The following is a 461,373-nucleotide window of genomic DNA, read 5'->3' on the forward strand; positions in this document are numbered from 1 at the left end:
CGCGGTCGCGAACCGCACGGCGCCGAACGTCATCACGCCGTTCTCGCAGCGGCTGCACCCGTCCGCGGGAGGCGCCTGCCGGACCGACGTCTTCGCTCCAGGAGCTCCGATGACGTCGACCGGCATCGGATCGGCCCGGGCCGAATCGATCATGCACGGGACGAGCCAGGCGACCCCGGTGGTGGCGGGCGCCGTGCTGCTGCTGCAGCAGTTCGCCCTGCGCGAGAGCGGGGAGTTGCCGACGGTGGACCAGCTCGAAGCCTGGCTGCGGGCGGGCGTCGCCATTCGCGACGGCGACGACGAGCGGGACAACGTGCAGAACACCGGCAAAACGTTCATCGCGCTCGACGTCTACCGGTCGCTGCAGTCGGCGGAACGCCAGCTCGGTCGCGGGAAGAGCGAGTTCCGCCAGTTCGGCTACGACGCCTACGCCAACGCCTATCAGGCCCGGATCTATTCCGCCTACGCGCTCGCCTATGCCGACTCGCAGACCTACGCTCCGTACGCGGACTACCACTCCGAAGTCGCGCTGAACCAGGCTGCCGCGGTCGGGTGGAAGTTCGACTGGCAGGCGGGTCGCCGGGCGCAGGACTTCAAGCAGTACAAGGGCCAGCGGTACTACCAGTACGCCAACTCGTACCTGGCTTACTACTACGCGAACTACGACTACTGGTACGAGGGGAACGCCTGGTCTTACTACGCCGCGCAGTTCAACTACAACGCGTACGCGAACGGTTACTACGACGCGATGTAGGGCGGGAGGTCTTGGACGGCGGGCGCCAGTCGAACGGCGATCGCATCGGCTAGCGGGGGACGGAAGTCCCCCGAGTCCGTCGACCAAGCGTCGCGACGGTCGAGCGATCCTGCCGCCGGGCGTCGGGCGATCGCAGTCTTCGACCGCGATCCGAACTCGGGGGACTTGTATGTTGCCCCGGAGGTCGAAGATGGCGAGAAACAAGGTCGCGTCGGTTCCGCGAAGCGAGCGTAGCGAGCGAAGCGGAACCGACGCCGCGGTCGCGAGGTCGAGGGGGACTGGGACGAAGATCCCGTACGGAAGCCGGACCCGCGCCGCGAACATTCCGAAATCCCGAACAGTCGCCGGGGCCGGCGCGGTCGATGCGCCGCTTCGCAAGCGTCGGGGCCAAGCCGAGCCCGCATCCGCAAGTAAGGGAACGCGAATGAACGCCTTCGTCGGAGTCGACGTCAGCAAAGACCGCCTCGACGTCCATCTTCTGCAGGAGGGCGAGCGTCCGCTCGTCCGGGCTTTCTCCAACGACTCCGAAGGGGTCGACGCATTCCTCGCCTGGCTGCGAGAGCGTCCGATCGAACGGGTCGTCTGCGAAAGCTCCGGAGGCTACGAGCGCCTCTTCGTCGCCCAGGCGTGCCTCGCCGGTCTGCCGATCGTGCAGGTCAACGCCAAGCAGGTTCGCGACTTCGCGAAGTCCTGCGGCCAGCACGCCAAGACCGACAAGCTCGACGCCCTGGCGATCGCCCGGTTCGCCCAGGCGATCCGTCCGGAACTTCGTCCGCTCCCCGACGAAGCCGAACGAAAGCTGAAGGAGACGCTGGCCCGACGGGCCCAACTCGTCGCCATGCGAACGATGGAGAAGAATCGCCTGCCGCAGGCTGCGACGGTCCGCGTCCGCCGGTCCATCGAGGCCCACCTCAAGTTTCTCGAGAAGCAGCTCGCCGGCGTCGACGACGACCTGGACGAGGCGATCCGGAACTGCCCGGCCTGGCAGGAGAAAGTCGATCTGCTGAAGACCGTCCCGGGGATCGGCGACCAGACCGCCCGCGTCCTCGTCGCCGATCTGCCCGAACTGGGCCAGGGAAAGAGCGCGAACGTCTCGTCGCTCGTCGGCGTGGCGCCGATGAACTGCGAGAGCGGGAAATGGACCGGCAAGCGCTCGATCCGCGGCGGCCGCGCGAGCGTGCGGGCGACGCTCTACATGGCGACGCTGACGGCGACGCGCTGCAATCCCGTCATCGCCGCGCATTACAAGAAACTCCGCGCCGCCGGCAAACCGGCCAAGGTCGCCATCGTCGCCTGCATGCGAAAACTGCTGGAGATCCTGCACGCCATGGTCCGCAAAAACGAGGCGTGGCGAGAAAACCTCGCCCCCGCCGCTTGAATCAAGACACAGTCGCTTCCGTCCCCCGCTAGCCCCTCCAACTGCGCCGCGAGCGTCCCGCGATCCCTGACGTCGAACGATAGACGGACCGCCACGGGACTGCGCCCCGCCTTCGCCTCGCACTCGTTCATTTCCCTTTCGCCGATTGTCGGCGGGTAGGCAGACCGCTATTCTGCCGGGAGCGTTCTTCCCCCAGCGGGGGAGGTCGCCATCGTTTCGCGACAGGCCGAATTCTTTCGGCGGATCGCGCGACGCTCTCCGATTCTCGATTCAAGTCAGCTTAGGACGTTTCAGTCATGGCCTACACCCTGCCGCCCCTTCCGTACGCCTACGACGCGCTCGAGCCCCATATCGACGCGCAGACGATGCAGATCCACCACACCAAGCATCACCAGGCCTACATCGACAAGGTCAACGCGGCCATCAGCGGCACGCCGCTCGAAAACAAGTCGGTCGAGGACCTGATCAGCGACCTGGCCGCCGTGCCGGAGAAGGATCGCATGGTCGTCCGCAACAACGGCGGCGGTCACGCGAACCACACGCTCTTCTGGACCGTGCTCAGCCCCTCGGGCGGCGGCGCTCCCAAGGGCGAACTGGCCAAGGCGATCGACGAAGCCTTCGGCAGCTTCGACCAGTTCAAGGAAAAGTTCGGCGACGCCGGCAAGAACCGCTTCGGCAGTGGCTGGGCCTGGCTCAGCGTCTCGGGCGGCAAGCTCCAGGTCGAAAGCACGCCCAATCAGGACAGCCCGCTGATGGAGGGTCGCACCCCCATCCTCGGCATGGACGTCTGGGAACACGCCTATTACCTGAAGTACCAGAACCGCCGCCCCGACTACGTCAGCGCCTTCTGGAACGTCGTCAACTGGGACGAAGTCGCCAAGCGCTTCGCCGACGCCAAGTAGTCGCGGCCGACGGACGCCGTCCGCGAACGGACGCTAAAGACGAACGTCATGAATGCAGAAAGGGTCGCCCGCGAAGGCGCCCCTTTCTTTATGTTGTCAGCGGACCTGAGAACGGGCGTTACTCGACGACCGTTTCCTCGTCCTCTTCCTTCTTCTTTTTCTTCGGCTTGGCGTACGCGTACGACGTCTTCAGGTAGACCTCGGCGTAAGCCATGCAGATCCAGCCGTTGTAGGAGTTCTCCGTCACGGCGTAGATGGGAGGGTACGGGTACTCCGGCAGCAGCGTGTAGTACGAGTACTCGAAGATGCCCTGGGAGTACTGCTTCGCGATGTCCGCCAGTTGGCCGCCGTACAGCACCCAGTCGGCGTAACGGTACTCCATACCGTAGTAGCCGTAGTAAAAGCTGTAGTACGAGTAAGCGTAGGCCGCCTCAGTCGCCTCGTTGGCGAAGTCGCTTTCGTTGGCGATCCGCAACGTCTGGTAGTTGTACAGCGTGCCGTAATACGCGTAGATCGTGCCGTAGTAGGCGTAGTCCTCGAAGGCGTCCGCGCGAGCGTCGCGGGGCGTGGCCAGCGCGGCGCCGGCGATCAGGAACAGAGCGAGAAGAACGCGACGGAACATGAAGGCCTCGGAAGAATCTGGGGTCCGCCGATTGCGGAGAAAACGCCGTGACGAGTGCGACGCTTCCGCGTGGACGGGGGCCCGCGACGGAACCCCTAGGATAATTGCGATGCGGCCGATCGGCCGAGCTGAATGGGTCTCTCACCAGAACGCGAAGCGCCGACGTTTGCAATGGGCTAAACCCCTGTAGTCCGCATTTTCCGCAAAATCCGCAAAGCTTCGCGCCGCAGGTTTTCGACCGCGGCGAATCGTGCGGAAATCGGCTCCGCAGGGCGCTCTTTTCGGCGAACTCGTCGCGACGCGTTTCGCCGCGTAGAATGGCCCTTCGCCGCGGGCACGCCTCGTTCAGAGCCCGACGAACACGCTACGGCAGAGCTGCACGGGACCGGCGGCCAGGCCGCGACCCTTGCGCGAAACGCGATCTAAGGCCTTATGGCAGAAGACTTTTACGGCATTCTGGGCGTCTCTCGCGACGCGTCGCAGGCGGAGCTCGACAAGGCCTACCGCAAGCTGGTCATCAAGAACCATCCCGACCACAACCCGGACGACAAGACCGCCAAGGACCGCTTCACCCGCATCCAGAACGCCTACGACACGCTCTCCGATGCGGAGAAGCGGAAGATGTACGACCGCTTCGGTGCGGACTACGAAAAATACGCGCACGCAGGGGGAGCCAATCCGTTCCAGGGTCGTCGCGGCGGCGGCGGAGCGGGGGCGGGAGGCGCCGGGCCGCAGTTCGAATTCGACTTCGGCGGAATGGGGGGCGATGACTTCTCCTTCGAGGATCTCCTCCGCGGGATGAACGCCGGCGCCGGCGGAGCCCGACCGGGCGGAGCGACCTGGGGAGGTCCGCAGGGGCGACGCGCTCCCGCCCGCGGCGCCGACGTCTCGGCCGAAATCTCCGTTCCGTTCCGCCTGGCCGCGCTGGGGGGCGAAACCTCGTTCCAGCTTCAGCGGGGCTCGGGAACCGAAACCGTCACCGTCCGCATCCCCCGCGGCATCGAGGACGGCAAGAAGATTCGCCTCCGCGGTCAGGGCGAGTCTTCGCCCATGGGGGGCGAAAGCGGCTCCCTGATTCTGACCGTCCGCGTCGAGCCCCATCCCTTCTACACGCGGAAGGGGAACGACCTGACGGTTCGCGTTCCGGTCACTCCCGCCGAAGCCGCGCTGGGCGGGAAGGTCGACGTCCCCACGCCGAAGGGAACCATTACGCTCACCGTCCCCGCAGGCTCGAACAGCGGCAAGCGCCTCCGCGCCCGGGGGCATGGTATCGAAGACGCTTCCGGCACGGCGGGCGACCTGTTCGTGGAACTGGTCGTGACGCTTCCCGAGGGACTCTCGGCGGAGGATAAAGAGGCTCTCGAGGCGATCGCCCGACGGCATCCGGAAAACCCGCGCGCGGGGCTATCGTTCTGATGGACACGCTTCTCATCCTCGCCGACGTCGCTCCGCTGCCTGGCGGACTGCCGCCGCACGTCTGGTGGCGGCTTCTCGCGGGCGTGATCGGCCTGGCGGCGGTGGGCGCCATCCTCGTCGCCCTGCTGTTCGTGAGCTTCCGCCGGGCCCACCGGACCGTTCGCGAAGCCCGCGCCGAACACGCCGCTCTGTCGGAACAGCTTCTGGCTGACGCGCGAGCCGAAGGGGCTCGGGCGGAAGAAGCCCGTGCGGCCGGATCGGGCCGCCGGGAATCGGGCGACGAAGAGTAAGCGGCAGTCGCCCGACCGGCGGCGCCTATCGCTGTCGCGGCGTTCGGGTTAAAAAATCGCGGAATCCCGGGCGCTGGCCTGGTCCGTCGTTCTCTCCGTCCGCTGCGAGGAATCTCGACATGACCTGTCGCGGCATTCGCGGCGCGACGACCGTCGATGCGAACGATCGGGAAGAGATCCTGCTCGCCACGCGGCAGCTTCTCGCGCTGATGATCCGGCTGAACGGGATCGCGACCGAAGACGTCGGCAGCGCCATCTTCACCACCACGTCGGACCTGAACGCGGAGTTCCCCGCGCTCGCCGCGCGGCAACTCGGCTGGCTCGACGTGCCGCTGATCTGCACGCACGAGATTACGGTGCCGGGCAGTCTGCCGCAGTGCATCCGGATCCTGATCCACTGGAATACGGAAACGCCGCAGTCGCAGATTCAGCACGTCTATATCCGCAACGCCAAGCGACTCCGCCCCGATCTGTCGAAGCTCCCGCCTGTGGACTTCGAGGAGCTCGAAACCTGGATCGAGGAGTACATGGACCGGATCCATCGGGAACGCTGAAGCAATGGATTCCTCTCGGTAATGGCTAGCGGGGGACGGAAGTCCCCCGAGTCCGGTTCGCGATCGTAGATCGCTAACGCCGTCGCGAGACCGCCTGCTCAGGGCTCGACCGTCGCTGCGCTCGGTCGACGAACTCGGGGGATTTCCATCCCCCGCTGGCCAAGCGTCGATTGCGACATGCCGACGAACGAGTTGCTTCGCGCGTTTCGCCAGCGGAGAATGACGAGACCTGCCTGCCGTCTCGTCCTATCCCTCTCCGCGTCCCCCGATGGTCGATCCGTCGCGTGAGCCGCCGACCGAAGGCGAACTGATCGAAGCCGCCCGCGACGGCGACGCTTCGGCGTTCGACCGCTTGCTCGCGCCGTATCGCGGACCGCTCTATCGCCTGGCCCTGCATCGCCTGGCCGACGCGGAGGCTGCCGAGGACGTCGTGCAGGAGACGTTCCTGTGCGTGTATCGCTACCTGGCGTCGTACGACTCCCGGCTGTCGTTCCGGACCTGGCTCTGGACGATTCATCTCCGGCAGTGCGGTCGCTGGGCGAAGAGCCGATCGAAGCGCCGCACGATCGCGGCCGATTCGCTGGATCTGCATTCGCCTGACCCGCGCGAAGCCCGCCCCGACCTGATTTGCGAACGTCGCGATCAGTCGGCGCTGTTGCGGCACGCGCTGGAGCGACTCCCCGCGAAGCAGGCCGACGCGTTGCGCCTCCGTTTCTTCGGAGGTCTGACCTTTCCTGAAATCGCGCGGTCTCTCGGCTGCAGCGAGTTGACCGCGAAGAACCGCGTTCGCGCGGGACTGACGGCGCTGTCCGGGTCGCTCGGCGATCCTTCCGGCGTCCCACCCATCTCACGACGCAACGACGAGTCCGACCGATGAGCGCCTGCGACCAGGTTTTCGAACGGCTGACCCGCGGCCCGTTTCCCGGCGGATCTATGTCGGATTCTGCCGAGGACGCTCGGGTCGAGCGGCATCTGGCCTGTTGCCACGACTGCCGGCGACTGGCGGAGGCGCTGCGTCCCGCGGTCGAACTGTTTCACGAAGCGCTGGACCAGACCGACGATCTGCCGCGGTACGCAGGGAGCCTGCGCGAAGAGCGCGAAGCGTCCCCCCGCGTCGCGCTGGCCGAACCGCCGCTCCCGACCGAGGATTCCTATCGCCGGCTGCCCTCGGGAGCGCGTCTCTATCGCGGACGAGCGCCGGAACTATTCGTCGCCGCCGGGACGGCGCTTCCGCGACGATCCTGGCTCGGGTCGGTCTTCGATGGCAAGCGCCTGCGGGACGCCGCGTTCTGCGTCGCGACGGTCGCAGCCAGCGTGACGGTGGCGATCGTGCTGGCGCAGTTCGCGGCGCCCGGCCGTCTCGGCGAACGGTCCGCCAGCGCGGCGACGCTCAGCGAATCCGACTGGTCCCGCTTCGCCAGCATCGTGGACGACGATCGCGTCCGCCAATGGTCGCTGCCCACGGCATGCGCCTCTCTCTCCACGAAGTCGCAAAGCGCGAACGTCTCGACCGCGCAGGTCGCCTGCTGCACGCTCTGTCACGCCGCCGGCGGAGAGCCGGTCGAAGGAGCGTCCCACGACCTGTCGCATTCGCTCGCCGACGTTCGCCCCGCGATGCTGCTGTCGAGCTGCGCGACCTGCCATTACTGAGCTGGGTCGCGGACTGGTAGGGCGAGTCATTGACGTCATGATCACCTTGCGAAGGAGGGCGAACAGCTCGCTCGCATGAAGCGGGCGTGAAGATCGCGTGAGCCGGCAGGCGGCGGGGATTAGAATCGGGGGCTCTTCCCAGCTCGCTCCCGCCGCGAATCGAACCATGCCTGCCAATCGCCGCGACTTTCTCACTGCCTTCGGCGCTCTCGCTGCTGCCGGATCGTTCGGCTGGCATAGCGCCTCGCCGTCGCGGGCTCACGCCGACGACAAGGACGACCGCGACGAACTGCCGAAAGGGGACGGTCGCGACTCGCTCTTTCTCACCTGGCAGGGCGATCCCACGACCTCAGTCGTCGTGCAGTGGGTCGGACCCGAAGAGCAGGACGCCGAGCTGCAGTACGGGCTTTACGACAAGGGTCGCGACCAGTCGGTCAAGGCGAAGATCAAGGACTTCCCGGGCACCGATCTGAAGGTCCATCGCTGCGAATTGACCGGCCTCCTGCCGGGCGAGGAATACGAATTCACGCAGGGCAAGCGGGGGCCGAAGCGTCGCTTTCGCACGATGCCCGCGAAGGCGAACGACGTGATTCAGTTCGTCTCGGGCGGAGACGCGGGGATCGGCTCGCATGCCGTCGACAACAATCGCCTGGCCGCGAAGCAGGAGCCCTACTTCGCCCTGATCGGCGGCGATCTGGCCTACGACAACGGCATCGCCCCGAAGATCTTCCTGAAGTTCCTGGAGAACTACGGCACGACGATGATCGACCCCGAGGGTCGGTGCATCCCGATGCTCTCGTGCCTGGGCAATCACGAAGTGCAGGGGGGCTACAACGCGACCCGCGACAAGGGCGCCGCGTACTTCAGCGTCTTCGACGGCTTCTATTCCGACACGACGTACGGCGTGTTCGACGTCGGCGATTACCTGAGCCTCGTCCTGCTCGACACGAACCACGTCACGCCGATCGAGGGAGAACAGACCGACTGGCTGGAGAAGACGCTCGCCGACCGGCAGGAGCGTCCCCACCTGATCGTGGCCAATCACGTCCCGGCCTATCCCTCCTACCGGGATCCGTGGGGCGAGAGCGGCGAACCGGGGACGGGCTTCGACAATCGCAAGCTCTGGAGCCCCCTCTTCGAGCGCTACAACGTCGACGTCGTCCTGGAACATCACGACCACACGTTCAAACGCACGTTTCCGCTGAAGGACGGGATGATCGACGCGAACGGCGTCGTCTACCTGGGGGACGGCTCCTGGGGGAAGATCCGCTCGCCGCAACCTGCGGAGAAGCGAGCCTATCTCGCGCGAACCGACCGGGCGTACCACCTGAGCGTCCATCGCCTGGAGGGCGACAGGCGTTTTCATGTCGCGTTGGAAGACTCCGGCAGGGTCGCCGATGTCTGGATGACCGACGGGAAGCGACCGGCGAAGCGGGGGTAAGCGCTCGCTTCTGAGTGCGTGAGCATGAAAACGGCGAACTACTACGTGATCGGAGGGCTGTTCGATCTGCTCGAATGTGCCGAAGTGAGTTCGGGGATCGATTTCTCGAGTTATGACCCCGACGATGCGCTCGATGTGGAGCAGTTAGCGACGGATTTCCTCAGGCCCGCTGTCGAGCGAGCGCCCGAGTCGATCCAGCGCCCGAGTCGATCCAGCGCTCACTGCGTTGGTCGCTTGAGTTCTACGCGGAGACCGATTCCGCGCCGCTAAGTCGCCTTCGCGGCGGCTGCCAGGAATTGAGCCTCCCCGATCCCGATTGCTGGCGGTCATTCTTGCGTCACCTCGGTCGCGCCCTCTACGGCGATGGCTTTCTCGATGACTGCGATCCGACGGACTACGTGGAAGCACTCGATGATCGTCCTAGCCAGGTGACGTTCTTCTGACTCCTCCTGTCCAGACGCGTCCTGAGCCTCCGCTGCAATGGATCCGCAGCGAACGGATTCCCGGCACAGGAGGAGGCCCGATGCTCGACGGATTGAAGCTCACGATCGTTCCGCCCGGACCGCCGATCGATGTTCCCTGGCTGACGTACGACCAGGCGCTCGAGCGACACTGGCCGGAGGACGCGACGGTTCTGGTCGCCGCGTTCCGCCGCCGGGGAGGCATCCCGCGGCCGGAGTTGCAGTGGGCGATCAAGCGCTGGAACAAGCGCGACCCGTGCTATACCTGGACCCACTTCGTGCGTCTGCCGGACGCGCTCCCGCCGCACGAGCCTCGGGAGTCGGAGTGAAGGCTTGGCCGTAGGGCTGGGCGCCCATTGTCTGGACCGACGCATGGCTTGGACCGAACGCCTGGCCGGCGCGCGTTCGGACAGATGGTAGGCGCGCTTCAGGGTAAGGAGAACGCTTCGTCTGACGACGAAATGGCAGGCGAGGGCGCCAGCCCTACGGAAGAGAATGCTCCGTCCCCTTGCCGGAAACGGTTGTCAGCGGCGATAAAGGTCGATTCGAGTTTTCGTTTCGTTCGCCTCGGATCGTCGAGTCTCGCGCCCCATGGAAGCCGGCATCGTCGGATTGCCCAATGTGGGCAAGAGCACGCTCTTCAACGCGCTGACCGCCTCCAAGTCGGCGATGAGCGCGAATTACCCCTTCTGCACGATCGAGCCGAACGAAGGCGTCGTCAGCATCCCGGACGACCGCCTGACGCGGATCACGAAGTACATCCCGCCGCAGAAGGTCATCCCTGCGGCGCTGAAGCTGGTCGATATCGCCGGCATCGTGAAGGGCGCCAGCGAAGGGCAGGGCCTGGGGAACAAGTTTCTCCAGCACATCCGCCAGGTCGACGCCATCCTGCAGGTCGTGCGGTGCTTCGACGATCCGGACGTGATTCACGTCGCCGGAACGGTCGATCCCCTGGCCGACGTCGAGACGATCGAGATCGAACTCATGCTGGCCGACATTCAGCAGCTCGAAAACGCCCTGCAGAAGGCCGAGCGAACGGCCAAGAGCGGCGACAAGGAATCGAAAGCCCGCGTCGAAGCGATCAAGAAGTGCATGGACTTCCTGGCGACCGAGCAGCCGCTGAGGAAACTCGCGCTGCCTGAATCGGAAGCCAAGGCGATCAGCTCCTACGGCCTGATGACGGCCAAGCCCATCCTGTACGTCGCCAACGTCGACGAGACCGATCTGGCCGGCACCGGGCCGCAGGTGACCAAGCTGCGGGAGCACGCGGCCAAGGTCGGCGCCGCGGTCGTGCCGGTCTGTGCGAAGCTGGAATCGGAGATCGCCGAACTGGACGAACCCGACCGGACCGAGATGCTCACCGGCCTGGGCCTGACGGAGCCGGCGCTCGCGATCCTGGCGCGGGAGGCGTATCGCGCGCTCGGCCTGCAGAGTTACTTCACGGCGGGTGAGAAGGAAGTGCGAGCCTGGACCGTGCCGGTCGGGGCGACCGCTCCCCAGGCAGCGGGCGTGATCCACACCGACTTCGAAAAGGGCTTCATCCGGGCGGAGATCTACTGTCTGGCCGACCTTGAGACCTACAAGTCGGAGAAGGATATCCGCTCCGCCGGCAAGCTCCGCATCGAAGGGAAGGCCTACGTGATGCAGGACGGCGACATCTGCCACTTCCTGGTGAATACGTAGCCGAGGCAGATGCTGCCTGCTCCGCCGCCTGTCGGTGCGAGCGGGGCGTCTGACTTGCCCGGCCGGACGGGGCGCCTTGTAATGGCGAAACCCCTTCGACGCTGCCGCGCGGTCAGCGATTGACGTGCTCATGAACGAACGCATCGCTCCTGCCTCGCCTGCGACGACAGCCTGCGCCTTTCGCGGCTACAACGTCACGAATCTGGGGCGGACGGCGGAACTGCTCGACGTTCCGCGATACGCGCCGACCATCGAGCGCCGGCTGGTCGAGGCGAGCCGGGCCGCGTCGGATCTGCTGTCGCGCAAGATCGATCTGCTCGATCGGGTAAAGCGTCAGGAAGAAACGACGCTCGCGACCTACGGCGACGCGGTCGCGCTGGTCTTGGCGGTCGAGGCGGCGCATGTCGATCTGCTTCGCGAGGAGTTCGGCTTCGACGTTCGCGGTTGCCGCACCCTGTTCGGGTACAGCCTGGGGGAGATCGCCGCGCATCAGGCTGCCGGCTCCCTGACGCTGGAAGAGGCGATGCAGGTGCCCGTCGCGCTGGCCGACGACTGTGCCTCGCTCTGCGAGGGGATGGAGATCGGCGTGCTGTTCTCGCGGAAGCGTCCGATCGATTTCGAGCGGGTCGAGGCTGCCTGCCGGGAGACGATGCTCGGCGGCGACGGACTGGTCGGCGTCTCGACGTTTCTCAGTCCCAACTCGGCGTTGCTGATGGGACAGAAGCCGACGCTCGCGCGGGTCGAGGCGCTGCTTCGCGAGCAGGGCGCCGACTTCGTGTTGAAGATCATGCAGTCGGAGTTCCCGCCCCTGCATACGCCCGTCACCTGGTCGAAGCACATCCCCGACCGGGCGTCGCTGATGATGCGGAAGCTGGACTTTCGGTTCTCGCCGACGCCCCGCGTGCTGTCGCTGGCGACAGGGGACTACAGCTATCGCGACGGAAATGCTCGGGAGATTCTGCGCACATGGGTCGATCGTCCGCAGCGTCTGTGGAGCGGAATCGAGAAGATCCTGCAGGACCATGTCGACGTGATTCTGCATCTCGGCCCGGAGCCGAACCTGATCCCGGCGACCTTTCGCCGGCTGTGCGACAACGTCGAGCAGCAGTTGAAGCGGAGCCTGGGCCTGCGCACGGTCCATAGCGTGATCACGCGACCCTGGCTGAAGAGCATCCTGCCCGCGAAGGCCATGCTGCTCCGCGCGCCGTTGATTCGGCACGTGATCCTGGAGGACTGGCTGCTGGAGCAGGTCGCCTCGACCCAACCGCCGTTTCGCGAGGACCCCTCCGCCGACGGTCTCGCCAGCGAATCGGCGCCGGCGTAGTCCACCAAGTGGCAGTCGGTAGTAAATCGCTGCCCCCGAAAGACTTAGGCGCTCTTCCTATACGACGTCGCTCCCGCCGCGCTATAATAAGCGGACGCCCGCCCCTGCCCCGTTCGCCGGCTCTCGCCCTGCACGCTCTTCGGCGCCGGACGAATCCCCGCCTGACTGCTCGTTCGCCGACTGACCCGACGGTATCGCGTCGGACCGCTGATGGCTCATCGACTGATCGATCGGAATACGCCGTTCTGGAAGCGGCTGTACCTGGCTCCGTACCAGTTCCTGGCGTCGCTCGGGCTGGCGGTGACGTTGATCTTCGTCCTCGCCGGGACGCTCGCGCTCGGGACCTTCGTCGAGGCGGCGTTCGGCACGCCCGCGTCGCAGTTCTTCGTCTACCGCGCGTGGTGGTTCAACCTGCTGATCGCGATGCTCGCGGTCAACATCTTCTGCGCGGCGGCCATTCGCTTTCCGTGGAAGCGCCATCAGACGGGCTTCGTGATCACGCATATCGGCCTGCTGACGCTGATCTTTTCGGCGCTGATCAGCCGGCTGTACGGCATCGACGCGCAGATGCCCGTCTTCGAAGGCGAATCGTCCCACTGGGCCCAGAACGACGACTTCCTGTTCGAGATCGCCATTCGCGAAGAATCGGGCGTGACCGGGTCGCAGACGCCGAACTCCCTGCGGTTCTTCGGCATGAACTGGGTCGGCATCCTGGCCTGCGCGGTGACGCTGCTGCTCATCGTCGGCTGCGTCGCGGCGGCGGCGAACTACGCCTCGCGGCGGAAGGACTATCGTTATCTGTTCGGCAGTTTGGGCCTGTCGGGGCTGACGCTGCTGGCGATGGGCGTCTGGGTCGCGATGCACTACGCGTATGCCCGGCAGGAACTGCCGATCGCCCAGTCGCCCGGCACGCGGATCGAACGGGTGAAGTTCTCGCCCGGCCCGATGAGCTGGCAGGATCTCGATCAGTTCTCCCCCTTCTCGGGCAAGGCCACGGCGAAGCACCTGACCTACGCGCCGGCGTTCTGGGTCTCGCTGCGGGATCGCGCGGGACAGACGCTCTACAACCGCGACGGCATCAAGCTGGAGGTGCTCGACTACCTCGCCGATGCCGAAGAGGCCGTCCTGCCGCGGTTGAACCTGCGACTGTCGGCGCCGGCGGCGAAGAAGGTCGACGAACAAGGGCGTTCGGTCGAGGCAGAACCAACTTGGACGCCGATCGACGGCCTGTCGCCCGAAGTGTCGCCCAACGTGGAACAGTTCCCGGTCGGTCTGCCCCGGCGGGAGCAGGTCGGCGGCGGCGTGTTCGTGTTCGGGCTGGCCGCGAACGAAGCGGAAGAGCAGGCGTTCCTCGCCAACAAGCCGAACGGTCCCCTGGGCGATCAGGGACAGGTCGCGCTCAGCGTCGGCGGCCAGACGCACCGCTTCCTCGTCAGCGAGCATGCGGACGGCGAAAAGTTCGATCTGGCGGAGGGCTGGCAGGCCCGCGTCGCGAATTACTATCCGACCGCGCAGCCGACGGAGCTTGCCGCGATGCGGCGGGGCGAACCCATGGCCGCTCAACCGAATGCGGAGCTTACGCAGCCCTTCCTGCCCGCGGTCGAAGTCGAACTCTTCAAGGGTTCCGAGGCGGAAGAACCGACGGCCAAGCTGACGCTGTTCGCCGTCACGTCGAACGCCAACCTGCAGGCGCATGACGAGCAGGTTTACGGCGCCTACTGGTTCGATCAGTCGTCGCTCTCGTCGGAGGAGCGCCAGCAGCTCGGCGTCGCCCGGATCGAGTTCCTGCAAGGGCATCGCGAGAGCGAGACCGAACCGTTCGAGCTCTTCTATCGCTACTGGAACGGGTCGAAGCTCGTCGCGTCGGGACCGTTGCCGCTGGAAGGCTCGGCGGAGACCGCGGTCGACGCGTTCGTGATGCCGATCGCGACGCTGAAGATGTACGTCGATTCGTACGAGGGCGCCGACGTCGCGGAGACGACGATGGTCGGCCTACCCTTCGAGCGCGAAATCACGCGGGTCCATTTCCCGGCGGCGAAGGTCCGCCTGACCGTCGACGGCGAGTCGGAGGAGTTCTGGATCCAGTCGCACCTCGGCGCGCCGGACGAAGAGCCGCCGCTGGAGAGCCAGGTCCGCTTCATGGCGGGCGACGAGCGTCTGGTCTCGCTGAAGATGCCGATCGACATGTTCGACATCGGCTTTCGCGTCCATCTGCAGGACTTCGAACGCCGCCTCGACCCGGGCACGAGCCAGCCTTCGCACTATTCGAGCGCCGTGACCTTCATGGATCGCGACGTCGAACGGGGCCTCTATACGCTGCCGACGAAGGGGGGCGTGCCTACGTTCCGCCGCCTGCCCGATGCGGAGGCGATCTCCGACGTCGAATTCGCCTCCGACGGCAGTCTCTTCTGGTCCGAAGAGAAGACCGGGCGCATCGGCAAGGTCGAGGCGAAGTCCGGCGACGTGACGCTGCTGCTGCGCGACGGCGCCCGACGACCTGCCTACCTCGCGCTCGCCGAGGACGGTTCCCGCGTCGTGTGGGTCGAGAACGTCGCGACGTCGAACGGAGTCCGCTCGTCGATTCAGGTCGCGACGGTCGAGGAACTGCTCGAAGCGGCGTCGGGCCGGACGGCCCTAGCGCCGAAGCGGATCTACGAACAGCTCGCCGGGATCGGCGACGTGGTCGTTCAGGGCGAAGACGTTTACTTCATTAGCCAGGCGCCGAACGCCAACGCCATCGGCAAGGCCAAGCTCGACGGTTCGACCAGCGACCCGGTCTGGAACTTCCCGCTGGAGAACCCGATCGACCTCGCGGTAGACGCCGAAGCGGGCGAGCTCTACTGGATCGAAGGGGCCGACGGGACCATCCTGCGGCAGGCGCTGGACGCCAGGGATTCGACGGTCGTCTACGAAGCGGCGCCCCATCGCCATCCGGTCGGACTGGCCGTCGATGCCGCGAACGGGCGGCTCGTCTGGACGGAGGAAGATCGCTCGCCCCGCGTGCTGGTCGAAGCCGACAGCCGGAAGTGGGAGCCCCTCGTCTCGTCGATCCGCTCGCTGCCGCTCGACGATCTGTCAGGGGAGGCCCAGACCCTTGCGGATAAGAACGTCGACCTGCCGGGACAGATCGCGGCTTCGGCCAGCGAGATCGGCTGGATCCAGCGACCCTCCTCCCGGCAGGACGTCTGGATCACGATGAACGCCCCGGTCGAGATGGTCGACCCCGTCCATGGGCGCTCCTTCCGCGTCTTCCAGGAATCGTTCTTCGGACCGTTCGTCCCGGGCGAGCCGGAATACGAGCGACGCGTCGCGAACGATGAATCCCCGACCGACCTGTACAGCTCGACGCTGACTGTCAATCACGACCCGGGTCGCGGCATCCGCAACCTCGGCTGTCTGCTGGTCGTGCTGGGCATCGTGGTGATGTTCTACATGCGGGCCTACTTCTTCAAACCGAAGCCGAAGAGCGGGACCGCCGATCGGGCTGCCGCGACGGGCAAAGCGAGCGGAACCGACCCTCGAAAAGCTCGCGAACCGGTGGGGGCGTAAGACGGAATGCGGGCTTCTTAGGAGCAGCGATCGCTGAATGTCAGCTTCTCCTCCGGGTGCCACTGGCTCTGCCAGTGCTTTTCCGGAGGCCGGATCGCTCGTGTTGGACGACCATTCAACCTTCGGCACTGGCGGAGCCAGTGGCACCCGAATCCCTTCGGCGAGCCGTACGTTGAGGCGAGTCGCTGTACTACAAGAACTCACGGCGCGGCTGGTTAAGCCAGCCGTGGCACACGGGCTCCTCTTCGCAGCAGCCCGCATGAGAATAAATCGCGTAAGGCGCCTGCCATGACACGCTCTCTTTCTTTCGTCCGTCTCGCTTCGCTCTTCGCTCGTATCGCTTCGCTCGGCGTCGCGGCCTGCTGCGCGTCGACCGTCGGTCTGACGGTCGCCGTCGCGCAGGAATCGTCGCGCGAGGACCGGGCCGTCGAGTACGTCCCCGTTCCGCTCGAGGCGTGGACGGGCCTGCCCGTCTTCGATGCGGGTCGCATCAAGCCGCTCGACAGCTACGCCAACCAGACGATCGAACGGATCGTCGGAACCGACAAGACGAAGATCGAACTGGGCCTCGCCGATCGGCTGGATCTCAAGGCGCAGGAGTTCGTCGCGGGCGGGCGCGAGACGTTCGAGATCGCAGGCGAGAGCCGCACCTTCACCCCGGGCGAGCTGGTCAAGAGCTGGATCCTGGAAAGCGACGCCTGGCAGGACGTGCCGGTCATCCACGTGCCCGAAGGGGAGCTGCTGACGCAACTCGGCGGAGACTCCGACCCGTACGTCTCCCCCGCCGCGCTGGAAGCCAAGGCGTCCCCCGAACTGAAGGCCGCGTTCGCGAAGCTTCAGAAGGAAGGCCCCGCCGCCGAGGGCATCGACTCCGACGTCAGGACGCTGTTCGAGCGCCGCGCGACCTTCCGCCGCTGGGCGGTCGACGCCGCGAAGCATCGGGATGCCTGGGCCGCCGCGTTCGAGATCTTTCCGACCGACGAGAACGTGAAGCTGACGCCGGAAGAGATCGTCCTCTCCTGGCTGGTCGAACCGGAGCGCTGGGAGGTCGTGCCGTTCCTGCCCGCGACGCACTACTCGCTTCGTCAGCGGCTGGGCGTGCCGGAGAAGAACGACCGGAACGTGAACCAGAAGTTCGTCTCGCCGCTGGACGTCGCGACGTCGGAAGGCTTGGTGCGGTACTTCGCCGAACGCCGCGAACGGATGCAGCAGGAGCGGATGAACTTCGAAGAGACCGACGAGGACGAGCGGATCGTCGCGCTGCTCGGCGTCTACGCCGCGTTCCGCGAAATCTCGCTCGACCCGACGCTGCCGTTGCAGCACGGACCGATCGCGATGCCAGGCAACCGGGGCAAGTTCGTCGCCACGCTGAATGAAGCCGTCGAGCTGATGCAGAAGGAGAACGCTCGCCGCGGGACGATGCTGAACTCGCTGGCCGAGCTGCGTCGCATCGCGCCTGACGGACCGTTCGCCGAAGAGGTCGACAGCTTTTCGCAGCCCTTCGCCGACGTACTGGAGATTCATGATCGTCTCCGTGCGCAGTCGGACGCCGTCGTCATGCAGGGCGTGCCGCCGCAGGAGGCGCTGGAAGAATACGCCGTCCCGATGGCCGAGGCCGAAGCGGCGACGATCGCCTTCCGCGACGCCACCGATCGCCTGTCCGCGTTTCTGACGAGGCAGAAGAACGAGGTCTACCAGTCGGAGACGGCGTCGCAGGTCAAACCGATCTTTCGCGAACTGGCCGCCAAGTCGTCGGACCTGAAGCGGCTCGGTCGCGAACTGGAGAAGTCCCTCTACGAACAGACGCAGGCGGTGCGGGTGATTCCCGACCTCGATCCTTACGCCCTGGCGAAGGATCGCGACGTCAACGTTCGGAACGTGCCGTGGCTCAGCCTGCAGGCCCTGCTGCACGGCGACGGGCTGCTCAAGGACTTCCCCGACGCCGCGCTAGCCGGCGCACGCAGCGACTGGCGGAACCTGGCCGACGTCTACCGCGACCGGACCGATCCGCAGCGTGCGGAGCGTTTCGCGAAGGGGGTCACGGAGTTCCGCGAACGCCTCTCCGCGCTGGGGCGCGGGGTCGAATCCCGCCGCCGGGATCTGGTCGCCACGACGCTCTCCGCGGACAGCGTCGACGAATCGCTGATCGAGTACACCCGGTATCCGCAGAACACGGAGACCCTCGATCTGGAAGTTCACTACAACGAACTGCGTCCCTTCGGCTGGTCGTTCGTGATCGCGCTCTTCTCGCTGGCCGCGTTCGCGCTGGCGTTCGGCAAGCTCAGGGCGCCCCTCTTCTGGACCGGCGTTGGGCTGCTGGTGTTGTTGGCGGCCTGGACGGCGTACGGGTTCTACCTCCGGGTGTCGATCACCGGCTGGGCGCCCGTCACGAACATGTACGAGACGATCGTGTTCGTCCCCTGGGTGGTCTGCATGCTGGGGCTCTGGTTCCTGGCGCTGCCGATCACGGGTCCTGGCTTCCGGGACGCCTGGCGGATCACGGCGCTCCCCCTGACGTGGGAGGAATCGACCCTGTCGCCCGAGCAGCAGGGTCGCATCTCGCCCGGCGTCTGGAAGGCAGCGACCTGGCTGTTCGCGATCCCGCGGGTCGCGCTCATGGGCCTCGTGCTGTACATCCTCGCGTTCGCCGCCTACAGCGACGGCGGTCGACCGATCATCTCCCTGCTTCCCACGGTGCAGGAAGGGATCGTCGGCGAGAGCGGCGCGGCGACCGTCCGCTGGGCGAGCAACCTCAACGACTGGTTCGTCTATATCCTCGGCATCGTCTGCCTGGCGACCGCCGTCTGGTTCGTGCCGCGGGTGCTGCTGACCGGGCTGTTTTCGCTCGTGCTCGTGCCGTACGACCTGTACGTCGAGCGGAATCAGTTCGGGCGACGCCTGCGGGAGACGATGAGCCGCTATCCCTTCGCGCTCGGCGCGGCGGGAGCCTGCACGCTCTTCTTCAGCGTCGCGCGGTACTGGGGAGACATCGACGAGAACTTCTCGCCGTTGCAGCCCGTGCTGAGGTCCAATTACTGGCTCACGATCCACGTGCTGACGATCGTGGCGAGCTACGGCGCCGGCATGCTCGCCTGGGCGCTCGGTCTGATCGCGCTGGGGTACTACACCTTCGGCAGGTACGAACGGGTCGGCGGGGTCAAAACCATCGAACCAGGCCCCGACCTGCAACGGCTGGGCGACCTGCCGGGCGGACCGCTCGCCCGAACGACTCTCGCTCCCGGAGGAGCATCGTCCGCCGCGTCCGCTGCGGCCCTGAGCGAGGCCGACCTGCAGGAGGGCTTCGTCCACGTTCGCGCGCCGGAGACCTGCCGCACGCTGGCGACGTACTGCTACCGCGCGATCCAGATCGCCTGCGTCCTGCTGGCTGCCGGCACGATTCTGGGAGGGCTCTGGGCCGACGTCTCGTGGGGACGCTTCTGGGGCTGGGATCCGAAGGAAGTCTGGGCCCTGATTTCCTTCCTGGTCTACATCGCGATCCTGCACGGTCGGTTCGCCGGATACTTCAACAGCTTCGGCTTGGTGTTCGGCACGATCATCGGGGCGACGATGATCGCCATGTCGTGGTACGGCGTGAACTTCGCCCTGCCCCAGATCGCCGGCGGAAGCGTCGGCCTGCACTCCTACGGCGAAGGCTCAGGCGGCCTGGGATGGGTCATCACCTTCGTGCTGCTCAACTGGGTCTTCCTCGGGGTCGCGGGCGTTCGCTACTGGATCGCGACCGCTTCGAATCGGAAACCGCCGCAGCAATGAATCTCGGCGCGGTTTCGGCACGGCGGTTGCTTTAGATGGTCCTCCGTGACGACCGGTGCGTCCGGTCGAGCTGCGACGCCTCACATCAGGCGGCGTCGCGGCGTAATCCGTTCGCTCCGCGTCCGAATGACACGCGGGGCCGTCATCACGAATCTGAGGCGTACCGCAATGAAGAAGCTCGCTCTCCTGGGAATGTTCGCTCTGGCCCCCTTCGCTCTGGTCGGTTGCGAGGAAAGCCCCGCCGAACAGCGTGCCGACATGGTCGAAGACGCTGCTGAAAACCGCGCGGACATGATCGAAGAAGGCGCGGACGCGCACGCCGAAAACGTCGAAAACGCCGCAGACGCCGAAGCCGCCGCAGTCCGCGAAGCGGGCGAAGCACGGGCCGACGCGATCGAAGACGCTGGCGATGCGGACGCCGTGATCGTCAATCCGTAGTCTCGAATCAACGACGGTTCGTCGCGTTTGTGCGACGAGCGACGCCGCCTGAGACGCGTCTTCCCTCCGGGGATGGCGCGTCTTTTTTCGTATTCGCTACTGCGCCCGATCGCTTCGCGCCTCCGGATACCGAGAACGCTCCGGTCGCTCCGCGTTCACGAATCGATCGCTAAACGATCGACTCCCCTCCTCTGGTAGGACATAATTCGACCGCACGCGATTTCCGCCGTTCCGCCCCCGCTGACGGGTCGGTCGGGGGGGCCTGTCGCGGGCGCGCACCGGCCTCGTCTTTCGCCGGCCCCGGGCGGCCCGTTCGTCCGACGCTTCTCTCGGGTCGAACCATGCGATCGTCGCCTCGTCACGAGTACCTGGGCCTGTACGTCAAGCTGGCGATGGGCCTGGCCGTCGTCGCGTTCGGTCTGCTCGGCTTCTTCTTCGAGTGGCGGAGAAATGATTTCGAGTCGGGCGACGAGGTCTTCTACCGCACGGTCCAGCTCTTCGTCCTGAACTCCGGGAACGACGGAGACAACGTCTTCCTGGTCATCGCCCGCGACGTCGCGGCGCTCCTCTTCATCTGGCTCGCCTACGCGGCGATTCGCGAGATCTTCGCCGAGTCCTGGGCCGGAGTGCAGCTCCGGTTCTTCTCCCGCGGACATGACATCGTTTGCGGGCTCGGCGCCGCAGGCTCCGCGCTCGCCCGAGAGATTCAGGACGCCAACCTCGAACGGTGGGGCTGGCGTTGGCGACTGCTGCAACTGAAGCCCTCGGTCGTCGCCGTCGAATCGAATGCGGAGAACCTGGCCATCCGCACGGTTCGATCGCGGGGCGGGATCGTGCTGCTCGGCGACGCCACGGACGACGTCACGCTGCTCCGGGCCCGCGTCCGCCAGGCGTCGCAGATCTTCGTCGCGACGGGCAGCGACGAAGCGAACGTGCAGGTCGTGTTCGACCTGATCGAGGCGATGGAGGGCGTCCGCCGGGACGCGCCGCTCAAGTGCTTCGTCCACGCCGAACGCCCCGGCTCGGCCGGCGTCTTCAGCGACGTGATCGTCGACGCTGCGCACCGGCGGAACATCGACCTCCGCGTCTTCAGCGTCGCGCGGCAATGTGCGGGCGAACTGGTCGTGTCCGACCTCGTGCTGCGCCGCCCGAAGGTCGCGGAAGGACGCACCGACGCGCTCTACGTCCTGCTCGGCTTCGGCCCGCTGGGGCAGGCGGCCGCCATCGAGATCGCGCAGCTCGCCCACTTTGAAAACGACCGTCGCCCGGCCTTCGTGATCGCCGCGAACGACGCCCCGAAGGCGGCGGATCGTTTTCTCGCGGAATTCGGCGCCTTCTCGGCCCGGATCGTTCGCGAGCGGAGCGAGCTGTCGCTGGAAGACGTCGTCGGCCCGAAGGCGGAGCGCTGCGACTGGGCCTGGAAGGCGTCTCGCGATCCTTCGGACGACGAACGCGACTCGGGCTCGAACGATGAACGCGGCGTACGCTACGCAGCGACGGCGGCGTTCGTCGAAGCGCCTCCCCATTACGGCGAGTACGAGTTCCTCGCCATGCTCCGGCGACTCTGCCAGGACCCCGCGGTCGTCCCCGCGATCGTCATCTGCCTGGAGAACGGGCGCGCCGGCTTCGATCTGGCGATGCGGCTGTCGCGGCGGCTGGGCAGCTCGATCGGACGGAGCGTCACGATCTACGTCTGGCTTCCGGGCCAGGCGGGATTCGTCGCCTACCTCCAGCGTAAGGAGGATGCCCCGAAGGGTCTGCCCGCGATCGTCCCGTTCGGCGACTGCCGGCATGCGATCTCTCCCGAATGTCTCGCAGACGCGCAGGCCGAGCGCCTCGCTCAGGTCCTGCATTCGCATTACGTGGAAGCCTCGGGCGGACCGAAGGGGGGCAGCGCGCGTCCCTGGCAGGATCTCGAGCCGACGTTCCGCCGGGCGAACCTCGACGCGGCCCGGCATGCGCAGGTGAAGCTTCAGATCGCTGGCCTGCGTACGGCGCCGGCGGCGGAGGCAGGCGACCGCGCGGTCACGAAGCCTGATCCCGCGATGCGCGAAACGCTGGCGATGATGGAGCACAACCGCTGGATGGCGGAGCGTCTTCTGGAAGGCTGGCGCTACGGGCCGGTGCGGTGCGACGACCTGCTGGAGCGTCCGCAGCTTGTCGCCTGGGCCGACCTGCCCGAGAGCGAACGAGAAAAGGACCGCGCGCAGATCGACGCGCTCTTCGCCGCCTTCGCGACCGGCGACGAGCGTCTGGTTCCGGTCGCTCCTCCCGGCAAGCCTGCCGTCGCCGCCGCGGAGATGCCAGTCTCGACGACCGCGCCTCCCTTGAGCCCGGCGAGCGTATCGAGCGACGCGCACGGCGCCTGAACGGCGATCCGCCGAGACGGTCAGCCCTGCTCCGCGCGGCATCATTACAATCGAAGGCGCCGTGCGACCGTCGCGCGGACGCGTCGGTTTCCGGTCGGCGCTCGATCGCGATTCCTTCTTCGACTTCGCCTGTGTCCGAATCCTCGCCCACGTCGATCACAGGTCCTGACGCAAGCTTCGCCTCGCTCGCGGGCCGCCGTGCGGCGGTGACGGGATCGTCGAGCGGGATCGGAGCGGCGATCGCGATCGAACTCGCCCGCGCGGGCGCCGCGGTCGATGTCCACGGCAACCAGAACCTGGCAGGGCTCGCGGACACGGCGAAGCATGTGAGAGCGCTGGGAGTCGCCTGCCGGGAACTTCAGGCCGATCTGAGCCGGGCGGAAGGTCGCCAAGGGCTCGCGCGCGAAGCGCTCGCGGAGGGCCCGCCTGACTTCTGGATCAACGCCGCCGGCGCCGACGTTCTGACCGGCGAAGCAGGGAAGGAGTCGTTCGAACTGAAGCTGGAACGACTCTGGCGGGTCGACGTCGAAGGGACGATCGAACTTTCGCGAACCGTCGGCCAGGCCATGCAGCAGGCGGGCGGCGTCCCGGGGCAGCGCGTCGTGATCAACATCGGCTGGGACCAGGTCGCGCACGGGATGGCCGGCGACTCGGGCCAGATGTTCGGCGCGATCAAGGGCGCCGTCGCCGGATTCACGCGGTCGCTGGCCCTCTCGCTCGCTCCGCAGGTTCGCGTTCATCTCGTCGCGCCGGGGTGGATCCAGACCCGCTGGGGACAAGAAAATGCCAGCGACTACTGGCACGATCGAGCGAAGCGAGAATGCCTGCTGGAGCGATGGGGCAAGCCGGAGGACGTAGCGAAGACGGTCCGGTTCCTCTGCTCCTCCGAAGCCGGCTTTCTCAACGCGCAGGAGATCGCCGTCAACGGCGGGTTCCGTCCATCGAGCTAAAGGGTGACCGGCAAGATGGGGATCAGCGTTAATTGTCCGTGCGGTATCCGTCTCAGCAACGTCGAGGACAACGTACCGTTTCTCGCGAATTTCCTTCCTGAGCAGCATGCGGACGCGTTGTCCGAAGCCGTCGAGAATGCAATTCGAGAGCATACAGGCGAACCGGAGCGAATGTCTTGGTGGGTAATTGATGCGTCGATTGCACACTTTCGACAGGCCTGGCAGTGTCCGCATTGCGGTCGCCTCCTGATCTACGGGCCAGATGGAACGATTCATTCGTTCCTGCCTGAGCGACTCGATACACCTCGTGATGTGTTAGCCGCGACGCGTCAGCGAAAGTCACTGTAAAGCGCGTCTTCGTTTTCCTTGCAGGTGTCTCAACCGCCCTAGCGAAACGAGCCGAAGCTAATTCCGTCCGGGCGACGCCTCGTTTCCGCGCAGGCGTCGTTAGGTTCCGGCATACGCCGTGCGACTTTACCGGTCGCGAAGAGTCTGCCAAGATGCGCTACTGAGGGGCGCGTGACAGGTCGCGCCGATCGGGGCACGATCGGACCGAGATCTTTCCTTTCGAGAATCCAAGATGACGAATCACACGCGGCATCAAGAAAAGATCATCCGCAACTACTACGACAATCGCGAAGGCATCGCGCTGCAGCGCGTGCAGGAGATCATCACCGAACTCTACCTGAGCGAAGGAAAAAAGCGCGAGCGGCAGTGGAACCTGCTCAAGGGCCACCTGGAAAAGCTCGGCGTGAAGCCCCCCATGATCGCGAAGCTCATCGCCGACGACGATCCCGCCGCGGTCGCGACCATGCTGCCGAAGTTGCTGGCCAAGGTCACCTGATCCGTTCGGTCGCTGCCCCAGCCAAGCCTTTCGCATGCCCCGTTCGATCTGGTCCTTCGCAACCGCCGGAACGCTCCGCTTCGGCGAGGGCGCCGTGGAGCAGGTCTCCGAAATCGTCGCGGCGGAAGGCTATCGCAAGACGGCGCTGATCTCCGATCGGACGCTGCAAGCGGCGGGGCTCGTCGATCGGGTCGCGCAGCAGTTGCCTGACGGTTTCTGCGCGACGCATCTCTTCGATCAGGCCGAGCCTCCTGTCGCCGTCGCGGTCGAAGCGGCGGCGATGCTGAAGCCCTTGGCTCCCGACGCGATCATCGGCGTCGGCGGGGGGAGCGCGATCGACCTCGCCAAGATCGTCGCCCTGCTCCTCTCGCACGGCGGCGAGCCGCGGGACTGGTTCGGCTTCGGCAAGGTTCCCGGGCCGACGCTGCCCGTCATCGCCGTGCCGACGACCGCAGGCACGGGCAGCGAAGTCTCCCACTCGGCCGTGCTGACCGACGACGCCGGCGCGATGAAGGTCAGCACGCTCTCGCCCTGGCTTCGTCCCCGATACGCCGTCGTCGATCCGCAGATGACGCGGACCTGTCCCCCCCGGCTGACCGCGGAGACGGGCCTCGACGCGCTCACGCACGCGGTCGAAGCGTTCCTTGTGCGACCCTATGACGAACTCGACGGTGCCCGCGAATCGTCGCGGGCCTACCAAGGCAAGGCGCCGCTGACCGATGCCCTGGCGAAGGAGGCGATCGAGCGGATCTTCCGCACGCTGCCTGTCGCCGTCGCGAACGGTCGCGACGACGCGGCGAGGCGGGAAATGGCGCTCGCCTCGACGCTGGCGGGCATGGCCTTCTCGAACGCAGGAGTCAGCCTCGTTCACGCGCTCGAGTACCCGCTCGGCGGGGCGGGGCTCTGTTCGCACGGTCTCGGCAACGGGATGCTTCTGCCGTACGTCGTCGCGGCGCTGGCGCCCTATCGAGAGGCCGAACTGGCGCAGCTCGCTCGCCTGATCGGCGTCGCGGAAACGAAGACGCCGGCGGACGAAGCGAGCGCCCTGTTCGTGGAGGCGCTGTTCGACTTGCAGCGGAAGGTCGGCATTCCGACGAAACTTCGCGAGATCGGCGCCCGGGAAGAGGATCTGCCGGAGTACGCTCGAAAGGCGTCCGCCATCGAACGCCTGTGCGAACTGGCCCCCGGCCCGACCGACGTCGACACGCTGACGGCCATGCTCCGGTCCGCCTGGTGACGCCCGATTTCGTCAGCGACACGTTTCGCGAGCCCTGCGCCGCTCGCGGAGGAACGCAATCATGAAGTTCACGCATCGTCTGGTCGCGACGGGTCTCTCCGCGGGGCTCGCCGCTTCGCTGGGCTGTCAGCCGGCGGAGCCCCCCGTCGCGGAAGCTCCCACGATCGAGGCGCCCCGGCAGCCTCTCGACGAAGAAGCGCCGGTCGAGCCCGAAACCGATCCGCCCGCGGAAGCCCTCGACCCTGACGAAGCGGGCCTGGATGACGCCGCGCCCCAAGCGCCGGCCAGCGAATCGCCGCCGCCGGTGGTCGAACTTCCCGAGACGCTGCCGACGATCGACGAACTGCCGGCGCTGTCGAGCGAAACGCCGGTCGACGAGCGGACGAAGCTCCCCTTCGCGCCGGTCGGCGAGGCGAAGGTCCGCGACGGGGTCTACGTCCTCCGCCTGAACGCGGACGCGGGGGGCTCGCGGGAGATCGTCATGACCGTGGAGACGCAGGCGAACGGGTTCCTCGCCCGGCGCGGGGATCAAACGCGACTCCGGTTCGTGGTCGACGATCAGGGGGTCGCGTTCGCGAGCGAGCCCGGGAGCGCGGAGATCGGCGGGCGGGGCGTCGCGTCCGGCGACGACTGGATCCGGGGCGCGTATCGCACGAAGAGCGACGACGACGCCGTCGCCGCAGGCAAGTTCGAACTGCGCAAGCTGTTCGACCCCAAGACGCCCCGCGGCTCGAGCCAGCCTTAGGTTGCGTTCGGCCGCGCTTCAGTAGGGTGGGTCATTGATCCACCGAATGCGTCCCTGAACTTCGAGGCGAACAGGCCGTTCGACTTCTCGTCCGCCGGCCATGGTGGGTCGTTGACCCACCCTACGAAGAGGAAGCGCTCCCAGCCCTCACGACGCCGCGCCGCCCTATCTCGGCAGACCGCGGAGGTCGACGTTCTTCACGTTCCGCGTCTCGGAGTACCACCGCTTCCACGAGGCCTTGTCGTACTGAAAGTTCTGCCCCGTGATCGATTGCAGCGCGGCGAGAACCTCCTGGTTCGGAACCTGGAACTTCTCGACGCGGCTGGAACTGCCCGCGGAAAGCCCGCCTCCGCCGCCGCCTGCGGTGTTGCTGCCGAAGCCGGCGCCGACGCTGTTCGCCCCGCCGACCGAGACCGTGCGCTTCTGTTCGGTCACTAGCGCGTCGATCAGCGCGGGCACCGCGCGGAAATCCTGGAGGCGTCCCGCGACGACGGCGGCGGTGTTGATGGTCCCGATGTGTTCGCCCTGCAGGTACGGGATCAGCGACGGCACGACGTAGTTCGCCCGGCGCTCGATCAGTCGCTGGACCGCCGTTTCGCGAACGGTGGGGAACGGATCGTTCACCGCCACCGCGGCGAGCGTCGCGCTCGCTTCGCCTCCCGGAATGCGTCCGAGCGAGTTGACGTACTCTCGCCGCATCGTTTCGGTCTTTTCATCCTTCAGCATTTCGGTCAGGGCGAAGATCGCGAGCGGATCCTGCACCCGCTGGAAGTTCAGGATCGCTTCCGTCGCCTGGGCGGGACGTCCGTCGACCTGCCGGCGCCAGTTCCGCATATCGCGGAGGTAGCCCCGCCGCTTCGCTTCGAGCTCCTCGTCAGCCAGCTTGCGATCGAGTTCGCGCTGCGAATACCACTTCCCCTGATGCTTGACGTACCCCATGTCGAGGAACGACTGCTCCGGGTGAATCCACCTGCCTTCGATCCTGGTGAACCCTAGTTCCTTGCGCGCGGCATCATGCTCGGGATCGAAGGCGATCGTCCGTTGCAGGTGGTACTTCCGCTCGGGGTCGAGCTTGTTCGCGTGGCACCACTCCGACAGCGCGTAGTGTTCGGGCGCGGCGTCCGGAGTCGCCGCCGCACGCGAGGCGTACTCCACCAGGATCGGGTCGGGCGCTACGGCCTCGTCCACGGAGTTCTTGGGAAGCTCGATCAGCAGCCCGGGCGCCTCCAGGATGACCGTCTCCCCCTCCTTCGACGTGGCGGGATGAACCTCCGCCCGGAGTTTGCCGCCCGACTCCAGCACGACCGTGGTCGTCGGACCGGAATCGGCAGCCGCGGCAGGCGACGTCGCCGAGCCGACGGTCAGGACGGCGACTGCCGAGGTGCAGAACGCGTAGAGAATTCGATGCGACATGCCGGATTCGTCCGGAGAGATGCGGACCCTGGATCCTTCTATCGTACGCTTCGCGGTCGGCGGAAGCGACGATTCCCTCCCGACGAAGAACCGCTTCGCCGGGCAAATCCGGCACGACCGGCAAACGTCGGTCGGGTGAGGCGCTTCCGCTCACCCCGTCGGGCGGATCGCGTCGCGAAAATGTTCCAGCCGGGGAGCTCCGTCGCCCCAGACGATCGAAACGACGTCGAACCGGGCGGGCGCGTCGTCCAGCTTGCGACGATGCAGATACTTCTCCGCCGTCCGGATCAGCGTCCGTTCCTTGGCGGGGTCGATCGTCTCCTCAGGAGCCCCGGCGCTCGCGTCGCTGCGGGAGCGGACCTCGACGAAGACGATCGTGTCGCCTTCCCGCACGATCAGGTCGATCTCGCCCGGCGGGTCGCGATACTGGCGCTCCAGAATCCGGCAGCCGAGCTTCTGAAGATGCTTCGCCGCCAGATCTTCGCCCCGACCGCCCAGATCGTACTTCGACCTGCGCCAGGGAATCCAGCAGAGCCAGTCGTTCAGCAGCATCATGAAGCCCGTGGGGCTCGTCCACGCAAGGGAGCCCGCGTGCCACGGCTGGCTTGCCCAGCCGTGCTTGCAGCGAAGGTCCATGCGACCGGACGAACCGGAATGGCGACGATAGCGACCGGTTCGGCACGACTGGACAAGCCAGCCGTGGAACGCGAGTCGTCGCCCTTGCATCCTATCCGGCAGCGGCCGGGATGCCCACCCGCGGCGGCGTCAGGCGTCCGCCGGGGAATGTTAATAAACGCTCAGCGTCTTACCGCTGAAGCGCCGGCTTACCGGCGGCGTTCCTTGAGCTTGACCGACTTGCCGATGCGATCGCGAAGGAAGTAGAGCTTCGCCCGGCGGACGACGCCGGAACGCTTGACTTCGATCGCGGAAATTTTCGGCGAGTGGACGGGGAACTTGCGCTCCACGCCCTCGCCGCCGGCGACGATGCGGCGGACGACGAACATCTCGCGGGTGCCGGTGCCGCTCTTCGCGATCACGACGCCGTTGAAGATCTGGGTCCGTTCCTTGGTACCTTCCAGAATCCGGGTGTGAACGTCGACAGTGTCCCCGACCTCGAAGTGAGGGACGGTCTCCTTCATCGACTTCTTTTCGACCAGATTCAGAATCTGCTGGCTCATTGCATCGTCCCCGTCAGGGCGTCCGCACCGGGACGCGTCATGCTTCAGGTGAGTCGTTCGTTCTCGCGGACTTTTTCGCCTTCGGCGACTTCGTCTGCGGCAATCTTTCAATCAGATCGGGTCGCCGCAGGCGCGTGATCGCGAGACTCTGCTCGCGACGCCAGGCGGCGATCTTCTCGTGGTCTCCGGACAGGAGAATCTCGGGAACGGACAGCCCCCGGTACTCTCGCGGCCGCGTGTACTGCGGATATTCCAGCAGGGCTTCTTCTCCGGTGAAGGAGTCCTGCCGGGCGCTCTCGTCGTCGCCGAGCGCGCCTTCCAGAAGACGCATCACGGCCTCGATCACCACCATCGCGGCGACCTCGCCCCCATTCAGGACGTAGTCGCCGATCGACAACTCGATCGGGTCGAGCAGGTCGATCGTTCGCCGGTCGAATCCCTCGTAGCGTCCGCAGATCATCACGATCCGCGGCAACTTCGCGAGGCGTTCCACCATTCCCTGGTCCAGTCGCTGCCCCTGCGGACTGAGCAGGAGAATCGTCGCCGGATCGGGGTGCATGGGAAGCACGTCTTCGACGCACTCCACCACCGGGTCGACCCTCAGCACCATTCCGGGCCCGCCGCCGAAGGGGCGGTCGTCCACGTTCCGGTGCTTATCGGTCGTCCATTCGCGAAAGTCGTGCAGGACGACCTCCGCCAGCTTCTTTTCGATCGCCTTCTCCAGCAGGCTCTCCGACAGAAAACCGTCGAAGATCCGCGGAAAGAGCGTCAGTACGTCGAATCGCATCGAGGAAGCCGATCCGGGAAAGCCGAGTCGCTCGCTCCCTTACGCGATCAGGAACCTGTGCTCGAGGTTCAGGAACCTTCGCCGGCGGCGGCTTCGGCCGGAGCCTCTTCAGCCGGGGCTTCGGCGGCAGGCGCCGGAGCGGGCTTGGCCTTGATCGGCTTCATCGGCTGCGGGCGGTAGGACTTGCTCGCCAGCTTTTCGAGGGCCGACTTCTGCTTTTCGAGGTGCGTGCCGTTCTGGCCGTACTTCTTGATCAGAACCCGGGCGGCCTCGCTCGGCTGGGCGCCGACGCTGACCCAGTACGCGATCCGTTCGCCGTTGAGAATGGCCCGGGCGTCGGTGTCGGGAACCATCGGGTCGTAATGACCCAGTTCCTCGATGACGCGCCCGTCGCGCTGCTGCCGTCCGTCGATCGCGCACAGGCGAAAGAACGGACGATGCTTGCGACCCAACTTCCTCATCCGAATGCGTACCGCCACGACCAGCTCCTCGAAACCCGCTGACAGATCGCGTCGAAGGAAAAACGAGCCGGTGGGTCAAACGCCCGTCCGTCCGCTTCGCTTCCGCCACGCTATGGGACGCAACTCCTGCGACGTTCGCAGGATGCGTATCGTTATTTCATGTTTCCCGGCAGTCGGTGCGAGCTTTCAGCGCGCCCCGGCCCTCAACGGGAAACCGGGTATTTTGCCCGCGCTTCCGCCCGCCTGTAAAGGGGCTTCCCTCGGAAAATCGCAGGGAGCGGCGCATCGGCGTGGGGCGGGAGAAGGAAAATGGCTGCAATGTCGACAAGCAGGACGGCGCTCAGCACGCGAACTTCGCCAGCGCCGCGACGAGCTGCGCGGCGTCGATGGGCTTGCTGAGGTAGGCGTTGCAGCCGTTCGCCAGGCAGCGGTCCATGTCTCCCTGCATGGCGTCGGCGGTCAGGGCGATGATCGGAGCCCGGAAGCCCATCGTGCGGAGTTTCGCGGCGGTCTGGTAGCCGTCCAGCCGCGGCATCTGCATGTCGAGCAGTACCGCATCGAAGTTCGACCCGCCCGAGAGCGACGTGCGGACGCATTCCAGCGCCTCCAGGCCGTCTTCGGCGAACTCGACCTCGGCGCCCGCCCGCTGCAGGATATGCCGCGTCAGCAGTCGCACGTCCCGCCGGTCGTCCACCACCAGCACGCGACAGGCGAGCCGCACCGCTTTCTGCATCTGCGTCGAAGCGAGTCGCGATTCGGACGGGGGCGTCACCAGGCGCAATTCGCCGACGTCGCCCACGGGAACGTCGAAGACGAATTCGCTTCCCCGGCCCGGCTGACTCGCGACCGTGATCTTGCCGCCGAGTAACTGGGCCAGGCGCTGGCTGATGGCCAGGCCCAAGCCGGTTCCGCCGAAGGATCGGGTGACCGAGGCGTCGCCTTGCGAGAAGGGCCGGAAGAGTCTCGCGAGCTGATCCTCGGTCATGCCGATGCCCGTATCGGTCACGCGGAAGCGGATGCGATGGTTCGCGCCGTCGGCGTATCCGACCGTCAGTCGGACCTCCCCTTCTTCGGTGAACTTGATCGCGTTGCCGACCAGGTTGACCACGATCTGCTTGAGCCGGTTCGGATCGCTCCGCATCGCTTCGGGGATCGGACCGTCGAACCGCAGTCGCAGCTCGACGCCCTTCTCTTCCGCGCGAACGTTCATCAGCAGGTGGACGTCCTCGACGAACCTTTGCGGCGAGAACCGCTCGTGGCGGATCTCCAGCTTGCCCGATTCGATCTTCGACAAGTCGAGGATGTCGTTGATGATCTCGAGCAGGAACACGCCGTTCCGTTTGATCACGTCCAGGAAGTCGCACTTCTCCGGATCGGTTTCGCGCTCCGCGAGCAGATCGGCGTAGCCGAGCACCGCCGTCATCGGCGTGCGGATCTCGTGGCTCATGTTCGCCAGAAACTGGCTCTTCGCGACGTTCGCGGCCGACGCGGCGGAGAGCGCCTCGCGAAGTCGCTGCGCGGTCAGGTCGCGTTCGGACAGGAGGTCCCGCACGGCATATTGGCGAATCCGGTCGCGAAGTCCCGCCCGAACGGCGCTGACGAACGCCGCGATGCGCAGCGGTCGCGTCACCATCGTCAGGTTGGCCGACTCGTTCAGCCTCGCCAGTGGTTCCGGGAACAGTTCGTCGCCGGTGAGCAGGACCACGATCGGCAGGTCGGACCAGTGCGGCTGACGGTCGAGCATGCCGAGGAGCATCTCGGTTCCCCCCTCGCGCAGTCGTTCCTCCGCGATCAGAGCGGCCCCGGCGCCGTCGCGCTCCGCCAGGGTGCAGAGCTCGTCCATCGACTCGCAGATCCGCGACTCGATCTTGCAGTCGAGCAGGATCCGCTCGGCGACGAGCGCATCGCGTCGCGTCGGGGCGAGCAGCAGAACCCGACGGCTACCGACCGCCGCGTCCGCTTCAATCATCGGTCTGTTCCATCAGCTGGGCCGGGGCGCCGAGATAGGTCGGAATTCCGCTCAGGATGCCCTGAAACTCGCGCAGCGGTTCCCCGACGGCGATGCGACCCCCTCGCATGCTGAACTCGCGGATGGTTCGTTCGTGACCGCCGCTCCGTTTCTTGACGATGCTGATCGCCTGGCGGATTTCGCCGTTGGCTTCGAAGTACCGAAACAGGATCACCGCGTCGGCCAGGTAGCTGGCGTCGACAGGCGACGACATGGTCGAGCCCAGCATGCCATGCTGCGTGACCACGAGAAACGTCACGATCCCCGAAGCGCTCAGATACGACAGCAGCTCGTGCAGTTGCATCGTTAGGAAGCGCTCTTCCGGCATCGACGCGAGGTAGCCGTTCAGGCTGTCGATCACGACCAGGCTGAGGCGACCCTCCCCGTCGCGGTCCTTGGACGCCTCGCGGACCATGTGAGCGAACTCGCCCGGCGAGACTTCGCCTGGATCGATTTTCTTGATCGCGATGAGACCGTTATCTACGTGCGTGGCGAGGTCCATCCCCAAGCCGTGGGCGCGCTCCAACAGCGTGTCGACGCTTTCGTCGAACGTGAAGATCGCCGCCCGCTCGCCCCGCTTCGCGGCGGAGATCGCGTAAAGCGCCGCACAGGAAGACTTTCCCGTGCCGGCCGGTCCCAGCAGGAGCGCGCTGGTGCCGGGCGAGATGCCGTCGCCCAGCAACTGGTCGAGGGACTCGTTGCCGCTCAGCAGATACTCCGCGTGATCGTGCGGAACGCTCGGCGCGAGCGCCTTGCGGGGATAGATGGAGAGTCCCCCCGGCACGATTTCGAAATCGTGGTAGCCGGCCATGTACCGGCGACCCCGCAGCTTCTTAATTCGCAGACGCCGCCGCTCGTCGCCGTATTCCGACGCGATGCTCTCCAGCGAGATGACGCCATGCGCGATGCTGTGGACCTGCAGGTCCTCGCTGAGCGTCGTGCGGTCGTCGAGCAACAGGACCGTGCAGTCGCGCCCCGCGAAGAACTGCTTCAGGGCCAGGATCTGCCGTCGATAGCGGAGCGGATTCTGGGCCAGCAGGCGCAGTTCCGACAGCGAATCGAACGCGATCCGCCGCGGTTTGTGCTTCTCGACGAAGTCGAGCACGCCCCGGGTGGTCGTGCCGAGTTCCACCTCCGACGGATGGAACATCGAGTACTGCGATTCCGCGTCGAGCGACTCCGCCGGATCGAGCAGCTCATAAATCAGCAGTCCGTCGAGCGACCAGCCGTGGGAGGCGGCGATCGATTCCAGTTCCTGCTTGCTCTCCGAGATGGCGACGTACATGCCGGCTTCGCCGGCTTTGAGTCCCTCCAGCAGGAACCCCATGGCCAAGGTCGTTTTGCCGGTGCCTGGCGTCCCCTCGACCAGGTAGACGCGATTGGCCGGCAAACCGCCGTACAGGATCGCGTCCAACTCGGGGGATCCTGTACCGATGATCTCCTCGCCACCGACTGACCCGGTCGCCGACATCGAACTATCCCTCGCTCTCGCTTAAGACGCCGTATTTCTTCCTGGATCCACTTTAGGCCCTTCCGCCAGTCGGACAGGTCCAGGATGCATTTCCGGCGCCTACTTGCGATCCTTCTTCATTTTTTTGAGGGCCTTTTCCCGTTCCTTACGGGCCTGTTCTTTCTCTCTGGGGGTGAGTCGCTTTCCGGTTCCCTTTTTCAGCTTGGGCATCTGCCCGCCGGGGTTCAGCAGGCCGCTCTTCTGGATGTCGGCCATCATCTTCATCCGGTCGCCGCCCCCCTTGCCGGCCATCATCGTCATCAGGGGCTTCATCACCTCGAACTGCTTGAGCAGGCCGGTCAGTTCGCTGACCTGGACGCCGGCGCCCTTGGCGATGCGGTTGCGGCGGCTGGGGTCGATGACCTTCGGATTGCGGCGCTCTTCCTGGGTCATCGAGTCGATCATGCCGATCATCCGCTTCACGTCCTTGGACGTGTCGGCGTTCTGCATCGCCTCGGCGATCTGACCCATGCCCGGCATCAGGGCCATCATCTTCTGCATCAGGCCCGGCTTCGCGATCTTCATCATCTGATCGCGGAAGTCTTCGAGCGTGAAGATGCCGCGGGCCATGCGGTCTTCGAGCTCTTTCTGCTCCTTCTCGTCGACGACCTTGCGGACTTCGGCCACGAGCTGGCGAATATCGCCCAGGCCCAGGATCCGGCCCGCCATTCCCTCCGGGGTGAAGGGCTCCAGCGCGTCGAGCTTCTCCCCCGTGCCGATGAACTTGATCGGCACGCCCGTGACGTGCTTCACCGACAGCAGCGCCCCGCCCCGGGCGTCGCCGTCGAGCTTCGTCATGATGAAGCCGTCGAGCGCGAGCGCGTCGTGGAACGCCTTGGCGCTGTTGACGGCGTCCTGCCCCGTCATGCCGTCGACGACCAGATAGGCCTGGTCGGGCTGCACCCGGTCGTCGATCTTCTTGAGCTGGTTCATCAGCTCTTCGTCGATCGCCAGGCGGCCTGCCGTGTCGAGGATCACGACGTCGACGGCCTGCTTCTTCGCATGTGCGACGCCGTTCTGACAGACCTTCACCGGGTCGAGCTTGCTGGTCTCCTCGTCGGTGCGGCCGCGCTCGGAATAGACCGGCACGCCGAGTTGATCGCCGATGACGTGCAACTGGTCGATGGCCGCGGGACGCTTCACGTCCGCCGCGACCAGCATCGGCTTGAACTTGTTCTCCAGCAGCAGCTTGGCCAGCTTGCCCGAGGTGGTCGTCTTGCCCGAGCCCTGCAGGCCGCAGAGCATGATGATCGTCAGCCCCTTCTTCAGGTGGAGCGACGAATCGACGGGCCCCAGCAGCGACACCAGTTCGTCGTGCACGATGCCGACGACCTGCTGGGCGGGGTCGAGCGCGAGCAGTACCTTCTGGCCGAGGGACTTCTCGGTGACGCGACCCATGAACGCCTTGACGGCGTCGTAGCTGACGTCGGCCTCGATGAGCGACTGCTCGACGAGCTTGAGCCCCTCCCGCATGTTCGCTTCGGTCAGCTTCCCTTTTCCGCGAAGCGACTTGACGGCGGAATGAAGGTTGTCGCGGAGAGATTCGAACATAGACGACTAAGCGGCTTCTTCGCCGACTCGAATCGGCGATCGACGATGAACCTGAAGGGGCCGGCAGCGGTCCGGGAGGGAAGCGAGCGATCTTCCTTACAGCCCGCGCCCGACGGCCAACGTTTCCCCGGCGGACCTGACGCCCGCCCGGCGATTGGCCGTTCATCTTACCGGACGCCCGATCGCCCGACAGGCGCTGCCCGGGGCGACCGCCGTCGCCGCCTACCGATAATGCCCCCGCCGCCCGACCGTCGTCGCGGCTCGACTCGAGTCCCTGGCGCCGGACGCATGTCGCTGACGCTCGACTCGCATCCCTCCTGGCGGCATTCGCCGATACAATCGCACGCCGGCGGCGGACCGATCGTTTCGCCGCCTACCCGGGGCCGTAGCTCAGCGGTTAGAGCAGGGGACTCATAATCCCTTGGTCGTCTGTTCGAATCAGACCGGCCCTATTCGCATCTCTTCGGCAGTTCGCGGTTTCGCGAACTGCGATCGCGGCGGAGCAGTCCCGAATCGACCGGATGGTGACGGGACAGTGTCGAATCCGTACGAACCGCCTTCATCCCCGCCCGACGACAGCCGCATCGTGCTGCCGATCTCACGGAAAATCTTGGTACGAACATTCGTCGCCTTCGCCGCGTTGTTCGCGTTCGTCGTTCTCGTCTATCCGAAAGGGAACCGGTTCAACGCGGATTCCAACTTGCTGCCCGGTCCTTTGTGGCTCGTCTCGCAATCACGTGCTCCGGTTGAGCATCGCCTCATCGGGATCGGGATCGCGATCCCGTCGCTGCTCGCCGTTGCGTCCGTAATCATCTGGCCCAGGTGGTACACGGCGCTTGCGGCATCGCTCGGCGTGGGGCTTTGGTTCGCAATGGCGGTTTGGATAGCGATGATCACCGCCGCGTGAAGTCGCAGGAGCTGCGCGGCAGACAGTACGAAGGACGACTTCGATGAACGCGATCGAGATCGGGAGGAACGACGAGAAGCCTGACGCGGCCGATCCCTATCGCGCGCCGGGCGTCGAGGCGACCTCCGACGCCGCGAAGGGGGCCGCGAAGGGGAGAGGGCGCCTCGTGCTGCGCATCGTCGAGTGGACGATGGGGCTGCCGATGATGCTGTTCGGATTGATGCAGAGCGCGGTCGGAGCGATTTTCTTCGGGCTCACGTTCGTGACTGACGTCGGCTTGCCGCGCTCGTTGTCGGCCGTGCTTCTCGTGCATGGGCTGCTGCTCGTGGTGCCGGGCGCCCTGCTCTGCCTGGGACGCTCGTGGTCGGCCTGGATTCCGCTCTTGCTGGGCCTCCTCTACGTCGCGACCAGTCTGGCGACCGGAGAAGCCGGATTCCTCGGCATGGGCATCCCGCTCGTCGGCCTTGCGACGACCATTCTGGTTCTCGCGGCGGTCTTTTCCCGACCTCGGGGTTAGGGAGCGGATCAACGAGTAGGCGAGAGCAGCGGCAGCCGGAGAGCTTCGACGACATCGAACGACGCAGCGAACGGACTCGTCGATCCTCTTGCGGGCTGCGTTGCCCGGATTGATGAGCAATCCGGGCAACGCAGTCGCTAGCCGCGAGTCGCGATCCGGTCGAATAGCAGGCGAAAGGGAGCGGGCGCGAAAGCATTCAATTCAGGCGCCGGGGCCGGTATCATGCAGGCCTCCTCCCCCGCTCCTCTGCTTCTCCGCTCATGTCCAGTCCCGCCCCGCCGCAGGTCTCGTCGTCGGACGAGGCCGCGAAGGAAGAAGCGCTCGCTCCCCATCCCGGCACGAAGAGCATGCCGCGGTGGGACGTGGGGGAGCTGATCCCGGCGCCCCTGTTTCGCTGGCGGAATCTGCTGTTCCTGATCGGACCGGGACTGGTCTCCGGCGCGGCGGCGATCGGCGGTGGCGAGTGGCTCACCGGGCCGATGGTCAGCGCCCGGTACGGCGGGGCCCTGTTGTGGCTGGCCACGCTCAGCATCGTCGGCCAGGCGATCTACAACATCGAGATCAGCCGCTACACGCTCTACACGGGCGAGCCGATCTTCACCGGCAAGTTCCGCATCCCGCCCGGGCCCATCCTGTGGGTCGCGGTCTACCTGGTGCTCGACTTCGGTTCGGTGTTGCCGTATCTGGCGTCGAACGCGGCGATCCCGCTCTTTTCGCTCGTTTACGGCAGGCTGCCGGATACGTCGCTCGCGGCCGAGTCGGCGACGCTGAAGGGGATCGGCTGCGGCATCTTCGTCGCGGCGCTGCTGCCGCTGATCGTGGGAGGGAAGGTCTACAACTCGCTGAAGGCGATCATGGCCTTCAAGCTGGTCGTCGTCGTCGGCTTCCTGTTGTTCCTCGCGATCGGCTATTCGACGTGGGATACCTGGGCGGAGATCTTCGGCGGCTTCTTCCAGTTCGGCAACGTGCCCGTCGCTTCGCCGGACGGTCCGGCGGTGAAGAACGCCATCGTCTCCGTGGCGTCGGGCGAAGGGTTCCCCGTCATCGACTTCTCGATGATCGGGATCATCGCGGCGATGGCGGCGATCTGCGGGAACGGCGGGCTGACCAACACCCCGATCAGCGGCTACACCCGCGACCAGGGCTGGGGCATGGGTCATCACGTCGGCGCCATCCCCAGCTTCGTCGGCGGACGGAAGATCTCCCTGTCGCACGTCGGCATGGTCTTTCAGGTGACGAAGGAATCGCTCGAGCGCTGGCGGGGCTGGGTCCGCCACGTTCACCGGGAACAGCTCATGGTCTGGGCGCCCGCCTGCGTGCTCGGCATCGCGCTTCCCAGCATGCTGAGCGTGCAGTTTCTCCGCGGGAAGGAGATCCCCGAGGACAAGTGGCTGGCCGCGGGCATGACGGCGGACGGCGTGCAGGAGGCCGTCGGTCCGACGCTGGGACCGGCCTTCTGGTACCTCACGATGTTCTGCGGCCTGCTCGTGCTGTCGACCAGCCTGGCGACGACGTCGGACGGCGTGCTGCGGCGCTGGGTCGACATGATCTGGACCGCGAGCCCCCATCTGCGTCGGTGGGACCCGCGGCACATCCGCAAGCTCTACTTCGGTGTCCTCTGCATCTATGCATTGTTCGGTCTGACCATGCTGACCCAGGTGAAGGGGGACGGCCTGCTGGTCTGGTCGACGATGCTTTACAACTACGCGCTCGGCTTCAGTTGCTGGCACGTGCTGCTGGTCAACACGCTTCTGATGCCGCAGGAGCTGCGTCCGTCGAGGCTGCGCCGCTTCGGCCTGTTCCTGGCCGGCATCTTCTTCACCGCGATCGCGATCCTGACGACGGTGAACGAGGTCGGAAAGATGCTGGCGGAAGAGCCCCCCGCGGCGACCGCCCCGGCAGAACCTGCGAAGAACGCCTGATTCGAATCCTCAGGCGAGCGGGGGAGGTGAATCCCCCGAGGGCAGACCTTGCGGCTACGCCTGGACCTCGGGGGATTGTCATCCCCCGCTCAGAGACGGTCGAACGCACGACTCGCGATCCGCAAGGCAAAGCTCGCCGTTCCTCGCGACGCCATCCTGCGTGATTCCCCGCCGCGCCGGTATCTGCCGGGCGGTCGACCTTGCGCCGCAGCGTCGCGCTAAGGGCAGCCGGTTCAAGGTCCGCCCTGCTGTCCTGCCTATCGCCGAAGGCAAGGGGAAGCTGCGCCTGACGTTCGAATCGCAGCAGGCCTACCACGCCTGGCTCAAAGACGCGGTGGCCGGCGCCCAGGAAGATTGACGCGCGACGCGGATGCGGAAGCTTCGATGAGCGTTACGAACGAATCGAAGAGTCACGCTGTCGTATACGAAGTCGAAGTCGGCTCTGCCTGGCTCCTTCCGCGTGAGACGGTCATTGCTTCACTTTCTCTTTCCGCCCGATGGATTCGACGAGCGGCTCGTAGAACCTCTGTTTCGTCGGCAGGCGGATCTGATTCGGTCCGATGGATTCGGCGTTTCGATTGTTCCCGACAGCGTCTTCGACGGACGCGGAGACCGGTGCGACGTTCCTCACGGCGCGACCGTCGTCTATCGCGGCTGGATGGTTACGCCGGAACGATACGAGCGTCTCGAACAGGCGGTCGCGCGTTCCGGCGGAAGGTCGCTGACCAGCGCGATCGCCTATCGCCTCGCGCATCACTTGCCGAACTGGTACGACGCGGTGCAGGAGTTCACGCCTCGAACGGTTTGGTTCACATCTGCAGAGGAGCTTGTGCCGACCCTGCGGAAGCTCGGGTGGAGTCGTTACTTCCTGAAGGACTACGTGAAGTCCTTGAAGACGGGCGGAGGCTCGGTCGTCGAAACGGAGGAGGACGCTCTGCGCTGGCTGCGCGAGACGCTCGCCTATCGGGATGAATTGGAAGGCGGAATCTGCGTTCGCGAGTTCGAGAATCTGCTCTCCGATTCCGAGGTCCGCTACTTCGTCCTCGACGGCGTTCCCTATGGCCCTGGGGGAAGACCCGTTCCCGCACCGGTCGAAGCGGTCGCTCAGAGGATTTCCAGTCCCTTCATCGCCGTCGACGTCGCGATCGACGACTCAGGACGGGCTCGGATCGTCGAAATCGGAGACGGGCAAGTCTCTGACCTGGTCGGTTGGACTCCTGAGGAGTTCGTGGCGATATGGAGCGCCCGGACCGCGAACGCAGAGTCTCGCCAGGACCGCGGCAACTTGGGCGAAGTTTGACGAAAGCGCCTGCGGGGCATGCCGCCGGGAGCGAAGAACCGTCAGAATCGTCTCAATCGGACGTGAGGCGCCGCTCGATGACGAAGGAGATACGCCGGGATGGCGAGCATGACGGGAACCTCCTCCCCCGTCCGTGAACCAGGACGATCCATGTCGACTGATCTGCGGCTGAAGGAAAGCTTGGGCGATCTGGCCAATCGCATCGTCGCGACTTACGGCGAGCCCGGGACGGTCCACCACCTGGGCCATTGCCCGCTGCCGCAGTACGACGCGGTCGTCGAGTGCCTGGGCGACCTGCGGGAGATTCTCTTCCCCGGCTTCGGCCGTCGGGAGAAGCTTCACATCGGCAACGTCCTGTACCACGTGGGCGACCTGATCGACGGCCTGCACGACAAGCTCACGACCCAGATCGCGCGGGCGCTGATGCATGCCGACCGGGTAGAAATGCGAGGCTCCGGCGTCGATCCGTGCGATCTCGACTACGAGGCCAAGGGACAGCAGATCACGGTCGAGCTGCTCCGCCGGTTGCCCGAGTTGAGAAAGATGCTCGGCGCGGACGTGCATGCGGCCTTCCGCGGAGATCCGGCCTGCAAGAGCCCGGACGAGGTCGTCCTCTGCTATCCCGGTTTGCAGGCGATCACGGTCCATCGCATCGCGCACGAACTGTACGCGATGGGGGTGCCCTACATTCCGCGAATGATGGCCGAGTGGTCCCACAAGCGGACCGGCATCGATATTCATCCCGGCGCCACGGTCGGGAAGCGGTTCTTCATCGACCACGGCACGGGCGTCGTCATCGGCGAGACCTGCCGGATCGGCGACGACGTGAAGGTCTATCAGGGCGTGACGCTGGGGGCGCTCAGCTTCCCGAAAGACGCCGACGGCAACCTGATCCGCGACCGCAAGCGGCATCCCACGATCGAGGACGGCGTCGTGATCTACGCCAACGCGACGATCCTGGGAGGGAAGACCGTGATCGGACGCGAATCGGTGATCGGTTCCAGCGTCTGGGTGACCGAAAGCGTCGCTCCGAAGACGACCGTGATCATGGAGAAGCCCCGCCTGCGGATGAAATCCGAGCTTCCGGATGACATGAACGCCGTGCTAAATTTCGAGATCTGATGCGCGACGAAGCGCAGATCTCGAACGACGGAGCGATCGGCGCATGAACGGATTCCTGAGGTTTGCCTGCGTTTCGGCGGTTTTGTGCTGCGTAACCGCTGCCTGGGGGCAGGAGCCCGAAACGCCGTTCCAGCGACGACTGAGCGAAGCGGGTCTCCCGGAAGCGATGCAGAACGTCGCCATGACGCTGATGGCGACGGGTCATGCTCCCGACAGCGCGAAGGCCCGCGAGGCGCTGCGAAGCCGGTACTGGGCGTTTCAGAAGGACGTCGACCTGGCGCCCGAGCAGCTTCGCCAGGCGGAGGCAGAGTTCGACCGCGCGTTCAGCCAGATCGCGCAGGTCGCGGCCGAGAAGAAGCTGCGCACTCTGGCGCTGGTCGGCATCGACGACGTGGCGAGTCCCGCCTGCGTGCGCTGGCACTTCCTTTCGCTGGCGGGGCGCGGACCGGCGCTCTTTCGTATCGTGCTCGTCCGCAGCGACGGCGGAGCGAAGATTCTTCGATTCGACGTGCTGACCGACCTCGACGAAGTCGAAGCGGCGATGAACGCGATCGAGATTCCGGGCGGCGAGAAGAAGGTGGACGTCACGTGGACGCCCGGCGACGACACGGCGCCGACGACCTCGCTGACCATCGCTCCCTGACGGGCTCGACGGATCGCAAGACCCACGGGAATCAGACATGAACGGATTCGCGAAGAGCTTGGGCCTGCTGATCGTCGCGTGCAGCGCGACGTCGATCTCAACAGTTGCCGCGCAGGCTCCCCCCGCGACGCCTGCCGGGGAATCGGTCGCGCCGGCGGCGCCGCCGAGGTCCGCTCTCGACCGCCGCATCGCCGACCCGCAACTCAAGGCCGCGATCCAGCACATCGGTTCGGCTCTGATCGCGTCGGGTCGCGATGCGACGCGGGAGGCTTCGCGGAACGCACTCGGGGAGTGGTACTGGGCCTTCCATTCCGACGTGCGGCTCGATTCGGAGGCCCGAGAGGCCGCGGAAGAAGAGTTCGACGACCGGTTCGAACTGCTCGCCCAGACGATGGCCGATCGACGCGTCGACAGTCTGATGCTCGCGGGAATGGACGACGTGGCGACCCTGCGGTGCATGCGGTGGTACTACGTGTCGCTCGATCCGCAGGGCTATTCGCTCGTTTCGGTCGTGATTTATCAGGCGAACGATAAACTTCGCCTGCGCGACCTGCAGATGGTCACCGACCCGCACGAGGTCGAATCGATTCTCGACGAGGTCGAGCTGCCCTCCGGCGATCAGGTCTTCACCGTCCGCGTCACGCCGCCGCAAACCTCCTCGTCGCCCGCTCCCGCGGAAGAGGCCCGTTCGGCGAAGTAAGGGGCGTACGAATCGATCGCGGCGATGGCGTGCGGCGAACTCTGCAGGTTCTTGCTCGCATCTTCGCGAGGCAGGGTCGTAAAATGAGGAGCGAAGCCGCAACGAACAGGCGATGAAGTTCGCCGGGCGGTTCTCCGACTCTTCCCCCTCCCCTGAAGGCCCTCCCATGCCCGCGAACCGACGACGATTCCTGCAGGCGACAGGGGGCGCCGCGGCGCTGGCCGGACTGGGCGATCTCGGCTTCCTGTCGTCGCTGCCGCGCGTCTCGGCAGAAGAGGCGAAGCTCGATCCGAACGTCGTCCGCTTCGATCCCTCGATCGAACCGACCGTGCGACTGATCGAGGAGACGCCGCGCAATCGGCTGCTCGAAGAGATCGGGTCGAAGATCAAGAACGGACTGTCGTATCAGCAGGTCCTCGCCGCGCTGCTGCTTGCCGGCGTGCGCAACGTGCAGCCGCGACCCTCGGTGGGGCACAAGTTCCACGCCGTGCTGGTCGTGAACTCCGCTCACCTGGCGAGCATGGCTTCGCCGCCCGAGCATCGCTGGCTGCCGATCTTCTGGGCCCTCGATCATTACAAGTCCGGCGAAGCCCGCGACGTCCAGGAGAATAACTGGACGATGGGCCCGGTCGACGAGTCGAAGCTGCCGCATGCGTCCGCTTCGCCTGCCGCGTTCGTCGACGCGATGGACGACTGGAACGAGGAGCAGGCCGACGCCGCGGTGGCGTCGCTCGCACGCAGCGCCGGCGTGGCGGGCATCTACGAGCTCTTCTTCCGGTACGGCATGCGGGACTTCCGCTCGATCGGGCATAAGGCGATCTACGTCGCCAACAGCCGTCGCACGCTGGAGGTCATCGGCAAGCAGCATGCGGAGCCCGTGTTGCGGTCGCTCGCCTACGCCCTGCTGATGCACGAGGGAGGCAACCCGGCCCAGCGGGACGACGCCGCGGACAAGCCCTTCCGACGCAATCAGGGGCTGGTCAAGAAGATCCGCAAGGAGTGGCAGGACGGCAAACTCGACGACGAAGCGACGAAGGAGATGCTGACCGCCCTCAGGACGGGCTCCAACGAAGCGACGTGCGACCTGACGGTCGACCTGCTCAACCGGGGCGTCGCGGCGCAGTCCGTCTGGGATGCGCAGCTCGTCGCGGCGGGCGAACTGCTGATGAAGCAGCCGGGCATCGTGGCGCTGCACGCGGTCACGACGTCGAACGCCGCGAAGTACGCCTTCGACGCCGCGGGCGACGACGAGACGAGGCGGATGATTCTGTTGCAGAACGCCGCCTTTATTCCGATGTTCCGCGAGGCGCTGGGCAGCCGGGGCGGCGTGAAGGACGTGACGATCGACTCGCTCGCGTCGGACGACGCGAAGTCAGGCGAAGGCCCGGCAGTCGACGAGATCTTCGCGCATGTCGGCGACGATTCGCTCGACGCGGCGAATCTGACGCTGGCCTATCTGAAGCGGGGGAACTCGCCCGAGACGCTGATCGACGCGGCCCGGGTGCTGACGTTCCTGAAGGGGGACGACGCGCACGACTACAAGTTCTCGAGCGCCGTGCTCGAAGACTACTACCACGTCTCGCCCGGCTGGCGGGATTACTACCTCGCCACGAACGTCTACAAGCTCCAGTCGACCCAGCGGGCGGACAACGATCTGGTGCAGCGGACGCGGGCGGCGCTGGCTTAAATGGGGGAGCTATTCCGAACGATCCAGCGACTCGTCGCAGAGGAAAGATACCTCGTCGGCCTCCACGCATCCGAGCGTTTGGAAGAGCGAAGTATCATGGAATGGCAAGTCGTCGCCGGGTTGACGGACGGTGAACTAATGGCGGAATGCCCAGCCTCGTCGCCCAATCCGACCGTCGAGGTTCGGCAGACCCTGCCCGACGGAACCGAAGTAAAGGCGGTTTGGTCGTATCTAAAACAGTCCGGCGTCGCGAAACTCGTGACGGTTCATTATCTCGATCGCGGCTGACCTATGCAGATTCCCGGCGAGCGAATCAAGCGGACTCGACTTATTCAGACGAATGAGTTCGTCGTCGCGGTCGAAGTGGAAATGGTGATTCCGGCCGACGACCCGAGCGAACCCTGCTACGAGCCTGAAACCGTTCAGTTGCTGCGCGAGATCAAGGATCACGCGGAACGACGGGATATCGTCTGGCTGTCTGAGAGAGGGAAGGTCTACAAAGCGATGGAGCCGGTTTGAAAACGCGTCAGCGTCCTTCGGCGCCGTTGAACGCCTTCCTCTTGTCGACTTCGTCGACCCCAATAGCGGAGCTATCGGGGCCACCCAGGTGCAGGAAAACGTCTCCTGCTTCGTGGTGCGGGACTGAGGCCTCACTCCCCTCGCTTCTGCGCAAAGAGCCACGCGAAGAAGTCGTCGTTCTTGTACGACTGGGTCCAGGAGTCGTGGCCGACGCCGGGATACTCGGTGTACTTCGGCTCCCCGCCTGCGGCTTTGATCGCCTCGATCATGGCCCGGCTGCGCTCGACCTTGACGGCCTGGTCCTGGTCGCCGTGGAAGCACCAGATGGGAAGGTCCTTGATGGTCTTGGCATGCTTCGGGTCGCCGCCGCCGCAGATGGGCGCCGCAGCCGCGAACAGGTCGGGATAGCGCGAGATCGCGTCCCACGTGCCGTAGCCTCCCATCGAGAGGCCAGTGATGTAGATCCGGTCGGCGTCGACCGGCTTGTCCTTGACGAACTGGTCGATCACGCCGCGAACGAGCGCCATCTGGTCGCCCGCTTCCTTCGGCAGATCGTGCGTCGCCGCTGACCAGTCGACTTCCACCCAGCGCTTCCCTTCGGGACACTGCGGGGCGATCAGGAAGCAGGGATAGTCGCTCCGATGCCGAACGAATTCGCCGACGCCATGCTTGAGCTGCGCCGCGTTGTCGCTGCCCCGTTCGCCGGCGCCGTGCAGGAAGATGACCAGCGGGTACTTCTCCCCTTCTTCGATCTTCGGCGGAACGAGCAGCCGGTAATTCAGCGTCCCGCCCTCGTCGGACTTGAACGTCTCGGCGGTCAACGCTTCCGCCGGCGTGTTCTGGGCATAAAGCAGCGCGGCGGAAAGTTCGGTCATGGCAAGCGCGACCAGAAGAGCGAGGAGGGGGCGATTCATGTGCGTAGGGTCGCAGGAGGCGGATTAGGAGAGTCGCACGGGCGGCGACGGTCCCATTGAAACCGCCCGGGATCGCTGCCGCAACCGATTGCGCCGCTTCGGGCGTCTCTTCCGCGGCGACCGCGAGAAACATTGCCCCCTTTGCCGATCTTGTCGCCTTCGGCGCTCGGACGGAGAATTCCGCCGCCGATTACTATGACGCCCCCCCGGATTCGTCGCAACTGACGGACTTCGTCGACGGACCCGAGGGGACGGACGCCTCCCGCTCGCCTCGCTGTTCCCTATGGACCCTGCCCGGGCCAAGATTCAGGCCGACCTTCGCGGCGTCCTCCAAGGCGACGTGCGATGCGACGATTTGTTCGTGCAGATGTACGCGACCGACGCGAGCATCTACGAGATTCCGCCGCTGGGAGTGGTTCGCCCGGCGGGAACGCATGACGTCGTCGCGACGCTGAGGTACTGCTCCGAACAGGGGATCCCGGTCCACGCCCGGGGAGCCGGCACCTGCGTCGCGGGCGAGGCGCTGGGGGGCGGGCTCGTTCTCGACTTCTCCGCACGCATGCGGCGGGTCCTGCGGATTTCCGAGGATTCGGTCGACGTGCAGCCGGGCGTCGTGCTCGCGCAGCTGAACTACGCGCTCCGTCCGCTCGGTCGGCTGTTCGGTCCCGATCCGGCGACCCGCTCGGTGACGACCATGGGGTCGGTGGTCGCCATCGACAACTCCGGCAGTCACCTGCCCCTGTACGGCACCGCGTCGGACCACGTGATTCGCGTGCAGGCCGCGCTCGCCGACGGCCAGATCGTGGAGTTCACCGCTCCGCCGCCGGAATCTCCGGAAGGAACGGTTCCCTACAATCCGTGGCCGCAGCCGAATGCTGCCGCGACCGCGCGGGCGGAAGATCTGGCTCGCCGGACGGGCGATCTGGTCGACCGCTTCGCCGACGTGATCGAGCGGGGCGCTCGACCCGGCATGCGCGTGAAGACGCCGGGCTATCGCCTGGGCGAGGTCCGCCAGAACGGCGGAATCAACCTGGCCAAGCTGATGGCCGGCAGCGAAGGGACGCTCGCGCTCATTACGGAGATGACGCTCGCGGTCGTGCCGCGCCCGGCCCATCGGGGAGTCAGCCTGCTCTTCTTCGACCGCCTCGACAAGGCGGCGCAGGGAGCGATGGCGATCCAGGATCTCCCCTTCGCGGCCTGCGACCTGATGGATCGCCGGATCCTGGCGCTCGCGCGGGAGTCCGATCCGCGATACGCGTCGCTCATTCCGCGAACGGCGGAGGCCATGCTGCTGATCGAGCAGTGCGGCGACGACGAGCGCGACGTCCGGCACGCGCTGGAGGAGGTCGCGCAGCGTCTGGTCCGGAAGACGGGGCTCGCCTTCGCTTCGCGGTCGACGCTGAAGAACTCGGAGCGGAACCTCTACTGGCGACTGGCCCGGCGGGTCGTGCCGACGCTGTCGCGCCTCCGCGGCGCGTCGCGACCGCTGCCGTTCGTGGAGGACGTCGCCGTTCCGCCCGAGCAGCTTTCTGCGATGATCGCGCGGGTGCAGAACGTTCTGAAGACGCACGCGGTGACGGCGTCGATGTTCTGCCACGCGGGGCACGGCGTGCTGCATCTGCGGCCCTTCCTGTCGCTCTCCGACGCGAACGACGTCCGGAAGATGGAGCGAATCGCGACCGACCTGTACGAAGCGGCCCTCGACCTGGGAGGGATCGTCGGCGGCGAACATGGCGACGGGTTCAGCCGGAGCTGGTTCAACCGCCGGCAGTTCGGCGCCCTGTACGACGTCTATCGCGAAACGAAGCGGATCTTCGACCCGGGCAACCTGCTCAATCCCGGAAAGATCTCGCCCGAGATCGCGTCGCCGCTGACCAAGAATCTCCGCCGCGTCACGCTCGCCCTGGCGACCGCCGACGAGAGCGGGGCAGGGGAGCGCGCCGAGGCGTCGCAGACGTCCGGCAGCGATCTCGGGACGGCGAAGCCGGCGAATCCCGCGAAGCCGGTGAATCCTGCGAAGCCCGTGAATCCTGCGAAGCCCGCGAAGGAATCCGTCGCGGCGAGCGGAGGCGGCGGAAACGGTCGCGCGGCGATCGAATTGCCCGTGATTTCGATGGCGCTGAACTGGACGGCGGAAGAGGCGCTCGCCGCGGCGGGAAGTTGCAACGGCTGCGGCAGGTGTCGCGCGAACACCGCCGACGAGCGGATGTGCCCCATGTTTCGCGCCCTGCCTCGCGAAGAGGCGGCGCCCCGTTCGAAGGCGAACCTCTTTCGCGCGGCGCTGGCCGGTTCGCTCTCACCGGCGGATCTGTCGACGGACGCCATGCGGGCGGTGGCCGATCTCTGCTTCAACTGTCACCAGTGTCGCTTCGAATGTCCCGCCGAGGTCGACATTCCGGGGCTCGCTGCCGAGATTCGCGCTCAGTACGTGCAGGCGAACGGAACGAGCCCTGCGGACTTCTTCGCCACGCGGCTGCATCGCGTCTCCTCGTGGGGAAGCTCGCTCGCCCCGCTTACGAACTGGTCGATTCAGCAGCCGGCGATGCGGTGGCTGATCGAGCGGATCTTCGGCATCGCGCAGGGGCGGAAGCTCCCTCGATTCGCGGTGCGCCCGTTCCATCGGATCGCGCGGCGCGGCGGACGGACGCCGTCGACGGTCAGGTCGTCGCGAAAGGTCATCTACTTCGTCGACGTCTATGCCAACTGGCACGACGTCCAACTGGGCAAGGCGCTGATCGCGGTGCTCGAGCGGAACGGCGTGCGCGTGCTCGTGCCGCCCGAACCGCTGGTGAGCGGCATGGCCATGTACGTCGCCGGCGCGAGCGACGCGTTTCGCCGACATGCCGCGCGGAACGTCGCGTTCCTGGCGAAGTACGTGCGGCAGGGATACGACATCGTGACGACGGAGCCTTCCGCCGCGCTCTGCCTGACGCACGAGTATCGACGCGTGCTCGACGACGAGGACTCGCTCGCCGTCGCCCAGAAGACGAGCGATGCCTGCGCCTACCTGTTCGAAATGCATCGTCAGGGCGAACTGGACGTGAACTTTCGACCGGTCGATCGGACGATCGGCTATCACCTCCCCTGCCATGTTCGCGCCATGGGCGATCGTGCGCCGGCGCTGGAGCTCTTGCGGCTCGTGCCGGAACTCGACGTGCGGCACATCGACGAAGGATGCTCGGGCATGGCCGGGACGTACGGACTGCGTCGCAAGAACTTCCGCACCAGCCTGCGCATCGGCCGCGATCTGATTTCGGCCATGCGATCGACCGATCTGGAAGCCGGCTCGACCGAGTGCAGCGCCTGTAAGATGCAGATGGAACAGGGCGTGTCCAAGCCGACGATCCATCCGGTGAAGATTCTGGCGTACGCCTACGGTCTGGCGCCTGACGTCGAGCGGCTGTTCGCGTCGCAGGGCGAAGACCTGGTCGTGACCTGATTCCAGAGAAGGCGTCGCTCGTGCCCGTTCATCGCGTCAAGCTGTTCGCCGGCCTGCGGGAAGCCGCAGGGACGGATCTTTTCGAGTGGGAAGCGCCCGCCGAGGCGACGGTGGCCGATCTCCGTGCGGAACTTTCGCGGCGATACCCGCAGGCCGCGGAGCTGGCCGCGCGGTCGTTCATCGCCGTGGATCGCGAGTACGCCGTCGATTCGCGCATTCTGAGCGATTCGAGCGAGATCGCCTTCATTCCGCCCGTCAGCGGCGGAGCGTAGAAGCAGGGGCGTTCAGACGCGACGGAACCTTTCCCCGTGCGGTCGTTCGTTTCACAATAAAGGGGCGCGGCAGAGTTTCCGGACCGCCGCACTTTCCCCGCTCGCTTTCACGAACGACGCATCTCGCCCGCATGATCGAACTGACGCACGACCCGATCGACCCGGCGGCAGTACTGGCTGCGGTCAGTTCGACGCGCGCGGGCGCGGTGGCGCTCTTCCTGGGAACGACGCGGGCGTGGACCGAGGGCCGCGAAACGACGACGCTCGATTACGAGTGCTATCCCGAGATGGCGGGCAGGGCGCTGAGCGACCTACAGAACCGGGCCCGCGAACGCTGGCCGCTGGAAGGCCTTGCGATCGTCCATCGCCTGGGTCGCGTCGATCCGGGCGAGGCGAGCGTCGCGATCGCCGTCAGCTCTGCCCATCGCGACGCTGCCTTCGAGGCGGCGAAGTGGCTGATCGATACGCTGAAGGAGAGCGTGCCGATCTGGAAGAAGGAGAACTGGGCGGACGGCACGGTCGAATGGGTCCATCCGGACGCGTCTGCGTCGCGACCTCGCGCGGCCGCGGCGTCCGCGGCGCAGCCTCCTTCCACGGAAGGACCGCGACCATGAGCGACGCCCTCTCCGGCCCTGCTGCCCTCGGCCCGCTGGTCGATTCGTTCGGTCGCGTCCACGACAGCCTCCGCATCAGCGTGACCGATCGCTGCAACATCCGCTGCTTCTACTGCATGCCGGACGAGCGGATCCGCTTCAAGCCTCGCGACGAGTTGCTGACGTTCGAGGAAATCGTCCGCGTGGCGAACGTGGCGGCGATGCTGGGCGTGCGGAAGCTTCGCCTCACGGGCGGCGAGCCGTTGCTGCGGGCGGACCTGCCGACGCTGGTGCAGATGCTGGCGGCGATTCCCGGCATCGAGGATCTGGCGCTGACGACGAACGGCATTTTGCTCGGAGAACAGGCGGCGGCGCTCAAGGTGGCTGGCTTGCGGCGTCTGAACGTCAGCCTCGACGCCCTATCTGAAGCGACCTTCGAGCGGATCTCGCGCCGCAAGGGCCTACAGCGGATCCTGGACGGCATCGAGGCCGCGATACGCGAGGGCTTCCCGAAGCTGCGCCTGAACGCGGTCGCGATTCGCGGCCTGACCGAGCCAGAGATCGACGATCTGGTCGCTTACTCGCGGGATCGCGATCTGGAACTGAGGTTCATCGAGTACATGCCCCTCGATGCCGAGGGGAAGTGGGATCGCGAGCAGGTGCTGTCCGGCGCCGAGATTCGCCGGCAGATCGAGGAGCGCCACGGACCGCTCGTGCCGGCGGAACGCCCCGACCCGAGTCAGCCGGCCGTCGACTTCCGCTTCGCCGACGGTACGGGGCTGATCGGTTTCATCGAACCGATCACGCAGCCCTTCTGCGGCGCCTGCAATCGCCTGCGGATCACCGCCGAGGGCCAGTTCCGCAACTGCCTGTTCTCGATGCAGGAATGGGACGCCCGGGCGCTGCTTCGCGGGGACGTTCCTGGCAGCGGGGCGGACGATCAGGCGCTCGCGACGCTGATCCGCGACTGCGTCGCCGCGAAGAAGCCGGGCCACGGCATCGACTCGCCCGACTTCCTGCGTCCCGACCGGGCGATGTACCAGATCGGCGGTTGAGGGAGCTTCGTCCTTCTGCGGACTACGGAGCCGCCGCGGGTGCAGGAGGCGGTGCCCCTGTTCCGGGGCCGTCAACCGTTATGGACTGGGCCGGGGGCGGCATCGGCACGGGGTTTTCCGGGACGGTAGCCGTATTCCCGCCGGACCCGCATCCGACGATCGCCGTCGCGAACGTAAGCAGCAGAAGCGTAGCGAACCAATTCTTCATCGTGACTCTTTCCGGGCAGGGCGTCGAGGTTTCACAGAAGCAGCGACGGGCATCATTCGAACACGGCGTTCTTGTTGATGACGCCGTCCTGCATCCCCGTGAACGCCTGGAAGTAGTACGCTTCGATGTTCGGATTAAGCACTCGCACGGCGCCGTCGCCCAGGACCACGTTGATGCCGCCCGGATGCTGGGCGCCCCACTGCGTCCAATTGGGCTGCGAGTGCGGCTTCGGCATCCCCCACGCCATGGGCATCGCTCCCGTGCCCATCCAGGGGAAGGCATAGAAAAGCTGCTTCTTGTTGGCGCTGTTCACTCCGCCCAGCACTTCGCCGAACATCATCGTGTTGCTGGTGCCGTCGATCACGCTGGCCATCTTGTTCTTCGATCGCGACCAGAAGATCCCCTTGTAGAGGCCCCATCCGCCGACCGTGGCGTTACCCAGGCCGCCCGCGCATGATGCGTAGTTCGTTCGACCGACCTCTTGATAGGGAATTCCCCAGACCGTGCCGGTGATGCTGCCGTCCGTCGTGTAGATCTTCGTAAAGAGTTGCTGGTTGTCGTAGGGCGAGGCCGAGGGGCACTCGAAGGCCGAGATCTTCGTCTGGCCTGCGGCCCAGGAACTGCCGACGTAGGCCCAGTGTCCGATCGTCTTCGTATTCCCGGGGTAGGTGATGCCCGGGTGATGATCGATATTCGTATCGAGCTGCTCGTTGATCCTGTCCCAGACCGCCGTCTGCTCCATGAACGGCAGGATGAAGGGGAGCGTTCCGATGCTCTGATCCTCGCCAGACACGTTTGGCGTCACCGGAATCGTCGGGAAAAGCCCGCCGGGCGGGAACCGGCGATACGTGTCGTGAAAGTTGTGCGTCGCGAGCCCGATCTGCTTTAGATTGTTGCCGCAGCTCATACGGTTGGCGGCCTCGCGAGCGGCCTGCACCGCAGGCAGCAGCAGCGCCACCAGCACGCCGATGATGGCGATGACCACCAGCAGTTCTACGAGCGTGAAAGCCTGCCGCTTCTTCAAGACACGTCGGGGACGGAACAGACAAGAGGCGAACATGGAGGGCTCCTTCGATAACCGGATAGAAGAAATGCCGGCGCGGGCCGTACTCCACCTTCAGCGCCCTCCCTGTCGCCGTACGTTAGGTGGATTCGCCCTGCACTGGGGCGTTCTTCCCCAATGCAATCGAGAAGCCTGTTTGCAGGAAATCTTCCAGAAAGAGAGAAAGATGCCTTAATCGAGGGAATTCACGCAACTTTCGCGCACTTCTGGATCGACGTAAAGGATTCTTCGATGCGTCGTGTGCGCGCCGGCTTAGCGCTTGCGGCGAAAGCTGCACGGTTTCGAGGCGCCGAAGCCGATTTCGCGTGAGTCAGGCCATCGCCTGCCTACTCGTTAACTTCCGGAGACTCCGCTCCTTCTTCCGGGAACCCGAAGGCCTCGAAGAACTTGCGACCCATCCAGATCGCGAACGTCTCGTCGGCGGTCACCGGTCGCGGGGCGTCGTCGAACGGCAGCCAGTAGCCAGGCTCCGTCTCCCCGCGGACGAGCACGGCGCGTCCTTTCTTCCCCTCGCGGTCGAACTCGCCGACCAGGCAGCGTTCCTCGAAGAAGTCGGCGACGAACTCGGGGTTGTGGAGCGTCAGGCCTTCTTCCGCCAGACGGTCGAGCGCGCCCGACCAGCGGGAGAGTTCCGCGGGGTCGACGGTCCACCGGCGGATCGAGTCGTGTTCCGCGTGCGTTCCCATAAGCAGCGCGCAGGCGTCATAGATTGACAATCGCGTCAGGTCGGACGACGTCGCGAAGGGGGTCGGACCCGCGAAGGCCAGATTCTCATACCAGGCCGAGCCGAGTCGATATTCGACGCGGAACAGCACGTAGTCGACCGGCTGCTCCGCCGCGGCCCAGGGCAGCTTCCGCCGGGCGACGAACTCCATCCGGGTCGGAGCCATCCCCATCGCTCGCGGATGAGCGAGCCAGGCGGCGAGTTCCGCTTCGTAGTTGGCCATCTCCCCGCGCGCCTGCGGGGGCAGGCGATCCTCCAGCCCCAGTTCGCGCGCGTACTTCTTCGCCCGCAGTCGCGAGGCCGGGTCGAGCGAGAGTTCGGCCAGCCGTTCCGCGCCGCGCGGATCGCCTCGGCGCGCGAGCGCGGCGGCTGCTTCGGTCTGGATGCGACGATGCGGCAAGAGCAAGGCTTCGCCCAGCGCATCGCGACCTCGCTCGGACTTCATCCACCCGAGCGCGTCGATGAGCGCGACGCAGAGCGCGACCGCGCGTTCGATCTCTCGGGCGCGCGCGGGAGCCTCAGATTCTTCGACCGCTGCGCCGACGAACTCCTGCAGCCGCGCGACGACCGCAGTGAGCGCTTGAGCGAGCGTCGCTTCGCGATCGAGCGCGGGATGTCGATCCAGGTGTCCTGTTCGCGTCGACCAGTTCATCAAGTCGAGCGCTCCGGCCAGAGCTGCCGGATGCGCGAGCGCGGCGGTAAGCTCCGGCACGAACCGCGCGAGATGCTCTTTCGGCAGCGCGAACCACTCGGCGAGCGCCGCATCGACCTGCTCCGGTTGAGCCGGCGGATCGTTCGCGAGTCGATCGACCGTGAAAGCGAGCGCCTCTTCGTCTCGCACTCGCGACGCGAGCCGCAGTACGTGTCCTCGCAGCGGCTGAGCCGCCAGGGAGCGGGCGTACGCTTCGTGCCACAGCGATCCGGACGCTTCGCCCTCGCGCGTGCCGAGATGCCACAGGCGCAACGCCTGCGGGCTCTCGCGAGTCGTCAGCGCGCGCTCGATGGCCGTTTCGAGCAGCGCCGCGACGCGCGAGTTCTCGATCTCGTCGGCAAGTTCGCGCAAGCGGCGCGTCGCGGTCTCGTCATCGACGTCGAGCAGCGCGCGCTGCACGGCGAGCGTCGCCTCGGCGTCGCGCCGCGCTTCGAGCTCGGAGTAACGACGCACCAGTTCTTCGAGAGCAGGGTCCATGGCTTGATCGTAGCGAGGTCGCGACCCGTCCGCAGCGCGCCGCGCGATGCGTTCGCGCGCTGAGCAAGGGGCATTCGGAGAAGCGATGCGCTTGCGCGGAACGAAGTCGAGCCGATGCGCGCGTTCGCGCCGAGAAGCGGCGCGCTTCGTCGAGTCGAAGAGCTTCGCGGATGCGCGCTGAAGACTTTAGTGCAAGAGAAAAAGAGAGGAATTTGTCTTAAAGACAGATAAAACCACTTGACGAAAAGTTGGCAGAGTAATTCAATGCGTCAAGCTAGGCGGTCAGTAAAAGCAGCATGACTTAGCGACTAAGGAGAAGGTCGCTTAGCTAACTCCAGACGCCAGTCTAGGACGGACGTCAGGGAGGCGGCGAACCGAGGGGTCGGAAGCTCGATCGCAGGTCGATCGAAGGACCGGCTGGCCAGCCATGAGGCAGGCCGCAGCGGTTCGCACGTAGGTCGTTTCCGAGGATGGTACGACGACGGGAGACGAGTTCGGCGGGCTCGGAGGGTTAAGAGCGCTCTAAGGAAGGGATGCGGCTCGACCGGCTTCTTTCTTTCGGGGCGACGGCCTTTCCCGCCCGCTCTCTCATGCGATGCCCGGTATGAGACGTCGCGCAATTCGCGCGATCTTATAGCTGCGGCCTGCATCTTCCGCGCGTTCTGGCGTTAGAGCTTCCGGCGTTCACGGCGTTCGGACGGAAAGCTCTGATATTCATTCCGAACGCCGACTCTCGTTCGAGGAGCCATAGGAAATGGCAACCAAGAAGTCGCCTAAGAAGGCCGCCCCGAAGAAGGCTTCCAAGAAGTCGGCGAAGAAGGCCGCTCCGAAGAAGGCCGCGAAGAAGGCTGCTCCGAAGAAGGCCGCGAAGAAGGCCGCTCCGAAGGCTTCCAAGAAGGCTTCGAAGAAGGCTGCTCCGAAGAAGAAGACCGCGAAGGTCAGCTCGTAAGCGCGTCCTGCCGACTGCGACGCGCGGCGAGCGGATAACCTCCGTACGCCGTCGTCGTCGGGCGTCGACGCGATCGCACCAGATCGTCGTCGTCGCTGACGACGTTACGTCGGCTCGATTCGCCTGCTGTGCACCGTGTCGGCACGACGTCGGGCGCGTTCACGCGTCCGGCGCGCTGCCGGCTCAGTGTTCTGGCGCGCTGCCGGCTCGGCATTCATTCGCCAGGTCGCTTCCTGGCCCTCCGTCGCCTCGCTGCGGCATGCGCTTCGCGCATCCAGGGCGACGAACGCTCTCCCGCGCACCTGCATCGCGGTCGGGAAGGGCCCCTTCGTCGATCGAGCTCATCGCGCTCGCGGATGGGCACGTTCGTATGCTTCGAGCAGGTTGGCCGAGCTGACGTGCGTGTAGATCTGCGTCGTCGTCAGCGACTTGTGCCCCAGCAGTTCCTGCACGCTGCGAATGTCCGCGCCTCGATCGAGCAGATGCGTCGCGAAGCTGTGTCGCAACGTGTGCGGCGAAGTGCGCCCGTCGAGGCCGCTCTCTCGAATGTACTTCTCCAGCATGCGTCCGACGCTGCGCGTCGTGAGACGCGTGCCGAAGCGATTGACGAAGACCGGCGTCATGCCATCGACCTCGGCGTCGGCCGCGAGTTCGCGCACGGCCAGCCAGGCTTCGAGCGCGCGGATGGCATACGAACCTAGCGGCGACAGGCGCTCCTTCTTGCCCTTTCCGTAGACGTGCAGCAGACGCTGATCCCAGTCGAGATCGTCGTCGTTGAGGCCCACCGCTTCGCTGACGCGGAGGCCGGCAGAGTACATCGTTTCCAGGATGGCCCGATCGCGGAGTCCTGCCGGTTCGTCCTTCGGCGGCGCTTCGAGCAGGCGCTTGATCTCGTCGCCCGTCAGGAAGTGCGGCAGCTTTCGTTCGCCGCGCGGATTGCGAAGGGGCTTCGCGGGGTTCGAGTCGATGCCCCCCTCGCGCATGACGAACTTGAAGAAGCTCCGCATTGAGGCCAGGCGCCGCGCGACGGTTCCCTTGGCGTAGCCTGCTTCGTGGAGGGCCGCGACGTACGCTCGCAGATCCTGCGGGGTGAGCTTCTTCGGATCGGGCGTGCGACCGAACTGCTGCTCGAACCAGTCGACGAGGAGCGACAGGTCCTCGCGGTACGACTTGATCGTGAGCGGCGAAGCGTTTCGCTCGGCGACGAGATAGCGCAGGAAGCGTCCGATCGCGGCATGCATGAAGCGACGCTCTTGTAGCCTGCCTTACAGGAGTCGGGCGAACTCGACCCGTACGACTCAATCCAGCGGCGGGATGACTTCGACCTTCACGGCGCCGGAGGGGACGTTCCGCATGTGGCGGCGGATCTTGTCGGAGACGATCGCGGCGTCGACCCAGTTGAACGACAGCGCCGGGTCGGACGCGTAGCGTCCCAGTACCTTCAGCGCGTCGGCCATCCGCGAGTCGTCGTAGAGAAAGATGAAACGTTCCTCGCCTTTCGTGAGGGCGATCACGTTCACTTCCTGCGACTGGTCTTCCGCGGAGTCATCCGTCGACACTGCACCGCTCCCGCGACGATCGAACCCTGGAAACGAGCCGCACGCTTCGCGGTCGCGTCGTCCTGTTCATCGACCGGAAGTCGGGGCCTTCGTCGCTGCGGCCGTTCTCTGTCAGTTCGTAACGATCGTGCCGATGGCCCGGCGAGCCGCCCGATGCCGCCTCCGTCGGGGGAGCAGTGTCGAACAGGCGGTCCGGGCGGAATGACTGCCCCTCCCGTAAAATGTCCTCCCTCGAACGGTGCACAAATATTCCGCTAACGGCGAAGCGATCGTCCGGCGTCGATCGGTCGTTCGTAAGCGCTGTCCAAGAAGAGATTTGCGCCACGATGACGTCGCCGGCGGAACGCCTCCTCTAGCCGCGCCTGGGAGAAAAACACGTTGCTCGGAGGAAATTCGCAGATAAAAATCGCGTCCCCATGCGAACCTTTAGTACGGAGGCTCGTCTGAGTCACCGTGAACGGCCACGGTTCGCGCAGGGTTATCCCTGCGTGACGGGGCACGGTTCGCACCTGGAATTCGCGCGTTTCAGCTCCGGTCTCGCATGACCGGCACGCACGATTCCTTTCGGTTCTGCACTCTCTCGAACGGCGCGTCTGCGCCTGGGAGCCGTCGCGATGATTAGCAATTCGATCAACCTCGCCAAGCAAGCTGACGTCAACGCCATTCAGGGCGCCGCCGTCTCGTTCGCTTCGGGTCTGGGTTCGGATTGCCGTCGCGGCTGTCCGGGCACGCACGTACGCGTAACGGGAGGGCGAACGTCCCACGTCGGAACGGGATGGCATCGCTCCGCATCAGGCATGTGCCTGGCAGCGGCGATGCAACGCGACGCGTGGACCTATCAGGCGTATTTCGCGCCTGCCGGGTTCGCGAGTCCGGCAACCCCGCCGAAGGCAGGCAAACCGTCGAAAGACGCCAGCCGCCTTCGGGAAGCGCTAACCCTCGAAGCGCTACCGACCAGACGATCCGCCCCGCAATCCAGGCTCGCAGCCTGAGCCCGTTCGGCTCGCTCCGAAACCGATTGCCGGCAGATCGCTGAGACGGCCTCAGACGAAGGGTCTGAGCGTACGTTCTTAGCCCGATCTGCCTCGCATTCGATCTAGCGGCGATTCGAACTCTCCCGACCGTACCGTTCAACCTTGGGGATCGCTCTCTTCGCGATCGAGCCGAGCCCGCATGCCGCGGCGCCAGGCTCTCGCGAAGACGAACGACTCTCCGATGCCGAGAGAGAGTTATCGCATGACCGCCCTTCAGGAAATTCAGACTGTCGCCGAGCTCGTGCACGAGGCCCGGACCGGTTCGCAGCTCGCCTTCGAGCGGCTCTACGAGCGCTACGTCGCTCGGGTGACCGCGATCGCCCGGCAGTGGCTCAAGAACGACGCCGCCGCCCAGGAACTCGTGCAGGAGGTCTTCCTCCAGGCGTACCTCAAGCTCGACCAGCTCGACACGCCGGAGGCCTTCGGCGGGTGGATCGCGATGATCGCCCGGCGGATGGCGCTCAACTCCCTCGGTCGCCAGAAGCAGGCGATCTCGACGGAGCCGGAGATCCTCGAAGCGACCTGCGTGCAGATCGCTCCCCCGGACGAGGCTGCGATCGCCGACGAGGCGAAGCAGCAGCTCCGGGCGGGGATGTCTCGACTGGGGAAGCTCGACCGGAAGACGCTCGAGGCCTTCTACTTCGAGGGGCAGTCCCTCGTGGAGATGGCCGAGACGTTCGACGCGCCGGTCGGGACGATCAAGCGTCGGCTTCACGTCGCCCGGAAGCGGCTCGCCCAGCAGCTCGAGCCGACGATGAGCGCGTGAAAGTCGTTCGCTGAGCTCTCAGGCATTTCTGAGCGGGGGGGGCGTAAACCCCCCGAGTCCGGAACGGCCGGAGAACTCGCGTCCAAAGAAGAAGCGGGTCGGCGACAATCGCCGGCCCGCTTTTTTGTTATTCACTCCGTCCGACCGATTCTGCCTACCCCGCGAACGTCCGTTCCCGGCTGAGCGTGCAGCTCTTGTCGATGAAGACGTTGCCGGTCATGTAGATCGGCAGCCAACTGTTCGAACTCATCGGCACGCGGATCCGGACTGTCACCTTCTGCGTCGACGCCTGGATCGTGGCGGGGTCGACCGTGACGGTCGCCTGCTTCACGCCGGTGGTTGCCAGCACGGCGTTCACCTTGGTCGTGATCTTCGCCGACGTGGCGCCGGGCAGCACGCTCTGCCGCGCGCCTTCGAAGAGCGCGTCTTCGACCGTGTTACGCACCATGCTCACCCGGGCGAATTCCAGCGCCCCGAACGTGAGCGCGAAGACGATCGGCACGACGAACGCCATTTCGACGGTCGTCGCCCCGCGGCGCGACGTGGCGCGGCGAGTCGATGCGGTTCGGATTCTGAAGTCAGGCATGGCGGAGACTCCGCTTCGGACGGCGGCGCGGAGGATTACTGAATCGTCACGACGGGGAGCATCCGGGCGAGCTCTTCGAACGTGTCGCGGAGCCCGTCGGCGTCGCCGGCGTAGAAGTGACGTCCCTTGCCGATCGCGGCGACTTGTTCCATCGTGCTCGCGCCGCCGTTCGACAGGAACGTCACGCAGTGAATGGTGATTCCTTGATCGGCTATCGCCCGGGCGGTGATCTTCGGGTCGGTCCCCTGATTCCACTGACCGTCGGTCATGACGATCATCACCTTCTTCGAGTACGGCTTGACGTCCGTACCGGTCAGAACCTTTTGGCCTTCGATCATCCCTGCCGAAAGGTTCGTCGAACCGAGCATCGGGAGATCGCCGCGTGCCTGAAGCGAGGTCTGAATCGTCGGGTAGGTCGTCGTCAGCGGCACGTCGATCGACGCCGCAATGGGAGCGTACTTCTTCAGCTTGCTCGAGAGACTCGAGGCGGAGATCGTCGAACTCCACGTCACGAGCGAAACTCGCGGCTTCTCGTCGCAAACTTCCTCCACGGTCGTGAAGAACGTCTGCGTCGCGTCTTCCAGCGCGGCCCAGCGGCTGCCCGGGTTGTAGGGCGGGTATTCCTGGCTCGACGAGTTCCACGGAGCCCCCGACGGATAGTCCCAGTCGTTGCCTGAAAGATCGAAGCACATCGAGTGCGAGCGGTCGATGACCAGGCAGATTTCCTGCTCGTAGAAAGCCGACGTCGAAGCGCGCCCCGGATTGAAAGTGTCCCGACCCAAGAAGCCGCCCAGGAAGAGCGCGACCGACTTGTCGCCGGCGGCCTCCGACAGTTCCTTGTTAATCTGAACGGCGCTGTAGGGGGTGGCGTTCGCGTTGAAGGCGTACGAGCCGTCGGGCTGCCGCGTCACCGATCCGACCTTGATATCCTTATTCTTGAGGTTCAAGGTCCGACCGGCGACGGGGTTGAGCTTCGCGACGCGTTTGGCTTCCTTACGGACATCGGCGATGGTGCCGGACTCCGTCAGGGCGACCACGCCGGCCCGGCTCGACGCGTCGAGCGTGACCTGCAGCTCGGTATTCACCATCTGCATGTAGGCGATGTCGATCGTGAACGCCGCGGCGGCGATCACGACCACCAGCAGAAACGCCAGCAGGGCCATCATGCCGCCCCAGCGCGAGCGGCGGGCGACGATGCGGCGGGAAGCTAGCGAACGAGCGGAGCCGGTGCGGGCGAACATCTCAGGGCCTCGAATCGGCGAACGTGCGAAAGGGAGCGGACCGCCAGGGGCGATCGGATCGGATGCGAAACGGGCGACGTCACTGCTTAACCATCACCACCCGGTAATCGACGGTCGGCAGCGGGAAGAAGTCGCTCTTGGTGATGGAGTTAGACCCCAGCGGCGCGGACACCGTTACGGTGACGTCCGAGCCGCGAGGCGCCGACTCCGCCGGACTGGGCGAGATCGTGATCACGGCGTCTTTGATGTCCGCCCCGGCGAGCATCTCGAGCCCGCGGAGGCGTGCATCGGCTTCCGATCCGCCGTCGGTCGTCGCGATGCGAGCCACGTCGTAGGCGACGCCGCCGACCAGTTGCCGCAGGTGGATACCGTGCGCCGCTTCGATCGAGCCGAACACCAGCGAAATGAGCACGGGCAGCACCAGCGCCGTTTCGACCGTCGCGGTCGCTCGTCGCGAGCTCGCCCTGCGCAGCACGCTACGCCGGGCGGTCGACGTCGGAGACCGACGACCGGGGACGAGGCGTGAAGCTGTCGGCACGATGCGCATGACGGGGAAACGATCGTCGGTACGAATTCGGGACTCGGAAGGGTCGGCACCCGACGGCGCAGACCCTCCCGCGATTGCGAAAACGTAGGTCGAATCCGATCCGGAAGAGGGTCCTTTGGGGGGATCTCCCCGGGAATCCGCAGCGAACTACGGTCCGGCGGCGACTGTCCGTGCGGCCTGTGCCGATTAGCCGGTCGTTTTCTCGCGGCGCCGCTGAGGCGAAAGCGTCCGCCTCGCTCCAAGAACGACCAGCGCCGCACACGCGAGAGCGCCCGTCACGAGATACCAGGGCAGCCTTGAATCGGGCTCCGGCAGCGGCGGATCGGGCGAGTCGACCGTCGCGCGATCGAAGACGGGACCGGCGAACTCGGGGGAAAGGTCGACGGCGTAGTAGCATGTCCCGAACAGGTTCTTGCGGACGACGCCGAGCGTCGATTCGCGGTACGAGAACGAGGCTCCGTCGAACGCCACGCGTCCGTCGCGCGAGGCGAGCGTATGATAGGTCGTCAACTCCCGGCGGTGGCGCCCGCGATAAGACCGCTGCTCGACGCGCCCGCCTCCCAGAGTCACCGGCGTGGGCTTCGTCCGGACGACGATCTCGTCCACGTAGTCGCAGCGTTCGACGGCCCAGTCGAGGTCGGATCTCGCGACGATCGCCCAGGCGACGACGAGGGGCCGTTCGAGCGACGGGTCCTGCTCCGGATCGTGGTCTTCGGCGTTCGAGTAGGGGAATCGCAGGTCGAACCGCACGCGGTCGTCGTCGATCCGCTCCACCGCCGCGATATCTTCGGCCTGAAGACGCGTCAGCGCCTCGTCGAGCGGAGCCGTCCACTTCCACGCGGCGATGCAGGGGGGCAGACAATACGGCGCCCGAGGCAGGCGAGCCTCGGGCACCGTCCGTGCAATCGTCGCCGCCGGATCGGTTAGCGCGCTGGCTGCGCCGTCCCGCGCTCGTTCGTCGACGGAGTCCTCGCTCGCCGGCTCTTCGGCTGCCGCGACGTCCGCCTCGCCGTCGAGCGCGCGTCGAAAGATCAACTCCCAGCGATTTCCGCACTTCGCGAAGCGTCGGCGATAGCGACCGTCCAGGCATTCGGTCCAGGCGGTCCCGGCGATGTAGTCGCCGTTTCGGACGAGGCCCTCGTCGCGAAGGGTCAGGCGTTCGTAAGCGGTGGCGGCGGCGTTGACTCGCTCGACGACGAGATAGGACGTCGGTCGAATCTCCGCGGCCTGCTTCCACGCCCCGATCGCCTCGGCGACGACCCGCTCGCGCGCGGCGCCTTCGAGAGTCGTTTCGGGACTCGGCGCCTGCTGCTGCCCATCGTCCAGCCAGTTCAGAGTGACGAAGTCCGGAACGGCGCCGCCCAGCGCCTCATAATGGTCGTCGAGCGAAGCGCCGTCGTCCGTGAATGGAGGGAGCGGGTCGTCGGACGAGTCCTCGAACGCGTACCCCAGATCGGCATCCTGACGAAGCAGACGCTCCAGCGCGACCGGCGAAACGGGCTGCCGGAACGCGATCTTTCGCAGCGGCGCATCGAGCGGCATCGCATCGGTCGAAACGAACAGCCACGGAAAGCCGGGGGCATCGCGTTCGACCTGAAAGGCCACGCCTTCCCGCGACAGCCCCGCAAGGATCTCGTTCTGTTCCCGCGCATCGTCGAGATAGCCCTTGATCCAGCCCGCGAAGCTGATGACCAGCAGTCCGCAGGCGAGCATCGTCGCGAAGCCGAACCGCAGGCCGAAGCGCCGGCGTTCCTCCGGTCGACCGGCGGGTTCCCGAATGGGTCGACGTCTCAGACTTGAAACGATCCCGCCGCCGATCGCCAGCAGCAGGAACGCGAGTCCGGCAGCGGACAGAACGCGATACGTTCGCCAGACGGGTAGCTCGCCAGACTCAGGCAGGCCGGGGTCGTACGACCGCGGATCGAACACGCATTCGGAATAGAGGGGGTCGAACTCCGTGACGATTCGCGTCCGGACGTATCCGTCGACGTAGCCCGGCAGGAACTCGTCGGACGTTTCGGAAGCGGTCCACCTTTGCGTCCGAAGGGCCTCGGTCACGACCGGTTCGTGTCCCTCCCGCTTCAGTCGCACGACGCCGGCGTGAATCGTCGTCCGGCCCCAGTCGGACTCTTCGGCGAACGCCTGGTAGCGCTCGATGCCGAAATCCAGATCGGAGCGGACGATCGCGGACAACCGGACCACGCGACTGGAGGAAGCATGCCACGGTTTCGTTTCGACGAGCAGGCGGTTCTCGTCGAGGCGATCGATCCGCACGACGTTCTCGCCCTGCGGTCCCAGGAGATCGACGGGCCGATCGCTGAAGTATCCGATCGGAAACTCGTGCGGATCGGAAGCGAATCTCTCGGGCTGTGCGACCTCCGGCTTCCGAGATTCGGCCTCCGGCAAATCGAGATCGCACGCCGCGGCGATGCGCCACACGCCCGCTTCCGACTGCGCGACGTAGAGCGCCTCCTCCGTTCGCAGGAACAGATGCGAAGTGCCCCCGCGCAGGCGTTCCAGGACTCCGGCGGATCCGACGTCGATCCGGCGTTCGCCGTCGTCGAGGACGATCTCCCAATGCGTCGAACCGTAGAAGTCGTCCTGGCCGCCCACTTCGGTCTCGACCCGTTCCAGTCTCGGTCGCGCCGAGGTTTTAGCGCGCCAGTAGCTTTCGATCCGCCGCGCGAGTTCGCGAACTTCCTCCTCTGGAAGCGGATCTCCCTTCGGGAACGGCTCGGACAGGCTCCCGATCGGAATCGTCTCGGGAGGAAGCGTCGGCAGCGGGCGTCCGAACGGCAAATCGTCGGCCGACTGCTCGATCTCCGGGAACCAGTTCCGCGCGTACGGCGTCTCGGGACCGAGGTAGCAACGCACGCCGGGGAGACGCATCGCGCGATCGCGAACGGGCGCGGGAGGAGAAACCGTCGCGAAACCGTTTCGCGCCACGTTCACCGCCTCTACGCGACCGACGAACGGCAGGCTCCATGGGAGGGTTTCGCGTCTCTGCTCCTTCCTCGCGTCGAACTCGTGCGGCGCCGTTTCGCCCTGCCGGCGGTATTCGACGACGCCGTCTTTCCCGGCCAGCGCTTCGATCGCGGCGAGCTCTTCCACGAACGAGTCGCGGTGGAAGCTCCACCAGCCCGCGACGCCCCACGCCAGCAGCACAAGGCCCGCGAGCGCGAGCAGCGAAACGACGGTCGCGCAGAAGAGTCGATTCATGACAGGCGCGGCAGAGACCCCTGCCCACGTTGTAACCGCCCGGGGGGCGTCACGCAGGCGGATTCTCGGAAGGGCCGGTCGAAAACGACGGGCGAAGGCCGTCGTCGGGAACTCGCGAGGACGTTACGCCGCTTTGCGGGCGTTGTAAACGTGCGGGTTCAGCGACGGGTCGTTGTACATCTTGTTCTGGCGATAGGTCTTGTGACGCTTTTCGCCGGCGTAGATGGCGCCGACCAGTCGTTGCAGCGAGCAGGAAAGATCGAGCCGCTGCGTGCGGCAGGTCCGCAGCTTGGCGGCGATCCGCTCGGCCTCTTCGCTGTGCGGTTCGCGACGACCGAGCTCTTCGTCCAGGTGGAAGATCCGCAGGGCGATGATCGACAGGCGATCGATGGCGCTGCCGGGGGTTTCCGTTTCCTGCACCGCGATGGGCGAAGGATGGACGTGCTTCGCGGCCAGATCGGACGTGATCCAGTCGTCCAGCCGTTCGATCCAGTCGTTGCGGCGCTGGTTGAGTCCGTCGATCGCCCGCTTCACGGCGGCGATTTCGCGGTCGGTCGCGACGGGCGAGCGGGCCTTATCCTCTTCGTGCCAGAGCCGAAAGTTGAAGGCATGCTGTTCGGCGACGAGGCGATAGAACCCTTCGCCGCGCTCCTCGATCGGCGCCGCGTGCCATTCCTGAACGAGGGATTCCTGCAGTTCCGTCACCAGGGCAGCGCTGAGCATCTTTCAGACCTTCCTTGATCGATCGTCCGCGTCCGTCGCGAATACGGCCGGGGATCATACTCCTTCGCTTCGGGCAGCCTCAAGATCGTTTTCGAGGACCGGCGGAGCGATGGAACGGGCCATTTTCCTGAGCGGGGGGTCACGCCCCTCGCTCAGATCGAGGCGCCTGGGTCGCTCAGAGCGACGCATGCGACGGGCGCTCCGAGCGAAAGCGATCGTCGCTACTTCTGCGAAGTCGCCTTCTTCACCGGAGCCGAGAGGCGGCGGAGTTCTTTGAGGCTCTTCCAGGCGCGGTAGCCCCAGACGGCGGAGGCGGTCCAGGCGAGCAGTCCGGCGCCGACGACGAGCAGGTTGCCCTCGGCTCCGAACCAGAGCGCCAGCGTTCCCAGGATCGCTGCGACGCCTGACAGGGCCGCGGTGGTGGCCGTCTTGCCGTAGCTCTTTCGCACGGCGCTGCTGAAGATGGCCGACCGGGTCGATTCGATCGCCAGCTCGCGCATCGCCGAAAGCTTGTCGCTCTGCTCGGGCGCTTCGCAGCGCGGCGTGAATTCGCTTTCCGTCAGGGGCACGAACGAGACCGGTTCGACCTCGGCTTCGGGCGCCCGCTTCGGGGTCGGCGCGATCGTGGCCCGACGAACGTCGTGTACGGGCTGCGTCAGTTGCACGGCGGACTCGCCGCGAACGCGTCGCAGCAGGCTCTGCATGTAGTCGTCGATCGAATCCTCTTCCGACTCGGCCGGCGCCGGCGCGAACGAAGCTTGCGGTTCGACCGGCTGCGGCTCAGCGTAAGTATGTCCGCCGAACGCGGGTCGTTCCATTTCGCGGTCGGTAGCTCCGTCGAACGATTCGGTCGACAGATCGTCCGTCTCGTCGATGGTGTGACCCATGCGGGCGAGCAACTCGGCCACGCTGCTGGGCGGAGCTTCTACCTCCGTCGCCGGCGGGAGTTCCATCGAGTCATCGTGCGCGTCGAAGTTCGTTCCGCTTTCGCCTTCGTTTTCGTCGCCGTTCAGGAAGTCGCGCAGGAGGAATCCGGAAGCCGGAGCCTCGTGGGGAGCTTCTTCCTCGCGATCGGCGTCGGCGTCGATTTCGACCGCCGGCTCTTCTTCGAACCGCTCCGGTCGCGGGGCGAAGCGCGACAGGCGATCTTCGGCGATCTGTCGCTGACGCTCCGCCTCGAAGGCGTCGAGGACCTCGCGATCTTCAGCCGGTTCGCCGACGGCCGGCGACGCTTCGCTGGCGGGTTCGTCGAATTCGGTCAAGTCGCCGAAGAAGCGGAAGCCGCCGCGCCGCGGTTCTTCGATCGTCGCTTCGTCGTGCGAGACGTGCGCCGGCTCATCGAACGACGACGACTCTTCGACCGGCGACGCGGTTTCGTACGTCGGTTCGTAAGCCGATTCATAGGTCGGCTCGGCCAGCTCTTCGTCATCCGATTGCAGGTAATCGGCCAGGCCGCCCTGCGGACGAGCGACGTCGCGAAGCGCTTCCTCGCGTTCGCGGGCCAGTTCTTCGCGTTCCCGCTGAATCTCCAGGCGCTGCCGTTCGGCTGCCGCACGCAGACGCTCTTCGACGAGGCGGGTCTTCTCGGCCAGCTCTTCCATCCGGCAACGGGCCAGATCCTCGAACGCGGCCTTCTCTTCTTCCCAGGCCTGGCGATCGACGTCGATGAACGACTGTTCGCTGACGTTCGACGGCGTCGCGTTCGCCGCGGCGGCCAGGCGATCGTGGGCTTCGCTCAGTTCGCGCTGCTTCTCGGCGATCAGCGCCGTCTGCTCCATCGCGAGGCGCTCGTATTCTGCCCGGTCTGCGTCCCAGAGGCGCTGCTGTTCGCGAAACTTCGTCCGTTCAAGTTCAAGTTCGGCCCGCTCGGACGCGAGATCCGTCGACGACGTCGCCGCGAGTTCCGAGCGCAGGCGCTCCTCGGCCTCCTTCACGGCAGACTCGATCGCGATCGCCAGGCGCTCGTTCGCCTCGGCTTCCGCCCGGGCGAGTCGCTCGATGAGATCGTTCGCCTGCTCCTCGAGCGCCGCGGCGCGAGCCTCGGCGGCGGCGAAGCGCTGCGATTCCAGTTCTTCCAGCCGCGAACGCTCCGCGGCGAAGCGTTCGTCCGCTTCGGCCAGCGCGCGGGTCACGGCAGCTAAACGCTGTTCTTCCGCGACTTCTTCGGCACGCTGCACGCGGGCCTCGTAGACCCGACGCATCTGTTCGAGTTCGTCCTGGGCGTCGCCGAGCATGCCGCGCAGCGAATCCATCTCCGCTCGCGTAGCGTCGTCCCGTTCGCGGCCCTGCGCGTCGAGTTCGGCTTCCAGTCGTCGCTGCTCTTCGACCGAGGCGGAAATGCCGTCAGTCGCCTGACGCAGCGCTTCTTCCAGCTCCGCCGCGCGACGATCGAGTTCTTCCCGATCGCGATAGGACGCGGTCAGTCGTTCGTTGAGTCGTTCGGTTTCGGCACGTTCCGATTTGAGGAGCGTACGGAGCGAATCGGCGAGCGGAGATTCCTGTTCGATCAGGTCGCGCGCTTCGGCGGACGACGCAGGCCGTCCGGTCGCGACGCGCAGTTCCTCCTGCAATCGGCGAAGCTCGCCCACCAGCAGGGCGCCGTCCCAGCGAGCGCTTCTCTTCGCTTCGCCGCGAGCGACCGGGCGCGAGGGCCTGGCCGGCATGCGGGGCGATCCCTGTTCCTCGACGACGATTTCGACGTCCTCGACCGAGAGGCGATCGCCCGGGCGAAGGGGGCGTTCGTCGAACGCTTCGCCGTTCAGGCGGACGGACTCGCAGCGACTGCGGACGATCGTTTCATCGGCCGAGCGAACGAGTTCGCAGACGGTTTCCGGCGCCGACGGTCCGAGGCGGAGGTTGCAGTCGCCCGCCGAGCCGACGAGGCAGCTCTCCGAGCGGACCGTGAGCGTGCGCCCGTCGCAACCGCCGCCGCGAACGGTAAGCCGCAGCGGAACGAGAGATTCCGCGATGCCCGACGAATCGAAAGTGGCCGATGCCGACATGTTTCCGCACGCTCCGAAGATGTTCCGAGGCGACGACGTCCTCTGGCGGCCGATGCGTCCGACGAAGGGTCAGAAGCGCGGGCGCAGAAAAACGTGTCGCCAAACGGATACGTCGCCGTTTGCGTACGTCAACATCGCGGTGCGGTTGGGAGGGGCGGGGCGGTTCCGGAAGATCAGGCCGCGGAAACTGCCGCCGTTCTGACGGAAAGATGGGCCCCGTTAGGAGACGGAAGCGTCCCGTGATGCTCCCCAGCCGCTGCGGGGTAGAGCATTTTCTGTTCGACGCGTCAAGTGTCTGGGGGATTTTCCGAGAGGAAAAATTCCCGATGACGACGGGCTCAAAATCGATTCAAAACCCGGCAGGCGCTGCACTTGGAGCGAGTCGGCCGACGGGCTCCCCAGAGCGCAGCGCGGCGACCCGGAAGGACTCTCATTCTCACCGGATCGACGCCTCCTATCATTTTGGGGGAAACGTCGGAACTCGACCGGCGACTGAGACGTATTATCCCGTACCGAGCGAATAGGGTTTCCCGCGCGATCCGGTCTTCGCACGAAGTCCCCGATCCCTCGGCGGCTCCCCCGCAGCAGAGATCGGCGGCGAATCGGGCCGCGGAAGATTCCCGCCTCCCGGACGAATGTCTGGGGGACGAACGGCGCCTCAACGAGGAACGCATCGATGGGTAGAAAGCAACAACTCGAGCAGCTCAAGAAGGTCCTGTTGAAGCGGCGGGACGCGCTGCGCAGGGCGATCGAGGGAGACTGGACGCTGCTCAACGAGCTGCGCGACCAGGGGGGCGATCTGCTGGACCTCGCGCTCGATTCGTCGCAGGGCGAATTGAACAGCGCGCTGATGGAAGCCGAGAGCCGCGAACTGGCCCAGATCGAACGTGCCATCGAACGAATGGAAGACGGCACCTACGGTCTGTGCGAAGTCACCGGCAAGCCGATTCCGCTTGCCCGGCTGCAGGCCCTTCCGTATGCGACGCTCTGCATCGAAGCGCAACGTGCGCTGGAGAAGCGGGGCCATCGCGCCGATCGGAACGGCGACTGGGGCCGAGCGCTCGAATTCAGCGACGAGGAAAAGGAAGAGATCCGCCTCGCCGATCTGGAAGTCGACGCGTAGTCGGCGACCCGAAGCGACCCGGTCGCGGGGATCGACCTCCGTTCGTGCAGGTTCTGCACGACGGCGCGTTTCTTCGCGAAGAAGGGGCACGAGCGCGTGTCGGGATCGGGCGACCTGCTCCGCCGCTTGAGAAATTCCGCGATTCACCAAGCTCGTCTTTCCGAAGAGAAGGACGAGCTTTTTTCGTTTGCGCATTTCCTGTCGGGCTGGCGCCCCCGCCTGCCATCGGACCCTCGCTCGCTTTCCCGGCAGGCGGGGGCGCCAGCCCGACGAGAAGCGGCGAAGGGATGCGGAACTCTCCGCCTCCCGGCGCCGTACAGAGACGCGAACGAAGCTTCCGCGGCATCGGATGCCTGCGACGCGACGAACGGACTCGAACGCTCCGCGTTTCCCGTTACTTCGTGCGAAGGCCCCCTCTTGGTTACGCTCCGCCGCTTCGCCGTCTCGCCCCTCTTCGTGGCGATTGGTTTCGGTTTCGCCCCTGCGTTCGTCGGGCCGACGTCCTCCGCGTTTGCGCAGGGCGATCGCCTCGTCGACCTCGGACGCGATCCGCAACTTCTCGCCGCGCCGGCGACGGCGCTCTCCGCATCGGGCGAGGCGGCGGAACTCCGCCGGCAGATCGCCGAGGACGCCGAATTCGTCGCGCGGCAGAATCGGCTGATCAAGAACGTCTACCGCCTGATCGAACCGTCGGTCGTCCATCTGGAAGCCCGTAAGGCGGGAGCGTCGGGTAAGGGGAGCGCGCTGGAAGAGGCGGGCTCCGGCGTGCTGCTCGAACGGGGCGGAAAGATCTGGGCCCTGACCAATCGTCACGTCATCGACGGCGCGGCGCTGCAGCAGATCCGCGTCGAAACGTCGGACGGCCGCGCCGTGCAGCCGACGCGAGTTTTCTCCGACGTCGATTCGGACATCGCCGTGCTGGAATTGCCGCTCGTCGGGGTGACGCCGGCGACCTTCGGCAACAGCGACGCGATCGAGATCGGCGACTTCGCCCTGGCGGTGGGAAGCCCCTTCGGACTCAGCCGGTCGATCACCTTCGGCATCGTCTCCGCGATCGGTCGGCGCGATCTGCGGCTGGGCACGGGCGAGCTGCGTTTCCAGGACTTCCTGCAGACCGACGCCGCCATCAACCCCGGCAACAGCGGCGGACCGCTGCTGAACCTGCGGGGCGAAGTGGTCGGCATCAACACGGCCATCGCCAGCGCCTCCGGCGGATCCGAAGGGATCGGATTCGCCATCCCCAGCAACATGGCGCTCGCCGTGGCACACCAACTGGTCGATTTCGGCGAGGTCCGTCGGGGCTACCTGGGGGTGCGGCTGGATGCGACGTTCTCCGCCGCTGAGGCGGGGCGACTGGGCGTTCCTTCGAGTTCGGGCGCACGGGTCTCGGGCCTGACGCCTGAATCCCCGGCAGCGATCGCTCAGCTTCGCAAGGGCGACGTGATCGTCAAGTTCGACGGCTCGCCGATTCGCGACGACAACCACCTGATGAATCTGGTCAGCCTGACCCCGGTCGGCAAACGGGTCGGACTGGTCGTGTTTCGCGACGGCAAGCTCTACGACCTGGCGTTGGAATTGGCCGAACGCAACGCGTACGAGGCTCCGTAGCACGATCGTCTCTCCCGATTCGTCTTGTCGGCGGCGGCCCCGTTCGATAGTCTCCCGCGACTTATCCCGGAAGTTTTGACATGACCGGAAACAGGTTCATCGCCATTCTCGCGTCGGGCGGCATCATCGTCGCTCTGGCGAGCGGCTGCGCGAACAATCCCTTCGTGCAGCAGCAGAACTGGGCGGTCGGCGCGAACACCGCTCCGCAGAACCCGGTCGTTTCGCAGCTCGCGGACGTGAACGATCGCGTCCAGCAGCTCGACATGAACAATCAGGACCTGCATACGGAGCTCGCCCGCTCCAAGCAGCAGGTCCAGATCCTGCAGCAGGAAGGCGAGCTGCTTCGCCGGCAATTGACCGACGCCGTCGCTCAGGCGGAGCAAGTGAAGACCGCGAGCGTGCAGGCGACCGGCGACGTGCAGGGGATGTTCGCCTCGGCGACGAAGCGCATCGGCGCGGCGATCGCCCCCGGCGCCAACTGGACCGAGGCCCTGCGCACGATCCAGATCCCGGGCGTCGACGTGCGACAGGAAGGCGACATCCTGCGGATCTCGGTTCCCTCGGATCAGCTCTTCATGCCGGGCACCAGTCAGCTCTCGCCCCAGGCCGGAGCGGTCATGAATCAGGTGGCCGAAGCCGTGCGTCGCGAGTTCCCCAAGAACATCATCGGCATCGAAGGGCACCTCGACGCCGAAACCGCGGCTCCGAACGCCGCCAAGACGCAGCTTTCGACCGAGCAGGCGACCGCCGTGTTCCGCTACCTGGTGGAACAGGGGCGATTGCCCGAGAGCCAGTTCTTCGTCATGGGCCAGGGGCAGAACAAGCCTCTGGTCTCCAACGGAACGCTCGCCGGTCGGATGAAGAACCGCCGGATCGAACTGGCGGTTTATCCCGAGAAGTTCAACTAAGCTTTCCCCGCTCTTGTAGGGCTGGCGCCCCGCCTGCCATGAGGCTGGTACCCGCGGCGATGGCAGGCGGGGCGCCTGCCCTACGGGAAAGCTCAGCAGAACGTTCGCGTCGCTACGCGAACGCGGCGCGCAGCTCGTCGAGGTGCCGCGGAACTTCCTTGCGAGGGTCGCCGGCTTCCTCGAATTCGAGGACGACGTAGCCGCGATAGCCGGAGTCGCGGAGGATCTTCGCGATCAGGGCGTAGTCCGTCGGTTCCTTCTTTTTCGACGGCCCGGAGACGACGACCTTCACCTGTACGTTGACCGCGTAGGGGGCGACCTCGGCGATCTCTTCGTAGATCCGGTCGGAGTGGAAGTTCCCCGTATCGAGGTTCGCCGCGAGCCAGGGACTCTTCACGTCGCGCAGCAGCGACAGCAGGCCCTCCGCCGTCGCGGTCGGCCCGCCATGGTTCTCCAGCGCCAGATAGATCCCCGCGCCCGCGGCATGCTCGCAGCACTCCTCGATCGAGGCGACCATCTGCTTGTGGACGGCCGCGGGATCGGCGCCGTTCGGCACGTGGCCCGCGAAGATGCGGATCGCCGGCGCGCCTAGTACTGCCGCGCGGTCGATCCAGGTCTTCACGTCCTGAATCTCTTTCCGCAGAGCCGCTTCGCCCTGCACGCCGAAGTCGCCGCGAATCGCGGTGCCCGACACGTCGAGCCCCAGATCGAAGCAGAGCTTCTTCAGCCCGATCAGGTACTCGTCGGCAGGCTCGGGCGGAAAGTAGTAGCTCGTCAGCTCCGTCCCCGCGAGGCCGAGCGCGGCGCAGTCGCGGATGAAATCCTCCAGCTTCAGCGGCGGAGCATCGCCGGTCAGCAGACTGCGATAGCTGTACGCCGCCAGGCTGAACTTGAAGAACGATTCGCCCATGCGGGGAATCGGTTCCGCCGCGAAGGCGCTGAACGGGCGCGACGCGGTCGCAGCCAGCAAGAGCCCTGCCGAGCCGAGCAGGAAGCTTCTGCGGGAGTCGCCGGCGCCGATGGGGGAGACTTTCACGTCGGACCTCGTTCAGTTGTGCTCAAGCTGCCGGACGTAGCGGTCGATTCTCTTGGGCAGGTTATGACGATCGTCAAGGTTAGTCCTCGCGTGCGCGGTCCGCAAACTTGGCGGCTCGCGGTTTTCGGCGAGATCGCTGGACCGATCGCAGCGACTGATTAGACTGTAGCGACTTTGCGGATCGTCCGGCCTGATGTCGGTCGCTTCGCTGGGCCGCTTCTCTCCGAGTCCGTTCTGACTGCCCGGCCGTATTCGGCTGCGCGACCTTCTGCAGGACCGAAACGCCTGTGCGCTTCTTCGTCGGATGTCTCCTGCTGGCGCTCGCGACCGGCGTTCCCGTTCAGGGAGCGGAGTGGTTCGTCGACAACGTCGCCGGATCGGACCTGAACGACGGCAGCACCCGGGACAACTCCATCGCGGGAAGCGGACCCTTCCGCACGATCGACCGGGCGATGCGTTCCGCGGGCAAGGCTGATACGGTCGTCCTAGCCAATACGGGCGAACCCTATCGCGAGTCGGTCTCCGTCCAGGGAGGCCGTCACAGCGGCACGGTCGACTTCCCGTTCCGGCTGGTGGGGAACGGGTCCGTGATCGACGGCACGACGCCGGTGCCCCACCTGCAGTGGGAGCATTACCGCGACAACGTGTTCCGCTATCGGCCCTACCGTCTGCATCATCAGGTGCTCTACGACGCGGGCCTGCCGCTTGTGGAGAAAAAGGCCGCGACGCACGGCGCCGTGCCCGAACTGGCTCCGAAGGAATGGGCGATCGTCGGGTCGCATATCTACTTCGCGACCGAGCCTGGGAAGCTTCCGCTCGATTACGACCTGGCCTGCGCGCTCCACCCGGTCGGCATCACGCTTTACGAAGTGCGGAACGTCGAGATCCGCGACGTGATCCTGCAGGGCTTCCAGGTCGACGGCATCAACGTCCACTCGAACGCCTTCGACGTCGCGATCGTCGACGTCACTTCCCGCGGGAACGGTCGCTCCGGCGTCTCGTTCGGCGGAGCCAGTCGCGCTTCGCTGATCGACAGTCTGGTCGGCGACAACCGCGAGGCCCAGATCCGTGCGGAAGGTCAGGCCCGCGTGCTCGTGACGGGCTGCGAAGTTCTCGCCAACACGGCGCCCGCGATCGTCGAAGCGGGGGGCTATATCCGGGTCGAGAAGCCGGTCGGCGAAGCTGCCGCCGTCGCGCCCGCCTCCGCGGAACTGCCGATCGAAGAACCCGTCAGCACGACCCCGTGAGGGATCATGCTTCGGTCTTTAGCCGGCTCGCCAGCAGACCGGTCGCGGCGCTGAGATCGAGGTCCGCGAGGAGCAGGCCCTCCTTTCCGTAGGGCTGCCAGCAGAGCAGCGTGCCGTCGGGGCGTGCGACGGCGGAAGTCGTCGGAGAGCCCTCGCCGGCACAGTTCGCGGTCGCGAACCAGATTGTGTTTTCGGCCGCCCGGCATAACAGCGTCTGTTCGTGAAACGTGTTCGCGGGATCGCCGTAGGTCGTCGGGCGATACGATCCCGCCTCCGCTTCATGAAACTGCGGATGGAAGACGATCTGCGCTCTGCGACGGGCCGCCCAGCGAACGGTCTCCGGATAGCGAAACGCTTCATGACAGATCGCGATGCCGAAAGTGCAGTCGCCTGCGTGAAACAGGCGCCTGCCTGAACCGGGCGAGTAGATGCCCTCCTCGGACGGATCGATCTGGACCTTGTCCTGAAATCCGACCAGCGTTCCCTGATCGTCGATCACCAGGGCGGTCGCCGTCCGCTTGCCGTCGACGAACCGTTCGGTCCCGAGGATGACCGTCACCCGGGCGCGCTTCGCCGCCTCGGCGACGACCGCCCAGGCTCCCTTCAGGAACGCTTCGTCGACCACGGGCACGTTCTTCGACGGCGCCCGATACCCGGGAACGTAACATTCGGGGAAGCAGAGAATCTTCGCCTGATCGCGACCTGCCTGCTCGATGGCCAGCATCGCCCGTTCGACGGAGTCCTGCGGCGAGTCCGGAAACTGGATATTCGCCATCGCGATGCGGAAGAGGCTCATGGCGATCGATTCTGACAGGACTGCAACTCGATAGCGTTAGACTGTTGATTCTACCGGCGATATCGACGCGTTCCCCCTGAGCGGAGGGCGTAAGCCCTCCCAGTCCGCACCGATCGTAACGCCGAACGCTCGGAGGGCTCACGCCCTCCGCTCAGAGAAGTCGCGACCCCGTCGGGCTTTCCCTCGATCGACGCTCTTCGATCGAGTAGGCTGGAGGGTCGTCGGTCGCTGAGCGCCGGCGCATCGCTTTTCGTCGCGTCTCCGCCCCTCCCTCCGCCTGACGCCGCATGTTCCCCCTGCGCCTCCCGTGCCGAGTTTCGGCGCTTCGATGGTCCGTCGGCCTCGCTCTGGTCTTTGCCTTTGCGGGAGCGAATCCGACCAAGGCCGAAGAAGCCGAGCGAATCGTCGTTTACCCGACTACCGCGAAACTGTTCGGTCCCGCGGCGAGTCAGCGCCTGCTGGTGCAGTCCGCTCAAGGGGATGACGTCGGCGCCGCTGTTCCCCAGACGGACGTGCAGGTCGACCTGGCTGATCCGCAGATCGCCCGGGTGGACGGCCTGACCCTTTATCCGCTCGCGAACGGCGAGACGACGGCGACGATCCGTGCGGGCGAGCGGACGGCGACGGTTCCGGTGCGGATAGACGGAATGGGCGAGCCGGCCCAGCGGGAGTTCACGCGGCACGTGTTGCCCGTGCTGTCGAAGCTGGGGTGCAACTCCGGCGCCTGCCACGGCGCGCTCGCGGGGAAGGGCGGGCTGAAGCTTTCGCTTCGCGGGTACGACCCGGCCAGCGATCACTTCGTGTTGACGCAGGAGGCCAACGGTCGCCGGGTGGAACTGGCCGATCCGGGGCGAAGCCTGCTGCTCGCCAAGCCGAGCGGCACGCTCCCGCATAAGGGCGGCCTGAAGCTCGACGTCGACAGCGACGATTACCGCGTCCTCGCCGAGTGGATCAGCCAGGGCGCCCCGGCCCCGCAGGCAGGCGACGCGAAGCTGACGAAGGTGGAGATCTTCCCGCCCGCGGCGCTGCTGTCGAAGGACGACGCCCAGCCGTTCGTCGTCACGGCGACCTACTCCGACGGACGCGTCGAGGACGTGACGCGTCGCACGAAGTTCACCTCCACCAACGAATCCGTCGCGCTGATCGACGATGCCGGCACGGCCGCCGTGATCGGTCACGGCGGCGGGGCGATCAGCGCCTGGTTCTCCAGCCAGCTCGCCGTGGCGGAAGTGACGGTTCCCTATCCGCACGACGTGTCGGAAGCGGTTTACGCGAACGCGCCCAGGCGGAACTTCATCGACGACCTGTCGCTCGCGCGGCTGGAGCGGATGAACCTGGAGCCGTCGCCTCGCTGCGACGACCAGACCTTTCTGCGCCGGGTGACGCTCGACCTGATCGGCATGCAGCCGACGCCGGAGGAGACGATCCGCTTCCTCAACGATCCCGCGCCCGACAAGCGCGACCGCCTGATCGAGGAACTGCTCGCGCGTGACGAGTTCGTCGACTACTGGACGTACAAGTGGTCCGACGTGCTGCTCGTCAACGGGCGTCGCCTGCGGCCCGACGCGGTGAAGGCCTACTACGGCTGGATCCGCGGGCAGGTCGAGCAGGACGTTCCGTGGGACGAGTTCGCGCGGAGGATCGTCACCGCGCAAGGGGAGGCGACCGAGGACGGCGCGACGAACTTCTACGCCCTGCACCAGGATCCGGAGACCGTCAGCGAGAACGTCTCGCAGGCCTTCCTGGGCCTGTCGCTCGCCTGTGCGAAGTGCCACAACCATCCGCTGGAGAAGTGGACCAACGACCAATACTACGCCTTCGCGAACTGCTTCTCCCGCGTCCGCACCAAGGGCTGGGGCGGCGAGTCGCGCAACGGCGACGGCAAGCGGACGCTTTACGTCGCGACCCGCGGCGAACTGATTCAGCCGCTGACGGGCAAGCCGCAGCCTCCCACGCCGCTCGACGGCGAACCGATGGCGTTCGACGATCCCAGCGACCGCCGGGCGGCGCTGGCCGACTGGCTCGTCTCGCCGGAGAACCCTTACTTCGCACGAGCCGCCGCCAATCGCGTCTGGGCGTCGTTCTTCGGCGTGGGGCTCGTGGAGCAGATCGACGACCTCCGCGTCTCGAACCCGGCCAGCGACGAGCCGATGCTCGCCGCCCTCGCGGAGAAACTGGTCGCGCATGACTTCCGCGTGAAAGCGCTGATCCGCGACATCGTCCTATCGGAGACTTACCAGCGAAGCTCCGAGGCCACGGAGTTCAACGCCGGCGACGAACGCTTCTATTCGCGGTTCTATCCCCGGCGGCTTCCGGCAGAGGTGCTGCACGACGTCATCACGCAGGCGACGGGCGTGCCCACGAACTTCGACCAGATCGCGTTCGAAGGCGCCGACAAGCAGAAGACCGATTTCTATCCCGTCGGGACGCGGGCGATCGAGCTCTACGACTCGGCGGTCGAGTCGTACTTCCTGTCGACGTTCGGGCGCAACCCGCGGGACATCACCTGCGAATGCGAACGGTCGAGCGACCCGAGCATGGTGCAGGCCCTGCATCTGATCAACGGCGAGACGCTGAACAAGAAGCTGGCCGACGAAAAGAGCGTCGTCACGCAGGAGCTTGCCGCGTGGGACGACGCCGACGACATCGTCGACCGGGCCTTCCTGCGAACGGTCTGTCGAAAGCCGACCGAACCGGAGCGTGAACAGGCTCGCGAGTTGCTCGGCGACCCGCCGGCCGAAGAGCGCCGCAAGCGGCTGGAAGATCTCTACTGGTCACTGACGTCGAGCCGGGAGTTTCTGTTTCAGAAGTGACGAGACCTACGGCGGACGCGACTCTTAGGGTGGGTCATTGACCCACCTTCCTTGCGGGCCGCGTTGCCGCTTCGGGTAATCGATCGACGCGGAACGTGGATCGATCCGGCAGTGTCGTGAGAACGACAGGTGGGTCAATGACCCACCCTACGAAGAACGATGTTCGAAGCTTGTACGGAACTGAGGCGATGAACGCTTTCTCGATGCGAATGGTTCTGATCGTCGGTCTGACGGCGGCTTCGTCGCTGCTCGCCGCGGAGGAGGCGCCGGACTTTACGAAGGACGTGCTGCCGATCCTCACGGCCAAATGCGGCGGCTGTCACGGCGATCTCGAGACCGAAGGGAAGCTCTCGCTCGCGACGTACGACGACCTGATGCGGGGAGGTGAGCATGGCCCCGCGATTACGCCGGGCGAGTCGGGTTCCAGCCGGCTCTATCTGATGAGCGCCGGGACGATGGACCCGAAGATGCCGCCCGAGGGCGAAGATCCGCTGACCGAGGTCGAGATCGCGACGCTCGCGAAGTGGATCGACGCGGGTGCGAAGGGCCCGACGGGCGAGACGGTTCGCCCCATGCCGACGTTTCCCAAAGTCGCCGCCGCGGAAGGCATGAGCGCGACGACCGCCGTGGCGTGGGCGACCGATGGAAAGAGACTGGCGACGGGCGGCTTCGGCGAGGCTCGGATCGCTCCTCCTGTTTCCGGGCCAGCCGCACGAGAGCAGGACCACGCAGTCATCCCGGGACTTGCGGGCAAGATCAATCGACTGACGTTCTCGTCCGACGGCAAGACGCTCGTCGCCGCCGGCGGCGTCGCAGGAGCGGGCGGCGAAGCGGCGCTGGTCGCCGTCGAAGATCCCGCGCAGGTTCGCAAGTTCGCCGGTCACTCCGACACGCTCTACGACGCCGTCCTCTCTCCCGACGGAACGATCCTCGCCACGGCGGGCTACGACCGCGTGATCCTGCTTCGTGACGCGAAGACGGGCGAGACGCTTCGCACGCTGACGGGTCACAACGGCGCGGTCTTCGATCTGGCGTTCAGCCCGGACGGCACGTGCCTCGTGAGCGCGAGCGCGGACGAAACGGCGAAGGTCTGGTCGGTCGCGACGGGCGAGCGGCTCGACACGCTCAACCAGTGCGAAGCGGAGCAGTGGACGTGCGCGTTCGACCCGACGCTCGACCGGATCTACAGCGCGGGCGCCGATCACCGCATCCGCTGCTGGAACTGGGTCAGCAAGACCGAGGCGAAGATCAACCCGATCCTGTATTCCCGCTTCGCGCACGAAGGTACGGTCACGCACATCGCGCTCGCGGCGAAGCGTCCGATTCTCGCGTCGATCGCCGACGACGGAACGCTGAAGGTCTGGCGGACGAAGGACCTGTCGCTCGCCTGGGTCGGTCCGACGCAGCCCGCGACGCCGACCGGCATCGCCTTCTCGCCCGAGGGCGATCGCTTGGCCGTTTCCCGCATTGACGGCACGATCGAGATCCTCGACCTTCCAGCCATCGATCCCGAAGCGTCCGGCGAGGTCGCCGGCGTTCAGGGCGCCGTCGCCGTCGCTTCGATGGCGGACATGCCGCTGCCCGAACCTGCGGAGGAAGCGGAGCCGAACGACGACCCTGCCGCCGTCACGGTCCGCGAAGCGCCGCTGCGAATGAAAGGCCTCTTCGCGCAGCCCGGCGACGTCGACTGCGTTCGTTTCCGCGCCGAAGCGGGCCAGCGCTGGGTCATCGAAACGAATGCCGCGCGGTCGGGTTCCCCTGCCGATACGTTCGTCGAAGTTCTCTCCGCCGACGGATCGCCGATCCTCCGAACGCGATTGCAGGCGGTGCGCGATTCTTACTTCACGTTCCGCGGCAAAGATTCGAACGTCTCCGACGACTTCCGCGTCCACAACTGGGAAGAGATGGAACTGGACGACCTGCTTTACGCCAACGGAGAGGTCGTGAAGCTCTGGCTCTATCCCCGCGGACCCGATTCCGGCTTCAAGGTCTATCCCGGGTTCGGCAATCGCCGAACCTACTTCGACACCCCTGCCCTGTCGCATGCGCTGGGCGAGCCCTGCTGGATCGTGCGCGAGGTTCCGCCCGGGACGGAGCCGCTGCCGAACGGGCTGCCCGTCTTCGATATCTATTACGAGAACGACGACGACGGCGAGAGGAAGCTGGGCAAGGATTCCAAGCTGCTCTTTTCGCCTGCCGAATCGGGCGAGTACGTCGTGCGGGTGCGCGACGTGCGGGGCGAAGGTTCGGACGCTCATAAGTACGAACTGACCGTGCGACCCGCGCAGCCGGGCTTCTCGGTCAAGGCGAGCGTCACGAAGGCGGACGCCGTCCCCGCGGGCGGCGGACGGGAGATCGAGTTCAGCGCCGATCGGATCGACGGCTTCGAGGGTCAGATCGAACTGGCGATCGAAGGCTTGCCCGCGGGCTGGTCGGTCACGACGCCGATCATCGAAGCGGGCCAGCTCAAGGCCTGGGGAGCGATCTACGCCGCGGCGGATGCGAAGGCTCCGACCGAGGAAGAATGGAAGACCGTCCGCCTTATCGCCCGGGCCGACGTCGACGGTCAGCAGGTGCAGCGCGACGTCGCGGGTCTCGGACTGCCGAAGCTCGCCGGCGCTCCGGCCATCGGCATGACCGTCTCCCGCGTTTCAGGCGAAGCGAGCGTTCCCGCCGCCGACGAACCGACCGGTCCGCTGGAGGTGACGCTGCGTCGGGGCGAGACGATCGAGCTGCGGGTCGACGTCGATCGCAAGGAAGTGAAGAGCCGCATCAGCTTCGGCAACGAGGACTCGGGCCGCAACCTGCCGCACGGCGTCTTCGTCGATAACGTCGGTCTCAACGGTCTTCTGATCGTCGAGGAGAAGTCCGAGCGAACGTTCTTCGTTCGGGCCTCCGCGATCGCCGAGCCGCAGACGCGGCTGTTCCACCTCCGCGCCGATTCCGACGGCGGCCTCGTCAGTCAGCCGATCGTGCTGCGGATCGTGGAGTAGGAGAGGCAGTACGATCGAGCGATCAAAGCTCGATCGGCAGCCGCCGATTCTCGCGGGCGGACTGCTGGCCGGCGAGCACGACGGCGAGGGCGCGGTAGGCGTCTTCGAGGTCGGAGCTGCGCCGCACCAGGCTGGTCACGGCGCGGTGGAACGTCATGAACATCTGCTCGCCGATGGGCCGCTCGCTCTCCAGCGACTCCATGTGCTGGCCCGCCTTGTCGAACCAGACGAGCTGGCTGGGCATGTCGACGAAGGCGATGCCGTTCTCGCAGCAGACTTGCAGCGCCGCAGGCGGACGGAAGGCGATCGCTTCGCTCCATCCCTGCGGCATGTAGCGCCCGCAACTGACGTGGGCGATCGGACCCTTCGCGAACTCGCCAGGTTCGGAGAAGTCCAGGCTCAGCATCTGGTAATCGTCTTCGGCGGCGTCGACGTTCGACTGGTGCCGCACGCCCAGAACGCTGCTCGGGTCGGAACCGACCACGTAACGACACCAGTCGACGAGCTCCATCAGGTGCCGCGTGCTGGAACTCGCGATCGCGCGATGCTTCAGCCGTCCGGTCGGCGGGTCGAACAGCGTTCGCATGTGGCAGAAGAGCAGCCGGGGCCTGCCCAGCTTGGTCGCGATCAGCTCCTTCAGACGGAGCGTCGCAGGCGCCTGCCGGCGGGGGAACTCCGCCATGAAGGCGATGCCGGAGGAGACCACGCGGTCACGGATCGCCCGAGCCTGCACCGGATCGGCGGCGAGTTCCGCGGCGCTGAAGACCGCCTTGCCCGCGTCGCAGGCCGCGAAGATCGGCAGCGAGCCGTACCACTCCGGCGCCAGGGCGAGCACCGCGTCGATGTCGGGCCGGGACACGAGCATGCGATAGCCGTCGGTCGCGACCGCGTGGAACTCGCGCGCGGCTCGTTCGCTCTTCGCCGAAACTTCGCTCGTGACCGCACGGACCTCGAAGCGATCGGAGAGCGCACGGAGCGCCGGCCGATGACGAGATTCCCAGGCATCCCCGATGCCGACCACTCCGACGCGGAGCTTCATGCCGTGCCGTCCTCCGGAAAGAAAGCGAGCTAGTGCGTGTCGCACTCACATGTAGCGTTCCCGGCGATCTAAATCGTCGCGGAAACGGCGCACGGGCCGCTACGGTTTCGCGATAAGCGAGCTAGCCCTGTTTTAACAGAGCGGGGGAAGATTCCATGAAGGAACTCCCGCGGATCGGCCAAACTCCCGCGCGTCCGGGAGGCGCCGCAACTCGCCGTTCACGCCTCGCATCCGGCATGAAACGCGAGGCCGATCGGGCATCGTTCCGGTGACCTGCGGGTCGCAGAAACGGCCTCCGGAAGACCCCCTGTCCCGGGGAGTGACGAGTTTTACACCGAATCGGTGGGGATTTCCCTACCAGGGCGCGGGATAAATTTCCAAGCCCTATTTAGGAGCGTGTGCGGGCGCATCTTGAGCGATAGGGGGACCTTGCGTGCGCGGCGTCAAATTCGATGCGTTCTGCGCAGGTTTTTTAGTTGGCGCTGGCCCCTACGACCGCTAGATTCCTCGCTTCCCCGCCTGGTCGGTCGCGAGACCCGCAAGAGACCGACCGCAAATCCGCATGGCTTTCCCCTGAGTCGTGCCCCCGGAGACGCAGGGACGCGACACGTACGGATACCGCGTCTCCACGAAGCACGGAACGTTTCTTCCCTCCTCACGGAGACGCTTGATGCACGGACTAGCGCTAACGACCGCCCTGCAACTTTGCTCGCTGGTCGCCACCGCTCAGCCTTACGACCAGGCTTACGCCGAAATGGAGAAGTCAGGTCGTCCGCTCCTCGTTCTGGTCACCGCGGAATGGTGCCCTGCCTGCCACGTCATGAAGGATGCGGCGCTGGCGAAGCTCGCCCAGCGCGGAACGCTCTCGAAGGTCGAGTACGCCGAAGTCGATCTCGATCAGGATCCGACGCTCGCACGGAAGCTCATGAAGGGGAAGTCGATTCCCCAACTGATCCTGTTCGCGAAGGCGCGGGCCGGATGGAAGAAGACGAACCTGGTCGGCGTGCAGTCGGAGAACACCGTCGCCTCGCTCGTCGACGCCGCGGTCGCCTCCAGCGAACCCGTCCTGGCTCAGGCGACGCCTGCGGCCGAGACCGAGTCGTCCGGAGTCGTCCCCGCGACGGCCACCGCGGACGAGTGATTTCGCCTTCCGCGATGCCCGCTCGAAGTTGAAACGTCGAAAGCCCTGCACATCTTTCTGTGCGGGGCTTTTTTCGTCTGCAAGTTTCTCGCTCGAAAGTCGGTCGCAGTCCGGGACTTCCCCGATCGGTGCGTCAGCGATCCGGTTCAGCGGCCGCGCAGCGAACGATTCGGACCAAACGGACCCGGCAGTGCTCGCGCGAAGGTCCGACAAGCAAGCGCGGATCGCACGCCCGGCGCTCGGGAATCGGCGGCAAATGGGATCGTCAACGGGGAACAAACCAGCGTCTCGCGATGCAGGGGCTCAAGGACCAGACTGCATCTCGCAAACGCGGCGCCGGCGGTCGGAGTTCTCGTAGGTCAGGCATTGCCTGACAGCTACTTGAAGATGGCTTTGGTGGCGATTTGTTTGCCCGCGGCGCTCGTCAGCCTGGGCGGACGAAGTCGATGAGAGCAACGCGGTAAGCCGCCCGGTCATCATCGATCCGACGCGGCATGGAACTAGCCGTCAGGCAATGCCTGACCTACTAGTCGACCAAGCCTTATTCGTCAGGCGTTGGGGTAGAGATGTTTGAGTTTGACGCGAGCGTCGTCCGTCGTGAAGCGCCAGGTCGCAGCCTGACGCAGGCGGTTGCGTTCGCGCTGCCAGACGGCCATCGCTTCGTCCATCTCGGCCGCGCTTTCGAAGCGTCGCCCGACGCACTGCCGCGTCAGGACGGAAAGCTCGAACTCGGCCATGTTGAGCCAGCTGCCGTTCTTGGGCGTGTAGACGATCCGCAGGCGCTGGGCCAGGCGATGCGCCCGCTCGGCGTCGAAGGCATGGTACAGGCTCGCGACGTCGTGCGTGTTGAGGTTGTCGCAGACCAGCGTGACGAGTTCGGCCCGGGGATAGTCCCGCTCGAGCAGCTCGGCGACTTCTTCGGCCCAGTCGACTCGCGTTCGACCGTCGCGACCGGAGACGCGACGCCAGCCGCCGACGGGATCGAAGAACAAGAAGATCGACCGCACGCCGCGGCGCTCGTAGTGATGGTCCTCGCGGCGGGGCTGGCCCGGCGTCATCGGCAGCGACGGCTCGACGTCGGCCAGGATCTGCTTGGCCGCCTCGTCCATGCAGATCAGCACGTGCTCGTCGTCGAACGATTCGGCGTAGACGTCGAGCAGCTTCTCCATGCGGGCGACGAAGCGGGCGAGATCCTTCTCCGGGATGCAGAAGCGCCGCGTCCGCCAGGGCTGCAGCCTGTTTTTTTGAGCGTCTGGCGAACCGTCTCTTCGGAGACCTTCGTCACGATCGACAGCCGCATCGCCTCGTCGGCCAGAAGCTGCATCGTCCAGGCCTTGCGTCCGCCGGGCGGCGTCGAGCAGGCCAGCAGAACGAGCTTCGCTTCGGAGCGACCGTCGAAGATCGGCTGGACGCCGGGAGCCGAGCGGGCCTTCCGTTCGATCGCCGCGGCGACGTTTCCTTCGCGGACGAAGGCTTGCCGAATCCGGCAGACCTGCCGCTCGGAGAGCCCCACGATCTCGGCGATCGTGCCGTCGGTGCGACGACCGTCGACGTGCTCGCGATCGGACAGGAGCAGGATCCTCGTCCGGCGAACTTTCGCCGCCGGCGAGTCCCCTTTGCGGACGAACGCCGCGAGCTCCGCCCGGGTCTCAGGCGTCAGACGAACTTCCAGCTTTTCGTTCGTTGCCGGCATCCCTGCCTCCGCGAAAATCGAAAACGATCCCTCGACTCCCTCCGCGAAATCAGGTTAACCTCCGCCTGACGAATAAAGCCAGGTCGACTACTACGCGGGGAGTGAACCTTACGCTTCTTTCCGCTCGATGTTCAGCCGGCGGATCTTGCGGTCGAGGGTGGAGCGTTCGATGCCGAGGACCTTGGAGGTGCGGCTCTTGTTCCAGTCGAACCGGTCGAGCGTGCGCTGAATGTGCTCACGCTCCATCGCGTCGAGCGTGCAGGGGCGCCAGACGCCGCTGGCCTCGTCGGAGACGTCGTCCGCGAACGAGAGGGGCGAGAGCGCCAGGTCGACCTCGTCGATCAGATCGTCCTGGGCCAACAGCACTGCCCGCTCGACGACGTTCTTCAGTTCACGGACGTTGCCCGGCCATTCGTACCGGCGGATCCGTTCCATCGCGCTGGGCGTGAAGCCGCGGATCTTGCGACCGGTCTCCTGCTTGAACCGCTCGAGGAAATGGTCGGCCACTTCGACGACGTCTTCGCCCCGGTCGCGGAGGGGCGGGACCAGGATCTCCACCACCCGCAGGCGGAAGTAGAGATCCTTGCGGAAGGTCTTGTCCCGGACGGCCTCTTCCAGGTCGCGGTTCGTGGCCGCGATGACGCGGACGTCGACCTTGATGGGCCGCGCTCCGCCCAGCCGTTCGAAGGGGTGCCCCTCCAGCACGCGGAGGAACTTCGCCTGGACGACGGGGCTCATCTCCCCGATCTCGTCCAGCAGGATCGTTCCCTTGTCGGCCTGTTCGAACTTGCCGATCTTGCGATCGGTCGCGCCGGTGAAGGAGCCCTTCTCGTGGCCGAACAGTTCGCTTTCGAGCAGCGTTTCCGAAAGGGCCGCGCAGTTCAGGCAGACGAAGGGGCCGCCTTTCCGCGGACTCGAATCATGGACGGCCTGCGCTACCAGTTCCTTGCCGACGCCGCTCTCGCCTCGAATCAGGATCGTCGCCTTGCTGGGAGCCGCGCGGCCGATCTGCTGATGCACGGCATGCATCACGGGGCCGCTGCCGACGATCTTGCTTTCGACGCCCAGGCGCTGGCGAAGCTGTTCGACCTGGCTGCGCGTATGCGACAGGTCGGCTTGGAGCGCGGCCTGCCGCTCGATCGAGTCGAGGCCCAGGCTCATGATCTCGGCGACGGCGAGGACGAATTCCAGGTCGTCCGATTCGAGCGTTCGCTCGTCGTCGTTGCAGTAGAGATGCAGCAATCCGACCGGACGCTTCGCCACCCGCAGCGGCGCACAAATCACGCTCGTCGCGGCGAACTCGCCCTGGCTGTCGGGACTGCCGAAAGCGGAGTCGCCCGCGACGTTGCGGGCCATCACCGCTTCGCCGTCGCGAAGAATGGTCTCGGCAAGAAAGCGGCTGAGCGGTCGATAGGACTTTCCGTCCGCGGAGCGCGAACTGAGAAGTTCCAGATCCTCCGGTCGAATCCGTTCCCGCTTCTCGCGCGGGGCGAGCAGCACGGCCCCGGCGCCGGCGGGCACGCCGCGAAACAGGGCTTCGAGGGCCAGACGCGAGAGGGCGTTCGGATCGGTGCGCTCCGCCATCTTGAACGCCAGGCGGCAGAGCAGCATGCCCGCTTCGCCTACCTTCGGCGCAGCGACGGAAAACTCGCCGTCTTCGTCCGGGCCGTCCTGGTGGAGCAGTCGCGAACTCCCCCGGCGATCCATGATCAGCGCGGGGCCGAGGTCGGCGACCGCCGAATCGGCCGACGCTCGCGCGAGTTCCGCGGCGGTCGCGGTGATGGCCGTTTCGTCATGCGCGCCCGCGATCGGGGGCGCGACCGCTACCTCGCGGAACGCGACGGAGAGGTCCTGCACGAATTCCAGTTGCGACTGCGCGATGCGGATGACGTCGCCCGGCGCCAGCTTCCAGTCCTGCACGATTCGCGAACCGGCGACCAGCGTTCCGTTCCGGCTGTCGAGATCGCGGACGGTCCAGCGTCCTTCGGCCTGGAAAATCTCGGCGTGCCGGCGGCTGCATTGCCGGTTCCGGACCACGATCTCGTTCGTCGGCGAGCGCCCGATCGTCACCGAGCGCCCCGGTTCCAGCCGGTAGACGTCGGACCAGTTGGCCCCTTCGCGGATGATGAGATAGGACTGCATGCCGAACGGAGCGGACGCGAAGAGATGAGGCGCGGGGTCGACCGCCGAATCATTCTAACCGCGAGCCGGGGCCGGGACTTGCAGCCGATTCGGCCCATCAGGCGTCGGAGTTCGATGCGACGAACGGGAGAATCGTTGCATTCGGCAGGGCTGTCGGGAATTCCCGAGCGGTGGGCGTGAGCCCTCTGAGTCCCTAACCCGCTCGTGCGAAATAGGATTCGCGGGGGGTCGCACTCCCCGCTCCGAGGCAGGCGATCACGCGGGCTTGCCCCGCATAAGCTACCCTGGCGCGGCCTGAAGGGCGAAACTGCTGACGAGAACGTCGCTTGCAGCCGTCGGGGGGGCCAACTATTTTGAGGACGGGCACACTTTCCGTCCGGACGCCAGGAAACCGAACGCTTCGACTGCGCAGGCCGCAGGCGTTCGGGAGCGCTCTTCATCCTTCGATGACCGGTCGCTCCGACTTTTCTTCCGTTTCGCATCCGACGGTCGCATTTAGACAAGTGGAGGGGCTCCTCTGATGGCGCTTTCCGGTCTGGTTCTCTCGCTCGCGCGTCGCACGGGCTCCGCTACCGCCGTGCTGGGCACGGCGGCGGTCCTCGCTCTGACGGCAGCCCCGGTGCATGCCGGATTCGTTCAACGTGCGGTCGGGGGCGTTTCGGTCGACGCGACCGGCGTCGTGGGACGGATCACCCCGGCCGAGGTGGCGACTCTGCGAGAGTTGATGGCGAAGGAGACGGCCGGCGCGGGCGCCGATCTGGTCCGTCCTGTCGGCATGCGGATGATCTCGCTCAAGGGCCTCGAAGCGGCGATCGAGGACGCGATCAAGAACAACTCGGGCGAGCTTCCTGAAGAAGTTCGCTACATGGCCGGTCTGCAGCGGATCGAGTACGTCTTCGTGCACCCGGAAGAGAACGACATCGTTCTGGCCGGTCCGGGCGAAGGCTGGAAGGTCAACGAACTCGGCGCCGTGGTCGGCGTCACGACCGGACGCCCCGTGCTGCAGCTCGAAGACTTCATCGTCGCGATGCGTGCGGTGGACGATGCCCGCGTCGGCGGCGGCATCACCTGCTCGATCGATCCGACCGAAGAGGGTCGCCGCAGACTGCAGGCCTTCCTGGCGCAGCAGCGCACGGTCAACCCGGCGGTCCTGCAAGGCGTGCAGCAGGCGATGGGCCCGCAGGTGGTCAGCATCACCGGCGTTCCCGGCGACTCGCGCTTCGCCCATGTGCTCGTCGCGGCGGACTTCCGGATGAAGCAGTACGGCATGGGCTTGGAGCCCGCGCCGGTTCGCGACCTGCCGAGCTTCCTGCAGATCCTGCAGCAGCGCGGCGCCAAGCCGAACAACATGACGCCGCGGTGGTGGCTGGCCCCGTCGTACGATCCGATCGCCCGGAGCGAGGACGGCCTGGCCTTCCAGATCAAGGGTCAGGGCGTGAAGGCCATGACTGAGGACGAATTCATCGACGGGGGCGAGGTCAAGGGCGCCGGCAAGGCGAACCCGCTGGCCCAGCGCTGGGCCGATGCCTTCACCGAGAAGTTCGACGAACTCTGCAAGGTCGACCCCGCGTTCGGCGATCTCCGCAACATCATGGACGTGAGCGTCGTCGCCGCCCTGATCAAGCGGGAAGGCATGCTGGAGAAGGCGGGCTGCTCGCTCCCGCTGCTGTCGGGACAGGACGAACGCCTGACTGCTACGGCGCTGCACGCTCCCAAGAGCGTTCCGACCCAGAGCAGCTTCATCCGGATCGGCAACGACTTCGTGATCACCGCCTCGGGCGGCGTGCAGATCGAATCGTGGCAGGTCGCCGAAAAGACGGAGGCCTCCGCCGCCGTCGGCGAAGCTCGTCAGAAGGGCGGCTACGTCGGCACGAAGTGGTGGTGGAACGCGAGCGCGTAACGTCGACTCGCGTCGAGCAAGTACGAACGAAAGCGGACAGCCGAATCGGCCGTCCGCTTTTTTCGTGAATCGAGATCCCGGCGGCTTTCGCTACCTCGCCTGGTACAGAGGCAGGTCGTTCACCGGCACGATGCGGATCGCGGGACGGACCGCCGGCCTGTCGCTGGCGACGCCGCTTGTCGGCTGAACGATGACTCCCGTTCCGACGGGCGAGAACTCTTCCGCGCCGAAGCGGGGAATCTCGGGCCCGGTCGGCAGTCTCTCCGGTGAGCGATCCTGGGTCGTCGGCGTCGCCCGAGGCGCGGGCGCGTCAGACGCAGGCGGGTCGGCGAAGGGATCCGTCGGATCGTAGGGGAGCGAATTCGACAGCGGGCGGGGCGGCGCCAGCCGACGCGGTTCGGGGGTCAGCTTCGCCGCGGAAGGCGTCGCCGGCGCCGGCACGGTCAGCAGGGGCTCGGTCGTCGGCGTCGGGATCGCAGGCTCCGCTTCGGGCAGCGGCGCTTCAGCGGTCGGCGGGACGAATTCTTCGATTGCCGGAGCAGCCGGCGCTTCGAACGCCGGGGCCGCGGGCGCTTCGACGGCCGGAACTGCGGGTTCCTCGACGGTCGGAACTGCGGGTTCCTCAATGACCGGCATCGGAGGCGCGGGCTTCGTCCGGGCCGGGCGAGCCTTCGGCGCCGCCTGCACCGGATCGTACTTCGGGCTCGGCATCGGTTCCGGAACCGGCATTTCCTCCGGCTCCGGCGGAAGCTCCGGCTTCGGCATGGGCGCCGGCTCCTGAACGGGTTCCGGCATCGGTTCCGGAAGCGGCAGCGGCGTCGAGGCGACGGGACCCGAGGCGCTCGGCTCCGGATCGGGCTCGCGGACGAAGGGACTCTTCGCCGGCTTCGAGTTCGCGGACGACGGGGTCAGTTCGCGCTCGACCGTCGGCAGCTTCGGCGCCGGCGGCAGTCGATTCGCGGGCGCGAACGTGCGGTCGACGTTAATCGTCGGATGCGACTGAATCCGCATGCGGATCGGAACATGCCGCTGCCGCGTATGAGGCGCGAAAGCGTCCGATCCGTAAGCGGACGGGATGCTGCCGGCGACGTCGGCGCCGCAGAGCGGTTCGACCCCGCACACGGGTTCCATGCCGCACGTCGGTTCGACGCCGCAGATGGGCTCCGCCTCGCAGGTCGGTTTCGGCGGCGGAACGTAGCTGCCGCAACCGCAGGTCGGGCCGTGGCTCGCCGAACGGGGAGCGGTCAGCGAATCGAGAAACGACGCGACCGCATCCGCGACGCGAGGCTTCTCCGCGCGGAGCGTGACGAGATAGCCTGACGTTCCCGGCAGCGCGAGGGCGGCCGAAACGGCTGCGGCCAAGAATTGCGAACGACGCATGCGATCCTCGATGTCTGGAGAGTCCAGCGGATCAGCAGTCTTCGCCCCTGCGGAACAAACCGCCTGATCCGCAGGTTCTATCGAGCGGGCATGATCGCTAAGGACAGATTTCACGGAGCATTCGGCAGGATCGCCGCATATTCGCCCAGCTGCCTTGCGCCCCTGCGCTTTCTGGACTTCGCAGTTTGCGATAGTTATCCAGTCGATCGTCAAAATAGGCGAAAGAGGAAGGCTGCGATCGTGCGATATCTATAGTGCAACCGACGCGGCTGGTACGACCAGCGGAACCGGCGGTCGCTGAAAGAAGGGCGTGGGGTTCGGTCAGGCGGTTTGCAGTTACGAGACGCTCCGGCAAGCGACGGCTTCCTTGCCGCTGGGGGATGGGTCCTCCCGAGCTTTTCGTGACTGCGGCATGCCCAGCCGAAGCTTTCGCCCTTTTTTCGTAGACTTGCGACAGCCCTTTCGGGGCGCTCTGATCGGCAGCGTGACAGAGACAGACGTTCACCGCGCCATCGACGCGGTCTGGAAGATCGAATCGGCCCGGCTGATCGCCGGCCTGGCGCGTCTCGTGCGCGACGTGGGACTGGCCGAAGAGCTGGCCCAGGACGCGCTCGTCGCAGCGCTGGAACAGTGGCCCGAGTCAGGCGTCCCCCGGAATCCCGGCGCCTGGCTCATGGCCGCGGCGAAGCGTCGGGCCATCGATCGCATCCGCCGGGACCGCCTGTTCGAGCGGAAGCAGGACGACATCGCGCGAAGGCTGGAGGCCGACCCGGCGAACCCGCTGGAGTCGGTCGACGCCCGCCTGGACGATCCCGTCGGCGACGACCTCCTGCGGCTGGTGTTCACCGCCTGTCATCCGGTCCTCTCGACCGAGGCGCGGGTCGCGCTCACGCTGAAGCTGCTCTGCGGTCTGAGCACGGACGAGATCGCCAGGGCCTTCCTCGTTTCGGAATCGACCGTCGCCCAGCGGATCGTGCGGGCGAAGAAGACGCTCGCCGAGAAAGAGGTTCCGTTCGAGACGCCGCGGGGCGAAGAACTCGCGGCCCGGCTCTCCTCCGTGCTGGAGGTGGTTTACCTGGTGTTCAACGAGGGCTACACCGCGACGGCCGGCGACGACTGGATGCGGCCCGCGCTCTGCGAGGAGGCGTTGCGGCTGGGGCGCGTGCTCGCCGGCTTGGCTCCCGATGAGCCGGAGGTTCACGGTCTCGTCGCGCTGATGGAGATTCAGGCGTCGCGGCTCCGCGCGCGGAGAGGACCGCGGGGCGAGCCGGTGCTGCTGCTGGAACAGAACCGTTCCGTGTGGGACCGGATCCTGATTCGCCGCGGACTGGCCGCGCTTGACGAAGCGAACCGCCTGGGAGGAGAGCACGGGATCTACGTCCTGCAGGCCGCGATCGCCGCATGCCATGCGCGGGCGCTCGTGCCCGAGGCGACCGACTGGGCCGAGATCGCCAGGCTTTACAGCGAACTTGCTGCGAGGACGCTGTCGCCCGTCGTGGAGTTGAACCGGGCGGTCGCGGTGGGGATGGCCTTCGGTCCCCGGGCCGGGCTGGCGGTCGTCGACGAACTGCTCGCGTCGACGGCGCTGTCGTCGTACCACCTGCTGCCGAGCGTCCGGGGCGACTTTCTGTTCAAGCTCGGTCGCTTCGTCGAAGCCCGCGTCGAATTCGAACGCGCGGCTTCGCAGACGCGAAACGAACGCGAGCGCGAACTACTCCTCGCCCGCGCTGCGGAATGCGAGAGCGCCTGACCCGCGAAGCTCGTTACGTGCGCTTCGCCGATTTCTTCGCGGCCGCTTCCTTCTTCGCTTTCGGCTGCTCGGCTGCCGCTGCAGGTCGCGGCGTGCCGTACCACCGCTCCGCGATACGGTCGAGTTCGAGGATCGCGGGCTCGAGTTCCAGCGCCCTCTCCGCGAGCGAGTACGTCACCTGCGGCGGAATGGTCGGTTCGTAGGCTCGCTCGATCAGTCCTTCGGCTTCGAGCGTTCTCAGACGCTCGGTCAGCGTCTTGGTGGAGATCGCCCCCAGCCGTCGCCGCAGTTCGCCGAATCGCCGCGGTCCGTCGACGTGCAGTCGATGGAGCAACAGCAGCGTCCAGCGGCTGGCGAGCAGGTCCATCAACCGCGTCAGCGGGGCGTATTCGTAGTCGTCCGAAGCAGGCTCGTTCGGCTCCATGCTTTACTCCGGTGAAGCGGCTTTGCGATGAGAAGCTACTTTACTTAGTAAAGCTAGGCTCGTAAAGTCCAGGGAATCTGATCGCAGGCGATCGGAACGAACGTCGACTCGGAGGCTCGAAACATGCGTTACCGGATATTCGGCAGGCGGACAGGACTGAAGGCGTCGGAGCTGGCGTTGGGGGGCGGCATGTTCGGCACCCGCTGGGGCTACGGCGCCGACGCGCAGGAAGTCGCGGCGATCGTCGAGCGCTATCTCGATGCGGGCGGGAACCTGATCGATACGGCGGACAACTACCAGTTCGGCGAGTCGGAAAGCCTGATCGGCGAGCGCGTCGCCTCGGTCCGCGACGACGTCCTGATCGCGTCAAAGTTCAGCCGCGGCGATTCGCCGAAACCGTCGCTCGGGAACGTCGGCGATCATCGCAAGGCGATGGTTCAATCGGTCGAGCGCAGCCTGAAGCGCCTCGCGACCGACCGGATCGATCTCTACTTCGTCCATATGGACGACGGCGTCACCCCGGTCGACGAGATCATGCGCGGGCTCGACGATCTCGTAAGGCAAGGCAAGATCCTGTACGCCGGCCTATCGAACTTTCCCGCCTGGCGGATCGCCGCCGCCGCGATGACGGCCGATCGCAACGCCTGGGCGCCGGTCGCCGCGATCCAGGTCGAGTACAACCTGCTCCAGCGCACGATCGAACGCGAGATGCTGCCGATGGCGGACGCGTTCGGCCTGGCGACGATGGCGTGGTCGCCGCTGGCCGGCGGACTGCTCACGGGCAAGTATCGCCGGGGCGAGAAGGGTCGGGCGACCGAACTGCAGTCGAGCGTGCTCCACGACGAGGCGGCTCGAAACGCGGGCGTGCTCGACGCGCTCGAAGCGGCGGGTCGCGATCTGGGCGCTCCGCCTTCGCAGCTCGCGATCGCCTGGGCCAGGGCGAAGGGAGTCTTCCCGGTCCTCGGACCGCGCACGCTCGCGCAGTTGGAGGACAATCTCGCCGGCGCCGAAATCGCGCTCGACGCGGAGACGTTCGCGCGGCTCGACCAGGCGAGCGTGACGCCGCTCGGCTACCCGCACGAATTGCTCGCTCACCCCGAACAGCGGAACGTCATGACCGGCGGACGCTGGAGCGCGATCGACTTTCCCCGCACGACCGTCGTCTGAACCTTCACAACACTAGGAGCCGCCGATGCACGCTTACGCCATCTTCATTCGCGAACGGATCCGCGATCCGCAGGAGATCGCGACTTACTCCGCCAAGGCCGGCGCATCTCTCGAAGGCCACGCCTGCAAGGTGCTGGCCGCGTACGGAACGTCAGAAACGCTGGAGGGTCCCGAAGCCGACGGCGTCGTCATCGTCGAGTTCCCGTCCCTCGCGGAGGCGAAGGCCTGGTACGACGGCGAAGCCTATCGCGACGCCAGGAAGCATCGCTTCCTCGGCGCCGACTACCGCGCGATCTTCGTGGAGGGGACGTGAGCGACGCCCTTGCTTGACGGGCGGCGCGTCACTTCGCGGGCTTCGCGTCGTCTTCTTCCATGAAGACCTCGCGGCGCTTGGCGCTGAAGAGCGTGCGGATCAGACCGTCGGCGGAGAACCATCCGGCGCCGGTGAAGATCAGCGCGACGTAGACGATGCCGAAGACTAGCGCGGGCTCCTTGCTGGGCCCGCCTGCCGAGAAGAGGGGATCGTTCAGATGGACCGTGAACGCCGCCACGGCCATCGTGAACGCCAGCGGGATCGAGGCGAACCGCGTCCCGAGGCCGAGCATCACCAGAATCGCGCAGCCGAACTCGGCAGCCGCGGCGAGCGTCAGGCTCGTCTCCGCCCCCAGGCCGATCGGATCGGCGAAGGCGAGGTCCCCCTCGATCACCTTCAGCAGCTTCCCCCAGCCGTGCATCAGCATGAAGCTGCTGACGCCGACGCGCAGGATGAACAGGCCGATCGAGCCGAAGATGCCGGGACCGCGCGCCATGGTCATTGTCGCCTGAATACGAACCGCTGAACGTCGTCGTCTTCCGCCGATTATCGTCCGCCGGCGCCTCGTGCGCCTAGATGGATGATACGTCGACTATTTTCCTGTCGATGAATCAAGGGAGGCGGGCGGGCGTTCGGTTCACCCCGCCAGCAACCTCGGCAGCTCGCCGCGGAGCCAGTCGCGGCCTTCGGCCAGACGTTCCGGCGCGAGGAAGACGTAGCCGAAGTTCGCCTCCGGGACGAGGGTCTTCATCACTTCCGAAGCTTCCCACGATTGCAGGATCCGTCCGTCGCGCGACAGGATCGGGAAATCGGCGCAGCGGGAGTCGCCGTACGCGCGATCCATCAGCACGGCTCGGCGACCGAACCGCGCGATCGCGAGCGCGTAGACCTCCTCGATCAGTCGGGGGTTCTTGGCGTCGTCGAGCGGATTGAGCTCGTACAGCACGCGGAAGTGCTTTCGCCTGAGGATCCGCTCCGCCGAGTCGTGGGCCGGATGGTCCGGATCGCGGAGGGTCGCCCGCATCGCGGCCAGGACTTCGCTGTCGGTCAGCGCGAGCCAGTCGGTCTCTTCGCGAACTTCGCCCCCGCCGCCCCACTCGCGCAGGAACTCCTGCAAGTGGAGGTTGTAGACCCGGCGAACCGGGTGGTGATAGACCTGGCTGTACATGAAGTACCGCGCGAGGGCGAGCGCCTCCGCGCTGCGCAGGCCGCCCGAGACGATGCCGAGCGCGAGCGGCGCGTCGGTCCCTCCCCAGGCGGGCAAGATCCGCATGGTCTCGATCAGGCGGTAATGATCGAATCGCCCGTTGCCGACGCCCGTGTGATGCGAGTCGCGCAGCAGGTAGTCCATCCGGTCGACGCCGAACGCGTCGCCGACGATGATCTCCGACAGCAGCCGCTCCCAGGGGGTGAAGGCGATCTCGCGTCCGGCCGCCTGCGAAGCTTCCTGCGGACCGAGCGAGATCTTGCCGACGATCTCCGGATCGAGCGGCGGGTCGAAGCGACGCCACAAGTCGCACAACTCTTCGCCGTGGATCTGCTTCCAGGTCAGGCGTTCGTGCGTTCGCCCGCCCGACAGCAGCATCTTCTCCGCGGCGTGCGAGAAGGGGAGATGGCCCAGATCGTGGCACAGCGCGGCCATGCGCAGCGACTGCCGCCACCAGGCCAGCTCCTTCGCGGAGGGCAGAAACCCGTCAGGCAGATGCTGCGTATGCGCGGGATCGGTGATCGTCGCGAACGCCCGGTCGGCCAGTTCCATCGTCCCCAGCACGTGCTCGAACCGCGTATGCCGGGCGCCCGGATAGACCAGGAAAGTCAGCGCGAGCTGGTGCACGTACCGCAGACGCTGCACGGCCTCCGAATCGACGACCGCCCGCTCCTGCGAGTTCATATGAATGAACGCGTGGACCGGATCGCGAAACTCATGCGTTCGCGCGACGCTTGCGGGCTCCTCCTCGATCACGTGCGGGCAACTCCCCTGGCTCCTTCGCCCCTGTCGACGGCAACATTGCCGAGAGGCGAGTCGCTCAAGAGTCTACCGTCGCCGGCGCTCGCGCGAAGAAGCGAAGCGAAGTCCGCTCACGCCGATCCCGGAAAGAGTTCCAGATGCGACTCGCCCGTTCGCCCGAGGTAGAGGCACCGCCGGCCGGCGAACGAGACGAGATACCCGACGCAGCCGGCAGCGCGAATCCGCTGCAGGAACTGGGGATAGGCGAGGCGACCCTGTTGCGAGTCGCGGACCGCGGACTCGACCTCGGGGGCCGAGAATCGCTTGGCGACGGGGTCGGCAGCATCGTGCGGCCGGACGACGTGCGAATCGCCGTCAGGCAGATAGTAGATGTGCTCCGCGCGGCAGAGGTCGACGGAGTAGCGCTCGATCCCGGCGTCGAGCAGGCGCTGCACCACCTGGGGAAAGGGCATCCGGCCTTCGAGCGTCAGGCCGACGCAATCTTCGACCGTAGCGATCGTCGTTTCGTTCATGCAGTCGTTCTCCGTGGCGAGTTGGTGTTCGAAGTCCGTCGGATTCCGGCGGGGCGGCATCCGTTCAATCCGTAGGGAGGTTCTTCATGCCGTGCCGGCGGACGATCTCCCGCAACGCTTCGGAGAGTTGCCGTCGGCTGTCGGGATCGAGATGCCCGAAGAACTCCGCGTCGTTGGCATCGGCCAGGCGGGCGAGTCGCGGGACGAGCTTCATGCCCGCGGACGTGATCCGCGCCGAACGATACCGCCGGTCGGAGCCTTCTTCGCCGCGCTCGACGAGTCCCTTCGCGATCAGCCGGTCGACGAGTTTGGAGATCGCCCCCCGGCTCATCCCCAGCCGCTCGGCCAGCGCGCTCGGCGGAACCTCGCCCGCGTCGAACAGTTCGCGCAGGGCGACCCACTCGGCGACCGTCACGCCGAGCGCCTCGACCTTCGCCTGGAACGCGTGCGAGACATGGTTCGATACGAACCGCAGCCAGTAGCCGAGGTGGTCTTCGAGAGCGCTGGTCTCCGCCGCCTGCTTCTTCGCCATCCTCCGCTCCACCGTCCGTCCGGCCATTTGGTTTCCTAGGAAACTATAGGCCGGCGGCGAACCGAGGTCAACGTTCGTTCGGATTCGAAAAACGCCGGAAGAGACCGCTTTGCCCGGCGTCGTGAATCGACGGCGCAGATTGCCGTGTGCCTAACCTGAATCCGGACGTTCCTACGACGAACGAGCCTCCTCGCTCCCCTCGTAGACAGCCAATTCTTCGTGAAGCCTTGCGATCAGCTTCCGGATTCCAGCCTTCGTGAAACCCTTTTCCCCGGCAGGGCGGTCTCGCTGAATCTCGTCCAGGCGATCTTCGAGGCTGCGAAGTTCGGTCTGCGCGGTTTCGTATTCGATCGGCGTCGTGATCACAGTTCGATCTCCACGAGTCCTTTGCGCCGGCCGTCGAGTTCCCGCGTTCGTCCGAAGAATTCTAGCCACGCGTTCCAGTCGCGGCGATCTTCCGCTGCGAGAATCTCTTCAGGATGCCTGGTCACAAGCATGTATTCCAGTTCCATCGCCTCTAAGTTGCCAGAGGCCGCGCGGGTTGCGAAATCTCCTGGCAGCCAGACGACGGCGTCGACGTCATTCGGGTCCGGAATGGACGTAACGAAGCTGCCGTCGATGAACAATCGTAAGGCAGAAACGGCACGCGCGAGTTCGACCCAGCGCCGAAGTCGCAAGGCCAGGCGGCGGCGTACGGGAGAGTCTGTTCCGAAGCGAAGAATCGCCTCAGCCTCCGTGGCGAGGTGCAGCCCCTCCGGCAAATAGCCGTCATCGCGGAAGTCCGGTATCAACGTTCGATCCTCGACGAAGCGTCATCGCGAAACGAAAACGCCGGACGAGGATTCCCTGCCCGGCGTCGCGATCGAATGCAGGTTGCTTGTGCTCGGCGAAGCCTACTTCTCCTGAATCCAGACGTTCTGATAAACGACCGGGTTGCCGTGACCCTGGAGGTAGATGGGGGCGGGCTCGGGGCCTTCGGGCAGCTTGCCGGGCGTGCCGTGCGGAAGCTCGATGTCGTCGTGGATCACGACGCCGTTGTGCTTCATCGTCAGCCGCGCGGGCGCCGTCTTGTTCCCGGCGTCGTCGTACTTCGCCATCGTGAAATCGATGTCGTACGTCTGCCAGGTCAGCGGCGGGAAGCACATATTCACGTCCGGCTTGGCGATGGAGTAGATGCCGCCGCACTCGTTGTTCTCGCCCTTCAGGCCGAACGAATCGAGCACCTGGATCTCGTACCGGCTCGACGCGTAGACGCCCGAGTTGCCGCGGGCCTGACCGCGCGCGGCGGGCTTGAACGGCGTGCGGAACTCGAGGTGCAGCGTGTAGTCCTTGAACTTCCGCTTGGTCGAGGTGTCGGCGGAGAGCAGCTTCTCCTCGGTCATCTTGCCGTTCTCCCACTCGTCGGCGGACGTGCCGTCGAAGAGGACGATCGCCCCCTCGGGCGCCTTCGCCCCGAACGTCGGGCTCTTGCGTTCGACCCGCTTGAGTTCGCCTCGCATCTCGCCGTTGTAGAAGAGCGTCATCGTGTCGCCGACGACTTCGGCCCGGGCTTCGACGTCGTCCTTCTTTTCGACGAAGACGAGCTTGTCGCCTTCCTTCTGACCGGCGATGCGGTGGGGCTCGATCGTCTTGACCCATCCGGCGCCGGGAAGACCGCCCGGGTAGCCGACGGCTTCGAACTTGTCGTCGCCCAGGGCGATGACCTGGCCGCCGATGTCCATCTTCTCTTCGCTGATCGGCTTCTTCATCCAGCCGGCGAACTCGCCCTGCAGTGCATAGCTCTCCGGCGCCTTGGCGACGTCGGTGTAGGTCGCTTCCGGATCGTCGGCAGCGAAGGCGAGGGCGGGAACGAACGCGGTCGCGAACGACGCGAGCGTCCAGAGGGCATAACGAACGGACATGCGAAAACGCTCCGTGACAGGACGTAGGGCTCGACAGGCGGGAAATCGTCGCGGCAGAAAAGCACGAGGGGCCGCGTGACGCCGGCAGAAGCAGGCAGCGGTCATTGTTCCCTCAGCAGTAGGGGGTCGCAAGAGACGCAGCGTCCTCGCGCGACGGGCAGATGCCGCATTTTTCCGGGCGAACGAATTGACCCGCAGAGTCTCCGAGTGTATTTTGCCATACAGTTAAGTAACCGAGTGGTTAAATGAGGACTTGGCGATGCGTGCGGTCAGCCGGTGCAGTTCGGTCGCGCTCTGTGTCTTCTCCAGTCTCTCCGCGGCGCTTACTTCGTCCGCCAACGAGCCCAATTCGCCGAACGCGAAGTTGCCGGCGGTGCAGACCGGCTACGCACCGGTCAACGGCCTGCGGATGTACTACGAGATTCATGGCGCAGGCACGAAAGGCCAGCCGCCGCTCGTGCTGCTGCATGGGGGCGGGGACACGATCGGCACGTCGTTCGGAGAGATCCTGCCCGCGCTCGCGCGCAGCCGGCAGGTCATCGCGTTCGAACAGCAGGGCTACGGCCATACGGCCGACATCGCCGATCGACCCTTCACATTCGAGCAGTCCGCCGACGACACGGCCGCGCTGCTGAAGCATCTGAAGGTCGAGCGGGCCGATCTCTTCGGCTTCAGCAACGGCGGCACGATTGCGATGCAGGTCGCGATCCGGCATCCGAAAGTCGTGCGCAAGCTGGTCGTCGCGTCGGCCTTCTACAGCCGCGAGGGAGCCGACCCCGGTTTCTGGCAGTTCATGAAGACCGCGACCCTGGAGACCATGCCGCAGGAGTTGCAGCAGGCCTATCTGAAGGTCGCGCCGCAGCCCGAGAACCTGCGGCTGTTTCACGACAAGGCGGCCCAGCGGATGCGCGACTTCAAGGACATTCCCGACGCAGCGATGCAACGGATCGCGTCGCCGGCGCTCGTTATCGCAGGCGACGCCGACGTGGTCCGACCCGAACATGCGGTCGCGACGTTCAGGCTCTTGCCGGACGCGAAGCTGGCGATCGTGCCGGGCGCCGATCATGGGCTGCTCGAAACGCACGCGGAGGCGCTGGGTCCGATGATCGTGTCGTTCCTCGACGCCGAGACCGCGAAGCCGTAGCGAAACCGCGAACAGTTCTCTGCCGCATCACGGAGCGAATCAGGCATGGTCGCCGATCAACTGTCCGTCACGTTCGCCGCGCTCGCCGATCCGACGCGAAGGGCGATCCTGTCGCGACTCTCGGAAGGGGAGCGGTCGGTCACGGAACTGGCCGCGCCGTTCGCGATGTCGCTACCCGCGGTGTCGAAGCACCTCAAGGCGCTGGAACGGGCGGGGCTGATCGAACGAAGTCGCAGCGCCCAGTGGCGACCCTGCCGGCTGAAGCCCGAGGCGCTGAAGGGGGCGTCGGACTGGATCGAACAGTATCGCCGTCTCTGGGAAGAGCGGTTCGACCGGCTGGATGCCTACCTTCAGGAAGTGCAAGCGAAGCAGGCGGACGGGACGTCATCCGTTTCGCCTGCTTCCGATGCTGAACCCGAGGAGAAATCAGATGACGACTCGAAGCGATAGTCGAAACGCGAACGAAATCGGCCTGACGATCGAACGGACGTTCGACGCGCCGCGGGAACTGGTCTTCGCGGCGTGGACCGAGCAGGAACGGCTTGCCGCGTGGTGTTATCCGAAGGACTTCGAACCGCTGTTCGGCGAAGGCGACCTGCGACCGGGCGGCAGTTGGCGAGCCGGCATGAAGGCGCCCTGGGGCGAAACCTTCGTCGTCGGCGGCGTCTACCGCGAGATCTCGCCGCCCGAGCGTCTGGTCTTCACGCACGCCTGGGAAGAGGCGGACGGCGACGGGCACGAGACGCTCGTGACGATCACGCTCTTCGACGAAGCCGGCAGGACGCGGATGGTCTTCGAGCAGTTCGGCTTCCTCGACGAAGCGACCCGCGACTCACACCGCGACGGCTGGAACGAAGCGTTCGACCATCTTCAGAATTACGCCGAAGGGATCTGCTTTCCTGAAGGGCAGGCGCCCCGCCTGCCGTCCGAGTCGACGTTCGGTTCATGGCGGGCGGGGCGGCTGCCCTGCAAGAACCTCGAAGAGAAACACGCGATGTCTCAAGTAAGAGTCGAGAGCTTCACGATTTCGCTGGACGGCTTCGGCGCTGGACCGGATCAGAGTCTTCAGAATCCGCTCGGCATCGGCGGGGAGACGCTGCACGGCTGGGCCCTTCCGACCAAGACGTTTCAGCGCGTGCTGTTCGGCAAGGAGGGAGGCACGACCGGAGTCGACGAGGATTACGCCGCCCGCGGCATGCGCAATATGGGGGCGTGGATCCTCGGGCGAAACATGTTCGGACCGATTCGCGGCGACTGGCCAGACGATGCCTGGAAGGGATGGTGGGGCGAGAACCCGCCGTACCATTGTCCGACGTTCGTGCTCACGCATCATCCCCGGGCATCGATCGAGATGGAGGGAGGCACGGTCTTCCATTTCGTCACCGACGGCATTCACGAAGCGCTGCGGCTCGCTCGGGATGCAGCGGGAGAAAAGGACATTCGCATCGGCGGCGGCGCGGCGACGATTCAGCAGTACCTCCGCGCCAGGCTGATCGACGAGATGCACCTGGCCATCGCGCCCGTAATCCTTGGTTCCGGGGAACGGCTCTTCGCGGGGCTGAACCTGGTCGAGTTGGGCTACGAATGCGTCGAGCATGCGGGGACGGAGAACGCCGCGCATGTCGTGATCCGGAAGACGTAGTTCGACGTCTCGCTCTCGTAGGGCAGGCGCCCCGCCTGCCTCGAAGCTTGTACTGAACGCAGATGGCAGGCGGGGCGCCTGCCCTACAAGAAACCTTCGACCTTCTTTCGCACGGAGAATCGACTATGGCGAACGCTGCAACGGATACCTCCGACCGCGAGATCGTGCTGAAGCGAGTCTTCGCCGCACCGCGGGAACTCGTTTACGACGCCTTCTTCGATCGCGAGAACATCGGACGGTGGTGGGGTCCGAACGGGTTCTCCACGACGACGAGCACGATGGACGTTCGGGTCGGCGGCGTCTGGGAGTACGTCATGCACGGTCCCGACGGCACGGACTATCCCAACCGCGTCGTCTATACGAAGCTCGATCGACCCAGCGGCTTCGCGTACGACCATGGCACGAGCGCCGAAGAACCGCGGCTGTTCGTAGCGACGGGGCGGCTGGTCGACCTCGGCGGAGGAAGAACGGAAGTGACGTTGCAGTTGGTCTGGGATACCAGGGAAGAACGCGACTTCATGGAGCAGAAGTACGGCGCCCGCGAAGGGGGCGAACAGATGCTGGAACGGCTGGGGGAGGCGCTGGCGAACGGAAGCTGATTCTTATCGCCCGATCATGCTCTTGTAGGGTGGGTCATTGACCCACCTCTTCCTGACGGATCCTGGCCATCAGGTGGGCCAATGACCCACCCTACGGAAGACACCCATGAACTCCGCTGAAAGTCTCATGCCGACGGATCGCCAGGTCTTCCTCGAACGACTGTTTGACGCGCCGCGTGATCGGGTCTTCGAGGCTTGGGCCGACCCGGCGATTCTGGAACGCTGGTACGCGCCGCACGGCTGCACGATCGCGATCCATGAGTGGGACTTCCGCGAAGGCGGGGCCATCCGCACGGAGATCAGGTCGCCCGACGGCCATGCCTGTCGCTGCGGGGGAGCGTTCGCACGGATCGTCGTGCCGGAGCGGATCGTCTTCGATCTCGGCATCGTGAACGAGCAGGGCGAACCGGCGGAACCGGCCACCCTCGGCATGGATCCCGATTGGCCGCGATCGACGACGATCGACGTGACGTTCGAAGCGGTGGGGGCCCGCACGCGACTGACGCTACGTCAGAACGTGAGCGAAGCGCTCGCGAAGCGAACGGGCGCCTACCCGAGCTGGCTACAGATGTTCGAACGGCTCGAGGTGGAACTTGCGGCGGGCGGATAACCAGGTTCGATGACTGCGAAGCGTTCCCTTGAGCGTAGAATCGAAAGCGCCTGACCGCCCACCCGCTCGAACGAACGAAACGTGCCGCCGACCGAACCGCAAGACGATGCGGACTCCTTCGAAGAGTTCCTGGCCGACTGGCTCGACGCCCGGGCGGAGGGGCGGGAGCGCGATCTCACGGCGGCTCTGACGGAACGTCCCGATTGGGAAGAGCGTCTGCAGGAGTTTCTGGACGATGAGGCGCCGCTCCGGGCGGCGGTCGAACGCTCTTCCGAAGAGAGCCGCAGTCGGGGTCTGGACTCCGCCTTCTTCAGTCGACCCTCGCGTGCCGGCGACGCCCCTTCGCGTCCGCTGATTCCTGCCGACAGATCGCGGCAGGGAAGGAGGCGATCTTCCGCGTCGCGGATCGCCTCGATCGAAGGACTCGTCGGCGAACAGTTCGGCGGGTACATCCTGGAGGAGGCGATCGGGCGGGGCGGCATGGGCGTCGTCTTTCGCGCCCGGCAACTGGAGCCCCGGCGGACCGTCGCGCTCAAGCTGATGCGGGCGGGTGCGCTCGCGGCGCCCGACGAACTGAAGCGGTTCGAGCACGAAGCCCACGCCGTCGCGGCGCTCGATCATCCCGGCATCGTGCCGGTGTTCGAGTACGGCCAGATCGAGGGCATCCGTTACTTCTCGATGCCGTGGGTGCAGGGCGAATCGTTGGAAGCCGTCCTGAAGCAGGGGACGCTGGAGCCGCGCGAGGCCGCGCGCGTCGCGCTGGAGATCGCGGACGCGGTGGCTTATGCGCACGACCGCGGCATCATCCACCGCGATCTCAAGCCTTCGAACATTCTGGTCGATCGCGCGGGAGGCCGGCGTTCCTCCGCCTCATCTTCGCTGGAGAGCGGCGTCGCCAGCACGGTCTGTCTGGGGGGCGACTCTTCGTCGACCGGTTCGAGCCCTCGGTCGCCCGCGTCCGATTCGTCAGGACGCCTGGAACGGACCACGCTGCGCGTCGCGGACTTCGGACTCTCCAAGTCGATCGACAGCGGCGACGACCTGACCCACACGGGGCAGGTGATGGGGACGCCGGGCTATATGGCGCCCGAGCAGGCGTGGGGCGAACAGAGCCGGATCGGCAAGCCGGCGGACGTCTACGCCATCGGGGCCATCCTCTACCGCGCGCTCACGGGCAGGCTGCCGATCGAGGGAGCGAACTTCCTGGAGACGATCCTCAAGACGCGCGACCTGGAACCGACCTCGACGCGGAAGTACGTCCCCGCCGTGCCGCGAGCGCTGGACGCGATCTGCCTGAAGTGCCTGGAACGCGAACCGAGCCGGCGTTATGCGGACGCGGCGGAACTGGCAGCCGACCTGCGGGCGTACCAGCGGGAAGAGCCGACGAAGGCCTCGCGCCCCAACGTCATTCAACGGGTGCGGCGCTGGAACCGGACCTATCCGTTCCTGGCCAGTCACGTCTGGGGGCTGCTGTTTCTGTTCGTGATCGTGCAGCTCAACTGGATCACGATGGGGAGCGACCTGACGTATCACCTGCGGATCAGCGGTATGCTGGTCGCCTGGCTGCTGCTGGCGATCGGCCTGCAGGTCTTCGTCGCGGGCAAGGCGCTCCAGCAGCCGGTCGCGGCGATCTGGCTTGCACTCGACGCGGCGATCATGACGATCTTCTTGCTGGTGACGCAGCACGACCCGTCGCAGCTCTTGATCGGCTACCCGACGCTGACGCTCGCCGCGGCGCTGTTCGAGAAGGTTCGGTCGGTCGCGATGATGACCGGCGTGACGATGCTCGCCCACGCGTCGCTGCTGATCCTGCGTCCCGAGCTTTGCGATCCCTGGTCGCACGCGGTGCTGTTCCAGGCGCTGCTGCTGATCATCGGCTTCCTCGCCGCCTCGCTGGTCCGGCGGATCCAGCAGTACCGAAGGATCTTCGAGGAGCGAAGGTGAACGACGTCGAACTTGGACTTCGCGTTCCCCTCACGGCGATTTGGGCGGCCAGTAGACCGAATTGTCGACCTTCGCGAGAATGCGGCCGCTCGCTCGCGGAGTCGGGCCGTCGCAGAGCAAGAACTCATCCCCTGCTTTTGCGCCGTCCCAATAAGCCGCTGAGTTAATGAATAGCACGACGCACTTCGTGGTCTCGCCGGGCGCCGCTTGATCCCGTTCCAGCCGCACTTCCGTTCCGTAGAAATAGCCTTCAGGCATTTCCGCGTGACGGAGCAGAGGACGCCAGCCTGAATAGACCGGACTTCTGCTTCCGCCCTCGGCGACGGGAATCATGCGGATCTCGGCTTCGAAGGCGTTCATGGTCGTCGTGTGCGATCGGACACTAGAGGCGTTCGATGTGAATTCGAAGGGTCTCTGCCGTTCGGGGCAAGCCTTGCGATGCAAGTTTCGTCAGGAACTGCGAAGCGGTCATCGGAGGATTCTTGAGACCTGAACGCTGGCGTCTGACGGCGCTGCACACATCTTCGAGTCGCGAACCGAGTTGGAGCGTTAAGAAGTCATCCGGACTCTTCGCTTCGATCCCGTAGGGGGTCAACTTCTCGGGCGGGAAGTCGCGGAGATTGAAGGTCAGGATGACGTCTGCCTTTGCGTGGATCGCAGCGGCCAGGACATGTCGATCCTTCTCGTCGGGCAGGTTGAGTTCTTCGATCAGGCGCTCGTAGCCCGTAACCAGGCTGTCACGAACGCTTGCGTCCATGAGCGATCGAGTACGTGCAAGTTGTTCCTTGAGCTCTGGCCGCGTCCGAAGGAGGCTGCCGATCCACTCGTCGTGGATCGCGTCGGTCCAACGAGCGTCGAATACGCCCACGATGGCGAGCCTCATCAGGAAGTCTCGCAATGCGGCGGGATAGAGCACGCACGCGTCGAGTAAGACTTTCGGCGGGATGGGCGATTGATCCATCCCTAATAGCCCATGTCCAACTCTTGAGCCTGAGCGGTCAATTCGTCGAGCGCTTTGTGACGAGCCTCGTCGTCGATGCGCTTGTAGGTAGCGAGGTCCTGAAACAGGATACGGCGGTGACTCCCTACCAGGCGATGCGGGATCTCGCCCTTTTCCAGCAAGCCGATCAGGAAGGGGCGCGAGACGCGCAGCAGGTCGGCCGCCTGCTGGGTGGTCAACTCGGCCGGTAGAGAGACGACTTCGACGGCGTTTCCCTGCGACATCTGATTCAGCGTCGTCTGCAGCAGCCGCAGGGCGGAGGCGGGAACGACCGTCGTGGTTTCGGCGCCTCCCTCGGCGGCGACGACGATGCGAAACGACGACGCGCCGGTCGAAAGCGCTGCGGCGAGCGCCTCGCTGCCTTCGCCCGCCAGGCGAACCTCTTCAGGAGTAGGGGGCGATCCGACGGTCGCGACGCGGGTGATGGCCGACATATCTCGTGTCTCCTTTCAACTGACATTCTGCCACCAATCGCAGCGAAAGCAATAATCGAAATAAACGAAACGGTCGTTCGGCGGGCGGTTCGGCTGCCTGGTCGTTAAAATTGGGCTGCTGCGCGTGCCAACGAACGCGATTCGTGCCTCTTCTTCTCAGGTTCCCCCCCATGACCGCTGATCCTTCCCGCGGATTCTCCCGTCGAGCCCTGCTGCAATCGTCAGCCGTCGCTGCGGCGGCGCTGGCCGCGACGGCGACCCTGACAGGAGACGAACCGGTGCAGAAGAAAGAGCCCGCCGAAGAGTCGGCCAAGCGCATCGGACGCGTGAAGCAATCGTTCGTTCACTGGTGCTGGAGGGACTACTGGGACGTCCCGACGATGTGCGCCCATGCGAAGAAGCTGGGCTGCGAAAGCGTGGAACTGGTCCCCGTCGAGCACTTCAAGACGGTCAAGGAGGCCGGCCTGACCTGCGCAATCGCGAGCAGTCACGGCTTCGTGAAGGGGATGAACGACCCGGGAAACCACGATTACTGCATCGAGAAGCTGACCGCCTCGATCGACGCCTGTGCGGAGTACGGCTTTCCGACCGTCATCACCTTCACCGGCATGGCGCAGAATCTGGACCCGCAGCCGGGCGAACGGACGACGGCCATCGATCCGGAAGAAGGGATCGCCAACTGCGTCGCCGGCTTCAAAAAGATCGTCGGCTACGCGGAGAAGAAGGGGGTGAACCTGTCGCTGGAGATGCTCAACAGCCGGGTCGACGAAAACATGAAGGGCCACCCCGGCTACCAGGGGAACCACGTCGACTACTGCCTGCAAATTCTGAAGCAGGTCGGCTCGCCCCGGCTGGGCCTGCTGTTCGACATCTACCACGTCCAGATCATGGACGGCGACGTCATCCGCCGCATCGGCGAATGCAAGGAGTTCATCAATCACGTCCACACGGCAGGCAACCCGGGACGGTGCGAACTCGACGCCGAGCAGGAGATCAATTACCCGCCGATCATCAAGGCGCTGGCCGAATCAGGCTACCAGGGTTACGTCGGGCACGAATTCATCCCGACCCGCGATCCGTGGGACGGGCTGGAGAAGGCCGTGCGGATGTGCGACGTGTAGGAGCGGCTCTACGCCGCGCGTCGCTCGGCGTCGACCGGGACGCTCTCCTGGCGCCGGAATCTGCCGTCGCGGAGGAACGCCGCCACGTGCCGCGCGGTCTCGGGCGAGAAGAGCATGCCCGTGTGCGTGTTCTGCACGACCACGCGATCGACCATCCGGGGCGCGGTCGAACTGCCGTGACCGACGACGAAGTCGAGCGACGCGGCGATGACGCCGATCTCGGTCTGTTCGGGATAGGCGAGCGAGTGGACGTAGCTCTCCGGGCACGTCCGCATCTGACGAAGGGGCTTGAAGATCGCACCCACCCAGGGGGCGAAGCGATCTGCGGCGAACGAGCCTCCGTTCGGCGGCGCCAGCATGACCATCCGCCGGATCGGCGCCTGCACGCGAGCGAGCGCCTCGCGCGTGACCAGATTCCCCATGCTATGCGCGACGACGTGCACCGCGCGGGGCGACTTCTGATCGTCGGAATTCGCTTCCGAATTATCGGCGGGCGGGCAGGCGACCTCTTCCAGGTAGCGGGCGAAGCGTTCGCCGATGCGGTCGATCGGAAGCGTCAGGCTGGGGTAGCCCCAGACCCGCACGTCGTAGCCCTGCGTCGAAAGCGACGACGCTAAGTATCGCATCCACAGCCGGTTGCCCCCGAAACCGTGCAGCAGCACGACCGTTTCGTTCGGAGTTTTCGGCATGGTCGCTTCGATCCTTGCGGTCTGGCGGGAGCCCCGGGACGTCGCTTCGCAAATCCCATCCTACGCTTGAACGGACCCCGCACGAAGAGCGACTTCGTAACGGCGTTCGCCTCCGAACGTCGCGCCGGTCGCTGCAATTCCCTTCCTTTCAGGTCGGCTAGCGGCGCGAAGCGACTTTCGGACGGCCCGGAACCTGCGAACGGATTGCCGAAACTACGCGTTTTGACGCCCCGATGATCGATCCAAGCCTCCGCATGTCAGCTGCTCGCAGGGCCCGGCGCCCGGCGCTTCGGCGTGCGTTCACGCTGGCGGAAACGCTGATCGCGACGGGAATCGTGGCGATGATGACCGCTGCGCTGGGAACGCTCGTCTACGCCGCGACCGGCGCCGCGACGCACGTAAGCGCGGTGCGACAGACGCAGCATCATGGCCGTCGGAGTACGGAGCGGCTGACGGAACTCGTCCGATCGACCTACAGCAGCCGGTTGTTTCCCGGCGCCGTCGTCGTCACGTCGACCAGTTCGGGCGAGACCTTTTCCGACGTGCTGGCGCTCTGGCTCCCGCTGGGAACGCCGGTCGCTCCGACGGGTCGGCCTCGCGTCAACGAAATCCTGTTCATCGGGCCGTCGCGGACGGAGCCAGGCAAACTGATGCAGTTTCGCCGGGCGAACGACACGGCCGTAGCGCCGGCCTGGAACGGCTCCGCCGCCTGGACGAACCTGGCCAACTCCGTCATGAGTGATTCGACCGCCACGACGGAGGTCTGGACCGATCTGCTTCACTGGAAGGCCTACGGCACGGACAAGCGGGGTAACGCGACGTTCGCCGTGCGGGCGGCGCCCTCCAATGCCGAATGGCAGCAGTACCTCGCCGGAACCCGCACCTGGGCCAACGTGCCGTGGAGCATTCACGGTGGCGGGAGCCTGTCCGGCATCCGCACGGTCGACGTCACGTACGAACTTCAGTTGAAGCCCCCCACCGAACAGGGAGCCTCTCTGAAAGACTTCGACCGGGGCGTCTTCTTCGGCGGCGCAACGTTCAAGACGATCCTGGAGAAATGACGACCCCGGCGTCACTTGCTATGAAGCGACCAGCCTCCCTCCGAACTTCGGTGCGCCGCACGCGGTCGCGACGGCGGGGGTACGCGCTGATCGTCGCGCTCGCGCTGCTCGCGCTGGGGATGGGAACCGCGGTCGTGATGCTGCGAACGAGCGACCTCTCCGTGCGCTCGACGTCGCGGGACAATCTGAAGCGGCGAGCGGACGGAACGGCGCAGTCCTCGCTGGAACTCGGGATCGACGTGATCCGCCGCCGAAGCTGGCCGGGCGTGAACTGGGAGTTCTCGGGATCATGGCTCGACGAAGCGTCGTTCCGTGTCCGCTACCTTCCCGGCGACGCTTCGCTGACCCCGTCGTCGCCCGACTACGCGTATTACCCCTATCGCGTCACGATCGAAGCGACGGCCACGGTGGTCGATCCTTCCGAACCGTCGGCCGTGACGACCTCCGTCGCGACGGCGGTGGTGGAACTGATCCCCAAGAAGCTGCAGGGGACGCTGTCGGGTTATGGCGACCGGAACGACTACGCGTATTACCAGATCGACCGCTTCGGCTCGACGGGCGAGATCATCCTCGAGCCGCCGTTTCAGTTCGTCGGCAAGACCCGGCTGAACGACCCGATCAAGGAGTGGAGCAAGGAGTACTTCGACGACGACGCGCGTCGGCAGCCCTACTTGAGCGGCCTGAAGACGATGGCCCTGTCGGGCACGGAACGGCGCCCCTTCGTGGGGAACGTCGAATACAGGTTCGCCTCGCAGCCGAGCAAGCTGCGCACCGACGTCACGACGCGACTGGGACAGACGGAGGTCAACATCACGCCCGATCTGGAGTGGGCGGTTCCGTCGGCGTCGACCGATTCGTACCAGCTTTACCCGGGCGGGCCGGTCTATGCGATGCCGTCGTTCACGTCGACCTACGGCTCGAGTCCGCAGAACCTGACGATCGCGGCCGATCCGACGACGAACCCGCTGGGACTGCTGCGGCTGAGGTCGAGCGCGACCCTGAGGAACGACGTGAGCATCGCGGGCGCGTTGATCGCGTCGGAATCCTCCGTCTCGCTGACGGTGGAGGGCTCGCGCTGCTCGATCAGCCCGCCCAAGGCGATGAATCTGAACAGCCGGACGCTGGGCCTGGCGATCCCTTCGCTCTGTCTGACGAACGATCTGACGATCAAGAAGTCAGCCGACGACGTCACCCTGCGCGGCGCGGTGATCTGCTGGGACGAATTCCTGATCGAAGACGGAACGTCGTTGCAGGACGTCCTGATCGAGGGGGGGCTGCAGAGCCATCACGCCTTGATCAGGGGACGATCGGATTTCACAAGCTTCGCTTCGTGGAACGGCGCCGTCACTTCGTACGGCGCAAGCGGAACGACTCAGCCCTTCCCGCTCTACCTCGAAACGAACTACGGTCTCCCCAGCGAGCCGTCGATCAAGATCCGAAAGGATGTCACGGGCGCGACCGCGAAGCACGTCTTCGCCCCGTCGCAGCCGCTGTACGACTATCCCGATGCGCAGTCAGGATTGACCTGGCGCGTCGTGCGAATGACGTCGCCCAACTGAGCGGCGTCATCGAGCGAGATCACTTTTTCCTACGCACTTCAGGAGATCGTTCCATGCAGACCCAACGTTCCTTCGCGGCAGGCGCAATTTTCGGCGCGGCGGCGACTGTGATCGTCGGCGCCGCGCTCATGGCGGCAGGCTCGCACGCTCCCGCAGGCGCTGCCGAAACTCCGACGCTTCCCAACGCCGCGGCGCAGCGCAACGAAACGCTCGCCGAACTGAAGGCCATTCGCGAAGCGATCGACAAGCAGACGGCCCTTCTGGACGCGCGCCTCCCGGCGGCGAAGTAGCATGCGTCGAAACTCCTGCGGCTTTTCCCTGATCGAGGTTCTGGTCGTCGTGGCGATTCTCGCCGCGCTCGCCGGGATGGCCGTGTCGCTGACCGAGCCGTCGCCGGCAGCGCGGTTGCAGATGACGGCCGACATGCTGGCCGCCGATCTGGAACGGGCGCAGGAACTATCCCTGTCGCGCGGGGCGCCCCATCGCATCACGTTCGAAGGCGCCGAGCGCCGGTTCGTTCTGAAGCACGTCGGAACGAACGCAGCGTTCGACGAGCTGCCGATGTACGTTCAGACGAGGTCCTCCGAATCGCGAACGCAGGCGACGTACGCGCTCAGCGAGCGCTCCGGGTACGGAAAGTACGTCAGCATCGCCGGGTTCGAGCCGGCGAATCTGTATGCCGAGGACGAGTTCCCCGTGCAGTTCGCTTCCGACGGCAGCGTCGCGGACGGGCGGACCGTGACGATCTGGCTCTCGTCCTTCGATAACGGCCGAACGTCGTTTCTGCCCGTGCGGATTTACCCGGTCACCGGCGTCGTATCGATCGGAACGACGACCGACGCGCTCCCTCCCGCCGCGGCTGCGGTTCAGGACGAAGGCTGACCGGCCTTCCAAAGCGGCGCGCGGGCGCGAACTGCGTCCTATCTTTTCGGCAGGCTCGTTCTTTCCTGACGGGCTGCTGCGTCAGTCTGCGACATGCCCGCCGATGCTTTCGTCTCTGTTCCAATCCGCCACGGCCTCGACTCGTCTGGGGCTGGTTCTTTCCGGCAACGGCTTTCGCCTGGCGCAAGTCGACCCGGAAGAGCGTCGGATCGTGCGCCGCATCGAGTGGCGCGAGGAGAACAGCCGCACTCCCGAAGGAGCGGCGCCTGATCGGACCGTCGTCGCCGAACTGACTCGCTGGGTCCGTTCGATGAAACTGTCGGGCGCCGAGGTCGTGCTCTGCGTGCGTCCCCCGTTCCTGTCGGTGCAGAATCTGCGCATTCCGCGGCTGAGCGAAGCCGAGTCGCGCACGTTCGTGCTGAAGGAAGTCGAACGCCGCGTTCCCTGGCCGCTCCCGGAGGTCGACCTGCGGCTGTCGCCCGTGGCGGAGATTCGCCATGCGGACAGTCTGGTCAAAGAGCATCTGATCTTCGCCGCCCATCGCCCCTACATCGCGGCGCTGCTGCATGCCGCGGAAGAAGCCGAACTCGTTCCCGCGGCCATCGACGCCGAGCCCTGCGCGCTGCTGCGCGGGATCTCGCAGCAGTTCCGCCGCGACGAGGATCGGGCGAAGCGTCTGCTCGGTTTTTATCTCGGACGCGAATACTCGCTGGTTTTCGTCGGCTCGGGCGAGGAACTGCTCTTCGTCAGGCAACTTCCGATCGGGTCCGATGCCTTGAACAAAGCGACCGCCGACTCGCTGCGGCTGTCGGTCGCCGAGGCTCGCCGCACGCGCTTGTACCAGGGCGACCGGCGGATCGGATCGCGAGACCCCGAACTGACCCGTCTGCTGCAGCGCGCGCTCCGTCCCCTGCTGCAGAAACTGGTCGACGAAATCTCGACCGTCGCGCGTTACCACGGCGTCGCGTTTCGAGGCGAGACGCTCGACCTGGCGGTCACGCTCGGCGACGAAGTCGATGCCGTGACCTACGACGCCGTCGCATCGGCGATCGAATTCCCCTGTGCGCGCAGCGAACCGTTCCGCGGCTGGCGAACGGACTTCGACGGACCTGCCGAAGGGTGGGATCTGGCGATCGGCCTGGCCTCGCGAAGCTTCGATGAGGTCGAGGCATGAAGAAGGCCGTCGATTTTCTGCCTGCCGGCTATCGGGCGCAGCGTCGCCGACGCGGACTTCCCTGGTCCGTCTTCGTCGTCGCCGGCGCGGTGACGCTCGGCATCGTCGGCGGCGCGATCGGACAGTACGTCTACGGCCGAACCGTCGCGGCGAGCATGGACGAAGCGCTGGCGCAAAAGGCGCTCGTCGACGCCGATCTCGTGCGACTGGCCGCAGCGAATGCGGAACGCGATCGCCTCGAAGCGCTCGTGCGGCGGACTTACCTGACCCATCGCCCGGCCCAACTGCCGGCCTTCTTCGCCGAACTGAGTCGTTCGCTGCCGGAGAATTGCCGGATGCTGGAAGTGCTGCGGATCGACGCGGAGCAGACGCTCTCCCGGCCGACCTACGCGCCGCCCGCGGTCGCCGGTGCGGCATCGACGACGACCAGCGGCGATCTCTCCGCGATCGATCGCGACCGGGATCGACTACGTCGAACCAGCGCCTTCGCGGAAACGGAAACCTGGGTCGCCTCCGGCGTCTCGACCGACGTGACCTCGTTGCATCAGTTCGTGGAATCGCTGGATCGGTCGCCGCTCGGACTGTCGGCCCAACTCACCTCGTTCGAGGCCGCGCGGGGCCAGGCCGAGACGGTCCGCTTCTCGCTCACCATTCAACGAAACCGATCCTTTCCGGTCGCCGTCCCGACGCCCGCGGCGTCGTCCGCTCCTGCCGTCACGGCACAGGCGCCGTCGCTGGCGACGCCGACGCTGGCGACGCATCGGACGGAGCGATTCGAGGAGGCTCCGAGATGAGCGGAATGGAAACGCAACTCCTGCTCGAGCGGGTGGGCAAGCATCGCTTGCCGGTCTGCATCGCGCTCGGCGCGGTCGCCGTGGCGTACGCCTTCTTCGTCTTCCGTCCGGCGCAGATCGCGCTAGGCGAGCGGCGGGCGGAGGTCGAACGCGTCCGGCTGGAGACCCTGCAAGGCGCGACGGAAGCGGCTGGGCTCCTGCGGCTGGAAGACGAAATCGCCGTCGCTCAGGCCTTCCTGACGAAGTGCGAAGAACGTGCGTCGACCGAGCGTCGCCGCGGGGAGTTGCTGTCCGGGCTTTCCCGGGCGGCGGAAGAGAGCGGTCTGTCTCTGCGATCCATGCAGCCCGAACAGGGCACGACGTACGAAACGTTCGACACGCTTCTCGTGCGTCTGGAAGCGACAGGTCGGTACGGGAGTTTCGCGGCGTTTCTGGCCAAGGTCCAGCGACTGCCGTTCGCGACGCAGATCCAGGAGTGTCGACTTTCGGCGGCGACGCCGGACGGCGAGGGGCAGAACGCTCCTGGAAATGCGGCAGCGCCGAATGGCGCTCTGGCGGGCAAGGGCGACCTTGCCGGTTCGTTGGTTTTCGTGGTTTTTGCCGGCAGCGCGGGTTAATCCGTTAACGCCGGCGTGCCCCTCGCCGATAGAAGAAAGGCGTCGCTTCACCCGAGGAGCGGCGTGTTCGCATGGCTGATTTAGTACGCCGTCTGAAGACGGAGTTGACGCGAAGTCCGAAAAAGACCGCGATTCTCGCGATCGGTACGGTCGTTGCCGCCGTCTTCTGGGGCCGGATGCTCTGGAAGCCGTCGAAAGACGTCGATCCGACCGTCGAGGCGCGTCCCGCTTCGGCCCAGATCGTCGCTCCCGTCGTCCCCTCGGTCCCGCTCTCGAAATCGCTCCTGTCCGGCGGAAACGCGGGGCTGAGTTCGACGAATTCGGGCGAGCCGAGTTGGGGAGACCTGCTCGTCTGGATGAAGTCCTCGGTCGAGGCTGAGTCCGCCGGCGCTGGCGGCGACATCGCTCGCGATCCTTTCGATGCCAGCGATCCGACGCTGGCCGTCGTTTCATTGACGGAAGAGCCAGAGGCGGAAACGTCGGGCGAAACGCAGTCAGGCGAAGAAGCGGCTCCGGCGCCGGAACCGGGGCGGGAAGCGGCTCAGGCGATGACGTTACAGGGGGTCCTCAAGATCGGCAGCCAGCGCTTCGTCCGCCTCGACGGTCAGACGCTGGCGATGGGAGAAAGCTTCGAAGTCCCGGGCGCGACCGACGCGGAAGGTCAGCCCGAAACGTGGGTAGTTCTGGAAATCGAGAGCGACGGCGTCGCGATCCGCCCCTCGACGGGAGGCGAGCCGGTCCGACTGAATCTTTCGAAAACAAGCTTGTCCGGCGTGCGAACCAGCGTTCCCGAAAGGGAGTGAGGCTTGAGTGAGGATGCGAGGTCCGTCGTTGCTTTCGTAGGGCGGGCATCGACCCGCCGGAACGAGAACCGAAGCGAAGTAGCCGTCAGGCGATGCCTGACCTACTGAAAAACAGCAGGAAGCTGACTCGCGGAGGCGAGCCGTTACGGAAGACCGCATGTCCCGCTCCGTTCGTTTCATCCAGTTCGCCGTCGCCGTAGCGCTCGGACTCGGCCTGATCGCCGCGTTCGCCTTCGCGCTGTTCGGCGATGCGCCGCGAGGAGAGACGCACGCTTCGACTCTGCACGTGTCGCCGCTGCAAGTTACGACCGCACCCTCGTCCGCGCCGCCTGCCCCTCAACTCCCGCGGGCGGCCAGTTCCTCAAAGCAGGACGATGCCTCGGAGCGGCCGCTGACGCGGCACATTCGTCCGGTCGTCTATGAAGAGACCGCCCCGAACCACGAACGGATGGAACGCCTGGAGCGCTCGGTCGGCAGGCTGACCGGCCTGATGGAAGAGCGGGCGGCACAGGCTTCTGCCCCGAGCGTGCCCGAGGCATTCGCCGGTCCCGCCTTCGCTCCGGCTCCCTTTCAAGCTCCCGCGAGGATGGGCGCTCCCGCTAACACGACCGCTGCCGGTCCTGTCGCTCGGTTCGCTCAGGCGGGACCGTTCCCTGGCGATCCGGCGATTCCGCGATTCGGCGATCCGGGGCTGGCTCCTCCCGCGGGCCCGTTCGAATCGTTGCCGGTCCCGGGCGGACCGCCCGCCCCGATCGAACTCGATACGAACCGCGACATTCCGCTGCGCGACCTGATCCATCTGCTCGGCAAGGGCGCCGGGTTCAACGTCGTCGTTTCGCCCTCGGTCGAGGGGACGGTCAGCGCCTCGTTGCGGGACGTCTCCGGGCTCGACGCGCTCACGGCGCTGCTGCGTGCGCATGGATACGTTTCGCGCCGCGACGGAGCGTTCCTGTTCGTCGGTCAGCCGGGCGACTTCTCCGATATGGAGCGGCTCGACGACCGGATGAACCACCGGGTCTATCGCCCGCGGTTCGTGACGGCCATCGAGTTGCAGACGCTGCTGGCGCCGATCCTGTCCGAGACCGGAAGAATGACGGTGACGACCGCCGCGGAAGTCGGCATCGCGACGAACGGCGATCAGGCCGGCGGCGACGCCTATGCGGGCGAAGAGATTCTGCTGATTCGCGATTGGGAAACGACGCTGCTCGAGACGGATGCCGTCGTGGCGAGCGTCGATCAGATGCCGCTGCAGGCCTCGATCGAAGCGGTCATCCTGAGCGTCGAACTCGACGACGAGCATCGCTGCGGCATCAACCTGGAACTGCTGAGGGCGAGCGATCACGCCCGGATCGTCAGCGGCACGCCGACGACCACGCTGGCCGCGATGGACTTCACCGACGGCGGATTGAACATCGGCTTCCTGAGCGCCCACGTCGGCGCGTTCGTGGAAGCGCTCGAAGAGATCGGCGACACGCAGGTCGTCGCGCGACCCCGGCTGACCTGCGTCAACAAGCAGCGGGCCGAGATTCTGATCGGCGACCAGATCGGCTACCTCAGCACCACGCAGACGGAAACCGCGACCACGCAGACGGTCGAGTTCCTCGACGTCGGAACGCAACTGCGGATCCGCCCCTTCATCGCGCCCGAGGGGGTGATCCGGCTGGAGGTCCATCCCGAACTCAGCTCGGGCCAGGTCCGACTGGTCGGCGATACGCCCCTGCCGGAGAAATCCACCACGCAGGTCACGACGAATATTCTCTGCCGCGACGGCGCGACGGTCGTCATCGGCGGCCTGATCCGCGAGGAGACCGTCGCTCAGACGGGCCAGGTGCCGATCATCGGCGACGTTCCGTACTTGGGAGTCCTGTTCCGGCACACCACGGAAACGGTCCGGCGAACGGAATTGATCGTGCTGATCACGCCGCGGATCCTCCGCGATCCGCTCGACGGCAGCGAGCCGCGTGCGACCTGGGACGGCCTGCCCGAACGCCAGATCGCGCAGTTTCAAGGCAAGAAGTATCACTGGCTCGCCAACCAGCGCCACGCGCAGCAGTACGGTCGCCTGGCACAGACGGCTTACATCGCCGCGAATTACGAGCGGGCCTATCGCTACGCGATGATCGCGCTGCAGTTCGAACCGAAGAACGACACGGCGTTGAACATTCTCGCGAGATTGAACATGGAGGCGCCCGCTGCGTGCGGACCGCTGCCCGCCGACGCGTTCGTTCCGACGAACGCCGGGACGCCGCCCGCCGACGAAGCGCCCGTTCCGCAGTCGACGTCCGCGGGAGCGACCTACGCACCCGCGGCGGGTCCTCCGCTCGGGGCCTATCCTGCCGGGCCCCCGCCGCGGGTCTATCCAGAAGGAGCGCCGCGGGTCGAGGCTTATCCCTACGCGACGGATTCGCGGCAAGCGCCGATGACTCCGCCGATCGTCGACGTCGTTCCGCCTCCGCCTCGGGAGTACCTTCCCTGATGAGACAGCAGCGAGATTGCGGACTCCTGTCTCTGGCGAGTCGCTTCGCCCTGGCGGCGACGCTCGCCGGCGGATGCGCCTCGGTCCCGACGTTCCCCGCGTGGCAGAATATCTCCGCCGAGCGGGAGACCAGGAAGCAGGAGACGTTGCAGCACATCGATCGCACGCGCGGCCAAGCCGCGAAGATCGAAGAGGCCTCGTTCTCGAAGGAACGGGATCCTCGATCCGTCGTTCCGCCCGACCGCGCGCCCAATCGCTTGTCGCCGGTCGGCGAAGGCGTTCCGGGTATGGCCGTCGATCCGACGCTGACGCCTGACCTTATGATGCCGACGGTCGATCAGGAACTGCGCTCCGAGGCTGATCGGGCGGTCGCGATGGGCGATCTGGACGAAGCGATCGGTCTCTATCGCGAGCTGATCGCGAAGCAGCCCGGCGATGCGCAGTTGCATCACGCGCTCGCCCTCGTGGCGGAGCAGATGAACCTGCACGAGGAAGCGTCGCGGCACTACCTGGAAGCCCTGCGCCTCGCCCCCGGCGAAGCGCTTTATCGCCTCTGCTACGAGGCCCACGCCGACCGCCTCGCCAGCGAGCGTCCGAGCGGCCCGGTCGTTCGATAGCTTATGGCGGTCCTGATAGCGTTCAGCGTCGATGCTTGCGGGACCGACTGCGGCGTCCTTCGAATGGGCTAGCGGGGGACGGAAGTCCCCCGAGTCTGGATCGCGGTCGAAGACTGCGATCGCCCGATGCTCGGCGACAGGATCGCTCGACCGTCGCTCTGCTCGGTCGACGGACTCGGGGGACTTCCGTCCCCCGCTAGTCGATGCCTGACCTGCGAAATGGCGCCCCTCCGCGCCCGGTTCGCGCGCCCGGTAGAATGACGACCCCCTCTCGATCACGTTCTTCGTCGCGAGAAAGTCGTCTGATGCCGGTCGTTTCCGCTCCCGAGAATCCGCTCGATTTCGAAGGCTCCGCGATCGCGGTCGGCCACTACGCCAACAGCGATCAGACGTCGTGGCTGACGAAGCTTGACCAGGGCCTCGGCGGGACGATCTCCCAACTGCGCTCCGCCGGCGAGTTCAAGGGCGCGCTGGGCGAACTGGTGACGCTCTTTCATCCGCAGGGCAAGACGAAGCGAATCCTCCTCTTCGGCCTCGGCGAACGGAGCGACGCGACGACGACCCGCGCGTTCCAGGCCTGCGCCGGCGCCGCGAAGGAACTGGCAGGGAAGGATCGCCCCCGGGTCGCGATCTACGCCGAGCCGACCTGGAGCCCCGCCCTGCAGGCGAGCGGTCTCGCCGGGGCGCTGGTCGGGTCGGTAGGTCAGGATCTCTACCGCAAGGAAAAGAAGCGCTTCCCCTTCGAGCAGCTTGCGTGGGCGGGCGGTTCCGACGCGACGCTCGCGCGGGGGCAGGCGCTCGCCAGCGGCATGAACCTGACCCGCCGACTGGTGAACGAACCGCCGGATAAGATCTATCCGGAGGCGTTCGCCGACCGCGCGGTCGAGGCGGGCAAGGAAGCTGGCTTCACGGTCGAGGTTTGGGACGAGAAGCGCCTCGCGAAGGAGCGCTGCGGGTCGCTGCTCGGCGTCGGACAGGGTTCGGACAAACCCTCCCGGATGGTGATCATGGAGTACCGCGGTCGCGGCGACGGACCGTGGGATGTGACGCTCGTCGGGAAGGGGGTCACCTTCGACTCGGGCGGCTACTCCATCAAGCCGACCGACGGCATGAAGACGATGAAGTGCGACATGGCGGGGGGCGCGGCCGTCGTCGGCGCCATGCACGCCATCGCCAGCGAGAAGCTGCCGGTCAACGTGATCGGCCTCGTCGGGCTGGTGGAGAATCTCATCAGCGGATCGGCGTTTAAGCTGGGCGACGTGTTGACCGCGCGCAGCGGCAAGACGATCGAGATCCACAACACCGACGCCGAAGGGCGTCTGGTCCTGGCCGACGTACTGGACGTCGCCGTCGAACGGGGAGCGGAGCGGATCGTCGATCTGGCCACGCTGACCGGCGCCTGCGTCGTCGCGCTCGGCACGGACATTACCGGTGCCATGACCAACGACGAAGCGTGGTACGGAGAGGTCAAGGCCGCCGCCGACGCCGCGGGCGAGTGGATCTGGCCCCTGCCCATGTTCAAGGAATTCGGCGAGCAGATCCGCAGCGAAGTGGCGGACATCAAGAACGTCGGCGAAGGTCGCTGGGGGGGCGCCATCACCGCGGCGAAGTTCCTCGAAGAGTTCGTGCAGGGCAAGCCCTGGGTTCACCTCGACATCGCCGGCCCTTCGTTTCTCGACGCCCCCAAGCCCTGGCTCGACGCCGGCGGCACCGGATGCATGGTCAGGACGCTGTTTCAGTTGGCGGAGAAGCTCGGGCAATCGAAGGTTTGAGCGACGCGCGGCCCCATGCGGAACTCTCCGCTGGACAAACTCCGGCGTCCGCCTATCGAGTCTGAAACGTTCCGCGGGAGAGCGTTCCCGCAGTCGGGAGTCGTCGCGGCGAGAGGAAGTAACGGGATGCATCGGAATCAGACGCTCGCCGCGTTTTGCCTGGCGGCGACGCTCCTATCGCAGTCGGGATGCTGCTGCTGCGTGACGATCCCGGTCGGACCTGACGGCGGCGAAGGCGCCGAATTCGGCGAGTTCCTTCCGCCCGAAGGCTTCGACGCGGAGGCGGAGGATTCGCCGGCGGCGCCTGAACTCGACGAAGTCCAGTCCGAAGGGGACGAAGCCGACGAGGACCGGGAAGACGCGGGCGACTGAGCCCCGGAGGAGCGGGGGCGAAGGCGGCGACGATGGCCTTTGACCCCTACGACCCCTATATTGGGCTTCCCCCGTTCGGAAGCCCGTATGTCTGTCCGCTTGTTCGCCGCCTGTTTCGTGGCCCTGCTCGCCAGCGCCGCCGCGGTCGCGGAAGCGCGTCAGCCGAACGTGGTGATGATTCTGGCCGACGATCTCGGCTGGGCCGATACGTCGCTGTACGGCCCGCACGAACTGCATCGAACGCCGCATCTCGATCGCCTGGCGTTCCGCGGCATGCGGTTCACGAACGCCTACGCGGCCAGTCCGGTCTGCTCGCCCACGCGAAACAGCCTGTTGACGGGTCTCAGTCCGGCCCGGACCGGGATGCTGACCGCGCACGGCAGCCGGATCGCGGCCCTGCTGTCCGCCCGGCTCGATCGCGACGTGACGCGGAACGAAGAGCTGATGCTTCCGATCAGCGCCACGCGCATCCGGCCCGCATTCGTCACGCTCGCCGAGCGTCTGAAGAGCGAAGGCTACGCGACGGGGCACTTCGGCAAGTGGCATATCGGGCGCCCCCCCTACGTGCCGACGACCAACGGTTTCGACGTCGATGCGCCCGAAGCCTGGAGCGCGGCGGCGCCGGGCGGCTACTTCAACGAGCAGGGGCAGCATATCGACGATCTCGCGGCGATCTCCGCCGTCGAGTTCATTCGCAAGAACAAGTCGCGTCCGTTCTTTCTGAACTACTGGTCGTTCTCGGTCCATGCGCCCTACCAGGCGAAGCCTCAGCTCGTCGCGGCCAACGCGAAGACCGCCCTCGCGACGGGATCGTTCCGCAGCCCGACTTACGCTGCGATGGTGCAGACGCTCGACGCCAACGTGGGGCGCCTGCTGAGCGCGATCGACCGGTTCGGTCTCGCCGGCGACACGATCGTGATCTTCGCGTCCGACAACGGCGGGACCGTGCATCAGTTCATGGACGGGGTGCCCGTCACCTCGAACGCGCCGCTTCGCAGCGGCAAGGGGACGCTGTACGAGGGGGGCATCCGCGTCCCGTTCGTCGTGTTCTGGCCCGGAGTCATCGAGGCGAACTCCGTCAGCGACTCGCTCGTGCAGACGACGGACATCTATCCGACGCTGCTCGAACTGCTCGGGCTGGCCCCTCGGCCGAACCAGATCTTCGACGGCGTCAGCTTCGCCCCCGCGCTTGCCGGGCTTCCGTTTTCGCGGCAGGTCATCTTTTCGTACTTTCCGTACGAGAGCCGGGGCGTCCCGGACCGCACGTCCCCCTCGGTCTGCGTCCGCGTGGACGACCTGAAGCTGATTCGGTTCTTCTACGCGGGCATCGACGGCGCGCATCGCTACGAGTTGTACGACCTGGCCGCCGATCCGGGCGAGACGACCGATCTGTCGAGCGAGATGCCGCTGGTCGTCTCCTCGCTCGACTCGTTGATCGAGGGCTATCTCGCCGACGCCCGCGCCGTCGTACCGAAGCCGAATCCGGAATTCGTGCTGCCGAGTCTGTAACGAGAGCTTCGCTTCGTCGACGACCGGAATTCGATCGCACGCCAGACTTCGACTCGGTCAGGACGAGCAGGTCGCTGTGGAATTCGTCGACCTGCGCATGATCGTGCTCGCGGCGTTGGCCGGGCTGGCAGCGTTCGGAATCTTTCGCACATGGCGGCGAATGTCCGGCATGGTTACGGCCGTCAAAGAAACGTTCGCACCCTCGCGGGAGTTCATCGTCGAAGCGCTGGAAGCGATTCGCACGACGCAGCGGGAAGCTGCGGAAAACGTCGTCTTCAGCTCGACCGCGGCGAGCGCTTCGCCGGCGGAGGCTCTCGCACGACTTCCGCGGGCTACTCGGGACCGGCAGACGCGAACGATCGCGGATGCGGCGGTTCTGCTCTATGCGATGGAATGGAGTCGTTACGGCTATTTGCACGTCGTCACGATGCGACGTCTCGACCGGGCTGATTCCGAGCGGAATTATGCTGCCGCGTCGGCTGCGCACCTCGCGAGCCTGATCCTGATGCAGCAATTGGAAGACGCCGGAATCGATCCGGAGAAGCTGGATCGATACGACGCGGTCGATGCCGATTCAACCGCGACGTTCAGCCGAGAATCCCGGAAGGAGAAGCTCGCGTCGACCCTTGCGTTCCGACTGACCCCGTCGGAGCATGACGCTCTCCTGGCCGTCGATCCGCCGTGGCCGCCCGGGGTTCCCGACCGGTGACGTGGTGCGATCCCGTTCGCCGCGTTCGAGTCCAGTCCTCCCCCTTTCGTTAACCCTCCCGGCGCCTTTCGGTTCGACCGGGTAGGATGACGGATTCGTTCCGATCCGTCGAAACCGACCTTTCCGACCGAAGACCCTCTCATGCCCTGGATTTCCGAAACGGCCGATACGCTCACGCGCGAGCATATCCTGGACCTGGTCAAGCAGTCGATCGCGACCGCCCGGCAGAAGCTGGGGCCGAACCCGAAGCGGGTGCTGCTGCTGCCGCCCGACATCACGAGGATGCACTCCGGTTCGGGCTGGATCACCGAGGCCTATTACGAAGCGCTGAAGGACGAGGCCGACATCCACGTGATCCCGACGCTGGGCCAGCACGAACCGCATACGCCCGAGCAGAACCGCCAGATGTTCGGGTCGATCCCGAACGAGCGGATCCACGCCCACGACTGGCGCGACGGATGCGTGAAGATCGGCGAACTCTCGGCTGACTTCGTCGAGCGGACGACCGAGGGAGCCGCGAACTGGTCCATGCCGCTCTGGCTGAACACGATGCTGATGGAGCAGCCCTGGGACTGGATCATCAACGTCGGCTGCGTCGTCCCGCACGAGGTGCTCGGCTTCGCCAACCACAACAAGAACTACTTCATCGGCGTCGCTGGCAAGGACCTGATCTGCGCGTCGCACATGGCTGCCGCGGCCTGCGGCATCGAGAACAATCTCGGCAACCTGATCACGCCCGTGCGGGCCTGCTTCAACAAGGCCGAGGACGACTACCTGGGCCACCTGCCCGACTTCTACGTGCAGGTCGTGATGGCCCGGAACGCCGAGGGCGACCTGGTCCACACGGGCGTGCACATCGGCGACGATCTGGACACCTACCTCGCCGCGGCGAAGCAGTCGCGTCAGCAAAACATCACCGTCCTCGACGAGCCGCTGACCAAGGTCGTCTGCGTCATGCAGGGGGACGAGTTCTTCTCCACCTGGGTGGCGAACAAGGCCGTCTATCGCACGCGGATGGCGATCGCCGACGGCGGGGAGCTGCTGGTCATCGCGCCCGGCCTGAAGCGCTTCGGCGAGCAGCCCGACGTCGACGCCCTGATCCGCAAGTACGGCTACTGCGGCACGCCGCGGGTGAAGGAGCTCTACCGCGAAAACGAGGACATGCAGGACCTGGGCCACGCCACGGCCCACCTGATCCATGGCTCGTCGGAGGGCCGCTTCAAGATCACCTACGCTCCCGGCCACCTCGGCAAGGAGGACATCGAGCAGGTGAACTTCGAGTACGCCGACATCAACGAGCAACTCGCGAAGTACCCGATCGACAAGCTCCGCGAAGGCTTCCACACGATGCCGGACGGCGAGCGGATCTACTTCATTCCAACTCCTTCCGCCGGCCTGTGGGCCACCCGCGAGAAGCTCTACAACCGCAAGTCGGGCTTCGCGATGACGTAGGGGCGAAGCGAACGAGGGCGAAGTATGTGCAACCGGGTCCGCCGCGGGTCGATCGATCGAACGCGGCTCGCCACGATGGTCGAGGAGTTTTCGATCTTCTCGACCTACGACGGCGACGACTTCCCCGCGAAGTGGAACGTCGCGCCGACCGATCCGCTGCTGATCGTCCGGAACCAGGGGAGCGAACCGCAGCGCGAGTTCGCCGTCGCTCGCTGGGGCCTCGTTCCCTTCTGGGCGAAGGACGCGAAGATCGGGCGGACGATGACCAACGCCCGGGCGGAGACGATCTCGGACAAGCCGGCCTGGCGGGAACCGTTCCGCAAGCGGCGCTGCGTCGTGCTGGTAGAAGGTTACTACGAGGCGAAGTCCGTCCCCGGTCGTCAGGGGAAGCTGTTCTACGACTTCAGCCTGAAGTCGGGCGGCACGTTCGCGCTGGCTGGGTTGTGGGACCGGTGCGACAAGGCGGGCGCTCCGCTGGAGACGGCGACCGTCGTGACGACGACGCCCAATTCGCTCGCGGCCCAGGTCCATGATCGGATGCCGGCGATCCTGTCGCCTGAGGCGATCGATCTCTGGCTCGATCCGTCGGTCGAGGATCCGCGGCGGCTGCTCCCCCTGCTCGCGCCGTTCGACGCGGCGAAGATGCTGGCCAAGCCGCTGGCCGGGTACGTCAACAGGGTTGGCAACGAAGGCCCGCAGTGCCTCGAACCGGCCGACGATCCGACCGGCGAACTGGTTCTCGTCTGACGAAACGAGCGGACGGGAACGCCGCATCAGGCTCGTTGCGCCCATACGCCGCGGCGGAAAACGGTTACGCCCGGGCCGCGGAGACAGTCGATCCCCTTGGTATAACGCGTTTCGATGCATCCAGATCGCGGGCGGCGGGCGAGGCCGATCGCCCTCCCGCGGCTGCGCGACGCTTCGGAAGCTGCCGACGGGGGTCGAGATGCCGGGCGTCTATTTCTGCGGAGCGGCGGCGCTGACCGCGATCTTCGCGCTCGGCTGGCTTCTCTTTCCGCGACGCCGCCCCGGCGCCCTGCTTTCCGCCGCGGCGCTCGCTCCATTCGGCTTCCTGGGCTACGTCTTCGTGCCTGGCTATTGGGAGCCCGACCACCTGGTGCAGTTCGTGCGCGGCGTCGGGATCGAAGACTTCCTGATCTGCTTCAGTGAAGGGGGACTCGCCTGGTTGCTGGCCGGGTACGGTCTTCGGCAGACGGAGCCGCAGCCCCTGCATAGCAAGGCGGGAACGGAACGACGACCGGCACGGCTCAAGTTCGCGCGGCCGCTCCTTCGCTTCGCACTGATTACCGGCGCGGGCGGCGGACTGTCGCTTCTGGGTGCGTTGCTCGGCCTGGAGGTGATGACCGCGATCGTCGTCGGCTTCACGCTGGTCGGAGCGGCGGTCGGCGCGGGGCGGAGCGAACTGCTGCCGGGGGCGCTGGTGGCCGGACCGAGTTTCGCCGCCCTGCATGTCGGAGTCGGCGCCGTCGTGCTGGCGATCTGGCCCGAAGCTGCCGAGTTCTGGAGCGTCCGGATTCTCGCGGGCGTCCGGACCTTCGGTCTGCCGGTCGAGGAGTTCGCCTGGGCGCTGACGTTCGGCGCCTGCTGGCCGCTGTTCGTGCAGGTCGCGTTCTTCGACGTCTCCCGCGAGCGGAGACGGACCGGCCGTTCGACGAAGCAGCGGCTGACCGGATCGACGCGATCCGACCCGCCCCTCGCGACGCGGTGAACGGGCCATTCGGCAATTCGGCGACGCGAAAAGCCTCTCCGCAGCGTGGCGAAGAGGCTTTTCGGTATTTCGATTGTCCGGCGGGCAGTCGAAGGCAGTCTCGACCGGCAGCGCGCAGACTCGCGGGAAAGAACCCGGGAGACGAAACGGAAGAAGACTACTTCTTCTTCTTCTTTTCGTCCTTCTCTTCGGTCTTTTCCTTCTTCTTCTTCTTCATCGAGATCTTCACCACGCGGACCTTCGGCATGCCGAGGATGGCGTTGCCGTCCTCCCACTTGCCGAGTTCCTTCAGGCGGTTGATCCGCTCGACGCGCGTCATCACGCTCTTGTTGGCGACGCCGCCCTTCTTGACTTTCAGGCTCTTGTCGATGGTCATGCGTTCGATCCCGGCAAGCGTCGAGCCGGAGCGTTTCACGGACGAAATCAGGCGATGCGAGCGAATGGCGTCGCATCGGGAATCGGGTAATGTATCGCAGGTCGCCCCGCCTCGCAACGGGCTTTCGGGCGCGATTCCACGTTCGCCGTGCGGGCGCCCCGACGGCCCTAAGCGCTTCACGCGTCCGCCTTTACCACGTCTTGTGCCATGGAACTCGTAACCCGCGACGGGACCCGGATTCGCGTCCGCGACGCGGTCGATGCCGATCTGCCGCGGATCGTGGAGATCTATAACGAGTCGATCCCGGGCGGCTGGTCCACGGCCGACACCCGCCCGGTGACGCTCGAATCGCGCATCGCCTGGTTCGCCGAGCGCGATCCGAACCGGCGTCCGATCTGGGTGGCGGAGGTCGAGGCTCCCGCTGCCGAAACGGATCCCGCGGGAAACGGCGATTCGGGCGGAAGCCTGATCGTCGGGTGGATCTCGCTGACCTCGTTCTATCGCGGCAGGCCTGCCTACGACGCCACGGCGGAAATCAGCGTCTACCTGGCCGACGCCTGGCAGCGCCGGGGCATCGGGAAGCGGCTGAAGCAGGCGATGATCGCCCGCTGTCCGGCGCTCGGCGTGACGACGCTGGTCAGCATGCACTTCGACCACAATCCGGCGACCGAGCGGCTGAACCGGGAACTCGGTTTCGTCAGGGCAGGGCACCTCGAAGAAATCGCCGTCGTGCGAGGAGAGAAACGGGGGCTCGTCCTGTCGCTGCTCCGCGTTCCGCAGAACGATCCAGGCATCCCGGAGTGAACCCGCACGCACGAGTCGTGTCTGGTCGGGGAGCGAATCCGTCGATCCAGGCAGAGCGACATCGCGCATTTGCGCCGGGTCGTCGCTCGTATTTACACAGGGCGACCTTTCGCGTCATACTGGAAAGAACTTCGCCGGTTCGGGCGCGCGGATTCGCGCGCCGGGACGTCGAAACGATCCACCCAGAACGAATCGGCGGCCTTCCCGCGAGGGAAGGTCGCTTTCTTTTTGACCTCTGCGAGAAGCTCGCGGGGTCGAGCGTATTGCGACAGGCGGCTTGATCATGACCGAATACGTTCCGATGACCCGCGAGGGTTACGACAAGCTCAAGGCCGAACTCGACCAGATGGAATCGGTCGACATGCCGCAGATTCTGGAGCGCCTGGCGACCGCCCGGTCCGAAGGGGACCTCCGCGAAAACGCCGAATACCACGGCCAGCGCGAGGCCCAGGGTCTGCTTCAGGCGAAGATCAACGAGCGCCGTTCGATCCTCAGCCGAGCGCAGATCATCGACCCCAGCACGATCGACCAGAGCAAGATCGGGCTCGGCGCCACGATCGTCGTGAAGGATCTCGACACGGACGACGACGAAGAGCTGTCGCTCGTCGGCAAGGGCGAAGACGATATCTTCGAGAACAAGTACCTCGTCACCAGTCCGATCGGCCAGGGCCTGCTGGGCCGCAAGGTCGGCGACAAGGTTGAGATCGCCGTCCCGCGCGGCAAGCTCCGCTACAAGATCCTCACGATCAAGTACGGCGCCTGAAGACGCTCCCGGGCGAGCGGAGGGTGTAAGCCCTCCGTCTCCTCGCAACGGAGTAGCGGTCAACCCAGCATGATCGCTCAGGTCCGCCTTGCCTTCGGCGATGTGGGCATGGCACAGGCGCTTCATCGCGAATCTGACCTGCGGCTAAGCGCCTCGCGGCACCAGGCGGGGGGATCGAATCCGGCGGCGGATGCGGCGGCGAGGTAGGCTTCCGCGTCGTCCCAATCGCCGGGCGCCCGGTCGGTCGGGATCGTCTCCGCCCCGTCGCCCAGCGAATCGAGGAAGGCGTGCATGGACGTGACGCCGCGGCGACGCTGCCCGGCGATCGATCGCAGCGCCGCGGCGGAATAGTACCCGGGGAAGGGCTGGCGACGCTCGCCGTCGAAGAAGATCCGCGACTTCCCGCCGACCGCGACACCGTCGAGCAGGGCGTCCGCCGCCGCGCGCAGCGACTCCGGGGACTGGTCGCACGTCGCGACGATCGCTCCCGCGAACGCGTCGTCATCGAGCGCCCGGCAGGCGCCGGCCAGCGCGGCGAGCGGTCCGCCCTCTTTCTCTTCGTCGTCGACGATCCGCCACGACTGCGGGATGGCGGGCAGGCTCTGCCCCGGCGCTCGGGACAGCAGCAGGGGCTCGCAACGCTCGGCCAGCACGCGGCCGATCTCCGCCAGGGCCCAGCGTTCGTGCCAGGGGAGCCAAGCCTTGCTCATTCCCATCCGCCGGCTGCGCCCGCCGCAGAGGAGGACGCCCGCGACTGTTCCCGGTTCGTACGATCGGTTAGAAGAAGCGCTGCCGGTCATCGAAAGTTCCGATCGTTCATCCCGCGACGCCGCAATGCCTCTGACGCTGACGGTCAAGACGCCGCTGACGCTGGCCGTGGAAGCGGAAACGCTTTCGCCGGCGACGCTGGCGGGACTGTCAGTATCCCAGATCGAGCGCCTGCCGCTGCAACGCGGGCGACGCAGCGTCCCGCTGGGAGAGTTTTTCTCCGTCAGCGGAGCGGCCGACGACGAACTCCGACTCGTGGGCGATCTGTCGCGCCTGCATCGGCTGGGCGAGAAGCTGACCGGCGGGCGAATCCTGGTCGAAGGGCCCGTCGGGCGACATGCCGGATCGCAGATGTCCGGGGGCGAACTGATCGTTCGCGGCGACGCGGGCGACTGGCTCGGCGCCGAGATGCGCGGCGGCAGGATCAGCGTCTCCGGGAACGCGGGCGATCGCGCGGGCGGCGCCTACGTCGGCAGCGTCGTCGGTATGCGCGGCGGGACGATCGTCGTCCACGGAAGCGTCGGCGTCGCCTCGGGTCAGGCCATGCGACGGGGACAGCTGCTGATCCTGGGCGACGCGGGCGAGACGCTGGGATACGCCATACGGGCGGGCACCATCGTCGTCGGCGGCGATCCAGGCGAACGCGTCGGCGCGGGGATGATTCGCGGGACGATCGTCGCGCTCTCCGGCCTCGTCCACGATCCGCTGCCGACGTTCGAGCGATCCTGCACGTTCGCTCCGCCCGCCTGGCCGCTTGTCAGAAAGCATCTCCTCGACGCGGGGCGCCTCGACGCGAAGGAGTTGCCCGATCGCCTGACCGTCGACCTCTGGCACGGCGATTTTCTGGAAGCGGGGAGGGGGGAGTTGTGGGCAGCGGTTTGAGGAATGGGACGGCCGCTCGGGTCCTGTAGGGCTGGCGCCCTCGCCTGCCACGAAGCTGGTACCCGCTGCAATGGCAGGCGAGGGCGCCAGCCCTACAAAACGATCGCCCGCGAACTTCGGATGGCTCGCGGCCTTCCTCCCGCATACGATGAAGGACCGTCGCCTGCGAAGGATGAGCCTGATGGAATTGCGCCGCTCGCTGCTGTGGATCACGTCCGTCGCGCTGCTCGCGGCGGGGCTCTCGCCGGTTCGTTCGACGCAGGCGCTCGACGTCGTGTACTCGAAAGCGGCGCCGGACCTGAGGCAGGTGGGGCGCGTGCTGGTCGAGGCTCAGGACGGCGGGATTCTGTTTCAGGATCGCACCGGCGCGATCGCGACGTACCAGCCGGACGAGATCGATCGCCGCGAGACGACGCCCGATCCGTTCGAGCCGCTCGACGCCGACACGATCGGTCAGGCGCTGGTCGAGGAGTTCGGCCCGGCCTTTCGCGTTCATAAGACCGGGCATTACGTCGTCGTCTACGACACGCATCCGGTCTACGCGAAGTGGACGGCAGGGACGCTCGAAAAGCTGCACGGCGCTTTCTACGCCTTCTGGAAGCGCGAGAAGGTCGAGCTGTCGCCGCCCGAGTTTCCGCTGCCCGTGCTGCTCTTTCGCGACAAGCCGTCGTATACCGAGGGGACACGAGCCGAGTTGGGCGAGGATGCCGGCAAGCTGGTCAGCTTCTACAGCCTGAAGACCAACCGGGTCTACGCGTACGACGTGACGGAGACCTCCGCGCGAACAGGCCTGCAATTCGACGTCCGGTTGCTGCGTCAGCCGGCGATGCTCAACAACGTCACGAACATCGTTCACGAGTCGACGCACCAGGTCGCGTTCAACAGCGGCTTGCAGCGCCGCTTCGCCGGTCATCCGCTCTGGTGGAGCGAAGGGCTCGCGACCTATTTCGAGGCGCCTGACTTTTCCACGGGTCGCGGCTGGCGAACGGTCGGCACGCCGAACCTGCCCCGGCTGATCGAGTTCCGCAAGGCGCTTCCGGGTCTGCCCGCCGGCACGCTGGAGGAAATGCTGAAGTCGGACGCGTCGTTTCGCGATCCCGCCGTGGCGGCCCAGATGTACGCGCAGGCGTGGACCTTCATCTACTGGGCGTTCAAGCATCGCTCGGCGGAGATGACCGCCTTCGCACAATCGCAGCAGGAACTGCCGTCGCTCTCCGATCCGACGCCTGACGATCGCATCGCGGCGTTCGAGCAGGCGTTCGGCAAGACGGTCGCCGAAGTGGAGCAGGCGTTTCTCAGCGACGCGGGCCGTATTCGCTGATTCCGCTCATCGAGTTTCTGTTTCCGGTAAACTGGAATCACTGGCTGATTCGGGGTTCCGGTCGGTTATCATGGTCGACGCGTCGCTTCGGCGACGGATCGCGCGGATGCAGCCGAGGGCCTGCGGCGCGGTCGTCCTCTCCTCTCGCCCCTGAAGAGAGCTGGAGTCGGACGCGAGATTCGCTCCGCGTCGACTCGGTTCGCCATCCCGCCTCGCGAAAGGATCTGTGCATGTCGAAGTCGAAGTCGAGCGTCCCGTCGCGCCGCACGTTTCTCCAGGATGCCGGCGTCGCCGCCGCGGGCGCCGCGGCGCTCGGTTCGCTGTCGCTCAAGGCGTCGCCGCCGACGCCGAAGGTCGTCGAACCCAAGCCGCAGGGCTTTTTCGTCAGCGTCGATCACACGCTCCGGGTGGGCCTGGTCGGATGCGGCGGTCGCGGCACGGGCGCCGCGGTCAACGCGATGAACGCCGACAAGAACGCGAAGATCATCGCGCTCGCCGACGCGTTCCCCGATCGCATCGCGAACGTCAGGAAGCAGCTCGAAAAAGAGATCCCGACCCAGTACGCGGTCGACGACGATCACTGCTTCACGGGCCTGATGTGCCATGAAGCGATGGCCCAGTCGGAAGTCGACGTCGTGCTGCTCGCGACGCCCCCTCACTTCCGCCCGATGCAGCTCGCCGCGTGCGTGGAAGCGGGCAAGCACATCTTCTGCGAGAAGCCCGTCGCGGTCGACGGACCGGGCTGCAAGAGCGTCCTGGAATCCGCCGCCAAGGCGAAGGAGAAGGGGCTGAACCTGGTCTCCGGACTCTGCTGGCGTTACGACGTCGGCATGCGGGAGACGATGGACCGCGTGCTGTCGGGCGCGATCGGCGACATCGTAGCCGTGCAGACGAACTATCTGGCCGGGACGCTCTGGCATCGCGGCCAGAAGCCCGAATGGTCGGAGATGGAGTACCAGCTTCGCAACTGGCTCTACTTCACCTGGCTTTCGGGCGATCACATCGTGGAGCAGAACGTCCACAGCATCGACAAGGCGTTGTGGCTTAACGGCGACAAGCTGCCGACCAGTTGCTTCGGTATGGGGGGGCGCCAGCAGCGCACGGAAGAGATGTTCGGCAACATCTACGACCATCATGCGGTCTGCTATGAGTGGGCCGACACGGGCGTGAAGGGTTTCAACTACACCCGTCAGATGGCCCGGACCTTCAACGATACCGAAGACTACGTGCTCGGCACGAAGGGGAGGGCCCAACTGATCCGGCACGAGATCAACGGCCCGGACGGAACGTGGAAGTACGCCGGTCCCACGCCGAGCATGTACGACGTCGAGCACGAGCATCTCTTCGGCGCGATCCGCCGGGGCGACGTGATCAACAACGGCGAGTACATGACCTACAGCACGCTGATGGCCATCATGGGCCGCGAAGCGTGCTACACGGGCGAAGTGATCAAGCCGGATGATCTGCTCAACAGCCCCGTCAGCCTTAAGCCCGAGGCCTACGTCATGGGCCCCGCGCCGCAGTACCCCGTCGCCGTTCCGGCGTTCGCGAAGGTGGGTTGAGCGACGCTACGGACTAGATGACTTAAGAACGAGGAGCGGACGGCATTGCTGTCCGCTCCTCGCTTTGCGCTCTGCAGGCAGCGATAATATCCAATGTCTCTTTCGCGGGTTACGTCATGAAATGGCAAGATCGGATTACCGTCGACCCGCAAATATGCCACGGGGTGGCATGCATTAGGGGGACTCGCGTTCCCGCCTCCGTCGTCCTCGACAATCTGGCCGAGGGATTAAGCCGCGAGGAGATCCTCTCGGAGTATCCGTCGCTTACCTCCGAAGACGTCGACGCGGCGCTCGCCTACGCGGCTGACTTAGCGCGCGATCGTTTCATAACCTTCTCTTGAGCTTCAACGATGAAGTTCAAGTTGGACGAGAACCTGCCGCGAGCGGCCATCTCGCTTCTGCGCGCCGCCGGGCACGACGCTCTGTCGGTGCATGATCAGGGGCTCGCCGGGGAGCCCGATCCGAAGCTGGCCGACGTCTGTCGAATGGAACGTCGATGCCTGATCACGGTCGACAAGGGATTCACGGATCTGCGCAAGTACCCGCTCGTCCCGGGTTGGTCGGTAATCGTGTTTCGATCGAAGGGTGCAGGTCGAGGATCCGTCTGTTCCTTGATGGAGAAGGTTCTTCAAGTGATCGAAGTCGTATCGCCTGAAGACTCTCTGTGGATCGTCAGCGAAACCGGAATCCGCGTTCGCAAACTCGGCGAGTAGCTCAAGCATGACTACTTTCGCCTACCGCCGTCTCTGCCGGACGTGGCGGGAATAGTCTTCGAGGATCTTGCGCTCGCGGGGGGTCAGGCTGCTTTCGCCGAACTCCTTGAGCTTGGCGAGCGTGGCGTCGGCTTGGCGTTCGAGGGCCTCGAAGTCGCGCTCGGCCTTGTTCTCCTGCTCCTGGTAGACGCGCAGTTTGCGGGAGCGCCACCAGCGTCGGGGCGAGAAGCTCAGCGCCCTCTGCAGTTCGGGCAGGAACCGGGGCGAGAGGATCGCGAACGCGAAGCCGAACGCGGCGCCGCCCAGATGGGCCTGCCAGGCGATGCGGCCCATGACTTCCGACTTGTCGCTGAGCGCGTTCATCAGGTCGAGCCCGACCAGGACGCCGGCATACGCCCACGCCGGAAAGTTGAACAGACCGAAGAACGAAAGCTGTCGGTTCGGCCAGAGCGTGCAGTAGGCGACCGCGACCGCGACGACCCCGCCCGAGGCGCCGATGGCGGAACTGCGGAGGTCGCCGAACGCCGTCGTCCAGCCGAGCCAGGCGAGCCCCGAGAGAAAGATCGCGGCCAGGTAGAAGCCGAGAAACACCGGCTGACCGAACCGACGCTGCACGTCCCGTCCGAACATGTACAGGATGTACATGTTGAACAGGATGTGAAGAATCGCGGCGTCGCCCTGCGTGCTGTGAACGAACCCGTACGTAAGCAGGCCGTACAGCTTCCACGGCTGCGAGAAGGCGTCGCCCTGGAGCGCGAGGGCGTCGTTCAGCTCGTTCGTCTGGTTCGTGAGCAGGAAGTTCAGAACGTAGACGGCGATGTTGACGACGATCAGCGCAACGAGCACCGTCGGCGGCCCGATCCGCTGGCCCCGCTCGTCGTCTTCCCGGTAGTAATCGCGATCGTGAACTCCCATCGCTCCGTCCGCTAGCTGCGCTGGGCGCGTCCGAAGTACGCGCCCAAGAAGGCGTTTCGACCGCTCATCCTACGCGACGGCGCGCCTCCCGACGAGGCGTTCGGTGGCGGGACGCTTCAGGCGCGGCGTTCGCCCTGACCGATGCCCAGATGTCCGGCCAGGGTCGCCAGCAGGGCGCCGCGATCGATCGGCTTGACGACGTAGTCCGTGCAGCCCGCGCGGAGGCATCGTTCCCGATCGCCTTCCATCGCCGCGGCGGTGAGCGCGACGATCGGCGCGGCGAAGCCTCTCCGCCGGAGTTCCGCCGTCGCCTCGAATCCGTCGATGCCGGGCATCTGCATGTCCATCAGCACGAGATCGAAGCGACAGTTCCCGTCGTCGGTCGGGATCTTCGCGATCGCCTGCTGGCCATCCTCGACGAAGGTGAGCTCCGCGCCCGTCGGCTGCAGCAGCCTGCGGATCAGGAAGCGGTTCGCCGGCGTATCTTCGGCGACGAGGATCTGCTTCCCCTGCCAGTTATCCGCCGCGCCGTCGATCGCGTGGCTGCGCTGGAAACGCGGATCGGAGGCGCCGTCGAGTTCCACGGTTGGCGTCCGCTCCGCTTCCGCGACGCCGGCGGCGATCATCAGTTCGAAGCGACTCCCCGAGCCCTGCAGGGAGGTCACCGAAAGATCGCCGCCCAGCGCCTGAGCCAGGGCCCGGCTGATCGCGAGGCCCAGTCCGACGCCTCCCGAAGCGCGGCGATCGTTCCGCGAGACCTGCACGAAGGGCTCGAAGATGCGGACGAGCTGTTCTTCTTCGATGCCGATGCCGGAGTCTTCGACGACGATCCGCAGCATCGGCTCTCCCTCCGCCTCGACCATCGAAGCGCAGACGCCGATCCCGCCCTCGGGCGTGAATTTGATCCCGTTCGAGAGCAGGTTCATCAGGATCTGCCGCAGCCGAACCGCATCGGTCCGGATCCGCGGGGGAAGGTCGCTGTCGAACCGCACGTCGAGCGACAGGCCGTGATCCTTGGCGCGAAAACGAATGAGCCCGCACAGGTCTTCGATCAGCTTCCGGGGGTCGCAGTCGGCGACGTCGATCTCCAGCCCTCCCGCCTCGATGCGGGCGAGGTCCAGCAGATCGTTGAGCAGTTCGGCGAGATGCTGTCCGTTCGCCCGCACCATCTCCAGCATCTGCCTGGCGTCGGGCGAATCGGGATTTTCCAGCAGCAGTTCGGTGAGGCCCAGCACGGCGGTCAACGGCGTGCGCAGTTCGTGGCTCATACTGGCCAGGAACATCGACTTCGCGCGACTGGCGTCTTCCGCCCGCAGGCGCGCGGAGCGGGCTTCGTTCTCGCTGGCGACCAGCCGGCGAATCAGCCGGAAGCGGTCCATCGCGTTGCGCGCGACTCGCGGCAGCAGTCCGGGGGCGATCGCACGCTTGTCGAAGAAGTCCTGCACGCCCTCGGTCAGAGCGTCCTCCACCGCGACGGCCTGAGGGTGCGCGAACGAGCCCGTCAGAAGGACGACAGGAAACGGGGGAAGCTGTTCCCCCTTTCGCAGACGGCGTACGACTTCGAGCCCGTCGATTCCGGGCAGACAGAAGTCGCAGATCGCGAGGTCGGGCAATTCGCCCCGCGCGACGGCCTCGAGGGCCGCTTCGCCGCACTCGAATTCGGTGATGCGGTAGCGGAACGACGCTTCGTGCCGGAGGGCCCGTCGAATGGCTTCGCGGTCCGCCGGACTGTCGTCGACGATGAAGACGTGAACCGTAGGGAGCATCGAGCCGTCGGCGAAATCCTGGTCAGCGAGTCGCGAGCGATGTGTCGAAGGTCGCTCACGCACGCATGCCCACGGGCCGACGGACGAAGAGCGCGGGAACGGGTCAGGTCAGCGCCGTGCGCGCGAAATCCTGAACGGTGCGGATGTACTCGCGAACGTCGAGCGGCTTGACCCGATAGTCGGCTGCCCCCGCCTTATGGGCGAAGCGGACGTGCTCCGGATTCGACGACGAAGTGAAGACGACGATCGGCACGTTCCGGAATTTGTCCAGCGAACGTAAGGCCGTGATCGCCTCCAGGCCGTTCCCGTCGGGAAGCCGGATGTCGATCACGAGCAGCCTCGGAACGTCCTTGCCGCTGGTCGCGAACTCGTTCAGGTCGCGACGCGTTTCGAACCGACGGCAAACCACCCCGGGGGCGAGGCCCCGGATGCCATGTACGGCCAGTTCGAAGTCGGTTTCGGAGTCTTCCAGGAAGACGATGCCGGCTTTTTCAGCGACCATCTTCCACATCTCCTGCCGTCAGATAGAAAGTCGATCCCATACCCGGTTCCGATCGGACCCACAGAGCGCCGCCGTGGCGCTCGAGGATCTTCCGCGCGATGGTCAGGCCCGCGCCTGCTCCGCCTCCGTAAGCCTGTCTGCCGTGAAGTCTTTGAAAGATCGAAAAGACCCGCTCCCAGTGTTCCTGTGCAATTCCTATGCCGTTGTCCTGCACGAAAACGGCCGTCTCGCCCGTCGCTTCTTCGGGAACGTCGCTCAGCGAATCGAGCTTGACCGTGCCGATGCGGATCCGCTTCACCTCGGAATCGTTGTATTTCGTCGCGTTCTGCAGCAGGTTCGTGAAGGCCTCGCGCAGCACCATGAAGTCCGCCGACCAGACGGGCAGTTCCTCGATCGACAACTGCACGTCCGTGCGCGAGTCGCCCAGGACCAGATCGGCGGCTTCCTGGACGACTTCGGCCAGCGGAATGGCCTCTCGATGTAGATCGGCCCGGCCCACCCGCGACATGCGAAGAATGGCCTCGATCAATTCGTCCATCTGCCGCGAGATGCGACGCATCGAATCGATCCGACGGCTGATCTCCTCCAGGTCGCCCGATTCGACGGCCTGTTCGAGGAAGAAGATCGTTTGATGGATGCTCCGGACGGGCTCCTTCAGATCGTGAGAGACCGAGAACGCGAACGTATTCAGATCCGCGTTCATGCGCGCCAGTTCGTCGTTCACCCGCAGGATCTCGGCGACCCGCCGGGCTGACAGGACCGCGAGGCCGGCGAACATCTCCCTGGCGATCTGCAGGTCGGTCGTGGTCCAGTCCTTCGATCGCAGGCGGGCCGTCTGCCGCCAGGTCGCGAACGACTTTCGCGGAGAGAGCCGGTAGCCGTCCTCTGTCGCTTCGACGGACTTCTCCGGATCGCCGGCCCAGTTGACGATCTGTGCGTATTCCCGGCGGAAGAAGATCAGTGCGTCGTCCGGCTCGGGTCCCGAGCGGAGGAGCAGGGCGCCGCTCGCGGACTCAGCGTAAGCCTCCGCGCCGGCGACCTTCTCGGCGAGCGATTCGACCGCGATGACTTCTTCGCCGGGCGCCAGCAGGGCCTCGCGAATCGCCGCGATCGCTGCGTGAGGCGGCGTGAGTCCGACGAGCGTCGTGCGCTCGTCGCAGATCGCCAGGCCGTCCGCTCCCAGAGCGACCATCAGATCGTTCGCGGCGCTCTTGATGCCCGAACGGTAGGTTTCTCCCGCCGCGATGACGCCGGCGGCTTCCGCCAGACTGACGCGTCGGGCCGTCTTTTCGTCCGCTTCTTCCGCAAGATTCCGCGCAGTGACGAACGATCCCGCCGCGGCCCCGAGCAACTCGCACGCCGCACGGACCTCCAGCGGGACGTATCGCGGCGCGTAGTGATGGCACGCGATGAGACCCCAGAGTTCGCCTCGATAGAGGATCGAGATCGACATGGAGGCCGCGACCCCCATGTTGCGCAGGTACTCCAGGTGAATGGGCGACACGCTGCGGAAGACGCTGTGCGTCAGGTCGAGGGGACGGTCGGCGTAAGCCGGATCGGCGAGGATCGGAACCGACGGCGCGTTCACGTCCGCGATCAGCCGCAGAGTGTTCAGCACGTAAAGCCTGCGCGCCTGCTGCGGGATGTCGGTCGCGGGATAGTGCAGGCCCAGATAGGACTCTAACCCTGCGCGGGCCGCTTCTCCCACGACGGCGCCGTGGCCGCCGCGCAGAAAGCGATAGACCATCACGCGATCGAAGCCGTTGAGGTCGCGAACCTCTTCCGCGATCGTGCGGTAAAGCGCCTCCATCGAGCCGCAAGACTCGATCCGCGCGGTCGATCGACGGATCTTGCGCACGGTCGGTTCGAGCGAGCGCTTCTGCGACGAGGTCGTATCGGATTCGAGTTCCGCTTCCAGCAGCGCGATGCCGTCGTGAAAGCTGACCATCCCCATCCGTCGGCGATCGGAGCTCTCGCCCAGGACGCGGACGCTGACCGGCGCCGTGAAGCCGGGCGTCGCGCGTGCGGCGGCGTCGCGGAGCACGTCGGTCGAGTCGCCGTTCACCAGTTCGTCGACGGACCGGCCGATAAGCGTCGCCGCCGAGTCGGCTCGGGCGATCGACGCGAAGTTCTCGCTGACGTACGCCAGGCGCAGCGAAGCGGGATCGAAGCCGAGCAGAACCCCGTGCGGCTGAATCGCGCCGGGGATGTGAATCGGCTCGCGATCGCAGTTCGTCAGATCGACGTCGCTCGCGTCGTACGTACCCGACGCGTGTTTCGAACGCCGGGCGACAGTTCCGTCAGTCATACGAGAGAGTCGCTAGCCTTTCCTGGAATCGTTCGAACGCCGATCCGGCTGCCGCAGCCGCGGCTTCCGCGCCGGCGTGATCCATTTGCAGCGAGTCGAGCCACGCCAGGAACCGCCGCCAGCGTGCGGAGGTTTCGACGCCGTGGCCGAAGAAGTAGCGCCCGCCGTCGCCCGGTCCGATGCCGAACGCCTCGCCCAGCCGCTTGGAGATGACCAGCCCGCCGAGAGCTGACCCCTCCAGGACGTACAGCGTCCCCGCAGCCGCGAAGGGCGAGTCGCCCGCGATCTGGCCCATCAGGGCGTCATCGGCCACGAGCGGAGGCTGCGACTTCGCGAGCGAACGTCGATCCGATTCGAGCCAGTCGGAACGGGTCGCGGGAGAGAAGCCTTCGGGCGCCCTTCCGCCGAGCGTGCCTGCGATCGCCGCATCGGCGGGTCGCACGAGCGACAGCAGGCCGTCCAGCAGCGCTGTATAGGCGGAGCGGTCCGAGAACGCCGCTTCCCAGATCGAAAGCTCTTCCAGACTACGATGGACGTCCCGCGTGCGCAGACGGACGCGTTCGAGAACGTTCGCCGTCGCGGCAACTGATTCGCCGCGGCGCTCCTGCTTTACTTCTGCCCGATCCATATCCGCGACTATAGGCGCGGCCTCGGCCCGGGAAAAGTTGGGGGCGCCGGCTCTGGGCAGGGATTCTTTCTCGAATCTAAACGCCGGCAGAGAATGGCTTTAGCGGATCCAAGAAATCGCGCGACAGGCGTCCCGCGCGGTCGCGTGACGGACGCCACTGAAGGGTGGAATCTGGCGATGCGGCGGGGCGGGCAATTTGCCGCTGGTCGCTCTTCTGCCAGGGCGGTCGCTGCGAGACCAGCGGTCAGAGAGCCACGGTTTCCCGGAGCGACTGCGGCACCTGCATAGCCGTCTCTTCGCTCAGCGCTTCGGCGATGTCCAGGAACTCCCGCTCCGCGTCGAGAAAGGCGTCGAGCACGACCGGGTCGAAGTGAGCGCTCCGTTCCGCCATCATCGTCTGCTTGGCGGCGAGGTGCGTGAACGCCTCCTTGTAGATCCGCTTCGAGGTCAGCGCGTCGTAGACGTCGGCGACCGCCACGACGCGCGCGGCGAGCGGAATCGCTTCTCCGGCTAGGCCGTACGGATAGCCCTTCCCGTTGAAGCGTTCGTGGTGAGCCAGAGCGATGTCGCGTGCGATCTCCAGGAACCGGGCGCCCGGCGCATGTTCCAGCGCCGTCTCCAGCGTCTCGGCGCCGATGGTCGTGTGGGTCTTCATGACCTCGAACTCGGCAGGCGACAGTCGACCCGGCTTGAGCAGGATGCTGTCCGGGATCCCCACCTTGCCGATGTCATGCAGGGCGCTCGTCTGAAAAACCAGGCCGGCGAAGTCGGGCTCGATGCGGCTCGCATAGACCGAATCCGCGACCAGGCGCTTCACCAGCGCGCGGCTGTAACGCTGCACCCGTTCGAGATGCCGGCCCGTATCCGGATCGCGAGACTCGGCCAGCTTCGCCAGAGCGAAGATCGCAGCCTCGCGCGTTTCCAGCGACAGGATCCGCTGACCGGCGCGCAGACGGACGCGCAGCTCTTCTGCGTCGAACGGCTTCACGATGAAGTCGTCGGCGCCGGCCGACATCCCCTCGACGATCTCTTCGGATCGTCCGCGGGAAGTCAGCACGATGACGTAGACGTAGCCGCATTCGGACCGCCGGCGAAGCTCCCGGCAGAACTGCAGGCCCGACGCCCGCGGCATCTCCCAGTCGGTGATCACCAGCCGATAGCGATCAGCGTCGAACAGCCGGAGCGCCTCTTCGCCGTTCTCGGCCGCCGTGACGTCATATCCCCACGACCGCAACGCATTGCAGAGGATCTCGCGAGCGACGAAATCGTCTTCCGCAACGAGAACTTTCATGGGCGTCATAATCAACCTTTTCTCTGCGTATTCCGTCAGGTGGCAAGAGCGTCCGAAAGGGTCGCATCGGCACGCCGGCACGAATCGGAGACGATCTGCCGACGACAGCGATCGAGTTCGCCGACCAGTCGCTCGACCGCCGCGACGCCGTCGTCACGAACGCCTGAACGACAGGCGGCCTCTAGCGAAGCGGCAGCGTCCCGGATCGATTCGGCCGAGAGGTTCGCCGCGCTTCCCTTGAGCGAGTGGGCTTCGCGAGCGAGGTCCGAGAGATCGCCCCGGTCCGCTGCGGTCCGAAGACGTTGAATGGAATCGTCCGTTCCCGCCGCGAAGCGATCGAGCAGCGAGATCGCGAAATCAAGATTGCCCAGGCACCGCGCCGACAGCGAACCGAGATCGTACGCGGGCCCTGCTTCAACCATCGCGAGCGTGTCAGGTTCGACAGGCACGACCGGTTCGATCGGCGAGACGCGGGGCGCCGGCTGAACGACCGGCGATTTCTTCGACTGTCCGATCAGCGTCGCCAGCGTCGCGAGCAGCAGTTCCCGATCGATCGGCTTGGTCAGGTATTCGGTCATGCCCGCGGCGAGGCACCGTTCGCGATCCCCCTGGATCGCCTGGGCCGTCAGCGCGATCACGGGGAGCGGTTGCAGGCCCTGACGCAAAGCGCCGGCGCTCTCCAGACGGCGAATCTCCGCGGCGGCAGTGAAGCCGTCCATCACCGGCATCTCGCAGTCCATCAGGACGGCGGCGAAGTCGTTCGCTTGCAGCGCCTCGACGGCCAGGCGACCGTTGGCGACCTGCATCGACGCGTAACCTGCCGTGGCGAGAATCTCCGCCGCGACCAGACGGTTGATCTCGTTATCGTCCGCGATCAGGATCCGCCCCGACTTCGGAGCGATCGCCTTCGCAGGAACCGGCTTGGCTTCGGGCCTGGACGACCCGGCGGTGAGGCGTGCGGCGACGCCGGCTGCCGCGACCGCGTCGTAGAGTCGCGAGCTGCGGATCGGCTTGCTGAGCGTGCGCAGCCGCAGGCGTTCGGACGTCTTCTGATCGATGCCGCTGTCGAGCGACGTGAGCATGAGCAGCGGCAGAGCGGCGAACCGCTCGTCGTCGCGAATGTGCTGAGCCAGTTCCACGCCGTTCATGCCGGGCATGACGCAGTCGAGGATCGCCAGGTCGAAGCGCTCGCGACGCTCCGCGCGGCGGCGCATGATTTCGAGAGCCTCCTGCCCGCTGGAAGCGGAGAGAACCTCCATCCCCCACTCGCGAAGCTGGTCGGCCAGGATCTCGACGTTGGTCGCGTTGTCGTCGACGACCAGGGCCGTCGCTCCTGCAGCGGAGCGGGGCGCTTTCTGCGAAGCTTCCGGCGCTTCTGACGCCTGAAGCGGAATCTCGACCCAGAAGGTCGAACCCTCGCCGGCGACGCTCTGCACGCCGATCTGTCCGCCCATCGCCTCGGCGAGTTGCTTGCAGATCGCCAGGCCCAGGCCCGTACCGCCGAAGCGACGGGTCGTCGACGCGTCGACCTGCGTGAACGATTGAAACAGGCGCTGGATGCGGTCGGGGGGAATGCCGATCCCTGTGTCGCGAACTTCGAAGCGTACGCCGGTCCCGCCCGTCGCTTCCGTCCGGACGGCCCGCAGCGAAACCTCGCCCCGGTCGGTGAACTTCACGGCGTTGCCGAACAGGTTCACCAGGATCTGGCGCAGTCGCTCGGGATCGCCGACCGCCATCCGCGGCACGTCGGGTCGAACCAGGCACGTCACCTCCAGACCCTTCGCGGAGGCGCGATGGGCGAACATCTCCGGCACGCCCTCGAGCATCTCGGGCAGATCGAAGACGACGCTTTCGAGTTCGAGCTTGCCGGCCTCGATCTTGGAGAAGTCGAGGATGTCGTTGATCAGGCTGAGCAGGCAGTCCGCCGAGGACTTGGCGATGTCGACGTAGCGACGCTGCGGGGCGTCCAGTTCGGTCTTCGAGACCAGATCGAGCATCCCGATCACGCCGTTCAGCGGCGTGCGGATCTCGTGACTCATGTTGGCCAGGAAGGCGCTCTTCGCGCGATTGGCGGCTTCCGCTTCCTGCTTCTGGGCGAGAAGTTCTTCCGATCGCTTGCGCTGCGTGATGTCGGCGACCGAGCCTTCGTAGTACAGCACTTCGCCTTCGGCGTTCCGGCACGCCCGGGCGCACTCGGAGATCCAGATGATCTCGCCGTCGAGGCGACGGACCTGCGACTCCAAGCCATTGACGATGTCGCTCTCTTCCAGCAGGCGGACGAACTCGTCGCGGCGCGTCGGGTCGACGTAGAGCTCTCCGGCGATGTCCTGCATGCCGGCGACCAGAGCTTCGACGCTCGGATAGCCGTAGATCTGCGCCAGCGCCGGATTCGCGCTCAGGTACCTGCCGTCGGGGGTCGTCTGGAAGATGCCTTCGATGGCGTTGTCGAAGATGTCGCGGAACTTCAGTTCCGCCGCTTCGCGATCGCGAATCTCTTCGGAGACGCAAGTCAGGACGCGGTTGTACTCCGCGGCGATCTGCCCGACTTCGGTGTGCGGTTCGACGAACACGTGCCGGTCGAAGTTTCCTTCCAGGCGATGCGATTCCATTTCGTCGAGCAGGTCGATCAGGTCAGTGCAGGCGCCATGCTCGCTGATGTTGAGTCCGCGGATCTCCTCCTGACGCGTCACTCGCATCGGCAGTAGCTTGTTCAACGCCCAGAGCAGGGCGAAGCCGCCGCCGAACGCCCAGATCGCACAGGCTCCGATTCCTTCCAGTTGGACGAAGATCTGCTCGGTCCTCGTCAGGCCGGTCCCCAGCAATTCGGTCGAACCGAACAGGCCGACGGCCAGCGTGCCCCACATGCCGCCCACGCCGTGAACGGGGAAGGCCGAGACGACGTCGTCGATCTTCAGCCGTTCCATCGCGCAGGTCGCGCTTACGGCGAGTCCGCTGGCGAGCAAGCCGACCAGAGCCGCCGCCGCAGGAGAAAGGCAGTGGCAGCCCGCCGTGACCGCGACGAGTCCGGCGAGAACGCCGTTGATCACGTGCTGGATCGAGGGGCGCCGCTCCAGCAGATACGCGAGCGCGAGCCCTCCGATGCCGCCGAACGCGGCGCCCAGGTTGGTGTTGACCAGAATCCGCGGGATGGCGTCCGAGAGACCGAGCGTGCTGCCCGCGTTGAAGCCGAACCACCCGAACCAGAGCAGCATGGTCCCGAAGACCGTCGCCGGCAGATCGTGTCCGTGGACCTTGCGCTTGTCGCCGAAGCGCCCCAGCCGCGGACCGATCAGCAGCACCGCCGCGAGCGCCGTCCATCCGCCGAGCGAATGCACGACGGTCGAGCCCGCGAAGTCGACGAAGCCGCGCGCGTTGAGCCAGCCGGTCGCTTCGCCCGCGTCGGCGCCGTTCCAGGCCCAGTGCGCGAAGAGCGGATAGATGAAACCCGAGACCAGCACGCTCACGAGCATGTAGGCCCGGAACTGCATCCGCTCGGCCACGGCGCCCGAAATGATGGTCGTCGCCGTCCCGCAGAACATCATCTGAAACAGAAAGAACGTCAGCAGCGAGGGGCTGGAGTCTTCGCCGAGCAGGAAGCCCGTGCAGCCGACGAAGCCGGCGACGCTGCCGCCGAACGCGAGGGCGAAGCCGAAGGCCCAGAACGTGACGCTCGCCACGCAGAAGTCGGCGAGGTTCTTGATCGCGACGTTGATGCTGTTCTTCGCCCGCGCGAGTCCGCTTTCGAGAAAGCAGAACCCGCCCTGCATGATCATCACCAGGGCCGCGCAGATGGCGACCCAGGCGATATCGACGGCGGAATAATCGGCGGACATAACCAGACGGACGAAGTAAGGGAGGGCGACGCTTGCCACACGGCGCGCCGGCGCATGCTGAACCGGATTCCAGTTCGGGCCAGCAAAGATAGATCCCTGCTGAGGCGCCCCCCGGAAAAGCGCTGGGGGAAAGGCCCCTTCCGAGCGGAGGCGCCTGCCGAAGAGTGCGACTGAGCGGGTTAAGCCGCCGCTCTTGCAGCGCCAAGCGGCGTCGCTACGGGAGATGACCCTCCCCTAGCCGGTCCGGCGGCGCCCTCGTGGGGCAGCCGCGGTGCGCCGCCGACGGAACGTCGCCGACGCTACGGTCGCTAGATCCGCTCCAGCCAGAGGAACTCGTACGGGGCGAGTTCGATGTCGGCGGAGGCGCTGAACGTCTTCTCGGAATAGAGGTCGCGGAAGCGGCGACCGAGCCCCCGGGTGCGGAGCGCGTTGCCGAGCGCGCGCTGCGGATACTCGGAGAAGTTGGCCAACGCGAGCAGCCGCATCCCGTCATGGTTGCGGAGATAGCCCAGCACATGGGCGTTCTCCATATCGATCAGTTCCATCTCCAGCCCCGCCAGCGCCGGGGACTGGCTGCGCAGCAGGATCAGACGCTGGATCGACTGAAACAGCCGCCGGCGGATCGAGTTCTCGACCTGCAGTTCTTCGAGGAACTCCCACCGCATCTTGGGCCGATGGATCCACCGCGTGTCGCCCGCCTTCGCCGGATCGGTGACGAAGTCGTAATCGTTCAGCGTCCCCCATTCTTCGCCCAGGTAGAGCAGCGGAATGCCGCCGATGCTGAGCGTCACCGCGTGCAGCAGCAGGATCCGGCGGATCGCCATTTCCTTGTGGGCTTCGTTCTCTTCCTCGATCGCCTGTTCCAGGCCGGCCAGCGACGCGAGCGTCCCCGAGATCCGCATGTCGCCCGTCTCGGGATTGTGCTGGAAGGGCACCCCGCGGGCGAACGAGCCGGGAAACTGGCCGGTATAGAAGGCGTTCAGAAACTGACGATGGCTGTACGCTTCGATCCCGACGGAGGCGGCGTCGCGATCGTCGAAGGTCCATCCGATGTCGTCATGGCAGCGGAGATAATTCACCCACGTCGTTCCCGTCGGCAGGCGATGACGGTGCATGAGCGACTTCCTCAGCAGCGTCACCTTCCGCGTCGCGAGCGACTCCCACAGCAGCGCCATCAGCGTGGGGTTGTACGAAACCTGGCACTCGTCGCGACCGATGTAGCGCACGACCTCGTCGGGATGGACGATGGCCTCGCTCTTGAACAGCAGCCCGGGGGCCGCGATCCGCGCCACCGCGTTGAACGCCTTGATCAGCGTATGCGCCTGCGGCAGGTTCTCGCAGACGGTGCCCATCTCCTTCCAGATGAAGGCGACCGCATCCAGGCGGAGCATGTCCACGCCCAGGTTCGCCAGGAACAGCATCTCGTCCGCCATCGCGCAGAAGACGGCGGGGTTCTCGTAATTGAGATCCCACTGGAAGCTGTTGAACGTGGTCCAGACCCACTTCTGCATTCCGTCGTGCCAGGTGAAGTTGCCCCGGCGAACGGTGGGGAAAATCTCCCGCAGCGTCCGTTCGTACTGATCCGGAATCGTGCGGTCGGGATAGATGCGATAGAAATCCTGGTGCTCCGCGTCGCCCGCCTGGGCCTGCATGGCCCAGTAGTGATCGTCGGAGGTGTGATTGAAGACGAAGTCGAGCACCAGCGTGATGCCCGCCGCGCGAAGGTCCTCCGCCAGCGTCCGCAGGTCGTCGATCGTTCCGATGCGCGGATCGACCGAGCGATAGTTGCTGATGGCGTAGCCGCCGTCGCTGTTGCCGGGCCGCACGGCGAAGAGCGGCATCAGGTGGAGGTACGTGACGCCGAGCTTCGTGAAGTAGGGGATCGTCTCCCGAAGCTTGCCGAGGTTCTCGCTGAACAGGTCGACGTACAGCGCGCCGCCGACCACCTTCTGCGACAGGAACCAGTCCGGATCGTTGATCCGGTGCATGTCGAGGCGCTTGATGTCGCTCGGCCGCGCCATCCACGCGCGGGACATCAACACCAGGATCTGTTCCAGGTGGTAGAAGAAGTCCCACCGCGTGCCGTACAGCGATCGCAGATGGCTGAACAGCGTCGGCCAGAACTCGGCGAGGCGTCGCTCGAACGCCTGGACGTCATGTTCGTTCGCGCCGCCTGCCGCCCACTCGTCGTCGAGACGGGAACGGAGTCTTCGCAACGCCAGGTCCGCTTCGTAGCGAAGGCGGTCCTGGCCGACGGGAGCGATCTGTCCGCTGGGCAAGATCATCGGCCGCAAAGAAAGGTAAGCGCCGCGAGGGCAAGTTCAGCGTCGCCAGGAAGGTTCGGCGCCGCTAGGACAGGTCGTTGGGAATCCGGATCGCCTGCATGAAACCGTAGTACTCGACGCCTTCCAGTATCCCCCGCGCGTGCTTTCCCTCGGCGAAGTAGATCCGCGGCATCTTTTTCAGACGATTCAACTCGGGCCCGTGGTTCCCCACGACGACGCCGAGCGTTCGTCCCTTCAACATCTCTTCGTCGGTGCCCGAGTCGCCCGCGACCAGGACATGTTCGGGCGAGAAGCCCCACTTATAAAGCAGATGCCGCAGCGCGAGCCCGGTCCCCGCCCGCTGCGGAATCGCGTCGAGGTACATCCCGAGCGACAGGACCAGCTTCACCCGAAGTCCCTTCTCCCGCAGAATCTTGCGAAGCCGGGCCAGTTTGGGAGCGATCTCCGGATCGACGGTGTAGCTGATCTTGAACTTCGACTGCTCCGCCTCGGGCTGACGGTACAGCCCCTGGATCTCGTCGAGCGCCGCGTAGATTTCGTCGGGCTTCCACTGAAAGCCCATCTGTTTCTGCCAGCTCGCGTCGCGCGTCAGCTTCGTACCGTAGTAAAGCTCAGTCCCGGCGGAAGTCAAAAGAACGTCCGGCGTCGGCAGATCGAGATTCCGCATAATCCGCTGCGCGTCGTCGAGCTTTCTGCCCGTGACGATGCCGAACCCGACGTCGGACGAGCGGTTGATCATTTCGCTGAGATCGTGCAACGCCGGATCGTCGCCGGCGAGCGTGTTGTCGAGGTCCGCGATCAGCAGGCGCTCGAACTCCGGACGACGGGCCGGACGCCCCCCCTCCGCTAGCACGGGCGTCTGCCATCGCTCGAACGTCTCGGTGATCTCCTGCAGGTAGCGATCGACGTGGGCGGCCCACGAATAGTGCTTCCTCGCGCCGGAGAGCCCGCTGTCGGACCACTCCTGCCACTGATCGGGTTCCGTCAGCCCGCGCAGGATCGCCCGTTCGATGGCCCCCGGATCGTGGGGGTCGATCAGCAGGCCGTTGCGGCAGTTCGCGACGATATCGCGAGGTCCGCCGTCATGCGTGGCGACGATAGGGAGTCCGCTGCCGGCGGCTTCCAGCAGCGTCAGGCCGAAGGGCTCCGTCAGCGCCGGGTTGACGAACACTCCGCGGGTCATCGCCGCGAGTCGGAACAGCCCCCCTCCCAGGGTGGGGTTCACGCCCTTGGGATAGGCGACCTTGCCGTACAGGTCGTAAACGTCGATCAACGTCAGCGCTTCGAGCAGCGCCTCGCGCTGCGCCCGGGGAAACTTGCGAAGGTCTTCGCGCGTCCCCATCACGACGACCAGGTTCGCCAGCCGTTGCAGGTCGGGGCTTTCGCCGTAGACGCGAAAGAGCATCCCCAGATTCTTGCGCTCGTCGGGGCGAGCCATCGCCATGATGATCGGCTTCTCCGGCTCGCGCAGGAACGGCGCGAGCGCGGCGCGGATCTCGGAGAAGTCTTCGTTCGGTTGAGCCGGTCGGAACAGGTCCAGGTCGACTCCGGGAGGAATGACCTCCATCCGTTCGGGCGCGTAGTGGTCGTACCGCTGGTACTGGTCCTCGATTTCCTGATGCGTGCTGGCGACGACGAGCGACGCGGTCTCCAGCGAAAGTTCCTCCGCCTCGATCCGCTCGCGGAAGCGATACTTTTTTTCGAGCGCCTGCGGTTCGGCCGCGCCATGCGTCAGGCGTTCCCGCTTCACGCGACCGAGCGAGTGGCCGGTGAAGACGTACGGCACATGCAGCAGCCGCGCTAGCTGCGCCCCCGCGTAGCCGGCGTCGGCGTAGTGCCCGTGAATGACGTCCGGGAGTCCGTTGCGACGGAAGAAGGTCACCGCCTGATCGACGAACAGATCGACGTAGGGCCAGAGCGCCTCTTTCTTCAGGTAACGCTTCGGCCCGAACGGAATGCGGACGATGCGAGCCTTCTCGCCGATCGGCTCTTCGACCTGCGCATAGTCGGGACCGACGCGGTCGTCGATGATCTGACGCGTGATCAGGTCGACTTGCTCGACCTCGGGTCGCCGACCCAGTTCGGCGGCCAGTTCCAGGACGTACTTCACCTGCCCGCCGGTATCGGCGTCCCGGCCCAGTTCCGGCTCGCGCGTTCGGATCAGGCCGTGCAGACTGACGAAGGCGATTCGGAGCCCTCTCTTTCCTTCGGATTTTGCGATCATCTACCGTTCCGTCGCGACGACTTCGTCGCTCGCGTAAAAGTCAGGATCTTCGCTAACAGCTCCGGCGTTGCCGCAAACTTTGGCAGCGAAGCGAACGGCGCGCCGAAGCGTGATCGCAGGGTCTTCCTTGCGAAGGACCCCCGCGATGGCGACGGCGCTGAAGGCGTCGCCTGCGCCGATCGTGTCGACCAACCGCGTCACGGGCGGAGCCGCCGCGTGAGTCGTTCGTTTGCCGCCCTGCTCGTCGAGCGTAAATGCGTAAGCTCCCTGTTCGGCGCAGGTGAGCCAGACGTTGCGGCATCCGAAGCGCTCCCGCAGCGCGTCGACGGCGGCTTCGATCGCCTCCTCGTCGACGAGGTCCCGAACTGCGATGCGCGAGAGCTCTTCGCGATTGAGCTTCGCCCACTCCGCTCCGCCGAGAAGCTCAGGCAGCCAGCTCTCGTCGAAGCAGCCCTTCCGAATGTTGACGTCGACGAAGACCGGCACGTGCAGCGACGCGCGGGTCTCGCGAATCGCCTGGCGCGTCGTCTCGCTCCGCCAGGCCAGACTGCCGTGGTAGAGCAGGGCGACGTCCGTGCGACGGGAGACGTCGGCAGGCGTCTGGAGGAAGTCGTACGCCCGATCGCGAAGAATCTCGTACGTCGGTTCGCCGCCTCGTAAGGTGACCTGAACTTCTCCCGTGATCTTTCCGGAAACGGTCTGGAACCAGGACTGATCGACGCCCCAGGAACGCAGACGCTGTTTGATCTCGGTTCCCTCGGCATCGTCGCCGACCGCGCTCAGAAAGAGCGGATCGAAGCCCATGCCGCGGAGGTTCCAGGCGACGTTGAACGGAGCGCCTCCGAGCGCGCGACGACCATCGGAGAACTTGTCGAACAAAGTCTCGCCGATGATCGCAGGTCGCCCGGGAGACGAAGGCGCCGAGGACGTCGACATCGACTTGTTCCCGCAATTTAGAGACAGAGGCAGCCCCCCCACCTTTGTCGATCGAGGCGCCTTCGGCAACCCCCTCGATGTCGTTGCCCTGCCCTGCGATGAGCCCTAGCATGACATCGAAACGACTCTTTCCGCCGTCCGAAACGCGCCTGTCGATGCCTCTCCCGAACGATGATTCCGACCCGACCGACCGCTCGCAGGCCGAGCCGCTCGTACTGGCCACGGACCTCGACGGGACGCTGATTCCGCTCGACGATTCGCCGGAACATCGCAGCGATTTAGCGATGCTCGAACGCGAGCTCGCCGAACGAGACGCGGCGCTGGTGTTCGTGACGGGGCGGCATCTGGGATCGGTGCGAAAAGTCCTCCGGCACGTGCCGCTCCCCTCGCCGACCTGGATCCTGTGCGACGTCGGCACGACGATCTGCCGCGTCGAGGAGGGCCGCACGATCCCCTCGCACGACTACGCGCAGGCCCTGTCGGAGATTTCCGGAAGCGTCCCGCTGGAGTCGCTGCGTCCCGATCTGGAACGGATCGAGGGACTGCGCGTGCAGGAGGCGGAGAAGCTGGGGCCGTTCAAGCTCAGCTTCTACTGCGACGGAACTCTCGTGCAGGAGTTCACCGAGCGCGTCGAGGCGAGACTCGCCGACGCGGACGTCCCCTACTCCGTCGTTTCGAGCGTCGATCCCTTCAACGGCGACGGGCTGGTCGACGTGCTGCCCCGCGGCGTGAACAAGGCCTTCGCCTTGAAGTGGTGGCGCGAGAGCCAGGGACTGGGCGAGACGTCCGTCATCTACGCGGGCGACTCCGGCAACGACTGGGACGCGCTGGTCGCGGGCTACCGCGCCATCCTCGTCGGCAACGCCTGCCGGAAGCTGGCGCAGCGGGTCGAAGCGCGTCACGCGGCCAACGGCTGGTCCGACCGGCTGTATCTCGCCGAGAAGTCAGCCACGAGCGGCGTGCTCGAAGGCTGGCGTGCCTTTCGCGATCGCGGTTAGACAAGCGGCGCGATCGCGCCGCTTGACGCTTCGGCAAACGACCTCAGATATGCCGTCGGCGACGGGGTACGACGGTGGCGCGGGGTTGCTCGGGCTGCTGCGGCTGTGCCTGACCCGGCCCCTCGGGACGGCTTCGGTCGAGAGCTTCTTCGTCGCAATTGAGCGCTGCCGCCTTAGCCATTCGCTCCAGATGGGCGTCCGCCGCGGGGACGGCGATCTTCGCGACCGGCCCGAGGTCGACCGGGTCGACGCACAGCCGGCGGAAGAAGGTCCGCATGACGTGGTTGACGCCCACTTCGGTGACCGAGCGAAGATCGTCCTCGAAGTACGCTCCCCGCGCGAAGGTCCCCGTGACGATCTCGTACGAGGGGAAGTAAAGGACGTCCGGTCGCGCCGCGACCGCCTGCTCCGCCGCGACTCGCAGGACGGCCTTCGAATAGGTCGTGGCGGTCAGCACGTGCTGGTCGGTCGCCGTCGCCATCAGCGGCACGGGCGACACGGTCAGGACGATCCGGACGCCCGGGTTCACGCGGCGCAGATCGTCGATGAAGCGGAGCACGTCGACCGTGACTTCCGCTGCGGTGAAGTTGTGGAAGCCATGGCGCGCCTCGTCGAACGTTCCGCCCGCGACGCCGGGACAGAGCGGATAGACGGCGCCGTCGTCCTTCGACATCCAGGCTTCGGTCAGGCCGAGCGTGAACACGAAGACGTCGGCCGTCTCGAACGCCTCCCGCACCGCGCGAAGGTGCTTCGCGCGATCGATATCGTATTCCAGCTGCGTCTGGAATCCGCCCGGCTGAATCTGCGGCCGAAACGGATCAATCAGGCTTCCGTCCTCGCCTCTCCAGACGTCTTCGGTCGGCTGAAACGTGCCGTACGCCCGCTCGAACAACTGCACCAGTTGCCGGGCAGTGTAGACGTTCCCGTAGCGCGCGGTGAAGACTCCGTAGTTGAACTCCTGCGCGACCTCGGGATCGGCGATCGGATGGGCCGGCTCGGTCACTAGAAACGTATAACCGCTGGCGCTCAGCCGGCGGGAGATATGCTGCGCGAAGCAGCTTCCCGCGGTCGCGACCTTGTCGGTCCGGGCGATCCGGAACGGCACGTCGCCGACCGGATCGATCTTACGCGGCCCGATCGCAGCGACGGATCGCTTCCAAAATGCGCGATCGGGAAGCGACTTGTAAGGATGCTCGCTCATAGTGCGCTCGTCTTCCTCTTGCAGCCAGCCGATCCTCGACTTGGGCGCCCCAAAGGCAGCGTTCGTAATCTGTGCGATCGCCCTGGGGCGGCGAAATTCGATCGGGGGCGATGCCGTGTCTATCTCGATCGAGCCGCGCCCGTTTATAGTCCAGAAAATCGACGCTCGACGATCATTAGCAACTGCCGATACATCTGTTCTCCATAGACTTCATTGGCATGGGTCGGGTCGTTGCGCCAAGCCTCCGGCGCAAGCATTCCTCGTTCATCCTGCATCGCTTTCGGCACCGGCAGAAACTTGAATCCTTCGCGGTCGCAGACTTCGCGGAATATCGCAGAATGCACACGCCATAGCTTGTAGCGAAAGGAGGCGGGAGCTACGCCGTATTTCGAAATCAGTTCTGCGAACGCGTCAGGGTTTTCTCGAATGTAATCTTCGGAAGGAATCGGCGCAGGCGATTCGAAGTGATACAGCGGCGCTGACGTGGAGCGCTTCAGCAGAGGCATGTACACGAGCGACTCTTCCATTCGCTTCCGCAGCGCTCTCCTGACAAGTTCTAGCGGCACGATTTCCGCGTCTTCCTGCAATGGAAGATCGGGGGCTTCGGGAAGTATGAAATCGAACTTTACCGGATGATTGACCAGCCCGAGGAGGTTGTGGTGGTTCCCGCCCAGCGTCGACACGACCAGGCGAACGGCATCCCCCTGTAATTCATCGCGTATAGCTGGCTGAAACTCGCCTCCGACGAGAATCGGCTTGTACGTCTCGAGGTGAAAGGGGATGAACCGAAGCTCCAAACCTTCCGCTCGACCGTCCCTCTCTCGGGTTTCGTAGGCGAATTTCAGTACCGTTTGATGGGAGTTGCCGATTACGACGATTCTGAAACGCTGATCGGGCTTCGTCATTTCGGATGAACGAACGGGCATCGATTATGGAGGCGGATCGACCTTCGCTAAAATCGATTCTAGCGTCTAGATGAAGTCAGGTATCGGCGGCGATTCGCCAGGCTGCGGTCGCTTTCGAATCGTAAGACGTCATGCTTATTTTCACGACGAGAAAGTCAGCCTCGCTCCGCCGTGAGTCTTCGAATCACTGGACGCAGACAAATCCGTTTAGATGCGAAAACGAACGTACTCAATGCAGGAGTTCGTCGGGGCAACTAAGCGAGTCGGAAAGACTTTCGAAGGACGGCGATCGACGGCTGTAGCGGCTGTGCCGAAGACTCCAGCTTGCCTCACGAGCCTTCGAGCGGCGTTCGACATGCGAATTGCAGGACCTATACTCCTTTGGTTCGATTCACTTGTCCAGCGTCCATCGTGAATCCCGCGGCTGGCCGAGGTCGTTCGAGTCGTTCTGCGACCTTCGTAAGCGATTCTCGACATGCCGTCGGCTGCGTGACTCGCCTTCCTTCTCATTCAGTTCGCGATTACATGTCGGACTCAACCGAATTCGCCTCGAACGAATCTCCTTCGATAACGGCTGTCGAGAGGCCGTTCACAGCCGAGGAAATCCGTGAGTTGCACGGCATTCCCCTGTTCGACGTCAGCGGCTTCGGCGTCCATGCCGGCTTCCTCGAGATCAAAGGCTTCGTACTTCCGGTCGACGGCAATCCCGCGACGGTGGAGTTCAGCGCCGACCCGGGGATCGAATTCACGGTCGAGTACCCGCTTCCCTATGCGGCCGTCGCCGAATATTTCTGGTATTGGCCGGGAGCGGAACAAAGCGCGTTTCTATTGCGAGTGGATCTGGCAGCCTCGCGCACGGACGAAGAACACTATCGATTTCGGATTCATTTCGCAGGGCGAGAAAACGCCAGGCTGGAGTCCGTCCGCACGACCATCCTGGTTCCGAAGCATCTCAAACTGCTGGAGAACTATCCGACGCAAACGGCGTTGCGCCGCGTGCAGTCGTTCGATACGGTCAACATCGTCGCCTTGAAGGGCCTTACGGACGCATGGCGGATCTGCGAAGCGGCGCGGGCCTACGGATGGGACGGAACGGGGGACGTCCTCGACTGGGGCGTCGGACATGGACGAGTCGCCCGCCATATCGGACGCTTTTCGGAAGCGTCCGTGCGGGGCATCGATATCGACGCCGACAATATCGCCTGGGCGGCCGAGCGCCTTCCTTCCTTGTCAGTCTCGGTCGGGCCGTTGATGCCTCCCACTTCGTACGCCGACGACCAGTTTTCGCTGGTTTACGGCATCTCCGTGATGACGCACCTGGAACGCAGCGTTCAGGAAGCCTGGCTCGAGGAGATCAAGCGTATTCTCCGCCCGGGCGGAATCGCGTTGCTCACTTTCGCGGGCGACGCGGCGGTTGCGTTCATGTCTAAAGGACTCGATCGCGCCTTTCTCGATACCTATCTTCGGACCGGCTTCGGGCCGCATCAGATCAACAACGATCTCGTCGGCGCAATCGATACGCCGGAGTACTACAAAGACGTCATGCAAACGGTCGGTAGGGCGAAGGAGATCTGCAACGGTTTTCTGAAAGTCGTCGGCGCCCACAAGTGCATGTTCGGTTATCAGGACTTGCTCGTCTTGCGGAAGCCCGCTCCTGCCGGCTCCCGACGGTTCAAGAGCCTCGAATCCAGTCGGCGCGGAGCGCCTTCGACGGATGACCCGACGCTTCCCGACAGGATTCGGCAGGCATTCGAACGCAACCCGAATGTTTCGACGCGCGAACTTCGAAAAGAGGTGGGCGCCGTGGGGCCTGGGTTCGCGCAGGCTTTGCGAGCCAGCGGAATCAAGATCGGAACGCGTGCGACGACGGCTCTCGAAGGGAGCAGTTCCGCAGAGCCGCTGAGCGAGGAAGACGAACGCCGCGTTCGAGCGGAACTCGCGACGAATCCGGAAATCGAACTGCGAGCGCTGGCGAGCCTGCTCGGGGTCGATCGACGAACGCTTGCAAGGTCGCTTCGAAAATCAGGTTTGACCGTAAATCGCGGGAAAAGGCCCCAATAGGCTTCGGAAAGCCTTCTCGCTGGAATCACGATCGAGACTCCGACTGCTCGGGTATACAGATCGAAGACGTCTTCGTGACGGACTGGCTGCGCGTCTTCGGGACTGAACCGGCGCCTGACAAGAGATGCGGGCAAGCTCACGCCCCGGCGGCGAAGCCTTCGGACGCGAGCGGCAGCCGGTAACGTCGCGCCAACTCTTCAACCTCCCGAATCGCGTCGTCGAGCCTGCGCTTTCCGCGGTCTTTGACGATTCGGACGGCCTGCAGCTTGGGATTCTCCGGCGGAGGGCAACGCAGCAGCGCGAGCAGGGCATAGGCCTCCAGCGCCAGTTCGTCCGGCACGAGGTTGCGAAAGCAGATCCGCTGCATCGCTTCGAGCGCCTGGCGCCACGGAAGCTCCGCCGCGAAGACGAAGCCCTCGACTGCGGCGACGACGTCCCGCTGTTCCAGTTGCCGCAGGAAATCCTGCTCGTAACGGCCCGCCTTGGACTCCACGAGGGCGTCGTGGTCGGCGCGGAACTTTTCGTGTTCCTGCAGAAAGAGTTCGAACAGTCGGGACCAGAACGCCTCGACCCCCTCTTCGCCGGCGTCGAGATAGACGTCGTCGGAGAAGTCGCGGAGGACGCCGATCCACTCCTCCGCCTTCTGGTTTCCGCGTTCCCGCATCGACATGGTTCGTTCCGACTATCTCTCAGGCATTCGTGAGCAGGCTGGTGGTCGCCTGAAGCATTTTAACCGCAGCCGTCGCCGGGCCTATCTCGGTTCGGCTGACGGCTTCGCACGGTCGGGCTCCTGCTGCTCATCCGCATCGACGGTTTCGCCTGTCGCTTCCGGCTTCGCGAGCGCTCGCGCGACGAACGGCTGCGCGATCGACAGCAGCGCCGTGGCGAGAATCGTTCCGTACGCGAACCTGCGGAGCGTCTTCTTCGAGATCCACCGGGAGACGTACAGCCCCAGCAGCATGCCCGCTGCCGAGAGGGGAACCCCGAGCGCCCCGAAAGCGAACGCACGCGCCAAATCGGCCCCCCATACGAAGGCGATGATGCCGAGTTGCGGCAGCAGATTCGCGGCGTAGACGGCGAATAGAAAGCCGCGGGTCTTCGTCGCGCTCCAGTCGTGGGCCAGCGTCCAGACGACCAGCGTCGGCCCCCCCATGCCGCAGAAGCCGACCAGGAAGCCGCTGACCGAGCAGGTCAGCACCTCCCACTTCAGCGGGAACTCCGGCTTGTGCTCCGGATGGACGAACAGCAGCAGCCCCAGCATCGCCAGCATCACGACGCCGACTGCCGGGTCGATCGTCCACCGGAGACTCTCGTCGAGCGAGTGCAGCGCCAGAATGCCCAGCGGAAGAAAGAGCGTGCGGATCGCGATCGGTCGCGCCGTGCGCCCCCAGGGAATCTCTTTCCTGAGTTGCCAGCAGCCGGTCAGGTTCTGCGGGATGCCGCAGAAGATGCTCACGGCGACCGCCTCGGGCAGCGTCAGCCCGGCCATCGACAGCAGCGGAATGCCGATCAGTCCGCCGGCGAACGCGACGCTCCCCTGCACGATCCCCATGACGAGGATCACGCCCATCACGGCGAGCAGCGTGTCGGTATCGGCGAACAGTTCCTCGAAAAAGGTCACCGCCCGCCGGCCTTCTTGCCCGAGCCGCACGGCAGGCCGAACGTTTCGGCGACCGCGGCGTTCTGGACTTCGCCGTTGCGGATATTGAGCGCCGAAGCGAGGGGCGCCGACCGGGCGATCGCGTCGTCGAGGCCTGCGTTCGCCAGCCTCAGCACCCAGGGCAAGGTGACGTTGCAGAGAGCGTACGTGCTGGTCCGACCGACCGCGCCCGGCATGTTCGCGACGCAGTAATGGACCACGTCGTCGATGATGTAGGTCGGGTCGCTGTGCGTGGTGGGCCGGGTCGTCTCGACGCAGCCCCCCTGATCGACGGCGACGTCGATGATCACCGCGCCCGGCTTCATCCGCTTGAGGTCGTCGCGACGGATCAGGCTAGGCGCCTTGGCTCCCGGGATCAGCACGGCCCCGATGACCAGGTCCGCCAGCGCGAGCTGCTCCCGGATGACGTGCTTGTCCGAGAAGAGGACGTTCACGTTGGGCGGCATCACGTCATCGAGATACCGCAGGCGATCCATGTTCACGTCGAGGATGTTGACATCGGCGTTGAAGCCGGCGGCGATCTTGGCCGCGTTCGCACCGACGACGCCGCCCCCCATGATCGTGATGTGCGCAGGCTGCACGCCGGGCACGCCGCCCAGCAGGATGCCGCGACCCATCTGGGGCCGTTCCAGGTACTTGGCCCCCTCCTGGATGCTCATCCGCCCTGCGACTTCGCTCATCGGCGTCAGCAGGGGGAGCCGACCCTTGTCGTCGGTCAGCGTCTCGTACGCCAGGCAGGCCGCGCCCGAGGTCAGCATGGCCTCCGTCAGGCCCCGATCGGCGGCGAAGTGGAAGTAGGTGAACAGCGTCTGCCCCGCACGGATCAGGCCGTACTCGCTCGGCTGGGGCTCCTTCACCTTCACGATCAGATCGGCGGCGCCGAAGATCTCCTCGGGCCCGTCGATCAGCTCGGCCCCGGCGGCGGAATACTCCTCGTCATGGAGCCCTGACCCGAGGCCAGCCCCCTTCTCGACGAGCACCCGATGGCCCGCGGTGACGAGCTCCTCCACGCCGACGGGGAGCATGCCGACGCGGTATTCGTCCCGCTTGATTTCCTTGGGAAGACCGACGATCACGCGGCGCAGCTCCTGACAGGGTTGGGATCGCCGCCATTCTACGGCGAATCCTCGCCCTGAAGGGCGGGCGCCTACGGATCGATCTTCCAGAGTCCGTCGACCTTCTTCAGCGGGATCGTTCCCTGCTGGCCGCCGGGAGCGGAGAAGGTCGCCGCGGCCATGTTGCCGTCGGTCTGCCACTGCACCGACTCGATGGGGGGGAGTTCCGCGAACCCTTCGGGCTCGGTTCGCTTCATCACCTCCGCGACGAAGAAGCTGGGGCTGGCGAAGTAGCCGAGGATCTTGGTGTGGGCCGCCGAGTCGTCGTTGGCGGCGTCCACCTCCTCCGCGCTGATGCCCTGCTCGTCGAGGACGGCCTTGATGATCTCGACCCGCTCGGCGAAATCGGGACCCGCGGTCACGCCTCGCGGCGGGCGACCGGTCGCGGCGGCCTCGATGAAGTGGCGGGCCATTGTCTCGATGGAAGAGGACGTCAGATACGTCAGGTAGAGCGGCCACTTCCCTTCCACGGAGGCTTGCCGGGCGGCGACGAAGACGCCCTGCGGCGAGTCGGGATAGTCGATCCCCGAGGCCGACAACTCCCGTTCGAGTTCCTCGCTCGCTGCCGCCGTCCCCTCCTTCACCGCCGCCTGACCCTGCACGACTCCCTCGGCGACGGCTTTCTCGCTCGATTCGAGGGCCTGCTGTCCCTGCTCCATCAGCTTCTCCTGATCGATCGCGTCGCAGCCGAAGGAGAAAGGGAGGATCGTCAGCAGCGCCGCGAACGAGGGGAAAAGCGCTCTCCGGCAGAAATGGCCGAACATGAAAACGACTCCGAAAGGCGATCACGAAAAGATGAATGCGACCGACGCGGATTATAGGCCTGGCGCGGTGCGATCGCGAATATGCGTTGCGTGAGCGGCCCGTGTGCCATGGCTGGCTTGCCCAGCCGCGCAGGGGAGCGGGTCACGGTCGCCCGACTCGGATAGGCCGGCAGCATCTGATTCGCCTTCCGAAGCTCTCCCGCTGACAGGACGATGCGAGGGACGGCACGGCTGGGCAAGCCAGCCATGGCACACGCGATTTCGTCGAGCTACCGCGCACGAAAAAGGGCGACCGAAGTTCTCCGGCCGCCCGTCGGAAGATCGCTCTCTCGATCGCGATGCGACCTACTTCGCGGGAACGAACTTGAAGATCTCGTGCGACGAGGTCGTGAAGTAGACCTCGCCCGCTTCGTCTTCGCCGTAGGTGATCACGGGGAGCGACGAGGCTTCGTGCTCGATCTTGTAGTTGCCGAGAACCTTCTTCGCCTCCTGGTCGTAGTCGAGCGCCCAGACGCGGTTGGTGACGTAGTCGGCATAGAGATACTTGCCGACCAGCTCGGGCACCTTCTTGCCGCGGTAGACGTAACCGCCCGTGATCGACTTGCCGACTTCGTGCGGGTACTCCCAGATCGGCTCGACCAGATCCGCCCGGGGTCCGACCCCCTTCTCGCCGAAGGCGTGGAAACCTTCGCGGAGGTTCCAGCCGAGGTTATCCCCCTTGTTCACGACGTCGATCTCTTCCCATAGATCCTGACCGACGTCGGCGGCGAACAGGGCGCCCGTCTTGCGGTCGAACGAGAGGCGCCAGATGTTCCGCACGCCCAGGGCGTAGATCTCGGGACGGGCGCCTGCCTTGCCGACGAAGGGGTTGTCCTTCGGGATGGCGTAGGCGAGACCTTCGTCCTGGTTGTCGACGTCGATGCGGAGGATCTTGCCCAGGACCGTGCCCAGGTTCTGGCCGTTGCCGTGCGGATCGCGACCGCTGCCGCCGTCGCCCAGGCCGACGTAGAGATAGCCGTCGGGTCCGAATTCGAGCGTGCCGCCGTTGTGATTCCAGTAAGGCTGAGGGATCTTCATCAGGATCTCCTCGCTGGCAGGATCGGCCTTGTTCGGGTCGTCCTGCGACCGCTTGAATCGCGAGATGTGCGAGACGTGCGGCTCGGCGCTGGTCGTGTAGTAGACGAAGAACTCGCCGTTCTCCGCGTACTTCGGATGGAAGGCCAGGCCGAGGAAGCCCTCCTCGTTCTCGCGGTCCTTGTAGGTGACCTTGTCCTCCATGTCGAGGAAGACCGACGGCTCGGTCACGCTCTCGTCGTTGGGCATGACGAGAATGCTGCCGTACTGCGTGGCGACGACCAGGCGATCGGAACCGTCGCCGAAGTTGGTCAGCACGATCGGTCGCTGAATCTTCAGCTTGGGAAAGGCCCGCACCGCCTTCACGGCGATCGGCTGCCCTTCATAGTCGAGCTTGGGCGCTCCGTCGGGAGTTTTTTCCTGAGCGGTCAGCGCCGCGGGCGAGACGCCCATCATCGCGGGCGAAATGCCCAGCGCGAGCGTGATCGCCGCCGCAGCGGGAACGGTCGAGAACTTCATAGGTGGCCGGCACGGAGGGAGGTTGGGCTTCGCGGCCCGAAAGACGAGTCCGCAGAGCCCTCCATTGTGGAACCGCCCGGCGCCGATGCAAGCGGCGAAGCGAGCCGTTCCTTGGTCCGTCCGCCACCGCGAAGGATTCTCCCTTCAGGTCACCTTGCCGGCTTTACGGGGCAGACTTCCCGTTCCGCCAGATACTCCGGGCGGGGCGGCTGATCGCCGAACGGCGATGTGCAGGCGTTGTCGACGCTGTTGAAGACGACGAAGAAGTTCGTCCTGGGCCAGGGGCTCAGGTTGCCGACGGAGCCATGCATCAGGTTGCAATCGAAATAGACCGCCGATCCCGCCGGGCCGGTCGGCGCCGCCAGCCCGCCCGCGTCGATCAGTTCCCGCAACGCCTCCTGGGTCGGCACCCCGTAGCGCTGACGCTTCAGCGATTGCTCGTAATGGCGTTCCGGCGTCGCGCCCTCGCACCGAACGTACGACGTGTGCGAGCCGGGGGCGACGATCAGCGGGCCGTTGAACGGCGTGCTCTCGGTCAGGAATAGCGAGAAGCTGACCGCGCGCATTCGCGGCATGCCGTCTTCGATATGCCACGTTTCGAAATCGGAATGCCAGAAGAACTCCTTCCCGTCGAACGCCGGCTTGTAGTTGATCCGCGTCTGATGGACGTAAACTTCCGATCCGAGAATCTGCCGCGCGACGTCGACCAGACGGGGATCGCGACAGACCTCTCGAAAGAGTTCGTTCGTCCGGTGGAGTCGAAACAGCGAACGGACCACGTCGCTTCCCGGCTCGGTGACGACCCCTTCCGCGCGGCGGTCGGCTTCGGCGGCGAGACGATCGGCCTCGGCGCTGAGTCGCGAGATCTCCTCGGAATCGAAGAGCTGCGGCGCGAAGCGATAGCCGTCGCGTTCGAACTGTTGAAGCTCTTCGCGCGAAAGCGGTCCGGAGCCGTCGCCCCACAGAACGGGATCGACCCGGGGAACGGTCTCCCAGGCGTCGACGCGCGAGGCGTAGGGATCAGTCGCAACGGACGAAGCGGCGACAGACATAACGGAGACTCCTTGAACGGAAGGAAGCTTCAGCGCACGAAGGCGCTGAAGCAAGGTTGATTCAGGGCGACGCAGCGAACCGGTCGCAGGCCGCCGGCTGACGAACGCTGGCCGTCAGCTCGCGGTCGCCGGGTAGGCGCCGGACGCATCGTGAACCTCGTCGCCGACGACAGGCGGATTGAAGACGCAGACCATTCGCAGTTCGGTCTCCGCCTCCAGCACGTGACGGTCGTGCGCATTGAGCGCGTAGATCGTCCCGGGTCCGACCGGCCACGTTTCGCCGGTCGCGAGCGCGCGGAGCGTCCCGGTCCCGGCGATGCAGTAAACCGCTTCCAGATGGTTGCGATACTCCATCTCCAGCGCGGCGCCGGCATGGATTAGCGTGTCATGCAGGGAGAATCCCATGCCGTCGTCTCGCAACAGCAGGCGCCGGCTGGTCCAGCCGTTCGAATGGACTTCGCGCGGGGTTCCCACGCAATCATCGAGCTTTCTGACGATCATGCGGCGCCTGCCTTTCCGTCTTCCTGAAGGTCGGTCGCGGAACCATGCAATCCGACCGCCGCCAGAGGCGAATTCGACGCTGCCGCGGCGACCGCGTCTTCGAGAATCTCCAGACCGAGCGACAGTTCGCGTTCGCTGATCGTCAGCGGCGCCAGGCACTTCAGCACCTCGTCGCGCGGACCGCTGGTTTCGATCACCAGGCCCCGTTCGAAGGCTTCGCGGGAGACACGCTGGGCGAGGGTCGCGTCCTCGAACGCGATCCCCTGGATCATGCCGCGGCCCCGGACTTCTCCGCCGTAGGTCGCAGCGAAGCGATCGAGCGTCGAAGCGATGCGCTCGCCGTCGCGTTCCGTCTTCTTCGAGAGCGAGTCCGTTTTCCACCAGGTCTCGAGCGCCGCCACCGTGGAGACGAAAGCGAAGTTGTGCCCGCGGAACGTGCCGTTGTGCTCGCCGGGCGAGAAGACGTCCAGTTCCGGCCGCAGCAGCGTCAACGCGAACGGCAGGCCGTAGCCAGAGAGCGACTTCGACAGGCAGACCACGTCGGGCACGATGCCGGCCGGCTCGAAGCTGAAGAAGGGTCCCGTGCGACCGCACCCGACCTGGATGTCGTCGACGATCAGCAGGATCTCGTACCGCTTCGCCAGATCCGCCAGCTTGCGCAGCCAGGAAGCCGAGGCGACGTTGACGCCACCTTCCGCCTGGACGGTTTCCACGATGAACGCCGCGGGAAGGTCCAGGCCGCTGCTCGAATCGGCGAGGTAACGCTCGACCGACGCCAGGCTGTCGCCGTCGTCGCCCAGGTAGTCGCAGAACGGCATGTGCGTCACGTTCTGCAGCGGAACGCCGGCGCCCGCGCGTTTACCGCCGTTGCCGGTCAGCGCGAGCGCGCCTAGCGTCATGCCGTGAAAGGCGTTGGTGAACGCGACGACGTTATGCCGCCCCGTGACCTTGCGCACCAGCTTCAGCGCCGCCTCGACGGCGTTCGTTCCGGTCGGTCCGGGAAAGAGAATCTTGTAGTCGAGGTTCCGCGGACGAAGCAGAACTTCGTCGATCGTTTCCAGCAGCGTCCGCTTGGCCGACGTCGACATGTCGAGCGCGTGGAAGATGCCGTCGCTCTTCAGATAGTCGATGAGCTTGTCCTGGATCTCGCTGGGGTTGTGCCCGTAGTTGAGCGATCCGGCGCCCGCGAAGAAGTCGACGTATTCGGCGCCTGCCTCGTCGACGAGCGTGGAGCCCTTGGCGCTTTCGAAGATGGTCGGAAAGCTGCGCGAGTAGCTGCGTACGTTCGATTCGAGTCGTTCGAAAATGGTCATCAGACTTCCTTCGGGGGAGAGGAGATCGGACCGACCCGCACGAGTTTTTCCTCCTCGTGCGCTTCGGTCCCGAAGTCGACGCTGCGAAATCCCTCCTGAATTTCGAGGGCAGCGCCGAATTCTTTCGCCAGCGAGGCGAAGGTCCGATTCGAGGCGACGTTCGACGGGCTCACGTTCGCTTCGACGTAGCGGACGCCTGCGCATGCGGGCGACGCGAGCGCATGCAGGAGCATTCGCTTCGCGAGTCCCTGGCCCCGCGCCTCGGGCGCGACGCCGATCTGCCAGACGAACAGCGTCTCAGGACGTTCGGGAGGGCGAAACGCCGTCACGAACCCTTGCAGATCGCGATCGTCGTCGCGTGCGTTCGTCGCGACCGCGCAGGTCGCCGCGAAGTCTCTGCACAACAGCAGATACAGGTACGTCGCGTACGAATCGAGACCGCCGGCGGCTAACTGCGCCAAGCGGCGCATCGCGGGCGCATCCGACAACGTCGGAATGCGAAGACGCATCGCGTCTTCAGCCGGTATGGGAGAGGACATTCGCTTCGTTCAGGACCGAAACCGCATCGCGAACGACGGCGGATCCGGTCTTGCGGAGACGATCGCCGGCGCGTCGCCTCCTGGTCATCGGACCTACCGACTATAGGCCCGATGCCCCTGCGGTTCAACCGCGGTCCTCGTCGCAGAGAAAGGTCCGTCATGCATGTGGCCGCGTTCGTCGAGCGCTGGCAAAGGGGTTGGGTCAGGCGAGCTCGCACGTTAGGGTAGGGACCCGACCCGCCTGTCGACGAACGCCGCGTGCGTTCTCCCTCGTCCCGCAGGATTCATGCTTGTCGTCATCCTGAGCTTCGCCTGTTTTCTCGTCCTGTTCGTCTCGATCGGCGCCGCCGCGGCGTTCGTTCGGCGGAGCGACAACGCCGACTACCTCATCGCGGGGCGCAGCGTCCCCCCCTGGCTCGCCGCGCTCTCGGCCGTCGCGTCGAACAACTCCGGCTTCATGTTCCTGGGGCTGATCGGCTACGCCTATCGCGACGGCATCGAAGCGATCTGGATGATGGTCGGATGGGTCGTCGGCGACCTGATCGCGTGGCTCTTCGTCCATCCGCGAGTGCGCAAACGTTCCGAGGAAGTCGACGCGACGACCGTCCCGTCGCTGATGGGAGCGACCGACGGCGGCACGCAGCGTCCCGTCGTCGTCGTCGCGGGCATCCTGTCGTTCGTCCTGCTGGGGGTCTACGCCGCGGCGCAGCTCAAGGCGGGCAGCCTGGCGCTCCACTCGCTGTTCGGGTGGGATCTCTCGGCAGGAGCCATCCTCGGGGCCGTCATCGCCGCGATCTACTGCTTCTCCGGCGGCATCCGCGCGTCGATCTGGACCGACGCCGCGCAGTCCATCGTGATGATCGTCGCCATGGGCGCGCTGCTGGTCGCCGCGATGGCCGAGATCGGTTCGCCGGCGGCGCTGATCGCGAACCTTCGCGAGCAGGATCCGACGCTGCTCCACTGGATTCCCAAGAATCTGGCGTTCGGCTTCGGTCTCTACCTGCTCGGCATGATCTCGGGCGGCTTCGGCGCCGTGGGGCAGCCGCACATCCTCGTGCGGTTCATGGCGATCCGATCCGTGGAGGAGATTCCCCGGGCGAGGCTCATCTACTTCGCGTGGTTCGTCCCCTTCTTCGCCGCCGGCATCGCGGTCGGTCTCTATGCGAGAGCCGCGTTGCCGAACCTGGTCGCGCAGGGAGCCGCGGCAGGTCTCGACGCCTCGGCGGCCACCGAACTGGCGATGCCCGAACTCGCGCAGGCGCTCCTTCCGTCCGTGCTGGTGGGTCTCGTCCTGGCGGGGCTTTTCTCCGCGACGATGTCGACCGCCGACTCGCAGATTCTGGTCTGCTCCGGCGCCGTGACGCAGGACATCTTTCCGCGCTGGAAGGAGAGCTACCTGGCGACGAAGCTCGCGACGCTGGCCGTGACCGGCCTTGCGCTCTGCATCGCGCTGTTCGCACACCAGGGCGTCTTCGCGCTCGTGCTGGTCGCCTGGTCGGCCATGGGGGCGGGATTGGGGCCGGCGCTGATTCTTCGGCTGGTGGGCGCCCGACTTACCGCGCCCGTGGCGGTGACGATGATGGCGGTCGGCGTCGGCACGGTCGTCGCCTGGCAGATCGCCAGGTTGGACGGCCACGTCTTCAAGCTGTTGCCGGGGCTGATCGCGTCGTTCTCCGTCTGGGTCGTCGTCGAAGGCTGGCGTCGGATGTTCTCGCCCGGCGACCGATCTGACGACGCGGCGGCCCGACTGGCGACCAGCGAGGAGTGAGCGCTGCCTCGACGAAGGTTCGCCCGCTACGGCGATTCTTCGCTCAGCAGACCGTCGACGACCGCCTCGATCGTTTCGTCAGCCGTGGCGCCTTTCCAGTTCAGTTCGCCCTGCCACCAGTGCCGGATGTATCCCTGCTTGTCGACGACATAGACGGTGGGCCACATCGTGTTGCCCCAGGCGTTCCAGTTCTTCGATTCGAGATCGACGAGGATGGGGAACTCCAGCTTGCGTTCGATCGCCGCGGCCTTGACCGCCTTCGGATCGCGCTCGGCGCTCGTCTCAGGGGTCTGGATTCCGACGACGACCACGCCCTTGTCGGTCAGTTCCTTGTGCCAGCGCTGATAGATGGCGAAGTTCGCGTGGCAGTTGTGACATTGGAACGCGTAGAAGTGAACGAGCATGACCTTGCCGCGCAGCTCGCTCGACCTCAGCGGATCGGAGTTGAGCCAGATCCCTCCCTGGGCGAACTCGGGCGCCATCGCGTAGATCCGCTTGAGCCCGCTCGGATCGAAGGACGGACCCAGCAGCGCCGTCAGCTTTTCGCGCTGCTCGGGTCGCAAGACCTTCGTCAGGGCGGCGCGCTCCGCCGTGGCGGCTTCGGCGAACGTCTTTTGAAGCGCCTCGATATTCGCGTCGCCGAACTGCGCCTGAGACAGTTTCCGCTGCGCGTCCTCCGTCGCTTGCGCGAGCTGGGCCAACTCGGATCGTTGCGACGGATTCAATCCGATTCGCTTGCCGATGTCCTCCCGCAGCAGACAGCGACCCCCCTGGGCGTAGCATTCGAGCTGTTCCAGTCGCTCTCGCTGCGAACGGGAGGCGTTCGCTTCGAACCAGGCGAGCGCCTTCCGCTCGAGCGCTTCGATCATGGCCCGTCGCTCGTCCGCGGGCAGGATGCGGGCGGGAAACCACTTCGCGTCGATCTCGCGGAAAAGCGATTCCAGCCCGGCGACCTGCTCGCGCGTGAGCTTCAGTTCCGCGTGCGTCTCGGGAGCGTGAATCAGCCCCAGCAGATGCCGCGGCACGAGCGCCTCGCGCGCAGCGGTCGATCCGGCGGAGCCCTTGATCTCCTGGCTCTTGGTCTCCTGAGCGACCGCTGCACAGGCGACCGAAAGCAGGAAACAGGCCGCAGCAGATTTCAGCGAACGTCGAGCCATCGCGAAGTTTCCGTCACGAGCGAACGCGGGAGATTCCTGGGACACCGAGGATCGACAGGCGGGACGGGCGAAGGGTCCGGAACCTTACGCGAAAACCCGTTATCTTGGGGCCGATTCTATCCCCCGATTTCCGTCTGGACGCGAGCGCGGCATGCCTTCTCCCTACGAACTCGACATCGACTCGGTCAAACTCCGCCAGCGACGCCTCATCGAGGCAATGGACGCGATGAGTCTCGACTGGGTCGTCCTGACGCAGATTCCGCACGTCTACTGGCTCACCGGCGCCCGGTTCAAATGGACCTTCGAGCCGGCGGTCGCCATTTCGAAGCAGGGCCATGTTCTGCTGGTCGGACCGAAGAAGCAGCCGGAGGAGGCGGTCTGCGACGAGCGCGAGGCGTACGACGCGCAGTGGCTTTCCACGATGCGGAACGACCAGCGGGCGGCGTCGAGCGAGGTCTTCCTGAAACTCTTCAGCGCCCACGACCCGGGCAAGCGGATCGGCGTCGAGTTCTCTTCCTTCTCCCAGCACCTCGCCGGACCGCTCAGGGCGAAGGGCGTCGAACTGCTTGATATCGAGACCACGATGTATGGCCTTCGTCGCCGAAAGGGCGCTGACGAACTGGCCAAGATCCGGAAGGCGATCGAGGGCACCCGCGTCATGTACGAGCGGGCGCGGCAGATCATCCAGCCGGGCGTCTCCGAGATCGAGGTCTACAACGAGTTGCAGTCCGTCTGCATCGAGGAGTTCGGCGAACCCTGGACCGAGACGGGGAACGACTACCGCTGCGGCGCTCGCGGCGGCAGTCCTCGCAACGGAAGGCTCTGCGAAGCGGGCGAGCTGTACATTCTCGACCTCGGCCCCGCGTTTCGCGGCTACTTCGCCGATAACAGCCGGGCGATCGCCGTGACCGAGGTTTCCAAAGAGCAACAGGCGGCGTGGGAAGTCCTCCAGCAGTCGTTCCGCCACATCGAAGCGACCGTGAAGCCCGGCAAGAGCTGCAAGGAACTCTTCGCCGAAGTCGACGCGATGGTGAACGGTCCCGACGTCGGCGTCTTTAACCACCATCTCGGCCACGGCATCGGCCTGTTCCCGCACGAGGGGCCGCATCTGAACCCGAACTGGGACGACACGTTCGAGATCGGCGACGTCTTCACCTGCGAGCCCGGCCTCTACTCCGACGCCATGCGTCAAGGCATGCGACTGGAGAACGACTACCTCGTCACCGAAACCGGCATCGAGAATTTGAGTCCGTTCCCGATGGAGCTGCGCTAAGTCAAGTAACGCTTCGCCCGGGACGCTTCGCTACTAAGAGCCGTTCGCCGTCGTGCTCTACCCAGTCGCATTCCACGACGCTTCCGGGGACGAATCGCCAATGCTCGTCCTCTGGGTTGTAGTCGTGCGTCGACATAACCCTGAACAGTCCATCGCCAAGCAGTTCGGCAGAGGTAGGACGGAGTACGAAGGTTCCCTCGTCCAGCAGTTCGACGTAGATCGTCCTCGTTCGAGATTGATCGTGCAGCATCGATTTCGCTCGAGAACCCTTTCCGCAGTTCGTTCCCGATGGAGTTGAAGCTGTGATCAGAAGGGTCTTCGTTCCGCAAGGCGAGCCGAGAGCACAAGCCTTTTGAATCCAGCGGTTGGCCCAAGTCAGCAAGAGCCCTGGGCCGCCAGCGAAAAAGCTGCTTATCGATCTTCGGGATAAGTTCTGGAAGTTCAGGAAGAGCGTTCGGAAGTTCTTCACTAGGTAGCAAATGCCTTCGCGCTGGGCGGTGCCAACCGACTCCTCCGCCACGCTTCGTTAAGTCGCATCAGCAGTCCAGCTGTGCAATTGCTCGCGTACGACAGGCGCCAACTGCTCTTGCGCGACTCCCTGTTCGATCCAGCCCTTGAGTACTTGCACGAATTCGCGTTGTTGCGATAGCCATAGTGGGGCCGGATCGAATCCAAGAGCTCGCGCCCGCGGTTCGTGTTCGCCAATCCAGCGAAGCGCCGAGTCGTCTTTTCCTAAGAAGGCATTAGCACATGCCAGTGCATATACTTGTGACGCTGAAGGAGAAATCTCGCGTTCGCAGTCGCGAAGGCACCCTGACTCATCCAGCGGTCGGTCGATCGGCGGAACGAAGGTCCGGTGCATCTCCGACAGAATTACTTCGAACATCTGTCGGTGCTTCGACGATGAGGCAGAACGCAAGATGGGCGTGACAAAGAATTGGGGCGCGCCCCTGTCTCCAGGGCCAGGAGCTGGGAGCCATTGTAGGAAGCACATCGGACGGTAGTCACCGCTGCGCAGCGTGTGCCAGCTTATTCCTTGCAAGACGCAACCTGACACTCGGAAGAGTGACCGATCGCCGTCGTAACGCCAGCCGGAAAGCTGAGCTAGATAGTCTCCGACAATCCGCTGAAGCTGGCTTCGATTCCTGCTTGTCATGGTCGCACTTCGATACCCGGAACGCTTGGCTGAAGGCCCGCAACACGGCGAATCCTCGCGATGCGTCCCTGAGTTTATGCGGCCTTTCCGAACTTGTAGTTTCGTAGGGTGCGTCTTGACGCACCTGTCGCGGACACGATTTTTCGATTCGGAGTCGCTGTCGATTCTGTGCCGGATCGACAGCGACTCGTCATCGAAGGCAGCGAGAATGACAGGGTGGGTCAAGACCCACCCTGCGACTACGAAGAACGCGACCGCGACGTAATCAACTCCGCCGCCTGCAGCGTGTTGTGCATCAGCATGGCGATCGTCATCGGCCCGACGCCCCTGGGCACCGGCGTGATCGCGCGGCAGATGGGGGCGACGGCTTCGTAATCGACGTCGCCGACCAGCTTGTCGCCCACGCGGTTGATGCCGACGTCGAGCACGATGGCGCCTTCCTTGACCATCTCCCGCGTGACGAACTTCGCCTTGCCGATCGCCGCGATCAGCACGTCGGCCTGCCGGGTCATCTCGGCCAGGTTCGGCGTCCGGCTGTGGCAGATGGTGACCGTGGCGTTGGCGAACGCGGGTCCCAGCCGGGAATCCCGCTGGAGCAGCATCAGGCCGATCGGCTTGCCGACGATGTCGCTGCGACCGAGCACGACGACGTGCTTGTCCGCGATCGGCAGGTCGTACCGCGCGAGCAGCGTCTGCATCCCGAACGGCGTGCAGGGGAGATACCGCGGACGCCCCTGACAGAGCAGGCCGACGTTCTCCGGATGGAAGCAGTCGACGTCCTTCAGCGGATGGACCAGGTCCAGAATCCGCGACGAGTCGATGTGCCTGGGCAGCGGTAACTGCACCAGGATGCCATGCACGGACGGATCGTCGTTCAGCGCCCCGACCCGATCGACCAGTTCCTGCTCGCTGACCGACTCGGGCAACCGATCGACGCCGCCCGCCATGCCCGCCGCTTCGCTGGCCTTCTGCTTGTTGCCGACGTAGACCTGGCTCGCCGGATCGTCCCCCACGAGCACTGCCGCCAGCTTCGGCTGCACGCCCGTCTTCTCGCGGAACGCGGCGACCTGCTCGCGGAGTTCTTCTCGAAGCGTCGCAGAGGTCGCTCGTCCGTCGAGAACGATGGTCATAGGTCGATATCTGGCAGGCGGCGGATCGATGAACGCGGTCGCATCGCGAAGGGCTCGTCATTCTATCGCGATGCCTGCGGACCGAAACCGGCGCCTCCCGCGACGCAGCGTTCGGAGATCGCGACGAGAATCGATAGGATGTCCGACGCGTTCCCTGCTACCGCGAACGAAAGCGATCATGCGTCGTCCTCGATTCCTGCGCTTCGGCCTGCTGGCTAGCTTCGCTGCGATGCTGATCGTCATCAGCGGCGCCGGCTGGCTGCGTTCGGAGCTCGATCTTTACCGCGAAGAGCAGGCGCTCCTCGCCGAGTTCGCCGAAGCCGGATGCACCGCATCGGCGGCCCGGGGGGAGATTGATTATTCCCTGCCCAAGCCGATTCGACCGCCTGGATGGATGTCGCACGCGCCGAAATGGCTGCGACGCGTGAACTGGATCTCCGTCACCGGCGATCCCCCGGATGCACTTCGCGGCCGTGCGCTGGCATTGCCGACGCTCAAGAGCTTCGACGTTCAGGTTGAGAGAGGCCAGCTGTGGCGTTTCATGCGCACGCCGCTTCCGACGTTTCCGCCCTCGGAGTCGCTGCTCGACCGGAGGCTGCCGGAGTTTCGCGAACCGATCATCGATCGAGAAACCCTCGCGGCTCCGTTGCCCGACGGCGAGACGATCGAGGAGCCCGAACGCGGACAGATACTGACCGCCGTGCGGGAGGCGTGGCTCGTCGACGCGATTCAGGCGCCGACGCGGTACGTGAAGCGAATCGAGACGTCCATCGTCCAGGCGATGACGGTCGATCTGGTCCGCGACGGAGAATCCTTCTGGTGCGTGCAAGGCGGCCCGCACGTCGCGACCGAGGAGCGGCGGCTCCTCACCCTGTGCGACTCCCGTGACGAATTCGGCCTCGCCTACGAAAACGAGCGGTGGCGGATCGAGCGGCAGTCCGATGCCGCTTTTCATCCCCTCTGGCGCCTGCGCAGCGCCGCGGCGTTCTCGAAAACCGGACTCCCCCGCGCTGCCTGGGACGAGCGACCTCTCGAGGAAGCGATCCTTTCGCATGTCGCGCGCGTCGCGCGGATCGACGGCGATCGGGTACGGATCGAGGCGAGCCCGTTCGAGCTCGACTACAGCTTTCCTTCGGTTCGTCAGGAGAGCGTCGCGATCGAGGCGATGACGTTGATCCTCCGAGAGGACATGGACTGGGCGGTCTGCTCGGAGCGGACCAGATTCGTGCCGACGAACTCCAACGTTCCGGGAGCGGCGAAGCGATTCGAAATCGAACGGGTCTATGAGCGTCGCGAGGGATTCGTCTTGCCGATCGAGGAGCTCGGTGGCGTCCTCTTCCCTCCCAAGCGGACTCGCTACGCGTGGGAGCTGAACCCCACGATCGATCCCGCGATCTTCCACCCCAATCGCTACCTCGCCGAACCGCTGCCGCCGCGGACAAGAGCGTTTCCGTGGTGGTTCGTCACGTTCGCGCTGGGGTGCCTGTTCGGAGCCTATCTGATCCTGCGGAAGATCGTCTCCGCATTCGGCAGGCGAGAACGATCCGCTGCGCGCGTCGAGCCAGCCACGGGAGCCTGAGCGACGCAAGCGGCGGCGAGCCTGACTGCGGTTCACGGTTTGCGCGATCCTCGTTCTGGGCGGCCCAGGTTGCTCGCCAACCTGGGTCGAACGAAGTTCGACAAGAGGAGCGGCAGCCGGAAGATTCGGCGATATCGAACGACGTGGCGAACGTTTCGTCGATCTTCTTGCGGCTGACGCCGCCCAGGTTGACGAGCAACCTGAGCCACCCAGACCTTAAAAACGACTACGGCGGTCGCTCTGGCCTCGGCCGATCCAATCGCGGTACGATTCGGCGTCTGCTGCATTCGGGCCTCGCTAGGGATCCTTCGATTGGCTGATCAGGACTTTCGCGTCGATCTCGACGTCTATCGCGGGCCGCTGGACCTGCTGCTTTATCTCGTGCGCAAGCACGAAGTGGAGCTGACGGAGATCCCGCTGGCGAAGATCGCCGATCAGTACCTGGCCCATCTGGAAACGCTGCAACTGCTGGAGATCGACGACGTCGGCGATTTTCTGGAGATCGCCAGTCTGCTGCTGGAGATCAAGAGTCGCCAGGCGCTCCCCCGGCAGACCGAGGAGGTCGAAGAGCAGGTCGACGAGGCAAAGCAGGATCTTGTTCAGCGGCTGCTGGAATACAAGCGTTTCAAGGATGCCGCCGTCATTCTGGAAGAACGCAGTCGCGAGTGGGGCCGCCGGGTCGGAAGGCAGTCGAACGACTTCCCCGATCGCGAACTCGATCTGGCCGAGCAGCCGATCGGCGACGTCGAATTGTGGGACCTGGTCAGCGCGTTCGGGCGGATCATCCGCGAACAGCAGGAACTCGATCCGACCAGCATCGTCTACGACGACACGCCGATCGACGTCTACATGCGGCAGATCCACCAGCAACTGGTCCGCAGCGGTTCGATGGCCTTCACCGAGGTCTTCGAATCGGGCATGCACAAGTCGGCGATGATCGGCGTCTTCCTGGCCGTGCTGGAACTCTCCCGGCGGTACAACGTCCTGCTCGACCAGGGCGAGCCGCACGGCGAGATCGTGCTCAAGCCCGGCCCCGGCTTCGACCCCGTGTTCAGGAAGTTCGGCGAAGGGATCGACGAGGAGACCGGAGACGCCGGACAAGTCTCGGAAGAACCCGGTCCCATGCGGACCGTCGACGCTTCGGTCGAGGCCGAGACGGATGCGGACGATTCTGGCGAGGCGAGTTCCTCGTACGATCCGTGGGGGATCGACGAAGCGGAAGCGGGTGAAACAGAGGCCGACGACTGAGGAACCGCCCGTGTGCCATGGCTGGCTTGCCCAGCCGTGCCGTCGCTCAGGGAAGACTCGGCCCCTCTTGCCGCTTGCTGCTGGTTCGAACTGCCGCCTCGTGACGATCGGCATCGTCTGCTCGATTTCGCGTTGCGGGGACACGGCTGGGCAAGCCAGCCATGGCACACGGATGCGACTGAGCTTCGTTCGCCCTTCCTGTCGCGGAGCGAAGCTTCCGCGAACCCCGGCGCTTCGCCCGGTGTCGCGAAACGGGGAGACGTTCTACACTCGGGACCTTCCTGGCGCCGGAGACTTTGCTCGCGACGGCGGCGTCGATTCCTTTCGTCCGCCCGCGGTCATGCTCGACAACGCCCCGTTTCTGACGTTCCCCGGCGAAACGTGCTCGGTCGAGGGCTACTCCCGCGCGGCGGTGCAGACCTACTGGCGGATCCCCGAACTGAAGATCGGCTTCGATCTGGGGGGCCATCCCTGGGACTTCATGGGGACGCCGACCTGGTTCATCACGCACACCCATCTGGATCACATCGCCGCGCTGCCGGTCTACGTCGCACGCCGGCGGATGATGAAGATGGAGCCCCCCACGATCTACCTGCCGGCCGACGCGGTCGAGCCGGTCGATCGGCTACTGAAGACGGTCTCCAGGCTTGATCGCGGACGACTTCCCTGCGTGCTGAAGGGGATGGAACCGGGCGACGAGGCGACGCTGTCGAAGGAACTGGTCGTCACCGCCCATAAGACGACGCACACGGTGCCGTCGCTGGGGTACGTCGTCTGGCAGCGGCGCCAGAAGCTCCGGGCGGAATTTCAGGGGCTGCCCGGCGACAAGATCCGCGACCTGCGACAGGCCGGAACCGAAGTGACCGAAGAGCGGCGAATGCCGATCGTGGCCTACCTGGGCGACAGTTCCCCGCCCGGTCTGGACGACAACCCCGCGTTCTACGAGGCGGAGACGCTGATCGCGGAGATGACCTTCTGCTCGTCGGCCCACCGCAAGGAGAAGATCCACAAGCATGGTCACATGCATCTTGACGACTGGGTCGAGCGGCAGGACCGCTTCCAGAACAAGCGGATCGTGGCCGGCCACTTCAGCGTCCGCTACAGCGTGCCGCGGATTCGGCGTCTCGTGGAAAAGCGGCTGCCCGGGATGCTCGACGGACGGCTGACGCTGGCGATTGCGTAGTTCTCGTAACCGCTCAGGATCCACCAGAAAACAAGCGTCGCCACCACGGCGCTCGAACTGTCGACGATTCGCGCAGGCGGGCGCCCGCGGACTCGTCGTAAATCTCGCCGTCGTCGCCGACCACGAATGCATCGAGCGCGGCGGCGATCTGCAGCATCTTGCCGAGGATCTCGGCGTCCGGGTTCTTCACGACGACGCAGCCGTCGCGGCAATCGAACCAGACCGGATCGTCGGCCGCGCGAGGCTGCGAGTACGCGGTCCAGACGGCGAGGCCCCGGCTCTCGTACCGCATCTCCAATCCGTCAACGAGGCCTACCGCGGCCTGGCCGTCGAGGCGCATCTCCGGATCCGCGCTGACGTAGGCGAGCCATTCATCGAGCGAGATCGGATCGGATTCGCTATCCGTCCACTCCTCGGTACGCGAGATATGGACGTCGTATCCCATCGGTCGCTCCGCGCGCTACGGCGTCTCGACGAGGTTCCCTTCGAGCGTACGCTTCGCCCAGGCGGCGGCGCCGAGGCAGGCGGCGTCGTCTTGAAGCGACGCGGCGACGATCTTGTAGCTGCCGCGATAGGCCGGCATCACGCGCTCGTCGAGACGCTTCTTGACCTGCTCGACGAACAGGTCCGGCATCGCTTCGACCAGTCCGCCCCCCATGACGATCACGTCGGGGCAGAGCAGGGCGACGACGCCAGCGAGGACTTCGCCGATGCGATGGCACGCCGCGAGGAGGATCTCCGCCACGGCAGCGTCCTGCGTCGAAGCCTCCTTCAGGGCGCCGCTGCGTACGTCCTCCAGCGACAGGCCCGTGTTCTTCAGCAGGAACTTCGCCTGGCCGCGATAGGCGGCGCGGGTCGCTTCCGAAGCGATCGCGAGGCGACTGGCGACGGATTCCAAGCAGCCATGCTGACCGCAGCCGCACAGCGGGCCGTGCGGTACGAGCGGAACGTGGCCGATCTCCATGCAGGAAAGCCGCAGCCCGCGGAAGATCTCCCCGCGGTGGATCATCCCGCCGCCGATGCCGGTGCCGGGGAAGACGCCGATGGCCGTATAAGCTCCTTGCGCGGCGCCGAAGCGGTACTCGCCGTAGATGCCGGCGTCGACGTCGTTGAGCGCCACGACCGGGACGCCCAGCCGATCGGAGAGCCGCTTCCCGAGCGGAGTCTGATCCCAGCCGATGTTGGGGCCGTCGAGCAGAGTCCCCTTCTTCAGGTCGATCGGTCCGGGGCAGCCGATGCCGACGCCGCGAACGTCGGCGAGCGTAATCTTCGCCTCGTCGAGCGCGCCGAGAATGGCTCTCTCGATCCGCTCGAGACCGGAGTCGGCGCCCTCGAAGCCCTTGGTCTTGACCCGCTTGCGACCGCGAATCTGGAAGTTGTCGTCGATCGCTGCGGCCAGCATCTTGGTGCCGCCGAGATCGAAGCCCACCCAGTGGCCGCCCTGGCTACCCGTCGTCATGCGGTCGTCGATGGAGAGTATCGAAGCGTCAGCCTTCGCCCCTCGTTCGGCCGCTCGAAAGCGAAAGCGAGGTATTGGAAGGCAATGCGGTAGCATACCACGTCGGGCCGATCGTCGAAGTCGACGCAAGCGATCGACCAACCTTCTCTGCGTACCATGGCTGGCTTGTTCAGCCGTGCCGAACGGAGCTCAGACGCGCACGGCTGGACGAGCCAGCCATGGCACACGATACGGCAGACGTAATTCGTCTAGCGGGAGAGATCGCCGTAGCCGATCCCAGGCAACGTCAGCTTTCCGGAGGCGACGCGGCCTGCGACCGGCTGCATCAGATCGGGGAAGGCCGATGCCCAGGCCTCGTTCCCTTGCGGGCAGTATTGCCGACCGTTCCCTTCGATCGCGGCGACCGTCGGCAGATGCGCGGCCAGCGCGATCGACTGCAGCAGCGAACGCCCGACGCAGGTGAGGTCCTGCACGCACAGGAACATGCCGTACTTCTGAGCGGCCGACGCCAGCAGGATCGACTCCGCCAGCCCCTTGCACGCCTTGAGCGCGACGCCGGAATAGCCCTGCTCCCGCGCCAGCAACAGGCTTTCGTAGTCGACCAGCGACTCGTCGATCACGACCGGCTTGATCGCCGCAGCGGCGTGCATCGATGCGCCGAAGCGCTTCAGATCGCGATGCGTCGGCTGTTCGAGGTACTGCGTCCTCGCGAAGGCGGCGGGGGAGCGTTCTTCCACCTGTCGCAGAAAGGCCAGCACGTAGTCGACGTTCTCGCACCGCTCGTTGAAGTCGAGCGAGTAACGAAGCGCATCGCGCCGGTCGGACGCGCTTTCGTTCGCGACCCGGTCGACGGCGATCGTCCGCTCGACGTCCCAGGCCAGGTCGTCGCCGGCCAGCTTGATCTTCAGATGCGTGAGTCCGTCGCGAGCGATCCACTGGCCCAGCGTCAGGGGCAGGTCGTCGCCCGGCTGCGTCGTCACGTCGGAAGCAACCAGCGGATCGAGCGCCCCCACCAGGTGATACAGGGGGAGCGACTCCCGCGGCTGGCCCGTCACGTACTGCGCCGGCGTTTCCCCTGCGAACGAAGCGTCGAGGTGCGAGGCGAGCCACTCCGCCGGCGCCGCATCGGCGACCAGGGCGAAGGTCGACCTTCCACGCAGCTTTCCGTAGGCGTCGAGCAGGGCCGCGTCGAAGGGGCTGTACGCCACCATCGCGGCCAGTTCCGGCATCGGCTCCGCGAGACGGCGTTCCTGCACGAGATCGCTCGCCCACGCGACGAGTTGCGATCGGACGAACAGGCTGGTCTCCAGCGGATGGCCGACCCACTGTTCGTCGCTCGCCTTCTGGGCGACTCGTTCGCCCAAGGCGACCATGGCGGCGGTCGTTTCGTCCGAGGAGAGCGTCTTGCTCGGCCAGGCCCAGGCGGAGCCGACCGTCATGCTTCCCTGACCCCAGGCGCTGCGCCCGGCGCGGTCTTCAAGTCGAACTTCGCAGTTCAGCACGACTACGTCGGTCACGACCCGGCCGCCGAACTTCATCGGCGTGCGGTAGGCGTAGCGTTCGGTGGTCGCGCGGGCCTCGCGCACGGCGAGAGCGTCGTCGTCGGACACGAGGCGTTCCTGAGAGGGCGGATCGAACGCTTCGGCGAGTCGCGGAAGCCCGCTCGTTCTACTCAACCGGCGGCCCGTCAGCGAGGCGCCGGGAGGAAGGACCTGTGACGAAAGCAGGGTCCGGAAACGAAAAAAGCTGCCGGACGGTGGGGCAGATACCGTCCGGCAGCCAAAGCTCCCTGCCGAAGCAGGGATCTTATGCGTTTTGATTTTTCGAGCGACGCATGGAGCCGCGGAGTCGATCCGCGCAGCGACTCCGGCAATCGGCTCACTGGGAGTGTTGCATGCTTATCGACGCTCCCCGGCGGATACTTCAGCAGGTGACTGTGTCGGTTTATTGCCGCGCCGCACCATTAAGGGCCTTCAGTGCGCGTTCAAGTTCCTTTAAGTGCCTCCCTTAAGAGGCGCTTATCGGTTCGAAGTCGCCCTCGGTCGTATTTGCAAGTTGAGATTTCGTATCGAGTTACCGCGCGCGGGTTCCGCCGTTGGCGGCAGGCGACTCGCCGCTGCCCCCCACCGGAGGGAATCAGGAGAAGAATTAGTAAAAATTCCGGTAGGTGTGATGGTGCGATCAGGAGTCGGTGAAGTTGCTACTCAGGGCGGCGATTTCGGCATAGAATTCGGCTTTGACCGTTCTCCGCCGCTCTGCCCTCGATGCTGCATTACTCCACTGCCGGCGAATCCCACGGCAAGACGCTCATCGCCCTGATCGATGGGGCGCCGGCGGGTCTGACGCTCGAAACCGACTCGATCGACCGCGAACTGAAACGTCGTCAGGGCGGATACGGTCGCGGCGGGCGGCAGCGGATCGAAACCGACGTCGTCGAGCTCCTGACCGGCGTCTGGCGGAACGTCACGATCGGCAGCCCGATCGCCCTGCAGGTCGTGAACCGCGACTACAAGCTGGAGCGGCTGGAGGATCTCGACCGTCCCCGTCCGGGTCATGGCGACCTGACCGGGGCGGTGAAGTACCTCGGCTCCGTTCGGGGCATCCTCGAGCGGGCCAGCGCTCGGGAAACCGCCGTTCGCGTCGCCGCGGGCGCTCTCGCCAAGCAGATTCTGCGTCCCTTCGGGATCGAGGCGTTCGGCTACGTCGTCGAACTGGGCGGCGTCGATCTTTCGGCCGACGAAGCGACGCACCAGAAGAGCGCCGCGGAGCGGATCGCGCTTCGCGACTCCAGCATCGTCTACTCGTTGCGGCCCGACCGGGACGAAGAGATCAAGCGCCTGATCGACGAGACACGCAAGGCCGGCGATACGCTCGGCGGCGTGATGGAAGTCCGCGTCGAAGGGCTCCCCTTCGGCCTCGGCACGCATGCACAGTGGGATCAGAAGCTGGACGGTCGACTCGCTCAGGCGGTGATGGCCGTCCAGGCGATCAAGGGCGTCGAAATCGGGCTCGGCTTCGAGGCCGCCCGGCGGAAGGGCTCCCAGGTTCACGATCCCATCGTCTACGACGCCTCGCAGAAAGAGACGCCGACGCTCGGATACTCCCGGCCCTCCAATGGCGCCGGCGGACTCGAGGCGGGCATGACCAATGGTATGCCGCTGGTGATTCGCGCGGCCAAGAAGCCGATCAGCACGCTGGCCAAGCCGCTCGCTTCGATCGATCTGTCGACGAAGGAGGCGAACACGGCGGCGTACGAGCGGAGCGACGTCTGCGCCGTCTCCGCAGCCAGCGTCATCGTCGAGAACGTCGTCGCCTTCGAGATCGCCCGGGCGTTCCTGGAAAAGTTCGGCTCCGACAGCATGCAGGAGATCGAAGCCCGCTACCGGCTGTTCCAGGAACTGGCTCAGAAACGGTAGTCTGGCGGAAGGCCGCGTCCGGGGGCCTGCGCCTCTCGCGGCTGCATGAATGAGTTTCATGTCAGGCTGCGTCCGGCCGACCTTCGCAAACCTTCGACCGCCGGTAGACTGAACCGTTCGTTCCGCGGCCCCGTCTTTTCGAACATGCGGGGCGCCTGCCCTGCTCAAGATCCCTGTTCTGCCTATTACTGGGCACGAGCTTCTCATGAACTTCCTGCAATCGACCGATCCCGAAGTCTGGTCCGCTGTCGCCGCCGAGATGGAGCGCCAGCAGGACGGACTGGAGATGATCGCCAGCGAGAACTACACCAGCCCCGCCGTCATGCAGGCGGTCGGCAGCGTGCTGACGAACAAGTACGCCGAGGGGTATCCCGGAAAGCGCTACTACGGCGGCTGCGAGTGCGTCGACGTCGCGGAAAGCCTGGCCATCTCGCGAGCGAAGGAACTGTTCGGCGCGGAGCACGTCAACGTTCAGCCTCATTCCGGATCGCAGGCGAACCAGGCCGTCTACCTGTCGCTGCTCCAGACGGGCGACAAGGTTCTGGCGCTCGACCTGGCGCACGGCGGGCACCTGACGCACGGCATGAAGCTGAACTCGTCGGGCATCCTCTACAACTTCGTCCATTACGGCGTTCGCAAGAGCGACGAGCGGATCGATCTCGATCAGGTCGCCGCGCTCGCCCGGGAGCATAAGCCGAAACTCGTCGTCGCCGGCGCCAGCGCTTATCCCCGCACGATGCCCCATGCGGAGATCAAGGCGATCGCCGACGAAGTGGGGGCCAAGTTCATGGTCGACATGGCCCACTACGCCGGTCTCGTCGCGGGCGGCGCGCATCACAACCCGGTCGAAGTCGCCGACTACGTCACCACCACGACCCACAAGACCCTCCGCGGTCCCCGCGCCGGCATGGTGATGTGCCGCGAAGAGTTCGCCAAGGACGTCAACCGCAGCGTCTTCCCCGGCCTGCAGGGGGGGCCGATGATGCACGCCATCGCGGGCAAGGCGGTCTGCTTCGGCGAGGCGCTGAAGCCCGACTTCAAGGTCTACGCCCGGAACATCGTCGCGAACGCCAAGACCCTCGCCCAGACGCTCGTCTCAGGCGGACTGCGTCTCTGCACGGGCGGCACGGACAACCACCTGATGCTGGTCGACGTCACGTCGCTCGGCTTCGGCGGCAAGACGGCGGAGGCCGCGCTCGCCCGCTGCGGCGTCACGATCAACATGAACCTGATCCCGTTCGACGAGCGCAAGCCGACCGACCCCTCCGGCGTCCGGATCGGCACGCCCGCCCTGACCACCCGCGGCATGGGCGTCGACGAAATGAAGCAGATCGGCGAGTGGATCCTCGACGCGCTGAAGCATGCCGACGACGTCAGCCGGCACGCGAAGATCCGCGGCGAAGTGAGCGAGCTCTGCAAGAGCTTTCCCGTCCCCGCCGCCGCGCTGGACAGCGAAGTCGTGGCGTAAGGCTGGCCGTCATTCTCGTAGGGCAGGCGCCCCGCCTGCCATCGCAGCGTGCGATCGGTTCATGGCAGGCAGGGCGCCTGCCCTACAAGAAGCGAAGCGGGAGAACCTCCTCCCGCTTTTTTCGTAGCCGAGCGGGTATACTGAACATAAGAGCATTATCGCTTCCCGCTTCCCCTCTCGACGAGTCGACGATGAAACGCCACGGTTCGCGCATCGATCCGCCGAACCGTTTCGAGGCGGTGCATCGGGAGGAAGACTACGCCGACTTCGAGCACGACCCGGAGGAGGTCGCGGGTCGGCAGGAGCGGGCGATCGAGTACCTGATCGACGAGACGCAGTCGTTCGTCACCTCCAACGACTCGCCCGATATCGCCTTCAACTACAGCGCCAATCCCTACCGCGGCTGCGCTCACGGCTGCTCGTACTGCTACGCCCGGCCGACGCACGAGTACCTGGGGATGAACGCGGGGCTCGACTTCGAGACCCGCATCATGGTGAAAGCGAAGGCGCCGGCGCTCTTTCGGGAGTTCCTCGGCAAGAAGAGCTGGCGCTGCGAGCAGATCGTCTTCTCCGGCGTGACCGACTGCTACCAACCGGCGGAGCGGAAGTTCCGGCTGACCCGCGGCTGCCTGGAAGTCGCCAGCGAAGCGAACCAGCCGATCGGCATCATTACCAAGAACGCGCTCGTCGCGCGGGACGTCGACTTGCTCGCGTCGATGGCCGAGCGGAGCCTGGTTCACGTCAACGTCTCGGTCACGACGCTCGACCCGGCGCTCGCCGCGTCGATGGAGCCTCGGACCAGCGTGCCTGCGGCGAAGCTGCGCGCGATCCGAACATTATCGGAAGCCGGCGTTCCCGTCCGCGTGATGGTCGCCCCCGTCGTGCCCGGCCTGACCGATTCGGAGATTCCGAAGATACTTGCAGCCGTCAGCGAGGCGGGCGCGAAGTGCGCCGGGTACGTGATGCTGCGGCTGCCTCTCACGGTCGAGCCCGTCTTCTTCGAGTGGCTTCGCCGCGAACGACCCCTGGAGGCGGAAAAGGTCGAAAACAATCTCCTCTCCGCAGGCGGCGGGCGCCTCTACAACTCCGATTACGGCAAGCGTCAAGTCGGCGCGGGTCCCGTCGCCGACCGCATCCGCCAGGTCTTCGACCTGTTCAAGCGCCAGCACGGCCTGACCGGTCTGCCGCCGCTCGTTACGACCAACTTTCGCCCGCCGAAGTCAGCGAGCGGGCAGGGGACGTTGTTCTGAGCGACCGACCTCGAGCGTCGTCCTCAGAATCCTCCATCGACTTCATCATCCACCAGCGAAGGCGGAACGATCAGGGGGAGCGCGCCGGGCAACACGCGGAACTCGATGGGACCGTCAGTGACCAGGTCGCCGTCGATGGTGACCGCGATCGGCTCGTCGCCGCGGACGGTGAAGCGCTCGACCGTGCGCTGCTCGATCAGATCGTTGTCGACGAACGCCTGCATCAGGTAGTCGGCGGTCAGGCCGACGATCTCCCCCGCGGCGCCGGCGCGGACGAGCGTCGCCGTCATGAAGCCGTCGAACAGCGACTCGTGAGGCGCGACGACCATGCCGCCGCCCGACGTCTTTCCGTTGGCGACGAAGAAGTTGAACATGTCGACGTCCATCGACTCGTCGTCGAACGTCACGGTCGCGGGAAACGACCGGAGATCGCGGATCACGTCGACCAGGCCGCGGAGATAGACCAGGGGTCCCCAGGCCTTCTTGGTCTGGTCGTCGAGGCGCTCCAGGAACTGCCCCGTGTTGCCGCCGGTCGCCATGTTCGCGACGATCCGGTCGCCCCCCTCCCAGGTCGCGAGAATCGCGTCGCCGGGGCGGATCGGACCGGTGAGGATGGTGTTCGTCGCGTCCGGATCGTCGAACATGCCGAGCGTCCTCGCGAAGTCGTTCCCGCTTCCGAAGGGGAGCACGCCGAACGCGGGAGGCGCTTCGCCGCCGTGGCGAAACAGGGCGTTCACGACGTTGTTGATCGATCCATCGCCTCCCGCGGCGACGATCCGCTCGACCTTCGCTTCGCACGCCTTCCGGACGGTCTCCTCGGCATGCTCGAGCGACGTGGTCTCGACCACGAGGACGTCGGGGTGTTCGTCGAGAACTTTCCTCGCCGCGGCCGCCGCTTCGATCGTGCCGGCGCCCGGATTCCAGATGACGACCGCCCGCATTCCCTGGAACTTCATCGCTCGCCGCCGTCCGATTGCGCTTGCCGCTGAAGAGCGTGCGTGCGAACCGCGTCTTTACCGGACGCCTTCCGCCCCGCCGCCGAACTCTGGATGCGAATCCTACCCCATCGCATCGGGAATTCGATTCTTGGGCGCGGAACGATTTCGGGAAGAGCCCGTGGCGAACGTCTCAGCTCGATTCGTCCGCCGCTTTCCGTCGGATCCGGCTGCGGTACCAGTAGAAGAGGGCGACGAGCAGGATGCCCGCGACGCATCCGCCGGCGAGGCCCTGGCCCATGCCGATGATCATGGCGTTCGGGACGGCAGCGTATTCGTATTCCGAATAGACGCTCGGCGCGACCTTGCCGCCGACGTAGCCCGACCCCACGCCGATCCAGCAACCGCCGAACGTCGTCAGCCCCACTGCCGCGACGCTCGCGAAGAGCGTGCGAGCGCCGGGGAGTTTGTGCGGAGGCGGTTCGCCGTCAGCGTTCGGCGAGGAGTAAGGGTTGGTCTGCGACATGGACGATGACTCACACTTGCCGAAGGTGACTATTCGCCGATCGCACGACTCGCCGTCGAAGCTTCGTGTTCGCGACTCGCGAGCGAATAGCGGACAGCAAAGACGAGGAGCGCGAGTCCGAGCATGGTCAATCCGATTAAACCGGCTCCGATCCAGACGAACGTCTCGCCTGCGATGAAGCCCGTCGAAACGCCTTCTTTCGTCCCGTTCGCACCGAATCGGAACGAGTAGAAGTCGCTGGAATCGCTGGCGAGTCCCATAACGAGAAGCACGCCGCCGAGCAGAATCGATAATCCAGCGGCGACGAACGCGGTCGCGATCAGCGCGAGCTTCCAATACGCGGGCCGACGAGAGGCCTCGTGCTCAGGCGATCGGTAGGGATCTTCGTCAGGCGATCGTTCGATGGCGGCGACTCCTTACCTAAGGCTTACTATCCCGCTTCTTCAACTCCTCCAGCGCCGCGTTCGCCTGGGCGAGTTGGGCGCGGGCGTCGTCGAGGCTGGCGCGAAGCTGGGCGACGACTTCGGCAGGAGCCCGGCTGACGAAGGCTTCGTTCGCGAGCTGCCGTTCCTTCGAACCGATCGTCTTGGTCAGGTTCTCGGCCAGTTTCACGTTCCGCACGATCTCGGCCGGCACGTCGATGAAGTCCTTGAGATCGACGTAGACCTCGACCGCCGCGGGGGCGCCGGCGATGGTCAGGCCGGTCAGCGAAACGTTCGCCGACGTCGCGGGCGGCTTCACCCCGGGGCCCCATTCGGCGACGTTCGCCGACGCCAGGCGATGGAAGTAGGGCCGCATCGGCTCCAGCAGCTCGACCGCCGCGGGCGTGCAGTTCAGCGAGAACTCCAGCTCCTTGCGCGGCGGAATGTTCTGCCGGCTGCGGATCTCGCGCAGCGCGCCGATCGTCTGCTGGAACAGGGCGAACTGCTCTTCGATCGACCGGTCGATCAGGTTCTCGTCCGCGACCGGCCAGGGAGCGAGCATGATCGTATCGCCCGCCTGCTTCGGCTGCGGATAGCCGCGGACCGGCGCGACCTGCGACAGCAGGCTCCAGATCTCCTCCGTGATGAAGGGCATCATCGGATGGAGCAGCCGCAGGAGCTGATCGAGAGCGTGCGCGACCATCGTCTGGGCGACCCGTCGCGAGGCGGCGCCCCCCTCGGCCTGTAACTGTTCGTCGGCGAGGCGTTCCTTCAGGATCTCCAGATAGAACGAGCAGAACTCGTCCCACGCGAAGGCGTATAGCACCCGCGCCGCCTCGGCGTAGCGGAACGTTTCGAGCGCCTCGGTCGTCTCCCGCGTGACCGTCTGCAACCGGCTCAGCATCCACCGGTCGCCCACCCGCAGCTCTTCCACGGGAACGATCGTCGGCTCGAAATCGTTCAGGTTCAGCAGGATCAGCCGCGCGGCGTTCCAGAGCTTGTTGGTGAAGTTCCGGCACTGCTCGAAGCGCTCGCTGACGACGGCCGCGCGGGGCAGGGCGAGGTCTTCTTCCTTGCGGGCCCACTGCGTGGAGAACTCCTTGCCGCACTTGGGGCAGGCGACGCGGGGCTTCTCGCGATTCTCCTTGGTCTGATCGACCAGCGTCTCGCAGTGGGGGCATTCGAACTGCACCGGCAGGCGGACGTCCTGCGTCTCGGTGGTGAGCCGGGCCATGCCGAAGCGGAGCGCGTCGGCGCCGAACTTGGCGATCACGTCGAGCGGATCGATGCCGTTGCCCTTGGACTTGGACATGGTCTCGCCGTAGCCGTCGAGGATCTTCGGATGGATGAAGACCTCGCGGAACGGAATCTCGCCCTCGCCTTTTTCATTCTTCACGTTGTTCAGGCTCATCAGCGCCATCCGGGCGACCCAGAGGGTGATGATGTCCCGGCTCGTGATGAGCACGCTGGTCGGATAGTAGTAGGCCAGCTCCGCCGTCTTCTCCGGCCAGCCCAGCGTCGAGTGGGGCCAGAGCGCCGAGCTGAACCACGTATCGAGCACGTCGTCTTCGCGGACGAAGCCCATCTCCTCCAGCGCCGTCCCCGCGGAGGCGTCCAGCGACTCGCCCTCCAGGCAGACATGCACCACCGCATGGGGCAGCGCCTCGCGCGTCACAAGTCCGCCGCCGAGGGCTTCGTTCTGCTCCGCGGGCGACTCGACCTGAAAGACGGCGTGACCCGTGCGGAAGGCGTCGAGCTCTTCCAGTTCGGCGACGATCTCGCTCGTCTCCGCCGGCGTGGCGCAGACGAGCGACCAGACCGGGATACGATGCCCCCACCAGAGCTGCCGCGACACGGGCCAGTCGCGTTTCTCCGCCAGCCAGTCGCTGTAGCTGGTCGCATACCGCGGCGGGACGATCTTGATTCGACCGTCGGCCACGGCGTCGATCGCCGATTGGGCCAGGCGGTCCATCTTCACGAACCACTGGTCGGCCAGGAACGGCTCGATCGGCGTCTTCGACCGGTCCGAGTGAGGCAGCTCGATCTCGCGATCCTCGACCTCGACAAGGTAGCCCTGATCGTCGAGATCCTTCACGACGGCCTTCCGCGCGGCCTGCATCGACAGGCCGGCGTACGCCCCGGCGTTCTCGTTCAGCGTGCCGTCGGCCTTCAGGATGTTGATCATCGGCAGGCGCTGCCGCTTGCCGACTTCGAAGTCGTTCGGATCGTGAGCCGGCGTGATCTTCACGCAGCCGCTGCCCAGTTCGGGCTTGGCCCATTCGTCGGCGACCAGCGGGATCTCGCGATTCTGCAGCGGGAGCGTCAGCTTACGACCGGCCTTCGCCATCTTCGCGAGCAGTTCGAGCGCCGGCAGCATCTCCGCGCGTCGCTCGACGATGGCGTCGATCTGTTTCTGGATCGCGGGCTTCTCCTTGGCCGGCGCCTTGTCGAGGCGTTCCTTCAGCTCGGCTTCGACCTTGTCGAGCGCCTTCGCGGGATCGGGATGCACGGCGACCGCCGTATCGCCCAGCATCGTCTCCGGGCGCGTGGTGGCGACGATCACATGCGTCGGCTCGCCCGGCTGGGGCGAGATGACCGGATAGCGGAGATGCCAGAAGCTCCCCTTGACCGCGAGGGGGAAGACTTCGTCGTCGCTGACGGCGGTCTGCAAGTGGGTGTCCCAGTTCACCAGCCGCTTGCCGCGGTAAATGAGCTGCTTGCGGAAGAGGTCGAAGAACGTGCTGCGGACCGCCCGGGCGCACATCGGATCGAGCGTGAACCGCGTGCGGTCCCAGTCGCAACTCGCCCCCATCTGGCGAAGCTGGCCCAGGATGCGGGTTTCGTACTCGTCCTTCCACTTCCAGATCCGCTCGACGAGCTTCTCGCGGCCCAGGTCATGCCGCGTGAGGTTCTCCTGTTCTTTCAGGCGCTTCTCGACGACCGCCTGCGTGGCGATGCCGGCGTGGTCGGTGCCCGGCATCCAGAGCGTTTCGAACCCCTGCATCCGCTTCATGCGGACGAGGATGTCCTGCAGCGTGTTGTTGAGCCCGTGCCCGAGATGCAGCGCGCCCGTGACGTTCGGCGGCGGGATGACGATCGAGAAGGGTTTCTTCTGCGGATTCGGTTCGCTGTGATACGCCTTCTTCGCGTCCCAGAACGCGATCAGTCGCGGCTCCGCGGATTGAAAGTCGAAGCGGTTCGGCAGTTCGTCGGGAGTGAAGCCCATGTATGTTCCAGATCCGTCAGAACGTCATTCTGCGAAAGATGAAGGTTCTACTGCGTCGGCTAGCGGGGGACGGAAGTCCCCCGAGTTCGGCTAGCGGTCGAAGACTGCTAGCGTGGTTCGTCGAGCCGGATAGCTGCTCGGCTTTCGCTTCGCTAAGCCGACGGACTCGGGGGACTTCCGTCCCCCGCTGGCCCCCGGAAAGGAACGCCGCGAAAGCTTGTAACTCACGTCGCGGCGGCGACTTGAGAAGCGACGAGGGGCGCCCCGTCGTGCTTGGTGAGCTTGTACTCCAGCGCATCGCGCAGGGCAAGCCAACTGGCTTCGATGATGTTCTCGCTGACGCCGACCGTGCCCCAGGTTTCGTGCTCGTCGGCGCTCTCCACGATGACGCGGATGCGCGCGGCGGTCGCCGCTTCGTAGTTCACGACGCGGACCTTGTAATCGACCAGCCGCATCCCGGCGAGCTGCGGGAAGTCGCCGCGAAGCGCCTTCCGCACGGCGTTGTTCAGCGCGTCGACCGGACCGTCTCCTTCCGCCGCCTCGAACCGGTCCTCCCCGTTCACGCGGAGCTTCACCAGCGCCTCCGCGAAGGGGGCGTGCGACTCGGCGTTCCGGTCGCCCGCGACGACGCGGTACTTGATCACCTCGAAATGGGGTCGATCGATCCCCGCCTGGCGTCGGACGAGCAGGTCGAAGGAGCCGCCCGCCGCTTCGAACTGGTAGCCCTGCGCTTCCTTTCGGACGACCTCGGCGAGGATGCGATCCATCAGCTCGCGATCGTCCTGCAGATCGAACTTCTGCGTCATCGCGACGATATTCGAGCGGCCCGAGAGTTCGCTGACCAGGATCCGCCGCTCGTTACCGACCAGCGCCGGATCGAGATGTTCGTACGACGCTGCTGCGCGGTTGACCGCGTGGACGTGCATGCCTCCCTTGTGAGCGAAGGCGCTGTGGCCGACGAAGGGCTGGCTGTTGCGAAGGTGGACGTTCGCCGTTTCGTAGACGAAGCGGGAGAGTTCCGTCAGCCGGTCGAGCGGTCGCCCGCCCAGCACGCGGTAGCCCTGCTTCAGGCCGAGGTTCGCCATCACGCTGATCAGATCGGCGTTGCCGCAGCGTTCGCCGAAGCCGTTGATCGTCCCCTGCACCTGCACGGCGCCGGCGTCGACCGCGGCGAGCGAATTGGCCACCGCCAGATCGCCGTCGTTATGCGTATGGATGCCGATCTCCGCGGCGTGCCCCGCGTCCGCCAGCGCCTTGCGGGCTTCGCGCACGATCCGGGCGATCTCCTCGGGCAGGCTTCCGCCGTTGGTGTCGCACATGGCGATCCGCTTCGCGCCGCCCTGCGCTGCGGCCAGGATCGTCTGCACGGCGTACTCGGGGTTTTCTTTCCAGCCGTCGAAGCAATGCTCCGCGTCGTAGACGACCTCCCGTCCGCTCTCGACGAGGAAGCCGACGCTCTCGGCGATCATGTCGAGGTTCTCCTGCCGGCTGACGCGGAGGATCTCGTCGACGTGGAACGCGGACGTCTTGCCCACGACCGTGCAGACGGGCGCCTCGGATTCCACGAGCGCCCGCATGCCGACGTCTTCGGACGCCTTGACGCCCCGGCGGCGGGTCATCCCGAAGGCGCAGATCTTCGCGCTCGTGAGCCCCAACGTGCGGACGCGGCGGAAGAACTCCACGTCCTTCTCGTTCGAGAGGGGGTAGCCTCCCTCGATGTAGTCGACGCCGATCTCGTCCAGCCGCTGGGCGATGCGGAGCTTGTCGTGCAGCGAGAGCGAAATGCCCTCCCCCTGCGTCCCGTCGCGAAGCGTCGTGTCGTAGATCTCGATCGTGCGCTGGCCGGTCGTCATAGGAAGCTCAAGTCGAAACGGGATCGCGTCCGCCGGGAAATGAAAAAACCCTGATCCTCGGGAGGAGGGTCAGGGTCGGCGAATCGTCGGTGTGCGAACTGCGACAGCCCCGGACCTCCTGTTCAGGAGTCGGTAATGACGATCGTAATGATCGGTCGTACGGGCGTCATCGGCAGGGCGCGGTAGTCGTTCAGGTCGCGGAACGGGTCAATTATGCCCGATTCCCGCGGAGGTGCAAGTTATCGCGTAGGGCGTCGGACCCGCGGATCAGCCGCCGAGCTGCAGGGCGTTCACGATCGAATCGACGATGGACGTCGAAACGGTGTACTCGCCCTGGTAATCCCACATGTTCAGGATCAGGTCGGTCATGAAGATCAGACCGGGCGTCATGAACATCAGCACCAGCAGCAGGCCCAGCACGCTCCAGATCGAGTAGGGCTTTTCCTGGACGGGGACGGTGACGACCTGGACCGCGGGGGCGCCGCTGACGCCCATGCCCATGTCGCCGCCCATTCCCATACCGGCGCCGCCGCCGTCGAAGCCGAATCCGCCGGCTCCGCCCAGATCGTCGCCGAATCCGCCGAGCTGCGTCGCGTCGCCCATGTCGGCATAGGCGTCGTCGCTCAGGACCGGAATGACCTGCGATTCGGACTCGTCGTCCATTTCCGCGCCGGCGGGCGATTCGAGATCGAAATCGTCGCCCCGGCCCCGCTTGAGCTGCGTCGCCGCCGACTGGCTGTAGGGATCGGCGTCGTCGAGCGGAACGATGTCGCTGTCGTCGGCCGAGGCGTTCGTGCTCATGTCGAGCCCGCTGCCGCCGGACGCCAGGTCGAGACCGCTCGATTCGAGCGACAGCCCGCTGTCGTCGGGATTCAGCTTCACGCCGCTGTCGGACGGAGACAGTACCGATGCGTCGTCGTCGAAGGCGTTCCCCCCGTCGAGCGCCAGGTCGTCGTCGCCCGAGCCGGAGATGGCCGAACCGGATCCCTTACGCGGCGCCGCTTCGGCGAGGGCCAGGTCGTCGGCCTGGAGCGCGAGCGACGAACCGCCGGGCGCCTCTTCCGCGCCGGCAAGTTCCAGGGCCGAGGGCGAACCGTCGAAGCCCATCGAATCGCCGGTCGTCACGAACGAACCGCCCGAGGAACCGCCGCCGGTCTGATCGTCGGAACCGAAGCCCGACAGGCCGAGGCTGGCCGAGCCGCCCAGTTCGAGTTCGTCATCGCCCAGCGACAGCGAATCGCTCGGCGACGCAGCGTCCGTGAGCGTGATCTGCTGTTCGTCGGCGAAGCGCTCGACTTCTTCGCGCTTGAATTGCAGACCGGCTCCGCCGCGAACGGGGAAGATCTCCCCCCGCTCCTGCATGCTCTTGAGCTGCGCGGGCGTCATCTTGAGCAGGGCCGCGGCTTCTTCGAGGCTGAGCAGACCGGACATGCAGCGAACGCTCCAGAAAAGATGAACTCGCGAGGTTTCGCGGCGAACTCTTCTCTGACAGAGCGTTCGCGGGGCCGGGGAGGCCTCGCGAGCGGTCGCTCGTCAGCGATTGAGCATCGCCTTGATGTCGCGGGGGGACGGACTCGACGTGCCGAATTCGTCCATCTCGAGATCGTATCGAAAGTTCCGCACCGACTTGAGCGAAATCTCGCCCGTGGTCGGGTGGATGTGGTACACGCTCACGACCCGGCGTTCCCCGTCGATCAGCAGCGTCTGCTGCTTACCGTCGGGCAGCGTCGAGACGATCGCCGCGATGGTCGACCCCGGCACCGCCTGGGCGGTCGCCGAGGAGGAAATCGCGTCTGCCGACGTCGCCCCCGCCGAATTCGTCCGAACGGGACGCCCCTGCGAGTAGGTGGCGGCCGGCGTCGTCGAAGCCGGAAGTTGCGAAAGGGACGAGGGTTGGGCGCGACTCGCCATCGGAACGCCGGCCATCAGCCCCGCCCCGAGCGCAAGTCCCGCCGCCATCGCCATTCGGATCGTCACGTGCGGCATCGTCGAACCCTCCCTGATTCGGCAACGGACCGTGTCATCGCTATTCTAAAAGCGGCAGGCGGCGATTCAAGAAAAACCGGAACCGTCCGCGCGAAAAGCTAGGAAGCCTGCGGCGCCTGCGCGGATCGTACCGAAAACCCTTCCCCCGCCGCAAGATCGGCGTCCGCCGCTCGATCCTCCCGACGCATCGACCGCCGATTCCTCCCTACGACGCCGATTCTTCGCTCGATCGCACCGGCGCTTCGGAAAGATAGTTCCGGATCGCGGAGCGGATTTCGTCGCGGACCCGGCGGAATTCGGCCATTCGCTGTTCGTCCGTCCCGACGGCGTGGGCCGGATCGTCGAACGGCCAGTGGAGCGTCAGGTCGGCCCCGGGGAAGATCGGGCACGCCTCGCGAGCGTTGTCGCAGACCGTCACCACCACGTCGAAGCGCTGGTCGGCGAACGGTTCGACCGACTTGCTCGTTCCGCTCGATAGGTCGATCCCGATCTCCGCCATCGCCTGGACCGCGAGCGGATGGACGTACCCCGCCGGCTTCGATCCGGCGGAGACGGCCTCCCATTCGCCGGCGCCCAGTTCGCGCCACAGCCCCTCCGCCATCTGCGAGCGGCAGGAATTTCCCGTACAGAGAATCAGGACACGCTTCATCGATCGCATTCAGGTTGAAGGACGACGTCGTTCGGTCGGACAGGCGCCGCTACGAAGCGGCTGATCGGCACGGCCAGCAGGGCTCCGATCGTCGGGGCGGCGAGATAGATCCAGAGGTGGCTGAGTTCCCCGCTCACCAGCGCGGGCGCCAGCGATCGGACGGGATTCATCGAAGCGCCCGAGATCGGCCCGGCGAACATCGCCTCGAGCGCGACGACTCCGCCGATCGCGACGCCCGCCAGGATGCCCTTCTCCTTCGAGCCGCACGAGACGTTCAGGATCACCAGAGCGAGCAGAAACGTCAGGACGATTTCCAGGACGAAGGATTGCGACGAGGAGCCCGCGGGAATCGTCGCGCCGAGCGTTTCGTGACCGGGGAACAGCGCCAGGATCAGGAGACTCGCGACGATCGCGCCGACGCCTTGCGACAGGGCGTAGGGAACGACCTCCGATCCGGGAAACTTCCGCGCGGCCCAGAAGGCGAGCGTCACCGCCGGATTCAGATGGGCGCCGGAGACGTCGCCGAAGGCGTGAATCATCGCCATCACGATCAGTCCGAACGTCAGTCCCACGCCGACCGAGGTCACGCCGCCGCCCGAGACGTCGTCGATGACGATCGCTCCCGTCCCGGCGAAAACGAGCGCGAAGGTTCCGACGCTTTCGGCGACGTACTTTCTCACGCGTTGCCTCGATCGGCAGACTCCGCGAGTGCGGCGGATTCGAGGAAAGGCGCCTCGGCGAGCCAGTCTTCGATCCGGGCGTCGATCGCGTCGCGAACCCGTCGAAAGGATTGCAGCTGTTCGTCCTCGCTCGCTTCGACCGCGGCGGGATCGGCGAAGGGCCAGCAGGCCGTACGAATCGCGAAGGGCCAGATCCGCGGACAGGCTCGCTCCGCATTCTCGCAGACGAAGATCACGTGGTGCGCCGAGATCTTGCCGAGGAACTCGCTCAGAGGCTTCGACCGGTGGCCTTCGAGCGAGATGCCGATCTCCTGCATGACGCGGTGCGTCAGCGGATGAATGCCGTTCGGTTCCAGGCCGGCGCTGCGGACCTCGAAGCGATCGCCTGCGCGACGGCGCAGCAGGGCTTCCGCCATCTGACTTCGGGCGGAGTTGGCCGTGCAGAGGAAGAGCACGATCGGCTTGTTCATCAGCTTGGCTCTTTCATCGACGGGCATGTCCCTGGCCGTATGCCCGCGGCGCCGTGATCGAACGAAAATTCGCTCACTTCACGGCCTCCCGGCGATCGGCGACGTCAGCTTTGACCACTGATTCCAGGCAGCAGAAGAATTCGCCCAGGCAGTCGCAGCAGACTCGGAAATAACTCATCGCGCCTTCTTTTCGGACGGTCACCAGGCCCGCCTCCCTGAGGACGGCCAGATGCTTCGAGACCGTCGACTGGTCGGCGCCCACCTTCGCCGTGAGATCGCCGACGCAGCATTCGCCTACCCTGAGCAGGTCCAGCAAATAGAGACGGCTGGGATGCGCGAGAGCCTTGGCGACCTTCGCCCGGGCCGCGTAGCGCTTCTGGTCTCTTTCGCTCATGGCCATATTGCCATGTTCGCCTGAACGAAGGCGCTGCGTCAAGCGGAGGTTTCGAAGGCACGCCGCGTCGCAAAGAGACGCCGTTTCGCCCGAATCGCTTCACAAAGATCGGGGCGCGATCCTACGCCCACGGATCGCGTGTCGGTCGATCGAGCATCGCGTTCGCCTCGGCGTGGTCGAGGAACTTCTCAGACTGCGGGTCCCAGCGGAGGTTCTCCGAGCCCGCGGTCGGAAAGCGGCGGATCACGACGTTCGCCAGATGACAGAGCGTCGCGGAGGCGTGGCCGACTTCGACCGGCGCCCGGGGCTCTTCGCCCGACTTCGCGCAGGCGACGAAGTTCGCCAGGTGCGCCGCGTGCGGATCGAGCCCGTTCTCGTTCTTCTCCGGCAGACCTTCGAGCAGTTCGGGATCCGACGCCGTCGTCCCTTTGTAGCCCGTCTGCATCCAGCCGTCGGATCCTTCGAAGCGGGTCTGCACCTGCTCGGGTCCGCTTTCGCAGAGCAGTTCGACGCCGCTGGCGTACTTGCACAGGAACGTCGTCTCGGTCGCCGTGTTGAACAGGCTTCCCTCGGGCAGGAACTTCGCGTCCAGGCAGCGAATCTCGGTCGGGCCGCCCAGGTCTTCGCCCATGCCCCAGTGGGCCATGTCGTTGCAGTGGGCGCCGAAGTTCGTGATCTGCCCGCCCGAGTAATCGTAGTGAAAGCGGAAGCGGTACAGGCACCGGTCATGGTGATACGGCGCCTCGGGAGCGGGGCCGAGCCACGTGGCGTAGTCGAAGCCTTCCGGCACGGGCTCCGGCTTCCAACCGGGACCGGGGCCGACCTTGTTGTTGTAGCCGACCTTCGTGACCACACGTTTCAGGTCGCCGATCGCGCCCGCCTTGACCTTCTCGCAGACGAAGCGGCTGATCGGGTTCGAGCGTTCGTGGCTGCCCGTCTGCAGGAGGACCTTCGAGTCGCGGACGGCCTTGATCATGTCGCGACCCTCCGCCTGCGTCAGCGTCAGCGGCTTCTCGCAGTAGATCGCCTTCCCCGCCTTGGCCGCCGCGATCGTCAGCGCCGCATGCCAGTGATCGGGCACCACGATCACGACCGCGTCGATGTCCTTGCGATCGAGAACCTCCCGGGCGTCGGCATATCCGGCGCACGCCCGCATCTTCTTGCCGCGGGTCTTGCCGTAGGTTTCGTCGACCAGCTTCTGGGCCGGCTCGCGACCGTAGAAGTGGGATTCTTCCTTGTAGCCGTAGCTTCCCTTATTCACGTCGCAGACTGCCAGCACGTCGGCCAGATCGTGATCGAGCACCCGCTTCAGCAGGCCCATCCCCTGGTTGCCCGTGCCGATGAAGGCGATCCGCAACCGTTCGCTCGGCGCCTCCGCTCCGAACAGCCGCGACGAAAGAACCAGCGGCGCCGCAGCCGCCGCGCCGGCGAGCAGCGTACGACGGGAGATCGAGAGAGGAGGCATGCGAGAGGAGAGAGCCTAGAGGAGGGGTGCAGCGACGAAGCGACGCTACTTCAGCTATCAGCAACCATCTAACACTAAGACTGGCCCGTGTGCCACGGCTAGCTCGTCCAGCCGTGAGACCGGTCGGAGATCTGGAACGACGCCTGCGATCCGGCGCCCGTTCTACCCGATCTGTCGTGATGATTCCTGCGGGATGGAGAAGCCGTCCCAGGGTTCCGACGGCTGGGCAAGCCAGCAGTGGCACACGGTTCGATTGCAGAGCCCGGCCCGTCGATCTACTCCGGCGCGATGAACGCGGCTTCCCACTTGCCGTCGCCGAGGTACTTCAGGCTGACGTGCTCTTGCCGGGGAGGCGAGTCGTAGTTCGCGATCGCGACTTCCGTTTCCGTCCAGACAGGCTCTGCGGGAATATCGCCCGATTCCGGAGCCGGTTCGACCACGCGCCAGACGACGGTCAGCGTCTCGGGAACCTCCTGCACGCCCATGTGCCCGCCGGCGAACTGGCCCGGCTCGATCGTCCCGCCGGGCGGCGGATCGTCCAGCGGAGCGAGGCGGTCGACGACGATCGTTTCGTCGTCGCTGGCGTTTTCGAACTCGAACGCCGTCCACTTCTGCCCGCAGCCGGACAGCAGGACGAAGAGCGTCAGAAGCAGGCCGCCGAACAGTCGATCGTTGACCATCATGTTCCGCTCTTCTCGGGTGGCGCTGGCTCCGCCAGTGGAGCAGCTCGATCCGCCCGTCCATAGGGGCTGCCCGCGTTAAGGGGACACTGGCAGAGCCAGCGCCACCCGAAGGAACCAAGGGCACTCGAAGCTGGTCGGTCCGCTACGCCTGCGGCTCCGTCATCCGCATGGCGTCAAGAGCTTCCTTCAGCGTGTCGGTCGGCAGGATGCCTTCCTCTTCGCAGAGCTGGCGGATCGTCTTGCCGGAGGCGAAGGCGGTCTTGGTCAGCCGGGCGGCCTCTTCGTAGCCGATCAGCGGATTGAGGCTGGTCGCCATGGAAAGGCTGCGCTCGACGCCGTCGTTGCAGGCCTGGACGTTGGCTTCCAGGCCGTCGATGCAGAAGTCGACGAATGCGTCGGCGGAGTTCGCCAGCAACGCCACGCTCTCCAGCGTCGTCAGGCCCATCACCGGCATCATGATGTTGAGCTGAAACTGGCCGCCGCTCGCGCCGCAGACGCTGATCGTGGCGTCGTTCCCCATCACGCGGGCCATCGCCTGCATCATGCTTTCGCACATCACCGGGTTGACCTTGCCCGGCATGATGGAGCTGCCCGGCTGACGATCGGGCAGGATCACCTCGAAGAAGCCGCACCGCGGGCCCGAACCGAGCCAGCGGATGTTGTTGGCGACGTTGAACAGCGTGGTCGCGATCGTCTTCAGTTGGCCGTGGCACTCGACCAGGCCGTCCCGCTGGGCGTTGGCTTCGAAGTGGTTCGCCGCCTCGACGAACGTGACGCCCGTCTCCTGAGTCAGCGCCTCGGCGACGCGTCGGCCGAATTCGGGATGGGTGTTGATGCCCGTGCCGACCGCCGTCCCGCCGACGGCAAGTTCCCGCACCGCGTCGAGCGCCCGTTCCGCCCGCTGGCAGGAGAGTTCGATCTGCCGCGCGAAGCCGCCGAACTCCTGCCCCAGCCGCAGGGGCGTGGCGTCCATCAGGTGGGTGCGACCGATCTTGAGGATCTGGTCCCATTCGCCCGCCTTCTTAGCCAGTTCGCCGTGCAGACGCTGCAGGGCGGGCAGCAGCTTGCCGGCGATCTCGACGCCGACGGCGACATGGATGGCGGTCGGGAAGGTGTCGTTGGTGCTCTGCCCCATGTTGACGTGGTCGTTGGGGTGGACGTCCTTCGCTTTGTCGAAGCGGTCGCCGCCGAGGATCTCGATCGCCCGGTTGGCGACGACCTCGTTGACGTTCATGTTGCTCGACGTGCCGCTGCCGGTCTGGTAGACGTCGATCGGGAACTGGTCGTCGAACTTCCCTTCGAAGACCTCCCGGGCGGCGCGGAGCATGGCGTCGACCTGTTCGTCGGTGAGCGTCTTCTTGCCCGTGCCGGTCAGCTTGCCCAGTTCCCGGTTGGCGACGCCGCAGGCGTACTTCACCAGGCCCATCGCCCTGACCAGCGGCGTCGGCAGCCGCTGCCCCGAGATGGGGAAGTTCTCGACCGCCCTCTGCGTCTGGGCGCCGTAGTACGCCTGGGCCGGCACCTGCACCTCGCCCATCGAGTCTTTTTCGGTACGGAAGTCGGTCATCGGACAGTTCTAGCGCCAGATTTCGCTGTCAAGAGGGAAAGGCCGGAACGTTCTCGCGGTGGCGAGAGACGAATGCAGTTCGCTACTCGCTAAGCATATACAATTTCTATCGGACCGCGATCTCTCGGTTCCGATTGGCTCGAAGTGCCCAAACAACAAACCAAGTCCGATCGTGCCGAACAGATAGTGCCGTGGTCAGCCGGCGACCATTCCAGGGCCTCAGGCTTCACTCAGGGGAACGACCGGAATGCACACTTGGGCCTCGCGAATCAATTGAGAAGCCTTGGAGACACATTCCTCAGGAACGACCACCCTTCGTACAAAGTTTATAAAACGAGTTCCTTCATAGCCCCGAAGAAAGCGGCACTGATCGACGACGCGATAATCTCCGGTCGGAAAGCGAGCGGTTCTGGCAAAAAACTCCTCATCAAGTGCCACTAAGTCATCCTTTTCCCGCTCGATCGGCACTGACTCCGCACCCGGTTGATCCTTTAAGAAGGCGCTGAGTATCCTCCATTCCCGTTGTCGATAGTACGACAGATGCTCGGAACTGTCATTTCGTTCGGTAGGATAGAACAATCCTGCTAGAGCGTGAATTGCATTGAGCAACTGCTCTAGAGGCTGCGTCTGATGCGTCACCACTGCGACTAGGTCTTGTGCCGCGGCCATAGTGCACCTTGTATCAGGAAGTTGAACCCCATTCACCACCGGCGCCAGTAGTCGGTATGGATTCGGCTCGGACCGCGCAAGTCTTTCAATTTCCCCCAATCGAGAAATCACTGCTTGGGAGTCTGCTAATCTGGCGACCAGGGCCGTCTCCGCACCGTCAAGTGCGGAGACGGCTCCTCCGCCTCTAGGAAAATAAGCGACCGGCATTCCTCCAAGACGACGGAGGACTTGGATATCAAACTCGATCGCGAAATCCCCAAAGGTGCTTGCGTGTTCAGCGAGCTCGCTCGGTTTCAGCTCGGTGAAACAGGCCCGTTTTTGGAAGACTTCTATTGGCTTCTTTGAGCCGTCGCTCATCGTCACATGCCAGACGATTCTCTCCGGCGTTAGCAATAGTCCGCTATTCAAAATGCAACGCAGAATGGCTAAGCCTTTAGCCGATCCGTTTTCTCCTTTTCGACGAGGGAAGCTGTGATAAAAGTACCTATTATCCATGCAGTCTGACCTGAAGGCATGAGCTCTGCGGCGGCTTTGGAGAAAACCTGTAACGTCTCAGAAGTATGACGCCTGCCGTAAGAAACTAACCGTGCAGCCGTTAGCATCGGCGCCTAGAGTCCGATCGGCAATGCCTCTGTCGCCTCGCGTTCCCCCCTCATCACCTTCGTCCCCTCTCCCGTCAGCCGCAGATAGAAATCCGACGGTAACCCGTCGAGAGTCTCGAAGCGGGGCGTCGTGGGCGGGGAGTTGGTGACCTTGAAGATGGCGGTCGCTTCGTCGACTTCGTCGAACATGGCGACGTAGGCCATCGTGGCGCCGGCACGTTTCGCGGCGACGAACTGCTCCCAGTAGAAGTCGCCGCCGCGGCGGGGGATCGTGTCGCGGTCGGAGCCGGGGCCCTTGAGATTGGTCCAGCCGAAGCCGGGATAGAGCACGGGCAGGAACTCGGCGCCGTGGCGCTCGGCCTCTTCCCGGTCGGCCTGCCAGCGATCGGTCGCGGCGACCTTCCGGTCCTCCTGCAGGGCGACGTTGCCGACGTTCCAGGGGCTGATGACGTCCAGCCGGCGGAAGGCTCTGGCCCACTCGGCGTCGCGTTCGGTTCGCCACTCCCACTGGCATCCGCCGACCAGCGTCACCGCGTAGCGGTCATCGCCGGTCAGCGCGTCGATCAGGCGATGGGCGACCGCGGCGTCGAAGCGGTCGCTGAAGAAGCCCCAGACGAACAGGACCGGCTTGCCCTCGTGGCGGAGATAGCGACCGTCTTCGAGGATCTTCTGCTCGTCGACCAGCCGCTTCCAGTCGCTGACGAGTTGATCGACCAGCCGGTCCTCGCGAGCGCCGGAGAGGTCGTAGCAGACGGCGTAGGTTCTGCCCGAGCGTCCGGCGGACTTGCGGACGTTCTCGAGCACGCGATCGAACGAGGGCTGGCGCAGGTTGACGAGGAACCGCTGCACGAAGACGCCGTCGAGGCCGTACTGCCGCATCCACTCGAAATGGCGATCGACGGTCGCCGGATTCGCCGAGCTGAACAGCTCCGCCGGTCGACCGTCGGGATACGTGAACCCCGGCGCGGGATAGCGTTCGCCTTCGCCGACCTCCGACAGGTCGGGCCACATCTCGAACGTGACCGACTCGGGCGAGAGCCTTCGCGAATCGCGGCTCCAGTGGAGCCACCCCGAATCGGTCCCGTCGCCCGGGCAGCGGAACCAGCCCTGATAGCCGCACAGAACCTTGCCCGTCATCGTCGAAGCGTCGACGACGACGGCAGGTCTCTCTTCAGGTTCGTCGGCGCTCGCGACTGAGAGCGCGAGCGTCGCGAACGTCAGAGCGACGAAACAGAAGAGGGTTCGTTCGGTCATCAGGCTCTCGACGCCAGACTACGGCTTCAGCTGATGCTTGCCGTCGGCGAACTTGGTGTGGCAGGCGTTGCAGCTGACGAGCATCGCTTCGTAATGCTTCCGGGCGCCGGCGTAGTCGCTGGCCTTCGCGGCCTTGTAAAGCTCGCCGCCGTGCTGACGCGTTTCGACGCTGTACTTCGCCCACTGGGCGGCGTCGGCTTCGGGCTCCCGCAGCAACAGCAGGTTGCCCCCTTCGGCCAGGATGAGCGAGTCGGACTTCACGCTCTTCCAGCCCGCGCGGTCGGCCGGGGCCTCGGCCAGCGACGCCTTGAGCCGCAGGTAGACGGGCTGGAACTGGTACTCCATGAACTCGTGCATGTCGGACTCGACCGGTTCCGGCTGAGCCCCTTCAGCCGCCGGTTCGGCCGCCGCGAGTCGCCCGACGGCTGGGCGTTGCAGCAGCAGGGCGCCGGAAAGGGTCGCGACGGCGACGCAGGCGAGAACGAACGCGGATCGAAAGCGGGTCTTCATGGCGGAGGGATCCTTGCGGTTTCAGGAGGCGAATCAGAGGCGGACGGCTTAACGCCCCGAGATCATTTCAATCGGCAGGAAGACATTGTCGTTGGCGAACTCGTCGATTTCGCAAATTTCGCGTCGATACGCCAATCTGCACAATCCGAGTCCGATCGTGCATACGAAGTAATCAGGATCGATTCGCTTCGGATTGGATGCGGCTTCCTTTCGGTGCCACTGCAAGTAGTCGCGCAGCCCGTGCTTGAAACCTTGAGAATCCCTTCGACCGAGCGCCTGCAGCATGGACGCCTGGTAGCCGATCGCGGCGTCTCTCCCGATCCTCAGACCGCTCAGTTCCCTTTGCATCGCATCGAGCGTTCCGTGAATCAATTCGCGGAACGCGTACGCCAGACGCTGGTCGTTGGGCGCACAGAAGGATTGCGGTCCGATGTACGATGCCTCGGGCGGATCCCAGATGAGCCCGGCGATCTCCTCGGCTAAAGCGTCCTCGCGAGAAGCATACGCTTCGCAGGCTGCGACGTAACCGTACCGAGAGTTCGCAAGCGAATGATCGACCTTGCCCTTCGGCGTCAATCTCTCGACGCTTGCCGAAGCCTCGGGAGAGCCCGCCGGATGCGTCGAATCATACGTCAGATGGTATGCGGGAAACGCCGGCTCCGTTCCCCGAGACTGCAAGACCACCAGCCAAGCGCGGGCAGCGTTCGCGAATGCCTCTCTGACTCGATCGATCGGATAGCCCAACGCGTAGGAGAATCTCGCGATCCTGCGGTAGCTTCCTGCAAGACTGGAATGCCGCGTCGAAACAAGCTTCGTCGGCTCTGCGGCCATCATCGCCGACAGTTTTGAAATATGTTCCTTGGCACTCGCGAGTATCAGTGCTTCGCTGTCAACATTCAGGTTTTGAAACCGCGGGAGAAGGTTTTGACTCACCGTCAGGCTCCCCATGACGTCCCTAAAGATGCGCCTGTTCGCATAGTTCGCGCGAGACGATCCGCGACCGCCGTCACGCTTCCTCGTCCGCCTCCGCTTTCTCGGGAAGCCTGGTGACCAGGCAGACTTCGACGCCGTGCCCGGCGACTTCGGCGACTTCGAAACGGAGGCCTTCGTACTCGACGGCGTCGCCCGGCGTGGCGGGACGACCCAGCAGCAGCAGCACCAGGCCGCTGACGCTGTCGACCTCGTCGTGTTCCAGATCGACGCCCAGATGCTCTCCCACCTCGGGCAATCGCACTTCGCCGGGGACGTGCAGCGTTCCCTGCTCGTCGAGGTAGAGATCGGGCTCGTGGTCGATTCCGCCCGGTTCGTCGATTTCGCCGACGATCTCTTCGAGCAGTTCCTCCATGGTGATGATTCCCGCGGTGCCGCCATGCTCGTCCATGACGACGGCCATCTGCACGCCCGACGAACGCATCGATTCGAGCGCCTTGTCGAGGGTGAGTCCCTCGGGGATGCGCGGCATCGGTCGGACGATCGCCTCCGGAAGCGACGACCCGGCGAGCAGGGTGCGAAGCAGGTCCTTCAGATGGACGACGCCGAGGATGTGATCGAGGTCGCGCTCGTAGACCGGATAACGCGTGTGCCGGGAGGTTTGGATGACGCGCTTGATCTCGTCGGGCGAAGCGCCCGCGGGCAGGCCCACCGCTTTGACGCGCGGCACCATCACGGCGCCGGAGGTGATCTCCCCGAATTCGAGCAGATCCTGCAGCACCTGCCCCGATTCGGCGCGCAACAGGCCCCCCTGCTGACTTTCGGCGACGACGAACTGCAACTCTTCCGGGGTGTAGCTGCGCTCGTGCCCGGAGGATTGCCGGCGAACGCCGAACAGCCGCAGCGTCAGGTTTCCCAGACCCGCCAGCAGAATGACGAGCGGAAAGCCGAGAAGCTGGGCCCACTGCACGGGCCGGATCAGCAGGAGGGCCGACGCTTCCGGACGCTGCAGGGCCAGCGATTTGGGCACCATTTCGCCGACGACGATATGGAAGTAGGTCAGGACGGCGATCGAAAGAAAGCTCGCGGCCGCATGGGCGCCGACCCAGCTCGCGGCGCCGATCCGTTCGAGGCCGTGATAGATCCACTCGGCCAGGACGTGTTCGCCGTACATGCCGAGGCCCAGGCTTGCCAGCGTGATGCCGAGCTGCGCCGTGGCGATCGCCCGATCCTGCACCAGCGCTTCGGAGAGCACCCGCTTGAGCGCCGCCGCGCGTCGGCTGCCCGCGGCAGCGCGTTGCTCGATCGCGGTTCGCGGCGCCATCACGAGCGCGAATTCCGCCGCGACGAAGAGGCCGTTGACGAGGATCAGTACCGCGATGACGGCGATCGGAACGACGATTTCCCAGATCATGAGCGATCGCCCTCCAGGTCTTCGGTCACGATCTCGGACGGCGGAATCTTCCGGAGCAGGGCCCAGGCGACGGCGCGGTCCTTGAGCGATTCGACCTCGATCTCGATGCCGTCCAGCAGGAGCTTTTCGCCCGCCTCAGGCAGGCGTCCCAGCGTGTAGAGCGCGACCCCTCCGAGGGTGCTCGCGTCGCCCCCGTCCAGCTTCGTGCCGAGCAGCCCTTCCAGTTCGTCCAGTCGCGTCAGGCCCGAGGCGCGGATGCGTCCGTCGGGCAGGACCTTCGGCTGGAGATCAGGCTTCTTGAACTCGTCGCCGAAGTGGCCGAACACCTCGGACAGGATATCTTCCAGCGTGACGAGCCCTTCGACGCGGCCGTATTCGTCGATGAGCGCCGCCTGCTGGCAACGATGCTCGCGAAACAGCGTGAGCAGGCGATCCGCCGTGACGTTCCGCGGAACCGTCAGAAGCGACCGCATCATCTGGGGAATCGGCGGAACGCGACCCTGGTCGATGAACCGCGCGATGACGTCCTTGGTGTAGAGCACGCCGACGACGTCGTCATTCGCGCCGCGCACCACCGGCAGGCGGGAGAAGGGGCTTTCCGCCACTCGCCGCAGCGTCACGTCGGGCGGCGTCGACGCGTCGATCGTGACCATCTTGGGCCGGGGAACCATCAACTGATGCGCCGGGCGTCGGCTGAGCCGCAGCGCTCGATGCAGACGGCGCTGTTCCTCCGGTTCCAGCAGGCCGCCGTCGCGACTGTCGACGATCAGCAGTTCGATCTCGTCGGGAGAATGAATGTGCCGATGCCCCTCTCCGTGGACGCCGAAGAGCCGCAACAGCGCCGTTCCGCTGCCGTTGAGCACGACGATGAAGGGGGCCAGAACCCTCAGCGACCAGGTCATCGGCAGCACAGTCGCCAGCGCCGTCTGCGTCGGGTACTGCAACGCGAGCGACTTGGGCACCAGTTCGCCGAGAACCATCTGCGCGGCGGTAAGGCCCAGCAGCACGGCGACCGCCGACGTCGACAGGGCGGCTGCAGGCTGAATCGCGGTCCAGTCCTGCAGCAGCTTCGACAGCGGCAGCGTGAGCGTCGCCTGACCGACGGCGCCCAGCAGCAGGCTGGAAAGCGTGATTCCGACCTGGCAGCAGGCGACGTAGCGGTCCTGTCCCGCCGGACTCCCGATTCGCTTCAGCAGGAGCTGCGCGAAGGAGTTGCCCTCCTCGCCCAGCGCCCGGATGCGACTGTGCCGCACGCTCACCGCGGCGAATTCCGCGGCCACGAAGAGTGCGTTAGCCGCGATCATCACGACGATCAGAACCGCGGCAAGAAGTACCATCAGGACGCTCAGTGTCTCCGGGAACGGCGTTTAACGAGTCGTTTCGACTACCGAGCTTTATAGCGTCGAACCCGCCGCCGCGTACCGCCCGGTAAGTCGCGAAGCGCGACCGAGGGGGATCATTCTTCCCGATGGACCGTCCCGGGCCGGAACGCGGGGAGGCAGACGGCGACGTATTCGCAGCCGTCGGCGAACGGCGTGGAATAGCGAACCCACTCGCCCGCGTCGACGATCATCGCTTCGCCCGCCCCGACGACGTAGGTCGCGGTCTTCGTTTCGACCTGCAACTCGCCGCGGACGACGATCGTGTATTCGCGGAATTCGGGAACCTGGCCCGGTTCCGACCAGCCGCAGGGGCTTTTCATGCGGGCGATGCTGAGGTCGTCGAACAGTTCGGTCGCGGCGCCGACGAACTCCTCGATCACCTTCGGCGGCTGACCCGCCGCCTCGATCCGCTTCGGTTCCAGAACGTGCTTCGCCACGGCAGGGTCCAGTCGATAGGAAGGGAGCGGACTTGAGATCTGATGGTTATCGAGCGGCGTACGGGTCGCCGCAAGCTATTCGGCGAGCGGCTGCAAACTGATCATTGGGTGGCCGCGATTGCTTTGCAATCGGGGCGGCGCAGCCGCAAGAGGAGGGCGCTCGGGCGAAATCGTCGACGCTCACCTGGCGATTCGGTCGATTCCTCTTGTCGCCTTCGGCGACCCCGATTGCAAAGCAATCGCGGCCACCCCAGACAGGACCTTCCCTTCGTCGCTCTCCCTGGAAGGGCGACCTCCCCTTGGAACGGCCGGTCGAATCGCGAATAGTTGAGGACGCCAGTCTGTTGTGTGGCGAGTTTCGCCATCGTGGCGAAGCTCGCCCTCGCCAGATTCGAAGCGAAGCTTCTCACCGCTCGCGAAACTGCAGACAGTTTCGCCGTCGCATCCTGCGACGCTCCGGAGCCCGTCGGCAGCCGACAGGCTCCTGTTCGCACGTCAGCCGCCGAGACCGTTCGTGAGTTCTAACGCCGTCGAAACGGTCCGCGAGCGAGAGGAGGCGGAACGTCGCGCTCCCGGCTGGCGCGTCACGGAGTCGGGCGGCGTCTGGCGCCCGATGGCGTGGCTGGCGGGGCCCGTCCTGCTGGAGCAGATCCTGATCCTGATGGTCGGCATGGTCGACCTGTGGCTGGCGGGAAAGTTCCTGTTGCAGCCCCACCTGGCCGCGATCGGCCTGATGTCGTACCTGCTGTGGGTGATCCCCGCGCTCTTCTCGGCGATCTCCATAGGGGCCACGGCGCTGATCGCCCGCTTCTCCGGAGGCGGGAACTTCTCCGACGCGCGGCGCGCCACGAATCAGGCGCTGCTGCTGGGGACCGTTCTTTCCTTCGTGACCATGATCGGCTTCTATCTCGGAGCCGAGTCGCTCGTCGCGGCGATGCAGTTCGAGGGGGAGCCCGCGCGGCTCGTGCTGCAGTATCTCTGGATCGTGATCCCGTTCATCCCCGCGATGATGATCGAGCAGGTCGGCATCGCCTGCCTGCGCGGCGCCGGGAATACGATCTCGGGCTTCGTCGCGATGGGGATGGTGAACGTGCTGAACACGACGATCGGCGCGGGGCTGGTCACCGGCTGGGGGCCCTTCCCCGAGATGGGCTGGACCGGCCTCGCCTGGGGAACGGCAGCCGGTTACGCGGCGGGAGCGATCGCCATCCTGACGATGATCTCGCTCGGCGTCGGAGGCCTGTCGCTCGACCGCTCGGCGCTCCGGCCCGATCCGCCGATCCTGAGAAGACTGCTCAAGGTCGGTCTGCCGGGCGGGCTCGATATGCTGCTGCTCGTCGGTTGCCATCTCTGGTTTCTCGGCATCGTCAACGCGCTCGGCGAGTTGCAGGCCGCGGCGCACGGGCTGGCGGTTCGGATCGAGGGGCTCGCCTACGTCCCGGGCGTCGCGTTCCAGGTCGCCGCCTCCACGATGGCGGGTCAGTACCTCGGCGCCGGCGACGTGAAACGAGCGAGGCAGTCGGTCTTCGCCAACTGCCTCGTCGCCGGACTGCTGATGAGCGCCGCGGGCCTGTTGTTCTTCCTGTTCCCCGGGCCGCTGACGAGCCTGTTCCTGGGGCCGGGCAAGGAGCAGGTCGCGGAGACGTCGATACCCCTGCTGCGGATCGTCTCGCTGTCGATGCCGTTCCTCGCCATCGCGATGGTGGCGTCCGGCGCTCTCCGCGGATCGGGCGACACTCGCGTGCCGCTCCTGATCACGCTGTTCGGGTTTCTCGCGGTGCGGATTCCACTCGCCTACTGGCTCGCCTGGGCGGAGGTTCCGCTTCCCTTCGGCCTGAGCGTCGAAGGCTGGGGGCTCGCCGCCGTCGGCGCCTGGTACGCGATGGTCGCCGACCTGATGGTCCGCGGAACGCTGCTCGCGGCGCGGTTTCTGGAAGGAAGCTGGAGTAGGGTCGAGGTGTAGTGGTCCGTCTATCGTTTTCTGTGAGGTTAATCGAAGACTTTCGGGTGCCACTGGCTCCGCCAGTGCTGCAGCTTGAAAGGTCGCCTAACACGAGCGATCCGGCCTCCGGAAAAGCACTGGCGGAGCCAGTGGCACCCGGAGGAGAAGCTGACGTTTAGCGATAGACGGACCAGTAGGCGACGCGTCCCGGGTCATGTTCCCGGGTGGCGCCGGTTGACTCAACCGGCGCGGGCGCAGCCCGTCGGAGGCCTTCGATCGCGCTCTCACCAACTCGCCGGCATCCATTCCGACTTGCTCAGAGGCAGAAGGGCTCCTGCTGTCCGGCGTGCTCCTGGGGCCTCCGATCCGCTGTGCGGACGCTGGTTGGGACAACCAGCGCCACCCAGATGCGTTTCGCCGCCGCTCTCCCTCGCTACTTCTCTTCCGGCGCTCCGCGGGTCGTGCCCTGCACGATGTCGGAAAAGAAGTCGAGCAGCTTCCACTCGAAGAAGAGCATCAGGATCGGCAGCAGGAACTGCACCGACTGGCCGACCCGCTGGGTACGCAGCGCGGGGATCGCCTCTGCGAGGCCGCCGAAGGCCATGCTCACGACGACGCCGTTCACGACGAGGAACGCGCCGCTGATGAGGAGCGTCATCACGCTGAAGAAACAGCCGTCGAGCCAATAACGTCGCTTCGCCAACGGCCTCTCCGCTCCCGCGCCCTTCCGAGCGCGACTCCCGCGAAACGTCGCGGACCTTACCGCCCTTCCGTCAGTTTAGCGGGACCAGCCAGGCGCCGAGGAGGGTGAACAGAAAGCTGGTGACGCCGAGCACGATCAGCGCGGTCGTCCAGGACCGAAGCGCTTCGCCCTCGGTCAAACCGCTCATCTTGGCGAAGATCCAGAAGCCGCTGTCGTTCATCCACGACCCGACCAGCGAGCCGCCGCCGATGGCGACGCCGAGATAGACCGGATGAAACCCGAGCGTCTCGGGACTGGCGACGCCGGCCAGCATGCTCGACGCCGTGATCATCGCCACGGTGCTGGACCCCTGGGCGATCTTGAGCAGGCTCGAAATGCCGAAGCCGAGCAGCAGGAAGGTCAGGCCGAGCTCCGCTCCCTCCTCGATCGAGAAGAGTCCCTGAATGGCCGATCCGACCGACGCGAGCGTCAGCATGTTGCCGAACGCTCCGCCCGCCGCGGTGATCAGGATGATCACGCCCGCGCTCATGAGCGACGTCTCGACCATGTTCGCCGCGTCCTTCCGCGTCATCTTGCGCTTCGTAATCGCCGTCGCAAGGGCGATCACCATCGAAAATAAAAGCGCCAGGTTCGCGTTGCCGAACAGGCCGGTCCAGTCGGCGGCCTCCCGCATAGGCGACGACCACTCATGTCGGCGGAGCATCGAATCGGGATAAGCTGCCTCCAGGATCGAACGGTTCAGTCGCTCGACCGTGGCGGTCGCCATTCGCGTCCGGTTCTGCTTCAGCAGGTTGCGCACGGTCGGTCCGAGATCGACCATTCGGAATGCCGACTCTTCGTCGCCGCGGTGGAACGAACGACTGCCCAGGACGTACGCGTTCAGCCCCGCGGCCAGCCGCGCCGTCTCCTCCGCATCGAGCGGATCCGGAGCGCGCAGCAGGTCGAGCGTCTCCTGCGGCGTGGGAGCGCCGTCGACCGGTCGCAGCTTCGGCGCGCTCAGGACTTCGACGATGCGGCTTCCGGGCGAGGGCTCGACCGAGGCGATCACTTGCCCGCGAAAGGCGTCGACGTCCGCGAAGTCCGCCGCCGTCAGCGCCGCCCGATGTTCGTTGTCGGCCAGCGTCGTGCAGACGGTGTTGGCCGAGATCAGAAGCACGGGCAGGACGACCGGCGCGAGCGACAGCCACAGCGGGGGCAGTTCCGCATCGGGAAGAGCCTCGACATCCTTGCGCCCTTCGACCTGCCGCATCGGGGTCGGCATCCATCGGTCCAGAAGCGACGCGTACGTCATCGCGACGACCGCCGTAGGGCCGGAGATCGCCAGTCCGACGAGGATCATGTAGCCGACGTCGAATCCCAGGTTCGACGCCAGCAGCAGCGGCCCCGGCGTCGGCGGGACGAGCGTGTGCGTGATCGCGCCGCCCACCGCGATAGAGAGCACGTAGAAGAGATACCGCTCGCCCGTGCGGCGGTAGAGCGTCCGCGCGAGAGGCACGAGCAGGTAGAAGACCGTGTCGAAGAAGACCGGGATGGCCAGCAGATAGCCGCTTCCCAGGAGCGCGATCGGCGCCCGCTTCTCGCCGACGGCGTTCGTGAACGCCCGGACGATCCGGTCGGCAGCGCCGGAGAGCAGCATGCACTCGCCGATGACGGCCGCGAAGGCGATGACGATGCCGATGCCGCCCGCGTGACTGCCGAAGGCTTCCGCGACGCGGCTCACCTTCACGTCGACGCTTCCCGGCGCGAGGATGCTGACCGCCAGCGCGGCCACGATCAGCGCGACGAAGGCATTGATCTTCAGCCCGATGATCATGCCCAGAACGATCGCGATGCCGATTCCCAGGACCAGCAGCGGGTAGCCGACCTTGTCGTCGAACGGAAACGCAGACTCGGCGGGTTCGTCCGCGAGGGTCTCGGCGTCGGCGTCCGTCCCGCTCGCCTGATCCAGTTGCGGCGGATCGGCGTCGTCGACGGCGTTGGTTCCCTCCGTCTCGGTCGCGGGAGCATCCTCTCCAGACGCCGGGTCGGTCGAAACCGCGGCGGAGTTCTCCGGCCCTCCGTCTTCGTCTTGTCCCAGCGCCGACCAGCCGCCGACGAGGATCGAAACGGCGACGACCGCAAGGAGCGCCTTGCCCAAGATTCCGTAGGCCGCGGGAGTGCGGAGGGACGACGGCATGGCGGGAAGGCGTGCGAGAGGAGCAGGCGGAAGAGAGCGACGGAATCGGCTCGTTATCCGAACGCGACAAGTCGCTAGTTTCGCTGGATTCGCTCGCGGCGCTACCGCCTTCTTGCGCCCCTTCCGGACACTTGTCGCTGGCCGGCCGAACGTAGCTCTCTGCTTGGGGAAGCGAATTTTTCGCTAAAGGTCGGCTGAACTTTCTAAGGGGGCGTTCGACGCCAGAGACGGGTAAATGCAGCATCCTGGCGGATTGTGCCGATCGGAGCGCCGGCAGGGATTGCGCCTGCCAGGAAAAGAGTAACCCGATTTCTGGTTGAACCGAATCAGCCAGCCGGGATACTTAACTGCGCCTAAAGTTGTGGAATCGGGGCTTCCCTCCTGCCTGCCGACGCCTACCTATCAGGCTCTCCGGATCCGTCGACTCCGGCGCTCGGTCGTTTCCGCTCTCCGGGGCGGTCGATCCGCCGTTCGGCGTCCGACTTTCGCAGTCCCGGTCGTCGGGAAGTTCCCCGCATTCGTTCTCGAGGTTCATCGCCCATGATTCGCAGTTTCCCGTCGGCAGCCGTGCATGCCGCGCTCTGGACGCTCGTCGCATTCGCGACGTGCGGATTCGCGACCTCCGCCTTCGCGGCGGATGAGGCCGCTCCGAAGTGGAAGGCTATCCTCGGCGATAAGTCGAAGACGCTCGAAGGGATGCTCACCGTTCACAAGAACGACGAGAAGGTCTTCTTCGAACTGACCGCCGGCGACTATTCGAGCGAGTACATCGTCCTGATCTCGATCGCCAAGGGGATCGGCGTCGAGCCGCTGTACGGCGGCATGAGCTGGGGTTTCGGCGACGACTGGGTCTGGCAGTTCCGCAAGATCGGCGACCGGGTGCTGGTCGTCCGGAAGAACGTTCGCTTCAAGGCGAAGGCCGGCACCCCCGAAGCAGGCGCCGTGAGCCGGGCCTATTCGGACAGCGTGCTCTTCAGCCTGCCGGTGACCGAGAAGGGTCCCAAGGGGGGCGACCTGGTCGACGTGACGTCGATCTTCATGAGCGACCTGCCGCAGATTCAGGAAGTCCTGAAGGGCTTCGCGTTCAGCGGCGCCAAGTCGACCTGGGCCGACGTGAAGACGTTCCCCGATAACGTCGAACTGGAAGTCGCGGCCACCTACGCCTCGAACGGAACGGAAGAGTTCGACACGGTTCCCGATTCGCGCGGCGTGACGCTGAACGTCCACTACAGCGTCAGCAAGGTTCCTTCGACCGAGTACAAGCCCCGCGTCGCGGACGACCGCGTCGGGTACTTCATGACCGCGGTGAAGGACTTCACCGCTGACGGTCGCAAGGATGACTTTCTCCGCTACGTCAACCGCTGGAACCTGCAGAAGGCCGATCCGTCCAAGGACAAGTCGCCGCCCAAGAAGCCGATCGTCTTCTGGGTCGAGAACACCGTTCCGTTCCAGTACCGCAAGACCGTCGCGGACGGCATCGCGGAGTGGAACAAGGCCTTCGAAGCGGCCGGCTTCCTGAACGCGATCGAAGTTCGCCAGCAGCCGGAGAACGCCGACTGGGATCCGGAAGACGTCAACTACAACACGTTCCGCTGGATCACGTCGGACGCCGGCTTCGCCATGGGCCCGTCGCGCGTCAATCCGTACACGGGACAGATCCTCGACGCGGACATCATCTTCGACGCCGGCTTTCTTCAGAGTTGGAAGCAGGAATTCGAAACGCTGACCCCGCAGAGCATCGCTGCCATGACGGGCGGAGATCTCGATTCGCGGCCCGAGATGTCCGACCCGAATCGCTTCGACCCGCGCCGCGCCACGGCGGCGAGCCACTCGTTCTACCGTGCGGAGTTCGCCCGGCAGCTCGCCTTCGGCGGCGCCGCCCTCGCTGCCGCCGCGGCCGATCCAAAGGTTCGCGAGGCGGAGATGGAGAAGCTGATCCAGCAGGGGCTCAAGGACGTCGTCATGCACGAGGTCGGGCACACGCTCGGCCTGCGGCATAACTTCAAGGCCAGCAAGTATCTCACCATCGACGCGGCCAACGACCCGAACGCGCCGACGGAAGTCCTGACCGCCTCGGTGATGGATTACACCCCGGTCAACGTCTCGCCCGACGGCGTCCACCAGGGGCAGTACTACCAGACGACGCTCGGCCCCTACGACCTGTGGGCGATCGAGTACGGCTACCGCGAGTTCCCCGCCAACGAGAAGGAAGGGCTGACCAAGATCGCCGCCCGCAGCGGCGAGCCGGAGCTCCTCTTCTCGACCGACGAGGACACTCTCGGCATCGATCCCGATCCGGATTCGAACCGCTTCGACTTCGGCAAGGACCCCGTCGCCTTCGCCGAGCGCCGCCTGCAGATCGCCAAGCAGACGATCCCCACGATCGTCGATCGCCTGGTCGAAGAGGGCGACGATTACTCCGACGCGCGGAAGGCGTTCAACGTCCTGCTGTCTCAGCAGGGGACGAGCTGCTACTTCGTGTCGCGGTACGTCGGCGGCTTCGAAACGAGCCGCAGCCACAAGGGCGACGCGAACGGCAAGCCGCCGATTCAGCCGGTCGACGTGAAGACGCAGCGGGACGCGCTGGCCTTCCTCGAACGGACGATCCTGGCCGACGAACCGTTCCAGTTCCCGAAGGAAATCTACCCCTACCTCGGCGTCTCCCGCTGGAGTCACTGGGGGAACAGCGCCGCTCGCGGCAAAGAGCTGCCGCTGCACGACACGGTCCTGAGCTTTCAGGATCGCGTCTTCGCTCAGCTTCTTTCGCCGATCACGCTGACGCGGATCCACGACGGCGAACTGCAGGTGAAGCCCGATCAGGACTACCTGACGTCGGCCGAACTGATCGACCGCCTGACGAAGGCGACGTTCAAGGAGGTTCTGGAGAACAAGCTCGGCGACAAGCAGTTCACCGAGCGCGAGCCTGCCGTCTCCAGCCTGCGTCGCAACCTGCAACGCAAGTACGTCGAACGCCTGGGCAACCTGGCGCTTAGTCGGACCGGCGCGCCGGAGGATTGCGTCACGATCGCCTACGCCCAGCTCGACGGGCTGAAGTCGAAGATCGACGAAGCGAAGAAGAACGACAAGCTCGACGCCTACACCAAGGCCCACCTGCTGGAGACCGGGAAGACCATCGAGCGCATCCTCGACGCGAAGATCGCCCTGTAAGGCCCTTCGCGAAAGAGCAGAACGAAAACCCACGACGGGGCGTCCTTCGGGACGCCCCGTTTTTCGTTGGGAATCGCGACGAGAGGCAAATCTTCGAACTGAATCGGGGCGACGCGGAACCAATTCCAAGCGAACTTCGTCGATGGGACGAAGGCTTTTTCAGAGTCCTTCCAATCCATGCGTTTCCCGAGGAGGCGAACCATGACCGTCCGATCGTCGCTGCTCGCTTTCGCAGCCCTCGCCGTCGCGACATCGATCGCATTCGCCGAGCCGGCCGCGAAGCGTCCGCCCGCGGAGCGCCCTGACCGGGAGGTCGAGAATCCGGCCGCTGTCGAACGGCCGCTGCCTGCCTCCATCGATCTATCCGGCGAGTGGCGGATGTTTCTACCGGCCGGCTGGGAACGGAACGTCCGCATCGAACGGCTGGGCGAGAATCGGTACTACGTTCACCCGCCCTACGTGATGAAGGGAACCTACGAGATTCGGGGTCGGGCGATGACGTTCGTCAGCGAAGTTCGGCTGGACGGCGACGCCGCTCCTGAATCGGAGAAGGAAGCGAAGACCGCGAGGCCCGCCCGCGAACCCTTCGTCTGGACGGTTCGAACGCCGTACCTGATGACGCTGACGGGCGGCGCCGACGATTACCGCGACGCCGTCCTGTTCCGATCCAACGGACGCGAGATTCAGGACCGGAAGATCCCGAAGGACGACGCAGCGTCGCCGGCGGAAGGCGCTTCGCCGGCGCGGCCGGCTGACGCTTCCCCGCTCGCGGTCGACGTGCCCCCGACGAAGCTGGAAGTGAAGCTGACTCCCGGCGAGCGGGGAACGATGTTCGACGACGGAGATCTCGTTTTTCCGGTCACGATTCGCAACGACTCGAAACAGCCGATCCAGTTGAGGCTCCCCGTCAATCGCGAAGCCGAAAGCTCGCTCGCAGCGCTTGTCCGTCTGGTCGAGCCGGCGCATGTCGAAAAGCGGGAGCGCCCCCCTCTTGCGAAGCAGGTCTTCCGCGAAAGCGACGAGGCGATCGAGCCGGACGTGACGATTCTTCCGGGCGAGAGCCTGGAATTCGACGCCAGGCTGAACCTGCTCGGCGAGGACGAACCGCAGAAGCGACTCGAACCCCGGCGGAAGTACGAGATCCGGCTGACGTTGACGTTCTCGGTGCGGGGAAAGCTGCAGCACGTCGCCGGTCAACGCGGAAGCGTCGTGACGTTCGATCCGGCTCCGCGGGCCCGCTGAGGCGTCGTCAGCGCGATGACCATCCACCGCGTGCGTCCTTCGATGCCGTTCGGTATCACGACGAGACTCGTCCGCGTTTCGATTTCGCCACGCGTGAGGCGCCCGGTCTCCGATCGCTTTGCGCGGATGTTCCTTCGCCGCAACGTCTGGGAATCTCGGCAGATGCGGCGTTTTTTCTTCCCGCATCCAGGGAGTCGCCGCGATTGCGTGTCCTAGGTTTCGGTGTGAACCTGACGCCTGCTCAGGCCTCTCGCCTTTCGCGGATCGCCGCGAAGGGAGGCCGATTTCCGCCGGCGTTTCCCGTACCGATCCGCCTGGCGGACGATCGGCCATGCGAAAGAAAGTTGTTCTCATCTGCGACCGTGACCGTGCGACGGTCCGTTCGCTGTCGGCAGAGTTCCAGCTTGCCGGGCTGAACGTCGAGACGGCGTTCGACCTGGAGAGCGCGTTCGGTCAGATGGATCAGCGACTGCCGGACCTGCTCTGCGTCGATCTGGAACTGTCGAGTCCGGAGGGCCTGTCGGTCTTTCAGATGCTCTCGACCGATCAGCTCGCGGCCCGGGTGCCCGGGATCGCGCTCGTGCGGAGCGTCGACGAGAACGTCGCGCTGCGGACGGCCGGCATGTGCGTCTATCCCGTCGCACGCGACGCGAACGCGAAGCGCTGGGTCGAGTGCCTGACGGAGGAACTTCTCGGCGCCTCGCGCCGCGACGTCGCCCGCCGCACGGCGGACGACGAAGGCTTCGAAGCTTCCCGCGGCTGATCGTCAGGCGACGGTCGACTGCTGAAACGAGCGAAGTCTTTCCTTCGCTCGCTCCCGATCTCGGTCACTCAGAACCTTCAAGCTTCACGAGCTTGTTGTAGAGGCCGAGGATCAGGAAGGTGGGCGCCCACTGCCCGACGAACAGGGCGGTGTGGTTGTGGCCCGACATCTTCAGGGCCAGCGAGCCCGCGATCGCGGCTCCCGCCGCGAAGAGAAACAGATCCGAAGGCAGATTCGTCGTCTGCTCCTCGATCATCCGCGTAAGCGGACCCTCGCCGCGTTCGGACGGATGGACCCCCGCGCGATGGCTTAAACCGGCGTACGACATCAGTTGCTCCTTCGTTTCGATCGGAAGCGGATAGGCACGATCACGCCTTGCCTCACCGGCAAACCGGGCGCCTGATCCACGCCGCCAGCGCTGCATGCCGCGCGCGACGACTCGCAGCGAGCGACTTCGCGAAACCTTTTCCAGCCGCGGATGTTCGCGGAAACGCCGTCGCTGTCGAGCCTATCGACATGGAGCGCGAGGCCACCGCCTTCGCGTCTCGGTCGAACCAGATTCTTGCTGGTTAACTTCGATCGACGAATACGGACGCCCCAGGCGCCCGCCTCACGGCGTCGGCCCGGTCGTTCGCCGGTCAGCCGGCGACAGCCGGAGGCGGCAGGCGGCAGAACGCGTTACTTCTTCGGCGCCGTGGCCGGCGAGAGCTCGGCGAAGCCGTTGGGCAGGATCGCTTCGTAGCTGCCGTCCTCTTTCCTCTGAACGAAGACGCGAACCTTGGCCTTCGGATCGGATTTCGGCAGGCGGTGCCCGTTGCCGTGCGGAGGGACCTGCCCCGGCGGACCGACCCAGCTTTTGGTCCAGAAGCCGATCTTCATCTGATCGCCCGGCTGAACCTTATCGCCCTTCTCGACTTTCTCGACCAGGAACAGGGCGTGTCCCGTCTGGTCGTCCCAGAGTTCGTCCGTCGTGCGCTGCGAGCGGATCTCCTGAACCGTGCCGACGACGATCACGTCGGCGTCCTGCTGCAACTGTTCCGGAGTCCGGTTCGGAATCGCCGCGAACGCCCCGGTCGCTCCCGCGATCGCGAGGCAGAACGTAAGAACGATTCGGGAACGCAGGCGGCGATTCATGCGGGTATCCGACGGTAGGCTGGGTCCGTGCGAGGTTCGACGAGTCTTCGCTCAGCGATCCTCGAGCTTGCGGATCTCCTCGGTCATCGTCACGAATTCCTGCCGATAGCCGAGCGGGTCGTTCGCCAGGCCCGGCTTCGCCAGATCCAGGATCAGGTCGAAGTCGTTCTCCCCCTGACGCGTCGACTCCCGCAGTCGCATGCCGAGGGCGGCGACGGCGGCGGCGAAGCGGAAGTCCGACGACGCTTCGTCCAGGCTCCGTCCGTCGTCGGTGACGGCGACCGTCAGCGGCTGGCTCACGTCGCTGTCGGGCTGCTTATAGCGTAGCCGCACGGTCAGCAGTTCGTCGCTTTCGACCAGCGCCGCGGCCTCGACCGGAGGTTCGGTTTGAACGTACTTCGACGGATCGACGCCGACGTCCGGCAGAGGCAGGCCGGCGGGGACGATCTCGTACAGCGCCGTCACGGTGTGGCCCGCGCCGATGTCGCCGGCGTCTTTGGCGTCGTCCTTGAAGTCTTCGCTGGCGAGCATGCGGTTCTCGTAGCCGACCAGACGATAGGCGGCGACCTTGCCCGGGTTGAAGTCGACCTGGATCTTTACGTCCTTGGCGATCGTGATCAGCGTGCCGCTCATCTGTTCGACGAACGTCTTCCTGGCTTCGCTGGTGTTGTCGATGTAGGCGTACGCCCCGTTCCCCTGGTCGGCCAGCTTCTCGAGCGTGGCGTCCTTGTAGTTGCCCATGCCGAAGCCGAGCACGCTGAGGAAGACGCCGCTCTTCGCCTGCTGACCGATCAGCTCGGTTAGTTCCTCGTGATTGGTCGTGCCGACGTTGAAGTCGCCGTCGGTGCAGAGGATCACGCGATTGACGCCGCCGGCGATGAAGTTTTCGCTCGCCAGCCGATAGGCGTCGCGGATGCCTGCCGAACCGTGCGTCGAGCCGCCCGACTGGAGGCCTTCGACCGTCGTGAGAATCTGCTGCTGGCGATCGGCGGACGTGGACGGCAGCGCCACGCTGGAATTGCCCGCGTAGACGACGATGGCGATTCGGTCCCGCGCGTCGAGCTGTTCGACCAGCATCCTCAGCGCCGTCTTCACCAGCGGCAGCTTGTTGAAGTCGCTCATCGATCCCGAGACGTCGACCAGGAAGACCAGGTTGCTGGGCGGACGGCTCTCCCGCGCGATCTCCCGACCGGCGAGGCCGATCCGGGCGAGTCGGTGCTCCGGCTTCCAGGGGCAGGCGGCGACCTCGACGTCGACGGCGAACGGCACGTCGCCGTCAGGCCGCGGATAGTCGTAGCCGAAGTAGTTGACCATCTCCTCGATCCGCACCGCATCCGCCGGCGGGATCCGGCCCTGCGAAACGAAGCGCCGGATGTTGGAGTAGGACGCCGTATCGACGTCGATCGAGAAGGTCGACAACGGCTCCTTCGCCGCCGCGACGAAGCCGTTCTCCCGCATCCCTTCGTAGAGTTCCGCGTTCGGTTCTTCAGCGAGCGGAATCGCCATTTCCGCCCCCATCGGCGCCATCGCGAAGTCTTCGTTCGAGCCCGTCATCATGGGCATGTCCCACTCGACCGTCGCGTCGCTCTCCGCAGCGTGGTACTGGACGTCGTCCGACGCGTAGTGCGGGGTCGGAGTCGACGAAGTCTGGGGAGCGGTCTGTCCCGCCTGTCTCGCGGCAGGCGCACGCCCGGCATCGCAGCCGACGAAGGCCGCGACTCCCGTCGCCAGAAAAGCCGCATAAGCGAGCGACGAGGGCGCATAGGGAAAGCGCGACATGAGCGGACCTCCTGAGGGCACGCTGGCAGCGCAGCGGCGCCAGCACGATCGCGAATCGCCGAAGACGGGCGTCGAGACGAGAGCGTCGAAATGAGAAGAACGCGGCGCTACTTGAAAGAGCCTGACGCCGCTCGCGTAGAGATAGACGCGCGCCGCCGGGAATCTATTCCGTCGAATCCGCCGAAATATCGAAGGAATTCGAGGAAAGAAAAGCAGAGAGCGAAGTTCGACCGTGGAGAGCGGTCCCTCGCGCTTTGCGATCGGCACGAAAGTTCGCCGAACCAACGCTGGAATTGTCGCGCCGGGGTGGCGCTGGTTGTCTCAACCAGCGTCCGCGCAGCGGATCGGAGGCCTCAATGGCTGGTCGGAATCCTCGCAGCCGGGTTCGTCGAACCGTTGTCTCGAAGTCGGACAGCGACCTTGCGCTGAATTCGCTCCGAGGCCTCCGACGGGCTGCGCCCGCGCCGGTTGAGACAACCGGCGCCACCCAGCAAGGATCGCCAACCGCAAGCTGCATCGGAAAGTCGACGGAGAAGAGCGAGTTCGCCCGTCTCCTCTACTCTCTCCTTACTCCGCTCGCCTCTCTAGCTTCTCTTCTCGACTGTCGTCGAGAAGAGAAGCTTCCGGTCGGCTTCCAGGAACTCGAGTTTCCGGAAGAGGCCGGTCTGCGCCTCGTCGGCGGCGTCGATTTGCACTTCGACCTCGCCGGCGCCCTCCTTCTTGAGCCGCGAAAGCGTTTCGCCCAGCAGGTGCGTCGCCATGCCCTTGCGGAGCAGGCTCTCCTCGATCCGCAGGTTGGTCAGTCCGTAACAGGGACCCGGCCAGGTCGAAACCGTCGGAGGGGGCGCCCAGGCGTCGACCGATCCGCGGGGCTCGCCGGTCTTGCGCTGCACGATGGAAAAACGCCGGCGCTGCTGCGGCATCTCCGCGCAGCCCGTGTACCAGCCGTCGGCGTCGGCGGGATCGTCGATCGTGACGTCGTGCTCGCGCTTGATCTGAATCTGAAGGCGATTGACGACCGTGCTGAAGGTCCTCAGCGATCGCCGCATCACGATCCGCTCCTCGATCAGGCGGAAGCCGGCGTCCTCCAGCCAGCGCCGACGCAGCGAGTCCGAAGCATAGAGTCCGACCGCGCGACTGCCGCCGTAGAGTGCGACGTAAAAGGGGCAGTTGGGTCGAGCGCCGAGGGCGGCGATCTCCGTCGCGCCCTTATTCGCGAGATCCTCCCGGCAGCGACGCAGCAGCTCGGCGGCGATCGTGTTCCGTTCTTCGGCCGTCGATCGCCGAGCGACCAGGATTTGCGACAGGACGCCCTTCTGCGGATCGAGGTCGTCGCCCCTGGTGTCGGGGCCGAAGCCGAAGTGCAGGAGCCCGATGACGTTATCGTCTTCGCAGGCGAGGATCAGATCCTCCTGCTGAAACCAGGGCTTCGCGAGCGCGGTCTCTTCCCAGGCGGCGACCCGGGCGTCGAGGGCCAGTCCCGGCACGTCCGAAAGCGTTCGCCAGAACGCCTTCAGCCTCGGAACGTCGTCGTTCTGAAAGCAGCGATACTCGATCACGGGGCTCGACCGCGGATTCGCTCGTTCCGGCGCATGCGACCCGCGCCCGGGTCCATTCTACTGAAAGCGAGACGATCGACCACGCTGGCAGGCGCAGGAGAATCCGGCGCCCGCTCCGTCAGTTCGCGATGACTCAAGACTCGTCCGGCAACTCGACTTCGACCCAGCCCTCGATCACGCGGCAAGGGAACGACGGCTGCACGACAGAAGGGATGACCGTGTGGCGACCCGTGCGGACGTCGTACTGCCAGCCGTGCCAGGGGCAGGTCGCCACGAAGCCGCAAAGCGGAGCTTTTCCCAGCGGTCCCCCCTGATGGCAGCAGAGGCCGTCCAGCACGTAGGGCTCCCCCTGGATGCGGAAGATCGCCAGCATCCGCCCCTCGGCGACGACTTCCGTTCCCCGGTCGTCGGTCAAATCTTCCACGCGAACGGTGCGGATCCAGCGGGGCATGCAGCGACGAACCAGAACGGAGGAGGATGTTTCGCAGGACAGATTTCAGGTAACGTCGCGACAAGTTCGCCGCTTCTGCGGTTGGTTAGCGCGTGTCGCACTCACATGTAGCGTTCCCGGCGATCTGAATCGTCGCGTAAACGGCACACAGGCCGCTACAGTTTCGCAAGACGCGCTCGAGACAGGAATCTCTCGCCGCCGGCGGGCCAGATTCAGGTTCGCCGAGCGAATCTCTGGAAACCGGACGCCCTTCGCCGCCGTCGCGACGAGACTTTCCGTTACGTCCGTCGGAGAAGAATCGCGGAAGCGCTCACTTTTCGACCGGCTTCTTTTTGCAGCCTCGTCTCGAACCGGAGATAATGCCGTGGCCCGCGCGCTGCTGTAAGTGGCCTCTCGCGGGCAGGCGGCTCGACGTTTTCCGAACGTCGATTATCGTTTGACGACTCTATGCGTGCCTAATGGATCGATCCATCTCCAGCGACGACATGAGCGCCGCCGAATCGATCGTTCGGAATCCCCTGCCCGACGTCATTCTCTTTCCCACTTACGCCGTTTACGAGGCGTCGACGGGAAAGTGGAAGGTCATCGTGCGGGGAATCGCGTTTCATCTGGTTCCGTACAACCTCCGCCATCGCATGGCCCTGTGGGGTCTGCTGCGATACATGCGGGAGCGACCGGGCGAGGAATCGCTGACGCTGTTCGAGGAACGGATCCGCTGGTTCGCCAGCGTTCCCGGGAACAGCGATTCGATCGTCATCCGCATCGGCGAGCGACTCTTTCCGCTCGACGAACTGTCGCACGCCCGCGGACAATTCGCCGGGACGATCGAACTCTCCCAGCAGGAAGTCGACGGACTGCAGGCTCCCCGGCCAGGCAGCGATGGATGGCTCACGATCGCCGCGGTGCGCCGACACGATCCGACGGTCGAGCTCAGTCGTTCTCTGGCGCAGCTCGTCTCGCCGCAGGGGACGTCGGTCATCACCGACATCGACGACACGATCAAGCGGACCTGCGTGCTCGATCGTAAGTTAATGCTGGTCAACACGTTCCTCCGGGCGTTCGAGCCCATCGAGGGGATGGCGAAGGCCCTGGCCGAGTGGTCCGACGACGGCCTGCCGATTCACTACGTCTCCTCCAGCCCCTGGCAGCTTTACGGCGCTCTGAAACGGTTCCACGGGGACGAAGGCTTTCCGGAAGGTTCCATCCATTTACGGACCTTCCGCCTCCGCGATCAGATGGTGCGGAAGATGCTTTTCCTTCCTCGGGGGGACAAGGCGCCGACGATCCGGAACCTGCTTAAGCTCTTTCCCCAGCGGCAGTTCTTGCTGGTCGGCGACTCGGGGGAGCGGGATCCGGAGATCTACGGCGCCCTCGCGCGAAAGTTTCCCTCCCAGATCGCGCGGATTTACATCCGCTCGGTGCCGGAGCGCCCGGTCGACGATCTTCGCAAGCTCCGGGCGTTTCGCGATCTTCCCCGGGAATCGGTCGTGCTGTTCGACGATCCTGCCGAGATTCGCGACCGCGTCGTCGCCGAATTCGCGCCCAGCGGCTCCTGAAGTCGGCGTCGATCGCCGGCGTTTTTCCCTGGCAGCGCCTTGAGGGATCGCCCGGTCTCTGGCAGAATCGTGCGATTCAGGACCGTCGTCCGGTCCGCCTGTGGGCGGACTGTCGACCAGGTCGGTCCTCTTCACGACATCGAGCTTCGCCGGTTTCGAAGCGACGATCGAACTGTCCGCCGCGGCGGAAGATCGCTCGCATAGGCGGCCGAGGCCCACACCCACGTAACGGAAGCGGATTCTGCATGTCGAGGTACACGGGCGCCAAGGCGCGAATCAATCGCCGCCTGAGCACGATGCTGTTCGAGAACTCGGGCGCCACGCGCGCGTTCGAGCGTCGTGATTCACCCCCCGGCATGCACACCCGCCGCGGTCGCCCGACCAACTACGGCACGGGTTTGGCCGAGAAGCAGAAGATCAAGTACTATTACGGCCTGCATGAGCGTCAGCTCCGCCGCTTTTACGATGCGGTCGCCCATAAGAAGGGCAACACGGGCGAACTGCTGCTGCTGATGTGCGAGCGCCGTCTGGACAACATCGTCCGTCGCGCCGGCTTCGCCCGCAGCCGTCCCCAGGCTCGTCAGGCGGTCGCTCACGGCCACTTCAGCATCAACGGTCACAAGGTCAACACGCCCTCGTACATCTGCCGCCCCGGCGACGTGATCGAGGTGCGGGACAGCGACAAGCTGAAGTCCAACTACCAGCTCGTCCTGACCGAGAACCTGACCCAGCCGCTCGACTGGATCACGGTCGATCCGGCGAACCTGTCGATCACGATGCAGGGCCTGCCGGGACCGGGCGACATCAGCCTGCCGGTCGACGGCAACCTCGTCGTCGAGTTCCTGTCTCGCTAACGCCCACGGAACTGCACGAGAGCTTGCAGTTTCGCAGCGGCCCGCACAGCCCGTCGAGAGTCTCGACGGGCTGTCGTCTTTTACTCCTGCCCGCAAAATCGAACGATGCGAACCTCTCTTTGCGTGCTGGGCGGCGGACCTGGCGGTTACGCCGCGGCTTTCCTGGCGGCTGACGAAGGAATCGAAACCACCATCGTCGAGCAGGAGCCTAACCTCGGAGGCACCTGCCTGCTCCGCGGCTGCATCCCGTCGAAGGCCCTGCTCCACGTCGCCCGCGTGATCGCGGAAACGGAAGAGCTGTCGCACGACTGGGGCGTCGGCTTCGGCACGCCCTCGGTCGAGATCGACAAGCTCCGCGCGCGGAAGGAGAAGGTCATCTCCGGCCTGACCGGCGGCCTGAAGCAACTCGCCAAGCGTCGCAACGTCCGCGTGATTCACGCCAAGGGCGTGCTCGAAAACGCCAACACGCTGCGGCTGGAAGGCACCCACGAATCGATCCCCGAGGGAGGCAAGCTCGAATTCGAGAACCTGATCCTTGCGACCGGTTCCGTCCCGGCGATGCCCAAGGCGTTCGACCTCGGCTCCGACCGAGTGATGGACTCGACCGGCGCGCTCAATCTGCTGGATGTGCCGGAGTCGCTGCTGGTCATCGGCGGCGGGTACATCGGCCTGGAGATGGGATCGGTCTACGCCCAGCTCGGCTCGAAGGTGAGCGTCGTCGAGCTGCTCGACGGCCTGCTCATGGGCGCCGATCGCGACCTGGTCAAGCCGCTGGAGAAGCGACTGAAGACGCTGTTCGAGGATCGCATCTTCCTGAAGACCAAGGTCGGCTCGCTCTCCCTGGTCGAGAACGGCAAGAAGGTGAACGTCACCTTCGAAGGGCCCGGCAAGTTCGGCAGCGAGAACTACGACCGCGTGCTGGTCTGCGTCGGGCGGCGTCCGATCAGCCAGGGCCTGGGGCTGGAGAACACGAAGGTCAAGGTCACCGACAAGGGCTTCGTCGAACACGACGCCTCGATGCGGACCGCGGAGCCGAACATCTTCGTCATCGGCGATCTGGCCGGCGAACCGATGCTCGCCCACAAGGCGACGCACGAGGGACGCCTCGCCGCCGAGGTGATCCTGGGCAAAGAGACGACCTGGGACAAGCGTTCGATCCCGGCGGTCGTCTTCACCGATCCCGAGATCGCCTGGACCGGCCTGACCGAGGATCAGGCGAAGAAGGAAGGCGTCGCCTACGAAGTCGCCGTCTATCCCTGGGCGGCCAGCGGTCGGGCAATGGCGCTCGGTCGGACCGAGGGTCTGACCAAGTGGATCATCGAGCCGGAGACCGAGCGCGTCCTCGGCTGCGGCATGGTCGGCGCAGGCGCCGGCGAGCTGATCGCCGAAGCCGCGCTCGCGATCGAGATGGGCTGCGAAGTCCGCGACCTGGCGGAGACCATCCATCCCCACCCGACGCTGAGCGAAACCGTCATGAACGCCGCCGAGGTCTTCTTCGGCACCGCGACCGAGATCTACAAGCCGAAGAAGCACGCGGAGAAGTAAGCTTCTCGATATCTGAGCGGGGGACGACAGTCCCCCGAGCCGTGACGTTCGACGGAGACGCAACTCGGGGGACTGTCGTCCCCCGCTCAGACAATCCCTTGCGCCGCGCATGCCATTGCGCTATGCTGGCGCGAGTCGTAGACTTTCGCTCTCCGGCTCGCACGCACAGGAATCGCGGACGATGGCTTCCCGCGTCACGGATCTTCGCCAGCCGCTGAAGTGGCACGGCGGCAAGCACTATCTGGCGCGGACGATCCTCGATCTGATGCCCGACCACGTTCATTACGTGGAGCCCTTTTTCGGGGGCGGATCGGTCCTGCTGCAGAAGTCGAGCGAAGGCGTCAGCGAAGTCGTCAACGACGTCCACCTGGAACTGACGAACTTCTGGCGCGTCCTGCAAAACAAGGAAGCCTTCGCGGAGTTCATCAGCTTCGTCGAGCGAATTCCCTTCTCGCAGATCGAATGGGAACGGGCCAAGCGGCGGGTCGAGCGACGCGTGGCGACCTGGGACGCGACCTTCGCGGGCGACCCGAGCCGGGTCGACGACGAGCCGCCGAACGTCGCCCGGGCGGTCGACTTCTTCGTCGTCGCGCGGCAGTCGCGGGCGGGGAAGATGGACTCCTTCGCCACGATGAGCCGCAACCGCACGCGACGCTCGATGAACGAGCAGGCGGCCTCGTGGATCGGCGCCGTCGAAGGCCTGCCCGCGGTGGCGGAGCGTCTGCGACGCGTCGTCATCTTCTGCAAGGACGCGGCGAAGCTGATCAAGAGCGAGGACGGGCCGAACACGCTCTTCTACCTCGATCCGCCCTACCTGCACGAGACGCGGCGGACGATCGCGGATTACGACTTCGAGATGTCGGTCGCCCAGCACGAGCGCCTGCTCGACATTCTGCTTTCCTGCGAAGGAAAAGTTCTGCTCTCCGGCTACCCCAGCGAGCTCTACACCCGCCGCCTCGCCGACTGGCGGATCGTCGACGTCGCCATCGACAACAAAGCCTCCAGCGCCAAGAGTAAGCCGCGCATGATCGAGCGGATCTGGATGAATTATTAGTCGGGCGTCGCGTTCGGAATTCGGAAGCAAGCGTCATGAGTTACGAAGAGTTGTCCGACGCTCAGGATTCGAAGGCGAGGGATCCGCTTCTGGTCCTGGCTGCTTATGAGCGAGGCGCGCTCAACGAACAGACTGCGTTTCTGCTCGCCTTGCAATCGGTCGACGAGTCGAACGTGGCACGCTTCGTCGTCGCGCTTTCGCAGTATCTGAGCGACGCCTTGCGGGACTTCGTAGAGCAGTTGCCTGATGACGAGGACGACGAAACATGGAGTCGCTTGCGCGTCCTCGTTATCGGAATGTTCGATCGAGATGCGAACACGGGCCTGGCAGACGAGCGCACTTCGGTCGCTCATCTTCGTCGGGGCGTCTTCTGGATCCGGTCGAACCTCGCCTTCGAGGCGACGAATCTCCGCGGCAAATGCCGGCAGATTTCTGAACTGATCGAACGACTCGACCTACCGTCCCGTGGTTGGGAGATCATCGACTATTGGGAACCGGATCTTTGCGCGACCGGCATTCGCGTCATCGGCGGAGGCGATCATCTGGTCTACATCTCGGTCTTCGGTAAGCACGACGGCCGTTACGGATTCGAATGCGAGATTCCGACCGAAGATGCGCCGCTCGGCTACGTTCTCGGCGAAAAAGCCAGCGACGTATCGTTCGAAGAATTGCTGGCGGCGATGCGGCGGCATCTTGAAAGCGATTGCGACTGATTCAGTCTCGTAGGGTGCGTCTTGACGCACCTGTCGTTCCACGCTGCGATCGATATTGAGACTGAGCTGTTTCGTCACTGCCGACAAGCGTCCGAGCGAGACTTGTTCGCTCGCCTACTAAGACTCGTCGCTCTGCATCCATCCGCGAGGCTGGTCGCGCGTTTCGCGAATCAACTGGACGGCGATATTGAGCATCCCATGCTTACGGTAGATAGCCTCGGTGACTCTCTCCGCGCGAGCTTCCACTCGATCGATGACGGTTCGATCGGGCCTCCGACCTTCGGAGATCGCAGAGCAGATTTCTCGTAGGTCGGCGTAAGCTTCTTCGTCGATCGACATCGTACGACCTGACGCATGTTGGAGGTCGGTTCTCACGGAGGATCGACAGCAACTCGCCATCGAACGTCGTGAGAACGACAGGTGCGTCAGGACGCACCCTACGACAAGAGCCGCTCGCTCGCCGAAGGGTTCACTCCACGAACCCGCGCTTCTTCAGCATCTCCACCACCGCATCCACCTGCTTGGCCAGGTCGACCTTCGACGTGTCGAGGGTGAGGTCGGCGTTCGCAGGTTCTTCGTAGGCGAACTCGTCCGCGTCGGTCGCGTCGTCGGCACGGCGTTCTTTCACGCGCTCGTCGCGGACCGCGGCAGGCGCGGTCATGTGGACGACCAGGAACCGCTCGGCGCCAATCAGGTCCCGCGCCTTCTCGCGAACTTCCTCCTGCGGCGAAGCGAAGGGCGCCAGGCAGAGGAGGCCGGCCTGGTTAAGGATCCGCGCGATCTCGGCGCCGCGGCGAAGGTTCTCCGACCGGTCCTCGGGCGAGAACTCCAGATCCTTCGAGATGCCCAGTCGCAGCGTCTTTCCTTCCAGCACGGCGACGGCGCGGCCGTCGTCGAACAGGCGGCGTTCGACCGCGTAGGCGAGCTTCGACTTGCCGGCGCCGCTGGGGCCGGTGAAGAGGATCGTCGCCCCCTTCTGGCCGAAGCGAGCCTGGCGTTCGCTCTCGGTGACGTCGCTCACGCCCGCCTGCAGGGTCGCGGTGGCGGGCTCGTCGTCCCAGTGCTCGTGGCTCTCTTCGCCCGTCCGGCGATCCATGATCATGCCGGCGCCGACCGTCGCGTTGCTGATCCGGTCGACGATGATGAAGGCGCCCGTCACGCGGTTGCGACGGTAGTCGTCGGCCATGATCGGCGACGAGAGGTGGATCGAGCAGCGACCGATCTCGTTGAGTTGCAGCGACGGCGCCGGCTGGCGATGCAGCGTGTTCACGTCGACGCGATATCGCAGCGACTGGATCGTGCCCGGCACGGTCTTCGTGGTCTGCTTGAACAGATACTGCTTGCCGGGCTGCATCGCGTCCTGATGCATCCAGACGACCGTCGCGTCGAACTTCTGCGTCACGCTCGGCACGTTGCCCGGCCGGACGAGCATGTCGCCGCGGCTGACGTCGATTTCGTCTTCCAGCGTGAGCGTCACCGAGAGCGGGCCGAACGCTTCGTCGAGGTCGCCGTCGAAGGTGACGATCGACTTCACCCGCGACGTCTTGCGCGAGGGGAGGGCCATCACCTCGTCGCCCTTGCGGACGATGCCCGAGGCGATCGTCCCGGCGAAGCCGCGGAAGTCGAGGTTCGGCCGGCTGACCCACTGCACGGGAAAGCGGAAGTCTTCGAGGTTCCGGTCGGAGCCGATGTAGACCGACTCCAGGAAGCTCATGATCGTGGCCCCGTCGTACCACGGCATGTTCGCGCTGCGGTCGACGACGTTGTCGCCCAGCTTGGCCGACAGGGGAATGAAGTGCAGGTCGGGAATGTTCAGGCGGACGGCGAACTGCTGGTAGTCGGCGACGATCTCGCGAAAGCGCTCCTGCGACCAGTCGACGAGGTCCATCTTGTTGACCGCGACGACGATGTGCTTGATCCCCAGCAGCGACGTGATGAAGCTGTGGCGCCGGGTCTGTTCGCGGACCCCGTGCCGCGCGTCGACCAGAATCACCGCCAGATCGGCGGTCGAAGCGCCGGTCGCCATGTTCCGCGTGTATTGCACGTGGCCCGGCGTGTCGGCGATGATGAACTTCCGCTTCGCCGTCGAGAAGTAGCGATAGGCGACGTCGATCGTGATCCCCTGCTCGCGCTCCTCCTTCAGGCCGTCCATCAGCAGCGCGGGATCGAAGTCGCTGCCGGTCGTGCCGTAGCGCTTCGTATCCTTCTTAATCGCCGCGATCGTGTCCTCGTAGATCATCTTCGAGTCGTAGAGCAGCCGCCCGATGAGCGTGCTCTTGCCGTCGTCGACGTTCCCGCAGGTGATGAAGCGGAGGAGTTCCTTCCGCTCATGCTCGGCGAGATAGGCCTCGATGTCGGTAGCGATCAGCTCGGATTGGTGCGACATGCGTACGTGCTGTTCGAGATTCTCGTCTCTTCGGGTGGCGCTGGCTCTGCCAGTGCGATCGAAGCAGAAGACTGTCCGGCAGGGCCTAATTGCCCAACGGACATTGCTGAAATGCGGCGCTTATCGAGGTTCGGCGCTGGCAGAGCCAGTGGCGCCCGAAGGAGCGGGAAGGACAAGTCGGTTTAGAAGTAGCCTTCCTTCTTCTTGTCTTCCATCGTCCCTTCGTCGTCGTCGTCGACCTTGCGGCCCTGCCGTTCGGAGGTCGTCGTCAGGAGCATCTCCTGAATGATGTCGGGCAACGTCACGGCGGTCGATTCCACGGCGCCCGTCAGCGGGTAGCAGCCGAGCGTGCGGAAGCGGACCACCTTCTGCTCCACCTTCTCGCCGGGGAGCAGCTTCATCCGGTCGTCGTCGACCATCAGCAGCGTGCCGTTCCGCTTCACGACCGGGCGCTCCGCGGCGTAGTACAGCGGCACCAGGCGGATGTTCTCCAGATGGATGTACTGCCAGACGTCGAGCTCGGTCCAGTTCGAGATCGGGAAGACGCGGATCGACTCGCCCGGGTTGACGCGGGTGTTGTACAGGCTCCAGATCTCGGGACGCTGATTCTTCGGATCCCAGCGATGATGTTCGTCGCGGAACGAGAAGACGCGCTCCTTCGCGCGGGACTTCTCTTCGTCGCGGCGGGCGCCGCCGAAGGCCGCGTCGAACTTGTACTTATCGAGCGCCTGCTTCAGTCCCTCGGTCTTCATGACCGTGGTGTGCTTGCCGCCTTGCGTGAAGGGATCGAGGCCCAGCTTCACGCCCTCCTCGTTCACGTAGCGGATCAGGTCCAGGCCCAGCTCCTTGGCGACGTATCCATCGCGGAGCTCGTACATGTCCCGGAACTTCCACGTCGTATCGACGTGGAGCAGCGGGAAGGGGGGCTTCGCGGGGTAGAACGCCTTGAGGGCGAGCTGCAGCATCACCGCGGAGTCTTTCCCGATCGAGTAGAGCATGACCGGGTTTTTGAACTCGGACGCCACCTCGCGGATGATGTGGATGCTCTCGGCTTCGAGCTGCCGGAGGTGCGTGAGGTTGTAGCTGCTGATCATGATCCGTCGGGAAACGCGGTTCGCCGCGAAGAAACTCGGCTTCGTCGAAGAGATCGCGGATCGCATCGCGATCCGCGGCGACGGAAGCCTTCGCAGGCGGGGAGAGCTTGCGCCCGCGGTCGGTTCGGGGAGATCCGGGCGGCGCAAGAAGCGTCAAGAGCCGCCAGTATAAGTAGGGTCCGCCGGACCCGCCAATGCCGCCCCATCGGCAAGGTCGCCGTCGCGACCCTTCCGCCCCGCCATAAAGGCGCTTTGGGGGAATCGTAGCGATTGGGCGAATGCCCGCGGAGTCAGTTCAAAGGCCGAACGGCGCCGGAATCCTTTTCGGGCTCCGGGGATTCGGGCGCTTTCGCCGGCAGCGTGCGGCGGAAGAACTCCGTCACCTTCCCCGGCAGAGCCTCGTCGCGGAAGCCGCCATGGCCGCCTCCCTTCACGACGTAGAGCTCGCTCGGGACGCCCGCCTTCGTCAGGGCCTCGTGGAAGGACGTTCCCTGTCGAACCGGGACGACCGGGTCGCTGTCGCCGTGAACGGTAAGGACCGGTGGATCGTCTTTCGAGATATGCGTCATGGGACTCGCGAGCCGGGCGATCTCCTTCCTTTCCTGAACCGGTCCGCCGAGCAGCTTGCTTTCCGGACTGTTCGGCGAGTCGTGATCGATGCGGGATGATTCGCCCGACTGCTCGCCCATCTTGAGAAGGTCCGTCGGACCGTAGTAGTTGCAGACCGCCTGGACGCGGCTCGACTGATCGCGGTAGAGATCGGGGCCCTCCAGATCGGCGACGTCGCCGCTGGTCCCCAGGAGCGAGACGAGGTGGCCCCCTGCGGACGAACCCCAGACGCCGATGCGGTCGGGATCGAGGCCGTATTTCTCCGCGTTCGCACGCAGGAAGCGGAGGGCCGCCTTGCAGTCGTGGATCTGCGCGGGAAACGGCGCGTGGCCGCTCAGTCGATAGTTCACGCTCGCCACGGCGAAGCCTTCGCCCGTGAGATAGCGGGCGGGGCAGCCTTCCTTCGAGCCGCCTTGCCAGCCGCCGCCATGAATCCAGACGACCAGCGGCAGCTTCGCATCCTCGTCGGCTCGTTCCGGCAGGTAGAGATCGAGCTTCTGGCGTTCGTGACCCTCCGGCACGTAGGGGAGATCGCGCAGCGCCTTCACGTTCTCCGATAGATCGCGGCCCGGTCCTCCTCCTCCGCCCTGGCGTTGCCTCGCGGCGGCGACTTCGGCGGGCGTCACCTTGCCGTCGCCGTTCGCGTCGACGCGATCGAAGCGCTCCTTCAGGAAGGGGGGAGCCTCTTCGCGGGAGAGCGCTCCGTCGCCGTCCTTATCGAACTGCCGCAGGACGGGCGGACGCTGCGGCGCCTCGGGCGGCTGCGCATGCACGGCAGCCTGACCGATGAGCGACGCGCCGAACAATGCGATGCCGAGACGCAGGGACATGGAACGCTTTTCGATTCGAATTCTCTTCCGACTTACTTCGACGGAGCGCCCTCTTCAGCCAGCGTGCGCTGGAAGAAGGCGAAGACCTTCGCGCGGGAGACGGGGTCGCCGAACATCTCGTGGCCGCGGCCCTTCATCACGATCAGTTCGTTCTCGACGCCAACCTGCTCCAGCGCTTCGTGCAGGGCCTCGGCCTGACCGAGCGGAACGAGCGCGTCCTTATCGCCGTGGAACGTGAGGAACGGGGGATCGTCCTTCGTGACGTAGGCGATGGGGCTGGCCGTCTTCGCCAAATCCTGCCGATCGGCGAGCGGGCCGCCCAGCAGATGGGCGACCAGGCTGTCGGGGCCCTTCCAGTCGAGGGTGACGACCGGCGTCATGTGATCTTCGATGTTCACGAAGTCCGTGGGGCCGAAGTAGTTGCAGACGGCCTGCACCCGGCTCGACTGGTCGGCGTACAGATCGGGCCCCTCCAGTTCCTTCGCGTCGCCGGCGGTTCCGAGCAGGGAGACGAGATGCCCGCCTGCGGAGGCGCCCCAGACGCCGATCTTGCTGGCGTCGTAGCCGTACTCGTCCGCCTTCGCGCGCAGGAAGCGGATCGCCGTTTTGCAGTCCTCGATCTGGGCGGGGAAGATCGCGTGCTCGCTGAAGCGATAGTTCACGCTCGCGACCGCGTAGCCTTCGTTCAGAAGATAGAGCGCGGGCGGATTCGACTTGTCGCCGGCCTTCCAGCCGCCGCCGTGAATCCAGACGATCAGCTTCGGCTTCGTCTTTTCGCCCTTCGCGCGAGGGGGCACGTAGACGTCCAGCTTCTGCCGTTCATGGCCACCGTCGACGTAGGCGACGTTCAGGAACTTCTGCGTTCCCTCTGCCGGATCGGAGTTGCCGGCGAGCTGCTGGAGCTTCTTCAGGACGGCGTCGGTCTCGGCGATCGAGATCTTGCCGTCCTTGTCGGTATCCGCGGCGTCGTAGTTCGGCTGCCACGCGGGGGGCGCCTCCTCGCGGCTGACGAACCCGTCGCCGTCGTTATCGAACAGCTTGACGAGATTCGCGCCCGTCTGCGGCCCGCCCATGAGCTTCACTACGGCGTCGACTTCCGCTTCGGAGATCTTGCCGTCGTCGTCGGTGTCAGCCGCGTCGAAGTTGCGATTCCACTCCGCGGGCGCCTCTTCGCGACTGACGTAGCCGTCGCCGTTCCGGTCGTACTTCCTGACCTCGCCGTCGCCGATCTGTGCCCGGGCCGTCACGGGACCGCAGCCGATCAGCCCGCCGAGGAGAAGCAGAACGGCGAAGCGGGAAACGAAGCGATGCATGGCGGCGAACTCGCGGAGAAGCGAAAGCGGAGACGAAGCGAAGGAGAGGCAAGCAAAGAGAAACCCCCGCGCCCGGGTGAAAGTTTCACCGAACGCGAGGGCGATCGCAATCTTCTTGTCGTTTCGGTAGTGGGCTAGTTTGCCGGTCAAGTCTGGTCACGGGGTAGAATCGGCGGCATGTCGAACCCGTACCAGCCGCCCGGCCATGAAAGCGACTCGCAACGGCCAGAGCCGCCCGAACGAACGCGGTTGTACGCGGTGGGCTGCTTTAGTCTCATCGCAGCCTACGTCCTGGCGTTGACCATCTACCTCATCGCGCGGTCCTAGTTTGACCGGCGACTCAGTCAGGGCTGCGGCCCGACCCTGCTTGCCGCACGCTGCGGCCCCTTGCGGTCAAGAGTCTCATCCTGAGATTAGCCGCTATCGGAGGCGATAGATGCTAACGCGTGCAATAGGGCCAACCCGACGCGACTTGCGTTCGAATGCGGCCCTTGGGGTCGGGATGTTCCTCGCGTACTACAACTTCGTCTGGCGTACGCGGAACACCGACAAGAGCGGCATGGCCGGGAAGCTACGTCCGACGGCTGCGATGATGGCCGGGGTGACGGATCGGCTCTGGAAGTTCGACGATCTATACTCAGAGGCGATAAACTACGGCTGAGGCCCGGGAAACAGCTTCAACGCCACCGAATAGATGCCGACGATGGTGCAGAACAGCCCCAACCCAATTACCGCCACGGCGGCGAACAATTCCCCGCTCCTGTCGGGCGGCAGCTTCCGTGGAGGAACATTCGTTTGATCGAAGGGGTTGGTCATGCTTCTAGCCTAGCGTGACCTAACGCGACATTCAAACTTAGCCCACTACCGTCGTTTCGCTCGTTCGCCGTCAGTTCGACGAAAGCTCCGGCAGTTCCATTTCGGGCATCTCGATCGCCGGCGTTTCGACGGGAGCTGCTTCGACCGATTCGGCGCCCAGCGTCGGCAGTTCCATCTTCGGCTCGATCTGCGATGCAGGCTGCGAATCGGCGGCCTTTCGGAGCGAATCCTGCACCGGAGCGGTCTCCGGTTCCTCGATCCGTCCGTCGACGATCGGGCCGGCGGGATGAATGACGGGCTGCTGCACGTCATCGATTTCGGAGCCGTTCCGCTGGCCGCCGCCGAGCGCCTTGATCGCGGCGTTCACGAAGAAGAAGGGCGTTTCGACGCTCTTGCTCTGCGAGTCGTTCGATTCGGCGGCAGATTCCGCAGGCGCAAGTATCGGCGGGAGGAAGGTCTTCGTCTGACAAGACTTCGCCGACGTCTGCTTCGACGCGAAAGTAGCGCTCGACTGCTCACGGAGCTTGCCTGCGGCAGCGTCGGCGAGAGCTTCCGAAAGCCAGGCCGGGGAAGCGGGAATGTCGCCGTCCGCATGCACGGCGGCGGTCGCTTCGCGGTACCACTCCGCCGCCTGTTCCTGGCGAACAGTCAGATCGTCTTCGTTCGTCGCGGCCAAACCGATGCGGAGATCGTCGTCGGCTGCGCGAAGCTGCTGGTACCGCTCGCGGTCTTCGCGGCAGCGGTTGTACGACTCGATGCGGAACGCCCGGGCGGCGGCTTCGACTTCGGCGCCTTGCGAGGGAGCGATCGGCGACGCGGCGACGACGCAGAGAGAAAGAACGAAAGCGAAGTGCATGGCGGGACCGTGACTCGGAGAAGCGCCGGCCGGGGCCGACGCGAGATCAGGGCGGACCTCGACCGCGAGGATCCGCTCGTCTCAACCGATAGGTCACGCGGGGACGGGGTCAAACCGCGGCGTCCGGCGACGCATGGCGGGAGACGAGTGCGCCGGTCCGGGCCGCTCGAAAATGACGATCGTGCGGCCTGCGCCGCCCGAAGGAACGCCCCAATCAGCCCCCGCCTTCCGCGAAGATCTCCCGCGTCCGCTGCTCGCGAAAGTCGAAGATTCGCTGCAGGGTCCGGCGGATGAACGCCCGGTGGAGGACCCCGCCGAGGGGGCCGTAACCGATGGCGTACTCCACCCGATCCCGCATGAGCGTCTGACGCGGGCCGGTCTCTTCGAACGTGTGTTCGTGCCGCCACAGGGCGTACGGTCCGCGAAGCTGCAGGTCGACGAAGCGGTGCGGCGGGTCGTACAGGCTGATCTCCGTCTTCCAAGTCATTGGCGCCCCGAACAGCCGGATGCGGTAGTCGATGACCGCCCCCTGCCGCATCTCGATCGGCAGCGGGGTCAGAATCTGGAATCGCAGAAACTCGGGCACCAGTTCCTTCAGATTCGCCGCGTCCTGAAAGAACGGAAAGACCTCCGCCAGCGGTCGGTCGATCGTCTGCTCCCGTTCCAGCAGATAGGTCTTCATCGATGGCTTCCCGTTCGATCAGCGTTTTGGTCGATGCTGTGTCGAAGTACCGCGAACGACGTTCCCTCCGTCACGGCGACGCATGGCCTGTATGGCCGAAGCCCTGCCTACATCGGCGCCGGCTGCCGGAATAGGATGAGACGTCCCCGTTCGCGAACCAGAGCTCGCCGACCCGTATGCACGAACCGACGCCCATTCAGGCCCGACAGATCGAAGGGAACGCGATCCGGGCGACGCTGGCCATTCGCATCGTGCGGTCGGAGGGAACGGCGCCGACGGGGCGACGTTATCGGGGAGAAGTTTACGGACCGCTGGCGAGCGACCGGACGACGTTGCCCGCGAGCTATCGCGTGCCGGAGTTTTCCGACGAAGAAGAGGCGCGGGCGGTCGTCACCGATCCCTGCTTCTGGTCGCCCGCCGCGCCGCTGGAATACGAGATCGTCCTGACGCCGATCGGCGACGACGGCGAAGCGAGCGACACGCTCCGTCGTATGATTCGCCTTCGCCCGCGAAGCGAGCTGACATGATCCCGTAGGGCTGACGCCCTCGCCTGCCACGATACCGGCAACCAGCTTCGATGGCAGGCGAGGGCGCCAGCCCTACATATTTCGAATCCGTTCCCATGACCGATTCTTCCGAACGCCATTCACGACAGGTCCGCTTCGCTCCGATCGGCGAAGCGGGGCAGCGGCGACTCGCGGCCGCGCGGGTGACGCTGGTGGGAGCGGGCGCGCTGGGGTCGGTACTGGCCAACGTGCTCGTCCGCGCGGGGGTCGGCTACCTGCGGCTGATCGACCGGGACTTTCTCGACCTGTCGAATCTGCAGCGGCAGGTTCTGTACGACGAAGCTGACGTCGCGAGCGGCCTGCCCAAGGCTGTCGTCGCCGCGAACAAGCTCCGCGCGATCGACTCCTCGGTCACGATCGATCCACACGTGAAGGACGTCGACGCGACGAACGTCGAGGCCTTCGTCGAAGGCGCCGACCTGATCCTCGACGGAACGGATAACTTCGAGATCCGTTACCTGCTCAACGACGTCGCCGTGAAACGGGGCGTGCCGTGGGTCTTCGCCGGATGCCTCGGCGCGTCGGGGCAGGGGATGGTGGTGCGACCGGGTCAGACGCCCTGCCTGCGATGCGTGCTGCCCGATCCGCCGGAAGCCGGCGCGGGAGAGACCTGCGACTCGGCGGGTATCCTCGCGACGGCCATCCAGTTCGTCGCGGCCTGGCAGGCGAACGAGGCGCTGAAGATCCTTTCCGGCAACGCCGCGGCCTGCTCGCCCGATCTGTTCACGTTCGACCTGTGGGACAACCGCGTCCACTCGATGCGCGTCGCGCATCTGCTGGGCCAGGTCGATTGTCCCTGCTGTCAGCGGAAGCAGTTCGACTGGCTCGCCGGCGATCGGACCAGTCACGCCGCGATCCTCTGCGGTCGCAACGCCGTGCAACTGAACTTCGCCGGCAAGGCGAATCTGTCGCTGGCCGATCTCGCCGCGCGGCTGGCCCCGCTCGGAGAAGTCCGCTCGAACCCCTACCTGCTGCGTTTCACCGTCAGCGACCGGACGCTCACCCTCTTCCCTGACGGCCGCGCCATCGTGCAGGGAACGGAGGATCCCGCGGAAGCGCGGACGCTGTATGCGAGGTATGTGGGAGCGTGAGGTTTCTCGGGTCTAGAGTTCAGGCACGGCTTCTTCGGGTGGCACTGGCTCTGCCAGTGTGCATCGGGAAGAGGCCGCTCCCGATAGTCCAATCGAGCGAGGATTCGACACTGGCAGAGCCAGTGCCACCCGAAGGAGCATCCGACCACGACGACGGGGCGAACCCAAAGAAGAGACATCAGCCGAGTCGCTTCTCCCATACGCCCCACTGCTCGTGGTTCTCGTCGACCTTCACGACGAGGGAGGCGGGTTGCCAGTTCATCTCGGCCTGCCACTGCGCGAGGAGCCGTTCGCCGATCCACTTGGCGAGCAGCTCGGCGGTGGTCTGCTGGAGGTCCATCAGGACGCAGTCGTCGATCGGGAAGACCCACCGGCGGCCCTCGAACCGGGCGACGATTTCGCCGTTCTCCTGGGCGACGTGGATCATCGGATGCTGCGTCGGCAGCAGGACGTGATGGTCAAGCTCGACGAGGATCTTCTTCAGCCCGTCACGCAGGGCGATGAAGTCGACGACGTAGGCGTTCTCGTCCAGCGGCCCTTCGACCGTCACGCGGACGCGATAGTTGTGGCCGTGAATCCGCTCGCAGATGTTCTTGTTGAACGTGATGAAGTGCGCGGCTGCGAAGACATGGTCTTCCTTGCCGAGTTCCACGAAGAAGCGTTCGGACATGAGGGACGGGGGGAAAGAGGTTCCGGCCTGGTCACGGAGAGAGTCCGTGTGCCATGGCTGGCTTGTCCAGCCGTGCTTCGAAGCGAGGTCAAAGCAGGATCATCATTCGATCGTACATGATCTCGCGGCGCCGCTTCGTACGACGAGCCCGTCACGAATCGAAACCATTCGAGGAGTCCGGCACGGCTGGGCAAGCCAGCCATGGCACACGGGTCAAATGTGCCGCGGTCTTCGAACTCGATGGTCGAGTCGCTCAATGCCAGGGGGGCGGGATCAGGCCGTCGCGAAGGCCGGCGAACAGGCTGGCCGCGACTAGGTCGGCGGTCGTGCCGGGGTTGCGGCGGTTGTCGTGGCTGCGCATCCAGAAGTCGAGGTCGTGGATCGCGCGATGATACGCTTCTCCGCCGATCGGGTCGGCGTCGATGGCTCGCCGCGCGATGATCTTCGCCTTCTCCGACGTCTCGACGCCCGCTTTCCGCGCGATGAGCGAGTCGCCCCGTTTCGAGATCGACGCCACATGGGCATGCACGATGCGGTCGGTCAGGCGAAACGATTCGGGTAGACCGTCGCCGATCAGGTCGGGCAGCAACTCGTCGAAAACGGTCTCGTATCCGTGGGCGTACTGGTAGGCGATCGCATCGCGATCGGCGGCAGCTTCCATCGCGTCGAGCAATCGCGGCGGCGCCGCTTCGTGCACGTCGAACTCGTCGACGCGACCGATTCCGCCCGGTTCGACCAGCCGGATCGCCTCGTAGATCAGCCGGCTGTCGTCCGCCGTCAGGTTCGCGAGGATCGTCTGCACGCCTTCGCGCAGCGGCTGGCCGCGCGGGACGGCGGCGAGCGGCGCGAGCAGCAGGATGATGCCCAGGTTCGCGTTCGTCCGGACGCAGCCGCGGGTCGCGTGGACGGCGGCCTGCACGGCTCCGCCGACTCCGTCCGAGGCGTAGGCGAGAGGTTCCGAGATCGCGACCGCCGAGGCGAGAAAGTCGACGAACGAGAGATCCTCGAAGTCGCTGCCGCGGTGGACGTTGCCCGGCTTCGGCGCCGTGCATTCCAAAATGCAGGCGAGCGTCACGCACTGCCGCAGCGACAGATGCGGCGAATCGCCGTTCGAGGGACCATGCGTCGTTTCGATCATCGTCATCAGGCGCTCGCTCCCGCGGTCGGGGCACGCTCGCCCGGGAGCGGATGCCGTTCGATGAACGATTGCAGGAACTCGAGCGTCGCGTCGCGGCCTTCTTCCATGACGTAGTGCCCGACGTCGCTGAGCGGCAGCGTTTCGGCGTGCGGCCAGGCCTGCTGAAACCGCGACAGGCACTCGGGCGTGAAGCACCAGTCCCGCATGCCCCAGATGAGCCCGATCGGCTTGTCCTTGAGCGTGACGAGGTCCCGTTCGAGCTGCGTCAACGTCGCATGCGTCGGATGCGATGGCGACATCGGGATATCCTTCACGAAGCCGACGATCCCGACGCGATTGCCGGGCGAATCGTACGGCGCGAGCAGCCCCGCCTTCGCCGCGGGCGTGAGGGACCCGGCGCGCTCGACCGCCATCCGCGTCGCGGCGACGGCGAACAGGTTCAGATGCCGCATGCCCCAGCTTCCCAGGATGGGAAAGCGACACATCCGGATCCGCAGCGGCACGTAGGGAGGCGGAAAAGCGCCCGTGTTCAGCAGTACGATCCGTGCGAAGCGATCAGGCGCGGCGACGGCGGCGGAGAGACCGATCGCGCCTCCCCAGTCATGCGCGACGAGCGTAATCCCGCGGAGGTCGAGTCGCTCGATCAGATCAAGCAGGTTGTCGCGATGCCGCGCGAGCGTGTAATCGTACTGCTGCGGCTTGTCCGAAAGCCCCATCCCGAGATGATCGGGCACGACCACGCGATGCGACTCGCGAAAGCGGCTGACGATCGACCGCCAGTAGAAGGACCACGTCGGGTTGCCGTGAACGGCCAGAATCGGCGGGCCCGACTCGCTCGGCGCGTGCTCAGAATCCGACGAAGGTCGCTGGAACTCGTCGAGGTAATGCAGGCGATGCGTCCCCAGGTCGAGCCAGTTCGACGCGAAGGGATACTCGCTCTTCCAACGCGAACTCTCAGGCATCCCGAATCCCGACGGCGTGCGAAAGCGCCGTTCCGGCAATCGATTCCGGGGTCAGCGGCGACGCGTCAATCGTACGCGCCCGCCGGTCATGTGGCGAGCGGGGGAGGTTAATCCCCCCGGTTCTTGTAGGGCAGGCGCCCCGCCTGCCATCGGAGCGGCAAGAAGCGTCATGGCAGGCGGGGCGCCTGCCCTACGGGAATCCTGCCGTCGCGCCGGAAACACGGAGTGCTTACACCCTCCGCTCGCCGTTCGAAACTCTGAGATCGACTTCGCGACTACCGCTCCGGCTTGAACATCACCAGTCCGAGCGGGGGGAGCGAAAACTCGAGCGAGTGTTCACGACCGTGCCAGGGGAGCGGCTGCGAATCGCGTGCGCCGGCGTTGCCGACGTTCGACCCGTCATAGTGGTGCGAATCGCTGTTGAAGATCTCGCGATAGCGGCCTGCCGCGGGCAGACCGATGCGATGGTTCAGCCGGGGGACCGGCGTGAAGTTCGCACAGACGATCACGAAGTCGTCGGGGTTCTTCGCCTTCCGCATCCAGGCCAGGGAGCTCTCCTCCCAGTTCATGCAGTCGATCCACTCGAAGCCCTGGCCCTTGAAGTCGACCTCGTGCAGGGCGGGCTCAGCGCGATAGACCTTGTTGAGATCGGCGCAGAGACTCTGGATGCCGCGGTGGGTCGGCCACTCCAGCAGGTTCCACTCGATTTCGCTCTCTTCGCTCCACTCCCGCCACATCCCGATCTCGTTCCCCATGAAGTGGAGCTTCTTCCCGGGGTGGGCCCACATGTACGAATAGAGCAGGCGGAGATTGGCGAACTTCTGCCAGAGGTCGCCCGGCATCTGGTCGAGGAGCGACTTCTTGCCGTGCACGACTTCGTCATGCGACAGCGGCAGCATGAAGTTCTCGGAGAAGGCGTAGATCAGGCTGAACGTCAGCGAGTTCTGGTGGTAGCGGCGATGGATCGGATCCTCCGCGAAGTACCGCAGGGTGTCGTTCATCCACCCCATGTTCCACTTGATCGAGAAGCCCAGCCCGCCGTGGCTGGTCATCCGCGTGACGCCGTCCCACGACGTCGATTCCTCGGCGATCGTGAGCGTGCCGGGGAAGTGGGCGTGCGTCTGTTCGTTGAACTGGCGGAGGAAATGGATCGCCTCCATGTTCTCCCGACCGCCATGTTCGTTCGGGATCCACTCGTCGTGCTTGCGCGAGTAATCGAGGTAGAGCATCGAGGCGACCGCGTCGACGCGGAGGCCGTCGATGTGGTACTTCTCGATCCAGAACAGAGCGTTCGAGACCAGGAAGTTACGGACCTCGTTGCGTCCGTAGTTGAAGATCATCGTCCCCCAGTCGGGGTGCTCGCCCTTGCGGGGATCTTCGTGCTCGTAGAGGCCCGTGCCGTCGAAGCGTCGCAGGCCGTGGGCGTCCTTCGGGAAGTGCGCGGGCACCCAGTCGACGATCACGCCGATGCCGTTCTGATGGCAGTGATCGACGAAGAATTTGAAGTCGTCCGGCGAGCCGTACCGCGACGTCGCGGCGTAATAGCCAACCGTCTGATAGCCCCAGCTTCCCGTGAAGGGATGCTCGCTGACGGGCATCAGTTCCAGGTGGGTGTAGCCCATCCGCTTGCAGTAATCGACGAGCTGCCGGGCCAGTTCGCGATAGTCGATCCAGCCGTTCTCGCGCTCCCAGTCCTTCTTCCAGCTTCCGAGGTGAACCTCGTAGACGCTGATCGGCTTGTCGAGCGCCTGACGCTCGGCCCGGTTGTCGACCCAGTCGCCGTCGTTCCACTGGTATTGCTCGTGATCCCAGACGATCGACGCCGTGCGCGGGGGCAGCTCCGCGGCGAAGCCGTAGGGGTCGGACTTCTCGACCGTTTCGCCCCACGCGGTCCGGACGGCGAACTTGTACTTCGCGCCCGCCTTCATTTCAGGAATGAAGATTTCCCAGACGCCGCTGGGGACCCGCTTCTGCAGGGGATGCGCGAGCGGGTTCCAGCCGTTGAAGTCGCCGACGACGGAGACGCCCGCTGCGTTCGGCGCCCAGGTGGCGAAGTTGACGCCCGGGACGCCGTCGACGACGCGGAGCTGAGCGCCCAGCTTGTCGTAGATGCGCCAGTGCTGGCCTTCGCCGAACAGGTAGAGATCGTATTCAGTCAGCATCGGTGCGAAGGCGTAGGGGTCGCGAACCTGCCGCGTCTTGCCGGACTCTCCGGCGACGCGAAGCTGGTAATCGGCAGCGGTACGAATCATGGCGGGACAAAGAGCCTCGAAGAGGCCGGCTGGATGGATGCGACGCATCGGACGTCGGGCCTCGCCCGGGCTTTCGACCCAGGCTTGTCCGACGCCCGGCAGCCAGGCGCGAACGGCGACCGCCGCGTCTGAATCGTCGCCGGACTTGCTGGACTCGCCGCGCGACGATCTCTGAAGAGGATGAACGCCCAGGACGTCATGCGGACGCTCGCAGACGCCTTCGATCAACGCTCCCACGCTCTGCAGCCGGACTTGCGTTCGCACTTCGCTTCTCTCCCCGCTGGACGATCCCGACCTCGCTGAGCCCTGATGACGGGACGGGCTCTTGCGACCGAATGACGCTTCGCTCCGTGCAGCGACGTCAGTCGCGTGCGGAACGGAACTTAGATCGACCGGTCGCGGACGGGACGCGGCAAGGGCAGAGGAGATTTCGCATCGTGCAGACTCTGCGGCTTCTGTGGCAGTTTAACGGACGAAGCGGGTCAGCCAAGCGTTTCGACTGGAGAGAAACGCGCTCTCGCTCCGGCGTCGGGATCCCTTTCTTCGAACGACGTGAAGTACGGCTCGCGAAGGAACCTACGCCCGCTTCCGTCGCGGCGGATCGACGGGGGCGCCGTCCTCCGCCGGAGCGGTCACGAGGGATCGCATTCGCTCCCAATAACTCGGCGACTCCGGCGCTTCCGCTTCGACCGGCTTCGTCGCCGCCGCGGACGCCGGGGACGCCGCGGTCGCGATGCGGGCCGCCATGCGGGGTTGCTTGCGCTTCAGGAACTGCGGCGCCCGGACGGCGGCTCGATACGGATCGACTTCTGGCGTTTTCGGCGCGACGAATGTCGATGCGAAGCCCGTCGACGCCGCGTTCGTCGCCGAAGCGACGGGGACCGCGATGTGGGGAGCGGGCGCTTCGCTCGCGTCGAGGCGCCAGGTCCGGCACTGCACGATATGAAACTGCAACGCCCGGTCGACGCGGCGCCAGAGATCTTCGTTCGTGACGCTGGTCATCTGGCCGAACGTCTCCCAGCGCCAGTTATTCTGGCGCCAGAGTTCGAGCCCCTCGGAGAATCCCCGGCGGACGTACCAACTCATCGTGAGCAGCGTCACCCGCGAAGGACCCTCCAGCGCCTCCAGGCCGCGAACGACGGCCAGCAGGTTCAGCCGGTCGAGCCGCGCGTCGTCGTCGACGTCTTCGGCTTCGATCCGGTCGGCGCCGTCGAGCGATTCCAGAGCGAAGCGCCAGCGACCCGCGCCGCAGCGAACGTGCTCTTCGACGTTGGCCTCCGCGAACAGCAGATAATGGGGTCGCTCCATGGTCGGCCTCCCGCTGATCCTCGAATTGCGAACGTGACGCGTCACTCTCCGACGCGTGTTTCTCGACTGGGCAATTCTGCGCGTGCTGGCGGGTCGTGCGGCAAGTCCTGCCGGAAAGCTTTCCGGAATCCGTCGAATCTGCTACGAAGACGGAAAGATTCGCCGGTCGCGTCGAGCGGAACGCATCGCGATTTTTTCCTCAAGTTCCCGTCGCTTCGACGAAGATAAAGCGCCCCCGGCGGACGACCGTCGTTCGTCGGACACTCTTCTCGGCCGCAGTCTGCGACTCACCGTCGACGCTCTTCGATCTCCCATCGTCATGTCTTTCTCCAGCGATCCGCCGAACGAACGGAACGACGACGACGTTCCGGCGATGTGGATCGAACGGACGGAAGAGCCGCCGGTTCGGGAGGCGATTCCGCATGACGTTCCGCCCCGGTCCGGAACGCTGGAACCCGGACTCGCGACCGACCTGAAGGAAGAGTTCGCGGCGCTCTGCCAGGGTTTCGCCCGGATGACGGGGCGTTCGACCGCCGAGTATCAGGTCCCCAAGCGTTTCGGCATGGGGCCCCTGATGGGGATGATGCTCCTCTATTCCCTGATCTTCGCCGGCTTGCGGTGGATCGACGCCTACCACTGGGTCTATCTGTTCCTGGGACTGCTCGGCGTGGTGATCGGCTTCGGCCAGATGCAGGGCGAATCGAGTCCCCGCTTCAGTTCCATCCTGACCGGCGCGCTCGCGCTGCCTGGCTGTCTGCTCGCCTTCTTCGCGTTCCTCGGATACATGCAGGGGGGCGTCGGGTTCTGGGATCTGCTCGGCGCGGCCTGCGTGGCGTTCGCGGCGTTCTTCGTCGGCGGATTCGTCGGCTACATCGTCGGGACGGTGCTCGCAGGCGTCTTCCTCGTCGGCGATCAGGCGGAACAGGCCTTCTATCGCTGGACCGGACAGACGACCGCCGACGTCAGCGACAACGACGCTTCGCACGGAGCCCCGGCGTAGACAGGGACCATCGGCATGAGCGAGCGAAGCGTCGAGGGGATCGATCGTGAGGAACTTGACGCCTCGATCGCGCCGCCGGCGGATGGCAGAGACGGCGGATCGTTCGCCGGATGCCTGATCGTGTCGCTCGTGATCCTTCTGCCGGCGCTGCTTTACTTCGGCTTCTTCGGAATCCTGCTGCTCGACGCGTTCGTATTGAATACGAACTACTTCACGCCAGAGCACGTCTCTGCCGAGGTTATCTACGGAATTGAAGTGGTCTATGCGCCGCTGATTTACCTGGTGCGATGGGCGATGGAAATGTAGCGAGCCGGCGACATGCATGGCGCCGGCGTAAGCAGGAATGAAGTTCATGAGCGAGCGAAACGTCGACCGTCTCGATCGCGAGGAACTTGACGCCTCGATCGCGCCGCCGGCGGATGGCAGAGACGGCGGATCGCTCGCCGGATGCCTGGTCGTCTCGCTCGTGCTGGTCCTGCCGGCGTTGCTTTACTTCGGGCTGTTCGGGGCGATCCTGCTCGACGAACTCGTCTTCGAGGCGAACTTGTTCATGGAGAACGTACCGGAGGAGGGCATCGAGGTCCTGCGCGTCATCTACGCGCCCCTCATCTGGCTGTTCGACCAGTTCGACGGCTGACGGAGAACCGCCGATGCCCCGTGCGCCGAGTCAACCTTCTTCCGAATCGCCGGACGACCTCCAGGTTCTTTCCGACGCTCGGCGAAGCGCCGGAAAGAACGACGCGACTGGTTGTCTGTTCGTCGCGATCCTACTCATCCTGCCGGCGGTTCTTTACTTCGGCTTCTTCGCCGTGGTCGTGCTTGAGGAAATGTTCGTCGGTTCGGGATGGTTTCGGGAGAATCTGCCCAAGCCGGCCGGTCGATTCCTGCAGACGATGTATACGCCTCTGTTCTGGCTGATGGATCAAGTCGACGGGTGATGGAGTAGCGGCCTATGTCCGAACCGCCTGTCGAGTCGTCGTCTCACTATCCGTCCGACGTCGAGGTTCCCGCGGCGATCCGCCGAACAGGATCAGAAACGAAGTACGCGACGGGCTGTCTCCTCGCGGCGATCTTCCTCCTCGGTCCCGCGCTCGCTTATTTCGGGTTCTTCGGGCTGATTCTGATCGACGAGCTGGTTCTGAATACGCGATACCTGAGCCAGGAGAACCTGCCGCCGCAGGTGGTCGACGGGCTCGTGATCATCTACGCGCCGCTGATCTATCTGACCCGCTGCGCGCTCGGCATCGAATGAAAAGTCGAAGCGACTCTCGAACTCTTCGCGATCGATCTGCTTGACGGTCGCGTAACGGAGGGGCATAGTTCAGGCGGCCGTCTGCCGCCGACATGATCGTCAGCGGCGGACGCCTCTCCCCCGCCCGCTTCGCTGACCGACGCTTTCGGAAGGATTCCAGAAGCCGTGCCACAAGTCGCCGCGCTCGTCGTTCGTCAGAGTTCGTCCCGCTGCCAGGCTGCCGCGGAGGAACTGCGCGCCTGCGGATTCGACGCGACGGAGGCGCTCTCGATCGAGGCGGGGCTCGCGCTGCTCGCGGAGCGGTCGTTCGACCTGGTCCTGTGCGACGCCGAAGAGCGTTCCGCTGCTCAGCGGCCCGTCTGGCAATGCGTGCTGGCGACGACTGTTCGCCGGGAGACGATCGTGGCCCTGCTCGGCCCGACCAACTCGCACCTCGAAATGCTCGCCGCCTGCGAGGGTTCCCGCCTCGCGATTCTCTCCTCCGGGGAATCGGAAAGCCTCTCGCGCCGAGCCAGCGACATCCTGCTCCAGCGCAGCGGCCTGGTCGCGACGCTGCACGACGTCGAAGGCCTCGCCGCGCCCCGCTTCGCGGAGAGCCGCGTTCACGACCGCGAGTTCGCGAACTGAACTCGCCGCGGAAGGGGACGCCCCTCCGTCACGCGTTCGCCGGAACTGCGGGCGGCGCCAATCTTCGCGATCTATGAGGCCTTCGTGAGAATTCGCATAGATCGAAACGAAGACTCTTCCGGTCGTCCTGCTCCCGTCATGCGGCGTGTGGCCGTTGTTCCAACACTCATCTCCGAGAATGCTGACGCCGTTCGAGGAACTGTCGATCGTCGTCGGATAGCTTGGTGATGGGCACGTTGACTACATCTCCGTCAGCCTTTCTGAGCACGACGCTATCGGCTACCACGCCAACTAACTCTGCTTGAACGCTAAATTGCCCGTCGGCACTCATCCACCTGCGACTTGCAGAAGCATCAGTATGGGCGTGAGTTGGTGTCGGGACTTTCTCGGCAGAGACAAGGGTTTCGCGGACGGTATCAAGTTCGTCACGAGCACCTTCAAGCTGTGCTCGTATCTCGTTTCGCCATGTCTCCACCCCCTTGTCATTTCCGTCGACAAGATCGCTAAACATATTCCACGTGTATCCGCAAGCGGTGCCGAGATGCAGCTTAAGCGGACTGACCGGCAGGCTGCCGATGAAGGACGACTGATATAGAGCCTTTTGATCTTCGTTGAACTGCCTGGCGAACTCTCCCCACCGACGCATACTTGGAATGTCTTCGGCGTTCGGAGATAGCTTATGGCCAGCATCGTCAAGGCGCCGGACGAGCGATTCGACTTCGCGGATATAGTTCTCAGAACGCTCGATAATCTGCAACTGTCTCGACCGATGCTCCGAAAGGGCGCCTTCACCACCCACAGTGAATCGGACAGACTTGGACGCTGTTCTGCCTAGCGCGCCGTCGCGGACCAAATCTCCGCTCATCCATTCGCCGTTATCCCCCAAGCGCCGGCGAACGCTTTCAGGTTGAACCTTCGCAATGGGAACAGTCACGTCGGCTTCGTAAGAGCCTACTGGCAATCCAGCCGCTGGCCCGAACTTCCCTGATTTGAATGCGCCGACTTTATCGACGGAGCATTTGGACTGGCCAATAAAGCCAACTGGCGATTCTTCGGTAACTGAAAGCATCAGTTCCGTGCCAGGAGGAAGATTCGTCGTGCCTGATAGCCATGCACGATTGTCCGAATCAACAGTCGCGTTCAGCTCGATCGTGACGGCGAAGGATGTGCTTGGCAGGGCGCGGGCTTCAGCAGGCGGCAAACCGTTGGAGGCTTCATCAAGTCCGCTTTCACTATCTTCGGTGGGCTCTATAAGGATTGGCTTCGGTGCGGCCGTGACAGCAGGAGCAGGAGATGGCCTTCGGATCGGACGATCCGAAGGAACAAGAGCTGTCGGAACTACACAAAACCCGCAACAGCACAGGATACAGACGCCTGCTACTGCGATCATCGCTAATAGCCACGCAACGCCCTTCTTCATTTCTTCACTCTCGTCTCATGAAAACAGCTACGCAGTTTCCAGCGTGACGTTCGTCGCGGATGGAGCGGCCTCTTCGCGGTCGAGGACCGTGTCGACGAGGTAGTAGAGGAGCGCGCGGAGGTCTTCGGAGGCGAGCTCGTCGGCGATGGCTTCGGCCCGCTCCTGGTGCTTGTCGACGAGGGCTTGGGCCTTCTCGATGACGCCGGCCTGGCGATAGAGCGCTTGGGCGCGAGAGAGCCGGCTGGCGATCGAGCCGCTGGCAGGGTCGGCCAGCGAGAGAAGTTCCGCCTGCTCCGCGGGGGGAAGGGCTTCGAGGGCGAGCGCCCACAGGACGGTCGGTCGACCGCCGAGCAGATCGCCCCCCTTCTCGACCTTGTTCGTCAGATCGCCGCGGCAGTCCTTCAAGTCGTTCAGAATCTGGAACGCGATGCCCAGGTTCCGCGCGAACTTGCGCAGGGGAGCGTCGAGCTGATCGAGCGGACCGGCCAGACGCGCTCCGACCAGCAGCGCGGCTTCGAACGCGGGCGCCGTCTTCAGGGCGTAGATCTTGAGCGCGTCGAGCGGCGTCAGGCGCTTCTCCAGCGAGTCGCGCCAGACGAGTTCGGCGCCCTGGCCTTCCGACAGCCGGACGTGCGACTCGGCCAGCAGGTCGAGGATCTCCGCCGACATGTCGGGACCGAGCGCCGCGGCTTCGCGACTGACCAGCCGATAGCCCAGGCCGATCAGGTAGTCGCCGACGTTGATCGCGGTGGGGATGCCGAAGCGCCGGTGCATCGTCTCGGCGCCGTAGCGATAGGCGTCGTCGTCTTCGATGTCGTCGTGTACGAGCGAGGCCTTGTGGAACGTCTCGATCGCCAGGGCCGCGCGCTTCGCCGCGTCAGGGAGGTCGCTCAGCGCCTCGGCGCCGTTCGATGACGCGCCCGCTCCGCCGGTCAGCGCGTCGCGCACCGCCAGCGTGATGAAGGGCCGGGCGTACTTGCCCCCTCGCGCGAGGAAGTCGTACGCGATCGCTTCAGTGGCCGCGATCGGATCGAGGGCCGAGAGCCCCTTGCCGTTGACTTCCGAGAGTCGTTTGCCGCCGCGGATTCGCGGAGCGAGCCGGTCGAGTTCTTCGACGTCGAACATGCCGCTGGCCGCGCGCATGAGCGAGAGATAGCTCTTCGTGCGGACGGTGTTCTCGCGCGGCTGGATCTGGATCATCTCCGAGACCCAGTGTTCGTCGACGGACGTGTTCCGGCAGTCGCTCGACAGCAGCGGCACGGCCATGCAGGGGATGCCGGCCAGCAGAATCTTGTCGATCGCCTTTTCGAGCACGTTCAGGCAGGCGACGCCGACGATCGCGTCGACGTAGCCGCTCACGATGATCTTCAGCACGACGGGCGAGCCTTCGGCGACCAGCACCTTGTAGCCCATCTCTTCCGCCATCGTGCGGAAGTCGGCGATGCTGCACGCGCCGCAGGTTTTGCAGTCGAGCCCGAACTGGTCGTAATCCGCCGGGCACCCCTCCGCATGCTTCAGGCAGTGCGGCAGGAGGAACAATCGTCGCGAGGGCGGGATCGACGCGACCTGGTCCTCCCAGAAGGCGGTCGCGAACATCACCATCGTCCAGCCGACGAAGCCCTCGGGCTGACCCTCGCGAGCGAGCAGGTCGCGCACGTGGCGCTCCATCTCGTCCTTGGAGAGGACGCGGGACTTGTCGAGTCCGGCGGCCGTCTCGCGGCACGCGGCGCGCAGGCGCTCGCGCAGGGCGAGCGTGTCGGGGACGAGCTTCAGATGCGACGTCTTGCGGCGACGGGAGACCCGCTTGCCGCTCTTCTCGCCTGTCAGCGTCTCTTCGGTGGATCCCAAGGCCAACGAATCGTCCTCTTGCGTCGATCGAAGAAGCGCCGGTCGTTCAGCGCCTCGAAAGAGGCGCCGGGCCATCCGGGCGCCGCGGACAGGGTTGCATCGAGTCGCCGTCAGGCGGTCGGACCGGCCGGCGAGGAAGGAAAAGCGGCGGGCGTCTCCGCCGACGTTGCGAGCGCCGCCCGCAGTGCGGAGGCGGTCAGGATCGGCGGATAGAGGCTCTCATCATACCATAAACGGGCGAAGTAAAACCCGATCGGGCTCGTCCGTCGGTAACGGCCCGTCGCCGCCAGTTCCGTCAAAAGCGCCGTTCCCGACCGCAGCGACGCCCGGGATTCGGCGTGTCGGGGAAAGGAGGACAGCGCCTCGACCGCCAGCGCGGTCTCTTCGACGCTGCCGACGCAGGGCCATTCGGCGGCGCTCGCCGGTTCGTCTCCCGACCCGTCAGCCACCTGGAGCGACTCCGGTCGAAAGGCGAGCCGCATCGATTCGCCGCCCCCCCAGGAACCATCCGAATGCTGGGAGTCGACGAGGAAGCGAATCGCCCGCGACGCTTCCGGCGCCTGCGCTCTTCCGGCGTCGCGGTAAGCGAGGAGGACCTTCGCCGTGCCGTAGATCGGGTTCTCTTCGTCGGTCCGATCCTGATTGCCGAACCAGAGAGGCGCCCAACTGCCGTCGGCACGCTGCGTCTTCCGCAGGTAGTCCCAGCCGCGTCCGATCGCTGATTCGCGAAACGTCTCCGGCAGCACGTCCCGCCAGGCGTGGAACGCCCGAATCGCGTGAGCGGTCAGGTCCGATCCGCTGCGATCGAAGGGGAGCTTCGTCCAGCCGCGGCAGAACGTCGGCCAGCCGCCGTCGCGGTTCTGCAGTTCGGCCAGCCACTTCAGCCCGGCGGACGCCGCTTCGCGGATTCGCACCCGGTCGGCTTCCTCGATGCGAGAACTGTCGTGGAAGATCTTCAGCGCGAGAAGCGCCGCGGGCGTGTCGTCGGCATCGGGGACGGCGCCCGAGAGATTGGTCCAGCCCCAACCGCCGGGGTCCGCGCCGGTGAAGGGGTGACGTTCGCGATGCTGGCAGGAGAGGATCCAGTCGAGCGTCCGCTTCGGGTCGGTCAGTCCGTCGACGTCCCCCAGCGCCACGATCGCCTGCGTGGTGTTCCACGTCGCCAGGTCGGAATCGATGGGCCAGGTCCCCTCCTCGCGGAACGTCGCGTGCAGGAAGCGGATCCCGGCCAGCGTCACAGGATGATCGGCGCGACCCGTCGCGGCGAGGCTCATCGCGACGAAGCTGGTGAGCGGGATCGCCTCCAGGTAGCCGCCGCTGGCCGGCTGCATCTTCAGCAGGACGCGCAGCGACGGCTCGATCGATCGCTGCCGAATCCACCGCAGGAGCGGGTTCGCCGGCGGCCGATTCAGAAAGACTGCCTGTCCGATCGCCACCAGCGCCGGCACGGCGTAGCTAACTACGGGCAGCTTGGCGAAGCGGTACCAGCGCTGCGGGATGCAGGCCGCTTCGAACGGAAGGGGAGCGACCTCCTTCCAGTCCACGAGTCCCGCGATGGCCGCGTTCGTCAGGATCGGCACGGCGAAGGTTTTGTCCTTGCCGTAGCGTCGGCGGATCCCCTCCGGTCCGCCGCGTTCCTTGACGAAGGCTTCCGCCCGATCCATCGCGTCGCGGTGAGCGTCAGCCTTTCCCGCAATCTCGAAGGCGGAGCGGACGAGCATGGCGGTCGATATGTTCGACCGGGCGTCGGGGCAGTCTCCCCAGCCGCCGTCCTGATTCTGCTGGGCCAGAAGCCACGCGATCGCCTGCTCGACGAGGCTTCGCCCCGCGAGTTTCAACTGCCCAACGCCTTCCTCGGCGTCGGACGCGTGCTTATCGAACAGCGTCAGGGCGCTGACGGCGGTCGCCGTCGCGAGGGCGCTGCTGGAGAGCCGACCCTCGAAATAGCCCCGATCGTTCGCCTCGGCCAGAAGTTGCTGCCGGACGATGCGTCCGGCGGCGGCGAGGTCGACGGTCTCGGGCGCTGCGGTCATACGGAGGGGAGCCAGAGGGTTCGGGCGGGCGGAAGCTGCGGCAGAGCCTCAGTTTACCGCCGCCATGGCCCGTCGAGTTCGTCCCCTCTTCACGGTTGTCGCGGAAAGCGATACCTCAATCGGTGTACGAAAAAGGGCGACGTCGCCTGGCAGGGGCGCGCGGTCGTCGTGGGCCTGTCGCGAGTCGAGGAGCCTAGGATTTCGACTTCGACGCCTGGGCCGGCGCTTATCCCCGCCAGATGAACGATACGCGTGTCCAGGTTCAGGAGGCGACACTTTTCTTTCCGCGCCCGCTCGCCAGAGGCCACGCACTCCTCGGCCGCGCTTCGAGTGCACTTTGCGGTTTGCGATCGCTCCAGGGTGGCGCCGGTTGCCTCAACCGGCGCGGGCGCAGCCCGTCGGAGGCCTCGGAGCGAATTCGGCGCAATATCGCCGGCCAGCTCCGGGAATACGCTTCGACGAGCCCGACTGCGAGGATTCCGACGCGCCACTGAGGCCTCCGATCCGCTGCGCGGACGCTGGTTGAGACAACCAGCGCCACCCTTTCGCCGACGATTTCCGTATCCGTTCGGCGACCTTTCGTGCCGATCTTAGGTCGTAAGGTTCGCACCCCTGTCGAATCGGGGCGATCGTCGCTTGGCAGACCGCCCGGCTGCCGTTAGACTCTTCGATTCGTCGCAATTTCCCCGCGATTTTTGCCGGCGACCGTCTCGTTTCGCGGGACGGGGAGCCGTATTTCGTTTTCAGGAGTCCGTCGCCGTGGCCGGCAGCGAACGTCAGCGTGAGATCCGTCGTCGTCGTCATCGCAAGCAGAAGCTCGGCGTGTTCAAGCGCCGCGCGGAAGGCGCTTCCGAGAGCGAAAAGAAGGTCATGGCGCAGAAGATCCGCAACCTCACGCCGGGCGGCGAGGTCGTGATCGCGAATCTCGGCCTGGAAGGCTGAGACCGTTTCGCGCTGTCTCGAACGCAGCCGCACGCGACGACGCTTCGCGTGCCATTCTCTCGACCGCGTTCGATACTTCTCCGCTCGCCAGCCGATAACTCAGGCGGCGAGCTTCGCCGGAACGCGCGCTACGCGTTCGCCGGGCGTCTTTTCGCGTCGCCAGGACGTATCGCTTCGCAGTGGCGTTCCGCCTAGCAGGGAAGATCGCGGTGGCGAAGAAGAAGAACAAGCAAACGACGCCGACCCTCCTGGCGAAAGATGACGCCGTTTCCGCGTCGGTCTGGAGCACGCGGTTCCCCTTCTTCTACGGCATCTACCTGTTCGTGCGCGCCCGGATCGTGCAGGGGATCTTCCTGATCCTGCCGATCGCGGTGACGTTCTGGATCCTGCACTGGCTCTACAGCGTGTCGCGGGACTACGTGATCGATCCGATCGCGTACTTCGTGACGGTCTACCTGCTGGGCCAGCCGATCTTCCACGCGGCGCCCTCTACCGACGGAGGCGTCGTTACCCGAACGACCGGCCCCGCCACGGGCGACTTCGCGATCACGGCGGGCCAGACGACGCAGGTCGTCACCGATTCGGGCCTGCCGGTCTGGATGGAGAACTTCGTCGCGCCGCTGATCGCGCTCGCGATCGTGTTCTCGGCGCTCTACTTTCTCGGCATGTTCTTTCAGTCGCGACTGCATCAGGCCGTCGACTGGATCCTGCTTCGCGTGCCGGTCGTCACCACGATCTATTCCGCCGTACGGAACGTCGTGGAATCGCTGCAGCAGTCCAAGGGCGATCCGAACACGCGCTTTCAGCGAATCGTGCTCGTCACGTTTCCGCATCCCGGCATCCGCGTCCCGGCGTTCGTGACGTCGAGCTGCATCGACGTGGAAACGGGCAAGACCATCCTCTGCGTCTACGCACCGACGACGCCTCTGCCGACGGCTGGCTACCTGCTGATGGTGCCGGAGGAGGACGTCACCGACCTCGACTGGGACGTGAACGAAACCCTGGCGGCGATCGTATCGGGCGGCATCACCGTGCCGAAGCAGATCCGCTACTGGAGCGCGGAAGAGGTCGCCGCCCAGCGCCGCGCCGCGAACGAGTCGATCGCCCCCCGCCGCGTCATTCAGGGCTCGACCCCTCGTCCCGCCGCTCCGCACGGTCCGAAGCCTACGGACGAGTGAGCGCGAACTACTCCTTCGCCAGCGTCAGCTTCCCGTCGTCGAAGCGGAGGGAGCGGGCGCCGCGAAGCTGATCGTAGAGGACGTGCATCTCCGTAATCGAGTCGAACCAGCCGATCGCGTAGGCGGCCTGGATCTTGTCGCCGGCGGCGTAGGTTCGCCCGCCGATCTCCTGGATCATGCAGACGTAGCCGCGTTCGTGGCACCAGCCTTCGTAAACGTCGGTCGAATCGAGCGTCATACCGGCCAGCCACGGGCCCTGCTCTCCCGACTTCGCATCGCGGGTGCGATAGGCCCGGATCATGCGAGCGGGGATCTGCGACGCATCGGCTGGCCGGCGGTAATGGAATTTCGCCTGCGGCGCGAAGTCCTCGCCTGCGAACTCGCGGGAGGGAACCGGCTCCTTCAGATAGCTCAGGTAGATCTCGCTGAACGTGTCGCCCTGCTTGTGCTTGATATGGCCGGGGAGGTCGGTGCGGAGGAACAGCTCTTCGCCCCCTTCGACCAGCGTGACCTCGTCGCAGGAGAGTACGTACCGTGCGTCGGGCAGGAAGACGATCCGCTGCTTCCAGACGGAGCCCGGCTGGCGACCCGGCGCGGCGACGTTGTAGGCGAACTCCTGTTCGATCGCGACGAAACCTTCGGCTCGGATCACCTTCGGCGAGAGCGCCTCGGCCTCGGTACAGATCTGCGGCCCGTCCATGCAGCGCTTCGGATCGTCGCCGTGCCACGCGTTGCCGGTCTCGTAGATCATCCGCTTGGGGAGCTTGTCGCGATAGGCTTCGTCGCTGCCGGGCGCCATGACCCAGTCGACGATGTCGAGTCCGAAGCCGAGATCGGCCTGGCCCGTCTTCTTGTCGACGAACGTTCCGCCCGCGATGCCGGAGACGTATCCCTTCTTCCGGATCGTCGCCTTCAGCGCGTTCGTTTCGATGCGGATCGCATCGGCGTCTTCTTCGACGCGAATGGCGTCCGCGTCGGGGGGATCGGCGGCGCAAACAACTCCTTCGGAACTCATCCAAATGCCGACGGTCACGCATGACCAAGCGAAGAGACGCACGAAAAGGCGGTTCGGAGATCGTTCGCCGCAATCAAAAAACTGAACTTCAGGAGGGGTGCCACTGGCTCTGCCAGTGCCCGGCCCGATGTCTCGGTCAGCCATGTTGGATGATCCATTCAGCTCCGGCACTGGCGGAGCCAGTGGCACCCGAACATCTTCGGTCATCCGGTCTGCTGAATCGAGTTGGCGGAAAGCGAGGGTCACGAGGCGGGCTCCGGTTGCGAAAAGATTGCGGAAGGCGGATGCTGGGGAGGTTGGCGGTTCCGTTATAGACCCGGTTTTGCGTCCGTTGCGAGCGAAAAGCGGAGCCGTCGATGTCCGACAAATTCGACGCCTTCGACGAAGCCCAGGTCGCGCGGCTGTGCGAGACGTTCGTTCCCGCGCTGCCGAATCTCGCGGAGGACGCCCCGCGGACGCATGCGTTTTCGAGCCGCGACGTCCATCTCGATCGCGAACTGCTGGCCGCGCTCGACCGGGCGGCCTCCCCCATGGCCGTTCGCCGGCTGAAACGCTTTTTCCACGGCATCGAACAGCCCTGGGTCAGCAAGGCGATGGGCGGCCCGTGGAAGGCCTTCTCCGCGATGACGCAGGAGGAACGCGAACGGCTGCTCGTCGCGTTCTCCCACAGTCGGCTGCCCGTCGCGCGGCGACTGTTTCAGGGGCTGAAGCGGCTGTCGCTGTTCCTCGCGTATGGCCTGCCTGAAGAGGGCGCGCCCCATCCGCTTTGGCCGGCGTTCGACTATCCCGGACCGCGTCTGCCGGCGAAGGATGCCTGGGGCGTCGATCCGCGATCGGAAGCGCCCGGTCGAGAGCCGGAGAATCCCACGCCGGTCTGGACGCCGGAGGAGCGGGGCGAGCTCACGGCGGACGTCGTCATCGTCGGCTCAGGCGCGGGGGGCGGCGTCGTCGCCGCGCAGCTCGCGCAGGCCGGCCTCGACGTGCTGGTGATCGAGAAGGGCGAGGCGGCGACCGCCGAGACGTTCCGCGTCCGCGAACTGGCCGGCATGCGGCGCTTCTTCGAAAAGCAGGGCTCGCTGACGACCGGCGATCTGGGGTTGATCGTCCTCGCGGGAAGCGTCCTCGGCGGAGGGACGACCGTCAACTGGCAGACCTCGCTGGCGCCGCCCGATCCGGTGCGCAAGCAATGGGCGACGGAGTACGGATTCGAGGAGGCGATCGACGGCAGGCTCGACGCATCGATCGCCGCCGTGCGCGAGCGGTTGAACATTCAGACGGACGAGAGCCCCGCGAACCGGCAGAACGCCCTGCTCGAAGCGGGCTGCCAGGCGCTCGGGTATCGCTGCGAAGTCATTCCGCGAAACGCGCTGGGATGCCTCGGAGCGAACGGCGACACGCGGGCGAAGTGCGACTTCTGCGGTTTTGGCTGCCCGCATGGCGCCAAGCAGGATACTCGCGTCACGTATCTCGCCGACGCGGTCGCCGCCGGGGCGAGGATCCTCTGCCGGACCGAGGCCGAGCGCCTGCGCTTCGAAGGGAAACGCGCAACGGGTCTCGACGTCGTGATCCATGACGAGTCGGGGAGGCACGTCCGCCGCACGATCCGTGCGAAGTCGTTCGTGCTCTCGGCGGGATCGCTGCATACGCCGACGATCCTCATGCGCAGCGGCTACGCCCATCCGCATCTCGGGACGCTCTATCTTCATCCCACGACCGCCGTGTTCGGTCGCTACGCCGAACCGGTGAAGGCGTGGGAGGGCGTCCCGCAGTCGCGCGTCTGCAACGAGTTCGACGACCTCGACGGTTCCGGCTACGGAGCGCGGATCGAGTGCGCCCCGGCTCACCCCGGTCTGTGGGGCATGAACCTGCCGTGGGAGTCGGCGGCGGCCCATCGACGCCTGATGGAGCAGCTTCCCTACCTCGGCAACCTGATCGTGCTCGGTCGGGACAAGCGGCCCGGGCGCGTCACGCTGGGCGAGGATGGCCAGCCGCTGATCGAGTACCGCCTGCATCGCGACGATGCGCAGACGCTGATGGCGGGCGTCGCCGGCGCGCTCAAGATCAAGCGCGCGGCAGGCGCCGTGGAGGTCTTCGGCCCGCAGGTGAATTGCGGGTCGTACCATCCTTCGACCTCTTCAGGCGAGGAAGCCGGTTTCCAGAGTTACCTCGATCGCGTGCAATCGATCGGCCTGCCGCTCAACGCCTGCGGACTCTACAGCGCCCATCAGATGGGAACCTGTCGGCTGGCTGCCAGTCGCAGCGACGGCCCCGTGCGGCTCGACGGTCGCATGCACGACTTGGCCGACGTCTTCGTGGCGGACGGCTCCCTCCTGCCTACGCCGCCCGGGGTGAACCCGATGCTCTCGATTCTCGGCGTCTCGCACCTGCTCGCCGAGCGTATCGCCGAGAAGCTGCTGGCGCGGCAGCCGGCGACGCGGTGACGCATGCGACGTAAGGCTCGCCTTCGAGGCTGAGAGGTCTTCAGGGGTGGCGCCGGTTGTCTCAACCGGCGCGGGCGCAGCCCGTCGGAGGCCTCAGGAGGCGTTCGTCACGACGCCGTAGCCGTGGATTCCGAATGACGCAGAATAGAACCGGCCGCGGACGAGGAACGTTCGGAGCGAGGCCTCCGATCCGCTTCGCGGACGCCGGTTGAGACAACCGGCGCCACCCGAGACATGCGTTCTCTATCGCATGAGCGAAGGAGCATTTCGATCGATCGAACGGTAGAACGCTTGCGCGATCTTAACGTTCGGTTGGTAGAGTGTGCGGGCTGCCGTTAGCCACCTACCTTTCGTCGTCAAGGAACCTCGATGACCGTTCATCGAACTCCGTTCGCCCGCTTCCTGACAGCGGGCTGCTTCGCCGCTTCGCTCTTCGCGGGGATCGCCTTCGCCCAGGATCCGATCTCGCCGGAAACGCCGTTTCTGATCCACGATCGGCACATGCACTCGCACAACGCGCCGCATCCGACGCAGCCGCAGACGGAGAAGCGCTTCTTCACCACGCGGTCGAGCGACGTGCTGCTGCCGCTGACGGAGGAGGAAGACGCCTTCACGTTCGCCGTGTTCGGCGACCGGACTGGCGGACCGCCTGAGGGGGTGAACATTCTCGCCGACGCGGTTCGCGACACGAACCTGGTCGAGCCCGACATGGTGATGACGGTCGGCGACCTGATCAACGGCTACAACGGTCGCGAAGAGTGGCTCGTCCAGGCTCGCGAATTCAAGGCCATCATGGGCGAGCTCCTCTGCCCCTGGTTTCCGACGTCGGGCAACCACGACATCTACTGGCGCCCGCTGAACGATCCGGACCGCCCCGCGACGGGCGAGCACGAGACCGATTACGAGACCCACTTCGGGCCGCTGTGGTACTCGTTCACGCACAAGAACTGCAACTTCATCGTTCTCTACTCCGACGAGAGCGATCCGGAGACGGGCGAGAAGAACTTCAGCAAGCCGAGCGCTCAGAAGGTCAGCCCCGAGCAGTTCGCCTTCCTGAAGGAAGCGCTCGTTCGCGGGAAGGACTGCGACCACCAGTTCCTGTTCCTGCACCATCCCCGCTGGCTGGCGGGCGGCTACGGGAACGACTGGAACGACAAGGTCCATCCGCTGCTGAAGGAGACCGGCAACGTCACCGCCGTCTTCGCAGGCCATATCCACCACATGCGGTACGATCCGCAGGACGGCATCGAGTACGTGACGCTGGCGACCGTCGGCGGCGGGCAGAGCGGCATCGCTCCGCAGGCCGGCTTCCTGCATCACTGGAACCTGGTCACCGTCCGCAAGAACCAGGTCGCGATGGCCGCCTTCCCCGTCGGCGCCGCGATGAACGTGCGCGAGATCACCGGCAAGCTGCAGGAAGAAGCGGCCGTGCTGGCCAAGTCCAAGCCGAAGATCTACGGCAAGGTGATGATCGGCGAACAGGGCCCCGAGGCGACGACGCTCAAGGTCGAAGTCACCAATCCGAGCAGCCGCCCGATCGACTTCACGCTCACCGCGGGGAGCCGCGACAATCGCTGGACCGTCTCGCCCGATCATCTGCACGGTCGGATTCTGCCGGGCGAGAAGCAGACGCTGGAGTTCGCCGTCGATTATCTGCGCGGCACGGAGTTCGGCGTCGCGTACGACGATCTGATCGTCTCGCTCGGTCAGGATCTGATCGCCGAAACGGCGCGCTACGCGATTCCCGCGACGGAGACCCCTGTCGAAGTCGACTGGAAGTCGATGCCCGCCGCGACGACGACGGGCGGCGTCGACCGGGCGCTGCGGCTGGACGGGATCGACGACGCGCTCCCCGTGCCGTCGAAGGCGTTCGAGCTGCCGCAGGGCCCTTTCACGCTGGAAGCCTGGTTCAAAGCCGACAATTACGGCAATCGCGTCGGCCTGGTCTCCAAGATGGAAGGAAGCGACTACGGCATCTTCGTCTCGCAGGGAACTCCCACGACCAGCGTGCATCTGGGCGACGCCTATCGCTCGGTCGACGGCAAGATCGAAGTTCCGAAAGGCGAGTGGCATCACGTCGCCAGCGTCTACGACGGGCAGTCGGTGGCGCTGTTTCTGGACGGGAAGCTCGTCGACCGCACGAAGGTCGATTCGGGACTGACGCGGACGACGAACGACTTTCCGCTCGTCATCGGCGGCGACACGGCCCGCGACGGGGCGAACTCGTACTTCACCGGTCTGATCGACGAAGTGCGGCTCTCCTCCGATGCTCTGTATGCGGAAGCCTTCTCGCCCGAGCGTCGGCTGACGACGAACGAATCGACCGTGCTGCACTACGACTTCGACGCGTCGCTGGGCAGCCTGACCTTCGATCGCAGCAAGAGCGGAGCCCACGCCAAGCTGATCGGCGGCGCTCGGCTGGTTCCGGTCGAATAGGTTCGAGCATTCTCCGGTAGGCCTGCAGGGTGGGTCATTGACCCACCTTCTCCCTTGCCAGGTCGTAGCCAGGGAAAGGACGAGGCGGGTCAATGACCCGCCCTACGAAGACGCGACCGCGTGCCTAGAATGCGCCGTTGCGTACGTAGGACGTCGCGCGACGGATCGTCCCGCCTCGATTGCATGGCATGTCGAAGCTCGCCGTGATGGGCCGCGCTCTGGTCCATCGCAATTTCCGACTCTACGAATTCGGCCAGGCCGTTTCGTTCGTCGGCACCTGGATGCAGCAGATCGCCCTCGCGTGGCTGGTCTTCGCGCTGACCGAATCGCCCCTGCTGCTCGGCGCGGTCAGCTTCGTCGGTCAGATTCCGACCTTCTTCGTCGCCCCGCTCGGCGGCGTCTTCACCGATCGGCTGGATCGCCGGACGACGCTCTACGTCACGCAGTCCTGTGCGATGCTTCTATCCCTCGTGCTCTTCGCGCTTTCGCTGTCGAACTGGATCCAGGTCTGGCACGTCTTCGTGCTGGCCGCGCTGCAGGGGTTGGTCAACGCGTTCGACATGCCGAACCGCCAGGCCTTCCTGGCCGAAATGCTTCCGAATCGGAAGGACCTGCCCAACGCGATCGCGCTGAACTCGACGGTCGTGAACGGGAGTCGCATGATCGGGCCGTTCCTGGCCGGGCTGGTCATCGCGCTCTGGGGACCGACCGTCTGCTTCGGGATCAACGCGGCGTCGTTCTCAGCCACGATCGGGGCCGCGCTGCTGATGCGGGATCTGCCGGGGCGTCGGATCGTGCCCGGCCTTTCAGTCGGACGGGGGCTGATCGAGGGGTTTCAGTACGCCTTCGGCTTTCGTCCGATCCGCACGATCCTGCTGATGATCGCGCTGGTCAGCATGATGGGCATGCCCCTGTCGACGCTGCTGCCGGTTTATGCGGAGGACATCCTGCAAGGCGGACCGTCGCTGTTCGGCTTCCTCGCGGGCGCGTCGGGCCTGGGGGCGCTGGGAAGCGCGATCTATCTCACATCGCGCGAAAGCGTGCTGGGCCTGGGCTCCAAGATCGTTCGCGCGACGGCGGCGCTCGGCCTGCTGATGATCCTCTTCGCCTGGTCGCAGTGGACGGCGGTCTCGCTGGCGCTGCTCGTCGGGACCGGCTTCTGCATGATGTTTCAGATGGCGGCCAACGCGACGCTGCTGCAGACGATCGTCGACGAAGACAAGCGCGGTCGCGTGATGAGTTTGTACACGACCGCGTTCATGGGGACCGCCCCGATCGGCAGCCTGCTGGCGGGCGCGATCGCGGAACGCTTCGGAGCGCCCTTCGCGCTCACCTTCGGAGGCGTCGCCTGCCTGCTCGGCGCCGCGTATCTGCATCGCGAGCTGCCCGCGATTCGCGAGCAGGTGATGCCGATCTACGCACGCCTGGGCATCGTCCCGCTCCCCATCGCCGTCGGCGCCGAGACCGCCGCGGAGTTGAGCTCCCCGCCGCAGCGGGCTAGTTAGTGCGTGTCGCACTCACCTGTAGCGTTCCCGGCGATCTGAATCGCCGCGTAACCAGCGCACAGGCCGCTACCGTTTCGCGAGACGCGATCTTGAGGCGAGCGACTACTTCCCCGTCAATTCGCCCCAGACCTTCTGTTGCGGGACCGGCTTGATGCCGGCCAGATCGAGCGCCGGGACGGACTCCGCGAGGTAACGGTCGTACCGGGCGACCAGGTCGGCGACGATCTTCGGATGCTGGTCGGCGACGTTCACCTTCTCGCCGACGTCGCTCGCCAGGTCGTAGAGCTCGAGGCGGCGACCGTCGGAGGGGGCTGCGTTCGGCTGACCTGCTTGTCGCCCCGGCCGGTTCGCTCCCCCTCGTCCGCGTCGCGGCCCGTTCGCGGGTTCATAGACGATCAACTTCCAGTCGTCCTTCCGCAGGGCGCCGCGGTCCTTTTCCGCGTTGATCAGGATCACTTCGTGGGGCGAGGCCGCGTGCTCCGCGATGCAGGGCCAGACGTCGCGACCATCCAGCGGTAGCTGGCGTGCGCCAGTCGGCAGCTTCTGTTCGACGTTTCCGCCCGCGAGTTTCAGCAGCGTGGGATAGAGATCGACGACGTGCATCGGGGCGGCGACGCGCGTGCCTGGCTCGACCTGCCCCTTCCAACTGATCGCGGCGCACGACCGGACGCCCCCTTCGTAGAGCGTCCCCTTCCCCGCCCGGAACTGGCCGTTGTCGGTTACGTTGCCCGGGTTCGGTCCGCCGTTATCGGTCGAGAAGAGATAGATCACGTTCTGATCGAAGCCGCGCTGGGCGAAGGCCTCTCGAACGCGACCGATCGACTCGTCCACCACGTCGAGCATGGCCGCCATCTTCGCGCGGCCGGGCGGCTTGAGATGGGCATACTTCGCCAGCCGGTCCTCCGGCGCCTGCATCGGCGAGTGGACGCCGTTGAACGGCAGATACAGAAACAGCGGCTTCGACGCGTCGGCCTTCTCGACGATCCGCACGGCTTCGTCCGCGAGGAGGGTCGTGGCGTAGCCTTCGTCCCGGCTGGTCTTTTCGTCGCGGTGCCAGTCGAAGCCGCCGTCACGTTCGTGCGTGAAGTAATCGAGGGCGCCGTTGTAGTGACCGTAGTGCGTGTCGAACCCGCGCCGCGTCGGCAGCCACTGCGGATCATGGAAGCCGAGATGCCACTTGCCGACGATGGCCGTGGCGTAGCCGAGCTCCTTCAGCGCCTGGGCGAGCGTCTTCTCCTCGACCGGCAGGCTGAACGGCTCGGTCGGATTGATGACGCCCGTCTGCAGGCCGTAGCGAATCGGATAACGCCCCGTCAAAAACGCCGCCCGCGTCGGGGTGCAGACCGGCATGACGTAGAACTGCTCCAGGATCGCCCCCTCCTTCGCGATCGCGTCGATGTTCGGCGTCGCGATCTGCGTCCCGCCCGTGAACCCGACGTCATGCGAGCCCAGGTCGTCGACCAGGAAGAAGCAGATATGCGGCGGCTTCGATTCTGCGGCGAATACGTGGAACGCCAGAGCGAGCGATGCGACGAGAGACAGGACCAAAGCAGCGGGCATTCGAGACATGGCACGGTCCGGCGAAGAAGGGAAAGGCGGCGTCCTCACCAGTCTAAGTCAATGCTGTCATCGGCGATCAGCATCAAGTGTCGTAGACGAGGAGCGTCGCGACTTTCGCCGCTTTGGGACCGACAGGCGCAAAGCGCTTCGCTGTGGCCGCCAACGATCCCTTCGGAGCTCGAAAAGTCGTGACTACGGTGGCGCCGATTTCCTCGGCCAGCACGTTTGCCGCGTTGCGGAAGCTCCCGCCGGTTCCTGGTTCCTGCCAATGAGTCGCCATCAGAACGTACTCCGGCGTCGGTGCAGTCGTCGCCACCTGGCGCAAATGCTCTCGAACTGCGATTCTAATTTCGTCGCGGAGGTTCGCGAACGACCGTTGAGAAAAGGGGACGGCGTCGGCACAGACGAGGCCGAGGAAGGCTCCTACTGAAGTCGAGGCCAGGCGACCCGTAGCAAGTTCGGGAGGCACCGCTCCGCGGAGCGCGCATAGCCTTGAGCCGACCAACGTCCCCGCCTCACCCGGAGCGGGATAGAGTTTGACTGCGGTGTTGGCGACTGAAAGCTGAGTCTCGCCCTGATGGTGGACGACCGTCTGTAGCGGCGTCGACTCACCAGGTACGCATCCGTCGATCCCCACGAGCCACTCGCGGTCGCTTGGACTGCACTGCGAGAGCGCCGCTTGGAGTTTCGCGAGGCCTTGTTGGAGCGAGGACAACTCCGCTTCCAATGATTCGACGTAGGTCGTGATGGTTCCGGCAGGACTAACGATGACTGCGGGAGACGGTCCGATGAAGGCCTCTACCTCTCGGAAAAAGTCGCGTTGATAGCGGAAGTTCGACCAGTGTTCGCAACTACCGCGATCGCCGTCGAGCACGATCCGAACTACGTCCGCGGACTCGACGGTCTGCTCGTCGCCGTCAAGCCATTGGCACCGAATGGGTCTCGGCGACCAGCCATGGAAGGGATCGTCGTCGCGAGGCTCTTGGTGCTGAACGAGTGCACTCGCGTTGCCTGTCGTCTTAGCCATCGTTCGAACGTCCTCCGCTACGTCTACGCAACCATCGTCTGTCTCAGCTTCCTTACTTCTTCTCGTCGATCTTCTCGCCGAAGAACCCGGTCTGGGGCCGCGCATGCCGATTGCGGTCGACCTTGGCGAGGATCTCTTTCTTGAGACGCGAGAGGACTCCGGCACGGTCGGTCTGGTCGAGGATCCGGCGGACGGTCGCCTTGGGGCCTTCCGCGCCCCAATCGCCGCCATGCTCGAAGTATTCCTTCGCGGCCTGGCCGACGATGTAGGAGCTGAACGCGGCGATGGCGCCCTGAGGCGCGGCGGTGAAGGGCGTGGCCCAGCCGAGCGTCGTCGCCTTGAGCAGGCCGATCGCGATGTGCGAGGCGATCTCGCTCGCGGTCACGGCGCCGACCGCGACGCTCAGGCTGGCGACCAGCTTCTGCGCGTTCTTCAGATTCATCGGCAGGCCGTAGATCCGGCTCAGCCAGACGATCATCGTGGCGTCGACGCCGACGCCGGCGATGATGTCGACGCCCGGCACCGGGTTGAAGGCGACCGCGGCGCCCTTGGTGACGGCGCAGCTCCAGATCGCCGCGTTCGCGCGGGTCTCCCGCAGGCGGACCTTCGTCGCCGTGATCCGATCGTCATGGTCGGAGGCGTACATCGCCGCGTTGACCGCGATCAGCGCCTTCCCTTCGCGTTCCAGGATTTCCAGGATCCGCCGCTTGAGTTCGACGATCTGCGGCTGGGGCTTGCGCCACTCGCTCCGTTCGCTGCCGTCGGGCGCCTGGATGACGTACTCCTTCTCCCGCGGGTCGGCGGAGCAGAGGAGAAAATCCTCCGGCCCGATCAGCTCCTTCAGCCGATCGTCGCGGAGCGTTTCGATCAGCCGTTCGAGCTGCTTGGGCGAGTAGAGATCGACCTTGTTCAGGACGAACAGCACGGGCTTCGACGCGCTGACGATTTCCAGCAGCGCGTTCCACTCCACGTCGTTCAAATCGGAGTCGCTGACGAACAGGACGATGTCGGCGCGGGCGACCGCCTCGACGGCCATGTCGCCGCGACTGGCGCCGCGGACCTCGTTCAGCCCGGGCGTATCGACCAGTACCAGTTCGGACGTTCCGAGACCCGGGACGCGATAGCCGACGCCGTCCCAGGCGACGCCCCAGACTTCCTTGGTCCAGCCGCCGCGAACGTCGACGGAGGTGACTTCGCGACCGATCAGGGCGTTGATGAGCGCCGACTTGCCGGTCGAGATCTCTCCGAAGACGGCGATTTCGACGCGGCCCGTCTCGAGCTTTTTGATCATCTGCTCGATCTTGCCGAAGCTGTCGAGCAGGGCCTCGCGTTCCGCGTCGCTGCAGCCGCGCAGATTCGACAGCGTCTTCTTCAGCGCCTTGTTCGCGTCGCGGAACCCCGGATCGTCCGAGACGATTTTCGGATCGACGATCGGCTCGTCGAGCGCAACCGGGCGATCGGCGTCCGGGTCGGTAGATTCTTCGGAGAGGGTCATGCGCGGTTCGTATCAGTCCTGTAGGTCAGGCATCGCCTGACGGCTACTTCAGTAAGTCTTGCAGTCTTGTAAATCAGGCATCGCCTGGCAGCGAAGCATGGTCGGACATTCAGGCGAAGTTCCACAGGATGACCACCAGCCCGACGCACACGACCACCGCGATAACGATGCTGACCGCGAAGATAACCGCGATTTCGCCGCCGGTGCGGGTCGCCATGTAGCGTCCGCAGTGGGGGCAGATCGAGAAGGCTTTCCCCTGCATCGAACGTCCGCAGCCGAGGCAGTTTTCGCCCGCCATCGCTCAGGCCTCCGTCTTCTGGGTCGGAAGCTTTTCGCGCGCGACGGTCCAGAGTTTCCTGAGTTCGGCGACGGTGGTGAGCTTCTCCCATTCCTTTCGGGCGATGCCGGCGAGGCCTCCCTCGGGCAGCTTCATCTTGTGCTTGAAGTACTCGATCAGGACGTAGCCGACCCAGCGGGTGACCAGCGCGTTGGCGAGGAACTGCAGCGAGGCGCCGGCGACGGTGCCGACGCCGGGGACAGTCTTGAACATCGAGCCGACGGCGCTCGCCGCGATCGGGGCGCCAGCGGAGAGACCCAGATTCAGGATCAGGATCTTCCCCATCTGGGTCAGCAGGCGCTTGGCGTCTTCGTAGTCGAATTTCTGGTCGTACAGCTTGGCCAGTTCCATCGCCATCCGCACGTTGATCGCGGCGCCGGCGACCAGATCGAGCGCGGGCGAAGGGACCGCCGCGGCCGCGCTCGCCGCGCCCCACATGTGCATGTCGACGATCCGCCGGGCCTTCTTGTCGAGGGCGAGTTCGGCTTCGACCTCCGCCTCCTGCACGAGACGCCGAGACTGACCGAGCACGTTCTCCGTGCGCAGGCGCTCGCCGTCCTCGCGGACGATTCGCTCCAGCCGCTTCGTCAGCGCGGCGATGTCGGGCGCCACGACGACCTGTTCGTCGATTTCGGATCCGTCGGCCAGCAGTCGCGTACGCGTGCGATTCGTCGGCTGCGAGCGGACGAAGAGGATCTCCCCCGGCTTCACGGTCTGGCCCGACTGCTCGGCGATCTGGCTCCTGAGTTTTTCCTGGTCGGAGGGCGAGTACCAGTCGGACTTGTTCACGCAGACGAGGATCCGCTTCTCCATCTCCGCCAGGCGCTCGCTCAGGCGGACCTCCGTCTGCCGGAGCGGTCCGTCGACGACCAGCAGGACGACGTCGGCGTTCTTCGCCGCCTCGGTCGAATGACGGACATGAGCCGCGCCGTCGATCTCTCCCAGGCCGGGCGTATCGACGAGCCAGGTCTCCGCGACGCCGGGCAGAGGGATCTCGTTCCGCGTGACGGTCGTTCCGCCCCGGGCGTCGACTGCGAAGAGGTCCTTCCCCGCGAGGAGATTCAAAAGCGACGACTTGCCGCTGCTGATCGAACCGAACGCGACGATCTCCAGCTTCTTCAGTTCCCGCCGGCTCGCGAGCGCCTTTTCCTTTTCCGCCACGACGGCGAGCGTCTTTTCGTCGAGGGCCTTCTTCTCGCGCAGGGCCGTCATGCGGCGTTCGTTGTCGTCGATCTGGCGATTCAGTTCGTCGAGCGACAGAGCGCTCGGGTTCTGATTCTGCTGTTCCCGGCGGAGGTTCCCCTCCCGGCTGCGGGCCAGCAGCTTCCACAGAAGGGCGGTGACGCCGCCGACGAGAGCGCCTGCCGCGACGATCAGGGCGACGACGTACGACCAGAACCAGCCCGGCCCCAGTTCCCGCGCCCGGTCGAGGCTCTCCACCAGCGCGGGCAACTGCCAGAGCGCAAGCCCCCCCGCCAGCGCCGCCAGGACGCATGCGACGATCGAGATTTCGAGACGGGGGTAACGCATCAAGGGACCAGATCGGGGACCGGCGAAGAGGGCGGCCACTTCTCCGTTCGCGGCGGACGCCCATTTATTCTAGGCGGCCCGCTGGATCCTGAAATGAAGCGACCTCCCGGCGAAAGTTCGCAGGAGGTCGTTCGAGGGCCGAAAAGGCCGGATGGGGCGAGCGATCCGAAGATCACTCCTTGTTCGCGGGCTTCTTCTTCAGCGAGGCGAGCTGCTCGGGCGTCAGCAGGGCCCGGAACTTTTCGCGGAAATCGTTCGTGATCGCGGTCTGCTTCTCCATCGCGGCCTTCTGCTCGGCGGTGAGCTTCAGCGCTTCCTGCACGGCCTTGGCCGCCTTGTCGCCCTTCAGACCGTCAGCCTTGGCCTTCGCCTGGGCCGCCTTACGGGCTTCCTGCTGCTCCGGGGTGAGCTTCACGCCCTGCATGGCTTCGCGATACTTCGGCTGCAGTTCGGCGACGAGCGCGTCGACTTTGGCCTTCTGATCGGCGGTCAGGTCGACCTTCGATTCGATCGGCTTGACGACGCCGCGAAGCTGCGGACCCTTCGTCAGGTCGGCTTCTTTCTTCTTCTTGGCCGGCTTGTCGCCCTCCTTAGCCTTGGCGGCCGGTTTGTCGCCCTCCTTTTTGGGAGCGGCGGGGTCGTCCGCCAGAACCGGAAGGGCGAAGGCGAAGGCGAGCGAGATCGAGAGCAGCGTGCGAATCATAGCGAGCGAAACTCCGAGAAGCGGAAACCTGCTTCGGCGGTCGGTCCCTTGCCGACGAAGCTTGCGTGGAGAGATGACGAACAGGTCGGACGACCGTCATGGACGTCCGGATGCGTGCGGGATAGTCAGCTACTAGCTGAAGAGTTGATTCAGGACCTTGCCGTCGCGGACCAGGGTGATCGGACGACCCGATTCGGTCTGGTACTCGGTCGACGGATCGATGCCGAGGTTGGCGTAGAACGTCGCGGCGACGTCGTCGGGCGTGATCGCCTCGTGACGCGGCATCGAGGCGTTGTCGTCGCTTTCGCCGACGACCTGGCCGCCGCGGACTCGCCCGCCGGCCGCCAACATGAACATACATCGCGGATAGTGATCGCGCCCCCCTTCGGCGCTGCGCGTGTTGATTTTGGGGGTTCGTCCGAATTCGCCGGTCACGAGGACCGCCGTCTCCGACAGCAGGCCCCGCTCTTCCAGCCCGGTGAAGAGTCCCGCGAGACCGGCGTCGAGCTTCGGCAGCAGGTTGGTCTTCAGCCGCGTCCAGTTGTCCTGGTGAGTGTCCCAGCCGCCGAGGTTGAGCGTCACGAACTTCACGCCTGCCTCGACCAGCCGGATGGCGAGCATGCAGGAGAGGCCGAACGAGTCGGTCCCGAACCGTTGGGCGAACGCGGGCGATTCCTTGCTCACGTCGAACGCCTCGCGTGCGGCGCTGGAGGTCAGGATCTCGTTCGCCTGCTGCGAGAACCGGTCGAGGCCCGTCAGCAGCGAATCCTGCTTCTCCGCCTGGGCGAAGGTCTGATCCAGCTTCTGCAGGAGCGACGTGCGGCGCTCGATCTCTTCGACGGTCAGCGACTTCGACAGCGAGATGCCGCGTACCGAGAAGGGCTGGCCCGCGCGGGGCGCCGAGTTCGTGTTGAAGGGAGCGTATTGGATGCCGAGGAAACCCGACTTCTGCGGACTGCTCGGAATCGCCACGAACGGGGGCAGGTCGGTCGGCGGCGTGGTCTCCTTCGTGAAGACGGCGCCGTAGCCGGGGTATTCGAGGGAGGCGAGCGGACGGCTGCCCGTGTTGACGTACTCCGATCCCAACGCATGCGCGGCGAGCGTATGCGAGACGCCGCGAAGGATGGCGTACTTGTCGGCGCACTTCGCCAGGTTCGGCAGGTGCTCGCTGATCCGGATGCCTGGGACGTTGGTGTCGATCGGGTTGAACGAGCCGCGATATTCGGCCGCGGCTTCGGGCTTCAGGTCGAACGTATCGAGGTGGCTGGGACCGCCGGCGAGGTTGATGAAGATGCCCGCCTTGGCGCCGCGGTCGTTCGTCTCGCCCGCATGGGACATGCGGAGGTAGCTGGCCAGCGACAGTCCGCCGACGCCCAGAGCGCCCGCTCGAAGAAAGTCGCGACGGGTCGCTCCGTCGCACGTGCGGTTGGTCGCCATCGTATTCGTCCTTGTGAAGCGTTCGGCTGAGAAGGTGACGGAGTGCGTCGAAGCGATTCGTCGCGTCAGGTCTGGCTCTTCCCGGGTGGCACTGGCTCTGCCAGTGTCGAACCCTGGATTTGCTGTCTAAGTAGGCGGATCGAAATCAGATTCCTCACTGGCAGAGCCAGCGCCACCCGAAGGAGCGGATGAAGTCGATCGACCGGACGTTTCGTTCCGTCGTCAATGATTGACGATGAATTCCTTGGTGTTGATCAGGGCCCAGAGCAGGCCGCGGACGCCTTCGCCCGGGTTGGCGGACTCGGCGATGTACTCGCGAGAGACCGTCCGCTCGTCGTCGCTGGGGTAGCGGCTGAGCGTGCGGAGATAGGCGACTTCAATCGTCCGTTCGAGCTCGTCCGCGACGGTCGACTTCGCCGCTTCGGTCTGCTGCTGTCGGCTGGCCCCGAGCGCCGCGATCTGATCCTCGCAGCGTTCGACCTGAGCGCGAGCGCGTTTGATCTTGGCCGGCTCGTTCTGGCGTTGAGCCGCACGCAGCGCCTTCTTCGCCTTGTCGAGTTGCGTCTCGAAGTTCGCGAGTTTTCGACGTTCGCCCGCGCGGGCGCCTTCGTCGGCGCTGGCGATGCCCCAGCGCTTTTCGAGTTCGCTGATCCAGCCCCCCTTCTGATCGATCATGGCCAGGGCTTCCTGATCGTTCTGCAGGAAGCAGGTCTGGAGCAGGTTCGGTTCGGCCGAGCGATCGCAGTCGCAGTTCTGTTCGCGGAGCGACTTGCCGAAGACGGAGAGCGCGAACGCGCTCGCCTTCGAGTCGCCGCCGTTCTGAACGCCGGCGAAGGAGATCGCCCGCTTATCGAGATCCTGCGCCGTTTCGTTCCGCACGTCGTCGCTGAGCGAGGCGAGATAGACCGCGTCGTACGCCGCTTCGGCCGGCAGGCGTCGCAGGACGGCATGGCTGAAGTTGCGTTCGTCCAGCAGGTTGGTCTCGTTCGTTTCCCAGCTTCGCTGGTAGGTGTCCGAGTTGCAGATCTCCCGGTGGAGCCACTTCAGGTCGAAGGCGTTCTGCACGAACCCCGTCGCCAGGTGATCGAGGATCGCCGCGTTGCTCGGCGGATTGGCCAGGTTCAGATCGTCCGCCGGTTCGACCAGCCCGCGGTGGAAGTAGTTCGCCCAGATGCGGTTGGCGATCGACTTGGCGAAGTAGGGGTTCGCCGGATCGCGAAGCCATTCCATCACCGGCTGCCGGGGGTCGTCGACCTTGTCCAGATCGATGACTTCGCCGCCGAGCATTCGCGCCTGCGACAGCTTCGGATCGGGCTTCCGTTCGCGAACGTTCTTTCCCTTCTTGTCCTTGCGGGAAGCGGTCACCTGCTTGATCGGATCGATGCCGATGTAGGGAATCGGAACCACGTTCCCCGCGGCGAGCGCTTCGGGGAGCTTCTTCTGCAGTTCGTTCCCCCGGAGCTTTCCGGGCTCGAAGCCGGCTTCCGTCAGGATCTCTTCGTAGACCGGCTTGAGAGGGCCAGCGCCGCTGGTGCGGTAGTTCACTCGCTCGAAGAACTTCGTGAATTCCTCGAAGTCGTCCTTCGACCACTGGTCGAACGGATGCTTGTGGCACTGGGCGCACTGGATGCGGATGCCGAGGAACGAGTAGGCGACGGCGATCGTCTTGTCCTCTTTCGCCCGGACGTTCTGCCGCGCCCAGAAGTAGGGCATCGACTCCTGGTCTTCGAAGCTCGATTGAGGATCGTCGCGATAGAGCGCGCTCGCGTCGGCGCACCAGTCGCGGTATTCCTGTTCGCCGTCGATGGCGTCGGCGACCAGGATCTCTTCGACCATCCGATCGTACGGAGCGTTCTCCCGCAGCCGCGCGGCGAGCCAGTCGTACCATTCCTTCGACGACTTCGCGCGCTGCAGGGTGTTGTTGAGCTGCCGATCGTTGTTGCCGGTCCAGTCGGAGAACTTCGTCGCCCACCAGGCGGCGTACTCCGGCGTCTCCAGCAGTTCGTCGATCTTCTTCTGACGCTTGTCAGAGGACGCGTCGGCGAGGAACGTTTCCACCTCGGAGGTCGACGGCAGGGTGCCCGTCAGGTCGAGCCGCACGCGGCGCAGGAACGTCGCGTCGTCGCAGACGTCAGAGGGGACGACGCCGACCTTCTTCAGTTTCTCGATCGCCAGTTCGTCGATCTTGGTGCTCGCGGCGACCTCAGGATACTTTTCGCCGACGAGGTCGCTCATCGCCATCATCGTGGGGATCGGGACGACTGCCTTGTCGTAGAACACGACCACATGCGTATCGCCCTTGCCGGCGCTGGTCACGGCGCCCTGGGCGTCGATCGTCGCGACCGATTCGTCGTTGGTCTGGAAGCGGCAGAGCGCGGTGACGTCTTCCCGCGAACCGTCTTCCCAGACGGCGACCGCCTTGAGCGATCGGGTTTCGCCCGGCTGGTCGAAGATCAGTTCCGGCGGCTCGACGGTCAGTTCGACGAGCTTCTCGACGTCGTCCTTGTCGAAGGGAGCGCCTCCTTCGATCCAGCGGAGCAGCACGCGCTGTTCCCAGCCGCCCGCTTCGAAGCGCTTGCCCCCTTCGTGCAGGCTTTCGTCGGTCGGCTTGGTGACGATCAGGCTCTCTTCGGGCAGATCGACGAGGACGCGACCCGCGTTGTCGTCCATCAGCGCCGAATGGTCGGCCTGGAAGTCATAGCCGAACAGGGAGAGCTGGAATCCGCCGCGACCCTGGAACGAGCCGTGACAGGCGCGTCCGTTGCAGCCCAGGCGTCCCATCATCGGCAGCACGTGGCGCTGCATGCTGGGGACTTCGTCGACGTCCTCGGCGGCGAACCGTTCGTAGATCGGCGCCAGGATTTCGGCGTTCTCGTCGGCCTGAACCGAGCGAAAGACGCTCGGCCCGACGACGGCGAAGGCGAGCAGGGCGGCGAGAGCGGCGAGTTTTCGGGTCACGTTCGGCGAGCCTCCATGAAACGCAGAAGCGTTCAATCGGTGGGCGGTCAGGCAGTGGGGTCGTTGCAAGTCTTCAGTTCTTCGGCTTCGTCTTCAGGACCGAGGCGGGAACCTTCGGCAGGCGCTCGATCTGGCGGTCGATCATCGCGGAGCCTTTCTCGTCCAGCTCGCGCAGTTCCCGGTCGAGTTGTTCCAGGCGCTTCTCGGCCCGTTCGCGGTCGAACGCGAGCAGCTCGCGCTTGGCCTGAAGTTCGTCCTGCATCAACTGGCGGAGAGAACTCTCGAGGGCGGCGTCGGGGGAGACGCGATACTCGGCGGAGACGACATGGACTCGCGACCGGGTCTTCCAGACTTTCAGTTCCCGTGCGTAGCGCTCGTCGTCGCGTTCTTTCAGAGCATTCAGGCGATCGGCCGCTCGCGCGACGTCGCGAACCGCGGCCTGGTAAGCCTGCGGATGCATCTTCTCCAGCGTTCGCAGAAGCGACGCGAGCTCGGGGTGATGCTCTTCCGCGAACGCCTTCGCGACGACCTCGCGATCGGACTTGCGGTCCTCGGCCTTCTTCGGCGTCGGGCGGTCGGCATGGGGCTTCTTCTCGTCCGGCTTCGCGTCGTCGGACTTCTTTTCGACCGACGGCTTCTCGACCGGACGCTTTGCCGGCGATTTCTTCTCAGGCGGGTTCGCCGACGGATCGTCCTGCTTCTCCGCGCGAGAGGGGTTTTGTGCGGACGGCTTTTCGGCGGGCTGGGCGTGCAGCGAAGCGACGCTCAGAAAGGCTAACGCCGCCAGGGTCGCGAGGGCGGGAGAGAGGTGGCGGAATGAGCGGAGCAGGCAACTCACGGGGCGGCCTCCTCGACGACGTCGGCGGAGAGTTCGGCCTTGTGAGCGATCGCGAGCACGAGCCACTCGGGCGTCTCTTCGAAGTCGAAGGTATCGACCGCAGGATCCGCGTCGAATTCGGTCTCTTGGGGCGTCGCGACGTCGCGCAGCGGAGCCTCGTCGAGCAGGGCGATCCACTCCTCGGCCAGGCGTTCGGCGGAAGCGACCTCCGCATTCGCGGCGCCGACGCCCGTTCCGTCGTCGCCGAGGAACAGGGTCGATGCGACGACCGCGACGGAAGCCAGCGTGACGATCGACAGGGCGGCGAGCCAGCCGTATTGCCTGCGCGAAGGGCGAGCGACGTTGTCACAGGGCTCCCGTGCGGCCAGTTCGACCATCGCGGGCTGAAGCGTAACGGGCTCGACCGAGGGCTGGCGAACGGCCAGCAGCGACTCGTGCAGCCGATCCGCGGCCAGGAGATCTTCGGCCGTGAGATCGTCCTCGCGCTCGAAAGCCGCAAGATTCGCCGCGTCGGCGTCGATCTCGCCCGAAGCGATCAGTTCGCGAAGTTCGTCGTCGAACCCGGCCGCCTGCGCGAACGCCTGCCAGAACCGGTCGTCGGCCGGCGAAGCTTCTTCTTGGTCTCGATCGGGTCGATTCATTCGCTGTCATCCAGTTCGCGCCGGAGCCGCAACGTCGCGGCTCGCACGCGGGCGAGCGCCGTTCCGAGGGGGATGCCGAGTCGTTCGGCGATTTCCCGGAACGTGAACTCTTCGTAAATCTTCAGTTCCAGTGCCTGTCGCTGGCTTTCCGGCAGGCCGTCGATCGCCTTTCGGAGGCGAGCGAGTCGTTCCTGCCGGATCATCTGTATCTCGGGCCGGTCGTCGACCGGCGTCGCGTTCGCATTCTGGATCAGCCGGTCCTGGGCGTTCTGTCGCGTCTTCGCCTTCCGGCGAAGGAGCATGGCCTCGCGATAGGCGACCTGGAACAGCCACGACCGGCGACGATCGACCGACGATTCATGCCCCCGTTCGAGGAGCCGGGCGTACGTCGTCTGGAGCGCGTCGGCGGCGAGCGAGTCGTCCCGCAGCAGCGCGCGGAGGAACTGCCGCAACTCCTCCCCGTGCAGGGAGTAGAGCGTCGCGATCTCCTCCGGAGCTAACCGCTTCGCGTCCGCCAACCGTCGCTCCGAGCGTCTTCGTCCGCTACGTCGATGCGCAGCAGGGGGAGATTATTTGAAGAGGATCGCAAGAAATATGGAATCGAGATCCAACTCCGATTCGCCTTGGTGTGCCACTGCTGGCTTGTCCAGCAGTGCAGGGCCCCGGAAGGGATTTCGACTTCGCGAGCGGATCCATCACGAAATCGACGCTCGAAAATCGAGACCATTCATTCGGGAAACGACGACGGGGATGGACGAACGAAACGCCGCCCGCTGCACTGCTGGACAAGCCAGCAGTGGCACATGGGTCAATGCACGGTCCGTACCCAACAGGATTCGGGCGAGCCAGCAGCGGTACAGGTCGCAGTCGAAGCTTACGCCAGGGCTCATTCTGCTCCGAATTCCACGGTTTGCGGCGCCCGTCTACAATGCGGCCTCGGCTGAAGGCGTTTCGCACGCTCCGTTTCGGCCTTTCGGTATCTCTCGCGACGCGCGGCGCCCAAGGCGAAGAACGCGGCTCATGCTCGGTCCTGTCTTTTTCCGGGAGGTGACGGTCACCCCCCGGCGGCCGCGGTTCTATTTCTTTCGCGCCGTCTACGTCGGCGCGCTGATCATTCTGCTCTGCACGGCCTGGCTGCTGATCACCGGGACGCAGGCGTTGCAGAACGTGGGCGACTTGTCGCGATTCAGCGCCGTGCTGTTTCAGATGCTGGCCCCGCTGCAACTGGCGCTGTTCGCGTTTCTGTCGGCGATGCAGGCGGCCAGTTCCGTCGCGCAAGAGAAGGATAAGCAGACGATCCTGTTGTTGCTTCTCACGCGGATGAGCAACGCCGAACTGGTGCTCGGCAAGCTTTCCGCCAGCATGGTGATCGGTCTGTCGCTGCTCGCGGCGGGATTTCCCGTGCTGCTTTCGCTGACGCTGATGGGCGGCGTGTCGCTGGCCCAGGTGATCGCCGTCTACTGGGTCACGCTCGCCACGATGGCGGTGACCGGATCGATCGGCGGAGCGCTCGCTTTCTGGCGAGAGAAAACCTTCCAGACGCTCGCCCTGGCGGCGATCGGCATCGTGATCTGGGTCGCGCTGGGCGAAGCCGTCTACGCCGGAGCGCTGGGGGAATCGTGGTTCGGCCTTCCGACGGAGCGGATCGCCGTCTGGTTCGATCCGCTGCGGGCGATCCTGGCGGCGGCCGCGCCGTCGTTCGTCGGGGAAAGCCTCTTTCCGATCGACCCGGATGCGTTCGCGTACGGCCTGGTCGCGATCGTCGCGGCGATCGTGCTCAACGGCATCGCGGTCGCCCGGGTGCGAGCCTGGAATCCGACCCGCGAAGTCCGCATTCGCCACGTCCAGGAGAACTCCGCGGACAGCATCTTCGACGCGGAGAGCGAAGGCTCGAAGTTCATCACCGCGGAAGGAACCGCCCGGGTCGCCGCGGCTGCGAAGACGCCTGCGAAACGGCGCGAGGTCTGGAAGAACCCCGTCCTGTGGCGGGAGGTCTGCACCTGGGCCTACGGCAAGAAGATCCTGGCGATCCGCGCGACCTACGTGCTGCTCGCCCTCGCGACGCTGGCGGCCGTCCATTCCCTGACGCAGAACGTCGTCGCGGTCGCTGACGACGGTTTCGCCGCGACGCTCGCTCCGTCGGTGAAGGCGCTCGTTCCGTTCTTTCTCTTGAGCCTGGTGATCGTCAACTCGCTGGCCGTGACGTCGATCACGAACGAGCGCGACGTGAAGGCGCTCGACCTGCTGCTGGCGACCGATCTGAAGCCGCGGGAGTTCATGCTCGGCAAGCTGCTGGGCGTGCTCTGGACCACGAAGGAGATGGTCCTGCTGCCGCTGGTCTGCTGCCTTTATCTCTACGTGCGGGGCGGCCTGACGACGGAGGATCTCTTCTTCCTGCTTGGCGGCCTGCTGACGCTGGACGTCTTCGTCGCCGTGCTGGGCATTCACTGCGGCATGGCTTACGCGAATTCGCGGTCGGCGATCGGCGTCAGCCTCGGGACGGTCTTCTTCCTGTTCCTGGGCGTGCTGACCTGCATGTTCCTGATGATCTCGCTGTCGGGATCGTTCCAGACGCAGCTCGCGCCGTTCCTGGCGTTGATCCTGGGAGGCGGCATCGGCCTGTTCCTGGCGCTGGGGCATCGCAATCCGTCGCCGGCGATCGGGCTGGCGTCGATGCTGCTTCCGTTCGCGACCTTTTACGCCATCACCAGCTTTCTCCTGCGGCAGAACCTGGCCGTCTTTCTGGTCTCGACGATCGTGTACGGCTTCACCGCGTGCGCTATGCTGATACCGGCGCTGAACGAGTTCGACATCGCCTCCGGCGGGCGTTCGCCGGCCCAGGGCGAGGAGTGAACGAGAAGCAGGCGAGCGGAGGGCGTCAGCCCTCCGTGGTTTTCCCGGCGATCATCCAGACAGACACGGAAGGCTGACGCCCTCCGCTCGCCAGAAGGCTCTATCGAGAGAGACGTTGTACGAGATCGCTCTGGAGTCGCTCCCGTCCGCGTTCGGCATGCTCGCGTTGCTGGCGTTCTCCGCCTTTTTCTCGGCGAGCGAGGTCGCCTACTTCTCGCTCCGACCGACCGATCGCAAGGCGCTGCGGGAACGGGGAGCGCTGGGCCGCCGGGCGGACGCCCTGCTCGACGATCCGGATCGGATACTGTCGGCCATCCTGTTCTGGAACCTGTTCGTCAACATCGGCTACTTCGCCCTCTCGGGGATGATCTCCCTGAGGTTGGAAAGAGCCGAGGAGACGCTGCCCGGGGCGGACGCCTGGGCCTTCGGCTTCGGCGCCTTGTCGCTGCTGCTGATCATCTTCTTCGGAGAGCTCGCCCCCAAGAGCGTGGCCGCGCTCCGGGCGCAGACCCTGGCGTCGCTCGCCGCCGTCCCGCTGACGATCGCGATCAAGGCGCTCGTCCCGGTCATGCCGATCATCCGCGCGGTCCGGATCATGTCGCAGCGGCTCTTCTGGCCTTCGTTTTCGCCGGAACCCTACCTCGAACTGGGCGACCTCGAACGGTTGATGGAGAAGTCGACCACCGACGAGCGCTTCCGCGACGTCCATCAGTCGCTGCTCCGGAACGTGGTGATGCTCTCCGACATTCAGGTCGAGGAGTGGATGCGCCCGCGGAGCCAGTTCCCGACGCTGCAGCCGCCCGTCTCGAAGAAGGACATCCAGGACCTGGAGGCTCCGTTCAGCTACGTCTTCATCTCCGAGCCGGGCTCCGACGTCATCGCCCGATCGCTCTACCTGCCGGAGCTGATCGACGTTCCGGACGAGCGCCTGGAGCGCATCGCCCAGCCGGTGGTGTACGTCCCGTGGTGCGCGACGGTGGCCGACGCGCTCGAAAAGATGCGCGTCCGCGAGCGCGAGGCGGCGATCGTGAACGAGTTCGGCGAAACGATCGGCATCCTGACGTTCGAGGATCTGCTCGACACGATCCTGAACTTGGCGCCCAGTCGCAGCAAGATCATGCTCGACGCGAAGCCGATTCACGTCCTGTCGGAGAACGAATGGCTTGTCTCCAGCGTGACGAGCCTGCGCCGGCTGCATAAGTTTCTCGATCGGGAGCTGCCCGAGAGCCGCTCGGTCACGATCGCCGGCGTCGTGCAGGAGAAACTGCACCGCCTGCTCCAGGCCGGCGACGTCGTCGGCTGGGGACCGTTCGAGATCACCGTGGTCGAGGCTCCGCAACGAGGCCACGCCCTGCTCAAGCTCGCCCTGATCGAGCGGGAGGACGAAGCGTGATCGTCGCGGCGCTCCTGATCGTGGGGCTCTTTTTCAGCGCACTGTTCAGCGGATCGGAGACGGGATTCTTCCGCGCTTCGCGACTGCGCCTGCTCGGCGAGACGCTGCACGGGTCGAGTCTGGCGCGCAGGCTGCTCTGGCTGGTCGACCGTCCGTCATTCTTCGTCGGAACGGCGCTGCTGGGGAACAACGTCGCGAACTACGCGATCTCGTTCGGCATCGTGCTGGCTTCCCGACAGTGGCTTCCGCCGTACGAAGGGATCGAGTTGGCCGTCACGCTGGCGACGACGCCGCTCCTGTTTCTGTACGGCGAGTTGCTCCCGAAGCAAATGTTCTTCGAGGCGCCCAATCGATTGCTGAAGATCACGGGGCCGATCTTCCTGGTCTGCTTCGTATTGTTCCTGCCGGTGACCGCCGTCGTGTTCGCGATGAGCCGGCTGCTCGAACGGATCTTCGGACGCGATCCGCAGAACGTGCGCAAGCAGATCGCCTCGATGGAACTGGAAAGCGCCATCGTCGAGGGGCACGAACTGGGCGTCCTGCGCCGCGTGCAGCGCGATCTGGCCAGTCATCTGCTGTCGGTCGTGAATCAGCCGGCGGCGTCGGTCTGCGTCCCAGTGCAGCGAATGGTTTCGATTCCGCTCGGCATGCCGACGTCGGAGGTACAGCGCCTGGCGCGGCGGCATCGCTGGACCGAGGCGCCCGTCCTCGACGAACGCCGGCAGTTCATCGGCTACGTCCGCGTGGTCGACCTGGTTCTGTCCGGCGACGAGCGGGTCGACCGGAAGCGTCTCCGCCCGCTTCCCACGGTGCTGGATGGATATACCTACGTGAAGGCGGTGACCGAGTTGCAGAACGCGCGGGCCGACATGGGACGCGTCGTCGACGGCGCCGGGAAGACGATCGGCTTCCTGCAACTGGAAGCGCTCACACGACCGCTCCTGAAGCTCGATTCCTGAGCGCTCTTTCCAGGCGAGCGGAGGGCGCGAATCCTCCGTGCCTTCGAAAATTGCCTGGCGGCGGCGCGCGGGAAGCGGGAGGATGAAGCGACCGAAGGCACGATTCGTCTTCATCTCTCGGTCGAGTCAGTCTGCTAACTCCCCTTCCAGGACGTGGCCCATGCGGACGCTCCTTCCTCTGACGCTCCTCGTGCTGCTTTCCGCGTCGCCTGCCGATTCGCTTTCGGCGGAGAGCCGCGAGATTCAGGACGCCATCGACGCGCGGGTCGTGCAGGTCGAACTGCCGCTGGATCACGTCGGCGTCCAGTACGTCGAAGGACCGGGCGGGATGGTCGTCCAGCTGAACGCGGGGACGGCGAAGGTCAGCGGGACGAAGTTCTATGTCGGCGACGGCAAGATCGCGCTGGAACTGAAGGTCGAGCATCCCCGCGGCATCGTCTTTCAGGGGCGCGAAGACTGGATCGGGCACGGCAGTCGATTCGAGAAATACTCCGTCATCGAGGTCCTGCCCGGCTACCGGCAGGCGTCCGAGCTTCGCCCGGGCGACGTCTACGTCACGCTTCGCGGCATGAACTGGAAGCTGCCGGACGCGGCGGGAGTTAAGTAGAAGGGTACGGCGTCGCGCCCCCGCCCGCGATTCTGGAAAGGCGTGCATCGATGGCGCTCCGCTATACGCCCCGTCAGCAGGGGATGCACGCGGGACTTTGGATGCTTCAGGCGATCTGTCGTTGACCGGCGCTGCTGGCGGTCGAAAAAGGCGAACGATGCGCGTCTTCTTGTCGCCCAAGTGCCGCACTTGCGCGAAGTTGGCGCGAAACGTCGGCATTCGGGCAGGATTTCGCCTCGACGGGCTTGCCTGATACCGATTATGGTGGGGAATTCGTCGTTGGCGCCGGGGATCGCCGTATTACGGTTCGGCCCGGTTCTGACGGAGATTCGGGTCGGGAAGCGCTCATCGGAAGGGCGAGACCGAATCGACGATCGACCTCCCGCCTGCGTTCGACCGCGATTCCCGGCGTCGAAGCGATCTAATCGAGGGCTCCTGAAGCTCCCGCTTTTCGAGGCTTGGTTTTTCGAGCGCTGTCCGAACGCAGTCGAAGCTGGATCAACGAGCGCACGCCGTAGAGCGCTCCCCACCGTTCCTACGGCTCGCATATCTTTAAGGAAGGCGCCCCGCCGGGGCAGAGTCTATGAGTCAGGTTTCTGAAATGCCCGTCGAGTTTGACGGTACGCTCCGTCGCGACGATATCCGCAATATCGTCATCATCGCGCACGTCGATCACGGCAAGACGACGCTCGTCGATTGCCTGCTCAAGCAGAGCGGCCAGTATCGCGAAGGCGAACTGAAGGAAACGCACCTGGACAGCAACGACCAGGAGCGCGAGCGCGGCATCACCATCCTGGCCAAGAACATCGCCGTCCCCTTCAAGGGGAAGAAGATCAACATCATCGACACGCCGGGCCACGCCGACTTCGGCGGCGAGGTCGAGCGAGTCGTGAGCATGGCCGACGGCGCCATCCTGCTGGTCGACGCCGCCGAGGGTCCGCTGCCGCAGACGCGGTTCGTGCTGACCAAGGCCCTCGAACGGGGCCTGCGTCCGATCGTGCTGATCAACAAGGTCGACCGTCCCGACGCGCGGCCGCTCCAGGTGCTCGACGAGGCGCTGGAACTGATCATGGAACTGGGCGGGGAAGAAGTCCTCGACCAAACCCGCTACCTGTTCGCTTCGTCGAAGATGGGCTTCGCCAGCACCGATCCGGACGTTCGCGAAGGAACGATGGAGCCGCTGCTGGACCTGGTCGTCGAACGCGTGCCGGGCCCGGAGATTCGCGAGGACGGCCCGCTGCAGATGCTGGTGACGACCCTCGACTGGTCGAACTACGTCGGGCGGATCTCGATCGGGCGGATCTACTCCGGCACCGTCAAGCCGGGCCAGACCGTCTCGATTTCGAAGAAGGACGGCTCGTTCATCGACGCGAAGATCGTGGACGTCATGGTCTTCGAGAACCTGGGACGCGTCTCGGTCGAAGAAGCGTCGGCGGGCGACGTCTGCGCCCTGGTCGGTCTCGAGAAGGCTGAAATCGGCGACACGCTGACCGATCCGAACTTCCGCCAGGCGCTCTCGCGCGTCGAGGTCGACGAACCGACGGTCGAGATGGTCTTCTCGATCAACAGCTCCCCCTTCGCCGGTAAGGAAGGGAAGTACGTCACGGGGCGTCAGCTTCGCGAGCGACTGATGAAGGAACTCGAACGGAACGTGGCGCTCCGCGTCCGACCGGTCGAGAACTCCGACGCCTTCGCCGTCTGCGGACGCGGCGTGCTCCACCTGTCGGTCCTGATCGAAACGATGCGCCGCGAAGGGTTCGAACTCTCCGTCGGCAAGCCGCAGGTCATCCTCCGGAAGACCGAGAACGGCAACGAAGAGCCCTACGAGCGCCTGATCGTCGAGACGCCGAGCGATCGCGTCGGACCGGTCATGGAACTGGTCGGCGCCCGGCGCGGCGAGATGCAGAAGATGTCCAGCCGCGGCGACTTCACGCACGTCGAGTTCGTGATTCCCGCCCGCGGCCTGATCGGCATGCGGACGCGGCTGCTGAACTCGACGGGCGGCATGGCCATCCTGCATCACCGGTTCGATTCGTACAAACCGGCTCAAGGCGAGATCCCGCACCGCGCCAACGGCGTGCTGATCTCGATGGTTCAGGGTCGCGCCAACGCCTTCGGCCTGGACGGACTGCAGGAGCGGGCGGAACTCTTCGTCGGCCACGGCGAAGACGTCTACGAAGGGATGGTCGTCGGCGAAAACGCGCGGGATAACGACCTCGTCGTGAACCCGACGAAGGAAAAGAAGCTGACCAACATGCGGGCGAGCGGCAACGACGAGAACATTCAGCTCAAGCCGCCCCGCAAGTTCACGCTCGAAGCGGCCCTCGAGTACATCGAGGACGACGAACTGGTCGAGATCACGCCGACCCAGATTCGTATGCGGAAGGCGTTCCTGAAGGAAACCGACCGCAAACGCGGCAAGCTGCGGGGCTGAGCCCTTCGGCGAGTCCGATCGAACTTAACGAAAGGCGCTGCGTCCCATGACGCGGCGCCTTTTTTTCGTATGGATTCGCGTATTCAGGTCACGGAGGGCAACTACGTTCACGGGCGTTCCCTTGAAGCGATTCTGCGGGCCAGGGAGTGACAGTTTTCGGCGTACCGAATCATGTTTCGCTGATCCGCGATAAATATCACGTCCGATAGGAGGTTTGCACGACGGTCTTTTCCCCGAGGGGCTGCTCTTCTGATGGTTGTTACGACGGCAGTCTCCGCAACGGTCGGCCTCGCCGCGTTCGCACTCGGGTTCGCGCTGGCCTGGCTGCGGAAATCGAGCGACAAATCGCCTCCCCCCTCCACGTTGGCGCTGGAGTCGATCGCGAGGACGCTGGCCGCGGACGTTCGCGATCACGCGGGAAGCGTCCGATCGGCGGAATCGGCGCTGACTCACGGCTCGGACGAATCGGTCCGCGACTGCGTGCGTCGGATTCTGGAAGCCGGAACGCGATTGCAGGCCCGCCTGCAGGATGCCGAGGATCGGCTCGCGGCTCAGGCGGTCGCGTTGGAACAGAGCGCCCGGGCGTCGCAGATCGACGCTCTGACGCAGGCGTTCAATCGGGGCGCCCTGGACGAACGCCTGTCGTTGGCGTTCCAGGGGCAGCAGGAACGCGGACGGGCGAGCGCCTTGCTGATGCTCGACGTCGATCACTTCAAGCGAGTCAACGACCGCTTCGGCCACCCGGCAGGCGACGTCGTCCTCAAGACGGTCGCGAAACGAATTCAGAACGCCGCGCCGAGCGGTTCCTTCGTCGCCCGCTACGGCGGCGAAGAGTTCGCGGTGCTTTTCGAGGGATCGACGGCCGAGGAATGCCGTCAGGCGTCCGAAGCGATCCGCGCCGCGATCGGAAGCGGGGACGTGATCGCCGGCGAACGGACGATCACGATTTCTTCGAGCGCGGGGCTGGGAGATACGTCGGGCGCTGCGTCGCTCGAAGCCTGGATCGAGCGCTCCGACTCGGCGCTTTACTTCGCCAAAAACGCGGGCCGCGATCGCGGGTTCCTCCGCGTCGGCGAAGAGTTCCGCGAATTCGTCTCCGCTCCTGATTCGACCGCCGCCGGCGCCGCGTCCCAGGACAAGATCACGGGGCTGCTTACGCGAGACGCCTTCGCCTCCGCGATCGATCAGGCGATCGCGGAAGATCGGCGGGGCGCCATCGTCGTCGCGCGACTCGACGGGTATAGCGAGCTGATCGAACGCCGGGGTTTCCGGGCTGCCGAAGGGGCGCTGAAGTCGATCGCCGCCGCGCTTCGCTCGAGCGTGCGAGAGAAGGATCCGGCAGGCCGCATCGGTCGCTCGACGTTCGCGGTGCTGCTCCCCGACGCCGCGCCAGTTCATGCGCAGCGATCGATCGACCGTCTGCAAGCGACGTTCGCGTCGACGGTTTCCCCGGACGACGGTCTCGCGCTGACGACGGCGCAGTCGGAGTTGGCGAAGGATTCCGACGGGAAGACGCAGGTCGCGAAATGCATCGCGACCATGGCGAGCGGCTGGTTCCCCACCGCGCCCTGACGCCGGCAAGCGACGGGGCTGAACGCCGCTTCGCTTCGGCGAACGAAATCGGGTATCACAGAAGGCGCCGCGCTTCTCGCGCGGCGCCTTTTTCCGTTGAAGGGTTGGGGCGTGCCCGTCGCACGCCGGGCGTTTGCGAGTTTAGGTATGGTACGGAAGCTGAAGCTGCTATCGCGTCTGGTTCCGCAGTTCGGACTGCTGTGGACGGTCGCCGCGATGCTGCTCTTCATCAGCGGCGCCGGGTGGTGGAAGTTCCACCGCGATCTGTACGTGGAAGAACGCGAGGCGATCGAAGGATTGAAGAACCTTGGCGCTCGGATCGGCACTCACCGCGGCTACAGTCCTTTCCTCGCAATGTTTCCCGAGGAAGCGGATACGGTTCCTTGGAACGCCCCGTTTCTTAAGCCGGTTCGGCAACTGGTCGTGCAGGGCGAGATTGCCACGGAGGCACGCAACGAGGCTCTGCGGCTGCCGCGACTGACCACCTATCACGTTTTGCATTCGCCGTCGCAAGGTGGAACTCGGGCGCCTCTCGGTATCGCGCCTGCTCATAGCTGGCCGGGAATCGAAGCCTACCTGGGGCGTCCGCTGCTCACGTATTCGGATCGGGAGCTCCACTACGACCTGCTCAATCGACCGTTGTCGAAAGGCGAGGCGGTCCACGAAGAAGAAGCGAAGCGCCTGATCGCGGCGATCGGCGCCGCCTGGGGCGCTTCCGACGCTACGCTGCCCCCGCAACTTTTCGTGAGCGAAACACGACACGACGGGGCTACGCCGTACCAAAACCGTTCGGCGATCAGCGTCGAACTGGTCGAATCCGATCGCAGTTTTCGTTACTCCGCGTGGACGACGCCCAACTCCTATACCAACAGCGTTCTTCGTTACCCGGCGGCGCCGCGGATGTCGGATGAAAGCGCTGGAGTCTCCTCCGAAGGTGTGTCGTCGGGCTTCGAGCGGGGCTGGAACGAGCACTGGAAACGGAAGTCGCGAACCATGGCGATCGATCGAGTCGCCGATCGAATTCGGTCGGGTCCGACGTTGCGTGAGGAGTATCCCTTCTTCGTGTCCGACTTCGACGAAGAGCGGGCCTTCGCCGAGGCGATGCGGGACCTCACGGCGGGTAAGCTCTTGCTCATCGCGAAGATCGATGACGTCCGCTACCGCATCGACTTCGCCCCTTTCAGCGTTCCGCTGGACGAGCTCAGCACGGTGGTTAATTCGAAACCTCCGCAGGTCCAAGAGTGGAACTGCGTCGTACGGTCTGATCTCGACTGGGCGCCGGAAGAGTACTCGCTCGTGCTATTGAAGACGCAGAGAGGCGGCGCCGCGGTTCGTCAGGAACGGCGGGTCGTCCAGCGGCTGAGCCGCGAGAACGGTTATGTGACCCTCAAGGAGCGAGTGACGCGCGAAAGTTCGGGTACGCCCGCGACGCCGACGAACCCCGGCCTTCCCACGTGGACGCACGCTCGCTTCGCGCGGGAACTCGATCCCGCCTACGAAGAGCGGGTATTCGATCCGCTTTCGCTCGACCCGGACCCGTGGCCGGAGCGGAGTGAACTCCCTTGGTTGCGGTGGTACCGCGTAACGTTCGTGCTGGGATTCTCGCTGGGGGTGTTTCTCGTCGGGCGAAAGCTGAGGCCTCGTGGAAAGTCACCGGATTCAGCCGACCATGAGATGACCGTGAACGGCGAATCTTTGCCGGTCAACTAAACCTCCTCCGTCGGATCCGCGCTCCTTACTTCCGCCAGCGTCCACTTCCCGTCGGAGGCGCGGCAGATGACGAAGTACTCGTCGCGGCCATGCAGGGCGGGGACGTCGAGGCCGAAGCTCCAGTAAGGTGCGTCGGCTCGCTGGGCGATGACGCTCAGCGAGAAGGGTTTCACGTCCACGGCGCCGAGCGGGCTCGCGTGCTTCGTCGGAAGACGCTTCGAGGAGACCATCTCCTCCCAGGCGATCTGGCAGAACTCCGAATGGAGTCGGGGCCAGGCGGCAACCGTCTCGTCCGCGATCCGACGAAGTTCGTCGACGTCGGTCGGGCCGTCAGTATCGTCGAGGTAGACGTCGACCGGGCAACCGTCGAGCCGGCACGACGAGATGTAGTTCTCCCGTTCGAGGTCGTAGCTCAGCCGAGCCAGACCCTTCTGCGACCGCTTCTTGGCGGTACGAATCTTCGCCGGCTTCTTCGCAGCTTTCTTCGCGGCCTTCCTAGCGACTTTGCTGGGGTCTTTCTTTTTGGCCATCGCCGGATCGGGGGAAGCGGGAAATCGGTCGTCCGACTTCGTTATAGTTCCGCCCGCGAGGCGTTTCATGGATCGGTAAGCGTCGATGCAGCGACTGAATTTATTCAGATGTTCAGTGCAGTCGCATCCGTCCCAAGCTTACCGGCGGCTTCCGCTCCCGTCGCCGAAATCGCCCGTGAAGGGTGTTCGGCTGCAAGCCTCGCCGGGCAGACCAGATGCGTCGTATCGAAGCTGGCCGACCGTCGGCACGTGAACATCCTTGCACGCACTTGCGTCATTCGATCGCAGGTGGAGAGACCGACGAGCGCCCGCAGAAAATTAATGCATTTCCCGGCTCGAAACGGTCATTTGACGGCCAGAACCACGACGCCGGCGGCGACGAGGGCGATGCCGATCCAGTGGTGCAGGCCGGGCCGCTCGCCGAGGAAAGCGACCGCGAAGAGCGCGACGAGGACCACGCTAAGCTTGTCGACCGGCGCCACTTTCGAAGCTTCTCCGATCTGCAGCGCGCGGAAGTAACAAAGCCACGAGGCGCCGGTCGCGAGGCCCGAAAGGATGAGGAAGGTCAGCGTTCGCGAAGGGAGGGTGAGCGGGTTCTGCCACTTGCCGGTCGCGGCGATCAACAAGCAGAGCACGGTCATGATCACGAACGTGCGAACCAGCGTCGCGTAGTCCGAGTCGACGCCTTTCAAACCGATCTTGGCGAAGATCGCCGAGAGCAGCGCCCAGCCGATCCACTCGCTCGTTCCGTTCATCGAATGTCCTCGGTGGGCGTCGCTTCCGGTTGTAACTCACGTTAGGCGGTCGCGAGCGCCGCTCCAACGAAAAACGGCGTCCGCTCGGCAAGAGCGGACGCCGGATGCGGCGTTCAGAAGATGTGACTCAGGTTCGGAACGAGCGATTCGAAGGCGAGACGGCTACTGACCGATCGGGTAGACGACGGCGGGGGCGAAGTAGACCGCCGGGCCCTGATGCGGAGCCCAGGAGTAGCCGCCGTAAGGATCGATGGGCTCGCCGATGAACGCCGTGACGGAGACGTTCGGCCGCAGGCCGGAGATCCCGTACCACTCGCGGGCGTTGAGCAGGGCCCGACGTTCCGCCGCCTGTTGCATGGCGACGTAGTTCACCATCGTGAGTTGCTTCTGAGGCGTGAGCGGAACGAACTGTTCGCTCAGAGGCGCCAGTCGGACGCCTTCCTGCTGCTGCTGAGCAGGGGCCACGAGCAGTTCGGGAGCGGCTTGCCCGTCGTCGACTTGCTGGCCGAGCGCCGGCGAAGTCAGGGCGAGCGAAGCGACGACCGCCAGGCCGGCGCCGAGCGCTAGGAAGATCGGTTTCATCAGGAGGTTCCTCGAAAGGAAAAGGATCGGTGCGACAGAGGAGCCGAAGCGAAGTGGGAGGCTGGCGGATCGATCGACGAGGGGAGCGTCGGTCGACGTTCGCTAGCGGCGCTGGCGGCTTCCGACCGATTCATCGTCGCGCCGGCTCGCCGCGGTCGACGTTGATCGTTTGAAACTTCAGGGAAATCCTCAGTCGCCCGCACGCGGCGCTCTCTGCGTTCGCTTTTCCCGCACTGCGGAACAGGCCGCGTTTTTTGCCCGCTCCGATTGGGGAAAGTCTGGCGGCGGATGCTCGGGTAGAAACAGAAAGAGCGAAGCCGCAGGGCTCCGCTCTTCGAAGTTCGAGTTCAGCTTCGTCGCGACGGATCGCTACCGAGGAGCTCGGCGAACTTCTACGTCGCTGCGCTCGCGATCCTCGGCGGAGAGGTTCCGATCGTCCTTCTCGTGATCGTGATCGTCGCGGGGCTCGACGAAATGCTTCGGCGATCCGACCGCTCCGCCGCCGACGGCCGCGACCATTCCGAGCAGCATCACCGCGAAGCTCCACATCGCAGCCGTGCCGATCGCGTCGGAAGCTTCGTCGCCGGCGACGCGGACGTTCCGTTCGACCTGCTGCATGGTCTGTTCGACCTCCTGCGAAAGCTGACCTTCGCGGCGGTCGAAATACTGCTTCGTCTGGGCGTACTGGTTCTGCCAGCGGTCGACGACGCGACTCGCTTCCTCTTCGCTCATGTCGGTATTCGCGGCCAGCGCGCTGACGGCGGCCTCCTGATCGGCGGCCTGACCCACCTCCTGATAGTGGGTATAGAACGCGTCCATCACCCGGTCGAGCTGATGATCGGCTTCTCCCGGGTTACGCGCGGCGGTCGCTGCCGCATCCCGCGCTGTCGCCACAAGCTGGTCGGCACGCTGCTGGAGCTGGTCGGGCTGAAGCGCGGGAGTATCCGTTTCCCGAAGCGTCTCGGCGAGCCGGTTCCCCAGCTGTTCGTAGTTGACGTTCGCGTTCGGAGCGTCGACGTTGCTGGCGACGGCCTGCCCGGCATCGACGGCTGCCCCGGCGACGGCGCCGACGCCCTGCGACGCGGCGGAGATGCCCTGTCCCAGCGTCCAGGCGGTCGCATTGAGAACGGCGCCGACGGTGGTCGTGAGCATCCAGAACGAGAACAGCGTCACGAGTCCCCAGGTCACCAGGCCGTGAATCGCGCCGTCGAGACGCTGCGGAACGCCGGCGAGACGCCCCGCGACCCAGCCGCCGAGGAACAGCGAGAGGATGCCCGTCACGACCCACCAGATTCCCGCCCCCATGCCGAGACCGGAGAAGGGATTCTCCTCCGTCACGGGAGAGAAGGCCCATGCGCCTATCGCCAGTCCCAGCACGCTGAGCAGGATCTGCGTCGCGAGCGCTACGACGAGACCGGCGATGACGGCCCCCAGGGAGACCCGGCGAACGCGGTTGGTCCAGCCGGCAGCCTGGGGGACGAGGCGTTCCTCGATGCTGAGATGCGTCGATTCGATCCGCGGCGCGGGATGTAAAGTGGTCGACATGGGGAGCGGTCTTCCTCGTAAAGTAGGGTGCGGGTCAGGTGGAGCGCCCGTTTGGCTGTCGGATCAGACATCCGGCGCGACGCGGAACGTTCGTCCGCGAAATCCGACGAAGCCCCGGTAGAGGCGTTCGCCGGCAGCGGGTAGCGAGGACCCGTCTTTCGTGTCGCACGCTTTCGCGCGGTCGCATGTCGCGAGCGTCATGCGACCGGCTTCGTCAGGTCGGATAGACCAGGTGAGCGTCGAACGACGCGCAACTCACGGAGCGGGCGTCTCTTCGATCGCGTCGTCCGGCTGGAGGAGAGGCTCGTCCGCAGGAGCGCTCTCCGTGTTTGCACCCGGGGCCGGCGCGGGATCCGCTGTACCGGGTTCCGGAGCCGCAGTCCCGAAGCCAGATTCCGGAGCGGGGGTCACGATGACCGCGTCGACCTCATCGGTCGCCGGGGCGTCCGTCCAGGCAGGATCAGTCGTCGTCGTCGTGGAATCGACGGTGACGGGATCGACGACCGGAACGGGATCGACGGGATCTACCATCGGTTCTGCAGGCTCGCAGCCGACGAGCCCGACGGCGAGCGCCGTCAGCAGGGCGGAGGACATCTTCAAGTAGCGCATGACAATCGCTCCCTTTCTTGTGTTCGGATTTCGAAGCGGGAGATCGCTTCGGAGTGAAAAAGGCGGGGCCTGATCGGCCCCGCCCACGGAATAACAGCTCCGATGTCAGCGGGAACCGTTACTCTTCCTTGAACAGCGTCGTCGGCTCCGCGGCGGTGACGCCGTCGGCGCTCTTGTCGCTGGTCACGTCGATGTCGAAGCGGACGTTGCCCGCTTCCTTCGCCATGACGACGACGCGCCACTCGACCTTGGCGCCCGGCTCGAGCGTTTCGACCGGGGCGAACGTCAGGTTTCCGCCTTCGCTCGTGACTTCGCTCTGACCGTCGGCTTCGACGAACTCCAGGTTCGACGGCAGCTTCGCCGTCACCTGGACGTTCTGGTCAGGCGCCGTCCCTTCGTTCTCGACGGCGACGAGATACGTCACGTGCTTGCCGACGGGAACCGGATCCTGCTCGTCAGCCACGCCGATCGCGATCGCCGCGAGGGAGAGGACTTCGACCTGCGTCCGGGCGATCGCCTGCGAACGGTTCTCTTCGTCTTCGCCGCACACGCTCGTCGCGACGACCTGCACCGGGAACGTGTCCGCCTCGGTCGCACGGACGACGAATCCGACCTGTCGGGTTTCGCCAGGCGCGAGATCGCCGATCTCGATCGTCTGCGCCGCGGCAAGTTCCGGAGACTCCGGCTGGTTCCTGTCCGCGTTCGGCTGAGCGTTCTGCTGCGCGGCGTTTTCCGCAAGCGTCGGCTGCGCTTCGCGCGGCTGGTTCTGCACGCCGGTCGGGAACTGATGTTCCGACCGTCGCACCGAGCCCATGTCGATCATGCGCAGGTTCTGCTGCGGAAGATGAATAGCCAGGGTCGCAGCGCGGGCAGGAGCGTCGCCCGCGTTGTGGACGAAGGCGGTGTAGGTCAGGTTGCGATTGATGTACGTCTGCGTCGGTCCCTCGATCTGCACCGCGAGGTCGGACGCGATGACGGACGTCGAAACGTCGGCGGAGCGGGCCTGCAGGTTCTCCCCGGCGATCGCTTCAGCCCGGCTGCCATAGTCGCCCGGACGATCGGCCACGACGCGTGCGACGAAGCTGCGGGAATCGCCCGCCTTGAGACCGTCGACGTCGAACGAAATTTCCGGCTTCTCGTCGATCAGTCGCAGCCCTTCCGGCAACGGGTCGCGAAGCGTGAACGCCTCGATATCGCCGGTGCCCGGGTTGGTGACCGTGTACTCGATCTCGAAGGGTTCGCAGAGCGAGGCTTCCTTCGGAGCGTTCTTCGTGATCTGAATCTCCGGCTTGGTGACTTCCGTCATCAGGCAGATCGCCGGCTGGAACGACTTGACCGTCAGGCAGGTCGTCGCCGGACCTTCCTGACTCGCAGAGGCCGTCACGACGATCGTCTTCGACTGGCCCGGACCGAGCATATCGATGGTCCAAGTTCCGTCGCCCGAAGAGGTCAGCCCCTGCGAGCGCCCCTCCGCATTCTGGTTCTGTCGGGCCTGGCGGTTCTGACCCTGCCGGTTCGGGTTCTGGTTCGGGCGGGCCTGACGGTTCTGCACCGCCTGTTGATCGTCGCCTTGATCGTTCTGATTCTGTGCATTCTGGTCCTGCCGGTTCTGGTTCTCGCGCTGGTTCCGCGGACGTCGAGCTGCGTCGCCCTCGCCTTCCAGCGTGACCGATTCGATCTTCGCGTTTCCGGACTTGGCCTCCGCCAGCACGATCTCGTGCAGCATCAGGTTGTCCGTGACGTTACGCACGCGAATGCGATACTCGATGTCGCTGTTGACGCGAGCTTCCGCGGGCGCCTCGGCGGTAATCTCGATCGCTCCGTCGGCGGGAGGCAGCGTCATCGTGAAGCCGCCCGGCTGGGCGGCCGCCCGAGCCTGAGGGTCGCCTTCTCGCTGGGCATTCGCCTGGCGCTGCGCCTCGGTCTGTCGTTGCTCGGCTTGTCGCTGAGCGTTCGCAGAGCGGCCCGGCTGCTCCGCTTGTGCCCGTGCTTCGCAGGCTGTCAGCGCCAGTCCGACGCAACACGTCGCCCCGAGCAAGTACTTCAAGTTCATCAGCTTCTTCATGGGTCTTCTCCGAGGGTCAAGGTCGCAGACCGCATTGCGGTCCTGGGAGCTCCAACCGGTCGCTTACCGGCGAGTCGCCTGCTGCCCGTGGCCGCAACGAACGTGCCCCTTGAGCGCTATGTCCGAACTTCGCGCGGTCTCACGCCCGAAGGCTCTTCGTCAACGGCGCGCGGAAGCTGCGCAAAGAAGCGACCTCATATCGACGCTCTCATGCACCTTACGAGAAGCCGTCGAAGCGCGCGCAGGCGGCGTCTCGCCTGGCATGAGCGACCGAAACAAATTTCGGAGAAGGGCTCGCCGCGCGCCTGGACCTTCGAGCGCCTGGCCTGGCGATCGGGACGGATCTCGGCCGGCGCGCTCGCCGCGCGTTCGTTCGGGGAGCAGCGGCGCCCCGGCGCTTAACTTCGAGCTCGCTTCGCAGAGGAAGCGAGCGAGCTTCGGCCTTCAGGAACTTCGCCGGTTACGCGACCGGACGAAGGTTGGGCCTGACATCGGACTTAGCCGGGGGTTCCGAGCGCGGCGAAGCGCTTCGCCGCGTAAGCCTCGATCGCGTGCGCCGAAGGCACGCAAGCAATCAGTCGCTTCAGTTTGCCGGCGGAGCGAGGAACTTGAACGGCTCGGCCTTCTGGAAGTTCGCCGTCTGATCGCCGCCCAGGTCGGGGTTCCCGACGAGCGTCAATTTCCGCGTGCCGGAGCCGGCGGCGAAGTCGATCCCGTCGAGCTTGACCCACAGAGCGCCCGGACCGGCGGTGCTCTCGAAGTAATAGACGCGGTTCTTCTGATCGCTGACCACGCGCCAGAGCGTCGAGGCGATGTTGGGCTGGTCGGGCGTGCTGATGCCGCGGGGAACGCTGACGTTGCGCATCACGCTGAAGACGCTGGCGACCGCCTCTCGCGGGTCGGCGGACTGCTTGCAGGCGTTGACGTAGAACGAGGTCCTCGCGAAGCGGTCCGCTGCGCGGTTCGTGCCGGGGAGCATCACCGTGCCGCCGATCTGCTTCCAGTACGCGTCGAGCGCCAGTTGCTGCTCGAAAATGGGCGAGTTCGTCATCGTCTGGTACTGCCGACCGTGATGGACGACCAGCTTGCCGTCGATGTACTCGAAGATCGCCGAATCGCCGCTCGGGTCGGAGATCGCCAGGTGGACCGTCCCCTCGGCGCCGTTGGGGGCGACGACGGGAACCATGCGGAACTCGTCCTTCTCCAGCGCTTCCACCGCTTCCGCGACGGACCCGAAGCTGTCGAGGACGTACTGCGCCCAAGCCGTAATGCAGATCGTGGGTCGGTCGTCGTCCGCGGGCGGATACTGCGATTCGGACAGATAGAGCAGGTTCGCGACCAAGCCCTTCTCGTTCATGCCGTCCGCCGTGCCCCCTTCATAGACCGAAGCGACGAGGCTGCCGTACTTGCTCGTCCATTCGAGCGATCCCTTGCCTAGACCGCCGTCGCGGGCCATCCCGCGAGGAAAGATCCAGAGGTTGGTGTGCAGGTCCTCGATCCAGTCCATCGTCCGGCCCGTGACGGTCTGGCCCTCCTTGCCGAAATAGACCGCCCGGGAGCAGGCATCCGCCTGCGGGCCGGCGAAGGCAGCGATCAGGAGGCCCGACGCCGCCAGAAAGGCAGTCGCGCGGCGGAGGAAAAGACGAGGCATGGTATCGACCGATCGAAAAACGGGACGAAGCGACGGCGCGGCGACCGCCCTACGGAGGGAGGATAGGTCGCTCACGCCGTTTCGTCATACCGCATCAGGATGTCCGCGGGGACGATGTCGCTGAGGCCGGGGAAGCCGGAGGAGACGATCCGGGCGCCGAGGTCGTGCGCGGCGCGGTACTCGCGGTCGGAGGGCCGACGGCCGGTCAGCTCCCGGCGGAGGTCGCCGCAGATCTGCGCCGCGGCGAGACGCACCGTCTCGTCCGACTGTTTGGCCGCGAACAGGGCCGTGCAGAGGATGATCGTCATCTTCTGGACCCGCGAAGAGAGCTCGGCCATGCGGAGCTGCCGGTCGGCCAGCTTGAGCTGATGCTTCCGCATGGCGCCGCTGATCTCGACAGACGAATCCTGCAACGCATCGCAGGCGAAGGCGGCATGCTCCCGCAGCGGCTCGGGCAGCCGCGACAGGTCAGGCGACGAGTTCGGCGAAAGGTACCTGCTCGCCATCCATCCGGCATAAGGTCCCATGGCGTTCTTCAGCGCCCACAGGTGGGCCGGATTCGCCATGTTGGGCTGCTTGATGCCGGCGGCCTGGAGGGCCTTGCCGACCGGTTCGAAGTATTTGACGCCGTGGCTCTTCACCAGCGACTTGAAGAAGGCCATGGCGAGCATTTCGCCTTCGCCTTCGTAGATGCAGGGGGCGAGGTACTCATGGACGTGGTCGCCGAACATGTGCCCGTGCAGGAACGATCGCCCGCCGTGCGTCTTCATGAACAGCTCGATCGCGGCTTCCTTCTGAGCTTCGCTCCCGAAGATTTTGGCGACGATGCATTCCATCTCGCCCCGGAAGCCCGAATCGAGCAGCGTGCTCCCCCAAGCCGTGAGCGCGTCCGCCGCGGTGATCAGGCCCGCGATCCGCGCGACCCGGCGGAGCACCAGTTCCCGCTTGTCGATCGAGGCGCCGTAGGTGATGCGGTACTTCGACCAGGGGAGCATGCTCGCCAGCATCATCCGCATCGTGCCGGCGGCGTTCGCACAGAGCGCGATCCGTCCGCGGTTCAGACCGTGGTAGGCGATGGTGAGCCCGTTGCCTGCCGTCGGCAGGAGCAGGTTTTCCTTCGACACGGGGAAGTCTTCGAAGATCAGCCCCCGGTTCCAGGTGTGCTTGAGGGCGTGCAACCCATAGGGTCGGAAGCGGAAGTTGTCGCTTTCCGCATCGGGCAGATCGACGATCAGGACGGCGGGCTTCCCCTCGATCAGGCAGACCAGGCCGATCGTCCGTCCCCACGTCGCGTTCGTGATGAACAGCTTTTCGCCCGTCACGAGGTACTGGTCGCCGACCAGTCGGGCCGTGGTCTTGAGCGCGGTCAGGTCGGAGCCCGCGCCTGGTTCGGTCAGCGCGAAGGCCGACAGCCGTTCGCCCGAGGCCAGCTTGGGCAGATACTTTGCCTTCTGGTCTTCGTTGCCGAAGGCCTGAATCGGGTCGACGGCGCCAATGCACCCATGCACGCTGGCGAGACCAGCGATCGTGGGATTGACCGTCGCCATGCGCGTCAGGAAGGCGGCGAAGGAGCGGAAGTCGGCGCCGCTGCCGCCGTACTTCCGGTCGACGAGCAGGCCCCAGTAGCCGACGGCGGAGAGTCGCTGCAGGGCCTCTTCGCGGATTTTGCCCTGCTCGTCGAGCAGCGTCTTGCTCTGATGCAGATCGCGCACGACGGCGATCGAATCGTCCATCACCTTCTGGACGTCGGCCGGCGTCTCCGTCGGCTGCGGCTCGAACTCGTCGAGCGCGATCTTGCGATCCCAGACGGCGACGTGGATCGGACTGGCCGAGGTGCGATAGCGTTCCTCGAACAGCGATTCGACCTGATCGTCGGCCTTGTCGATGGCGCCGGTCCGCTTCGCCTCGTCGACCGACTTGCCCCCCATGGTGAGCGCGGTCTCGGCGAAGGAGGCCGTCTCCTTCTCGTTTCCGCTCGTCTCGGGAGTCGAGGACCGGGTTTCGAGAGACATCAGAGCAACTCCTGGAGAGGGCGTTCGACGTTCGCTCAATTCTACGCCGCTCGTCTCCGTACGTCGGCTGGGCGAATTCTCCCGGAAGGCGCTCGCGGCTAACCTGCTGCAGGCGGACGCTGACCGGGGCGGCCCCGATCGCCGGCCCGGGTCGCCGGCCTGCGATAGTTATCCGGGACCTGACACCAAGGAACGGCTGATGTATGACGCGTTACCGATCGCCTGCCTCGTCCGTCATGGGGAAACGGAATGGAGCGCCGCGGGCAGACATACCGGCCGGACCGACATTCCGCTGACGCCGCGCGGGGAAGAGCAGGCGCGAAGGCTGGGAGTCCGACTGGCGGGTCGCGAGTTTTCCGTCGTCTGGACGAGCCCCCTGCAGCGCGCGGCGGAGACCTGTCGGCTGGCGGGATTCAGCGAGCGGGCGGTGACGTTGCCCGATCTTTATGAATGGGACTACGGCGAATACGAGGGACAGTTCGGCGCCGACATCCGCGCTGCGCGTCCCGGATGGAGCCTGTTTCGGGACGGAGCGCCCGGCGGAGAATCGCCCGCCGACGTCGCCGCCCGGGCGGATCGCGTGCTCGATCGGTTCCGTCGGCTGGACGGGGACGTGTTGATCTTCTCCAGCGGGCACTTTCTGCGCGCCCTCGCGGGGCGTTTTCTGGGGCAGGGGGCGGAGGCGGGCCGGCTGTTCCGTCTCGATACGGCCTCGATTTCCTGCCTGGGCTACGACCACGATCGCTCGGAGCCGGCGATTCGCTTCTGGAACGCGACCGAGGCGCCGCACTGAGCGGGCGAGGCGTCAGCCCTCCGAGAGAAATGCCGGCGTGACCGTCGTATTCCGTTCGATAGGCGTCCTCGGAGGGCTCACGCCCTCCGCTCAGACCTTGCCGACGATCAATTTGCCCAGCTTTCGCGACCGGCAGATTCGATTCGTTCGGCGGCAGACTACAATTTCCGGCGACAGCACGCTCCGGAGGAGCGGGAAACTCGAAGGGAATCGGATTCGTTCGGTCGCCCCGAGGATTCAGCAACCATGTCGTTCGTCTCCCGTTCCGCGGTCGCTCTGGCGGCTGCGATGCTCCTGTCGTTCGCCGGCTCGGCGGAAGCAGGATGGTGGCATCGTCACCACGCGTGTGCCCGGTACCTGCACCATTGCCATTGGCACGCACCGGTCTGCGCGCCGCTGTGCATCTCGCCCGCGGCGCCGGAAGTCTGCGCTCCGTGCGTGGCGAAGTCGTATCGCTGCGAGCCGGTCTACCAGAGCGTTCCGCGGACCTGCTGGACCACGCACTACGACATCGTGCAGGAGACCGTCGCCAGGACGTGCTACCGCCAGGAAACCCGGCAGCGCGAGGTGACGACCTATCGCACGATCGCCGAGCCCCGCCAGGTGACGCGCTCCTTCACCGTGTCGATTCCCGAAGTAAGGACCGCGGTTCGTAACGTGCCGGTCGTTCGAACGCATACCGAGTACGTGACGCAGCCCTATACCGTCGCCATTCCGCAAACCGAGATGCGGACCGGCTATCGCACCGCCGTTCGGACGCACGTCGACATGGTGGAGAAGATGGTCTGTCGCACGACGGGCCACTGGGAGGAATCGCAGGAGTACGTCTCCCGCACGGTCTATAAGACGCGCATCGTGCCGACCTGCGGCGTCGGCTGCGCGGACGTCGCGTACGCCACCACCTGCGGACGCCCCTGCGGCCACTTCGGTTGCCGGCTGGGCTGGCGCCACGCGTGCGGATGGCATTCGCATCACTGCCATGCCCCCTGCTGCACGCCTTGCGTGACGACGTGCAAGGTCGTCTGCGAACCGGTCGAGTGCGGCGAGTGGGTCACGCGGCGCTGCTGGGTTCCGCAGACGATCTGGGAACCGATTCAGGTCCCGGTCTGCCGGTACGAGTCGTACCAGGTTCCGTACCAGTACCCTGTCACGACCTGCCGTTACGAAACGCGGACGCGTGAGGTTCCTGTCGTCCGGGCGACGACGCACTACGTCCCGCAGACGTACAGCTACACCACCTATCGCCCTGAGGTTCGCACGCGGGTCGAGACCCACATGACCTATCGTCAGGTTCCCGAGACGACCCTGCAGACGTATACGGTCAGCGTGCCCTACGTCGTCAACGAAACGGTCGACCGGATCGTCTGCCGCAGCGAGCCGCACACGACGTACGAATGCGTTCTGACCGGCTACCGCATGGTCGAGTGCGAAGTTCCGGCCACGACCTGCGCGACGTGCGACTGATCCCGACGATTCGGGAACGATGTCGGTAACCATCGAAAGAGCCGGTCGGGAACGACCGGCTCTTTTCGTTTGTTCTCAGGCCAGCGGGGGACGACAGTCCTCCGAGTCCGGCAAGCGACCGCAGGCCGCGAACATCCGTACGACGTCGCTCAACTTCGAATCCGACCGCTGGGCCGACGCGGCGCGCAAAAGCGCTCGATCGTCGCTGCGCTTGATCGACGGACTCGGGGGACTTCCGTCCCCCGCTAGCCTGCTTCACGTCAGAACGCCGGCTACAGCGAAGCGTCAGATCCATTCCGCCGGCGGGTCGGGTTGCTGCCAGGCGGACATGCCGCCGTCGACGAAGATCATCTGGCCGCGAACGTGCCAGGCGTCGTCGGAGAGGAGAAACTCCACGGTCGAGGCGCAGGCTTCGGGGCCGGGGACTTCGCCGCTGGGCGTATGGTGCTTCATCCACTGCAGGAACCGCGGGTCGTCGAGGGCCGGCGACGTCAGCGGCGTATAGAGCAGCCCGGGCGCCATGCCATTGACGCGGATGCCGTGCGGAGCGAGCGACACGGCCAGGCTTCGGACCATCGCCTCGACCGCGCCCTTGCTGGCGTCGTAGGCGACATGCTTGTCCTCGGCCAGCCTTCCGTTGATCGACCCGACGAGGACGATCCGCCCCAGCGTGCCGGCGGAGACCCAGCGCTTCGCGATCTCCTGAACGGTCAGGAAGTAGGCATAGACGTTCAAGCGGAGCGTCAGGTCGAGCTTCTGGTAGCTCATCTCCAGAAACGCGTCGTCGATGTAGGTGCCTGCGTTGCAGACCAGCAGATCGACCGGCCCCTCCTGCCAGACCCGCTCGACGATCTCGGCGATGTTGCCCGGCTGACCCTGCGCCAGATCGCCGCCGACGAAGCGTGCCTTCGCCCCCGTCGCGCTGACTCGCGCGAGCGCGTCGTCGGCCTTAGCCTCTTCCAGTCCATGCAGGACGACCTCCGCGCCCGCCTTGCCCAGGCGTTCCGCGATCGCCAGCCCGATACCCTGCACCGAGCCGGTGATGAAGACGGATTTCTCGCGGAAGGTCACAGGGGCTCCTGAACAATCGAGGCGAGCGGAGGACGGAAGGGTTGTTGCGGTTCGACCGAAGTCTCAAACGTGCTGTGTGCCATGCCCACATCGCGCAGCAGGGTGGGCATGTTAGGTTCGGGCGGCCCTTTGCATGCCCACCCTGCCTTCGGCGATGTGGGCATGGCACACAGAGCCATCGAGCCTGACGAACGAGGGCGGGTTCGACGACGACACGAAGTTCGATCGACGAACTCCGGGGACTTCCGTCCCCCGCTAGCCGAGCCCGTTCCCTCAAGGGATCGTTACCCCTCCAGCTTCACCCGGTGCCAGGCGTTGTACATGTAACCCTTGGCGTTCCAGGGAGAGATCAGGGGCTGGCGGCCGCCGGCGGAGTCGATGGCCCGCACGACCAGCGTCGGGTTCTCGGCGGAGACCTCGATCTCGGCCCGCCAGAGGGCCCAGCAGAACTCCTTCTCCGCGTGGCGCAGCGCGGCCCGACGCCAGGTCTTGCCGTCGTCGCCGGAGACATGCACTTCGGAGACCGTCACGCCGGGGTCGCCGGGCGGCAGAGCGTAGCCGGCGACGCGGATTCTCCGGACTTCGCCCAACTTGGCGCCGTCGGGAGGGAAGCAGATCGCCGCGTTGAGCGGAATGTTGTACAGGATGCCCGCCTCGGCCCAGGCGAGCGGTTCGTCCCGCGCGACCAGCCGGTAAGCGTCGGCGACGTAGTGATTCGGCGAAGGCCGATTCGCGAGCGTGATCTTCCCCAGCCACTTCACCGACCGGGCGCCGATGTAGCCCGGGACGATGCCGCGGATCGGGGCGCCGTGATCGACGTTCAGCGGCTGGCCGTTCATCTGCGTCGCGAGCAGGCAGTAGTGTTCTTCGGTTTCGGCGAAGGCCTTCTCGATCGGAATCGACCCGCCGAAGACGGTCTCGTGACCATGCGCGTCGTGGGTGTCGACGCCGTCGAACCAGACATGCTTCGCCTCGGGCTTCACCCCCGCGGCCTTGAGGACGTCGATCAGTTTGACGCCGGTCCAGGTCGCGTTGCCGATGGCGCCCTCGCGCCACTGGACGCCGCCGACGGGCTTCGTCTTGCTGTGCTCGTATCGGCGGTTGCCGGCGCAGGTGAGCGTGCAGGTCGTCTCTGCCGCGGGGAACTTCTCGAGGAGTTCGTCGACCGAGAAGGAGAGTTCGTTCTCCACCAGTCCGCCGACGGCGACGCGATGGGCCTTCGCGTCGATCGTGGGGTTCGGTCCGTGGCTGCGAATGAAGAACTTCTCGACTGGAGTGATCCACTCCTCGATGAGGCCGGGCAGCTTCGGCTCGGCGTTGTGGGGGACCTCGCTATGGACGATCCAGTCGGCGCCTCCCGCCTGGGCGACCTCCGCCTCGGCGGCGCCTTCTTGTCCGAAAACGCGCGGACCCCAGGTAAGCACGAGCGGCGCGGCGCCCGCTCCGGCGGCCATCTGCTGCAGGAAGGTTCTTCGTCGCATCGCATCTCCTCGTTCGCGGCAAGGGAGGGAGGGGTTCCGCGGGCGGGTCCGTCGAAAGAACATTATGGTCCGAAGCTTCGGGCTTGTGGGCAGGCGATGGCGTGTCGCTAACGTGCAGACGAAGAGCGATCGCAGAAGCCGGGTGGCGCTGGTTGTCTCAACCAGCGTCCGCGCAGCGGATCGGAGGCCACAGGGTCCGTTCGGCACGATACCTTCGGCGTCCACTCCGTTCGTCCTCCGGGATGGTCAGCTGCGACTCGACGCTGCCGGCGCAGCGAGGCCTCCGACGGGCTGCGCCCGCGCCGGTTGAGACAACCGGCGCCACCCTGCTGGTTAACGATCTGGCGGGAATCGCCTCCTCGCTCGGCTTACAATCAGCTTCCCTCCTGCCGCTTCCCTGCCGGAACTTTTCGCCATGCGGATTCCTCCCTCGATCGTCCGGGCGTCGCTCGGTTCGCTGCTGCTCGGGCTGGCGTCGCTCTCGCCTGCGGTCCTGCACGGACAAACGAAGGAAGGCACTGCGCAGCGACTCGGAACGGTCGAGCCGCAGCGGTACGGCGACGACTCGCTGGTCGTCGATCTGGGCGTGGGGCTCTGGGCGTGGCCGATGCCGATGGACTGGGACGGCGACGGCGATGACGACCTGGTCGTGTCGTGCCCCGACGTGCCGCAGAACGGCACGTTCGTGTTCGAGAATCCGTCGCAGCCGGGCGAGAAGTTCCCCGTCTTCCGACCGGGCGTGCGTGTCGGTCCCGCGCTGAAGAACGTCCAGGCGTCGTACGTGGACGGACTTCCGACCGCGCTGCTGACGCCGGGACGCGAATGGTTCGTCGCGCCGGGAGGCATCATTCCTGATGACGGAAGCCGCCCGCTGCCTGCGTCGGCGAAGGTTCCGACCGAGGGGATGAAGCTCCGCGCGAACCAGTGGCGCCGGCTCGATTACGACGGCGACGGCGACGACGACCTGATCGTCGGGATCGAGGACTGGAGCGACTACGGCTGGGACGACGCTTACGACGATCAGGGGAACTGGACCAACGGCCCGCTGCACGGCTACGTCTTTCTGCTGACGAACGTCGGCACGGAGGAGGAGCCTGAGTACGCCGAAGCGCAGAAGGTTCTCGCGAACGGCCAGCCGATCGATACCTACGGCATGCCGTCGCCCAGCTTCGCGGACTTCGACGGCGACGGCGATCTGGACCTGCTCTGCGGCGAATTCCTCGACGGCTTCACCTACTTCGCCAACGAAGGGACGCGCAAGGAGCCGAAGTACGCGGCAGGCGTCCGGCTGAAGGACCAGTCCGGCGTGCCGCTGGCCATGAACGTCCAGATGATCACGCCGACCGCGTTCGACTGGGATCGCGACGGCGACATGGACCTGATCGTCGGCGACGAGGACGGACGCATCGCGCTGGTGGAACACACGGGCAAGGTCGAAGGGGGCGTGCCCATCTTCCGGCAGCCGGTCTACTTTCAGCAGCAGGCCGACGAGGTGAAGTTCGGCGCGCTCGTCACCCCGGTCAGCGTCGACTGGGACGGCGACGGCGACGAGGACCTGATCTGCGGCAACACCGCCGGGCATATCGGCTTCATCGAGAACCTGGATGGCGGCGATCCGCCGAAGTGGGCGCCGCCGAAGCTGCTCGAAGCGGACGGCAAGACGCTCCGCATCGAAGCCGGCAGCAACGGATCGATTCAGGGCCCTGCCGAGGCGAAGTGGGGCTACACGGTCCTCGACGTCGCCGACTGGGACGGCGACGGGGCGCTCGACCTGATCGTGAACTCGATCCATGGCCGAATCGAGTGGTACCGCGGCACGGGCTCCCCGCCGACTCTCGCGGCCGCGCGGCCGGTGGAAGTCGCCTGGCCGGGAGAGCCGCCCTATCCGGAATGGAACTGGAAGAAGCCGGAACCGCGGGAGCTGGTCACGCAGTGGCGGACCTCGCCGATCGCGACCGACCTGGACGACGACGGCCTGGTCGATCTGGTCGTGCTCGATCACGAGGGCTATCTCGCCTGGTTCCGACGATTCCGCGACGAAGCGTCGGGCAAGCTCCTGCTCGCGCCGGGCGAGCGGGTCTTCCAGAACGACCAGGGCGAGCCGCTGCGGCTGAACGATCAGCGGGCGGGGAAGAGCGGCCGGCGGAAGCTCTGCTTCGTCGATTACGACGGCGACGGCAAGGGCGACCTGATCGTCAACGACGCCAACGCCAGGCTGCTGAGGAACGTCACGCCGGACGATGCGACCGGCGTCGCCATGAAGTTCCAGGACGCCGGACCGCTCGCGGGTCGGAAACTGGCAGGCCACACCACCTGCCCCACGTCGGTCGACTGGGACGGCGACGGCCTCCGGGAGGTCCTTCTGGGGGGCGAAGACGGTCGCCTTTATCTCATTCGCCGGACCGAAACGCCCTGAACCGGCGGATTGCGGGCGCCGAGGAATCGAAACCGGAGCGATAATGGACGAACGTGCGGCGGAGCGTCCAGGAGTTTTTCCGGTAGGCCGATCGAACGCCGTGTTCCGGATTGGAGTTCCCCGCCGTCGACGCGAAAATCGACTCCCTCGCGTCATGACCCATTCCGACTCCAGCCTTACCGATCCCGCACGTCCCGGCGACATGGAAGCCCTATCGCAACCTCGGAGCGCTCCCGATCCGACTGATCGGTTCCGCGGTCTCGATTTCCAGGGCACGCCCTGTACGCCTCGGGACGATGCAACCTTCGTCGCGCGTGCTCCTGCCGTTCCGCCGTGGGGAGCCGTTCCTCCTGCGGGAGCGGAACCGGGAACGCCGGAGGAGCACGCCTTTCTGGAGTTCGCGCTCGCTCGGGGGCGGCAATGCGTCGGCAACTATCGACTGGCGCCGCTGCTTCGTCGCCTGCCAGCCTGTCTGCGGATGCTGAAGGTCGAATCCCTCACGGACGCCCGGCGGCTGCTGGAACAGCGTCCCGAGTTGACGGCGAAGGTTCTCGATTCGCTCCTCATCGGAGCGACCAGTTTCTACCGTGACGCGCCGGTCTTCGATTACCTCCGCGAGACCGTGCTGCCCCGCCTGCTTCTGTCCGATGAACGCGTCCGCGTGCTCAGCGCTGCCTGCTCCGACGGGGCCGAGCTTTACACCGTCGCCGCGCTGCTCGATCAGACGGGGCGCCTAAGCGACGCGGACCTGTGGGGTATCGACTGCCGGGAATCGGCGCTCGAAAAGGCCCGCCAGGGGCGCTTCGCCGAAGGTTCAATGGCGCAGTTTCCGCAGTCGCTGCGGGACGCCTACCTGACGCCGGTCGACGGCCGCCTGCAGGTCCGCGAAGATCTGCTCGCGGCGACGAACTGGGCGGTCGGAAACGCACTTTTTCCGTCGCAGCAAGGAAATTGGAACCTGATTCTCTGCCGGAACCTGGCTATCTATCTAAGGGCGGCGACCTGTGCCCTGCTCTGGCGCAATCTGGCGCTGGCTCTCGAACCGGGCGGTTATCTGGTCGTCGGACGTGCGGAGAAACCCCACCTCGCCGGCCTGACTCTCGTCGGGCCCTGCACCTATCGCAAAGATTCCTGACCGGCGCCTTCCTGAACGCTCCCGCTGCCGCCGCATGACCCCCGGCAGACGGACGAATGAACCCCGTCTTCGGACGACCTGCCCATGAACGCACCGGCATCCTGGATCAAGTCGCCGCCCCCCTGGCTGATCTGGGGCGTGGCGATCCTGGCGATCGTCCTGATGGCGGCGCTGCGCCTGTACATCTTTCCGTCGAAGGTGGTCGCGCTGACCTATGCGCTGCCGCTGATGATCGTGCTCTGGACGCGGGACGTGAGGTCGCTCTACGCGATGAGCGGCGCCTTCACGTTCATCGCGTCGCTGAAGGCGTTCTGGCTCGTCCCGTTCGGCGCCGACACGTTCTACGAGGCCGTGACGTTCGCGATGCAGATCGGCAACATCTGGGTCGCCGCGCTCGCGATCCACTTCCTGCTGGTCGTGCGCAAGCGCCTCGAAGTCAAGTCGACCGAACTCGCCGAGTCGAACCGGCATCTCGACGCGACGAACTCCGAACTCACGGCGGCGAACGAAGAACTGGCCGCGCGGGAGGAGGAAATTCTCAGCCAGAACGAGGAACTGCAAACGCAGGCTGAAGAACTCGAACAGCAGTCGGAAGAGCTCCGCCAGCAGGCCGAAGAGACCGAGCAGCAGGCCGCCGAGGTCAATGACCTGAACCAGGAACTGGCCCGCCGCGAGAAGGGGATGCAGACCCTGCTGGAGTCGGCACGGTGGATGCGGAACGACCTCGACGAGCGGGCCGTGATGGACGCCGTCTGCCAGGCGGCGGTGCAGGTGATCGGCGACGCCGCGCAGGCAGCCGCCGTGCTGCGCGAGGACAAGGGCTTTCTCTCGGTCCGGGGTCACGTCGGATTCGGAATCACCGGCGCCGTGCAGCGTACGGTCGAGTACGGTCGGTCGTTCTCGACGCTCGTCGCCGAGAGCGGCCAGACGGCGGCGCTGCACGACGTCTCGGTCCGCCCCGATCTGGAACTGCCGCAGCCTTCGGCCGGACGACCCTTCCGCTCGGCGATCGGCACGCCGATCTGGCTCGAGGGACGCCCCGTCGCCACGCTGGAGGTCTACAGCCATCAGCCGCGGGAGTGGAGCGAAGAGCATTTCCGCGTCGTGGAGTGGCTCGCCGCGCAGACCGCGCTCGCGATGCAGGCCCTGCAGTCGCAGAAGGAGCTCGACGTCCGGCGTCGCGACGCGGAGGAAGCGTCGCAGCAGAAGACCCGCTTCCTGGCCGCGGTCTCGCACGACGTCCGCACGCCGACGAACGCGATCTCGCTGCTGGCCGACCTGATCGAGCTGACCTCGCAGGAGGCGCAGGACGTCGCCGAGATCAAGCAGATGGCCGCCGACCTGAAGAGCAACGCCAAGTCGCTGGTCGAACTGGTCAGCGACGTGCTCGATCTGACGCGGTTCGATACCGGTCGCTTCGACGTCGAGAGCAGCGAATTCTCGCTCGCGGCGCTGCTGGAATCGGAGGCCCGCGTCGCCTCGCCGGCCGCGAAGGCGAAGGGCATCGACCTGCGACAGCGCTGCGAGATCGAGGACGTCTGGCTCAAGACCGACCGCCTGAAACTGGCCCGGATCGTCGGCAATCTCGTCGGGAACGCCATCAAGTTCACCAGCGTCGGCGAAGTCGTCATCGTCTGCGAAAAGAACCCCAACGACGGCATCGACGTCCGGGTGATCGACACGGGCTGCGGCATTCCGTCGGAGAACCTGGCGCGGGTCTTCGACGAATTCTTTCAACTACGGAATCCCGAACGCGACCGCACGAAAGGGACCGGCCTGGGCCTGGCCATCTGCAAGCGCCTGGCCGACGGTCTGGGGTGCAGCATCTCGGTCACCAGCCTCGCCGGCTGCGGCTCCACGTTCGCGATCCACCTCCCCTCGGAGATGATCGTCTCCGATCCGGAAAGCTGCCGCGCCGGCGACCAGGGCGAGGGGCGTATCGCCGCGACGCTCGTCGGACGCAACGTGCTGCTGATCGAAGATCACGACGTCACGCGCAGGACCGTCTCGCAGCTTCTCGCCGCGCAAGGCGCCGCGGTGCGCGAAGCCCGCCTGGGCCGCGAAGGGATGCGGCTGATCGGCGAAGGAACTCACGACGCGATCGTACTCGACCTGATGCTGCCCGACGTCGACGGGACGGAGATTCTGAAGCTGATCCGGGCCGACCGGCCCGCGCGCTTGAAGTGCGTCCTCGTCGTCTCGGGCGACGTCCGCGACGCGCGAATCGACGAGGTCAAACGTCTCGGCGCCGACGATCTCCTCCCCAAGCCGCTCAGCATCGAGCGCCTGCTCGCCGCGCTGCAGCTTCACCTGCACGACAAGCAGCCGACAGCTTCGCCAGCCGGCGACCAGAAGGTCGATCGACGTTCGGAGGCTGCGACGCCGGGCGAGGCGTGACGGGTGGCCTAGATTGCTCGTACTTGCGTACACCTTGCAGATTGCGGTCGGCGACCGCTCCAGGGTGGCGCCGGTTGTCTCAACCGGCGCGGGCGCAGCCCGTCGGAGGCCTCGGAGCGAATTCGGCGCAAGCTCGCCGGCCAACTTCGAGAACACGCTTAGACTGAACTCGGCAGCGAGGATTCCGACGCGCCATTGAGGCCTCCGATCCGCTGCGCGGACGCTGGTTGAGACAACCAGCGCCACCCACTCGCCGACGATTCCCTTATCCGTTCGGCGAGCCTTCAGGCTGCTCGCGAACCGAAAGGTGCGCTCGCGAGCTTTCGCGGAACGGTTCGCCGTTGCCGCGAGGGGAAGCGGCAGACACAATGGGCCGGTCCGTGCCCTGCTGTCCGCTTCTTCAGTAGCCCCATGCTCGATCCGATTCAATCGCTCAGGGAGGCGATCGCCTCTTCGCCCGAGAGCGCCCCGCTGTGGAAGTCGCTCGGGGATCTGTGCCTCGCGAGCGGCAGGGCGGACGAAGCGGAGGCCGCCTATCGCAAGGCCCTGGCGCTCTCCCCCGCCGCGGCCCCGATCAAGCTGGGCCTCTCGCGGGCCTTTCATCGGCAGGGCAAACGGAACGAGGCGCTCGTCCTGCTCGAAGAACTCGTGAGGGCGCCGCAGGCGTTGCCCGAGGCCCGTGTCCTGATCGCCCGGCTGATGCTCGAACGGGGGGAGATCGAGAACGCCGTCGCGCAGTACAAGGCCGCGATCGAGGAGAAGCCCGAACTGGCCGACGAAGAGCTGGGCGAGCGGCTCGGCGTGTCGACGACCCCGGAGGCGCCTGCCGAGAGCGAAGTCTTCGAAGGGAAGATGCGAGCCGGCTGGGAAGGTCAGGAAGGGAGCGAACTGGGCGAAGTCGAGCGTCCGCGGACCGGCTTCGACGACGTCGGCGGCATGGAGGACGTAAAGGAAGAGATCCGCCTGAAGATCGTCTATCCGCTGAAGAACCCTCAGGTCTACGCCGCGTACGGCAAGAAGACCGGCGGCGGCGTGCTGCTGTACGGTCCGCCCGGGTGCGGGAAAACGCATCTCGCACGCGCGACGGCGGGGGAAATCTCCGCGGCGTTCCTGTCGATCGGGATCAACGACATCCTCGACATGTGGATCGGGTCGAGCGAACGGAACCTGCACGAACTGTTCGAGAAGGCCCGCCGGAATCAGCCCTGCGTCCTGTTCATCGACGAGGTCGACGCGCTCGGCGGCAAGCGATCCGATCTGAAACAGTCGGGCGCCCGGTTCCTGATCAACCAGTTCCTGTCGGAACTCGACGGCATCGAGCGTAACAACGACGGGATGCTGGTCCTGGCGGCGACGAACTCTCCCTGGCACATGGACAGCGCGTTCCTGCGACCGGGGCGGTTCGACCGGGTGATCTTCATTCCTCCGCCCGACGCGCCGGCGCGGGAGGCCATCCTGCGGATTCACTGCAAGGGGAAGCCGCTCGCCGACGTCGACTTCGTCCATATCGCGAAGCTGACGGAGAACTTCTCCGGCGCCGACCTGCAATCGCTGATCGACCGGGCGATCGAAGGCAAACTGAAGCAGGCGCTGAAGACGGGCATCCCCTCCCCGCTGACCACGGCCGACTTGAAGGCGGCCGCGAAGGTCGTCAAGCCGACGAGCGCCGACTGGTTCGCGACCGCGAAGAACTTCGCCCTCTACGCGAACCAGTCCGGCCTGTACGACGACATCCTGGCCCACTTGAAGCGATAGCCTTTCTTCGGTTAGCCCCATGACTTCTTCCGAGTCCGCGGAACCGGCTCCAACGGTCCGAGATCCACGCGCTGCGTTCGACTTCTACTTCGAGCGCGAGCGGTTCGATCTGGCCGTCGTCGAAGCGGAGCGGATGATCGCCGCGGAACCCGACTCCGCCGACGCGAAGGCGCTGCTCGGGCTCGCCCTTTCGCGAGCGGGGCGGGAGGAAGAATCGCGAAAGTCGATGCGCGACGCCGTCGGCGCCGATCCGGAGTCGTTTCTGGCGCTGCTGATGTACGCCATGTCCGCACTGCGGGCGGGGAAGCTCGGCGAGGCCGAAGGCGCCGCGAAGGAGGCGCTGCGCGTGGCGCCCTACACTTCGAGCGCGCATCGCCTGATGGCCCGAGTGCTCGCCGAGAAGAAGGAGTGGGTCCCGGCGCTGGACGCGATCGACCGGGCGATCGAGCTCGACCCCGAAGACGAGGGGGCGATGGAGCTTCGCGCCCAGATCCTCGACAAGCTGGGACGTCGGGACGAAGCCCGGCGGCAACTCGACGAGGCGCTGCGCGAAGCGCCCGACGACGCCAGCCTGTACGAAACCCGTGGCTGGCAAGCGTTCTGGGCGAACGACTTCGACGCCGCGGCCGTCGCCTTTCACGAGGCCCTGCGACTCGATCCCACGGACGCTTCGGCCCGCTCGGGCATGAAGTCCGCCCTGCGCGGTCGCAGTCCGTTCTATCGCCTGCTGGCCCGCATCGTTACCTGGGTGGTCGATCGCGGGTGGTCGGGACAGGCCATGCTGATCCTCGCGCCTTTCGCAGCGCTGGTCATGGTCCCCAAAATCGAGCCCTATCTGCCGCACGTCGCCACGACGAACGGGTTCTACGGACCGATCGCGCTTGCCCTGGCGTTCGGCCTTTCTTACCTGCGGCAGTTCACCGAGCTGCATCTGGCGTTCGATCCGCAGGGCAGGGCTCTCGTCTCGCGCGCCTCGCTGATCGCCGCGGCCTTCACGACGTTTCTGTTCGTCGCAGCCCTCTTGGGATACTTCGGCGGCTTCGTATCAAGTCTCTTCGTCGAGTTCGGAAGCGCCACGATGCTGCTCGCGACGCTCGCCTCGCAGACGCACCATTTCAAGGCCCGCGCGAAGCTGGCGATCGTCGCGGCGACCTCGGTTCTCTTCCTGATTCAGCCGATGGTCGTGCTGTCGGTGGTGCGGCTCGGGGTGCCGCCCATCGCCCTCGCCGGCTTCCTGATTCTGGCGCTCGTATGGAAGCCGACGGTCATGCTCTCCTTCTTCAGCCTCCTCATGATCGCGTTCGTCAAGAAGGACGACGAAAACGACGATTCGAGCAGCATCCTGTAACGAGCGTCCGACGAAGCTGCCGCGAATCCTCCGAACGGTCGCTCGTTCGGCCGTCGATTCGGCGCCGTCGCCGCGGATCGCGAATCGTTTCGACCGGCGTCACCGCCGCTGAACTGAAGCGTTCGCTCCTTACGACTTTTCATACCTTCGCATCATCGGCTTCATGGACCGCGAATACGCTTCGATCCAGTTCTATCTCGAACGCGGACGCCTGGAGGAAGGGCTGGCGGAGATTCAGAATCTCCTGGCGTCCCGGCCCGACGACGCGTCGCTGTGGCAGTTGCGCTCGCACGTGCTGCGACAGGCGGACAAGCCCGACGAAGCGATCGAATCGGCCAAGCGGGCGATCGAGCTCGATCCCGAAGACGCCGGACCGTTCGCCGCGCTCGCGCTCGGGCTGCTGGCGAAAAATCGCCCTGCCGATGCGCTGGCCTCGATTCAGGAAGCGATCGAACGCGATCCGGAGGATGCGGGCCACCGCTATATCCAGGGCGCCGCGTTCGCCGCGCAGAAGCGCTGGAAGGAGGCGCTGGAATCGGCCACGCTGGCGACGGAGCTCGATCCCGAGAACGAGCAGGCGCTGAACCTGAAGTCGCACGCGCTCGACCGGCTGGGTCGATCGGCCGAGGCGGACGCTGTGCTGGAGAAGTCGCTGCGGCTCGATCCCGAGAACGCGGGGACCTACACCCATCGCGGGTGGGTCGCCCTGACGCGAGGTCAGCCGCAGGAAGCGCTGGAGAACTTCCGCGAGGCGCTGCGTCTGGACCCCAGCGACGACGCCGCCCGCGCGGGCATCGCCGAAGCGATGCGGAACCGGAACTTCCTCTACCGCATCATCTACAAGTACTACGACTTCATGTCGCGGTTCACCGCGACGTACCAGTGGGCGTTTCTGATCGGGTACCTGGCGCTCGGGCGGGTCCTGCGATCGATGGGCGACACGATTCCGATCCTGGGCCTGATCGCGACGCCGCTGACGACGCTGCTGGCGGTGTTCGCCTTCTCGACCTGGCTCGCGCGGCCGCTGATGAACATGACCCTGTTTTTCGACCGGTACGGGTATCACGCCCTGACGCGACGGGACATCTACGGCGCGTTCCTGACGACCGCGCTGACGATCCTGGCGTTCTGCTTTCTGCCGTTCGCGCTGCTCGATCTCTGGCTGCTCGTGCTACCGACCTGCGCGCTGATGGTGGCCTGCGTCTCGGCGACGATCTTCGTGCCGAAGGGCTGGCGGAGCGCGGCGCTCGGGGCGATCGTGCTGGCCCTGTTCGTCACGCAGCCGGCGGCGCTCATCTTCGCCAGCATCGGAGCGGAGATCCTGGAGATCGAAGCGTTCCCGGATCTGGCCGTGAGGCAGTTCCTCCCCTTCTGGCCGCTTGTCGCGTTCGGCGCGATGTTCGCGGCCAACTGGCTGGTGATGAACGATAAAGATTGACGCACCGACCTCACGCCTTCGCCGGCTTCGCTTCCAGCGGCTGGGGCTTCGGCGTGAGCAGGCTCACGACGATCAGCGTCAGGAAGCCCAGCGGAATCGTGACGATGCCGGGCTGGCTGAAGGGGATGATGGAGTCCTCCGGCTTCAGGCCGTAGACGTCCTTGTACGTATCGCCGGCGAGCAGGATCCAGGCGAGCGAGCTGACCATGCCGACCAGGATGGCGGCCGTGATCCCCTGCTTCGTGGTCCGCTTCCAGAAGAGGAGCATGATCAGCGCCGGCAGGTTGGCCGAGGCCGCGACGCTGAACGCCCAGCCGACCAGGTACGTCACGTTCATCTTCTGGAACAGGATGCCCAGCACGATCGCGATCGCGCCGACGACGACCGAGGCGAACTTCGCCACGCGAACCTTGCCGTGATCGGACATTTCGATCTTCGCCACGCTGCCGACGAGGTCGTGCACCACGGCGCCGCTGGCGGCGATGATCAGGCCGCTGACCGTGCCGAGGACCGTGGTGAAGGCGATGGCGCTGATCGCCGCGAAGAGCCAGGGGCTGAAGCTCTTGGCCAGCAGCGGCGCGGCCATGTTGCTGTCGGTCACGTCGATCGCGCCGCTGGTCATCGCCCCCAAGCCCATGTACAGCGTCAGCACGTAGAACAGCCCGATCGAGCCGATGCCGACGATCGTGCTCTTCCGGGCGGCCGATTCGTCCTTGACGGTGTAATACCGGATCAGGATGTGCGGCAGCGACGCCGTTCCGCAGAAGAGCGCCAGCATCAGCGAGACGAAGTTCAGCCGATCCCAGGGATTGGCGCTGCGCATGCCGCTGAAGTAGTTCCCCGGCGTGAGGACCTGCTCGCCCGACGTCGGCTGAGGATAGTAGACGACCGTGCTGTCGCCGTTCCGCTCCACGATCGGGAGGGGTTCCTTCCGCCAGAGTTCGAACGTGCTGTCGGCGACCGCGCCGAGGTAGCCGAGGGGGCCCTGCGCCGACTCGGCGTCGCTGGGAACGGAGAAGGCGCGCCCGACGGGATGCAGGCCGCCCGATCCGTCGGCGTCCGGCGGCGCGGCGCCGCCGTAGATCTTTTCGCCCTGCGGCGTGGTGGTGACCGTCTTGCAGAGCAGCCGGTACGCGGACGGCGAACCTGCGGCGGAAGCGTCGTCGCGCCAGTCGTCGACGCGAATGGTCGTCAGGATGCGACCCGTCGCGAGTTCCATAAACCGTTCGTACTTCTGCTTCGCGTTCTCCCAGGCGGGATCGTCGGCCAGTCGTCGGTATCCCTCCGGAACGCTGACGTCGCCTTCCGCGACCGGACCGACGAGGGGCGAGTCAGCAGCCGGATCGGAAGAGCTGAGCCCCCGCATCAGGATCAGCACGACGAGGAGCGCGCTGAAGATGACCAGCAGGCCGCCCTTGATGAACTGCACGTAGGTCGTGCTCACCATGCCGGCGGTCACGACGATGAAGATCACGATCGTTCCGACGGTCACCACCCCGACCCAGTGGGGCAGGTTGAACAGCGGCTGCATCAGCACGCCGGCGCCGACCATCTGCGGGATCAGATAGAACAGGCTGACCGCGAGGGCGCTGATCGCGGCGGCGAACTTGATGCCGCTCGACTGGAACTTGCTGTCGAGCGCGTCGGCGAAGGTGTAACGCCCCAGGCGCTTGAGCGGCTCGGCGATGACGAACAGGGCGACGACCCAGCCGGCAAGATAGCCGATCGAGTAGAGGAACCCGTCGTACCCGTAGAAGGCGATCATTCCGCAGATGCCGAGGAACGACGCCGCGGAGAGATAGTCGCCCGCGAAGGCGACGCCGTTGACGAACCAGGGGATGCCGCCCCCCGCGGCGAAGAAGCCGCTGGCGCTGCGTGCCTGGCGTCCGAGATAAAAGCTCAGGCCGACGGTGAAGGCGACGATCACGGCGAAGACGAGCCCGGCCTGAACGTTGACGTCGAAGATCACTTCGCGTCCTCCGTCCGGTCGGTCGAGCGCGACCGGCAGAGGACGCCGTAGACCAGCGCCATCACGAAGGCCGCCCCGATCAGGCCGAACCCGTACCACACGGCCAGGTTCGTGCCGCCGATCGGCATGCTGAGCGTCCCGGCGACGGCGCAGGCGACGAAGCCTGCATAGAGCGCCACGTAGACGAAGAACAGCACGAGGCCGATGCGCGCGTTCCGCGCGGCGATCTCGGGCGAGTCCTGTTTGCCCGACGAAGCGGGACCGTGATCGAGACCGACCATCAGCAGGATGCCAGGGAGGGAGAAGAGACGCCGCGTCGCGACGGAGGGGACAGAATAGTCGCCGCCCCCCCGCTGCCGCAACGGCGGGGGGAGGATGGGCGATAGGCTCGGCTCTTCTCGGGCGGCGCTGGCTATGCCGGTGTCGAAGCGAGAGGAGAGCCGTCCAGGATGGCGAGCCTTGACCAGGGACAGCACTGGCAGAGCCAGTGCCACTCAACGCCGTGCGGAAGAGGGCTCGGGGCGGGTCGGTAAGGCATTGCTCTAGGAAGAGTTGGGGCCTCCGGTCATCATCGGTTCCGCTTAAAGTTCCGATCCGATCGAGAGGCCCCAACATGATTGCATCGTATCCCGAGCGACTGGCCGCGGCGATGCGCGAGGTCCTGCCTGTGCGGCTTTTTCGTCCCTGATCGTCCATGGCGGCTCGGTCTGGACGCCGCATCGTCTGGTCTGGTCGGGCCTGTTCATGGCCTGGGCCGAGCCGAAGGAAGCGGTCGAGCGCTTTCGCGTCGTCGAAACGTTTCTGCGCACGATCCGTCCCGCCTGGCGAAAGGCGAACTCGTACAACGCCTGGATGGACGCCCTGGCTCGTGAAAGGGAGCGTCTCGTGCCTCGCGTCGTCGCCCGCTTGCGCGAGGTCATGCTCGGGATTTCGGACGAAGCAGGCGCTTCGCGAGCCGGTCGTCGGCAGAAACGCTGGGAGCCTTTCGCGGTCGACGGCAGTCGACTCGCCTGTCCTCGCACGCCGGCCAACCAGCGGGCGCTGGGCGACGTCGGAAAGCCCGACGGCATGCCGCAGATGTCGCTGACGGTTCTTTATCATCTGCGGCTGGGACTTCCCTGGGCGTTTCGCACGGGACCGGGGACGGCGGGCGAACGGACGCATCTGCTCGACATGGTCGACGAACTCCCCGGCGATGCGCTCGTCGTCGCCGACGCCGGCTTCGTCGGCTACGACCTCTGCGCCGCGCTGCTGGCGAAGGGACGCCATTTCCTGATGCGGGTCGGCGGCAACGTGCGACTGATCGACGGCCTACGTTATCCGGGCGACGTTCCCGGTCGCACGGTCTATCTCTGGCCTGCCGACAAGCAGGACGCCGGCCTGCCGCCGATCGAGTTGCGTCTGATCGTCGTTCGGAAGCCGGGCAAGCTTCCGATTTATCTCGTGACGAGCGTGCCGGACGACGACCGGGTGTCGGACGCCGAGGCCGAAGCGTTCTACGACCGGCGCTGGGGCGTGGAGGTCTTCTATCGCACGACGAAGCAGACGCTCGAGCGTCGCACGCTGCGCAGCCGCACGCCGTCGCGATGCGAACTGGAACTGACGTGGTGCGTGCTGGGGGTCTGGCTGCTGGGGCTGATGGCGGCCCGCGATCTGTCCGCTGCCGGCGACGATCCCGCGGAAGTCTCTTACGCCGCGGCGATGCAGGTCGTGCGACGCACGTTTCGGGCAGGCTCGCCGCCGAGGAAGCACAAGGCCGCTCCGCCTCGAAGAGCCTGTCGCGATCGCCGAAGCTGCGCGGGCGTCTTCGCCGACTGCAAGAAGGACCGGTACGTCCGGCTGCGCCCGAAAGCGACGCGACCCTACCCGCGAAAGAAACGTCACCGTCCACCTCAGCCGCCTGGAATCCAGCCGCCCAGCGCGAGACAACTTCAACTGGCCACGCGACTAAAGCCGCTCCGCCTACGCATCTGACGCACGGCGTTGAGTGCCACCCGAAGGAGCGAGAGCAGATCGATGTCGCAGGGTGGGCCTCGGCCCGCCCTGCGAAGAAATCGACAGGAGCTACCGCCGTCCGCGTCCGTCGCCGTCGGAACCGCTGGCCGAGTCGGTCGATTCTTCGTAGCGGTCGATGGCAGCGCGGGACTTCTCCAGCAGGCGGATCAGCTCGGTCAGCTCGCCCTTCGAAAAGTCCTTGAGCAGTCGACGATGGGCCATGCGGAGGGGCTCGTCGATCTGGTCGAGCAGTTCGACCGCCTTGGGGGCGAGCTCGACGTAGACGACCCGCCGGTCTTCATGACACCGCCGCCGGACGACGAGGCCGGCAGTCTCCAGCCGGTCGACGAGTCCCGTGATGGCGGGCACGACCTGGATCATCCGCGACGCGATCTCCAGCGAAGGGAGCGGACGCCCCTCCCCGCGAAGGATGCGGAGGATGTTGTACTGCGACGTGGTGAGTCCGTACTCGCGGAGGAAGCGGCCCATCGCGTTGTGCAGCCGGTCGCCCGTCCGCAGCAGGTTGAGCGCGGCCTCCTGTTCGAGCGAATCGAACGGTCCGCGCTTCTTGAGTTCGCTTTGCAACTTGCTCTCCGGCGTCACGTCGTCTTTGGTTTTCCGCCGGTCAGCCATCGGAAGTCGCCTTGCTCAATCAACAGGCCCGATCGTCGTGTTGCCCGATCGCCCTGGCCGAGCCGCGTTCGCGAAGAGAAGCAGAAAAGCCTCGCTTCGTTTCTTTCTACGCGTCGATGATCGACATGACAAGCGATTTTGCGTCGGGCCGCCTGATCCGAAGTCCAGCAATCGGCGTGCGAACGTTCTTAACATGGTTGCGTTTTTCGACGAGTCGCCAAGAATGGTCGTGCGCACCGCAGACGACGTCTTCTGAGATTTTTCTCGCCACCGCCCTGCCGACCGTCCGCCGCAAAGATGGACTACGGGGCCGTCTCCCTCCGAGACGCCGTCTCCTCCTCGTCCGATCGTTTCCATGACGGAAGATACGCTTCGGCTCCCCGCGGACGCGCCGGCGCCGGTCGTTCCGCTTGCCGACGTCGTGATCACGGATCAGTTGTCGCGACGGTCCGCGCGTCAGGCGGACTACGCCGCGGAGGCGCAGACGCTGCACGCGCTCGCCCGCCAGATGGCCGCCGATCCGCAGATCGTGCTGCAGAACCTGACCGAGGCCGCGCTCCGGCTGTGCGACGCCGGCTCCGCAGGCGTCAGCCTGCTGGAACGCTCCCCGGAAGGGGAATCGCGACTGCGCGTCGCCGCCGCCGCGGGCGAGTACGCAAAGTATTCGGGCGCCGTCTACTCGCGCGACGGCTGGCCCTGCGGGCTCTGCCTGGATCAGGGAACGCCGCAGCTTTATTCGCATCCGGTCCGGGCGCTTCCGTCGCTGGCAGCCTTCGCGCCGGGCACCGTCGAGGCGCTGGTCATTCCCTTCGAATGCGAGGGGGAGTTCGTCGGGACCGTCTGGGTCGTGCTGCATGACGACGCCAAACGTTTCGACGCCGAAGACCTGCGGCTGATGACGGCGCTCGCCGAATTCTCCGCCGCGGCTCTGAGAGTCGCGAAGACCGCTTCGGAGCTGCGCGATCGCGAAGAGCGGCTGCGGCTCGCGCTCGAAGCGGGAAAGCTGGGGACGTTCGACTGGGACATGCGGACCGGACGCGTGGAGTGGTCCGAGAACCAGGAGCGTCTCCACGGGCTGGAGCCGGGGACCTTCGACGGCACGTTCGAGTCGTTCGCGAAACTGATTCACCCGGAAGATCTCGCGACCGCGCAGACTCGCATCGAAACGTCGCTGCGCACGGGCGAGCCCTACGAAACGGAGTTCCGCGTCCGACGCCTGGACGGAACGTACGGCTGGCTCGTCGGCACGGGCGTGCCGCGGTACGACGATCAGGGGCGACCGATCGGCATCGCCGGCGTCTGCACCGATACCACCGATCGCGTGCAGGCGGACGAAGCCCTCCGCCGGGCGGAGCGCACCAGCCGCTTCCTCGCCGACGCGAGCGCCGCCTTGGCCGCGTTCGACGACGGGGAGCGGATCCTCGCCAAGGTCGCCCACCTGGCGGTGCCCGACTTCGCCGACTGGTGCGCCGTCGACCTGGTCGAGGGGGACGCGATGCGGCGGCTGGAGGTCGCTCACGTCGATCCGTCGAAGGTCGAGCTCGCGCGGGAGATTCACCGCCGGTACCCGCCCAGCCCCAACGATACCGGCGGCGCCTGGCACGTCGCGCGGACGGGCGATTCGACGATCTACTCGGAGATTACCGACGAACTTCTCGTCGCGACGATCGACGACCCGGTCAAGCTGCAGATCGTTCGCGACCTGGGCCTCACCTCGTTCATCGCCGTGCCGCTGAAGGTTCGGGACCGGGTGCTCGGCGTGCTGACGTTCGCCAGTTCGGACCCGAAGCGGCTGTTCGACGCGACCGACCTCTCCGTCGCGCAGGATCTCGCCCGGCGAGCCGCGGTCGCGGTGGAGAACGTCCGCCTATACGAGGAGGTCGCCCAGACCGCCCGCCGCAAGGACGAATTCCTGGCCATGCTGGGCCACGAACTGCGTAATCCGCTGGCGCCCATTCGGAGCGGGCTCGAACTGCTGGCGCTTTCCGGGACCGACCGCGACGTGGTCGAGCTGATGACCGGGCAGGTCGAGCATCTCGTGCGGCTGGTCGACGACCTGCTCGATGTTTCGCGCATCGTGCGCGGACGGGTCGAACTGAAACGGATCGAGATCGAACTGATCGACGTGGTCCGTCGGGCGGTCGATACCGTTCGCCCGCTCGCGGCCAGGGCAAACCAGGAGGTCCGCGTGGCGCTGCCCGAGCCTTCGCCCGTGCTCGACGCCGACCCCGTTCGACTGACGCAAGTCTTCAGCAACCTGCTCAACAACGCCAGCAAGTACGGCAAGCAGGGGGGGCGGATCCACGTTTCCGCGACCGTCGAAGGGGACGAAGTCCTCGCGAGGGTCAAGGACGACGGGATCGGCATCGACCCCGAGTTGCAGCCCCGGGTTTTCGAGCTCTTCACGCAATCGACGCGGACCATCGATCGGGCGCAGGGGGGCCTCGGCCTCGGCCTGACGATCGTCAAGAACCTTGTCGAAATGCATGGCGGGACGGTCTCGGTGCAGAGCGCCGGACCGGGCCAGGGGAGCGAGTTCACCGTGCGGCTTCCGCTGCTGAAGCGGGCGTCGAAGCCGTCGACCGCCGAGGCCGAGCCGGCGCCCGAGTCCGCCTGCTGCCGCATCCTGGTGGTGGACGACAACGTCCCGGCGGCGAAGCTGCTGGTGCGACTGCTGGGGAAGCTGGGGACGTTCGACGTGGTTACCGCGCATGACGGCGAGTCGGCGCTTTCCGCCGCGGAGGCTTATCGCCCCGACCTGATTCTGCTGGACATCGGGCTGCCCCGCATGGACGGGTACGAGGTCGCCCGGCGACTGCGACGGATCGCGGCGACCCAGGAGACGCTGCTGATCGCGTTGACCGGCTACGGGGCTCCCGAAGATCGTCAGATGGCGCTGGAAGCCGGTTTCGACGAGCACCTCGTCAAGCCGCCCGGGGTCGACATGCTGCGCACGGCTCTCGCCCATCCGAAGCTGAGCGCGCTGTAGGCGAAGCACGCCGTAACGGGGCGCTTTCGTCAGTCTCCGTCCCCCGCTCAGCGGAACGGACGCTCACTCAGCTTTGCGGCGTCGCGGAATACTCGTAACCGACCTTGCGGGCCCGCTCGGGCTTGTCGAGGTCGATGCCGAGGGCGAGGCCCGTCGCGACGAGCAGGTTCCACCCGGCGCAGAGTTCGACGAAGTCGGAATAGCGTCCGGCGTCGGGCACGCGGATCGTCGGGAAGGGCGTCGGTTCGGAGCTGATGGCGACGATCGTGGCGCCGACCCCTTCGACGAGCGTCTTCCGGAACTTCTCGATCGAGTCCGGATAGGGTCGCACCCAGACGATCACGTCGGTCGCACGCATCGCCTCTTCGATCCCGTGGACGGCGTAGGTTCCTTCGAGCCAGTCGGACGGCTTCCGGGCGATCTCGTTCGTCTTGAGCGTCAGCTCTTCCGCGGCGCCGTCGTTGCGACCGGCCCAGAAGATGGTCGTCGCCCCCGCCAGCTTGTCGACGATTTCCGCCGGGATGTCGGTCCGCAAAGCCGCGTCGATCGCCGACGCCAGCGAGTCGCGTGAAGCGGCCAGCTTGCGATCGTTCGCGAGTCCCTCGACCAGCGCCCGCTCAAAGAGCGCCTGCTCCACGACGCTCTTGGTCGCGGCGACGGCGTCTTCCTTGCCGCACCTCAGAACCCAGCCTCGCCTGGCCTCCGCTTCCAGCGGCGAGTTGGCCGACGCGGTGAGGGAGTAGGTCTTCGCGTGGCCGGCAGCACGCAGCTTCTTGAACAGGCCGATCGCCTCGGCGGTCTTGCCCGAGTTCGAGACGCCGACGACCGCCGCGCGGTCGAGCGGGTATTCCTGAGACTGCCGGGCGGCTTCGGTGAAGATCGAGAGGGGATAGCCTTCCCGGCGGGCCTGCGCGATGGCGCTCTTGGCCGGGAAGATGCGGCTCGAGCCTTCGCCTGTCAGCAGGAGCGAATCCGCGTCCCGGATTTCCGACAGCGTCGCCTCGTCGATCTGGTCGACGTCGAACCGACGAACGACGTCGGGCGTCTCGCACATTTCGCGGACGAGGGCGAAGGCGGACTCGCGGGAATCGTCAGGTCGCATGGCGACGTCTTCTCCTGATGCTGTCGGCGGGCTTGCGTTTACGCTTTCGCCGTCTTCGTCGGCGCGGGCTTCGCGAACTTCAGATCGAGCGAACCGTAGCTCGGCAGCTCGCCGACCAGAGGGGCCGCGTAGTCAAGGAAGGCCTTCGTGACGCCCATGCCGTTCTTCGCGATGAACTTGCCGGGCATGGGGCGCTCGTGCAGGGCCACCTTCGCCAGCGGCGTCGAGCCGAAGCCGCTCTGGTAAGGTTCGCCCGGCTTCGAGAGGCGTTCGATGGTCACCATCACGCCCGACTTGCCCGCTTCGGCCAGCCGCACCGCCTCCTTGCCGCAGCCGTAGGCCTCGTCGAAATCGAGCTTCGTCGCACGATCGCCCGCCGCCATGAGCAGCGACTCGGTCACCTGGAACTCGCCCCGCCAGCCGAACTCGTCGGAGATCATGCGGTGGAGCATCATCGCGGCGCTGGTCCCCCCCATGGCGCCGAACTCGACGTTGTTGAACTTATCGCGGGTTTCCGACGCGCTGACGGGGCGTCCCTCCGCGTCGACGATGCCTTCGCCGCAGACGATCGAGGCGAAGCCGTATTTCTTCTCGGCGTTCGCGACCGCGGACAGAAATGCCGCGCGATCGAACGGTCGCTCGGGCAGCAGGATCACGTGCGGCGCGTCGGCCTCTTCCCGCTTCGCGCAGGCGGTCGCGGCAGGGAGCCAGCCGGCGCTTCGACCGACCGTCTGAAAGATCGTGAACTTGTCGACCCGCTGCATGTCCCGCGCGAGCAGGCCGCCCTGCAGGACGGACATCGCCGCGTAGCGGGCCGCGCTCGGGAAGCCGGGCGTGTGATCGGTGCCGGGAAGATCGTTGTCGACCGTCTTGCAGACGCCGACGCCGACCATGTCGTGGCCGTTTTCCCGGGCGTATTCCACGACGCGACGGATCGTGTCCATCGTGTCGTTGCCGCCGATCATGAAGAAGTAACGGATGTCGAACTTCTTCAGCGTCTTCAGGATCGGCTCGAACCGTTCGTCGGTCAGCTTGAGCCGGCTGCTGCCTAGCGCGCTGCTGGGGGTCGTGCGGAGCGCCTTCTTCGTCGCGGCGGTCTGATGCTTCAGATCGACGAGGCGCTCTTCGAGAACGCCCTCGATGCCGAATCGCATGCCGAGGACTTCGCCGATCGACTTCGACGCGCTCGCGGCGTCGACGATTCCCATCAGCGACGCGTTGATGACTGCCGTCGGTCCGCCCGATTGGCCGACGAGCACGTTCCCTTTCGCCATGTCGCGAGTTCCTGGTAGCGGATCGTTCGCGGCGGGGCGTCTTGACGACGGACCGTCGCGATTCCAAGCTCTGTCGCAGGCCGCCCTTGAAGAAGTTCAAGGGTCGCACGCTCGGATGGGAGGTCCGAAACGCTTCGTCGGACGCGTCGGAAGGACGCGATTCCGCACGAAAGGCGGCAGCATAACCAACAGCCCCTAAGGCTTCCATGCCCTCGCGAGCGGTTTATCTCGGCGACGACGATCTCGGCATGGCCGCGTCGTATCTGGCCGGCCTGTTGCATCGCGAAGGCTTCGCGGTCGAGCACGTTTCGAGCAAGGCGTCCGTCGCCCAGGAAGCCTTCGCCGGACCGGTCGATCTGATCATCGTCAGCGATTATCCGGGACGCCTGCTTTCGAACGCTGCCCAGCAGGCGCTCGCCGCGGCGGTTCGTCGCGGGACCGGTCTGCTGACGATCGGCGGGTGGGAGTCGTACTCCGGCGTCGGCGGCGACTGGGAGAAGACGATCCTGGCCGAGCTGCTGCCGGTCAAGATGCTCGGTCGAGACGATCGGGTGCATGTCGACGGGCCCTGCCTGGCGGAACCGGCGCAGAGTCATCCGATCGTCGACGGTCTCCCCTGGTTCGCCCGACCGCCTCTCGTCGGCGGCTACAATCGCCTCGAAGCGAATCCGGACGCGACGGTCGTCCTGCAGGCGACGCTGTACGACGTGGTGATCGGCATGTACGGCGATCGGGCTCTACGACGTCGGATGACCGAACCGCTGCTGATCGTCCGCGATTCGCAGGGGAGCGAAGGTCGCGTCGCGTGTCTGGCGACCGACGTCGCGCCCCACTGGATCGGTCCCTGGGTCGACTGGGGCGACGATCGCGTCGCGGCGCAGGCGCCCGGCGCCGCCGCGGTCGAAGTCGGATCGCTCTACGCGGAGTTCTTCGCCCGGCTCTGTCGCTGGACGGCTCGAGCGGAGTGAATGTGCGAGAGCGTTACGATCCTGTAGGGTGGGTCATCGACCCACCGTGTGCGAATCGAGGAATCCGAGAAACGGTGGGTCAATGACCCACCCTACGAACCCGCTGCCCGAAAACCCTTCCTGCCGATGACTGCTTCCTTCGAATTCACGTGCCGCCGCGACGATGCGGTCACGCCCGCCGGATCCCTGGAAGAGGCGCTCGGCGAGTCGCCGCTGCAAGGGGCGAAGTGGCTCTGGGTCGCTCCGCACGACGACGATCTCTGCATGGGGGGCGGCCTGTTCCTGCAGGCGGCGGCTCAAGCCGGAGTGGACAGTCAGATCGTAGTCGTCACGGACGGGCGCCTCGGCTACTGCCGACCGGAAGACCAGGGCCGCATCGTCGAGATCCGCAAGGAAGAAACCTACCGGTCGTTCGAGATGCTCGGCGTGCCGCGGTCGGCGGTGACGTTCCTCGGCTATCGCGACGGCGACGCCTTCGGCTCGCAGGGTCGCAAGCCCGCTCGCGAAGGCGAGCCGGAGATCGCGGGCTACACGGGAATTCAGAATTCGCTGACCTACTGGCTGCGGAAGGTTCGCCCGACCCGGGTGATCGTGCCGACATCGACGGACCTGCATCCCGATCATCGCATCACGCACAGCGAGCTGATGATCAGCATCTTCCACGCGGGCGGGTCGATCTGGCCCGAACTGGGCGAGCCGATCGAACGCGTGCCGCGGGTGACGGAACTTGCCGTTTACTGCGACTTCGTCGAGCTACCGCAGATTCGCATCCGCGGGAACGACGCCGCGTTCGAGACGAAGCTGAACAGCGTTCTGGAGTACCGTTCGCAGGCGCAGATCGCCTCGGCGATCGAGGCCCTGCGTCGTGCCGGACCGCTGGAATTCCTGCGCGACGTGGAATTCCGCCTCTACTCGCCCGAGAACTATCGCGGCCTGTTCGGCGACTGACGTCTTTGTCTGTCCATCGCTCGATGTCCGGAATGTGTGCCATGCCCACATCTCCGAAGGAAGGGTGGGCATGTAAAGGGCCGGCCGAACACAACATGCCCACGCTGCTTCGCGACGTGGGCATGGCACCCGGTACGCGCTTCGTGGCAGGCTAGGGCGCCAGCCCTGCAGGTCGGGTCGTGCGGACGGCGCCGGTCGTGTTGGGTGCGAAATCGATCGAGACGCGTGCGCCGCGGGTAAGCTACGCTTCTCCGTCGAATCGGCGTCTCCGGAGCGTGGCGATGAAGATCGCGGTAGTGGGAACGGGTTACGTGGGCCTCGTCTCTGGCGTTTGCTTCGCCGACGCCGGCAATGAAGTCGCCTGCATCGACGTCGACGCCGCCAAGATCGCCCGGCTCGAGCGGGGCGAAACGGTCATCTACGAGCCCGGCCTGTCGGACATTCTCGTCCACAATCAGCAGGCGGGGCGTCTGGCGTTCACGACCGACCTAGCGGGCTCCGTGTCGCAGGCCGAGGTCGTTTTTCTCGCGGTCGGAACGCCGCAGGCGCAGGACGGGTCGGCGGATCTGACCTTCCTGTTTCGCGCGGTCGACCAGATCGGTCCCCATCTGCGCCACGACGCGACGCTCGTCACGAAGAGCACCGTTCCCGTCGGCACCTGCTCGGCCATCCGCAACCGCCTGCGTCAGGCCTTCGGTCGCGAAGTCGACGTCGCCAGCAACCCGGAATTTCTGCGCGAAGGTTCGGCCGTCGAGGATTTCAAGAACCCCGATCGCGTCGTCATCGGCACGGTCGGCGAGCGAGCCGCAGCGAAGCTGGCCGAACTGTACCGGCCTTTCGTGCGCGACGATCGACCTCTGCTGGTCATGTCGCCGGAGAGCGCCGAACTGGCCAAGTACGTCGCCAACGCGTTTCTCGCGACGAAGATCAGCTTCATCAACGAGATGGCCAATCTCTGCGAGCGCCTGGGGGGCGACGTCGACGACGTCCGCCAGGGAATCGGCCACGACCGGCGAATCGGCTTTCAGTTCCTCTACCCCGGCATCGGCTACGGCGGAAGCTGCTTCCCGAAGGACGTGAAGGCGCTGTCGCACATCGCCCGGCAGGCCGGATGCGAGTCGCGAATGCTGCACGCGGTCGACGAAGTCAACGACGCCCAGAAGCGGACGCTCTTCGCCAAGATGCGGCAGACGCTGGGCGACCTGTCCGGCAAACGGATCGCGGTCTGGGGACTCGCGTTCAAACCTCGCACGGACGACATCCGCGAAGCGCCGGCGCTGGTCCTGATCGCCGATCTGCTCGCGGCGGGGGCGACCGTCGTGGCGCACGATCCGGAAGCCATGCCGAACGTCCTCGCGGAGTTGGGCAAGACGATCGACTTCGTCGAGCGGCAGTCCGACGCGCTCGACGGGGCGGACGCGCTCGTCGTCTGCACCGAATGGGACGACTATCGTTCGCCCGATTTCAAGGAGATGAAGCGCCGGATGCGGGCGCCCGTTCTATTTGACGGGCGAAACGTTTACGATCCGCAGACGGTCGCCGCCGCAGGATTCCTGTACCGGTCCGTCGGACGTCAGGACGTCGACGGTCGCGCGCCGGAGAAGACGACGCCGGTGCGCTCGTCGTCGCCCGCGAAGGCGGAGATCTGAAGCTCGGGCAGCCGCGCAGGCGCCCCGGTCGGGAGCGTCAGGATGGCGAAGAAACAGGCGAAACGAGCGAGCGTCGCGAAGGCGCCGCTGAAAGAACGAAAGTCGCCCGGACCGCGTAAGGTCGCCGACGTCTCGCAGGAAATCATCAACGCGATCCATCGCGGAGAGCGTTCGACGAGCAACCTGGTCGAGGCCCTCGCCGTCGATCCGTTCATAGTCGCGAAGCTCTTCGTCGCGCGGGCGAAGCGCGAGGATCTGATCCCCTGGTTCGAGCAGACCCGCCTGCTGCGCCCCGACTGGACGATGCCGAAGGCGGTTCTGGCGATCGGCGGCGCGTTCGCGACGCTGCGCGAACTCGACTATCTCGATCAGGCGCTCTTCGACTCGCTCGCACGCGATCGCAGCGACGTCATTCGTTCATTCGCCTGCTTTGCGCTCGCGAACCGCAACGGCGAGAAACTCCCGAAGAAGTTGAAGGCGATCGAGCCGCTCGCGGCGGACGAGCACTTCGGCGTGCGGGAGTTCGCCTGGATGGCGGTGCGACCTCACCTGATTTTGGATCTGGAGACGGGGATTCGGGAACTTACGAAACGGACCCGTCACGCCGATGCCAACGTCCGTCGGTTCGCCAGCGAGTTGACGCGTCCGCGCGGCGTCTGGTGCCAGCACATCGAGGCGCTGAAGCGCGATCCGGCGCCGGCGCTGCAGATACTGGAGCCGCTGCGGGCCGACCAGTCGGAGTACGTTCGCTCGTCCGTCGGCAACTGGCTGAACGACGCGTCGAAGTCCCGACCTGACTTCGTGCGCGAAGTCTGCGAACGCTGGCGTCGCGAAAGCCCTGTCCCCGAAACGACGGCCATCTGCCGGAAGGCGCTCCGAACGCTGGAGAAGGCGTAGCGACGTCTCTCCGTCATGGACGCTTTCCGCTATTCGATCCGAATGACGTGCGCAGTGCAGGATTCGCAGTCGATCAGACCGATCGACGGGGACGACGTGCGGTAGAGCGCGCCGGGATTGAACAGCGTCGTTTCGCCGACCTTTCGCGTTTGGGCGACATGGGTGTGGCCGACGCAGACGAAGTCGAACTCTCCCGACGAGAGAGCTTCTCGCTGGCGGCGTTCGTCGTCGCCGTGGAGCAGGGCGATTCGGAGTCCGCCGAGTTCGAGCGAGGCGAATTCTCCCTGCCAGACCGCGTTTCCGACGCAGGCCGCCGAAAGATCCGCTTCCAGGCCGAAGTCGCAGTTTCCGCGGACGAAATGGGCCGGCCAGCGGGAAAACGCCTCCACGACCGCCGCGCTCCCGACGTCGCCGCAATGCAGCACGACGTCGACCTCCAGGGATTCGAGCATGGTCGCCGCCGGGCGAAGTCGAACTACACTGCCATGCGTGTCGCTCACGACGCCGATCTTCACCGGCCAATCTCCGCGGTTCGCGTCGTTCGGATAAACTGATTCCCCTCCGCCATCGTAGCAGGCTGTCGGGACTGGCAGCCGCGGGGGCAGCCTACGCCTCCTGATTCCACTCTCGCCCTCCTGCTTGATGACTCCGGACGCTCGCGCGTATCTGTTCTTCGCGATCCTGATCGCCCTGGCTCTGGGGACGGTCGCGGCGCGCTTCTGGCGCGGCAGGATGACGCCGCATCAGGCGATGCTGGCGTTCGGGGCGTCGCTGTTTTCGCGGCTGCTCTGGCGGACGAACATTCCGCGTCGAAGGCTCCGTCCGGCCCACGGCCACGGCGCGGTCATCATCAGCAACCATCGCAGCAGCATCGATCCGTTCTTCCTGCAGGCAGCGACGGATGAACAGGTCTCCTGGATGGTGGCGAAAGAGTACGTGCGGCATCCGGCGTTCGGATGGTTCCTGAACGGCGCCGGGGCGATCGCGACGCGACGCAGCGGGACGGACATCGACGCGACGAAAAAGGCGATCGAGCGGGCCGCCTCGGGCCGTATGGTGGGGATGTTTCCCGAGGGACGTATCAATCGCACGGAGGATCTGCTTCTGCCCGTGCGGCCGGGCCCGATTTACGTGGCGCTGAAGGCCCGCGTGCCGATCGTTCCCTGCTGGATCGAAGGGGCGCCCTACGCCGGCACGCCCTGGAGCCCCTTCTTCATGGCCGCCCGCGTCACGATTCGCGTGGGAGAGCCGATCGACTTGTCGCATGCGTACGGTCGCGAGCGGGACGGCAAGGTCGTTCGCGAGTTGCTCGTCCTCTGCGTTCAGGCGATGGCGGAGCTGGCCGGCGAGCGCGACTACCAGCCGACGATCGCGGGTCGCGACTGGATGCCTCCCCCCACGGCGGCGAAAGCGAAGGCTGCCGCGGCTAACGGGCGAAGCTAAAGGGGCGAAGGTTCTTGTTTCGACCATTTCGTAGGTCAGGCATTGCCTGACGGCTACTTCGATCCGGCGACTGACTCGCTTCGACGTTCGCCTTTGCCGTCGTCAGGCAATGCCTGACCTACCGGACTGTCGACCGTGTTCGGACGTCTACAATTCCTCGATCCGCGGTCGATCGGGGAACCGATCCCGAGCGGACTTCGCCGTCGCTGAAAGAAACGAAATGGCCGAGCGTCTCGCGTATCTCGACGGAAAGTTCGTCCCGGACAGCCAACTGGCGATCTCCGTCGATGACGGCGGCTTCATGCAGGGGGTCACCGTCGCCGAGCAGATGCGCACGTTCGCGGGACGCCTGTTCCGGGTCGACGAGCACATCGACAGACTCCAGCGGTCGCTCGATATCGTCGGGTTCGCGTCGCCCGTCCCGCTCGCCAGGTTGCAGGAAGACGCCCAGGAACTGGTCGATCGGAATCGAACGGAACTCGATCCGGCGGACGACTGGAACCTGCAGCTTTTCGTCACGCCCGGGAAGCACAAGCCGTACGGCGGTCCGCCCGAACCGATGGTCGCCATGCTGACGCGACCCTTGCCGTTCGCGAACCTGGCGGGGCTCTACCGGGAGGGGCAACCCCTCGCGATCAGCACGGTGCGGCAGGTCCCCGCTAACTGCTGGCCGCCCGAATTGAAGTGCCGCAGCCGAATGCACTACTACCTGGCGGATCGCGAAGTGCGGAGTCGGGATCCGAAGAGCCGCGCGCTGCTGCTCGACCAGGAGGGCTATCTCTCGGAGGCGACCACGGCGAACGTCGTGCTCTATCGCCGCGACACGGGATTTCTGTCGCCGAAGCGGGAGAAGATTCTTCCCGGGATCAGCGTCGCCGTGCTGCGCGACCTGGCGGAGCAGGTCGGCGTCCCGTTTCGAGAAGCCGACATCGCCCCGGAAGCGATCTACGAGGCGGACGAACTCCTTCTGTGCAGCACCTCCCCCTGCCTGATTCCCTGCACCTCCTGCGACGGGCGACCGATCGGAACCGGGAAGCCGGGCCCCGCGTTCGACCAGTTCCTGTCGCTCTGGAGCGAAACGGTCAGCGTCGATATCCAGGCGCAAGCGACGCGCTTCGCCGACCGGACGCAGAAACCTGCGAAGGCGTAGGAAGCTCGTCGAAGCCGGCGAAAGCGTTACGAGCTGGCCGAAGCGTCGCACGACCGGCACGATTCCTACAGTCGTGCGCCGCGTTTGACGGCTGTTCAGATGCGACCTAGCTTTCGCTGGCGTCGTATCGGTGCGCGAAGAATGCGCAAAGACGCCGGTAGACGAAAGCTCCTCCCGCGTACTTGCGAGTCGCCGCCGTGTCGATCTTTCGACCCGCTCAGTCCGCTCCGCCCGCTGCCGGCGCTCGGCCGGTCGCTCCTCCTGCGAGCAGCGCGCAGACGCCCGTCGCAGCCGTTCCGCCGTTCGCGTCGACCGCGACCCCTGCCATGAGCTCAGCGACTCCGGCATCGGGCGACAAGCTGGCGGAGATGCTGGAGCGAATCAATGCCCTGACGCGCAGCTCCGAAGAAGGGCCCGTGCGCCGTTCGGCGCCGATCGCGCCCCCGCCGATCGTTCCGACGATGGTCACGGGGCCGGCGGTACACGTCCTTCCGCATGCCTCCGCGCCCGAACGCGCTGCCGCCACGAAGGCTCCGCGCGATCGCTTCATTCCGAAGGAGCCGCAGTCGCTTCGCGAGGCGGGGCTCAACGATTCGGAAGTCGAAGGCCTGATCCTGAAGTACCTGCTGGCACGCGGCGAAGGAACGGGCCGCGATCTGTCGAGCCAGTTGCGGCTTCCCTTCACGTGCATCAACGACTTGGTCGTTCTGCTCAAGCAGCGGCATCTCATCGCGTACAAGGGTACGTCGATGATGAACGACTTTCAGTGCGTCCTGTCGGAGCTGGGCCTGGAGCGGGCCCGTCGGCTGGCGGCGCACTGCACCTACTTCGGTTCCGCGCCGGTCAGCCTGGAAGACTACATCGCGAGCGTCAAAGCGCAGACCCTCGAGAACCAGCATCCCACGCCGGAGAATCTGAAGGAGGCCTTCGGCGACCTGCTCATCAACAAGCGGATGTTCGATCGCCTGGGTCCCGCGGTGAACTCGGGTCGCGGCATGTTCCTGTACGGAGCGCCCGGCAACGGCAAGACGGTCATCGCCGAACGCGTCACCGCCGTCTTCGGCGAGACGGTCTGGATCCCGCGCAGCCTGGGCGTCGACGGCGAGATCATCCGGCTGTTCGACCCGATGAACCATGTCGAGGCGCCGCTCGACCAGCTTGGCGCGATCCTCGACGACAAGCAGGTCGATCAGCGCTGGGTCCGTATCAAGCGGCCCACGATCGTGGCGGGCGGCGAACTGACGATGGCCAGCCTGGAGATCAGCGAGAACACCGCGACCGGTATCTGCGAAGCGCCGCTGCAGCTGAAGAGCAACTGCGGCACCTTGGTCATCGACGACTTCGGTCGCCAGCGGATGAGCGTCGACGAGCTGCTCAACCGCTGGATCGTGCCGCTCGAAAAGCGGTACGACTATCTGAACCTGCCCAACGGCAAAAAGGTGCAGGTGCCGTTCGACCAGATGATCGTCTTCTCGACCAACCTGGAGCCGCGGGACCTGGTCGACGACGCGTTCCTTCGCCGCATCCCGTACAAGATCGAAGTCGTCGATCCGACGCCTGCGGAGTTCCACGAACTGTTCCGGATCTTCTGCCCCAAGTTCGGTTTCGCGTACCAGCCGCAGGCGATCGACTACCTGCTGGAGACGCACTACGTCCGGGCGAAGCGGCGGATGAAGAACTGCCACCCCCGCGATCTGATGCTGCAGATCCGCAATCACTGCCGGTACCAGGGCCTGCAACTGGAACTGCGGCCTGATTACTTCGACTTCGCCTGCGAGACGTACTTCTCGATCGTCTGACCTGGCAAGACCGAGGCGAATCGCAGAGGCGCTTCGCTATCTCCAGGTTTCGTCTTCCTGCGCCAGCTCGCGCAGAAAATCGAGCGCGTCGTCCAACTCGGGCGCGGCGGCGCCGGGCTGACGTCCGTCGAGATCGGCTTCGCGCAGAAGCTTCAGATCGTCGAAGTCTTCGTCCGACTCGAGCCGTCGACGGGCACGCGCGCCGAGCGTTCCGTCGAAGTACGCATGCATCGCGGGCATCTTCTCGAGCAGACGCAGCGTTCGCGGCGTGACGATCGGACGGAGTTCTTCGAGCGCGGCGGTCAGCGGATCTTCGTCAGCGAGGCCGGCGCCGACGTCGTGGAGCAGACCCGCGACCAGGAGTTCCTCGTCGTGGGGAGCCGCGGCTCGCAGAAGCTCGAACGTCTGCAGGGCGTGATAGAGCAGGTCGCCTTCGGGATGTTCGCGACGAGGCGGACGGATCTCTTCGAGCGGCAGCAGCAGCGAACGGTAGCGATCGAAGCGATCCGCTCGCGGCGCCGTTTCGCTAGCACGTCCGGACGGGCGCGCGACGGCCAGATCGTCCAGGATCCGGCGGGCTTCCGTCGCGTCGACGCGATGACGCGCGCGATCGTCGTCGCTGATTCCGCCCGCTTCCGCTGCGACGAGGACGTCGACCGTCACTTGCAGGGGGAGCGCCGCGTGGTAGACGCTGCGGCCGTCGACGGTCGTGGCGGAGGTCTCGAAGACGAAGCGACTCCGTCGCAGGGCATCCCAGACGGCCTGCGGATCGTCGGACGGCACGCGCACCGCGATCGGCTCGTCCGCCCGGCGTTTCCAGTCGAGATCCCGCCGGACGACGTAGGCGTCGAACGGCCGGAGCGCCTCGAGCGTTTCCCAGGCGCTCTCCAGCCGCGTCGTCGCCTGTCCGGCCAGCGAGCGGGAGTCGACCAGTTCGTTGTGGGCGTGGATCTCCCGACGAACTTCATGGTTCGACGGAAACGCCTCCTCGCGAACCCACCGCATTCCGATCCGTCGGGCGGCGCGCACCCGGGCCCGATGGAAGTCGGTTTCGATGCCTTGCACGATCAACTTCGCGGCCTCGGAAGCGAGGCGGCGCCGCAGTTTGTCGTTCGAGCTTTCCATGCTTCGCCTCCGCAGTCAGCAGGCAGAGGGACGGTTTCGAGCGGCTCAAGCGTCTCAAGAAGTGAACGCTTTCCAGGCGCTGCGGGGTCGCCGGCAGTCCTAGCGATCGGCGGAACAGCCGTTCGCGCAGCTTACCTGAATTCACTCTGCCGAAATTCTAGCGCAATCGAACTTGAAAAACACGCTGATTCGATGCATGATTGCACCGAAACAAGTGTTTGGAACGTGCGTTTGAAGCGAGCGTTCGCCTAGCGGCGAAGGCGACCTCTCTGCGGGAAACGATGTTCGACGGCGACGATGTCCGCGGGCGGCTGATTCAGGCTGCCGGCCCGATTTTCGCGGAAAAGGGGTTCGCCCAGGCGACCGTGCGGGAGATCTGCGCTTCGGCGGGGGCGAACGTCGCGAGCGTTAATTACTACTTCGGCGACAAGGAAAAGCTCTACTTCGAGACCTTTTCGCACGCGCATCGCTGCCGGGTGCGGCAGACGCCGCTTCCTCCGTTCGAGCCCGATCAACCGCCGGAAGAAAAGCTTCGCGGCTTTCTGCGATCGATGCTCCAGCGCCTGTTCGAGCCGGACGACCGCACGCGGTGGGAGCACGAACTCCTGCTGCGGGAGCTCGTTCAGCCGACCGGGATTATGGAGCCTCTGTTCGAAGAGTTCTTTCGCCCGATGTTCACGCTGCTGACGGGCATCGTGCGGGAATTCGTCGGCGAGAAGCCGTCCGTGGCGGACGTGCATCGCCTGGGTTACAGCATCCTCGGGCAGTGCCTCTTTTATCGTGTGGGCGAGCACATCGTTCGGAAGATGCACGACGAAGCCGAACTGTCGCGTGAGTTCACGTCCGAGCGCGTCGCCGATCACATTTTCGAATTCTCGCGATCGGCCCTGCGCGGATACGCCCTGCCGCCGCCTGAGCAGCACGAGCCCTCTGCGCCTCCGAAACCCTCCGTGGCCGATCCACGGCCGACGGGTCGGGGAGCCGAGGCGTGACATGCGGCAAGCGGTCGCGGTGACTAATTCGCGAACCAGAAGCGCCGACGCGCATCGAACATGGCACGCCGGCGTCCGTGGAACATGGGGCGCCAGCGCCCGGTGAACATGAGACGCCTGACCCTGCGGCGGGAGGTCGCGTGGGGGATTCCCCCTGCTTCCGTTGCCGAAAACGCTGAACATCCTGAACGTCATTCTTCCCGCGGAAGCCGAAGTCGGGTTCGCGGAGAAGACCGAAAGCTCTGAGTCATAGGTTGCGAACGATGGGCGCTCCGGTCGTCGCGAAACGGCTGCTCCAGTTTTTGACTCCGCTCGTAGTCATCGGCGGCGCGTGCGCCCTGGCGTTCTCGCTGTACGCCATGAAGGCGACGCCCGAGACGCTGGATCCGGGGGATCAGACGCCCTCGGTCGAGGTCGCGGCGCTGACGCCTTACGACGGCAGCTTCGATATCGTCGCCGACGGCGTGGTGACGCCGGTGCAGGACATCGCGGTTCCGTCGGAGGTCGCCGGACGCGTCGCGTTCAAGTGCAAGGAATGTCGCGAAGGCTTCCGGGTCGAGAAGGGACAGGTCCTGATCGAGATCGACGACCGCGACTTGCGTCTGGAGGAGCAGCGGGCAGAGTTCGAAATCTCCCAAGCGGATGCGGCGCTCGACGAACTGGCGGTGCAGATTCAGTCGACCGAAGGTCTCGTCCAGATCGCGAAGGACCAGGTCCGGCTAGCGGAGGCGGAACTCGAGCGCTGGCGGCGATCGGGCGTCTCGACGCAAGGCGATATCGACAAGCAGTCGCAGGCGATCAACACGACGAAGAACGCGCATCTGCAACTGGAACAGCAACTGTCGCAGATGAAAGTCCGCCAGCAGAGCGCGAAGTTCGCGAGGGATCTGGCCAAGAGCCGCCTGGAAGACATCGAACTCGATCTGACGCGTACCAAGATCGTCGCGCCGACCACCGGGGTCGTCGTCGAGGATCTGGTCGAGGACAACGCCTACGTCCAGCCCGGAACCAATCTCTTCACCATTCAAGACTCGTCGAAGATGGAGGTCCGCTGCCGGCTGCGGATGGACCAGCTTTTCTGGGTCTGGCAGCAGGCGTCGGGGACCGCGACCGATTCGCCCTTCTCCGCCAGCGTCCCGGCGACGCCCACGACCGTCACGTACGAGTTGATGGGGCGCCGCTTCTCGTGGGAAGGCGTCCTGACCCGTTACGACGGGGCGGGACTGGAGGAGCGCACGCGTACGATTCCCTGCGTCATCGTCGTCGACGATCCCGGCGCCCCGACGAGCGACGCGCCTGACGCCGCTTCCGTCGCGGGACCGCGGGAACTGCTTCGCAACATGTTCGTCGAGGTGCGGATTCACGCGAATCCCGACCTCGAACTCTTTTCGTTGCCGGAACGTGCGATTCAGCCCGGCAAGCGGGTCTGGTTCGTCGAGGAAGGGAAACTGGTTTCCCGCCCGGTGGACGTCGTGCAAGTGCAGGACGGCGTCGCGATCATCGACGGACGGCGCGGCGGCGTCGCCGCGGGCGCTCAGGCGGTCGTCTCTCCCCTGGTCAATCCTGCGGACGGCATGGCCGTCAACGTCGCGCCATGAGAACCATCATCGCCTGGGCGATCAAGAACAACCCCGCGATGAACATCCTGACGATGGGGTTGCTCCTCGTCGGGTTCGCGTCGCTGTATCGCATGCAGCGCGAGGTGTTCCCGGAGTTCGAACTCGAGATCATTCTGGTTTCGGTGCCTTATCCGGGGGCGAGTCCCGCGGAAGTCGAAGACGGCATCGTTCAGAAGATCGAGGAAGCCTGCCGGGGCATCGAGGGGATCAAGAAGCAGACCGCCATCGCCCGCGAGGGCTCCGGCTTCCTCGTGCTCGAATGTCGCGAGCGGACCGACGTTCAGAAGATTCTGGATGACGTCCGCGCTGCGATCGACCGGATCCCGAGCTTTCCGGATCTGGCCGAGGATCCGGAGATCCAGCAGATCATCTTCCGCGAGCCGGCGATTCGCGTCGGCGTCGTGGAGGCGTTCGATCGCACGCCGGACATGGATCCGCTCGACCTGGAACTGCGGCTGCGCGCGGTTTCCGAGCAGATCCGCGAAGAGATCCTGCAACTTCCGTCCGTATCGCAGGCGATCGTCGTCGGCTCGCGAGACTATCAGATCGACGTCGAGATTCCGCAGTCGACGCTCCGCGAGTACGACCTGACGCTGGAAGACGTCGCGCGCACGATCGGGGCGGAGAACCTGGAACTTCCTGGCGGCGCCATCAAGACCGAGTCGCAGGAGATTCTCGTTCGCGGACGGGAGAAGCGAACCGTCGGCTCGGAACTCGAAGAGCTGATGGTTTCCGCGAACGGCGGGGGAGACAAGATCCCGCTGGCGCGACTGGCGAACGTGAAGGACGCCTTCGTCGATTCGACCGCCGTGAGCTACGTCAACGGACGCCCGGGCCTGGTCGTTTCGGTCGACCGGTCGAAGGCCGAAGACCTGATCGAGATGGCGGTCGACGTCCGCGAGTACATCGCGCAGCGGGAGATTCCGGGGTACGAACTGCTGTACTGGCGCGACCAGTCGGTCGACGTGCAGGACCGGCTCGACATGCTCATCTGGAACGGCGCCAGCGGGATGCTTCTGGTCTTCCTGGCGCTCGCGCTCTTTTTGGAATTTCGCCTGGCGTTCTGGGTCGCGCTCGGTATTCCGATCTCGCTGTTCGGAGCGGGCATCGTGATGCTCGGCTTCGGGCAGACGCTGAACATGCTGACGATGTTCTCGTTCCTGATGGCCGTCGGCATCGTCGTCGACGACGCGATCGTCATCGGAGAGAACGTCTATCGTCACCGCGAAATGGGCAAATCGCTCTTCCAGGCGTCGCTCGACGGAGCGGTGGAGGTCGTGCCTTCGATCTGGGCGTCCGTCATGACGACGGTGATCGCCTTCCTGCCGCTCGCGTTCGTTTCGGGCGTGATGGGCAAGTTCATCGCGGTGATGCCGCTGGCGATCATCTCGATGCTGCTGATCTCGCTGGTCGAGGCGTCGGTCATCCTGCCGTGCCATCTCTATCACGCGAAGAACCCGGTCGTCTGGGCGCTGGAGACGGTCCTGTTCCCGCTTAAGTGGCTGATGGACTGGCTACGCCCGCGAGTGACGAAGGCTCTCGACGCGTTCGTCGAATACGTCTACGCGCCGGTTCTCCGGACGAGCCTGAACAACCCGATGACCTTCATGGCAGGTTCGTTCGGCCTGATCGCGATCTGTGCCGGAGTCATCTCCGGCGGCTTCGTCAAGTTCGACGGGTTTCCGAAGCTGGACTCGCAGGTCGTCGAGGCGACGATCGTCTATCCGGACGGAACGCCGGGAGCCTATACGGCCGCAGCGGTCGAGCAGATCGAAGAGGCCTTCTGGCAACTGAACGAGGAACTGCTCGCGCAGAACGACGGGAAGCCGGTCTACGACGTCGTCCATCGCACGGCGGGTTCCGCCGGCGTTTCGTCGCCGGGCGGACCGGCGGAGCAACTGGAAGGCGCCAACACTGGTCGCGTTTCCGTGGAGTTGCGGCCCTCGACCGAGCGGAAGATCTCATCGATGGAGATCGAGCGCCGCTGGCGCGAGATCGCCGGCTCGTTTCCCGGCGCCGAGCGTCTGACGTTCCAGGCGCCGCAGATGGGGCCGCCGGGCGGAGGGATCGAATTCAAGATCCTGGGCGACTCGGAGAACTTCCCCGAGTTGGAGGCCTTCGCCGAAGAGGCCAAGGCCAAGCTGGCGACGTACCCGGGCGTCTTCGACGTGCGCGACGACTCGCGCACCGGGAACTGGGAGTTCCAGATCTCCGTGAAGGATCGGGCCCAGACGCTCGGCATCACGCTGGAGCGGATCGCGCAGACCGTCCGCTCGGCCTATTACGGCGCCGAGGCGAAGCGAATTCAACGCGGTCGCCATGAAGTGAAGATCATGGTTCGTCTGCCGGAGAAGGACCGGGGATCGATCGTGCAACTCAACGAGTTGTACGTCCGAGGCGACGACGGAAGGCAGTATCCGATTTCCGAAGTGGCCGAAGTCGCCGTCGAGCGGGGCTACTCCGAAATCAATCGCCTGAACCAGCGTCGTGCGATCACCGTCTTCGGCGAGATCGATACGAACGAGGCGAACTCCAAGGACGTGATCGACGACTTCAAGGCGAACTGGCTGGCGGACGAACTGGAGAAGCGACCGGGCGTTTCGGCGGAGTGGGGCGGCCAGGCCGAGCAGACCAGCGAGTCGTTCGCGAGCCTCGCGTTCGGGTTCGCCATGGCCTCGCTCGCGATGTACGTCCTGCTCTCGGTGCAGTTCCGATCGTACTTTCAACCGATGATGATCCTGTTCGCGATCCCGTTCGGCATCATCGGCGCGATCCTCGGCCACATGATCATGGGCCTCGATTTCACGATGTTCAGCATGTTCGGGCTGGTCGCGCTGTCGGGCGTCGTGGTCAACGATTCGATCGTGCTGGTCGACTTCATCAACATGAACGTGGCGGAAGGGAAGCCGCTGAAGAAGGCGTTGCTCGATGCGGGCCGCACCCGACTGCGTCCGATCCTGCTGACCAGCTTCACGACGATCGCGGGTCTCGCGCCGATCCTGCTGGAACGCTCGTTCCAGGCCCAACTGGTCATCCCGATGGCGACGAGCCTGGTGTTCGGCCTGATGGTGACGACGGTCCTGTGCCTGCTCCAGGTTCCGGTCGTCTACCTCATCTATGCGGCGGTCTTCATGCGGGATTACCCGTGGGACGAAGGCGATCCGCAGCACGTTCCGACCGAGGAAGAGGTCGACGAAGCGACGTACGGCGGCGGAACGCTGGTCGGCGCGCATGCACCCGAACCTGGCGGAGCGTAGGCGAGCGATCGCCATCGCCGCGTCGCGGTCGCCGTCGCCGGCGATGCGGTCCCTGCGGGGGGCGGCGGGAGTTTCTGTGCAGCGGACGACCGGCACGATCCGAAGCTAAGGGACAGCAGTCGCTGTCCCTTTCTTCGTCGCTGTTCCTATGCGCCGCATCTCCGTCTATCTGGTCGGGCTTTCGCTCGGCGTCTCGCTGGCGGGATGTAAGACTCCGGAAGTCTTCTCCGGATGGAATAGCTACGTGCCCGGCTTCGGCACGACGGCGACCGAGGAGGAACTTCCCTCCCCCGGCGCGACGGTGGAATCCGAAATGCCGCCGGTCGAAGGGGACTGGGACGCTCCATAAGCTCCCCGCAGAGGCTTGGGACACGGAGGGCTTACACCCTCCGCTCGCCGGATATCGCTCAAGATTCCTCCGGTTCCCGTCGATGGGTAACCGAGAGGGGACGTTGCGCTCGCAGGGATCGCGAGCGGTCGCGCCCTGCGAATCGGAAAGACCCGCGATGCCGTTGCCGGAGGATCCAGGAACGTTCTCGCTCCTGCAGCAGTGGATGCAGGACGTGCTGACGTGGATCGGCTTCGGCACGCTCACGGGCCTCTGCGCGAAAGCGATCATGCCGGGTCGCGACCCGGGCGGCGCGCTCGCCACGCTGATGATGGGGATCGGCGGCGCCGTGATCGGCTGCGGCACGCTCTCCTACTTCTCCGAGGGCGCGCGGATCACGCCGATCAGCCCCATCGGCTTCGTCGCCGCGACGATCGGCGCCTTCATCATCCTGTTCTTCTACAAGATGCTGTCGGGCTACTGGTTCGTCGAAGGGGAGACCGGCGGACGCTCCCGTCCCGTGCCGGAGTTTCACCGCGCGCCCCGACGCCGCAGCGGTCGCCGCTATCACGCCGCCGCGTACGACGAGTGAGCCTCCGCATGTAGGGCGACAGCCCTACGGATATGTCTCACGATTCGTAATCGCGAAGCCGGTGAGTCTCCTTGCGGTAACGCACCGACGGGTGAGGGAAGCCGAGCTCCTTATCGACCAGGTTCAGGATCGGTTCGCCGCGCAGGAACCGCTCGAAGTTGTAGAGGAACAGGTCGGTCGCGTCGTCGATGCGTCGCGCGGACTGCGCGCCGACGTGGGGCGTGATCAGAACGTTCGGCATCGCCCAGAGCGGACTCTCCGCGGGCAACGGTTCGACCTCGGCGACGTCGACCCCGGCGCCGGCCAGCTTTCCTGACGCGAGCGCGTCGATCAGCGCCGCTTCGTCGACCACCTGACCCCGGGCGACGTTGACGAAGAAGGCGCCCGGCTTCATCGCCGCGAAATGACCCGCGTCGACGAACTTCTGCGTCCGCTCGTACAGCGGCAGCGTCACGATCACGAGGTCGGCGTCGAACAGCGCTTCGTCCGTCCGCTCGACGGGGAAGAGGGATTCGACGTAATCGGGCTTCTCGACCGGGTAGTAGTCGGTCGCCATGATTCGCACGCGGAACGGCTGCAGCACCTCGGCCAGCCGCCTGCCGTTGCCGCCGAACCCGAGGATCGCCACGGTCTTGCCGTGCAGGTCGGACGTCGGTCGGCGGACGTACTCCCGCGCCTGCTGAGCCCGGAAGAAGACGGGCATCGACCGGATCAGGCCGAGCGCCAACGCGAGCGTCTGCTCCGCTACCTGGTCGGCGAACAGTCCGGAGGCGCTCGCGACGGGAATGTCCGACTCGATCACGCTCGGGACCAGGCAGTGATCGAGGCCCGCGGCGGATGACTGGATCCACCGCAGGCGGCCCTTCGCGACGACGCCTTCCCAGTCGACGGGCACCTTCGCATGACCGAAGAAGACGTCCGCGTCGAACAGCTCGCGGGCGACGCCTTCCTGTCCCGCGTTGACGACTGCGACGTCCGGGAACGCCTCGCGGATGCGGCGACAGTGACGCTCTTCCGCCTGATAACAAAGGACGACGCGCATGGTCCGCAGTTTCGAATTCAGGGGATCGAGGCACAGCCGGCAGCGCGGCGGCTTCGGAGATTTCTCGGGGAAGCTTCCAAAACGCCGGCGATTCCGCTCCTCGGTTCATCTTCGGCAGGGCTCTTAAGGTAGCCGCGCGTCCGGAACGCGAATATGGCGCTCCCTGTCATGGGGGGCTGCCGGGCCCGCGCCGTCCCTACCGCCGGCGTATTCGTTACGTTCGCGGGTCGGTCGGATTCCGGGCGCCGGAAGATTGATGGTCAGGCGGCGCCGGTCCGAATTGCGGGAGGAGAGCGATGTACTTTTCCGCATCGACCTTTTCATTCGGGCGACCTATGCAGTCTCTTCTTTATCTCTCGCTCGGGATTCTGCTGTTCCTGCTCGGCGTCGCCGCGCTGGCGCTGCATCTCCGTTCGCTTCGACTGCAGGTCGCCCAGAAGCGTTCGATCGCTGCTTTGCAGGAACTGGCGACGAAACTCGCCCGCGACGTCGACGAATACGACGGACAGGTCCAGGCGATCTCGGGCGGTCTGGAAGACCGAAAGCCGAACGTCGGCGCCGACGAAGTGCTGGTCGCCGTCGAGCAGATCAGTCGGGTCAGCGACGCGATGCGGACCAAGCTGAAGGACTCCGAGGACAAGCTTCGCCAGCAGTCGGAGGCCCTGGAGGATCATGCCCGGGCCGCGCGAACCGATGCCGTCACGGAGCTACCCAATCGCACCGGGCTCGAGATCGAACTCGAACGGCGCCTCGGCGAACTGCGCGACACGAACGAACCGACCGCCCTGATGAAAATCGAGTTGATCGATCTTCATCGGCTGACTGCCGCGCACGGACCGGCGGCTCACGAGGCCTATCTGCGGGCGGTCGCGAAGGCGATAGGCGTAGGCGACACCGACGAATTCTTCGCCGCGCGGAGCGGAGAGGCGGAGTTCGCCGTCGTCTTTCAAGGCTGGGACGTCGATCGGGCGCGGCTTCGCGCGGAGTGGATTCGCTCGCGAATCGATGCCATTCAGGTCGCGGACGGCCTGCGAACCACGGCGAGCGCCGGCCTGGCCGAGGCGAATCGAACCGACTCGCCCGCGGACTGGCTCCGCCGCGCGGACGATTGCCTGGAGGAGTCCAAGCGACGCGGCCCGAGCGTCGGCGTTCGCCTTCGCAGCGGAGCCTTGCTGACTTTCGACGAAGCGCCGCCGGAACTCCCCGTACAGGTTCGGGCGGCATCCGAGCCGTCGGTCGTCGTCGACGAGTCCGTCGATCCGATCACGGGACTGCCCAACCGCGCGGCGTTCCTCGACGACCTGAAGATTCGCCTGGCGACGCTCCGTTCGAAGCCGGGGACGACCTGCCTGGCGATGCTGCGGATCGATCGCTTCGGCGACATCCTCTCCGAACGCGGCTTTCGGGCGGCGGAGACCGTGCTGCTGCGAAGCGCCGAAAGCCTCAAGGCCGCGATGCGCGGCGGGGATCATGTCGCTCGCTTCGATCGCGATACGTTCGTGCTCTTTCTGACGGACCTCGCGACGGACGACGCGCCAGCCGCGGTCGAACGGCTTCGCGAGAGCCTCTCGCACCCGGTGGAAATCGCCGGTTCGCGGCCGGTCGACGTTACCGCCAGCAGCAGTTTCACGCCGATCGACGGCGGTTCGGAAGCCGCGCAGCTCGTCGCCTGTTGCCGCGGCGCGCTCGCGATCGCGACGACCGGCGAATCGCTCGCCGTCGTCTGAGGCGGCCCGTTTCGCGACGAAGGCTTCGCGAGCGGGAACGGGCCGTGCGCGAACGCGGTCCGGGGGAATCGGGTCCCTCTCTACTGGCAGACGGGACGCGAGCGCGAAACAATGACCGTTTGCGGACGGAGCGCTCTGCGATCGTCGGACTTTGGCCCGGCGGTCTGCGGACCTGACGACGGCTCGTTCCGTCTTGCCCGTCCCAGATCGTGCCGAGCCGGCAGATCGTCAGCGGTCCGACGAATTTCTCGATGATGTCCAGCCCACTCGCGGTCGTTCTCGCAGCCGGCAAGGGAACGCGGATGCGTTCCGAAACGCCGAAGGTGCTGTGCGAGGCGCTCGGGCGTCCGCTGGTCGACTACGTCCTGGACGCTCTCGCTGACGCGGGCGTGGGACAGGCAGCCGTGGTCGTCGGCTATCGCGCAGACGACGTCCGGAAAGCGCTCGCGGGGCGAACGCAGCCCGCCGTGGAAAGCTTTCTGCAGGATCCGCAGCACGGGACCGGCCATGCCGTTCAGTGCGCTCGCGCTGCGATCGAACGGGCCAGCGGCTCGGTCGTGGTCGTCGCAGGCGATTCGCCCATGCTGCAGAGCGAATCGGTCGCCCGGCTGATCGCCGAGCGCGAGCGCCGCGGATTGGCGTGCCTGCTCGGGACGCTCGTGAAGGACGATCCCACAGGGTTGGGGCGGATCGTGCGCGACGACGCGGGGCGATTTCTGGGAATCGTCGAAGAACGCGACGCGACCCCCGAGCAAAGGGCGATCCGGGAGGTCAACATGAGCCTCTACGTCTTCGACGCCCAGCCGCTGCTGTTCGCCCTCGATCAGCTCAAAAACGACAACAGCCAGAGCGAGTACTATGTGACGGACTGCCCCGCCATTCTGCGGGAGGTGGGAGACCAGGTCGACGCGCTCGCCTGCCTGAAGCCGGTCGAAGCGTTCAGCGTCAACACGCCGGAAGAACTCGCGATCGTCGAAGAGCGTCTGCGTGCGGAGGCGAGCGCGTAAGCGGGTCATTCGATCCCGCGAACGCCGGTCGACTCGAAACTTCAAGCTCGGAATCGGCCTGGAGCCCCAGGCGCTAGGTCAGGAAATTCAATGCGCGGTCTCAAGATCTTCAGCGGTCGGGCCAACATCCCCCTGACGAAGAGCATCGCCGCCGAGCTGCATCTCGACATGGGCGACGTCCGTCTGGGCAATCACCCCGACGGCGAGAACTCCTGCAAGATCGAAGACGTCCGCGGACACGACGTCTTCCTGGTGCAGCCGACCTGTCCGCCGGTGAACGATCACCTGATGGAATTGCTGATCATGATCGACACCTGCAAGCGCGCGAGCGCTTCGCGGGTGACGGCGGTGATTCCCTACTTCGGCTACGCCCGGCAGGATCGCAAGGACGAAGGTCGCGTCCCGATCACCGCGAAGCTCGTGTCGAACCTGATCACCCGCGCGGGCGCCGACCGGGTTCTGGCGCTGGACCTGCACGCGGCCCAGATTCAGGGCTTTTTCGACGTTCCGGTCGATCATCTCTACGCGGCGGCCTGCATCGACGAGCACTTCCTGCAGATGAACATCCCGCAGGAGGATCTGGTCATCGTCAGCCCGGACGAGGGGAGCATCAAGCGGACGCTCAAGCACAAGGATCGCCTGGGCGGCGCGCTCGCCATCGTGGACAAGGTCCGCAAGAGCTCGACCGTCATTCAGTCGGAGAACATCATCGGCGGCCCCGTCGAGGGCAAGGTCGCGCTGATCTTCGACGACATGATCAGCACCGCCGGTTCGATCTGCGCGGCCGCGAACATCGTGCACCAGTACGGAGCGCGGGAGATCCACATCGCCGCCACGCACGGGGTGCTCTGCGGCAAGGCCGTGGAGCGCCTGATGGCGGCGCCGGTGCAGAGCATCGTCATCACCGACACGATTCCGCTCTCGCCCGACAAGCGGAACCGGCTGGGCTCGAAGCTGAAGCAGCTCTCGGTCAGCCGCCTGCTGGGCGAGGCGATCCGCCGGATCCACCACGACCTCTCCATCTCGGCCATGTTCAACGAGATGGAAGGGCAGTTGCTGAACCAAGACTAGCGCACGCAGCTTCTCGGCGAGCGCAGTTTCTGGCGAGCGGAGGGCGTGAGCCCTCCGTGTCTCCGACGCGACGATCGAACGGACCATGCAGGGCTTACGCCCTCCGCTCGCCTTGGTCAGTCTTCCATCGTCGCCGGCTTTTCGCGACGAAACACCGCGACGACGTCGTCGACGGGGACGACGAAGAGCTGGTTCTCGTGCTCGAAGTCGACCGGAATCGCGTTCTTCGGGTGGAACAGGATCTTGTCGTACTGACGCAGCGGCACGTCGTCGTCGCGCTCCACCTGGGTCGAAATCGTCACGATCCGTCCCGTGATCGTCGGAATCTCGGCGGCGTCGGGCAGCGCGATGCCCCCCTTCGTCTCCCGCTTCGGCTCGTCCTTACGGACGACGACCCGCATTCCGATCGGCTCGACGTACTCGAAATCGCGGGTTTTCTTGGCCATGGATGCTCGCAGGGGTCGACGTCGAAGCGGCGAATGAACGGTACGGACGCAGGAGCTCGCCGATTCTCGAAACTTACCGAGGGCGCCCGCGACTTGGGGTTGCGGAGTCGCGGTTTCCTGACAAAATGGCGGGTTTTCCGGGTTCACGCCCGGCGGTCGGGAATTCTAAAGCGCCTGAGTAAGGGCGAGAAGGACGGTCGTCCTTCCCGGCGGCCCCTGCTGCCTTACCGCAACCGGCGCCGCCGCCCTACGGCAACTAAAGGCCCCACGGCCACTACAGGAACTGGTCCATGTCCGTCGCGCTGCAGGTTTCGCTCCGCGAGTCGTCCGGTCGTCGTTCTTCGCGGCGCATTCGCAATTCGGGCCAGGTTCCCGCGATTCTTTACGGGCATGGCGAGCCGAACGTTTCGCTCTCCGTCGGCGTCGACGCCCTCCGCGCCGCGCTGAAGAAGCACGCTCACGTCGTGACCCTCACCGGCGGCGTCGATCAGGAAGCCCTGATCAAGGACGTGCAGTACGACTACCTCGGCGTCGAGATCCTGCACATCGACTTCGGTCGCGTCTCCAAGGGCGAGCGGCTGGAGCTGTCCCTTCCCGTGCACATCAAGGGCGAAGCGCCCGCGACTCGCGAAGGCGCCGTGGTGGCCCTCGTTCTGCACGAGATTCAGATCTCCTGTGCCGCGACGAGCGTGCCGGACGATCTGACGATCGACGTCAGCGGTCTGCATATCAATCAGTCGCTGCACGCGTCGGACATCAAGCTGCCGGAGGGCGCTAAGCTCGTGACCGACGCCTCGGCGGTCGTGGTCACCTGCACGGCTCCTGTGGCTGAGGAAGAAGTCGCGACCGGTCCCGCCGAGCCCGAAGTGATCGAAGAGAAGGGCAAGTCGGGCGAGGACGGCGAGGAGTAATCTCGCTTTCGTTCGTTCGCTGGCTTGAGCGGAGGGTATCAGCCCTCCGAGTTTCGGCCGCTGGCGCCTCGCCTCTGCAGCGAGCGAAAGAAAGTGTTTCGCCGGCTGATCGCTGCCTGGTTCCCGCCCGCCGCCAGCGGACCTGCGCCCGTGAAACTGATCGTCGGTCTCGGCAACCCCGGGCTGAAGTACCGCGAAACCCGGCATAACGTCGGGTTCGAGGCGATCGACCTGCTGGTCTCGCAGATGGGGAGTCCCGCTCCCCGCAATAAGTTCGACGGCGATCTCTACGAAGGTCGCCTAGCGGACGCTTCGGTCGCGCTGCTGAAGCCCGGCACCTACATGAACCTGAGCGGGCGCAGCGTTCAGCCCGCGGTCGCGTTCTATAAGCTCGAACTGGCCGACGTCCTGATCGTCTGCGACGACTTCGCCATCCCGCTGGGGACGCTGCGGATTCGTCCCAAGGGATCGTCCGGCGGACAAAACGGGCTGAAGAGCATCTTCGAGAGGCTGGGGACGGATGCGGTTCCGCGCATCCGGATCGGTATCGGTCCTGTTCCCGCCCGCTGGGATCCGGCGGACTTCGTGCTGGGCAAGTTCACGGACGACGAACGCCACATCGCCGCGAAGGCGGTGGCGAGCGCCGCGGATGCGGTCCGCGCCTGGATCGCTGACGGGCTCGATCCGTGCATGAACAAGTTCAACGGGAAAATGGTCGCCGAGGCGCCTTGAAACGCCATCGTCGGCGCCCCCGGAAAAACTCCTTCCTCGCGAACGGAAACGCCTTTCGCGGTCGGGCGAAATCGCTATGATGGTCGGTTTCCCTGAACTTCCGAAAACCCTCTCGGGAGCGCGCGGCCACCGTCAGGCGTCTCGCCTGCCGCCGGCAAAGCGCCGCTCCCGTTCGCATCGGCGATAGCGGCATCTTCGGCCCGCTTTCGCACACGTCCTAAAAGAGCTGTCGAAACGCGACTTCGCGCTCTCGACACGATTATCCTGGAGCGTCGTTTTGGCCGCCAACGTCTACGAGTGCCTGTTCCTGCTCGACTCGAATCACTTTTCGCGTGACCCCCACGGCACGTCGAACAAGATCAACGAGATTATCTCGAGCGCCGGCGGCGAGACGCTGGCCTCGCGTCTCTGGACCGAGCAGAAGCTGGCCTATCCGGTGGACGGCCACCGCAAGGGATCGTACTGGCTCGCCTACTTCCGGATCGAATCGACCAAGCTGGGCGAGTTCGAGCGGGCCTGTCGGCTGAACGAGTCGATCCTGCGTCACCTGACGATCAAGATCGACCCGCGTCTGCAGGACGCCCTGGTCGCCCACGCCCTGGGTCAAACCCTGGGCGAGGAGCAGCCTGCCGAAGCCGCGACCGCCAGTTGATCTGACGGGGCGGGCGCCTGACGTGTCCGGCGGTCGGGCGAGACTGCCGATAGCGGACGGCGTTTCGCTCTTCGACCGCTTTCCGAGCCGGCATCCAAGAGACGCAGCATGGCGAGCTTCAATCGCGTAATCCTCGTCGGGAATCTCACCCGCGATATCGATCTGAAATACACCGGCGGCGGCATGGCCGTCACGGAAATCGGCCTGGCGGTCAACGATCGCCGGAAGAATCAGCAAGGCGAGTGGATCGAGGAGACGACCTTCGTCGACGTGACCCTCTGGGGTCGCACGGCGGAGATCGCCGGCGAGTACCTGAGCAAGGGATCGCCGGTCCTGATCGAGGGGCGTCTCAAGCTCGACACGTGGGAGAAGGACGGCCAGAAGCGCTCCAAACTTCACGTCACCTGCGAACGGATGCAGATGCTCTCCGGTCGCGGCGAAGGCGGCGGCGGGGGAGGCGGAGGCGGCGGAGCGAGAAGGCCCGCTCGTACCAGCGGGGGCGGCGGGGCCGGAGGAGGAGCCGGCGGCGGCTCGAACCAGGGGAACCGCGGCGGCGGCGACGAATACGGCGGCGCACCGGCTTACGACGACGACATCCCGTTCTGATCCGAACTCGCGAGAATCGAATTCCGTCAGGCGATGCCTGACCTACGAAGCAGACGAACATCCTCGCGGCTTCAAGGCCGTCGAGGCGATTACCGGAGAGAGTCATGGCGACCAAGCAACGACCCCAAAAGCGACTGCCGCGCGGACCGCACGGCGGCATTCAACTCCTGCTCGTCCATAACGTCGATCATCTCGGCAAGCAGGGCGAGATCGTCGAAGTGAAGCCGGGCTACGCGAAGAACTTCCTGATTCCGCAGGGTCTCGCGACGCTCGCCACCGACCATCACAAGCGGATGGTGGAGAAGCATCGGGCCAAGCTGCTCGAGATCGAGCGCGACCGCCTGAAGGGCCTCCGCGACACGGCCGAGTCGCTCTCGCGCATCTCGGTCAACATCGAGGCGAACGCCAACGCCGAGGGTTACCTCTACGGCAGCGTCGGTTCGCCTGAAATCATCGCGGGCCTTAAGGAGCAGGGCTTCCATCTCACCCCGGACCAGATCCGGCTCGATGGCGCGCTCAAGCAACTCGGCCTGTACAACGTCCGGATCCACCTGCACCAGGAGATCGAGACGGAACTGAAGGTCTGGGTCGTGCCGAGCGCTCCGACGGACGCCTGAGGCGCTTCGTTCAGGCGTTGCGTCGTTTCCTGGCGAGCGGAGGGTGTCGTCCTTTCGCGATCCGGAACGTCGAAGCCCCATCGGTCGCTGCAAGCGTCGGTCCCGCGACCGACGCTTTTTTCGTGTAGATGCGACGCGGTGCGGCCCGTTCATTCATCGACGAGTTGTCCGCATCCTCCAGCACGAATGGCGACGAATCGACTTGCCGCAAGCGTGCAAGTTCGCGACGCTTAGAGAGAGTCGTCGCAAAACTTCGCGAACTTCGAAGCGCGGAGGAGGGAGGTCGTTAGACTCCAGCCTCCGCAGAAGCCGTCGTCCGCAGATCGACGGCCTCCCCTCTCCGACGCGTAACGGACGGAACCGTCATGGCTGAAGATTCGTCTGATCGCGGCCCTCGCAAGAACGGCAAGAAGCCCGCGTCCGGGGCGACGGGGCCGGCGCTGTTCGATCAGCCGCTGCCGTCGAACCTGGATGCCGAACAGGGCGTGCTGGGCAGCATCATCATCGCGCCGGAAGTCTGCGACGAGGTCGCGCTGATCCTGCGGCCCGAGGACTTCCTCGACGACGCCCACCACAAGCTGTTTCGCACCATCCTCGACATGTACGAGCTGGGGCGGAAGATCGACGTCACGTTGCTCGTCGATCAGCTCAAGAGTTCCAAGCTGTTCGAGGCGGTCGGCGGCGCGGCCTACCTGGCGAAGCTGGCGCGGGCCGTTCCGCATGCGGCTCACGCCGTCTACTACGCCAACATCGTTCGCGAGAAGGCGACCTATCGTTCGCTGATCACGGCGTCGACGGAGATTCTTCGCGACGCTTACGAGGAAAAGGGCGAAGCGAAGGAACTGCTCGCTTCGGCGGAACAGCGGATCTTCTCGATCCTCGACCAGCGGGGCAGCACCTCGGTCGCCAGCATCAAGGACGTCCTGCACGAGGCGATGGACCGCATCGACGCACGCATGCGGGGCGAGCATACCGCCGCCAGCGTCGAGACGGGGTTCAAGGATCTGGACCAGCAACTCGGCGGGCTGCGCAATTCCGAAATGATCGTGCTCGCCGCGCGCCCCAGTATGGGCAAGACCGCCTTCGCGATGAACATCGCGGAGAACGTCGTCCTGCTGCAGAAGGCGCCGGTGCTGTTCGTGTCGCTCGAAATGTCCAGCATCGAACTAGCCGAGCGCATGCTCTGTTCGATCGCGCGGGTGAACGGCCATCGTCTGCGAAACGGGTCGATCTCCAACGACGACCGTCGGCGTCTGAAGGAGAAGGCGGCGGAAGTCAGCCAGGCTCCTTTATTCGTCGACGACAACCCGGGGCGGACGGTCACCGAGATCGCCGCCGCGGCCCGCCGCATCCGCCGTCGCGAGAAATCGCTCGGCCTGATCGTGATCGACTACCTGCAACTGATCGAGCCGGACAATCCGAAGGATCCCCGGCAGGAGCAGGTCGCCCGGATCACGCGACGCCTGAAGGGATTAGCCCGCGAGATGAACGTTCCGGTGCTGGTCCTGGCGCAGCTCAACCGGCAGGCCGAGGCCGGAAAGGAAGGCAACCTTCCGAAGCTCTCCCACCTGCGCGAATCGGGCGCTATCGAGCAGGACGCGGACGTCGTGATGTTCGTCCACCGCGAGGAGTACTACCACCGCGGCGACGACCAGCAGCAGTACGCGGGACAGGCTCAGATCGTCGTGGCCAAGCAGCGCAACGGCCCCGTCGGCGAAGTCGAACTGATCTGGAAGAAAGACTTCACGCGCTTCGAGGACAAGGCGCCGGAGCGTTTCGCCGACTTCGACGACTACAACGCCAGCCCTGTGCAGTACGGCGAATTTTAAGATCGATTCGCCGACGAGCGTCTATCTGAGCGGGGAACGAAAGTTCCCCGAGATTTTCGACGCGATCGTCGTTCAGCGCTTCGGACTCGGGCGACTTTCGTCCCCCGCTTAGACGATGACGTCACTCGCAACGGTCCGCTACGGCGTGCTGAAGGCGGGGTCGCTGCCGAGCACTTTCATCGTGGTGGAGAACCGGGCGGGGAAGACCGAGACCCCGGGGTATTCGACTTCCGCGAAGGTGGCGGCGTAGCCGGACGTCGGACGAGCGAGTTCCACCGTCGCGCCCGCCTCGCCGAATTCGGTGACGTCGACCGACTTCCAGCGTTCGTCGCGGAAATCGCGATCGGTCGACTCGGCCCGCCAGACTCGCACGGCGATCGGCTTGTCCTTCCAGGTCAGTTCGATCGTCGCCTGCTCTTCGGCATCCGCATGCTTCCAGTTCCAGACGGGAAGCTCCGCCGCGCCGCGTGCCGCGCGGTGGAAGGCCAGCACGCCGCCGAAGACGCGCGACGCGTCGCCGTCGATCAGGCCGTGGCCGGCGTTGGGGATGTAGAGCAGGTACTTCGGCCCCTGGAGCGCGTCGAAGTAAAGGTTCGCCGCGTTGACGGGCCAGTAGGGGTCGTTCGTCCCGAGCACGACGAGTTTCGGCTCGGTCAGTTCGTCGATGTAGGCGTACGGATCGACGACCTGCCGGAGCGCGTCGCCCAGTTCGCTTTCGAGGGCCTTCTGCAGTCCGCGGTTCGTGTAGGGCTGAATCATCTGCGAGTATTTGCCCCACGAGTCGATGTGCAGTTTCATCTGCTCCTGCATGTTCAGGACGTCGATCACCATCGGCGCGATATGGGTCGCTCGCTTGTCGGCGGCTCCGGTGAGCCAGGTGGTCCAGCCTCGCTTCGAGGCGCCGGAGACGGTGAACGTTTCGATCTTCAGGTCGCGCGTCGCCGCGTGTTCGATTGTGGCGTCCATCGCCTTGACCGCCGCCTTGGTCATGGGCAGGAGGAGGGGCCAGTCTCCTTCGCGAGTGCGGAGGTACTGCTCGAAGGTGTAGGCGATCAGTTCGTCCTCTTTCTTCCCCTCGTACATCGGTTGAAAGGGAACCTGCATCAGGACGGCGACCGGCGTCTGCATCTCCTCGGCCAGTCGTCCGAACAAGGGAGCCTCTCCGGGCAGTCCTTCGCCGTCGCCGGGAGCTTCGCCGAGGCTGTCCCGCCAGGAGCCGCCGCCGATGAAGAGGAACGCGTGCTTGCAATCGGGCGCGATCGTCGACGGATAGATCACGAACAACTGGTGACGCCACGGCGTGTCGCGCCATGTCTGCGACGTGAGGGCCAGTTCGGCGTAAGCCGTGCCGTTCATCGAACCGCTGCGACGGACCGTCCAGGCGTACGAATCGTCCGCCGCCTCGATATAGGTCTTCAAGGCGTCGCGGGGGTCGGCCGCGATGGGGATCGCCGTTTCGACGGCGAACGCGCCGGAGACGATCGCGAGCGACGCGAACGCCGCGCAGAGCTTCAGGGACGACGGGACACGCATGAGGAGAGCGCCTTTTCGAGACGACGAAGAGCGAGACAGGCGGGACGAACGCGATTCGCGAGCGATCGACCCCGGTTCGATTCTATGCGGACGGGGCGCCGGTCAGAACGCGGATTTCCGGCATCGGAGGAGCGCGGGCGCAGAGTCTCTTCTCTGCCGACCCTGTCGAGTCGCCCCGTACCCCGCGTACTCGCGATGCATCGGCTGGGTTTCGCGAAAGTCCCCCGACGCCTTCAAACTACCTCAGGCGCCCCGGCGGACAGGTCGGAGTGCAGATCCTTCAGATGCGCGTGTAGGTCGTCGAGCGAGTCGCCCTGCGTCCAATAATCCGGATACTCCTGTAGGTAACCCAGCCAGTCGTCGCCTTCCTGCCAGACGACGATCTTCACTGCTTGTATTTCGCTGCCTCCGGCGAGGTCGAGGCTGCTACGGCAGCGGGATGTTCTTCAGTTCGAACGGCAGTTCGCGCCTCACGATCGAGGCGGGGGTGCGGTAGAAGAACTTCGCCCCCTGCGGACCCTTCTCCAGGTCGAAGTAGTAGGCGAGCCCGACGAGGTTCGTGTCCTGCCGCGTCGCCTCGAACGTGAGGGGTTCGAGCTTCGTGCCGTCGGCGGTCTCGATCCAGACCTTGTTTTCGTAGATCCAGCCCTGGTGCGATTCGAGGGCGCCGGAGGCTTCGTCGAATTCGACGCGGATGCGGACCTGGTAGAGCTCCTGATTTTTGCGAACCTGTTCGAGCACGACCTTCACGCCGGCACGCGTCTTCTCCGCCGCACGCGCCTCGGCCAGATCTTCGAACTCGAACTGTTCGACACGACCAGGCAGAGTCGCGATCAGCGTGCCGCGGAGCGTCGCGATCGATTCGACCGATCGGGGGGGCAACTGCATCGGCACGTCCAGGTCGATCGTGGAGACGCCGGAAAGAGCGGGCGCGCCGAGCACGCCTTCGCGGGAGAAGGAGAGTTCCTCGCCGTCTTCGCTCGTGGCGGACATGCGGTCGAGCGGTAGCGAGATCGAGATCGGCTTGAGCCGCGGCTCCCACGCGATCTGGATCGTGGTCCGAAGATTGTCGGCGCCCGGCGCGACGAGGTTTCGCGCCGACTGCACGCGGATCGCCTGGACGCGGAAGATTCCGGCGTACGCCCGGATCGGCGCCAGGTCGCTGGCCTCCTCGAGGACCTGCAGCGAAAGCTCGCCCTCGTAGCCACCGAACGGGTTGATGCTCAGGTCGGCCTGTTCGGTTAGGTCATCGAAGGCGACCCAGAACGGGGTCTTATCCCACTCGACGGTCACCTCGCGCGAGGCCGACTCGCCCAGATCGCGAAGCGCGTTGCCCGTCTGCTTCTGAAGTTCCAGCGCCGCCGCCTCGACGGTCATGGTTCCGGAGAGCGTCACCGGCGACGGCTCGACGAAGCGAGCGACCGCCAGCCGTTCAAGGGCCGTCCGGACGCGGCTGAGTCGTTCCTTGATCTCCGCCGACGTCGCGGGGGTGATCTCGGGCAGATAGTCGAGAGCGCCGGGCCCGAGTTCGATCAGCGCTTTTTCCGCGGCGACGCGATCGGCCAGTTGATCCGCGTCCAGCCGGCGAAGCTGCTTGCGTACGTCCTGCTCGACGTCCTGATTCGAAGCCTTCGGATTCGAAGCCGCGTCGGTCGCGGGGGTTCCTTCGGCGGCAGGTTCCTGCGCGGCCGAACGCCGGTCGAAGGATCCCAGCGACAGCAGGGCCGCGCCGACGAGGAGAGCGATTCCGCTCGGGTACAGCGAGGCGATCCGCATGGGGCGACTCCGCGTCGGAGGATGAGGCGACGAACGTCGTTCGTCGCGCGGGCGCCGATCTGGCGGCTCCCGCAGCGATTCTCCGATTATCGCCTCCCCAGCCGCGTCTGTCGAAGAGCGGAGGAGCATTACCGAGCCAGATCACTCCCGCGACCGGCCTCGCTTGTTGGCGGGCGTCCCTCCGACGGCGCCGCCCGCTCGTCCCGACCGTGGATCGTCGTCGCCGGATTCTTCGTAGGCTTCGTCCAGGTCCGATTCGCCGTTCGCGTGCGCGTTCGAGAGCTCGGCGACGTCGGGATCGCCGCGCCCCACGTTGGTGCCGCCGAGTCCGCCGGACGCGGTCCCGCCGCCTGCCGTGCCGGTCGCGTGGCGATCCGACTGTTCGTCGCGGTCGCGGGATCGCCCCGACATTTCCGAGAAGAGGCTCCCTTCGCGGTCGCCTCGCTCGTTCATCGAGCCTTCCGGCTGCAGCGTGTCCTGGGGGCCATGAGGGCGACCGATGTCGACGTTCGGGCGGATATCCACCTCCTTCTTTGCACACTCGATGCAGAAGCGGGCGGCTGGAATCGCGTCGAGTCGCGCCGAAGCGATCGCCTTGCCGCACGATTCGCAGACGCCGAAGGTTCCCGCGTCGATGCGTCGCAGCGCGGCGAGAGCGTCCTGGAGGAGCTTCGTTTCGTTCTCCAGGTAGGTGGCGTTCAGATCGACCAGCATCTCGTCCGTCGCACGGTCGCCGAGATGAAGCGGCGCATGGCTCAGTTCGCCGGCGTTGTCTCCGCCGCTGGCGCCGCAGGCCTCTTCCTCGATCGAGAGGGCGTCCCGCTGGAGTCGACCGGCGATGTCGCGAAGTCGTTCCCGATACTGGTCGAGTTTTCTGGCGTCCATGATGGGTCCTGAGAAGTTGGCGTCGAAGGAGGTTGGCTCTCGATTCCTCGTGCGTATAAAGCAAACGCTGGACCAACGAACCTGCCGTGATGGATCCGCGTTCGCTTACCCCAAGTTACCCCCTCTTTGGCGACGGCCGCTTCGTTAGGGTAGAATCGTCGAACCCGGACATCCCCTGTCTTCTGCATTCCAGGCTCAGGGAACGCCGGTTTCTTCCGCCGTTCGAGCCGCGCGCGATCAGCGATCCGTCGCAGGCGCTTGCACGGCAAGCACGTTCCCGCCTCCACCGCTCCGGTCTGCCATGAAGTCGCGTTTCCATCGCTGCCGCTTCGCCGCTCTCGGCTCGCTCGTCGTCGTTTGTCTCACGATTTCGACCGCGGCGCCCGTCGGCGGACAAGAACCCGCCGCGTTCGCCGCTCCGCTCGGTCTGCCGCCGATCGTGGAGCCGAAGGACAACCGCCTGACGCCCGAGAAGGTCGAGCTCGGCAAGCTGCTCTACTTCGATCCTCGCCTGTCGGAGGATCGCACGATCTCCTGCGCGAGCTGCCACGACCCGGCCAAGGGCTGGTCCAACGGCGAACGCTTCGCGAGCGGCGTACGCGGCCAGAAGGGCGGGCGCAGCTCCCCGACGATTCTGAACTCAGGCTACTTCACGTTCCAGTTCTGGGACGGACGGGCCCTGCATGTCGAGGGGCAGGCGCTCGGTCCGATTCAGAACACGATCGAAATGAACATGAAGCTGGGCGACGTCGTCGCCCGCCTGGCCGAGACCCCTGAGTACAAAGAACGCTTCGCGGCGGTCTTTCCCGACGGCCTGACCGAGCAGAACATCGCCAAGGCGATCGGGGCGTTCGAGCGCACGATCAATTCAGGCAACGCGCCGTACGATCGCTGGAAGGCGGGCGACAAGTCGGCGCTCTCTCCGGAAGCCGAACGCGGCCGCGCGCTCTTCTTCGGCAAGGCGAACTGCTCGGCCTGTCATTCCGGACCCCACTTTTCCGACGGCGCCTTCCACAACATCGGCGTCGGCATGGACGATCCGAACCCCGACCTCGGACGCTTCGTGGTGTCCAAACTCGGCGGCGATACGGGCGCGTTCAAGACGCCGACGCTGCGGGAAATCGCGCGGACCGCGCCCTACATGCACGACGGTCGCTTCGCCACGCTGGAGGAAGCGGTGCAGCACTACAACAAGGGCGGCACGCCGAACGAGTACCTCGACGAAGAGATCTTCGAACTGAACCTGAGCGATCAGGAAGTCGCCGATCTCGTGACGTTCATGAAAGAGGGGCTCGCGAGCCCTGACTACCCGCTGGTCGAGCCGCCGAAGCTTCCGTAGCGAATCGCGAAGCGACGAGACCGGGCCGGTCGACCGACACGAATCCTCGAACTCCGAAACCAGGGAGAGAATTGATGCTGATCCGAAGAATCGCCGTCGCCTGCTGCGCCGGCGTGATTGCTCTGTCGAGCGTCGCGACTGCGCAGGAACCGAAGGTAGAAACCCTGCTCGAGGGGCTCTCCAACCCCACGGGCCTGGCGTTTCAGCCGGAAACGGGAACGCTTTACGTCGCCGACAGCGGCGCGAGCAAGGTCGTCCGCATCGTCGACGGCAAGGCGGAGGACGTCATCGTCAATTTCGGCGAGGACATCTACGGCAAGGGACCCAAGTACGTCATCGGTCCCCTCGGGCTGCACTTCCTCGACAAGAAGACCCTGGTCGTCGGCGGCGGCGGATATCCCGATCAGCAGGACAAACTCTACGTCTTCGAACTGCCCGACGAGCAGACCGAGCCGCTGAAGGCCGATCAGGCGACGGAAACGTACGAACTGGGCCAGGAAGGCGACGTTCCGCCGGAAGGCAACTACTACGCGCTGGCTGCCGACGCTTCGGGCGTCTACGTCACCGCCAACGGCGACGATACCAAGGGCTGGGTGGGCAAGCTCGCGCTCAACGGCTCGAAGCGGGGCCCGTTCACCCGCTTCATCGCGACGAAGGAAGCGGTCCAGGTCGACGCTCCTGTCGGCATCGCCATCAGCCCGCGCGGCGAGATCGTCGTCGGTCAGATGGGCGAGATCAATCTTCCGAACGATTCGCAGCTCAGCTTCTACAACCCGAAGTCGGGCGAGTTGCTGATGAACCTCGCCAGCGGACTGCATGACATCGCGGGCGTCGCCTACAGCCCGAAGGGTCAGCTTTACGCGGTCGACTTCGCGTGGATGGACGCCAGCCAGGGTGGCCTGTTCCAACTGGTCTCCAAGAACGACGGCGGAGAGCAGTCGATCGAACCGAAGAAGATCGCGGCGATCGACAAGCCGACGGCCCTCGCTTTCGGTCCGGACGGCTCGCTGTACGTCACCGCCATCGGCTCGGCCGCTGAAGGCGCCGAGGGAGCGAAGGAAGGCCTCGAAGCCGCCGGCTCCGGCAAGGTCTTCAAGATCGGCCCCGGCCTCTGATCGGACAGCCTTGGATCGCATCGGCATCCCCGCGACGTCGAAGACATCACGAAAAAAGGGGCGCGGCTATTCCTGCCGCGCCCCTTTTTTAATGTGCAGCCGCGATGATCTCGATGCGCAGGCTCAGGCGAACGTAGCGCCGAGGTACGCACGCAGGCGGCTCAGAATCGGGGGCGCCGAGGAGCGAATTTCGGAAGGTTCGGAATCCCCGACGGCGCGGGCGTCGGAACGGCGCCTTCCGATGCGACCGCAGGCGTCGCCTCGGTTCCTTCGTCGACCAGTTCACCTGCCGGGATTTCTTCGTCCGCCGATACGGTGAAGTCCGGCATCGCAGGTCGCGCCGTCGGAGCGTGAACGGTCGCCTCCGTCTCCTCCGGGACGGACGTTTCCGCACGGGCCGCTGCCTTCGCGGCGCCGGCGTCCTGCATCAGGCGAAACGTCACGTCGCCGATGGTCAGAAGTTGCCCGTACGCAAGCGGCGTCGGTTCCTCGATACGACGGTTGTTGACGAACGTGCCGTTGAGCGATTTGAGGTCCTCGACGAACGCCTTGTCGCCCTCTTCGTACAGCCGGCAGTGCGCGCGGCTCACCAATCGATGGAGCAGCGGGAAGGAAGCCTCCTTTCCGCGTCCGATGACGATAGGAAGCGTGACGGCGAATTCGGAAGGTTTCACCTCTCCGCCGACGACGACCAGTTTGATGCGCATGATTCGAACCGTTAGCTGCCGGACCAGGACGGCATGGCGCGGACTCGTGCGAAAACGACGAGATCAGCGCGAAACGTAGGATAGTTCATTCAGCGGTGTATGGACAGCCTTATCGCGGCCTGTTAGGGCGGCGCCCCCCGCATTAGGCGGATCTTAATTTTGCCGGCGCGAACCCGCGTCCGGCCTTGCATGTCCCTCTGGCATCTCTATAATCACTCCGCAATCGAACGACGCGGGTGTAGCTCAGTTGGTAGAGCACCACGTTGCCAACGTGGTTGTCGTGGGTTCGAATCCCATCACCCGCTCTCGCGAGCGATCGTCCTCCAGGCACGTCCCTGGCCGGACGATCGCTTTTTTCGTGCGCGTCGGCAGCGTGGCGTTCGACGACCGTCGAATTCGGTCGCTCCGTTCCCGCCCGGGGCTTACGCGGCGGGGTCTTCCCCCGTTCGCTTTATTCTAAGCTCCTCCGCAGTCCGACTGCGGCAGGTCGCGCGTACTTGCGGGCCCTTTCAGACGCCCCTATAAAACACCGTTTCCCTCCGACCCGCCCCAGCGGACGGAGTTCGCGGCGTCTTCACGCCGTCGCGACGAATCGCACGCCTTCCAGCGCTTCGTTCGTCGTTGTTCGAAAGATCTGTCAGAACGTAGTCAACGAGCGAACTTCGTCGAGCGTATTCGACAATTCGAGCGTTCCGACAAGTTTCAGGACCTTGAAAACGATTCTCTAGAGAATCGCGGAGTCAGTATGGCTGAGGATCAAGAGGTCATCGGCGACGAGCAGGAATCGGAAGCCGTCGCGAAGCTCGGACTGGACGTTCAAGTCGAGAAGAAGAGCGCCTGCGAACGTCACGTCACGGTCACCATCGCGCGGGAAGACGTCGAGCGATATCTCGACGTCCTGCAGAAGGAAATGATCCCGCGCGCCGAGGTGCCCGGGTTCCGTGCCGGAAAGGCTCCCCGCAAGCTGGTTCAGGCCCGCTTCAAGGACGAGATCGTCGGCCAGGCGAAGAGCCGCCTGTTGATGGACAGCCTGCAGCAGATCAACGAAGAGCAGGCGTTCTCGGCGATCAGCGAGCCGAACTTCGACCTCGACGCCGTGATCCTCCCGGATGACGGACCGATGGTGTTCGAGTTCGACCTGGAGGTCCGACCCGACTTCGATCTGCCCTCCTACAAGGGCCTGAAGATCGAGCGCCCGGTCTGGAGCGAAGAAGAAATCGCCAAGCAGACCGATCGCGCCGTGAAGCGTCTGCTCGCGAAGCGAGGCCTGCTGGCGCCGAAGGACGGCTCGCCCGAGATCGGCGACCGGATCCTGGCCGACGTGCGCTTCACCGCCGAGGGGCAGACCCTCTCGACGCTGGAGCGGGCGCGGATCGAAGTTCGTCCAAAGCTCGCTTTCAGCGACGTTCTGGTCGAAGGTTTCGACAAGCTGGTCGCCGACAAGAAGGCGGGCGACGTCGTCACTGCCGACGTGCAGATCAGCCCCGACGCCGAGAACGCCGCCGTTCGCGCCAAGACCGTCACGATGGAACTGACCATCGTGGAAGTCCTGACCGTACAGGTTCCCGAAGAGTCGGCGGAACTGCTCGAATCGCTGGGCGACTACCAGTCGTTCGACGACGTCCGCGCGGCGGTCGAGAGCGAAATCCGCCGCCAGGTCGCCTACTTCCAGCGCCAGAGCGTCCGCCGGCAGATTTCGGCGTCGTTGACGGCATCGGCGGATTGGGAACTGCCGCCCGATCTGCTGCGACGCCAGTTCCGCCGGGAACTGGAACGCGCGGTTCTGGAACTCCGCTCCAGCGGCTTCTCCGAAGAGGAGATCACCAAGCGCGAGAACGAACTGCGTCGCGAGAGCCTGGCTCACACGCAGGCGTCGCTCAAGGAGCACTTCATCCTCGAGCGGATCGCCGAGGAAGAGAAGATCGAGCCGGAAGCGGAGGACTACGATCGCGAGATTGCGACCATCGCCGCCTCCCGCAAGGAATCGGCTCGCCGCCTGCGTGCCCGGCTGGAAAGCCGCGGCATGATGGACGCCCTGCGGAATCAGATCGTCGAAGGTCGCGTGATCGACCTGATCCAGGAGGAAGCGAAGTTCGTCGACCAGTCGCGTGACTTCGAGGAAGACGACACGAGCGCCGTCGCTCACGCCGTCGCCGGCAGCGAGATCCCGACTGCCGAGCATGACGAAGAATCGGAACTGAAGAAGTAGGTTCCGAGATCTATACGGCAGTAACGCGAAAGAGGCAGATCGATTCGATCTGCCTCTTTGTCGTTGGGATTTGCGGAATCGTCGAAGCGTCTCGCTTCTTCTACTTCGATTCGATTTCCAGATCGATGACGTTCGTGCCGGCTTCGACCGTCTTCTTGAGCTCGCTCTCCGCGTTGTAGCGGGGCGGAATCTGCAGCGGCGGGGCTCCGTCGGTTTCGACGCCTGAGAGACGCACGACGTATTCGCCCGGAGGGGCGCCGGTCTTACCGCCCGGATACTGCAGGGCGTACTTTCCGGTGTCGTCGGTCGTGCCGAGCGCGCTTCCGCCGGCGCCCTCCACGGGATAGAACTCGACCTGAATGCCTGGCTTCGGTTGGCCGTCCATTTTGACCGTGCCCGAGACAGTACCCATCGGTTCGCCGCAGCCGACCAGCGAGGTCAGCAGTCCTGCGAACGCCAGTCCGACGAAGAGGCTTCGTCCCATATCGCTTCCTTGAGGAGATCCGACCGATCCGAAAGAAAGCCCGCGGGATCCGCGGGCTTCAGGCAGCGTGCGACGGACGCGTTACGGCAGCGAATACGCTGTGTTGTCGGCTCGGTTCGTCAGGGGCAGCACGATCGAAGTCGGATTGACCGTCTCCGTCAGGAACCGGACCGATCCGTCGCACAGCAGGATGTTGGTGCCGCCCGGGTGCGAGCTGGCCTGTCCCTTGCCCCAGTTCTGCGGCTGACCGGCGGCTCCGAAGTCGAAGTTGATGCGGAACGTGCCGCGGAAGAGGGTCCGGAGCGTGCCGTTGGCTCCGTAACTGTTGTTGGCGCCGGCGCCGACCCACGTGGCCGCCTTGCTCTCGTAGTTGCGCTCTCCCACCATCTGCGTGTTCGAGAGGCCGTCGATGCAGTCGGCGAAGTTGAGGTAGCTGTTTCCGAAGAACATGCCGAGGGAATCGACCGTATTCACGGGGCACTGCGACGTCGTGGAGGGGCAGCCGGCGTAGCCGACGCAGGCGACGTAGTTCGACTTCGCGACGCGGAAGTGATTGGTGCCGCCGAAATTCTCGCTGTTGGCGAGTTTCTGGCTGACGTCCGAGGGGCAGCGATAGCCTTCGATCACCGTCTGCAGCAACGCCTGATCCGCCGCCGGGGCGCCCGCACGGTAGACCTGGTTCAGACGCAGCGTGTCGGCCCGGAGCGTGTCGTACAGCGGCCCCTCTTCCATGAACGGAAGGATCGCGACCGCCCAGCCCCACTCCGGCTGACCGCCGCCGCTGACGAAGATGTACGCCGGCGGCAGCGCCTTGTACGTATCGTGGTAGTTGTGCATGGCGATGCCGATCTGCTTCAAATTGTTGTTGCAGCTCGACCGGTTCGCGGCTTCGCGGGCCGCCTGGACGGCAGGCAGAAGCAGGGCGACCAGCACGCCGATGATCGCGATCACGACCAGAAGTTCGACGAGGGTGAACCCTCGGCTACGAGGAAGGCGCATAGCGAGGCCTTTCGAGGAGAAGAATGAGGAGGTAGCGAAAAGAGCAGTCTCCGCATGGTAGGAATCCCGCATAGCGCATGCAAGCGCGCTATCGACCCATGGGGGCGCCTTTTCCGGAAATCTAGAGGATTCACCCGGAACTTTTTCTGGCCGCCGCGCCCGTGCGGGCCTAGCGCGTTCGCACCATCCAGAAGCTGCCGCCGCAGTTCTCCCGGCAGAGCGGCATCGCGGCGAAGAGCCGCTCGGGGAAGCGTTCCCACAGCAGGTGGACCCACGCGAGGATCCGGAAGGCGGAGTTGAACTGCAGGAACGATCGCAGCACGTACGCCTCGTTCCAGTAGCGCCCCTCGGCGATCCACTCCCGGGGATACTCGAAGGGGTAGAAGATGTCGTGGACGTGGACGATCACCCCCGGCTTCACCGCGGGCAGGATCTCCGCGAACAGGTACTGCGCGTCGCTGCCAGCCTTCACGACGTGCGAGCAGTCGACGAACAGGATGTCGTTCGGTTCCAGCGACGAGAAGAGTTCCAGGCCGACGGTTTCCAGCGGCCGTTCCACGATCCTGATGCGTTCTTCGTCGCCCGGCTTCAGCTTGCTGCGCAGCGAGTCGGCGTAGGGCTCGACGAACGTCAGGTCGATCGCGTTCTCGAAGAAGAGCTCGTTCACGTCGAGCATACAGGCGGAGGAATTGCCCGAGCCGATTTCCACGATCCGTTTCGGCTTCGCCTTCCGCATCATGCCGTACAGGAAAAAGGCGTCCGAGTATTCGAAGAAGCCGTTCCGCAGGCCGAAGCGTCGGCCGTCCTCCGGCTGCGCAGTGAAGGGCTGTTCCGCGTAGTAGCCGGCGAATTCTTCGACGAGCGCGAGTTGCTCGTCGATCGCCAGATCGACGCCCGGGATCTCTTCTAGCGATCGATCGAACAGCCGCGCGGCGTGCTTCTCGATCTCCAGCGGCGACGGGATGGGCGAATAGAAGTGCCCGGGCGGCGCGAACGCCAGCGTCGGTTCGTCAGGCGAGGGGACGACCGGTTCGCTCAGCTTTCGCGCCAGCCGCTCGCCCTGTTCGGCCGCGGCGATCAACCCGCGCAGCCGCTTCCCGTACACGGGGACATGCAGCGCCGCGCCCAGCAGGAGGGAATCGAGTGCGTTCAGAGGAGCGGCCCTGGCAGGCGAACGGAGCGGGGAAAGTTGTCCAGCCGTCGAACTGCTCCACCTTACTCGCCAGACGCCCGGTCGTCCCGGCCGTCGCGCGACGCGGTTCGCCGAAGCCGCTCCGCCTATCGCGATCGGCGGGAAGGTATCGGTCGTAGGGGCGTCGGGCGCCGTTGACGTTCCTTGAGCGCCGGGATCTTCAGCCGGTCACTCCGGGAGGAGAGCCTGCAGCGCGAGATCCCGTACGCGGGTCATCGGCAGGGAACTCCCCCCCGGCGCCGGACCGTCGCCGATCAGCAGGGGGCGATCGTCCGTCGTGGCGAGACCGTGACTTCCCCGGATCAGCGTCGGGTCGACGGGCACCACGTCGAACAGCGTCCGGAAGCCGAGCTTCTTCTGGATCAAGCGGCGGATCGCACGCCCCTTCGGCCACATCAGTTCCGGATCGAACAGCATCTCGCACGGGTCATAGCCCGGCTTGCGATGGATGTCGATCGTCCTCGCGTAATCGGGCTCGCCCGCCCGATCGAGCCAGAACGGGTACGCGAACCAGGCATCGGGCGCCGCGAGCGCGACGAGCTCCCCCGCACGAGAATGGTCGAGTCCGATCTCCGCTCGTTCGTCGCCGGCATAGACTCTCGCCACGCCCGGCAGCGCGGCGACGGACTCGCGCACGCGTTCGACGTTCTCCGTCGCGTAGACGTGGGCGACCTGGTGATCGCAGACGGCGAACGCCTTGCTGTTGAACGTATCGAGCACGTCGCCGAACGGACCGGGCCGGACGGTCAGCAGTCCCGCCTCGCGCAGCGCCCGGTTGATGAGGATGGGCCGCTTCACGTCGACGAGTCCGTACTCGCTCACGACCCAGACGCGCGCGTCCGCTTTCTTCGCGGCGTCAAGCAGCGGCTCGCAAGCCTGGTCAAGCTGTCCGACGAGCCGAGGCATGTCGGCGCCGGACGGTCCGAACCGTTGCGGGTCGTAGTCGAGGTAGGGGAGATAGACCAGCGACAGATCGGGCCGCTCATTCGAAAGAATGTCCGCCGCGCAGCGTGCGATCCATTCGCTGCTCGCGAGGCCGGCGGTCGGTCCCCAGTAGGTGTGGAACGGGAACTTTCCCAGCGAACGCTCGAGTCGTTCGGTCAGTCCCTCCGGCGTGCCCGTGATGCCGAACGCCTTGCTCCCGTCGGCGCCGTAGTAAGGCTTCGGCGTGACGCTGATCTCCGCGTCCGCGCCCTGATTGAATTGCCAGAAGAGCTTCGCGGCACGGAAGGGTTCGCCTCGCTCCGCGGCGAGTCGCTTCGCGGTCGTGTAGAGCGGCTCGGCCTGCAGGAGCCGATTCGACTGCTGCCAGAAGCGGACCTCCATCGTATCGCGATAGAGCCAGCCGTTGCCGACGACGCCGTGCTCCTGCGGCAGCTTGCCCGTGAGCAGAGTCGCCTGGGCGCTGCACGTCACCGCGGGCAGAACCTCTTCCAGGTCGACGGACCAGCCGCGCTGGGCCAGCGCGTTCAAACGGGGCGCGAAGGGGAGCAGCTTCCGCGTCATCCCGACAGTCAGAAGCAGAATAAGAGGTCGACGATTCATGCCCCGTATCTACCACATGCCGCCCGCGCGCGAGAAGAGCCCTGACGGTTCCGACAGGGCTCCTGCGTCGTATCCGATTCGGCGAGAGAGACCACGTCAGTCGTCAGTCTTCGCCCCCTTCTTCCCCTGCCTGCGCTTCTTCGGCGCCGACTGCTGCGGATCGTTCGGCGTGGGCAGCTTGGCCCCGACGTCCGTTCGCCAGGCGGCGAGCTTCGCCTGAAGTTCCGCCGCTTTGGCCGGTTCTTTTTCGGCGAGGTCGGTCTGTTCGCCGAGGTCATGCTTCAGGTCGTACAACTCCCGGCGTCCGTCCTCGAAAAACTCGATCAGCTTCCAGTCGCCGTCGCGAATCGCGCCGACCGGCGTCGTCCGCCAGGTTCCCTTGCCCGCGCCGAGGTACCCCGGGAAGTGCCAGTAGAGGGGCGCCTGCCGCGGCTGCTCGCTCTCCGGATGGACGACTTGCGAGAGCCAGCTTTCCCCGTCGAGGACGTAGCCCTCGGGTTTTGCGACGCCGGCGATCTCGAGCAGCGTCGGGTAGAGATCGACGGAGTTGATCGGAGCGTCGGAGACGCCGGGAGCGATCTTGCCTGGCCAGCGGACGATGTAGGGGACGCGGATGCCTCCCTCGTACAGCATGCCCTTGCCTCCCTTCAGCGGAGCGTTGTCGGTGATCGATCCCCCCTGGATCCCCTCGCGTTCGTAGCCGCCGACGCCGCCGTTATCGCTGGCGAAGATGACGACCGTGTTCGGCGAGAGCGAGAGTTCGTCGAGCAGGGCGACGATCCGCCCGACGCTTTCGTCGACGCTGGCGATCATCGCGGCGTAGGTCGGATCGTGGTGACCGCCGGCGGCCGGCTTGTCCTGGAAGCCTTCGATCAGCTCGGGCTTCGCCTGGAAGGGCGAGTGAACGCCGAAGTGAGGCAGGTAGAGGAAGAAGGGTCCCTCCTGATGCCGGCGGATGAAGTCCTCCGCCTTGTCGGTCAGGAAGTCCGCGAGATAGGCGCCCTCCGGCACGTCGGTCGGCGGATTCGTCTGGAAGTCGAAGTGCTTCCCTTCGGAGACGAGCGCCTCGTCGAAGCCGCGCTTCGACGGATGGTGGTCGCCGTCGTTGCCGAGGTGCCACTTGCCGAACATGCCCGTCGCGTAGCCGGCGTTCTTCAGCGTCTGGGCGATCGTGATCTTGTCCAGCGGCAGCTTCGCGACGTTGTCGACCGGTCGCAGCGGACGGCTGCGCCAGTCGAAGCGGTCGATGCCCCCCACCGTATAGACGCCCGTCCGCGGGCCGTACTGTCCGCTGAGCAGCGCCGCGCGCGTCGGCTGACAGTTCGGACCGCACGTATAGCCGCTCGTCAGCCTGACCCCTTCTGCCGCCAGTCGATCGACATGCGGCGTCCGGTAATACCCGCTGCCGTAACAGGCGAGATCGGTGTAACCAAGATCGTCCGCGAGGATGACGACGATGTTGGGGCGTGCCGGAGCTTCCTCGGCATGAAGAACGCCGTTGACGACGAGCACCGCAGCAAGGCCCATCGCAGTCCGGAGTAGGAGTCGAATCACGGGAGTCCTTACGGAAACCATGGGGAGAGATCACGAGTCGATGGGTCTGGCCAACCCGCGTGCCGACGCTGAAACGCGAGCTTTTAGCCTGTTCGCCGCGGTTGTTTCGGTCATGGGCCGCACGAAGGCAAGCAGTTCTCACGGAAATTCCGTGGCACTTCAAGGGTATCTGGGTGTGACTGCCCCATTGCAAGCCTCGCCGCCGTTCGAGAGACTCGTACTGGCAGTCCTGATTTCATGCGGCAGCGAGTGCCTCGCATACCGTTCGTTTAAAGCAGTTGATGACTCATGCGGATTCCCCCACGATTGGAAGAGGGGCTGAAAACCTCGAAGCTACGCTCTGCGCTTTTGTCGTCGATTGACGCGTTTGAACCTTGGATTAAAGACAACCGGGTCATTTTCTTCCAAGAGTATACGAAGCACGATATTGGACATATCGAAGACGTACTTGCAACTGCAAGTTCACTTGTCGCAGATGACGCTTGGGAAAGCGTTACGCCCGACGATATCGCCGTCCTGATTGCTGCGACGCTGCTTCATGACTGCGGCATGCACCTTACGGAAGACGGCTTCACAGCGCTCGTCCGACCGGACCTCCCGAACAACGTTGTGCAAGGATTCAGCGACCGTCCTTGGCCCGAATTATGGGCTGAGTTCCAAGCCGAAGCCTCGCGATTTGACGATAAGCGACGCGAGCGGATTTTCGGAAAAGAACGTCCCGTCAGTCGCATCGATCTTGATCGAACCGGTTGGACAAGATCCGAGCAGTTCTTAGTCGGGGAATTTCTTCGTCGCCACCATGCGAGGCTCGCTCACGAGATTGCTATTCGCGGCGTCCCCGGGGCGCCAGCTTCGTCCAGGATACAGCGTATAGAACTCCGAGGTTTTGACCCCGATATTGCTGACCTCATCGGCGTGGTAGCGAGGAGCCACGGACTTCCGCTGCGAAGTGCTATGGATTACCTTAGCCGCAATTTCTTTGGCATCCAGGAATATCAGAATATCCACTCTGTCTTCTTGATGACACTCCTTCGCGTCGCGGACTACCTGCAGATTCAGGCCGAACGCGCTCCTAAGCAAACTCTTGCGGTACGAAGTATTCGGAGTCCACTCTCGCAGGGCGAATGGGACGCGCACGGAGCGGTTAAGAACGTCACGAATGCAGCCGCGGACCCTGAGGCTATACAGATCGACGCCTTGCCTACGAGCGTGAAATCCTACCTCCGGGTCAAAGATTGGCTTAGCGGGATTCAGCACGAGCTGGATGCAAGCTGGGCCGTGCTCGGCGAAGCCTACGGCCGCGTCGGCCGACTAGGGAGGCTAGGCTTAGCCATTCGTCGAGTTCGCTCCAATTTGGACGACGAAGCGGCGTTCCGCAAAAGAGTCTCTTATATCCCCCGTAAAGCGGCATTTGTCACGGCAGACGCAGAGCTGCTCAAGCTGCTAATCGGCCCATTGTACAACCATTCTCCAGCGGTTGGCGTCCGCGAGTTAATGCAGAACGCTTGCGATGCAGTACTTGAGTTGCAGGCTTATTGCAGTACGCGGCCGCGGATAACGCCCTGCGTCGTGCAACAAGAAGGGCTAGTAGTCGTCTCGATCGACGAAACCGACGGCAAATGGATGTTGGTCTGTAGCGATCAGGGCATCGGCATGACGGAGGACGTCGTTTGCGATTACTTTCTGAGAGCAGGGGCCTCGTATCGCGACAGCGACGCGTGGAGGAAAGAGTTTGAGAATGATGATCAACAGTCGACCGTGTTAAGGTCCGGGCGATTCGGAGTTGGAGCACTAGCCGCATTCTTGCTAGGAAAATCCATTGAAGTCGAGACGCGCCATGTCGACTCGCCGAAAGGGCTGAGGTTCACTGCGACCGTCGAAGACGAGGCCATTCAACTAACTCGTGTCGACGGTCCTGTGGGAACGATCATTCGCGTGGAACTCGATGACGATGCTGCCCGAGCCCTAGCTGATCTCTCGAAAGCCGACGAGTGGGATTGGTACTGCCGTGACGACATCTCTGTAGTCAGAAAAGTCCAATCTTCCCCACTAATCCAAAGCCTTCACCTGCCGGATGACGTCGAGGCTGACCATACATGGCTTCGCATCCCCTCCAACGACTACTCAGGGGTCCGCTGGACGCCGCAAGGCGGCAATGTCATTTGCAACGGGATCCGGATTCGTACAACCTTCCCTCGAATCGTGGACTGCGGAATTGAGTTCAGAAGGCCGAGCATCGCCTTCGAAGATCCAGATCGCAATCTCCCGCTGAACCTGCAGCGAAATGCGATTTCATGGGGGCAAACTCCTGTATACAAAGACCTTATAGAGTCTGTTTACAAGAATGTCCTTGCAGAATTACTTGTCGAAGGGCCGACTGGACCTCCGTTTGGGCGTTCTGAAGATTGGTATCGAGGTAGTACATATGGCATCGAAGACAGCGAGCCTTATGATCAAGTCCGAGGTCTAAACACCTGGGTCTTTACCAACGATGGGTTTGCGCCGTTTGCGATCTGGCGATCGGAGACGGAGCTCCGTCGGCTTATTTGTGCGCCATCATTCCGGGATAGTCCGCAGCCATTGGATTCGCTCCCCCCCGATGTCGCCTTGGGCCTCTTGCGAGAGCAGTACGAACCGGAGTCGTGGGAAAGCTCCCATTTTCGGGTCCTAGAGCGCTCGATCTGGGACATACAAGACTGGGCTAGTGCGATCCGCGTTCTGTTTAGATCGGACGCCCGTTCGGCGCAGCGCTTCACATCTCAGTATGGCAAATCTGCCCCAACCGCGAAGACTAGCTCTGGATTCTATGAAGTGTGGGTAGGTAACCTCCTCCATCAAGACAATTCCGACGAAAGCCCACTGGTGCAGTTAGAAGCAGATCGTCTCCGAGTGTTGTGTGAGGTATGGATCGAACCGGCCGCGACTCGACAGCCGCACGGTTTCGCTCACTTATGGCGAGGAATAATTCGCCAGCCCTATATACCCTTCGATCGAGAGGAACGACGTCGCCAGCTGCCGCATGCGTTTGACGCATTGGCAGAGTTCGTCGAATTCCATGAGAGAAGATTGAAGAACGCGACGCGATCGAGTCCTTAATACTCGGAAGAGAATGAAAGAAACCCCGACGTTTCCGCCGGGGCTTCTCGAAACTGTATCACTTGTCGTGGCCTCAGGCTCAGTCCACTTCCTTCGAATCGATCCAGCTCATCAGCTTGCGGAGCTTCTTGCCGACCACTTCGATCGGATGGTTGCGCTCGTGGCGACGGGTGGCCTTGAAGGAGGCGGCGCCGGCACGGTTCTCCAGGATCCAGTCGCGGGCGAACTGGCCCTTCTGGATCTCGGTCAGAATCTTCTTCATCTCCGCCTTGGTCTCGGGCGTGATGATGCGGGGGCCGCGGGTGTAGTCGCCGTACTCTGCGGTGTTCGAGATGCTGTACCGCATGTAGCTGAGGCCGCCCTGATAGAACAGGTCGACGATCAGCTTGAGCTCGTGCATGCACTCGAAGTAGGCCATCTCCGGCTGATAGCCCGCTTCGACGAGCGTCTCGAAGCCGGCCTTGACCAGCTCGCTGACGCCGCCGCAGAGGACGACCTGTTCGCCGAAGAGATCGGTTTCGGTCTCTTCCGCGATGGTCGTTTCGATGACGCCGGCGCGGGCGCCGCCGATGCCCTTGGCGTAGGCGAGGCCGAGCTTACGAGTCTGGTCGCTGGCTCCCGTTCCAAGCGCGATCAGGCACGGCACGCCGCCCCCCTTCACGTACTCGCTGCGAACGAGGTGGCCGGGGCCCTTGGGCGCGACCAGCATGATGTCGGTGCCGGCGGGCGGCTCGACCTGGCCGAAGTGGAAGTTGAACCCGTGCGACGCCATCAGCACGGCGCCCGGCTTCAGGTTCGGCTTGACGTGGGCCTTATAGATGTCGCCCTGCACTTCGTCCGGCAGGAGCATGTTGACCAGGTCGGCCTTCTTCGTCGCTTCTTCGACGGAGACGGGCTCGAACTTGTGGCTCTTGGCCAGGTCGTAGTTTTTGCTGCCGGGGCGCTGGCCGATGATCACGTCGCAGCCGCTGTCGCGGAGGTTCTGCGCCTGGGCGTGACCCTGGGAGCCGTAGCCGAGAATGGCGATCGTCTTCCCTTTGAGGACCGAAAGATCGCAGTCCTGGTCGTAGTAGATTTTCGCGGACATGACTTCAGTTACGAGGGAAAGGGACGATCGTAGTTCGTATTCGAATCACCTGAGCGGGGGACGAGAGTCCTCCGAGGTTTGCGGCGTCGCGAGAGTTCAGGAACTCGGGGGACTCACGTCCCCCGCTCAGATTCGTTGGTTCTGGCGTCACTCCGTCGCTTCGCTGGTCTCGACCGCGGGAGCGTTCGCGGAGTCGTCGGCGACGTACTTGCGGATCGAGCTCCCCTTCAGGGCGAGCGTGTTGCGGTGGTTGGCGCCGCCCGCGCGGACCATCGCGATCCGGCCCGTGCGGACCAGTTCGGCGATGCCGTAGGGTCGCATCTGATCGATGAAGGCCTCGATCTTGCCTTCCTTGCCGCTGATTTCGATCATCAGCTCGTCGGGGCCGACGTCGACGATGTTGCCGCGAAAGATCTCGACCAGTTCGCGGATCTCGGTCCGCTTCTGACCCGGAGGCGCCTTGACCTTGATCAGCATCAGGTCGCGCTCGACGAAGTCCTGGGCGCTGACGTCGACCACCTTGACGACGGTGACGATCTTTTCGAGCTGCTTGCGGACCTGCTCGAGGATGCGGTTGTCGCCGACGACGACGAACGTCATCCGCGACAGGCCCTGCTCCTCGGTTTCGCCGACGGCGAGGGAGTCGATGTTGTAGCCGCGCGAGGCGAGCATCCCGGAGATATGCGCCAGCACGCCGGGGACGTTCTGCACGACGGCGCAGAGCACGTGTCGCATGGGGCGATCCATTGTTTCAGTCCGCGCGTAAGCGGTATCGGTCTCGAGAAACGCCCGGTCGAAGCGACCGTCGGTCTTTCGGGAGTTTCTTGAACGGGGAGGGGGAGCCCGCGGAAAAAGCCGGCAGTTTACTTGCGATGCACCGCCGCGCGAAGGGGCGCGGCACGCATGCGGTACACGTCCGTTCACGTGATCGGCTCACGGAAACGAGCGACCGCCGGCCGACGCGACGGCGAACGCCTGAAGCGGGGTCGCCCTTGACGAGCGAGAGCTTCTCGGACGTTCGCCGTACGCGTCGTTCGCTGGAGTCGGCGGAAAGCGTCTTCGCCGACAGCAAGTCGCCCGATCGTGACGGGCGACGGAGGACCCCACCGTGATTCGCCTTGTGGGCGAAAGGGGCAGGTCGTCGGAAAGTTAGAGAGTTGCCGATGCGGAAGGTTCAGTGTGAGTGGCCAATACTTCCGCTGTTGCGCTCTGAGAGTCGAATCTGTTACGCCGGCAGCGTTCGTACCGTCCCAGGTACCACCGGCTGGTGAATCTCGCCGCTTTGCACGGCGGCGAAGCAGAGGGCGAGGCTTTCGAGGTTGTCCCGGGCGTTGATCGTCGAGGGGCGCTTCTCCTCGATCGCGCAGAGCATCTCGGCCATCGTGCCGTGGAAGCCGTCGGAAAACCACGAACCGTGCAGCGTCGGCGACCAGGCGCCGTCCGGCGTCGCGATGGTGACCGTCTGCACCTTTTCGCTCGGGCCGTCGCTCCGGGCGATCCCCTTCGTGCCGACGATGAACGTGTGATCGAACTTGCCGGCGAGCGTGTCGGCGTCGAACGTCAGCGTCGCCTGCGCGTCGTCGAACTCGATCAGCGCCTGCGCGAGAAGCGCGGGCATGATCTCCTGGCGCGGCGACCGGGCGGTCGAGGCGTAGACCCGCCTAGCCGACTTCCCCGGCAGAAAGGCGCGGAGGATGTCGAACCAGTGGATCGCGTAGTCGTACAGGATCAGGTGCTTAACCTTGGCGAACTCGTAATCCTTCACCCAGGTGTGATCCCAGTGGACGGCCATATGGGCCGCCATCGTCTCGCCTAGCACGCCCTCGACGATCGCCTGCCGCATGTAGCTGAAGTGGGGCGCCCAGCGACCGTTCTGGTTCACGGCCAGGTAGACGCCCATTTTGTCGGCGAGGTCGGCCAGGCGCTCGCCGACGTCCAGATCGAGGACGAACGGCTTCTGGCTGAGCACGTGCTTCCTGGCCAGCAGCGCGGCCTCGATGATGGGGGGACGCGAAGGGGGGTGGACGGTGATGTCGACGACCTCGATGTCGTCCCGCTTCAACAACTCCGTGTAGTCGTCGTAGGTGTCGGCGTCGGGGTAGTACTCCATCCGCCGCATCTCGGCAGCGTCTTTGCGCACGTCGCAGAGCGCGGCGACGTCGTAGTTTCCCTTGCGGTAAGCGATCAGGTGATGCTTCGAGATGCCGCCGCAGCCGATCAGCCCGATCCGCGGACGGTAGCTGACGGGGTCTTTCGGCTGGTAGGGAATGTCGAGATTCATGCGATCCCTTTGCGACGCGATTCGAGGATGCCGTTCCAGGCGATCGAGAGGGAGTCAGTAGCCTGTCAGCATTAGGGTAGGGACTTCGCCGTCTGCGCGAAGCCTGAGCAGCCGGGCCTTTTTCCCTCGTATCCTCGTGCTTTCGGCGATCCGCCGCGCTAACTGACTCGACATCCGTCGATCGACCGACGCCTCCGCCGGGGTTATAGTCGGGCGATACCGCCTTTCGAGCGATCCGAATCGTTTCATCGACGCTTCCGAGCCCAGTCCTCGCGATGCCTTCGCCACTCGGAAATCAGCGCCGGACGGTTCGTCTCGTGCGCGGATGTCTTTTCGCCTGTCTCGGAACGGCGATGACTCTGACGTCGGCCCGACTGCCGGCGCAGGAAAGGCCCGCCGCCGAACTCGTCGCCCGGTACGTCGCGGAGTTGGGCGCCGCATCGTACGAAGCTCGCGAAGAAGCGTTCGATCGCCTGGTCGAGATGGGCGAGCCGGCGATGGCATCGCTGGAGGAAGCGACGCTCTCCCCCGATATCGAGGTCGCGCATCGTGCGCGACGGGCGACGGAGCGGATCCGCTTCCTGACGTTCGAGCGTCGGCTCGGACTTTATCTGGACGGGAAGCCGTCAGCCGGGCGTCCTCTGCTGGGTCAGGCGTCGTACGAGGATCTGTGCGGCAGCGATCCGACCGACCGCGAGTTCTACGTCGCGATGTTGCGATCCGAACAGGAACTGGCGCTCGCGTTCGAGCGGGACCCCGAGCGTTTCCCCGAGACGTTCAAGCGGCGGTTCGAGCAGGTCGTCGGGCACGTCAATTCTCGGGCGCCGCTGCGGTCGCCGCCCCCGGTGGAATCGATCGCGACGCTTCTGCTCGTCCTGGTCGATCCGTCGATCGAACATCCTGCCGGGACGTTCTCCCACAGCGGATGGAGCCTGCTCGCGAATCAGACGTACTTTCAGACTTCGCTCGAGGCGCCCCAGCGTAACGGCGAGCGACTGCGCGCGATCGTCGGACAGTGGATCCTCGCCCCCTCGGCGACGCTCGACGTCTCCGCGAAGTCTCGCATTTCGATCGAGCACGATCTGCCGCAGGGACTCGCCTTCGCGGCGAAGTGCGCCTTCGATGACGACATCCTTCCGAGCGTGCGGCCTTACGCGATGCAGACGCTCGCCGTGCTGGGCGGACGGGACCATGCGGCGAGGCTGCTGCCGCTGCTGGATGACGATGCGATCTGCAACAGTCGGTTCATGCCCGACAAGGCCGGGAACAACGTCCGCATGCACATTCAAATGCGCGACGTCGCCCTGGGCTGGCTACTCTACCTGACGGAGCAGAGCCCCAAGGACTACGGCTATTCGCAACTGGACGCGGTGTTCGAGCGGGTCCGAACCGATCCCGCGAACGTCCACAGTTCGTCGAACTTCTGGTTCGCCAGCCCCGCCGACCGCGACGCCGCGCTCGCGAAGTGGGAGGCGTGGCTGGCGCAGAACCCGTTGCCTGAGCCGCCCGATCTGACGTTCGAGGCGAGGTGAGGGAGAACGGTTCACGGGCCGGCGCCTTCGACGATGGCCCGTGAAGCGCCGATCGTCCTGGCGACCCAGGCCTCCTGCTCGACGCTGATCCGACGATCCAGCGCCGCTCGCGTCTCCTGGCCCGGATAGTACCGCAGCGACCAGGCGGCTGCCTCGCGGATCAGCGGCTCGGCGTCGTCGAGCGCGCGGATCAGCGCCGCAGCGCCGTCGGGTCGAGGGTTGTTTCCCAGCGCGATCGCCGCGTTGCGAAGAAGTCCCCGACGCTTGGCCCGCTTCATCGGCGTGCCGCGAAAGCGTTCTCGAAACCCGGCTTCGTCGAGACCGAGCAGCTCGACCAGATCGACCCGCTCGCGATCGGGCTGCCGCTGAAAGTCCGCCTCGTCGCTGGCGGGCGCCTTGCGATTCCAGGGGCAGACCTCCTGGCAGACGTCGCAGCCGAAGATCCACTCGCCGGTGCTCTCACGATGTTCTTGAGGGATCGGTCCCTTGAGTTCGATCGTGAGGTAGCTGATGCACCTGGTCGCGTCGAGAACGCCCGCCTGAGGAAACGCACCGGTGGGACAGGCGTCGAGGCAGGCGGTGCAGGTCCCGCAGTGCTGGGCATAGTGCGGTTCGTCGGGCGGCAACTCGACATCGGTGAGAAGCGCCGCCAGGAACAGGTAGCTTCCCTGGCGCTTGTCGATCAGCAGCGTGTTCTTCGCCTGCCAGCCGAGGCCGGCCAGTCGCGCGAAGTCGCGTTCCAGCAGCGGCGCCGTATCGACCACGCCGCGAACGCTCGCCCCCGGCGCCTGATCAGCGAGCGTCTTCGCCAGCTCGTTCAGTCGCTCGCGAATCAGGTCGTGATAGTCCCGCGTTCCCCAGCCGTACGAGGCGATGCGACCTTCGCCCGGTCGGGCCGCTTCGGCAGCGCCTTCCGCGTCCCGGTAGGGGAGGCCGAGCATCACGACGCTCCGCACACCGGCCAGCACGGAGTCCGGATGGCGATACGCCTCGCGGCGACGCGGCAGGTAGTCCATCTCCCCGGCGAAGCCCGCCTCCAGCCAATCCTCGAACCGTGCATAGCCGGGCGGAACGACTGCCGGGGCGACGCCGAACGAGGTGAAACCGAGGGCTGCCGCTCGCTCGCGCAAGTCCGACTTCAGCGAAGCGACGTCGATCGGGACGAGCGGTAGGGACATGACGGGAAGCGAACGTCGCGAAATGCCGGTTATGTCGACGCCGATAGGGGGGCCGAGGCGTTTCGGCGACCGCACGAGCGGAAAACGTTGTCCTGACGCTCGCCCCGATTAGCCTGAATCGAAGCGATTCTGCAACGAGGATGAGGCGCCGAGATGAAAAAAATCAACGTTCTGACGGCTGGGGCGGTTCTGCTCGCGGGTTTCTGCGGGGCTGCGACCGCGTCGGCTCAAGGTCCCTGCGGCCCCTTCGCCCCTTACGGCGGATTCTCGTCGTTCGGCGGGCTCTACGGCGGCGCCTGGCAGATGCAGGCGTTCGACCGCGTGCCGTACTTTGCCCTGCATCCGCCCGTCTATTATAGCCACCCCGTCGCGCGGCCCTACGGCTACAGCCCGTTCGCGCTGCCGCCGGGCGTCGCTCCGGTCGAGCCGCAGATGGCTCCCCTGACTCTCGCCCAGGCGGAGACCAATCCCTTCTTCGTTCCGGGCAAGGACGTTCCGGCGCCGGCCGCTCCGACCGAGGATCGTTCGACGAAGACGGCGGTCGTGACGCCGGAGATCAACCCCTTCTTCGTGCAGTCGGCGCCGACCCCGGCGATCCAGAACGTCGCGAAGAGCGGTCGGTGAGACGTAAGGCCCAAGCTGTCTCTGAGCGGGGGACGAAAGTCCCCCGAGTCCGGATCGATCGCGGCGCCGAAACCTCGGGAGACTGATGTCTCGCGCTCGCCATTCATCGTGGTCGTCGTCGACATCGTCCGATATCGATTCGCTAGAATGCCCGCCTGAACGAGCCTGCCTGCCGGCCGCCGAGGTCGGAGGTCGACTAGTTTCCTCGCGCGGTCCGGGGCCTTCTCGATGCGGCGAAACCTGCTTCTAGCGATTGCGTCGCTCTTCGCGTTCGCTGCGTCGAAGGCTAACGGAGAAGAGTCGCAACCGACGCTGCAGGTCGCCCCGGGAGACTGGGGAAGCGGCTCGACCGCGGACATCGCTGCCGTCTGCCGCTCGACTGCCGACGAGTTCTTCTCGACCTTTTCGACGCGGGAATGGCGACCCGTCACGATTTACCGATCGACCGACGGCGTCCCCCGCGTCGCGTACGGGCTCGGCGAAGCAGGCCAGCTGCGCGTGTTTCTGAACTCGCAGGATACGTACTGGGCCCAGTACGCCTTCCAGTTCAGTCACGAGTGTTGTCACATCGCGTGCAACTATCGATCGGGCGACCGCTCGAACCTGTGGTTCGAGGAGTCCCTGTGCGAGACTGCGTCCCTCTTCACGTTGCGACGCATGGCGAAGACCTGGGAAACGCATCCGCCCTATCCCAACTGGAAGGACTTCGGCCCGTCGCTCGCGATTTACGCCGACGATCGAATCGCGGAATGCGAAAAGCTGGGAGCCAGAACGTTCGCCGAATGGTATCGGGAGCACGAGTCGTCCCTGCGAACCAATCCGGTCGATCGCGAGAGGAACGAGGTCGTCGCCGTCGCTCTGCTGCCGCTGCTGGAACGTAATCCGCGACACTGGAACGCGGTCCGTTTCCTCAATCAGGGCGACGCGAATCGGGAGCGATCGTTCGAGCGGTACCTGCGGGACTGGCGCCGTGACGCTCCGGACGAAGAGAAGAAATTCGTCGCGGAAGTCGGCCAGCTGTTCGAGATCGCCGTCGAATAAATCGTCAGGGCGGCGTCGGACCGCGACGGCGACCGACGCGAACGCGATCACTCCTTCTCGTCGCCCGTCTGCATATCGAGCTGCCGCATCTTGCGGTAGAGGTTCGAGCGGTGCAGGCCCAGCCGCTCCGCCGCCTCGGTCATGTTGCCGGCCGAGGCGTCGATGTGGCGGTTTATGTACTCCCGCTGGAAGACCTTCGTCGCGTCGGTCAGCCCCTGGTCGAGCTCGACTCCGGAAGGCTCGTCGACGCCCAGGCCGGTCGCGAACGAGAGATCCTTCTCGTTGATCGTGCCGTCGCCATGCAGGAAGGCGAGCCGCTCCATCAGGTTCCGCAGCTCGCGAACGTTCCCGGGCCAGCGATGATGCACCAAACGCTTCTTCGCGCCCGCCGATAGGACCAGTCGCTTCCTGCCCGCCTTCCGGCAGAACTGCGCCAGGAACGACTCGGCCAGCAGGAGGACGTCCTCCCCCCGGTCGCGCAGCGGCGGCAGATCGAGCGTCGCCACGTTCAGCCGATAGAACAGATCCTCGCGAAAGCGCTTCTCGCGGACCCGCTGGATCAGGTTCTGATTCGTCGCGGCGATCACGCGGACGTCCACGGGAATGTCGACGGCCCCGCCGATACGGCGGATGGTCCGCTCCTCGAGAACCCGGAGGAGCTTCGACTGGCCCGCGAGGCTCATGTCCCCGATCTCGTCCAGGAAGATGGTCCCCTTCGAGGCGATCTCGAACTTGCCCTGTCGGGTTTCGCGGGCGTCGGTGAACGAGCCCCGCTCGTGGCCGAAGAGCTCGGATTCGAGCAGCGTATCGGGCAGCGCGGCGCAATTCACCGCGATCAGGGGCTCGTTCCGCCGGGGACTCTGATAGTGGAGCATCCGGCAGACGACTTCCTTGCCGACGCCGTTTTCACCGAGCGTGAGGACGTTCAGGTCGGTCTCCGCCAGCCGCGCGATGGCGCTGCGCAGGGCGACGATCGCGGCGCACTCTCCGATCAGTTGCACGCTCGACGCGGCTTCGTCGACCACCACCTGCCGCGCCGCGACCAGGCGGCTGCGAACGTCGGCGTTGACGAGCGCCGTCGCGGCCAGTCGCGCGAGATCGTGCAGCGTCGCTTCGTCCGCGTCGCTGAAGTTGCCGGATCGCTTGTTGATGCCTTCGAACGCCCCGACGATCTCGCCGCCCGGGTCGCGCAGAGGCACGCACAGAATCGAACGCGTCTGGAAACCGGTCGCCTGATCGGGGCCACGATGAATTTCCGCCTGTTCGTGCTCGACGTCGACGTCGACCCGCCGCGACTCGCCGGTCCGGACCACCTGCCCGACGATGCCGGCGTCCTCGGGAATGCGCAGCTCGTCGTTCGCCATGCCGAGCGCGGGCCTGCCCACCAGTTCCCGCGTCTGGCGATCTCGCAGAAAGAGACTCGCCCGTTCGCAGTCGAGCAGCGTGCAGGCGGCTTCCGCGATGCGATGGAGCAGGGCAGCGCCGTCGGGCGCTTCGATCCAGCTTTGCAGGAAGCCGAGCGTCTTCTCGAATCGATCGATCCGCGACTTCAGCCGACGGCGTTCGCGTTCGATCCGCCAGGCCGCTTCGAGTTTCTCGCAGAGCGCGAGCGATCGCGAGAGCGCGTCGGAGTCAGGCGGAGCGGAGAAACGCATCGCGACGACGATCGCTCCTTCGCGCGATCCCGCGTCGAGCGGCGCCGCGAGCCACTCCCGCCGCACGATCGGCTTGCCTTCGTCGAGCGCATCGGCGAGCGTCTCCCACGGGAACCGCTCGGTCTCGCCCGCCTTGGCGAGCGTCCGCCAGACTCCCTTCGCGAAGGCGAATGCGCCTGCCTGCGAGACCTTCGCCGTCGATCTCAGTCGCTCGATCGCCTTCTCCGCGAAGTCCGCTCCGCCGACGTCGGGCGTCAGGGAACGGAGCAGAAAATCGGACCAGTCCGGACCGACCGGCGCGGAAGCAGCGGCGCTGGAGAAGGGAGGAGTCATGAACGAGAGGGCAGGATCGCGTCGGCGCGGAGGCTTCGCAAGCCGCGCCGTTCGTGTCGACCGGCGAGTCGGCGGTGCCTTATTGGAGTCCAAGCGATGGCGCGTTCCTAGTGGAGCGTCAGACTCCGCTTCGCCGGGCGACGCGTCGTCGACCGACCCGCGGGTTTCATTCGTCGGCCAGACGAGCCTTCTGCGCCAGCCGTTCGAGGATCGCGACGATCGACGAAACCACGATCAGTCCGACCGCGATCAGGAACATCGCGAAGAAGCGACCCTGCTGGGCCTCGAGCGGGTCCGCAGCCTGACGCCAGTTCTCGCCGACGATCGCGTAGACGGCGAAGGCGACGTAGAACGCGAAGAGGACCAGTCCGCCGAACCGGCTGAGACAGCGCATGCCGTAGAACGACGGAACGCAAGCGAGACCGGAAGCGATCGCAATCGGAAGAGCGAACTCGAACAGGACCGGCGAAACCTCAAGCCCCTCCGGCGACCGTATCGCGGCGAGACCCAGCGCTGCCGTCAGGTTGAACAGGCTGCTGCCGACCGCGACGCCGACGGCGCCCTCGCGATCTCCGCGAAGCGTCAGAGCCAGGCCGGCGATCGCTTCCGGAAGCGTCGTCGCGAGCGCGACGACGGTCAGCCCCCACGTCGACTCGTGCACACGCAGTAAGTCCGTCAGTTCGGTCGCATAGGCGAGGAACCATCTCGCTCCGAGGACGAGAGCTGCAACTCCCACGACGCACGACAAAGCTGCGATCAGCCGAACGTTTTGCGACCGGACGTTCGGGACGGAATCCGAAGGCTGCGGCGCGGTCCGTTTCGGTCGCTCCCGCTTGCGAGGCTTCTGTGCAACGACCTCGCGGCGGTCGAGCAGGATCGTGACGACCGGCCAGGCGAACGCCGCGAAGAGAAGGCAGGCTCCCACGGTCGCGGAGATCTCGCCCGTCCAGGCTGCCGCGAGAGTCGTCAGGGCGCCGGCGATTCCCATCGGAAAGGCGAACCGCAGCAGTCGCGGCGAAACGACGAGCGGCAGAGCGAGCGCCGCGAAGGCGAGCGCCAGCAGATAGTTCGCGATGACGCCGCCGACGACATCGCCCAGCGCCAGGTCAGGCAGATCGAACTTCGCGTCCGTGGCCCAGCCGACTATCGCGAGTTCCGGCAGGCTCGCAGCGAACGCGATCGGGATCAGGCCGCGAGTCAGGGGCGACAACCCGAAGGATTCGGCGAGTCGGCCCGCTCCCCGTACGGCGAGAAACGAACCGCCGAGGAGAAGAGACAGACCGCTAAAAAGCCAAACGAGCGAAAGGATCGACATAAGCGACGGAGCGTGAGAGGGATCGCTTCGCTCATGATAAGCGGCCCCGAAGCGCTCGTCGTGCGCAGCGACCTTCGCGTTCGTGGCCGGGATCGACCTTGGGATCTGCGATCGCGAACGCGTAGAATCGTCGACCAGTACGGAAACGCTCGCGGCATTTCGTGACTCTGCCGCGGCAAGTTCAGGAGGAAACCGTCGTGCGTGCAGCGACTGCCGCGGTCGTGACCATCGCCGTCACCTGCGCCATCGGAGGAATGATCGCCTTCTGCGAGGCGGACGGTCCTTCGTTGACGGCGACCGCGGTCACGGAGAACGTCGGCGAAAAGTCCGATCGGGCCGCGGGCTCTCCCGCAGGCGAGCCGTCGAAGGCCTCGTCCGTCCGGCGCTGGGGCGATCCCGAACCGGAACCGGTTGCGCCGGAATCGCCCGTCGCCGCGGAACTCGCCGAAATTCGCGCCCGGGTCGGATCGACCGTTCCCCAGGACTGGCAGGCCTTCGGCGTCGCAGCCGTCGGCGAAGAACCCGATTTCGAGGATTCGATCGAAGCGCTGGAGTCGGAAGAGGCCCCGACGGAGACGCCGTCGCTCGCCATCGATACCCCGGGCGAAGTCCCGACAGCGGAGATCGAGGAGGAGGCGCCCGAGCTCGGCGGAGATCCCGTTCCCCCCGTGTTAGCGGACTCGCAGTTCGGCGAAGGGCAGGGCATCCCCTTCAAGCCGTCGCCGTTCCAGCCGTACCCGGACGACTGGGAGATGACGCCTCCGCCGGGCCCGTACGAGCCTTCCGGCCCGTTCCCTCCGCCCGACGCATACCTCCCGCCGGATGCGGGCGTTCTGCCGTTCGAGTCGCCGGAAGCGCTCCGCGAACTGACGAAGCTGCTGTCGGCGACCGCCCGCGATCTGGAGCGACTGGCCCACGTCCGCGAGGAACAACGGCGATACGAGGACGCCGATCGGCTGCGACGGCTGGCGATGCAGCTTCGCCGCGAGAACCGCCGCCTGCTGCCCGAGCCGACGCCGAATCCTGCCTATCTGGGGCCTGCCGTCGGCCGACGTTGAAGCGGTCGAGCGGAAGATCGACGAAGCCCGGTGGCGACACGATCGACGCGGATCTTGTCGACGTTCAGGCGAATTCCGGGCCGGCGCCGTGCTTATCCGCTGAAGCCGCTTATAATTGAGATCTTTCGGCGCCCGAATTCCCGACTTCTCTCCGGGCGCCGCAATCAGGGGCGTTCGCCATTCGGATCGAGCCTTCGGGTCCGGGGTTCGCGCTTTCGGTGATCGTCGGCGTTCACGATTCGACGATCTGTCCGAAGCGCATCGACGAGCGGAGCGGTTCGACCGCCGCCGCCGTGCCTGCCGGTTCCGACACGGTCCACACCTTATCACCCTGGAAACTGGGTCCATGATCCAAGGTTTCGCGCAGCTTCTGCTGAAGAACAAGATCATCAGCAACGACCAGCTCAAGGAAGCTGAGGCGTTCTCGCAGAAGCAAAAGGTCGACGTCCCCGAGGCGCTGGTCAAACTTAACTACGCCTCGGCCGAGGACGTGACCAAAGCGGTCGCCAAGGCGGCCCGGGTGGAGTACGTCGACCTCAGTTCCCGGCAGATCCCGGCGGACGTGATCGAGTACGTGCCGCAATCGGTCGCCCGCGAAAATCACGCCGTGCCGATCGGGATCGACGACGATGGATCGCTGAGAGTGGCTGTCGCGAACCCCGACGACGTCGAAACGCTCGAAAAGCTCCGTTTCATTCTGAACAAGCAGGTGCGGATCTCCGTCGCCTCGAAGGGGGCGATTCTGGAGGCGATCAACCGTTACTACGGTCAGATCGAAGGTGAATCCGCGGACACGATGCTCCAGGAATTCACCGATACCGAAATCGACTTCACCCAGACCGACAACGACGAGGACCGCAAGGGGGGCGGGGGCGACGATTCAAATGCCCCGATCGTGCGGCTGGTTCAGGTGATGATCACCGAAGCGATTCAGCTCCGAGCTTCGGATATCCACGTCGAGCCGTTCGAAGACCGCGTTCGGATCCGCTATCGCATCGACGGCGTCCTGCAGGAGCGCGATCAGGTGCCGCGGCGTATGCTCGGCGCCCTGATCTCCCGCATCAAGATCATCGGGAGCATGGACATCGCCGAACGGCGGCGCCCGCAGGACGGACGGATCAAGGTCACGGCGGGGGAGAAGGAACTCGACCTTCGCGTCTCCGTGATTCCCACCAATCACGGCCAGTCGGTCGTGATGCGGCTGCTCGACAAAGACAACATCAAAATCTCCGTCCGGCAGCTCGGTTTCGGGGAAGAGACGTACGCTCAGTTTCAGGGCCTGATCAAGCGTCCGAACGGCATTCTGCTGGTCACGGGTCCGACCGGGTCCGGAAAGACGACGACGCTTTATGCGGCGATGAACGCCCTCAACCGGCCCGACCGCAAAATCATCACCGCCGAAGATCCCGTCGAGTACTACCTCCCCGGCATCAACCAGGTGCAGGTAAGGCACGACATCGGGCTCGACTTCTCGCGGATCATCCGGGCGATGCTGCGTCAGGCGCCGAACGTGATCCTCGTGGGCGAGATGCGGGATTACGAGACCGCATCGATGGGGATTCAGGCGTCTCTTACGGGACACTTGGTCTTCAGTACTCTACATACGAACGATGCGCCCAGCGCTGTGACGCGCCTGTCGGATATGAAAGTGCCCGAATACCTGGTCGCGAGCACGGTCATCGGCATCCTCGCCCAGCGTCTCGTCCGGGTCGTCTGCCCCAAGTGCAAGCAGAAATATACGCCCACGGACGCCGAACTCGCGGAGGCCGGGATCTCTAAGGAACTGGCGAAGAATTCGACATTCGCCCGCGGAAAGGGCTGCGGCTACTGCAATCGTAAGGGCTATCGCGGACGACTTGGCATCTACGAGCTGATGACGATCAACGGCAAGATTCGGCAGGCGATCTTCGATCGCGCAAGCTCCGTCGACCTTCGCCGACTTGCCATAACCAACGGCATGCGAACGCTTTACATGGACGGCATGCACAAGGTGATGAACGGCATCACCACCTTCGACGAGGTCTACCGCACGGCCAAGCGGACCGAGCAGGACGTCATCGGATAGCGTTAGCGGCGGTCGCTCTGCCTTTGCAGATGCGTCACCGAAGTGCTGGCAGCCGCCGTAACTTCTGCACGAGCGGTCGGTTGCCGTCTGGGTCGTTCTGCTGGCGCAAGCGCCCTTGGCGGTTGCAATCCGTCAGGGCCTGTCTTACCCTCGGACGGTAGAGGCGAAATGCCCGAGCGCCGAATCGCCGTTCGCGATGCCGCAGCGCGTACGGCGGTCGCTCGGAGAAAGTTCGGTCCAGAATTCGTCCGGCAGGGGCGAGCCCGGAGATAATGGGACGCAACCAGGAATCCGCAGCGCGTTCGGGCGTCGCCGCTTAGTCATCCCGTTACGACAGTTCTTCTCTCTCGTACTTTTCATTCGCGGCCGCCCGGACGTTCTTGCGTCCTGTTTTCGCGTCCGATCGGGTTCGAAGGAATCCGCTCGAGCGCTCTCTTTTCCGGCGTTTCGACCAAGCCCGCGCACGAGGATCGTCGCGTCCCATGGCCACAATTCTCATCGACAAGCTGCTGTCGGCGGCGATCAAGCAGGGCGCCAGCGACATCCACATCACGACGGGTCAGCCGCCGGTATTCCGGTTGCACGGACGGATGCGGAAGCTCGAGACGAAAACGCTCGAGCCGGAAGACACCGTCGCCCTGATGAAGAGCATCACGCCGTCGCGATGCCAGACGGAGCTTCAGGAGAAGGGCTCGTCCGACTTCGGCTTCGCGTTCGGGGACATGGCCCGCTTTCGCGTGTCGGTGTTCAAGCAGCGCGGGCAGATCGCGATGGTCCTGCGGCAGATCCCGAACAACATGCTCTCCCCCCAGGAACTGGGGCTGCCGGACAACGTCACCGGCCTGGTCGAGCGCCCCCGCGGCCTGTTCCTGGTCACCGGTCCGACGGGTTCGGGCAAGAGCACCACGCTCGCCAGTCTCGTCAACTATCTGAACGAGAACCACGACCACCACATCATCACGATCGAAGACCCGATCGAGTTCTATCACTACCACAAGAAGTCGACGGTCAACCAGCGCGAAGTCGGCGTCGACGTCCCCTCGTTCTCGGAAGCGATCCGGCGAGCGTTGCGACAGGATCCGGACGTGATCCTCGTCGGCGAAATGCGCGACCTGGAAACGATCGAGGCCGCGATCAGCGCCGCCGAAACCGGTCACGTCGTCTTCGGCACGCTCCACACGAACAGCGCCCAGGGAACGATCAACCGCATCATCGACGCGTTCCCCGGGAACCTGCAGGACCAGATCCGCACGCAGCTTTCGACGTCGATCATCGGCGTCGTCGCGCAGACGCTTCTCCCCCGTATTCAGGGCGGACGCGTCGCCGCTTACGAGATCCTGATCGTCACGTCGAGCATCGCGAACCTGATCCGCGAAAACAAGACGTTCCGTATCAACTCCGCGATTCAGACCGGCGCCAAGTACGGCATGCAACTGATGGACGATCACCTCTTCCGGCTGTGGCGCGACAATATCGTCACGCTGGAAGACGTGCTCGCCAAGTCGCAGGCGCCGGACGATCTGGCGGCGCGAATCGCCGAACACAAACGGATGCTGCAACAGCAGGCGGCCAGCGGCGGCGGTCCGGCCGCTCGCTGACGCCTCGAATTACGACCCGCTCGCGGCGCATCGTGCCGTCGGGCGTCCTCCTCTCTCGCACTTATCTTCCTTCGCGTCGCCGCGACGATTTCCCGTGGGGGAAAGCGCTCGGCTTCGCGACCGTACGCGGTTCGTACTGAAAGCGGTCGACCATGGCCTCGGTGCGCAGAATCGGTCAGATCTTCGTCGATCTCGGTTTCATCACCGACGATCAGCGCGATCTTCTGCTCGAAGAGCAGCGCCAGAACCCCGGACAGCTCCTGGGGAAGATCGGCATCGAAATGGGTCTTCTGCAGGAAGACCAGGTCGTCACCGCGCTCTCAGAGCAACTCAATCTGAAGGTCGTCGACCTCGACGACCAGGACATTCCCAAGACGACGCGGGCCCTCGTCAGCAACGCGATGGCCCAGCTCTACCGGGTCGTTCCGGTTCGCTTCGACGAGCCGACCAACACGCTCACCGTCGCGACCTGCGATCCGCAGAACATCCAGATTCAGGACGAACTGCGCACGTTCCTGTCGAAAGAGATCCAACTCGTCATCGCGACCGAGCGCGAGATCGTCGGGTTCATCGACAAGCACTATGCCGACGACAAGGAAACGTTCGAGACGATCATCACGGAGATCGAGAACGATCGGGATCTCAAGAAGGCGATCGCCGAACTCGACAAGGACGGACCGATCGATCTGTCCGATATGCAGGCCCTGGCCGACAGCGCGCCGGTCAAGAAGCTCTTGAACATGGTGCTTCTGCTGGCGATCAAGGACCACGCCAGCGACGTCCACTTCGAACCTTTCGAAGACGAATTCCGCATCCGCATCAAGGCGGACGGCGTCCTCTTCGAAATGGTGCCTCCGCCGCGGCATCTGGCGTTCGCCATCACGACCCGCATCAAGGTCATGGCGAACCTCAACATCGCCGAACGTCGCATGCCGCAGGACGGGCGCATCGAGCTGACCGTCGGCGGTCACCCGGTCGACCTCCGCGTCAGCGTTCTGCCGACGCTGTTCGGCGAGAGCGTCGTCATGCGGGTGCTCGACCGGTCGGTCGTCTCGCTGGACATCCACAAGATCGGGATGAACAAGGAGACGATGGACGGCTTCATGCACGTCATCGATCGTCCGAACGGCATCATCCTGGTCACGGGTCCGACCGGATCGGGCAAGACGACGACCCTGTACAGCGCGCTCAGTTCGCTCAACGACATCGAAGACAAGATCATCACGACCGAGGATCCGGTCGAGTACGACATCGACGGCATTATCCAGATCCCGATCGATCACGACATCGGCGTCACGTTCGCCTCCTGCCTGCGGGCGATTCTGCGGCAGGATCCTGACATCATCCTGGTGGGCGAGATCCGCGACCTGGAGACTGCGGAGATCGCGGTCCAGGCGTCGCTCACGGGGCATCTGGTCTTCAGCACGCTCCACACCAACGACGCCCCCAGCACGGTGACGCGTCTCCGCGACATGGGCGTGGCGCCGTTCATGATCACGGCGACCGTCGAGGCCGTGCTGGCCCAGCGCCTCGTCCGACGGATCTGCAGCCAGTGCCGCGTCGAGGTCGAGCCGGCTCCGGATCTGCTCGCCGACATCGGACTCACTCTGGAGGGCGTCGCCGGGAAGAAGTTCTACCGCGGCGCCGGTTGCGACTTCTGCAACAACACCGGCTACAAGGGCCGCGTCGGCCTGTTCGAGCTGATGGTCATCAACGACGCGCTGCGCCTGATGATCCTCGAAAACAAGGCGACCGACGAAATCCGCGAAGAGGCCCGCAGGAACGGCATGGTGTCGCTCCGCGACGCCGGCATTCAGGGCATCTTCGAAGGGACGACGACGCTGGAAGAGGTCGTCCGCGAAACCGTTCTGGAAGCCTGATCCCGTACCAGATTCTTCACGATTCTTCGACACGATTCTTCACGAGCTTCCGCTCGATTGATCGCGAGCCTTTCGCTCGATCCTGATCACCGCCCATCCGACCGAACCCGCCGCAAGACTGCGTGCGACAGCAAGAGGATCTAGACGATGCCCACCTACGTCTTCGAGGCGATGAACGCCACGGGCGAAGAGATCCAGGACGAGATCGAAGCCGCCACGCAGGACGAGGCCCAGGCGACGATTCGCCAGATGGGCTACTTCATCACGCGCATTCAGGAAAAGAAGGCGCCGACGGCGAAGACGGGCGGCGGCAAAAGCGCGAAGACGAAGTCGTTCTCCCTGGGCGGCGTCAGCGGCAAGCAACTGACGCTGTTCACGCGGCAGCTTTCGATTCTGCAGGACGCGGGCCTGCCGATCCTGCGAAGCCTCCGCATTCTGGAACAGCAGTCGAAGCCCGGTCCGCTGCGGAACGCGCTCATCGACGTCTGCGAAGAAATCGAGGCCGGTTCGACGCTGTCGGAGGCGTTCGCGAAGTGCCCGCGGACGTTCAATCGCCTCTACGTGAACATGGTTCGCGCAGGCGAGGCGGGCGGTTCGCTCGAAATTATTCTCCGGCGCCTGTCGGAGTTCCTCGAACGGTCGCAATCGATCAAGAAGAAGATTACGGGGGCGATGATTTACCCCTGCGTGGTCATCATGGTCGCCATCGGCATTCTCGCGTTCATCATGACGCAGATCGTGCCGGTGTTCGACGAGATGTTCACGGAGTTCGATCTCGACCTCCCCGTTCCCACGTTGATCCTCATCAATACGTCGCGGTCCCTCGGCAAGCTCTGGTTCGTGCCGCCGCTGGTTCCGCTGACGCTGATCATCTTCATCGTCATCGTGAACCAGTTCCGGGCCGGACGGACGGGCTGGCACGGGTTTCTGCTCAAGATCCCCGTCGTCGGCAAGCTGATCGAAAAGGCCATTCTCGCTCGCACGATGCGGACGCTCGGCACCCTGGTCGCCTCCGGCGTGCCGATCCTCGAGGCGCTGACGATCACCCGCGAAACGTCGAATAACGGCGTCTTCGAGAAGATCTTCACCAAGGTCAGCGAAGCCATTCGCGAGGGCGAGACGATCGCCAAGCCTCTGAAGGCGAACTCCAGCGCGGGCTTCCATCCGGTCTCGCTCTTCTTCTGGTTCTGGGCCGGCGCCGTTTGGCCGCTGACGCTCCTGATCGTGATTCCGGAATACTACGCCTTCATCATCGGGGTCGCGTTCGCGTTCGGGGTGATCGCGTCGCTGTACTACGTGATGGTGATGAATCGTCCCGTCATCGACCTGCTCGTCGTCAACATGGTCGACGTCGGCGAAGAGACGGGCGAGCTCGACACGATGCTGTTCAAGGTGTCCGACTACTACGACGAAGAAGTCGCGACCCTGACGGAAGGCCTCCTGAAGCTCATCGAACCGCTGATGATCGTCTTCCTCGGCGGCGCCGTCGGCTTCATCGTGATTTCGCTCTTCATGCCGCTGGTCGCGATGATCACCGGTCTGTCGGGCGGCAAGAAGTAAGCGAATTCGAAACCTGTTCGCAGGGCGGGTCATCCACCCGCCTTGCCGTGCGACGAGTCGGAAAACAAGCAGAAGGCGGGTCCATGACCTGCCCTAAGAGTAACTAAGTCAGGACGCATCCTTATCCGCGTCCCTGGAGCAGAGCCATGATCAAGGCCGGTCGTCCCATCCCAGCCGTTCCGTTCAACCAGCGTCACGATCGGCGGCGATTCGTCGCCCTGATGCGGGCGAAGCGCGGCTTCGCCGTCAGCCGGAAGAAGCGGGGCTTCACGCTCGTCGAACTGCTGGTCGTGATCGCCATCATCGCGATCCTGGCGGCGATCCTGTCGGTCGCCGTCGGCGCGGCGATCGCGACCGTCTACCGGTTCACGATCGCGACGGAAGTCCGAGAACTCGAAATGGCGCTGACGCAGTACGAGGCCAAGTACGGCGCGTATCCGCCGTGTATCGGTACCGTCGCCGACAGCGGGACTCCGAGCGCGTCGACCTACTATTCAAGCTACTTCAAGCGCCACATCGACACGGCGTTTCGCAACAATCGCGAAGCGAGCACGCTCTACGTGACGGGCAGTACGGCGATCCTGGGCGATTCGGCGACGGCCTCCGGGACGTTCGCGAACGCGACGATCGATCGGCTCGACGCATCGGAATCGCTGCCGTTCTTCCTGGGCGGCGCCGCGCAGTACAGCGGGAACGTCCTGGGACTCAAGAAAGACCCGATCCGGCCGCTCACCGGCAGTTCGGCGGGCTCGGCGGAGAGCTTCTACGACTTCAAGCCCGAGCAACTCGTCGATCTCGACGGCGACGGCTTCCCGTCGTACATCCCGAAGGCGGCGGACGGCAGCACGCCGTTCCTCTACTTCGCCGGCTACGCCTACAAGGATCTGCCGGCCGCGTCGACGCCGCCGAATCGCATCGCCCTGTTGAAATGGCCGCCGGATCTCGGCGCCGCAGGCGATCCGGGCAACTACGAGAACTGGATCGCCGGCAGCCCGCCCGTCCCCGCCGACAACGCTCCGGGCGGTTACGACCCCGGCATCGCGCGGCCTTATATCGACGGAAGCCCTGCGACCCCTGCCTGGTACAACACCCAGACGTATCAGCTCCTCTCCGCCGGGCTCGATAACGCCTACGGGTCGGACGGCTTCACGGACGGCGCGGCTGACGCGCTCTATCCGAAGGACATCACTGCGCCGTTCACCACCTACGCAAATTACAAGTTCCTGGCGCCGGCGGGCGACCCGCAAGCGTGGGTCAATATGGATCCCGAAGACGACGACAACGTCGCCAACTTCACGGAAGGCAGCACGTTCGGCGAGATCGGTAGGGAATGACGCCGTCGCGGCATCGTTCTTTCACGTACGTCGATCTCCTTTACGATCGCAGGTCGGATATGAGTTCCCTTCGCTGCAATCCACGATGCTGCTGGTCGCCTTCGGCGAACGGCGACCCGTCGTCGTCGGCGACGCGTAGCGGCGGCCCAGCGTTATCGGCGACGCGCGGCGGCGCTCTGCTGCGTCGCGGCGTGACGCTGACGGAACTGCTGATCGTGATCGGGCTGATGGCGTTCCTGGCAAGCATCGCCCTGATGGGGCTGTGGGAAGCGCAGGAGGTCGCTCGCGAAAGCCGCGCCCGGGCGCAGGTCCAGCGAATCGAAGCCCTGTTGATGGAACGCTGGGACGACTACGCCTCGCGAGCGGTGCCGATCCGGATTAGCCGGATCAGCGTCGCCGCGATGAGCGGTCGTGCGTCGGAGCAGAACCAGGACCGTTTCGGCTACGAGCGAGCCAGGACGAATGCGCTGCGAGAGACGGCTCGCTTCGAGATGCCGGACCGGATCAGCGATGTCGCAGCCGCGAACTATCCGACGTCGACGGTCGCACCCGTCGCGGTGGCGCTCGGTTCGGCGCCGTCTCTTCAGACGGGCTATCGCCGGGCGCTGGACGTCACCAATACGACCGTTCCCTGGACGGCCAAGTTTCAGGGCGCAGAGTGCCTCTACGTGATCCTCGCCGCGACTTATAAGGGCGACGAGAACGGGCTCAGCTTCTTCAAGGCATCCGAGATCGGCGACAAGGACGGCGACGGACGGCCCGAGATCCTCGATCCCTGGGGCAACCCGATCGAGTTCATCCGCTGGGCCCCCGGCCTCGATTCGCCGCTGCACAATCAAAACGAGGTGCAGACGATTTCGATCCTCGGGTCTCCGAACGCCGGGAAGTTCCAACTCTTCTTCTCGAACGCTCCCACGGCGAAGTCGGCGGAGCTTGATTTCGACGCTGATCCGAGCGATGTGGAAACCGCGATCGGAGCGATCTTGGGACCCAATATTCTCGACAGCTCTCCTGGCAACCCGGCAGTGCAGGGTCCGATCGGCGGGCCCTGGACGGTTCGATTCCAGGGTAACGCCGACATGCTGGTAGGGAGCCTCAGCACGACGGACCCGCTCGCAGGCGGCAACGGCTTCGAGTCGGTGCGGGTGACGACCGATTTCGTCGATCCCTTCGATCCGCTCGAAGCGTGGGGCGGCGGACCGCCGCTGCATCCCCTCGTGGTCAGCGCGGGTCGCGACGGCAAGTACGGCATCTTCGGGCTGATCGATCCCGAGGATACGACGTCGACCCCGCCGCCCGTGAACTACAGCACGTACAACCTTCCCGGTCCGCCGACCGATCCTCCGAACAATCCTTATAAGGACATCAGCGGGCGTCTCTTGGGCGAGGCATACGACTACGGCGGAAGCGCCGCAGCCAACCGCGGACCTTCGACGGACAACGTCTCCAACCACCTGAGCGACGCCAGCGCCTAAGCGCTCTCTCGATGCCTTCGCAGGATGGCGCTTGAGCAGACGGATAACGAGACATGCTTGCATTCCGACCCTTTCGAACCCGAGCCGCCCGGCGAGCCTTCACGCTCGTCGAGCTGCTGGTCGCCGTCGCGATCGCCGCGCTGCTGGTCGCGATCGCGATTCCGGCGCTGAAGCTCAACCTGCGCGGACAGTCGGTTCGCGAGGCGGCGCGGCAGATCAACTCGTTTATCGACGAAGCCAGGTCGCAGGCCGCCGGGTCGGGACGCCCCTTCGGCATCGTCATCGAACGGGACGGCAACGGTTCGTTCGGCAATCCCCGCCGGGCCTTCCGCCTGTACCACTGCGAAGTTCCGACGCCCTACACCGGCGATCTGCTCCCCGCGCCGGAAGCGGTCGATCCGCGACTTCGCGCGGGATCGCGGGCTTACATCACTCCCAACACCGGCGCCGGCGGCGCGGAAGAGGCGATCCTGACTTACGCGAGTCTGCGGATGATCATGCCGGGCGACGAAATCGCCTTCGACGGTTCCGCGACGCGGTATCAAGTCCTGAACGCGACGAACATCATTCCGCCGATCGCGACGCCCTCGGCGACGCGTGTGCGCATCGTGTTCAGCTCGGCCACGGCGCCTCCGCCGACGACGGGCCCGGAAGTCCCGCCTGCGGAGACCGGAACGTTTACCGGAACGATGACGCTGGGGCACAGCTTCCGCGTCTATCGCCAGCCGGTGAAGATCGCGTCGAGCGTGCTGGAGCTTCCCCGAAGCGCGGCGATCGATCTCGACTGGAGCGGCTTCGGGGCGAGCGGCGTGCAGTTCTCCGAGTTCAATCAGGTCAGCGGCAATACGCAGCAGTACGCGGTCAACCCGATCGTGATCCTGTTCGAACCCTCCGGCGCGGTGCGGAACGTCCAAGCGCCAGTGCGTACTAGTACATCGCCTCCCCGCTTGAGCCTCACGCCGTTCCGCGTGACCGAGCCGATCTACTTCCTGATCGGTCGCCTGGACCAGGTCGAGGATAGCTTCACCCTTGCCGGCAACTGGAACGATCCGAACGCCGAGATCCTCTCGAACGTGATGGATCCTGACTCGCTGTGGGTCAAGATCGAGCCGTCGAGCGGGGCGACGCTGACGGTCGAAAATATCGGGCCAGGTTCGGCGACCGGCCGGGCTGCCGGCGCGCTGAACGCTCGGGAACTGGCGCGAATGAGCGCGGGAGCGGGCGGATGAGTCACGCACGTATGAACCTCATGAATTACCGTCGTCGCGGCGGCTCGTCGCGGCGGGGCATCACGATTCTGGAAGTGCTCATCGCCGCCGGCGTGCTGTCGATCGGCATGTTCGGCGTGATGGCCATGATTCCGCTGATCGCGATGCGGCTGCGCGAGGGCGAGATCGCCGACCGCTCCGCCATCCTCAGCCGCAACGCAGTGGAAGAGTTCCAGATCCGCCGCTGGACCGAGCCCCGGCAGTGGCGCTGGTACCGGGCGGACGGGACCTATATCGATCCTACGACCGGGGTTCTTGGAAGGACCGAGTGGCAGGATTGGGCGGGTTTGCCTGCGCCGAGCAACCTTCCCGCGACGCCTGCGATCTGCATCGATCCGCAGGGGATCACGGGAATCGACGGGACCCTCCCCAATACGCAGCGTGTTCAGTTTCCGTTCAACGTGATCAATGCTCGCTACGGTATGCAGCGGGTGACGCCGTTTCCGCTGATCAATGCCGCGGCTCCCAACAATCTGACCGACCAGGGAATCGCGGAAGTGGGCGCCGTGGCGGAGGACGATCTGCTGTTCGAGCGGCCCGAGTCGCGGATGGACCTGCCGACCCAGACGTTTCCGAGCATCGCGACCAATACGCCGATCGATCAGACCCGTCGTATGGCGCAGCGGGACTACTCGTACATGGCGACGCTGACGCCGCTCGACAACGTCACCAGTTTCACCGGGCGCGGCAACTATCTCCTCAGCGCGATCGTCTTCTACCAGCGACTGCGGACGTACGAGACGAGCGAGCGAATCGGGTCCATCGACGAAGACGCGTCGGGCGGCTACGGCTTCCGCAGCAGCGGCGTTTCCGGCGGCGACGTGGCGATCAACTGCTCTGCCGATCCGGAGATGCTCAATCTCGCGAAGGGCGACTGGGTCATGTTGACCTATCCCGCTCAAGTCAACGGCAGCGGCGTTGTCACGCAGGCCGCATATCACCGCTGGTATCAGGTTATCGAAGCGGCTCCGTACGATCCGGTCGTCGAGCCGCTCTATCGGTTCGTGACTCTCGCAGGCCCTGACTGGCCGGGGGTGGACAGGCCCGGACTCGATCTTCCCGACGATACGCAGGTCACCTGGCTGCCGGGCGTCGCGTCGGTCAGCGAAAAGACGATCAAGCTGGGCGCCGGCGGCACGTGGGAGTGATCGCGTCGCGGAAGGTCCGTCTCGCGTTCGATCGATCGCGCCCCTCGCGGGCCACAGAGACAGGTCGCCAGCGACTTACAGCGCTCATTGCGAGCGACACGGATAGCGCTCAGTACGAGCGACACGCACATCATCGCCGACCGTTTCCCGCCATTATCTTGGGGGGCGGATCGGCTCCTTTTCGAGCAGGATCGGGTCGCGCTCTCGCGCGGCAGGAGGTTCCTAATGACGCTTCCGCTTCGAGCTTCGACCGACCGTCGACGCGTTCCCGCGCGAGATGCGATCGTGAATCGTGCATCTAACGGCGAGCCTCTCGCCGAACGCCGGTCGACGCTGCGTCGCCGCCGGCGAGCGCCCCGGCGCGGCATCATCCTGTTGATGTCGCTGAGTCTGCTGACGCTGTTTCTGATGATGCTGGTCACGCTGATCGTGATCACGGGTCAGTACCGTCAGTCGGCCCGCGTGCAGGCTCGCGTCGATCGCGTCGGCGATCCCGCGCATAAGATCACCGACCTGGCGATCAAGAACGTCCTCGTCGGCAGCGGCACGGGGGCGAGCGTCGTCGACGGTCACGGACTGATGATCGACCTGTACGGCGGAAGCTGGCGGGGCGTCCTGGGCGTGACGCCGGTAGTCGACACGCTGGCTAATCCCCGCGGCGTGTTCGTCGCCGCGCCTGCGGCCGAGCCGTTGCGATTCAACCCGGGCAGCGCTCCGTCGTTCGTGACGTTCGAGTTTCGGAGGGTCGTGCCCACCTCGGTCGACCCGAGCGGATACCTGAATCTGTTCACGAACACGACCGCGGGAGACTACACGGGCTGCATTCTGACGTTCACCGGGGGGCCGGTGCGCAAGAACGTGAGCGTGCGGATTCTCGAGTACGTTCCGCCGACGAGCTCCGCGGCGCCGGATTGTTTCGTCGGGCGGTTCACGGTCGCCCGATCCAATCCGGACGAGACGGATACGCTTCCGGACGCCGCGACGCTGTCGGCGGCCATCGTGTCAGGAGGTCAGGTCTCGTTCGTCGTGAACGAGCGTCCGTTCTCCGGCTACGGCGCGGGCTACGGCCCCGTCCCGGATCCGGATACGAGCACGCCGCCGAACGGCACCGGGCTGTGGGGATACAACATTTCTCAGGAAGTGCCGTACGTGAGCGAGTGGAGCGGCGGCACTCCCTACGGCTTGCCCGCGGCGCTGCTTCCTAATTATCAGTTCCTGGGAACGAGCGTGCCTGGCTATGACATCGCCTCCGGCGGTCTGAACGAAGATTACGACGCGGTCGATTACCAGAACATGTTTCTCGCCTCGGTGCCGCCGCGTGCCCTGAGGGCGGATCAGATCGTCCCGTCGTTTTGGCGTCCCGAACTGATCAACTACTGGCGTCACTTTCAGGACCCCAACGACAACACGAAATACCCTTGGTACCAGAACGCGTCCAATACGACGTTCGCGCGATACCGAAACGACTTCTACCGTGCGATCTGTCTGCGTCCGCTTCCTACCGACCATCCGGAGTTCTCGGGCAGCAACGCGGACTGGGCGATGGTCGACATTACGCAGCCGTTGCCGTTGCTGACGGGCTCGAATGATACGAATGAAGACGGAATACCCGATGAGCCTCTCGCTCCGTCGGCGACCTGGCCTCCGATGTCGCCGAACTCCCCGACTCCTCTCGTCGACGCGCTGAGCGACCTGAACGGCAACGGCATCGTCGATCAGTGGGACGTCGACAACGACGGCGACGGACTGACGGACAGCATCTGGATCGATATCGGTCTGCCGGTGCAGCGGATGGAGGACGGCAAGCTTTACAAGCCGCTCGTCGCGTTTCTCATTCGCGACCTGGATGGACTGGCGAACGTCAACGCCCATCTGCATCCCGATTTCGCCGCCGCCCAGCAGTCGAATATCACTGGTCCGCTCGCGGGTACAGGCGGCGGCAACCGACCGCGGGGCATGGGTTACGGACCGGCGGAGATCGCGTTTCCGGCGACCGGATTCGGCGCTCCTTCCGCGTCGTACAACGCTCCGTTGTTCACCAACGCGCAGGTCGGCCAGATGCTCGCGGGTCGGTACGGCTACCTCGGCGTGGACGAACGTCCGGGCCGTCCGGGCGTGAACGACCTGATCAGCCGCCTGCGCAGCCCGACGCTGCCCCCCGGCGTCTATAACGCCACGACGATTTCGGAATGGGGCACTCCGCCGGACGCGTGGGGGACGCAGGCGATCGGCCTGGACTATCTGGGGCACCCCTACAATGACAACATCGGCCTGACGGCGCAATTGCGGACGCACATGTCGGCGCCGGCTCCGCCGTTCACGGCGGTCGCGAGTCCTGCCGGACCGACCGAAGGCTCGGACGATCCGTACGAGATCGACTTGTATTCCGCGCACGCCGGGGCGGTGGACGCGACGCTGGGCTACCTGAGTCCGGACGCTCCCTACACGCTGGCGGAACTGGAACGAATCCTGCGCTGGAACGATTCCGACGCGGCCTACCTGCCCAATCGTCTGGCGCAGGCGGTCGATCCGGCGTTCAACGATCCCGACGTGGCCGCCGCGCTGGCTCGCCGTCGCGCGGTCACGACCCTCTCGTCGCATATCCCGGCGGCGCCCTCCGCGGTGCCTTCGGAACGTCGCGTCTCGGACGCCACGGTGACGGGCACGGCGCCGCAACTGGGCAGCCCGAAGAAGTGGTCGCTGTATCACCTTTATTCGCAGAAGCTGATCGCGAACGCGAACTCGCTGACTGGCGCTCCTTTCAACGGGACGAATCACGCGACCCCTAACTGGGATCCGGCGGACGTGGCCCATCGCGCCTGGGTCGATAACGAAGTTCGCAAGATGATGCCGTGGGAGTCGTGGCACGGCATGAAGATGGACCTGAATCGCCGGTGGCAGAACGGGTTCGACGACGACAACGACGGCATCGTGGACGAACCGGACGAAGTGAACGTTCCGGAGACGGTCTTCCCGAACCAGGCGTGGACGAGCGCCTACGGCCTGGGCCAGCTCGCGACGTACAACCAGCAGTTCGATCACCTCGGCGCCGATCCGCAGTTCGCGGCCACCGGCTCGTCGAACGCGGTCGCCCGTCAAATTTACGCCCGGCATCTGTACTGCACGGCGTTGCTCCTGATGGACTACGACCCGAACGGGACGAACGGCTTCGGTCCGCAGGGGATGTTCGACAACGCCGACTACGATCCCGACCTGACGCCGGCGCAGATGGACGAGTTGTTCAAGCGACGGCTCGCGCAGTGGGCGATCAACGTCGTCGACTACCGCGACCCGGACGTGATCTGCACGCCGTTCGAGTACGACGTGAATCCGTACGACGGATGGCAGGCCGATATCGACGGCGATCCGATGACTCCCGTTCCGCCGGCGCCGGCGGGTCAGCGGCGGCTCGTGTGGGGCGTCGAGGCGCCGCACCTGCTGATTTCGGAAACGCTGGCGCTGCACAATCGCCGGGTCGTCGACTCGGCGCTCGACGACGGCAGTCAGCAGAAGCGTGCGGCGGGCGACACGGATCTGGACCAGCACCGCATTCCCCAGGGATCGTTGTTCCTGGAGTTGTACGCGGTCGGACCCCGCGCCGCGAACGACGCCAACGTGCCGGCGGAATTGTACGATCGCACGGACGGGCAACTGGTTCTGAGCAAGGTCACGCCCAACCGGAACGATCCGGTCTGGCGAGTCGCGATTTCGGAGACCCACGACGTCGCGAACGCGGCGGACCAGGCGAAGAGCGCCTTCTTCCGTGCGCGGGAACTGCGTGCGACGGGCGGGCAACGGTTCAATCCGACGTCGTTCGATCCGCTGGATCTGAATCAGTTGACGTTGAGCGAGAGCATGCGCGATCCGAATACGCCTCCCGTCGCTCCGGCGGAACCGGTGGTTCTGGAACGCTTCGTCCATTTCACGAACAGTTTTCCCGTAATGCCCGGCAACCCGGCGACGCGGGACAACACGTTCTATTACCGCGCGGGAACGACGAAGGTGGCGCCCGGACAGTACACGGTCATTGCGCCTCGCGAAAAGACGTACCTGTCGCTGATCGACGACGACAACGATGCGACGCCGCCGGTGTACGTCGACGGAATGAACATCCAGGTCGCGAAGCTGGAAGTCGTGGGGAATCAGTTCTTCTCGTACGACAACTTCCACAATTTACCGAACGTCTATCTGCATCCGAACGCGACTGGCGTTGCGAAGATCGTGCAGCCGCTGGCGATGATCTGCGCTGCCGATCCGCCGGCCGCGAGTTGGCCCACTCCGTACATCGGCCTCAACATTTCCGAACCGCTTCCAACGGCGCCGAACTATTACCTGCCGCCGACGGAAGATCCGACGGGCATCGGATTCGACGACGGCTACGCGCCGGGCGACGGATCCGCGGCTACGCTGCCGGACGTGCCGTTCGATTCGGTAGCGGGAATGCCGTTGGAGGATCTCGCGAGCGCTGCGTCCCGAACTCCGACGCAGACGAAGGAGAACTGGCGGACGGTCTATCTTCAGCGTCTCGCGAATCCCCTGGAAGACTTTCACGCCACGCGGAATCCCTACATCACCGTCGATTTCGCTCCGGTGGATATCAGCGTCTACAACGGCGACGACCACCATCCGACGACCTGGAATCCGCCGTCGATGGGCCCCCAGGAATGGGATCCGCATGACGTCGACTACGACGGCATGCCGGACGTCTTCTCGTTCGAGGCGTTTATGTTCATGTCCCGGGAGCGCGGGATCGAACGGAATCGCACGGCTGACAGTCACGGCACCTATAACGAAGCGGTGACCGCGCTGAACGACGGTCATTTCAACCTCTGGCGACATGACTTCGACGTGTTGCGGACGACCGAACCGACGCCCGACACGGCGGCGGGAATGTCGGCCGGCATGGCCACTCCCGAGGTGCAGTTCCGCCACAACCTGCTTCACACGCTCGGGTACCTGAACGTCACGATGGGGATGGATTCCGATCCGGCCCTGACGGATTACACGCCGCCTCCCCATGCCAACTACCTCGGCGCCCCGCCGGTGAGCGGAGGCACTCAGCGAACGTTCCCCTGGCTCAACTGGGCGGATCGTCCGTTCGCGTCGCCGTACGAACTGCTGGCCATTCCGCACAGTTCTCAAGCGACCTGGTTCGAGGACTGGGCGCGGGACGTCGGCTCGTCCAATCCGGCGCTGAATCCTTACGTGCCGGGAGCCACGGCGCCGGAAAGCGTGGATAACCTCGGCGGCTACTATCCGCACCTCTGGAACTTCTTCCATCGGCCGCTGAACCGGCGAAGTCCGACCGTGACGGCGCAGTCGCCGCAGATGGCCCGGTTGTTCGACTACGTCGAAACGCCGTCGCCTTTCGCGGGATCGCAGGAGTTCTTCAGCACGGGCAACATGAATCTGGCTCCCGGATTCCTGCGAGCCGGGAACAGCGAACTCTCGCGATTCCGAGATCCGGGCAGAGTGAACCTCAACACGATGCCGCACGTGCTGTGGGATTCGTTCAACTACAGCCACGGATCCCTCACGCCGAACAGTCGCCAATTCCGACCGACGGATCCTGGTGACCCGGGCGAGTTCGCGATTACGCGTCGAGGATTCGATCCGTCGCGACCGACCTGGCACTATCCGACCCGGATCGCCAAGCCCTACCGTAGCGCCGGGAAGGCGGATCTTGCGCCGCTACTTCCGGGAGCCGATCCCGAGCGGCTGCGGCAGTTCGACGTCAACGCGACGTTGCTCCGAAGCGACGAGTTCGCCGCGGCCCCCGTCACTCCGCCGCAACCGTTGTTCGCCGGACCTCGGCATGGAGAGCAGTTCCAGCACACGGACAAGAATCCGGCGTTCCGGTACGAGCAACTCGCGCGGCTGCCGAACCTGACGTCGACGCAGTCGAACGTCTATGCCGTCTGGGTCACGGTCGGGTACTTCGAGGCTCATAAGACCTCCCCGGTCACGCGGAATCCGGCGCTCGCTGCGACCTATGCCGGGCAGTCGCTGCCGGACGGGGTCTGGCTGGGGCAGGAGATCGGCGCGGATACGGGGCGCAACCGTCGGCATCGCGGGTTCTACATCATCGACCGGTCGGTTCCCGCCGCCTTCGAGCCGGGCAACGATCACAACGTCGAGAAGACGATCCTGCTACGGCGCTATCTCGACTAAGGAAGATTCCAAACGTTTCTGAGCGGGGGGTATCAACCCCCCGAGTTCGGAACGCGAAATTCCGTCAGAACGTACAGCAGGCGCGAAAGCTCGATGGCGACGGCGCGTCGCGATCAAAGCACGGAGGGCTGACACCCTCCGCTCGCCGAAGAAAACGAACCGCGTCAGGCGAAGGGCGCTTCGCGAGGAAAGCTCGGGGGGCTGACACCCCCCGCTCAGAAGGCCGCATGGAGAGTCGATCGCTATGCGGGCTTCGCGGCGATCTGGCGGAGCCAGGTCTCGCGCGCCTGAACCAGGCGCGTGCGCAGGTCGGAGGCCCGACTTTCGTCGATCACGCGGGCGCCGAAGCGACGCTCGTGATAGAGAGCCAGCGACTCGCCGAACGCCGGCTCCTCCTGCGGCAAGCCGGGGGTCTCGCGCCAGACTCGCTGCGCCCGGTCGATCCATTCGGCCACCGTTTCGCCCGTCTGACGCTCGTCGGCCACCGTTTCCAGCAGATCGGAGAGCGCCGCGAAGAACTTGCCGAGCGGACGCGCCCGGGCTGACGGGTCGAAGTCGGGCAGACGGGCCGCCTTGCGACGCCTGCCGTCCGCATCAGGGCGTCGACGACGATAGAGGTAGAAGAGCGCTCCGCCGATCCCGATGACGAGGGCTCCGACCGGGACGATCGCCGGGCCGGAGCGGACGACGAAGTCGATTCCCGCCCGGATGCGCGCGGCGATGCCCCACTGGTCGACCGCTTCGGAGGCGTTCTCGCTCAAAGGATCGAAGAGTTGCTCCCGCTGCGTTTCCGAGTTCATCGAGATGACGTAGTCGGTCCAGAGCAGTTGGGCGTAGTCGAAGAACTGCAGTCCGCGGTCGATCCAGTCGCTCGTCGCCGTCGTCGAGGCGTCCGACGTCAAGGGAGTGGGATCGAGGCGCAAGTAGGCCCCGATGATCGTGCGGTCGACCGGACGATCTTCCGACGTGATCTCGTGGGGCCAAAGCTGCGCCTCGACCCAGGCGTGGGCGTCGCGCTGGCGCACCTGGAAGTAGTTGCCCAGCGGGTTGAACTCTTCCGGGCGATAGCCGACGACGATTCGCGCGGGGATGCCCTGGCTGCGAAGCATCAGGCAGAGCGCGCCGGCGAAGTACTCGCAGTGACCGCTCTTGTGATTGACGAGAAAGTCCTCGATCGGATCGAGGGTCGGGTCGCGCCGGACTTCGGAGAAGTCGGTCGTGTACGTATATTCGCCGCTCTGCAGAAAGTGGAGCGACAGCGTGCGGGCCTTCTCCTCGGCGAGGCCCCCCTGCATGTTCGCTTCCCGCAGGATCTCGCGGGCCTTCTCGACCAGTCGCGGAAAGCGTTCGAATCCGTCCTGTCGATCGCCGAAGGGCGCGATCAACTCCTTGCGTTCGCGGTGCATGGACAGAATCGCCATCGAACCGGACGACCAACTGACGTCGCTGCGGATGGGACGGATCGGGTCGTGCAGCCCCCGTTCGAAACCGCCGACGCCGAGGACGTACCGAAACGCCTCGACGCGGTCGTCGTCCCGACCCCGACGAAGCAGCGAACCCGTCCGGTCGAGATACTTGACCCTTTCGTCCTCTTCGTCGAGTCGGTAGGGGTCGAAGACGCTGAAGAGCGTGCGGGTCTCGCTCGGCTCCAGCAGGATGTCCTGCCGGACGACCTCCGCTCCGATCGGCGGCAGGGGAAGCTGCTCGCCCTCGCGGGGATTGATGGGCTCGCGCGTGGTCCAGAAGGGTTTGCCGTCGACCCCGTCGAGGTACTTCGTCAGTACGGCGCCGCGAATATAGGGCGCGCCGATGGTCTGATAGGGAGCCCCGGTCTGCGGATCGGAGAACGCGATTCGCATCACCTTCTCGTCGCTGTGCAGCAGGGAACTCATCTCGTCGAGGGTGATCTGATCGGAGAAGCCGATCGACTTGCTCTCGCCCGCGTGTCGTCCCTGCCAGGACTGTCCGGCCATGCGCGGCAGGCTGAAGAAGACGAGCGCGCCGAACGCCAGGCTCGTCGCCGCCATCGCGAAGGCCGGCCGCAGCAGGCGGACGCTCATCAGCCGGGCCTGCACGTCCGCGACGGTCTCCCGACGGACGAGCGCCGCGCCGTCGCCTGCCAGAGCGAACGCTCCGCCCCCGGCGAATTCCCGGGCGGCTCTTCGCGAGGCTGACGCAGGCGCCCCTTCGCCATCGAGACCCTCTCCCTCGCCCGCCAGTCGTAGCGACTCCCGGTAGGCGAAGAAGAAGGCCATCCCGGTCGCGGACAGGATCAGATAGACGACGAGGAGCGCGCCGAATTCAGGGCCCAGGTTCAGCGCCGACGCGACGACGATCTCCAGCAGGCTCAGAACCGCGAGCAGCCAGTATTTGCGGACGTCCTTCTTCTGAAACAGCAGAATGATCTGCAGGTAGATCAGGAGATTCGCGATCGACAGGAGTTGCCGGATCGGATCGAGGCCGCTGGTATACCGGCTGATGAACTCCCACATCCCGTAGCTGAGCGCCACGAGCGCCGCGAGATTGGCGAGCGCCCGATGCAGCCGGAAGATGCCGAGCCAGTCGGTCAGGACGAGCGAGGCGACCGCGCAGACGACGGTGACCAGGCTCTTGGTGATCGTCTGCTGGCCCAGATCGAGAGCGACGCTGCCCGCGACGACGAGGGCGGCCATGTTGGCTTGCAGCCAGGGTTCGACGTTCGGACGCTTCATCGCCGGCCTTTCCCGAAGGCGAGTCGAGAAGTCGGCTCCTCGCGAACCTCGCCGCGGATCATTATAAGAGAGCCGCCCGACGAAGACCTCCTTCGCTCGGCTCCTCGTCCCTGGCGAATCGATCGTGCTCAATCTCGGTTCCGTCGAAATCGACGACACGTTCGCCGAGGCGTTCGGAATGGCCTGGTGCCGGATCGTCGTCACCGCGACGAACGAGCGCTGGCTGGGCCACGCCGAACGAGCGTTCGCCGGCTACGCCTGTTCGGTGATCGCCTGCGACGCCGAGGTCGGTCGCGAGCGGGGCCTCTCCGCCGAGGAGTCTCCCGACGGCAGGCCCGCCGCGGCGATGCTCTGTTTCGGCATGAACGCGGATCGTCTGGCGAAAGCGGTCGTCAACCGGACCGGGCAGTGTCTGATGACATGTCCCACGACTGCCGTCTTCGGCGACTTGTCCGTGGGCGCCGCCGCCGGAAAGCGTTTCTCGATCGGGAAGTCGCTGCGATACTTCGGCGACGGGTTTCAGAAGAGCAAGAAGCTGGGCGATCGCCGCTTCTGGCGCGTCCCCGTTATGGACGGCGAGTTTCTCGTCGAGGAAGCGACCGGCTTCGCGACGGGCGTCGCCGGGGGGAACCTGATCTTCCAGGGTCGCGACGAGGCGTCGGCTCTCGCTGCCGCGGAGCGGGCCGTCGATGCGGTCCGCGATCTGCCGAACGTGATCGCTCCCTTTCCGGGGGGCATCGCCCGCAGCGGCAGCAAAGTCGGTTCGCGGTACAAGGGCCTGGTCGCCTCGACCGCCGACGCCTTCTGCCCGACGCTGCGAGGACGCGTCGAAAGTCGCCTGCATCCCGAGGCGAACTGCGCCTATGAACTGGTCGTGAACGGCATCGACGAAACCGCCGTTCGCGAAGCGATGCGGATCGCCTTGAAGGCGGCTGCCGAGGAACCGATTCTGCGGATCTCCGCCGGGAATTACGGCGGCAAACTCGGGAAGCATCACATCCGCCTTGCCGAATTGCTGGACGGCTGACGCTCTCGCCGCGCCGGTCGCGACGGATGCGCTCGTGATGCGGGCAGGGGAGTCTGTGCGGCCGCACCGCTTTGGCGTCGTTCTTGTTCGCGTCCGCAAGCGCGGAGGTATGCTAAAGGGCTCGACTTACTCCGCCCGAACCTGCGTCCTCCGCGAGCCGAACTCGCGCTCTCCTTCATGTCGGTCCCGTACGACGCCCCCATTTTCGTCGCCGGCCATCGCGGTCTGGTCGGATCGGCGTGCGTGCGCCGGTTTCAGGCCGCCGGCTGCACGAATCTGCTGACGGCGTCGCGGCACGAACTCGATCTGCGGGACGCGACCGCGGTCGCGCGATGGTTCAGCGACAACCGACCCCAGTACGTGCTGCTGGCTGCCGGAACGGTGGGCGGGATCTGGGCCAACGCGAACTACCCGGTCGACTTCCTCCGCGACAACCTGCTGATTCATGCGAACGTCCTGGCGGCGGCGCATGAGGCGGACGTCCGGAAGCTGCTTTATCTCGGCAGTTCGTGCATCTACCCGCGGGAAGCGCCGCAGCCGATGCGCGAGGAGTACCTCCTGACCGGGCCGCTCGAACCGACGAACGAACCGTACGCCATCGCCAAAATCGCGGGCATCAAGCTCTGCGACGCCTACCGCCAGCAATACGGTCGCGACTTTCGATCGGCCATGCCGACGAACCTTTACGGCCCCTTCGACCGCTTCGACGTCGAACGGTCGCACGTCATCCCGGCGCTGATGCTGAAGTTTCATCAGGCTCGCGTCCGCGGCGAGGACCACGTCACGATCTGGGGCACCGGTCGTCCCAGGCGGGAGTTCCTGTACGTCGACGATCTGGCCGACGCCTGCTGGTTCCTGCTCGATCGCGACTTCGACGCGTCGTTCGTGAACGTCGGGGTCGGCGAGGACGTCACGATCCGCGAACTGGCGGAAACGCTGCGCGATCTGATCCATCCCGACGCCGAACTTCGGTTCGACGAATCGAAGCCGGACGGCACGCCGCGGAAACTGCTCGACGTGACGAAGATCCATGACCTCGGCTGGCGACCGAACGTCGGACTGCGCGAAGGACTGACGCGAACGTACGCCTGGTTTCTCGAGAACGTCGCTGGCGGAACCGACTTCGCCGACAGCCCCTCGCCGCTCGCTTCCTCCGGTCCGGATTCGCGATGACCCTAGTCGACTACCCGCCGCGAAACGGCAAACGAGCGCTCGTCACGGGCATCACCGGGCAGGACGGTTCGTACCTGACCGAGTTGCTGCTCGCGAAGGGCTACGAAGTCTTCGGCGTCATCCGCCGGTCGTCGTCGTTCAACACGGGGCGCATCGATCACCTGTATCAGGATCCGCACGAACCCGACGTCCGGCTCAAGCTGCGCTACGGCGACCTGTCCGATTCTTCGGCCTTGTCGGCGGTTCTGCGCGAAGTGCAGCCGCACGAGATCTACAACCTCGGCGCTCAGTCGCACGTGAAGGTGAGCTTCGAACTGCCGGAGTACACGGCGGACGTGACCGGGCTCGGCACGCTGCGACTGCTGCATGCGATGCGGGATATCTGCCCCGAGGCGAAGTTCTATCAGGCTTCGTCGTCGGAACTGTACGGCAAGGTGCGGGAAACGCCGCAGACGGAGACGACGCCGTTCTACCCGCGAAGCCCGTACGCCGTCGCCAAGGCCTTCGCCTTCGACATCGTGCGGAACTATCGCGAGTCGTACGGCCTGTTCGCTTCGAACGGCATTCTGTTCAACCATGAGTCGCCGCGGCGGGGGATCACCTTCGTCACGCGGAAGATCACGCTCGCAGCCGCACGCATCGCGCGGGGCCAGCAGGAGCGGCTCTATCTTGGCAATCTCGACGCCTTTCGCGACTGGGGCTTCGCGGGCGACTACGTCGAAGCCATGTGGGCCATGATGCAGGCGAAGGAAGCCGAGGACTTCGTCATCGCTACCGGCGAGACCCACTCGGTTCGAGAATTCTGCGAGCTCGCGTTCGCCGAAGTCGGACTGCCGTTGAACTGGGAAGGGCAGGGCGAGAGCGAGCGGGGCGTCTGCGCCGACGGACGAACGCTCGTCGCGGTCGACAAGCGCTACTTCCGACCGGCGGAGGTCGACCTGCTCGTGGGCGACGCGACGAAGGCGAAGAACGTCCTCGGCTGGTCCCCCCGGGTGACGTTCGAAGAACTCGTCGCCATGATGGTGCAGGCCGACGTCAAGCTTTGCGAATCCGGCCTGACGCACGAGCGGGTCTGACCGTCGCGCGGCGAACCGTCTGTCTGGCGAGCGGAGGGTGTAAGCCCTCCGTGCTTTTTCGACGAGCGGCTGGGACACGGAGGGCTTACACCCTCCGCTCGCCGGGAAAAGGAAACTAACGTGACCGCAATCGGGTTCGTCGGCGGGGGGCAGATGGCGCGGGCGCTTGCGTCCGGATTCTCGCGCGCGGGAATGCTGTCGGGAACGGACCTGCTTGCGACCGAGCCGTACGACGCCGCGTGGACGTCGTTCGCCGAAGCCGTCCCGTCGGCGCAACGTACCGAATCGAATGGACAACTCGCCTCGCAGGCGGACCAGGTCTGGCTCTGCGTCAAACCTCAGGCGTTCGGCGCCGTCGCGGCTGAGCTTCGCGGCAAACTGAAGCCGGACGCGCTGGTGATTTCCATTCTGGCGGGCGTGTCGCTTGAACGACTGTCGAGCGAACTTGGACATCGAAGAGTCGTCCGCGTGATGCCGAACACTCCGGCACTGGTTCTGGCGGGCGCGTCTGCTTTCTGCGCGACGCCGGAAGTGAGCGCCGAAGAACGTCGCCGCGTGCAGGAGGCCCTCTCTGCGGTCGGCACGGCGTACGAAGTGAGCGAGTCGCAGATGGACGCGGTGACCGGCCTTTCGGGGTCGGGTCCGGCGTTCGTGTTCGTCGCCATCGAAGCGCTCGCCGACGGCGGCGTTCTCGCCGGACTGCCGCGCCCGCTGGCGTTGTCGCTGGCGACGCAGACCGTGTTCGGCGCCGCGAAGCTGGCGTCGGAATCGGGCAAGCATCCCGGTGAACTGAAGGACCAGGTCGCCAGCCCGGGCGGAACGACGATCGCCGGTCTCGCGACGCTCGAGGATCGCGGTTTCCGCGGCGCTCTCATCGCCGCCGTCGCCGCCGCCGCCCGACGCAGCGCCGAACTCGGTTCGAAATGACGCTCGCCGACTCGCCGTCGTTTCGACCGGCGGCTTTCCCGCCGCACCCGGGATCCGTGGACGAGGCGCCTGGGCGATTGCCGGAGGCTGTTCCTGCCCGGACGGCGGTCGTAGACAGCCTGTAGGGGTCGAACTATGATCGAGCCCGAATCGCCGCCGTCAGCCGCTGAAAGCCGCTTGGATGCCGAAGATCTTTTGCCGCGTGGATGACAAGCACGTCCCGCTCTACCGCGTTCTGTGGGTGGGCGACGTGCCGCATTTCTGCGGCGAAGAAGATTGCACTCGCGAAGGCCAGTACGAGATCCGCCTGGAAGCGGACGAGTCCGTCTGGGCCTCCCGACAGGAGCGCGACGAAATGCTCTCCGCTCTCGAAACGTGGGCCGGAGAGCAGTTCGGAAGCGACGAGTACGGGACGTAGCCCGCTCTGCCGCGTTCCGTGCCGCTCGGGCATCCTGAAAGCGATTCTGCCGCCTGAGGTTCGGCGGATTGCCCGGACTTCGTCGATTCGACGCTAGGCGTCGAGGCATTTTCGACGGTAGAATGCCCCTTTATCTTCGGAACTTGCGCGAATAACGCAGCGTTCGGAACCCTCTGTTCAGGTTCCGCTCGTGCGTACGTTCGACGTAACGTTCATCGGCGGCCTACTCGCTTCATCGCCCTTCATTCCGTGGCCGCTGCTCGTTCGCACAGGACCGGATCCATGATGATCTGGATACTGCGCGGCGTCTTCCTGCTCGTTTCGGCGGGCGTGGGCGTGACGCTGGCTCGCAGCAATTCGTTGCCCTCTCTGGGCCCCCTGATGACCTTCATCGGGGTCGTGGGGCTTTCGGTCGTCATCGTCATCGGCGACGTCCTGATCCGACGCAAGCGGATCGACCTGATCAGCGGCATCTACTTCGGCACGCTGATGGGCATCTGCATGACGACGCTCATCACGCTGGCGGTGTCGCCGTGGTTCTCCGAGTCGGAGTGGACCCAGATTCGCGGTCCGGTCACGCTCATCCTGGGAACGTCGCTCGTCTATATCTGCATCTCGATCCTGTTGCAGACGAAGGACGACTTCCGCTTCCTGATTCCCTACGTCGAGTTCCAGAAGGATCTGAAGGGCGCCAAGCCCTATATCCTGGACACCAGCGTCGTCATCGACGGGCGCATCGCCGACATCGTGGAGACCGGCATCGTCGACAACCAGTTGATCATGCCCCGGTTCATCCTGAACGAACTGCAGTCGGTCGCCGATTCGAACGATCGGCTCCGCCGCGCTCGCGGTCGTCGGGGGCTCGACGTGCTCAATCGCCTGCGCGGGAACAAGCAGGTCGAATTGAAGATCTACGAGCGCGAGCATCCGGAGATGGAGGGCCAGCCCGTCGACATGAAGCTGGTCATGCTGGCCAAGGCGCTCGACGGCAAGGTCGTGACGGGCGACTACAACCTGAACAAGGTCGCCCGACTGCAGAACGTCGCTGTCGTGAACCTCAACGACGTCGCCAACTCGCTGAAGCCCGTCTTCCTGCCGGGCGAGGAGTTCGAGGTCCGCATCATCAAGCCGGGCGAGGAGATCAGCCAGGGCGTGGGCTATCTCGACGACGGCACGATGATCGTCGTCGAAGGCGCTCGCGACCGAATCGGCGAGAACATCCGCCTGACCGTGACGAGCGTCCTTCAGACCAGCGCCGGACGGATGATCTTCGGCCGCTTCGTCGGCCCCGTCACTTCGCAGCGGCATTAGGCCGACGGTCTTTGGCGAGCGGAGGGTGTGAGCCCTCTGTGTCTACCCTTCGACACGTGCGCGAGGCGCCTCTCTTAAGACAGGCGCCTCGTGGCCGCTTTAGCGGGTTGACGGTTCGTGGCAGGCGGGGCGCCTGCCTACAAGAATCCCGCCTACATCCGTTCGACGACCTGAATCCCGAGCAGGTCGAGGCCCTTCTTCAGCGTGCGGGCGGTCAGCAGGGCAAGGACGAGACGCCGTTCGCGATCGGCGGAATCGACGTCGGATCGCAGGATCGGGCACTCGTCGTAGAACCGGGCGAACGTCTGGGCCAGCACGTAGAGATAGTTGACCAGCGAGTTCGGATAGTACTCCGCCGTTGCGCTGGCGATCGCTTCGTCGAACCGCAACAGTTCCAGCGCCAGGGGACGCTCCTCCGCCGCGAGCTGCGTCAGGTCGGGCTTCGACGCGGCGACTGTCTCGAGCGAAATACCTCCCTTGCGGAAGATGCTCGCGACGCGGGCGTAGGAATACTGCAGGTAGGTCGCCGTGTTCCCCTGAAAGGCGACCATCTTCTCGGCGTCGTAGACGTAGTCGCTGGTCCGGTTGTGCGACAGGTCGGCGTACTTCACCGCGGCATGGCCGACGGTCCAGGCGACCTGCCGGCGTTCGTCTTCGGATAGCTCCGGACCGTTGGGCTTGGCGTCGTCGTTCTCTTTGACGACGGCGTAGGCCCGTTCGACCGCTTCGTCGAGCAAGCCTTCCAGACCTTCCGCCGTGCCCGATCGCGTCTTGTAGGGTTTGCCGTCCTTGCCCAGCACGGTGCCGAACTTGACGTGGACGTATCGCGGGCGGTCGTAGCCCCAGGCCTTCGCGACCGCGAAGAGCTTGTCGAAGTGCTCGCTCTGCCGGTGGTCGACGACGTACAGGATCTCGTCGGGTCGCCACGTCTCCTCGCGGAACGCGATCGTCGCCAGGTCGGTCGTCGCGTACAGGAACGCCCCGTCCTGCTTGCGGACGATCATCGGAGTCTCGAACTCGTCAAGGAAGACGCACGTCGCCCCCTGACTCGGTCGGGCGAGACCCTTCTGACTGAGCGACTCGACCACTCCTGCCAGGCGATCGTGATAGAAGCTTTCGCCGTACTCGTGGTCGAAGGAGACGCCCAGCCGATCGTAAACGCGGCGGATTTCGTCGCGGCAGTGCGGCAGAAACTGATGCCAGAGCGCGAGGTTCTCCGCGTCGCCTTCGTGCAGCTTGCTCGTTTCTTCGAGAACGGCCTGATCGATCCGCGGATGCTCGGCAGCGAGCTTCGACAGCGTCGCGTCGCTCTCGATATCGGCGATCTTCTTTGCGACCTCGGCCAGATCGGCGCTCGCCTCGTCAAGCTGACGCTTCGCCTTGTCGACGTTCTTCTGCGCCTTCTTCTTTTCCTTTTCGTCGCTCGGACTCGCGACTTCCGCGGTCGCGACGGCAAGAGCTTCCTGGCGACGCGCGACTTCGCGTTCTTTCTCCGGCAGTTCGCGATCGACGGCTTCGCGATAGCCGACCAGCTTGCTGACGAGTTTGTAGAGGCGCGACAGTTCCTGCACCGGCTGCTTCGCGTAGGCTTCGTCGTTACGGAAATGCTTCCACCCGTACAGGATCATCCCGAACTGGGTGCCCCAGTCGCCGAGATGGTTGTCGGTCACGACGCGGTGCCCTTGGAACCGCAGCATCCGCGAGATGGCGTCGCCGATGACGGTCGAGCGAATGTGGCCGACGTGCATCGGCTTGGCGACGTTCGGCGACGAGTAGTCGACGACGACGGTCTTCGGCTGAGCGACCGGTTCGACGCCCAGCCGTTCGTCGGCCTGCATGGCCGACAGTCGCTGCGCGAGAGCTTCAGATTTCAGCCGCAGATTGACGAAGCCGGGGCCGGCGATCTCGGGCGTCTCGCACAGGTCGCCAAGTTCGACGGCGGCGACCAGTTCCTGCGCGATCTCGCGAGGAGGACGCTTCGTCTTGTTGCCCAGGACCAGCGCACAGTTCGCCTGGTAGTCGCCGAACTGCGCGTTTTGCGCAGGGCGAATCATGTCGAGCAGCGCCGGCAGATCCTCGGCAGGCGCCAGACGGGCGAGCGCGGCGGCGAAGCGGTCGCGAAGCGTCTCCAGCAGGCTCATCGGCGTCGTCATTTCGTCGGACCAAGGCGCGGAAAGGGCGTATTCTACGCCGCATAGTCGATGACGACAGGCGCCGCGAGGGGAGACTCGCATCGCCGCCGGTTCGCGTACAGTAGATAGAGAGTCTCCTTCGCTCGCAGTCGCGAACGGTTGCGGGCTCATTCAAGAGAAGCGGAAAACTGCGATGAAGTTCCATCCGTTCGCCTTCTGGCTCGTTCTGGGGATCGCTTGCCTGGGCGCTTCGCTCTCGATGACCGGTCAGGCGGGAATGCTCGCGATCGAGGCGATCGCGTCCGCACAGAAGCCGGACGAATCTCCGCAGGCGGTCGATACGCCGGAAAACGCCGAGGTTCCCGAAGCGACGACTCCGTCCGACGCGTCTGAGCCCGTCGCGGTCGAGCCGGCGGAACCCGCCCCGGCGGTGAACGATCGGGTGGAGGGCGCACTCGACGACGCGGAGAAGCAGGTCGACGCCGTCGCGAAGCAGGTGGACGAAAACGAGACCGCGAAGCAGATCAGCGCCGGAATCCTGCAACCGATCTATGCGTTGGCCGAGCGGATGGCGTTTTCGTGGTTCTACTGGCTCGCGTTCGCGGCGATGGCGACGGGCGTCGTTTCGTACGCGTTGCAGCTCGTACTCGGGAAACTGGTCGTTCTGACGCGCATGAGCTTCAGCCTGACGGAGATCCTGTCGGACACGCTCGGGCTGGCGATCAGCGTGGTGGGACTGGTGCTGACGACGCAGGCCGCGGCGGAGAACTCCGCCTTCACGACCAGTTCGTTCGCCGTGCTCTCGGCGACGCTGGTGGGCATCCTGGCGGGGATCGTCTTCTACCTCTGGGGCCAGTCGCAGGAACTGGCCGCCGCCAAGGGACGCTGGCTATCGGCGGCGGAGGATCGACTGGTCGAGAAGAATAAGCCCGTCTGAGCTCACGAAAAAACCCGCTCGAGCTGCCGGGCAGCGATCGAGCGGGTTTTCGGTGATTTCAGGACGCAGCGGCGTCGCTACTTCAGCCCGGCGAGCGTCTGGGTCAGATCGACGCGTTTGGCGTCGGCCCAGAGATTCTCGAGGCTGTAGAACATCCGCGTCTCTTCGTCGAAGAGGTGAATCACGACGTCGCCGTAGTCGAGGACGATCCAGCGTCCTTCCTGCTTGCCGGCCACGTTCAGGCGCGTGTCGCCCATGTCCTCTTCGAGCTTCCGGTCGATTTCCTCGCTCATCGCGACGACCTGTCGCCGGCTATTTCCCGTCGCGATGACGAGATAGTCGAACAGGTCCGTCAGAGGACGCATGTCGAGGAGAAGAATGTCGGACCCGCGAAGTTCCCCGGCAGTGCGCGCCGCAGCGAGAGCCCGGTCCAGACTGCTGTAGCTCGTTTGACGTTGAGCGGGGGTTCGCAAAGCGACCTGTTCCATTTCGAGTGCCGTATCCGGCGGGAAAGAGCGTGTCTCCAGAGAACATTATCCTCTCTTTGGAGACCGGCGGGAGGCGCCAGGTTCCGCCCGGACGACGGAATTTTCGCGATCTTCCCCGCCCGGAACGTCGGATTCTCCGTCTCGCAGGCGCTTTCCGAAGTTGCCGCCGGGACGCGACGCTCGGTCGAAACGAGTAGAATCCGCGCGATTCGGGCCCTTCCGACAAGTTCACGGAGCGTACGACGACGATGGCTGACTGGATCGAAGAAGGCGCTGCCGCGCCTGAGTTTTCGCTCCCCTCGCAGGACGGGAAGAAGATCTCTCTGAAGGGTCTGCGGGGAAAACCGGTCGTGCTGTACTTCTATCCGAAGGACGACACGCCTGGCTGCACGAAGCAGGCGTGCGCGTTTCGCGACCGCAGCGAAGATTTCAAGGCCCTCGGCGCCGTGGTTCTGGGCGTCAGCGGCGACGACGTCGACAGCCATCGCAAGTTCGCGGGCAAGTTCGAGCTGAACTTTCCGTTGCTCGCCGACGAAGGGTTCGCCGTGTCGGAGAAGTACGGCGCCTACCGCGAAAAGAACATGTACGGCAAAAAGTCGATGGGCATCCAGCGCTCGACGTTTCTGATCGACGCCCAGGGGAAGGTCGCCCGGGTCTGGAAGCGGGTCAGCGTGGACGGCCACGATGAACAGACGCTCGAGGCGCTCCGAAAGCTGACGACAGCGGAGTGAGCCTGACAGCCGCAGAGTAAGCGGGGAGTTTCCGTTTCCCGGGCGTCGTTCGCTTTACGTTCTGCGACCGCGCTTTGCGTCCTGCGACCGCACGGTAGAATCGGCGTGCGCGGTCTCCGGGAGCGGCCCTTCGACCCGCGTTTCGGCTGGCAGAAGAGTTCTGCCATAGACTGCCGGATACAGCGCTCCCAATTGCCGCTTTCGCAACGTCCCGTCGGAGTCGCCCCGTCATGTCGCAGTATCCGTCGAATTTCGGTCAACAGCCGGGCGGGCCGTCTCCGGCGCCAGGTATGCCGAGCGGCTCGCCGTACGCCAACTCCCCGCAACAACCGGCCCCGAAGAAGGGACCGAACTGGCTGCTCATCATCGGCATCATCGTCGGCGTGCTCGCCTTGGGCGGAGCCGGTCTCGGCGTCTGTTGCTGCGGCGGCGGAGCGGCGATGTTCGGCACGGCCATGCAGATGAACGCCGACGCGGTCGCGGCCTCCGTACGAAACGATTCCGTCGTTCAGGAGCACATCGGCGATATCACGTCGATCGAACTGAACTTCGAAGAGTCCGCAGCGGCCAGCGAGAGCGGCCCCCAGCGATTCGCATACGACGTAACAGGCTCGAAGGGGAGCGGCCTGCTCGTCGTCGAAACCAACAATAACGTCGAGAGCATGGAGATTTACTCTGGCGAGCTGAATCTGCCTAACGGCGAAACTCACTACCTCAACGTCCCTGGAAACGACGGCGTCGAGGCATTCGAAACCGGCGACGCCGATATGACGGAAAGCGGCGAAGTCTCGCCGTGACCGTGGATCCGATCTGATTTGTTCGACCGGGAGCGATTGATGAAGGTTTTCGCGGCGGATCGCCCCGACGTGCCGCCGATCGAGATGCCGGACCGTTTCCGGACGGAAATCGTTTACTTCGCGGAAGCGTCCGACGCGGCGCCTCCGCCGCCCCTGACGCCGGGCGAGTATTACGTCCCGCAGGCATCCGCCGCGGAGTTTCTCGACACGCTCGTGATCGAGATCATTTCGCCGCTCGCCGCCTCGTCCGCGGAAGTGGACGTCTCCGAAGACCAGGAGCGGTGGCTCCGCTGGATGCTGGACCATGGGGTAGAGCGCGTCCGCTGCGGCTAGCGGAAGGCCGCTTGGCGAAACGCGTACGCGGATCGGGCTTCGAAGCTTGCAGAGAGAGGTGGTTATGGGTTCGTCGTTCTCCGATCGTCTTGCCGAAGCCGTGCGTCGCACGCGAACGCCGCTCGTCGTCGGAATCGATCCTCGCGCTGATCGCCTGCCGCAGTCGCTCCTGCCGAAAGAGGCATACGGCGATCACGCGGCCGTAGCCGAAGCGTACGCGACCTTCGGCGAAGCGATCGTCGAGATCGCCGCGGGACGCGTTTGCGCGGTGAAGCCTCAACTCGCCTTTTTCGAAGAGTGCGGACCCGCGGGAGCGACGGCGCTGGCGAGAATCGCGAAGGCTGCCCGGGAGCGGGGCGTGCTCGTGATCTTCGACGGCAAACGCAGCGACATCGACAGCACGGCGGAAGGCTACGCCCGGGCCTATCTCGGCGCGAAGAGCGTCTGGGGAGCCGATGCGCTGACGGTGAGTCCCTACCTCGGCGGCGATAGCCTCGACCCCTTCGAACGGGTCGCGGTGGAACAGGACGCCGGCCTGTTCGTCCTGGTGAAGACGTCGAACCCGGGCGGGGCCATGTTCCAGGACCTGCAACTGGGCGAGCGTCGCCTGTACGAACATGTCGCCGCCTACGTCGAGGAACGGGCGAAGGCGACGGCGGGCGATTGCGGCTACGGCGCGATGGGCGCCGTGGTAGGCGCCACCTACCCCGCACAGCTTGAGCAGCTTCGTGGCGAAATGCCGAGCGCCTGGTTCCTCATTCCGGGCTTCGGAGCGCAAGGGGGCGCAGCGAGCGAGATCGTGCCGGCCTGGGACGAGCAGGGCCTGGGAGGCGTCGTGAACAGTTCGCGAAAGATCATTTTCGCCTACCGCGATGCGCCGCACGCCGCGAAGTTCGGCGAAGCGGACTGGAAGGGCGCCGTCTCCGCGGCGATCGACGACGCTCGCGGCGCCTTCTCCGCGGCCCATTCCGCTTTCTCCGCCTGATCCGCCGGGGGGATCGATGACCGAACGACGCGACGGGGACGAATCCATGCCCGACGAACCCCCCGCCGCGACGGGCGACTCTGAGGCGACGATCGCCGAACTTCGCCAGGTCATGCGAACGTTCGTGGCCGAGCGGAACTGGCAGAAGTTCCACGCCCCGAAGAATCTGGCGATGGCGCTGGCGATCGAGGCGGCGGAGCTAATGGAGCGATTCCAGTGGCTCGACGTCGCCGAATCGCGCGCCGTGCCGCCGGATTCGCCCGAGGCGGAAGCCATTCGGGAGGAGGTGGCCGACGTGTTCTGCTACACGCTCGCGATCGCCAACGAGATCGGATTCGACCTCTCGGATGCGTTCGCGCGGAAGATGGAGAAGAACCGTCAGAAGTACCCTGCCGACGAATTCCGCGGTCGTTTCGGGAAAGACGACGCTCGTCCCGTCGAGCCGAAGTCAGACGACGATCCGCGAGGCGCCGGTGCCTAGTTGTTAGGCGCCTCGCCCTGCATAGCTCGAGTGAGGGAAAGCCACTCGAAGATCACTAAGGTGAGATACCGGTCCTTAAAAGGCGTTCTGTGCGTCTTAAAGGTTTTTAGATTTTTATTCCACGTTCGGCGCGCCGTTTCCTATATCTGCTCATCCGACGCCACTGCGGCGGTTGGTTTGACGGTGGGAGAGGACGGCAAATCAAATTTTTCCGCAGTGGCGTCTTTTTCTGACGCTAACGAGGCTCCGGATCTTCGCGATCCGGAGCCTTTTTTCGTTTCTGCGTCCGACGATTCCCGTTCCCCTCCAAAGTCGCCGCGAACGATCTACGTCTCGCCGAGGGTCGCCCGTCTATAATTGGGCGAACGCAGCCATCGAACCGGATGGACGCCGCGAACCGAGCGAACGCGGGATGCGTCTGAGCTGAGGGAAGTTCCGAGCGGGAAGCGCCCCGACTCGTGCAGCACCGGACTCCAGGAGGACATGCCGGCTGGTTGATCGCATTATTTCAGAAGTCCGCCGGACCGCCCGGCGCGTGGACTTTCGCCGTATCGTCGACGAGGAACGCACGCCATGAAGAAGAAGGTCCGCAAACTGCTGAAGGCGTCGCGTGCCGGTCGCGAAGGGGCGTTCGACGAGCTGCTGCTCGAACTGGTCGAAGAGGGCCCGCTGACGCTCGAAGCGCTGGAGGGGCTCAGCCGTTCGCCGGACGATCTGCTGCGTCGGGCAGCGGTGTCGCTCGCCCGGCAACTGGACGACCCGACCGACTTCGTCACGCTGGTCGGCGCCGATCTCGTTCACGATCCGTCGGAAGAGGTTCGCTTCCGCTTCGCTTCGCTCGCCGTTTCGTCGCCCGAAACGCTCCGGCAGTTCCCCAGCTTCGCGAAGGCGATGCTGCTCGACAGCGAATCGCCTCGCGTGCGGTTGGTCGCGATCGAGCCCGCTGCCGAATTGCCCGAGATGATGGAAGACGTGCTGGACCGACTGGAACGCGACGACGCGTGGAAAGTCCGCCAGCAGGCCGCCTGGAGCGCCGCCGCGTATTCTCCCGCCAAGGCGGTCGAGCCGCTGCTGCGCCGGATCGTCGAAGACTCCGACGACGACGTGAAGAAGGCCTGCATCGACACGCTCCGTCGCTATTCCGAATTGCCCGATTCGCCGCTGACGTCGATCGAGCCCGACCTGACGCTGGCCGGGAAGGCGCTGAAGGCGATCGAGGAACTGCTGGAACTTCCGCCGACGCTGGTGCAGAAGTGGCTTCAGGGCCGCTGTGCCGAACAGATCGACCTGTCGGAGGTCCGCAAGTACGGCTACCTGCTGACCGACCCCAAGCGACTCGAAACGGCGCCGCGCGTGCACGGTCGCGAAGAGGCGGTCGACGCCGTCATCAGTCGGCTGTTCGGCGAGACGCCGCGCGCGGTCGTCGTGATCGGGCCGACCGGCAGCGGCAAGACCGCCGTCATTCAGGAGGTCGCCCGGCAGTTGGCGACGCGGGAAGAGAATCCCTGGCACGTCATCGAGATCAAGCCGACCGACTTCCTGACGGGCACCCGTTATCTGGGCGAGTGGGAGACGCGTCTCGATTCCATCGTCAAGGCGATCCGCGATCCCAAGCCGGTCGTGCTCTACGTGCCGAACGTCGAGGAGCTAGTCTGGATCGGGCGATCGAGCTGCTCGGAAAGCAACGTCGCGCATGCTCTCTCCCCGATGATCGAACGGGGCGAGGTCGTCATCCTCGGCGAATCGACCGAGGAGGCGTTCCAGCGCGGCGTCGGCGCCCAGCCCTCGCTCAGACGGCTGTTTCACGCGTACCACCTGCAACCCACGTCGGAGAGCGAAACGAAGACCATCCTGCGTCGCTTCGCCGAGGAGCAGAAGATCGAGTTCGAGGACAACCTGCTCGACCGGGCGCTGGAGTTGTCCCCGCTCTACCGCGTCGGCGCGTCCGAGCCGGGCGCCGCCGTCGATCTGCTGCGAAGCGCGGCCGCTCTCAGGAAGCCGAACGAACGAATCGAGGAGAGTCACCTGCTGTCGGCGATCCAGAAGTCGACCGGCATGCGGACCGAGTTCTTCGACGATAGGGTGTCGATCCGCACCGACGAGGTCCGACACTTCTTCGACGAGCGGATCGTCGGCCAGAACGAGGCGGTCGCCGCGTCGGTCGATCTGGTCACGATGATCAAGGCGGGACTCAACGACCCGCGTCGTCCCTACGGCGCGTTCCTGTTCGTCGGACCGACCGGCGTCGGCAAAACGGAAACGGCGCGGACCCTGGCGGATTATTGCTTCGGTTCGCCCGACCGGATGCTGCGACTCGACATGAGCGAGTACGCGACGTACGACTCGTACGAGCGCCTGATCGGCAAGTTCAATCAGCCCGGCCTCCTGACCGGTCCGATCAAGAACCGGCCCTTCACGCTGGTGCTGCTCGACGAGATCGAGAAGGCCCATTACAACGTCTTCGACCTCTGCCTGCAGATCTTCGACGCCGGTCGCCTGACGGACGTGCAGGGTTCCGTCGCGAACTTCCGCCACACGATGTTCGTGATGACGTCCAACGTCGGCGCGGCCCGGCTGGCCGAGTCGCCGATGGGCTTCGGACCGGAGCAGGTGACGGCCCTCGAAGGCAAGGCGCTCGATAAGGAACTCCGCCGGCACTTTCGTCCGGAGTTTCTCAACCGCCTCGACCGGATCGTGCCGTTCCGCGGACTGTCGGAAGCGTCGGTGCGGGAGATCGCCCGTCGAGAACTGGACAAGTCGATGCTGCGCAGCGGCCTGAAGCGTCGCAAGATGCAGGTCGAGGTGAGCGCCGAGGTGGAGAAACTCCTCTTCGCCGAGGGTTACTCCCCGATGTACGGCGCCCGGGAGATGAAGCGGACGATCGAGAAGCGGGCGCTGCAACCGCTGGCCAAGGCGCTGGCCGAGGGGACGTATCCGCCCGGCGCTTCGCTGAAACTGGTTCTCGACAAGAACGACGTCGTCGTGCGGCAGGTCGAACCGGCGGCTCCTGCCGGCAAATCGGTCTCCGACAAGACGCCCGACGCGAAGCCTGCCGCCGAGAAGGCGCCGCGGGAAAAGGCTTCGCCGCGCAAGTCGGTTGCCTCGGCGACGAAGAAGAAGAAGGCGAAGGGTCAGACGACGTAGTTCGCGGCGCCCGTCGTCGCGGATGAAGCGATCGAGGAGGCGATGACGAAGGTGCGTCCGTTCGGCGATCTGAAGAGCCCCGTCCTGCTGCATCTGAAGGGCTGGCTCTTCTTGGCCCTCGGCGTCATCGCGGCAGGTTTGCTGCTGTACGAGTCGCCCGACCTGCGAACCGTCGCCCTGCTCGCGATCTGCGTCTGGGCGTTTTGTCGGTGGTACTACTTTCTTTTCTACGTCATCGAGCGCTACGCCGGCGGAGAACGCTACGCCGGGCTGTTCGATTACGTGAAACGCACGGCCTTCGCGAAGCGGGTTTCACTCGATCCGCTCGAACAACGTCGCGATGCCTTGCCCTAGACCGATGCACATGGTGGCGATGCCGTAGCGGGCTTTGCGATCGCGCATGGCGTGCAGCAGCGTGCAGGCGATCCGCGCTCCGCTGGCCCCGAGCGGATGTCCGATCGCGATCGACCCGCCGCGGACGTTAATCTTTTCGTCAGGGATCCCCAGTTCCCGCTGGCAGACCAGCGCCTGGACGGCGAAGGCCTCGTTCAGTTCGAACAGGTCGACGTCGTCGATCGAGAGCCCGGCACGGGAGAGAACTTTCTTCACGGCGGGAATCGGTCCGGTTCCCATGACGGACGGAGCCACGCCGACGACGGCGGTCGCGACCACGCGGGCCATCGGCTTCAAGCCCAGGTCGTCCGCCATCGCGCCGGACATCATCAGCAGCGCGGCGGCGCCGTCGTTGATCGGCGAACTGTTCCCCGCGGTGACCGTGCCGTACTTCGGCATGAAGACGGGCGGCAGCGCGGCGAGCGCCTCGAGCGACGTGTCGGAGCGGATGCACTGGTCCCGCGTCGCGACGATCGGGATGCCTTCTTCGTCATGCGCGTCGGTCGGCAGGATCTCCGCGTCGAATTCGCCGGCCTGCGTGGCGGCTTCGGCCTTCTGGTGGCTGGCGAAGGCGAAGGCGTCCTGATCTTCGCGCGAGACGCCCCGAGTCTGGGCCAGGTACTCAGCGGTGACGCCCATCATCAGGGCGCCCTTCGACGTGGCGCGAAAGAGCTTCGGATTGACGTCGATTCCGAAGTCCATCGGGACGTGCTGCATGTGCTCGAGCCCGCCGACGATCTGCACGTCCTCGGCGCCGGCGACGATCGCATGCGACGCCTGGTTGAGCGTCTGCAGACTGCTGCCGCAGAGCCGGTTGACCGTCGTGCCGCCGCAGGTATCGGGCAGTCCCGAGATGAGCGCCGTCGACCGGGCGACGTTCAGCCCCTGCTCGCGAGTCTGCTGCGTATTGCCCAGCAGCAGATCCTCGATCAGGCTCGGGTCGATGCCGGTCCGATCGAGCAGGGCCCTGACGCAGTGCGCGGCCAGGTCGTCGCTGCGGATGAAGCGGTAGTAGCCGCGGTCCGCATGCGCGCGGCCGATCGGCGTTCTGACGGCGTCGACGATGACGGGGGTTTTCATAGCAGAGCGCTTTCGACTCGATGGATCACATCGGTTTGGCGGTCAGTAATGATCGCCTTCTCCGTCGGGTGGCACTGGCTCTGCCAGTGTCGAACCGCAAGTTACGCTGTCCATGATGGTCGGTTCGAACAAGCCGCCGCACTGGCAACGCCAGCGCCACCCGAAGGAGCGGGACCTGACGACTCTCGCGAGACCATCTTCGACGACCAGTCAATCACGACGCCGCCGCGACCGGGGCGTCGGCGTAGAACTTTCTTCCTTCGCGAGCCATCGCGACGAGCGACTCGGGCGGCGCGAACCGCGGACCGCATCGTTCCAGCTTCGCGAGCTTCTTGAGGATGCCGTCCGCTCCGATGGAATCGGCCCAGAAGAGCAGCCCGCCGCGGAAGGGCGGAAAGCCGAGACCGAAGACCATGCCCAGGTCGACGTCGCGCGGATCGCGGACGATGTTCGCGTCGAGCGCCCGGACCGCCTCCAGCAGCATCGGCAGGATCAGCCGGTCGACCAGCGTCTCGCGATCGGGGGGCGGCCCGTTCGGCTTGCGATAGGTATCGAGCAGCTTCTCCGCGTCGGGATCGGGCGCAGGCTTGTTCTTCTTGCCGCTGTAGGCGAAGAAGCCCTTGCCGTTTTTCATGCCGAGGCGCCCCGACTTCACCATCGCAGGCAGGATCGGCGAGAGGACGATCCGGTCGGGGAACGCCTGCCAGACGGTCTTACCGGCGTATAGGGCCGTGTCCAGGCCGACCATGTCGTACAGTTCCAGCGGCCCCATCGGCATGCCGTAGGACTTCGCCGCGCGCTCGATGTCCTTCATCGGCACGCCCTCGGACAACAGTGCCAGCGCTTCGTTCATGTACGGGAACAGCAGCCGGTTGACCAGGAAGCCGGGGCCGTCGTTGACGACGACCGGCATCTTGCCGAGTCGCTTGGCGAAGGCGACCGCCATCGCGATCGCTTCGGGCGACGTCTTCTCTCCGCGGATCACCTCCACCAGCTTCATCCGACGGACCGGGTTGAAGAAGTGAATGCCGACGAACCGCTCGGGTCGCTTGAGAGGCTTCGCGAGTTCCGTGATCGGCAGCGTCGAGGTATTGGAGCCCAGGAAGGCGTTCTCGCCGACGATTTCTTCGAGCTGCGTCAGGAGCGCCTTCTTCGGCTCGCCCGCTTCGACGATCGCCTCGATGACCAGATCGCAATCCCGCAGGCTTTGCACGTCGGCCGCCTGATGCAGATGCGACGCGTGCTCGAGCGCCTTCTGCGGGTCGGGGCCTTTCAGCGTCTTGTCGAACGACGCCTCTTCGATCGCCTGTCGGGCGCCCCGGTCGAGCGACGCTTCCTGAGCGTCGACGACGCTGACCGGCACGCCCCGGCGGAGCGCCGCGCCGCAGATGCCCGACCCCATGATGCCGGCGCCGACGACGCCTAGCCGCTTGATCGCCGGCGGGGCGACGTCGGCTTCGACGCCGCGATCCTTCTTGTTGCGATCGGTCAGAAAGAACAGGTTCAGCAGGGCCCGGTTGACCGGCGAACCGAACAGCCTGGCCATCCCCTGCGCTTCGAGCGTCAGGGCCTCGTCCTCTTCCTGATACGCCGTCTGGCCCATCAGTTCGATCGCGGCGAGCGGCGCAGGATACTGCCCGGCGGTCTTCTCCTGGATGATGGCCGAGAACGTCGCGGCGAGGAACCCGAGTTCCGTTTCGTCGAACTTCAGCGGCGCGGCCCAGCGCTTGCGATCCGCCAGATACTCCTTCGACTCGGCTTCGCGTTCCGCCACGTCGAGCGCGGCCTGCTCCAGCCTCTCGGGCGGACACCGGTGCGTCGCCCAGCCTGACGAGAACGCCTCTTTCCCGGAGATCGATTCGCCGCCCGTGATCATTTCCAGGGCGTTGGACAGACCGACCAGTCTCGGAACGCGGACCGTTCCGCCCCAACCGGGATAGAGGCCGAGCTTCACCTCGGGGAAACCGATCTCCGTTCGTTCGCCGTCGGAGACGACGCGGCGGTCGCACCATGAGGCCATCTCGGCTCCGCCCCCGACGCAGACGCCGTGGATGGCGACGACAGTCGGGAAGGGCGTCTGCGAGAACCGGCGGAACAGGCTCTGCCCTCGCTGGCAGAGCTCGACGATTCGCTCCTGCGGCAGATCGATCTGCTCGGCGAACTCCCGCAAGTCGGCGCCGGCGATAAAGATCTCCGGCTTGGCGGAGATGATCACGAGCCCGCGGACGTCTGTCTTCGCGGTCAGTTCGTCCAGCCGCGATTCGATTTCCGCCAGGACATCCCGCGAAAGGATGTTGGCCGACTTCTCGGGCAGGTCGAGCGTCAGCAGGGCGATGCCGGGCCGTGGAAAGCTGAGTCGCGTCGCAGTCATGATCGTCCCCGGAGAAGCTCCCGCCTCGGGTCGGGCAGGCGCGGAGGTCTCCAGAGAATGCTATCGCTCGTCGCCCGGAGGGGAAAGGCGGCGAATCGGCTTCCGTTCCCTAGGGCGAGCCTCGGCCCGCCTGAGACCGCGCAGGCTCTCGAAGGGGAAGTCACTGGAACGTCCCAGCCCGTACGCATTCAAGACGTCTCGCCTCAGAGAGACCGTCTTCGAGTTTCTCCTGACCTCCGGCCTGCCCTCGTCAGCCGCTTGGTGACGCAGGCGATTACGGCTTCGCAGGATACCTGTAGCCGTGACGCATCGACCTCGCGTTCCTTGCCCTGCGAAGCACGACGAAGTCCCAGCCCTGTTTCGTCGACTCAGGTCATCGCTACGCGCTTTCGAAAGGCGAGCGCGTCATGCCCTTTTTCTTTCGGTCTATCGGAGACGAATCAGTTCCGGAGTCTCGGTCGAGGCTTCGATCGCCTGGATCGTCTCGCGAACAGATTGGGCCTTCATCGCCATCAACTTCTTCGGAAAGTTCGGTTCGTCCTTTTCGAAGTAGTCGGCGAGCTTAGTCAGTTCCGGAATGACCGACCTGGCGTGCGTACCGTAGGAGAGCAAGATCTTCATCAGCTCAGGGGTCCGCTCCTGGCTGTTCCAGGGACTCTGGTCGCGCGCGTACTGCACGCAGGCGTTCATCCCTTCTTCGATCCGATGCTTGGCGAGGAGTCGGAGTCCCTCGACACGGATCGAATCGGCGAACATCTCTCCGCTAGGCGCGGGTTCGATGATCGCTTGATAGATGGACGGCAACAGCGGCTTGATCTTATCCGAGGAGAGATTCCGGTAGACGGAACCGATGCTGCCGCGCGCTCGACCGTCCTGGTTTTCGAGGCCGGACCTCACGGCTTCGTACAGCAACTCGTCGTCCACCCCGTCCAGCGATCGACTGAGCATTCCGTTGCCATTTTCGAACAGGACGAAAGTCAGATACCGCTGCTGCATTCCACGCGGATCGTTCTCCAAGTCGACTCGCGCCAGCAATTGCAGGAGTTCGGGCGCCGCGTGAATCGCGGGTTCGCCGATGCCGGCGAGGGCTTCGGCGGCCTTGATCCGCAGCCAAAGGTCTTCGTCTTTCAGCAGTTTTCGCAATGATTCGACGGCGGGCTCGCCCTTTCCCCGTAAGGCGATCAGCGCCTGACAGGCCCCGTACCGCGATTCGAGATCTGGCGCTTCAAGCATTTGCAGCAGAGACGGGAGCGGGACCTCCTTTCTCCGGACCAGGGCGATCGCCGCTCGTTCGCGAACGACGGGCGACCAACTTGTTAGGCGTTCCAGTAGCTGGTCCTCGGTGAGTTCGTCATAGGCGCTATGCCTGTCCTTGTTGTTCCACCCTCGGCCATCGTCGATCAGCTCATTCGCAGCGACGGCGTCGAGTTGCGGAACGACGCTCGGGCGGCGGCCCGTGAGGTAAATCTTCTTCAGCGGCATTGCATAGGCCAGCAGGTAGCCGCCCGTGCAGTCCCAGCCTGCATAGCTGTCGTTATCGTTTTCAGGCGGCCCCTGATGAGGGAAAGAACCGTCCGGTCGCCGAGCCAGATCGAAGTACCAAGTTCCATACTCATGCATCCAGGCCCCGGTAGCATGGGGGCCCGACAGGGCGACGCCCGGAATCGCCCATAAGATGTTGAAGAAGTTTCCGGTGTGCCCGGTATCGCGCTCTGCCCCGTGGGATGCGACGCTCATGCGCGAGAAGAACTCCGCGCCACGTCTTTCGCCGAGCGAATTGAACAGGACGGCTCCCATCCCGCATTTGCCGTTGTCGTCGTGATTTTCGATCCAGGGGTGGTGGTCCCCGTACGGTATCGCTCCTTTACCGATATAGAAGCGAAGTAAGCGAGAACTACGTTCGATGGCCCGGTCTACTTCCGGTCCGGTCGCGCCGGCCTCTCGAGCCAACGCCAGCGAAATCGTCAGAGGTACGCCAGGAGAGTTCATCATCCCGTAGCCTCCGAGTCTCCCACTCGGCAGCGCGAACCCATGGCCCCACGACCCGACCGCGCTCTGCCCTTCCGCGGCCTCGATCGCGAGTCGTTTCAAACCAGGCATCACCGACTTGTCGTCGGTCGCCATCACATATTCGGATAGCAGAATGATCACATACCCGTAGCGCCAGGACTGCATCGAGTCGGATGAGTAACCCGCCGCCCATTGAGCTTCCTTCCTCACGAGCGGAAGGTAGACAGGATCGCCGCTCGCCAGCAGGGCGAGCGCATTCAGTGAACGCGTGATGGGATCCTGGCTGGGGTAGGCCGGATCGGCCATGCGGGCCGCGATCGTCTGGCACCCGCGCTCCAGGATTCGTTTCGACTTGGGGCAATCGTAGGGCGCCGTGGCGCTGTAATCGCCTAGCACAGGTAGGTGCAGGACGACCTCTTCGGACCTGCCCGCCCGCCAGCGAATGAGCCGGAGCTTTCCGGATCCAGCCGCAGATTCGGCAGCGGTGAGCGCCTTGCCGAATTCGGTGCGGGGGTCGTAGGAGAATGGTCGGCCGTCGACGCCGAGCAGGACGTCGCCCACGGCCAGCGTCCCGTCGGCAGGCGACCCTTGATCGATCCCGGTGATCGCAATCTGACGGGCGTCAGTCGTCACCAAATTGTCGCAATAGATCCACCCTCGGGCGCCGGTGGCGCCGAGGTTCCAGTCATGGCGCGCCCCGTCGGGAATCTTGTCGCCTGCAGTGAAGTCAGGCATCGCGACGGGTGAGGGACCTTTTGCGTTTACGCCGGCGCAGACGCTCAGAACGATCGCCAGCGACGATGCCAGCCAGAACGCTGTGTGAAGTTTCTTCATGAGTTGGATCGCACTTGCGGTGAATCGCCGGCTTGGCGAAAGAGCCGAAACAACGCGTAGACCTTCCCTCGCGACGGAGAATCCCGCGGCAGCATCTTCGTCGGGAGCGGGTGAGGTCGACGCACGGTATCGAGTTCGGGAACGGAAAAGGACACGTCGGTATGCGACCGTCTTCTCTGGCGGACGCAAGAGTCCTATGAGATTCTGCCGACCGCGGTCGAAAATCGCAGGGATATCTGAAATCGTGACGCACGAACGCTGTCGCGATATCTTCCTTCGCATGAGAACCAAGACGCCGGCGGCGAGGCGGTCTCAAGTGCCCTCGCGATCCTCTTCGATCTGCCGGGTCGACTGCGGCGTCGAGTATTGACGTTCCTCAACCCACCTTGGAACTCCGACAGCGATGAACGGCCACCACATACCTCGAATCGCGATCGGGCCCATCAGTGCGGGTACGAATGGCGGCAAGTCCGCGACCGTAACGTCCGCTCTAACAGCCACGTCGTCGAGCTCGTCTGGCAGATACCTTTCGTATCCCAGGAGCTTGATCAGACGTAAAGCATCGTCGACAGATCGAGCCGTCACGCCGAATCCAATCGGGCCGTTCGAGTACGGGCCCTTTATCCAGTAAGGCGTAAGACCCGTGCGTGCCATGGCGTGCCGCCTCGCATGAAGCGATGCCCTACTTCGCTCCGATCGCGTACAGCGAATCGAACGTACGGAGATAGATGCGTCCGTTCGAGATGACCGGCGATGCGGAGAGGGGCTCGCCCATCTGGTTCTCGGAGACGATCTCGAACTCTTTGCCCGCCTTGATCACGGTCACCATCCCCTTACGGGCGGTGACGTAAACATGGCCGTCCGCGTAGACGGGCGACGCGCGATGGCGATCGTCCTGAGTCCGCTCCTCGTAGAAGACTTCGCCCGACTCGGCATCGAGAGCGACGACGACGCCGTTCTCGCGGCAGAGATAAACGATGCCGTCGACGATCAGCGGCGAAGGGACGTCCGGCGTGTTCTCCAACTTCCAGCGATAGGCTCCTTCGTCGTTCGTGACGTCGCCCATCGCATCGCCCTTCAGACCGAAGATCGGGCCATGCTTCGCGCTCGGCACGACGATCAGGCCGGGCGCCGCCGCGGGGGAAGCGACCAGTCGGAGCGTCGGGTTGTAGGACCGTTCCGGATTCAGGTTGCCGCAGCGGAAGATCTCCGTGCCGTCGACGAGCGAATGGCCGACCACGTAGTCGGCGCCATGCGTGACGAGATACTCCCGCTCCGAATCCTGGTACAGGATCGGCGAGGCATAGGAGTGCTCGCATTCAGCGCGGGCGTCGCTGGGACGTTCGACGGCCCAGACCTCCTCGCCCGTCTCGCCCTTCAGCGCCACGACGCGAGCTTCGCGGGTCTTCGGATTTCCGTCGCCGTGAATCAGTTGCAGGTAGAGCACGCCTTCGTGCAGCACGGGCGTCGAGGACATGCCGAACTGGATGTCGAACTTGCCGTAAGCGTCCTGGACGTTCTTCTTCCAGACCTCGACGCCGTCGACGGTGTAGCAGCCGAGATCGCCGGTCCCCATGAACGACCAGACGTACTTACCGTCGGTGCAGGGCGAAGGCGAGGCGGAGTTCCCTTCGTCGTCGCGCGCCGTCTTGTTGCCGTGGCCGACGACCTGCGACCAGAGCGGCTTGCCGTCGGTCGAGACGCACGACAGGATCAGCGAGTCGCCGTCGGCTGCCGTCAGAAAGATGCGGTCGTCCCACACGACGGGCGTCGCGCCTGCCGGTCCCGGCAGGGGCAATTTCCAGACGACGTTCTCGCTCGCCGACCACTTCGTCGGGACGCCGGTTTCGGCGCTGACGCCGTTCCCGAGCGGACCGCGCCACTGCCCCCAGTTTTCCGCCAGAGCCGGCGCGGCGAACGAAAGGGCCAGGCAGGGGAGGGCGAAAGCGAACGCAGATCGGGAGAATCGCATCGGCGGAACTCGGCAGGACGGAGGCGATCGCGCGTCGTGCGCAGAACAGTCGCCGCGGAAGAGGAGGCAGTCGTCGACAAGGTAGCTGCCAGCGGGGAATTTCATCCTACTCGCCGATCCTTGCCGGAGACAACGCTGCGGACGAGAAATGCGAACCCGGAACCGACGGAAGCCTTCCCTTTCAGCGACGATCGAAGTTCTGCTGCCCGCTGTTCCCTGACGTCATCGCCCGATGAACTCTATCCCCCTGTTACAGATCGACGCGTTCGCCGATCGCCCCTTCGCCGGTAATTCCGCGGCAGTTTGCCTGCTCGATCGGGCCGCGCCGGAGAGTTGGATGCAGGCGTTCGCGGCGGAGATGAACCTGGCGGAAACCGCCTACGTCCGACCGCTTCCGCCCGACGAACGCGGCGAGCGATTCGAGCTGCGCTGGTTCACGCCCGAGGTCGAGGTTCCGCTTTGCGGACACGCTACCCTGGCGACGGCTCATGCTCTCTGGTGCGAAGGCCGGGCGACGCAGTGCGCGACGATCCGCTTCGTCACGAAAAGCGGCGAACTGACGGCATCGCAGGATGGCGACTTGATCGAGCTCGACTTTCCCGCCACGCCGGCGGCGCCCTGCGATGCGGATCCGGAGCTCCTCGCGGCGATCGGGATCGAAAAGGTTCTCTTCGCGGGGCGGACGAGCGTCGAGGACACGCTGCTCGTGCTGGACTCGGCCGAACAGGTGCGAGGCCTGCGCCCCGACTTCAGGCAGCTGGCGAAGGTTCCCGGTCGCGGCGTGATGGTAACGGCCCCGGCCGACGAGGCGCCGTACGACTTCGTCTCCCGGTTCTTCGCCCCGGCGGTCGGCATCGACGAAGACCCCGTCACTGGATCGGCCCACTGCTGCCTCGGTCCGTACTGGGCGGAGCGACTGGGCAAACCTTCGCTCGTGGGACGCCAAGTCTCCCGCCGCGGCGGAACCGTACGCGTGCGTCTCGCGGGCGATCGCGTGAAGCTCGGCGGTCGCGCGATCACGATCTTCCGCGGGACCGTCTCGGCGGAGGCCCTCCCGGAGGAAGTCGCATGAGCGGACTGAGCCAGCTAGAGTGAAGAGCCCAGGCGGACGCTTCTCTGTCCCGTTCTCTTGGCCCGCTCTCTCCTCCTCGAAGCTCTTCGCCCTATGAACGCGCGACGGATCCTGTTCGCGGCGTCGGCCCTGCTTGCGACGCTTTCGTTCGCCGTTCCTCAGACGTTCGGCGAAGAAGCGGGAGCAGGAAACGGATCGACGCGTCCGAACTTCGTCGTCGTCATTCTGGACGACGTCTCGCCGGACGACCTCGGCTGCTACGGTCATTCGCATTCGAAGACGCCCCGACTCGACGCGTGGGCGAAGGAGGCGATGCGATTCGACGCCGCCTTCCTGACGTGCAGTTCGTGCAGCCCCAGTCGCTGCAGCATTCTGACCGGCCGTTACCCGCACGCGACGGGCGCCGCCGAACTGCATCAGCCGCTGCCAGCCGATCAGGTGACGATCGCGGGACTGCTGAAGCAGGCGGGTTACTACACGGCCTGTGCCGGCAAGTGGCACCTGGGCGAGCCGGCGAAGAAGGACTTCGACCTGATCGTCGCCGGCGGACCGAGCGGCTGCGAGAACTGGAAGAAGACGCTCGCAGAACGACCGAAAGATCAGCCCTTCTTTCTCTGGCTCGCGGCGCTCGACGCTCATCGTCCCTATCCCGGCGCAGCGATCGACTCGCCGCACACGTCCGAGGACGTGGTCGTTCCGCCCTTTCTGCCGGACAACGCCGAGACGCGCGGCGATCTGGCGCTCTACTACGACGAAATCTCGCGTGCCGACCGGTACTTCGGCGAGGTTCTCGACGAGCTAGAGCGGCAGGGCGCCTACGAGAACACGCTCGTCGTCTTCATGGCCGACAACGGACGGCCCTTTCCGCGTTGCAAGACGACGGTCTATGACTCGGGAGTGCAGACGCCTTTCGTCGTATCGTTTCCGCCGCTGATTGGCGATGGAAGCGTCAATCGTCAACTCGTCAGTTCGGTCGATCTCGGTCCGACGATCGCGGAACTTGCGGGGCTGCCCGCACAGGAGACGTTCCAGGGGAAGTCGCTGACGCCGACGCTGAAGGACGCCCAGACCGGCGTTCGCGACTACGTCTATGCCGAACACAACTGGCATGACTATCGCGCGTTCGAGCGCTCGGTTCGGAACGAGCGCTGGCTCTACGTCGCCAACGCCGCGCCGCATCTCACGGGTAGCCCGCCCGCCGACGCCGTTCGTTCGCCGACGTTCGAAACGATGGTCGCGCTCGAACGGAAAGGCGATTTGCCCGAGTCGCAGCGGGGCTGCTTCGTCGCGCCGCGTCCTGAGGAGGAGTTATACGACGTCGTCGCCGATCCGCATCAGCTCACGAATCTTGCCGGCGATCCGGCTTATGCCCAGACGCTGGCGAAGTTGCGCGGCGTGCAGCGGGAATGGGCCCGCGAGACCGGCGACATACCGATCGACCAGGTCTCGCCCGACGAGCTGACCCCGGACAAGTTCGATCGCCTGACCGGCGAGCCGCTCGCGAAGGGGAAGAAGTGAGTCGAACGCTGATCGCCTTCGCGGCTGCTGCGCTGCTCTTCGCCGGCTTCGCGGCAGGGACTCAGGCCGAGTCAGTCGCTTTCATTCAGACGGCGGCCTCGGACCTGCCCTCCGGAACTCCCGTTCGCATCGACGGAGTAAAGTTCTCCGAATCGTATCCCAACGTCAGCGTGCTGATCCGAAGCGGAGACGCCGCGAGCGAAACTCCGCTTCAGCCCGATCCGCTCGAACCGGAACGAACGAGTTGGTTCCGACTTCCCTTTTCGATCGCGAAAGACGCCGAATTTACTGCGGATGTGTTCTTTCGTAGCGAGCCGTACGCTGCGCCTGCGCCGTCGTTCGGTTGCGATGCGACCGGCCCGGACCTGATCGTCCGTTACGGCGAACGCGAACTGTTGCGGTACGCCATCGCCGAACGTGCGTCCGACGATCCGTCGAGGGACTACCTCACCCGCAGCGGCTATTTCCATCCGGTGACGACGCTGGCCGGAGACGTCGTGACCGACGACTTCTCTCCGGACCATCCGCATCAGCACGGCATCTTCTTCGCCTGGACCGAGTCCCGGTACGGCGAGACGAAGACGGAGTTCTGGAACCAGCATCTCCGCCGCGGCACGATCCGTCATGCGGGAGTCGGCGCTTCCGCCGGCGGCTCCGTCCTCGCCGGCTTCGAGACGACGCAGATCTATCGATTGCCCGAGACGGACCAGCCGATCCTCGAAGAGACCTGGCAGACGCGGTGCTTTGTGATCGACGCCGACGTCTGGCTGCTCGATCTGACGGTCAAGCAGAGGGCGCTGACGGACCAGCCGTTCGTGAATCTGAAGAATCACTACGGCGGTCTGGGCATCCGCGGGGAACGGCAGTGGCGCCCTGACGTCGCGAGCTTTCTCACCAGCGAGGGCAGGGATCGCGTCGCCGGCAACGCTTCGCGTCCGGTCTGGACGGCCCTCTCGGGACCGGTCGGATCGCGACGGCCCCAACTCGCGGTTCTCGATCATCCGTCGAATTTCCGATATCCGCAGCCGGTCCGACTCCACCCGGACATGCCCTACTTCGCGATCTCGCCGATGGTCGCCGGCGAATTCGAGGTCTCGCGGGAGAAGCCTTTCGTCGGTCGCTACGGCATCGTCATCGCGTCCGAGACGCTACCTCCAGAGCGGCTGGACGCTCTCCAGCGGGCGTTCGCCGCGGATGCGACCGTTCGATTCGAATCGGATTCGCAGGATGCTCGCTCCCGGCCCGAGAGCCCTTGATCAGACTGGAATTGCCGGCAGGGAGTCGCGTCCGGAGGCATGCCATTCGCAGCTTACGCCGGTGACGACGCCGGTCGGGCGCTTGCGAGAAGCGAAAACTTGCGACTGCCCGGTCGGGGCACTAAGATACCAACTTCTATTCGAGACGACGCAGACCGGCGGGCTTTCCCAGTCGGCCCTGCCTGCCACGGACTGGCGCTACTCGCTTCTTCGCAGTCCGATCGCGCCCGCCGGTTCGCCTTTCTGGCGACGTCCGCCCCGCGCCTGTTTCCATTCGCAGGAGTTCGACATGAGGTCCGCACGGTTCTGGAGTCTCGTGGTGGCCGCGGGGCTCGCGGCGCCGCTTACGCTTTCGGCGCAGGACGTCCTCGACGACCTCTTCGGCTCGGGCGTCCACGCTTACTACGCGGGCGACCTGGACCAGGCGCTGAAGCGTTTCGACACGGCGATCGACGAAGGTTCGCTCGATCCGAGAACGTACTACTTCCGCGGCGTCGTGCTGGCGAGCCTTAATCGGCATGACGAAGCCGAGGCGGCGTTCCGAAAGGGCGCCGATCTGGAAGCCGAAGGCGCCGGCGCGTCGCTTCCGCTCGGTCGGTCGCTCGCCCGCGTGCAGGGCGATATCCGGCTGAAGCTGGAAGACATTCGCAGTCAGGCCCGGCTCGAGGCTCGATCGAAGCAGGCCGCGTACGAGAAGGCCCGCTACGACCAACTGGAAGCGGCGGAATCGCGCGTGCTAACGCCGCCCGCGAATTCGGCGGCTCCCGTGACGCCTCCGCCGAAGCCGGAGAACTTGCCCGCGGATCCGACCGATCCGTTCAACGACGGCGCGACGGCTCCGACCATTCCCGCCGTTCCGGCCGACCCCGCGGCGACGCCGGTCGAGCCTGCCGCGCCCGTCGAACCGGCCATGCCGGTCGATCCCGCGGTTCCCGCATCGGATCCGTTCGGAGGACCGCCCGCGACGGAAACGCTGCCTTCCGATCCGGCTCCGACCGAACCGACGGTTCCGGCAGACGATCCGTTCGGATCGCCAGCGACCCCGGCGCCGATGCCTGCCGAGCCCGCTCCGACCGAGCCAGGCGTTCCCGCGGACGATCCGTTCGGCGCGCCGGCCCCTGCGGCTCCCGCCATGCCGGCCGACGAACCGTCCGATACCCCTACGGAGCCTGCTCCGGCTGAACCGACGGTTCCGTCCGACGATCCGTTCGGCGCCCCCGCGGCGCCGGAGCCGATGCCCGCGACTCCGGATTCGACCGAGCCCGGCATTCCTGCAGACGATCCGTTCGGCGCTCCGGCGGCCACCGAACCCGCGGCCCCGGCAGCCGACGCCAGCGAGACGGCGCCGGAAGCCGAATCTGGCGGCGGCATCTTCGGCGCGGCGACGCGTGCGCTCGGCGGCGGAATCCCGTCAGTCAAACTTCCCGAAGCAGGCGAGCTTCCCCTGCCGCTTCCGGGCGCTCCCGCTGCCACGGCTCCTGAATCGCCGGCGCCGGGCGTTCCGTCCGACGATCCTTTCGGCGAGCCTGCCGCCCCGGCGCCCGCTACCCCGAGCGACGACCTGTTCGGCGAGCCTGCGACGCCTGCTCCCGCGGTTCCCAGCGACGATCCGTTCGGCGAACCTGCGGCTCCGGCTCCGGCTCCGGCTCCGGTCACACCGGCTCCGGCGACTCCCGCTCCGGCAGGCGATGATCCGTTCGCGGACCCCGCGCCTGCGACGCCGGCTCCGGCAGCGCCTGCGACGGGCGACGATCCGTTCGGCGAACCTGCTCCGGCAGCGCCCGCGACCCCCGCGCCGGCTCCTGCGGACGATCCGTTCGCTGATCCCGCGCCCGCGACGCCTGCCCCGGCGGCTCCTGCGGCGAGCGACGATCCGTTCGCCGATCCGGCTCCTGCGACGCCCGCTCCGTCCGACGATCCGTTCGCGGACCCCGCTCCGGCTCCGTGATCGCCTGAGGCGATATCGAAAAACCGATAACCGTCGCGATTCGTCGCGGCGGGTTTTTCGTTGGGCCGCGGAAGCCTCTGCGACTACACGTGCGAGCCCAGTCGCTCGGCCATCCGCCGCAGGGGCTGACTTGCGTCGCCGACCGGTACGTGGACGTGAATCAGGCTCATGCCGGAACGATCGTCCCACGCCTGCTTCAGCGCCGCGTCGAAGTCTCCCTCGGTGAAGACCTCGTAACCCTTCCCGCCTCCGAGTACCTGGGGCAGCAGGTGATACTTCCAGGAGTGGATCTCGTTGTACTTCCAGTCGCCGGGATGCAGCATGCGCTCCGTGCCGTAACCCTCGTTGTTGACGACGATCACGATCGGAGAGAATCCTCGCCGCACGACGGTCGACAACTCCATTCCGGTCATCTGGAAAGCGCCGTCGCCGCAGATCGCCAACACCCGGCTTTCGGGCCGCGCGACGCATGCGCCGAGCGCGGCCGGGACGGCGAAGCCCATCGACGTATAGTACGCGGGACTGATGAACTCCGTCCGACCCGGGATCTGCAACTCCGTCGCGGCGAACAGCGAATCGCCGATGTCGGCGATGACGATCGTGCGTTCGTCGAGGCTGTCGTTGATCCGCGACATCATGCGGCTCATTTCCATCGCACGATCGGGCTCTACCCGAAACGGTTCGCGACGCCCCTTCAAACTCTCGGGGATCTTCCGCTCCGCGACGTCGAACGAGAACGCGTTCAGCGCCCTTAGGAAAGCTTCGAGCGACACGTTGTGGTAGTGGTGCCGACGGATGCGCAGCTCTTCGCTGGTGACCGAGATGCTGTTGGGGAGATCGAGCTTGGCGGTCCCTCCCCCCAGGTTGATGTCGGTCATGAAGCAGCCGAGCATCAGGATGCAGTCGCTCTCGTCGACGAACCGCGCGGTCGCCTCGTTGCCGACGGCTCCCTCGTAGACGCCGACGTAGAGCGGATGGTTTTCGCGGACGACGCTCTTGGCCAGCACGGTGGCGGCGACCGGGATCTTTCGCGACTCCGCCAGTTCCAGCATCAGGTCCTGCAGGCGAAAGCGATGGAGCTCGATGCCGGCCAGGATCAGGGGGCGCTCCGCGGCGGCCAGCAGATCCGCCGCCTCGCGGGCCGCTTCTTCCGCGGCGGCCTGATCGAACGTCGCATGGCCTGATCGGTAGGCGTGCCCGATGTGCGGCACGACATGCACCATGTCCCGCGGAATGTCGATGTAGACCGGTCGCTTGAAGCGGGCGGCCGCGTCGAGCACGCGGTCGATCTCGCGGAACGCGACGATCGGGTCGGACAACTCCGTCGCCGCGACGCAGAGCTTCTCGAAAACTTCGATCTGCGTGCGGAAGTCGCGAACCTTGTGGTGGAGCAGCGGGTTATTCACCCGCTCCCGCAGCCCGGGCGACCCGGTAATCATCACGACGGGCGACTTCTCCGCGTACGCGCCTGCGATCGAGTTGCAGACGGAAAGCCCTCCGACGCAGTACGTGACGCAGATGGCGCCCATCCCCTGAATGCGGGCGTAGGCGTCCGCGGCGAATCCGGCGCTGTCCTCGCGGGTGCAGCCGACGACGTCGATCGGGCTCTTCTCCAGCATGCCGTACAGCGACAGGACGTAGTCGCCCGGGATGCCGAAGATATGCCCGATGCCGTAATCCTGCAGGCGCTGGATCAGGTACTCGCCGATCGACAGACCGACGTGCGAGCGGGAATCGGGAGTACGTTCAGCGGCGCGAGCAGCGCTCATGCTTCGGTCCCTGATGATCGCGGAAGAAAGCCCGTGATCATCGTATACGTCTTCGGGAACCGCGAGTATCGCGGTGCTCGTCGTTTGGACGTCTTGGACGCCACGGCCAATCTGCTTCAGATGCGGCGACGTTGATCACCGCAGCCCGACGGTCTACTCTAGCGTTCCGACGTTTTGTGTTCGAATGTCAAACCCTTGCTTAGGTAGGCGATGAGCGGCTGGCAGTATCGCAAGGACGGAGTCTTTCAATCCGAAACGGTCGGACCGCTCAGCGACGCAGAGATGCTGCAACTCTGCTCCGCCGGCAAAGTTTCTGGGGAGACCCTTGTCGTCCATCCCGTTCGCACCAAAGGACAGTGGGCGAAGCTTTCTGCGTTCCCAGTCGCGATACAAAAAATCGAGGAAGGTAAACGTAGCCGCGCGGCTATGAAGGAGGCCCAGCGGCAGGCGATCGAGGCGACAAGGGCGGAGCAAACGCGAGTAGCCGCCGAACAGCGGGCATCCGCGTCGTGGGCTCGATTCGTTTTAGACGGGCAGAACGAAGCGGTCGTTCAGAAGATTATGGAACGCGTACAGCAGTTCCTGACGCCGGACGAGCAGATTCAATACATCGCCGTCCAAGCGAAGCCGGTGGCGATCGCCCCTGACTCCGTTGTGTTGACGAGCAGCCGGCTGATGATTTTCAGGCCGAAGATGCTGGGTCAGATGGATTTTCAAGACTTCTGGTGGCTCCACCTCGGAAACGCGCACGTTAAAGAGGGAGTGATGTTTTCCACCTTCTCCGCATCGTGTGCTGACGGCCGCTTTATATCGCTTGACTACCTTCCCAAGGCGCAGGCATCGGCCATCTACCGCATTGCCCAGCAACGTGAACTGGAAGCGTGGGAGCAACGCCGACAGATGGACTTGGAGCGGCAGCGGGCTGGCGCTGCGAACTACTCCGTGAACGTCGCGGGTCATGCTCCTCAACAGCCCGCATCGGCTCCCGCTTCGATCGACGACCCCGTCGCTCGGCTGGGAAAAGCTAAAGCCATGCTCGAGGCCGGACTGATCTCTCAAGACGAGTTCGAGGCGACGAAGGCGAAGATCCTCGGGAGCCTTTAAAGGCGAGGGCGTTTTCGCAGGAAGCTTCAAGAGCCGCCCTGCGATGCACACGATCTATCGCATCAGCGCCGGCTGCATCCCGGGCGCGTACGCGGGCGCCTGGACGGGATAGCCGGGCGCGGCGGGGAGAAGCGCTTGCCTTGCCGTCGCCGGTGCGTAGAGGCCGCGATCGGTGAGGTTCAGCGCGGGGGCGTACGTCCGGCGCTCCTGGCGTTCGTACTCTTCCGCATGTTCCATGAGGATCCGCCGGACCTCCAGGACCGCGAGCGGATGCTGGTGTACGTGCGTGTGATCGGCAGGCACGACGATCTCCGAGGCCGCGTTCTGCACGTGCGCGCTCTCCCGCGAAACGATGCCGTCGCCCTCGCCGGCGAGCGACCCCAGCAGGCCTTCGTTCGGCACGATGCCGAGCACGTTGTGGTAGGTCACCCACGGAGCCTTCGGCGCCGCGAGCATGGCGGGAAAGATCGGCGAGTCCGGCGCCAGCGAATCGATGCTCGTCTCGATCGTGAGCAGCTTCGTATCGCGGAAGAAACCGGGATTGCCGGAGACGAGCGAGCCGCCGCTCTCCGTCAACATGGTCGGCAGACGCAGCAGGTTCTTCCCCAGCCAGCGCGTGGCGGGGTTGGCGAACTCGCTGCCGCGATGGGGCGTGCCGAGCGTCACCACCCGGCGGATCGCGGGATCGGGGCGGAAGAACAGCACGTCGCGGAGATAGTTCTTCGTCGCCTCCTCGGCCTGCAATTCCTCGAACGGCTGATCGCAGACGGTCTTCCAGAAAGCGTCGCCGCTTTCGATGGTCTGCATCTTGGAGACCAGCCCGCCCATGCTGTGGCCGACCAGAACCATTCGCGACAGGTTCGGGTTGGTCTCTCCCGGATCGAAGGTTTCCCGCAGGCCGCGCAGATCCTCGCGCAGTTGCTGTGCGCTGATCCAGAAGGGCTGTCCCGTCGGATAGAGGTAGAACCAGAACTGATACCGCGATCGAATCTCCGGCTGAGCGCGAAGGTCGTTGAACATGTTGGCCCAGGTCACCGGATTCGACCAGAGACCGTGAACCATCAGGACCGGGATGCGATTCGGATCGAACGGCTCCAGCATGTAGAGCCCGCGGAAGTTCTGCGCGTAGTTCGCGTCGATCAACGCGATCGTGGAGAGCGCGGGCGACTTCAGCAGCGGGTCGTTCAGGAAGTAGGCGAGCGGCGTCGAAAGATCGCTCTCGAGCAGGATCCGTTTTCCGCCGACGACGATCTCCGTCGTCTCGCCCGGGTCGATGAAGTTCAGCCGGCAGCGATGCACCAGCGGGCCGGCGTCCGATCGAACGGGCGACGCGACGTGCATGACGGCGGTGACCGGGATGGTCAGGTTTCGCGGATAGTGCGATTCGATCGCCCCGCCCGCGGTATCCTTCTTCCGGATGGCGATCAGCGGCACGCCCAGGCCGTACGTGATGTGATGGTTGTTCAGGCCTGCCAGTTCGTAGTCGCTGACGAACTCGAAGCGGTCGAAATCGTGATCGCTCCAGCGACCGACGGCGGCGAATTCGAGTTCGAGGATCTGGCCGCAGGTTTCGACGCGGAGCGCCTGACCGGGACGCAACTCGCCCCGCTCGCGGACGATCCGCAGGGCGCCCTCCAGCGAGGCGTTGTAAAGGTCGCACGCCGCGCGAAACTGCGGATCGAACGGATTCCTGCGCTCGTCGAACGCCGGATGAACGAGGTACTGCTGCGCATGCACGACGCCGGCGACGTACAGGTCGAACGCCGATTTGTGGTCGTACTGCGCATCGGCCCGTTTGCCGGAGATGTAAGCCAGTTCGGCGAACGAGTAGAGCTTGTCCAGGTCGGGCGCTTCGGCGATCAGCTCCGCCAGCTTCGACAGTCCCGCGACGGGGTCGGCCGCGTACGTTCGCTCGAAGTCGTGCTCGCGGAGAATCTGCAGCGTCCGCGCGGTCGGCTGGGGACCCGATGCGGAGACCAGTTGCAGCGGACCTTCGAGCGGGTTCCGCGGCGTCTTCCGCAGTTTGACGTAGTCGGTCCCGCCCCAGCTCACGATGCGGGCGGCCTGCATGTACGTCGTCTCGGTATAGAACGACGCGCAGCCTGAACCGCAGAGCGACAGAATCGCCAGAGCGAGCCAGGCCGAGGCGCGAGCCTTCTTCACCGACGCATCCGAGAGAGTTCCGCGTCCGCACCGCTGCCTGCGGAGGGCGTGCGGCCGGTGGGTACTCGAAACGGACGCTGGCCGTCAACGGCAGCCGTATCGCGTTCGTCGATCCCGAATCCGCGTCGCCGGGAACGTTCGAAAATCTGCTTGGGGATCGGCGTCGCGATTCGCTAGAATGCGCCGCGACCTGATCGATCTGCGCCGATTCGATCGTTCGGGCCTCTTCTCTACGTGCTGCTGGCGTTCTTTTCTCAGCAGGGGGCGCGATATGTCGTTCGGGGTAGAGGCTGCGCTGAAGAAGGCGCTCCCGCCGTCCGCCGACCGTACCGGGACTTCGTCCGGACGCGTCGCGGCGACGCTGGTTCTCCGCGCGGGCGGAGGAGTTCTGTTCGTGACGACCGTCGTGGCGACAGCGTTCGCGTTCTACTCGTCGGAAACCGAGCAGGCGAAACGCAGCGAGGCGGCGATTCGTCTGGATGCGTCGAGGAACCGAAACGACCGCGAACAGCAGCCGATCGCGATGCCGCCGGTCCCTCAGCCGTCGGAGCCGACATTTCCGGCCGGCTTGCCCGCCGATCCGAGTTTCGAACTGCGAGACGGAGAACCGATCGAGTTCGAAGACCAGTTCTGTCCGACGTTTTTCGAACGTCCGTCAGTTTTTCCCGGCGACTTGTCAGTGTCGTCGGCATCTCCGCGCGGCGAAGCCAGTCGTCCGCCGCTTATCGCGCGCCCGGTCTCGGTGACCTATTCCCGTTCCGCCTCACGTTACTCGCGGATGCGGTCGTCCTCGGAGAGCGCTTCGCAGCCTTCGAGCCTCGAACCGACCGAGGCACGACTGGAACGCCTGCAGGCTCTCTCGCGTTTCCCCGACGCGTTCGCGACGGAGGCGATCTGGTTCGCGCAGCGCAGGGCGTCGCTCTCGGGGGAACTGCTTTTCCGCGTCGAAAGCGTGATCGCGGAATTCATCCTTCAGGGCGACAGTCCCGAAGCGGTTCGTGCGCTGCCGAAGGTTCTCTTCTGGTACGGGCAGCGGAATCTGGATTCGCTGGCGAAGCTTCTCTTACGAGCCGTCGAGCATGACAGCTATGCATCGCCCATGCCGCGGCGTCAGATCCTGATCGGCACGTTCCAGCGCTATCGCACGCTGGACGCGGACTGGCGCGATCCCGCGGCGGGAGACGTGCTGCGAGCGCTGAGCCGATCGACGACGATCTCCTCCCACCTCGTTCCAGCGATCGAGGCGCTGCACCCGCCCTATCCCGCGGCGGTGGAGGACTTCCTGATCGAGTACTCCTTCGCGGCCTCGTGCGAATCGATGTACGCTCAGAAAAAGGCGCTGCTGAACAGCCCGACCTGCGCCCGGCTGCTGGACTCGGCGATCGTAAGGCTGGAATCGACGGAGGCGTCGGAGCGCGAGTCGGCTTACGTCATCCTTGCGGCTGCGACGCCGTCGCCTGAGCGGGCCGACGCGATCCTCGACGCCCTCTGTCACGCCTTCGGCAACGAGACGGTCGAACCAAGTCCTGCCGCGCATGCGGCTCTCGCCCGCTGGATCGATCGGGAGCATGCCGACGACTTCCGAACGTTCTGCGACTGCGAGTGCCCGGTCCGCCGCTATGCCGCACGATCGGCGGTTGCGCGGTTCCCGATGGAAGCGGGGGCTCTCGCGGCGAACGAATGACCGACGGCGTCAGACGCCGTGGGCTTTGCGGAAAGCCTCGATCCGCTCGGGCGCTCCGACGACGATGACGGTGTCGCGCGCCTCGAACGCGTAATCGTCGTCGGGGTTGAAGATCATCTTGCCGTCGCTTCTTTTCACGGCGAGGATCAGGAGCCGATACGCTCGCTCCGGATCGACCTGCCGGACCGGCTTCCCGACCAACGAGGCGCCGGGGGGAATATCGAACTCGTCGAGATCGACGTCCAGTTCGGTCGTCTCCGCGAGCAACTCGATCAGGTCGGCGGTCGACGGGCGCGTCAGCATGCGGACCATCTGCTGGGCCCCGATCGCCGTCGGAAGAACGATCTTGTCCGCTCCCGCCTGGCGCAGTTTCTTGTCGGTCGAGGTCTGTTCCGCGCGTGCGACGATCTGAACGTCGGGAGAGAAGTTCCGCGCGGTCAGCGTGATGAAGACGTTGTCGGCGTCGTTGGGGAGACAGGTCACCAGCGACTTCGCCCGCTTCACGCCCGCCGTCAGCAGCGTCCCGTCATCGGTCGCGTCGCCCGTCAGCACGAAGAATCCGCGGGACTCGGCCAACGCCGCGCGCTCTTCGTCTTTTTCCAGAATCAGAAACGGCTTGCCGCGGCGCTTGAGCGAGTCGGCGAGCGACTGCCCCATGCGACCGAAACCGCAGACGATGACGTGTCCGGAGAGCTTGTCGATGCCGATCGTCATACGCCGTCGCTTGAGAGCGCGTTCGATTTCTCCCTGAGTCATCAGGTTGAGAAGGCCGCCGAACGTGTACGCTGCGGCGCTGATCCCCAGGAGAATGACCGCCACGGTGAAGAGCTGAAACGCCGGGGATCCCTGGCTCCGCTCGCCGTACCCGACGCTCGAAATCGTGATCACCGTCAGCCAGACGGCTTCGACCCAATCGTATCCGAACAGTCGATAGCCGATCACCGCGCCCACGAACACCGCCGAGAGAATCGACAACCCGATGATGATTCGGCGGGCTGACGAGCGGAGTTCGGTGAAGGTCGTGATGGGCACGGAAGGCGCTCGAATAGGTCGTCTCAGCAGCGGCGTCCGGCCTTCGTTTCGAACCTACGTACTATATTCCGAATTGAACCGCACGTACTCTTCGTTGAGATCGCTGGCCCAGAAGCGAGCGGCCGCCGAGCCTTCGCCGAAGACGAGCCGCAGCCGCGTGAGGCGGTTCTCCTTCATGCTCGTCGAAACGGTCTTCGCGTCGAAGGGGAGCGGTCCGCCGTCGCCGAAGATCGCGAGGCCGTTGATTTCCAGTCGTACCTTCTTCGGATCGAACGGCACGCCCGCGTAACCGGCGGCGGAAACGATCCGGCCCCAGTTGGGATCGCCTCCCGCGACGGCGCATTTGACCAGCGGGCTGGCCGCCACGGTCCGTGCGATGCGGTCGGCGTCATCCTTGTTCGCGCAGCCTTCGACCTGCATCTCGATCAGGTGCGTGGCGCCTTCGCCGTCGTCGGGGATCATCTTCGCCAGTTCCTGGCATAGCTCCGTCAACGCCTGACGGAACGACTCCAGCGCCGCGGCGGAGAGGGCCTTCCCGGAAGCTTTGCCCGAGGCGAGCAGCAGCGCCGTGTCGTTGGTGCTGGTATGTCCGTCGACGCTGATGCAGTTGAACGATTCGTTCGTCGCGTCCCGAAGCGCCGCATGGGCTTGTTCCGACGAGAGCCGGGCGTCGGTCATCACGACCGCCAGGAGCGTCGCCATATCGGGACCGATCATCCCTGCGCCCTTCGCCAGTCCCGCGATCCGGACGACGGCGCCGTCGAGCGTGATCTCCCGACAGGCGAGCTTCTGCGTTTTGTCGGTCGTCATCAGTCCGCGCAGACCCAGCAGCAGATGCGACTCGTCGTCGCCCAGGTCCGCGGCAGCGCGCGCGATTCCGGCTTCGACCTTCTCCATGGGCAGGAAGTGGCCGATGATCCCGGTCGACATGACCAGCGCCGAGGACTCGTCGACGGTCTCGGCGATCGCCGTGCCGACAGCAGCGGCGGCGAGTTGCGTCATGCGCCGCGCGTCCTGCTCCCCGCGCTCGCCGGTGCAGGCGTTGGCGTTTCCGGAATTGACGACCAGCACGCGAAAGTTCTCGGTCGGCGTTCGCGAACGATCGAGGGCGACGGGCGCCGCGAAGACGAGATTCTGGGTATAGACGCCCGCGGCGACGGCCGGTTCGTCGGCGACGAAGAGCGCCACGTCGGGCTTGTTCGGATTCCGCTTCAGTCCGGCGTGAACGGCGCCGATCCGAAAGCCCCGCGGTACGAAGTAAGTCGTCATGTGCCGGAAAAAATGGAATGGAGAACGCGCAGGCTCGTCTGCTTCGCGACGCAGCCGCGGCGTTCGCTGCTTCAGGAAAGCGCCAGAATACCGCGTGACGCCGGTGAAGATAATCCCGCGGACCGACTGGTTCACGCAGGCTCTGCTGGCGGCCGGACCGGCAGTGCGGCATCAGCAGTCGACGAAGTTGACCGCGACGTTCACGGCCAGCCCGCCGAGTGACGTTTCCTTGTACTTGGCCTGCATGTCCCGGCCCGTCTGCCGCATCGTTTCGATGACTTTGTCCAGCGAGACGCGATGGCTGCCGTCGCCGTGCAGGGCGAGCCTCGCCGCGTTGATCGCTTTCACCGCGCCCATGGCGTTGCGTTCGATGCAGGGGACCTGCACGAGCCCGGCGATCGGATCGCAGGTCAGGCCCAGGTTGTGCTCCATACCGATCTCGGCGGCGTTCTCGATCTGAGCGGAGCTTCCCCCCATCACGGCCGCAAGACCCGCCGCGGCCATCGAGCAGGCGACGCCGACTTCCCCCTGGCAGCCCATCTCGGCGGCAGAGAGCGAGGCGTTCCGCTTGTAGAGCGCGCCGATCGCCGCGGACGTCAGCAGAAACTCCCGCACGCCTGAATCGTCGATACCCAGAAACCGCACGGCGTAGGCGACGGTCGCGGGAATGACGCCCGCGGCGCCGTTCGTCGGAGCGGTGACGACCCGTCCGCCGGCGGCGTTCTCTTCATTGACGGCCAGCGCGAACAGACTCACCCAGTCGAGGACGTGCAGCGGATCGACGCCGACCGACGCCGCAGGCAGGCTGCGATCGAACCAGCCGTCCGTCGCCGCCTCGTTCGTGAGCCGGCGATAGAGCCCTGCCGCGCGGCGCTGTACCTGAAGGCCTCCCGGCAGGCTGCCTTCCCCCCGGCAGCCCCGTTCGATCGAGGACTTCATCACCGCCCAGATGCGGTCGAGTCCCGCATCGGTCTCGGCGTCGGGGCGCCAGGCGGCTTCGTTCCGACGAACGATGTCGGCGATTTTCAGATCGTTCTGCGTCGCGATCTCCAGCAGTTCCGCCGCCGAAGCGAACTCGAAGGCGACCGGTTCGGGCGGATCGTTCGCTCCGACGCGACCTGCCTCGGCATCGGCTTCGTCGATCACGAATCCGCCGCCGACGGAGTAGTAAGCTTCCGCCGCCAGGATCTCGCCGCGTACGTCGAAGGCGATGCATCGCATCCCGTTCGGATGCCGCGGCAGAGTCTGGTCCCCGAGAAAGATCAGGTCCTGCGATTCGTCGAACGGAATCTCCCGGCTGCCTTCCAGACGGAGCTTCTTCTCCGAACGGACGCGTGCGACGAGCGCATCGGCGCCCTCGGGATCGACGGTCTCGGGACTTTCTCCCGACAGCCCCAGCAGCACGGCCTTGTCGGTCGCGTGTCCGCGCCCCGTCAGCGCGAGCGACCCGTAGAGCTCGATACGGACGCGTTCCGCCTTCGCGAGTCGATCCCCTTCGTGAAGCGTCCGCACGAAGCGTCCCGCGGCCCGCATCGGCCCGACGGTGTGCGAACTGGACGGACCGATGCCGATCTTGAACAGATCGAAGACGCTGAGCGCCAAGGCTTCATTCCTGGATAGCGGAAACGCGTTCCGGGAATTGTATCCGCCTCGACGATTGAGAACCGCGTCGGCCCCGCCGATTCGACTGTCAGAAGGCGACTAAAGCGCCATCGTCTCAGGGTAACCGTACATCAGATTGAAGTTCTGCACCGCGGCGCCGGATGCGCCCTTGATCAGGTTGTCGAGGCAACTGATCGTGATCACGCGGCCGCGGACGACGCGAACGGTGATGTCGCAGAAGTTCGTGTGGGCCGTATCCTTCGTCGCCGGGAGGTGACTCACCACGCGGACGAAGGGCATGTCCGCGTAAAAGTCGCGGAGATGATCGAGCAGCTTGTCCTCCGCGATCGTTTCGCGCGGCACGGAATAGGCCGTCGACAGGATGCCCCGGTCCATCGGCACGAGATGGGGCGTGAAGATCGTCTCCACCGGCGCGTCGGCGCCCGCCGAGAGGAACTGGTCGATCTCCGGCGTGTGACGATGGCGCCCGACGTTGTAGGCGGAGAACGACTCGTTGCACTCCGGATAGTGAAAGTTGAGCTTCGGCGTCCGGCCCGCGCCGCTGATGCCCGACTTCGAATCGACGATGATCCCGTCGGACTTGATCAGCTTGCGCTTCAGCAGCGGATAGAGCGCGAGGATGGCCGACGTCGGATAGCAGCCCGGGTTCGCGACCAGTTGTGCCGACGGAATGTGGTCGGCGAAGAGTTCGGGCAGTCCGTAGACGGTCGAGCCGAGCCGCGAGGGATCGGGATGCTCACCGCCGTACCATTCGGTGTAGGTCTTGGCGTCCTTGAGCCGGTAATCGGCGCTGAAGTCGACGACGCGTGCGCCGGCGTGCAGCACCTGCGAGACGGTCATCGCCGACGCCGCATGCGGCAGGCAACTAAAGACGCAGTCGCACCGCGACGCGATCTCGTTCGGCGTCAGATCCTCCATGTGGAGATCGATCCGACCTGCCAGCGACGGATGGACCAGCGCGACGTGGGGGCGACCCTCCTGGCGGCTCGTCAGCGTGGTGATCTCGGCCTCCGGATGGCGGACGAGAATCTTCATCAATTCGAGGGCGGTGTAACCGGTCGCCCCGAGAATGCCGACTCGGACCATGGGCGCTTCTTGCCGTGAGAATCCTGGTGCGTTGACGTAGCGGCGAAGCGAACGAGACCGCGAGCATGAAGCGAACGCGACCGTAAATCCAGCGACGCCGGACGTCGCGATCTGGGTGGACTGCGACGTCAGCGTAATTTTTACAAGCTTTGCGGGCGGTGTGGCAGCGCAAAGCGGACGAATCCGGAATTTCCGGAGTTCGCCGGCGTCAGGGTCTTCCGAATCCCTACCGCCGTTCCGTCAGAACGGAACGCCCGTCGATTCCCGGGAAATCCGGTATCAGGCCCGCGCCTGCTCGAACGCCGTGATCTTCTCTTCGTGACGGAGCGTCAGCGCGATGTCGTCCCAGCCGTTGAGCATGCATTCGCGTCGAAAGGCGTCGACCTCGAACGGAATCGACAGACCCTGGCCGTCCATGATCGTCTGGTTTTCGAGATCGACGATCAGGCGATAGGGGCCCTTCGCCGCTCGGCCGCGGGCGAAGAGGTCATCGATCTGCGCCTGGTCGAGGCGGATCGGCAGTACGCCGTTCTTGAAGCAGTTGCTGAAGAAGATGTCCGCGAAACTGGGGGCCAGCACGACCCGCAGGCCGTAATCTTCCAGCGCCCAGACGGCGTGTTCCCGGCTGGAACCGCAACCGAAGTTCTGCTGCGCGACGAGAATCTGCGCCCCCTTCGCGTCAGGCTGGTTCAGTTCGAAGTCGGGGCGATCATTTCCCGCATCATCGAAACGCCAGTCGAAGAAGAGGAACTGTCCGAAGCCCGAGCGCTCGATCCGCTTCAGGAACTGCTTCGGAATGATCTGGTCCGTATCGACGTTGGCACGGTCCATGAACCCGACGACGCCGTCGATCTTGGTGAAGGCTTGCATGAGAAGTCAGTTCTTTCGTGTTCGTTTATCTGAGCGGGGGATGAAAATCCCCCGAGCTTTTCAGCGTGACGATGGCGTTCCGAACTCGGGGGACTTTCGTCCCCCGCTCAGGAAATCGGTCTCAACTCGCCGACTTGAAATCCCACTCGCGGATGTCGACGAAGTGACCGGCGACGGCGGCGGCGGCGGCCATCGCGGGAGAGACGAGGTGCGTGCGACCGTTGCGGCCCTGGCGTCCCTCGAAGTTGCGGTTGCTGGTCGAAGCGCAGCGCTCGCCCGGTTCGAGTTTGTCGGGATTCATGGCCAGGCACATGCTGCACCCCGCTTCCCGCCAGTCGAAGCCCGCTTCGCGGAAGACCTGATCGAGTCCTTCCTTCTCCGCCTGGATCTTCACCTGCCCGCTGCCGGGGACGACCATCGCGTTCACCTTGTCGGAGACGTGATAGCCCTTGACCACCTTCGCCGCCTCGCGGAGATCTTCGATCCGGGCGTTCGTGCAGGAGCCGATGAAGACCCGGTCGATCGCGATATCGACGATCGGCTGGCCTTCCTTCAGGCCCATGTATTCCAGCGAGCGGGCGGTCGTCTTGCGATCGACGTCGGTCGAGAAATCGCCGGGCGAAGGAACCTTCGCCGTGATCGGAGCGACCTGCCCCGGATTCGTGCCCCAAGTCACCTGCGGCGCGATGTTCTTCGCGTGGTACTCCCGGCGCGCGTCGAACGTCGCCCCTTCGTCGGTCGGCAGCTGCTTCCACTTGGCGACCGCGGCCTCGTAGTCCTTCGGCGCGAACTCGCGGCCGCGGAGGTAATCGAAGGTCGTCTGATCGGGGGCGATCATCCCGGCCCGGGCGCCTGCCTCGATAGACATGTTGCAGACGGTCATCCGCTGCTCCATCGACAGGCCGCGGATGGCTTCGCCCGAGTACTCGATCACGTACCCGGTCCCGCCATGCATGGTCAGGTCGCCGATCAGGTACAGGATCAGATCCTTCGCCGTCACGCCATGCGCGAGCTTGCCGTCGATGCGCAGTTCCAGCGTCTTGGGCGGCGTCTGCAGCAACGTCTGCGTCGCCATGACATGCTCGACTTCGCTGGTGCCGATGCCGAAGGCGAGCGCTCCGAACGCGCCGTGCGTCGCCGTATGGCTGTCGCCGCAGACGATCGTCATCCCGGGCTGCGTCAGGCCCAGTTCCGGACCGATGACGTGGACGATGCCTTGCTTGACGTCGCCGATGTCGTACAGCTTGACGCCGAAGTCCTTGCAGTTCTGACGGAGCGTCTCGATCTGCTGCTTCGAGATCGGATCCGCGATAGGCAGACTTCGATCGGTAGTCGGAATGTTGTGGTCGGGCGTGGCGACCGTGCGGTCGGGCCGGCGGATCTTCCGCCCCGCGATGCGGAGCCCTTCGAAAGCCTGGGCGCTGGTCACTTCGTGGACCAGTTGCAGATCGATGTACAGAATCGCCGGCTGCGGAAACTCGTGATGGACGACATGCGAGTCCCAGATCTTCTGGAACATCGTGCGAGGCGAGCTGGCGTTCATGCGGCTGGGGGTCGCGGGAAAGGCGGCGGAGCGGGGTTCTGACGGGCCGAAAAGGCGGTCGCTCCGCAATCCGCTGATTATAGAAGGAGTTCCCGATTCGCTAAACTGGCTTTCGACCGTTCGTCGCCGATGGGGACTCTCTCCCTCGCTCCCCGGTTCGCGCCTTCTGATTCGCTGCCGCTGACTCCCCCGGAAGAGAGGTTTTCCCGTGACAAGCGCCCCCTCGGATAATTTTGCACGCGGAACGAACCGCCGCGGCTTTCTCGGAACTTCTCTCGCCCTGGCCGGGGCGGCGCTGACGGGCGGATTCGGCACTTCGACGACGAACGCTCAAGAAGATTCGGGGGACTCAAGCCCCGCGCTCGGGAAGGCGCGGAATCCGATCTGCCTGTCGACGTATTCGATCTGGCGGTTTCAGGACGGCCTGAAGATGCCGATCGAGGAGTGCATTCCGCTGGCGGCGGAGTGGGGCTTCGACGGCCTGGAAATCCTGCACGTCCAGATGGAATCGTACGAGCCGGCTCACCTGCGGAAGCTCAAGCGGCTGTCGCTCGAAAATGGCCTGCCCCTCTGTGGCATGTCGACCCATCAGGGCTTCATCAAGGAAGATCCGGAGGAGCGGAAGAAGAACGTCGAACATACGAACCTGTGCGTCGACCAGGCCTACGAGATGGGGATCCCGACGATCCGCGTGAATACCGGCCGCTGGGGGACGACGAAGACGTTCGACGAACTGATGGCCGCGCGCGGCGTCGAACCGACGCCCGAAGGGAAAACGGACGAGGACGCCTTCAAGTGGGCGATCGATTCGCTCGCGGAGTGCGTCAAGCATGCCGAGAGCCGGGGCGTCGTCCTGGCGCTCGAGAATCACTGGGGGCTCAGCCGGACGCCGGAGGCCATCCTGCGGATCGTCGACGCCATCGACTCGCCCTGGCTGCAGGTCCTGCTTGACACGGGCAACTTCCTGGAAGACCCGTACGACGAACTGGTGAAGATCGCGCCGCGCGCCTGCTTCGTGCAGGCGAAGACCTACTACGGCGGCGGAACGTGGTACACGCTCGACCTCGACTATCCCCGCATCGCGAAGATCCTCGCCGACGCGGACTATCGCGGCTGGGTCTCGCTGGAATTCGAAGGGAAGGAAGACTATCGCACCGCGGTCCCCAAGAGCCTCGCGATGCTGCGGGAGGCGTTTCCGCAGAGTTGATTCATGAACGCTCCTCGCTTCATTATCCAGCGAGTTCGTTGCAGTTGGACGAAGGCGTCTCGCGGCGGCGAGGCAGCGCGCATCCGCAACGCGCTTCCGCGTCAACTCACGCTTCCGCTGGAAGCGTTCGCGGCGCCGGTCACGCTGCATCGAGTCGATTTCGACGAAGCGAAGGATTTCGCGCGATTCGAAATCGTCGAGCGGTTCTCGTCGCTCGTAGACTGGCGGGACAACGAACTCGCGCTGAGGATTGTCGACGGCAAACTCGAGGCGAAGCATCTCCGAAGAGGTTACAACGCTGCTGTTCGGAGCCGCCCCGTTCCGTTCGTCGGGGGCGTCCGAATCGCCGACGGCGAATGGGCAGAATTGCGAGCGAATGGACGCTACGTTGACTACGACACCGGCCACTGGTCGTTCGATGCCACGACGTATAACGTCGGTTTGTTTTCGGACGTCGAGACCGATCGCTTCGCAGTTACAACGCCGGCAAAACGTTACGCCGACCTCGCGAGGCTCTGACGGCGCGACTTCACGATTCCCTCTCGGAACGACTCTGAGACCTCAAGGAACTGAGAGCAGAAAGCGCCATGACCATCCGTGCCTACGCCGCCCATTCCAAGGGCGGAACGCTGGAACCGTTCGAATATGAGCCGGGCGAACTGGCCCACGACGACGTCGAGATCGACGTGGAGTGGTGCGGGCTCTGCCATAGCGATCTCTCCATGCTCCAGAACGACTGGGGGATCAGCGCCTATCCCTTCGTGCCGGGACATGAGGTGGTGGGGCGAATCGGCGCCGTGGGCCCGAACGTCACGCACCTGAGCGTCGGCCAGCAGGTCGGGCTCGGGTGGAACTCGCGAAGCTGCCTGCACTGCGAACAGTGCCTGTCGGGCAACCAGGTTCGGTGTCCGTCGACCGTCGGCACGATCGTCCATCGGCATGGCGGCTTCGCGGAGAAGGTCCGCTGCCAGTCGGTCTGGGCCGTGTCGCTGCCCGAGGGGGTCGATCCCTCGACGGCAGGACCGCTGTTCTGCGGCGGGATCACGGTCTTCAATCCGCTGATGATCAACCAGGTCAGTCCGACCGCGCGGGTCGCCGTCGTCGGCATCGGCGGGCTGGGGCATATGGCCATCGCCTTCGCGAAGGCGTGGGGTTGCGAAGTGACCGCCTTCTCGACCAGCCCCGACAAGGAAGCCGAGGCTCGTGAACTGGGGGCGCATCACTTCCTGGCAACGCGGGATCCGAAGGCTTTGGCCTCGGTCGCCGGTCGGTTCGACATGATTCTCGTGACGGTCAACGTCGATCTCGACTGGGACGCCTACATCGCGGCTCTGGCTCCGGGAGGCAGGCTGCATCTGGTCGGAGCGGCGGAGTCGATCAAGGCGACCGTCTTCCCCTTGATCGGGGGCGAAAAGTCAATCGGCGCCTCGCCTACCGGCAGCCCCGTGCCCGTCGCCAGGATGCTCGAAATGGCGGGCCGTCACGGCGTGCAGCCGATCGTGGAACGCTTTCCGATGTCGGAGATCAACGCCGCCTTCGATCGCCTCAAGAGCGGCAAGGCCCGCTATCGCATCGTGCTGGAGAATGACTTCAAGTAACGGCTGCTTTGACCTCAGCGGGGGACGAAAGTCCCCCGAGGTCGAACCGAATCGCCGCGCCGAAAGACTCGGGGGACTTTCGTCCCCCGCTCAGATAGTTCGAAGAGATTCGCTATGAACGACCGCCACGTGACGACGAACGCGACGATCATTCCGTGCCTCTACTACCGGGACGCGTCGAAGGCGATCGACTGGCTCTGCGACGTCTTCGGCTTCGAGCGGAAGGCGGTCTACAAGAACGACGCGGGCGGCGTCATGCACGCGGAACTGACGTTCGGCGCCGGGATGGTCATGCTCGGCGACAACCGCGAGGGACCCTTCGGTCGCCTGATGAAGCATCCCAGCGACATCGACGGCTGCGAGACGCAGGCGCCCTACGTGATCGTCGCCGACGCGGACGAGGTCTATTCCCGGGTCATCCAGGCGGGCGGCGAGATCCTGCAGCCGATCAAGGACGAAGGGTACGGCGGTCGCGGTTTCATGTGCCGCGACCTGGAGGGACACGTCTGGAGCTTCGGCACCTACGATCCGTGGAACGTCCCGGCGATGTGAGATCGGAAGATGTGAGATCGATCCAGGCCGGGTTGTGGAATCGGGCGCCCCGCCAGATGTGACAGTTCAAGGAAGACGATCGCGGGAAGATGGATCTCCGAACGCCTGCTGCCGCGATCGATCCTCGGCTGGATGGGCGTCGGCGCGGCGGCGGTGGCCCTGGTCATCGTCGTGCGGATGCTTCTCGTCGGAGGCGGCGACGCCGCGCCGGCCGCGAACGCGGACGGTCCCTGGTGGAACGTGGCTCGCAACGGAGCGACGGGCCGCGACGGCGAGATCGGAACGTGGGTCAACGGCCTGTTCGCGCTCGGCGGTACAGTCGCCGGCGCGTTGGCTGGCGCCCTGTCGTCGTGGATGCAGTCGCGGCATCAGTGGCTGCAGGATTCAGGACGCATCCGTCGCGAGAAGATGGAAGAACTCTACACGCTGCTCGACCGTCGATTCGACTGGTACCTGTCGCTCCCGCGAAAGGTCGACTGGCTCGCCAACAACGAATTCGGCTGGGCCGACGCGACGCTCCCCGAGGCTCTGCCGACGGAAACGAAGAACCGCATCTTCATGCTGATGGGGATCTATGCCCCCCAGTTTCTGGGCAGCTTCGTCCAGATTCACGACCGCGAAGTGGCCGTCGCCAATTCGATGCAGGAGATCGGACAGGCGCTGCGGAAAGGTTCGACGCGCGAGGATCGCGCGAACCGGCATGCGAAGCTGGTCGCCGACGTCCAGGCGCTCGTCCCGCTGTTCAAGGACGTGCTCCGCAAGATCGCGACCCAGGCGCGCGAAACGCTGGGGTGAAGCGAAGCTTCGTAGGGTGGGCCTTGGCCTACCTTCCGCTCCAACAGCGCCGACGAAGCGGCCTCGCAACCACTCGCCGCTCTCCGGCGTTCTCACACGGTGGGCCAAGGCCCACCCTACGGAGATTCGTCCCCCGCTCAGGATGCGCCGACTTAAGCCGTCGCTCCCAGCATCTTCAGAAACTCCCGCATCAGCGGCGCGTTGTCGTGCCAGGTGCGGGCGAAGACGAACGGGCCGTCGACGACGGACTCGCGATCGACGTAGGTCGCGCCCCCCTGCTCGACGTCGAGCTTGCACTTGGCCACCGTCGTGGCCGTGCGTCCCGCGATGACGCCGGCGGCGGTCAGGATTTCGACGCCGTGACAGACGCACGCGATCGGCAGGTTCTTCTTCGCCGCGGCGCGGACCAGTTCGAGCAGATGCTGGTCGTACCGCAGGTACTCCGGCGCTCGACCGCCCGAGATGAAGAGCCCGGCGTACTCGTCGATGTTCACGTCGCGAAAGGCGACCGTCGCCTTGATGAAGTAGCCGGGGCGCTCCTGCGTAATGTCCCACGGAATCGACGAGTCGGGCGGGATCTCGTGCAGCACCGTGTGATACAGCCGCGCTTCCGGGCCCGCGACGACGGCGTCGAACCCTGCCTCCTTCAAACGAAAGTAGGGATAAAACGTATCGAGCGCCTCGGTCGCGTCGCCGAGCGGGAGGAGGATCTTTTTCATGTACCGTCGTATCTGAGAAGCCTGAGCGGGGGACGAAAGTCCCCCGAGGAATTGTGCACGTTCTATTCTATTGAGCAGCGTCCTACGACAGATTCTCCAGCGACGAGGCGTCGTTCGTGCCGCACGGGCTCCACTCGCCCATCGCCCATTGCGTCTTCTCGCCTTCGACGATCGCGGCGGCGACGAAGCCTTCGGGAGCGGGAAGACCTCGCAGTCGCCAACGCGCGAAGTCGGCGTCGTCGGCCGCGCGGCAGAGCCGGGCTTCGCCCTTCGGATCGAGCGTCACGTCGAACGAATCGAGCGGCAGCGACAGTCCTCGGCCGCGGGCCTTGATGTAGGCCTCTTTCCGCGTCCACCCGCAATAGAACGCCAGCAGACGCAGATCGTCCGACAGGCTGCCGTACTCCGCCTGTTCCGCCCGCGAGAAGTATCGCCCCGCCAACTGCTCAGTACGACGTTTCTCCGAGATGGCCTCGATGTCGACGCCGATCTCCGCTTCGAGCGTCACGCCGACCAGCGCCCATTCCCGGGAGTGGGACAGGTTGAACCTAAGGCCGGCGTGTCGTTCCGTCAGGAAGGGCTTGCCGTGAACGTTGACGCCGAACCTCAGCATCTCGGGCGGATCGTTCAGATAAGTCGCCAGGATCTCCCGCAGCGCGCCCCGGCTGACGCAGGCGACCCGCTGCCGATCCTCGAAGCGGAAGCGACCGACTCTCTCCCGTTCGTCGTCGTCTAACCAGTCGCTCAGCCGACGATGCACCTCTTCCGGCTGGTCGAGCCGGATTCGCCAGAGGTGGACGTCAGAGGGAGAAAGGTGCATGAGGGCTACGGCGGACGTTTTTCTGAGCGGGGGGTGTAAACCCCCCGAGGTTTCGGCGCTGCTGTCGATCCGGCCTCGGGGGATTAACATCCCCCGCTCAGGAAAGCTCACGACGATCACGCGTTTCGCAGCGCCTGATCGAGATCTTCCTTCAGGTCGTCGACGTCTTCCAGTCCCACGGAGAGTCGCACCAGACTGTCGGAGATGCCGTGCTTCTGGCGGTCGGCGGGATCGTAGCTGGCGTGCGACATCGTGGCCGGCTGTTCGATCAGCGATTCCACCGCGCCCAGGCTCACCGCGAGGGCGAACAGTTTCGTGCTCGCCACCAGCCGCTTCGTCCTCGCGAGGTCGCCGTCGGCTTCGAAACTGATCATGGCGCCGAATCCGCCGTCCATCTGGCGTCTGGCGACGTCGTGCCCCGGATGCCCCGGCAGACCGGGATAGTTCACCTTCGTGACGCGGGGATGCGCGGCGAGGAACTCCGCGATCTCCTGAGCGATGCGGCAATGCTCTCGTACGCGCAGGTCGAGGGTCTTCAGTCCCCGCGAGAGCAGGAAGCATTCCATCGGCCCCTGCACGGCGCCGGTCGCGTTCTGCACGTAGTAGAGCCGGTCGAACAGTTCCTTATTCTTGACGACCAGCGCCCCGCCGAGAACATCGCTGTGACCGCCCAGGTATTTGGTGCTGGAGTGCATCACGATGTCGAGGCCCAGTTCCAGCGGCCGCGTCAGCACGGGCGTCGCGAAGGTGCTGTCCGTTCCGACGAGGGCGCCGCGAGCATGGGCGATCTTCGCACAGGCGGCCAGATCGGTGATCGACAACAGCGGGTTACCCGGCGATTCCAGCCAGACGAGCTTCGTCCGGTCGGTCAGCGCCGCTTCCAGGCGCGCGGGGTCGGTCGTATCGACCAGCTTGACCCCGATGCCCGAGCGGTTGCAAATCTTATGCAGCAGGCGGTAGGCGCCGCCGTAGATGTCGGATCCCGCGACGATCTCGTCGCCCGACGAAAGCAGCATCGTCACGCAGTGGATGGCCGCCATGCCGGAGGCGAACGCGAGCGCTCCGCCGCCGGACTCGAAGCTGGCGCCCTCGAGGTTCGCGAGCGTCGTCTCGAAGTTTCGCCTCGTCGGGTTGCCGCTGCGGGAATAGTCGTACGCCCCCCACTCGCCGGCTCCCTTCTGCACGAAGGTCGAGGCGAAATGAACGGGAGGCACGACCGCCCCCGTCAGCGGATCGGGCTCTTGTCCGACGTGGATGGCTCGCGTGCGGAATTTCATTGGAGACGTAGAAGACCTACCCGAAAATCGGCTACAGTGCCGGACGATGACCGGCAGCTCGTGCCGCGCACAGGTCAAGTAACTGCCTCAGACGCACTCGCAGTCGCTTTTCGCCCGCGAGTAACACAGGAGTCGGAATGCGAATCGACGTCAAGGACCTAGCAACTCATTTCAAAGGTGAAGGAACACGATTCGAGGCACTTGCCTTTGACTTGCTTCGCGCAGTTGGACGTAGGTGCGGAGTTTCGACCAATAGCATCGAGTGGGATTACAGAACCAACGTAGGCGACGGCGGCCGAGATATCGTTATCGCTGTCGGCAGTTCTGTAGAGGCTGAGACCTTCATCCCACGGCAGCCATCAATCTGGTCGTTGAAGTCCGGAGACGATGGCCTCTCGGCCTCATCGCTGCAAAGCGAGATTACCACTCATCCAAGAGTCATTGAGCACTTAGTGGCTGGCCGTGCGTATGTGTGGTGCGCAGTCAACCCGGCCAGCCATGTAAAGAGAGATGAACTGCGAAGCAAAGCAAACGAAGTGGCAGATCAACTCCACGTCAGCCGCGACCTCATCTATTTTTGCTGGCTCGAACAACTTCAAGCTGAAATCAACCGTCACCCAAATCTCATTCCGCTTCACATTCCTTCGCTTGCCTCAGATCTGAGGGAAATAATTACACTTCGGGAATGGAAACGAGAGCTAACGCTGACAGAGACATGGGTTGAATTTGGAGGAAGGGGCCTTATTGCAAAACGCATTCAAGACCATCTGCTTAGTAAAGACGAGAATAACGTCCTACACATTGCCGGATTATCGGGAATAGGAAAGACTCGCACAGCATTAGAGGCGTGCCAGAAGACGGCAGAGCTGCGAGGGATATTCTATGTCCCGAGCTTCGAGCAGGTTACACGCGAATTATACCGATACCTCGAAGACGAAGATCGACAGGTTCAGCTTGTAATCGACGAAACCCCTCTTCATGAAATCGACGCAATCGCTAGCAGAGTCAGGGAGTTTGCCGAGAGAGTACGAATTGTAACCATCGGCCCTGCGGTTCGTCAGTCTAGGACGGTGGGCAGGGACATTTTGATCTTAGCCGAGCCGGAGGAGGAGACGGGCGTTCGCGCAGTGGTGAACGAGGCTGGCCCGGGGTTAGGAGAGACAGTTCGTGCGAGCATTGCTGCGAGATCGGGCCACGATCTTCGGCTGGCGCTGTTGCTCGTTAAAGCAGCACTGACGATTCCTGAGTTCCGGGATGCGCCAGTCGTCGATGCAGATGGTGTTTGGAAGCGATTAATGAAACTATTCGCCGCTCACGTTGGCGATCCTGCCGCATTCCGCGATCACTACGAAGTACTTACTTCGACGCTCGATATAGGCATGTCTGGCGTAGTGGATGGCGAAGTTGCATTCCTTGCGACGCACTTCGAGCGCTCTGCGGAACGGCTACGAGAAGCTGCTCATAGCGCAACTGCATGCGGCCTCGGCATCGCGACGCTTCACTTTTTTGAAGCCACGCCAAGAGCACTTGCAGTATGGCTTTTTGAAACGCGGGTCTGGCCTCGCATCCGAGATCGACTGGAAACGTTTTTCAGCGGCCTATCACCTCGTCAGTCTCGCAAATTTCTGGAACGCTGCCAGGATTGCAGCGCGGATGTTAGAGAGGAGGTTTCAGCCCGCGTGGGCGAGACGTTTCTTGAAATCTTGAAGCCTTATGGCCTGCTGGGACTCACTAGTCGCGAGGCGTCACGACTGTTTCAAGCTTGGGCGGAGTTCGATCCGAGCCGTGGCCTCCAATGGCTAAAAGGCGAAGTGAACAAAGCTGATGCAAGAACGCTTATGGCATTGGACGGAGAGCCCGAGGGCGGTGGCTGGCGGGGCCGGAGGCAGCTTGTCTGGCTCTGCCAAAACCTTGCCAGCTTCTATGAGCATTTCCACGATTGCGAGGCAATTCTTTTTCAGTTCGCACTGAACGAAACGGAACGAGGAATTGGCAATAATAGTACTGTCGTTTGGAGGAGTCTTTTCTGGCCTATTCTTGCTGGCACTGAAACCCCCTTTCGCGAGCGCTTTGAACTGCTCATGAAGCGACTGGGGCGGGCGGACGCCAGTCAGTTGGCACTCCTGCTAGGCGCGGTCCTTGACTGCATCCGACCTCCGCTCGTAGGGCTTCCATTGCCACCACGCGTCGTCGGCGGTCGTGTGGTGCCCTCGATCTGGAGCCCTAGCAGTTCAGTCGAACTGGCAAAACTACGCGTGGGGGCGGGACGCCGGTTACTCGCGGCCACATTGGATATGTCGGGCGAGATGCGTGCGGCATCTCTCGATGCCATCGTGTCCAATCTAGCTGCGTTCGCCGATCTGGGGCTCTTGAACGAGGTCCGTAGCGTCCTATTCTCTACGAAACCCGTTGCCCAACTCCGGCGACGTTTAGTCGGTCAACTTGAGGAGCTCCGGACTTCATTCGACGAAGAGAAGGCGCCCTTTGGTCGCCGTCGCGGCACAGCGCCAGAAGACGTTCAAGCGTGGCTAAAGGAGCTTGCGCCGGATGACCTGCATACCAAAGTACTCGACTTGACGGCACGTGATTACTGGTCAGTTTATACCCAAGAAGACAGGGCCAGGCCGTATGAACTCCTCGCTGAAGAACTGAATAGCCATCTCGATGTCGTCTCGGATCTTGCCGAATGGTTTCAGTCGCCAGAGTCCAAGTCGTCGGATTCGCTTGGATTCTGGATGGGTCGGATGGACTCTAAATCGCGACTGGAGTCGGTGGTTAGCGAGTGGATAGCAGAAGATCGGGCAAGGCCGTATGTAGTTGGGTATCTGAGCGGCTCCGCTGTGAGGGAAGGCCAGCTTTCGAGCAGCTGGGCATCAGTGCTTGACAAACTAGGGCCTGAACGCGCGGAGGTGGCGGTTCAGGCGACTCTAGCAGCAGATGTATCATCCCGAGGCTTTGAGCGATTGCTGCGGTTCCTCCCGGCGTTGGGGCAATCCGGAACCGGATACCTACGGCGACTTGCCGCCGGCGATTGGGTATCAACGCTGGCTTCGCAGCATCGGCTCCGAGCAATAGAGGAATGCCTCCAACGTAACGCCGAAGGCGATCCGGACGCCGCACAGACTGGTTTAGACCTTATTTCGATATGGTCTCACTCAGATAAGTCGATCGACGATTCAACTTTGGCCGACGCCGCGTTACGACTGCTTTCTAGTCCAATCCCTTCGCGGTCGCGTAGGCAGGGACATACTTGGATCCGCGTTGCGGAACTGATCAGCGATATATTCCCCCGCCAAATTGCCGAAATCGTCCTCGGTGGGCTTACGAATCCAGATGACTCGCTTTGGAGACTTCAGCACCCGGAGTCTGCGCTGATTAAGGCAGCAACCAGCGACCCCGGTGGAGTTATGGAAGTTCTGGGGGGAATTATTTTGACTCCGAAGCGACGTCCGTATCTTGGGATCATTAAGCTTCCCGGACTGGCGGATGCACTAGGGGTAAGTGTTATCTCGAGTTGGATCGAGCGCCACGGTTCCGAGCACCTTCGCTGGCTGGTCCGGCATATCACCAGCCCTTCGGTAACAGATGAGGGCGAAGTCGCACTTCCTCCAGTAACAGAATGGTTTTTCACTCACTACGATGAGGACCAGACCGCATTTGAATGGTTTCTAGCTGGGCGACACTACTTTGAATGGAGCAGTCCGTCTGCCGAGACGCTAGAAGCAACGCGCCGTCAGATGTCGCCCCTGCTCAATCATTCCTTGAAACGCGTGCGAGACTGGGCAGCATCTGAAATTAGGGATGCAGAGGTGGAGTGGCGAGCGACTCAGCAGTGGGACGAAGAAGACGAAAGAATGTGATCGCTACTTAACACTTGCGAAGTTGCTCTATAGCCTCCTCCCGGAAGGTAAGATGCTGATCGACCTCCGGTCGGTTGACAGTCCGGTTCATTATGAATCTACCGTGCCGCCTCGAGCGCCCGGTCGAGATCGGCGATCAGGTCTTCGCTGTTCTCGATGCCGCAGGCCAGGCGGATCATGTTGTCGGGAATGCCGAAGCGTTTGCGATCCTCGGGCGTCTGCTTGTAGTAGCTCATCACCAGCGGCTGCTCGATCAGGGACTCGACGCCCCCCAGGCTCGGGGCGATGCGGAAGATCTGCGTCGAATCGACCACGTTCGCCGTCTGACGCCAGTCGGCGTCCTTCACCAGGAACGTCACGAGTCCGCCGAAGCCGCGCATCGTCGCGCGGGCGACGTCGTGATAGGGATGATCGGGCAGGCCCGGGTAGTAAACCTTCTCGACCTTCGGATGCGCGGCGAGGAACTCCGCGACCGCGAGGCCGTTGGCGTTGTGGCGGTCCATCCGGAGCTCGAACGTTTTCAGCCCCCGTTCGAGCAGGTAAATGTTATGCGGCGAGTTGATCGCGCCCAGGATGCCGCGAAGCTTCATCACGGCGTCGAGCTTTTCTTTCGAGCCGATGATCACGCCCGCGAGCAGATCGTTGTGGCCGCCCAGGTACTTGGTCGCGCTGTGCAGGACGTAGTCGACGCCATGCTCCAGCGGGCGCAGGTTGTAGGGCGTCGCCAGCGTCGCGTCGATCAGCGTCTCCACCCCGCGACGCTTTCCGATGTCGGCGAAGCGTTCGAGGTCGATGCACGACAGGTGCGGGTTGGTCGGCGACTCGCTGACCAGCATCCGCGTCTTCGGACCGATGGCGGCCTCCATCGCGTCGTAGTCGCCCGTTTTCGCCTGACGAGTGACGACGCCGAAGCGGGAAAGATGCTTCAGGCAGAACTCCCGGCTGCGATGGTAGCACTCGTCGAAGAAGACGATTTCGTCTCCCTGATTGAGCTTGGCCATCAGCAGGCCGACGATCGCCGCCATCCCGGACGAATAGAGGACGGCCATCTCGCCCCCTTCGAGCGCGGCGAGCTTCCGCTCGACGACCTTCTCGCCCGGGTTGCCGTAGCGTCCGTACTCTTCGCGAGGCTGATCCTGCTCGATGAAGTCGATGATCGACTGCGTGTTCGTGAACGTGTAGGTCGACGCGCAGATGATCGGATCGGTGATCGAATCGGCGAACTTCTGACGCGCCTCGCCTGCATGCACGGCGATCGTCGAAGGACCGTGCGACGGGGTCGACCGGCCGCGAGACGAGTTCGGCTGACCGGGGGTCGCGGGACCGAGAGAGGGGGTCGTATCGGCAGACATCGAAAGCGCTCCGGTTGCTGGATTCGCAGGGAGTCGCGGCGTCGGGAGGATGGCGCTCTCCCGGAAAGCTCTCGCGCTGCGGAATCGACCGGAGTCGCCTCGTGCGTCTGGATCGAACGGACGGGTGCGACCTGCGTCGCGCGACGTCGAACGTTCGCCAGCGAGGCGAAAGCGGTGGCTCTTTAGCAGATCGAAGGCTGCAAGCGGCCGCAAATCCCTTGTCGCGCCCGCGCAGTCCGCGGGACGATTCAGGCGTCCTCCATCTTACTGGAAACGATCCGCTTCGCAATCCGCAGGATCGAGTTCGCCGGGGTCCCCTGATATTCGGGCCCGCCCCGCGAAGCGCCCCGATCTTGGCCGCAGTCGCAGGAAACCGTTCGCCAAGGCCGTTCGGGGCCTTAGAATAGGGCGTAAAGCGGATCCCCCGCCTGCTCGACAGGGCGGAGGTTTCCCGCGGCTGGAAATCCGATCGAATCGTCCGGGGAGTCTTCCGTCGATGAAGCGAGCCGTCATTGCGATCGCGGCGATCGTCTGCGGAACCCTCTTCGCCCAGGCGAGCGTCGCCGCCGATCCGACTCCGGACGAGCTGGTGCAGGCGCTGGGATCGCCCGACTTCAACGAACGCGAGGTCGCGAGCGAACGACTGCTCGCGCTCGGTCTGGACGCGAAGGCTTCGCTTGACGCCGGCGTGAAGTCGACCGACCGGGAGGTCCGTTACCGCTGCCTGCGCATCCTCGCGATCCTGGCAGAAAAGGACTTCGTCCTGCGATTGCAGGCGTTCGAGAACGGCCAGCCGAGTCCCGACGGACAGGAACTGCCCATGTGGTCGGCAGTTCGGGCGCGCTTCGGCGACGACCTTCCGATTCGGAAACTGTTCGTCGAAATGACGCGGGAAGAGCGCGAGCTTCTCGCCGTCGCCGCGGAGGGGGTCGAGGCCCTGGAGCCCGTCTTCGACCAACGTCTGGCCGACGTGCAGTTCGAACTGAACGCGGGGCAGACGCTGAAGCTCGGCACGGCGGCGGCCTTCCTGCTCGCGGCGGACGTCGAGAACTTCAAGCCGAAGCAGTACCACTTCAGCGCGATGAACGCGCTCTGGCACCAGCAGGCGTTCCGCAGCGGAATCGAATCGGGCAAGACCCGCGAAATGCTACGAGAACTGGCGAGCGACTTCATCGTGCAGATGTACGGACCCGACGCCTACATGGGGCTGCACTGGGCCATGCAATGCGAGCTGCCGCGCGGCGTCGAACTGGCGCGGAAGACGCTGGACAATGAACAGAATCCGCAGGAGCACGTCACGCAGCACGCCATGCTGACCCTGGCAAAATTCGGCGACGCGAAGGACATCGTCCATCTGGAGCCTTTCTTCGCCGACGAAGCGACGCTTCATCAGAACGAGGAGAAGGGTCGCAATCGCGAGACGCAGATCCGCGATCTGGCCGCCGTGGTGGCGATCCGACTGCTCGGTCGCCAGCCGGAAGAATTCGGCTTCGGAAAGCCGATCCCTCATCCGACGGTCGTCTTCAATTCTTCCACGATCGGCTTCTTCGATGCGGAAGCGAGGAAGAAGTCGTTCGCCGCCCTGGAGGCGTTCCGCAAGAACGGCACGGAGCCGACAGGTTTCGCGAAGCCGGCGGACAAAGAGGCTGCCGACGCAGCGCCGGCGGAGGAGTCTGCACAAGAAGCCGAGGGCCGCAAGGCACGCGGAGAGACGAAGGAAGCGGGTCGCTGATCCGCGCGGAACGGAGGCATTCCGTGCTCACTCCACCGCGATATAGAGGCTTTTGCGATACGGGTTCAGACGCAGAGCCTTACGCCACGCTCTGCGGGCGGATCAAGCGCGCGTAGTCGTCGGCGTCGCCGCGCACCGCGACGACGTAGAGCTTATCCCCGCGGCGCCACATGCCGATGGCGAAGCCTTCCGACGTCCAGGGGGGACTGGCCGGAGGCGAGGCCGGCAGGTCGCCGGGAAGCGTCGCGGCATCCACGACGAACAGCATCGCGTCCGAGCGCTGTGCCGAACCGAAGCGATAGACGTCGCCCACGAACCGTCGATCGTGCGTGCCGGTGAGGCGATATCGGCCGACCGCTTCCGGAGCCTGACGGATCCACTGGCCCAGCGACCGCTCGGTGCGCGCGGCGTCGATCGGCTTCCAGTCGTCGTGGGCGCCTTCCTCCTGTTCGAGGTAGGTCGTCCAGGCGATGGCCCTTCGCGAAAGGGTTTCCTCGTTCCAGTTCTCGAAGTCGGTCGCCGGCTCGAGCAGCCAGACGCCGATCCCCAGGCTCGCAGCGGTCGCCAGAGCGAGGCCCCCGTAGATCGCGGCGCGACGACTGATGCCGCCGGACTGGACGGGCCGGGGGGCCGCGACCGGCGTCGGAGACTCGCGCTCGAGGGCTTCGTCGGGAATGGTCATCAACCGCGCGAGCATTCCCTGCGGAATCGCCACGTCGAGCAGCGCTCGCTGCACGGAATCATCGAACGCACGCTCTCCCGCCGAACGCGCGCGGACTTCCGCGCCGACCGGCAGGTCGTCGTCGCGTCGCGGCGATGGGGGGCGGCTATCCATGCTTGGCTTGCGTCGGGGACGGGGTGACTGAGGGCCCTTCCAGGGCGCCTCGCATTCGCTCTTTCGCCCGTGCCAGACGGCTCATCACCGTACCGACCGGGACGTCCAGTTGTTCCGCGATCTCGCGGTAGCTCAGATTCTCGAAATAAAACAGAACCAGGGGAAGACGAAACTCTTCCGGCAGATCCGCGAGCGTCGTCTGCACGTCGAGGCGATCCGCCGTGGATTCCGCTCCGGCGCCTCGGTCGGCGATTTCTTCCGCAGGGACCTCCGGGCCGTCTCCTTTCTCGCGCTGGCGCTTCTTCCGCGAGCGAAAGAAGGCATGACGCAAAATCGCCAGGAGCCAGGCCTGGGCCTTCTCCTGGTCGCGAAGCTGGTCCCGACGTTCCCATGCGGCCAGGTACGCCGCCTGAGTCAAATCCTCAGCGTCCGCCGCGGTCCCGCACAGCCGAAAGGCATAGCGGTATGCGACGACGTGCGTCTCTTCCAGGAATTTCGGCCATGTCTCGCGATCGAGACCGCCCGAAGGAAAAGAGTCGCTCAAAGGAGAGGAGTCCGCCAAGGCAGGGAATATTCCGCGATCAGCGTCCGTTTTCTCGAAATCGGACGACCAGCACAATCCGCAGGGCGCTGCGGCCGCGCGGGTATCGACGCCTTTTCGGCGTCCGGCATCTTTCCGGCGCCCGGTGGCAGCACAGCCCGACCGGACCGCTTTCACGCTATTCGATTCTCTCGCGAGGTTCTGGCGGCTCGCGTTCTTCCGAACTTTTTTCTTCACTCGGGGAATAAACCTTCACCGACTTCGCTCTATCCCTGCGTCGACGGCTGATGCGTCGGACCGGAGGGCGCCTGACGCACGCTTTAGTTCGCCTCATCGTCAGAATCCGACAAAGTCGGAGGGAAGTTCGCCCGCCCTCGGGAATATCTGCGGAGCGAGCGAACTCTCTCTTCTCATACTGCCCCGTCACCTGTTCACTCTCTGGAAGGTTTTCCTATGAAGAAGTTCCTGATCCTGCCGGCGTTCGTTCTGACTGCGGTTCTCGTCGGTTGCGAACCGGCCGAACCGGTGGCCCCCGTCACGACCGATTCGACGACGACGACGATCGAGTCGGACACCATGACCGACCCGGTCACGGGCGAAGCCGAAACGACCACGGTCACCGAGACCGAAACCGATTCGACGGCCGTCGAGACCGAGCCCGCCGTCGAGGCTCCGGTCGTCGAAGAAACCCCGGCCCCGTAGTCTGATCCGCTACAGCCGAAGATTCGAAAAACGCCCGCGTCGCATTCGCGCCTGCGGGCGTTTTTCGTGCGCCGACGCCCCAGGCGCGTCGGCCATCGTGCATGCACGCGGGCGATCGGTTAGATTCGCGGAGTGGCGGCTCTCGGCGAACGGACGTCGAGAGGCTTCGCGCCGTCCTCGCTCAGCCGACGGGAGAAACCTATGTCTCACGCGCTTCTCGCTCGTCGACTCGCGTCGCTCGCCACGCTCTCCGGAGCGATCGCGCTGTCTGGATGTCCGGCGACTCCGGAACCTCCTGCAGCAGACTCCGGAGCGCCCACGGCGGAAGTCGATACTGAAACGGTCGACGTCGCTGAAGATGACGAAGCGCTTCCCGGAAGCGATTCTGCTTCGGCCTCGATAGCGAGCGACGGTTCCGCTACGGCGCCGGAGAACGCTTCGCCGGCGGTCGCGACCGAAGCGCCGAGCGACGATGCCGATCCGGCCGTGACGCTGGAACGACCGAAAGACTTTCTGCGGCCGACCCTGTCGGATGCCTCCCTTCGTGCCCGAGCGGAAGGGGAACCGACCGATCCTCCGGAAGCGGTCACCGACCCCAGCGCCGAGGCGGAAGACCCGCAGGTCCTTCCCGGCGGAACGCCCGTCGGCGATCTTTTCGACGGACTGGAAGAGAAACCGAGCGGCGAATCGGACAACTAGACTTTCATCGCCGTCACACAGCGAATTCCCTGAGACTTACATCGCCCGCTTACCTTGCCTACGAGCCTGCCTGTGCTGGAAGAAGAATTCGAGCATCTCGAGAGCCTGATTCTGGAGGTCGTTCGAGAGCAGGCGGGGACGCAAAAGCATGAAGTCGTCAGCCGCATCCGTACGCTCGCGGAAGCGCGCCGGCGCGGACTTCCCGGAGCGGACGACGATCTGAAACGCTTCGTCGCGTCGACCTCCTGGGAGGACGCCAAGACGGTCGCCTGGGCGTACGGCGTGTTTCTCGACCTGGCGAACGTCGCCGAAGAGAACCATCGCATCCGCGTTCTTCGCGATCGGGAGCGCGAGTCCTACCCCCGACCCCGCCCCGAATCGATTCGCGAAGCGATTCGCTTTCTGAAGGCGGGCGGCAAGGACGCGCGGGACATCGACAAGCTCCTCCGCCGGCTGCGGATCGAACTCGTCTTCACCGCCCATCCGACCGAGGCCAAGCGACGCACGATCCGCACCATCCTGCGTCGTATGCGGCGGAGCCTGCGTCAGCAGATGGATCCCGACACCCTTCCCGGCGAGCGGGAGATGCTTCGCCGGCAGATGCTGTCGGACCTGACCGTTCTCTGGCAGACCGACATCCTTCGGCCTGAGCGACCGACCGTGAAGCAGGAGGTCGAACGCGGCCTCTCGTTCGCGCGATCGCTGTGGGACATGGTTCCGCGGATCTATCGCGAGATGCAGGTCTCGGTCGCCGAAGAGTACCCGGGGCACGTGCCGCCGTTGCAGAGATTTCTGCGCTTCGGCTCCTGGATCGGCGGCGATCGCGACGGCCATCCGTTCGTCACCGTCGACGTCACGCGAAAGAGCCTGACGCTCTATCGCCAGGCCGGCATTCGCCAGCATCTGGAACGCTGCCGCGACGCGTCCCGCGCGCTGTCGATGTCGGCGCGGCAGGTGGAGGCGTCGGAGGAAGTTCGAGCGACGCTGCACCGCGCGCTGCGAACGTTTCCCGAACTCGCCGACCGGATCGACGAAATCAGCGAGCCGGAGACGTATCGCAAGTATCTCCGCTGGATCGAATTCCGCCTGCTGCGCTCCGCCGAGAGCGAGTGCGGTCGCGAGGTCGTCCAAGGAGCCTACGCGAGCGCCGACGAGTTCCGCGCCGATCTCGACCGCCTGATCGACAGCGTTCGCGCGCATGGCGGAGAACGGATCGTCGACGGGCATCTCGCGAACTGGCGCATCCAGGCGGAAGTCTTCGGCTTCTACCAGGTCCGCCTGGACGTGCGTCAGGATTCGCTCGTTCATACCGAGGCGCTCGACGCCATCTACCGCCTGCTGGGCGTCTGCAAGAACTATCGCGAACTCTCGGAAGCGGAGCGGCTGAAGGTTCTCCTGTCGCAGCCGATCGACTTCGACGCGGCGGCGCTCGCTGCGCTCGAAGGCGTGACGCGCGACACGGTCGAGCTCTTCCGGCTGATCGCGCAGACGGTCGCTCGCGAAGGTTGGGAACCGTTCGGCGGCCACGTCATCAGCATGACGCATGCGCCGAGCGACGTCCTGGCCGTCTGGCGACTCTGGCGTTCGGCGTGGGAATCGCTGAAGAACGGCGAGTCGCTGCCCCATCTGCCGATCGTTCCGCTGTTCGAGACGATCCGCGATCTGAACGACTCGGGCGACGTGCTTCATGCGACGCTGACGATTCCGGAGTATCGCGATTACCTCGCGATCGAGCCCGATCCGTGGCAGATGGTGATGATCGGGTACTCCGACAGCACCAAGGACGGCGGTTACTTTTCCGCGTGCCGCAACCAGTTCGTCGCTCAGCAGAATCTCGCCCGCGTGGCGGCAGAGCAGGGCGTGCGATTGACGTTGTTCCATGGTCGCGGCGGCGCGCTCGGGCGAGGAGGCGGTCCTGCCGCGCGTGCGATTCTGTCGCTGCCGCCCGAGTCCGTGGACGGAGCGATTCGCGTCACCGAACAGGGCGAAGTGCTCGCCGAGCGCTACGACGAACCGTCGATCGCGCACCGCCATCTGGAGCAGGTGACCTGGTCGACGCTGCTCGTCACGGGCAGTCCGGCGCCGAAGCTCGATCCGCGGTGGGTCGAAGCCGTCGATCGGATCTCCGCGGAATCGTACGCCTACTACCGGCGCTTCGTGGAACAGCCCGGCTTCCTGCAGTACTTCCGCGAAGCGACGCCGATCAGCGAGATCGAAAACCTCCCGATCGGGTCGCGACCCTCGCGTCGTCGGGAAATGAAAGGACTCTCCGACCTCCGGGCGATTCCCTGGACCTTCGCCTGGACACAGAGCCGCAAGATGCTTCCCGCGTGGCTGGGTCTCGGCTACGGAATCGAGGCGTGGATCAAGCAGGGCGGGCAGATGCTCGTGCTGGAGGAGATGTACGAAAGCTGGCCCTTCTTCTCCGCAACGATCGACAACGCCGAACTCGCGCTCGTGAAGTCGGACATGGAGATCGCCCGGCTGTACGAAGGACTGTGCGAGGATCAGAAGATCGGCGACGAGATCGGCGAGCAAGTCCGCGAAGAGTACCGCCGGACCCGGATGCAGATCGTGCAGATCACGCGGCAGACCGATCTGCTGTCGCGGATTCCCTGGCTGCGTCGCTCGATCCGGCTTCGCAATCCGATCATCGACCCGCTGAACTTCCTGCAGGTCGAATGGATCCGGCGCCTCCGCGCGTTGCCCGACTCCGCGACCCCAGCGGAGATCGAGCCCATTCGTGAGCTTCTCCGCATGACGATCCAGGGAATCGCCGCGGGCATGCGCACCACGGGTTAGGCGAGCGCGGGCGGGACTACTTCGCCGGCGCGAGGATCGCCGCGATCAGATCGGCGGAGGGGCCTCCCTTGGAGAAGTAACCCTCCGCGCCGGCTTCGAGAATCGCTTCGGCCATGTCGGATTCCTCGTGCAGCGACAGGCCGATGACGCGCAGGCCCGGAAACGCTGCCGTGAGCCGACGGGTCGCCTCGATGCCGTTCACCTCGGGCATATTGATGTCCATCACGACGACCTGGGGCTGTAACCTGCGCACGGCGTTCACAATTGCGGCGCCGTCGCCCACTTCGCCGACGATCCGAATTCGCGGTTCGCGTTCGAGCAGCCGGGCGAGACCCTCGCGAACGGTCTGATGATCCTCCGCGAGGAGGACTCGCACGACATCGCCGGCCGCGATCGGCGGCAGCGCGGCGGCGCCGAAGTCGGCTTCCGGCGCGCGGTCGGCAATGGGAACGGCGATGGGAAGTTCGGGCGAGGCGGGGACGCGGACGATCGCACGGGAGCCGACTCCCTCGACGCTGGATATCTCCAGATCGCCGCCCAGGTGGCGAAGCCGTTCGCGGGCATGAAACAGGCCGAACGAGTCGCCCTTCGCCCTTTCGGCCGCGACCGGGTCGAAGCCGCATCCCTGATCGCGGACTTCCAGCACGACCTTTTCGTCCGCCCGGGCGAGAAGCACCTCGGCCCGGTCAGTCTTCGCGTGTTTCACGACGTTCAGCAGCAGCTCCCGCACGATCTGAAAGATCTGATCGCGGACGAGCGGCGCGATCGCGTCCGCCCTGGGCTCGGCATCGACGCTCACCTCCAGACGATGCTGCTCGCGCATCCGCTTGGCGAGCCATTCCAGAGCTGCCGTGAGGCCTCGTTCTTCCAGCGCGGGAGGCGCCAGTTCGCCCGCGAGCGTGCGGAGGGTCTGCTGACACTGCTTCAGCAGGACGATCGATTCGTCGAGATCCTTCCGGGCGCTCTGGTCCAGGAGGTCGGTTTCGATCAGGTTCAGGCGCATCTGCGCCGCGATGAGCGTCTGCTGTGCATCGTCGTGCAGCACATGGGCCAGGCGAAGCCGCTCCCGTCGCTCGGCCAGCGAAAGCTCGACCGCGAGCGCGCCGAGACGGCGTTCCCGTTCGCGAAGCTCCGACGTCGGATCCGTTGCCCGCTGCTCCATGCCCGCGGACTCCTCGCTCGGTCCGTCGGCGCACGCATTCGATATTTCCCATTCATCGAAGACGACGAGCAGGAATTCGGAGTGTTCAGCGCTGATGGCGGGACGGACCTGCAAAACGACGCGCCGAAGTTCTCCTTCGATCGAAAGCGTCACGGGGCGCGATCGGGACGGCTTGCCGTGCTCGCGCGCGAGGTGAATCGCAGTCCGGAGTTCCACCCGTAACGGTTCGCGGAGCAGCTTGAAGACGTCGCTGGTGGCTTCGCCCGACGGAACCTCAAGGAAGCGGCCGGCGTTTTCGGAGGCGTGAACGACTTCATGCTCCCGCGTCAGCAGCAGGCTGGGGGGCGCGTACTGCTCGACGATCCTCGCGTACACCGCCATCGCTTTCAATTTCGAGACGGGTTCGTCGTCTTCACGCATCGACGTCCCTTCGTTCGTGGTAGCCGTCAGATCGAGACGCTGCCGATTCCCGACGCGTCGTCTCCTCCCTCGTCATCCTAGGCGTTCGCACGAACGGTAACGTTCGGACCGGCC

The 461,373-nt window shown here is 65.3% G+C and carries 374 protein-coding genes and 2 tRNA genes (1 of these 376 cut by a window edge); 200 read left to right on the top strand and 176 right to left on the bottom strand.

From position 1 onward, the window contains the following. The 3 genes from SH602x_RS09430 to SH602x_RS09440 all read left to right on the top strand — a co-directional run. Window positions 1–754, top strand: the end of a protein-coding gene (locus tag SH602x_RS09430) for a S8 family serine peptidase (RefSeq protein ID WP_479476548.1). Its footprint begins 767 nt before the window's first position; 754 of the gene's 1,521 nt are visible here — the last part of the coding sequence; the start codon falls outside the window, past its left edge; its stop codon occupies window positions 752–754. A 424-nt stretch (window positions 755–1,178) separates the two neighbouring features. Beyond that, window positions 1,179–2,132, top strand: a complete 954-nt coding sequence (locus SH602x_RS09435) for an IS110 family RNA-guided transposase (protein WP_479474954.1) — start codon at window positions 1,179–1,181, stop codon at window positions 2,130–2,132. Window positions 2,133–2,428: 296 nt separating this feature from the next. Further along, window positions 2,429–3,034: a superoxide dismutase gene (locus SH602x_RS09440; protein WP_479476549.1), complete on the top strand. Its 606-nt coding sequence runs from the start codon at window positions 2,429–2,431 to the stop codon at window positions 3,032–3,034. Between the two features lie 118 nt (window positions 3,035–3,152). Here SH602x_RS09440 and SH602x_RS09445 read toward each other — a convergent pair whose 3' ends face one another. Then, window positions 3,153–3,656, bottom strand: a complete 504-nt coding sequence (locus SH602x_RS09445; RefSeq protein ID WP_479476550.1) for a hypothetical protein — start codon at window positions 3,654–3,656, stop codon at window positions 3,153–3,155. A gap of 432 nt (window positions 3,657–4,088) precedes the next feature. Between SH602x_RS09445 and SH602x_RS09450 the strand changes: the two genes are divergently transcribed. From SH602x_RS09450 to SH602x_RS09535, 18 genes are all read left to right on the top strand, one after another. Continuing rightward, window positions 4,089–5,072: a DnaJ C-terminal domain-containing protein gene (locus tag SH602x_RS09450; RefSeq protein ID WP_479476551.1), complete on the top strand. Its 984-nt coding sequence runs from the start codon at window positions 4,089–4,091 to the stop codon at window positions 5,070–5,072. Then, window positions 5,072–5,362: a hypothetical protein gene (locus SH602x_RS09455; protein WP_479476552.1), complete on the top strand. Its 291-nt coding sequence runs from the start codon at window positions 5,072–5,074 to the stop codon at window positions 5,360–5,362. The genes SH602x_RS09450 and SH602x_RS09455 overlap by 1 nt, the downstream gene beginning before the upstream one ends. A gap of 119 nt (window positions 5,363–5,481) precedes the next feature. Beyond that, window positions 5,482–5,916: a chorismate mutase gene (gene aroH / locus SH602x_RS09460; protein WP_479476553.1), complete on the top strand. Its 435-nt coding sequence runs from the start codon at window positions 5,482–5,484 to the stop codon at window positions 5,914–5,916. A 268-nt stretch (window positions 5,917–6,184) separates the two neighbouring features. Beyond that, entirely contained in the window at window positions 6,185–6,793 is a 609-nt protein-coding gene (locus tag SH602x_RS09465; RefSeq protein WP_479476554.1) for an RNA polymerase sigma factor, read from the top strand. Next, entirely contained in the window at window positions 6,790–7,566 is a 777-nt protein-coding gene (locus SH602x_RS09470) for an anti-sigma factor (RefSeq protein ID WP_479476555.1), read from the top strand. Before SH602x_RS09465 ends, SH602x_RS09470 begins: the two co-directional genes overlap by 4 nt. Window positions 7,567–7,732: 166 nt before the next feature. Continuing rightward, window positions 7,733–9,007, top strand: coding sequence for a purple acid phosphatase family protein (locus SH602x_RS09475; RefSeq protein ID WP_479476556.1), 1,275 nt, complete (start codon window positions 7,733–7,735; stop codon window positions 9,005–9,007). 523 nt (window positions 9,008–9,530) lie between these two features. Continuing rightward, on the top strand, window positions 9,531–9,797 hold the full coding sequence (locus SH602x_RS09480; RefSeq protein WP_479476557.1) for a hypothetical protein: 267 nt from the start codon (window positions 9,531–9,533) through the stop codon (window positions 9,795–9,797). A 262-nt stretch (window positions 9,798–10,059) separates the two neighbouring features. After that, on the top strand, window positions 10,060–11,151 hold the full coding sequence (ychF, locus tag SH602x_RS09485; protein WP_479476558.1) for a redox-regulated ATPase YchF: 1,092 nt from the start codon (window positions 10,060–10,062) through the stop codon (window positions 11,149–11,151). A 130-nt stretch (window positions 11,152–11,281) separates the two neighbouring features. Further along, window positions 11,282–12,475, top strand: coding sequence for a hypothetical protein (locus SH602x_RS09490; RefSeq protein ID WP_479476559.1), 1,194 nt, complete (start codon window positions 11,282–11,284; stop codon window positions 12,473–12,475). Between the two features lie 210 nt (window positions 12,476–12,685). Continuing rightward, the gene (locus SH602x_RS09495) at window positions 12,686–16,024 is read left to right on the top strand and encodes an NHL repeat-containing protein (RefSeq protein ID WP_479476560.1); all 3,339 of its coding nucleotides are present in this window, start codon (window positions 12,686–12,688) and stop codon (window positions 16,022–16,024) included. A 288-nt stretch (window positions 16,025–16,312) separates the two neighbouring features. Then, on the top strand, window positions 16,313–19,795 hold the full coding sequence (locus SH602x_RS09500; RefSeq protein ID WP_479476561.1) for a cytochrome c biogenesis protein: 3,483 nt from the start codon (window positions 16,313–16,315) through the stop codon (window positions 19,793–19,795). A gap of 168 nt (window positions 19,796–19,963) precedes the next feature. Next, the gene (locus SH602x_RS09505) at window positions 19,964–20,233 is read left to right on the top strand and encodes a hypothetical protein (protein ID WP_479476562.1); all 270 of its coding nucleotides are present in this window, start codon (window positions 19,964–19,966) and stop codon (window positions 20,231–20,233) included. A gap of 341 nt (window positions 20,234–20,574) precedes the next feature. Beyond that, window positions 20,575–22,602 carry an NAD-binding protein gene (locus SH602x_RS09510; RefSeq protein WP_479476563.1) on the top strand — a complete coding sequence of 676 codons (2,028 nt, stop codon included), beginning with the start codon at window positions 20,575–20,577 and terminating at the stop codon, window positions 22,600–22,602. Window positions 22,603–22,733: 131 nt separating this feature from the next. Beyond that, a complete protein-coding gene (locus SH602x_RS09515) occupies window positions 22,734–23,552 on the top strand; it encodes an SDR family NAD(P)-dependent oxidoreductase (RefSeq protein WP_479476564.1) in 819 nt (272 codons plus the stop codon). Between the two features lie 3 nt (window positions 23,553–23,555). Next, window positions 23,556–23,900 (top strand): hypothetical protein, encoded by a 345-nt coding sequence (locus tag SH602x_RS09520; protein WP_479476565.1) that lies wholly within the window; start codon window positions 23,556–23,558, stop codon window positions 23,898–23,900. 232 nt (window positions 23,901–24,132) lie between these two features. Next, entirely contained in the window at window positions 24,133–24,396 is a 264-nt protein-coding gene (locus SH602x_RS09525) for a hypothetical protein (RefSeq protein ID WP_479468681.1), read from the top strand. Window positions 24,397–24,430: 34 nt separating this feature from the next. Further along, entirely contained in the window at window positions 24,431–25,633 is a 1,203-nt protein-coding gene (locus SH602x_RS09530; protein WP_479476566.1) for an iron-containing alcohol dehydrogenase, read from the top strand. A 61-nt stretch (window positions 25,634–25,694) separates the two neighbouring features. Next, a complete protein-coding gene (locus SH602x_RS09535) occupies window positions 25,695–26,378 on the top strand; it encodes a hypothetical protein (protein ID WP_479476567.1) in 684 nt (227 codons plus the stop codon). A gap of 165 nt (window positions 26,379–26,543) precedes the next feature. Here SH602x_RS09535 and SH602x_RS09540 read toward each other — a convergent pair whose 3' ends face one another. The 8 genes from SH602x_RS09540 to ffh form a co-directional block, all read right to left on the bottom strand. Further along, window positions 26,544–27,791 carry a HEAT repeat domain-containing protein gene (locus SH602x_RS09540; RefSeq protein ID WP_479476568.1) on the bottom strand — a complete coding sequence of 416 codons (1,248 nt, stop codon included), beginning with the start codon at window positions 27,789–27,791 and terminating at the stop codon, window positions 26,544–26,546. A gap of 150 nt (window positions 27,792–27,941) precedes the next feature. Continuing rightward, window positions 27,942–28,427 (bottom strand): YraN family protein, encoded by a 486-nt coding sequence (locus SH602x_RS09545; protein WP_479476569.1) that lies wholly within the window; start codon window positions 28,425–28,427, stop codon window positions 27,942–27,944. 188 nt (window positions 28,428–28,615) lie between these two features. Continuing rightward, the gene (rplS, locus tag SH602x_RS09550; protein WP_479468686.1) at window positions 28,616–28,969 is read right to left on the bottom strand and encodes a 50S ribosomal protein L19; all 354 of its coding nucleotides are present in this window, start codon (window positions 28,967–28,969) and stop codon (window positions 28,616–28,618) included. A gap of 37 nt (window positions 28,970–29,006) precedes the next feature. After that, the gene (trmD, locus tag SH602x_RS09555) at window positions 29,007–29,756 is read right to left on the bottom strand and encodes a tRNA (guanosine(37)-N1)-methyltransferase TrmD (protein WP_479476570.1); all 750 of its coding nucleotides are present in this window, start codon (window positions 29,754–29,756) and stop codon (window positions 29,007–29,009) included. Window positions 29,757–29,824: 68 nt separating this feature from the next. Next, window positions 29,825–30,235 carry a 30S ribosomal protein S16 gene (gene rpsP, locus SH602x_RS09560; RefSeq protein ID WP_479468688.1) on the bottom strand — a complete coding sequence of 137 codons (411 nt, stop codon included), beginning with the start codon at window positions 30,233–30,235 and terminating at the stop codon, window positions 29,825–29,827. Window positions 30,236–30,557: 322 nt separating this feature from the next. After that, window positions 30,558–32,186, bottom strand: coding sequence for an ATP-binding protein (locus tag SH602x_RS09565; RefSeq protein ID WP_479476571.1), 1,629 nt, complete (start codon window positions 32,184–32,186; stop codon window positions 30,558–30,560). Then, window positions 32,179–33,696 (bottom strand): ATPase domain-containing protein, encoded by a 1,518-nt coding sequence (locus SH602x_RS09570; RefSeq protein ID WP_479476572.1) that lies wholly within the window; start codon window positions 33,694–33,696, stop codon window positions 32,179–32,181. The genes SH602x_RS09565 and SH602x_RS09570 overlap by 8 nt, the downstream gene beginning before the upstream one ends. 99 nt (window positions 33,697–33,795) lie before the next feature. Further along, window positions 33,796–35,286: a signal recognition particle protein gene (ffh, locus tag SH602x_RS09575; protein ID WP_479468692.1), complete on the bottom strand. Its 1,491-nt coding sequence runs from the start codon at window positions 35,284–35,286 to the stop codon at window positions 33,796–33,798. 379 nt (window positions 35,287–35,665) lie between these two features. Here ffh and SH602x_RS09580 point away from each other — a divergent pair. From SH602x_RS09580 to SH602x_RS09635, 12 genes are all read left to right on the top strand, one after another. Continuing rightward, window positions 35,666–35,738 (top strand) — tRNA-Ile (locus tag SH602x_RS09580). A gap of 83 nt (window positions 35,739–35,821) precedes the next feature. Next, window positions 35,822–36,193, top strand: a complete 372-nt coding sequence (locus tag SH602x_RS09585; protein ID WP_479476573.1) for a hypothetical protein — start codon at window positions 35,822–35,824, stop codon at window positions 36,191–36,193. Window positions 36,194–36,236: 43 nt separating this feature from the next. Then, on the top strand, window positions 36,237–36,710 hold the full coding sequence (locus SH602x_RS09590) for a hypothetical protein (RefSeq protein ID WP_479476574.1): 474 nt from the start codon (window positions 36,237–36,239) through the stop codon (window positions 36,708–36,710). Window positions 36,711–36,970: 260 nt separating this feature from the next. Further along, entirely contained in the window at window positions 36,971–38,632 is a 1,662-nt protein-coding gene (locus SH602x_RS09595; RefSeq protein ID WP_479476575.1) for an Nramp family divalent metal transporter, read from the top strand. Between the two features lie 160 nt (window positions 38,633–38,792). Continuing rightward, window positions 38,793–38,990, top strand: coding sequence for a hypothetical protein (locus tag SH602x_RS09600; protein WP_479476576.1), 198 nt, complete (start codon window positions 38,793–38,795; stop codon window positions 38,988–38,990). Between the two features lie 102 nt (window positions 38,991–39,092). Beyond that, complete coding sequence (locus tag SH602x_RS09605; protein ID WP_479476577.1) at window positions 39,093–39,932, top strand: ATP-grasp domain-containing protein; 840 nt, start codon at window positions 39,093–39,095, stop codon at window positions 39,930–39,932. Window positions 39,933–40,082: 150 nt separating this feature from the next. Beyond that, the gene (gene epsC, locus SH602x_RS09610; RefSeq protein WP_479468819.1) at window positions 40,083–41,054 is read left to right on the top strand and encodes a serine O-acetyltransferase EpsC; all 972 of its coding nucleotides are present in this window, start codon (window positions 40,083–40,085) and stop codon (window positions 41,052–41,054) included. A 43-nt stretch (window positions 41,055–41,097) separates the two neighbouring features. After that, the gene (locus tag SH602x_RS09615; protein WP_479476578.1) at window positions 41,098–41,697 is read left to right on the top strand and encodes a hypothetical protein; all 600 of its coding nucleotides are present in this window, start codon (window positions 41,098–41,100) and stop codon (window positions 41,695–41,697) included. A 37-nt stretch (window positions 41,698–41,734) separates the two neighbouring features. Beyond that, window positions 41,735–42,397: a hypothetical protein gene (locus SH602x_RS09620; protein ID WP_479476579.1), complete on the top strand. Its 663-nt coding sequence runs from the start codon at window positions 41,735–41,737 to the stop codon at window positions 42,395–42,397. Between the two features lie 166 nt (window positions 42,398–42,563). Next, a complete protein-coding gene (locus tag SH602x_RS09625) occupies window positions 42,564–44,084 on the top strand; it encodes a hypothetical protein (protein ID WP_479476580.1) in 1,521 nt (506 codons plus the stop codon). Next, window positions 44,085–44,372, top strand: coding sequence for a DUF4258 domain-containing protein (locus SH602x_RS09630; RefSeq protein WP_479476581.1), 288 nt, complete (start codon window positions 44,085–44,087; stop codon window positions 44,370–44,372). It begins immediately after the preceding gene. Window positions 44,373–44,375: 3 nt separating this feature from the next. Then, entirely contained in the window at window positions 44,376–44,603 is a 228-nt protein-coding gene (locus tag SH602x_RS09635; protein ID WP_479476582.1) for a hypothetical protein, read from the top strand. Window positions 44,604–44,734: 131 nt separating this feature from the next. Here the strand turns inward: SH602x_RS09635 and SH602x_RS09640 are convergent, their stop codons facing one another. Continuing rightward, a complete protein-coding gene (locus tag SH602x_RS09640; protein WP_479476583.1) occupies window positions 44,735–45,517 on the bottom strand; it encodes a carboxylesterase family protein in 783 nt (260 codons plus the stop codon). 283 nt (window positions 45,518–45,800) lie between these two features. Here SH602x_RS09640 and SH602x_RS09645 point away from each other — a divergent pair, with 283 nt between their 5' ends. From SH602x_RS09645 to moaA, 4 genes are all read left to right on the top strand, one after another. After that, on the top strand, window positions 45,801–48,956 hold the full coding sequence (locus SH602x_RS09645) for an anaerobic glycerol-3-phosphate dehydrogenase subunit C (RefSeq protein WP_479476584.1): 3,156 nt from the start codon (window positions 45,801–45,803) through the stop codon (window positions 48,954–48,956). Between the two features lie 20 nt (window positions 48,957–48,976). Continuing rightward, window positions 48,977–49,228 carry a molybdopterin converting factor subunit 1 gene (gene moaD, locus SH602x_RS09650; protein WP_479476585.1) on the top strand — a complete coding sequence of 84 codons (252 nt, stop codon included), beginning with the start codon at window positions 48,977–48,979 and terminating at the stop codon, window positions 49,226–49,228. 131 nt (window positions 49,229–49,359) lie between these two features. Continuing rightward, window positions 49,360–49,842 (top strand): molybdenum cofactor biosynthesis protein MoaE, encoded by a 483-nt coding sequence (locus tag SH602x_RS09655; protein ID WP_479476586.1) that lies wholly within the window; start codon window positions 49,360–49,362, stop codon window positions 49,840–49,842. Continuing rightward, entirely contained in the window at window positions 49,839–50,876 is a 1,038-nt protein-coding gene (gene moaA, locus SH602x_RS09660) for a GTP 3',8-cyclase MoaA (RefSeq protein WP_479476587.1), read from the top strand. The genes SH602x_RS09655 and moaA overlap by 4 nt, the downstream gene beginning before the upstream one ends. A gap of 260 nt (window positions 50,877–51,136) precedes the next feature. Here moaA and SH602x_RS09665 read toward each other — a convergent pair whose 3' ends face one another. After that, on the bottom strand, window positions 51,137–52,144 hold the full coding sequence (locus tag SH602x_RS09665; protein WP_479476588.1) for a DUF1559 family PulG-like putative transporter: 1,008 nt from the start codon (window positions 52,142–52,144) through the stop codon (window positions 51,137–51,139). Between the two features lie 329 nt (window positions 52,145–52,473). Continuing rightward, window positions 52,474–54,060 carry a hypothetical protein gene (locus SH602x_RS09670; RefSeq protein WP_479476589.1) on the bottom strand — a complete coding sequence of 529 codons (1,587 nt, stop codon included), beginning with the start codon at window positions 54,058–54,060 and terminating at the stop codon, window positions 52,474–52,476. A 754-nt stretch (window positions 54,061–54,814) separates the two neighbouring features. On the opposite strand from SH602x_RS09670, the gene SH602x_RS09675 reads away from it, so the two are divergent. Beyond that, window positions 54,815–55,009, top strand: a complete 195-nt coding sequence (locus tag SH602x_RS09675; RefSeq protein WP_479476590.1) for a hypothetical protein — start codon at window positions 54,815–54,817, stop codon at window positions 55,007–55,009. Between the two features lie 341 nt (window positions 55,010–55,350). Here SH602x_RS09675 and xerC read toward each other — a convergent pair whose 3' ends face one another. Next, a complete protein-coding gene (gene xerC, locus SH602x_RS09680) occupies window positions 55,351–56,250 on the bottom strand; it encodes a tyrosine recombinase XerC (RefSeq protein ID WP_479476591.1) in 900 nt (299 codons plus the stop codon). Window positions 56,251–56,307: 57 nt separating this feature from the next. Beyond that, window positions 56,308–56,568: a hypothetical protein gene (locus tag SH602x_RS09685; RefSeq protein ID WP_479476592.1), complete on the bottom strand. Its 261-nt coding sequence runs from the start codon at window positions 56,566–56,568 to the stop codon at window positions 56,308–56,310. A 1,236-nt stretch (window positions 56,569–57,804) separates the two neighbouring features. On the opposite strand from SH602x_RS09685, the gene SH602x_RS09690 reads away from it, so the two are divergent. Then, a complete protein-coding gene (locus SH602x_RS09690; RefSeq protein WP_479468805.1) occupies window positions 57,805–58,368 on the top strand; it encodes an RNA polymerase sigma factor in 564 nt (187 codons plus the stop codon). Window positions 58,369–58,522: 154 nt separating this feature from the next. Here the strand turns inward: SH602x_RS09690 and SH602x_RS09695 are convergent, their stop codons facing one another. The 6 genes from SH602x_RS09695 to SH602x_RS09720 all read right to left on the bottom strand — a co-directional run bounded on the left by SH602x_RS09695 (window position 58,523) and on the right by SH602x_RS09720 (window position 67,686). After that, on the bottom strand, window positions 58,523–58,954 hold the full coding sequence (locus tag SH602x_RS09695; protein ID WP_479476593.1) for a TadE/TadG family type IV pilus assembly protein: 432 nt from the start codon (window positions 58,952–58,954) through the stop codon (window positions 58,523–58,525). 35 nt (window positions 58,955–58,989) lie between these two features. Further along, window positions 58,990–60,195 carry a VWA domain-containing protein gene (locus SH602x_RS09700; protein ID WP_479476594.1) on the bottom strand — a complete coding sequence of 402 codons (1,206 nt, stop codon included), beginning with the start codon at window positions 60,193–60,195 and terminating at the stop codon, window positions 58,990–58,992. Window positions 60,196–60,274: 79 nt separating this feature from the next. After that, window positions 60,275–60,670, bottom strand: a complete 396-nt coding sequence (locus SH602x_RS09705; protein WP_479476595.1) for a TadE/TadG family type IV pilus assembly protein — start codon at window positions 60,668–60,670, stop codon at window positions 60,275–60,277. Between the two features lie 258 nt (window positions 60,671–60,928). Next, window positions 60,929–63,961, bottom strand: a complete 3,033-nt coding sequence (locus tag SH602x_RS09710) for a hypothetical protein (RefSeq protein ID WP_479476596.1) — start codon at window positions 63,959–63,961, stop codon at window positions 60,929–60,931. A 123-nt stretch (window positions 63,962–64,084) separates the two neighbouring features. Then, window positions 64,085–64,684 carry a DUF4254 domain-containing protein gene (locus tag SH602x_RS09715; RefSeq protein ID WP_479476597.1) on the bottom strand — a complete coding sequence of 200 codons (600 nt, stop codon included), beginning with the start codon at window positions 64,682–64,684 and terminating at the stop codon, window positions 64,085–64,087. Between the two features lie 221 nt (window positions 64,685–64,905). Beyond that, on the bottom strand, window positions 64,906–67,686 hold the full coding sequence (locus SH602x_RS09720) for a hypothetical protein (protein ID WP_479476598.1): 2,781 nt from the start codon (window positions 67,684–67,686) through the stop codon (window positions 64,906–64,908). Window positions 67,687–68,362: 676 nt separating this feature from the next. On the opposite strand from SH602x_RS09720, the gene SH602x_RS09725 reads away from it, so the two are divergent. The 3 genes from SH602x_RS09725 (at window position 68,363) to SH602x_RS09735 (ending at window position 71,325) form a co-directional block, all read left to right on the top strand. Next, window positions 68,363–68,809: a TraR/DksA family transcriptional regulator gene (locus tag SH602x_RS09725; RefSeq protein ID WP_479476599.1), complete on the top strand. Its 447-nt coding sequence runs from the start codon at window positions 68,363–68,365 to the stop codon at window positions 68,807–68,809. A gap of 417 nt (window positions 68,810–69,226) precedes the next feature. Next, on the top strand, window positions 69,227–70,417 hold the full coding sequence (locus SH602x_RS09730) for a S1C family serine protease (RefSeq protein ID WP_479476600.1): 1,191 nt from the start codon (window positions 69,227–69,229) through the stop codon (window positions 70,415–70,417). Between the two features lie 80 nt (window positions 70,418–70,497). Continuing rightward, window positions 70,498–71,325 carry an OmpA family protein gene (locus tag SH602x_RS09735; RefSeq protein ID WP_479476601.1) on the top strand — a complete coding sequence of 276 codons (828 nt, stop codon included), beginning with the start codon at window positions 70,498–70,500 and terminating at the stop codon, window positions 71,323–71,325. Between the two features lie 112 nt (window positions 71,326–71,437). Here SH602x_RS09735 and SH602x_RS09740 read toward each other — a convergent pair whose 3' ends face one another. Further along, entirely contained in the window at window positions 71,438–72,361 is a 924-nt protein-coding gene (locus SH602x_RS09740) for a sugar phosphate isomerase/epimerase family protein (protein WP_479476602.1), read from the bottom strand. Window positions 72,362–72,648: 287 nt separating this feature from the next. On the opposite strand from SH602x_RS09740, the gene SH602x_RS09745 reads away from it, so the two are divergent. Further along, window positions 72,649–73,608: a right-handed parallel beta-helix repeat-containing protein gene (locus SH602x_RS09745; RefSeq protein ID WP_479476603.1), complete on the top strand. Its 960-nt coding sequence runs from the start codon at window positions 72,649–72,651 to the stop codon at window positions 73,606–73,608. A 4-nt stretch (window positions 73,609–73,612) separates the two neighbouring features. On the opposite strand, the gene SH602x_RS09750 is transcribed toward SH602x_RS09745, so the two are convergent. Continuing rightward, window positions 73,613–74,404, bottom strand: coding sequence for a carbon-nitrogen hydrolase family protein (locus SH602x_RS09750; protein ID WP_479476604.1), 792 nt, complete (start codon window positions 74,402–74,404; stop codon window positions 73,613–73,615). A gap of 287 nt (window positions 74,405–74,691) precedes the next feature. Here SH602x_RS09750 and SH602x_RS09755 point away from each other — a divergent pair, with 287 nt between their 5' ends. Together SH602x_RS09755 and SH602x_RS09760 are read left to right on the top strand one after the other, a co-directional pair. Beyond that, window positions 74,692–77,217 (top strand): DUF1549 domain-containing protein, encoded by a 2,526-nt coding sequence (locus SH602x_RS09755; RefSeq protein ID WP_479476605.1) that lies wholly within the window; start codon window positions 74,692–74,694, stop codon window positions 77,215–77,217. A gap of 188 nt (window positions 77,218–77,405) precedes the next feature. Next, window positions 77,406–80,210 carry a c-type cytochrome domain-containing protein gene (locus tag SH602x_RS09760; protein ID WP_479476606.1) on the top strand — a complete coding sequence of 935 codons (2,805 nt, stop codon included), beginning with the start codon at window positions 77,406–77,408 and terminating at the stop codon, window positions 80,208–80,210. Window positions 80,211–80,232: 22 nt separating this feature from the next. Here SH602x_RS09760 and SH602x_RS09765 read toward each other — a convergent pair whose 3' ends face one another. Then, a complete protein-coding gene (locus tag SH602x_RS09765) occupies window positions 80,233–81,249 on the bottom strand; it encodes a Gfo/Idh/MocA family protein (RefSeq protein ID WP_479476607.1) in 1,017 nt (338 codons plus the stop codon). Between the two features lie 670 nt (window positions 81,250–81,919). Here SH602x_RS09765 and SH602x_RS09770 point away from each other — a divergent pair. Beyond that, window positions 81,920–82,390, top strand: coding sequence for a thioredoxin family protein (locus tag SH602x_RS09770; RefSeq protein ID WP_479476608.1), 471 nt, complete (start codon window positions 81,920–81,922; stop codon window positions 82,388–82,390). 548 nt (window positions 82,391–82,938) lie between these two features. Here the strand turns inward: SH602x_RS09770 and SH602x_RS09775 are convergent. Both SH602x_RS09775 and SH602x_RS09780 read right to left on the bottom strand, forming a co-directional pair. After that, window positions 82,939–84,083 (bottom strand): IS630 family transposase gene (locus SH602x_RS09775; protein ID WP_479472857.1). Its coding sequence is split into 2 segments (ribosomal slippage): window positions 82,939–83,636 and window positions 83,636–84,083, totalling 1,146 coding nucleotides; the frame shifts between segments, so codons are not numbered across the junction. 108 nt (window positions 84,084–84,191) lie between these two features. After that, complete coding sequence (locus SH602x_RS09780) at window positions 84,192–86,225, bottom strand: sigma 54-interacting transcriptional regulator (RefSeq protein WP_479476609.1); 2,034 nt, start codon at window positions 86,223–86,225, stop codon at window positions 84,192–84,194. A 520-nt stretch (window positions 86,226–86,745) separates the two neighbouring features. On the opposite strand from SH602x_RS09780, the gene SH602x_RS09785 reads away from it, so the two are divergent. Continuing rightward, window positions 86,746–88,125: a DUF1598 domain-containing protein gene (locus SH602x_RS09785; RefSeq protein WP_479476610.1), complete on the top strand. Its 1,380-nt coding sequence runs from the start codon at window positions 86,746–86,748 to the stop codon at window positions 88,123–88,125. Window positions 88,126–88,215: 90 nt separating this feature from the next. Here the strand turns inward: SH602x_RS09785 and SH602x_RS09790 are convergent, their stop codons facing one another. After that, window positions 88,216–89,505, bottom strand: coding sequence for a hypothetical protein (locus SH602x_RS09790; protein WP_479476611.1), 1,290 nt, complete (start codon window positions 89,503–89,505; stop codon window positions 88,216–88,218). 484 nt (window positions 89,506–89,989) lie between these two features. On the opposite strand from SH602x_RS09790, the gene SH602x_RS09795 reads away from it, so the two are divergent. Further along, entirely contained in the window at window positions 89,990–91,255 is a 1,266-nt protein-coding gene (locus tag SH602x_RS09795) for an RNA polymerase sigma factor (RefSeq protein WP_479476612.1), read from the top strand. A 13-nt stretch (window positions 91,256–91,268) separates the two neighbouring features. Here the strand turns inward: SH602x_RS09795 and SH602x_RS09800 are convergent, their stop codons facing one another. Further along, entirely contained in the window at window positions 91,269–91,679 is a 411-nt protein-coding gene (locus SH602x_RS09800) for a winged helix-turn-helix transcriptional regulator (RefSeq protein ID WP_479476613.1), read from the bottom strand. 123 nt (window positions 91,680–91,802) lie between these two features. Between SH602x_RS09800 and SH602x_RS09805 the strand changes: the two genes are divergently transcribed. Together SH602x_RS09805 and SH602x_RS09810 are read left to right on the top strand one after the other, a co-directional pair. Then, complete coding sequence (locus tag SH602x_RS09805) at window positions 91,803–92,846, top strand: aldo/keto reductase (protein ID WP_479476614.1); 1,044 nt, start codon at window positions 91,803–91,805, stop codon at window positions 92,844–92,846. 25 nt (window positions 92,847–92,871) lie between these two features. Beyond that, window positions 92,872–93,159, top strand: coding sequence for a DUF1330 domain-containing protein (locus SH602x_RS09810; protein ID WP_479476615.1), 288 nt, complete (start codon window positions 92,872–92,874; stop codon window positions 93,157–93,159). Between the two features lie 28 nt (window positions 93,160–93,187). On the opposite strand, the gene SH602x_RS09815 is transcribed toward SH602x_RS09810, so the two are convergent. The 6 genes from SH602x_RS09815 to SH602x_RS09840 form a co-directional block, all read right to left on the bottom strand. Next, complete coding sequence (locus tag SH602x_RS09815) at window positions 93,188–93,655, bottom strand: DoxX family protein (RefSeq protein WP_479476616.1); 468 nt, start codon at window positions 93,653–93,655, stop codon at window positions 93,188–93,190. 141 nt (window positions 93,656–93,796) lie between these two features. Then, window positions 93,797–95,122 carry an HD domain-containing protein gene (locus SH602x_RS09820; RefSeq protein WP_479476617.1) on the bottom strand — a complete coding sequence of 442 codons (1,326 nt, stop codon included), beginning with the start codon at window positions 95,120–95,122 and terminating at the stop codon, window positions 93,797–93,799. A 116-nt stretch (window positions 95,123–95,238) separates the two neighbouring features. Then, entirely contained in the window at window positions 95,239–95,640 is a 402-nt protein-coding gene (locus SH602x_RS09825) for a DUF1398 domain-containing protein (RefSeq protein ID WP_479476618.1), read from the bottom strand. Window positions 95,641–95,704: 64 nt separating this feature from the next. Further along, window positions 95,705–96,199 carry a MarR family winged helix-turn-helix transcriptional regulator gene (locus SH602x_RS09830; protein ID WP_479476619.1) on the bottom strand — a complete coding sequence of 165 codons (495 nt, stop codon included), beginning with the start codon at window positions 96,197–96,199 and terminating at the stop codon, window positions 95,705–95,707. Between the two features lie 335 nt (window positions 96,200–96,534). Continuing rightward, window positions 96,535–96,963, bottom strand: a complete 429-nt coding sequence (locus SH602x_RS09835) for a DUF6932 family protein (RefSeq protein ID WP_479476620.1) — start codon at window positions 96,961–96,963, stop codon at window positions 96,535–96,537. A gap of 102 nt (window positions 96,964–97,065) precedes the next feature. Further along, entirely contained in the window at window positions 97,066–98,073 is a 1,008-nt protein-coding gene (locus tag SH602x_RS09840) for a 3-keto-disaccharide hydrolase (protein WP_479476621.1), read from the bottom strand. 259 nt (window positions 98,074–98,332) lie between these two features. Here SH602x_RS09840 and SH602x_RS09845 point away from each other — a divergent pair, with 259 nt between their 5' ends. From SH602x_RS09845 to SH602x_RS09870, 6 genes are all read left to right on the top strand, one after another. Further along, complete coding sequence (locus tag SH602x_RS09845; RefSeq protein WP_479476622.1) at window positions 98,333–99,217, top strand: alpha/beta fold hydrolase; 885 nt, start codon at window positions 98,333–98,335, stop codon at window positions 99,215–99,217. A 45-nt stretch (window positions 99,218–99,262) separates the two neighbouring features. Next, complete coding sequence (locus SH602x_RS09850) at window positions 99,263–99,667, top strand: ArsR/SmtB family transcription factor (RefSeq protein ID WP_479476623.1); 405 nt, start codon at window positions 99,263–99,265, stop codon at window positions 99,665–99,667. Continuing rightward, window positions 99,648–100,859: an SRPBCC domain-containing protein gene (locus SH602x_RS09855; protein WP_479476624.1), complete on the top strand. Its 1,212-nt coding sequence runs from the start codon at window positions 99,648–99,650 to the stop codon at window positions 100,857–100,859. Before SH602x_RS09850 ends, SH602x_RS09855 begins: the two co-directional genes overlap by 20 nt. 125 nt (window positions 100,860–100,984) lie before the next feature. After that, window positions 100,985–101,458 carry an SRPBCC domain-containing protein gene (locus SH602x_RS09860; RefSeq protein WP_479476625.1) on the top strand — a complete coding sequence of 158 codons (474 nt, stop codon included), beginning with the start codon at window positions 100,985–100,987 and terminating at the stop codon, window positions 101,456–101,458. A 106-nt stretch (window positions 101,459–101,564) separates the two neighbouring features. After that, on the top strand, window positions 101,565–102,068 hold the full coding sequence (locus SH602x_RS09865; RefSeq protein ID WP_479476626.1) for an SRPBCC family protein: 504 nt from the start codon (window positions 101,565–101,567) through the stop codon (window positions 102,066–102,068). Window positions 102,069–102,149: 81 nt separating this feature from the next. Then, window positions 102,150–104,012 carry a serine/threonine-protein kinase gene (locus tag SH602x_RS09870; protein WP_479476627.1) on the top strand — a complete coding sequence of 621 codons (1,863 nt, stop codon included), beginning with the start codon at window positions 102,150–102,152 and terminating at the stop codon, window positions 104,010–104,012. 30 nt (window positions 104,013–104,042) lie between these two features. On the opposite strand, the gene SH602x_RS09875 is transcribed toward SH602x_RS09870, so the two are convergent. Genes SH602x_RS09875 through SH602x_RS09885 form a run of 3 tightly spaced genes read right to left on the bottom strand, consistent with a single transcriptional unit; the run spans window position 104,043 to window position 105,446 of the window. Further along, a complete protein-coding gene (locus tag SH602x_RS09875) occupies window positions 104,043–104,372 on the bottom strand; it encodes a hypothetical protein (protein ID WP_479476628.1) in 330 nt (109 codons plus the stop codon). Window positions 104,373–104,394: 22 nt separating this feature from the next. Further along, window positions 104,395–104,973: a PIN domain-containing protein gene (locus tag SH602x_RS09880; protein WP_479476629.1), complete on the bottom strand. Its 579-nt coding sequence runs from the start codon at window positions 104,971–104,973 to the stop codon at window positions 104,395–104,397. A gap of 2 nt (window positions 104,974–104,975) precedes the next feature. Further along, window positions 104,976–105,446: a helix-turn-helix domain-containing protein gene (locus tag SH602x_RS09885; protein WP_479476630.1), complete on the bottom strand. Its 471-nt coding sequence runs from the start codon at window positions 105,444–105,446 to the stop codon at window positions 104,976–104,978. 170 nt (window positions 105,447–105,616) lie between these two features. On the opposite strand from SH602x_RS09885, the gene SH602x_RS09890 reads away from it, so the two are divergent. Then, window positions 105,617–106,567: a TIM barrel protein gene (locus tag SH602x_RS09890; RefSeq protein WP_479476631.1), complete on the top strand. Its 951-nt coding sequence runs from the start codon at window positions 105,617–105,619 to the stop codon at window positions 106,565–106,567. An 8-nt stretch (window positions 106,568–106,575) separates the two neighbouring features. Here SH602x_RS09890 and SH602x_RS09895 read toward each other — a convergent pair whose 3' ends face one another. After that, on the bottom strand, window positions 106,576–107,256 hold the full coding sequence (locus SH602x_RS09895) for an esterase/lipase family protein (protein WP_479476632.1): 681 nt from the start codon (window positions 107,254–107,256) through the stop codon (window positions 106,576–106,578). Between the two features lie 254 nt (window positions 107,257–107,510). On the opposite strand from SH602x_RS09895, the gene SH602x_RS09900 reads away from it, so the two are divergent. From SH602x_RS09900 to SH602x_RS09980, 17 genes are all read left to right on the top strand, one after another. Beyond that, window positions 107,511–108,317, top strand: a complete 807-nt coding sequence (locus SH602x_RS09900; RefSeq protein ID WP_479476633.1) for a hypothetical protein — start codon at window positions 107,511–107,513, stop codon at window positions 108,315–108,317. A 50-nt stretch (window positions 108,318–108,367) separates the two neighbouring features. Further along, window positions 108,368–109,876: a hypothetical protein gene (locus tag SH602x_RS09905; protein ID WP_479476634.1), complete on the top strand. Its 1,509-nt coding sequence runs from the start codon at window positions 108,368–108,370 to the stop codon at window positions 109,874–109,876. Window positions 109,877–109,929: 53 nt separating this feature from the next. Then, entirely contained in the window at window positions 109,930–110,166 is a 237-nt protein-coding gene (locus tag SH602x_RS09910) for a hypothetical protein (RefSeq protein ID WP_479468761.1), read from the top strand. 1 nt (window position 110,167) lies between these two features. Continuing rightward, window positions 110,168–110,758 (top strand): pilus assembly FimT family protein, encoded by a 591-nt coding sequence (locus tag SH602x_RS09915; RefSeq protein WP_479476635.1) that lies wholly within the window; start codon window positions 110,168–110,170, stop codon window positions 110,756–110,758. A gap of 103 nt (window positions 110,759–110,861) precedes the next feature. Continuing rightward, window positions 110,862–111,932, top strand: a complete 1,071-nt coding sequence (pilM, locus tag SH602x_RS09920; protein ID WP_479476636.1) for a pilus assembly protein PilM — start codon at window positions 110,862–110,864, stop codon at window positions 111,930–111,932. Next, window positions 111,929–112,726: a hypothetical protein gene (locus SH602x_RS09925; protein ID WP_479476637.1), complete on the top strand. Its 798-nt coding sequence runs from the start codon at window positions 111,929–111,931 to the stop codon at window positions 112,724–112,726. Before pilM ends, SH602x_RS09925 begins: the two co-directional genes overlap by 4 nt. After that, on the top strand, window positions 112,723–113,343 hold the full coding sequence (locus SH602x_RS09930; RefSeq protein WP_479476638.1) for a type IV pilus inner membrane component PilO: 621 nt from the start codon (window positions 112,723–112,725) through the stop codon (window positions 113,341–113,343). Before SH602x_RS09925 ends, SH602x_RS09930 begins: the two co-directional genes overlap by 4 nt. Before the next feature lie 71 nt (window positions 113,344–113,414). Continuing rightward, window positions 113,415–114,146 (top strand): hypothetical protein, encoded by a 732-nt coding sequence (locus SH602x_RS09935; protein WP_479476639.1) that lies wholly within the window; start codon window positions 113,415–113,417, stop codon window positions 114,144–114,146. A gap of 157 nt (window positions 114,147–114,303) precedes the next feature. Then, window positions 114,304–116,622: a type II secretion system protein GspD gene (locus SH602x_RS09940; protein WP_479476640.1), complete on the top strand. Its 2,319-nt coding sequence runs from the start codon at window positions 114,304–114,306 to the stop codon at window positions 116,620–116,622. Further along, window positions 116,622–117,239 (top strand): tetratricopeptide repeat protein, encoded by a 618-nt coding sequence (locus SH602x_RS09945; RefSeq protein WP_479476641.1) that lies wholly within the window; start codon window positions 116,622–116,624, stop codon window positions 117,237–117,239. The genes SH602x_RS09940 and SH602x_RS09945 overlap by 1 nt, the downstream gene beginning before the upstream one ends. A gap of 305 nt (window positions 117,240–117,544) precedes the next feature. Continuing rightward, window positions 117,545–119,011, top strand: coding sequence for a leucyl aminopeptidase (locus SH602x_RS09950; protein WP_479476642.1), 1,467 nt, complete (start codon window positions 117,545–117,547; stop codon window positions 119,009–119,011). 126 nt (window positions 119,012–119,137) lie between these two features. Then, entirely contained in the window at window positions 119,138–119,383 is a 246-nt protein-coding gene (locus SH602x_RS09955; RefSeq protein WP_479476643.1) for a hypothetical protein, read from the top strand. An 87-nt stretch (window positions 119,384–119,470) separates the two neighbouring features. Further along, window positions 119,471–120,892: a sulfatase gene (locus SH602x_RS09960; protein ID WP_479476644.1), complete on the top strand. Its 1,422-nt coding sequence runs from the start codon at window positions 119,471–119,473 to the stop codon at window positions 120,890–120,892. A gap of 76 nt (window positions 120,893–120,968) precedes the next feature. Continuing rightward, a complete protein-coding gene (locus tag SH602x_RS09965; RefSeq protein WP_479476645.1) occupies window positions 120,969–121,601 on the top strand; it encodes a hypothetical protein in 633 nt (210 codons plus the stop codon). A 141-nt stretch (window positions 121,602–121,742) separates the two neighbouring features. After that, the gene (locus tag SH602x_RS09970) at window positions 121,743–123,053 is read left to right on the top strand and encodes a nickel-dependent putative hexonate epimerase (protein WP_479476646.1); all 1,311 of its coding nucleotides are present in this window, start codon (window positions 121,743–121,745) and stop codon (window positions 123,051–123,053) included. Between the two features lie 24 nt (window positions 123,054–123,077). Further along, a complete protein-coding gene (locus tag SH602x_RS09975; protein WP_479476647.1) occupies window positions 123,078–123,800 on the top strand; it encodes an SOS response-associated peptidase in 723 nt (240 codons plus the stop codon). 199 nt (window positions 123,801–123,999) lie between these two features. Then, window positions 124,000–124,782, top strand: coding sequence for a hypothetical protein (locus tag SH602x_RS09980; protein WP_479476648.1), 783 nt, complete (start codon window positions 124,000–124,002; stop codon window positions 124,780–124,782). A 157-nt stretch (window positions 124,783–124,939) separates the two neighbouring features. Here the strand turns inward: SH602x_RS09980 and SH602x_RS09985 are convergent, their stop codons facing one another. Beyond that, window positions 124,940–125,158: a small basic protein gene (locus SH602x_RS09985; RefSeq protein ID WP_479468570.1), complete on the bottom strand. Its 219-nt coding sequence runs from the start codon at window positions 125,156–125,158 to the stop codon at window positions 124,940–124,942. Window positions 125,159–125,365: 207 nt separating this feature from the next. Between SH602x_RS09985 and SH602x_RS09990 the strand changes: the two genes are divergently transcribed. Then, window positions 125,366–125,962, top strand: coding sequence for a GNAT family N-acetyltransferase (locus SH602x_RS09990; RefSeq protein ID WP_479476649.1), 597 nt, complete (start codon window positions 125,366–125,368; stop codon window positions 125,960–125,962). 283 nt (window positions 125,963–126,245) lie between these two features. Continuing rightward, complete coding sequence (gene greA, locus SH602x_RS09995; protein WP_479476650.1) at window positions 126,246–126,725, top strand: transcription elongation factor GreA; 480 nt, start codon at window positions 126,246–126,248, stop codon at window positions 126,723–126,725. 122 nt (window positions 126,726–126,847) lie between these two features. Here the strand turns inward: greA and mobA are convergent, their stop codons facing one another. After that, complete coding sequence (gene mobA / locus SH602x_RS10000; RefSeq protein ID WP_479476651.1) at window positions 126,848–127,525, bottom strand: molybdenum cofactor guanylyltransferase; 678 nt, start codon at window positions 127,523–127,525, stop codon at window positions 126,848–126,850. A gap of 34 nt (window positions 127,526–127,559) precedes the next feature. On the opposite strand from mobA, the gene SH602x_RS10005 reads away from it, so the two are divergent. From SH602x_RS10005 to SH602x_RS10025, 5 genes are all read left to right on the top strand, one after another. Continuing rightward, window positions 127,560–128,375, top strand: coding sequence for a formylmethanofuran dehydrogenase subunit C (locus SH602x_RS10005; RefSeq protein WP_479476652.1), 816 nt, complete (start codon window positions 127,560–127,562; stop codon window positions 128,373–128,375). A 181-nt stretch (window positions 128,376–128,556) separates the two neighbouring features. Next, on the top strand, window positions 128,557–129,696 hold the full coding sequence (locus SH602x_RS10010) for a DUF1570 domain-containing protein (RefSeq protein ID WP_479476653.1): 1,140 nt from the start codon (window positions 128,557–128,559) through the stop codon (window positions 129,694–129,696). A gap of 230 nt (window positions 129,697–129,926) precedes the next feature. Continuing rightward, the gene (locus tag SH602x_RS10015; protein ID WP_479476654.1) at window positions 129,927–131,258 is read left to right on the top strand and encodes a Gfo/Idh/MocA family protein; all 1,332 of its coding nucleotides are present in this window, start codon (window positions 129,927–129,929) and stop codon (window positions 131,256–131,258) included. A gap of 116 nt (window positions 131,259–131,374) precedes the next feature. Beyond that, complete coding sequence (locus tag SH602x_RS10020; protein WP_479476655.1) at window positions 131,375–131,599, top strand: DUF433 domain-containing protein; 225 nt, start codon at window positions 131,375–131,377, stop codon at window positions 131,597–131,599. 9 nt (window positions 131,600–131,608) lie between these two features. Then, window positions 131,609–131,971 (top strand): DUF5615 family PIN-like protein, encoded by a 363-nt coding sequence (locus SH602x_RS10025; RefSeq protein WP_479468578.1) that lies wholly within the window; start codon window positions 131,609–131,611, stop codon window positions 131,969–131,971. Window positions 131,972–131,992: 21 nt separating this feature from the next. On the opposite strand, the gene SH602x_RS10030 is transcribed toward SH602x_RS10025, so the two are convergent. From SH602x_RS10030 to SH602x_RS10075, 10 genes are all read right to left on the bottom strand, one after another. After that, window positions 131,993–132,886 (bottom strand): rhomboid family intramembrane serine protease, encoded by an 894-nt coding sequence (locus SH602x_RS10030; RefSeq protein WP_479476656.1) that lies wholly within the window; start codon window positions 132,884–132,886, stop codon window positions 131,993–131,995. Between the two features lie 116 nt (window positions 132,887–133,002). Beyond that, window positions 133,003–134,715 carry a response regulator gene (locus SH602x_RS10035; RefSeq protein ID WP_479476657.1) on the bottom strand — a complete coding sequence of 571 codons (1,713 nt, stop codon included), beginning with the start codon at window positions 134,713–134,715 and terminating at the stop codon, window positions 133,003–133,005. Between the two features lie 40 nt (window positions 134,716–134,755). Beyond that, the gene (locus SH602x_RS10040; protein WP_479476658.1) at window positions 134,756–135,154 is read right to left on the bottom strand and encodes a response regulator; all 399 of its coding nucleotides are present in this window, start codon (window positions 135,152–135,154) and stop codon (window positions 134,756–134,758) included. After that, a complete protein-coding gene (locus SH602x_RS10045) occupies window positions 135,144–137,462 on the bottom strand; it encodes an ATP-binding protein (RefSeq protein ID WP_479476659.1) in 2,319 nt (772 codons plus the stop codon). The genes SH602x_RS10040 and SH602x_RS10045 overlap by 11 nt, the downstream gene beginning before the upstream one ends. Next, window positions 137,455–138,090, bottom strand: a complete 636-nt coding sequence (locus tag SH602x_RS10050; RefSeq protein WP_479476660.1) for a biliverdin-producing heme oxygenase — start codon at window positions 138,088–138,090, stop codon at window positions 137,455–137,457. The genes SH602x_RS10045 and SH602x_RS10050 overlap by 8 nt, the downstream gene beginning before the upstream one ends. Before the next feature lie 244 nt (window positions 138,091–138,334). After that, on the bottom strand, window positions 138,335–139,381 hold the full coding sequence (locus tag SH602x_RS10055; protein ID WP_479476661.1) for a response regulator: 1,047 nt from the start codon (window positions 139,379–139,381) through the stop codon (window positions 138,335–138,337). A gap of 35 nt (window positions 139,382–139,416) precedes the next feature. Next, on the bottom strand, window positions 139,417–143,214 hold the full coding sequence (gene amt / locus SH602x_RS10060; RefSeq protein WP_479476662.1) for an ammonium transporter: 3,798 nt from the start codon (window positions 143,212–143,214) through the stop codon (window positions 139,417–139,419). A gap of 308 nt (window positions 143,215–143,522) precedes the next feature. After that, a complete protein-coding gene (locus SH602x_RS10065; RefSeq protein ID WP_479468586.1) occupies window positions 143,523–145,499 on the bottom strand; it encodes an alpha-amylase family glycosyl hydrolase in 1,977 nt (658 codons plus the stop codon). 64 nt (window positions 145,500–145,563) lie between these two features. Further along, window positions 145,564–147,723: an HAD-IIB family hydrolase gene (locus tag SH602x_RS10070; protein ID WP_479476663.1), complete on the bottom strand. Its 2,160-nt coding sequence runs from the start codon at window positions 147,721–147,723 to the stop codon at window positions 145,564–145,566. Beyond that, window positions 147,724–148,659, bottom strand: a complete 936-nt coding sequence (locus SH602x_RS10075; protein ID WP_479476664.1) for a PfkB family carbohydrate kinase — start codon at window positions 148,657–148,659, stop codon at window positions 147,724–147,726. A gap of 155 nt (window positions 148,660–148,814) precedes the next feature. Here SH602x_RS10075 and SH602x_RS10080 point away from each other — a divergent pair, with 155 nt between their 5' ends. After that, entirely contained in the window at window positions 148,815–149,657 is an 843-nt protein-coding gene (locus tag SH602x_RS10080; RefSeq protein WP_479476665.1) for an HAD-IIB family hydrolase, read from the top strand. A gap of 43 nt (window positions 149,658–149,700) precedes the next feature. Here SH602x_RS10080 and SH602x_RS10085 read toward each other — a convergent pair whose 3' ends face one another. Then, on the bottom strand, window positions 149,701–150,858 hold the full coding sequence (locus SH602x_RS10085; RefSeq protein WP_479476666.1) for a GSCFA domain-containing protein: 1,158 nt from the start codon (window positions 150,856–150,858) through the stop codon (window positions 149,701–149,703). A 143-nt stretch (window positions 150,859–151,001) separates the two neighbouring features. Continuing rightward, window positions 151,002–151,763: a hypothetical protein gene (locus SH602x_RS10090; RefSeq protein ID WP_479476667.1), complete on the bottom strand. Its 762-nt coding sequence runs from the start codon at window positions 151,761–151,763 to the stop codon at window positions 151,002–151,004. A gap of 612 nt (window positions 151,764–152,375) precedes the next feature. Between SH602x_RS10090 and SH602x_RS10095 the strand changes: the two genes are divergently transcribed. Continuing rightward, a complete protein-coding gene (locus tag SH602x_RS10095; RefSeq protein ID WP_479476668.1) occupies window positions 152,376–153,824 on the top strand; it encodes a class I SAM-dependent methyltransferase in 1,449 nt (482 codons plus the stop codon). A 136-nt stretch (window positions 153,825–153,960) separates the two neighbouring features. On the opposite strand, the gene SH602x_RS10100 is transcribed toward SH602x_RS10095, so the two are convergent. From SH602x_RS10100 to ectA, 9 genes are all read right to left on the bottom strand, one after another. After that, the gene (locus SH602x_RS10100; RefSeq protein WP_479476669.1) at window positions 153,961–154,494 is read right to left on the bottom strand and encodes a hypothetical protein; all 534 of its coding nucleotides are present in this window, start codon (window positions 154,492–154,494) and stop codon (window positions 153,961–153,963) included. Between the two features lie 81 nt (window positions 154,495–154,575). Then, a complete protein-coding gene (locus SH602x_RS10105) occupies window positions 154,576–155,445 on the bottom strand; it encodes a sulfite exporter TauE/SafE family protein (protein WP_479476670.1) in 870 nt (289 codons plus the stop codon). Beyond that, complete coding sequence (gene ald, locus SH602x_RS10110) at window positions 155,442–156,560, bottom strand: alanine dehydrogenase (protein ID WP_479476671.1); 1,119 nt, start codon at window positions 156,558–156,560, stop codon at window positions 155,442–155,444. Before ald ends, SH602x_RS10105 begins: the two co-directional genes overlap by 4 nt. 71 nt (window positions 156,561–156,631) lie before the next feature. Further along, complete coding sequence (locus SH602x_RS10115) at window positions 156,632–157,363, bottom strand: hypothetical protein (protein WP_479476672.1); 732 nt, start codon at window positions 157,361–157,363, stop codon at window positions 156,632–156,634. A gap of 345 nt (window positions 157,364–157,708) precedes the next feature. Beyond that, a complete protein-coding gene (locus SH602x_RS10120; protein ID WP_479476673.1) occupies window positions 157,709–158,956 on the bottom strand; it encodes a PQQ-dependent sugar dehydrogenase in 1,248 nt (415 codons plus the stop codon). Between the two features lie 149 nt (window positions 158,957–159,105). Next, window positions 159,106–160,008, bottom strand: a complete 903-nt coding sequence (thpD, locus tag SH602x_RS10125) for an ectoine hydroxylase (RefSeq protein WP_479476674.1) — start codon at window positions 160,006–160,008, stop codon at window positions 159,106–159,108. A 114-nt stretch (window positions 160,009–160,122) separates the two neighbouring features. Next, a complete protein-coding gene (locus SH602x_RS10130; protein ID WP_479476675.1) occupies window positions 160,123–160,509 on the bottom strand; it encodes an ectoine synthase in 387 nt (128 codons plus the stop codon). After that, window positions 160,506–161,822 (bottom strand): diaminobutyrate--2-oxoglutarate transaminase, encoded by a 1,317-nt coding sequence (gene ectB, locus SH602x_RS10135; RefSeq protein ID WP_479476676.1) that lies wholly within the window; start codon window positions 161,820–161,822, stop codon window positions 160,506–160,508. Before ectB ends, SH602x_RS10130 begins: the two co-directional genes overlap by 4 nt. Next, window positions 161,822–162,361, bottom strand: a complete 540-nt coding sequence (gene ectA / locus SH602x_RS10140) for a diaminobutyrate acetyltransferase (RefSeq protein ID WP_479476677.1) — start codon at window positions 162,359–162,361, stop codon at window positions 161,822–161,824. The genes ectB and ectA overlap by 1 nt, the downstream gene beginning before the upstream one ends. A gap of 286 nt (window positions 162,362–162,647) precedes the next feature. On the opposite strand from ectA, the gene SH602x_RS10145 reads away from it, so the two are divergent. Further along, window positions 162,648–164,129 carry a sodium/proline symporter gene (locus SH602x_RS10145; protein WP_479476678.1) on the top strand — a complete coding sequence of 494 codons (1,482 nt, stop codon included), beginning with the start codon at window positions 162,648–162,650 and terminating at the stop codon, window positions 164,127–164,129. A 26-nt stretch (window positions 164,130–164,155) separates the two neighbouring features. Here the strand turns inward: SH602x_RS10145 and SH602x_RS10150 are convergent, their stop codons facing one another. Then, window positions 164,156–165,286: a redoxin domain-containing protein gene (locus SH602x_RS10150; protein ID WP_479476679.1), complete on the bottom strand. Its 1,131-nt coding sequence runs from the start codon at window positions 165,284–165,286 to the stop codon at window positions 164,156–164,158. Window positions 165,287–165,437: 151 nt separating this feature from the next. On the opposite strand from SH602x_RS10150, the gene SH602x_RS10155 reads away from it, so the two are divergent. Further along, window positions 165,438–166,559 carry a M24 family metallopeptidase gene (locus tag SH602x_RS10155; protein WP_479476680.1) on the top strand — a complete coding sequence of 374 codons (1,122 nt, stop codon included), beginning with the start codon at window positions 165,438–165,440 and terminating at the stop codon, window positions 166,557–166,559. A 1,395-nt stretch (window positions 166,560–167,954) separates the two neighbouring features. Here the strand turns inward: SH602x_RS10155 and SH602x_RS10160 are convergent. Further along, a complete protein-coding gene (locus SH602x_RS10160) occupies window positions 167,955–168,845 on the bottom strand; it encodes a bifunctional 5,10-methylenetetrahydrofolate dehydrogenase/5,10-methenyltetrahydrofolate cyclohydrolase (RefSeq protein WP_479476681.1) in 891 nt (296 codons plus the stop codon). Between the two features lie 178 nt (window positions 168,846–169,023). Here SH602x_RS10160 and SH602x_RS10165 point away from each other — a divergent pair, with 178 nt between their 5' ends. From SH602x_RS10165 to SH602x_RS10175, 3 genes are all read left to right on the top strand, one after another. Then, entirely contained in the window at window positions 169,024–170,424 is a 1,401-nt protein-coding gene (locus SH602x_RS10165; RefSeq protein ID WP_479476682.1) for a hypothetical protein, read from the top strand. Between the two features lie 312 nt (window positions 170,425–170,736). Then, window positions 170,737–171,672: a segregation and condensation protein A gene (locus SH602x_RS10170; RefSeq protein ID WP_479476683.1), complete on the top strand. Its 936-nt coding sequence runs from the start codon at window positions 170,737–170,739 to the stop codon at window positions 171,670–171,672. 340 nt (window positions 171,673–172,012) lie between these two features. Further along, entirely contained in the window at window positions 172,013–172,855 is an 843-nt protein-coding gene (locus tag SH602x_RS10175) for an MBL fold metallo-hydrolase (RefSeq protein WP_479476684.1), read from the top strand. A 13-nt stretch (window positions 172,856–172,868) separates the two neighbouring features. Here the strand turns inward: SH602x_RS10175 and SH602x_RS10180 are convergent, their stop codons facing one another. The 3 genes from SH602x_RS10180 to SH602x_RS10190 all read right to left on the bottom strand — a co-directional run bounded on the left by SH602x_RS10180 (window position 172,869) and on the right by SH602x_RS10190 (window position 175,924). After that, the gene (locus SH602x_RS10180) at window positions 172,869–173,300 is read right to left on the bottom strand and encodes a hypothetical protein (RefSeq protein WP_479476685.1); all 432 of its coding nucleotides are present in this window, start codon (window positions 173,298–173,300) and stop codon (window positions 172,869–172,871) included. A 15-nt stretch (window positions 173,301–173,315) separates the two neighbouring features. Continuing rightward, window positions 173,316–174,314, bottom strand: a complete 999-nt coding sequence (locus SH602x_RS10185) for an ROK family protein (protein WP_479468559.1) — start codon at window positions 174,312–174,314, stop codon at window positions 173,316–173,318. A gap of 248 nt (window positions 174,315–174,562) precedes the next feature. After that, window positions 174,563–175,924, bottom strand: coding sequence for an enolase C-terminal domain-like protein (locus SH602x_RS10190; RefSeq protein ID WP_479476686.1), 1,362 nt, complete (start codon window positions 175,922–175,924; stop codon window positions 174,563–174,565). A gap of 654 nt (window positions 175,925–176,578) precedes the next feature. Between SH602x_RS10190 and aroC the strand changes: the two genes are divergently transcribed. From aroC to SH602x_RS10205, 3 genes are all read left to right on the top strand, one after another. After that, entirely contained in the window at window positions 176,579–177,730 is a 1,152-nt protein-coding gene (gene aroC, locus SH602x_RS10195) for a chorismate synthase (protein WP_479476687.1), read from the top strand. A 205-nt stretch (window positions 177,731–177,935) separates the two neighbouring features. Continuing rightward, window positions 177,936–179,198 (top strand): serine hydroxymethyltransferase, encoded by a 1,263-nt coding sequence (locus tag SH602x_RS10200; protein ID WP_479468556.1) that lies wholly within the window; start codon window positions 177,936–177,938, stop codon window positions 179,196–179,198. Window positions 179,199–179,389: 191 nt separating this feature from the next. Further along, the gene (locus SH602x_RS10205; RefSeq protein ID WP_479476688.1) at window positions 179,390–180,448 is read left to right on the top strand and encodes a PA0069 family radical SAM protein; all 1,059 of its coding nucleotides are present in this window, start codon (window positions 179,390–179,392) and stop codon (window positions 180,446–180,448) included. Window positions 180,449–180,471: 23 nt separating this feature from the next. Here SH602x_RS10205 and SH602x_RS10210 read toward each other — a convergent pair whose 3' ends face one another. The 20 genes from SH602x_RS10210 to SH602x_RS10305 all read right to left on the bottom strand — a co-directional run bounded on the left by SH602x_RS10210 (window position 180,472) and on the right by SH602x_RS10305 (window position 202,502). Next, on the bottom strand, window positions 180,472–181,404 hold the full coding sequence (locus SH602x_RS10210; RefSeq protein WP_479476689.1) for a diacylglycerol/lipid kinase family protein: 933 nt from the start codon (window positions 181,402–181,404) through the stop codon (window positions 180,472–180,474). 172 nt (window positions 181,405–181,576) lie between these two features. After that, the gene (locus SH602x_RS10215; RefSeq protein WP_479476690.1) at window positions 181,577–181,909 is read right to left on the bottom strand and encodes a hypothetical protein; all 333 of its coding nucleotides are present in this window, start codon (window positions 181,907–181,909) and stop codon (window positions 181,577–181,579) included. Window positions 181,910–182,329: 420 nt separating this feature from the next. Then, on the bottom strand, window positions 182,330–185,557 hold the full coding sequence (locus tag SH602x_RS10220) for a valine--tRNA ligase (RefSeq protein WP_479476691.1): 3,228 nt from the start codon (window positions 185,555–185,557) through the stop codon (window positions 182,330–182,332). Between the two features lie 224 nt (window positions 185,558–185,781). Next, complete coding sequence (cimA, locus tag SH602x_RS10225) at window positions 185,782–187,410, bottom strand: citramalate synthase (protein ID WP_479476692.1); 1,629 nt, start codon at window positions 187,408–187,410, stop codon at window positions 185,782–185,784. A gap of 267 nt (window positions 187,411–187,677) precedes the next feature. Further along, window positions 187,678–188,841: a helix-turn-helix domain-containing protein gene (locus SH602x_RS10230; RefSeq protein WP_479476693.1), complete on the bottom strand. Its 1,164-nt coding sequence runs from the start codon at window positions 188,839–188,841 to the stop codon at window positions 187,678–187,680. A gap of 102 nt (window positions 188,842–188,943) precedes the next feature. Continuing rightward, complete coding sequence (locus SH602x_RS10235; RefSeq protein ID WP_479476694.1) at window positions 188,944–189,396, bottom strand: hypothetical protein; 453 nt, start codon at window positions 189,394–189,396, stop codon at window positions 188,944–188,946. Between the two features lie 205 nt (window positions 189,397–189,601). After that, a complete protein-coding gene (locus SH602x_RS10240) occupies window positions 189,602–190,045 on the bottom strand; it encodes an arsenate reductase ArsC (RefSeq protein ID WP_479476695.1) in 444 nt (147 codons plus the stop codon). After that, window positions 190,042–190,725 carry an MIP/aquaporin family protein gene (locus tag SH602x_RS10245; protein WP_479476696.1) on the bottom strand — a complete coding sequence of 228 codons (684 nt, stop codon included), beginning with the start codon at window positions 190,723–190,725 and terminating at the stop codon, window positions 190,042–190,044. Before SH602x_RS10245 ends, SH602x_RS10240 begins: the two co-directional genes overlap by 4 nt. Next, window positions 190,722–191,195, bottom strand: a complete 474-nt coding sequence (locus tag SH602x_RS10250; RefSeq protein WP_479468543.1) for an arsenate reductase ArsC — start codon at window positions 191,193–191,195, stop codon at window positions 190,722–190,724. Before SH602x_RS10250 ends, SH602x_RS10245 begins: the two co-directional genes overlap by 4 nt. Before the next feature lie 73 nt (window positions 191,196–191,268). After that, on the bottom strand, window positions 191,269–191,589 hold the full coding sequence (locus SH602x_RS10255; RefSeq protein ID WP_479476697.1) for an ArsR/SmtB family transcription factor: 321 nt from the start codon (window positions 191,587–191,589) through the stop codon (window positions 191,269–191,271). A gap of 121 nt (window positions 191,590–191,710) precedes the next feature. Then, the gene (locus SH602x_RS10260; RefSeq protein ID WP_479476698.1) at window positions 191,711–193,054 is read right to left on the bottom strand and encodes a Gfo/Idh/MocA family protein; all 1,344 of its coding nucleotides are present in this window, start codon (window positions 193,052–193,054) and stop codon (window positions 191,711–191,713) included. Between the two features lie 275 nt (window positions 193,055–193,329). Continuing rightward, window positions 193,330–193,737 carry a hypothetical protein gene (locus SH602x_RS10265; protein ID WP_479476699.1) on the bottom strand — a complete coding sequence of 136 codons (408 nt, stop codon included), beginning with the start codon at window positions 193,735–193,737 and terminating at the stop codon, window positions 193,330–193,332. A gap of 142 nt (window positions 193,738–193,879) precedes the next feature. Beyond that, on the bottom strand, window positions 193,880–195,304 hold the full coding sequence (locus SH602x_RS10270) for a class II fumarate hydratase (protein ID WP_479476700.1): 1,425 nt from the start codon (window positions 195,302–195,304) through the stop codon (window positions 193,880–193,882). A 219-nt stretch (window positions 195,305–195,523) separates the two neighbouring features. After that, window positions 195,524–196,468, bottom strand: coding sequence for a hypothetical protein (locus SH602x_RS10275; protein ID WP_479476701.1), 945 nt, complete (start codon window positions 196,466–196,468; stop codon window positions 195,524–195,526). Between the two features lie 113 nt (window positions 196,469–196,581). Next, window positions 196,582–197,829, bottom strand: a complete 1,248-nt coding sequence (locus SH602x_RS10280) for a glycoside hydrolase family 99 protein (protein ID WP_479476702.1) — start codon at window positions 197,827–197,829, stop codon at window positions 196,582–196,584. An 18-nt stretch (window positions 197,830–197,847) separates the two neighbouring features. Continuing rightward, window positions 197,848–198,339 carry a hypothetical protein gene (locus SH602x_RS10285; RefSeq protein WP_479476703.1) on the bottom strand — a complete coding sequence of 164 codons (492 nt, stop codon included), beginning with the start codon at window positions 198,337–198,339 and terminating at the stop codon, window positions 197,848–197,850. A 48-nt stretch (window positions 198,340–198,387) separates the two neighbouring features. Continuing rightward, a complete protein-coding gene (locus SH602x_RS10290; protein ID WP_479476704.1) occupies window positions 198,388–199,272 on the bottom strand; it encodes an Imm49 family immunity protein in 885 nt (294 codons plus the stop codon). Window positions 199,273–199,345: 73 nt separating this feature from the next. After that, window positions 199,346–200,683: a hemolysin family protein gene (locus tag SH602x_RS10295; protein WP_479476705.1), complete on the bottom strand. Its 1,338-nt coding sequence runs from the start codon at window positions 200,681–200,683 to the stop codon at window positions 199,346–199,348. Then, on the bottom strand, window positions 200,680–202,020 hold the full coding sequence (locus tag SH602x_RS10300; RefSeq protein WP_479476706.1) for a hemolysin family protein: 1,341 nt from the start codon (window positions 202,018–202,020) through the stop codon (window positions 200,680–200,682). Before SH602x_RS10300 ends, SH602x_RS10295 begins: the two co-directional genes overlap by 4 nt. A gap of 119 nt (window positions 202,021–202,139) precedes the next feature. Beyond that, on the bottom strand, window positions 202,140–202,502 hold the full coding sequence (locus SH602x_RS10305; RefSeq protein ID WP_479476707.1) for a cupin domain-containing protein: 363 nt from the start codon (window positions 202,500–202,502) through the stop codon (window positions 202,140–202,142). 514 nt (window positions 202,503–203,016) lie between these two features. On the opposite strand from SH602x_RS10305, the gene SH602x_RS10310 reads away from it, so the two are divergent. Next, on the top strand, window positions 203,017–204,465 hold the full coding sequence (locus SH602x_RS10310) for an MATE family efflux transporter (protein WP_479476708.1): 1,449 nt from the start codon (window positions 203,017–203,019) through the stop codon (window positions 204,463–204,465). Between the two features lie 412 nt (window positions 204,466–204,877). On the opposite strand, the gene SH602x_RS10315 is transcribed toward SH602x_RS10310, so the two are convergent. Further along, window positions 204,878–205,147, bottom strand: a complete 270-nt coding sequence (locus tag SH602x_RS10315; RefSeq protein WP_479468529.1) for a hypothetical protein — start codon at window positions 205,145–205,147, stop codon at window positions 204,878–204,880. 70 nt (window positions 205,148–205,217) lie between these two features. Next, complete coding sequence (locus SH602x_RS10320; protein WP_479476709.1) at window positions 205,218–207,323, bottom strand: GntP family permease; 2,106 nt, start codon at window positions 207,321–207,323, stop codon at window positions 205,218–205,220. Window positions 207,324–207,863: 540 nt separating this feature from the next. On the opposite strand from SH602x_RS10320, the gene SH602x_RS10325 reads away from it, so the two are divergent. The 3 genes from SH602x_RS10325 to SH602x_RS10335 all read left to right on the top strand — a co-directional run bounded on the left by SH602x_RS10325 (window position 207,864) and on the right by SH602x_RS10335 (window position 212,496). After that, a complete protein-coding gene (locus SH602x_RS10325; RefSeq protein WP_479476710.1) occupies window positions 207,864–210,491 on the top strand; it encodes a zinc-dependent metalloprotease in 2,628 nt (875 codons plus the stop codon). Between the two features lie 201 nt (window positions 210,492–210,692). Beyond that, a complete protein-coding gene (locus SH602x_RS10330; RefSeq protein ID WP_479476711.1) occupies window positions 210,693–211,733 on the top strand; it encodes a hypothetical protein in 1,041 nt (346 codons plus the stop codon). A gap of 331 nt (window positions 211,734–212,064) precedes the next feature. Further along, window positions 212,065–212,496 carry a response regulator gene (locus SH602x_RS10335; protein ID WP_479476712.1) on the top strand — a complete coding sequence of 144 codons (432 nt, stop codon included), beginning with the start codon at window positions 212,065–212,067 and terminating at the stop codon, window positions 212,494–212,496. 64 nt (window positions 212,497–212,560) lie between these two features. On the opposite strand, the gene SH602x_RS10340 is transcribed toward SH602x_RS10335, so the two are convergent. The 5 genes from SH602x_RS10340 to SH602x_RS10360 form a co-directional block, all read right to left on the bottom strand. Further along, window positions 212,561–212,824, bottom strand: coding sequence for a hypothetical protein (locus SH602x_RS10340; RefSeq protein WP_479476713.1), 264 nt, complete (start codon window positions 212,822–212,824; stop codon window positions 212,561–212,563). 350 nt (window positions 212,825–213,174) lie between these two features. After that, on the bottom strand, window positions 213,175–213,630 hold the full coding sequence (locus SH602x_RS10345; RefSeq protein ID WP_479476714.1) for a hypothetical protein: 456 nt from the start codon (window positions 213,628–213,630) through the stop codon (window positions 213,175–213,177). Window positions 213,631–213,681: 51 nt separating this feature from the next. Then, window positions 213,682–215,409 carry a vWA domain-containing protein gene (locus tag SH602x_RS10350; protein WP_479476715.1) on the bottom strand — a complete coding sequence of 576 codons (1,728 nt, stop codon included), beginning with the start codon at window positions 215,407–215,409 and terminating at the stop codon, window positions 213,682–213,684. 584 nt (window positions 215,410–215,993) lie between these two features. Then, window positions 215,994–216,968: a GNAT family N-acetyltransferase gene (locus tag SH602x_RS10355; protein WP_479476716.1), complete on the bottom strand. Its 975-nt coding sequence runs from the start codon at window positions 216,966–216,968 to the stop codon at window positions 215,994–215,996. 133 nt (window positions 216,969–217,101) lie between these two features. Next, window positions 217,102–217,419, bottom strand: coding sequence for a Rieske (2Fe-2S) protein (locus SH602x_RS10360; protein ID WP_479476717.1), 318 nt, complete (start codon window positions 217,417–217,419; stop codon window positions 217,102–217,104). A gap of 458 nt (window positions 217,420–217,877) precedes the next feature. Here SH602x_RS10360 and SH602x_RS10365 point away from each other — a divergent pair, with 458 nt between their 5' ends. From SH602x_RS10365 to SH602x_RS10385, 5 genes are all read left to right on the top strand, one after another. Then, window positions 217,878–218,975: a phosphatidate phosphatase App1 family protein gene (locus SH602x_RS10365; RefSeq protein WP_479476718.1), complete on the top strand. Its 1,098-nt coding sequence runs from the start codon at window positions 217,878–217,880 to the stop codon at window positions 218,973–218,975. A 245-nt stretch (window positions 218,976–219,220) separates the two neighbouring features. Then, window positions 219,221–219,829 (top strand): 30S ribosomal protein S4, encoded by a 609-nt coding sequence (gene rpsD / locus SH602x_RS10370; protein WP_479476719.1) that lies wholly within the window; start codon window positions 219,221–219,223, stop codon window positions 219,827–219,829. A 105-nt stretch (window positions 219,830–219,934) separates the two neighbouring features. Next, entirely contained in the window at window positions 219,935–221,374 is a 1,440-nt protein-coding gene (lpdA, locus tag SH602x_RS10375; protein WP_479476720.1) for a dihydrolipoyl dehydrogenase, read from the top strand. 181 nt (window positions 221,375–221,555) lie between these two features. After that, a complete protein-coding gene (locus SH602x_RS10380) occupies window positions 221,556–222,428 on the top strand; it encodes a DNA adenine methylase (protein WP_479476721.1) in 873 nt (290 codons plus the stop codon). A gap of 35 nt (window positions 222,429–222,463) precedes the next feature. Next, window positions 222,464–223,141 carry a hypothetical protein gene (locus SH602x_RS10385; RefSeq protein WP_479476722.1) on the top strand — a complete coding sequence of 226 codons (678 nt, stop codon included), beginning with the start codon at window positions 222,464–222,466 and terminating at the stop codon, window positions 223,139–223,141. 469 nt (window positions 223,142–223,610) lie between these two features. Here the strand turns inward: SH602x_RS10385 and cysN are convergent, their stop codons facing one another. The 4 genes from cysN to SH602x_RS10405 all read right to left on the bottom strand — a co-directional run bounded on the left by cysN (window position 223,611) and on the right by SH602x_RS10405 (window position 229,373). After that, window positions 223,611–225,527: a sulfate adenylyltransferase subunit CysN gene (gene cysN / locus SH602x_RS10390; RefSeq protein ID WP_479476723.1), complete on the bottom strand. Its 1,917-nt coding sequence runs from the start codon at window positions 225,525–225,527 to the stop codon at window positions 223,611–223,613. A 182-nt stretch (window positions 225,528–225,709) separates the two neighbouring features. Beyond that, window positions 225,710–226,618 carry a sulfate adenylyltransferase subunit CysD gene (gene cysD, locus SH602x_RS10395; RefSeq protein WP_479477103.1) on the bottom strand — a complete coding sequence of 303 codons (909 nt, stop codon included), beginning with the start codon at window positions 226,616–226,618 and terminating at the stop codon, window positions 225,710–225,712. Between the two features lie 293 nt (window positions 226,619–226,911). Continuing rightward, window positions 226,912–228,060, bottom strand: a complete 1,149-nt coding sequence (locus SH602x_RS10400; RefSeq protein ID WP_479476724.1) for an alpha/beta hydrolase fold domain-containing protein — start codon at window positions 228,058–228,060, stop codon at window positions 226,912–226,914. A gap of 32 nt (window positions 228,061–228,092) precedes the next feature. Further along, a complete protein-coding gene (locus SH602x_RS10405) occupies window positions 228,093–229,373 on the bottom strand; it encodes an alpha/beta hydrolase fold domain-containing protein (protein WP_479476725.1) in 1,281 nt (426 codons plus the stop codon). A 502-nt stretch (window positions 229,374–229,875) separates the two neighbouring features. Here SH602x_RS10405 and SH602x_RS10410 point away from each other — a divergent pair. After that, window positions 229,876–230,034, top strand: a complete 159-nt coding sequence (locus SH602x_RS10410) for a hypothetical protein (RefSeq protein WP_479476726.1) — start codon at window positions 229,876–229,878, stop codon at window positions 230,032–230,034. Here SH602x_RS10410 and SH602x_RS10415 read toward each other — a convergent pair. From SH602x_RS10415 to SH602x_RS10425, 3 genes are all read right to left on the bottom strand, one after another. Beyond that, window positions 230,025–230,189 carry a hypothetical protein gene (locus tag SH602x_RS10415; RefSeq protein WP_479476727.1) on the bottom strand — a complete coding sequence of 55 codons (165 nt, stop codon included), beginning with the start codon at window positions 230,187–230,189 and terminating at the stop codon, window positions 230,025–230,027. The genes SH602x_RS10410 and SH602x_RS10415 overlap by 10 nt on opposite strands. 70 nt (window positions 230,190–230,259) lie before the next feature. Further along, window positions 230,260–231,045 carry a hypothetical protein gene (locus SH602x_RS10420; protein ID WP_479476728.1) on the bottom strand — a complete coding sequence of 262 codons (786 nt, stop codon included), beginning with the start codon at window positions 231,043–231,045 and terminating at the stop codon, window positions 230,260–230,262. A gap of 214 nt (window positions 231,046–231,259) precedes the next feature. Then, the gene (locus tag SH602x_RS10425) at window positions 231,260–231,727 is read right to left on the bottom strand and encodes an SRPBCC family protein (protein ID WP_479476729.1); all 468 of its coding nucleotides are present in this window, start codon (window positions 231,725–231,727) and stop codon (window positions 231,260–231,262) included. Between the two features lie 176 nt (window positions 231,728–231,903). Here SH602x_RS10425 and SH602x_RS10430 point away from each other — a divergent pair, with 176 nt between their 5' ends. Together SH602x_RS10430 and SH602x_RS10435 are read left to right on the top strand one after the other, a co-directional pair. Further along, on the top strand, window positions 231,904–232,254 hold the full coding sequence (locus SH602x_RS10430; RefSeq protein ID WP_479476730.1) for a hypothetical protein: 351 nt from the start codon (window positions 231,904–231,906) through the stop codon (window positions 232,252–232,254). Window positions 232,255–232,349: 95 nt separating this feature from the next. Continuing rightward, window positions 232,350–233,384: a ThiF family adenylyltransferase gene (locus tag SH602x_RS10435; protein WP_479476731.1), complete on the top strand. Its 1,035-nt coding sequence runs from the start codon at window positions 232,350–232,352 to the stop codon at window positions 233,382–233,384. A gap of 178 nt (window positions 233,385–233,562) precedes the next feature. Here the strand turns inward: SH602x_RS10435 and SH602x_RS10440 are convergent, their stop codons facing one another. From SH602x_RS10440 to SH602x_RS10460, 5 genes are all read right to left on the bottom strand, one after another. Further along, on the bottom strand, window positions 233,563–234,054 hold the full coding sequence (locus SH602x_RS10440) for a 6-pyruvoyl trahydropterin synthase family protein (RefSeq protein ID WP_479476732.1): 492 nt from the start codon (window positions 234,052–234,054) through the stop codon (window positions 233,563–233,565). 253 nt (window positions 234,055–234,307) lie between these two features. Next, window positions 234,308–235,198: a triphosphoribosyl-dephospho-CoA synthase gene (locus SH602x_RS10445; protein ID WP_479476733.1), complete on the bottom strand. Its 891-nt coding sequence runs from the start codon at window positions 235,196–235,198 to the stop codon at window positions 234,308–234,310. Continuing rightward, window positions 235,198–236,154: an alpha/beta fold hydrolase gene (locus tag SH602x_RS10450; protein WP_479476734.1), complete on the bottom strand. Its 957-nt coding sequence runs from the start codon at window positions 236,152–236,154 to the stop codon at window positions 235,198–235,200. The genes SH602x_RS10445 and SH602x_RS10450 overlap by 1 nt, the downstream gene beginning before the upstream one ends. Window positions 236,155–236,429: 275 nt before the next feature. Next, a complete protein-coding gene (gene glgB / locus SH602x_RS10455) occupies window positions 236,430–238,670 on the bottom strand; it encodes a 1,4-alpha-glucan branching protein GlgB (RefSeq protein ID WP_479476735.1) in 2,241 nt (746 codons plus the stop codon). Window positions 238,671–238,982: 312 nt separating this feature from the next. Continuing rightward, entirely contained in the window at window positions 238,983–239,714 is a 732-nt protein-coding gene (locus tag SH602x_RS10460; RefSeq protein WP_479476736.1) for an RNase H family protein, read from the bottom strand. Window positions 239,715–240,033: 319 nt separating this feature from the next. Here SH602x_RS10460 and SH602x_RS10465 point away from each other — a divergent pair, with 319 nt between their 5' ends. The 6 genes from SH602x_RS10465 to SH602x_RS10490 all read left to right on the top strand — a co-directional run bounded on the left by SH602x_RS10465 (window position 240,034) and on the right by SH602x_RS10490 (window position 242,593). Continuing rightward, on the top strand, window positions 240,034–240,714 hold the full coding sequence (locus SH602x_RS10465; RefSeq protein ID WP_479476737.1) for a hypothetical protein: 681 nt from the start codon (window positions 240,034–240,036) through the stop codon (window positions 240,712–240,714). 15 nt (window positions 240,715–240,729) lie between these two features. Beyond that, a complete protein-coding gene (locus SH602x_RS10470) occupies window positions 240,730–241,020 on the top strand; it encodes a hypothetical protein (protein WP_479476738.1) in 291 nt (96 codons plus the stop codon). Between the two features lie 46 nt (window positions 241,021–241,066). Further along, the gene (locus SH602x_RS10475) at window positions 241,067–241,351 is read left to right on the top strand and encodes a hypothetical protein (protein ID WP_479476739.1); all 285 of its coding nucleotides are present in this window, start codon (window positions 241,067–241,069) and stop codon (window positions 241,349–241,351) included. Window positions 241,352–241,364: 13 nt separating this feature from the next. Continuing rightward, window positions 241,365–241,652 (top strand): hypothetical protein, encoded by a 288-nt coding sequence (locus tag SH602x_RS10480; RefSeq protein ID WP_479476740.1) that lies wholly within the window; start codon window positions 241,365–241,367, stop codon window positions 241,650–241,652. 14 nt (window positions 241,653–241,666) lie between these two features. Further along, on the top strand, window positions 241,667–241,966 hold the full coding sequence (locus tag SH602x_RS10485; RefSeq protein WP_479476741.1) for a hypothetical protein: 300 nt from the start codon (window positions 241,667–241,669) through the stop codon (window positions 241,964–241,966). 165 nt (window positions 241,967–242,131) lie between these two features. After that, window positions 242,132–242,593: a hypothetical protein gene (locus SH602x_RS10490; protein ID WP_479476742.1), complete on the top strand. Its 462-nt coding sequence runs from the start codon at window positions 242,132–242,134 to the stop codon at window positions 242,591–242,593. Between the two features lie 166 nt (window positions 242,594–242,759). Here SH602x_RS10490 and SH602x_RS10495 read toward each other — a convergent pair whose 3' ends face one another. The 3 genes from SH602x_RS10495 to SH602x_RS10505 all read right to left on the bottom strand — a co-directional run bounded on the left by SH602x_RS10495 (window position 242,760) and on the right by SH602x_RS10505 (window position 247,894). Continuing rightward, window positions 242,760–244,013: an SHD1 domain-containing protein gene (locus SH602x_RS10495; RefSeq protein WP_479476743.1), complete on the bottom strand. Its 1,254-nt coding sequence runs from the start codon at window positions 244,011–244,013 to the stop codon at window positions 242,760–242,762. Window positions 244,014–244,040: 27 nt separating this feature from the next. After that, window positions 244,041–245,861, bottom strand: coding sequence for a polyprenyl synthetase family protein (locus tag SH602x_RS10500; protein WP_479477104.1), 1,821 nt, complete (start codon window positions 245,859–245,861; stop codon window positions 244,041–244,043). Between the two features lie 110 nt (window positions 245,862–245,971). After that, on the bottom strand, window positions 245,972–247,894 hold the full coding sequence (locus SH602x_RS10505) for a prenyltransferase/squalene oxidase repeat-containing protein (protein WP_479476744.1): 1,923 nt from the start codon (window positions 247,892–247,894) through the stop codon (window positions 245,972–245,974). Between the two features lie 759 nt (window positions 247,895–248,653). Between SH602x_RS10505 and SH602x_RS10510 the strand changes: the two genes are divergently transcribed. Continuing rightward, a complete protein-coding gene (locus tag SH602x_RS10510; RefSeq protein WP_479468489.1) occupies window positions 248,654–248,836 on the top strand; it encodes a DUF6800 family protein in 183 nt (60 codons plus the stop codon). A gap of 209 nt (window positions 248,837–249,045) precedes the next feature. Continuing rightward, complete coding sequence (locus SH602x_RS10515) at window positions 249,046–250,014, top strand: DUF502 domain-containing protein (protein ID WP_479476745.1); 969 nt, start codon at window positions 249,046–249,048, stop codon at window positions 250,012–250,014. A 7-nt stretch (window positions 250,015–250,021) separates the two neighbouring features. On the opposite strand, the gene SH602x_RS10520 is transcribed toward SH602x_RS10515, so the two are convergent. Further along, window positions 250,022–251,047: a hypothetical protein gene (locus tag SH602x_RS10520; RefSeq protein ID WP_479476746.1), complete on the bottom strand. Its 1,026-nt coding sequence runs from the start codon at window positions 251,045–251,047 to the stop codon at window positions 250,022–250,024. A gap of 338 nt (window positions 251,048–251,385) precedes the next feature. On the opposite strand from SH602x_RS10520, the gene SH602x_RS10525 reads away from it, so the two are divergent. The 3 genes from SH602x_RS10525 (at window position 251,386) to SH602x_RS10535 (ending at window position 257,411) form a co-directional block, all read left to right on the top strand. Then, window positions 251,386–253,470, top strand: coding sequence for an FAD-dependent oxidoreductase (locus tag SH602x_RS10525; protein WP_479476747.1), 2,085 nt, complete (start codon window positions 251,386–251,388; stop codon window positions 253,468–253,470). Window positions 253,471–253,839: 369 nt separating this feature from the next. Continuing rightward, a complete protein-coding gene (locus SH602x_RS10530; RefSeq protein WP_479476748.1) occupies window positions 253,840–255,906 on the top strand; it encodes a LamG-like jellyroll fold domain-containing protein in 2,067 nt (688 codons plus the stop codon). A gap of 188 nt (window positions 255,907–256,094) precedes the next feature. After that, entirely contained in the window at window positions 256,095–257,411 is a 1,317-nt protein-coding gene (locus tag SH602x_RS10535) for an MFS transporter (protein ID WP_479476749.1), read from the top strand. Window positions 257,412–257,513: 102 nt separating this feature from the next. On the opposite strand, the gene SH602x_RS10540 is transcribed toward SH602x_RS10535, so the two are convergent. The 11 genes from SH602x_RS10540 to SH602x_RS10590 form a co-directional block, all read right to left on the bottom strand. Then, window positions 257,514–258,980: an arylsulfatase B gene (locus SH602x_RS10540; RefSeq protein ID WP_479476750.1), complete on the bottom strand. Its 1,467-nt coding sequence runs from the start codon at window positions 258,978–258,980 to the stop codon at window positions 257,514–257,516. 73 nt (window positions 258,981–259,053) lie between these two features. Next, window positions 259,054–259,998 (bottom strand): hypothetical protein, encoded by a 945-nt coding sequence (locus SH602x_RS10545; RefSeq protein ID WP_479476751.1) that lies wholly within the window; start codon window positions 259,996–259,998, stop codon window positions 259,054–259,056. Window positions 259,999–260,050: 52 nt separating this feature from the next. Beyond that, entirely contained in the window at window positions 260,051–261,493 is a 1,443-nt protein-coding gene (locus SH602x_RS10550; protein WP_479476752.1) for a YcjF family protein, read from the bottom strand. 109 nt (window positions 261,494–261,602) lie between these two features. After that, complete coding sequence (locus SH602x_RS10555; RefSeq protein ID WP_479476753.1) at window positions 261,603–261,791, bottom strand: hypothetical protein; 189 nt, start codon at window positions 261,789–261,791, stop codon at window positions 261,603–261,605. Window positions 261,792–261,794: 3 nt separating this feature from the next. Continuing rightward, window positions 261,795–263,360 (bottom strand): YcjF family protein, encoded by a 1,566-nt coding sequence (locus tag SH602x_RS10560; protein ID WP_479476754.1) that lies wholly within the window; start codon window positions 263,358–263,360, stop codon window positions 261,795–261,797. 172 nt (window positions 263,361–263,532) lie between these two features. Further along, window positions 263,533–264,063, bottom strand: a complete 531-nt coding sequence (locus SH602x_RS10565; RefSeq protein WP_479476755.1) for a hypothetical protein — start codon at window positions 264,061–264,063, stop codon at window positions 263,533–263,535. Window positions 264,064–264,195: 132 nt separating this feature from the next. Continuing rightward, window positions 264,196–265,500, bottom strand: coding sequence for a DUF1501 domain-containing protein (locus SH602x_RS10570; protein ID WP_479476756.1), 1,305 nt, complete (start codon window positions 265,498–265,500; stop codon window positions 264,196–264,198). Between the two features lie 222 nt (window positions 265,501–265,722). Further along, complete coding sequence (locus tag SH602x_RS10575) at window positions 265,723–268,458, bottom strand: DUF1549 domain-containing protein (protein ID WP_479476757.1); 2,736 nt, start codon at window positions 268,456–268,458, stop codon at window positions 265,723–265,725. A gap of 73 nt (window positions 268,459–268,531) precedes the next feature. After that, window positions 268,532–269,296, bottom strand: a complete 765-nt coding sequence (locus tag SH602x_RS10580; RefSeq protein WP_479476758.1) for a hypothetical protein — start codon at window positions 269,294–269,296, stop codon at window positions 268,532–268,534. After that, entirely contained in the window at window positions 269,293–269,937 is a 645-nt protein-coding gene (locus SH602x_RS10585; protein ID WP_479476759.1) for a hypothetical protein, read from the bottom strand. The genes SH602x_RS10580 and SH602x_RS10585 overlap by 4 nt, the downstream gene beginning before the upstream one ends. After that, window positions 269,934–270,455 (bottom strand): RNA polymerase sigma factor, encoded by a 522-nt coding sequence (locus SH602x_RS10590; protein ID WP_479476760.1) that lies wholly within the window; start codon window positions 270,453–270,455, stop codon window positions 269,934–269,936. Before SH602x_RS10590 ends, SH602x_RS10585 begins: the two co-directional genes overlap by 4 nt. Before the next feature lie 502 nt (window positions 270,456–270,957). On the opposite strand from SH602x_RS10590, the gene SH602x_RS10595 reads away from it, so the two are divergent. The 7 genes from SH602x_RS10595 (at window position 270,958) to SH602x_RS10625 (ending at window position 281,465) form a co-directional block, all read left to right on the top strand. Beyond that, on the top strand, window positions 270,958–272,790 hold the full coding sequence (locus SH602x_RS10595; RefSeq protein WP_479476761.1) for an ABC transporter permease subunit: 1,833 nt from the start codon (window positions 270,958–270,960) through the stop codon (window positions 272,788–272,790). Between the two features lie 115 nt (window positions 272,791–272,905). Beyond that, the gene (locus SH602x_RS10600) at window positions 272,906–274,183 is read left to right on the top strand and encodes a CNNM domain-containing protein (RefSeq protein WP_479476762.1); all 1,278 of its coding nucleotides are present in this window, start codon (window positions 272,906–272,908) and stop codon (window positions 274,181–274,183) included. Further along, window positions 274,180–275,142 (top strand): CNNM domain-containing protein, encoded by a 963-nt coding sequence (locus SH602x_RS10605; protein WP_479468472.1) that lies wholly within the window; start codon window positions 274,180–274,182, stop codon window positions 275,140–275,142. Before SH602x_RS10600 ends, SH602x_RS10605 begins: the two co-directional genes overlap by 4 nt. Before the next feature lie 160 nt (window positions 275,143–275,302). Beyond that, complete coding sequence (locus SH602x_RS10610; protein WP_479476763.1) at window positions 275,303–275,749, top strand: hypothetical protein; 447 nt, start codon at window positions 275,303–275,305, stop codon at window positions 275,747–275,749. Between the two features lie 601 nt (window positions 275,750–276,350). After that, on the top strand, window positions 276,351–278,183 hold the full coding sequence (gene typA / locus SH602x_RS10615) for a translational GTPase TypA (RefSeq protein ID WP_479476764.1): 1,833 nt from the start codon (window positions 276,351–276,353) through the stop codon (window positions 278,181–278,183). Window positions 278,184–278,435: 252 nt separating this feature from the next. Then, complete coding sequence (locus SH602x_RS10620) at window positions 278,436–279,755, top strand: diguanylate cyclase domain-containing protein (protein ID WP_479476765.1); 1,320 nt, start codon at window positions 278,436–278,438, stop codon at window positions 279,753–279,755. A 111-nt stretch (window positions 279,756–279,866) separates the two neighbouring features. Next, window positions 279,867–281,465: a hypothetical protein gene (locus SH602x_RS10625; protein WP_479476766.1), complete on the top strand. Its 1,599-nt coding sequence runs from the start codon at window positions 279,867–279,869 to the stop codon at window positions 281,463–281,465. Here SH602x_RS10625 and SH602x_RS10630 read toward each other — a convergent pair. The 8 genes from SH602x_RS10630 to SH602x_RS10665 form a co-directional block, all read right to left on the bottom strand. After that, entirely contained in the window at window positions 281,462–282,064 is a 603-nt protein-coding gene (locus tag SH602x_RS10630) for a hypothetical protein (RefSeq protein ID WP_479476767.1), read from the bottom strand. The genes SH602x_RS10625 and SH602x_RS10630 overlap by 4 nt on opposite strands. 275 nt (window positions 282,065–282,339) lie before the next feature. After that, on the bottom strand, window positions 282,340–282,750 hold the full coding sequence (locus tag SH602x_RS10635; protein WP_479476768.1) for an EamA family transporter: 411 nt from the start codon (window positions 282,748–282,750) through the stop codon (window positions 282,340–282,342). Window positions 282,751–282,912: 162 nt separating this feature from the next. After that, the gene (locus SH602x_RS10640) at window positions 282,913–283,332 is read right to left on the bottom strand and encodes a hypothetical protein (protein ID WP_479476769.1); all 420 of its coding nucleotides are present in this window, start codon (window positions 283,330–283,332) and stop codon (window positions 282,913–282,915) included. Window positions 283,333–283,701: 369 nt separating this feature from the next. Further along, window positions 283,702–284,877 carry a TIGR04086 family membrane protein gene (locus SH602x_RS10645; RefSeq protein WP_479476770.1) on the bottom strand — a complete coding sequence of 392 codons (1,176 nt, stop codon included), beginning with the start codon at window positions 284,875–284,877 and terminating at the stop codon, window positions 283,702–283,704. 255 nt (window positions 284,878–285,132) lie between these two features. Continuing rightward, a complete protein-coding gene (locus SH602x_RS10650; RefSeq protein ID WP_479476771.1) occupies window positions 285,133–285,486 on the bottom strand; it encodes a hypothetical protein in 354 nt (117 codons plus the stop codon). A gap of 118 nt (window positions 285,487–285,604) precedes the next feature. Continuing rightward, on the bottom strand, window positions 285,605–287,551 hold the full coding sequence (locus tag SH602x_RS10655; RefSeq protein ID WP_479476772.1) for a hypothetical protein: 1,947 nt from the start codon (window positions 287,549–287,551) through the stop codon (window positions 285,605–285,607). A gap of 583 nt (window positions 287,552–288,134) precedes the next feature. Beyond that, window positions 288,135–289,202 (bottom strand): linear amide C-N hydrolase, encoded by a 1,068-nt coding sequence (locus SH602x_RS10660; protein WP_479476773.1) that lies wholly within the window; start codon window positions 289,200–289,202, stop codon window positions 288,135–288,137. Between the two features lie 71 nt (window positions 289,203–289,273). Next, the gene (locus SH602x_RS10665; protein ID WP_479476774.1) at window positions 289,274–291,214 is read right to left on the bottom strand and encodes an acyl-CoA dehydrogenase family protein; all 1,941 of its coding nucleotides are present in this window, start codon (window positions 291,212–291,214) and stop codon (window positions 289,274–289,276) included. Window positions 291,215–291,413: 199 nt separating this feature from the next. Between SH602x_RS10665 and SH602x_RS10670 the strand changes: the two genes are divergently transcribed. Continuing rightward, window positions 291,414–292,007 carry a histidine phosphatase family protein gene (locus SH602x_RS10670; RefSeq protein WP_479476775.1) on the top strand — a complete coding sequence of 198 codons (594 nt, stop codon included), beginning with the start codon at window positions 291,414–291,416 and terminating at the stop codon, window positions 292,005–292,007. A 246-nt stretch (window positions 292,008–292,253) separates the two neighbouring features. Continuing rightward, on the top strand, window positions 292,254–293,471 hold the full coding sequence (locus SH602x_RS10675; protein ID WP_479476776.1) for a hypothetical protein: 1,218 nt from the start codon (window positions 292,254–292,256) through the stop codon (window positions 293,469–293,471). Between the two features lie 285 nt (window positions 293,472–293,756). Here SH602x_RS10675 and SH602x_RS10680 read toward each other — a convergent pair whose 3' ends face one another. Together SH602x_RS10680 and SH602x_RS10685 are read right to left on the bottom strand one after the other, a co-directional pair. Further along, window positions 293,757–294,542 (bottom strand): SDR family NAD(P)-dependent oxidoreductase, encoded by a 786-nt coding sequence (locus SH602x_RS10680; RefSeq protein WP_479476777.1) that lies wholly within the window; start codon window positions 294,540–294,542, stop codon window positions 293,757–293,759. Between the two features lie 284 nt (window positions 294,543–294,826). After that, window positions 294,827–296,023, bottom strand: coding sequence for a molybdopterin-dependent oxidoreductase (locus tag SH602x_RS10685; RefSeq protein WP_479476778.1), 1,197 nt, complete (start codon window positions 296,021–296,023; stop codon window positions 294,827–294,829). A 415-nt stretch (window positions 296,024–296,438) separates the two neighbouring features. Between SH602x_RS10685 and SH602x_RS10690 the strand changes: the two genes are divergently transcribed. The 6 genes from SH602x_RS10690 to SH602x_RS10715 all read left to right on the top strand — a co-directional run bounded on the left by SH602x_RS10690 (window position 296,439) and on the right by SH602x_RS10715 (window position 306,512). Further along, window positions 296,439–298,439 (top strand): FG-GAP repeat domain-containing protein, encoded by a 2,001-nt coding sequence (locus SH602x_RS10690; protein WP_479476779.1) that lies wholly within the window; start codon window positions 296,439–296,441, stop codon window positions 298,437–298,439. A 154-nt stretch (window positions 298,440–298,593) separates the two neighbouring features. Next, window positions 298,594–299,574 carry a CheR family methyltransferase gene (locus SH602x_RS10695; RefSeq protein ID WP_479476780.1) on the top strand — a complete coding sequence of 327 codons (981 nt, stop codon included), beginning with the start codon at window positions 298,594–298,596 and terminating at the stop codon, window positions 299,572–299,574. Window positions 299,575–299,658: 84 nt separating this feature from the next. Next, window positions 299,659–301,971 carry an ATP-binding response regulator gene (locus tag SH602x_RS10700; RefSeq protein WP_479476781.1) on the top strand — a complete coding sequence of 771 codons (2,313 nt, stop codon included), beginning with the start codon at window positions 299,659–299,661 and terminating at the stop codon, window positions 301,969–301,971. 411 nt (window positions 301,972–302,382) lie between these two features. After that, complete coding sequence (locus SH602x_RS10705) at window positions 302,383–303,726, top strand: ATP-binding protein (protein ID WP_479476782.1); 1,344 nt, start codon at window positions 302,383–302,385, stop codon at window positions 303,724–303,726. 19 nt (window positions 303,727–303,745) lie between these two features. Then, the gene (locus SH602x_RS10710; RefSeq protein ID WP_479476783.1) at window positions 303,746–305,074 is read left to right on the top strand and encodes a tetratricopeptide repeat protein; all 1,329 of its coding nucleotides are present in this window, start codon (window positions 303,746–303,748) and stop codon (window positions 305,072–305,074) included. 163 nt (window positions 305,075–305,237) lie between these two features. Beyond that, window positions 305,238–306,512: a tetratricopeptide repeat protein gene (locus SH602x_RS10715; RefSeq protein WP_479476784.1), complete on the top strand. Its 1,275-nt coding sequence runs from the start codon at window positions 305,238–305,240 to the stop codon at window positions 306,510–306,512. A 10-nt stretch (window positions 306,513–306,522) separates the two neighbouring features. On the opposite strand, the gene SH602x_RS10720 is transcribed toward SH602x_RS10715, so the two are convergent. Further along, window positions 306,523–308,481, bottom strand: a complete 1,959-nt coding sequence (locus SH602x_RS10720) for a sodium/solute symporter (protein WP_479476785.1) — start codon at window positions 308,479–308,481, stop codon at window positions 306,523–306,525. Continuing rightward, a complete protein-coding gene (locus SH602x_RS10725) occupies window positions 308,478–308,762 on the bottom strand; it encodes a DUF485 domain-containing protein (protein ID WP_479476786.1) in 285 nt (94 codons plus the stop codon). The genes SH602x_RS10720 and SH602x_RS10725 overlap by 4 nt, the downstream gene beginning before the upstream one ends. 463 nt (window positions 308,763–309,225) lie before the next feature. Here SH602x_RS10725 and SH602x_RS10730 point away from each other — a divergent pair, with 463 nt between their 5' ends. After that, window positions 309,226–310,455: an IS4 family transposase gene (locus SH602x_RS10730; RefSeq protein ID WP_479476357.1), complete on the top strand. Its 1,230-nt coding sequence runs from the start codon at window positions 309,226–309,228 to the stop codon at window positions 310,453–310,455. Window positions 310,456–310,545: 90 nt separating this feature from the next. On the opposite strand, the gene SH602x_RS10735 is transcribed toward SH602x_RS10730, so the two are convergent. Further along, on the bottom strand, window positions 310,546–311,109 hold the full coding sequence (locus SH602x_RS10735) for a MarR family winged helix-turn-helix transcriptional regulator (RefSeq protein WP_479476787.1): 564 nt from the start codon (window positions 311,107–311,109) through the stop codon (window positions 310,546–310,548). 355 nt (window positions 311,110–311,464) lie between these two features. On the opposite strand from SH602x_RS10735, the gene SH602x_RS10740 reads away from it, so the two are divergent. Beyond that, window positions 311,465–314,098 (top strand): hybrid sensor histidine kinase/response regulator, encoded by a 2,634-nt coding sequence (locus SH602x_RS10740; RefSeq protein ID WP_479476788.1) that lies wholly within the window; start codon window positions 311,465–311,467, stop codon window positions 314,096–314,098. A gap of 67 nt (window positions 314,099–314,165) precedes the next feature. On the opposite strand, the gene SH602x_RS10745 is transcribed toward SH602x_RS10740, so the two are convergent. Beyond that, window positions 314,166–315,200, bottom strand: coding sequence for an SIS domain-containing protein (locus tag SH602x_RS10745; protein WP_479476789.1), 1,035 nt, complete (start codon window positions 315,198–315,200; stop codon window positions 314,166–314,168). Between the two features lie 38 nt (window positions 315,201–315,238). Continuing rightward, the gene (locus tag SH602x_RS10750) at window positions 315,239–316,474 is read right to left on the bottom strand and encodes a diphosphate--fructose-6-phosphate 1-phosphotransferase (protein ID WP_479476790.1); all 1,236 of its coding nucleotides are present in this window, start codon (window positions 316,472–316,474) and stop codon (window positions 315,239–315,241) included. 206 nt (window positions 316,475–316,680) lie between these two features. Between SH602x_RS10750 and SH602x_RS10755 the strand changes: the two genes are divergently transcribed. From SH602x_RS10755 to SH602x_RS10770, 4 genes are all read left to right on the top strand, one after another. Then, window positions 316,681–317,442 (top strand): glutamine amidotransferase, encoded by a 762-nt coding sequence (locus SH602x_RS10755; RefSeq protein WP_479476791.1) that lies wholly within the window; start codon window positions 316,681–316,683, stop codon window positions 317,440–317,442. A gap of 126 nt (window positions 317,443–317,568) precedes the next feature. Continuing rightward, window positions 317,569–318,390 carry a PIG-L deacetylase family protein gene (locus tag SH602x_RS10760; RefSeq protein ID WP_479476792.1) on the top strand — a complete coding sequence of 274 codons (822 nt, stop codon included), beginning with the start codon at window positions 317,569–317,571 and terminating at the stop codon, window positions 318,388–318,390. A gap of 281 nt (window positions 318,391–318,671) precedes the next feature. Continuing rightward, entirely contained in the window at window positions 318,672–320,039 is a 1,368-nt protein-coding gene (locus SH602x_RS10765) for a UDP-glucose dehydrogenase family protein (RefSeq protein ID WP_479476793.1), read from the top strand. Window positions 320,040–320,081: 42 nt separating this feature from the next. Further along, the gene (locus SH602x_RS10770; RefSeq protein WP_479476794.1) at window positions 320,082–320,936 is read left to right on the top strand and encodes a DNA alkylation repair protein; all 855 of its coding nucleotides are present in this window, start codon (window positions 320,082–320,084) and stop codon (window positions 320,934–320,936) included. A 29-nt stretch (window positions 320,937–320,965) separates the two neighbouring features. On the opposite strand, the gene SH602x_RS10775 is transcribed toward SH602x_RS10770, so the two are convergent. Then, window positions 320,966–321,451 (bottom strand): metallophosphoesterase family protein, encoded by a 486-nt coding sequence (locus SH602x_RS10775; protein WP_479476795.1) that lies wholly within the window; start codon window positions 321,449–321,451, stop codon window positions 320,966–320,968. Between the two features lie 127 nt (window positions 321,452–321,578). Here SH602x_RS10775 and SH602x_RS10780 point away from each other — a divergent pair, with 127 nt between their 5' ends. From SH602x_RS10780 to SH602x_RS10790, 3 genes are all read left to right on the top strand, one after another. Then, the gene (locus SH602x_RS10780; protein WP_479476796.1) at window positions 321,579–322,379 is read left to right on the top strand and encodes a lysophospholipid acyltransferase family protein; all 801 of its coding nucleotides are present in this window, start codon (window positions 321,579–321,581) and stop codon (window positions 322,377–322,379) included. A 220-nt stretch (window positions 322,380–322,599) separates the two neighbouring features. Continuing rightward, window positions 322,600–323,529 carry an aminotransferase class IV gene (locus tag SH602x_RS10785; RefSeq protein ID WP_479476797.1) on the top strand — a complete coding sequence of 310 codons (930 nt, stop codon included), beginning with the start codon at window positions 322,600–322,602 and terminating at the stop codon, window positions 323,527–323,529. A gap of 326 nt (window positions 323,530–323,855) precedes the next feature. Continuing rightward, complete coding sequence (locus tag SH602x_RS10790; RefSeq protein ID WP_479476798.1) at window positions 323,856–325,328, top strand: ATP-binding protein; 1,473 nt, start codon at window positions 323,856–323,858, stop codon at window positions 325,326–325,328. A gap of 36 nt (window positions 325,329–325,364) precedes the next feature. On the opposite strand, the gene SH602x_RS10795 is transcribed toward SH602x_RS10790, so the two are convergent. Then, window positions 325,365–326,453: a hypothetical protein gene (locus tag SH602x_RS10795; protein WP_479476799.1), complete on the bottom strand. Its 1,089-nt coding sequence runs from the start codon at window positions 326,451–326,453 to the stop codon at window positions 325,365–325,367. Between the two features lie 218 nt (window positions 326,454–326,671). Between SH602x_RS10795 and SH602x_RS10800 the strand changes: the two genes are divergently transcribed. The 5 genes from SH602x_RS10800 to SH602x_RS10820 all read left to right on the top strand — a co-directional run bounded on the left by SH602x_RS10800 (window position 326,672) and on the right by SH602x_RS10820 (window position 333,241). Further along, window positions 326,672–327,445, top strand: coding sequence for a CerR family C-terminal domain-containing protein (locus SH602x_RS10800; protein WP_479476800.1), 774 nt, complete (start codon window positions 326,672–326,674; stop codon window positions 327,443–327,445). Between the two features lie 263 nt (window positions 327,446–327,708). Further along, the gene (locus tag SH602x_RS10805) at window positions 327,709–329,043 is read left to right on the top strand and encodes an efflux RND transporter periplasmic adaptor subunit (RefSeq protein WP_479476801.1); all 1,335 of its coding nucleotides are present in this window, start codon (window positions 327,709–327,711) and stop codon (window positions 329,041–329,043) included. Then, a complete protein-coding gene (locus SH602x_RS10810; protein ID WP_479476802.1) occupies window positions 329,040–332,321 on the top strand; it encodes an efflux RND transporter permease subunit in 3,282 nt (1,093 codons plus the stop codon). Before SH602x_RS10805 ends, SH602x_RS10810 begins: the two co-directional genes overlap by 4 nt. A 148-nt stretch (window positions 332,322–332,469) precedes the next feature. Further along, on the top strand, window positions 332,470–332,670 hold the full coding sequence (locus SH602x_RS10815; protein ID WP_479476803.1) for a hypothetical protein: 201 nt from the start codon (window positions 332,470–332,472) through the stop codon (window positions 332,668–332,670). A gap of 157 nt (window positions 332,671–332,827) precedes the next feature. Further along, the gene (locus tag SH602x_RS10820) at window positions 332,828–333,241 is read left to right on the top strand and encodes a GlsB/YeaQ/YmgE family stress response membrane protein (RefSeq protein WP_479476804.1); all 414 of its coding nucleotides are present in this window, start codon (window positions 332,828–332,830) and stop codon (window positions 333,239–333,241) included. A 37-nt stretch (window positions 333,242–333,278) separates the two neighbouring features. On the opposite strand, the gene SH602x_RS10825 is transcribed toward SH602x_RS10820, so the two are convergent. After that, the gene (locus SH602x_RS10825; RefSeq protein ID WP_479476805.1) at window positions 333,279–334,283 is read right to left on the bottom strand and encodes a D-2-hydroxyacid dehydrogenase; all 1,005 of its coding nucleotides are present in this window, start codon (window positions 334,281–334,283) and stop codon (window positions 333,279–333,281) included. Window positions 334,284–334,618: 335 nt separating this feature from the next. Between SH602x_RS10825 and SH602x_RS10830 the strand changes: the two genes are divergently transcribed. The 3 genes from SH602x_RS10830 to SH602x_RS10840 all read left to right on the top strand — a co-directional run bounded on the left by SH602x_RS10830 (window position 334,619) and on the right by SH602x_RS10840 (window position 338,088). Beyond that, a complete protein-coding gene (locus SH602x_RS10830) occupies window positions 334,619–336,010 on the top strand; it encodes a diguanylate cyclase domain-containing protein (protein ID WP_479476806.1) in 1,392 nt (463 codons plus the stop codon). 254 nt (window positions 336,011–336,264) lie between these two features. Continuing rightward, window positions 336,265–337,017: an NTP transferase domain-containing protein gene (locus tag SH602x_RS10835; RefSeq protein ID WP_479476807.1), complete on the top strand. Its 753-nt coding sequence runs from the start codon at window positions 336,265–336,267 to the stop codon at window positions 337,015–337,017. 90 nt (window positions 337,018–337,107) lie between these two features. Next, window positions 337,108–338,088 (top strand): ribose-phosphate diphosphokinase, encoded by a 981-nt coding sequence (locus SH602x_RS10840; RefSeq protein WP_479468428.1) that lies wholly within the window; start codon window positions 337,108–337,110, stop codon window positions 338,086–338,088. Between the two features lie 116 nt (window positions 338,089–338,204). Here SH602x_RS10840 and SH602x_RS10845 read toward each other — a convergent pair whose 3' ends face one another. Then, the gene (locus SH602x_RS10845; RefSeq protein WP_479468427.1) at window positions 338,205–338,534 is read right to left on the bottom strand and encodes a co-chaperone GroES; all 330 of its coding nucleotides are present in this window, start codon (window positions 338,532–338,534) and stop codon (window positions 338,205–338,207) included. Between the two features lie 290 nt (window positions 338,535–338,824). Here SH602x_RS10845 and SH602x_RS10850 point away from each other — a divergent pair, with 290 nt between their 5' ends. The 6 genes from SH602x_RS10850 (at window position 338,825) to dnaB (ending at window position 343,881) form a co-directional block, all read left to right on the top strand. After that, the gene (locus SH602x_RS10850) at window positions 338,825–339,445 is read left to right on the top strand and encodes a 50S ribosomal protein L25 (RefSeq protein WP_479476808.1); all 621 of its coding nucleotides are present in this window, start codon (window positions 338,825–338,827) and stop codon (window positions 339,443–339,445) included. Window positions 339,446–339,538: 93 nt separating this feature from the next. Next, on the top strand, window positions 339,539–340,177 hold the full coding sequence (pth, locus tag SH602x_RS10855; RefSeq protein WP_479476809.1) for an aminoacyl-tRNA hydrolase: 639 nt from the start codon (window positions 339,539–339,541) through the stop codon (window positions 340,175–340,177). Between the two features lie 277 nt (window positions 340,178–340,454). Then, complete coding sequence (rpsF, locus tag SH602x_RS10860) at window positions 340,455–340,829, top strand: 30S ribosomal protein S6 (RefSeq protein ID WP_479476810.1); 375 nt, start codon at window positions 340,455–340,457, stop codon at window positions 340,827–340,829. Window positions 340,830–340,937: 108 nt separating this feature from the next. Then, window positions 340,938–341,435 carry a single-stranded DNA-binding protein gene (gene ssb / locus SH602x_RS10865; RefSeq protein WP_479476811.1) on the top strand — a complete coding sequence of 166 codons (498 nt, stop codon included), beginning with the start codon at window positions 340,938–340,940 and terminating at the stop codon, window positions 341,433–341,435. A 104-nt stretch (window positions 341,436–341,539) separates the two neighbouring features. Next, on the top strand, window positions 341,540–342,052 hold the full coding sequence (rplI, locus tag SH602x_RS10870; RefSeq protein ID WP_479468422.1) for a 50S ribosomal protein L9: 513 nt from the start codon (window positions 341,540–341,542) through the stop codon (window positions 342,050–342,052). Window positions 342,053–342,417: 365 nt separating this feature from the next. After that, window positions 342,418–343,881 carry a replicative DNA helicase gene (gene dnaB / locus SH602x_RS10875; protein WP_479476812.1) on the top strand — a complete coding sequence of 488 codons (1,464 nt, stop codon included), beginning with the start codon at window positions 342,418–342,420 and terminating at the stop codon, window positions 343,879–343,881. 138 nt (window positions 343,882–344,019) lie between these two features. Here the strand turns inward: dnaB and SH602x_RS10880 are convergent, their stop codons facing one another. The 4 genes from SH602x_RS10880 to SH602x_RS10895 form a co-directional block, all read right to left on the bottom strand. Beyond that, window positions 344,020–345,414, bottom strand: a complete 1,395-nt coding sequence (locus SH602x_RS10880; protein ID WP_479476813.1) for a PhoPQ-activated pathogenicity-related family protein — start codon at window positions 345,412–345,414, stop codon at window positions 344,020–344,022. Between the two features lie 233 nt (window positions 345,415–345,647). Further along, entirely contained in the window at window positions 345,648–345,803 is a 156-nt protein-coding gene (locus SH602x_RS10885) for a type II toxin-antitoxin system HicB family antitoxin (protein WP_479476814.1), read from the bottom strand. Window positions 345,804–345,840: 37 nt separating this feature from the next. Then, window positions 345,841–347,190 (bottom strand): hypothetical protein, encoded by a 1,350-nt coding sequence (locus SH602x_RS10890; protein WP_479476815.1) that lies wholly within the window; start codon window positions 347,188–347,190, stop codon window positions 345,841–345,843. A gap of 141 nt (window positions 347,191–347,331) precedes the next feature. Next, window positions 347,332–348,075 carry a TraR/DksA family transcriptional regulator gene (locus tag SH602x_RS10895; protein WP_479476816.1) on the bottom strand — a complete coding sequence of 248 codons (744 nt, stop codon included), beginning with the start codon at window positions 348,073–348,075 and terminating at the stop codon, window positions 347,332–347,334. Between the two features lie 301 nt (window positions 348,076–348,376). On the opposite strand from SH602x_RS10895, the gene SH602x_RS10900 reads away from it, so the two are divergent. Next, entirely contained in the window at window positions 348,377–349,414 is a 1,038-nt protein-coding gene (locus SH602x_RS10900; protein ID WP_479476817.1) for a cytochrome-c peroxidase, read from the top strand. A 74-nt stretch (window positions 349,415–349,488) separates the two neighbouring features. Then, window positions 349,489–350,529 (top strand): ScyD/ScyE family protein, encoded by a 1,041-nt coding sequence (locus SH602x_RS10905; RefSeq protein WP_479476818.1) that lies wholly within the window; start codon window positions 349,489–349,491, stop codon window positions 350,527–350,529. 161 nt (window positions 350,530–350,690) lie between these two features. On the opposite strand, the gene SH602x_RS10910 is transcribed toward SH602x_RS10905, so the two are convergent. Further along, on the bottom strand, window positions 350,691–351,236 hold the full coding sequence (locus SH602x_RS10910; protein WP_479476819.1) for an FHA domain-containing protein: 546 nt from the start codon (window positions 351,234–351,236) through the stop codon (window positions 350,691–350,693). Window positions 351,237–351,468: 232 nt separating this feature from the next. On the opposite strand from SH602x_RS10910, the gene SH602x_RS10915 reads away from it, so the two are divergent. Together SH602x_RS10915 and tig are read left to right on the top strand one after the other, a co-directional pair. Further along, window positions 351,469–351,541: transfer RNA gene (locus SH602x_RS10915), tRNA-Gly, on the top strand. A gap of 440 nt (window positions 351,542–351,981) precedes the next feature. Then, complete coding sequence (gene tig, locus SH602x_RS10920) at window positions 351,982–353,445, top strand: trigger factor (protein WP_479476820.1); 1,464 nt, start codon at window positions 351,982–351,984, stop codon at window positions 353,443–353,445. A gap of 100 nt (window positions 353,446–353,545) precedes the next feature. Here tig and SH602x_RS10925 read toward each other — a convergent pair whose 3' ends face one another. The 5 genes from SH602x_RS10925 to SH602x_RS10945 all read right to left on the bottom strand — a co-directional run bounded on the left by SH602x_RS10925 (window position 353,546) and on the right by SH602x_RS10945 (window position 359,192). Further along, window positions 353,546–353,929: a hypothetical protein gene (locus SH602x_RS10925; protein WP_479476821.1), complete on the bottom strand. Its 384-nt coding sequence runs from the start codon at window positions 353,927–353,929 to the stop codon at window positions 353,546–353,548. Window positions 353,930–354,010: 81 nt separating this feature from the next. Further along, a complete protein-coding gene (locus SH602x_RS10930) occupies window positions 354,011–354,928 on the bottom strand; it encodes a DUF1559 family PulG-like putative transporter (RefSeq protein WP_479476822.1) in 918 nt (305 codons plus the stop codon). Window positions 354,929–355,097: 169 nt separating this feature from the next. Next, window positions 355,098–356,033, bottom strand: coding sequence for a class I SAM-dependent methyltransferase (locus SH602x_RS10935; RefSeq protein WP_479476823.1), 936 nt, complete (start codon window positions 356,031–356,033; stop codon window positions 355,098–355,100). Between the two features lie 255 nt (window positions 356,034–356,288). Further along, window positions 356,289–357,665: an alkaline phosphatase family protein gene (locus SH602x_RS10940; RefSeq protein ID WP_479476824.1), complete on the bottom strand. Its 1,377-nt coding sequence runs from the start codon at window positions 357,663–357,665 to the stop codon at window positions 356,289–356,291. A gap of 96 nt (window positions 357,666–357,761) precedes the next feature. After that, window positions 357,762–359,192, bottom strand: coding sequence for a sulfatase (locus tag SH602x_RS10945; protein WP_479476825.1), 1,431 nt, complete (start codon window positions 359,190–359,192; stop codon window positions 357,762–357,764). Window positions 359,193–359,525: 333 nt separating this feature from the next. Here SH602x_RS10945 and SH602x_RS10950 point away from each other — a divergent pair, with 333 nt between their 5' ends. Next, the gene (locus SH602x_RS10950; protein WP_479476826.1) at window positions 359,526–362,315 is read left to right on the top strand and encodes an HD domain-containing protein; all 2,790 of its coding nucleotides are present in this window, start codon (window positions 359,526–359,528) and stop codon (window positions 362,313–362,315) included. A gap of 79 nt (window positions 362,316–362,394) precedes the next feature. Here the strand turns inward: SH602x_RS10950 and ilvC are convergent, their stop codons facing one another. The 3 genes from ilvC to SH602x_RS10965 form a co-directional block, all read right to left on the bottom strand. Next, window positions 362,395–363,402 (bottom strand): ketol-acid reductoisomerase, encoded by a 1,008-nt coding sequence (ilvC, locus tag SH602x_RS10955; RefSeq protein ID WP_479468408.1) that lies wholly within the window; start codon window positions 363,400–363,402, stop codon window positions 362,395–362,397. A gap of 147 nt (window positions 363,403–363,549) precedes the next feature. Beyond that, window positions 363,550–364,137, bottom strand: coding sequence for an acetolactate synthase small subunit (gene ilvN / locus SH602x_RS10960; RefSeq protein WP_479476827.1), 588 nt, complete (start codon window positions 364,135–364,137; stop codon window positions 363,550–363,552). Between the two features lie 490 nt (window positions 364,138–364,627). Continuing rightward, entirely contained in the window at window positions 364,628–365,683 is a 1,056-nt protein-coding gene (locus SH602x_RS10965) for a Gfo/Idh/MocA family protein (protein WP_479476828.1), read from the bottom strand. A 353-nt stretch (window positions 365,684–366,036) separates the two neighbouring features. Between SH602x_RS10965 and SH602x_RS10970 the strand changes: the two genes are divergently transcribed. Then, window positions 366,037–367,215 (top strand): hypothetical protein, encoded by a 1,179-nt coding sequence (locus SH602x_RS10970; protein ID WP_479476829.1) that lies wholly within the window; start codon window positions 366,037–366,039, stop codon window positions 367,213–367,215. Window positions 367,216–367,226: 11 nt separating this feature from the next. Here SH602x_RS10970 and queG read toward each other — a convergent pair whose 3' ends face one another. Continuing rightward, a complete protein-coding gene (queG, locus tag SH602x_RS10975; RefSeq protein WP_479476830.1) occupies window positions 367,227–368,393 on the bottom strand; it encodes a tRNA epoxyqueuosine(34) reductase QueG in 1,167 nt (388 codons plus the stop codon). Between the two features lie 153 nt (window positions 368,394–368,546). Here queG and SH602x_RS10980 point away from each other — a divergent pair, with 153 nt between their 5' ends. After that, entirely contained in the window at window positions 368,547–369,017 is a 471-nt protein-coding gene (locus SH602x_RS10980) for a hypothetical protein (RefSeq protein ID WP_479476831.1), read from the top strand. A gap of 228 nt (window positions 369,018–369,245) precedes the next feature. Further along, window positions 369,246–370,058: a hypothetical protein gene (locus SH602x_RS10985; RefSeq protein WP_479476832.1), complete on the top strand. Its 813-nt coding sequence runs from the start codon at window positions 369,246–369,248 to the stop codon at window positions 370,056–370,058. A gap of 47 nt (window positions 370,059–370,105) precedes the next feature. Here SH602x_RS10985 and SH602x_RS10990 read toward each other — a convergent pair whose 3' ends face one another. Together SH602x_RS10990 and SH602x_RS10995 are read right to left on the bottom strand one after the other, a co-directional pair. Continuing rightward, entirely contained in the window at window positions 370,106–372,046 is a 1,941-nt protein-coding gene (locus tag SH602x_RS10990) for a sigma-54 interaction domain-containing protein (protein ID WP_479476833.1), read from the bottom strand. 166 nt (window positions 372,047–372,212) lie between these two features. Continuing rightward, on the bottom strand, window positions 372,213–373,361 hold the full coding sequence (locus tag SH602x_RS10995) for a sodium:calcium antiporter (protein WP_479476834.1): 1,149 nt from the start codon (window positions 373,359–373,361) through the stop codon (window positions 372,213–372,215). Between the two features lie 197 nt (window positions 373,362–373,558). Here SH602x_RS10995 and SH602x_RS11000 point away from each other — a divergent pair, with 197 nt between their 5' ends. The 10 genes from SH602x_RS11000 (at window position 373,559) to SH602x_RS11045 (ending at window position 392,918) form a co-directional block, all read left to right on the top strand. Then, window positions 373,559–374,419, top strand: coding sequence for a hypothetical protein (locus tag SH602x_RS11000; protein ID WP_479476835.1), 861 nt, complete (start codon window positions 373,559–373,561; stop codon window positions 374,417–374,419). A gap of 346 nt (window positions 374,420–374,765) precedes the next feature. Next, window positions 374,766–376,484 (top strand): GspE/PulE family protein, encoded by a 1,719-nt coding sequence (locus tag SH602x_RS11005; protein WP_479476836.1) that lies wholly within the window; start codon window positions 374,766–374,768, stop codon window positions 376,482–376,484. 482 nt (window positions 376,485–376,966) lie between these two features. Continuing rightward, on the top strand, window positions 376,967–378,082 hold the full coding sequence (locus SH602x_RS11010) for a type IV pilus twitching motility protein PilT (RefSeq protein ID WP_479468396.1): 1,116 nt from the start codon (window positions 376,967–376,969) through the stop codon (window positions 378,080–378,082). A gap of 152 nt (window positions 378,083–378,234) precedes the next feature. Continuing rightward, window positions 378,235–379,962: a GspE/PulE family protein gene (locus SH602x_RS11015; protein ID WP_479476837.1), complete on the top strand. Its 1,728-nt coding sequence runs from the start codon at window positions 378,235–378,237 to the stop codon at window positions 379,960–379,962. Window positions 379,963–380,109: 147 nt separating this feature from the next. After that, complete coding sequence (locus SH602x_RS11020; RefSeq protein ID WP_479468394.1) at window positions 380,110–381,522, top strand: type II secretion system F family protein; 1,413 nt, start codon at window positions 380,110–380,112, stop codon at window positions 381,520–381,522. A gap of 146 nt (window positions 381,523–381,668) precedes the next feature. After that, window positions 381,669–382,856, top strand: coding sequence for a type II secretion system protein (locus SH602x_RS11025; RefSeq protein ID WP_479476838.1), 1,188 nt, complete (start codon window positions 381,669–381,671; stop codon window positions 382,854–382,856). Between the two features lie 191 nt (window positions 382,857–383,047). Continuing rightward, a complete protein-coding gene (locus SH602x_RS11030; RefSeq protein ID WP_479476839.1) occupies window positions 383,048–384,331 on the top strand; it encodes a type II secretion system protein in 1,284 nt (427 codons plus the stop codon). A 53-nt stretch (window positions 384,332–384,384) separates the two neighbouring features. Next, window positions 384,385–385,560 (top strand): prepilin-type N-terminal cleavage/methylation domain-containing protein, encoded by a 1,176-nt coding sequence (locus SH602x_RS11035; protein ID WP_479476840.1) that lies wholly within the window; start codon window positions 384,385–384,387, stop codon window positions 385,558–385,560. 20 nt (window positions 385,561–385,580) lie between these two features. After that, on the top strand, window positions 385,581–386,747 hold the full coding sequence (locus SH602x_RS11040) for a type IV pilus modification PilV family protein (protein ID WP_479476841.1): 1,167 nt from the start codon (window positions 385,581–385,583) through the stop codon (window positions 386,745–386,747). Window positions 386,748–387,032: 285 nt separating this feature from the next. Beyond that, the gene (locus SH602x_RS11045) at window positions 387,033–392,918 is read left to right on the top strand and encodes a hypothetical protein (protein WP_479476842.1); all 5,886 of its coding nucleotides are present in this window, start codon (window positions 387,033–387,035) and stop codon (window positions 392,916–392,918) included. 242 nt (window positions 392,919–393,160) lie between these two features. Here SH602x_RS11045 and SH602x_RS11050 read toward each other — a convergent pair whose 3' ends face one another. Beyond that, complete coding sequence (locus SH602x_RS11050) at window positions 393,161–395,629, bottom strand: transglutaminase TgpA family protein (RefSeq protein ID WP_479476843.1); 2,469 nt, start codon at window positions 395,627–395,629, stop codon at window positions 393,161–393,163. Between the two features lie 124 nt (window positions 395,630–395,753). Between SH602x_RS11050 and fhcD the strand changes: the two genes are divergently transcribed. The 6 genes from fhcD (at window position 395,754) to SH602x_RS11080 (ending at window position 401,561) form a co-directional block, all read left to right on the top strand. Beyond that, the gene (fhcD, locus tag SH602x_RS11055; RefSeq protein WP_479476844.1) at window positions 395,754–396,656 is read left to right on the top strand and encodes a formylmethanofuran--tetrahydromethanopterin N-formyltransferase; all 903 of its coding nucleotides are present in this window, start codon (window positions 395,754–395,756) and stop codon (window positions 396,654–396,656) included. Window positions 396,657–396,833: 177 nt separating this feature from the next. Further along, the gene (locus tag SH602x_RS11060; protein WP_479476845.1) at window positions 396,834–397,829 is read left to right on the top strand and encodes a GDP-L-fucose synthase family protein; all 996 of its coding nucleotides are present in this window, start codon (window positions 396,834–396,836) and stop codon (window positions 397,827–397,829) included. Then, complete coding sequence (gene gmd / locus SH602x_RS11065) at window positions 397,826–398,905, top strand: GDP-mannose 4,6-dehydratase (RefSeq protein ID WP_479468386.1); 1,080 nt, start codon at window positions 397,826–397,828, stop codon at window positions 398,903–398,905. Before SH602x_RS11060 ends, gmd begins: the two co-directional genes overlap by 4 nt. Window positions 398,906–399,025: 120 nt before the next feature. After that, window positions 399,026–399,832: a pyrroline-5-carboxylate reductase gene (gene proC / locus SH602x_RS11070; protein WP_479476846.1), complete on the top strand. Its 807-nt coding sequence runs from the start codon at window positions 399,026–399,028 to the stop codon at window positions 399,830–399,832. Between the two features lie 181 nt (window positions 399,833–400,013). Next, a complete protein-coding gene (locus SH602x_RS11075) occupies window positions 400,014–400,250 on the top strand; it encodes a hypothetical protein (RefSeq protein ID WP_479468384.1) in 237 nt (78 codons plus the stop codon). A gap of 282 nt (window positions 400,251–400,532) precedes the next feature. Continuing rightward, entirely contained in the window at window positions 400,533–401,561 is a 1,029-nt protein-coding gene (locus SH602x_RS11080) for a PIN/TRAM domain-containing protein (RefSeq protein WP_479468383.1), read from the top strand. A gap of 152 nt (window positions 401,562–401,713) precedes the next feature. Here the strand turns inward: SH602x_RS11080 and argS are convergent, their stop codons facing one another. Next, entirely contained in the window at window positions 401,714–403,714 is a 2,001-nt protein-coding gene (gene argS / locus SH602x_RS11085; protein WP_479476847.1) for an arginine--tRNA ligase, read from the bottom strand. Window positions 403,715–403,886: 172 nt separating this feature from the next. Here argS and SH602x_RS11090 point away from each other — a divergent pair, with 172 nt between their 5' ends. Beyond that, a complete protein-coding gene (locus SH602x_RS11090; protein ID WP_479476848.1) occupies window positions 403,887–404,630 on the top strand; it encodes a hypothetical protein in 744 nt (247 codons plus the stop codon). Window positions 404,631–404,707: 77 nt separating this feature from the next. Here SH602x_RS11090 and rsfS read toward each other — a convergent pair whose 3' ends face one another. Continuing rightward, a complete protein-coding gene (gene rsfS / locus SH602x_RS11095; protein ID WP_479476849.1) occupies window positions 404,708–405,118 on the bottom strand; it encodes a ribosome silencing factor in 411 nt (136 codons plus the stop codon). A gap of 248 nt (window positions 405,119–405,366) precedes the next feature. Between rsfS and bcp the strand changes: the two genes are divergently transcribed. From bcp to SH602x_RS11130, 7 genes are all read left to right on the top strand, one after another. After that, window positions 405,367–405,849, top strand: coding sequence for a thioredoxin-dependent thiol peroxidase (gene bcp / locus SH602x_RS11100; RefSeq protein WP_479476850.1), 483 nt, complete (start codon window positions 405,367–405,369; stop codon window positions 405,847–405,849). A 230-nt stretch (window positions 405,850–406,079) separates the two neighbouring features. Then, the gene (locus SH602x_RS11105) at window positions 406,080–406,646 is read left to right on the top strand and encodes a hypothetical protein (RefSeq protein ID WP_479476851.1); all 567 of its coding nucleotides are present in this window, start codon (window positions 406,080–406,082) and stop codon (window positions 406,644–406,646) included. 39 nt (window positions 406,647–406,685) lie between these two features. Beyond that, a complete protein-coding gene (locus tag SH602x_RS11110) occupies window positions 406,686–406,979 on the top strand; it encodes a hypothetical protein (RefSeq protein ID WP_479476852.1) in 294 nt (97 codons plus the stop codon). Between the two features lie 64 nt (window positions 406,980–407,043). Then, complete coding sequence (pyrF, locus tag SH602x_RS11115; protein ID WP_479476853.1) at window positions 407,044–407,964, top strand: orotidine-5'-phosphate decarboxylase; 921 nt, start codon at window positions 407,044–407,046, stop codon at window positions 407,962–407,964. Window positions 407,965–408,010: 46 nt separating this feature from the next. Then, window positions 408,011–408,445 carry a nucleotide pyrophosphohydrolase gene (locus SH602x_RS11120; protein ID WP_479476854.1) on the top strand — a complete coding sequence of 145 codons (435 nt, stop codon included), beginning with the start codon at window positions 408,011–408,013 and terminating at the stop codon, window positions 408,443–408,445. A 573-nt stretch (window positions 408,446–409,018) separates the two neighbouring features. Then, entirely contained in the window at window positions 409,019–411,589 is a 2,571-nt protein-coding gene (locus tag SH602x_RS11125) for an AAA family ATPase (protein ID WP_479476855.1), read from the top strand. Window positions 411,590–411,631: 42 nt separating this feature from the next. Beyond that, complete coding sequence (locus tag SH602x_RS11130; RefSeq protein ID WP_479476856.1) at window positions 411,632–411,943, top strand: hypothetical protein; 312 nt, start codon at window positions 411,632–411,634, stop codon at window positions 411,941–411,943. Here the strand turns inward: SH602x_RS11130 and SH602x_RS11135 are convergent. From SH602x_RS11135 to SH602x_RS11150, 4 genes are all read right to left on the bottom strand, one after another. Continuing rightward, complete coding sequence (locus SH602x_RS11135; RefSeq protein ID WP_479476857.1) at window positions 411,902–413,062, bottom strand: acetyl-CoA C-acyltransferase; 1,161 nt, start codon at window positions 413,060–413,062, stop codon at window positions 411,902–411,904. The two genes, SH602x_RS11130 and SH602x_RS11135, sit on opposite strands and share 42 nt — an antisense overlap. A gap of 214 nt (window positions 413,063–413,276) precedes the next feature. Beyond that, the gene (locus tag SH602x_RS11140) at window positions 413,277–415,433 is read right to left on the bottom strand and encodes a 3-hydroxyacyl-CoA dehydrogenase NAD-binding domain-containing protein (RefSeq protein WP_479476858.1); all 2,157 of its coding nucleotides are present in this window, start codon (window positions 415,431–415,433) and stop codon (window positions 413,277–413,279) included. A gap of 426 nt (window positions 415,434–415,859) precedes the next feature. Then, a complete protein-coding gene (locus SH602x_RS11145) occupies window positions 415,860–418,178 on the bottom strand; it encodes a DUF6288 domain-containing protein (RefSeq protein WP_479476859.1) in 2,319 nt (772 codons plus the stop codon). 781 nt (window positions 418,179–418,959) lie between these two features. Then, window positions 418,960–420,249, bottom strand: a complete 1,290-nt coding sequence (locus SH602x_RS11150) for an outer membrane protein assembly factor BamB family protein (protein ID WP_479476860.1) — start codon at window positions 420,247–420,249, stop codon at window positions 418,960–418,962. A 232-nt stretch (window positions 420,250–420,481) separates the two neighbouring features. Between SH602x_RS11150 and SH602x_RS11155 the strand changes: the two genes are divergently transcribed. The 4 genes from SH602x_RS11155 (at window position 420,482) to SH602x_RS11170 (ending at window position 426,043) form a co-directional block, all read left to right on the top strand. Continuing rightward, entirely contained in the window at window positions 420,482–421,321 is an 840-nt protein-coding gene (locus tag SH602x_RS11155; protein ID WP_479476861.1) for a PhzF family phenazine biosynthesis protein, read from the top strand. Between the two features lie 93 nt (window positions 421,322–421,414). Further along, window positions 421,415–422,839, top strand: a complete 1,425-nt coding sequence (locus SH602x_RS11160) for a sulfatase family protein (RefSeq protein ID WP_479476862.1) — start codon at window positions 421,415–421,417, stop codon at window positions 422,837–422,839. Beyond that, window positions 422,836–424,095, top strand: coding sequence for a DUF6807 domain-containing protein (locus SH602x_RS11165; protein WP_479476863.1), 1,260 nt, complete (start codon window positions 422,836–422,838; stop codon window positions 424,093–424,095). The genes SH602x_RS11160 and SH602x_RS11165 overlap by 4 nt, the downstream gene beginning before the upstream one ends. Before the next feature lie 289 nt (window positions 424,096–424,384). After that, window positions 424,385–426,043 carry a tetratricopeptide repeat protein gene (locus SH602x_RS11170; protein ID WP_479476864.1) on the top strand — a complete coding sequence of 553 codons (1,659 nt, stop codon included), beginning with the start codon at window positions 424,385–424,387 and terminating at the stop codon, window positions 426,041–426,043. 83 nt (window positions 426,044–426,126) lie between these two features. Here SH602x_RS11170 and SH602x_RS11175 read toward each other — a convergent pair whose 3' ends face one another. Next, window positions 426,127–427,812 (bottom strand): alpha-keto acid decarboxylase family protein, encoded by a 1,686-nt coding sequence (locus SH602x_RS11175; protein WP_479476865.1) that lies wholly within the window; start codon window positions 427,810–427,812, stop codon window positions 426,127–426,129. 210 nt (window positions 427,813–428,022) lie between these two features. On the opposite strand from SH602x_RS11175, the gene SH602x_RS11180 reads away from it, so the two are divergent. Further along, window positions 428,023–428,916, top strand: coding sequence for a PH domain-containing protein (locus SH602x_RS11180; RefSeq protein ID WP_479476866.1), 894 nt, complete (start codon window positions 428,023–428,025; stop codon window positions 428,914–428,916). Window positions 428,917–428,970: 54 nt separating this feature from the next. On the opposite strand, the gene SH602x_RS11185 is transcribed toward SH602x_RS11180, so the two are convergent. Continuing rightward, window positions 428,971–431,079, bottom strand: coding sequence for an esterase/lipase family protein (locus SH602x_RS11185; protein ID WP_479476867.1), 2,109 nt, complete (start codon window positions 431,077–431,079; stop codon window positions 428,971–428,973). A 271-nt stretch (window positions 431,080–431,350) separates the two neighbouring features. On the opposite strand from SH602x_RS11185, the gene SH602x_RS11190 reads away from it, so the two are divergent. Next, window positions 431,351–432,763, top strand: a complete 1,413-nt coding sequence (locus SH602x_RS11190) for a hypothetical protein (RefSeq protein ID WP_479476868.1) — start codon at window positions 431,351–431,353, stop codon at window positions 432,761–432,763. Window positions 432,764–432,772: 9 nt separating this feature from the next. On the opposite strand, the gene SH602x_RS11195 is transcribed toward SH602x_RS11190, so the two are convergent. From SH602x_RS11195 to leuC, 6 genes are all read right to left on the bottom strand, one after another. After that, a complete protein-coding gene (locus SH602x_RS11195) occupies window positions 432,773–433,795 on the bottom strand; it encodes a potassium channel family protein (RefSeq protein ID WP_479468359.1) in 1,023 nt (340 codons plus the stop codon). 54 nt (window positions 433,796–433,849) lie between these two features. Further along, a complete protein-coding gene (argJ, locus tag SH602x_RS11200) occupies window positions 433,850–435,064 on the bottom strand; it encodes a bifunctional glutamate N-acetyltransferase/amino-acid acetyltransferase ArgJ (protein WP_479476869.1) in 1,215 nt (404 codons plus the stop codon). Window positions 435,065–435,235: 171 nt separating this feature from the next. After that, window positions 435,236–436,666, bottom strand: coding sequence for an L-serine ammonia-lyase (locus tag SH602x_RS11205; protein WP_479476870.1), 1,431 nt, complete (start codon window positions 436,664–436,666; stop codon window positions 435,236–435,238). Between the two features lie 99 nt (window positions 436,667–436,765). Next, a complete protein-coding gene (gene argC / locus SH602x_RS11210) occupies window positions 436,766–437,773 on the bottom strand; it encodes an N-acetyl-gamma-glutamyl-phosphate reductase (RefSeq protein ID WP_479468356.1) in 1,008 nt (335 codons plus the stop codon). A 279-nt stretch (window positions 437,774–438,052) separates the two neighbouring features. Continuing rightward, entirely contained in the window at window positions 438,053–438,643 is a 591-nt protein-coding gene (gene leuD, locus SH602x_RS11215; RefSeq protein ID WP_479476871.1) for a 3-isopropylmalate dehydratase small subunit, read from the bottom strand. Window positions 438,644–438,764: 121 nt separating this feature from the next. After that, a complete protein-coding gene (leuC, locus tag SH602x_RS11220; RefSeq protein ID WP_479476872.1) occupies window positions 438,765–440,186 on the bottom strand; it encodes a 3-isopropylmalate dehydratase large subunit in 1,422 nt (473 codons plus the stop codon). A 208-nt stretch (window positions 440,187–440,394) separates the two neighbouring features. Here leuC and SH602x_RS11225 point away from each other — a divergent pair, with 208 nt between their 5' ends. From SH602x_RS11225 to SH602x_RS11245, 5 genes are all read left to right on the top strand, one after another. Further along, entirely contained in the window at window positions 440,395–441,393 is a 999-nt protein-coding gene (locus tag SH602x_RS11225; protein ID WP_479476873.1) for a sugar phosphate isomerase/epimerase family protein, read from the top strand. A gap of 3 nt (window positions 441,394–441,396) precedes the next feature. After that, complete coding sequence (locus SH602x_RS11230) at window positions 441,397–441,912, top strand: hypothetical protein (protein ID WP_479468352.1); 516 nt, start codon at window positions 441,397–441,399, stop codon at window positions 441,910–441,912. 68 nt (window positions 441,913–441,980) lie between these two features. After that, the gene (gene ahr, locus SH602x_RS11235; protein ID WP_479476874.1) at window positions 441,981–442,991 is read left to right on the top strand and encodes an NADPH-dependent aldehyde reductase Ahr; all 1,011 of its coding nucleotides are present in this window, start codon (window positions 441,981–441,983) and stop codon (window positions 442,989–442,991) included. Between the two features lie 114 nt (window positions 442,992–443,105). Then, window positions 443,106–443,543: a VOC family protein gene (locus tag SH602x_RS11240; protein WP_479476875.1), complete on the top strand. Its 438-nt coding sequence runs from the start codon at window positions 443,106–443,108 to the stop codon at window positions 443,541–443,543. Window positions 443,544–443,675: 132 nt separating this feature from the next. Next, window positions 443,676–444,338 carry a hypothetical protein gene (locus tag SH602x_RS11245; protein ID WP_479476876.1) on the top strand — a complete coding sequence of 221 codons (663 nt, stop codon included), beginning with the start codon at window positions 443,676–443,678 and terminating at the stop codon, window positions 444,336–444,338. Window positions 444,339–444,490: 152 nt separating this feature from the next. Here SH602x_RS11245 and SH602x_RS11250 read toward each other — a convergent pair whose 3' ends face one another. The 3 genes from SH602x_RS11250 to SH602x_RS11260 form a co-directional block, all read right to left on the bottom strand. Further along, a complete protein-coding gene (locus tag SH602x_RS11250) occupies window positions 444,491–445,057 on the bottom strand; it encodes a DJ-1/PfpI family protein (RefSeq protein ID WP_479476877.1) in 567 nt (188 codons plus the stop codon). Window positions 445,058–445,139: 82 nt separating this feature from the next. Continuing rightward, window positions 445,140–445,877 (bottom strand): 4'-phosphopantetheinyl transferase family protein, encoded by a 738-nt coding sequence (locus SH602x_RS11255; RefSeq protein ID WP_479476878.1) that lies wholly within the window; start codon window positions 445,875–445,877, stop codon window positions 445,140–445,142. Between the two features lie 116 nt (window positions 445,878–445,993). Beyond that, the gene (locus SH602x_RS11260; protein WP_479476879.1) at window positions 445,994–447,154 is read right to left on the bottom strand and encodes a trans-sulfuration enzyme family protein; all 1,161 of its coding nucleotides are present in this window, start codon (window positions 447,152–447,154) and stop codon (window positions 445,994–445,996) included. A gap of 137 nt (window positions 447,155–447,291) precedes the next feature. Between SH602x_RS11260 and SH602x_RS11265 the strand changes: the two genes are divergently transcribed. Next, window positions 447,292–451,014, top strand: a complete 3,723-nt coding sequence (locus SH602x_RS11265) for a hypothetical protein (protein WP_479476880.1) — start codon at window positions 447,292–447,294, stop codon at window positions 451,012–451,014. 98 nt (window positions 451,015–451,112) lie between these two features. Here SH602x_RS11265 and SH602x_RS11270 read toward each other — a convergent pair whose 3' ends face one another. Next, complete coding sequence (locus tag SH602x_RS11270; protein ID WP_479476881.1) at window positions 451,113–452,366, bottom strand: trans-sulfuration enzyme family protein; 1,254 nt, start codon at window positions 452,364–452,366, stop codon at window positions 451,113–451,115. 496 nt (window positions 452,367–452,862) lie between these two features. On the opposite strand from SH602x_RS11270, the gene SH602x_RS11275 reads away from it, so the two are divergent. Beyond that, window positions 452,863–454,098 carry a hypothetical protein gene (locus tag SH602x_RS11275; protein ID WP_479476882.1) on the top strand — a complete coding sequence of 412 codons (1,236 nt, stop codon included), beginning with the start codon at window positions 452,863–452,865 and terminating at the stop codon, window positions 454,096–454,098. Window positions 454,099–454,177: 79 nt separating this feature from the next. On the opposite strand, the gene SH602x_RS11280 is transcribed toward SH602x_RS11275, so the two are convergent. Then, the gene (locus tag SH602x_RS11280; protein WP_479476883.1) at window positions 454,178–454,933 is read right to left on the bottom strand and encodes a hypothetical protein; all 756 of its coding nucleotides are present in this window, start codon (window positions 454,931–454,933) and stop codon (window positions 454,178–454,180) included. Next, the gene (locus SH602x_RS11285; RefSeq protein WP_479476884.1) at window positions 454,926–455,477 is read right to left on the bottom strand and encodes an RNA polymerase sigma factor; all 552 of its coding nucleotides are present in this window, start codon (window positions 455,475–455,477) and stop codon (window positions 454,926–454,928) included. Before SH602x_RS11285 ends, SH602x_RS11280 begins: the two co-directional genes overlap by 8 nt. Before the next feature lie 450 nt (window positions 455,478–455,927). Here SH602x_RS11285 and SH602x_RS11290 point away from each other — a divergent pair, with 450 nt between their 5' ends. The 3 genes from SH602x_RS11290 to ppc all read left to right on the top strand — a co-directional run bounded on the left by SH602x_RS11290 (window position 455,928) and on the right by ppc (window position 459,677). After that, a complete protein-coding gene (locus SH602x_RS11290) occupies window positions 455,928–456,176 on the top strand; it encodes a hypothetical protein (protein WP_479476885.1) in 249 nt (82 codons plus the stop codon). A 201-nt stretch (window positions 456,177–456,377) separates the two neighbouring features. Then, window positions 456,378–456,875, top strand: coding sequence for a hypothetical protein (locus tag SH602x_RS11295; RefSeq protein ID WP_479476886.1), 498 nt, complete (start codon window positions 456,378–456,380; stop codon window positions 456,873–456,875). A gap of 54 nt (window positions 456,876–456,929) precedes the next feature. Further along, window positions 456,930–459,677 carry a phosphoenolpyruvate carboxylase gene (gene ppc, locus SH602x_RS11300; protein WP_479476887.1) on the top strand — a complete coding sequence of 916 codons (2,748 nt, stop codon included), beginning with the start codon at window positions 456,930–456,932 and terminating at the stop codon, window positions 459,675–459,677. A 16-nt stretch (window positions 459,678–459,693) separates the two neighbouring features. Here the strand turns inward: ppc and SH602x_RS11305 are convergent, their stop codons facing one another. Next, a complete protein-coding gene (locus SH602x_RS11305) occupies window positions 459,694–461,259 on the bottom strand; it encodes an ATP-binding response regulator (protein WP_479476888.1) in 1,566 nt (521 codons plus the stop codon). Between the last annotated feature and the right edge of the window lie 114 nt (window positions 461,260–461,373).

The organism is Lignipirellula cremea (assembly GCF_056501455.1).

Excerpts from the sequence above, each read along its gene's own strand:
- SH602x_RS10150 (WP_479476679.1), bottom strand. The coding sequence starts at position 165,286 with ATGGCTCGACGTTCGCTGAAATCTGCTGCGGCCTGTTTCCTGCTTTCG.
- SH602x_RS09975 (WP_479476647.1), top strand. The coding sequence starts at position 123,078 with ATGTGCAACCGGGTCCGCCGCGGGTCGATCGATCGAACGCGGCTCGCC.
- SH602x_RS10765 (WP_479476793.1), top strand. The coding sequence starts at position 318,672 with ATGAAGATCGCGGTAGTGGGAACGGGTTACGTGGGCCTCGTCTCTGGC.
- SH602x_RS10735 (WP_479476787.1), bottom strand. The coding sequence starts at position 311,109 with ATGGCTGACCGGCGGAAAACCAAAGACGACGTGACGCCGGAGAGCAAG.
- SH602x_RS10260 (WP_479476698.1), bottom strand. The coding sequence starts at position 193,054 with ATGCCTCCTCTCTCGATCTCCCGTCGTACGCTGCTCGCCGGCGCGGCG.
- SH602x_RS10420 (WP_479476728.1), bottom strand. The coding sequence starts at position 231,045 with ATGCACTTCGCTTTCGTTCTTTCTCTCTGCGTCGTCGCCGCGTCGCCG.
- dnaB (WP_479476812.1), top strand. The coding sequence starts at position 342,418 with ATGGCTGAAGATTCGTCTGATCGCGGCCCTCGCAAGAACGGCAAGAAG.
- SH602x_RS11155 (WP_479476861.1), top strand. The coding sequence starts at position 420,482 with ATGAACTCTATCCCCCTGTTACAGATCGACGCGTTCGCCGATCGCCCC.
- SH602x_RS11050 (WP_479476843.1), bottom strand. The coding sequence starts at position 395,629 with ATGAAGCGTCCGAACGTCGAACCCTGGCTGCAAGCCAACATGGCCGCC.
- SH602x_RS10985 (WP_479476832.1), top strand. The coding sequence starts at position 369,246 with ATGCGGCGAAACCTGCTTCTAGCGATTGCGTCGCTCTTCGCGTTCGCT.
- ychF (WP_479476558.1), top strand. The coding sequence starts at position 10,060 with ATGGAAGCCGGCATCGTCGGATTGCCCAATGTGGGCAAGAGCACGCTC.
- SH602x_RS10240 (WP_479476695.1), bottom strand. The coding sequence starts at position 190,045 with ATGAAGCGTGTCCTGATTCTCTGTACGGGAAATTCCTGCCGCTCGCAG.
- SH602x_RS10805 (WP_479476801.1), top strand. The coding sequence starts at position 327,709 with ATGGGCGCTCCGGTCGTCGCGAAACGGCTGCTCCAGTTTTTGACTCCG.
- SH602x_RS09785 (WP_479476610.1), top strand. The coding sequence starts at position 86,746 with ATGGCGCTTTCCGGTCTGGTTCTCTCGCTCGCGCGTCGCACGGGCTCC.
- SH602x_RS11260 (WP_479476879.1), bottom strand. The coding sequence starts at position 447,154 with ATGAAATTCCGCACGCGAGCCATCCACGTCGGACAAGAGCCCGATCCG.
- SH602x_RS10055 (WP_479476661.1), bottom strand. The coding sequence starts at position 139,381 with ATGAAAGTTCTCGTTGCGGAAGACGATTTCGTCGCTCGCGAGATCCTC.
- thpD (WP_479476674.1), bottom strand. The coding sequence starts at position 160,008 with ATGTCTGTCGCCGCTTCGTCCGTTGCGACTGATCCCTACGCCTCGCGC.
- SH602x_RS09590 (WP_479476574.1), top strand. The coding sequence starts at position 36,237 with ATGAACGCGATCGAGATCGGGAGGAACGACGAGAAGCCTGACGCGGCC.
- SH602x_RS09825 (WP_479476618.1), bottom strand. The coding sequence starts at position 95,640 with ATGAACGAAACGACGATCGCTACGGTCGAAGATTGCGTCGGCCTGACG.
- SH602x_RS10265 (WP_479476699.1), bottom strand. The coding sequence starts at position 193,737 with ATGATGGTCAACGATCGACTGTTCGGCGGCCTGCTTCTGACGCTCTTC.
- SH602x_RS09940 (WP_479476640.1), top strand. The coding sequence starts at position 114,304 with ATGTCCCGCTCCGTTCGTTTCATCCAGTTCGCCGTCGCCGTAGCGCTC.
- SH602x_RS10075 (WP_479476664.1), bottom strand. The coding sequence starts at position 148,659 with ATGTCGACGTCCTCGGCGCCTTCGTCTCCCGGGCGACCTGCGATCATC.
- SH602x_RS10980 (WP_479476831.1), top strand. The coding sequence starts at position 368,547 with ATGAAAAAAATCAACGTTCTGACGGCTGGGGCGGTTCTGCTCGCGGGT.
- SH602x_RS10425 (WP_479476729.1), bottom strand. The coding sequence starts at position 231,727 with ATGAAGACCTATCTGCTGGAACGGGAGCAGACGATCGACCGACCGCTG.
- SH602x_RS10070 (WP_479476663.1), bottom strand. The coding sequence starts at position 147,723 with ATGATCGCAAAATCCGAAGGAAAGAGAGGGCTCCGAATCGCCTTCGTC.
- SH602x_RS10440 (WP_479476732.1), bottom strand. The coding sequence starts at position 234,054 with ATGTCCGAACGCTTCTTCGTGGAACTCGGCAAGGAAGACCATGTCTTC.
- SH602x_RS11275 (WP_479476882.1), top strand. The coding sequence starts at position 452,863 with ATGAAGCGAGCCGTCATTGCGATCGCGGCGATCGTCTGCGGAACCCTC.
- SH602x_RS10300 (WP_479476706.1), bottom strand. The coding sequence starts at position 202,020 with ATGGTACTTCTTGCCGCGGTTCTGATCGTCGTGATGATCGCGGCTAAC.
- SH602x_RS10685 (WP_479476778.1), bottom strand. The coding sequence starts at position 296,023 with ATGCGACGAAGAACCTTCCTGCAGCAGATGGCCGCCGGAGCGGGCGCC.
- SH602x_RS11150 (WP_479476860.1), bottom strand. The coding sequence starts at position 420,249 with ATGCGATTCTCCCGATCTGCGTTCGCTTTCGCCCTCCCCTGCCTGGCC.
- SH602x_RS10795 (WP_479476799.1), bottom strand. The coding sequence starts at position 326,453 with ATGGAAAGCTCGAACGACAAACTGCGGCGCCGCCTCGCTTCCGAGGCC.
- SH602x_RS09570 (WP_479476572.1), bottom strand. The coding sequence starts at position 33,696 with ATGTCGGCGACCGGGTCAGTCGGTGGCGAGGAGATCATCGGTACAGGA.
- SH602x_RS10770 (WP_479476794.1), top strand. The coding sequence starts at position 320,082 with ATGGCGAAGAAACAGGCGAAACGAGCGAGCGTCGCGAAGGCGCCGCTG.
- SH602x_RS10465 (WP_479476737.1), top strand. The coding sequence starts at position 240,034 with ATGTCTTTCTCCAGCGATCCGCCGAACGAACGGAACGACGACGACGTT.
- SH602x_RS09980 (WP_479476648.1), top strand. The coding sequence starts at position 124,000 with ATGCCGGGCGTCTATTTCTGCGGAGCGGCGGCGCTGACCGCGATCTTC.
- pilM (WP_479476636.1), top strand. The coding sequence starts at position 110,862 with ATGCTTTCGTCTCTGTTCCAATCCGCCACGGCCTCGACTCGTCTGGGG.
- leuD (WP_479476871.1), bottom strand. The coding sequence starts at position 438,643 with ATGCAAGCCTTCACCAAGATCGACGGCGTCGTCGGGTTCATGGACCGT.
- SH602x_RS10550 (WP_479476752.1), bottom strand. The coding sequence starts at position 261,493 with ATGACCCTCTCCGAAGAATCTACCGACCCGGACGCCGATCGCCCGGTT.
- SH602x_RS10570 (WP_479476756.1), bottom strand. The coding sequence starts at position 265,500 with ATGGCGACCAACCGCACGTGCGACGGAGCGACCCGTCGCGACTTTCTT.
- SH602x_RS10890 (WP_479476815.1), bottom strand. The coding sequence starts at position 347,190 with ATGCGGATCGCCTCGCTGTACCCGAGCGGAATCGCTCTCCTCGTCGGC.
- SH602x_RS10970 (WP_479476829.1), top strand. The coding sequence starts at position 366,037 with ATGACTCTGACGTCGGCCCGACTGCCGGCGCAGGAAAGGCCCGCCGCC.
- SH602x_RS09465 (WP_479476554.1), top strand. The coding sequence starts at position 6,185 with ATGGTCGATCCGTCGCGTGAGCCGCCGACCGAAGGCGAACTGATCGAA.
- SH602x_RS09725 (WP_479476599.1), top strand. The coding sequence starts at position 68,363 with ATGGGTAGAAAGCAACAACTCGAGCAGCTCAAGAAGGTCCTGTTGAAG.
- SH602x_RS09770 (WP_479476608.1), top strand. The coding sequence starts at position 81,920 with ATGCACGGACTAGCGCTAACGACCGCCCTGCAACTTTGCTCGCTGGTC.
- SH602x_RS10940 (WP_479476824.1), bottom strand. The coding sequence starts at position 357,665 with ATGAATCGTCGACCTCTTATTCTGCTTCTGACTGTCGGGATGACGCGG.
- SH602x_RS09855 (WP_479476624.1), top strand. The coding sequence starts at position 99,648 with ATGACGACTCGAAGCGATAGTCGAAACGCGAACGAAATCGGCCTGACG.
- SH602x_RS09945 (WP_479476641.1), top strand. The coding sequence starts at position 116,622 with ATGAGACAGCAGCGAGATTGCGGACTCCTGTCTCTGGCGAGTCGCTTC.
- SH602x_RS10435 (WP_479476731.1), top strand. The coding sequence starts at position 232,350 with ATGACCGATTCTTCCGAACGCCATTCACGACAGGTCCGCTTCGCTCCG.
- SH602x_RS10555 (WP_479476753.1), bottom strand. The coding sequence starts at position 261,791 with ATGGCGGGCGAAAACTGCCTCGGCTGCGGACGTTCGATGCAGGGGAAA.
- SH602x_RS11240 (WP_479476875.1), top strand. The coding sequence starts at position 443,106 with ATGAACGACCGCCACGTGACGACGAACGCGACGATCATTCCGTGCCTC.
- xerC (WP_479476591.1), bottom strand. The coding sequence starts at position 56,250 with ATGCATGCCGCGATCGGACGCTTCCTGCGCTATCTCGTCGCCGAGCGA.
- SH602x_RS10320 (WP_479476709.1), bottom strand. The coding sequence starts at position 207,323 with ATGCCGTCGTCCCTCCGCACTCCCGCGGCCTACGGAATCTTGGGCAAG.
- SH602x_RS09865 (WP_479476626.1), top strand. The coding sequence starts at position 101,565 with ATGAACTCCGCTGAAAGTCTCATGCCGACGGATCGCCAGGTCTTCCTC.
- SH602x_RS11110 (WP_479476852.1), top strand. The coding sequence starts at position 406,686 with ATGAAGGTTTTCGCGGCGGATCGCCCCGACGTGCCGCCGATCGAGATG.
- SH602x_RS09505 (WP_479476562.1), top strand. The coding sequence starts at position 19,964 with ATGAAGAAGCTCGCTCTCCTGGGAATGTTCGCTCTGGCCCCCTTCGCT.
- SH602x_RS11125 (WP_479476855.1), top strand. The coding sequence starts at position 409,019 with ATGAAGAAGAAGGTCCGCAAACTGCTGAAGGCGTCGCGTGCCGGTCGC.
- SH602x_RS10655 (WP_479476772.1), bottom strand. The coding sequence starts at position 287,551 with ATGAAGAAGCTGATGAACTTGAAGTACTTGCTCGGGGCGACGTGTTGC.
- SH602x_RS10585 (WP_479476759.1), bottom strand. The coding sequence starts at position 269,937 with ATGAATCGACCCGATCGAGACCAAGAAGAAGCTTCGCCGGCCGACGAC.
- SH602x_RS11230 (WP_479468352.1), top strand. The coding sequence starts at position 441,397 with ATGAACGCTCCTCGCTTCATTATCCAGCGAGTTCGTTGCAGTTGGACG.
- SH602x_RS10155 (WP_479476680.1), top strand. The coding sequence starts at position 165,438 with ATGCCTTCTCCCTACGAACTCGACATCGACTCGGTCAAACTCCGCCAG.
- SH602x_RS10715 (WP_479476784.1), top strand. The coding sequence starts at position 305,238 with ATGGACCGCGAATACGCTTCGATCCAGTTCTATCTCGAACGCGGACGC.
- SH602x_RS10705 (WP_479476782.1), top strand. The coding sequence starts at position 302,383 with ATGCTCGATCCGATTCAATCGCTCAGGGAGGCGATCGCCTCTTCGCCC.
- SH602x_RS10710 (WP_479476783.1), top strand. The coding sequence starts at position 303,746 with ATGACTTCTTCCGAGTCCGCGGAACCGGCTCCAACGGTCCGAGATCCA.
- SH602x_RS09665 (WP_479476588.1), bottom strand. The coding sequence starts at position 52,144 with ATGTTCGCCTCTTGTCTGTTCCGTCCCCGACGTGTCTTGAAGAAGCGG.
- SH602x_RS10595 (WP_479476761.1), top strand. The coding sequence starts at position 270,958 with ATGCTCGGTCCTGTCTTTTTCCGGGAGGTGACGGTCACCCCCCGGCGG.
- SH602x_RS09805 (WP_479476614.1), top strand. The coding sequence starts at position 91,803 with ATGCGTTACCGGATATTCGGCAGGCGGACAGGACTGAAGGCGTCGGAG.
- SH602x_RS10025 (WP_479468578.1), top strand. The coding sequence starts at position 131,609 with ATGAAGTTCAAGTTGGACGAGAACCTGCCGCGAGCGGCCATCTCGCTT.
- SH602x_RS10175 (WP_479476684.1), top strand. The coding sequence starts at position 172,013 with ATGCTCGACAACGCCCCGTTTCTGACGTTCCCCGGCGAAACGTGCTCG.
- SH602x_RS09860 (WP_479476625.1), top strand. The coding sequence starts at position 100,985 with ATGGCGAACGCTGCAACGGATACCTCCGACCGCGAGATCGTGCTGAAG.
- SH602x_RS10740 (WP_479476788.1), top strand. The coding sequence starts at position 311,465 with ATGACGGAAGATACGCTTCGGCTCCCCGCGGACGCGCCGGCGCCGGTC.
- SH602x_RS09530 (WP_479476566.1), top strand. The coding sequence starts at position 24,431 with ATGCCCCGTTCGATCTGGTCCTTCGCAACCGCCGGAACGCTCCGCTTC.
- SH602x_RS10925 (WP_479476821.1), bottom strand. The coding sequence starts at position 353,929 with ATGGGACGAAGCCTCTTCGTCGGACTGGCGTTCGCAGGACTGCTGACC.
- SH602x_RS10120 (WP_479476673.1), bottom strand. The coding sequence starts at position 158,956 with ATGAAGTTCTCGACCGTTCCCGCTGCGGCGGCGATCACGCTCGCGCTG.
- SH602x_RS09930 (WP_479476638.1), top strand. The coding sequence starts at position 112,723 with ATGAGCGGAATGGAAACGCAACTCCTGCTCGAGCGGGTGGGCAAGCAT.
- SH602x_RS10475 (WP_479476739.1), top strand. The coding sequence starts at position 241,067 with ATGAGCGAGCGAAACGTCGACCGTCTCGATCGCGAGGAACTTGACGCC.
- SH602x_RS10020 (WP_479476655.1), top strand. The coding sequence starts at position 131,375 with ATGAAATGGCAAGATCGGATTACCGTCGACCCGCAAATATGCCACGGG.
- SH602x_RS11060 (WP_479476845.1), top strand. The coding sequence starts at position 396,834 with ATGTCGGTCCCGTACGACGCCCCCATTTTCGTCGCCGGCCATCGCGGT.
- SH602x_RS10065 (WP_479468586.1), bottom strand. The coding sequence starts at position 145,499 with ATGATCTTGCCCAGCGGACAGATCGCTCCCGTCGGCCAGGACCGCCTT.
- SH602x_RS11255 (WP_479476878.1), bottom strand. The coding sequence starts at position 445,877 with ATGCACCTTTCTCCCTCTGACGTCCACCTCTGGCGAATCCGGCTCGAC.
- SH602x_RS10080 (WP_479476665.1), top strand. The coding sequence starts at position 148,815 with ATGCCTCTCCCGAACGATGATTCCGACCCGACCGACCGCTCGCAGGCC.
- SH602x_RS10760 (WP_479476792.1), top strand. The coding sequence starts at position 317,569 with ATGACTGCTTCCTTCGAATTCACGTGCCGCCGCGACGATGCGGTCACG.
- SH602x_RS10325 (WP_479476710.1), top strand. The coding sequence starts at position 207,864 with ATGATTCGCAGTTTCCCGTCGGCAGCCGTGCATGCCGCGCTCTGGACG.
- SH602x_RS09700 (WP_479476594.1), bottom strand. The coding sequence starts at position 60,195 with ATGTTCGCCCGCACCGGCTCCGCTCGTTCGCTAGCTTCCCGCCGCATC.
- SH602x_RS09635 (WP_479476582.1), top strand. The coding sequence starts at position 44,376 with ATGCAGATTCCCGGCGAGCGAATCAAGCGGACTCGACTTATTCAGACG.
- SH602x_RS09845 (WP_479476622.1), top strand. The coding sequence starts at position 98,333 with ATGCGTGCGGTCAGCCGGTGCAGTTCGGTCGCGCTCTGTGTCTTCTCC.
- rpsD (WP_479476719.1), top strand. The coding sequence starts at position 219,221 with ATGTCGAGGTACACGGGCGCCAAGGCGCGAATCAATCGCCGCCTGAGC.
- ectB (WP_479476676.1), bottom strand. The coding sequence starts at position 161,822 with ATGACCATTTTCGAACGACTCGAATCGAACGTACGCAGCTACTCGCGC.
- SH602x_RS09780 (WP_479476609.1), bottom strand. The coding sequence starts at position 86,225 with ATGCAGTCCTATCTCATCATCCGCGAAGGGGCCAACTGGTCCGACGTC.
- SH602x_RS10880 (WP_479476813.1), bottom strand. The coding sequence starts at position 345,414 with ATGCGTGTCCCGTCGTCCCTGAAGCTCTGCGCGGCGTTCGCGTCGCTC.
- SH602x_RS10330 (WP_479476711.1), top strand. The coding sequence starts at position 210,693 with ATGACCGTCCGATCGTCGCTGCTCGCTTTCGCAGCCCTCGCCGTCGCG.
- SH602x_RS10565 (WP_479476755.1), bottom strand. The coding sequence starts at position 264,063 with ATGATTCGCACGCTGCTCTCGATCTCGCTCGCCTTCGCCTTCGCCCTT.
- SH602x_RS09900 (WP_479476633.1), top strand. The coding sequence starts at position 107,511 with ATGTCAGCTGCTCGCAGGGCCCGGCGCCCGGCGCTTCGGCGTGCGTTC.
- SH602x_RS10695 (WP_479476780.1), top strand. The coding sequence starts at position 298,594 with ATGACCCATTCCGACTCCAGCCTTACCGATCCCGCACGTCCCGGCGAC.
- SH602x_RS10895 (WP_479476816.1), bottom strand. The coding sequence starts at position 348,075 with ATGGACGCCAGAAAACTCGACCAGTATCGGGAACGACTTCGCGACATC.
- amt (WP_479476662.1), bottom strand. The coding sequence starts at position 143,214 with ATGTCCGCCGATTATTCCGCCGTCGATATCGCCTGGGTCGCCATCTGC.
- SH602x_RS10905 (WP_479476818.1), top strand. The coding sequence starts at position 349,489 with ATGCTGATCCGAAGAATCGCCGTCGCCTGCTGCGCCGGCGTGATTGCT.
- SH602x_RS10900 (WP_479476817.1), top strand. The coding sequence starts at position 348,377 with ATGAAGTCGCGTTTCCATCGCTGCCGCTTCGCCGCTCTCGGCTCGCTC.
- SH602x_RS10210 (WP_479476689.1), bottom strand. The coding sequence starts at position 181,404 with ATGAAGTTCCAGGGAATGCGGGCGGTCGTCATCTGGAATCCGGGCGCC.
- SH602x_RS09760 (WP_479476606.1), top strand. The coding sequence starts at position 77,406 with ATGAACGCTTTCTCGATGCGAATGGTTCTGATCGTCGGTCTGACGGCG.
- SH602x_RS11090 (WP_479476848.1), top strand. The coding sequence starts at position 403,887 with ATGAAGTTCCATCCGTTCGCCTTCTGGCTCGTTCTGGGGATCGCTTGC.
- moaA (WP_479476587.1), top strand. The coding sequence starts at position 49,839 with ATGAGCGACGCCCTCTCCGGCCCTGCTGCCCTCGGCCCGCTGGTCGAT.
- SH602x_RS09450 (WP_479476551.1), top strand. The coding sequence starts at position 4,089 with ATGGCAGAAGACTTTTACGGCATTCTGGGCGTCTCTCGCGACGCGTCG.
- SH602x_RS09720 (WP_479476598.1), bottom strand. The coding sequence starts at position 67,686 with ATGTCGGCATCGGCCACTTTCGATTCGTCGGGCATCGCGGAATCTCTC.
- SH602x_RS10700 (WP_479476781.1), top strand. The coding sequence starts at position 299,659 with ATGAACGCACCGGCATCCTGGATCAAGTCGCCGCCCCCCTGGCTGATC.
- epsC (WP_479468819.1), top strand. The coding sequence starts at position 40,083 with ATGTCGACTGATCTGCGGCTGAAGGAAAGCTTGGGCGATCTGGCCAAT.
- SH602x_RS11080 (WP_479468383.1), top strand. The coding sequence starts at position 400,533 with ATGATGATCTGGATACTGCGCGGCGTCTTCCTGCTCGTTTCGGCGGGC.
- SH602x_RS10130 (WP_479476675.1), bottom strand. The coding sequence starts at position 160,509 with ATGATCGTCAGAAAGCTCGATGATTGCGTGGGAACCCCGCGCGAAGTC.
- SH602x_RS10830 (WP_479476806.1), top strand. The coding sequence starts at position 334,619 with ATGCAGTCTCTTCTTTATCTCTCGCTCGGGATTCTGCTGTTCCTGCTC.
- SH602x_RS11290 (WP_479476885.1), top strand. The coding sequence starts at position 455,928 with ATGAAGAAGTTCCTGATCCTGCCGGCGTTCGTTCTGACTGCGGTTCTC.
- SH602x_RS10530 (WP_479476748.1), top strand. The coding sequence starts at position 253,840 with ATGACCGTTCATCGAACTCCGTTCGCCCGCTTCCTGACAGCGGGCTGC.
- SH602x_RS10850 (WP_479476808.1), top strand. The coding sequence starts at position 338,825 with ATGTCCGTCGCGCTGCAGGTTTCGCTCCGCGAGTCGTCCGGTCGTCGT.
- SH602x_RS10215 (WP_479476690.1), bottom strand. The coding sequence starts at position 181,909 with ATGTCGCAGACCAACCCTTACTCCTCGCCGAACGCTGACGGCGAACCG.
- SH602x_RS10535 (WP_479476749.1), top strand. The coding sequence starts at position 256,095 with ATGTCGAAGCTCGCCGTGATGGGCCGCGCTCTGGTCCATCGCAATTTC.
- SH602x_RS10385 (WP_479476722.1), top strand. The coding sequence starts at position 222,464 with ATGAGTTACGAAGAGTTGTCCGACGCTCAGGATTCGAAGGCGAGGGAT.
- SH602x_RS10415 (WP_479476727.1), bottom strand. The coding sequence starts at position 230,189 with ATGACCAACCCCTTCGATCAAACGAATGTTCCTCCACGGAAGCTGCCG.
- SH602x_RS11170 (WP_479476864.1), top strand. The coding sequence starts at position 424,385 with ATGAGGTCCGCACGGTTCTGGAGTCTCGTGGTGGCCGCGGGGCTCGCG.
- SH602x_RS10365 (WP_479476718.1), top strand. The coding sequence starts at position 217,878 with ATGGATCGATCCATCTCCAGCGACGACATGAGCGCCGCCGAATCGATC.
- SH602x_RS10400 (WP_479476724.1), bottom strand. The coding sequence starts at position 228,060 with ATGTCCCTGCGTCTCGGCATCGCATTGTTCGGCGCGTCGCTCATCGGT.
- SH602x_RS10340 (WP_479476713.1), bottom strand. The coding sequence starts at position 212,824 with ATGTCGTACGCCGGTTTAAGCCATCGCGCGGGGGTCCATCCGTCCGAA.
- SH602x_RS09440 (WP_479476549.1), top strand. The coding sequence starts at position 2,429 with ATGGCCTACACCCTGCCGCCCCTTCCGTACGCCTACGACGCGCTCGAG.
- trmD (WP_479476570.1), bottom strand. The coding sequence starts at position 29,756 with ATGCGATTCGACGTACTGACGCTCTTTCCGCGGATCTTCGACGGTTTT.
- gmd (WP_479468386.1), top strand. The coding sequence starts at position 397,826 with ATGACCCTAGTCGACTACCCGCCGCGAAACGGCAAACGAGCGCTCGTC.
- SH602x_RS09715 (WP_479476597.1), bottom strand. The coding sequence starts at position 64,684 with ATGCTCAGCGCTGCCCTGGTGACGGAACTGCAGGAATCCCTCGTTCAG.
- SH602x_RS09755 (WP_479476605.1), top strand. The coding sequence starts at position 74,692 with ATGTTCCCCCTGCGCCTCCCGTGCCGAGTTTCGGCGCTTCGATGGTCC.
- argC (WP_479468356.1), bottom strand. The coding sequence starts at position 437,773 with ATGGTCCGAGTCGGCATTCTCGGGGCGACCGGTTACACCGCCCTCGAA.
- SH602x_RS09895 (WP_479476632.1), bottom strand. The coding sequence starts at position 107,256 with ATGCCGAAAACTCCGAACGAAACGGTCGTGCTGCTGCACGGTTTCGGG.
- SH602x_RS10045 (WP_479476659.1), bottom strand. The coding sequence starts at position 137,462 with ATGACTGACGGAACTGTCGCCCGGCGTTCGAAACACGCGTCGGGTACG.
- SH602x_RS10690 (WP_479476779.1), top strand. The coding sequence starts at position 296,439 with ATGCGGATTCCTCCCTCGATCGTCCGGGCGTCGCTCGGTTCGCTGCTG.
- SH602x_RS10495 (WP_479476743.1), bottom strand. The coding sequence starts at position 244,013 with ATGAAGAAGGGCGTTGCGTGGCTATTAGCGATGATCGCAGTAGCAGGC.
- SH602x_RS10010 (WP_479476653.1), top strand. The coding sequence starts at position 128,557 with ATGGAATTGCGCCGCTCGCTGCTGTGGATCACGTCCGTCGCGCTGCTC.
- SH602x_RS09455 (WP_479476552.1), top strand. The coding sequence starts at position 5,072 with ATGGACACGCTTCTCATCCTCGCCGACGTCGCTCCGCTGCCTGGCGGA.
- SH602x_RS09915 (WP_479476635.1), top strand. The coding sequence starts at position 110,168 with ATGCGTCGAAACTCCTGCGGCTTTTCCCTGATCGAGGTTCTGGTCGTC.
- SH602x_RS10380 (WP_479476721.1), top strand. The coding sequence starts at position 221,556 with ATGGCTTCCCGCGTCACGGATCTTCGCCAGCCGCTGAAGTGGCACGGC.
- SH602x_RS09565 (WP_479476571.1), bottom strand. The coding sequence starts at position 32,186 with ATGATTGAAGCGGACGCGGCGGTCGGTAGCCGTCGGGTTCTGCTGCTC.
- SH602x_RS11040 (WP_479476841.1), top strand. The coding sequence starts at position 385,581 with ATGAATTACCGTCGTCGCGGCGGCTCGTCGCGGCGGGGCATCACGATT.
- rplS (WP_479468686.1), bottom strand. The coding sequence starts at position 28,969 with ATGAGCCAGCAGATTCTGAATCTGGTCGAAAAGAAGTCGATGAAGGAG.
- SH602x_RS10250 (WP_479468543.1), bottom strand. The coding sequence starts at position 191,195 with ATGAACAAGCCGATCGTGCTCTTCCTCTGCACGGCCAACTCCGCCCGA.
- SH602x_RS11025 (WP_479476838.1), top strand. The coding sequence starts at position 381,669 with ATGATCAAGGCCGGTCGTCCCATCCCAGCCGTTCCGTTCAACCAGCGT.
- SH602x_RS10485 (WP_479476741.1), top strand. The coding sequence starts at position 241,667 with ATGTCCGAACCGCCTGTCGAGTCGTCGTCTCACTATCCGTCCGACGTC.
- SH602x_RS10835 (WP_479476807.1), top strand. The coding sequence starts at position 336,265 with ATGTCCAGCCCACTCGCGGTCGTTCTCGCAGCCGGCAAGGGAACGCGG.
- SH602x_RS10350 (WP_479476715.1), bottom strand. The coding sequence starts at position 215,409 with ATGTCGCGCTTTCCCTATGCGCCCTCGTCGCTCGCTTATGCGGCTTTT.
- SH602x_RS09790 (WP_479476611.1), bottom strand. The coding sequence starts at position 89,505 with ATGCGTCGTTCGCAATTCTTGGCCGCAGCCGTTTCGGCCGCCCTCGCG.
- ssb (WP_479476811.1), top strand. The coding sequence starts at position 340,938 with ATGGCGAGCTTCAATCGCGTAATCCTCGTCGGGAATCTCACCCGCGAT.
- SH602x_RS10730 (WP_479476357.1), top strand. The coding sequence starts at position 309,226 with ATGGCCTGGGCCGAGCCGAAGGAAGCGGTCGAGCGCTTTCGCGTCGTC.
- SH602x_RS10480 (WP_479476740.1), top strand. The coding sequence starts at position 241,365 with ATGCCCCGTGCGCCGAGTCAACCTTCTTCCGAATCGCCGGACGACCTC.
- SH602x_RS10815 (WP_479476803.1), top strand. The coding sequence starts at position 332,470 with ATGCGCCGCATCTCCGTCTATCTGGTCGGGCTTTCGCTCGGCGTCTCG.
- SH602x_RS10005 (WP_479476652.1), top strand. The coding sequence starts at position 127,560 with ATGCCTCTGACGCTGACGGTCAAGACGCCGCTGACGCTGGCCGTGGAA.
- SH602x_RS10610 (WP_479476763.1), top strand. The coding sequence starts at position 275,303 with ATGCGGACGCTCCTTCCTCTGACGCTCCTCGTGCTGCTTTCCGCGTCG.
- SH602x_RS11280 (WP_479476883.1), bottom strand. The coding sequence starts at position 454,933 with ATGGATAGCCGCCCCCCATCGCCGCGACGCGACGACGACCTGCCGGTC.
- SH602x_RS09625 (WP_479476580.1), top strand. The coding sequence starts at position 42,564 with ATGCCCGCGAACCGACGACGATTCCTGCAGGCGACAGGGGGCGCCGCG.
- SH602x_RS10825 (WP_479476805.1), bottom strand. The coding sequence starts at position 334,283 with ATGCGCGTCGTCCTTTGTTATCAGGCGGAAGAGCGTCACTGTCGCCGC.
- SH602x_RS11140 (WP_479476858.1), bottom strand. The coding sequence starts at position 415,433 with ATGACTGCGACGCGACTCAGCTTTCCACGGCCCGGCATCGCCCTGCTG.
- SH602x_RS09495 (WP_479476560.1), top strand. The coding sequence starts at position 12,686 with ATGGCTCATCGACTGATCGATCGGAATACGCCGTTCTGGAAGCGGCTG.
- SH602x_RS10780 (WP_479476796.1), top strand. The coding sequence starts at position 321,579 with ATGACTCCGGACGCTCGCGCGTATCTGTTCTTCGCGATCCTGATCGCC.
- SH602x_RS11010 (WP_479468396.1), top strand. The coding sequence starts at position 376,967 with ATGGCCACAATTCTCATCGACAAGCTGCTGTCGGCGGCGATCAAGCAG.
- SH602x_RS09615 (WP_479476578.1), top strand. The coding sequence starts at position 41,098 with ATGAACGGATTCCTGAGGTTTGCCTGCGTTTCGGCGGTTTTGTGCTGC.
- SH602x_RS10505 (WP_479476744.1), bottom strand. The coding sequence starts at position 247,894 with ATGACCGCAGCGCCCGAGACCGTCGACCTCGCCGCCGCCGGACGCATC.
- SH602x_RS09670 (WP_479476589.1), bottom strand. The coding sequence starts at position 54,060 with ATGGACCCTGCTCTCGAAGAACTGGTGCGTCGTTACTCCGAGCTCGAA.
- SH602x_RS09475 (WP_479476556.1), top strand. The coding sequence starts at position 7,733 with ATGCCTGCCAATCGCCGCGACTTTCTCACTGCCTTCGGCGCTCTCGCT.
- SH602x_RS10220 (WP_479476691.1), bottom strand. The coding sequence starts at position 185,557 with ATGGGCTTCACTCCCGACGAACTGCCGAACCGCTTCGACTTTCAATCC.
- SH602x_RS09630 (WP_479476581.1), top strand. The coding sequence starts at position 44,085 with ATGGGGGAGCTATTCCGAACGATCCAGCGACTCGTCGCAGAGGAAAGA.
- SH602x_RS09830 (WP_479476619.1), bottom strand. The coding sequence starts at position 96,199 with ATGGCCGGACGGACGGTGGAGCGGAGGATGGCGAAGAAGCAGGCGGCG.
- SH602x_RS11270 (WP_479476881.1), bottom strand. The coding sequence starts at position 452,366 with ATGTCTGCCGATACGACCCCCTCTCTCGGTCCCGCGACCCCCGGTCAG.
- SH602x_RS09910 (WP_479468761.1), top strand. The coding sequence starts at position 109,930 with ATGCAGACCCAACGTTCCTTCGCGGCAGGCGCAATTTTCGGCGCGGCG.
- SH602x_RS10160 (WP_479476681.1), bottom strand. The coding sequence starts at position 168,845 with ATGACCATCGTTCTCGACGGACGAGCGACCTCTGCGACGCTTCGAGAA.
- SH602x_RS10840 (WP_479468428.1), top strand. The coding sequence starts at position 337,108 with ATGCGCGGTCTCAAGATCTTCAGCGGTCGGGCCAACATCCCCCTGACG.
- SH602x_RS10630 (WP_479476767.1), bottom strand. The coding sequence starts at position 282,064 with ATGAAACGCCTCGCGGGCGGAACTATAACGAAGTCGGACGACCGATTT.
- SH602x_RS09645 (WP_479476584.1), top strand. The coding sequence starts at position 45,801 with ATGGACCCTGCCCGGGCCAAGATTCAGGCCGACCTTCGCGGCGTCCTC.
- SH602x_RS10050 (WP_479476660.1), bottom strand. The coding sequence starts at position 138,090 with ATGGATCGGGCAGAAGTAAAGCAGGAGCGCCGCGGCGAATCAGTTGCC.
- SH602x_RS10790 (WP_479476798.1), top strand. The coding sequence starts at position 323,856 with ATGAGCTCAGCGACTCCGGCATCGGGCGACAAGCTGGCGGAGATGCTG.
- SH602x_RS09955 (WP_479476643.1), top strand. The coding sequence starts at position 119,138 with ATGCATCGGAATCAGACGCTCGCCGCGTTTTGCCTGGCGGCGACGCTC.
- SH602x_RS09810 (WP_479476615.1), top strand. The coding sequence starts at position 92,872 with ATGCACGCTTACGCCATCTTCATTCGCGAACGGATCCGCGATCCGCAG.
- SH602x_RS09885 (WP_479476630.1), bottom strand. The coding sequence starts at position 105,446 with ATGTCGGCCATCACCCGCGTCGCGACCGTCGGATCGCCCCCTACTCCT.
- SH602x_RS11015 (WP_479476837.1), top strand. The coding sequence starts at position 378,235 with ATGGCCTCGGTGCGCAGAATCGGTCAGATCTTCGTCGATCTCGGTTTC.
- SH602x_RS09735 (WP_479476601.1), top strand. The coding sequence starts at position 70,498 with ATGACCGGAAACAGGTTCATCGCCATTCTCGCGTCGGGCGGCATCATC.
- greA (WP_479476650.1), top strand. The coding sequence starts at position 126,246 with ATGACCGAATACGTTCCGATGACCCGCGAGGGTTACGACAAGCTCAAG.
- SH602x_RS10100 (WP_479476669.1), bottom strand. The coding sequence starts at position 154,494 with ATGTCGATGCGGGAACGCGGAAACCAGAAGGCGGAGGAGTGGATCGGC.
- ffh (WP_479468692.1), bottom strand. The coding sequence starts at position 35,286 with ATGTTCGAATCTCTCCGCGACAACCTTCATTCCGCCGTCAAGTCGCTT.
- ahr (WP_479476874.1), top strand. The coding sequence starts at position 441,981 with ATGACCATCCGTGCCTACGCCGCCCATTCCAAGGGCGGAACGCTGGAA.
- SH602x_RS10525 (WP_479476747.1), top strand. The coding sequence starts at position 251,386 with ATGTCCGACAAATTCGACGCCTTCGACGAAGCCCAGGTCGCGCGGCTG.
- SH602x_RS10345 (WP_479476714.1), bottom strand. The coding sequence starts at position 213,630 with ATGAATCGCCGCCTGCGTTCCCGAATCGTTCTTACGTTCTGCCTCGCG.
- SH602x_RS10470 (WP_479476738.1), top strand. The coding sequence starts at position 240,730 with ATGAGCGAGCGAAGCGTCGAGGGGATCGATCGTGAGGAACTTGACGCC.
- SH602x_RS09890 (WP_479476631.1), top strand. The coding sequence starts at position 105,617 with ATGACCGCTGATCCTTCCCGCGGATTCTCCCGTCGAGCCCTGCTGCAA.
- SH602x_RS10645 (WP_479476770.1), bottom strand. The coding sequence starts at position 284,877 with ATGTCGACCACTTTACATCCCGCGCCGCGGATCGAATCGACGCATCTC.
- SH602x_RS11105 (WP_479476851.1), top strand. The coding sequence starts at position 406,080 with ATGTCGCAGTATCCGTCGAATTTCGGTCAACAGCCGGGCGGGCCGTCT.
- SH602x_RS10445 (WP_479476733.1), bottom strand. The coding sequence starts at position 235,198 with ATGACGATGATCGAAACGACGCATGGTCCCTCGAACGGCGATTCGCCG.
- SH602x_RS10030 (WP_479476656.1), bottom strand. The coding sequence starts at position 132,886 with ATGGGAGTTCACGATCGCGATTACTACCGGGAAGACGACGAGCGGGGC.
- SH602x_RS09935 (WP_479476639.1), top strand. The coding sequence starts at position 113,415 with ATGGCTGATTTAGTACGCCGTCTGAAGACGGAGTTGACGCGAAGTCCG.
- SH602x_RS11135 (WP_479476857.1), bottom strand. The coding sequence starts at position 413,062 with ATGAAAACCCCCGTCATCGTCGACGCCGTCAGAACGCCGATCGGCCGC.
- SH602x_RS09640 (WP_479476583.1), bottom strand. The coding sequence starts at position 45,517 with ATGAATCGCCCCCTCCTCGCTCTTCTGGTCGCGCTTGCCATGACCGAA.
- ectA (WP_479476677.1), bottom strand. The coding sequence starts at position 162,361 with ATGTCCTCTCCCATACCGGCTGAAGACGCGATGCGTCTTCGCATTCCG.
- SH602x_RS10750 (WP_479476790.1), bottom strand. The coding sequence starts at position 316,474 with ATGGCGAAAGGGAACGTGCTCGTCGGCCAATCGGGCGGACCGACGGCA.
- SH602x_RS10820 (WP_479476804.1), top strand. The coding sequence starts at position 332,828 with ATGCCGTTGCCGGAGGATCCAGGAACGTTCTCGCTCCTGCAGCAGTGG.
- SH602x_RS09510 (WP_479476563.1), top strand. The coding sequence starts at position 20,575 with ATGCGATCGTCGCCTCGTCACGAGTACCTGGGCCTGTACGTCAAGCTG.
- SH602x_RS10995 (WP_479476834.1), bottom strand. The coding sequence starts at position 373,361 with ATGTCGATCCTTTCGCTCGTTTGGCTTTTTAGCGGTCTGTCTCTTCTC.
- SH602x_RS10255 (WP_479476697.1), bottom strand. The coding sequence starts at position 191,589 with ATGAGCGAAAGAGACCAGAAGCGCTACGCGGCCCGGGCGAAGGTCGCC.
- SH602x_RS09695 (WP_479476593.1), bottom strand. The coding sequence starts at position 58,954 with ATGCCTGACTTCAGAATCCGAACCGCATCGACTCGCCGCGCCACGTCG.
- SH602x_RS09690 (WP_479468805.1), top strand. The coding sequence starts at position 57,805 with ATGACCGCCCTTCAGGAAATTCAGACTGTCGCCGAGCTCGTGCACGAG.
- SH602x_RS11295 (WP_479476886.1), top strand. The coding sequence starts at position 456,378 with ATGTCTCACGCGCTTCTCGCTCGTCGACTCGCGTCGCTCGCCACGCTC.
- SH602x_RS10640 (WP_479476769.1), bottom strand. The coding sequence starts at position 283,332 with ATGAAACCGATCTTCCTAGCGCTCGGCGCCGGCCTGGCGGTCGTCGCT.
- SH602x_RS10650 (WP_479476771.1), bottom strand. The coding sequence starts at position 285,486 with ATGCGCTACTTGAAGATGTCCTCCGCCCTGCTGACGGCGCTCGCCGTC.
- SH602x_RS10115 (WP_479476672.1), bottom strand. The coding sequence starts at position 157,363 with ATGTTCGGCCATTTCTGCCGGAGAGCGCTTTTCCCCTCGTTCGCGGCG.
- SH602x_RS10965 (WP_479476828.1), bottom strand. The coding sequence starts at position 365,683 with ATGAATCTCGACATTCCCTACCAGCCGAAAGACCCCGTCAGCTACCGT.
- SH602x_RS11180 (WP_479476866.1), top strand. The coding sequence starts at position 428,023 with ATGAGCGGCTGGCAGTATCGCAAGGACGGAGTCTTTCAATCCGAAACG.
- SH602x_RS10275 (WP_479476701.1), bottom strand. The coding sequence starts at position 196,468 with ATGGATAATAGGTACTTTTATCACAGCTTCCCTCGTCGAAAAGGAGAA.
- rplI (WP_479468422.1), top strand. The coding sequence starts at position 341,540 with ATGGCGACCAAGCAACGACCCCAAAAGCGACTGCCGCGCGGACCGCAC.
- SH602x_RS09535 (WP_479476567.1), top strand. The coding sequence starts at position 25,695 with ATGAAGTTCACGCATCGTCTGGTCGCGACGGGTCTCTCCGCGGGGCTC.
- cimA (WP_479476692.1), bottom strand. The coding sequence starts at position 187,410 with ATGACGACCGGCCAGCGCACGATCGAGATCTACGACACGACGCTTCGC.
- SH602x_RS09525 (WP_479468681.1), top strand. The coding sequence starts at position 24,133 with ATGACGAATCACACGCGGCATCAAGAAAAGATCATCCGCAACTACTAC.
- SH602x_RS10405 (WP_479476725.1), bottom strand. The coding sequence starts at position 229,373 with ATGCATCGCTTCGTTTCCCGCTTCGCCGTTCTGCTTCTCCTCGGCGGG.
- SH602x_RS09620 (WP_479476579.1), top strand. The coding sequence starts at position 41,735 with ATGAACGGATTCGCGAAGAGCTTGGGCCTGCTGATCGTCGCGTGCAGC.
- SH602x_RS10285 (WP_479476703.1), bottom strand. The coding sequence starts at position 198,339 with ATGAAGACCCGCTTTCGATCCGCGTTCGTTCTCGCCTGCGTCGCCGTC.
- SH602x_RS09985 (WP_479468570.1), bottom strand. The coding sequence starts at position 125,158 with ATGACCATCGACAAGAGCCTGAAAGTCAAGAAGGGCGGCGTCGCCAAC.
- SH602x_RS11160 (WP_479476862.1), top strand. The coding sequence starts at position 421,415 with ATGAACGCGCGACGGATCCTGTTCGCGGCGTCGGCCCTGCTTGCGACG.
- SH602x_RS09765 (WP_479476607.1), bottom strand. The coding sequence starts at position 81,249 with ATGAAGCTCCGCGTCGGAGTGGTCGGCATCGGGGATGCCTGGGAATCT.
- SH602x_RS10085 (WP_479476666.1), bottom strand. The coding sequence starts at position 150,858 with ATGAGCGAGCATCCTTACAAGTCGCTTCCCGATCGCGCATTTTGGAAG.
- SH602x_RS11190 (WP_479476868.1), top strand. The coding sequence starts at position 431,351 with ATGTCGTTCGGGGTAGAGGCTGCGCTGAAGAAGGCGCTCCCGCCGTCC.
- SH602x_RS09435 (WP_479474954.1), top strand. The coding sequence starts at position 1,179 with ATGAACGCCTTCGTCGGAGTCGACGTCAGCAAAGACCGCCTCGACGTC.
- SH602x_RS09850 (WP_479476623.1), top strand. The coding sequence starts at position 99,263 with ATGGTCGCCGATCAACTGTCCGTCACGTTCGCCGCGCTCGCCGATCCG.
- cysN (WP_479476723.1), bottom strand. The coding sequence starts at position 225,527 with ATGTCGCACCAATCCGAGCTGATCGCTACCGACATCGAGGCCTATCTC.
- SH602x_RS10810 (WP_479476802.1), top strand. The coding sequence starts at position 329,040 with ATGAGAACCATCATCGCCTGGGCGATCAAGAACAACCCCGCGATGAAC.
- SH602x_RS10145 (WP_479476678.1), top strand. The coding sequence starts at position 162,648 with ATGCTTGTCGTCATCCTGAGCTTCGCCTGTTTTCTCGTCCTGTTCGTC.
- SH602x_RS10205 (WP_479476688.1), top strand. The coding sequence starts at position 179,390 with ATGAAACGCCACGGTTCGCGCATCGATCCGCCGAACCGTTTCGAGGCG.
- SH602x_RS09470 (WP_479476555.1), top strand. The coding sequence starts at position 6,790 with ATGAGCGCCTGCGACCAGGTTTTCGAACGGCTGACCCGCGGCCCGTTT.
- SH602x_RS10185 (WP_479468559.1), bottom strand. The coding sequence starts at position 174,314 with ATGACGACGGGTAGCCAGGGCGGCCACTGGGTGGGCTTCGATCTCGGC.
- SH602x_RS09710 (WP_479476596.1), bottom strand. The coding sequence starts at position 63,961 with ATGAATCGACTCTTCTGCGCGACCGTCGTTTCGCTGCTCGCGCTCGCG.
- SH602x_RS10540 (WP_479476750.1), bottom strand. The coding sequence starts at position 258,980 with ATGTCTCGAATGCCCGCTGCTTTGGTCCTGTCTCTCGTCGCATCGCTC.
- SH602x_RS10665 (WP_479476774.1), bottom strand. The coding sequence starts at position 291,214 with ATGTCTCTCGAAACCCGGTCCTCGACTCCCGAGACGAGCGGAAACGAG.
- SH602x_RS11245 (WP_479476876.1), top strand. The coding sequence starts at position 443,676 with ATGGGCGTCGGCGCGGCGGCGGTGGCCCTGGTCATCGTCGTGCGGATG.
- SH602x_RS11120 (WP_479476854.1), top strand. The coding sequence starts at position 408,011 with ATGCCCGACGAACCCCCCGCCGCGACGGGCGACTCTGAGGCGACGATC.
- SH602x_RS10230 (WP_479476693.1), bottom strand. The coding sequence starts at position 188,841 with ATGTCCGGTCTGCTCAGCCTCGAAGAAGCCGCGGCCCTGCTCAAGATG.
- SH602x_RS09545 (WP_479476569.1), bottom strand. The coding sequence starts at position 28,427 with ATGGACCTTCGCTGCAAGCACGGCTGGGCAAGCCAGCCGTGGCACGCG.
- SH602x_RS10930 (WP_479476822.1), bottom strand. The coding sequence starts at position 354,928 with ATGCGCCTTCCTCGTAGCCGAGGGTTCACCCTCGTCGAACTTCTGGTC.
- SH602x_RS10660 (WP_479476773.1), bottom strand. The coding sequence starts at position 289,202 with ATGCCTCGTCTTTTCCTCCGCCGCGCGACTGCCTTTCTGGCGGCGTCG.
- SH602x_RS09750 (WP_479476604.1), bottom strand. The coding sequence starts at position 74,404 with ATGAGCCTCTTCCGCATCGCGATGGCGAATATCCAGTTTCCGGACTCG.
- SH602x_RS10410 (WP_479476726.1), top strand. The coding sequence starts at position 229,876 with ATGTTCCTCGCGTACTACAACTTCGTCTGGCGTACGCGGAACACCGAC.
- SH602x_RS11175 (WP_479476865.1), bottom strand. The coding sequence starts at position 427,812 with ATGAGCGCTGCTCGCGCCGCTGAACGTACTCCCGATTCCCGCTCGCAC.
- SH602x_RS11305 (WP_479476888.1), bottom strand. The coding sequence starts at position 461,259 with ATGCGTGAAGACGACGAACCCGTCTCGAAATTGAAAGCGATGGCGGTG.
- SH602x_RS09480 (WP_479476557.1), top strand. The coding sequence starts at position 9,531 with ATGCTCGACGGATTGAAGCTCACGATCGTTCCGCCCGGACCGCCGATC.
- SH602x_RS10165 (WP_479476682.1), top strand. The coding sequence starts at position 169,024 with ATGCGTCGTCCTCGATTCCTGCGCTTCGGCCTGCTGGCTAGCTTCGCT.
- SH602x_RS10635 (WP_479476768.1), bottom strand. The coding sequence starts at position 282,750 with ATGAACGGAACGAGCGAGTGGATCGGCTGGGCGCTGCTCTCGGCGATC.
- ilvN (WP_479476827.1), bottom strand. The coding sequence starts at position 364,137 with ATGCGACACGTGCTCTGCGCCGTCGTGCAGAACGTCCCCGGCGTGCTG.
- queG (WP_479476830.1), bottom strand. The coding sequence starts at position 368,393 with ATGTCCCTACCGCTCGTCCCGATCGACGTCGCTTCGCTGAAGTCGGAC.
- SH602x_RS10560 (WP_479476754.1), bottom strand. The coding sequence starts at position 263,360 with ATGCGTTACCCCCGTCTCGAAATCTCGATCGTCGCATGCGTCCTGGCG.
- SH602x_RS09800 (WP_479476613.1), bottom strand. The coding sequence starts at position 91,679 with ATGGAGCCGAACGAGCCTGCTTCGGACGACTACGAATACGCCCCGCTG.
- SH602x_RS10015 (WP_479476654.1), top strand. The coding sequence starts at position 129,927 with ATGTCGAAGTCGAAGTCGAGCGTCCCGTCGCGCCGCACGTTTCTCCAG.
- typA (WP_479476764.1), top strand. The coding sequence starts at position 276,351 with ATGCCCGTCGAGTTTGACGGTACGCTCCGTCGCGACGATATCCGCAAT.
- SH602x_RS10460 (WP_479476736.1), bottom strand. The coding sequence starts at position 239,714 with ATGGAGCGACCCCATTATCTGCTGTTCGCGGAGGCCAACGTCGAAGAG.
- SH602x_RS10745 (WP_479476789.1), bottom strand. The coding sequence starts at position 315,200 with ATGCGACCTGACGATTCCCGCGAGTCCGCCTTCGCCCTCGTCCGCGAA.
- SH602x_RS10335 (WP_479476712.1), top strand. The coding sequence starts at position 212,065 with ATGCGAAAGAAAGTTGTTCTCATCTGCGACCGTGACCGTGCGACGGTC.
- SH602x_RS10990 (WP_479476833.1), bottom strand. The coding sequence starts at position 372,046 with ATGACTCCTCCCTTCTCCAGCGCCGCTGCTTCCGCGCCGGTCGGTCCG.
- SH602x_RS09445 (WP_479476550.1), bottom strand. The coding sequence starts at position 3,656 with ATGTTCCGTCGCGTTCTTCTCGCTCTGTTCCTGATCGCCGGCGCCGCG.
- SH602x_RS10450 (WP_479476734.1), bottom strand. The coding sequence starts at position 236,154 with ATGCCTGAGAGTTCGCGTTGGAAGAGCGAGTATCCCTTCGCGTCGAAC.
- SH602x_RS10755 (WP_479476791.1), top strand. The coding sequence starts at position 316,681 with ATGCCCTCGCGAGCGGTTTATCTCGGCGACGACGATCTCGGCATGGCC.
- SH602x_RS10430 (WP_479476730.1), top strand. The coding sequence starts at position 231,904 with ATGCACGAACCGACGCCCATTCAGGCCCGACAGATCGAAGGGAACGCG.
- ilvC (WP_479468408.1), bottom strand. The coding sequence starts at position 363,402 with ATGTCCGCGAAAATCTACTACGACCAGGACTGCGATCTTTCGGTCCTC.
- SH602x_RS11075 (WP_479468384.1), top strand. The coding sequence starts at position 400,014 with ATGCCGAAGATCTTTTGCCGCGTGGATGACAAGCACGTCCCGCTCTAC.
- SH602x_RS11250 (WP_479476877.1), bottom strand. The coding sequence starts at position 445,057 with ATGAAAAAGATCCTCCTCCCGCTCGGCGACGCGACCGAGGCGCTCGAT.
- SH602x_RS09815 (WP_479476616.1), bottom strand. The coding sequence starts at position 93,655 with ATGGCGCGCGGTCCCGGCATCTTCGGCTCGATCGGCCTGTTCATCCTG.
- SH602x_RS11130 (WP_479476856.1), top strand. The coding sequence starts at position 411,632 with ATGACGAAGGTGCGTCCGTTCGGCGATCTGAAGAGCCCCGTCCTGCTG.
- SH602x_RS09880 (WP_479476629.1), bottom strand. The coding sequence starts at position 104,973 with ATGGATCAATCGCCCATCCCGCCGAAAGTCTTACTCGACGCGTGCGTG.
- aroC (WP_479476687.1), top strand. The coding sequence starts at position 176,579 with ATGCTGCATTACTCCACTGCCGGCGAATCCCACGGCAAGACGCTCATC.
- SH602x_RS09925 (WP_479476637.1), top strand. The coding sequence starts at position 111,929 with ATGAAGAAGGCCGTCGATTTTCTGCCTGCCGGCTATCGGGCGCAGCGT.
- lpdA (WP_479476720.1), top strand. The coding sequence starts at position 219,935 with ATGCGAACCTCTCTTTGCGTGCTGGGCGGCGGACCTGGCGGTTACGCC.
- SH602x_RS10360 (WP_479476717.1), bottom strand. The coding sequence starts at position 217,419 with ATGCCCCGCTGGATCCGCACCGTTCGCGTGGAAGATTTGACCGACGAC.
- SH602x_RS10180 (WP_479476685.1), bottom strand. The coding sequence starts at position 173,300 with ATGGGATACGACGTCCATATCTCGCGTACCGAGGAGTGGACGGATAGC.
- tig (WP_479476820.1), top strand. The coding sequence starts at position 351,982 with ATGGCTGAGGATCAAGAGGTCATCGGCGACGAGCAGGAATCGGAAGCC.
- leuC (WP_479476872.1), bottom strand. The coding sequence starts at position 440,186 with ATGAACGCCAGCTCGCCTCGCACGATGTTCCAGAAGATCTGGGACTCG.
- SH602x_RS10235 (WP_479476694.1), bottom strand. The coding sequence starts at position 189,396 with ATGCCGCACGTGACGATCCGAATGGCGATGGCGGCGGGACTTGCGCTC.
- pyrF (WP_479476853.1), top strand. The coding sequence starts at position 407,044 with ATGGGTTCGTCGTTCTCCGATCGTCTTGCCGAAGCCGTGCGTCGCACG.
- SH602x_RS09990 (WP_479476649.1), top strand. The coding sequence starts at position 125,366 with ATGGAACTCGTAACCCGCGACGGGACCCGGATTCGCGTCCGCGACGCG.
- SH602x_RS10785 (WP_479476797.1), top strand. The coding sequence starts at position 322,600 with ATGGCCGAGCGTCTCGCGTATCTCGACGGAAAGTTCGTCCCGGACAGC.
- rsfS (WP_479476849.1), bottom strand. The coding sequence starts at position 405,118 with ATGGAACAGGTCGCTTTGCGAACCCCCGCTCAACGTCAAACGAGCTAC.
- SH602x_RS10670 (WP_479476775.1), top strand. The coding sequence starts at position 291,414 with ATGTATGACGCGTTACCGATCGCCTGCCTCGTCCGTCATGGGGAAACG.
- SH602x_RS10270 (WP_479476700.1), bottom strand. The coding sequence starts at position 195,304 with ATGACCGACTTCCGTACCGAAAAAGACTCGATGGGCGAGGTGCAGGTG.
- argJ (WP_479476869.1), bottom strand. The coding sequence starts at position 435,064 with ATGACGACTTACTTCGTACCGCGGGGCTTTCGGATCGGCGCCGTTCAC.
- SH602x_RS10280 (WP_479476702.1), bottom strand. The coding sequence starts at position 197,829 with ATGACCGAACGAACCCTCTTCTGTTTCGTCGCTCTGACGTTCGCGACG.
- argS (WP_479476847.1), bottom strand. The coding sequence starts at position 403,714 with ATGACGACGCCGATGAGCCTGCTGGAGACGCTTCGCGACCGCTTCGCC.
- SH602x_RS09500 (WP_479476561.1), top strand. The coding sequence starts at position 16,313 with ATGACACGCTCTCTTTCTTTCGTCCGTCTCGCTTCGCTCTTCGCTCGT.
- SH602x_RS11035 (WP_479476840.1), top strand. The coding sequence starts at position 384,385 with ATGCTTGCATTCCGACCCTTTCGAACCCGAGCCGCCCGGCGAGCCTTC.
- SH602x_RS09950 (WP_479476642.1), top strand. The coding sequence starts at position 117,545 with ATGCCGGTCGTTTCCGCTCCCGAGAATCCGCTCGATTTCGAAGGCTCC.
- SH602x_RS11005 (WP_479476836.1), top strand. The coding sequence starts at position 374,766 with ATGATCCAAGGTTTCGCGCAGCTTCTGCTGAAGAACAAGATCATCAGC.
- SH602x_RS09960 (WP_479476644.1), top strand. The coding sequence starts at position 119,471 with ATGTCTGTCCGCTTGTTCGCCGCCTGTTTCGTGGCCCTGCTCGCCAGC.
- SH602x_RS09970 (WP_479476646.1), top strand. The coding sequence starts at position 121,743 with ATGCCCTGGATTTCCGAAACGGCCGATACGCTCACGCGCGAGCATATC.
- SH602x_RS09655 (WP_479476586.1), top strand. The coding sequence starts at position 49,360 with ATGATCGAACTGACGCACGACCCGATCGACCCGGCGGCAGTACTGGCT.
- SH602x_RS09840 (WP_479476621.1), bottom strand. The coding sequence starts at position 98,073 with ATGTCCGTTCGTTATGCCCTCTGGACGCTCGCGTCGTTCGCGACCGCG.
- SH602x_RS10945 (WP_479476825.1), bottom strand. The coding sequence starts at position 359,192 with ATGGGCCTTGCTGCGGTGCTCGTCGTCAACGGCGTTCTTCATGCCGAG.
- SH602x_RS09595 (WP_479476575.1), top strand. The coding sequence starts at position 36,971 with ATGTCCAGTCCCGCCCCGCCGCAGGTCTCGTCGTCGGACGAGGCCGCG.
- SH602x_RS10675 (WP_479476776.1), top strand. The coding sequence starts at position 292,254 with ATGTCGTTCGTCTCCCGTTCCGCGGTCGCTCTGGCGGCTGCGATGCTC.
- SH602x_RS10295 (WP_479476705.1), bottom strand. The coding sequence starts at position 200,683 with ATGATCTGGGAAATCGTCGTTCCGATCGCCGTCATCGCGGTACTGATC.
- SH602x_RS10545 (WP_479476751.1), bottom strand. The coding sequence starts at position 259,998 with ATGGCTAAGACGACAGGCAACGCGAGTGCACTCGTTCAGCACCAAGAG.
- SH602x_RS11145 (WP_479476859.1), bottom strand. The coding sequence starts at position 418,178 with ATGCCTGACTTCACTGCAGGCGACAAGATTCCCGACGGGGCGCGCCAT.
- SH602x_RS10725 (WP_479476786.1), bottom strand. The coding sequence starts at position 308,762 with ATGGTCGGTCTCGATCACGGTCCCGCTTCGTCGGGCAAACAGGACTCG.
- SH602x_RS10910 (WP_479476819.1), bottom strand. The coding sequence starts at position 351,236 with ATGCGCATCAAACTGGTCGTCGTCGGCGGAGAGGTGAAACCTTCCGAA.
- SH602x_RS10040 (WP_479476658.1), bottom strand. The coding sequence starts at position 135,154 with ATGGTCGCTGAAAAAGCCGGCATCGTCTTCCTGGAAGACTCCGAAACC.
- SH602x_RS10620 (WP_479476765.1), top strand. The coding sequence starts at position 278,436 with ATGGTTGTTACGACGGCAGTCTCCGCAACGGTCGGCCTCGCCGCGTTC.
- SH602x_RS09675 (WP_479476590.1), top strand. The coding sequence starts at position 54,815 with ATGGCAACCAAGAAGTCGCCTAAGAAGGCCGCCCCGAAGAAGGCTTCC.
- bcp (WP_479476850.1), top strand. The coding sequence starts at position 405,367 with ATGGCTGACTGGATCGAAGAAGGCGCTGCCGCGCCTGAGTTTTCGCTC.
- aroH (WP_479476553.1), top strand. The coding sequence starts at position 5,482 with ATGACCTGTCGCGGCATTCGCGGCGCGACGACCGTCGATGCGAACGAT.
- SH602x_RS09540 (WP_479476568.1), bottom strand. The coding sequence starts at position 27,791 with ATGTCGCATCGAATTCTCTACGCGTTCTGCACCTCGGCAGTCGCCGTC.
- SH602x_RS10090 (WP_479476667.1), bottom strand. The coding sequence starts at position 151,763 with ATGACGAAGCCCGATCAGCGTTTCAGAATCGTCGTAATCGGCAACTCC.
- SH602x_RS10845 (WP_479468427.1), bottom strand. The coding sequence starts at position 338,534 with ATGGCCAAGAAAACCCGCGATTTCGAGTACGTCGAGCCGATCGGAATG.
- SH602x_RS09875 (WP_479476628.1), bottom strand. The coding sequence starts at position 104,372 with ATGAACGCCTTCGAAGCCGAGATCCGCATGATTCCCGTCGCCGAGGGC.
- SH602x_RS10200 (WP_479468556.1), top strand. The coding sequence starts at position 177,936 with ATGAACTTCCTGCAATCGACCGATCCCGAAGTCTGGTCCGCTGTCGCC.
- SH602x_RS09490 (WP_479476559.1), top strand. The coding sequence starts at position 11,282 with ATGAACGAACGCATCGCTCCTGCCTCGCCTGCGACGACAGCCTGCGCC.
- mobA (WP_479476651.1), bottom strand. The coding sequence starts at position 127,525 with ATGACCGGCAGCGCTTCTTCTAACCGATCGTACGAACCGGGAACAGTC.
- SH602x_RS11265 (WP_479476880.1), top strand. The coding sequence starts at position 447,292 with ATGCGAATCGACGTCAAGGACCTAGCAACTCATTTCAAAGGTGAAGGA.
- SH602x_RS11020 (WP_479468394.1), top strand. The coding sequence starts at position 380,110 with ATGCCCACCTACGTCTTCGAGGCGATGAACGCCACGGGCGAAGAGATC.